Below are 461,373 nucleotides of genomic sequence, written 5' to 3'. Positions count from 1 at the left end.
GTCTGATGTTCGTTCCAGACAAGCCCGCCGCAGCGCGCGAGGCCCGGCGCGTACTCAGGCCCGGAGGCCAGCTGCTATTGGCCACCTGGCGGTCGCTCGAGCACAACGCAGCCATACGCCTTGCTCACGAGACGGTCAGCGCCCTCTTCCCAAGCGAGCCGCCGCGCTTCTACCTGACCCAGACGGGCTACGGCGAGCCACGCGAGATGACCCAACTGCTCGCCGACGCCGGCTTCACCCACATTCATACCGAGCCCGTGCAGAAGAGGTCCGTCATCGAGAACACGCACGAGCTCGCGGTCGGGCTCATTGAGGGCTTCCCCATCGTCGACTTCATCAGGGCGCATGATCCCCTGCTGGTGTCCGTCGCGATCGGCGCACTGACGAAGGCCCTGGACAGGCACTTCGGCGAGGCCCCTGTGAAGGTCACGATCGAAGCGTTGGTGACCTCCGCGACAGCACCAGGCGCCTAAGCGAAGCCCCTCGTGCGCCACCGCGCGGCTCCACCAGGGAACACACCTGGCGGAGCCGCAGGGCCATGACGGAGCCTCGGCTACAACGGACTACGGTGCAGCGTCGCAGCCACCCGTCCGACCATCGCTGGCGGCGTAGAACGGGAAGGTCAGCGAGTCGTTCGACGGGAACGGCGTCCCGCCCGCGGCCAGGTAGTCCTCGATGCGGATCAGCCCGGAGCCATCCGGCGCATGCAGCAGATCATACGCAGTCACCTTCAGCACGTACTGGCCGGGATCCTGGGCGACCGTGCGGATGCACTGGGTGATCGAGCCATCGGCGTTCGGCGTGGTGCTCAGCACCTCGGGAGCGACGTACAGCGCGGGCCCCCCCTCCTGGGTCCAGGTGAACTCGAGCGGGTCACCATCCGGATCACGGAAGGTGGCGCAGATCACCTGGTCGGTGCACTGATAGACAAACTTGGAGTCCTCGAAGGCCACTTCAACCAGCTCCGGTGGGTGGTTGAGCGCGGAGATGACGTCGATGGCACCCCGATCCGGGCCCCAGCACTGATTGATGAGCAGGACTTCCGTCGTCTGGCCGTCGTTGACCCAGATACCGGAGGAGGAAGCCGGAGAGCAATCCTCGGAAGCCTCACCCGCGGCATCGAGCGGCTGGGTGGTCACGTCGTAGCAACCCGCGTCGAGGGTGACGAAGAGATCGGCGAAGGCGTGGGCAGACCATGAATCGAAGGGCATGTTTTCCAAGCCGGGGATGCCGCCCGGCAGGCGGATCTCCTCAAGCGGCTTGTCGATGGTGAGGCTGAAGGGCGTGAAGGGCTCGTCGGAGCACTGCCGCCGGTCGATTTTGAAGCGAATGGCGGCGACATCGGTCTCCTCATCCACACGGAGCGTGAGCGCCAGGCCGGTCTGGCCTGCGGGGTGACGGCTGAACTGCTCCTCTGGGGTCGCTGTTGGGCCGCAGGCGATGGGGCCCATCAACCCCAGCATGAGAGAGCCTAGGAATGGGAGCAGTCTGAAGCGCGGCTGCGCCCCGGCAGTATTGGCTTTCATGTGTGTTTCTCCATGGGGAGGGGACGTCTCTACGAGCGCCGCAGCACCGTGAAAGAAAGACTCACGAACCGTGGCGCCGCGCCTAGATGTGCCTTGCTTTCGGCGCGGGCAACTGGCCGCCAGCAGTTCCCCACCCGAGTCGTGTATGCATGTCCAATGAGCGATGCCCTGGGTTAAAGACAAACAAGAAAGAATGCAGCCCTCGCTGGAGTCCAGCTTTCATGATAGATTTGCCACGTCGCACCGAGCTCCCGCCCCACGTAAGCCTTTGGAGCGGACGAGCGCTCGCCTGGCAGCCGGCCCATGGCAGCACGCCCGCTCCCTCTATATGTCTCCCAGTGAACGAAGAACGAGCAGCCAAGGTGGCGCAGGCCTGCCCAGTCCCTCTACGCCGCAATGCGGCAAAGCGACTCAACAAAAGAAGTGCACAGAATGTGCGGAGTGCTCGGAGGAGCACGGTAGCATCCAGGCACCTTCTTCACCGGTGAGCGAACGAGGAGACAAGCGGATGGATAAGATCTGGCTCAAGCACTACCCGCCTGGAGTTCCTGCGGAGATCGATGACCGGCAGTACAACTCGCTGACGCACATGCTGGAGGAGTCCTTCAGCACCTTTGCCGCACGTCCTGCCTTCAAGTGCATGGGCAAGACGCTCACCTACCGTGAGATTGATACGCTGTCGCGCCAGGTTGGCGCGTGGCTGCAGTCACGAGGGCTCCCGCGCGGAGCAACCGTGGCCATCATGATGCCCAACGTGCTGCAGTACCCGGTGTGCATCGCCGCGATCCTTCGCGCGGGCTATGTCGTGGTCAACGTCAACCCGCTCTACACCCCCCGCGAGCTGGAGCACCAGCTCAAGGACAGCGGGGCCCAAGCCATCTTCATCCTGGAGAACTTCGCCGCCACCCTCCAGCGCGTGCTGGAGCGGACCTCCGTCAAGCACGTGGTGGTCGCCTCCATGGGTGACCTGCTGGGCGGCTTGAAAGGCACCCTCGTCAACTTTGTGGTGCGCAACGTCAAGAAGATGGTGCCCGCCTACTCGCTTCCTGGCGCCGTCAGCTTCAAACAGGTGGTGGCGGAGGGCAAAGCCACGTCGCTCGCCCCGGTGACCACGAAGCGTGATGACGTCGCCTTCCTCCAGTACACCGGTGGCACCACGGGCGTGGTCAAGGGCGCCACGCTCCTGCACCGCAACGTCATTGCCAATCTTTTGCAGGTCGAGGCCTGGATCCAGCCAGCCATCAAAGGCAAGCAGATTGATCAAATCAATATCGTCTGCGCGCTGCCGCTGTATCACATCTTCGCGCTCACCGTCTGCGGGCTCATGGGCATCCGCATGGGGTCCATGAACATCCTCATCCCCAACCCGCGCGACATTCCGAGCTTCATCAAGGACTTGTCCCAGCAGCCCTTCCACATCCTGCCGGCGGTCAACACGCTCTACAACGCGCTGCTCAACCACCCCGACTTCCAGAAGCTCGATTTCTCCCACCTGATGGTCTGCAACGGGGGCGGCATGGCCGTGCAGAAGGCCGTGGCGGACAAGTGGTTCTCTCTGACGCGGGTCCCGCTCATCGAGGGTTACGGCCTGTCCGAGACCTCGCCGGTGGCCACCAGCAACCCACCGATTGCCACAGAGTACTCTGGCACCATTGGCCTGCCCCTGCCGTCCACCGAGCTCGCCATCCGCGATGAGGAGGGCAAGGATCTGCCTCTGGGCCAGCCCGGCGAGATCTGCATCCGCGGCCCGCAGGTGATGGCGGGCTACTGGAACCGCCCGGACGAGACCGCCAAGGTCATGTTGCCCGACGGCTTCTTCAAGTCCGGAGACATCGGCGTCATGGACGAGCGCGGTCACGTCCGCATCGTGGACCGCAAGAAGGACATGATCCTGGTCTCCGGCTTCAACGTCTACCCCAATGAAATTGAAGGCGTGGTCGCCATGCACCCGGGCGTCCTGGAAGTGGCCGCCGTGGGCGTGCCCGACGATCACTCCGGCGAGGCCGTCAAGCTCTTCGTGGTGAAGAAGGACCCCTCCCTCACCGAGGCCCAGCTCCTGGACTTCTGCCGAGAGCAGCTCACCGGCTACAAGCGGCCCAGGCACATCGAGTTCCTCGCCGAGCTGCCCAAGAGCAACGTCGGGAAGATCCTGCGCCGCGAGCTGCGCGAGCGAAAGGTGGCCTGAGCCCCGAAGGCCCAGGCACCCGCTGGCCCTACCCCTGCCGCGGTAGGGCCGCGAGGATCTCCGCCATGCTCGAATCGAAGACGTCCCGGGGAACGAACCCCAGCACGCGCTGGGCCTTCTCCATCGAATACTGGCCGCGGAAGGACAGGAAGCTGGGGGCCTGCTCTGGCGGAACGGAGGGCAGCGGGCCTGTGGCGAAGGCGTCGATGTACCGGTGAACGGGGATGTCCCCGTCGATGAGGGTGAACGCCTGCCCGACCGCCGCGTCCACGCGGAGCGCCAGGACGACGGCCTCCGTCAGGCTGCCGATGTGGAGGTACCCCAGCCTGCCCTTTCCGCCCTCCACCTGGGGGAACTTACCCGCTCGGATGAGGGCGGGGAGCTGCGTGCCCCAGGTGGACGTGGGATGCACGCCCAGAATGGCCCCAGGGCGGAGGATGACGGTCCGCAAGCCCCGGGCCGCCGCGGCCTCCACGGCCCGCTCGGCCTCGGCCTTGGTGACCGCGTAGGCCGTGCCCGTGCTCACCCGGGGCGAGTCCTCGGCCACAGTGTTCTCACCTCGGAGCTCGTACACGGCGATGGTGGAGATGTACACGAAGCGCTCGCAGCCCGCGGCGAGCGCGGCCGTGGTCAGGCGCTGGGTGAACTCCGTGTTCACCTGCCGCGCCTCGGTGAAGTCATCCGAGCCTGTCGCCGCGCAATGAACCACCCACCGGGCGCCGCGCACGGCGGCGTCCAGCGTGGCCCCGTCGGTCAGCTCACCCAGGACGACCTCCGCCCCCATCCGCTCCAGCTCCTTCCCGGCCTCGGGACGACGGACCCAAGCCCTGACCCGAAGCCCCTCCGCGAGCAGCCGCTGGGTGACATACGTTCCCACGAATCCATTGGCCCCCGTGACGAGGGCGGTCGAGCCTTTCAGTTCCATGCGGGAGAGATTAGCGCGCCCCGCCAGAGCCCACCCACGCGCCCGCGAAGAGCACCCGCGGAGGTGTCGTGTGCAGCGCATCTCCGCCCAGGCCCGTGACCTTTACAAAGCGTTACACGTGCACGACCCAACGAAGACGGAATGCACCCCCCGGGTCGAACTACGAAGAGCCGCGGAAGCACCTCGTGCAGTCCCCTCATCCCGCACCGCAGCCGCGGTCTCCGTGAGCCTCCCATGAAAAACAGACATCCCCTTCGACTCTCCCTGATGTGCGCCTGGACCCTCCTCGCCGCCGGTTGTTCGCCTGACCTCGCCCCGGGGGCTGAGGACGCGGACAGCGCGACCCCTGGCACCACCACCGCCGCACTGCTCGAGCTGGACCTGCGCACGAAAGGTGCCGCCTGCAACGGCACGACGAACGACCTCCCCGCCTTCATCTCGGCTTTCAAGTCCCTGGCGAGCGCGGGCGGAGGAACACTGCTCGTCCCCGCCGGGAACTGCCTCGTGAAGACGACGACCACGAACGAGATGCTGACCATCCCCGCGAACGTCACGGTGCGCGGAGTCGCCGGAGCCTCGCGCATCACCCTGGAGGCCGACAGCGACCGCCCGGAGCGGGTCCGCGCGCTCTTCAACATCGCGAACCGGGACATCACGCTCCAGGACCTGGAACTGGTCCGCAACCAGGCCCCGGAACTGGCCCGCGAGACGAAGCGCACCAGCGCCCTCATCATCCTGCGCCCCTCGTCGAACTTCACGATGCGGCGCGTGGTGCTCGATGGCCAGCAGACCGAGGAGCAGCTCGCGAAAGAGCTCGTGGCGCATGGGGTGATGTTCGCATCGGGCGGCGAGGGCGCGCTGCACCGCAACATCCGCATGGAGCAGTGCACCGTCCGCAACCTGGTGTATGGCCTGTTCCAGGCCAGTAATACCTATACCAACGTCTCCGGTATCGTCGTGAACCAGAGCACGTTCGAGGGGAACTTCAAGGACGACCTCGAGTTCAACGCGCCGAAAGCAGACATGGCCGACGTCGAGGTCTCCGACAGCACCTTCCGCGACAACCGCAGGGTTGGATATGGCGCGGGCTTCGGCATCGGGCTCGCGAACGTGCAGGGCGCGGTGATTCGCGGCAACAGCTTCGACAACTACCGCTACGAGCCCATCCACATCGAGGACCGGAGCAGCAAGGTCCTCGTGGAGGGAAACACCTTCACGCGCAGCTACACGGCCGTGCATGCGGATACGACCTGGCGCAGCCACATCTTCATCATCAACAACTCGCACGATGTCACCGTCCGCGGCAACCACTTCGACATGAGCGCCAATACCCAGCCCATCCAGGCCATCTACGCGTCTCCTGGGGGCTCCATCTACCCTCCGTACGGCCTCCGGATCGAGCAGAACACGTTCGTGCTCGGAACCCACGGACAGAGGTTCCTGTTCTCGGAGGTCAAGGATGTCGTCCTGAACGACAACCCTGTCTACGTCAGTGACATGCCGTGGCTCTCCCAGACGAACGGCGTGGGCCCCGCCGAGCGGGACCGGAGCAACGGAGATCGGGGCGCGACGGACGGACACACCCTCTCGCTGGCGGGGGTGAAATACGCCAAGGGCGTGGGGGTCCACGCGGCCTCGGAGATCGTCATCCACCTGGGCGGCCAGTACTCGCGCTTCAAGTCCCACATCGGCGTGGACGACTCGATGGGCAGCGCGGGCACGGTGGTGTTCTCCGTCATCGACGAGCAAGGCAATGTGCTGTTCCAGAGCGGTACGCTGAAGGGCACGAGCGCGACGCAGGTGGTGGACGTGGACGTCGTGGACAAGCAGCAGCTCCGGCTGCTCGTGGGGAACGCGGGCGATGGCGGCACCTGCGACCACGGAGACTGGGCGGGCGCGCGTCTGGATTGAGCCTGGGAAGGCCCCTCTTGCTACGATGTGACCAGTGTCCGGGTGCAGCCGCACCCGGAGTGCTGGGGGCGTTTCTTGGGATTGTTCGAAGGCGTGTTGGTGCTGGCGGCACACCTGGTCGTGCTGCTCGGGCTACTCGTGGGGGGATGGCAGCTGGTGATGCTGAGCCTGGCCTACCGGCAGGTTCGCAAGGCGCGTCTGGCCGTCCATGACTTCCTGCGCCCCGTGGAGGGAGAGTCCCCGCCACCGGAGGCCCGGCCCTATGTCGCCACAACCCATGAGGTCTTCGCCAGGCTGGGCTGGAGCTTCGACGGCCTCTTCCAGAAGGTGCCGGAGGGAACGCTCCCGCAGGCCGACTTCTCCCTGTGGCTCTCGCCGGACCGCACAACGCTGGGCATCGTGGTGGCCACTCGCGCGGCGAAGGACCCTGTCGAGCGCACGGTGCTGGTGAGCCAGGACGCCAACGGCACAGTCCTGACGACGAACGACTATCCAGGGACGGGTGAACAGCTGGGTAAAGCCTCGGCGATGGCCACGCTGCTCCACGCGGCGCCAGCCGAGCTCCAGACCTTCCACCAGCAGCGGCTGCAGGTCGAGGCCCACCTCCCCTTGCGCACCTGGCAACCCGGGCAGGTCTTCGAGGCCCTGCGAGAGCTGAGCACCCGCTCCGTGGAGCGCTGGGTGAGCACCGGGGATGCCCAATGGAAGCCAGCGGCCCCCGGAGAGTATGGCTACACGCGCAAGGGGGCATGGCGTTACGCGCGACAGGTTGTGCGCTCGGTCAACGAGGTGGGTGCGAGCCAACGGGAGCGCTTGAAGCTGCCGAGGCTGGGCTCGCCTGGCGCGAATACAGAGCAGACCGGCCCCCTGCCTAAACCTCGCGCGCGGCCGTCCTGGGCGAACAAGGTCTTCAACGGGGTGGGAGTCGCCGTGTGTCTGTGGCTCGCGGTGGGCTACTGGCGCGAGAAGCCTCGAGAGCAGCCGAGGGAAGCGCGAGGGGTGGGCACCATCGCCCTGGGGGATGAGGTGGACGCGGCCCTCGTTGCGCCAGCCTTCGCGGACGGACAGCGGGCGGTGCTGGAGGGCATAGGCGAGGTGACGCTGCGCCAGCAGTTGCTGGGGGAGCTGCGGCTGACCTCCGGGCGGCTCGTGGCCTCGGATGCCTTCTCATTGGACTCGTCGCCCTTCGCCGTGGCGCTCCCCGCCAGGACGCATCCCGTCTTCCTCACGATTGCGGAGGGGAACGGGCAGCAGGTGCCTACCTTTGCGCGGCTCCAGGTGTCGGAGCGCCCGGTGATCCACTGGCGTGCGGCGGGAGCTTATGCGGTGGACTCGGGGACGGCGTCGTTCCGCGACGCCGAGGTGGAAGAGACCCTGGACAGGCAGATGGGGCTCGCTGGGAAGCACCCTCTGCTACCGAAGGTCCAGGCACTCCTCGAGGCCAACTCGGGGGGACTGGTGGAGCTGGCTCCCGCGCCGGCGGCCAACGTGGCGGTGTTCAGCTCCGCTTTCAGTGATGGGGTGTACCCCACCTGGTTCGGGCTGGACGCTGACGGGCGTGTCGCCAGCGTTGTCACGCGCTTCGCCGAGCCTCGGCTCGTTCCGTAGCGACTCCCGGGACCGCGCTAATACGAGCAGGCGGGGAACGCCCATTCACGGGCGTAAGAGTCCCCCGCGCGCAGCGCGCTCCGTAGCGACGTGGATGGCTCGTCAGCGGCGAAGGCCTGCGTCGAGCTGGTAAAAGAGCTTGTCCAGCCGACCGCGACCAGCGCCGCGAGCCGGCATCCGCCGCAGAACCTCGCGAACGACCGGCGAGGCGTGCTCAATCGCCCATCGGAGCTCCTCGTCACCGACGCTGGGATCGTCGCCCGCCGCGAGCTCGCGGGCCCGCGCCCCGTACACAGCAGGCCCAAGGACGTGTTTCGCCTGGTGAGGGGTTGCCAATGCGTGGAGGTAAGCGGTTGCCGCTGCGAGGCCCGCGGCGCGAGCGGCGGCTGTGGCTGCCGGATTGCCGGCCTCGCGTGCGGCTGCGTAAGCCGTCCAGGCAACGGAGCGCAGCTGCGCTGTCCGCTTCCCCCCGCGCGCGAAGGCCCGGATACCCTCGATTGCCTCGCGCGGACGGGTGTCAGAGGGAGCCTGCGCCTCGAACAGCGGCAGCACCCGCTCGGCGCAATCAGCAGCCCAAAGTCCGACGAAGCGGCGGTCTTCGTCACTCAGCGTCATCCGACTGGTTTCGCGATCCATCCTTCGCCTCCCTCACGTGGTGGGCACCACCCGGAAGCCTGCCTCAAAACGAACCGCGGGGAACCACCAAAGCGGATGCCCGCGAGTTCGACACGACACCTGCCAGCCCTGGCTCTTCGCCGCCTCGCCTGGTCGCATGCACCAGAAGCTGTGCATGCACCCGGAGTTTGTCTCGGAACTTCTGGCGACCTACCTAGAACCCACCCCACGCAGGAAGGGCCGGGCCGCGACGTGGCCCCCATACCCGAGACAAGCGGCTCCGCGCGGCTTCCCTTCCGGCAAGCGCCGATGTCGCCGTGGGGCCCTCGGGCTGCAACTGCAGCCGGATCCCCCTGGCAATGAGATGGGTTGTGCCGTCCACCTGCTCGAAGCGCACGACCTCACCCAGTCCTCGACCCAGGCCGAGCACCACGGCCAATCCGTCCCCTTCCGGCTTCAACAGACTGACCGCCGAGCCGGATTCATACATGGGGCTGAAGAGCCGAAGGACCAGGAGGTCTCCCTCGGTGCTGAGCTCGGCCTGCTCAATCACTTCCCGAGGTGACCCCTGAGGCAGGACGTAGCGGCCGAGCCGGCCATGCCAGGACTCCGGCAGCGGGGACAGGGAGATCCGCTCCCCCTGCAACTGGCGACCGAAGAGGCCAAAGTGGCCCGCCAGCACGAGATGGCCTTCGATCTCCTCGAAGTAGAGCCACATGTTGGAGTCACCAAGTGCCGCCTTGAAGTACCCCTGCTCGTGTGGCTCCAGCGCCAGACGCATCCCCTGAACGGTGACGTTCAGCATGCCATTCTCGAGGCCTACGACCATCGGGCCCACCTGGGTGGCGTAGACACCTTCCAACGCACGGAGCTCCTCCTCGGAACGTTGGACCGGCTGCACCGCGGGCTCCTCCGGGAACGGCGCCAATTCCTGTCCGCTCTTGAGCTCGAAGGCGCGCGCGAGCGCGTAATGGGCGATCTCCCCCACCAGTCCGTCCGCGTTCTCGGAGTTGGAGAGCACCACCACGCCCAGCCCGTGCTCCGGCAGCAGGGACAGATAGGAACGGAAGTATTGGGTCGCGCCATCGTGCTCGACCATCCGCACTGTCTGGCCATTTTTCAGGGGGAGATCATACAGATACCAGGGAAGACCGATGCGGTTGTCCAGGTCCAGAGGCCTGCCCACATTCTGCTGCCTCCACATCTCCTGGAGGGAGGCGGGCCGCAGCACGCTCCCACCGCCGAACCGGCCATCCGCCAGCAGCATGCGGATGAACTTGCTCAGATCCTCCACCGAGCTGCGGAGCGCGCCGGCGGGTGCGTAGCTCTCCAGCAGATTGACCGGGTAGTCGCTGGCGGGCAACGCGCCGTAGCCCATCGCCATCTTCGAAGCGACCTGGGCGTCCAGCCGGAAGGAGGAGTCGGTCATCTCCAGAGGGCCCAGGATGTATTGGTTCATGTAGGCCGTGAACTCCATCCCCGAGACGGTCTCGATCGCCCGGCCGAGGACCGCGAAGCCTCCATTGGAATAGGCCCAGAGCTTGTCCGGCGGGTTGGCCAGAGAGTCCTCCCGTAGGTACGCCACGCGCTCAGCCAAGGTGAGCGGTGTCTGAGCGTAGGCGCCCACGAGCTGCTGTTCGGGAATCCCCGCGTGGTGGGTCAGGAGGTTGCGAGGGGTGACGGGGCCGGCGTTGGAGAACCGTGACTGGATGGAGAAGCCTGGGATGAGCTGCTCGATAGGCTGGTCCAGCGCAATGCGCTCCTGCTCCACCAGTTGCATGATGGCGGCGCCCGTGAAGACCTTGGCGATCGAGCCGGCCTCGTAGACGGTCTGGGGGGTGGCGGGCGTCTGCTCCGCCACGTTGGCGAAGCCGAAGCCTTGCGACCACACCACGTCCTGGCCGTCCACCAGCGCGATGCTCATTCCGGCGACGTTGGCCTGCGCCATGACGTTGTTGATCAACGGGCCAAGCTCCGCCTTCAGCGCGGTGTAGTCCACCTTAGGTGGCGCAGGTGGGGTGCCACCGCGGTCGTCGCAGGCCGAGCCGAGCACGCCGAGCCCAAGCAGTGCCGTGCAGAAATAGAGCGCCTGCCGGCGTGAAAAGGGGTGTTTGCGATTCATGACAATCTCCCATGTCCCGTGGGTACTTGCTGGAACGGGAGGACTGTCTCTGAATGGCGTGTGGGAAACCGTAGGCCGTGTGTCGTTCAAAGGTCACGGAATGTCACTGGCGGTGAGTAGAGAACCGGAAACCGAGCCCCCTCTGACATTCTGGCCTGGGGGGCTGGTCCGACGAGCACCGAACCTGGGATGATCCACTCACGCACCACCCAACAGCCCCCTGGGGGTTCCCATGCGCACGCTACTGTGGACCGTCGTTCTTCTTGGAGCTTCCCGGCTCGTCCTCGGATGCGAGCAGCGGCCGGAGCTCCAGACCTCCACATCGGAGACGCAACGCCCCCTGAATCAGCGGCTCCTGCTCGCGCAACCGTCCCGGGCCATCCAGGACCGTTACGTCATCGTCCTCGAGGAGGAGAAGGGGCTCGCGAGTCCCCCGGAGGACACCCGGAAGCGCATCTCGGCCCTCGCGGGGGCCCATGGCGCCCAGGTACGTCGCACCTACACCCACGCCCTGAAGGGCTTCACGGCTGCCCTGTCGGAGGAGGCCGCGCGGCGCATGAGCACGGATCCCCGCGTGCGCTACATCGAGCAGGATCGTCTCTTCCGCCAGTCGGGCACGCAGAACGGCGCCATCTGGGGCCTGGATCGCATCGACCAGAGGGACCTGCCGCTCAACGGCACCTACACCTACGAGTACACGGGCGCCGGGGTGCACGCGTACATCGTCGACACCGGAGTGCTCTCCACCCATGTTGAGTTCAGTGGCCGGATGCGGCCCGGGTTCGACTCCATCGGGGACGGGCTCGGCACGGAAGACTGCCGGGGGCACGGAACCCACGTGGCCGGCACCGTGGGCGGCAGCACCGTGGGCGTCGCCAAGAACGTGCTGCTCCATCCGGTGCGCGTCCTCAGCTGCGAGGGCGAGGGGACCCTGGAGCAGGTGCTCGCCGGCATTGACTGGATTGCCGCCCATCACGAGAAGCCAGCGGTCGCCAACCTGAGCCTCGGCGGCGAGGCGACCCAGTCTCTGGATGACGCAGTGGCGGCCACCATCGCCGCGGGCGTCACCTTCGTGGTCGCCGCGGGCAACGAAGGCTGGGATGCATGCTTCACCTCCCCGGCCCGCACGCCGCAAGCCCTCACCGTCGGCGCGACGGACGAGACCGACACGCGAGCCTGGTTCTCTAACTTTGGCTCCTGCGTGGACCTCTTCGCACCGGGCCAGGGCATCCTGTCGGCCTGGTTCACGGGTGATACGGATACGGAGATCGCCGACGGCACCTCCATGGCGACCCCCCACGTTGCCGGTGCAGTCGCCCTCTACCTGGAGGGGCACCCCACGGCAGCACCCCCCGAGGTCGTCGAGGAGATCCTCGCCCGCTCGGTCCCCGAGCGCATCACCGAGCCTGGACTCGGCTCGCCGAACCGACTGCTGCACTCGGCCTGCATGGGGAAGACCGACGCGGTGCGCCCCCGCGTTTCACTCACCGCGCCCGCAGGCGGTGTCACGCTCAGTGGAAATGTGACCCTCACGGCCACGGCATCCGATGACGTGGGCATCACCCGGGTGGACTTCTATGTCGATGGCCGCACCATCGGCTCCGACGCGACAGCCCCCTACTCGCTCATCTGGGACAGCAGGGAGCACAACAACGGCAGCGCCACCTTCACCGTACGCGCTTTCGATAACGGCTGTAACAGCGCGGCCAGCTCGGTCGAGGTGACACTCGACAACCCGGGCATCGCAAGCCACGACCCGGTGCTGGGCGCCCCGCGCTGCAGCACCCTGAGCAGCCAGTGCGACTCAATGGAGCTCCTCGCGGGCAGAGGCCTCACCTTCGGTCCCGAGCAGCACACCCCCAACACCCTGGGCGGCTCCTGCGTGGACGGTGAGGAGGGAGTCTATGGTGTGTATCAATTCGACCCCTCCCTGGAGCGGCTCAAGGTCTCGCGAGCGGATGGAACCCCGTTCGCCCCCGGCAAGGAGGTGAAGCTCGAGGCCAGCTTTTGGGCGAGCCTCGAGCCCTCCAACGAGCAACTGGATCTGTTCTACGCAACGGATGCGAGCGCACCGTCGTGGACGTACCTCACCACCTTGAGCCCGTTCGCCAGCGGCTATCAGACGCTGTCGGTCACGTACCTGCTGCCCTCGGGCTCCCTGCAGGCGGTGCGCGGCGTCTACCGGACCTACGGCATGCCCATGCCCTGCTCACCCGGTGGGCTGGACGACCACGATGATCTGGTGTTCCCCGTGGGAACGGACGTGGACAACACCCCGCCCTCTGCCTCCCTCACCGCTCCGGCTGCTGGCGCTACCCTCAAGGGCACCGTCACCCTCTCCGCCTCAGCCTCCGACAACTTCGGCGTGGCCCGTGTCGACTTCTACGACGGCTCCTCCCTGCTCGGCTCTGACTCCTCCCCACCCTTCACCGTCGCTTGGAACACCCGCACCGTTCCCAACGGCGCCCACTCCCTGTCCGTTATCGCCTTTGACGCAGTGGGGCTCTCCTCGTCCGCGGCCTCCGCAGTGAACGTGACCGTTGATAACGATTGGAGTGCCCCCTCGGTGTCTCTCACCGCTCCGGCTGCCGGCGCCGTCCTCAAGGGGAACGTCACCCTCTCCGCCTCTGCCTCTGACAACGTGGGCGTCTCCAAGGTGGAGTTCTACGACGGCTCTTCCCTGCTCGGCTCCGACTCCTCCTCCCCCTATTCCTTCACCTGGAATAGCCGCAACAGCCCCAATGGCCCTCATTCCCTGACCGCCAGGGCCTTGGACGCTGCCGGCAACAGCGCCACCTCGGCCGCTGTCACCGTCACCACCGACAACGACTTCACCCCTCCCACCGTCTCCCTTTCCGCCCCCTTCGAGGGCGACACCCTCACCGGCTCCGTCTCCTTCTCCGCCACCGCCTCCGATGATAGGGCCCTGGCTCGGGTGGAGTTCCTCGCCGGCACGACTGTCGTCTGCACCGACTCCTCTTCCCCTTACTCTTGCAGCTACAACACCCACGGCCTCCCCAATGGCCCTCGCGCCCTCTCCGCCAGGGCCGTGGACTCCGCTGGCAACACCGCCCTCTCCTCCCCCGTCAACGTCACCCTCGACAACGACCTGACGGCCCCCTCCTCCTCCATCACCTCTCCCTCCGCCGGCTCCATCCTCAACGGCACCGTCCTCATCGAGGCCTCCGCCTCCGATGACCGGGGCACCGTCTCCAAGGTTGAGTTCTACCTGGGCTCCACCCTCCTGGGCTCCGACGCCGAGGCCCCCTTCTCCTTCTCCTGGGACTCCTCCACCCGCGTCAACGGCGCCTACACCCTCAAAGCCCGCGCCATCGACCCCTCCGGCAACTCTGCCTACAGCCCCACCGTCTCCATCACCCTCATCCACCCTGGCACCGCCGAGTACGACACCACGCTCGGCGTGCCCCGGTGCGCGGAGGTGTCGCATCGCTGCGACACCACGACGCTCGTGAAGGGCAGAGCCAACCTCGGCCCCGAGCCCCACCAGCCCAACACGCTGCGAGGCTCCTGCTTGGACGGCACGACGGGCGCATTCCACTCCAGCCCTTCGATTGATCAACTCCTGGTCTCGAGTGTGGATGGAACCCCCTTTGCTCCGGGCAAGGAGGTGAAGGTCGATGTCACGCTCTGGGTGACCTCCACCAGCAATGAGCGGCTGGACCTGTTCTACGCCCGGGACGCGAACGCGCCGTCGTGGACGTACCTCACCACGTTGACCCCCACCGCAACCGGCGCACGAACCCTCTCGACCACGTACCTGCTGCCCTCGGGAGCCCTGCAGGCTCTGCGCGCCGTGTACCGCAGTGGAGGGAGCACCGCCGCGTGCTCCACGGGCACGCTGGACGATCACGATGATCTGGTGTTCCCCGTGGGAACGGACGTGGACAACACCCCGCCCTCCGCCGCCCTCACCGCTCCGGCTGCTGGCGCTACCCTCAAGGGCACCGTCACCCTCTCCGCCTCAGCCTCCGACAACTTCGGCGTGGCCCGCGTCAACTTCTACGACGGCTCCACCCTGCTCGGCTCTGACTCCTCCGCCCCCTACTCCTTCTCCTGGGACACGCGCACCGTCTCCAACGGCGCGCACTCCCTGTCCGTTGTCGCCATCGACGCAGTGGGGCTCTCCTCGTCCGCGGCCTCCGCAGTGAACGTGACCGTTGATAACGATTGGAGTGCCCCCTCGGTGTCTCTCACCGCTCCGGCTGCCGGCGCCGTCCTCAAGGGGAACGTCACCCTCTCCGCCTCTGCCTCTGACAACGTGGGCGTCTCCAAGGTGGAGTTCTACGACGGCTCCTCCCTGCTCGGCTCCGACTCCTCCTCCCCCTATTCCTTCACTTGGAATAGCCGCAACAGTGCCAATGGCCCTCATTCCCTGACCGCCAGGGCCTTGGACGCGGCCGGCAACAGCACCACCTCAGCCGCTGTCACCGTCACCACCGACAACGACTTCACCCCTCCCACTGTCTCTCTCACCGCCCCCTTCGAGGGCGACACCCTCACCGGCTCCGTCTCCTTCTCCGCCACCGCTTCCGATGACAGGGCCCTGGCTCGGGTGGAGTTCCTCGCCGGCACGACTGTCGTCTGCACCGACTCCTCTTCCCCTTACTCCTGCAGCTACAACACCCGCGGCCTCCCCAATGGCCCTCGCGCCCTCTCCGCCAGGGCCGTGGACTCCGCCGGCAACACCGCCCTCTCCTCCCCCGTCAACGTCACCCTCGACAACGACCTGACGGCCCCCTCCTCCTCCATCACCTCTCCCTCCGCCGGCTCCATCCTCAACGGCACCGTCCTCATCGAGGCCTCCGCCTCCGATGACCGGGGCACCGTCTCCAAGGTTGAGTTCTACTTAGGCTCCACCCTCCTGGGCTCCGACACCGAGGCCCCCTTCTCCCTCTCCTGGGACTCCTCCACCCGCTCCAACGGCTCCTACACCCTCAAAGTCCGCGCCATCGACCCCTCCGGCAACTCTGCCTACAGCTCCACCATCTCCATCACGGTGAGCAATTGACACCTGCGCGCGAGTAGCCCGCATTGACAACGGGTGGTGGCGACCTTAGACAGCGCCCATGAAGCTGCTGTCCTGGTGGTTCCGCATTCCGTTTTGGCAGCGCGTCCTGGGAAGCTTCGTGCTCGGCGCCCTCGTGGGCTGGGCCATGGGCGAAGCGGCAGGGCCCTGGTTGCAGCCGCTGGGCACGCTGTACGTCAACCTCATCCGGATGATCGCCACACCGCTGGTGTTCTTCGCGGTCATCCATGCGGTGTCGGCGCTGCACGGGCAGAAGAGCGTGGCGGCACTGGGCGGCAAGACGTTCCTCTGGTTCGCCGTCACCGCGGCGCTGGCGGTGGGCATCGGCCTGGGCACCGCCGTCCTGCTTCGCCCGGGACTCGGCGTGGGCACGCTCATGATGGCCGAGGGCTACAAGCCGCGCGAGGTGCCGGGGCCGGTGCAGGTGATACTGGGCGTGGTACCGACCAACCCCTTCGCCGCACTGGCGGAGGGGAAGATCCTCCAGGTCATCTTCTTCGCCGGCCTGCTGGGCTTCGCGCTGGTCAAGCTCGGAGAGAAGACGGCGCGGCTGCGCACGTTGGTGGGTGAGGCCAGCGAGGCGATGATCCAGGTCACCCGCTTCGTACTGGAGCTGACCCCGCTTGGAACCTTTGGGCTCATCGCCGCCCTGGTGGGCACCTACGGCTTCGAGCGCCTCCTGCCACTGGGCCGATTCGTGCTCGCGTTGTACGTGGCCTGCGCGCTGCACATCGTGTTCGTCTACGGCGGCCTGCTGCTGGCACACGGGCTCAATCCGCTGCGCTTCTTCCGGGGTGCGGCGCCTGGGATGCAGGTGGCCTTCGTCAGCTCGTCCAGCTTCGCGTCCATGCCCGTGGCCCTGCGCAGCATCACGCACAACCTCGGGGTGAACCGCGACTACGCCTCCTTCGCGGTGCCGCTGGGCGCCAGCATCAAGATGGACGGCTGCGGCGCCATCTACCCTGCCCTCGCCTCCCTCTTCGTCGCGCAGTACTTCGGCCTGGACCTGTCCGCCTCGCAGTACTTCATCATCCTGCTGGCCTCGGTGCTCGGCAGCTTCGGCACCGCGGGCGTGCCGGGGACGGCGGTGGTGATGGCCACGGTGGTGCTCAGCTCCGCCGGCCTGCCGCTGGAGGGGCTCGGCTACCTGATCGCCATCGACCGCATCCTGGACATGATGCGCACGATGACCAACGTCACCGGCCAGATGCTGGTGCCAGTCCTGGTAGCTCGAGAGGAAGGCTTGCTCGACGAGGCCGTGTACAACCGGGCCTCCAGCAACGTTGGGCTGGAGGAGTCGCCCTGAAAGCCGTCCTCGCTCCAAGGACCGAAACTCGGCGCAAGTCCGAGAGCGGTGCCACGAATCACCTCGGGCCCTTCCTTCTCACCTCGCTGCTGCTGTAAGCCACAAAGTCGTGCTCATAGCAGAGGAGGACTCCCATGATGCACCTGCAGTTCGATCCCCGTCGCGCGTTTCGCGCTGCCCGCATCCTCGCCAAGAATCCCGACGATCTGCCGCAGGTCTTCACCATCATCGAGTCGCTCTCGTTGGACACGCTGGAGCGGGCCGCGTCGAGGCTCCGTCGCAGCGAGACCGGCCGAGCGCTGCTCGCGAAGAAGCCGGACATCGTGGACGTGCTCGCTGATCGCGCGGCCCTCGCGCGGCTCCCCGACGGGTCGCTCGGGCGCGCGTATCTCGACTTCGTCGAACGCGAGAACATCTCCGCGCAGGGGATCCGCGACGCAGCCGCGAAGGGGGCGACACTCACCAAGGCGCTCCCCGCGCCGCTCGACTGGGTGAACGCGCGCATGCGCGACACGCACGATCTGTGGCACGCCGCGACCGGCTATCACGGCGACGTGCTCGGCGAGACGGCGCTCCTCGCGTTCAGTCTGGCGCAGACGAAGAATCCCGCGATCGGTCTGATCGTCGGCATCGGTCTCCTCCTGACGAGCGGCTCGCCCGACGCGCAGAGGGCGCGCGCGACCATCCTCGACGGCTTCCGCCGCGGCCGGAAGGCGGCGTGGTTCCCAGCCGTCGATTGGGAATCGCTCCTCGCGCTGCCGGTCGAAGAAGTGCGCCGCCGGCTGAACCTCGAGGCCCCGCGCGACTACCGTCCGATCCGAAGTGCGGAGCTCAAGGCGCAGCGGGCCGCGGCCTGATCAGGTCGGTTTGACCTACCGGGTGAAGTGCAGCGCCTCGCCGTAGCTCCAGTTCGCCGTCCATAGCATGTCCTTGTCGGAGAGGAGCTGGCGCAACGTGGCGCTCTCCGTCAAGGAGGTCTCGCCCGAACGGAAGAAGCAGCCCACCTCGATCTGACCCGACACCACGCCTCGGGCGCCACAGAGATCCAAGCGCCCATCCCCGTTGATGTCCGTGAAGTGGAACACCTCGCCATACCGCCAGCGGTTGGACCAACCTCGGGCATAGAACTGCTGGAAGGAGGGCGCATCCGGGAGGCTGCCATCGCCGTTGCGTAGGAAGCAGAACACCTCGAGCTGACCGGCATCATCGCCGCGAGCGCCACACAGGTCCGTGCGCCCGTCCGCGTTGAAGTCGACGAGGTGCAGCGCCTCACCGTATTGCCAGCGCTCGACCCAGCCCGGCTTGCCCGTCAGGGTTTGCTGGAAGGAGAGCGCGTCCGGGAAATGGCCCTTGGCATCGCGGTAGAGGCAGGACACCTCAAGGGCGCCCTCGGGAGTCCCCTTCACGGCACAGAGATCCATCCGCTCATCGCCGTTGAAGTCGGCGAAGTGCAGCGCCTCGCCATACTGCCAGTCCTCGACCCAGCCCGAGAGGGCCGTCACGGTCTGCGTGAAGGAGGCCTTGTCCGAGAAGTCGCCACCGGAGTCTCGCTCGTGGCAGGCCACCTCAACGTGGCCCTCGGCATTACCCCTGGCGCTGCACAGGTCCGCGAGCCCATCGGCGTTGAAGTCGGTGAAGTGGAGCGCCTCACCATACTGCCAGCGATCGATCCAACCCGAGGTACCCTCGAGGGTTTGCGAGAAGGAGACGAACTCATCGATGCGCCCGGTATCGTCCTGGTGGGCGAAGCACGAGACGTGGACGCGACCTGCGGAATCGCCTCGAGCACTACAGAGCTCCAGGGCCTCGTAGGGAGATTCACACGCCGCAACCAGCCCCAGGAACGCCGTGGCCGCCAGAGGAACCTTGATACACTTCATGTCTGCACCCCCTTCAGGGGCCCTCAATCTAGTCGAGGTGCCGACACGAGGCTCGGCAGTCCGAAGAGGTGCAGTCGGTTGACGAACGCCTGGACCATGTCGCGCATGCAAGGCCGCAACGACTCGGGAGTGGCCTCGACGCAGGCCTCTGCGTCCGCGAGCACCTTCCGCAGAGCGACCGGCAGCCCCTGCCGCAGCAGCAGCTCCGCCATCCGTTGGTACTCGCCCCGGGTCCGCTGGTGGCAGTGCGCCAGGCCCACCGAGAACGCCTCCTGAGAGACCAGCGGTAGCGCCCGATAGGGCCTCCACAGCGCCTCCAACGCCTCCTGCGCCGAGCCGTCCGCACGAACCGTGGCGAGCAACATCTGGGTGACGATTCCCATCTTCAGGTCGTCGTTCTCCCCTTCCTCCTCTCGCTGCTCCAGGAAGTTCACGATGTCGTCCACGTCCTGCATGAGGTCCCCAAAGCGGGTGCACACCTCATGAGGGATGGGCTCAAGGCCATGGAGCGTCAGCGCCCCATTGAACGCCTGCGCGATAGCGGGGGCCACCGCGTCATAATGGTACTGGAGCCAACGGGAGAGCACCTCCGGCGAGGTCTCGGGATAGCGGGAGTGGTTCTCCCAGGTCTGCAACGCGCAGAGCTGCTCGAACAGGTCCGCGACGAGTGGCAGCAGCACCGGCTCCGTCTCCGCGGTCTTCCGGAAGAGGGTGCTCATCAGGAAGCCAGAGAAGGAGGCCGCGGAGGACTCGCCGAACCGCCGGGGGTACGTCATTCGGCCGGAGCGGAAGGGCGTGTGATCCACCGTGTCGTCGAGGACGGCCACCAGCTCCATCGCGAGCATGTACCACGGGAGGTAGCGGCGATGCCGGGGCGTGATGCCGCCCGCGTGCTCCGCCATGATGAGGTACATCAATGGCAGCAGCATGAACGACGGCTGGGCATGCTCCAGGACCCCGTACGTGTAGTACTCGCGAACAGCGGAGGGAACAGGCAGGGCGCGCAGGGTCGCTCGGGCCTCCTCGAGCAGCGGGGCATACCGCGCTCGCACCCGAGAGAAGATGCCCTGGAACTTCCCTGGAAAGAGGACGGGCTGTGCGCCGGGATGGGGAACCGCGGCAATCATGACACCACCCCGAGAAGACGCATCTCCAACACCGGGGAGAGCGCGTCCAGGCCGCGAAGCGTGGCCTCCCCTGCCCCCTGAGCAGCCCCCCCACGCTTCAGGAGGAAGGCGTGAATGCCCACCGCCCGCGCCCCCTCGACACAGGCTTCTTCGTCATCGACCAGCAGGCACTCGTCCGGGGAGACGCCCAGGGCCGCCAGCGCATGGAGGTAGGCCGCGGGCTCCGGCTTGGACGCCCCGATGACAGGCGCCGCACACGCCACGTCAATCAGGTCCCCCAGGCCCGCCGCGGCCAGAGAGGCCTCAAGGCTGGCCATCGGGAAGTTGGAGAGAACGCCAACCCGGAGGCCCCGCTCGCGTAGGGCGAGCAGCGTGGGGCGGGCGTCCGCGAAGGGGCGGATCGTCCGGGTGTAGTCAAATTGATGGAACCGCTCGCGCGCCCGGCCGTCCAGGGACCACTCGTCGCAGAGCACATCCCAGAAGCCGGCGAGGAACTGGCGCTCGGCCTCCACTGTGCGCGGGGTTCCAACTGCGCGGCTCCACGAAAACCAACGCTGGCGCACGGCCTCGAATGGAACCTGAGGCAAGTCACGAAACAGTTCCACCGCCGGCGCGAAGTCGAAGTACGTCAGCACACCGTCGCGGTCGAAAATTACGGCATGGATTGACATGGCCCCACCCTTTCTCATCGTCACGTCACGGCAAGAAAAGACATACTTGACGGGGGGGCTCCAGTTCCTAGCTCAAGCCATGCATCACCGTGACGAGTAGACGTCATCGGAGGTATCACTCATCAAACCATGGATTTCTTTTTTTGTGCGAAAATACGGCCAGGGTCGAATTTCCGACGGAACTCCAATACGGTCGGCCATAGGGGGCCGTAGTGCCTGGGGCCGTCGCCTTCGCGCAGGGGGATGGAGTCGACCGGGTAGCGCACGCCACCCAGGGACAGGCAGCGCTCATACAGACGCCGGACCGCCTCCAACCCCTGGCGGGTGGACTCCGGGGTAGGCGACACCAGACTGCCGAGGATCCCGAACAGGAAGAAACAGGAAGTGTCGGGCACGCGCAGGAACGGAGTCTGGAAGGGCTCGCGCGCGTATGGGTAGACGGGGATGAAGCCGTAACGGGTCCATTCAGGAGGGACGTGGGCCAGCGTATCCTCGATGAACGGGAGGACCTGTTCGGAGGGCAGGAACGCGTTCATCCACGGATGAGGAATGTCCCATAAGCCCGCGGCCTTGAGCGCCTGGACCCAGGGTTCCATTCGGTTGAAGAAAGACAGATATCCGCGCTCCTGGGCATATTGACTTCGAGGTGCATGACGGAGTCCTCGCAGGAGCCAGGCGTCGTCCGGTGCGCTCTCTGGGCCGAAGTGCTGCGTGGCCTTGATCATGAACAACCAGGGGCCGCTCGTTCGTGGCAGCTCGATGCGCGTCACGTCCGGGCCAATCATCTCCTTCAACGCGGAGAGCTCGTTGGGCATGACGGCGCCCTGGACCCCATCGAACTCCTTTCGCGCCGTGAGAAGCGAGAGATCTTCCACGAAGGGCCCCAGCTCGGAATAGAAGGTACGATAGACACGCACGGAGGGCGGAGCGGGCTCCAGACGAAGCCGCGCCTTGGTGACGATGCCGAACTGGCCGAGCCCGGCACGGCAGGCATTGAAGAGCTCCCGGCTCCGCTCCGGCGAGCAGGTGACGAGATTCCCATGCCCATCGACGACCTCCAGCTCCAGCACGTGGTCTGTCTGCGCTCCACGCCGATAGCTTTGGGTCCCAATGCCACCCACCGCGAGCGTCCCTCCGACGGTGGTGAGCAGGTAGTCCGTGAGCACAGGGGGGGCTCGGCCGTGAGCCAGGGAGGCGCGCAACAGGTCACGCCAGAGGAGGCCCGCGTCGACCCACGCGCTCGTAGGCTCGAGCGCATGAAGCTGGTGGAGCTGCGCCATGTCGATGACGAGCCCTCCCTCCACCTGCGCCTGGCCATACGTCGACTGGCCCATGCCGCGTGCGACGACCTTCATGCCCTCCTGGCGGGCGAAACGTACAACCCGAGCGATGTCCTCGGCCGAGCGCGGCCGTATGACGGCGAGTGGCACCTCATGGACGAAGTGCCCAAAGTCCTCCGCGGTCCGCTGGCGCTCGTCCGGACTGGAGAGGACCTCTCCCGAGAACCCGGGGAGTTGCTTCAAGGCGTCGATCACCGTGCTCATGTCTGCGCGTGCTCCTGCTCGGGGGTGTAGGGGAAGACGCTCGTGTCACGAGTGGACGCGAAGCTCCGGCAAGCCGCGGAGCACCGCGTGAGGGCGCCACGCGAGGGGCTCGCCCGTGAGCCTCAGGCCTGGCCGCCGGCGCACCAGGGTCTCGAGGGCAATGGCTCCCTCGGTCCGGCCGAGCGAGGCCGCGAGGCAGGTGTGGATGCCCGTCCCAAAGGCGAGGTGGGGTGCGCCGCTGCGCGTGATGTCGAGCCGGTCCGGCTCGGGGAAGACCGCCGGATCCCTGTTTGCCGAGCCCACGAACGCGATGACGGGCTCGCCCGCGCGGATGAGCTTGCCTCCCAGCTCGAGGTCCTCCATGGGCTTGCGCGCCGCGGTCGTCTGGACGGGCGAGTCAAACCGCAACAGCTCGTTCACTGCGTTGTCGATGAGCTCGGGACACCGTCGCAACAGCGCGAGCTGCTCGGGGTGCTGGAGCAGCGCGAGCATGCCGTTGCCAATATGGTTCACGGTGGTCTCATGGCCGGCAAAGATGAGCTGAATGCACTGGGCCAGGAGCTCCTCCTCGCTGAGCTTCTCCCCTGCGTCCCGAGCGTCGATCAGGCTGCTGATGAGATCGGCTCGCGGCTGCCTGCGCCGTTCGGCGACCCTGTCACGGAAATAGGACAGGAGCGCCTGCGTGCCCTGGTTGGCGCGTTCGAGGCCCTCGGAGCCCTGCCGCAGGTTGATTCCATCACCGACGGCCATCGACCAGGCCCGGAAGTCCTGGGTGTCTTCCGGACGCACGCCGAGGATGTCTCCGATGACAGTGAACGACAGGGGAAAGGCGTAGTCGTTAACAAGATCGAAGGAGTCCCCCAGCCGGTCGAGGAGCCCGTTGGCGAGCTCCTGAATGCGCGGCCGAAGCTCGACCACGATGCGAGGAGAGAACGCCTTGTTCACAAGCGAGCGCAATCGCGAATGGTCCGGTGGGTCCAACGAGAAGAGCCACCGATCGCACACCTCCTGGAAGAGGCTCTGGGGCTGAGGCCGCGCCTCCGGTGGGATCTTCGGAGCGGGGGGCCACCTGCGCACGAAGCGGCGATCCCGAAGGAGCGCGGACACGTCCTCGTATTTGAACAGATACCAACACCCGGGCCGCCCGGGAGACTGGGGCAGCCCCCAGTGCACGGGATCTCGAGCCCGATACCGCTCGTAGAAAGAATACGGGTTGTCGATGAACTCGGGCAGGAACGGGTTGAACCGCTCCAGGTCCGTGCCGCCGGTATTGGATGCCTCCATCGTGTTCCCCCCTGCCGTGCGGCCTAAGCGCTAGACCCAGCCGCATTCGCCTCGAGCACACCCGAGGGCGACACGCGCACCAGCCGGGCGTGACGGCGCAGCTCTTCGAGGTTGAGGGCCCCTGCCATGTGCACACCTACACGGACACCGCGCAGGAGCCGCAGCAGCGTCAGGTGACACGGTCCGCTGGCCGGAATGCGCGCGTCGCCGCCCTCCACCCGAGGAGCGGCATGCTCGCGCAGGTAGGCGTCCACGGCGGGATAGCCCGTGGGCCCGTCGATCTCGAGGTCGGAGAGGCGCAGGCCCGCGATCTCCTTCATGCGCTTGCCGTTCACCTCCACCACCGCGCCCGGAGCCTCGTCGCAGCTCGCGAGCAGCGAGCCGAGCATCACCGCCGACGCGCCAACGGCCAGCGCCTTGACGATGTCCCCCGAGCAACTGATGCCCCCGTCAGAGATGACGGGCACGCCGTAGTCGCGCGCCGCCACGCACACGTCCTCGAGCGCGGTCACCTGGGGGGCCCCCACGCCCGCGGTGCGGCGGATGGAGCACAGTGCGCCCGCGCCCAGGCCCACCTTGATGGCGTCGATGCCCAGCTCCAGGTAGCGCCGAGCCGTGTCCGTTTCGACGACGGAGCCGATGACCAGGTCCACCTCGGGGAGAGCCTGCCGCATGCGCGCCACCCCTGCGAACACCTCGTCATTGGGCGGATTGGGCGTGTCGAGGAACAACAACCGCGCGCCCGCGGAGGCCAGGGCCCTGGCACGCTCCAGGTCTACCGGAGCGCACGAGGCCGAGGCCAGCAGCGCTCCGCCCTCTCGCACCGAGGCATCCTTGTAGATGCCACGATCCGGCACGTGCGAGGCCACGGCCGCCACCATCTCGCACTGCTTTTCGATCGAGCAGTAGCGATGAATGACGCCGAGTCCACCAAACTGCCCCATGGCGATGGCCATGGACTGCTCGGTGACGCTGGGCATGCCAGCGGACAACACGGGGAAACCCAGACGGTGGCGCCGGGACACCCGCTCCGCCAATGACACCGCCTCGGGCGAACCCTTGTTGCGCCTCGGCAGGACGGTGAGGTCATCGAAGGTCAGGTACACGGGAGCATCGGAGAGAGAGGACACGGGACACTCCTTCAAGACACGCTAGTGAGAGCCGAGCAGCTCCGAGATGGAGCCGCCGAGGATGGCCACGATGCGTCGGAGGCCGTGTTGTTCGCGCAGGCGGAGCGCCGCAGCCAGGGTGGCGCCCGCCGAGGGACCTGCCAGCAATCCGTCGCGGCGAGCCAGGGTCCGCGCCTGCGCCCAGGCTTCGTCCGAGCTCACGGCAATAACCTCGTCAATCACGCTGGAGTCGAGGAGCGGCTTCGGCATGGGCGGCGCCAACCCGGAGATGCGATGCGGTGCCCAGGGAGCACCGGTGCTGAGCTGGCACTCGGCGGGCTCGACGCCGATCACCCGGCACGACGGCCGGAGCCGCCGCATCTCGCGGCCAATGCCAGTGATGGACACCCCTGTCCCCATCCCCACCACCACGGCCTCGATGTCCGGGAGCTGTGAGACCAGCTCCGAAGAGACGACCCGGTAATGGTCGATCAGCGCGGGCTCACCGAACTGATCCAAGAACCACGCGTCGTGCGTGCGCTGCAGTTCGGCAATGAACGCGGGTGCCTCGCGCGAGGCCACTGCATGCGGCTCGGCACCGAGCCACCGCAGGAGCTCCACCACCCCCGTGGCACTGTTGCGCGGGATGATGGCGTGCACGGGGCACCCCATTCGCGCGCCGGCCCAAGCCGTGGTGACAGCCGCGGCCCCGGCACTGTGGACAATGAGGGGCTGGCTTGGACGAAGCACACCGCTGGCCATGCGCTCCTCCAGGAACGCGGGGATGGAGCGGTGCTTCATGGAGCCCGATGGGTGACGGAACTCCACCTTGCCGAAGAGTCCTGAGTCCAAGCCATCCAGGGGAACAAGCGGGGTTGCGTCCATACGTGGCACCGGTTTCCTAGGCGGCCTGTCCGCGCAGCGAGGACCGCCAACCAGACGCTTCGATCCACGACTCAATGTGCCCCGCCAGCACGGAGGGCGCGTCCTTCGACGCGGTCACCCAGGAGATGTCCAGCGTGTCGAACACGGCCAGCTGCGCGTCCTGCATCTGGAGCATGCTGCCCACCATGGCGCGCTTGCACTCCTCCAGCGTCATCTTTCCCCCCAGGTAGTCGCGGGCCTGCATGTAGACCAAGGGGTCGCGCATGAGCCGGGTATCGCCGTAACCCAGGCGCACGGCCTCCTGAATCTCCCGGACCAGGAGGTCATCGGTGAAGTAGCCTTCCACGCGCTTGCGCAGGCGGGCCTTGCGCCAGTCCAGGTCATTGGGTGGGCGGATGCCGAAAATGGCAAGCGGCATCGCCGCACGCAGCGCGGGCAGGAGCGAGCGCGAGCCGCCCTCAAACATCGGCAGGTGTCCTTGATGTTCAATCTCGTGCGCGACTGCGGTTGCATTGCGCACGTAGGCGGCGACATCGAGGGAGTCGTGCGGGCTCAGATAGCCATACAGGTGCCGGCGCACGCCGTGCCGGGCATCCCCGCGACCCGGGCCGACGCGAAAGAACGCATGGACCTGGATGGAGTCCATGTTGATGACCTCGATGGGGAAACGCTCCATCAGCTCATTCACGTACTCTGTCTTGCCCACCCCGGTCGGCCCGGTGATGACAAGCCTCGCCCGAACAGTCATGTCGCGCCCCTCTTTCACAGATACACCCTCTCCCTCTGGGAGAGGGCGGGGGGTGAGGGTATTCGTCTCCGTGTTCCTCTCCGTGTTCCTCGACCCGCTTCACATCGCAACACAGCAGGGAAATACCCTCACCCTAGCCCTCTCCCAGAGGGAGAGGGGACATCCACGGTCCTGTCCACGAACTTCGAGGACACTCGACCGACGAGCCGCACCACTCGGGCCTCGCCCTGGTGCCTTCCACAATCGAGGTGCTCGACGAGTTCCTCACACTCGAAGAGCTCCAACCCGTCCTCACCCGGCCTGCGCTCGAGCTCGGAGCGCAGCACCGCGGGTTCAAAGAGCAGGCGGACGTCCTTGGGGCCTCCACTGGTAAGGCCCAGCTCGCGCTGCCGAGGAGTAAAGCCCTCCAGGACGAAGAACCCTCCGGGCCGCAGCGCCCGCACTGCCCGCTCGTGCACCGTGCGGCGCAGCTCGGGTGGTAGGTGACAAAAGAACGAAGAGACCAGGTCAAAAGCCCTGGAGGCGGGCTCGTAGTGGGCCAGGTCCGCGTGCATCACCTGGATCGCCAGCCCCTCGGCTCCGGCACGGCGGGACAGCTTCTCCAACCCCTTGAGCGAGCCGTCCACCGCGGTCACCGTGAAGCCACGCCGAGCGAGGAAGAGAGCATCTCGCCCCTCGCCCTCGCCCAGACAGAGCGCGGACAGGGAACGAGACGCCATGGCGGGAAACCAGCGCTCCACGGTCGCCACCAGGTACGGATTGGGCGCGTCGCCGAAGAACAGCGGCTCGGTGGCGTAGCGCTCGTCCCAACGCTGGCACTCCTCAGAGACGATGGAGGAACTCCCGTTCACGCCGCGCCTCCCACGGCCAGCATCGGAGGAGCCACCCTGCGACCGCGCCCCTCGTCATTGCCAATTGCCTTTTCGAGCACGGACCGCCGGCGCATGGCCTTGCTGAACACACTCCGGCTGTCCTCGAACGTCGGAATGTGGAGCGCGAGGCTCGGATAGGTCGCGCGGATCTCCGCGACGTACTGCTCGCGCACACCGAGATACACCTCCCGGAAGTCGGCGTAGACCTGGTCGTAGATCAGGTCGCAGAGCACGAGCTGGCGCCAGAAGTCCTTCCCGGAGGCGATGCCGACCGGGAAGCTCCCCCAGTAGCTGAATGGAATCCGGTTGAGGATCTGGATCTTCAGCATGTCTGGCTTGTGGGGAGGGGGTTCCTCTCCGTACGGGAAGTAGACGGAGTCTCCCTCGGGCCGGTAGGGCGTGTAGAGGTTGACCTGCAGGTCCTCGAGCGGATGGTTGCGGGAGAGGATCTCCGTGACAACGTGGTCGAGCAGCGCGAGATCATGCTCAAGCTCAACGCCGGGCAGACCGACGATGTAGCTGAGCTTGGCACCCTCGAGTTCGAGCTTCTGCACCGTATCGAGCAGCCAGCGCAGCTTGTTCATCTCGACGCGCTTGCCTACCGAATACGAGACCGGGTTCTCAATGCCCACCAGGCACTTGCGCAGACCCGAGGCTTTGAGCTCGACGAACAGCTCGTCCGTGAGGTTCTCGAGGCAGGTCTGCATCGAATACTGCATGCCCTCCTCTTTGAACACATCCATCATGTCCTGCGTGTGCGGCATGTGCATCACGAAGAACATGTCGGCGACGGACAGCCGATCAACACCGTTACGTTTGAAGTCTCGCAGGATGTCGCGCACGACCTCCTTGGACTTGAAGCCGATACGATAGATATAGGGATTGCCGCAGAATGAGCACGTCTTGCTACAGCCAATCGAGGTGATGATGCTATGGCGGAAGGGGACCTGCTTCATCTCGGGGCGGATGTGATCGCCGTGGTAGGTCTCCCGAACCCAGTCCATGGACGGCACGAAGTATGAGAACAGGTAGGGCTCGAGCCGGGTGAGATTGGGCTCCTTGCCCGTCTCCTGCGTGAGGCGCTCGACGATGTACTTCCGAGCCTCGGCGTCCGGCATTCCCAGCACCTCGAACTGCGTGCGCTCCGGGAACACGGTGGGGACCCAGTCGAAGGTGGAGGAGCTTTTGATGAGGGGGATATAGGTCACCCCTTCGAGTGGCGGCAGCAGCCAATCGCGCATCCCCGCGTTGAGGCTGACATGGGGTCCGCCAACAAAGATGGGCTTGTGATAGCCACGGGCGCGCAGTGTCGACATCGCATCCAGCGTGCCCTGAAAGGTCGGCGTGGCCGTGCTGATCAGCAGCTTGTCCGGGCCAAAGTCCATGACCTCTTGAAAGGGATCAATGGACCAATTGACGTCGATTACCTTCACGTCACAACCCAGATTCCTACAGGCCGTATAGAGGTAATAGAGCATCTGCCCCGGCATGTAGTTCTTTGGCGGATTGCGCATGTGCGGCATTTCGCCGGTGGTGTGCCCAAGCTTCGGCATCAGGACGACGACCTTCTCCTTCATCGCGAAGCTTCCCCCTGGAAAAATTATTATCTTCTTATAACGGTTTCCCGCGAATCCCGCTATGTGCGACCTTTCATGAGGGGAGATGGCTTTGATGCTGGCCCATCCGCCTGGCCCAACAATCCATGTCAGTCACGCGTGGTAAAGAGAGCCAGACGCAGCGAGTCACCTCCTCTTCGAGTCAAAGAGGAGCTCGCGCAACAGTTAGCAATTCGACAAAGACGTACGGGAGGCACGACGACTGCCACCACGACCCCGGTGGCCTCGGCGGCTTCGCGCACTACGTCGAGTTCTTCACCGGGTCGGAATGACCGTGCTCAACCCAGGCTCGGCAGCCGGGTCTTGAGTGAGGGCAGCACCACCCGGTCATCCATCATGCGCTGGTCGAACACGAAGTGCTCGGTGGGCTCCACCTGCCACCGGCCACCGTGCCGCTCGTTCAGCGCGCGGACGATCTCGTAGTACGTCCACCGCTCGTTCGCGTCGAGCATGTAGAGCCCCGGCTCCGCCCACGCGAGCGCCAGCAGCGCCCTCACGGTGTCATCCAGGAAGGAGCACGCGGGAAACCACCGCGTGCTCGCCTCTACCCTGCCCCGCTCGCGCATCTGCGCCTCCAGCGAGGCCAGCATGTTGTTGCCCGAGGGCTGATCGTCGATCTGCCACCCCAGCCGGGCCACGCGCGCCTCGGGGTTCTGCTGGAAGATCCGCTCCTCGGCGCGCCGCTTCTCGTACCCGTAGCCCTCGGGCGCCTCCGGCACCGAGTCCAGCGTGAAGGGTCCTCGCGCATGGTCCGAGAACACCATCGCCGTGCTGGAGAACACGAAGCGCACGCCCTGCTGGCGGGTGATCCACGCGAGCTCGCTCGTCCACTCGTAGTTGACGAGCCACGACTCATTGGACCGGCCCGAGGGCCGGGAGGCCGTCGCCAGGTGGAAGAGCACGTCCGGCGCCACCGAGCGGACGAAGCCCTCCATCGCCCAGTAGTCATCCACCGGGACGCGGCTGCGGTCCCAGCTGACCACCTCGAAGCCGTGGCTCCGCAGGTGCTCACTCAACCGGGAGCCGACGGTGCCGTTCGCACCCGTGACGATGGCCTTCATTCCCGTGTCTCCCGCGCGCGAAGCACCCTGCCTCGATTCGAGGTCCGCAGTTTAGCGACCTGGAAGAGCGGGCGGCAGATTCGCTGCCGGGGTAGCACTGACAGTGCGCTCCACCTCAACCGGAAGGCAGCCTTCCACTGGAGGCCCACCTGGCAATTGTTCTCAGGCGAGCCACGCCCGTCGAAGGACCTGACGCCTACCTCACGTCAACTACCAGCACTGATCCCACCACCCCCACTCCTTCAAGCAATGACCGGAGATCGTGCAGAACTCGTCATTGAATCTGGGGCACTCTCCCCCCACGCATTGGTGGGGCGGGATCATACAAACATACTCACCGGACGACTTGTTCCTACAGCAGCGGTACTCATCAGACGGGCACTGGATTGTATCGGAGCCTTCGCAGAAGGCCGTAGACAGCGCCTGGCTCGTCTCCGAGGCTGAATCCGCTTCAGGGTAGTCCACCGCGGGTCCACAGGCCGCGACGAGCGCACCCGTCAGGATCATCACACCTGTCCAGAATGTCTTTCTCATTTTTTTGCCCCTCCCCCCTGCTTGTTTTGCAAGGGATGATTTTTGGTTTTGTTATCCATACCACACATCCAGAAACAACCACGAGCAAAAACAATGGCATCACTGCACTAGCGACACACCCGGCCAGGAACAACGACCCAAGCGAGGGCAGTTTCACCCGCCCCGAAAACGCGAAGCCCGGGCTTCTACTGCGTCTTCCGCGCCTTGTGCGTCCGCGGAAGTGCGTGGTGGAGGAGCTCCAGGTAGTCCACCGCCTGCACTGGCGGTGGGGGCGGCGGAGTCCCCAGCGCGGCGAGCCGCTTGGTGAACGCCGAGATGATGTCCGGCATCGGCCGCAGCGCCTGCATCAGCGCGTTGGGCCCCTCCAGCGCCTGCACCAGCGCCGCCGCCGCCTGCTGCAGCGGCAGCCCCCGGCGCAGCAAGTCCTGGAACGAGTTGGACAGCGTGATGATGTTGTGTCCCGCCGTCTGCACCATCTCCACTGCGATCTTGATGACCTGCGGGGCCGTCAGGTGGCCATCGGCGAGCAGCACCAGCGCGGCCTGGAAGTAGTTGAAGATGGGCACCACGCGCGGGCCGTAGTTGGCGAAGTGCGCTGGCGGCGTCAGTCGGTCCAGGTGGATGAAGATGCGCCGCACCGGATCCGATACGGGAATCTTCTTCCACGCGGCGCGCACCCGCTCGGCCTCGTCCGGGTACACCGCGGCCGCCGAGAGGATCTGCGTGAGCACCCGCTCGTCCACACGCCCGGCGACCATGTCCGCGAAGAGCGAGTAGATGAAGGCGTCCGCCTCGGCATCATCCCCGAAGAGCACCTCCTCGGCCTCCACCGGGGCGTTGGCGCGGCTCTCCAGGATGGCGGGCAGCTTGTAGCCGACCTGCCCGCGCAGGGCCCGGAAGCGCCCGCGCATCAGGTTGCCCACGTTGTCCTTGAGGACGAACTCGTCCCACACCACGCCGTCCAGCTTGAGCTTCTCCTCCAGCACCGAGCGCATCTGCTTGGGGCTTCCGGAGACGATGCACAGCCGAGAGTCCCCGTTCTCCGCCAGCTCGCGGATGAGCGCGGAGGCACCCGGCACGGCCTGCTTCTCGTGGGCCTTCTGGAAGGCCGTGCGCAGCAGATCCCGGAGCGAGTCAAACTCCGTCTGCAGGTACGTCTTGTCCAGGTCCCAGCGGTAGATGCGCCGAGGCGGCCTAGGGTCAATGCGATCCGGAAGGCTCACCGCGCCAGACCCTGCTGGATGGCCGTGCCGAGCTCATGGGCCACCGCCTTGGCGGCCACCTTGCCGGCGTTGGCGATGGCCTGTGCCTTCGAGCGGCCATGGGCCTTGATGAAGATCCGATTAAACCCGAGCACCGGTGCACCCCCGTACTGCTCCCAATCGGTGATGTCCTTGATGCGCTGAATACCACCGGACAGCATGGCCAACCCGGCCCGCCAGCGCAGGCTCTCCTTGTACGCGTACTGGGCCAGCTCCACCACCGTCTCGTGCACGCCCTCCAGCATCTTCAGGCAAACGTTGCCGACGAAGCCGTCCGTCACCACCACGTCCGCCGTGCCCTTGGGGATGTCCACGCCCTCCACGTTCCCGATGAACTGCAGCCCGGAGAGTGCCGCGAGCTGCGAGTGCGCCTCCACGACGTGACGCGGGCCCTTGGTGGACTCGGTGCCGTTGGAGAGCAGCGCCACCTTGGGGTTCTCATTGCGCGAGATGATGCGCGCGTAGGCCGCCCCCATCACCGCGAACGTCACCAGGTCCTCCGCGGTGGCCTCCACCGTGGCGCCCACGTCGAGGATGAGTGAGAACGGGTCCGCCTTGTCACCGTGACGGGCCCGCGTGGGGTACACCGCCGCGAGCGCCGCGCGCCGCACGCCGGGCAGCAGCTGGAAGTGACGGGCGCAGGACAGCACGCCCGCGCCCGTGTTGCCCGCGGACACGAGCGCATCCGCCTCGCCCTCGGCCACGAGCCGCGCCGCTACCGACACGGACGCATCCGTCTTGCGCGCCAGGGCCTCGGCCGGCTTCTCGTCCATGGCGATGAACTCGGAGGCATGCTGCACCGAGATGCGCTCGCCGTTGTGCCGCGTCTCGGCGAGCGCGTCATCGATGAGGGCTCTATCCCCCACCAGCAACACGTGGATGTGTGGAGACTCCAACGAGAGCTGCGCGGCCCCCCTGACGACTTCCGCGGGGCCGTGGTCGCTCCCCATCACGTCGAACGCAATGGTGACGAGCTTGGTGGCCATGACGTCAGCATCCTACACGGTTAGGAAAAACAAGAGGGGGCCGGATCCACTGGGATCCAGCCCCCGACAAGGGCGAGCCGGGAGGCTCCCCCCCGAGGAGGGAGCCGCCTGGGGCCCGGGCTCAGTTGGACTCGCTGGCCTGGATGGTCCGGTTGGCCGAGTCGCGCTGAATGCAGCCCTTGGTGAGCGTGTACTGGTAGGTGCCCAGCTCATCGCGCCAGTACTCGCCCTCGTACGGCCAGTAGAGCTGGTCGTCCGCCACTGCCACCGAGTACCGGTACTTCTTCACGATGGAGACCTGGCCACCGGCCTTGAGCTGCTCCTCGAGGAACTCCTTCTCCTTGGAGACAGTCTCGAACTTGATGCGCAGGCCGTTCGCCAGGAGCTGCTTGAGGGCCACCAACTCCGTCTCCAGCTTGCCCTTGGCCATGATTCCGGCCTTCTCGATGAGGCTGGTGCGCTGCACCTTGAGGCCCTCGAGCAGCTGCTTGGACAGCTCGGAGTAGCGGAAGGTGTCACCCTTCTCGCCGAAGGCGTCCATCTCGCCCTCCAGCTCGAGGATGGACTCGTTCGTCTTCTTCAGGTCCTGGTCCGTGAGGGCCAGCCGGAGGATGCGCTCGAGGATGACGTCCGTCTCGCTCTTCTCCAGGCCGTCCTTGTTCTTCTTCTGCACGTCGGAGAGGACGCCGTAGTACTCGCTGGCCTCCATCTGCTTCTTCGTAATCAGCTCGAGCTGATCATGAACGGGCAGGTAGGTGCGCTCGAAGTCCTGGAGGATGAGGCTGGACTCGCGGTAGCGGCAGTTCTCGTAATAGATGACGGCCTTGAGGATCATCGCCTCCGGGAAGTACTCCTCCCGGAAGAAGGGCGAGGACAGGGTGATGAGGTTGCCGAGCGCCTGCTCGTACTGGCCCACGCGGTAGTTGGCCCAGCTGGCCTCGAACATGGACTCCAGCCACTGCGACGTGCCGCGCTCCACCTTGTTGAAGTAGAAGAGCGCGTAGCGGTTCTGCTGCATGCCGTAGTGGGTGCGCGCCAGCTGCATGAAGGCCAGCTCGCGCAGCTTCTGGTTGGCGGAGATCTGCTCGGCGTCCAGGCCCGCGTTGGAGCGGGTGACGCGGATGACCTCCTTCATGGCCTCGATGGCGCCCACGGTGTTGATGTCCGTGCGCTTCTCGGCGGCGCTCTTCGCCCGGTTGCCGAAGCGGAAGAAGGACAGACCCTCGAGGAACTTGGCTCGCGGGTAGAACACGTCCGTCTTCGGGATGAGCAGCGCCAGCCGCTTCACCTCGTTGAAGCTCTTGTCCGCGTCCTCCGCGCGGCCCACCTGATCCAAGGCCTTGCCACGCACGAAGTGGTAGCGGGCCAGCAGGTAGTGGAACTCGCTGCGGAAGCGCTCGGGGAACTCCTGGTTCGCGTAGCGGGCGATCTCATCCAGGATGACGGTCTCGTTCTTCGTCTTGCGGCTGATGAAGAAGAGCCACTCCAGGCTGGTGCGGAAGAACTTCGTCTCCGGACCGACGGCGAGGATTTTCGAGAACTCACCCAGCGACGAGTGGTAGAGCCCCATGCGGTAGAGGGCCTTGGCCATCACGTAGCGCGCCTCCAGGTGGAGGCCGGCGAGCTTGGCGTCCTGGAGCATCTCGAAGGAGCTCATCGCCGCCTTCTCGTACTCCTCGTTCTTGAAGAGCGAGATGGCGACGTCCAGGCGCTGGCGATCACCGCTCTTGCCAGAGACGTCCACCGCGTCGAAGGACATGGTGGGCGCGGCCGGGGGCGGAACGTCCGACGTCAGATCCAAGCCCATGGACGGGGCAGCAGCCGGAGTCTCCGCGGCAGCAGGCGGAGGCGTGGACGCGGCCGTTCCCTCAGCAGTGCCCGTGGCAGCGGGGGCAGCGGCAGGGGTGGACGTGTCACCCGCGGCGCTGGCCTCCGAGGCGTCCGAGTCGGACGCGTCCTCGGCGGCCGCGGCAGCCGCGGGCTTCTTGCCGCGCGACGGCTTGCGCGTGGGCTTCTTCTTCTTCTTCTTGTTGGGCTGGGAGATATCCAGACCCTCGAAGCTCTGAGCGGGCGAGGGCGTCGCCCACGCCAACGAGAGCCCGAGGGTGGCGAGACAGAGGGGCCGGAGCAGACGTTTCATGACTCGGGGTTGGCGGAGGGGAAGAAGAAGGACACACCCAGCTCGAACAGCAACTGGTTGCGCAACGTGGTGGTGGGATTGATGGCCTTCTCGACGTAGATGAGGTCGCGGAACTCGGTGCGCAGCGTCATCCAGCGGTTGAGGAAGAAGCGCATGCCGACGCCGACGTTGCCACCGACGGTGAGCTCCGTCGCGCCGGGCCCGCGGTACTGCACCGCGGTGGCGCCACCAATGCCGTACAGGTCGAAGTGCACGAACTGCTCGGACAGCAACGACACCTTGCCGTAGATGGGAGCCCACTGGAGGTCCACCCCGCCGAGCAGGGTGATCTGCCCGGGGGCAGCCCCATCCAGATCGTTGTAGGTGGGCGCACGGCAACCGCGGGTGCCATCACCTCCGCTGAAGGTGCAGATCTGCGCGGCACCGGCCACGGTGGGGATGGAGTAGCCCGCGCGCAGGCTCACGCCGAACGTCTCCGTGGGGTGGTAGGTGAGCGCGCCGCCCAGGATGTACTTGGTGAAGAAGGCATCCTTGACGGAGAGCGTGGCCGAGGGGCTGAGCTCGAAACGGCCCTTCTTGAGGAAGAGGTGGCCGGAGACGGGACGGACGCGCTCGCGCAGCGGCCCGAGCCGGTCCTTGTCCACCTCCGACACGTCACCGGCCTCCTGCTCGGAGGAGGAGGACGAGGCGGAAGGCTTCGCGGGAGCGGGAGCGGCCGGCGCAGGCGTGGCGGGTGCCGCGTCCTGAGCCAGGGCGGGCACGGGCGCCAGACAGAGCGCGAGCAGCAAACGGGCGGCGGTCTTCATTCGGCCTCCCGACCGGTCGACTTCATCGGGAAGAAGAAGGAGATTCCGGCATTGAGGGTCATGAGGTTCTGGGTAGCGCCCTTACTGGTATTGAGGGGCTGGTCCACGTAGGAGGTGTTGATGAGCGCCACGTTGACCGCGAGGTAGTCGCGGGCCACGAAGCGCATGCCAATGCCCAGGTCGGCGGCGAGGCTGGGGCCGCGCCCCTCCTCCCCGGACATCTGCGTGTTGACCACGCCCATGCCGCCCAGCAGGTAGGCATCGAAATGGAGGATGTCGTTGAGGAAGGCCACCTTGCCGTAGAGCGGGCTCCACTCCACGTTCCCCATGGCCGACCACTGCGGCACCGAGAAGAAGATGCGGCTCTGGAAGGTGCGCTTGGCGATGCGCACGTCGTCCTCGGGCAGCACCTGCATCGCGGAGACACGCGCGGACACGGCCAGCGTGTCCGCCAGGTAGTACGCCCCACGCACCGCGGCGCCCACCTTCGTGTAGTAGGGATCGTTCACCGAGAGGCTGATGAGCGGCGTCAGCTCGAAGCGTCCCTTCTTCAGGTACACCTTGCGCTGCACGCTCTTGACGCGGTCGTCGAGCGTCACGTCACGCTCGGCCGGTGCAAGCGGCTCGGCTGGGGGAGCCTCCGCCGTGGACGTCAGCGGTGGCGGCTCCTCCGCGGGCGGCTCCGCGAGGTTCTCGGTCTCTTCCTGGGGCTTTTTTTCATTACCGCTCAGATCGAGTCCGAGCCCCGCGTCTTCCTGGTTCTGGGCAAGTGCCGATGCTGGCGCGATGCACAACGCGAGCACGATGGCCTGGAGGCGATTCACTTCCGGGAGCTCCGTGTCATGGGGGCGTCCGCCAACCGATCCGAACGAACCGGAGGCTGATGCACTTCGCGCATCCTATCCGCCACGCTCGCAAACCATCAACCGATCAAAGCTCGCCTGCTCCCTGTGTATCCGCTGAGGTGTGTCTGGAACCCCCCTTCGTGTATCCACTCGGTATTCTTGCAGAGAGAGCGGTCACGATTCTCGCAGAGTGAGCATCCATGCGACCACGGTACCGGTTGGCTTGAGAAGGCACTGTGTTACCGTGGCCGCTCACATGCGACTCATGAGGTGCACGTCGATGTCTGCGCGTCTGGCTCTACTGGTGGGTGCCGCCCTGCTGTGCGGCGGGTGCGAGGTTCCTTCCGATATTGGCAAGCCCTGCGTGCTGGTGAAGAAGTCCACGACCGGCCAGAAGTTCGATCCCGTCACCCTGGCGGATATCGGGGCGGGGGATAAGGACTTCATCTCCTTCGGCTCGTTGGATTGCGAGGATCTCGTCTGCGTGCGCGATGCGAACTCGCCCATCCAGACCAGCGGTGAGGGCGACGCCCTGCGCGTCCTGGGCTACTGCAGCAAGTCGTGCGTGCCGACGGACGACGGTGCGCCCCAGCTCCAGGACTTCTGCGCCGTCAACCACCCGGAGGCGTCCGCGGACGTCAAGGAGCGCATGAGCTGCCGCGCCCTGCTGCTGGATGCGGAGGCCCTGGAGTACATGCGCAAGAACCAGCCGGAGGAATACCGCGCGACGTTCGGGGAGAACGCCTCGCCCTACTTCTGCGCCGCGACTCCGAAGTCGAACTGACGCGCACCGGGCGTCGGTGCGCGTAGAACTTTTCCGCGCGCCGAACGTGGACAGCAGGGCCCTCACCACAAGGAGCCCTCTGTCATGAACAAGACGGTTGCCTTCGTCTCGCTGGCCGCTGGACTCGCCCTCACCGCCTTGGTGCTGGGCCTGCCCCGACTGGCACCACCCCACCCCGCCAGCCCGGTGCCAACGCCGCGGCCGGCCACCGCGTCCAACGGCTCGTTGACGATGACGAGCCGGTTGTCGCACCCCTACATCACCCCGGGCAGCGCGGATCTCTTCGTCACGGTGGATCTCACCGGCGTGGAGCTCCCAGGCACCAGGCGCACGCCGGTGAACCTGGCGGTGGTCATCGACCGCTCGGGCTCCATGAGTGGCTACAAGCTACAACAGGCCAAGCAGGCCGCGCGGCACCTCGTGGGACTGCTGGGCCCGGAGGACCGACTCGCCATCGTGCACTACGGCTCGGATGTGAAGAGCCTGCCGGCCCTGCCCGCCACGCCCTCCAACCGGGAGCGGATGCTCCAGTACATCGAAGGCATCTGGGATGACGGCGGCACCAACATCGGCGCGGGGCTGCACGCGGGCCGCTCGCACGTGACGGCCTCGCGGGGCGACTACGCCGTCAACCGCATCATCCTGATGAGCGATGGCCAGGCCACCGAGGGCATCACCGACGACGCGGGCCTCACGGAGGTGGTGAAGAACATCCGCGCCGAGGGCATCACCGTGAGCGCCATCGGCGTGGGGACGGACTTCAACGAGGACCTGATGCAGGGCTTCGCCGAGTACGGCGCGGGCGCATACGGCTTCCTCGAGGACGCGGGGCAGCTGGCCACGCTCTTCCAGAAGGATCTGCAGCAGGCCACCACCAGCGTGGCGCGCGGCGTGGAGCTGTCCTTCGAGCTGCCCGAGGGCGTGAGCCTGGGCGAGGTGCTGGGCTACCGCGCGCACCAGGAAGGGCGCACGGTGCGGGTCCCGCTGCCGGACTTCTCCGCGGGCCAGGTGGAGCGCGTGGTGGCGCGGCTCACGGTGGTGGGGACGAAGCCCGGGAGCGCGGTGGACGTCACGGGGCTGAAGCTGACGTACACGGACCTGCTGAAGGACGCAGGGGTGGAGAGCGCGGCGAGCCTGTCGGCGATGGTGACGGAGCGGCGGGAGGAAGTGGTGGCGCGGCAGGACAAGGACGCCACGGTGTACGCGACGCGGGCGCTGAGCGCGAAGAACCTGAAGCTGGCGGCCCAGGCCCTGCGAGAGGGACGCAGGGAGGATGCGAAGGGCTACGTGATGCAGAACCAGGCGCTCTTCCACGAGGCGAGCGCAGTGGTAAGCCCCGCCGCGGTGCAGGCAGACCTGGCCGAGCAGCAGGCCGTCCTCCAGGACTACGAACAGGCGGACGACGACGAGTCGATGGGTGCGGCGATCAAGCGCACGAAGAGCCGGGCGGCGAAGAGCTTCGGGAAGATCACCTCCACCTACTAAGCCCCGTGAGAACCCCCTCTCCCTCTGGGAGAGGGCTGGGGTGAGGGTCGTCCCCCTGACCCCTCCCCTGGGATTTCAGGACCCACCGTACGCTTCCGGTTGACCTACGGAATCCCCCCACCCTATCTCCGCGTTCCTCGCACCTCCTGGAACCACCAGGAGGGCGCATAGGAGGCGAGAGCTTTGAGCGCGACACCGTGGGTGGGCGTCATCATGGGGGGCAAGAGCGATCTGGAGCATCTGCGCCCCGGCATCGACGTGCTGAAGGAGCTGGGCATTCCGCATGAGGTGCGGGTGGTGTCCGCCCATCGCACGCCGGACTGGATGATGCAGTACGCAGAGACGGCGGAGGCGCGAGGGTTGTCGGTCATCATCGCGGCGGCGGGGGGCGCGGCCCACCTGCCAGGCATGGTGGCCAGCAAGACGCTGCTGCCGGTGCTCGGCATCCCCATCCCGGCCACGGTGCTCAACGGCTTCGACGCGTTGATGTCCATCGTCCAGATGCCCAAGGGCGTGCCGGTGGGGACCATGGCCATTGGCAAGCCGGGCGCCATCAACGCCGCGCTGTACGCCGCCTCTATCCTGTCGCTCAAGTACCCGGAGCTCCGCCCGCGGCTCGCCGCCTGGCGTCAGGCCCGCACCGACGAGGTGCTCAGGGATCGGGAGATCGAATGAACAAGCGGACTGTCCTGCCGGGTGGAACACTCGGCATCCTCGGCGGTGGGCAGCTGGGCCGGATGATGGCACTGGCTGCGCGCACGCTCGGCTACCAGGTGCAGGCGATGGATCCGGACCCCGCGTGCTCGGCCCGCTTCGTGGTGGACCAGTGCTACACGGCCGACTTCGGCAGCGCGGAAGAGGCCGCCCGGCTGGCGCGTGCGTGTGACGTGGTGACGCTGGAGATCGAGAAGATCCCCCTGACCACCCTGCGCGCCGTTGCCCGGCATGCGCCGCTGCGGCCGGGTCCCTCCGTGCTGGAGGTGGTGCAGAACCGCGGACGACAGCGGGCGTGGCTGGCGAAGCACGGCTTTCCGCAGGGGCCGTGGAAGCAGTCGGACACCGAGGCGGATTTGGCCACGGCGGCAACGGAGCTGGGTGGACGCTGCTTCGTGAAGGTCTGCGAGGGTGGCTACGACGGCCGAGGCCAGTACCAGGTGAAGTCCGCCACCGAGTCCCCGGACGCGTGGCGCGAGCTAGGCCAGCGCCCGGTGGTGGTGGAGGCCGCGCTGGACTTGCAGTCCGAGCTGTCCGTGCTGGTGGCGCGCTCGCCCAACGGCGAGGTGGCGGTGTACCCGCCGGCCTACAACCACCACGAGGAGCGGATTCTCGACTGGTCACTGCTGCCCGGCCAGGTGCCTCCGAAGGTGAGCCAGGAGGCGACGGAGATCGCCCGCGCCATGGCCACGGCGCTCGAGGTCGAGGGCCTGTTGGTGGTCGAGATGTTCCTGCTGAAGGACGGCCAGCTGCTGGTGAACGAGCTGGCGCCTCGCCCGCACAACAGCTTCCACGCCACGGAGGTGGCCTGCCTCACCAGCCAGTTCGAGCAGGCGGTGCGCGCGGTGTGCAACCTGCCGCTGGGCTCGGTGGAGGTGGTCCGGCCCGCGGCCATCGTCAACCTGCTGGGCGACCTGTGGCTGCGCGAAGGTGGGCCAAAGTTCGAGTCCGTGCTGGCCATGCCGGGCGTGCGGCTGCACCTGTACGGCAAGCGTGAGGCGCGCAAGGGCCGCAAGATGGGGCACCTGTCTGCCGTGGGCTCCACGCCCGAGGAAGCCCTGGCCCGCATCACGGCCGCCCGTCAAGCTCTAGGAGCGTGACACCATGAAGACGAACGCGGCACGACTGTTGGACTCGCTCGGCATCCGCTACGAGCTGCGCGAGTACGACGTGGACCCGGAGGACCTCTCCGCCGAGACGGTGGCCGCCAAGGTGGGGCTGCCCGCGGAGCAGGTCTTCAAGACGCTCGTGGCGCGCGGGGACCGGACCGGCGTGCTCATGGCCGTGGTGCCCGGCAACGGAGAGCTGGATCTCAAGGCCCTGGCTCGCCTGAGCGGCGACCGGAAGGTGGACACCGTGCCGCTCAAGGAGCTCCAGCCGCTCACGGGCTACATCCGCGGCGGCGTCACGGCCATCGGGGGCAAGAAGGAGTACCCCGTGTACGTGGACGAGACGCTCGAGCTCTTCGACATCGTCTCTGTGTCCGCCGGTGTCCGTGGCACGCAGCTCCTCCTCGCGCCCGCGGACTACTTGAAGGTCACCAAGGGCAAGGTGGGGCCCATCTCGCGCGACAAGACGTAGGCGGCTCCTTCGCCCCATCCGCCGCCTTCCCGCACGCGCTCAGGGGACGACTTGGATGGGCTCCAGGCCTTCGAACCGCACGGCGCCACCGCGCTTGAGTCCCACCGTCTGGGACCAACCGCCAGGCACCTCCAGCACGTAACGCCCGGGCACTCCCACCGAGCGCGAGACACGCGAACGCGGCTCGGCGCGCTCGACGATGCCCACGATCTGCCCCGCCGAGTTGATGAAGATCATATCCAGCGAGATGAGCGTGTTGCGCATCCAGAAGCTCTGCACCTCTTCCGCTGGGAAGACGAAGAGCATGCCCTGGCCAGCGGGCAGCTCCCTGCGCCACATCAGTCCACGCTGACGCGACTCCGGCGTGGCGGCAACCTCCACGTCCACCCGGTGCAGCCCGCCATCGGCGTCCTCGAGCAACACCCGCGCCCTCGGCAGCATGGGCCCTACGTAATCCTCCGCACTCACGTCCTTCACCTTCCTACCCGCCGGCGGGAACGACCTGTCCCGGGCCTCGGCGGCCTGACAGGACACCAACATCAGCACGGCACCCAGTCCGTGCATCCAGCGACAGCTCACCCCAAGTGGAGCTGCTTGTTGAGCAGCTTCTCCGTGAGCTGCGCACCCAGACTGTCCGCCATCAGCCGCTCGACCACGCCCTCGAAGTCGGCGCGCTGGCGCTCGTCGTTGTAGATGAAGCGAATGCCCATGCCGGGCTCCTCGGCGTCGGCCTTGGACCAGACCACCTCGCCGAGCAGCTCGAAGGGCACCTCCCGCTGGGGCACCGTCAACTTGAAGAGAAAGCGCGTCCCGATGGGCAGCGGCTTCTTCGTCTTGATGAAGGTGCCACCCTTCGAAATGTTCTTCGTGTAGTCCGCGAAGAACGAGTTGAGCTTCTTGTAGTCCACCTTCAGCTCGATGGGCGCGCGAGCATGCTGGCGGAATTCAGCGCCTGTCTTCTGTTCGGCCATGCTGGGGGGAGTATAGGAGAAGGCCATGCGCCAAGTCCTCTTCCGTGCCGTCGACCTCCTCCGGCGCCCCCCGGTCCTGGTGCTCGCCGGGGCCCTGGCGGTCGGCGGCTCGGCCCTCGTCTTCCTCCCCCTCTTTGGGGTGCCCGGGTTCGAGCTGGGTCTCACCCTCTCCATCGCCGTGGGTCTGCTCGGAGGCGGGGTGGGCATCGCCGCAGTGCACCAAGAGCGCCGCATGCTCGCCGGACAGGCAGCCAGGGAGGGGCAGTCCCCGCAAGCCCCCCGTCCAGACAGCCCAGCGCGCATGGCCTGGCACGCCCTCGCCCCCGCCCTCCTCATCAACCTGGCCGTCCTGGTGCCCCCCTTCCTCGCCGCCACCCTGTACGCCCTGGTCGGCACCCGGTGCGATCCCTTCGCCCTGGTGGGCTTCTACCCCCTGCTCACCCTCCCCTCCGCGGTGCTGTCCGCCGCCGGAGGCGTCTTCTGTGGGTTCGCCACGCGCCGCTGGGGCCGGGCCGTCCTCCTCTATGTGGGGCTCATCCTCCTGTCGGGCGTGTTCACCGCCTGGCCCATCGTCTTCGGGCCCCAGGTCTACGCCTTCAACCACTTCCTGGGTCACCTGCCAGGGCCCCTCTATGACGAGTCACTCGCCGTCTCCGGTGCCCTCCTCTGGTTCCGCCTGGAGACGCTGCTCCTCGCCCTCGCCTTCCTCGCGCTCACCGCCCTCTCGCTGGACGTCTCCGAGGCCCGCCTGCGCCGCCCCCGGCTGCGCGTGGGCGCCCTCCTCGTGCTCGGCCTGGTGCTCGCTCCCGTCGTCCTCATCGAGGCGCATGGCACGGACCTGGGCCTGAGAATGACGGACGACGCCCTCCTGGCGCGGCTCGGCGGAGTGCGCGACACCCAACACTTCCAGTTCATCTACCCGCGCGGCCTGCCCCGCGAGGACGTGGATCGGATGGAGAGGGACCTCGAGTTCCGTTACGCCCAGCTCTCGCGCTTCCTGGGCGGTGCCCCCCAGGGTCGCATCCGCGTGTGGCTGTACCGCTCGGATGAGGAGAAGCAGGCGCTGGTGGGCGCCGGCCGCACCCAGTTCGCCAAGCCCTGGCGCCTGGAGTTGCACATCAACGGGCGCGACTTCCCCCACTCCGTCCTCAAGCACGAGCTGGCGCACGTGATGGCGGCCCCCGCGGGCAGCTGGCCCTTCCGCGTCACCACCCGGCTGGGCGTCTACCCGTTGATGGGCGTCATCGAGGGCCTCGCCGTCGCCGCGGACAACCCCGTCCAAGGGGAGCTCACCCTCGATGAGTGGGCCGCGGGCATGCGCCGGCAGAAGCTGGCCCCCGACATCCGCAAGCTGGTGGGCCCCGAGGGCTTCTACCAGTCCGCCCCCGCCCGCGCGTACACCCTGGTGGGCTCCTTCTTGCGCCACCTGGCCGACACCTACGGCCCGGAGAAGCTGCGCGTCCTCTACGCCCACGGCGACTTCGAGGCCGCCTATGGCCGCCCGCTGGATGCGCTCGCCACCGAGTGGGAGACGTACCTGGACTCGCTGCCGCTGGACGAGGCCACCGTGAGCCGCGCCTTCCAGCGCTTCCGCACCGGCAGCCTCTTCTCCCGCGCCTGTGCCCGCGAGGTGGCCCGCCTCCAGGACGAGGCCCGCGACTTCCTCGCGAGCGACCCGCAGCAGGCGCTCGAGCTGTACCAGCGCGCCGCGAACCTCCAGCCCCAGGAGCCCTCCTTCCAGCTCGGCCAGGCCAGCGCCCTGGACCGGATGGAGCGACAGGACGAGGCCTCCCAGGTCCTCGGCAAGCTCGCTGAGCAGGTGAAGGGACAGCCGGCCTTGGAGGCCGAGGTGACTCTCGCTCAGTCGGACGTGGTGTCACGGCGGGGCAACAAGGAGCAGGCCAGAGCCCTCCTCGACCGGGTCCTCGCGCTCTCGCCCAGCCCAGAGGTGACACGCACCGCCCAGGTGAAGCTCGCCGCCCTGGAGTCCGAGGCCCGCGCCGCCCCCATCCACGCCTATTTCCGGGAGCATCACGAGGAGCTGCGCCTGCTCCGGCTCGCCAGCGCCTTGGAGACGGCGCCCAAGGATCCCTATCTCCACTACCTCCTCGGCCGACGGCTGCTGCTGGTGGACGCCCCCGCCGAGGCCCTGCTGCACCTCTCCCGCGCCCTGGAAGGCGAGCTGCCCGACGCCATCCGCCGCGAGGCCCTCCGCCTCCGGGTGCAGGCGGCCTACCTGGCCGGAGACTGCGGTGCCGTGCGACATGAGGTGGGAGCACTCCCGAACCAGGGCCCCGCCTTCCGCGCCATCACCTCCGAGTGGGCCGAGCGATGCGACTTCGAGGACCAACACTTCGGAGGCCCCCTGGTGCCCCGCGACGCTTTCCGCTAGACGCGCCACACGCGAGGCCGAAGTCCTCCTCTACCGGCACGGGGAATGCAAGCTCCCGTGCGCGGTTGCCCCATCACGGAGACCCCACGACCATGAACGTCCGTCCGTTGCTTGTCTGCGCCTTCCTCGTGCTCGCGGCCTGCGGCCCCCGCTTCATCCCGGGCACGCAGATCGTCGACACCGAAGACACCCGCGCCATCCTCCAGATGATGGAGAACTACCGCACCGCCATCGAGGCGCGCGATGCGAAGGCCATCCAGCAGCTCGTCTCGAAGTCGTTCCGCGACAATGCCGGCACCGAGGATCCGGCGGACGACCTCACCTATGACACCCTGCCCCAGGCGCTCCCGCCCCTCTTCGCCCGGCTGCAATCGCCCCGAGTGGACCTGGAGATCCGCCAGGTGGACGTGAAGCGCAACGGGACCGCCACCGTCATCTACTACTGGAACGCGAGCTTCCAGGCGCCGGGGCTGCTCGACAGGGCCCAGCGCGAGTCCGAGCTGGAGCAGATGGTCCTCCAGAAGGAGGACGGGCAGTGGCGAATTGTCACGGGCATCTGAGCCCCTGAGCCCCCCAGCGCGCGCTCACACGCCCACGAGCGCGCGCAGGCCCTCCGGCCCCATCTGGGAGAGCGCCCTCGCCCGAGCCAGGTAGGTACGGAAGTCCTTCGGTGCCAATTTGTCAGGCGGCAACCCGGACAGGTGGAAGTCGCGGATGCGGCTGGCGGTGTAACGCACTGCCCCGAAGAGTGCGTGCCCGAAGAGGCTCTCGCGCTCCACCGACACCAATGAGCGCTCCACCTGGTAGCCGCGCAGCAGCGCCCGGCACAGCTCCGGCCGGTAGGCGCCTGCGTCGAAGCACCACGCGTTCAGGGTGATGGCCACGTCCAACGCGTAGAAGTCCCGGCACGCCATCTCGAAGTCGAAAAAGGCGCTCACCCGGTCCCCCAGCCACTTCACGTTGTCGAGGAAGAGGTCCGCGTGGATGACGCCCCGCGGCTCGAGGCCTCCTCGCGCTGCCTCGGCCCGCGCCAGGTAGCCCTCGAGCTCCCTGGCGATGGCGGACAGCTCCGCGTCCGGGTTGCGCTTCAGCCCCTCCAGCCAGCCACTCACCACCTCCGGGCCATACGGATTGGAGCGCGCGCCATCGAAGGACAGGGTGATGCGGTGCAGCTTGCCCAGCTCCAGCCCCAGGGCCTCCAGGTGCTCGGGGGTGAGCCGCTCGCGGGAGAGCTCCTCGCCCACCAGCCACGCGAAGACGCACACCCTGCCGTCCTCCCACTCCAGGAAGGGCGCCCCCTCTCGCGTGGAGACGAGCCGCGGCGAGGGGAAGTGCGACTCGTTGAGCAGCGCCAGCAGCTCCGCCTCGAAGCGCAGATCCTCCGCCGAGCGCACCGTGGTGTGCCGGACGAAGTAGCGCCCCGAGGCTGTCACCAGCCGGTAGTTGGTGTTGATGGACCCCTGGGGGATGCCCGTGAACTCGCGCACGGTCCCCAACCCGTAGGCCTCGGCAAGCCGCGTGAAGGCCGCGGCATCGAACGTGGTGTAGAGCGCCATGATGATGTCCTCTCCGCGGCACACCCGCCGCTCCGTGCGTTGACGCTTGGGAGGGCCGTGCCTATCTACGACCGACCCCATCGTCTCATTCATAAACGTCTGAAACCATTCTAATTTTCGTTGGAGGCAGCCCCCATGGCCGCGACGAATGGAAGCCCGGGCGGAGCGCGGGATTGGCGGAGGCGGGAGAGCCTACCGAGTGCGCTCGTGCAAGTGGGCGTGGTGGCGGTGCTGCTGGCCGGCGCGGTGACGTACGTGGTGCACCGGAGCTCGGTGCGCCAGCAGGTCCAGGCGCATATGAAGACCGCGCGGACCCTGGCCCAGCGCGACAACCCGGCGGATCTGCGCAAGGCGCTGGCGGAGCTGGAGGCCCTCTTCCAGGTGGACTCGGACGCGCGCGACGCCCAGGCGCTGGCGGCGGACGTGAACCTGCGGCTGTGGCTGGAGCACCGCCAGTCGGACGCGGAGGCCGGGACTCGGGAGCACCTGGCTCGCGCGGAGGCGTTGGACTCGCGCTCAGGCGAGCGCTACGGCACCCGGGCGATGATCCTCCTGGCGGAGGGAAAGCCCGCCGAGGCGGAGAAGTACCTGGAGGAGTTGAAGACGCAGGGCGCCAAGAGTCCCAAGCTGGCCCTGGCCGAGGCCCAGGCACTGCTGGCACGAGGCAGGTTGCTGGACGCGCGTCAGGCCTTCGCTCGAGCCAGTGAGGCGGCATGGCGGGAGCCGCGCTATCCCGTGGCCCACGGGGAGGCCCTGCTCGACGAGGGCCTGTACCCCCAGGCCGCCGAGGCGTTGAAGAAAGGCACGGCCGCCAACCCGGACCATCTGCGCGCGCGGCTCTCGCTGGCGCTCGCACGGCTGTACCAAGGCTTGGGGCGAGACGAGGCCACTCGGCTCCTGTCGGACGTGCAGGGGCGCGAGGCCGAGCTCACTCCGGCGTTGAAGGCCCGCGCTCGGGTGGTCCAGGCCGCGCTGGCTCTGACGGAAGGGAAGACGGACGAGGCCCTGAAGGACGCCGAGGAGGCGCTCGCCGCGTCGCCAGAGGAGCACCATGCCCTCTTCATCCGTGCGCGCGCGCTGGCTCTGAAGAAGGATCCGGGGGCTCGCGCGGCCTTTCAGGAGGCAGTGACGAAGCGGCGGACGGCCACCCTGCTCTACCTGGATGGTGCTCGCGCGCTCCAGCAGGCGGGAGATGGCGAGGGTGCGCTGGCGCTGCTGGATGCCTATGAGACTGTCTTCCGCGATGTGCAGGTTCCCGCCCCCGAGGGAAAGACGGTGGGCGCGATGGAGCGCGATGACCGCTACTGGCTGACGCGAGGTCAGGTGCTGCAGGCGCTGGCTCGCGCGGATGACGCCATGGCGGCGTACGACCGGGCCCTCGCGGTGAAAGGTGTGGAAAGGGCCCGCGCGCAATATGCCAAGGCCGCGCTGCTCATGGCCCGCCAGGACTACGACGCCGCCCAGCCACTGCTGGTGGAGGTGGCACCGGAGAACGGCATGGGCGCCCTCCCCGAGGCCTATGAGGCCCTGGGTGATCTGCTCTTCGCCAAGGGTGAGTTCTCCACGGGGTGCCAGCACTACTTCTTTGGGCTGACCCGCGCACGCCAGCTAGGCGAGTCCCTTGAGACGCTGAAGGGCAAGGCTTCGAGCGTGGAGAAGCGCCTGGCGGCCGCGGGACAACCTGCCATGGCGAAGGCTTGGAAGAATGAGGCCGACGCACTGCTCCAGTAGGGAGTACGGGAGCGACATACCCTCACCCCGACCCTCTCCCAGGGGGAGAGGGAGGGATGGGTGGGAGAGATGGTGGAGAGTTAGAACAGCTCGGTTGGGCTTAAGGAGCGGTGGTTCGCCTGTACCACTCGCCACTCGCCATCGCTCTGCTTCTCGAACGTCCCTTCGATGAGATAGGCGCTGAGCACGCTCTCCTGTGCCAGCGTCTCGAGTTCCTCCGCCTGCGAACGGCCGAAGATGATCTTCACCTGCACGTCGCCTCGGCTGGGGTTCACCTCGGTCACCTGGAGGTCCCTCACGAAGACCCGGACCCAGTTGCCCCTTAGCACCTGACCCAGCAGCACGCTCTTCACCTGCTGCTTGTCCCACCCGTTGCCCGATTGGAAGTTGTCGGAGACCCCGTCCATCAGCTCGGCCATGTCCTTGCGCTCGGCGGCGTCCGTCATCTTCACCACCTTGCGCGTGATGGCCTCCTTCACCCCAGGCTCCTCCTGGGGCCAGAAGGTCAGCACCGCGCCCGCAGCCAGCAGGCCCAGCACCACCCCCAGCACGTGCCCTCTCGACAACGTCATCGCGCGCTCCCCGGCCTTAAGCCGTCCCCGTGCCTTCGCTCTCCATGAGCAGCTCGTCCGCGTCGAGAATCTCCGCGGGCCGCAGCGCCTCGCCGATCTGCTTCAACCGGCGATCCGAGAGCTGCTCCAGGTACTTCTTGATGTGCGGATACGTCTTCACCAGCTCGTGGAAGGCCGCTCGCTCCAGGAAGGCCGTCGCCGTCTTGCGCACGGACAGCACCGTGGCCGTGGCACGCAGGCCGGTGAGCAGGGAGATCTCCCCCGCCACCTCCCCCTCGCGCAGCACGCCCAGGCGCACGGCGCCACCGGCTGGGTCGTCCTTCTGCACCACCAGCTCGCCCGCGAGCACCAGGAACAAGCCCGGCGAGTGCTCGCCCTCCACCAGCACCTTCTCCCCCGGCTGCAGCGCACGGAAGGAGAAGCGCTGCAGCAGCGCAGCGCGCTCGGACTCGGGCATGGGCTGGAACAACGGCGAGGTGGCCGTCAGGTTCCGCTCCATGCGCTTGTGCGCGAAGTTGGCCAGCACCTGCGGCACCGAGGGGTGGTTCTTGGCCACCGCGTTGAGGTGCTCGCGGCGGATCTCGAACACCTCCATGTCCGAGACGGCCATGATGGTCACCGAGGGCGGCGCGCCGGTGAGCAGCGTCAGCTCGCCGAAGATGGACCCGCCGCCGAGGAAGCCCAGCGTGCGATCCTCGCCCTCCACCCGCCGCGTCACCTCGGCCTTGCCGGCGACGATGACGTGCAGACGATCCGAGGCCTCACCCTCAACGCTCACCACCTCCTCGGGCTTGATGGAGCGCAGTCCCATGCGGCCCACCAGATCGATGAAGGCATCAAGCTCCAGGTCCGCGAAGAGCGGCAGGGGCGGCCGGTCGTTCGGGTTGGCGGTACCGCCCGGATCCGGCGCGGCGAGCACCTCAATGGCGCGGTCGCTCAGCTCCTCACCGGACAGCGACATGATGTCCGTCTCCACCTTGCCGTCGAAGAGCGTCTCCGGCGGCAGCGGCGGAGGCACCGAGGCGCGACCCGCCACGTTGCGTGCCGCGCGTGCGTGCAACCGAACCAGCGTCTCCCTGAGCCGCCGCTCCTGAGGCGCCAGCTCCAGCCCCAGCTTGCAGGCCGCCATCGCGGACAGCAGGTAGTCGCGCCGCAACAGCCCCTCGGCACAAGCGTGGTACACGGTGACCGCTCGCTCGCGCTCTCCCAGCTCCGACAGACAGCGCGCCGCCAACATCCGCGCGCGATGATCCGCGGGTATCCGGCGCACTGCCTCAGCGAACACCGCGAGCGCCCGCTCGAACTGGCGATCCTCTAGTAGATCCAGCCCGAGTTCCCGCAACGATGACTCGTTCATCCCTCTCCTCCACGAACCATGGGGGGGTGACCCTACTCCACCTCTACTCCGCCAGTGCCTGGAGTTGTATCTCCGCGCGGGACTTCAACTCAGAATCCTCGGCCGCTAGCTGGATAATCAGCCGGAACTTCTCCGCCGAGCCTTCGGGATCCCTATCCCGCTGCACATAGGCCTGCTTGAACAGATCTCCCAGCTTGCTCTGGACGGCTGCCAGGCCATCGTGAACCTTGGGATCTTCCGGGTTCAGGCGCTGGGCCTCCTTGAAGAAGGTGGCCGCGGTGGCCACGTCGTTGCGCGCCAGGGCACTCTTGCCAGCAACCACGGCGGAGGAGGCGAGGTGGGCATTGAGGGTCTCCCCGACCGGCCCCTTGAACCCCATCTGCCGGTACAGCTCCGCCGCCGAGCGCAACGGGCGCGCCGCGGACTCCAGCGCGTTGGCCTGCACCTTTCGCTGCGCATCCAGGTAGATGCGCGCGAACTGGGGAATGAGCTTCTTGAGCAGCTTCGCCCGGTCGCGGATCTCCTTGTCGTCCGAGTGGGCCTCGATGACCCGGTCGCACTCGAGCGCCGCGCGCGAGTAGTCCCCTGCGTTGAAGCGCGTCTCGACCATGCTGAAGGCCTGGGTGATGAACGCCTCGCGCTGCTCCTTGGCCCTGCGGGCCGCGGCGGCCCGGCGAGCCCGCTCCTGGGATGCGGCATCCTTGGCCAGCTCGTCGAGCAGCGCCTGCAACTCCGCCACCTTGGCCTGGTACGGAGGCTGGAGCTCCAGGGGCAACCGTTGGACGAACGCCCGAGCCGACTCCACGTCCTCGGCCTCCAGCGCCGCATCCACCTGCTTCACGAGGTACGCGATCTCGCTCGAGGACAGCTCCGCGTCGAGCTTCTCCCGCAGCTCCTCCGTGCGCTCCACGGTGCTGTGAGGCGTCTGCGCCAACAGCTCGCGCGCTTCGTCGAACTTGTTCTCGCTCGCCAGCTGACGCACCTGCGCGAACGCCTCCACGAGGGCCAGCTCCTTGCGCGCCGCCGGCAGGATGCCTTGCGAGTCCAAGCCCGGGAAGGTGGTGTCCGCCTCCTCCGCCAGCGCCACGGCCTGCGCGTACTCGGCCATCCGGAAGGCGGTGCGCGCCTGCTGGAGCAGCTCCAGGGCCTTCTCCTGCTTCGGGTTGGGCGGCGGTGGGGGCGGAGGCTCTCTGTTGAGGAAGAGCACGCCACCGCCAATGAGGGCGAGCAGCACCACCACCCCACCCGCCATCAACATCCCCATCGGGTTGCGCTTGGGCTTGTCGCGACGCGGGATGTCGTGGATGGAGCGAATCTGCGTCTGCTTGTCCTTCTCGGCGTCGGGCGCGGGTGCGCCACCCTCGGAGCTGGCGCCCGCGTCGCTCCCTGCGGCCGGGGCCTCGGCGGCCTTCTTCGCGGCCTCCTCCGCCTCACGGGCCTTGCGCTCGGCCTCCTCCTTCTCCTTGCGCTCCGCCTCCTCGGCCGCGAGGCGCATCTGCTTGATGCGCTCCTGCTCGTCGATGAACCGGATCTTCGTGCGGCCAATAGAGATGACGTCGTCGTGCTTGAGCTTGCAGTCGTCCACGCGCGTGTCGTTCACCCGCGTGCCGTTGCCGCTGACCAGGTCGCGCAGCAGCACACCGTTCTCGCCGCCGAACACCAGCTCCACGTGGCGGCGCGACACGGACTGATCCAGGAGCACCAGCTCGCAGTCCTGCCCCCGTCCGATGACCATGCGGACGCCCTTGAAGCGCTTGCGTCGGCCCTTGTCCGGGCCCTCGATGATCTCCAGCTTCAGGGGCGGACCGGCGCGCGTGGCGTCCGGATTGTCGTCATCGTCCTCCTGCGCGGGCGCGTCCTCGCCGTAGTAGCCCTCCTCGCCGCCGTAGTCCTCCTCGGCCGGAGACGACTCCTCCTCAGGGGCCTCGGGCTCCTCTTGCTCCTGGCGAGCAGGACGACGAACCGCGCTGACGGACTTGATACGGGTACTGTCGTCCTGCGGAACCGGCATCGAGTCTTCGGCGGGATCGACGGGCTTGCGGGAGGGGCGGCGGTTCGGGGGAGGCATGCGGCCCCGCATCTTAGAGACCCCTGGAAACGTGGCCAACCCCGCCGAACGAAAGGGCTTCTGAGACGAAGCGCCGTTGTAGGATAAGACATCCTTACACGAAGGCGATTCCGAATGAGCGTTGGGCAGGGTCGCCCCGACGCGACGCAATCGTGACGACGTCCTCAAGGGAACGCCACATTCACGCTCCACCATGCGCGCCGCCCAGCGTTGCGGGGCAATTCAACCTCCAAGAGGACTTTTCGAAATGGCACGTCGAATTCTGGGCATCGCCACCAGCGCGCTGCTTGTCGGCAGCAGCGCCCTGGTCGGCTGCGAGGGGAAGCAGGGTCCGCAGGGTCCCGCCGGAGCCACCGGCCAGCCGGGTCCCCAGGGTCCGGAAGGTCCCAAGGGAGATACGGGCGCTCCGGGCACCCCGGGTGAGCAGGGCGAGAGCTTCCGCTGGCTGTCCTTCGCGGACGTGGGCTTCCCGGCCACCAACGCGGACAAGCACCAGGTCCGCACCTCGGGAAAGATGAACCTCAACGGCCAGGAGCAGAACCTCGGCTTCATCACGCTCCTGCGCAGCGGCCAGGACCGCACGGGTCATGCCTGTGACTTGAGCAGCGAGGCGAACGCGGCCTCCTGCTTCGGGACCATCCCGACGGCCAACGGGACGCCGATGAAGGACGACAGCGGCGCCATCGAGGTCGCCAGCTCGCAGGACTTCGCGTCCCTGCTCAAGGTCGGCGACAACACCTTCATGGTGAGCCAGTTCGAGTCGCCGGTCTCCTCCATCTTCGTCACCCGCATCACCCAGGAGGCGGGCAATGGCGTGCTGTCCGCCACGTCCACCCGCGCCGTCGATCTCTCCTCCGTGGACGGCCTCTGGACCACGTGCGCCGGCTCCACCACGCCGTGGAACACCTACCTGTCCTCCGAGGAGTACCCGCTCGATGCCCGGGCCTACTTCGAGATGAAGGACTGGCCGGCCTCCAGCGCCTCCAGCCACCGCAACCTCAAGGCCTTCGCGAAGTACTGGGGCATCAACGCCGCGGACGGTCTGGCGTCCGACGAGTGGGCCACGTTCAACGAGAAGTTCTCTCCGTACTTCCACGGCTTCGCCACGGAGATCACCCTCGACGCGAGCGGCAACCCCACCCTGGCCAAGCACTACGCCATGGGCCGGCACTCCATGGAGCTGTCGTACGTGCTGCCTGACCGCAAGACCGTGCTGCTCACCAGCGACGGCAGCGGCGAGCCGCTCTCCATGTTCGTCGCGGACACCGCGGGCGACCTGAGCGCGGGCACCCTGTACGCGATGCGCATCTACCAGACGAGCCCCCGCGGCACGCAGCTCGTCTCGGGCGACATCGAGTGGATCAACCTCGGCCACGCCACCGACGCGGAGATCCGCGCCCTGCTGCACCCGGCGGCCGGTACGGCCCGCATCACCTTCTCCGACATCTTCGACGTCGCCGCGAAGACCAGCACCGGCGCCTGCCCGGCCGGCTTCGTCCCCACCCTGGGTGAGTGCCTCCTGCTCAAGACCGGCATGGAGAAGGCCGCCTCCCGCCTCGAGACCCGCCGCTATGCCGCCTACCTGGGCGCGTCGGTGGAGATGAACAAGGAGGAGGGCGTCACCTTCGATCCGGACACCAATCGCGTCTACCTGGCCATCAGTGACGTGACGGGCCCGATGGCGAACGCGACGGGCTCCGACGATGGCACGCACGTGCAGAGCGCGGTGAACCGCTGTGGCGCGGTGTTCGCCATGGACGTGGGTCCGTGGACCACGTCGAGCGGCACCATCGCCACCCAGTACGCGCCGCTGAACATCTACCCGCTGGTGCACGGCGTGACGACCAACTACCCGGCCGGCAGCCCGTTCGTGGGCAACACGTGCAGCGTCAACGGGCTCGCGAGCCCGGACAACGTCACCTACCTGCCGAAGTTCAACACGCTGATCATCGGCGAGGACACCTCCTCGCATCAGAACGACGCCATCTGGGCGTTCAACACCCTCACCGGCAAGCTCACCCGCATCCTGACCACTCCGTACGGCGCGGAGACCACCTCTCCGTACTGGGTGCCGGACATCAACGGCTTCGGCTACCTGATGGCCGCCGTGCAGCACCCCTACGGTGAGTCCGACGAGGACAAGGCCAACGAGACCGGCGCGACCGGCACCGCGAGCTGGATTGGCGTCTTCGGGCCGTTCCCGGCGCTGAAGTAGCCAGGCAGCCTGCGTCTCAAAGAAGTCACCTGGGCGTAACGCCGCTGACGCCGTGAGGGGGGTATGGAGTCCACCCCTTCACGGCGTCGCTACTTTTTGGAGCCCGCGGACATGTCGTTACGCACCTGTGCCCTCCTGCTCTCGAGCGTCTTCCTCGCCGCGTGCTCATGCCAGAGCAAGGAGAAGCCTCAGCTCCCCACCCCGCCCCAAGCGGTGGCCACCGCGCCGCGGGATGTCCTGTCCCACCCGACGCCCTACATCCCGCCGCAGTGCTACACGAAGACCACGGCAGAGGATGGCCGGGTGCACAACCCCTGCTTCGCCTGCCACCACACGTCCGTCGCGCCCAACTACCTCGAGGACGCGGACGTGCAGCTCACGTATGCGTTCCCCGGTCCCGCGCTGCGCAACCCCTGGACGAACCTCTTCGTGGATCGCCGGCAGGCGGTGGCGGCGATGCCGGACGAGGAGCTCCTCGCCTACGTGCGCCAGAGCAACTACTTCGCCGAGGACGGCTCGCTGCTGCTGGCCAAGGCGCTCGAGAAGGTGCCGGCGGAGTGGGACGCCAATGGCAACGGCCGATGGGACGGGTGGACGCCGGATGTCCAGTTCCGGTTCGACGAGCGCGGCTTTGATCGCCTCGCGGACGGGGGCTACACGGGCTGGCGCGCCTTCGGGTACTACCCCTTCCCCGGGACCTTCTGGCCCACCAACGGCTCCTTCGGGGACGTGCTCATCCGCCTGCCCGAGGCCTTCCGCCAGGATGCCAAGGGCCAGTTCGATCTGGCCACCTATGAGGTGAACCTCGCCATCACCGAGGCGCTCCTCGCGCGGCGCGACGTGGAGATCGCCCCCACGGACGAGAAGAAGGCGGGAGCCGACCTGGACGGAGACGGGAAGCTGGGGACGGCCCGCCAGGTGAAGTACGCGTGGATCCCCGGCCAGGGCACGACGCTGCGCTGGGTGGGCGCGGCGCAGGCGCTCCAGACGGCCGGCCAGGTGCACCTCGCCGCCGGGCTCTTCCCCGAGGGGACGGAGTTCGCCCACGGCGTGTACTACCTGGATGTGGTGGACGGAAAGCCCACGCTGGCCCGGCGCATGAAGGAGCTGCGCTACATGATCAAGCGCGGCTGGATGACCTACGGCGACCACGAGCGCGCCGCGGCGATCGAAGCGCTGGATGCGGTGAAGAAGCCCGATGAGACGCGCGCCGCGAAGGGCAACACCGAGCTGGGCGTGGGCAACCGCGCCGGGTGGAGCCTGCAGGGCTTCATCGAGAACGCGCGCGGCGAGCTGCGCCCGCAGACGCACGAGGAGAACACCTTCTGCATGGGGTGCCACTCGGGCGTGGGCGCCACCGACGACAGCGTCTTCTCCTTCAGCCGCAAGCTGCCCGGCTCCGAGTTCCAGGCCGGCTGGTTCCACTGGTCGCAGCGCGACCTGAAGGGCCTGCGCGAGCCACGCCGGGCGGACGGGCACTACGAGTACACGTACTACCTGGAGCAGAACGGCGCGGGTGACGAGCTGCGCGCCAACACGGAGGTGCTGTCGCGCTTCTTCACCGCGGACGGGAAGCCGCGGCCCGAGGCGCTCGAGGCCCTCCACGCGGACATCTCCACGCTGCTGCTGCCGAGCCCCGAGCGCGCACTCCAGCTGGACAAGGCCTACCGGCTCATCGTCCGCGAGCAGAGCTTCATCCGCGGGAGGGATGCCACCGTGGAGCCCGCGGTGAACGTGCACCGCGATCTGTCCGACGCGAGCGTGGAGCTGGTCACCGGCATCACCGAGCCCCTGACTGGACCGCGCACGGGGAACGTCACCGTCTATCCCGGGCTGCCCGTGAAGAACGCAGAGCCCGCGCCCAAGGTGAGGCTCACGGGCGGACATGCCACGACCGGACCGCACTGACCGGTCCCCTCCCCCCCTCGCGAAGGAGGAACACCTCAGGAGACGTCAAGCGGGAGCGATATGCCCGCGGGCATGAGACGTTCGCATGATGGCCAACAGGCGGCCGTCCCGATGCGACACCATGCCGCACGAGGCAAAATATCCGCTCCTGCTATGGCTGGTGGCACTTGCTCCGCTGGCCACGTCCAGTGCTTCCCGAGGTGATGATGAAGGTCCTGAAGAAGTCGCGCCCGGCCCTGCTGCTGCTCTCCGTGCTCCCCCTCCTCCAGGCGTGTGAGAAGCCCGCCACCGTGGTGAGGTTCAGCGCACAGGTGGGCGAGCAGCCGCTGCGCTGCGACACCCGCTACGCCAACATCGGCAAGTCGGGCACCCCCATCGAGCTGATCGACTTCAGGCTCTACGTCCGGGACATCACGCTCGTGCGGGCCAACGGGGAGAAGCACCCGCTCATCCTGGAGCAGGACGGAACGTGGCAGGTGGACTCCATCGCACTGCTCGACTTCGCGGACGGAACCGGCACTTGCGAAGCTGGCAGCCCCGCGACGCGCCTGGAAGTGGTGGGCGAGGCACCGGACTTCGATGACTACACCGGCCTGGAGTTCAAGCTGGGGGTACCCGAGGATCAGAACCACCTGAACGGCTCCACCCGGCCGCCTCCACTCAACTCGACCGACATGTATTGGAGCTGGCAGGGGGGCTACAAGTTCGTGAGCCTGGACGTGCGCACGCCCCAGCATGACGCCTGGGTCTTCCACCTGGGCGCATCCGACTGCAAGGGAAGCCCGGGCGAGGGCTACTCCTGCGCCGCCAACAACCAGGCCACGGTGACCCTGAACGGCTTCAATCCCAAGAGCAACCAGGTGGTCCTCGACCTGGCGGGCCTCCTCTCCGACTCGGATCTGAACCACGTCATCGACAACAAGACGGACTACATCGCGGGCTGCATGTCGGGCCGCACGGATCCCGAGTGCCCAGCGCTCTACGAGAAGGTGGGGCTGGCGGCGGATGGAACGCCCCAGGCCGTGCCCGCGTCGTTCATCCGCGTCCGCTGAGCGCGAAAGGAGTCTCCCCGTGTGGACAAGAACCCTGTTGTCGTGGAGCACCGCGGTGCTGTCGGTGCTGATCCTCTCCGGGTGCGGCGAGGGGAAGAAGCCCTATGCGTGGCAGCTGCCACCGGGCTTCCCAGAGCCCTTCGTCCCCGAGGACAACCCCATGTCCGAGGAGAAGGTGAAGTTGGGCCGCTTCCTCTTCTACGACACGCGCCTGTCCATCAACGACACCATGTCCTGCGCGAGCTGCCACGAGCAGAAGCGGGCCTTCAGCGATGGCAAGGCGACCCCCACCGGCGCCACGGGGCACCACGTCGCGCGCAACTCGCCCGGCCTGGCCAACGTGGCCTACCTCGCCACGTACACCTGGGCCAATCCCGTGCTCGACACGCTGGAGAAGCAGGCGCTGGTGCCGCTCCTCGGGGAGAGACCGCTGGAGCTCGGCATGGGCATGCACCTGGAGGAGGTGCTGCAACGGCTGCGGGACGACGCGCGCTACCCCACCCTGTTCCGCGAGGCCTTCCCGGACGAGGAGCAGCCCATCACCCAGGACAATGTCGTGAAGGCGCTCGCGTCCTTCCAGCGCACGATGCTGTCGAGCAACTCGCCCTATGACCGCTACCTGCGGGGTGAGAGCACCGCCCTGTCCGCCTCCGCCAAACGGGGCATGGAGCTGTTCTTCGGCGAGCGCGCCGAGTGCTACCACTGCCACAGCGGGCCGCACATGACGAATTCCTTCCGCTCCAAGGACACGAAGATTCCCGAGTGGGAGTTCCAGAACACGGGCCTCTACAACGTGGACGGGCTGGGCGGCTACCCGGGGGACAACACCGGCCTCTACGAGTTCACCGGCCTCCAGCGGGACATGGGGCGCTTCCGAGTACCGCCCCTGAACAACGTGGCCCTGACGGCGCCCTACATGCACGATGGCAGCATCGCCACCCTGGAGGAGGTGCTGGACTTCTACATGGCCGGCGGGCGCGATGTGACGAGCGGACCCCACATGGGGGATGGCCGGGCGAGCCCCTTGAAGAACGCGTTCGTGCGCCCCTTCGAGCTGAACGCCGAGGAGCGCGCCGACCTCATTGCCTTCCTGGAGAGCTTCACCGACATGGACTTCGTGAACGATCCGAAGTTCAGCAACCCCTTCGAAGAGTAGTCCTGCAACGAGCCAGGCGGATCGCATAGGGTCCCCCATCCGCGACAAGGGGGACCCCATGGCAGCGAAGTCACCGCGCAAGAAGGCAGCCACCACTACGACGCGCCGGCCCCGCCGCAAGAAGGCCGAGCCCGCCTCCAAGGGACTCAGCGCCGCCGAGGTGGCGAGCGAGGCCGCTGCTCCTCCCACCGAGCTGGTGCAGGGCATCCAGGAGGACGGCGGACAGGTGCTGAGCGTGTACAGGGATCCGCTCGGCGCGCACACGGTGGTGTTCGCCGTGCTGCCCATCGACAAGGTCGAGCCCACCCCCTACCAGCGCGACGTCTCCGAGCCCCACGTGAAGCGGCTGGCCTCGGCCATGGAGCGGCTGGACCGCTTCTTGGATCCCATCATCGCCATCCGCAAGGAGGGCCGGTACTGGACGCCCAACGGCAACCACCGGCTCCAGGCCTCGAAGCTCCTGGGCGGCAAGTCCATCATGGCCCTGGTGCTGCCCGAGGAGGACGTGGCCTATCAAATCCTCGCGCTCAACACGGAGAAGGCGCACAACCTGAAGGAGCGCTCGCTCGAGGTCATCCGCATGCACCGAGGTCTCACGGGCGCACGCGCCGGGCGCGAGTCCGACTTCGCCCACCTCTTCGAGGAGCCCGCCTTCCTCACGCTCGGGGCCGCCTACGAGAAACGGCCGCGCTTCTCGGGGGGCGCCTACCACCCCTTCATCAAGCGCGCGGAGTCCTTCCTCCAGCTTCCCCTGGCCGAGGCCCTCCAGGTCCGCGAGGCGCGCGCCGACAAGCTGATGGAGCTGGACGACGCCGTGGCCACCGTGGTGGACGCCCTCAAGGGCCGTGGGCTGCAGAGCCCCTACCTCAAGAACTTCGTCGTGGCCCGCATCAACTTCCTGCGCTTCAAGAAGGAAGGCCCCGTCGAGTTCGAGCCCACCGTGGCCCGGATGATCTCCAGCGCTCGGCGGTTCAACCTGGACAAGGTCAACCGCGAGGACCTGGGCCGGATGAGTGGTCCCCTCCTGGCCGAAGACTCGGAATAGGGATTGCAAGGTAGCCAGCCCCCATGACGACACCACCCACCACCGTCCTGGTCGTTGATGACGATCGGGCCAACCTCGACTCGGTCTCGCGCATCTTCCAGCGCGAGGGCCTGGAGACCCTCACCGCCAGCAACGGCACTGAGGCGCTGGAGCTGCTGCGCCGGCCCGAGGTGAGCGTGATGGTGACGGATCTGATGATGCCCGGCATGGACGGGCAGGAGCTGCTCAAGGCCTCGCGCACCATCCGCCCGGACGTGGAGGTGGTGCTGATGACGGCCTACGGCACGGTGGAGACGGCCGTGGCCGCCATGAAGGACGGCGCCTACGACTTCATCACCAAGCCCCTCAAGCGGCACTCGCTGGTGAAGTCGGTGCAGAAGGCGCTGGAGCGGCACGAGCTGGCCGCGGAGAACCGCGTCCTCAAGGCGAAGCTGGCGGAGATGGGCAGCACCGGCGGGCGTGCCATGGTGGGCCAGTCCCCCGCCTTCCGGGCGATGATGGACACCATCCGCCAGGCCGCGCCCTCCACGGCCACGGTGCTGCTGCTGGGCGAGTCCGGTACCGGCAAGGAGCTGGCCGCCCGCGCGCTGCACGAGCAATCCAACCGGCTCAAGGGACCCTTCGTCGCCATCAACTGCGGCGCCCTCCCCGAGAGCATCCTCGAGGCGGAGCTCTTCGGTGTGGAGCGCGGTGCCTTCACCGGCGCGGTGGCTCGCCGCGAGGGCCGCTTCGAGCGCGCCACCGGCGGCACCCTCTTCCTGGACGAGGTGGGCGAGATGCCCCTGTCCGCCCAGGTGAAGCTCCTGCGTGTGCTCCAGGAGGGAGAGCTCGAGCGCCTGGGTGGCACGCAGACGGTCAAGGTGGACGTCCGCATCGTCGCTGCCACTAATAAGGATCTCCAGCGCGAGGTGGCCGAGGGCCGCTTCCGCGAGGACCTCTACTACCGCCTCAATGTGGTGGAGGTACGCGTCCCCGCGCTCGCCTCGCGCCGCGAGGACATCCCCCTGCTGGCGGACGCCTTCCTGCGCCGCTTCGCCTCCAAGAATGGCAAGGTGCTGCGCGGCTTCTCCCCCGAGGCCCTCTCCGTCCTGGAGAACTACGCCTGGCCGGGCAACGTGCGCGAGCTCGAGCACGCCGTGGAGCGCGCCGTGGTGCTCGCCAAGAGCGATGTGCTGGAGGTCGTCGATCTGCCTGAGTCGGTGCGCAAGGGCCCCCAAGGCTCGGCCGGACAACTCGTCATCCCCATCGGCACTCCCATGGAAGAGGTGGAGCGCCGGGTGATCCACGAGACCCTGCGGCACACCAAGGGAGACAAGACCCTCGCCGCCCGCCTGCTGGGCATCGCGGCACGCACCATCTACCGCAAGCTCGAGCGCGAGGCCTCCGAATCCTCGGGCGGCGGAGAGGGCCCCCCCCTCTCCGAATGACAGCGCGTCAGTCCGTCCGCCCGGCCGCTGACATTTTGTCCCACGCCGTCACGCCGACCGCTGCTGCCCGCTGGGGTCTGGCTTATTCCGGAATGATTCCGGGCACTTGGCTGTAAGGCTCGGGTTGCCCGCCCCCCCCAACGGGTGGCACCCCGCTTGCTCAATCCCGAGCAGGCCCTCTCTGGACGCGTGATGGAACTCTTCTTCCGCAAGTACTTCTGGACCGTGAACCTGGTGTTCATCCTGCTCGTGGCCCTGCTGGCGGCGCGCACGGTGAACCTGTTCGTCGAGTCCGCCCTCACTCCCATGCCCTCGGGGGAGGTGTCGGCACGGCAGAAGGCCAAGCCCGTGGAGGCGCTGGCCTCGTTGGATCTCAAGCGCCTGTCGGAGCTGACGGGCATCGCCATCCCCGAGCCCGAGCCCGTCGTGGCCGAGCCCACCACCCCCACCGTGGACCCCAATGCCGCACCCGTGAAGAGCAGCCTGCGGGTGAAGCTGCTCGGCACCCTGGTGGCCAGCGACAAGCTGTGGTCCGTGGCCTCGGTGCAGGACATGAACACCCAGCGCTCCACCACGTACATGGTGGGAGATCGCATCATGGACGCCGAGGTCATCGACATCGAGCGCGAGCGCGTCATCATCATCAACAACAACCGCAAGGAGTTCATCGACGGGCAGCCGGGTGACGGCGCCGCCGTGGCCTCCTACACCCCGCCGCCGGTGCCCAGCGGCCCGCCCGTGCAGGCGCCCAACAGCCTGGGCAATGGCATCCGCGCCGTCAGCGAGAACGACTACGAGGTGCCGCGCACGGAGATTGACCGCACGCTGGCCAACCTCAACGACGTGGCCATGCAGGCGCGCATCGTGCCGGCCTTCAAGGACGGTCAGGCCCAGGGCTTCAAGCTCTTCTCCATCCGCCCGGACTCCATCTACTCGAAGATTGGCGTCCAGAACGGCGACGTCATCAAGCGCATCAACGGCTTCGAACTCAACAGCCCGGAGAAGGCCCTCGAGGTCTACGCCAAGCTGAAGGAAGCCTCGCGGATTGAGATTGAGCTGGAGCGCAACGGCTCGAGCATCCGCAAGAACTACACCATCCGCTAACCCACCGCTGTACTCCGCCCCTCCATGAAGACGCTTCAGTCCTGGTTGCTCCTGCTCTGCATGGCGATCGCCGCGCCCGCCTTGGCGCAGCGCCGCCCCAGTCCACCCGCACCTGCGGGCACTCCCGCCGAGCGGCAGATCTCCCCGTCCACCAATGGCCCCGAGGCGGGTGGCGCCAGCGTGCGGCCCACGCCCACGTGTGAGGAAGTCCGCCGCCGCGCCCGTTACGGCATCTACTTCGACAAGGTGGACATCGAGAAGCTGGTGCAGACCGTATCGGATGCAACCTGCAAGACGTTCATCCTCCCGGAGAACGTGCGCGGGAAGATCTCCATCATCGGCCCGGAGAACGGGCGGGTGGAGGTGGACGCGGATCAGTTCTACGCCGCCTTCCTCGCGGCGCTCGACGCCAACGGCCTGTCCGTCTACCAGCACGGGCGCTTCCTGAAGATCGTCGACAAGCGCGCCGCCAAGCAGAACACCATCCCCACGTACGTGGATGGCGAGGACACGCCCTACACGGCCAATGAGCAGATGATCACCAAGCTGTTCCGCATCAAGAACGTGGAGGTGGAGCCCCTCCGCGGCGTGCTGCAGCAGCTGGTGTCCAAGGACGGCGACACCATCCCGTACCCGCCGGACATCATCATCATCAACGACGTGGGCTCCAACGTGCACCGCCTGGAGCGCCTGATTGATCAGCTCGACTCGCGCTCGGCCAGTGACGAGGTGCGCATCATCCAGGTGCAGTACGCCACCGCCGCGGACGTGGCCGCCACGGTGCAGAAGCTCTTCGAGCAGAAGGGTGGTCCCACCTCCCCGGGTGGTGGCCGGACCCCTCGCGGCGCCCCCGCGGTGGTGACGCCGCCCGGCGGCTCCATGGGCGAGACCATGCCCATGCCCGCGGGTGGCCCCGACAACGGCCCCGGCGGACCGGTGACGTTTTCCCAGATGATCCCCGATGAGCGCACCAACAAGCTCATCGTGGTGGCCAGCCCCGCCGCCTTCGAGCGCATCCAGAGCCTGGTGCGCGAGCTCGACATCCCCACGGCCGGCACCGAGCGCATCAACGTCTACCCGCTGGAGAACGCCAACGCGGAGGAGATCGCCAGCACGCTGCAGACCCTGTCGCAGGGGACCTCATCGGGCGGCCGGCCGCGCACGCCCGTTCCGCCTCCCGGGGCGCCGCGCCCCGGCGGGACCACCGGCTCCGCCGAGCTCTTCGCGGGTGAGGTGAAGATCTCCGCGGACAAGGGCACCAACTCGCTCGTCATCATCGCCAGCCAGAGCGACTACCGCAGCCTCGTCCGGGTCATCCGCGAGCTGGACAAGCCGCGGCGCCAAGTGTTCGTCGAGGCCGTCATCATGGAGGTCAACCTGGAGCGCAACAAGGAGTTCGGGCTGAACCTCCACAGCGGCTACGCGCTGAGCACGCCGGCGGGTCGGGCCTCGGGCCTCATCGGCACCAACCACGGTGGCAGCGGTGTGCCGCCCTCCCTCTCGCTGACCAGCCTGGCCGGCATGGGTGGCTTCCTCGCCGGCCTCCAGGGCCCCGTCATCCCCGAGCTGAAGAGCCTGGGCATCGACGTTCCCGCCTTCGGTGTGGTGCTCCAGGCGCTCCAGCAGAGCTCGGACGCCAACGTGCTCTCCACCCCGCACATCCTCACCAGCGACAACGAGGAGGCGGAGATCACCGTGGGCCAGAACGTTCCCTTCCAGTCGGGTTTCACGCCCTCCGCGCTGGGCTCCAGCCTGGGCGGCGTCACGGGTGGCACCGGCACCGGCACCGGCTCGCTGCTCGGCGCCCTGGGCGGCCTGGGCAGCCTCTACGCGCCCATCACCCGCCAGAACGTGGAGCTCAAGCTCACCGTCAAGCCGCAGATCAACGAGAGCGACTTCATCCGCCTCACCATCACCGAGCAGACCGAGGAGATCGCCTCGTCGGATCCCGTGCTCGGCCCCACCACCGCCAAGCGCAGCGCCAAGACGACGGTGGTGGCGAAGGATCAGGAGACGGTTGTCATCGGCGGCATCATGCAGGATCGCACCATCGAGTCCGTCTCCAAGGTGCCCATCCTGGGTGACGTGCCCCTGCTCGGCCACCTGTTCCGGGACACCACGACCAAGAAGACGAAGACGAACCTGCTGCTCTTCCTGACGCCCTACATCATCCGCGAGCAGTCGGACTTCCGGCGCATCTTCGAGCGCAAGATGGCCGAGCGGCAGCAGTTCGTGGAGCAGTTCTACGGCCAGGTGCCCGGCTACGACGTGCCGGTGGACTTCACCCGCAAGAGCGGTCCGCTGGCCCGCATGCGCCGGGTGGTGCAGACCGAGGAGCTGAAGTTGGAGAACGGCGGCCCCGGCATTCCGGGCGAGCGCGTCCTGCGGCCGGCCAGCCCCTCCCCCGCTCCCTCGCAGTCCGCTCCACGGGGCGGGGAAGTCCCGCCGGCTCAGGGGGGTTCATTGGCTCCAGTGCCATCGGAGGAGCCGGTCCCCGTGCAGCCTCCGCCTGAGCCTCCTCCCGAGGACCAGGAGCGGTTGCGTATCCAGCCAGACACCGGGGACGAGAGATAGACCATGAGCCTGCTCGCTGATGCACCACTCGCCAAGCCCGCGGTCGACACCGCTACCCAGGTTGTCTCCCACGGCCCCGCCTTCCTGTGCGGCCGGCCGCTGGGGGAGATCCTCCGCCACACGAGCGGTCTCACCGAGGAGAAGCTCCAGGAGGCGCTGCAGCTCCAGACGGAGAAGGGCGGCCGACTGGGCGAAATCCTGGTGGGCCTGAAGGTCATCGGCGAGGAGGACGTGGCCAAGGCGCTCGGCCTCCAGCTCGACCTGCCCTACCTGGCGCGCATCTTCCTCGAGGAGATCGACGCCGAGCTCATCAAGCGGGTGCCCATCAACTTCGCCAAGCAGGCCCGCATCCTTCCCCTCTCGTTGGAGGGGGAGGCCGTGGCCCTGGCCGTGGCGGATCCGCTGGACACCACCGTGATGGATCACGCCCGGATGCTGCTGGGCCGGGACGTCAACCCGCGCATCGCGCTCGCCTCCACCATCGTGGACGCCATCAACAGCGTCTATGACCGCGCCACCAACGAGGCCGAGCAGCTCGTGGACGAGCTGGAGGCGCAGGACCTGGACTCGATCGCCCAGGAGATCGACGAGGTCAAGGACCTCATCGACGCCGAGGGAGACGAGGCGCCGATCATCCGGCTCGTCAACTCCGTGCTCTTCCGCGCCGCCAAGGAGCGCGCCAGCGATATCCACATCGAGCCCATGGAGCGCGAGCTCATGGTGCGCTTCCGCGTGGACGGCGTGCTGCAGGAGATCATCAAGCCGCCCAAGCGCTACCAGAGCGCCATCGTCAGCCGCATCAAGGTCATGGGGCAGCTGAACATCGCGGAGAAGCGCCTGCCGCAGGACGGCCGCATCCGCATCAAGCTGGCCGGTCGCGACATCGACATCCGTCTGTCCACCATCCCCACCACGTACGGTGAGCGCATCGTCATGCGCTTGCTCGACAAGAACACCACGCTGTTGGATCTGACCGAGCTGGGCATGGCCGCCCACACGCTGGAGGGCATGGAGCACGTCATCCGCCGCCCGCACGGCATCGTGCTGGTGACGGGCCCCACCGGTAGCGGTAAGACGACCACGCTCTACGGCGCGCTCTCGAAGATCAACACCCCGGACCTCAACATCCTCACCGTCGAGGACCCGGTCGAGTACCAGCTCAAGGGCATTGGCCAGATGGCCATCAACCCGAAGATCGGGCTCACCTTCGCCCAGGGCCTGCGCTCCTTCCTCCGTCAGGACCCGGACGTCATCATGGTCGGCGAAATCCGCGACAAGGAGACGGCGGAAATCGCCATCCAGGCGTCGCTGACGGGCCACCTGGTGTTCTCCACCGTCCACACCAACGACGCGGCCAGCGCCGTCACCCGTCTGGTGGACATGGGCGTGGAGCCCTTCCTCGTCGCCTCCTCGCTCACGGCCATCCTCGCCCAGCGTCTGGTGCGCCGCGTATGCCCGGACTGCCGGGTGCACTACACGCCCACCGACGAGGAGCTCAAGGAGATCGGCCTCACCCGCGCGCTGCTCAAGGAGCGCTACGGGCTGGAGAAGATCTACAAGGCCGCCGGCTGCCCCTCGTGCAACCAGAACGGCTACCGCGGCCGTACCGGCATCTACGAGCTGCTGCTGGTGGATGACACCGTGCGCCAGCTCGCCCTGAAGAACGTCGACTCGTCCACCATCAAGAAGGCCGCCATGAACAATGGCATGCGCACGCTGCTGGACGACGGCGCGCGCAAGATCGCCCTGGGCGAGACCACCATCGCCGAAGTCCTCAGCATCACCCAGGAAGACCTCTAAAAAAGCCGCGCCCCACCACGCCCGGAAGGGAGTGGCACGGGGCGCGGTTTTACTGCGCGACCCACCATGCCAGTCTTCGAGTACAAGGCCCTTGATCAGGCCGGAAAACCCATCCGCGGGATGCTGGAAGCCGACTCGCCGAAGACCCTGCGCTCGCAGCTGCGCAAGGACGGCAAGTTCCTGACGGAAGTCATCGGCCAGGCCGAGGGCGGCCGGGCCGCCGTGCGCAAGGGCGCCAACGCGGCCCAGGCCGACCGCGAGGTGAACTTCTCCAAGATGACCCGTGGTCGCATCACCACGGATGACATCGCCATCACCACGCGCCAGCTCGCCACGCTGCTGGGCGCGGGCGTGACGCTGGTGGAGTCGCTCACCGCGCTGGTGGATCAGGTCGAGAAGGAGCGGCTGAAGATCATCCTCTCGGACGTGAAGGGCCGGGTGAACGAGGGCTCGTCCCTGGGCGACGCGCTCGCGGTGCACCAGAAGGTGTTCGGCTCGCTCTACGTGAACATGATTCGCGCCGGCGAGCACTCGGGCGCGCTCGACACCGTGCTGATGCGGCTGGCGGACTTCACCGAGAGCCAGTCCAAGCTGCAGCAGAAGGTCATCGGCACCATGACCTACCCCGCCATCATGGTGGTGGTGGGCGTGGGCATCCTCACGATGCTGATGGTGGTCGTCATCCCGAAGGTCACGAAGATCTTCACCACGATGAAGGCCACCCTACCCATCACCACCCGCATCCTCATCTGGGTGAGCACCTTCCTGCAGGACTGGTGGTTCATCATCTTCCCGGTGGTGGTGGGGTCGGTCTTCGCCCTGACGTCCTACTTCCGCAGCCCCAAGGGCAAGCCGGTGTGGGATCGCTTCGCCCTCAAGGCCCCCATCTTCGGCAGCCTCCTGCGCCTGCTGGCCATCTCGCGCTTCGCCCGCACGCTCGCCACGCTCCTCAAGAGCGGCGTGCCGCTGCTCACCGCCATGGACATCACCAAGGCGGTGGTGACCAACTCGGTGCTCTCCGACGTGGTGGAGAAGGCCCGCGACGCCGTCCGGGAGGGCGAGAGCATCGCCGCGCCCCTCAAGCGCTCGGGGGAGTTCCCCCCGCTCGTCTACCACATGGTCTCCATTGGTGAGCGCTCCGGCCAGCTCGAGGACATGCTCCTCTCCGTGGCGGACAGCTACGAGAACCAGGTGAACGTGCGCATCGGCGCCCTCACCTCCATGCTCGAGCCCATCCTCACCGTGTTCATGGGCGTGATCATTGCATTCGTGGCGTTCTCGGTCCTGATGCCGATTCTGCAGGTGAACTCGGCCATCCGGTGACGGAGGCTTCCCGATGAACGACACGCTCGACCGGTGGATCCAGCGCGTCACTCTCGCGGCGCTGCTCGCCCTCGTGGCGACGCTGCTCACCGTGGGGGTGACCCTGTACGCCTCCGACTCCAAGGCCGGCACGGCGGCCAGCAGTACGTCCCAGAGCCAGGACCTCCAGGGCCAGGACATTTTGACAGGAACGACCCGTTAACCACCCGGTGGCTTGCCGAAAAGTCACGAGAGGAACGACATGAGCGACAAGAAGACGAAGCAGCAGCGCCGCCGCCGCGGCATGACCCTCATCGAGATCATGGTCGTCATCACGATCCTCGGTCTCATCATGGCCGCCGTGGGCGTGGCGGTGATTCCGAAGCTCGACGAGGCCAAGCAGGACACGGCCCGGCTGGACATCGCCAACATCCACAACGCGCTGAAGCTCTACTACACGAAGAAGGGCAAGTACCCCGATACGGGCACCGGCCTGAAGGCGCTCGTGGACACGCAGAACCTGGAGAAGATCCCCGTGGACCCGTGGGGCCACGAGTACGTGTACATGAACGAGGGTGGCAAGCCCGTCCTCATGTCCTACGGCGCCGACGGCACGCAGGGCGGCGAGGGTCCGGACGCGGACATCTCCTCGCGCGACTCCGCGGCCCAGAAGTAGCAAGGAAGCGAGCCGGACCCCGCCTCAGTCAGGAACGACCATGACCCTCGAGCACGCACCCACGCAGCAGCAGACAGAAGAGACGGCGAGCCCGTCCCGCGTGGGGCGGCTGCTCGTCGGCATCGTCATCATCCTGGCCACCGCGGGGGCCTTCGGCATCGCCAGCCTCACGTTTGACAGGACGCTCAGCCCCCTGCAGCGCCAGGCCCGCGCGGAGATCCGCGGCCTGGAGGGCTACTTCAAGTCCTACCACCGCATCACGGGGCGCTTCCCCTCCCAGGCGGAGAACTTCTATCCGCTGCTCCAGGTGGGGCTGATCAAAGAGGTCCCGAACGATCCCTGGGGGCGAACCTACCAGTACCGGATGTCCGACACCGGGAAGGGCTACATCATGTCCTACGGTGCGGATGGCCTGCCTGGTGGGAGCGGCGACGACGCGGACCTCATCAGCGGCGGCGTGCTGAACAACGCCATCGTGGGGACGCCCGAGCAGCAGGAGGCGGCCCAGGGAGAGCAGCCATGAGCACCCTCGCCCAGCGCAGGGCTCGAGAGCGAGGTTTGACCCTCATTGAGGTGTCCATCGCGCTCGGCATCGCCGCGGTGCTGTTCGCCGCCGTCACCGTCTCCATCGGCGCCATCACCGGCGCCAAGGCCAAGGCGTCCGCCAGCGAGCTGGCCGGTGTCATCCGCTCGCTGTACGACACCGCCGCGCTCAGTGGGAAGACGTGCCGGCTCGTCTTCGAGCTGGCCGATCCCAAGAACGAGGAAGGCATCACGCGCTACCGCGCCGAGTGCGCCGCGGCGAACATCACCACCGCGCGCAACCGCGACGACATGCTGCGCGAGGAGAGCCGCGCGCGCGAGGACGAGAAGCGCAACGCGGGGCGGGGCGACTCGCGCCAGAACTTCACCCGCGGCGACGACGACATGCCCAGCCTGGACGAGATCCTCGCCCAGGAGGAGAGCCGTGTGGAGGAGGCCGCCCGCTTCTCCGAGTTCACCGCCGAGGAGCTCCGGCCGCGCGAGCTGTCCCAGGATGTCTCCGTCTCCGTGTGGACGCGCCACCAGCGAGAGCCCGCTGAGCAGGGCGTGGCCTATCTCTACTTCTTCCCCCAGGGCTTCACGGAGAAGGCTCAGGTCTACGTGCGCCAGGGTGAGAACGTCTGGACGCTCGTGGTGTCACCGCTGACCGGTAAGGTCACCATCGTGGGCGAGGCGCTGGAGGTGCCCAAGTCATGAGACGCACCCGTGGCTTCACCCTGTTGGAGACGGTGGTGGCGCTCGCCATCCTCGCGTTGGCCCTCATGGCCATCTTCGACATCAACTCTGGCGCGGTGTCCAACCACGCCTACGCCAAGAAGCTCACCGTGGCCACGCTCCTGGCCCGCTCGAAGATGACGGACCTGGAGCAGAAGCTCTACGACGAGGGCTTCTCCAACGATGACGACGAGGAGTCCGGCGACTTCTCCCAAGAGGGTTGGGACAACTTCAAGTGGCGGGCGAAGATCATTGCCCCGCAGACGGATGGGGTGTCGCCCGAGCAGCTCGTCGGCGCCATCTTCAACCTGCCCATCGGCGAGGGCGGAGACCTCAGTGGCATCGCGTCCATGTTCGGCGCGGGCGGCGGCAAGGACGACAAGAGCGGCTCGTCCCAGACCACCGCCAGCCCCATGGCGGGCGCCATGATGGGCATGGCCCAGCCCATGTTCACGCAGATGGTGCAGCAGATCACCCAGACGGTCCGCGAGGTGCACCTGACCGTCTACTGGCGGGAGGGCACGCAGGTGGAGAGCCTGGACCTGGTCACCCACGTGGTGTCGCTGGGCCCCGGCTCGGACCGCAACGGCGGCGGCGGCTTCACGCCTCAGGGCGGCACGCAGCCAGGGGATCCGTCCAGCCAGTGGGTGGACCCGGCCACCGGCTTCATCGTGCAGGGCGCCGTGCCCGGCCCCAACGGCCAGATGATGCACCCGCAGACCGGCCAGCCGCTGATGCGGCGCTCGGATTGGCTCCAGCAGCGTGGAGGTGGCGCGGGCGGAATGGTGCCGGGCGGAGGATTGCCCGGAGGATTGCCTGGCCGCCCGGGGAGGATGATGCGATGAAGCGTCAAGTGCGTCGTGGCTTCACGCTGATGGAGATCATGATCGCCGTGGCCATCACCGCCCTCATGGGCGCGATGGTGGGCATGGCCTTCCAGACGGGCTTCCATGCCAAGGAAGTGGTGGAGGAAGAGGCCGACCACTACCGCATGCTGCGCGCGGCCATGAACCGCATGGCGCGAGAGATTGGCTCGGCGTACGTGAGCGACCGCTACGACGGCCAGCGCTACCGCGACCAGAACGATCGGCCCACCAACTTCATCGGCGAGCAGGACCAGCTCACCTTCACCACCTTCGCCCATCAGCGGCTGTACACGGATGCCAAGGAGTCCGACCAGGCGGTCGTGGAGTATTCCGTCCAGTCGTCCTCGGAACGAGGGGCCAACGGTCGCATGGACCTGATGCGCCGCGTGAATCCGAATGTTGAAGGCCGGATGGACCGCGGCGGAACCACAGATGTCCTCTTCGAGGGAGTGAAGCGACTGGAGTTCGCCTACTGGGACTCCGAGCGCAAGGAGTGGGAGGACGAGTGGGACACCCGCCGGACTGAGCTGAAGTCCAAGCTCCCCACGCGTGTTCGGATCACCCTGGTGGCGCTCGACGAGAACGGCAAGGAAGTGAGCTACACCACCCAGACCCGTGTGATGCTGAACACGGAGCTTCCCAGGTACTGACGATGACGAGCCCCAAGCACAGAGAGGCCCGGCGAGCAGGAGCCCGCCGCGATGCCCGGGGAGACCGCCGCCAGCGTGGTGTGGCGCTCATCATCGCGGTGGTGGCGATCACGATCCTCACCGTGGTGGCCACGGAGTTCGCCTACAACACCCGCGTGGACCTGCAGCTAGCAGCCAACCAGCGTGACGAGGTGCAGGCCATGTACATGGCCCGCTCCGGCGTGGCGCTCTCGCGGCTGCTGCTGCGCTTCCAGAAGCAGGTGGACCAGACGCCCATCCCCAATGTCGGGGATCTCCTCAAGCAGTTCACCGGAGGCGGTACGGCGGCTGGCGGCCAGCAGCCGGCGTCCTCGCTCAACATCCAGCTGTGGAAGCTGGCGCGCGTGGACTGCCACATGCTCAAGGGCCTGGTGCCGGCCGGCGGAGCGGAGGGCGAGGACGACGAGGCCTCGGCCGCTCCCGCGCTCCACGAGGATGAGGATGACGAGGCGTCGACGGAGCTGTCCCTGGCTCCCGCGAAGCGCTCCTTCGGAAGCTTCTCCGGCTGCTTCCTCGCCACCATCTCCGACGAGGAGGAGAAGCTCAACCTGCACCGCCTCAATGCCGGCAGCGGTGATGCGCTGCCCACGGCGATGCGACTGACTGACCTGCTCGAGGACAAGCGCTTCGAGTTCCTGTTCTCGCGCGAGGACGCCAACCGCGTGCGCGTCGACCCGCGGGAAGTCATCATCCACATCAAGGATTGGGTGGACGAGGACAAGATGAAGTCCGGGCTCGACTTCACCAGCGCGGTGGGCCCGTTCGTGGGAGGCTTCGCCGACGAGGGCTCGCCCTACAGCCGCTACGAGCCGCGCTACGAGCCGAAGAACGCCCGCTTCGACAGCCTGGACGAGCTGTACCGGGTGCATGGGGTGAACGACCGCTTCATGGCCGCCTTCCGGGACCGGATCACCGTGTACCCGGACGTCAACTCCAAGCCCAACGTCAACACGGATGACCCGATGATGATGTACATGGCCATCCGGTCGGCGGCGGACCCGGCGCGGCCGGACCCGCGGTTGAATGACCCTGTCTTCGTGCAGGAGCTCATCAGTCGCATCCGCGCGGCGCGCGCCTTCAGCTTCTTCGGCACGAGCGTGGCGGACTTCGTGAGCGCCATCGAGAGCGCGGGCATCGCCGTCAACCCCCAGCTCAAGGCGAACGTGGCCGGCAACCGGCTGCTGGGCGACAAGAGCACCACCTTCACCATCAAGTCTGTGGGAGAGGCGGGATCGGTCCAGAAGACCATCACCGCCGTAGTCCGGCTCGACGACGCGCTGGGCAAGCTCCTGTATTGGAGAGAGGAATAACGAATGGCCCGGATTCTTGGTCTGGACCTGGGCAGCCACTCCGTGAAGGGGCTGCTGCTCGATGCAACTGCGCGGAGCTCGACCGTGAAGGGTTGGGCCGAGGTGCGCCGCGCCCCCGAGGGTGACCGTCAGGAGACGCTGCGCGCGGCGTTGCGCGAGCTGCTGGCGCATCCAGAGTTGCAGCACGCCGATCAGGTCGTGGTGGCGCTGCCCGGCCCGTCGCTGGCCACGCACCAGCTCGCCCTGCCCTTCACCGATCCCAAGCGCATCGAGGCCACCATCCCCTTCGAGGTGGAGAGCCAGATTCCCTTCGACCTGGGCGACGCCGTCTTCGACTACCAGGTGGCCACGCAGGTCAAGGACAAGGGCAGCGAGCTGCTGGTGGGCGTGGTGCGCCGCGAGGAGCTGACCTCGCTGCTGGGGATACTGAACGAGGCGGGAGTGGATCCGCGCGTCGTGACGCACCCGGGCATCACCTACCAGAACCTGCTGATGCAGCAGCCGGGCCTCTTCGCGGGCCTGGACGCGGAGGCGGTGGCCATCGTGGACATGGGCCACGAGCGCACGACGGTGGCCATTGGCCGCCCCGGGGTAGGCGTGGAGTTCGCGCGTACCTTCTCCGGCGGTGGGTTGAGCCTCAGCCGCGCGCTGGCCTCCGAGTTCCAGACGCCATTGCCGGAGGCGCACCACTGGAAGGAGCAGCACGGAGCGCTGGCGAGTGAGGCCCAGGCCCAGGGGCCGGACGGCGAGCGCGCCGCGGCGGCCTTCGTGCGAGGCCTGCAGCCGGTGCTGCGCGAGCTGCGTCCGTCCTTCAAGGCCTTCACCGCGCGGACCCGCCGGCAGGTGGGGGCGGTGCTCCTGTGCGGTGGTACCGCGCGCATGCCGGGCATCGCCGAGCAGCTGAGCAAGGACCTCGGGGTTCCCGTGCGCGTGCTCGCGCTGCCTCCGGAGTCCTCCGGCACGGTGTCCGCTTCGGAGCAGCCGCTGACGCTGCAGGCGTATTCGCTCGCGCTGCGCGGCCAGGCCTCGGGCGCCAAGGCGCCGCGCTTCAACCTGCGCCGGGGCGAGTTCGCCTTCAAGGGTGACTACGACTACGTGAAGGACAAGGTGGGGCTGCTGGCCTCGTTCGCCGCCACCCTCCTCCTGCTGCTGATCGCCAGCGGTGTGGTGCGCAACTCCGTGCTGGCGCGCCGCGAGGCCCAGGTGGACGCCGTGCTGTGCGACGTCACCCAGCGCATCCTCGGCTCGTGCGAGAAGAACTACGACATCGCGCTCAACCGCCTGAAGGGCGTGGAGAGCCCCGCGGCGGCGCTGCCGAAGCTGTCGGCCGTCAACCTGCTGGCGGAGATGACGCAGCGGGTGCCGGCGGACGTGCCGGTGACGTTTGACCGTATCGACATCGACCTCGAGCGCATCAGCGTGCGAGGCCTCACGGACAGCTCCAAGCAGATCGACACCATCGCCTCGGCGCTCAAGGGCCACCGCTGCTTCAAGGAAGTGAAGGAGGGCAAGGTGGAGAAGACGCGGGATGGCAACAAGGTCTCGTTCCGCCTGGACATTCAGGTGCAGTGCCCCGAGCAGCCGCAAGGCGGGGAGGGCTAGGACATGGAAAAGCTTCGAGGACTCCTCAACGACGCGCGAGCCTGGTTCGACCGGCTGACCACCCGCGAGCGCCAGATGGTGCTGGGGACCGGAGGCGCGGTGCTGGCCTTCGTGCTCTTCGTCATCCTCTTCTCCTTCTCCAACAGCGCGAGCAACTACCGCAAGCGCACGGACCAGAAGCTGGCGAAGCTGCGCGAGGTGCAGATGCTGGCGGCCAGCTACCGCGAGGCCGCGCAGGAGCGGCAGCTCGTGGAGCAGCAGCTCACCGGCAGCAACGTGCGGCTGATGAGCTACGTCGAGGAGAAGGCCACCCAGGCAGGGCTGACCGTGCCCAACATGACGCCCAAGAACGACGTGGGCATCGGGGACGGGCAGATCGTCGAGAGCTCGGTGGAGCTGACGTTCACCGACGTGGACCTGCGCAAGCTGCATGACTTCCTGTCCATGGTGGAGAGCGGCCCGGGCGTGGTGAAGGTGAAGAGCCTGCGCCTCGAGCCGCGCGACGCCACGGAAACCCTGACGGCGTGGACGACCGTCTCCACCTACAAGATGAAGCAATGACCATGGCTGCGGAAACCAAGATCGCCCGATGGAAGCTTATCGTTGGCTACGGTGCGTTCTCGCTCGTGGCCTTCGTGCTGTGCCTGCTCCTCACGTTCCCGTACGACACGCTGCGACGGCGCGCCGTGGACGCGGCGGCGGACGCGGGGTACGCGCTGCGCATCGGCTCGCTGCGGCCGGGGCTGCGCGGACTGACGGCCACCAACGTGCGCCTCAGCAAGGTGCCCAACGGGATGACGCCCGAGCTGCACAGCATGCTGGCCAGCAATGCGGGCATGCTGCCCGGCCCCGAGGAGCTGGGTGAGCCGTTGAACATCGACTCCGTGGCGGTGCGGCCCGCGCTGCTGCCTCCGGGCGTGGCCTTCCACGCGAGCCTGATGAACGGCTCGCTGAGCGGCAACGTGGGCGGGCTAAGCGACGTGTCGGTGTCGGTGAAGCTGTCGAACCTGGATCCCTCGGCGGGCAACCTCAAGGGCTTCAGCGGGATGGACCTGGCGGGCAAGCTGAACGGCTCGCTCAACCTCACCCTGCCGAAGACCCGCGGACAGCCCGACCTGAGCCAGGCCAACGGCCAGCTCGCGCTGGACACGAAGGGGCTGCTCATCCAGGGCGGCAACATCACCGTGCCCATGTACGGCCAGCCCACGCCGATGGATCTGCCCAGGATCGCGCTGGGTGACATCGACGCGCGCATCAAGATTGAGAAGGGACTGGGCACCGTGGAGGCGCTGCAGGCCAAGAGCGAGGACCTGGAGGTCCAGGGCTCGGGCACGGTGAAGCTGGGGCAGCGGCTGGACGTGAGCCAGCCGGACATGGATTTCAAGCTGCGCGCCGAGCCGGAGTTCGTGAAGCGGCTGGGATTGCTGGGCGCGGGCCTGTCCATCCTGCCTGCGGACAAGGCCGACCCGAAGTTCCGCGTGGCGCACCTGGGTGGCTTCTTCAACCGCCCCAACTTCGGCCCCGCCCGCCAGCAGCAACAGCCGCAGTTGCGTTGAGCCCGCGGCCATATCCCCTCTCCCTTTGGGAGAGGGACGGGGTGAGGGTATCGGGTGAACCCGGGTTGAACCCCCTGTCCACTCCGTGGGCCACGGGTTGAAGAACGGGCTCGGTTACCCTCACCCCCACCCTCTCCCAGGGGGGGAGAGGGAGCATCGATCCCCTCGGCTCACTTTGCTGAAAGAGATTTGCGCCCGAGCCTGAGCGACTCTTTGGGTTGGACACCGTAACACTACCCTGAAAATCAGTTCTGGGAGTTGCGTGGCGGATCCTCCACGGGTTAGGAGTGTCCCGCGACTTCACAGGGAGTGCTCGATGCCGGAGTTGGTTTTCTTTCGTCGGGGCGAGGAGGTTCTGCGGGTAGGTCTGGGACGCGAGCGCATGGTGCTCGGTCGCGGCGAGAAGAGCGACGTCGTCATCCCCGACCCCGAGGTGAGCCGTCAGCAGGTGGCCCTCGTCTTCGACGGTGAGCAGTGCACGCTGGAGGACCTGTCAGGTAAGGGCACGCAGGTTGCCGGCGCCGCGATGAGCAAGGGTGTCCTCGCGGATGGTTCGGACATCGCGCTCGGCCAGTGGCGCGCCGTGTTCCGGCTCCACGGCAGCGGCCAGTCCGAGGGTCCCACCGAGGTCGGCTCTCGCACGGAGGTCCAGCCCCGTGACTCCGCTTCGCGTTGGCAGCCCGCGCAGGTGCGCATCAAGCAGGGCTCCAACGAGAGCATCCGCAAGCTCAGCAGCGACGGCGACAGCTTCACCGTGGGCAAGGACCCGTCCTGCGACCTCGTCATCCAGGATCCCTTCATCTCCGGCCGTCACCTCAAGGTGACGCGGCGCGACGGCCACTTCCACGTGGTGGACACCAACTCCACCAACGGCACCTGGATGGGCTCCGTGCGCGTCTACGAGGTGCTGGTAGGCCTGCCCACCACGCTGCGCCTAGGCGAAACGGACCTCATCCTCGAGCCCATCACCCCGACCCGGAAGGAGCTGTCCTTCCACGGCATCATCGGCAGCGACCCGTCCGTGCGGCAGCTCACCGAGCTCATCGAGCGCGTGGCTCCGTCCTCCGCGGCTGTGGCCATCCTCGGCGAGTCCGGCACCGGCAAGGAGCTGGTGGCCCGCGCCCTCCACGAGTGCTCCCATCGCTCCGACAAGGCTTTCATCCCCGTCAACTGCGCCGCCATCTCCAAGGAGCTCATCGAGAGTGAGCTGTTCGGCCATGAGAAGGGCTCGTTCACCGGCGCCACCAACGCGCGCAAGGGAGCCTTCGAGGAGGCCGACGGCGGCACCCTCTTCCTCGATGAGATTGGCGAGCTTCCCCTGGACTTGCAGGCCAAGCTGCTGCGCGCGCTGGAAAGCGGGGAAATCAAGCGCGTAGGGGCCAGTCGTCCCGCCCATGTGGATGTGCGCGTCGTGGCCGCCACCAACCGGGACCTGCTCGCCGCCTCGCGCGAGGGCCGCTTCCGCGAGGACCTGTACTACCGCCTCTGCGTGGTGCCCCTCCACCTGCCCCCCCTGCGCAACCGCCGGGGAGACATCCTCTCCCTGGCCGATCACTTCCTGCGCACCTATTCGCCCCGGGGCCAGACGGTGCGACTCACCCCCTCTGCCGTGGAGCGGCTCCAGCAGCACACCTGGCCGGGCAACATCCGCGAGCTGCGCAATGTGGTGCACCGCGCCCTGCTGCTGCGCAAGGGCTCCAACATCGACGCCGCCGACATCACCTTCGATCAGGAGGTGAACCGCGAGACGGGCGTGTCCGTGCCTGAATTGCCCCCGGGCATGACGCTGGAGCAGATGCTCCTCAAGCTGGAGCGGCAGATCGTCGAGGCCGCCCTGCGCCGCTACAACAACAACCGCGAGCGCGTGGCCCGAGAGCTGGGCGTGGCCCGCTCCACCCTCTTCAAACGGCTCAAGGAGTGGGGCCTCACCAAACAGGAAGAAGAGTCGGAGTAGGTGTGACGCGGAGTGAAGCGCGTCCGGATTAGATCCTTTTAGTGGCCCATTCGTTCCAGCTTTCAGACACCCGATGAGGGTGTCGAGGAGGCTCAACCATGGATGCCACGGCCCTTGCCCTTCCCCCATTCGCCGAGCTGTACCGCCAGTACCGCACACGGGCGCTGGCCATCGCACGTCGCATCGTGGGCGACGCGGATGACGCGGAGGACGTGGTGCAGGACGTCTTCACCCGACTGGCTCAACGCCCCAGCGGCTTCGACGGCCGCTCCGCATGTTCCACGTGGTTGCATCGTGTGATGGTGAACAGCAGCATCAACTGGCTGCGGGCCCGCAAGCGCCGCGAGCGGCTGCAGCACGAGCCCGAGGCGCCAGCCTCTCCCGAGGCCCAGGCGGTGGGCACCGAGATGCAGCGTCACTTCGAGGAGGCGCTGGAGAAGGTGAGTGAGCAGCAGCGCCAGGTGCTGTGGCTGCGGGAGATGCGCGGTTACAGCTACCCGGAAATCGCCGCCATGCTGCGCATCCCCGAGGGCACCGTGAAGAGCGCCCTGCACCGGGGTCGCCAGCGGGCCCTGGCCGAGCTGGAGGAGCGCGACCAGGAGCCGTGAGCTCAGTCCTCTGACTTGGAGCCCACGAAGAAGTCCTCCTTGTCGCGGAACAGGAGGTTGAAGCTCGTCAGCGAGCCGTAGATGCGCGTGATGTAGCTCTGCATCTCCACCTTCTCGGCGTCCGACAGCTTCGGGTGAGCGTTGAGCTTCTGCTCCATCACCCGAAGCTTGTCCCGGACCATGACGATCTTGTGGAAGAAGGTGTCGATGGGGATGTCCTTCCCCTGCACGTCCGGTTTGCCGGGCACCAGCTTGAGGGTGCCGCCTTCCCACTTGTTGGCCAGCGGGGCCTCACCACCCTCGCCCACCGCCTCCCGGATCAGCTCCATCAACTCCGCGCGCGTCATGTTCAGCTCCAGCCCTTCCAGGTCCACCACTTCGTTCGGATCCCGCTCCCGCCGCCGCACCACCGGCCCCACGCCGCGCACGGACCGCTCGCGCCGCGCTGTCTCCTCAGCCACCTTCGCGGCCACCCCGCGCCGCAGGAACTTGTTGCAGAAAGGTGCCGAGGGCGGAAACAGCCCTCGCTCCGGCTGCAACCGGCACACGCCCACCCAGCCGCGGTGATCCAGCGAGTGCGCCGCCCACAGCTTGCAGTTGCCGCACACCTTCTCCTCCGGTCCGAAGACCGGAAGAGGAGGCTGCCCGCTCTCGGCACCTTCCGACATCAGCGGCTCTCCTGGGCCTTGGGCCCCTTGCGGACGCCCAGCTCACGCAACAGCCCGTCAGCGTCCTCGACCTGATCCAACAACCACAGCACGTAGCGCACATCCACGTTCACGTTGCGCGCCACGTCCGGGTTGTAGCCGAAGTCATTGGCCACGTTCTCCCACACGCGGTCGAAGTTGACGCCCACCAGCTGCCCCTTGCCGTTCACCGTGGGGCTGCCCGAGTTGCCGCCCGTGGTGTCCGCGTCCGCCAGGAAGTTCACCGGCACGTCCTTCAGCCGCTTGTCCGCCCAGGGTCCGTACCGCTTCGCGTTGGCCGCGGCGGCCACCTTCTCCGGAACGTTGAAGGGCTCCTGGCCCGTGTGCTTCTCCATCACGCCCGCCAGCGTCGTCTGCGGCGTGTAGAAGGCACCGTCCCGAGGCGTGTAGCCCTTCACCTTCGCGAACGTCACCCGCAGCGTGCCGTTGGCATCAGGGGCCACCGGCTTGCCCGCGTGCGCCAGCACCGCCTTGCGCCACTCGGGCATCAGCCGCACGCTCGCGCCCAGGCGCCGGTCCCTCAGCTCGTCCAGCGCCACCAGCTCGGTCGCTAGATCGAAGCCCAGCTCCAGCAGCGCATCCTTCCGCGCCCGGAGCTGCGCTTCCGTCTCGACGGACATCTTCTGCCGCTCCGTCAGGTCCAGCACCTTCGAGCCGGCGTACAGGGCGTCGATCTTCGCGGACACGTCCTTCTCCGAGTACGTGCGCCCGAAGTGCTTGTCGATCGCCGCGATGCGCTCACCCGCGCCGAGCGCCTGCGCCCGCCGCACCAGCGCGAGGAAGGCCCGCTTGTCCGCCGGAGCGAAGAAGTTCTTCTGCTCGCGCTCGAGCCGATCCTTCAACCGGGGCAGCTCGCGGTCCATGTACTCAGGCTCGCGCTCGAGGTCCGGCTTCGCCCGCTCCTGCGCCAGTCGTGCCAGCGTCACCGCCAAGGCGGGCCCCTTCGCGCCCACCCTCATCGCATCGAGCAGGAACTCGCGCTCGAAGGCCTTCCCCTTCTCCGCCTGCAGGGAGAGCAGCTCCGCGCGGGCCTTCAGCGCGCCCGCGTACTCCTTGCGCTTCTCCGCCCAGGCCACCACCGCCGCCTCGGCCTCGCGCTGCTTCTCCACGATGTGCCCGCGCTTGAGCCCCGCAAGCTGCCCGCCCGCGTTCTTGTAGCGGTTGTGCAGGCCCTTGAGGGTCGAGGCCACGGCGATCTTCCCCGCCGGATCCTTCTCCCCCTCTTCCTCGAGGATGCGAATGAGCTCGCCGTAGACGTCGACGACGCGCGGGTAGTAGCGCGCCTGGCGCTCGGCCATGTCGTCCGCCAGCAGCGCGCGGAAGGTGATGCCGGGGTAGCCCAGCACCATCACGAAGTCGTCCGGCTTCACGCCCTCGGTGGCCAGCGGGAAGAAGAACTCGGCCTTGTAAGGCACGTTCTGCGCGTTGAACTGCGCCGCCGAGCCGTCCGGCGCCGTGTAGGCCCGGAGGATGGCGAAGTCACCGGTGTGGCGCGGCCACATCCAGTTGTCCTCCTCGCCGCCGTACTCGCCCACCGCGCGCGGCGGCGCGTACACCAGCCGCACGTCCGCCAGCTCCACCGAGTCGATCAGCACGAACTGCACCCCACCGTCGAAGCTCGCCACCTTGCAACGCGTGGCCGGGCGCTTCTCGCACTCGGCGAGCAGCTCCTTCTCCTTGCGCTCCATCGCCTTCTGCCGCGCGAGATCATCCGCGCCCGCCGGCACCGCCGCGAACATCTCCTTCGTCACGTCCGTGAAGCTGCGCGGCACCTGGACGCGTGCGCCCTTGCCCGGCAGCTCCTCCGCACGACCCTTGGCGAGGAAGCCCTGGGTGATGAGATCGCGCTGCGGCGAGCTGTGCTCCTGGATGATGGAGAAGGCACAGTGATGGTTGGTGATGACCAGGCCCGACTCGGAGATGAACGCCCCCGAGCAGCCGCCCACGTTCACCGCGCCCGCCAGCAGGCCCGTGCCCCGCTTGGGATCCCACAGCTTCTTGGGAGACACCTGGAGACCCTGGGCCTTCAGCCACGCCGGATCGAGTTCGAGGACCTGCTGGGGGGTCCACTTCCCCTCCCCGGCCAGCGCCGGGGCAGCCATGAGCGACAGGAACAGGAGCGTCTTCTTCATGTTGCCCCCTCCCTATCGCTTCTTCCGCCCGCTGGCGATGGTCTCGGACGGCAACGGGAGCACATACCCTCACCCCAGCCCTCTCCCAGAGGGAGAGGGGGCGTACACGGAGGCTGCCTGCTTCCTCCACGGCCCACCCTGGGGGGGCGGGGAATCGCGTGGAACAACCCAGACCAGGGCGTGTTTCGGCCCCGCATGCAGACCTCGAGCGGCGCAAAGCTGGACTTCGGCCGGGTGGCCCTTCTCCTCCTGTTCCTCGGCGCGGGTTGGTACTTCTGGGACTCGCCCGTCCTGTGGCCCCTGAAAGTGCTGGTGGTGATGGTGCACGAGAGTGGTCACGCGCTCGCCACCCTGCTCGCCGGGGGCTCCGTGGACCGCATCACCCTCGCCGCCAACGACTCTGGGGCCTGTCTGTCCCGGTTGCCCTCCAGCATGATGGCGCAGGTCGCCGTCTACTCCGCGGGGTACGTGGGCAGCGCACTCGCAGGCGCCTTCCTGCTGCTCGCCACGTTCCGCTTCCGGTTGCGCCGCCTCGTGCTCTTCGTGGCGTGCGTGGGCCTTGGGGTGATGGGCGTGCTGTATGCCGGTGACAGCGTCACCCTGGCCCTCTGCCTGGGCACCGCGCTCGTGATGGGGCTCGCGGCGAAGTACCTTCCGGATGGCGGCGTGGACATGCTCAACCTCTTCCTGGCCGCCTTCACCGCCCTCTACGTGGCCTTTGATCTGCGCTCGGTCCTGGGGCACGGCGCCACGAGCTCCGCCAGCGACGCCTCCCTGCTCGCCAACCTCACCCCGGTGCCCTCCTGGGCTTGGGCCGGAATCTGGTCATTCGTTTCGCTCGCGCTGCTCGGCCTCTTCGCCCGTTGGTCGCTGCGCGCCGCGCGCCCCGAGGGTCTGGGCCACTCGCTGATCTCGAGTCGCCGGTAGGGCTCAGCGCCTCGGGCGCATCCGGTAGGCCACGAAGGAGGCCACGTCCGGAAAGGCGAAGTACGGGTTGTGCTGGCGCACGTCCGCCATGGCCGCCACCGGCACGTCCGCGTAGTCGTGCCCAGGGAAGAGCCGGGTGCTGTCTGGGACCTTCAGCAGCACCTGAGACAGCGAGCGGTACATCGCCTCCGGGTCTCCCCCTCGCAGGTCGCACCGCCCACAGCCGTTGATGAAGACGGTGTCGCCCGACACCAGCGCATCCTGCGCCAGCAGGCAGTGCGAGCCCGGCGTATGCCCCGGGGTGTGCAGCGCCTGGAAGCCTCGGCCGCCCACCGTGAGGGAGTCGCCCGGTCCCAGCGGACGCAGCGCGCCTCCCGCGAGGTTGCGCAGGTCCGCGGAGAAGTCTACCTCGGCGCGCTGGGCGTACACCGGCACGTCATGACGCGAGAGCAGCTCCGGCAGCCCGTTGGTGTGATCGCCATGGCAGTGCGAGACGAAGGCGCCCACCAGGCGCTTGCCGTCCTGCACGAGGGCCTGCTCGATGGCGGGCACATCCCACGCCGCATCCACCACCAGCACCTCGTCCGAGTCCTTCGGGCCCACCAGGTACACGAAGTTGTCCATGGGCCCGAGCTTCAACTGGCGCACGTACAGCGATTCCATCGGCATCCTCCGGGCGAGCCTCCGCCTCACGACGTCCGGCCCCACTCTACGCGCTGCGCGCCGGCTGGGGACCGCTCTTGAGGTGGAACACCGCTTCGCATTTGAATGTGGACCCTTTTCCCCCCTACCCAAAGAGCCCCCACCTTGAGGACCCCCCTGCTCCCCCTGGCCTTGACCCTGCTCGCCACGAGTGCCGTGGCCAAGGACCGGGCCACCTTCCGCTACACCCCGCCCGCGGACGAGGAACGCCCCGTGGTGGTGGAAGGGACGGTGGGTCCCCAGGGCAGCGACTTCGCACTGCGGCTGCGCTTCGACAAGCTCCCCTTCGGACAGGAGTGCGGCACCCGCTGTGCCAACGCCACCCTGTTGCTCGACACGGATTCGAGCACCCAGTCAGGCATGAAGCTCTCCGACAAGGCCCCCGAGAACGGTGCGGACCTGGCCATCATCGTCCAGGGGACGAGAGATCTCTCCGGCACGAAGTCGGACGGCTTCCTGCGCGTGAAGGTCCGGCGACTCATGAACGAGGCCCGCACCGTGGATGATGGCGAGCTGCTCACCGAGCTCGACAACCGGCGCGATCCCGAGCGCATCCACATCGAGGGCAACACTGTCTACCTGCTCATCGACGCGAGCAGCGACCTGCCTTCGGGCCGCAAGGTGCGCGTCGTCTACCACCCGCCTGGTAGCAAAGCGATCCAGGCCACTATTCCCGGCATGCTCAGCGGCAGTGCGAGCAGCGGCAAGGTGAAGATCTTCCGCGGCGGCTCCAGGGGAACGGCGAAGCAGGGCGGCCAGCGCGTCGGCACCGAGAACAAATAGGCGCGGGGCACGGCCCTTCAGCGAAGCGGGGGGCCCAGAATCCCCGCGCGGTCCAGCAGCTCGCCCACGCGCTTGGCCAAGGCGACGTGCTCGGGGTTGCTCGCGGTGAAGCGCTCGGGAGTGAGGATGACAAGTGTGCCCTTGTCCTCGACCCGCTCCATGCGCACGGGAGCGGGCAGCGGAGGCACCCTGCCCACCTGGTCCGAGTAGTAGGTCACCCAGCCCCATAACCTCGTGGGCTGAGGCATTGGGATGAGATCCCGGTGCGCGGTAGATGTGGCGATTGCCCATTCTGGATCCCAGGCCACCGCCATGGCACGCACCATCCCGGAGAGAACGGTCGCAGTCAGTACCCGCTGCGCGTTCGGGCCCTCCTCTTTGTCTGGACTGGAACTGGGAATGTTGAACACGCATGAGTTGGAGACGAGCTCCGAATACATCCCCGCGCAGATGAGGAAAGCGCTGGCCTCGTAGTCACTGGCGCCGTTCCAACCACTGATACGAAAGCCAAGCTCGTCGAACACCCGGTCCTTTCCGCGCCGGAACATCTTTGTCAAAGAGGCTCGGTCCGTCTCGATGGGGTGCTTGAGAGCCTCTCTGCGAGAACGCCCTTGCTTGAGCCAATGTGCGAAGTCAGGGGCGACCGAACGCAAAGCGGTGAACAAGACCTCCGCGCGACGCCCACATTCCTCGGGAGACTCCTTTCGAGCGCCCCAGTAGGCCCCTGCGTAGTAGGTCTCGATCAAATCATCCTCCTTCATGGAAGTGCCGGGGTATGAACCACCTCGATCCCCCGCACACGATTATTCCTGAAGAGTCCTCGGATGGCATCGGCCACCTTTGCCTCCGCTACATGCCACCGGATGGGCGTGCCATTCGCGGCTTGAAATTGCCGTTGAGCCTGCTCCACCATGTTACGTGCCCCTTTGGTGAACCACAGCTTGGGCTCCAGCTTGTCGGTGAACTTGTTGGCGTAACCAAGTCCCTTGGATTCCAACAGCACACCGTCTTTGAATCCATCGAACCGTACGTTCCGAACGACGTATGACTCGTCCACGGACCGGCCAGAGATCTGCTGCTGGTAGCGCGCCGCGCGCCGGCTCATGGACTCCTTGACCGGTGTCCACTGTCCCGGGCCCTTGTTCCCCTGCGCGGATGAACCTGCCTTCCCAGAGCCCCGCTGGATCGACTGGTTGGCCATGTGGAGGATCACCGCGGCACCCGGTCCACCGCCGAGCACGCGGACGGTTCGCCCCACAGGGAGAACGACTCGCTCGAGAACCAGCGCGCCCTCCGCCGACAGCGATAGCGCGGGCAGCGAAAGGGACTCCAAGCCACCACCCACCGTAGCCACCGTCCGGGTGCTCCCGGCTGCGGAGCCATAGGTCGCCAGCACGGTCACAGACAGCCGAGAGAGCACACGAATCTGCTCGCCCTGTGTCATCAACCGGAAGCGTGCGAGGAACTCCGGCGAGTGGAGAACGAGCTCCGCCACACCCCGAGGCATCCGAGAGAGCGCGGCGAGCGCATCTCCCGGGTGGAGCACCAAACCGCCCAGCGCCAACACCGTGTCGCGGAAGACGTCCTCCGCTCCATCCAGGGAGCGGTTGATGACATCACCGTCGTCGTACACCTCGGCCAGCGGAGGACGGCTCCTCACTCGCTCGAGGCGCTCATTCACCGGGAAGAAGGCCCCACTGCGACCATCGTAGAAGGCGCCCACCTCGAAAGGTCCCGCCCTCAGCGCACCCTCCTTCAACGCCACCGGACCCACTCGCTGCTGGGTCCTCCCGCTCAGCGCCCACGCCACGTAACCGTCGGGACGCAGCACCGCCAGCCCGTTGAAGCGCTCCACTCGCGAGAGGAGGGCTTGGCGCGACAGCTCCGCCTCTCCCTCCATCAGCTCACGGAGCAGCGACGAAGCCACCAGACGCGGACCGAAACCGGCCAGGGTCACAGGTCTGGCGAGCAACACCTCGTACAACTCCGCCGCGTCCTCGGGTGTGAAGTCCGCCGCTCGCGAGGGAAGCTGTCCAGAGTCCTCCAGCCCGGCTCGGAGCAGCAGCGTCTCGAAGCCGTCCGTCTCCACCAGCCGGCCCTGCACTGAGTGAAGTGGCATCGGAGCCGGGCCTCCACTTCCCTCCAGCGGCCTCGCTGAAGACAGCCCCGTCGTACAGCCAGCGAGCAGCAGGAGGCTCGCCACCAGCCCCCACGCCCTCGCGCGAAGCCACCCTCCCCAGCAGCGGGAATCCAGGTCAGCAGAGTACGGGGACATGGCATGTCTCCTCGGCAGGTGACCCGAAGGCCTCTACCTACGCTACTCCGCCAGTCCGAGGTCCTACCGAGTAGGCGAACTACCCAGGTTGTGTCAGACCCCTGATGCAGGATGCGCCAATGGCCCTCCCCCCGGGTCCATGCCGTACCGTCATGCCCCCTACGCCCTACTTGAGTGGGCAGGCAGGTCCTTCTCCTCCCCTCGCCCGCCTACCCGCTGAGTAGGTTCCATCTTCTCTACCTCCAATACGTCCCTGGGCCCACCGGTCGTCCCGATTCCAACCCAGGCAGGCAACCGTGGGACCCCCACCCTCGAGGCCTCAACCGAACGGATTTCCTAGCCCGAACCACTGAACATGCGTATAGCTACCCTACCCCCGAGGCGTTGCAACCCCTCGATTTTGTTCCCTTTGACGGATGGCCGTGGTAGTCCCGCCGGTTCATCACTTGCTGGCCCGGGCACGGAGTGCGTGAGCCGCGCCCCGCGTTCCATTGGGATACGGACAGTCCTGACCTGAACACATGAGCATGCTCGCACAAGCGGAAAACAAGACGCGCAAGAAGCAGGGAGCCTCGGGTGGTGGCGGTGATGGTGTCGCCGCGGCCGCCGCTGGTGGCGGTGGGGGTGGTGGTGCCACGCCCGCCGCGCTCGCCGACGAGGCCCGCCGGCGCTACCTCAACTACGCTCTGTCCGTCATCACCTCACGCGCCCTGCCTGACGTGCGTGACGGCCTCAAGCCCGTGCAGCGCCGCATCCTGTACGGCATGTGGAACGACCTGAACCTCACCCACGAGGCGAAGTTCAAGAAGTGCGCCCAGGTCGTCGGCGCCATCATGGGCCCCTACCACCCCCACGGCGACACCGCCATCTACGACGCCCTCGTGCGCATGGCGCAGGACTTCTCCCTGCGCTACCCCCTCGTGGACGGCCACGGCAACTTCGGCTCGCTCGATGGCGACGCCGCCGCCGCCTACCGTTACACCGAGTGCCGCCTGGAGAAGCTCGCCGACGAGCTCCTCAACGAGCTGGGTCAGAAGACGGTCGACTTCCGTCCCAATTACGACGGCACCCGCCAGGAACCCATCGTCCTGCCGGCTCGCGTTCCCCACCTGCTGATGAACGGCACCACGGGCATCGCCGTGGGCATGGCCACCAACATCCCGCCCCATCACCTGGGCGAGCTGTGCGACGCGCTCACCGCGCTCGTGGATGACGCCAACCTCACCGTCAAGCAGCTGCTCAAGTGGGTCAAGGGTCCGGACTTCCCCACCGGTGGAGAGATCCTCAACTCCCAGAAGGAGCTGCAGGAGATCTACGAGACCGGCCAGGGCAGCGTGCGTCTGCGCGGCGAGTACGAGCTCGAGGACCTCAAGCGCGGCGGCCAGCAGATCGTCATCACCTCCATCCCCTACACGGTCAACAAGTCCACGCTGGTGGCCAAGATTGGGGAGATCGTCCGTGAGCGGAAGCTGCCGCTCGTGGTCGACGTGCGCGACGAATCCACCAAGGACGTGCGCATCGTGATGGAGCTCAAGAAGGAGGCCAGCCCCGAGCTGGTGATGGCGTACATCTACAAGAACACGCCCCTCCAGACGAACTTCAACGTCAACCTCACCTGCCTCGTGCCCAACCCGGAGAACCGGGAGGTGGGGACGCCCAAGCGCCTGGGCCTCAAGGAGATCCTCCAGTACTTCCTGGACTTCCGCCTCGAGGTCATCAAGCGGCGCATCCAGTACCAGCTCGACGAGCTCAAGAAGCGCGTCCACATCCTCGAGGGCTTCGAGAAGGTCTACGACGCCCTGGACGAGATGATCCGCATCATCCGCGCCTCCGAGGGCAAGCAGGACGCGGCCAAGAAGCTCATCGCGCGCTTCAAGCTGGATGAGATCCAGGTGGACGCCATCCTGGAGATGAAGCTCTACAAGCTGGCCCGCCTGGAAATCCTCGTGGTCCAGAACGAGCTCAAGGAGAAGCGCAAGCAGATCAAGGATCTCGAGGCGCTGCTCAAGAGCAACACCCGGCTGTGGGGCACGGTGAAGGACGAGCTGGCCGAGGTGAAGGCCGCCTACGGCATGCAGAAGCGCCGCACCAAGGTGAGCCGCGGTGGCGCCGAGGAGATGACCTTCGACGCCGAGGCCCTCATCGCCGACGAGGACGCTCACGTCGTCATCACCCGCGACGGGTGGATCAAGCGCGTGCGCGAGGTGAAGGATCCGTCCTCCACCCGTCTGCGCGAGGGCGACGCGGTGATGACGGTGCTCGCCGGCAGCCTCAAGGCGAACCTGGTGCTCTTCAGCAACTTCGGCACCGCCTACGTCACCCGCTTCAACGACGTGCCCGCCTCCACGGGCTACGGCGACCCGGTGCAGAAGCTCTTCAAGTTCGACGACGGCGAGCGGATTGTCGCCGCGCTGTCGCTCGACAGCCGCCTGTGGCGCCCGGAGAAGCTGCTGGGTGTCACCAAGCAGGGTCTGGGCATGCGCTTCCCGCTCGCCCCGCACCTGGAGATCTCCACCCGCGCCGGTCGTCGCTACGCCAAGACGGGCGAGGGCGATGAGATCGTCGGCGTGCAGCCGGTGGAGGACAAGGACCTGGTGGCCGTGCTCACCGAGCGCACCTCCGCGCTGGTGTGCAAGGTGGCGGAGATCAACGAGCTGGCCGGCCCGGGCAAGGGCGTCAGCGTCATCAAGGTGGAGGACGGAGACCGGGTGATGGACTTCCTGGTCGCGCCTCACGGCAACAAGGAGGCGGGCATCGCCTTCGAGACGCAGAAGGGCCGCAAGCTCACCCTGCAACCGGGCCGTTACGAGGTGACGGGCCGCGGCGGCAAGGGCCACGAGATGTCGCGCAAGGACGCGGTGAAGGAGGTGCTGCGCGCACCTCAGTACATCCCGCTGCCGGAGCAGAAGAAGGAATAGCCGGAGACTGTCATGGCGACGACCAAGAAGACGACCTATACGGGTGCGGACATCCAGGTCCTCGAGGGCCTGGAGCCGGTCCGCAAGCGCCCGGCGATGTACATCGGTGGCACCGACAGCACGGGCTATCACCACCTGCTGTGGGAGATCCTCGACAACTCGGTGGACGAGGTCATCAACGGCTACGCGTCCACCGTGGAAGTCACGCTCCACAAGGACGGCCGCACGGTGACGGTGGTGGACGATGGGCGAGGCATCCCCATCGACATCATGCCCAAGTACAAGAAGCCGGCGGTGGAGATCATCCTCACCACGCTGCACGCGGGCGGTAAGTTCGAGCAGGGCAACTACATCCACTCGGGCGGTCTGCACGGCGTGGGTAGCTCCGTGGTGAACGCGCTCGCGCGCAAGCTCGTCGTGGAGATCAAGCGCGACGGCAAGCGCCACGTGCAGACGTACAGCAAGGGCAAGCCCACCAGCACGCTCAAGGTGGAGGGCCCGGCACGCGGCACCGGTACCTCCACGACCTTCGAGCCGGACCCGGAGATCTTCGGCGAGAAGCTGAAGTTCGACGCGAAGCTCGTGCGTGAGCGGCTCGAGGCGAAGAGCTACCTCCACAAGGGCATGACGGTCGTCTGGAAGGACGAGACGGCCAGCCCGCCCGTGAAGGAGGAGTTCAAGCACGATGGTGGCATCGCCGAGTACCTGACCAAGGTGGTGGCCGAGCGGGGCAAGCCGGTGGTGCCGTCGGGCAGCACGGCCATCTTCTACCACTCGCGTGACAACGGGGTGCGCCTGGAGGCCGCGTTGGTGTGGACGGAGGCCACGGACGAGCACATCCGCTCGTACGTCAACGGCATCCCCACGCCCCTGGGCGGTACGCACGAGGCGGGCTTGCGCGGCGCCGTGGTGAAGGCGGTGCGTAACTACATCGATACGCACGAACTCACGCCCAAGGGCGTCACGCTCACCGCGGAGGACATCCGCGAGGGCGTCACGGCCATCCTCTCCACGTACGTGGTGGAGCCGCAGTTCCAGGGCCAGACAAAGGGACGCCTCAACAACCCGGAGACCACGGCCCAGGTGGACGGTGTCATCCGTCCCGCGCTGGAGAAGTGGCTCAACGACAACAAGTCCATCGCTGAGTCGGTGGTGGCTCGTATCGTCCTGGCCGCTCGCGCCCGCGAGGCCAGCCGGGCCGCCTCCCAGGCGGTCAGCCGCAAGACGGCCGTCAGCCACCGGCTCAACCTGCCGGGCAAGCTGGCGGACTGCTCGTCCACGGATCCGGCCCAGAGCGAGCTCTTCCTCGTGGAAGGTGACTCCGCAGGTGGTAGCGCCAAGCAGGGCCGGGATCGGCGCACCCAGGCCGTCCTCCCGCTGCGCGGCAAGGTGCTCAACGCCGAGCAGGCCTCCACCGACAAGGTGGTGGGCAACAAGGAGCTCACGGACATCGTCAGCGCCCTGGGCTGCGGCATCGGCAAGGACTTCGACATCACCAAGCTGCGCTACGGCCGCATCTTCCTGATGATGGACGCCGACAGCGACGGCAACCACATCGCCACGCTGCTGCTCACCTTCTTCTACCGGCACCTGCGCCCGCTCATCGAGCAGGGTCACATCTACCTCGCCCAGCCGCCCCTCTTCCGGGTGGACATCGGCAAGGAGACGTACTGGGCGCTCGATGAGGTCCACCGCGACCGCATCATCCGCGAGAAGGTCAAGGGCAACGCCAAGCCCAACGTCATGCGCTTCAAGGGTCTGGGTGAGATGACGCCGGACGAGCTGAAGGAGACCACGCTCGATCCGAAGGTCCGCCAGAGCCTCAAGGTGACCATCGACAACCCGCTCCTCACGGATCAGATCATCAACGATCTGATGGGTCGCGACGTCAGCGCGCGCTTCAAGTTCATCATGGAGAGCGCCACCGAGGTCGAGGACCTCGACGTGTAGGACCTCGCTGGGGGCGGGGCTCCGGGTCCTCCCGGAACCGCGCCCCTGGCGTCCCTGGCACGGGGCATGGTGCCCAGCCCCCCGGCTCGGCTAGCATCTCGCCCCGTGAGCTTGAAGACCCCCCTCGCCCTCTCGCTCGCGCTCCTGCTGGGTACAGCCCCTGCTGTCACCGAGGCTGCCTCCGGCCGTGGCGCACCCACTTCTTCGGCCCGAAAGTCGAAGAAGAAGGCCCCTCCTGCGCAGCGTGAGCCCCACCCGGAGTCCCCGTCCTCCTCGGACGAGGAGGCGTCGAAAGCCACCTCGGACGCCCCCGTTCAGGCTCAGACGCAGGAGCCCACCCCGGCCCCAAAGCCTCCGCCCCCTCTGCCCTCCGCCTGGGCAGGTCGCACCGTGGTGCTGACTGCCCCCGTGGACCCAAGCGCCTTCGAGTCCGCCGCCCAGCTCGAAACCGACCTGCGCGGTGAGCTCGGTGCCCAGATGGACATCCTGTTGGTGGAGCCGGCGGCCCTCTTCCCTGCGCCACCGCCCGCGTCCCTCGCCCAGGGGGATGCCCTCTTCAACGAGGGCAAGGACCTCTACGACAACCTGGATCCGGAGGCCGCGGCGAAGAAGTTCACCGAGGCCGCGGCCTTCTACCAGCGCCACGCGGTGGACACGTCGCCGGAGCGGCTGGCGCGGGTCTACATCTTCCTGGGCGCCTCGCGGCTGCTCAACGGGAACTCCACCGGGGCCCAGGAGGCCTTCACTCGCGCGCTGCTCGCGGCTCCCACCGTCTACCCCGAGTCCGCGCTCTTCGGGCAGGACGTGCATGACGCCTTCGCCGCCGCGAAGCAGGACCTGTACCGCAAGCCGCGGGGCACGCTCACCCTTGACTCCGTCCCCTCTGGCGCGCAGGTGACTCTGCACGGGGAGCGCCTGGGCACCACGCCACTGAAGGACCTCGAGCTCGTGCCCGGCCCGCATCAGGTGGTGCTCACCCTTCCCGGCTATCTGCCCTTCGGTGCCTTCCAGGAGGTGGCTCCCTCCCAGCGCGGCGAGCTGCGCCCCAGGCTGGAGCCCACGCCTGACCTGGCCGCGGTCCAGGCCCTGGCCGCCGAGGTGTCCACGTCCAAGTCGCTCGGTTCCGACAAGCTCCCCCCCGGGGTGGCCCGGATCGCCGAGAAGCTCGGTGCGCGCTACGTGGTGCTCGCGCGGGTGGAGCAGAAAGGCCAGGGCCGCGTCCAGGCCTCACTCCACGCCTGGGACGTGCAGCAGAAGAACCGCTTGCGCGGGGTGGTGCTCAACCCCGCGGATGCCCGCGAGCGACAGAGGGCCGTGAGCCAGGTGCACGACTTCCTCACCGGGAAGCTCGCGCCCGATACGTCCTTCCCCCTCGCGCTGCCCCCGGTGGTGAAGAAACCCTGGTTCTGGGCGGCGGTGGGCGGCGTGGCCGTGGCCACCACCGCAGGTATCCTGCTGGCCACTCAGCCCAACAAGCCACTGGGTATCCGTATCGGGAACCCTGGCGCCGGTTGGTAGCGTCCTCTCGAGGTCTCAAGGTCCATTGCTATGAAAGCCCTTGCGCTCATCCTGATCCCCACCCTCGCGCTGGCGGCTCCGCCCTCCGGTCCCCGGCGTATTGGCTCGCTCCTCGTGCCCATGGATCCCACCGCCGAGGCGAGCGGTCCCAAGATGGAGAGCTACATGAACGAGGCCCTGGCCCAATACCAGGGCTACACCGTGCGCAAAGCCGAGGACATCTTCGGCCTGCCGGCGGATGACGAGGCCCTGGTCGCGCTCAAGCGGGGCAAGCAGGGCTATGAGGAGAGCCTCGCGGCCTTCGAGAAGAAGGACTACGAGGACGCCGAGCGCAAGGTCCGCGCCACCCTCAAGGAGCTGCAGAAGGCCTCCGCCGCGATGAAGGACTCCTGCAACCCGCTGTGCGACGCCACCGCCCTCTATGCCGCGCTGATGCACCTGCGCGGTGACGTGGAGGAGGCGAAGCTGGCGCTGTTGGACCTGATGGCGCTCAACCCCACCTACGAGATGAACACCAAGCGCTTCTCCCGCGAGCTCATCACGCTCCGGGTGCAGGTGGCCACGAGCGTCAACGCGGCGCTGCGCGGAGGGGCGACGGTGAAGTCCCGCCCGGCCGGAGCGCGCGTCTACATCGACAACGAGTTCAAGGGCTACACCCCGGTGACGGTGTCGACGCTGCCGGTGGGCAAGCACCTGCTGCGGCTGGAGCGCCCCGGCTTCCGGGTGTACGGGCAGGTGCTCGAGGTGAGCCCGGACGACGTGGAAGCGAGCACCGCGCTGCAGCCCACGGACGACTACAAGGCCTATGACGCACGGCTGGACACGGTGGCCTCCGAGGTGATGCGCGCGAGCACCTCCACCAGTCCGGCGGTGGCCTCCCTGGGCAAGGCGCTCGGGCTGGAGCGGGGCCTGGTGGGCACGGTGCGCGACATGCCGGACAACAACACCACCGAGCTGGTGCTGGGCCTGTATGACATGGGCACCGGCAAGCGGCTCGGCGCCAGGCGCGTGGTGCTGCAGGGCGACGAGTTCGGTCAGCTCAAGTCGGAGATGAACCGGCTGGTCAATCACCTGATGAACAATGCCGACGGGGGCTCGGAGAAGAAGGTGAAGTCCTCGGATCCGCTGGAGAACTCCCACGGCATGGACGAGTGGAACGCCGAGGACCGCGGCGGCAAGCGGCGCTCCCAGGAGAAGAAGTCCAAGGGGGGAGATCCGCTGGAGGCAGTGAACGGTACCGAAGATTGGTGAGACGCGGCGCTTGTGCGCCGGAAAGCGCTGCCTAGAGTCGGAGGGCCCATATGCGTGCCCTCCCGCTCCTGCTGCTGTTTCCCAGCCTCGCGCTCGCACAGACGGGGCTCATCGTCCAACCCGCCACGCCACCTCGCGGGGTGACGCTGCCGCCCACCTCCGCCGCGCTGGTGGACGAGGCCACAGCCCTCTCGGTGAACCCCGCCGGCCTGCGCTTCATCGGGCCCGGCCAGCTCTTCTACCTGCACGAGCGCAACCTCGCGCGGGACCAGGTGGGAGACGGGCTCTTCCTGGGAACCTCGCTGCTGGGAGGGCTGGGCGCCGGCTTCAGCCTGGAGTGGATGCGCGGGCGCGGGCTGCCGGACTACCGCAAGACGTCCCTCGGACTGGCGCTCGGCTCCAAGACGTTGTCGCTGGGTGTCGGGTACCACAACCTCTCCTCGGACAACGGCGCACTGGACAGGCTCTCGGGCTTCGACCTGGGCCTCACCCTACGGCCCTCGCGTTTCCTCTCCGTGGGCGCGGTGGTGCGGGACGTGAACGCGGACGAGGAGGGGCCCTTCACCCTCCCCCGCAGCTACAACCTGGCCGTGGGGGTGCGCCCCTTTGGCGAGCGGCTCACGCTGGGCGCGGACTACCTCGCGCCGGAAGGCGACTGGGGTGACGGGCGCCTCACCTACACGCTGAAGGCCACCGTCGTCCCCGGCTTTGGACTGGGCGCGGGCCTCTCGCACGGCCTCGGCGCGGACCGCTCGCTGGCGTTGCAGTTCGCCGCCACGCTGGACAGCTCGCGCTTTGGCCTCACCTACGCGGGAGGCGGCGTCGAGGGCGGCGGGTTGGATCACGTGGTGGCCGTGCGCCTCTCCACCCAGCGGTACCCGGCGCTGCGCCTCGGGGGGGGCTCCGTGGCGCTGGTGGACCTGGATGACCGACTGGTGGAGCGCGGGGGCCTCGGGCTGTCGCTGCTCGGCATCACCGAGTCGGACCCGTTCCTGCGGTTGATGCGGTGGATGGACGAGGCCACGAAGGACCCACGGCTCAAGGGCGTGCTGCTGAAGGTGTCAGACCTGCCGGGCGTGGACTGGGCCAAGGCGGACGAGCTGCGCCAGGCGATCCTGAAGATGCGCTCGGCCGGCAAGCGGGTGATGGCGGTGCTCTACAACGTGGATGACCGGGCCTACTTCGTGGGCTCGGCCGCGGACGAGGTGTACGCGCTGCCCTCCTCCTCGCTGCTCGTCAACGGCCTGGCCGGCAGCGTCCTCTACCTGGGCGGGACGATGGAGAAGCTGGGCGTCACCTGGGATGTGGCGCGCGTGGGCGAGTACAAGACGGCGCCCGAGCAGTTCACCCGCCGCGACCTGAGCCCCGCGGAGCGAGAGACGGTTGAGGCCTACCTGGATGCGCAGACGGCGCATGATGTGGCGGCGGTGACGCAGGCGCGCCGCATCACCCCCGAGCGCCTCCAGGAGGCGTGGGGCGTGGGCATCCTCACCTCGACCCGGGCCAAGGAGCTGGGCCTGGTGGACGGGGTGCTGCTCCCCGAGGAGCTGGACGCCAAGCTGCGGGCCCTGGTGCCTGGGGCGAGCTACGATCCCTACTACTCGCCGCGCGACGAGCGAGAGGGACGATGGAGTGGGCGCCGCCGCATCGCCGTGGTGCCGGTGCTGGGCACCATCGCTGGAGGCAAGAGCCGCAAGTCTCCGCTGGGCGGAGAGGTCGTCGCGGGCGCCGAGACGGTGGCGCTCGCGCTGGAGCGGGCCCAGAGAGATCCGTCCGTGGTGGCCATCGTGCTCCGGGTGGACTCGGGTGGTGGCGACGTGCTGGCCTCGGAGCTGATGTACCGCGCCGTGCTGGAGGCGAAGAAGTACAAGCCCGTCGTCGCCTCCATGGGGGACGTGGCGGCCTCGGGCGGCTACTACACCGCCATGGGCGCGGATGAGATCTGGGCCTCGCCCACCACCCTGACGGGCAGCATCGGCGTCTTCTACATCAAGCCCGCGCTGCGCGGCCTGCTGGGCGACAAGCTGGGGGTGAACGAGGAGATCATCACCCGCGCCCCCATGGCGACCCTGCTCAACCCGTGGAAGCCGTGGACGGAGGCGGAGCAGAAGACGGTGCAGGCCTGGGTGAACTCGGCCTACGACGACTTCATCACCCAGGTGTCCGTGTCACGGAAGCTGGACAAGGCGAAGGTGGACGCCGTCGCGCGCGGTCGCGTGTGGGCGGGCGTGGCGGCCAAGGAGCACGGCCTGGTGGACTCCCTGGGCGGGCTGATGGAGGCGGTGGCGTCGGCGCGCAAGCGGGCGGGAGTGCCCGACCAGGAGGAGCTGGATTTGACGGTGATAGGCGAGGCGCGTGGGCTGTTCTCCTCCCTGGGCGGAGAGCCGGGCGTGGACACGAAGCTCCTGCTGTCACCGGAGCCCGCCCTCCCGCCTGGATTGCAGGCGCTCGTGCGCGAGTCGGGCCTGGAGTCGGTCTTGTTGCTGGAGCCGGGCCTGAAAGCCGTCCAGCCTTTCACTCTGAGCGTTCGTTGACGTCACAGGGAGGACAAACGGGAGCGAAATTCTCCGGGCTTCCGGCGTGTCCTCTGTTAGTGTTGCTAGGCGCTTTCCGGTCGGCCACGAGGCCGCCGGGACGCTCCAGGAGCCGGCGGTTCGGTCGGCGGGTGGTTCGTGCCAGACGCGAGCCTTCCCGAGGACCCCGCGTCGGGCTTCTGTCCCACAGACCGAAGAACCTCGTGCGCCTCTCGCCGGGGAATCCCTCCAGGGGACGCGCCGAATCCCGTAGACCATGAGCGAAACCGATAACCGAGATCCCCGAGACGTCCCGTCCCCCATGGCCGCCCGCGCCGAGGCGCCACCGGACGTGGACGATGGCGATGACGAGGGCGACGAGGGCCCAGACGACGGCGAGGGCGAGGGCGCTGCCCCCGCGCCGGGACAGCCCTCGGGTGGTCCGCCCGGCCAGGGTGGAGGCCGCCGCCGCCGCCGCCGTCGTCGTCGCAGGGGTGCCCAGGTGCAGTTCACTCCGGACGGACAGGCCTACCGCATGGTGGCCGGCCCGGACGGCCAGCAGCAGCAGGTGTTCCTCACGCCGCAGGAGCTGCAGCAGTACCAGCAGCGGATAGCCCAGCAGCAGCAGCAACAGCAGCCGCAACAACACCCGCACCCGCACCAGGGCGGCGGTCAGCCGAGGCCCCCGCAGCCGTCGCATCAGCCGTCGCTGGCTCCAGTGGAGGGAGTGCTCGACACGGAGGCGAAGGGCCCCAACGCCTTCCTGAGGCAGCTCAAGCGCAACCTGCTGCCCGCGCCGGACGACGCGGAGATTCCGAAGAACCTGGTGCAGAAGCTGCGGCTGCGCCCGGGCCAGTACGTCAACGCCCTCGCGCAGATGAAGGGCCAGAAGGGCATCATCCAGCGCGTGGAGCAGGTGGATGGCCGCCCGCTGGAGCAGATGAGCCGCCTGCCCCACTTCGCGGACCTGACGTCCGTGGACCCGGTGGAGCGCATCAAGCTGGAGAACGGCCACCGCGAGATGGTGACGCGGGTGTTGGATCTGATCGCCCCCATCGGCAAGGGTCAGCGCGCGCTCATCGTGGCGCCGCCGAAGACGGGCAAGACGATCATGCTGCAGCGGATTGCCCAGGCGGTGGTGGCCAACCACCCCGAAATCCACCTCATGGTGCTGCTCATCGACGAGCGCCCCGAGGAAGTGACGGACATGCGTCGCAGCATCAAGGCCGAGGTGCTGGCCTCGAGCTCGGACCGGCCCACGGGCGACCACCTGAAGGTGGCCGAGCTGGCGCTGGAGCGGGCGCGGCGGCTGGTGGAGAGCGGCAAGGACGTGATGATCCTCCTGGACTCCATCACGCGATTGGCGCGCGCCTACAACAAGGAAGTGGACAACTCGGGACGCACGCTGTCGGGCGGCGTGGACAGCCGCGCGCTGGAGCGGCCCAAGCGCATCTTCGGCGCGGCGCGAGCCACCGAGGAGGCCGGCAGCCTCACCATCGTGGGCACGGCGCTCATCGACACCGGCAGCCGCATGGACGAGGTCATCTTCGAGGAGTTCAAGGGCACCGGTAACTCCGAGGTGACGCTGGACCGGTTCCTCGCGGAGAAGCGCATCTTCCCGGCCATCAACATCGGCCAGTCGGGCACGCGCAAGGAAGAGAAGCTCTTCACCCACAAGGAGTACGAGAAGGTGAAGAAGATGCGCCAGATGCTCTTCGCGGTGAAGCCCGTGGAGGCCATGGAGGCGCTCGTCAAGCGGCTCAGCCGCTACACCTACAACGACGAGTTCCTCGAGGAACTGTAAGCAGGGGATCGGCCGTGCGGCGGACTACGCCACGCGGCCGATCAGCTCCGACGACACCAACGTCTGCGTCCCGGTGAGGGCCAAAGGGTCCTTCCGGGGCCGGGCCTGCTCCATGACGGAGCCGTTGGCCTCCCACCAGCGCTCGGCATCCTCCTCCGTCCACTTGCCAGCGTCGGCGCAGGCCTCCAGCGCCTGGCGCAGCTCTCGAGCGCTGGCGTAGCGGCAGTCGGGATGCTTCGACAGGCAGCGCATGAGCACGTCACAGAGATCGCGAGGCAGCTCACGACCCAGTCGCACGTCCGGTGGCGTGGGAGGTGTGTGCAGGTGGTGCGAGCAGATCTCCACCGAGGTGCGGCCCTCGAAGAGGTGGCACCCGGTGAGCAGCGCGTAGCCCACCGCCCCCAGCGAATACAGGTCCGCACGAACATCCACTCGCCCCGGGGAGATGATGGCCTCCGGGGCCATGTAGAGCGGCGTGCCGACAACCATGTGCACCCGTTGGGGGGATGATTCCTCGGAGGTCCCCACCACCTTCACCAACCCAAAGTCGAGCACCTTCAGCAGATCCGGCACGCCGCGCCGCCGACACAGGAACAGGTTGGCCGGCTTGATGTCGCGGTGGAGCAACCCCAACCCATGCGCCTCCTCCAGCGCCCCACACGCCTGGCGCAGGATGTGGATGACGCGCGAGGGAGGCTGGGGCCCGGAGGACTGCAGGAGCCCGTCCAGGTCCAGGCCCTCCAGGTGTTCCATCACGTAATAGAAGAGCCCATCCGCGGTGCGACCATAGTCGTAGATGGCGATGGTGTTGGGATGGGTGAGCTGGCTGGTGATCTGAACCTCGCGCTCGAAACGCTCCAGGCCATGGCCATCCACGTTGGCGTTCAGCAGCTTGATGGCGGTGCGGCGGCGCAGCAGGGCGTGGCTGGCCAGATACACCTCGCCCATGGCGCCGGCGCCCAGCAGCTTGAGCAGCGTGTACTGGCCCAGCTTCCGAGCCGCCTGGACCTGCTTGCGCAGGCCGTAGATGACCTGGGAGACCAGGGTGGCCATGACGACGGAGACCCCGCTCCACAGCACCGCATCGAGCGTGGGCATGGGCGAGCCGCTATGCGACCGGGTCTGCGTCATGACGGCGACGACGGCCCCATCAGGCAGGGCGCCGAGCAGGGAGATCCAGAGCGTCCTGCGCGTGGAGCCCGGGATGATGACCGCGTGGGAGATGAGCGCGCCGTTGGTGACGAGCAGGAGCGAGATGGGATCCGCGTCGTAGTAGGCATCCAGCTTGAGGAGGACAAGCACCCCCAACAACCCCGCGGAGTCCAGCCAGGACAGGGTCCGCAGGGAGAGGGGCGTCTTGCGGCACACCTGCCAGAGGACGAGCGAGATCAGAGCGCCGACCAGGTGGAAGGCGAAAGCCGGCTCCACCAAGGCATCGGTCCATGGCACACCGACCACGAGGATCGCGGCCAGGGAGGTGAAGACGTAGAAGGCGGAGGTGAGGAAGAAGAGCACCCGGTAGAGCAACTCGAGCCGCTCCTGGAGGAAGGAGCGCGCCTCATCGGACACGAGCGAGGTCGCGTCGAAGGAATGAGGCGAGGAGAGGTGGGGCCTGACCGGGGAGAACTCCATCGACCCCTTGTTCTACACCACTCGGACAGGAGGTGTGGATCCCCCGCCCTCTCTGGAAATGGGGTGGCAAAGAGAGACGCGACGGCCGCAAAGCCTGACACGGCAATTTGAATTGCGAGCGTGAGGAGGGGCTCGTTAGGGTGTGCGCCCCATGACAACCCCCCGTCCCCTTCACTCGCAGGACAAGCGTTCCCCCGCCGTGGCCGAGGCCATGGCCGGCTTCCACCGTGACATCGTCGACCAGGTGCGCACCGCCGTCGAGCGAGATGCCGTGGTGGTGGTGGGCATGGCGCAGAACCCCTTCGTCAAGAAGGTGCGCGACGCTCTGACCCAGGCAGGCATCCAGTTCACCTACCTGGAGTACGGCAGCTACTTCGGCCAGTGGAAGCAGCGGCTCGCCATCAAGATGTGGAGCGGCTGGCCCACCTTCCCCCAGGTCTTCGTGCGCGGCGTGCTCATCGGCGGCTTCGATGACACGCGCAAGGCCCTGGAGGATGGCTCCCTGAAGAAGCTGCTCGGCTGAGCACGCTCGCCCGTCGGTAGGGCGAGCCCCCGAGCACGAAGCTCCCGCATGGGTTGCGCGGGCAACCAGGCCCGGACGCAGAGCCTGCGCACCCACACCCCGCGAGCCCTTCGCGAAGGGCCTGGCGTCCCCTTTGCAATGAGAGCTCCTGACCCGACGGCCTCCAGACGCGTGGGCTCAGTGGCCAGACGCGCGGTGGGGCCCCGATAAGGAGCACGACCATGCGCGCCATCCCGACGACCGACCTCTCGCTCATCTCCTCCTACTACTTGGAAGAGAACGAGGCGCTCCCCGCGCCCGCCCTGAGCACGGTGGACGAGGTGATGGCCCGGGAGGTGATGTCCGTCCGCCCGGATACCAGCCTGCAAACAGCGGCCGAGCTCATGCTGGAGCTCGCCATCAGCGGAATGCCCGTGGTGGATGAGCAGGGACAGTTGCTGGGGATGCTGTCCAAGACGGACCTGGTGCGCCACCGGCTGGATGAGGAGGGCGAGCCCAGCGTGACGCTGCCCTCCGGCCAGCACGTCCTCGAGGGCACCACCGTGGAGGACGTGATGACCCGGCAGGTGCTCACCGTGCCCGAGGGCGCTTCGCTCGCCGAGGCCGCGAAGATCATGGTCAACGCAGGGGTCCACCGGGTGCCCGTGGTGAACGCGGCGGGCGCCCTGGTGGGGCTGGTGACCATGTCGGACATCGTGCGGTGGGTGGCGGGACTGCCGTAACCACCACCCACGCCCGGGCCGGGGTTACTGCACGTCCTGCAGACTCCGGCCCTGGATCCACCCGTCGTGGTACACCACGCCCTCCTGGGCGATGGAGCTGTTCCGGTACAGGCCCACCTTCAGGTAGTTGGTCTGTCCCGAGTACAGGGTGGCGACGTTGCGCTTGGGCAGGACGAGCTGTCCGTTGTGGTACAGCTCGACGAAGCCCACGCTCGAGTTCGCCGACCACTTCACGTGGAAGATGAAGTCCTGCCACTGCCCGCGCACCAGCGGCGTGCTCCACACCACGGTGCTGCCCTGGACGCGCAGGTAGATGGTCTCGCCGTTGACGTAGAACTCCACCGGCGGCGAGCCGCTGTCACCGCTGTGGTGCCATTGGGTGAAGAGCTGCCAGGTCTTCGCGCTGGGGAAGTTCGAGGCGAACATCGTGTTCCAGCGGTAGAAGAACTCGTCACCCTCCTTCTCGTTCGTCATCCGCACCAGCTCGTTGCGGTTGCCGCTGGAGTTGATGGGATTGTCGCCCTGACGCACCGTGGCCTTGATGGCGTAGCTCCCCTGTCGCGTCGGAGAGGCAATCACCTGCAGCCGGTCCGCGCTGACCATCTGCGTCTTGCTCCACTGCGAGCGGTCACCCGTCTCGAAGTCGCCGCGCCACACCACGCCGGAGCCGGAGCCCGTCGAGGACGCGCCGCACACGCGGGCCTCGGCGATGCTCGCCCAATCATTCACAGTGTTGCCGTTGACGGTGATGCGCAGGCGGCGCGCGCTGCGCGCGGTGAAGGCGTACGTCTCCGCCGCCGTGGTCGTGCCACTGCTCTTGCCGGAGTAGACCTGCGTGTAGCTCATCCCGTCCGAGGAGACGGACAGCGTGAAGTTGCTGGCGCGCGTGTTGCCCTGGTGCCACGCGATGGCCGCACCCGAGATGGATTTGACCGAGCCCAGGTCGTAGTCGATCCACGCGCCCTTGCCGGGACCGCTCCAGCGCGTGTCGAGCTTGTCGTCGAACGTGTTGGTCGCCACGCTGCCCGCACCATCATCTCCCGAGGCCAACACCGAGGTCGCGGAGAGGGGGACGCAGTTCTGCACCGTCAGCGCGTCGGAGGCGACTCCCAGTGTCTCGGACGGCTCATTGGAAACCATGTCATCAGGGTTTCCACAGCCAGCACCAGCGAGGACAAACAGGGCTTCGGCCAACAGCAGGGTCTTCTTCACGTTACGGCTCTCCGGGGGATGAAATACAGACAGGAAGTGGAACGGTTCTTTTTCGAGACGCGGCTCTCCCGTTGCGCCAACCCGGGCCAGGCCCCGATCGGCGCGAGAGTCTTCACCGCGCGTAAGACATTGACTCCTTACCCAGACACCCGCGAGCCGCGGACGCACTGGATGGGCCAGGAGCATCCTCCAACTTTGTTTTGCAATCAACACAACGCGTCGACGCTCGCGCGGAGAGCAAGGAGACGAGCGTCGACGGTCGGGAGGCCCACCGGAGCGCCTCAAGCACTCCGGTGGGCGAAGCGGCTCAGGGCTGGAACGTGCCCGTGAACGCCGAGGCGTAGTGATAGCTCGGCCCGTACATGAACGGCAGCTCCGGGTTCGTGCCCGGCATGGAGTACGCGTACAGCATGATCATGTAGGTCTTCCCAGAGACCAGGAAGCCGGGCGGGGGGCGGAACTGCGTCTGCGTCGTGTAGAAGAAGCCCACCTGCCTCCGAGACGTGCCACCGGAGGACGAGGCAGCCAGCTCGTAGAGCCGCACCAGGTAACGGGTCGGGGTCCCCAGCGCCGGCACCGTCCAGCTCACCAGCGGGGTCGGACCCACGCCCGAGAGGCTCCCCGTCGCCACCGCGCCGTTGATGCGCAGCTCGCGGGGCGGGCCCACCTGAGGCACGAGCGTCTGCGTCACCCCATCCATCATCTGCACCTGCGAGTAAGCCGCCGCCTGGTAGTAGGCCGTGCGGGTCGTGCTTCCATCGGCCCGGGTGAGCGAGAAGGGAACGAGCGCGCTCGCCTGCGCGGTGACGATCCGCGGCCAGTGGCTCGGGTACGGATTGCCGTAGCGCAGGTCCACGCGGAAGTCGCCCTGCCCGGGCGCCGGGTTGGTGGCAAGGGCGAGATCCGGGTAGCCCTCGAACTGACCGTAGTCCGCGAAGCGCGGCAGGGTCCCAACGTTCACCAGCTCGTCGTAGAGCGTCGCGCTGGGATGGGCAGCGAGCGCCAGGGCATCAAACTGCGATGCGCGGAAGTCGAAAGACTGCTCCGTGGTGGGCAGAGGGGCCAGCGTGCCCGTCAGGAAGATCGTCCCCGCAGCAGAGGACCCCGCGTCGACACTCCCGGCATCGAACGAACCCCCGTCGTAGGACCCGCCGTCCGTTCCACCGTCGGTCGAGCCCACGCCGTAAATCTGGGTGCCCAGGCGAGCCTCATTGATCGCCAGCCCCGAGGAGAGTCCCGCGTCCAGATCGAAGCGGAGCACGTGCTGCGTGACGTAGACGAAATCTCCTTTGGCCGACTCGATCCGGGAGGGCGTGCCCCCGCAGTTCGTGATGGACAGGACGTAGTCGATGTCGTCCGAGTAGATCGTGGTGCCCTCTAGGGGCTCCAGGTTCGGCGAGGAGCAGGCCCTCGTGAAGTAGCCAATGCCCGCGCCCGTCGAGTGGATCTGCAGGTCATCCGAGAGCTGCCAGGGGGAGAGCCCATAGAGCTGGAAGGCGAGCCGGGTCCCCGCGGGCTCCTCCACCGCGTCGGGGCGACCCAGCTTGGCGGCGCTGAGATCGACGTTCCGGCTCTGGGTCCACAAATAGGTGCCGCCGAACTGGAGGAAGTACGGAGTCCGCTCCACGCCGGGAATGAAGAAGGTGCCGTTGGCCTGGCCAGAGCCCGCGCGGTAGACGTAGCTCGAACCATCCAAGGTGGGCACCCACGCGCCGATGACCGTGGTGGACAGGTCGGCCGGAATCACGATGACCGAGCCATCGGCCTGGATGTGATGGGTGTTGCGCACGCCGTTCACCACGAACGGCCCGCACTTCGCGCTCTCGGTCGGGGCAATGTTGAAGGTGTACCCCACCGAGGCCCCATCCGCGTCCGTGACGCTGCCGGAGATCGCCACGGGCAGGTCGAAGCACACCGGCGCCACCCACTCCACCTCGCTCGAGCCGGCGGTCCACCGAGGAGGCCGGAGCGTCCCGGAGGTCGCGCTCCAGGAGAAGCTCACGGGCTTGCCCTCGGGATCGTGCGCGGCGAGGCCCAGCGTCACGACCTCACCCCCGTTGGCCTCGTTGGTGCTGCGCCAGATGCTGTCAATCTTCGGAGCCACGTTGACACGCGGCGTGGTCCCCACCTGGAGGATGAGGGTGCCCAGGCCCTGACCCCCGCGTCCGTCCGAGACCGCCACCCGAAAGGCGCAACGGCCGGAAGCCGGCGCCGCGTTCAAGGTAAAGGACGGGGTGCTCGCCGCCGGGTTGGAGAAGGAGCCCACGCACTCGGTGCTCCAGGCGTAGGACAGGGCATCGCCCTCGGCGTCCACGGCCATGACGGAGAGCGCCGTCGTCCCTCCGGGCGCCAGGACGGACGGCGTCCCCTGCATGGTGCTGATCCGCGGCCAGGAGTTGAACCCGATCGACACATCGGCGCTCCCGGTGGACCCATCGAGCTGCACGCTGATGTCGAAGTTGATGGAGACGCTCGTGCCCTTCGCGTCCGTCACGTCCAGTTGGAGTCGCTGCACGCCCTCGGTAGGGGGCGCCGTCCAGGAGGTCGTCGCGGACGAGGCGGAGCTGAAGAACCCCGCCGCCGCCGTCCAGGCGTAGCTCAGCGCGTCTCCGTTCGGGTCATGCGCGGAGACCACCAGGCTGATGGACCCGCCCGGATGCACCGTGGAGTCGGACACCACGATGGAGTCGATCCGCGGGGGCTCGTTCTCGTAGACAGGCGGGCGCGACACCTGCTGCAGCGTCAGGATGACGCTCACCGTGGCACCCGCGCCGACGGAGGTGGGGCTCGAGCTTCCCCGGTAGAGGGCCTTCCCAGCCGCGTCGTAGGCAAAGGCCTCGAAGACACGCTCCGTGCCCGCGGGGATGTTGCCGAGGGTTCCCTGCCACGCACTCCCGGACTGCACCAGCTCGGCCGAGAGGGGCGACGAGATTCCAGGACCCCGGACCTCGACACGGACGCCCTTCACGTCCGCGCTCGAGAGCTCCTGTGACAGCGAGACCTGGACCTGCGCGCGCCCGTCCTGGTCAACCGCCTCCTGCTTTCCACAACCCGTGGCAACGGATACGACGAGCAGTACGGCCGCCCACATGGTGGCGGCACGTCCGCTCCCATTCCATAACGACATGAAGCTCTCCCTCTTTTGGACAGACAAACCCTCTGGGGGTTTGCCTGTATCAGAGGTTTCGCGGGGAGAGCCAGCAAGGGGACGGCTTCAGGATAGCCGCCAACTGCTTGCATGTACGCGCCAATGGGGGATTCGACGCATCACGCCACGGCGCGCAGCGGAGCCAGCTGCTCCTCCGCCATGTGAAGGCAATCACCCAGGAAGCGGATGTAGGTGGTCAGAGCCCGAGAACCGGCCTCCGCGTAGATGCGCGCGTGGTCGGGCGAGCGGGTGATGGCATCCTCCAGCATCTTTTCGTTGAGCAGGGTATGGCCCACGTCCACGGCCGCGTGCTCGTTCAGGAAGGTGAGCTTGTCGGCCACCTCCTTGCCGAGGATCGTCTCCACCTGCTGCATCACGCGGGGCACGTAGTACACCGCCAGGTAGCCGATCTCCCGCTCGATGGCGACCTGCCCCACCGGGTTCGCCCCTTCGATGGTCTCGTCATGAATCTGGCGGTACTCCTTCATGGACTCGGTGGGCTTCTGCGTGAGCAGCTCCTCGGCGTTCAGCGTGGGCGTGCGCCGCGCATTCCAGTGCGCCACCAGGGACCGGGCGTCTTCGATCGTCATCAGGTGATGGCCCGTCTCACTCTTCGCGTGGGTGACGAGCGACTGACCAAGCTTCTGCATGCCCAGGTCGATGCAGCGTTGACCCGTGCGGCGAATCCACCCATCCACCGGCTCGGTCATGTACGCCCCGCGCGCCATCCATTCGATCAGGAAGCGCTCCAGCACCTCGGGCTTGATGGAGGGCTCCAGGAGCCGGCGCAGGGAGGAGTCGGAATCCAGAAGGCTGCGCGCCAACAGGGTGTGAGGCTCATACAGCTTCTTCAGCAGCTCCATGGTGTTACTCCTTTGCGGCTCGTGATGAAGGTGAACGTCCAAGGGATTGCTCCTGGATGTGCTCCAGGAAGTCAGGAATCTGCGAGGCGGAGATGACCCACAGACAGGGTTGCGTCGAGGGGTCGTCGTGCAGACGGGCCTCCTGCGCGTAGGCGCCATCGTCCTCGCACAGGTAGACGAAGGCGCTGCGCCCCTTGAGCGCGAACCAGCGGCGTGCCTCGTCCAGCAGCGCCACGTAGGCCTGGCGCCCCTGCGGCGAGAGCGGGAACAGGCGAGCGGAGTCGAGCAGGCGGAAGAGGTTCGTCCCGGGGTGTCCCAGCTCAAGCACCAGCGCGGCCAGGGGGAGGCCCTGCCGGCGTGCTACGAGGATCCGCCGCTCACGCTCCAGTCCCGAGCCCTGCCAGGCCCGGGACACGCCGTCCATCTCCAGGCGGTCAGGGGTGAAGTCCAGTGCCTCGACGTAGCCAGCCGGGCGGGTGCGAGCAAGCTCCCTGGCCAGCAGGCACTTCTCACCCATCGACGCGGGTCCGATGTCCAGGTTCCCCGCGCTCACGCCACTCGGCTCGCTGCACTCCACGTCCATCATCCGCAGGTCCATCAACAACGACTGCCCGCTGGCCTGCATCCGTTGGGCGAAGCGCACGTGCGTCCGGTAGACCCACGGCACGGTCGACTCGATGTAGGAGACCATCCACCGGAACTCCGGATCCCCCTGCGGGTGCTCCAGCGCGCGCACGTAGATGTCACGAAGGATCTGCCCCGGAACCTGGGGGGCGTTGGCCGACTTCCCGGGCCTGCGACCCAGCTGGTGGAGCAGCCAGGAGTGACGATAGGCCTTGAGTGAGGAGACCGATGCCTCCACGCCCCGCTCCGAAGGCCACACCGTCTGGCAGAAGAGCTGGGGCAGCTCCCCCGCGCGCGTGCCGAGGTCGATGAACTTCCGGCGGAGCTCCTCGAAGTGCCCGGCCGTCTTGCCCGCCAGGTTGAAGTAGCCCGAGGCGGCGTACAAATCCCACAGCGGCTCGAGCATCGTTTCGCTGGTGCGCGTGGAGGGACAGAGCGACTGGGAGACGAAGCGCATCCACGGGACCTCGTCCCGCTCCGTGCTCGGCCGCACCTCCAAACCACACACCCTGCGCCCCGCCCGAGAAGCGAACGACACGTACCGCACCTCTCCGCGCAGGGAGATGCGCTCGCCGGCAGCGGACTCCAGCTCGAGCGGCAGGAAGAGCCCCGGGAAAACCAGGTCCTCGGCATCGACCAGAAGACCCAATCCGGAGAAGGAGAAGTCGACGACCTCGCGCTCGCGCTGCCCCAACTCCTTCCACAGGGGATGCTCGAAGCGAGCCCGCAGCCCCGCGGGCGCCGGCAACCGGCGATGCCAACGGTGGCGCACCCGCCACAAGCGCTCGGGCAGCGGCGTCACCAGATACTCGCCTTGAGCGACGGGGGCCTCCAGGCGCATCCGGTAGGCCGAGTTGTAACCCACCAGCTCGAGCTCGTAGGGCGACTCGCCCCACCCGGTGTCCGGCTCGGCGCTGCGCCAGTGCAGCAGGCCCTGCTCCGCGTCCACGCGCTCCAGCGAGATCCGCACCAGCTGTCCCGGCCGGCGCAGCACCCCTTTGTTTGCCATGGCGGAGATCGCCGTGAGGATGGACTGGATGCGCTCGGCGCTGGAGATCTCCTCCTGCACCGGCAGGGGCGAGGCCACAGGCGCAGCGCTGCCTTGGCGCAGCGCGTCCTCCAGCAAGGAGAGGATCTGCCCACCCTGCTCCCGGGAGATGTCGACGAGCTGAATTCCCAGCGCGCTGCCCGTCACCCCTCCAGCGCCGCTCCACCGCGCCTCGCCCAAGAAGGGCCCGAGAGTCGTCCCGCCCACCTCCAGACCGATGCGCAGCGTCCGCTCGCGCGACACCAGGACTGGCTCGAGCTCGGTCTGAGCCCATACCTCGGTGGGGCTCAGCAACGTCGCGCGGCCCAGCACTCGCCCCTGCTCTGGCAGCACCACCTGGATGCCACTCTGGCCCTGGAGCGAGTACCCCGAGTAGGGGCCCGTGACCGATGAAGCCGGGGCTCCCAGCGGACGCGCCATCAGCCTCTTCGTGATTGCATGCATGGATTTCCCCTTCGAGGTCCCCAATCCCTTGCATTCGGTAGGAAACATATTCGGCGGATCCACGTCAAGTACCCTACTGAAAGTGATTGACATCCGCCGCGTGAATTCCCAGCCCTCCGCTCGCGCACGGCAAACTCCGCAGGACCGCACGTCGAGAGGAATCCCGAAAAACCTTTCACGAAACCGGGCGCCCGAGACGCGCCTCCGCCAATGTTTTCAAGTCATTGCGGCCGGCTCACGTGAGCACGTGCAAGGATTTAACGTCTCACGGGGCTTCCCGCGCTCTTTGAAGCTGGCGGGAAATGCGGGGCTACCAGCAGATGCGGAGAAGGAAACTGCTGGCATCCTCGTCCGTCGGGATGGACTCGAATTTCAGCTCATCCAGGCTCCGCCCCAGGGCCGCGGCAGTGCTGACCACCACCATGCCGGTGTTCCAGGACACGCCAATCAGGTCCTGCTTGAAGACGAGCTCACCGGAGCAGGGGCTCAGCCGGCGGTACGAGACCTCACCGAAGTTCACCGCCAGCGACACCGCGCTCGGGATGCCCTCCAAGGCGCGGTGCAGTCCGGACGCGGAGGCCACCATGGCCCGCATCCGGCCCACGGAGCTTCGGATATAGGCGAGCCCCGCATCCCGTCCGCATTTGTAGAGGGCCTCACCGTAGGAGCCCCCACGAACCACCGCCGCCTGCCCGATGATGTCGAGCATCCTCAGCATCCAGGACAACGGATAGCGGTAGTTCTCCACCAGCCGCTCGCCATCGGCGATCTCCCGCCGTGCGAGCTCAGCAACCTCGGGGCCGAGCGCATCAGCCGAAGCAAGCACCGACCCCAGGAACATGCCGGGAACCCGGTGCTCCTGCTTGCACCGAGCCAACCGTGCGAGCAGCTGTGGGCGGTCCTCCATCACAGAGTACATTCTGCCACAAATATTCAAATCTTCTCATACTGATTTACCCGGCAGTGTGCTCCCGCTGACCCCCCGTCCGAGGGGGCCTCACACTCCGTCCGAGGGGGCCTCACACCCCGGCCAGCAGGGGCGAGCGGACACCAGCCGAGACAATCCAGAGCTGATGGGAAGTCCGGGTGATGGCGATGTGCAAACGACGACGCGCTTCGTCATGGGACGGGTACGCCCGGGCCGTCGCGTCCGGGATGACGACGTAGTCGAACTCCAGGCCCTTGACGTTGTCCACGTCCGTCACGTCGACGCCCGGCTCAAAGGAGAAGTCGCCCTCCAGCACCAGGCGGGCCCAGGACATGTCCGCCACGACGCGATGGAAGGCCCGCGCCTGGTCGGGACTGCTGGCGATGACCGCAACGGAGGCGTGGGGTTCGCGCTCCAGCAAATCCCTCAGCGCCTCTCCGATGAACAGGTGCGCCTGGGCCTCGTCCGGGAAGTGGTGAAACCCTACCGGCGCGCCCTCCCGTCCTGCCTGAGGGGCCGCGGTGGTGGCCTGAGAACCCAACACCTTGCGCGCCAGCTCTGTCACCGGCCTCGGGCAGCGGTAGGACACCTGGAGCCGGCACGTCGCGGCGTCGCGGACACCCAGCTCCGTGAGCACCGCCGGCCACCCCGCGAAGCTCGTCGACGTCTGCTGCATCTCGTCTCCCGCGAGCGTGCAACTCCTCGCCTCGCCGAGCAGCTTGCCCACCACAAACAGCTCGAAGAGCGAGAAGTCCTCCACCTCGTCCAGCACCACATGCACCAGCCGCCCCACCGCTCCCAGACTCCCGCTCTGGGCGCGCAGGAACAACAGCAGCGGGAGGTCCTCCAGGTCCAACGTGCCAGCCAGCTCGTCGGGCGTGTCGCTCTCCAGGGACTTGCCGTCGAGCGTCTGGAGGCGATCCGGATCCACCCCCTCCAGCTCGCGCGAGAGGGGCGTGGCGATCTGCAGCATCGAGTGCCGTACCGTCTCGTCGACAGCCGTGAGCGGCAGATCTCCATTTGAATAGGAGACGACGCCCTCCAGGAAGCGACGATCCGTGAAGACCTCGGCGAGTCGCTTGCGCAGACCTGGCAGGGTGGTGGCGGATGACTTGAGCACGCCCAGCCGGGCCGCGAGCGCGCGGCGCAGCGCCGGGTGACGCTTGAGCTTCGCGACCAGCGGCGGCGTGTCCTCCCACAGCTTGATGGCCTTGGCGCCAAACGAGACGCGCGCGGCCGTGGCCGCCCAGTCATCCAATGTCTCGACGGACACCTTCCCCAGGCCCAGCGGCGCGAGCAGCCGCCGGGAGAGCCGCGCCAGGCCCTCCTCTGGAACGATGACCTTCATGCGCGACTCGGGGTAGTTCGCGTGCTCGTCAAAGGCGATCTTCGCGAGCCGGTGCAGGGCCACCGTTGTCTTCCCGCTGCCCGCGCTCCCCAGCACCAGCAGCGGTTGGTCCGCGGCCACGCTCACGGCCTCGAACTGCTCGGCGTCGAGCAGCGCCGTCACATCGAGCGCTCCCTCGTGCCGAGAGGCCCCCTCCCCTACTCCGAGCTGGCCCGGACGCACCGCCGTCCCCGAGCCACCGCCCTCGAGCTGAGAGGCCGGGCCAGCGCCCATCATCCGCCAGGAGTCCTCGGCGGTGCGCACGAGCACGAGCGTGCCGGACTGGATGCGGGTGAGCCGCCCGCGCTCAATGACCACCAACCGCCGCACCTCGACAGTGCCCTCGGACAGCCGCTCGCCGAACCACTCCTCGTAGGCGTCTCCCTCTCCGTACCGATAGAAGACCCGGGCCACCGGGGCGAAGCGCCAGTCAATGATGCGCACGTCCGCGGACGCGTCCGCGAAGCTGGTGCGGCCCAGCAGGTAGTCTCGGACGCCCGAGGGTCCGTCCACGCGCAGGTGCGCGAAGTACGGAGCGTTGGTCTCCGGCAGCTGGGTCGTCTGCTGACGCTCCAAGAGGGCGCGCGCCTGGTTCATCTGATGGAGCAGGTGCGGGAGGTCCGCCACGGGAGCGGTCGCCGCGTCGTCACGCAGTACTTGCAGCTGGGCTACCAGGCCCTGCGTCTCCTGCTTGCGATTGCCGCTCCGCTGCCTCGCGGCCTCCACGGAGGCAAGCACGCGGCCCAGGAGCTCTTCCTCCTCCGCGATGATGGACCGCGCGTGCGCGGGGAGTTCTCCGACAGTGTTTCTCATGACGTGCTCGGCCCAATTTCTCGGAAAACGATCCAATCCAACCTTGCTGGCGCAAACGGGGAGAGCAACCCCCTCCTCAACGGAACTCATACTCCATGCGGATTGGAACAACTCGGAATGCATCGTTGATGTCGGCGTGGACCCTCGCCCTGCTCGTGGCCCTCGGCATGGCCGCTCCGGCGGCCGCCGCGGACCCCCTGGCGGTTCGCGTCTTCACCGACAAGAGCACCTATGACCGGAACGAGCAGGCCCAGCTCACGCTTGAGGTGAAGAACACCTCCTCCTTCTATGTGAGCGTCTCGTTCGGCAGCGGCCAGCAGTACGACTTCGTGGCGCGCGACGCCAGCGGCGCCACACTGTGGACCTGGTCGAATGGCAAGACCTTCAGCCCCTTCGGCTCCAGCAAGACTCTGGCCCCGGGCGAGACCTGGAGCGTCCAGGAGACCTGGGCCTTCGTCGACAACGCGGGCAGCTCGCTGCTCGATGGCACCTTCAGCATCACGGGCACCTACCTGGGCAACTACCTGGGACGCAGCGGCACCAAGTCGGGCACGCAGGACGTCGTCCTGCAGACCTCGGATCCCCTCGTGGCGACGTTCTCGACCGACAAGGCCTCGTACTCGCGATTCACGTCGGCGCCCCTGCACCTGACGGTCACCAACGTGGCCGCCTACCCGGTGACGATCAGCTTCCAGAACGGGCAGCAGTACGAGTTCAGCGCCAGGAACTCCAGCGGGCAGGTGGTGTGGACCTGGTCCACCGGAAAGAGCTTTGACCCGGCGGCCTCGGAGCTCGTGCTCGCCCCCGGCGAGTCCCTGACGTTCAACGAGTCGTGGTCGTTCAACAACAACAACGGGGGCGGCATCTCGGACGGTTACTACACCGTGAGCGGGACCTTCCTGGGCCAGGCCTACGGCGCGGTTGAGCCCAAGGGCGGAGAGAGCCAGATCCGCGTGTACACGCTGTTCTGAGCCATCCGTCGAGGACGGAGCGCCCTTCCAGGTGAGGTTCATCGGGAGGGCGCCTCCTCGACTTCAGCGGATGAGGCCACCCAGGAGCCCGCCCAGGCCTCCGCCGCCCCCCTGAGCGCCGCCTCCACCCGGCGTATTGCCTCCCCCACCCGCCAGGTTGGCGAGCACCGGCATGACCGCCAGGATGCCGCTCACCAGCTGCGGATCAAGCCGGGACTTGAGGAAGTTGAGCAGCAGCGGCGCCACCAGAGAAGCCTTGCCCGCATCGAGGTTGAAGCGCTGGAGCAACGCCACCACGCCCGCCACCTCGCTCGCCTGCCCCATGGCGCCACCGAGCGCGCCCATCAGGCCGCCGCCCCCGGACTGGCCCTGCCCCTGCCCTCCGAGGAGCCCACCCAGCCCGCCGAGTGCGCCCATCAACCCGCCACCGGACTCGGGCTGCTGGGCCTGTGAGGTCTGCGCCTCCGCCTGCTGCTGCCACCCCTGCATCTCGGGGATGGCCTGCCCCATCTGGTCCGCGGCCTGCGGGCCCATCTTCTCCTTCACGGTGCCCTGCACCAGCTTCAGCAACGAGCCGGCGAGGCCCTGCGCCTGGTTGGAGTCCACACCAAGCTGCTGCGAGAGCTGTCCAATGAAGTCCATTGCGTATCTCCTCCCCATCTTCGGGAGCGGCGGTTGTACCGGACCTCCTGCCGCCTCCCACCGGAAAAAGCTCGCACTGGCCGGTGAGGGCGTCCGTTGCAGGACGGAAATCGAGTGCCCGGGCGGAGTAGTATTCAGCTCCGGGAGCTCATCATTCATGAAGACGTCGCTTCACCTCGGGTTGCTGCTCGCCCTCCTTCCTCTTGGGGCGTGGGCCCAGACAGGGAAGTACACCCCCAACGGGAGCTGTGACGGCCTACCCCGCCTCGAGGTCTCGACGCCTCGCGGCGTCTGTGTCGGCGTGGTCGCGGATGGATTCCGGTTTCCCCGAACGGTGACCCCGCTCGCGGACGGCAGCCTCGTCGTGGTCGACATGGGCGGCTGGGTTCCCCGGAAGGGCTCGCTCTGGCGCCTGACACCCAACGCCTCCAACAAGACGTATGCGAAGCGCAAGCTGCTCGAGGGACTCGACCGCCCGCATGGCGCGGCAGTCGGCCCCGATGGGTTGCTCTACATCGGTGAGCTCTCCCGGGTGATTCGCTTCAACCCCGATGCAGCCAACCCCTCCTCCACCGTGGAGACCGTCATCCCGGAGCTCCCCACAGACGGACGCCATCCGCTCACGGCCCTCCTCTTCGACAAGCAGGGCTACCTGTATGTCAATCGCGGCTCCGCCTCGGACAACTGCGAGCCCCTCAAGGGCTATCGCAGCCCCGACGGCCGCACCTGCCCCGAGGCGGAAGGCCACTTCGCTCGCGGTGTCATCCGGCGCTATGACCTGACGGGACCGGGGCGCACCGCCACCACGTGGATGAACCATGCCGTGGGCCTGCGCAACTCCATGGCCATGGCCATCCACCCCGAGTCGGGCCTGTTCGTGCAGGGCGAGAACTCCCGCGACTCCATCAACAAGCGGGACAGCCGCCTCGATGATCGCACCCTGCCCCACGAGGAGCTCAACATCATCGTCCCGTACCAGGATTACGGCTGGCCCTATTGCTACGACGACAACAAGGCCAGTCCCGAGTTCAAGGGCTTTGACTGCTCGCGCCTGCGCAAGCCCGCCCTGCTGCTGCCCGCCCACGTCGCCCCCCTGGGCATGACGTACTACTCCGGCGGCATGTTCCCCGACTGGTACAAGGGCAAGCTGCTCGTCACGTACCACGGGTACCGTGACTTCGGTCAGAAGCTCGTCGCCATTCCCACGGATGCCGTTGGCAAGCCCACCGGCGAGCCCTTTGAAATCATCAACGGCTGGTACAAGAAGGGCACCCAGCCCATGGGCACTCCCGTGGGCGTGAGCGTGGGCCATGATGGCTCCATCTTCCTCGCCGAGGACAAGAACGGCACCGTGCTGCGTCTGTTCTTCGACCCCAAGAAGGGGGACGGCATCCCCACCCCCGGCCTGTCCGTCAACCCCAGCGCCGATGCCGACCAGGATGCGCGCTGCCGCGAGCTCGCCACGCGCAATGACTCGTTCTCGCGCATCCAGCGCGACATCATCGACCCGCTCTGCACCAGCTGCCACGGCGCCGCCGGAGGCAACGCCGGCAACCTCCGCCTCGCGCGCTGTGATGACATCGGCAATGCGCAACGGCTGCTGGCTCCCCGCCCCGGCCGCGCCCCCTTCGTCGTTCCCCGCAGCCTCGAGAGCGAGCTCTACCTGCGCCTCGAGGGCTCAACCCCCGGACTCCCGCCGATGCCCGCCGGAGGTCTGAACCCCGAGCAGTTGGGAGAGGTCGCGGATTGGATCAACGAGGGTGCGCCCATCCCCCGCCAATCCCTGACGACGGCCTCTCCAGAGTGAAGCGCCAAACACACCCACTTTTCCTGACTGGTTAGGACTTCCGGAATACAACAGCAGCGGCCCCCCTGAGCTGAATCCTCGCGAGCCCTCATGAAATATACAGCATTGACCAATGGGCTCGGTCTGGGGGGAGGACCATGCAGCGAGCGTCGGGCGTGTGCGGCGCGAAGCAGGCAGGAAAGGGCCGCCGCCAGAAGACTCCTGGGACGTGGCTGAAGGCCCTGGGCCTGATGCTCGTGCTGCTCGCGAGCGAGGCCTCGTGGGCCGAGGGACTCCCACCCACCCTGCGCGCCTCGTTACTGGTGCGCATCCTCGCCTACGACCGGCGGATGGGCACCCAGCCTCCGCCCCTGACTGTCGCCGTCCTCCATCGCGAGGGGAACTCGGGCTCGGAGCAGTTCGGCCAGGAGTTCACCCGCGCGCTGGAGCTGGCCTCCCGCGGGCGGAGCGTCTTGGGCCGGCCGGTGCGGATCATCCGAATCGGCTTTCGTGAGCCCTCGCAGTTGAAAGAGGAGCTCGCCCAGGCCCACGTGGTGGCGCTCTATGTCTGCGAGGGACTCGAGGCCCACACGGACGGCATCGCCCGGGTGACGCGCCAGCTCTCCATCCTCTCCTTCGCGGGCAGCAGGGCCGAGCTCGATCAAGGCCTGGCCATCGGGCTCAGCCGACAGGGGGATTCGCCCATCATCCTGGTCCGTCTCTCGGCGGCCCGCGCGGAGGGCGCGGACCTCGATGCTGGCTTGCTCAGCCTCTCCCAAATCGTCGAGCCCCCGCGGAGCACCCCATGAAGCTCGAGCCTCGTCATCTCACGCTGAGGGCCCGACTGGTCATCCTGGTGGTCCTGCTCTTCGCGGCCTTCTCCGTCTTCTTCCTCCTCTTCTTCCCCGCGCGCATGAATGACCTGGCGCGGCGCGGGATGCTCGAGCGGACGCTGGGGATCGCCCGGCTGCTGGCCAGCGCCACCGAGCCCGCGCTCGACTTCGGCGACGAGGCCAACGGGCAGCGTCACCTGGAGACACTCGCCTCCAGCCCCGAGGCCATCTTCGGCCTGTTGCTGCGCGAGGACGGCACGACGCTGGCCTCCTGGCACCCGGAGCGTGCGCCCAAACAACTCCTGGACGATCCCCAGGAGGCCTTCATCCGCGGGCAGGAGGTGTTCGCGCGGGTCCACATCCAGACGCGCGGGGGCCAGCGGGGCACGCTGCTCCTGGGCTTCAGTCTGGCCCGGCTCCAGAAGGAGAGCCGGCAGACGCAGCAGCTCGCCGCGGGCATCTCCGCGCTCATCCTCGCCAGCGGCGTGCTGGCCGCCTTCGCGGTGGGGACCGTGCTGGTGAGGCCGCTCAAGCGCGTCACCCGCGTGGCCCTGCGCATCTCCGAGGGCGAGCACGACGCCCGGGGCGAGCTCGACCTCACCCGACGCGACGAGATGGGCACGCTGGCCTCGGCGTTCTCACGCATGTTGGATCGCCTGTACGAGCAGCGCGCGCTCATTGAATCCCAGATGAGCGAGCTGCGCAGCGCCCAGGACCAGCTCATCGTCGCGGACCGGCGCACCTCCGTGGGCACGCTCGCCGCGGGCGTGGCACATGAAATCAACAATCCGCTTGCCTACGTCACCGCCAACATCCACTTCGCGCTCCAGGAGCTACCACAGCTGCGGCACCTCCCCGAGGAGGACTGGGACGAGGTGTACAGCGCCCTCACCGAGGCCCGTGAGGGCTGCGCGCGCGTGCAGCACATCGTCCAGAGCCTCAAGTCCTTCTCGGCCGGAGATGACGGCAAGCGCGAGCCCACGGACCTCTCGCATACCCTCGAGAGCGCCATCAACATGGCCAGCAATGAGATCCGCCACCGGGCTCGGCTGGTTCGCGACTACCAGCCCATTCCACCCGTCGAGGCCAACGAGGTGCGGCTCGCCCAGGTCTTCCTCAACCTGCTCATCAACGCCGCGCATGCCATTGAGCCAGGAGCCTCGGAGCGGAATGAGATCCGAATCTCCACACGCACGGACGAGCAGGGAAGAGCGCGGGTGTCCATCACGGACACCGGCAGCGGGATGACGCCCGAGGTCCGCGCTCGCCTCTTCACTCCCTTCTTCACCACCAAGCCGGTGGGGGTGGGGACCGGGCTCGGGCTGTCCGTCTGCCAGGGCATCGTCACCCGCCTCGGTGGGCACATTGAGCTTCAGAGCGAACCCGGGCACGGGAGCACCTTCACCGTGGTGCTCCCCGCCAGCACCGCGCCGGTGGGAAGCAGGCCCGGGGAGGAGGCGCCGCTCCGAAAGACGCGGCGGGCGCGCATCCTGGTGGTGGATGACGAGCCCCTCGTAGGCTCCGCGCTCCGCAGGGCGCTGGGCAGCGAGCACGAGGTGCTGGTGATGACGCGCGCGCGCGAGGCGCTGTCCCAGGTCCGCCAGGGTCCACCCTTCGACGTCATCCTGTGCGATTTGATGATGCCGGAGATGACGGGCGTGGAGTTCTACTCGGAGCTCCAACGGACGAACCCCGAGCAAGCAGCGGGGGTGCTCTTCATCACCGGCGGAGCCTTCACCGAGGTGACTCGCACCTTCCTCGAGCAGCACCAGGGTCGAGCGCTGGAAAAGCCCATCGACATGCGCGCCCTGCGCGAGCGGCTCCGCGTCCTGCTCGAGCCCCCTGCGTCCTCTTCCACCGCCCCCACCTTCCTGGGTTGAACCCCACCATGCCCCGCATGCTCCCCTCCCCCTGGTGCCGCGCGATGCTCCTGGCCGTGGGCCTGTTCCGCGGCCCCGCACTCGCCCATGACGATCCCTGCCACGAGGAGGAAGAGTCTGAACCGGAATGGACCCAATCCCTCTCCCTGGAGGAGCTGCTGCAGGTGGAGCTCTCCGCCCCCTCCAAGCGCCGCCAGCTGGCTCGGGAGGCGCCAGGTGTCGCCACGGTGGTGACCCGCGAGCAGATGCGCCGGTTTGGCTGGACGACGATCGACGACATCCTCTTCAGCCAGCCCGGCTTCTTCCCCGCCCAGGACTTCGAGCGCACCACCGTGGGCGCCCGCGGCCTCTGGGAGGGGTGGAACAACAACCACCTGCTGGTCCTCATGGATGGCGTCCCCATCAACGACAACGACCTGGCCACCGCGTTCACTTGGGACATCACCCCACTCTTCCTGGTGAAGAGCGTAGAGCTCATCCGCGGCCCCGCGTCCGCCCTGTATGGCTCCAGCGCCATCAACGGCGTCATCGCCCTCAACACGCTCTCCTCGACTCACACCCTGGACGAGGGCGAGCGGCTGGAGATCAACAGCGAGGCCCGGCTGCGCGCCGGCAACCATGGCACGGCAGCCGTGGACGCGGTGGCCGTCACCCGCTCTCGACACATCTCCGCGGTGGTCGGCTTCCAACACCTGCGCACGGACGGGTTCTCCTACCTGTCCTATGACGGCTCGGGACGCACCGACGCCACGGGCGCGCTCCAGCGCTTCCGCGTGAGCAACCGCCGCGACAGTGACTACCTCTTCGTCAAGCTGGAGCCCCTCAACGCACTGAAGGGGCTGTCCGCGCAGTACCACCTCCAGGATTGGAGTTATGGCACCGGCCACGGCTGGGCCAACTGGGTGCCCGACGTCGATGGCGCCATGCGGGACCGGCGGCACATCGCCGTGCTGAGCTACCGCTCGGAGCCGGGCAGCCCCCTGGAGCAGGAGTACGTGCTCAAGTACCAACGGCACCAGTATGACAACGAGGTGCGCTTCTACCCGAGCGGCGCCGATAACGGGCAGCGCTACTACCCCGCCGGAATGACCGAGGTGCTCAGGACCGCCCTGGACGAGCTCTTCGGGCGCGTCCAGCTCTCGGGCTCCCTGGGCGAGCGCCTCACCCTGCTCGGAGGCGTGGAGTACGCAGCCACCCTGTACGGTGGGGACGACGTGCACTACGCCACCGCGGACCTCAATGGCGAGGGGGACGTCCCCGCCACACAGACGCCCGTGCGGCTCGGCCCCATCTACGAGTCCTTCTTGAATGAGCCCATGAGCAACGTGGGCGCCTACACCCAGCTCGCCTGGAGCCGACTGCTGGAGCTCCCCCTCTCGCTGACGGTGGGCCTGCGCTACGACTTGAAGTTCTTCCACTACCGCGAACTCGGGCACCCCGAAGCGCCCCGCCACTACAAGTCTTATGATCAGTTCAGCCCCCGGCTCGCGCTGGTGTACGCGCCGAGCCCCGCGCTCAGTCTCAAGTTCCAAGCCGGCCGAGCCTTCCGCGCCCCCGCGCCCGGCGAGCTCTTCGGCTCCAACACCTGGATGTTGAACTCCAACATCGAGACGCTCCGTCCGGAGCAGGTCACCACCTTCGAGCTCAACGCGGACTGGAGCATCAACTCCCACCTGAGCTGGCGCAGCACCCTCTTCCACTCGCGCTACAAGAACCTCATCGGCTACGTCCAGGGGAGCCGGCTGGACAACTTCCTCTCCCAGACGCACCTGGGCCTGGAATCCGAGCTCCTGGCGGAAGTGGACCTGGGAGCACAGGGCCGCCTGTCGGCCTTCGGTAACTACTCCTACGTGCATCTGCTCGAAGGGGCGGATTCAAGTGGCGTGATGATGGAAAAGGAAGGGCACCTCACCTGGGCACCCGCCCATCAGGTCAAGGCCGGGGTGAGCCACCAGTGGAAGGGCTTCAGCCTCGCGCTCCTGGGGCGCTACCAGGGCGACGTGCACCGCCGCGAGGAGGACATGGGCAATCCTCTGTTCCACACCCTGCGACCGGAGGTCGTGCCCGCCTGGTTCCGGCTCGATGCCAACGCCCGCTACCAGCTCACCCCGTGGGCCGGCGTCGCGCTCGAGGTATCCAACCTGCTGGACGCGGAGAGCTACCTCGTGAAGATCCGCGACTACCCCTTCGACTACCGCATGGAGGACCGGCGCGTCTTCGTGAGCCTGGAAGTCAACCTCTGAGGGGCCAGCGTGTATCCTCGCGAGAATCCTCGAACCGGGGTTCCGCCCCAGGTGGTGACATGAGAACGCTGCTCGCCTCGCTCTTCACCCTCGCGATCCTTGCCCCACTCGCTGGGTGCAGGCGCCCTTCTGGCTCTCAGGGCGAGGACGCAGGCACCCCGAGCGCCACCGTGGCGGGTCCCCAGGGCACCGTGACGGTGAAGGGCTCGGACACCATGGTCATCCTTGGCCAGCGCTGGGCCGAGCAGTACATGAAGCAAAACCCGGGGGCGAAAATCCAGGTGACGGGTGGTGGCTCGGGCACGGGCATCGCGTCGCTCATCAACGGCACCACGGACATCGCCATGTCCAGCCGTCCCATCAAGGACACCGAGAAGAAGCAGGCGCAGCAGCGTCATCCCAACGGCCCCGTGGAGTTCACCATGGCCCGGGACGGCATCACCTTCTACGTCCACGAGACCAACCCGGTGGAAGCCCTCTCCATCGCCCAGCTCAAGAGCATCTACCTGGGCGACACCACCAACTGGAAGGACGTGGGCGGCAAGGACGCGCCCATCATCGTCTACTCGCGGGAGAACTCCTCGGGCACCTACGCCTTCGTGAAGGACGAGGTGCTCGGCGGCGAGGACTTCACCGTGCGCGCCCTGACGCTGCCCGGCACGGCGGCGGTGGTGCACTCCATCTCCCAGGAGAAGAACGGTATCGGCTATGGCGGCGCCGCCTTCGCCAAGGGCATCAAGGAATTGAGGGTGAGCCGGGACGCGCAGAGCGAGGCCATCGCACCCACCGAGCAGAACATCCAGAACGGCACCTATCCCCTGTCCCGCGGGCTCTACTTCTACCTGCCCCGGGAGCCCTCCGGCGTCGCGAAAGCCTTCATCGACTACGCCCTGTCGCCCGAGGGGCAGCGGATCGTCATCGAAACGGGCTACTTCCCGGTGAAGTAGGGCACGCGTCCCGCTGGCACCCGCGGCCTGGGATTTCGTAGGCTGGGCCCATGATTCAGGGCTCGGGCCGCTGCCACTACCACCCGGAGCGCACCGGGCTGGGTATCTGCGTGGAGTGCCGCCGCGTCATCTGCCGCGAGTGCACCACGCAGTTCGAGGGCATCAACCGGTGCGCCAGCTGCCTCGAGAAGCGGCGGAAGGCGCTGGAAGGTCCGGCCGAGCGCCGGGAATGGAGCGTGAGCAACGTGTTGCTGGCCCTGATCGGCGCGGCCGTGGTGTACGGCGGCGTCCTGTTGCTCGCCCACATGGCGTCGGGGCTCTGAGATGGCCGTCTCCGCGCTCGAACTGCGCCCCCGGGGGGCGGTGGCAATCCTGGATGCAGGCCTGCGCGTGTGCGTGCGCAGCTCTGGCGTGTGGGCCCTCACCCTGCCCGGCGGGGCGCTCGTCACCGCGGCCCTGCTCCACCTGACGGACGCGGTGAGCCAGCGCCGCCCGCTCGCCCTGCCCGCGCTGTGGTTCACCCTCGCCTGGCTGGCTCGAGGCCTCTTCCAGGGCGCCGCCTGCCACCATGTGCAGGAGCTGGTGCTCGGAAAAGGTTCTGGAGAGCCCACGGCATGGGCCTCGCTGCGCGCCGCGCTCGCCCGCGCTCCGAGCCTCCTGTGCGCCGTGGCGTACCTCTTCACCTTCAACCTGCTGACGCTGAGCGTCTCGCTGGGCGTTGCCTTCTTCATCCTGTCCGCGCACCTGGTGGGCTACGCCGTCGCGATGCAGGGCCGGGGCAGCCCCCTGGGGCTGTACGGGGTGTGCTCACGGATGCTCGGTCCGGCACGCGGGAGTGCCACCGCCGTGCGTCTCCTGTTGTGGATACAGGTCCTGGTCTTCTTCAACCTGCACATCGGGGCCAACACGCTGCTCTACATTGGCCGCAAGCTGCTCGGCATCGACCTGACCTTCGCCGAGCGCTTCGCCTCGCTGGACAACGCCTCCTGGGTCGTCTTCCTGATGGCCGTCACCTTCACGCTCCTCGAGCCCCTGCGCGCCGCCACGTCCACGCTGCTGCTTGTGGATGGGAGAGTGCGCCAGGAGGGCTTGGATCTGCTCGCGGCGGTGCAGCAGCTCCCCACCCGGAGCGCGGCGCTCGTCCTGTTCGCCTTCCTGGGAACCTGCCTCCTGGGCACACCCGCCCACGCCCAACTGCCCGAGGCGCCTGCGCTCCGCGCCAACCTGGAGCAGCGGCTGGAGGAGCTGGCCGGGAGCTGCGAGCTGGAAGACGCCACGGTGGCCGAGTGGCGGCGGACAGTCACCTCGCTGAGCCAGACCGAGGCCGTGAAGTTCCAGCGGCTCGTGCACGACGTGGAGGTGGAGGTGTACGGGGACGAGGACTGCGGGGCCCTGGAGCGGCTCGAGCAGGGCGTCGCCCTGGCGGCCCAGACCTCAGAGCTGGAGAAGCAACAAGCGGACGCCCGGGCGGCCCAGGCGCGTGCCCGCGACATCCTCGCGCGGCCCGAGTTCCAGGTGCCCGCGCCCGAGGCGCCCAAGGAGGAGAAGCCGACGCAGGACGAGGAGCCTCCTGGAGCCTGGCGGCGGTTCATCGACTGGTTGGGGAAATGGCTGGAGAAGCTCTTCCGGCGTGAAGAGAACGCGCCCGCGAGGTCCGAGACCTTCACGGGCGCCAGCGGCCAGGGGGTGGTCAACGTCCTGGTGGTGGTCCTCATCGCCGGGGTGCTGGTGGTGCTCGCCCTGCTGCTGCTGCGTGCGTTCCGCGGGGAGAAGAAGGCGGAGGGCACGCAGCTCGAGGTGAGCACGCAGGACGCGACGACGCTCGCGGACGCGTCGATGAACGCCCTCTCGCGCCCGCCCGAGGGTTGGGCCCACCTCGCCGACGAGCTGGCCGCCCGGGGCGAGTACCGTGAGGCAGTGCGCAGCCTGTACCTCGCCCTGCTCTCGCGCCTGCACCGCGAGGGCGTCATCCACTACGACACCACGCTGAGCAACTGGGACTACCTGCGCCAGTTCCGCAGCCGCCGCGAGTGGCTGCCCTCCTTCCGCGAGTTGACGCTGCGCTTCGACTTCGCCTGGTACGGCAACGTGCCGGTGGGCGCGGACGGCTACCGCGACTTCCGTTCGCTGTGTGCGCCGATGCTCTCCACGCCCGCCACGCAGGAGGCCGCCGGTGCGTGATCGTTTCCCGCTGCTCGTGGTGGGGGGACTGCTCGTCACCGCAGTGATGGGCTCGTGGCTCGTGCGCGGCGCGGCGCGGGGAGGCTTTGCCGATACGCTCTCCACCTGGCGCGCCCAGCCGGATGGGGCTCGCGGCCTCTACCTGCTGGCCGAGGAGAGTGGCCTCCCCGTCACCCGCCGGACGGCGGACCTCCAGATTCTCCAGGGCACGGGGCCACTGGTGCTGCTCGCGGTGGAGGTAGAGGGCGCCATGGAGGAGGATCCGGATCAGACGGCGCTCGCCTCCGAGAAGGACTCGCAGCAGGAGGACGAGGACGTGCCCCGCCACGGCTTCAACCGGCTGCACGTCCCACCGCTGAGCGACACCGAGACGGAGAAGCTGCTCGACCACGTCCGGGCTGGGGGCAACCTCCTCTATGTGCCCTGGGGCTCGAGGGAGAACCCGCTGCTGGACAAGCTCGGGGTGAAGCTCATCAAGGCGGACACCTCACTGCCCATGCGCACGCTCGTGGCGCCGCTCTCCAGCCCGTACACGCTGGGCGTGGAGCGCGTGGAGGCGAAGGTGCAGGCCTACCTGGAGCTGCCCATGGACGCGGTGCCGGTCCTGAAGGACGAGCCGCTGGGCATGATGGTGGCCGCGGTGGTGCCGTACGGGGTGGGCAAGGTGTTGGTGGTGGGCGCGCCGGAGCTGGCGATGAACGAGGCGCTCGGACGCGCGGACAACGCGCGGTTCTGGCTGAGCGCCCTGAGCGCGCTGGGGCCAGGCCCCTTTGAGTTCGACGAGCACCACCACGGCTTCACCAACGAGCGCTCGGTGGTGGACTTCGCGCGCCGCTACGGCCTGCACTTCGCGGTGGCGCAGCTGCTGCTGGGGCTGTGCCTGTGGGCGGTGGCCCTCAAGCGCTTCGGCCAACCGCGCCCGCCGCCCGAGTCCACACGCGTGGGAGCCACGGACGCCCTCTTCGCCATGAGCCGCCTGTACCGCGAGGGCCGCCACTATGGCTTCGCCGCCGGCCTCATCACCCGCGGGCTCACCCAGGAGCTCGCCCTGCACGCGGGCCTGCCCGCCCATGCCCCCGCGCAGCAGGTGGCCGAGGGCCTGGCCGCACGCGGACGAGAGGACCTGGCCAACGGCTTGCGAGCCGTCGTCCGTAACGCCGAGGCCATCTCCGCGGAGAAAGAACTGCAACAGCTGGCCACACGCGCCGCGACGCTGCGCCAGCGCATCCATCCTTCCGGGCCGCCCGCGCGCGCGCTCGCTGCTTCGACACCCGAGGAGCCATGACTTCGTCCACCTTCGCCTCCGCCCCGACCTCCGCTAGCAACGCCGTGGCCGCCGCCCATGCCATCCGGGAGGGCGTGCTCGCCGAGGTGCGCAAGGCCGTTGTCGGCCAGGACGAGCCGCTCGAGTTGATGCTCGTCGGCCTCATCGCCGGAGGCCACGTGCTGCTGGAAGGCGTGCCCGGCGTGGCCAAGACGCTGATGGCCAAGGCGCTCGCGCGCGGCATCAGCGCGGACTTCAAGCGCATCCAGTTCACCCCGGACCTGATGCCCGCGGACATCCTGGGCACCAGCATCTTCGACTTGAAGAGCCAGTCCTTCGTGCTGGTGCGCGGCCCCATCTTCACGGACCTGCTGCTGGCGGATGAGATCAACCGAGCCCCCGCCAAGACGCAGTCCGCGCTGCTGGAGGCCATGCAGGAGCGCGGCGTGTCGCTGGAGGGTCGGCACATGCCCCTGTCACCGCTCTTCACGGTGTTCGCCACGCAGAACCCGGTGGAGTCCGAGGGCACCTATCCGCTGCCCGAGGCGCAGCTGGACCGCTTCCTCTTGAAGATTGACGTGGGGTACCCGGCGCCCGAGGAGGAGGACGCCATTCTCGAGTCGGTGCACCGGGGCTTCGACGCGGGCGACCTGGCGCGGGCGGGCGTCGGTGCGGCGGTGACCAAGGAGGGGCTGCTGGCCGCTCGGGCGGCGCTCAACGAGGTGACGGTGGAGTCGCCGGTGCTCTCGTACGTGCGCAAGCTGGTGGCGGCCACGCGCACCTCCAGCCGCATTCGCCTGGGCGCGGGACCTCGCGCGGGCGTGCACCTGTTGCTGGCCTCGAAGGCGCTGGCGGCACTGCGCGGCCGAGGCTTCGTCACGCCGGATGATGTGCGCTTCCTCGCGGGGCCGGTGCTGAAACACCGCCTGCTGCTGTCGCCCGACGCGGAGCTGGATGGGGCCACGCCCTCGGACGTGCTGCGCGAGGTGGTGCAGTCCGTCGAGGTCCCCCGGTGATTCCCACCGGGCGCCTATGGGTGCTGCTGTGCCTGCTGGCCGTGCCGATGATGGCCGCGGGATTCTTCCCGGGCCTCGGCGGCGTGGTGCTGGTGTTGGACGTGCTCGCCCTGGGGCTGGCGGCGGTGGACTTCCTGCTGGCCCGCCGGGTGCGTCTGGAGGTGACTCGAAAGCTTCCGACTCGGCTGTCCGTGGGAGCGCCGAACAAGGTGGAGCTGCTGCTGGTGCACCGAGGTGGCCAGGCAGTGGACGTGCGCGTTCGTGACGACGTGCCCGAGTCCTTCACCGCCACGCCCGAGGAGGCCCCGCTGCACCTGTCCGCGGACAGCCAGACGCGATGGGTGTACCGGGTGTCGCCCGCGAAGCGAGGCAAGTTCGGCTTCGGGGACGTGAACGTGCGAGTGCGCGGACCGCTGGGGCTCGTCTTCCACGAGCGGCGCTTCCCCGCGGCGCAGAACGTGTCGGTGTTCCCGGATCTGCGGGGTGCGAGCCGCCTGCTGCTATCCGGCGCGGCGTTGGACCTGGTGAACCTGGGCCTGCGGCAGCTGCGCCGGGACGGACGAGGCAGCGAGTTCGCCCGGTTGAGGGATTACGCACAGGGAGACTCGGTGCGCGAGGTGGACTGGAAGGCCACCGCACGGCGCACCCGGCCCGTGACGCGGGTGATGGAGTCCGAGCGCTCGCAATCCATCCTCATCTGCGTGGATGCAGGGCGCTCCATGGCGGCGCAGGTAGACGGGCTCACCAAGCTGGACCACGCCGTCAACGCAGCGCTCTTCCTGGCCTTCGTGGCGGTGCGAAACGGAGACCGAGTGGGGCTCGCGGTGTTCGCGGACGGGGTGAAGGCGTATCTGCCCCCGGCGGCGGGACGCATGCAGTACCGGAAGATCCTGGACACGCTCTACTCCACCACGCCGAGCCTCACGTACGTGGACTACCTGGCGCTCTTCAAGGAGCTGAACGTGCGCCTCACGCGGCGCAGCCTGCTGTGCGTGTTCACGGACTTCCTCGACGAGGAGCAGGCCTCCACGATGGTGGCGCCGCTGCACCGGCTGGCGCGACGGCACGTCCCCCTGTGCCTGTCTGTTCGAGACACGGCGCTGGCGAACCTGCTGCGCACACCGCCCGAAGGCGCCGAGCAGGCCTTCCAGCAGGCCGTGGCCAGTGAGCTGCTGACGGACCGAGAGGCCCTCAAGGCCAAGGTGAGCGCCGGCGGTGTGCAGATGCTCGACGTACAGCCGGATGAGCTGAGCCTCGCCGCAGTGAACCGCTACCTCGACATCAAGGCGCGCGGCGTCCTGTAAACACCGCAGGAGCCCCTCCGGGCGCGGTCTTCCGCAACTTGTCCGACTGTCGGACAGGTCCGCGCAAAGTGCGGCCGGAGGTCAGGGGCTGGGCCGTGGCTGTTGGCGTCCATCGGCGTAGACAAACCATCCTTCATTCAGGACGCAACGCGGGGCAGAGCACCCCGCCTCTCGCCTGGATTCGCGTGGCATCAACACTGCATTGGCTCGACGTTGCCACGCACGCACCCACCGGGAATCTCGCTCACGTTCTCCTCTCGGAGGAGCCAACGAGCGGTGCGCGCGTGTGTCATTCCGCGCAAGGAGGATGGGCCTTGAATCACAACAAGCGATGGTTCGGAGCAGTGCTGTGCGCGTTCGCCCTGTTCATCGGTCTGCAGGGAACCGGCTGTGGAGGCTTCGACGACGAGGAAAGGGACGATCCGGAGGAGTACACGGACGACCCTGACTACTACGACGATGAGGACGAAGACTCTTCCGGCTCAGGGGGAACGTGTTCCGGCTCGGCGAGAATCTGCGCCAGCTTCGGCAGCTACAACTGCTCCGAGCAGCCCGGATGCAGTTGGTCGTATTCACAGGACATGTGCACGGGCTTTCCGCGCGCATGCTATTCCGTGAGCTACAAGGGAATCTGTAACAACATCAAAGGCTGCAATTGGTTCGAGTGAGGCGAATCGGCGTGCTGTAGGCCCTACGCCTCGGCATCGCCCCAACGCTCGCGAGCCAGTGCCAGGGTCCTAGCGTTCTCGGGGACCTGACGCAGGAAACGCTCGCGAGCGGCGGGCTCGGGAATGTCATCGGCCCGGGCTCGCACACACCGCGAGGCCTCGCGGAGGGCCATCTCTCCGGCGCTGTCATCCCCCTGCGCGAAGCAGGCTTCCGCCAGCGCCAGGTGCATGCCCACGGCGTAAACCCCCTCGTTGCCCAGTTGCCCCAACTCCCTCACCCCGAGCTCCGCCACCTCACGGGCCTCCGAGGCGTTCCCCCGAGCGCACAAGACGGCGCAGAGGACCGAGCGCGCGAAGCCCAGGTAGGGTTTGAACGGAGTCAGCAGCTCACAGGCCCTTCGGGCGTGTGGCTCGGCCTCGCTCAACTCCCCGCCAGCGGCCATCAACTTCGCCAGCGTGGCGTACGCCACCCCCCGCTTGAAGACATGGGAGTCCTCGAGCGCTACCCACTCGAGCGCCAGGTCCAGCGCCTCTCTCTGGTGCTCGGGTTCAGGACTGTCGGCCAGCGCCTGCATCAGGTAGTGCTGGGAGCTGTTGATCAACATGCCCTGCTCCGTGCGCCGCGCTTCGGCCAGGATCTCTCGCAGCATCGCCACGGCGCCGGGTAGGTCCCCCAACGCCGCCAGGGTCGCCCCGACGATGCTCCGCATCAGGCTCGCGTTCCGCTCCGAGCCGATCGCTTGGAAGTCCCTCATGCCCTCGTCGGCCGACTCGAAGGCCCGCCAGGGTCTGGCCTGCAGGAAGTGGCGGACGTAGCTCTTCGCGAAGCCCATCCAGCCGCGCGCCATGGCGTTGTCCGTCGTGGACTCAGCGCCTACCGCCAGCAGCCGACCGAACAACAGGTCCACCTTCTGGCGATCGCCAGACCAGATGGCCGCGACCACGAGGAAGCTCAAGGCCTCGACATAGTCCGCGATCGCCTCGGGCTCCGGCGTGGCGCGCAGCAGCAGCAGCTCCAACCGGGCGGCTTCCTCCTGGTACTCGGCATGAACGCACCCGATGATCAGTCCGCCCAGCAGTCTGCACCACAGCCGACTGCCTTCCTTCAGATCGTCCAGCACCGGAAGGCCTACCGCCACGGCCTGCGAGAGCTGATCCGCCCAGAAGGCCACCACGGCATGGAGCGCGCGCAGCCTCGCCAGCTCATGGCCCTCCACCCCACACCACATCGCCGCCTCCACGTACTTCATCGTCCCCTGCAGCTCATGCTGCTCGAAGAGCCGCTCGGCGGCCTGGATGTAGAAGCGGATGGCTCGCGCCGGTTGGTGCCCGAGCTGGTAGTGCGTGGCGAGCACCAGCGCATCCGGCTCGCCCATCCGCTCCAGCCACTCGCCCGCGAGCAGGTGGCCCTCGGGCCGGGGCCCGTCGGGAACCAGTCCGTAGGCCGCGTCCCGCACCAGGGCATGGCGGAAGCGGTACTCGCTCACAGAGGGGAAACGGCTGGCGGATTGCCGCTCGATGACCTCCTGCTCCACGAGCTGCTGCAGGTAGCTCTCCAGGTTTTCGTCCTCGTGCTGCCAGCCCAACAACGCGCCCACCCCGCCGGACCAGAAGGTGCGTCCGAAGATGCTGCCCGCCAGCAACACCTGGCGCGCACCGGACTCCATCCGCATCAGGCGCGCCTGCAGCACGGCCAGCACCGTCTCCGGAGCCGCTTCCCCTCGCCCTTCCGCCGCCATGCGGATGAGCTCCTCCAGGAAGAGCGCATTGCCGTCTGATTGCTCCACCACCTTCTGCACCACGGCCTCGGGCACCTGCGGCCCCAGCACCTCCCGCACCAGCCGCGCTCCCGCCTTGCGGCTCAAGCCGTTGAGCGACAGGTCCTGCAGGCGTCTCGCCCACAGTCCCGGGAAGAGCGTCTTCACCTCGGGCCGCGCCAGCGCCAGGACCATGAAGGGCTGCTCGGACAGCTCCCTCAGCGCCACGTCCACCAGCTTCACCGTGAGCGCATCGCTCCAGTGGAGATCCTCCAGCACCAGCAGCACTGGCTGGTGGGCACACTCGGCACCGAGGAAGGACACCAGCGCCCGGCCCATCTGCGTGCTCATCAGCCGTGGGTCGCTCCGCGCCGCCATCAGCCGGGGGCTGTCCTCCTCGGGGAAGGGAATGGCGCACAGCTCGCCCAGGAACTCCGCCGCCTCCTGGGCCTCCTCTTCAGGCAGGTGCCGAGCCACGCGCTGGAACAGGCGCACCCGACGCGCCTCCAGGTTCTCCCCTTCCACGATGCCGCACAGCCGCCGCAGCGCCTGCCCCAGCAGGCCATACGAGACGCCCGCGCTCATCGCGTCCCCTCGCCCCAGCAGCAGCAACAGGGGCAGCGCCCGCCGCTCGATGCGCCGCAGGAACTCATGACGCAGCCGCGACTTGCCCACGCCAGCGGGAGCCGTCACCAGCAGCGCCCGGGCCGAGGGTTCTTCCAGGCACGCGTTGAGGGTGAGCTCGAGGAGGGCCAGCTCCTGCTCGCGGCCCACACACGGCGTAGGCTTGCCCAGCAGCGGACGGGAGGCATCAACGCTGAGCTGCTCGCCTTGGAGCAGGAAGGTACCCGAATGCGGGCGGGCCAGCAGGAAGCCCGACCCGAGCAGCCCGGCCGTGACCTCGTCCATCACCACGGCGGCGGAGGAAGGTGTCCGCTCGAGCTGGTGCAGCAGCCGCCCTGCGCGATCCATGGCCTCACCCACTGGCAGGTGCTCATCGATGATGCCGAGCCCTGTGGCGAGCACCACGGCGGCTTCGGGCCAGCGCTCCTTGAATGTCAGGGCCCAGCGCGCCGCCAGAGCTGCCTGGTCCGTGGCGGTGCCGCGCTCCGGCAGCAGCGTGGCCACCAGCGAGCCATCCGCCAGCAACTCCACCTGTCCCCCATAGGGCGCGAGCGCCGACCTCAGCGACTCACACAGCGCGCGCCCCCGGCTCGAAGCCACTGACGCCTCCTCAGGCGCAAAGGACCGGAGCGACACCAACAGGACGCTGACGAGACGCTGCTCGGCCCCCGTGAGGCCGAGGGGGCGCGGGTCGGTCCCAGAGGAGGGCAGCAGCAGCTCGGGGGCGGACTCCAAGGCCGAGAGGGCCTCCAGCAGCCGGTCCGCATCCGCCAGCCGCCGCTTCGCGTCCTTGGTCAGCATCCGGTTCACCAGCACCTGCAAGCCCACGGGCAGGCCAGGATGCAGCGTGTGAAGGAGCGCCGGCTCGGCGTACAGAATCTTGGCCAGCGCGGCGGTGAAATGCGGGGCCTCGAAGGGGGGCTTGCCCGTGAGGCACTCGTAGAACACGCACCCCAGCGAGAAGATGTCCGCGGCGGGAGGAATCTCCAACTGGCTGGAAGCCTGCTCCGGCGCCATGTAGCCCGGGGTCCCCAGCACGGTGAAGCGCCCCGTCACCCCCAGGGTCGTGGGCACCACATGGCGGGCAAGGCCAAAGTCCAGTAGGACGACGTCCTCGGGACGGCCCCCGCGCAGGAACAAGTTGGAGGGTTTGAGGTCACGGTGGACGATGCCCTGACGATGGGCGATGGCCAGCGCCTCGGCGGCCCGGCGCAGCAGCGACAAGGCCTCGGACACGTGCAGGGGCCCGCGGGCCAGATGCTGAGCCAGGTCCTTCCCCTCGAGCCACTCCATGGCCAGGTAGGGCTGCTCCTCCTCGGTGGTGCCATGCGCGACATAGGCCACGATGCCGGGATGGTGCAGTCCGGACAGCAGCAGGGCCTCGCGATTGAAGCGGTGGACCTGCTCCGGGGAGGAGGCTCCGTCGACCAGCTTGAGGGCCACGGGCAGCCCCGTGGAGACATCGAGCGCTCGGTAGATGGCGCCCATGCCGCCACGACCCGCCAGGGTCTCGAGAGAGAAACGGCCGCCGATGACCGTCCCCGAAGAGAGGATCACAGGCATGCTGCTGGACGGAGCCGTCTTGTCGCTTTCAGCCGTCTTGTCGCTGTCGTCCATGAAGTGTCATGGCTTCCCCCCAACGCTGGCGGGCCAATGCCAACGTTCGGGCGTTCTCGGGTACCTGGTGCAGGAAACGCTCGCGAGCCAGAGGCTCCGGGATGTCATGGGCACGGGCGTGCATGCACCCCAAGGCCTCGCGCAGAGCGGCCTCGCCCGCCGCTTCATCCCCCAGCGCGAAACAGGCCTCCGCCAGTGCCAGGCGCAGGGAGACCGCATACGCGCCCATGTTGCCCGTCCGCTCCAACTCCCGCACGCCGAGCTCCGCCACCTCGCGGGCCTCCGCGGCGTTCCCCCGGGCGAGCAGAATGGAGCTGAGGATCGCTCGCGCCAGGAGCAGGTAGATCAGGAAGGGAGCCAGCAACGCACACGCCTTGCGAGCACGGGCCTCGGCCTCGGGGAGCGCACCGCCGGCCGCATCCAGCTTCGCCAGCATCGCGAGCCCGGAGCTCCACCTGAAGGACTGGGGATCCTCCCCCATGTACTCCTGGAGCAGGGGCCGGGCCTCATCCCATTTCGTGGGCTCCTGGCTGCTGGCCAGCACCAGGGCCAGGTAATGCAGGATGAAAGCCTCGGCGGTGTGCTGCTCCGTATGCCGGGCGGTGCGCAGGGCCGCGCGCATCCCCTCCACGGCGGTGGGCACATCCCCCAGCGAGGCCAGCGCCAGCCCCGAGTAGCACTGAAGAAGGAGCGCGTTCCGCTCCGAGCCAATCTCGCGGAAGTCCTTCATCCCCTGCTCGGACACCTGGAACGCCTGCCAGGGATGGGGCTCCGTCAGGTGGAGGAAATAGCTCTTCGCGAAGGCCACCCAGCCCCGCGTCAGGGCATCGTGCTCCATGACGCCCGCCCCTACCTCCAGGAGCCGCCCGAGCAGCCGCTCCATCTTCTCGCGCTCGCCGAACCAGCTCATCGGGAGTGCCAGCAAGGCGACGGCCTCGACATAGGCCGAGAGCGCGGCGGGCTCCGGGGTGGTGCTCAACAGGAGCTCGATCAACCCGCCCCCCGTCTCGTGCTGTCCCTCATGGAGGCTCGCGAGCAGGAGTCCGGCCATCAACCTGCACCAGAGCGGGCTGCCCGCCTTCAAGTCGGGCAGCACCGGGATGCCGAGCTCCAGGGCCTTCAAGAACTCATCCATCCAAAAGGCCGCCGTGGCCTGGAGCGCGCGAAGCCGGGTCAGGGACGCTCCGCTCACTCCGCATGCCAGGGCCGCCTCCACACACCGCAGCGTCCCCTGGAGATCATGCCGCTCGAAGAGCTGCTCGGCGGCCCGGGTATAGAAGTGGACGGCGCGCTCCGACTGCTCGCCGAGCTGGTGGTGCGTGGCGAGCACGAGCGGATCCAGCTCGCCCTTCTGTTCCAACCAGGAGCCAGCCAGGCGATGGCCCACCGGTCGATGGCTGTCGGCGACCAGACCGTAGGCCGCGTCCCGCACCAGCGCATGGCGGAAGCGGTACTCGGCCTCGGTGGAGAACCGGCTGTCGGGCTGCTGCTCGATGACCTCCTGAGCCACGAGCCACCGCAAGTGCTCCTCCAACTCCGCGACCGAGCCCTGCCGACCCAACAACTCGCCCACGCCCCCCGTCCAGAAGGTGCGTCCGAAGATGCTGGCCGCCAGGAGCACCTGGCGCACGCCCGGCTCCATCCGCAGCAGACGCGTCTGGAGCACCGCCAGGACCGTCTCCGGTGCGCCCTCCCCACGCCCCTCGGCCACTCCGCGGATGAGCTCCTCCAGGAAGAGCGCGTTGCCGTCGGACATCTCCACGGCCCGCTGCACGACGGTGTCTGGCACCTGCGGCCCCAGCACCTCGCGCACCAGCCGCGCCCCTGCCTTGCGACTCAGCCCGGACAGGGGAACCTCTTGCAGGCGTCGCGCCCACAGGCCCGGGAAGAGCGTCTTCACCTCGGGCCGGGCCAGCGCCAGCAGCATGAAGGGTTGCTCGGCCAGCTCCCGAAGCACCTCGTCCACCAGCGACACGGTGAGCGCATCACTCCAGTGGAGATCCTCCAGCACCAGCAGGACCGGATGGTGGGAACACTCGGCTGTCAGGAAGGTCACCAACGCCCGGCCCACCTGCGCGCTCATCAGCCGCGGATCGCTCCGCGCCGCGCGAAGACGGGGACTGCCCTCCTCGGGGAAGGGGATGGCGCACAGCTCGCCCAGGAACTCCACGACATCTCGGGCCTGCGCCTCCGGCAGGTGTCGGGCGACGCGCTGGTACAGCCGCTGCCGGTGCGCCTCCAGGCCCTCCCGCTCCACGATGCCACACAGCCCCCGCACCGCCTGGCCCAGCAGGCCATACGAGGCCCCCGAGCCCATTGGATCTCCCCGCCCCACGAGCACCAGCGGTGGCTGCTCCCGTCGCTCGACGCGACGCAGGAATTCGTGGCGCAGCCGGGACTTGCCCGTGCCTGCGGGCGCCGTCACCAACAGCGCGCGCGCAGCGGGCTCGTCGATGCAGCCATTCAAGGTGAAGTCGAGCAGGGCCAGCTCCTGCTCCCGGCCCACGCAGGGGGTGGGTTTGCCCAGCAGCGGCCGGGACTCATCGGCCCCCAGCAGCTCGCCTTCCAGCACGAAGGTGCCCGAATCGACGCGCGAGAGCCGGAAGCCCGGGCCGAGCAACCCCGCGGTCACCCCGTCCATCACCACCTGTGAGGAGGCCGGCTGCAGGCGCACCTGGCGCAACAGCCGCCCTGCCCTGTCCATGGCGTCGCCCACTGGCAGCCGCTCATTGAAGACACCCAGGCCGGTGACCAGCACCACCGAGGACTCAGGCAAGCGCTCCTTCAAGAAGAGGGCACAACGTGCCGCCAGGGCCGCCTGATCCGTGGCGGAGCCATGCGACGGGAGCAACGTGGCCACCAGCGAACCGTCCGCCAACAGCTCCACCCGGGCGCCGTAGGTCGAGAGCTCCGTGCGCAGCGAGTCGCGTAGCGCGAGCCCCTGCTTCCAATCCGCCGTCTCCTCCTCGGGGAACATGAAGCGGGAGGACACCAACAGGACGCTGACGAGCTTCTGCTCGCCTCCCGCCAGACTCTGGGGGCGCAGGCCCATCCTGGCCTGTGGCAGCAGCAGCTCGGGGACGGACTCCAGTGCCGAGAGCGCCTCCAGCAGCATGTCGGCGTTCACCAGCCGCCGCTTCGGATCCTTGGCCAGCATGCGGTCCACCAGCACCTGCAGCCCCAGGGGCAATCCGGGGCGCAGCGCCTCCAGGCGAGCCGGCTCCGCATAGAGGATCTTCGCCAGCACGGCGGCGAAGTGCGGAGCCGCGAACGGAGGCTGTCCCGTGAGGCACTCGTACAGCACACAGCCCAGCGAGAAGATGTCGGCGGCGGGAGGAATCTCCTGCTGGCTGGAGGCCTGCTCCGGCGCCATGTAGCCCGGCGATCCCACCACCGTGCCTGAGCCCGTCACGTCCATCAAAGAGGGCACCGCATGGCGGGCCAGCCCGAAATCCAGCACCACCACGTCCTCGGGGCGGCCCCCGCGAAGGAAGAGGTTGGAGGGCTTGATGTCACGATGGACGATGCCCTGATGGTGGGCCGTGGCCAACGCCTCGGTCGCCCGGCGCAGCAGCGATGTGACCTCGGGGAGCGTCAGGGGCTTGCGCAGCAGGCGGCGTGCGAGGTCCTCCCCGTCGAGCCACTCCATGGCCAGGAAGCGCTGGCCCTCCTCGGTGGAGCCATGCGCGACATAGGACACGATGGCGGGGTGATGCAGCCCCTCGAGCAGCAGGGCCTCGCGATTGAAGCGATAGACCGCCTCCTGCGAGGTGACGGCATGCAGCAGCTTGAGAGCAACGGGCCGGCCGGTGGTCTTGTCGAGGGCCCGAAAGACACTGCCCATGCCTCCGCGACCGGCCAGCTCCTCAATGAGGAACCGGCTGGCGATGACCGTGCCTCGCGAATGCCCTCCAGCAGCGGACCCCGGCGGAGAGGGCTCCGTCTTATCGTTGTCCATGAGGAGTCAGGTCCTTGTTTCCCGCCCCGCGCAACCAGTCCGAGCCCAGGTACGCGTAGACGCCCACGCCCACCGTCAGGGCGAAGGATACCTTGAAGGCCACCGACAACTTCGGTGGGTGGATTTGCGAGATGGTGCCCTCGATGAACCCCGCGAGGACGAAGAGTGCAAGGGTGCCGAAGAGGAGCTTCACCGCACGCACGGCCTCCTGACGCAGCGCCATGCCACGGGGAAGTCCACGCGGCGCCACCTGCCCTCGGGCGATGACAAAGCCCGCCGCACCCGCGATGCAGATGGCCGTGATCTCCGGAATGCCGTGCGGGAGAATCCACGCCCAGAACCAGCCGGCCATCCCCTTCACCGTGTACACCTGCGCGAGCGCGCCCAGCATCAACCCGTTGATGAAGAGCATCAACGCCGTGCCCACGCCCACGGTGATGCCCAAGGCGAAGGCGAGGAACGCGACCTCGATGTTGTGGGTGAAGAGGAAGGAGGAGAACGCGGCCTGCTGCTCCACGGACATCCCCTCCCCCGAGGCCTCGTCGGCGGCGCGCTGGACAGGATCCAGGCTCAGGTGCTCCGCGGGGACGAGGTAGGGCGCCGCGTCCGGGTCCACCAGCATGCCCAGGTACCCGAAGCCCACACCTGCCAGGAAGAGGAGCGCCGAGGCCGCGAACACCCGCCACTCCTGGCGGAGCAGCGCGGGGAAGCCACGAGCGACGAACCCCCACACATCCGAGAACCGAGGCCGCTGGCCCGGGTAGGTGACAGCATAGGCCCGGCCCACCAGATCATTGAGGTACTCGCTCACGTCAGCCGAGCCGCTGCGCGCGCGCACCCACAGCAAGTCGCTGGAGACAGCGCGGTACAGCTTGCCCAGCGTGCGAGCCTCCTCCAATTGGAGGGAGCGCAAACCCGAGCCCTCGGCCTTGTCGAGCAGGGACTCCAACTGTTGCCAGCGCGGCCGCCGGGCCTCGATGAACTCGGGCATCTCCATACGCGGCGACTCTAACCCAGTCCGCGGAGGGCCGAGCCTACTGCCGCTGCGCGGGGAGCAGGCCGGACCAGCCGAGGGTCACCTGCCCACTCCAGCCCCCCCAGACGCGAGCGCCATCCGGACCAAAGCCCCGACGCACCGAGGTGCCCAGCTCGAACCCAGCGAGCATGAAGCGCGCGCCCACTCCCGCGGCACAGGCAAACGGGCCCGGCTCACGAGGCGTGGCATCAACCAGGGCGTCGATTTCCGCTCCGAGTGCGAGCGTTGGAAGAGGCAGGAACCAGGCTTGATAGGCGCTGTCCCAGGAGGCCCGCGCCTCGCCCGGCCTGAGGCCGTAGCCCTGACTGGTGGAGAACGCCCACTGTCCCCGACGCATCCCGACGAGCAGCGCCGGACGCAGCCTCAGCCCCCGAGCCTCCTCATCGAATTCGGAGCCCGCCAGAGTCCCATCAAAGGACAGCAGCACGCGGAAGGCCGGATGGTCCGTCAACCGCACCCGTGCCGACAACGAGGCGGACAGGGCTGTCGCGGGCAACTCACCCGACGCGCCATCGCCGCGCAGGAGCACTCCGGGACGCATCGCCAGCGCCGTGCCCAGGGCCACGCGTTCGGACACCCGCCCCTCCACGGCGAGGGTGGTGCGCCCGCGAGCCAGGTCCACTCCCGCCGAGCCCAGCTCGGGCTGGGCGCGCAGCTCGAAAAGCCAGGCCCGCGGCAGGAAGGCCGTGGGCATCGGAGCCGCCTCCACCAGACCTCCCGAGGGAGCACCCAGCATCGACATCAGTGCTGCCTCCTCCTCAGCGGAGGCCACGGGCGGCTCGGGCTCCTCAGCCACGGAGACAACCGGGTCCTGCGCCAGAGGGGCCTGAGCGTTGACCTGCTGGACACGTGTGTCACCCCAGAGCGCTTCCACCGAGGCCACGCGCTCCCCGTTGCGCATCCCCGGCACTGCCCGTGTCACCAGCGAGCCGTCCGACTGGCGCCGCAGCGGCTCCTCCACCTGGGTGCCATGAAGCCCGCGCAGCTTCAACGCGGCGAAGGGGCCCTCCAACGGCCGGCCCTGCTCATCGCGCACCTGAACCTTCACCCGGAACGAGCTGGCCACGGGCTCGAGGTCCACGTCCACGCGAGGCGGCACCACCGTCAGCGTCAGCGTCTCCGGGCGAGCATCAGGCACTCCGCGCGGCAGTACCTCCAGTGTGTGCGAACCCACGGCCTCTACCCGCACCGGGTGCGTCGTGGGAGCGCCGTCGAGACGGAAGTCCAGCGACTCAGCCCCCTCCACCGAGAGGTCCAGCCGGAACGCGCCCCGAAGGCCCTGGGGCCCCGCCACGCCGCGCTCCGTCTTCACGCGCAGCACCTCCACCTGCCGCACGGGGGACGCCCGGCCCACCAGCCCCGAGGCGTCCACGGCCCGCACCCGCGCGAAGTACCGGCCGGGCGCCAACGCGCGAGCCACGGACTTCAGCGACTCCTGCCCCGCCGGCACCGTCTCGCCGTGCACCCGATCGTTGAAGCGCTCGTCGCGCGCGAGCTCCACCCGGTAGGAGGCCGCCTCCTTCACGGGCGCCCACGTCAGCTCCTCGTCCACGCCCTTGTCGTCCAGCAGCATCCGCACCGGGCGCACCAGCCCCGCCCATGCCGGCGCCTCGGGCAGTGGGCGCGGCTTCTCGGGCACCTTGCCCTTCTCCACCCGCGTGCCGTGGTCCCTGGGCACCTGGACGCTCTGGCCCTTCGCGTGCACCTCCGCCTGGCCGTCATAGACGGAGACGCGACTCGTCTGCTGCGCGTCCACGCCCACGAGCAGTTCCTTCGAGCGCGCGGCCACCGAGGCCGCCGGCATCTGTACGCCCACGGGCTCACCGCGCAGCTCGGCCAGCGACACGTTCAGCTCGCCCTGCAACAGCTCCACCGCACCGGACTTCTTCACCGCGTCCGATGCCTTGGGCGCCTGTCCGTAGATGACGACGAGCGCGTTCTCGTTCATCTGCAGGCGCGTCAAATCCTTGAAGGTCACCTCGGCGCCGGCCTCGCGCAGCGTGTTGACGGAGTCCAACCGCCACAGCCCCTGGCCGGTGTTCGCCTGGCGCCACTCCACCTTGCCCGCCCGCTTGGCGTTGACCTCGGGCCGGATGAAGGTGAGGCGCGCGTCCGGGTCGCCCTTGATGCGCAGCACCGTGCCCGGCTTCAGCTCGTGCGGCGGTGGCCCCATCTTGTTGAGCGCGTGCAGCTTCGCGGAGCCGACCGTCACGTCGCCGAACACCTTGCGCGCCACGCTGCCGCAGGTGTCTCCGGGCTGCACCACGTAGACGTCGTCATCGACGACCTGCTGAGCCCACGACTGGGCCGGCAAGCAGCACACCAGGGCGAGCACCGTGGCGAGCCCTCTAACGCTTGAGCTTCTGAGCACGCGATACCTTCCGGGTTAAATCGTTTGGATCCAGCGGCAGGGGGACGAAGTCGAACAACCCGCCCTCCAGCGCGCCCGTCACCAGCTCCCAATCATCTGCGGGACCACACAGAAGAACCGGCGGGGAATCCGGGCGAGCAGCCAGGGCCCTCGCCCGCGCGAGGGACTCGCGCCCCTCCGCGACGACGAGCAATGCGCCGAGTTCCTGCAGCGGATCCTCTGCCGAGACCACCTTCACCTGGAATCCACACGCAGCAAGCGACATCACCAGCGTGTTTCCCGCGGCCGACGGATGCAGCTCGGACAGCACGGCCACGGGAGCCCCACCCACCGCGGGACTCGGCACCGGCACCGCATGCGGCACAAGCCCGCGCTCCATCTTCTTTCCCTCTCCCCGCTTCCTCGGCGCGGACTCCCACGGCTCGGCGAGCACGGCCAACAGATCCTGGCGCATGGCCGCCGCATCCGCCGGGCGCGCTTCGGGCAGCTTCTCCAGCGCCTTCATCACCACGGCCTCGAGGCGCTCGGACAAAGAGAGCTCCGGCCGCGCCTCGCGGAACGAGGGAATCGGCTTGTAGAGATGCGCAACGGCCACCTCGGCCGAGGCCATGACCGGGAAGGGAGACACGCCGGTGAGCAGCTCGTAGAGCACGCACCCCAGCGAGTACAGATCACTGCGCCCGTCCAGCGGCAGCCCGCGCAGCTGCTCCGGGGACATGAAGCCCGGCGTGCCCACGGCCATGCCCTCCTGGGTGAGGCGCACGTTCAGCTCGCCCCCGAGCACAGCCAGGCCGAAGTCGAGCAACTTCACGCGCTCGCCACCTGGGTGGGACTCGAGGAAGAGGTTCGCGGGTTTGAGGTCGCGGTGGATGATGCCGAGCGTGTGCGCGGCCTCCAGCACCTCCAGCACCTGCACGGCCAGACCCACCGCGCGCGGGACCGGCAGCGCCCCCTCGCGCAGCAGCAGGGACTCCACCGTCTCGCCGGACACCAACTCCATGGCGAGGAAGAGGAAGCCGGCATCGAGCCCGTAGTCATACACCTCCACCGAGCCTGGGTGGCGCAGCCGGGCCAGCACCTGGGCCTCGCGTTGGAAGCGCTCGGCGAAACCGGGGGCGCTGGCGATGTGCGGGTGCATCACCTTGAGGGCCACGTGGCGACCCAGGCCGAGCTGCTCCGCCTCGTACACGGAGCCCATGCCCCCCTGGCCGAGCACACGCAGCACGCGGAAGCGCTCGCCGACCACCTGGCCGACCCGAGGCATCAGGCCGGCACCTCGTAGACGCTGGTGACAGCGGTGCGACCGTGCAGCTTGCGCTCCCCGGCGGGTACCAACTCCAGACCGCTCTCACCGAGACGCTCGCGAGTGGTCTCACTGACGAGGATCTGCCCCGGCTGGGCCATGGCCTCGAGCCGCGCGGCCACGTTCACCGTGTCACCGATGACGGTGTACTCCATGCGCTTCTCGCTGCCGACGTTGCCCGCCACCGCGGGGCCGGTGTGGATGCCGATGGCCAGCTGAATTTCGATGCCCCAGCGCGCGCGCCAGCGGCGGTTGCCCACGTCGAGCCAGCGGCGCAAGTCCTCTGCCGCCTGCACCGCGCGCAGCGCATCGTCGGAATGAGACTGGGGCGAGCCCCACACCGCCATGATGCAGTCCCCGATGAACTTGTCGATGATGCCCCCGCGCCGCTGGATGATCTCCGTGGCGAAGGTGAACAGCTCGTTGAGCAGCGCGACGATGACCTCCGGGGGCTGGGACTCAGACAGCCGGGTGAAGCCCACCACGTCCGCGAAGAAGATGGTCACCTCGCGGCGCTCGCCCCCGAGCCGCAGCTGGTCGGGATTGGAGACCACCAGCTCCACCACATCCGGAGACAGGTAGCGGCTGAGGGCCGCACGCACCTGCGTCTGGGTGACGACCTCGCGCTCCTTGGCCTCCAGCGTCAGGGCCATGCTGTCGAAGGCGCGGGCCAAGGTGCCCAGCTCGTCCGCGCGCCGGGTGACGCGCTCGCCCACGCCGCGGAAGGTGCGTTCGGCGAGTGCTCGTGTCGCCGCCACCAGGTCCCGAATGGGCCGAGTGAGCTGCCGAGCCCCGAGCAACCCCACGGCGAGCGCCACCAGGGCGGCCACTGCGAGCGCGGCGAGAATGGAGGCACGCATCTCCGACAGGGACGCGTACGCCACCGACTGGGGCTGCTGCACCGCCACCGCCCAGCCTCGCTCGGAGAGCACCTCCAGCGAGCCGACCATCGCCTGCCCCTCGTGGTGGAAGTCCGAGATGGCGGCCATGTCCGTCCCGAAGGAGGAGTTCCCACTCAGAGCAGCGAAGAGGCCATGCGTGGAGAAGTCCTCGCGGGACGCCACGCGGGACGGGTCCGCATGGAGGACCAGCCGCCGCTCCTTGTCCACGACAAACACGTTCTCGCGCGATCCGAGGAACTTCTCACCGAGCTCGCCCATCAGCGCACACAGCTCGCCGAGCTTCACCTGAGTGCCGAGAATGGCGCGCACGGAGCCCTCCCGGACGATGGGGAAGAACACCTCGAGCACGGGCCCGCCCTGCGCGCTGGTACGCACGCCCTGGACCACCAGGTGCCCGCTGGAGGTGAGGGCCTGGAGGAGCCCGGCGTCCAACCGAGGGGCGAGCTCCGGGGCCGGAACCTCATCCGCCTTCACGGTCGTGACGCTCTGGCCACTCGGAGCGTAGAGCGTGACAAAGTCGATGTTGCCCAGGGCCGCCAACCGGGAGCCCACGAGCGCGAAGCGCGTGGCGTCGTCACCCAACCCGGGCGCGAAGAGGAGCTGCCCGAGGCCCGCGAGCTCCTGCTCGACGCGAGCCAGCTCACCCCGGACGGCCCGCTGCACATCTCCGACGATGGAGCGGTGCAGGTGGCGGACGAGCTCCTGGAGAGCGTCTGCGTTGGTGTCCATCATCTTCCAGCCCAGTCCCACCAACGGAGGCAGCGCACAGGCCAGGATGAGGAGGAACAAACGCGTGAAGAGCGAGAGGCCTTGCGACCCCGCCGCATCCTGTTGAACGGGAGGAGGAGCTGGCACGTCCGTGCCACGCTCCGTGTTGCGAGTCTCCACTCCAGGGGCAGGGGTCGCGGCCATTGTCTGAATGCCCCATCTAACACTCCCGGTGGGTGCGGAGCGAGCCCTTGACCCACTCCGCAACCCGCCCGGTTCCCAGACGAGGAAGCGCTAGCCCCTCACGGAAGCTTCAACGCGCTACACTGCTGGGCCCCTTTCCCGCAGTGAGGAGCTCCTGTCATGCGCATCCACAAGCCCGCTTCATCCCGATGGCTCGCGGCGGCCCTGCTCCCGTTGCTGGCCGCTTGTGGCCCCACGGATCCAGGTGAGGCCCTGCGCGCGCTCGGCGAGTTCCAGGACGGCATCATCACCTTCTACGACGCGACGGGCGCGGGCAACTGCAGCTTCGATCCCAGCCCGCAGAACCTGGACGTGGCGGCGATCAACAAGGGCCAGTACGAGGGCAGCGCGGTGTGCGGCTCGTGCGTGGAGATTGAAGGCCCCAAGGGCAACCTGCGCGTGCGCATCGTGGACTCCTGCCCGGACTGCCCTGACAAGGGCCACCTGGACCTCAGCCGCGAGGCCTTCGCGAAGATCGCCAACCCCATCGATGGCCGCGTGAAGGTGCGCTGGCGCATGGTGACCTGCGACGTGCAGGGCCCCATCCGCTACCACTACAAGGACGGCAGCTCTCAGTGGTGGACCGCCATCCAGGTGCGCAACCACCGCCTGCCCGTGACGAAGCTCGAGTACTGGAAGAACAACGCCTGGGTCCAGGTCAAGCGCGAGGACTACAACTACTTCGTCGAGCCCAGCGGCATGGGCACGGGCTCCATCAAGGTGCGGGTGACGGCCTCGGACGGACAGACGCTCGAGGACACCCTCCCCGCGCCGACGTCCAACACAACCCACGATGGAGCAGCCCAGTTCAAAGGGGGCTGAACACGTGACGTGACTCTGGCCTAGACTGGAGCGGTGACGGACACGCCCGACACCCTCCTCGACGGAACCCACACCGTGCTCACGCCCGAGTACGTGGAGTTCCGCTTCACGCTGGCGGGCATCTACTCGCGCTTCCTGGCGTGGCTGTTGGACACGCTCATCGTCATGGTGGGCACGGGAGCGATCCTCTCGGGACTCAGCATGGCGATGATGGTCTTCCCCGGCTTCGCCAGCGCGCTGGGGTTCGTCATCTACTTCCTGGTGGACTGGGGCTACGGCATTGCCCTGGAGACGGCCTGGAGCGGACGAACGGTGGGCAAGCGCGTCATGGGCCTGCGCGTCATCCAGCGCAGCGGGGTGCGCATCGGCTTCTACCACGCGGCGCTGCGCAACCTGGCGCGGCCGGTGGATCGGCTCCCCTTCCTCTACCTGGTGGGCGGGGTGGCGGCGCTGTTGTCCGGCTCGTACCAGCGGCTGGGAGACATGCTCGCCGGCACCATCGTCGTGCGCGAGCGCCGCCTCAAGGCGCCCTCGGCCATCGGGGCGGCGGCCGGTGAGGGGCTGTTGGCGGATCCCCTCTTCGTCTCGCGGGTGAAGCGGCTGAGCGCCGAGGCGCGGGAGCTGGTGCTCTCCGCGGCCCTCCGGCGCGAGGAGCTGCGGATGGAGGCCCGTCTACGCCTCTTCTCCGCGCTCGGCACGAAGCTTCAGGAGCTGCTGGCCATGGAGAAGCCGGCCCATCTCTCGGACGAGAAGTGGACGCTGCTGGTGGCCGCGGCCCTCATTCCCGCCCCCGGCGCACGCACGAGCACCGGGGCTCGCGCGGTGGCCTAGAAGTAGACGGACGTGCCCGCGGACACGATGAGCGACGTCTGCACCCGCTCCGTCAGGGACAGGTAGGCGTTGAACTGCGCCCGCGCGCCCAGGCTGACGGAGTCCGACACGAAGAACTCGATGCCCGCGTTGGGTCCCACGCCGAAGAAGTTCGAGTCCCCCTGCGGCTTGAAGACGTGCAGGTAGCTCAGGTCCGCCCCGATATAGGGCCGGATGGTCTCCTCCATGAAGAGGTAGCGGACGCCCAGCGACGGCGCCAGGCCCACCACGCGCTGCTCGCTGATCGGATCGTACGGGAAGGCGATCTTCGTCAGCGAAACGAGCTCGAAGCCCCCCTCGATGTAGAGGCTGGCGTCGAAGCCGACGAACACGGTGTTGTTGAGGCTGGCCGTGTTGTTGAAGTTCATGTAGCCCAGCGACAGACCGAGGCTGCGGTTGGCGAACTGGGCATGGGCGGGAGCGGCCATGAAGAGGGCCACCAAGAGGCCAAGAGCGTAGAAGAACGAGCGCATGGCCCGGACTCTAGCGTCCCCTGGCGGCGGCTAAACCACTGAAACCGCAAGGATTCCCCCCTTCCAGAGACGTTGATCCGGATGGGGGGCATCTCCTACACTCCGGCCGATCATGCCTTCCCTCCGTTCCGCGCTCGCCCTTCCCCTGCTCCTGGCCTCCGGCTGCATCAACACCCAGCCGCCCTCCGACCGGGGCCTCGTCAACAACGAGCTGTGTGCCCAGGAGTTGGCCAAGGGGGACTGCAAGCAGGCCGAGATCTATTGCGACCTGGGGATCGAGTTCGCGCCCCAGTACGCGGACCTGTGGTCCAACAAGGGACTCATCGCCCTCTGCATGGGCAACAAGAAGCAGGCCAAGGAGTTCTTCATCAAGGCCGTCCGCTTCAACCAGGAACAGGCGTCCGCCTACGCGAGCCTCGGCACGATCTACCTGGACGAAGGCGCCCTCGGGAAGGCGCACGACAGCTTCCAGCGCGCGCTGAAGGTGAACCCGGACTACGTCGAGGCCCGGTACAACCTGGGGCTCACCTACATGAACATGAAGAAGCTGGACAAGGCGGAGAAGGAGTTCCTCACCCTGCTGGTGATTGACCCCAACAACGCCCAGGTCCACCACGATCTGGGCATCGTCAAATACCAGCAGGGCCTCAAGGAAGAGGCCGCGCAGGAGATGACGAAGTCCGTCCAGCTCGCCCCCAACCTCAATCCGGATTGGTGGAACAACCTGGGCGCGGTGCTGATGGAGCTCAGCCGCTTCGAGGACGCCCGGCAGGCCTTTGGCAGCTGCGTGTCCCTCAAGAGTGATCACCCGCAGTGCCTCAACAACCTGAGCATCGCCCAGCGCAAGGCGGCCCTCACGGACTCGGCCCTCAAGGAGTTCCGCGACACGCAGAAGGCGGAGAACACCCCTCCCGCCCTCTTCGAGCTGGCGCGCAAGTACAAGGAGCAAGGGCTGCTGTCCGAGGAGGAGCGGACCTACAAGGCCTGCCTCAAGCTGGACGACAAGTACGCCCCCTGCCACTACGGCCTGTTCCAGCTCTACTCGGAAGGCCACAAGCGCCAGTCCGCGGAGATCGCCTGCAAGAACTTCCTCAAGTACGGCTCGGTGGAGGAGTTTCCCTCCGAGATGGAGACGTGCGAGAAGTTCCTCAGCGCGCAGTCGTACTAGCGCCCGCCCACGGCTACGAGCACCCCCGCCATCGCGATGAGCGTCAGGCTTACGGTTAAAGAGAGCAGTACCTCCGGTGGTAAAGCCACCGAGTTCGTCCTCGACGAATCCATCATCACCCTGGGCCGCGACAAGGGCTGCCAGGTGGTGTTGGCGCAGCAGGCGGTGTCGCGCAGCCACGCCCGCATCACCCAGGAGGGCAACCTCTTCTTCCTGGAGGATCTAGGCAGCGCCTACGGCACCCAGGTGAACGGCAAGCCCCTGCCCAAGGGAGAGAAGCGGCTGCTGCGCAATGGCGACATGATCGTCATCGCCCAGTTCGACATCCGCTTCGACAAGGTAGCGGATCTGCCCCACGACGTGGAATCGCAGAAGACGTCCTTCGTCGCCCGCAACATGGTGAAGGACGTGATGCGGGGCCTGTCCGGCAGCGAGGAACGCTACCTCCGAGTGATGAACGGCCCGCGCGAGGGCGAGCGCCTGGAGATCAACGACGCCCAGGAGTTCGTCATCGGCCGCGACGAGTCAGCGGACGTGGTCTTCCAGGACGACCTCATCTCCCGCCGGCACGTGAAGGTGCGGCGCGACTGGTCCGGCACGCACGTGGAGGATCTGGGCAGCCGCAACGGCATCAAGATCAACCGCAAGCGCGTGTCGCGCAAGATGCTCCGGGACGGTGACGAGCTGGAGGTAGGCGGCGTCCGCTTCGTCTACGTGTGCCCGTCCGAGGCGCCCGAGGAGCAGGCGGAGGTCCTGGCCGCGGAAGTGGCCTCGGCCACGAGCGGAGAGAGTAACGCCACGAACTCGCCGCCGGCCGCGCGTGAGCGCACGTCCTCGACGAAGCGCACCGCCGCCCCCACCGAGAAGCCCCCGGAGCCCGTCCAGGCCGAGGCCCAGGAGGAACCGGAAGCTCCCGCCGCCGCGGAGGAGCCCGCTGCGGAGCCACCGGAGGAGCCGGAGGAGCCGGTCGCCGAGGAGCCTCCCCCGGAGATTCCCGTGAGGGCGCCTCCGCCCCCGAGGTCTGGCCGCCGCGACGAGCTGGCGGACGAGGCACCGGGAAAGGACGTGAAGCGCCTCATTCCCCTGGTGGTGCTAGGCCTCATCGGCCTGACGGCGTTGGGCGTGCTGATCGCCCTGTTCGTCGGAGTCTAAAACCGACTCCCTCTCCCACTGGGAGAGGGCGGGGGGTGAGGGTATCCGAGCCCGTTCTCCAACCTATAGCCCTCGGTGTGAACAGGGGGTTCAACCCGAGTTCACCCGATACCCTCACCCCGACCCTCTCCCGAAGGGAGAGGGGAAGGTGCAGTCCTTCGAGGACTTTCCTGAAGGGCTTAGCGGATGGAGATGCGGGCCACCGGCTGGATGTTCAAGTCCGGGGACAGCTCCTGGAAGCTGACGATGGAGAACGGCGGGTTGAACTCGAACTCGAGCAACTTGCGCACGTAGCGCCGGATATCCATCGCGGTGAGGATGACAGGGCGCTGCGCGCTGGGCGGCAGATGGCCGCACTCGGACTTGACCGCCTGGACGATCTCCTGGGCGATGTCCGGCTCCAGCGCCAGGTGGGTGCCCGCCGAGGTCCGCTTGATGGAGCCGCGGATGGCCTCTTCGATCTGCGGATCCAGCAGATACACCACCAGGGTGCCCGTGCCGCGCGCGAACTTGTGGGACACGTAGCGCCGCAGGCTGGAGCGCACATGCTCGGTGAGCATCACGTTGTCGGCCTCGACCTGGCCGTACTCGGCCAGAGCCTGGAGGATGCCGCGCAGGTCGCGGATGGAGATCTCCTCCTCCACCAGGCGCCCGAGGATGTCCGTGAGCTTGAGCACGGTGACGACCTTGGGGACCACTTCCTTGACGATGGCGGGGAAGGCCTTCTCCAGCTGGTCGAGCATCGACTGCGTCTCCTGGACGCCGATGAACTCGCGCGCCTGGCGGCGCAGCACGGCGGCCAGGTGGAGGATGATGTAGCCAGGCACGTCCCAGGTGGTGAGACCGGCCGCCTCGAGCGTTTCCTTGTGCTGCTCGGGCACCCACGCCGCGGGCTGGCGGGTCGCGGGGTTGATCGCCTCGAAGCCCTGGATGTTCATCAACCGCAGGCGCTCCACCGTGTCGTTGACGAGCACGTGGCCGATGGTGGCCTGACCCGTCACCACGGGGACCTCGTTGATCTGAATCTGATACGAGCCGGGGGGCAGGTTCGGGTTGCCGCGAGCGCGAACGCCGGGGAAGCGCACGCCCAGCTCCACGAAGAGACCATCGCGCATGAAGGGGATGAGCTCGAAGAGGAACTTGCCGTTGTCCTGACGCGAGTCCACGAAGGGAACCAGGGCGTCGGAGACCTCCAGCACGATGGGCGTAACGACAGGGATGAAGAGCTCGGAGTCCGGGTTGATGGGCTCCTTCGGCTGGGGCTCGGTGGCCGCCGGCGTCTCGCCCGGGGGCGTATCTCCCGCGGTGAGGCCACCCTCCTCGCCCGCCGCACCCGCCTTCTCCTTCTTCATCATCGTCCAGGCGCCGTAGCCGGCTCCAGCGCCGAGGAGGAAGAACGGAATCTTAGGCAGACCGGGGATGAGACCGAGCACGAAGAGCATGCCCGCGGCGATGGCGATGGCCTTCGGGTAGGCGGTGAGCTGCGAGCCCACGTCCGCGCCGAGGTGGTTCCCCTCCTCTTCGCCGCCCACGCGCGTCACGATGATACCGGCGCAGGTGGAGATGAGGATGGCGGGAATCATGCCGACCAGACCGTCACCGATGGTGAGCAGCGTGTACTTCTCCGCCGCGCTCGCGACGTCCATCCCCTTCTGCATCACACCGATGACGAGACCACCGACGATGTTGATGACGGTGATGATGATGCTGGCGATGGCGTCGCCCTTGACGAACTTCATCGCACCGTCCATGGCGCCGAAGAGCTGGCTCTCTCGCTCCAGGTCGCGGCGCTTGCGCTTGCCCTCCTCCTGATCGATGGAACCCGCGCGCATGTCCGCGTCGATGGACATCTGCTTGCCGGGCATGGCGTCCAGGGTGAAGCGCGCGGCCACTTCGGCGACGCGCTCGCTGCCCTTGGAGATAACGATGAAGTTGACGATGACGAGGATGACGAAGATGACCAGACCGACGACGAAGTTGCCCTGAACCACGAAGTGGCCGAAGGCCTCGACCACCTCTCCGGGATCACCCGTCAGCAGGATGAGGCGCGTCGTGGAGATGGTGAGCGCCAGGCGGTACATCGTGGTGATGAGCAACAGTGTCGGGAATACCGACAGTTGCAGCGCCTGAGGGACGTACAGGGAGATCAGCAACAGCACGACGGAGATGCTGATGTTCAGGGTGAGCAGCACGTCCAGCAGCAGCGTGGGCAGCGGGACGATCATCATCCCGATGATCGCCACCACCACGCAGGCCAGGACGATGTCGGAGTATTTGGAGAGGAAGCTGTTGCTCTGGGCAGACATTGTCGGTTGCCGATCCTAGCGGTACCGGGCGCCATTCCCAAGCCTCCCCGCCCGAGTCCCCCTGGATGCCTGGCCTTTCTCGCGAAGGTACAGCTAGCCGTTCGTCCCGCTCTCAGCGGAATCCTGCAGGGCCTCCTCCGCGGCGCTCTGACGCGCCGCTTCGGCCAGCAGCCGCGCCCGCTCGCTGAGCGGATCCTTGTTCTCCGGATCCAACGCCACCACCCGGGAGAAGTCCTCGGCCGCCTCCAGGAGGCTGCCCAGGCGCAGGTGGACCTCTCCGCGGTTGACGAGGGCGGGACAGTCCGTCGGGTTGAGCCGCAGGGCCTCGTTGAAGTGGATCAGGGCATCATCCAGCTCGTCCACGGCCAGGCAGATGGCTCCGAGCGCCGTGCGGTAATAGCCCTCAGAGGGATCACACGCCGCCAGCTCCACGAAGACGGCACGGGCCTCCTCGTAGCGACCCTGTTCGTAGGCCTGGAAGCCCTTCATGGCCCGCTCGATCATCTCGGGCCCGGACAGTGGACGTGCGTCCTGGGTCGATGCCGTCGCCTTGGACTCGGTCGTCATCCGCGCAACTCCCTCATGCCCCTGCTCGAGCCCCCTCTGGGAGGAAGGGCGGCAGGACTCTACTCCGAGAGCACGGGCAGCACCAGATACCCCGTGAAAGCTTGAATCCAGTGAAAATAACCAGGAAACTTCTGGAGGGCCGGGGCGATAATCCTTTTGTCAGCAGGTTGCTGTGCCCACCCACATCACCCTCTAGGAGCTTCCCGCCATGTCCACCGTCAACAACGCCGCCACCTCCGCGCTCAACAAGGCCCTCTCCAACAGCAACACCTACAGCACCGAGGAGAACAACCTCCTGAGCAAGCTGAGCGGCCCGGACCGTGACCGCATGGAGGCCCAGCTCGCCCTCCAGAAGCAGCAGGAGACCGTGGCCTTCATCTCCAACATGATGAAGAAGCTCAACGAGATCGCGATGTCCGTCATCAACAACCTCAAGTAGTCCTGACGGTTCCCGCTTCTCCCCAGCCGGCCTCGCCTGGCCCTCCCCTCTTCTCCGGGGCGGCTCCCAGTGCCTGGCCGGCTTCTTTCGTTTTGGGGCTGCGATCCGGTCCCCTGGGCGTCGACCCCTGAAAAATCAGTAGAATATCCCGCCCAAGCAACACCGCGAGCGAACCTCGGATAATTCCTCTGTCAGCAACACAGTCCCTGGATCCCTCTCTCCGCGAGAAACACATGACCACTGGAATCTCGAACCAGAACAGGCAGACCGCCACCTCGACGAACCTCAACTTCAGCGGTGTGAACGAGCAGACCCTGGCGGCGAACGCCAAGCTCATCGACTCGACCCTGAAGCTGATGAACGAGGCGGTGAACCTGGCTGGCAAGGCGCTGGACACGGCCGACCAGATGGGCAAGGCGGTCCAGGCACAGCAGCAGTTCGGCACCGGCGGATGCTTCCCCACCGAGCAGCCGAACCCGGCCGACTCCTTCCACCGTGAGGCCAGCCTCCGGGTCGACGACAGCGGGAAAATCACCACGCCGGGCGGCTATACCATCGAGCAGCTGGGCCAGTTCGAGTGGAAGATCACCGGTCCGGACAACAAGGAGACCCGCGTCTGGGGCGACCCGCACGTCGAGGAGAGCGACGGCGGCAAGTGGGACTTCAAGAAGAACACCGAGTTCGTGCTGGGTGACGGCACCCGCATCGACGTCACCTGCAAGCCCTATGGCAACGGCGCGACCGTCACCGGCCAGCTCGACATCGTGAACGGCGACAGCCACGTGCGCGTCACCGACATCGACAAGGGCAAGGGCAAGGTGGGTCCCGTGACCGACGATGGCCATGCGCAGCTGTCCACCTTCAACATCGCCGGAGCCGACCACGTCACCATGGGCAAGACGACGGCCGACTGGACCTTCGAGGGCCGGGAGATCGTCGGCTCGGAGAACCAGGGCGAGAAGCTGAAGACGAAGAACGAGGTGGCCACGATCACCAGCAACTGGATGACCCAGTTCGCCACGAAGAAGAAGGGCAACGACACGCTGCAGGCCATGCAGGAGCGCTTCGACTCCGTGCAGAAGCTCTTCGAGTCCCTGACCAACACCCGCGCGATGGGCTTCAACCCGTTCCGCCGCCAGAACGACTTCGCCAAGTACGACCGCAACCAGCACCTCGAGGGCATGAAGGCGTCCTTCAATGCGATGACCGAGATGATGAAGGCGCTGCAGCGGCAGTTCGAGATCAGTGGTATGCTCCGCGGCCGCGGTTCGAACATCGCCTAGCCGCCATCACCACCGGACGGGGCCGGAGGCCCCGTCCTCGAGGTCTCTGTGAGCAGCGACTCTTCCCCGCCTCCTGACGAAAAAGCCCGGCGTGAGCAGGAAGCCGCCGAGAAGTTGATTCGCGGTGAGATCACCCTGGGTCAGTTCCTGGGGATGCCCACGCAGGTGCTCTATCAATGGGCGAACACCGCGCACCAGCTCCTGCAGGCGGGTAGCACGCAGCAGGCGTTGCAGATCTTCAAGGGCCTGGTGGCCGCGGCCCCCTACGACAGCGTCTTCCACTGCCAGCTCGCCGCGACGTACATGACGCTGGAGAAGTACGACGAAGCGTTCGAGGAGTTCGAGCAGTCGCTCCGCTTCAACTCGGGCAATGTGGACGCGCTCGTGGGCCGCGGAGAGATCCACCTGCGCCGGGGCAACGTGCCCGCGGGCCTGGCGGACTTCACCCAGGCTACTCAGCGGGATCCAGAGCTCAAGCGCCGCTCGACCCAGCGCGCCCGCGCGACGCTGCTCGTGCTCAAGCAGCAGGCGCAACAGTCCGGGGCGAAGAAGTAGCGCCTCCTCCATCCGCGACCCCGACGCCCGGCACCGCGCATCGCGTGGCCGGGCGTCTTTCATTTCCGCTCCCGTCAGGCCCTCGGAGGCAGGCAGCAGGTGGGGTCGGAAAATGTGCGGAAAAATGGGGAGGAAACTTCTGGAGGGCCGGGGCGATAATCCTTTTGTCAGCAGGTCGCCGTGCCCAACCGCACCACCTTCTAGGAGCTTCCCACATGTCCACCATCAACAACGCCGCCACCTCCGCGCTCAACAAGGCCCTCTCCAACAGCAACACCTACAGCACCGAGGAGAACAACCTCCTGAGCAAGCTGAGCGGCCCGGACCGTGACCGCATGGAGGCCCAGCTCGCCCTCCAGAAGCAGCAGGAGACCGTGGCCTTCATCTCCAACATGATGAAGAAGCTCAACGAGATCGCGATGTCCGTCATCAACAACCTCAAGTAGTCCTGACGGTTCCCGCTTCTCCCCAGCCGGCCTCGCCTGGCCCTCCCCTCTTCTCCGGGGCGGCTCCCAGTGCCTGGCCGGCTTCTTCTTTTTCCGGCGACAACCCCCCGGCCGATCAGCCCCTCAGCTTCCCGAGCCCCGGATTCATCATCCAGGTCTTGAGGGACTCGAGCTGCGCCTGCTTCTCCCGCTGCGCATTCGCCGGGCCCGACGGCTGAGGAACCTCGCCCGAGAGGGAGCGCGCTTTCTGGGCGGCACCCGACTCGAAGCTGTCATTCCCGCCTTGACCCCCGCCCGAGGCCGTGGGCCGCGCCGCGGAGGCTCCGCTGGCCGCGGAAGGGGAGCCCCGGGCGATGAAGCACGTATGGACCCACTCCAAGGACTCCATGAGGACGGGCGGTGTTCGCATCGCCGTCGAGTCCTGGGAGAACTGGGCGAAGGCCTCCTGGAACTCTTGAAACAGCTGCTTGTCGAGCACGCCTCCTGGCCTGGAGCCACTCAGCAGGGCGGCCATCTTGTTCAGCACCTGCTGAAGAGAGCCCTTGGCCGTCTTCGCGGCCTTCGCGAGGTCGGCGATCAACTGATCCCGCCTGGCGAGCGCATCGGTCGTGTTGGAGGGCGTCTTGGCGAGCTCGGGCGGCTTGAACGTCGGCATGAAGGGAGCCTCCGGTGGCGGGAAGAGTCTAGCAGACTCCACCGCATCCTCCGAGAAAGCCCGTTTCACCGCTCCGCGTGGAAGCGGGACCGGAAATGCGCCGGAAAATGGGGGAGGAAACTTCTGGAGGGCGGGGGCGATAATCCTTTTGTCAGCAGGTTGCTGTGCTCCCACACACCACCCTCTAGGAGCTTCCCACCATGTCCACCGTCAACAACGCCGCCACCTCCGCGCTCAACAAGGCCCTCTCCAACAGCAACACCTACAGCACCGAGGAGAACAACCTCCTGAGCAAGCTGAGCGGCCCGGACCGTGACCGCATGGAGGCCCAGCTCGCCCTCCAGAAGCAGCAGGAGACCGTGGCCTTCATCTCCAACATGATGAAGAAGCTCAACGAGATCGCGATGTCCGTCATCAACAACCTCAAGTAGTCCTGACGGTTCCCGCTTCTCTCCGAGCCGGCCTCGCCTGGCCCTCCCCTCTTCTCCGGGGAGGCTCCCAGTGCCTGGCCGGCTTCTTCTTTTTTCCGCGCGGCAGGGAAACCGTCCTCGAGAAGCCGGCTGACGCAGCGGGCTTCGGCTCGGAAAATGTGCGGAAAAATGGGGAGGAAACTTCTGGAGGCCCGGGGCGATAATCCTTTTGTCAGCAGGTCGCCGTGCCCAACCGCACCACCTTCTAGGAGCTTCCCACATGTCCACCATCAACAACGCCGCCACCTCCGCGCTCAACAAGGCCCTCTCCAACAGCAACACCTACAGCACCGAGGAGAACAACCTCCTGAGCAAGCTGAGCGGCCCGGACCGTGACCGCATGGAGGCCCAGCTCGCCCTCCAGAAGCAGCAGGAGACCGTGGCCTTCATCTCCAACATGATGAAGAAGCTCAACGAGATCGCGATGTCCGTCATCAACAACCTCAAGTAGTCCTGACGGTTCCCGCTTCTTCCCAGCCGGCCTCGCCTGGCCCTCCCCTCTTCTCCGGGGCGGCTCCCAGTGCCTGGCCGGCTTCTTCTTTTTCCGGCGCCCGCCTCCGTTCGAACCCCGTCCCCGCGACGCGGGACTTCGCCATCCCCGCAAGCACGACAGCCGCTCGAGGCCTCGACCTCCTGGGGGAGATCGAAGACCGTCCGAGCGGCTGCCGGAACCACCTGGGTCTGACTCAGACCGTCACTTCCACATGTCTTCGCGCAGCTCCTTGGTCTTCTGCATGATCTTGTTCAGGAAGTAGTCGTCCGACATCTTGCCGATGATCTCATGCATCGAGTGCTTGTGGATGAGCTGCTTGGCCTGCTCCCGGATCTCATCCTCCGTGGCATCCGGATTCTCCTGGAGGAACTTCTCCATGTCCGTCTCGACGTTCTTCTTGTAGTTGTCGACCCGCACGGAGTTGAGCCAGCCCACCTCGGTGTTCTTCATCGCGTTGCGCTCCGCGACGTCCTTGTCCAGCTCTCCCTGCCAGATGGCCTTCGCCTTGCTCGGGGAGACCGTCGGCTGAGTGGACTGCACGGACATGGACCGCGCATTGCTGGGACCTGAGACCGAAGTCATGGAAGTCTTCCTCCAGAGAATGAACCTTTGGGGGGAATTCTCGCAGCAAGTCCGCGAAATGTTGCGTCCCCTTTTTACGAATTCGCGGGGACCGCGAAAATGCGCCGGAAAATGGGGGAGGAAACTTCTGGAGGGCGGGGGCGATAATCCTTTTGTCAGCAGGTTGCTGTGCCCCCACACACCACCCTCTAGGAGCTTCCCACATGTCCACCATCAACAACGCCGCCACCTCCGCGCTCAACAAGGCCCTCTCCAACAGCAACACCTACAGCACCGAGGAGAACAACCTCCTGAGCAAGCTGAGCGGCCCGGACCGTGACCGCATGGAGGCCCAGCTCGCCCTCCAGAAGCAGCAGGAGACCGTGGCCTTCATCTCCAACATGATGAAGAAGCTCAACGAGATCGCGATGTCCGTCATCAACAACCTCAAGTAGTCCTGACGGTTCCCGCTTCTCTCCGAGCCGGCCTTGGCCTGGCCCTCCCCTCTTCTCCGGGGAGGCTCCCAGTGCCTGGCCGGCTTCTTCTTTTCCCGCGGGCCGTGAGCTCGGAGCCCATGCGGGAGGGGCGGCGGTGCGGTCCACTCGCGGACGGCACCGCCACCAGACTTCTCAGCCCTTCACCTTGCCCAGCCCGGGATTCAGCATCCAGCTCTTCATGGACTCGAGCTGCTCCTGCTCCTTGTTGGGCTGACCCGGCGGCACGGGAACGTCACCACCGAGCGAGCGCGCGTGCTGAGAGCCACCCGACTCGAAGCTGTCCTTGGCCCCCTTGGCCGCGCTCGCGGGCTTGGAAGCGGCCGGCGCGGAAGCAGCGGGCGCGGCACCCGCCACGGGGAAGCCACGCGACGCCAGGTACGCCTGCATCCACTCCACGGACTCCATGAGGATGGCGGGCCGGGGCTTGGCGACAGCCTCGGGATCCTGCGAATAGCGCGTGAAGGCGTCCTTGACGTCCTGCAGCGACTGGGGGTTGTAGGGCGCTCCCGGCTTGGTGCTGGCCAGGAGGGTCACCATCTTGCGCAGCACCTGCTGGAGCGTGCCGGAGGCATCCTTCGCGGCCTTCTCCAGCTCGGCAATGATGTGATCGCGCTTGGCGACAAGGTCGGCCGGAGCCGCGGGCGGCATCTCGGCGGGCACAGTCAGGTTGTTGGGCGTCGACATTGAGCACTTCCTCCACAGGTGGATACTTCGGACGTTATAAGACCTCTGCGCTTCCAGGAAGAGCCGTAAACTCCCGAAACACGCCGCGCCGCGCCGCGTCCGGACCGGCTCAGCGGCCCGTGAGCGCCTCGACCAGGGCGTTCGCCTTGCGGGCCACCGGGTCGCCTTCCGGAGCGAGGGAGATGGCCCGACGTAGATCCTCCACGGCCTGGGCCTTCTGGCCCATGGTCAGTCGCACCTCGGCGCGGCCCACGTAGGCCTGCGCATCACGGGCGTCCAGCTTGAGGGCCACATCGTAGGCGGCCAGTGCACCCTGCGCGTTGCCGGCGGCCATCTCCACCACCCCGAGCGCCTTCGCGAAGTAGGCATCCGCGGGGTTGATGGCGTAGAGGCCCTGGAAGAGCGTGCGCGCCTCGGCGATCCGGCCCTGGTAGTAGAAGAAGTAGGCCGTCTTGGCGATGGCGTACAGCTCCTCGTCCGAGTAGCCGCGCACGTCGCGCAGCGTGGCCTTGCCCTCTGCCCAGCGTTGGACCAGCGCGGTGAGCTTGGTCTCGTCCTGCGGCGGGTTGTTGCTGTCCGATGCGGCCATGGTGCTAGTACCCCTCGTCCTGCTGCTCCTCGCGAATGCGGCGCTGGATCTCCTGGATCTCAGAGTGGACCTGGCCCACCAGTGCCAGCATCTGCGCCTCGCGCTGCAGCAGCCCCTTGAGGCGCTCCATCCGCTCCGGCGGCGCGTTGATGCGCCCCAGGCTGCGCTCGAGCATCTGCCGCTGCTCCCCGTCCGCGCGTCCAGCCACGCTGCCCAGGAACGGCCGGTCCGACATGCCCTCCAGGTCCGCCTCATGCCCCTTGGGGAACGGAGGCTCGGGCAGGCGGATCTCCTCCGAGGAGTGCGCCGGGCCGATGAAGTCCAGCAGCGCCGCCGAGGCGAGCGCCGGGCTCTTCGGGTTGCCGGCCTTGCGCTTCTTGCGGTCGAACTGGGACGGGTCGACCAACTTCTCACGGACGGCGCGGGGTCCTCCCCAGGGCCAGAGGGGGGCTCTCGGGGGCTGATTGTTGATTTTGGCCATGGTCGGGTCCGAACCTCACTCCAGGTGGGGGGGCACAGTCTACCCCACCCTCAACGTTTGCCGCCTGCCTGCTGCTCGCGCTGCAGTTCGTAGACGAAATTGAGGATCTCCGCGACGGCGTCGTAGAGCTCCTCGGGGACTTCCTGGCCCACGTCGACACGGTAGAGCGCGTTGGCCAGGGGAACGTTCTTCATGAGCGGGATGTTGTACTGCTTCGCGATCTCCCGGATCTTCTCCGCCTTGAGGCGCAGGCCCTTGGCCACCACGCGCGGCGCGGTGTCCTTGTCCTTGTCGTACTTGAGCGCGATCGCCATCTCGACATCGTCATTCATGGGAACCTCGCGTCAGCAACGGGAAGCGCGGCCTCAAGCACGCGCCGCCGGTTTGTCGTTCTTCAGGCCGTAGACGAAGTTGAGCACCTCGGCGACCGCGTCGTACAGCTCCTCAGGGACTTCCTCGCCCACCTCCACGCGCAGCAGTGCGTGCGCCAGGGGCACGTTGCGCAGCGTGGGCACATCCCGCTCGCGGGCAATCGCCTTGATGCGCTCGGCCTTGAAGTCCAGGCCCTTCACCAGCACGCGCGGCGCAGTGTCCTTGTCCTTGTCGTACTTGAGCGCTACGGCCACGTGATCCGGGTTGGTGACGATGACGTCGGCGTCCTTCACGGCCTCCATCTGCGCCCCCTCGAGGATCTCATGCGCCATCTCCTTGCGCTTGGCCTTCTGGTGCGGATCGCCCTCGCTCTCCTTGTATTCCTTCTTCACGTCCTCCTTCGACATCATCTGGTCCTTCATGTACGACTTGCGCTGCCACCAGACGTCGAAGATCGCGAAGAGGAAGAACACCAGGCCCACGCGCACGGCGACGCGGAACACCAGCTCGCCCATCACCGCCAGGACCATCGGGACGTCGCGGCGCACCGTCTCCACCACCAGGGGCATGGCATCGCGCACCACGCCGTAGGTCACGTAGGAGGCCACGGAGATCTTCGCCACGTTCTTGATCAGCTCGACGATCTGCTTCTTGGAGATGAGGTTCTTCATCCCCTCGATGGGGTTGAGCTTCTCCAGCTTGGGCATCAACGGATCCATCGTGAACAGCGAGCCCACCAGGAGGAAGTCCACCAGGCCGCCCATGATGGCCACCGCCACCACCACCGGCAACGAGAGCAGGATGATGGTGGACAGGGCCATCGTCATGAGCTGCGAGGTGGCCTCCTGCAGGTTCTCCGGGTGGGCGATGTGATCGAAGCTGAAGTTGAAGAGCTCGGTGACCTTCGACTCCACGGTGGACCACGTCGCCTTGACCACGCCCAGGCCCACCACGAGGCCGAACACGCCCGTCAGGTCCTTGCTCTTCCAGACCTGGCCCTTCTTGCGTGCGTCGTCGAGCTTCTTTTGTGTGGGTTCTTCTGTCTTTTCGCCGGACATGGAGAGGACCTCGGCTCAGCCGAGCAGGCGCACCGCGTGGCGAAGCAAGGCCAGCATGGAGGCGAACTCCGCCTGCATGCGCCCCATGATGAGGCCCAGGGACATGGAGACGACGATGACCGTCACCAGCGGCTTGATGGACATGGAGATGAAGAACACCTGGACCTGGGGCGCCACGCGGTTGATGGCACCCAGCGCCATGTCCGTCAGGAAGGAGGCCAGCAGGGTCGGTGCGGAGAGCGCGAGGGAGATCTTCAACAGGTCCGCGAAGGAGCGGATGATGAGCTCGAAGAAGGACCACTGACCCGAGCTGAAGCGCGGAAAGCTGTCCAGGGGCACGATGGCGAGGCTCTCGGCGAGCGCCTCGATGACCAGATGGTGGCCATTGAGCGTGAGGAAGAGCACCACCGCCAGCTGGATCTTCAGGTTGGAGAAGAGCGACACCTGCTGGCCGATCTGCGGCACGAAGAGCTGCGCGTTGTTGCTGCCCGACATGGTGTCGGCGATGTTGCCTGCCACTCGCGCTGCTTCGAAGACCATGCTGACGATCGTCGCCAGCGCCACACCGAGGAAGATCTCCTTGAGCAGCAACCCGATGTAGGGCAGCGCGCTGGTGGGGATGGCGCCCATGCGCGAGCTCACCGCCGGGAAGAGCACCGCGGAGAGCGTGATGCCCACGCCCATCTTGATCTCCGTGGGCACCACCTCGCCGCCCAGGAAGGGCGAGAGCACCAGCACCGGCATGATCCGGCACATGAGCAGGCCCATCGTGAAGATGACGAGCGAGAGGTTGGCCTGCTCCGTCAGCCTGGCGATGACCTCGGAGACGTTCATCGGATGAGGGCCGGGAACTGATCGAAGACGTGGAAGGTGAAGCGCACCAGCTGCATGCCAATCCACGGGCCGGTGAGCGCCAGGATGCCGAACACGGCGACGAGCTTGGGCGCGAACGAGAGCGTCTGCTCCTGGATCTGCGTGGTGGCCTGGAAGACGGCGACGATCAGACCCACCAGCAGGGCCATCAACACCGGTGGGGCCGAGACGAGGATGACCAGGTAGAGCGACTGCTGGAGGATGGTGTTGAGCTGGTGCATGTGCGTCTCACAGGTAGCCGACGACCAGGCCCTTGGCGATGAGGTACCAGCCGTCCACGACGACGAAGAGGAGCAGCTTGAAGGGCATGGAGATGGTGGTGGGCGAGAGCATCTGCATGCCCAGCGCGAGCAGGATGTTGGCCACCACCATGTCGATGACGATGAAGGGCACGAAGAGCAGGAAGCCAATCTGGAAGGCCTCCTTCAGCTCGGACACCACGAAGGCGGGGACGATGATCATGAAGTCCCGCTCGGTGAGATCCTTGCGGTCCTCCTCGGTGGCCCGCATCTTCTTGGCCAGGTTGAAGAAGAGCGCGCGGTCCTTCGCGGTGATCTTCTTGTTGAGGAAGTCGCGCAGCGGCTCCTTGGACTTGCTGGCCGCCTCCATCAGCCGGCCCACCGACTCCGAGGACAGCAGGCTCGGTCCCCTCGACAGGATGTCCACCTCCGAGGCCCGGTACATGGCCTGACCCACCGGGGCCATGATGTACACGGTGAGGATGATGGCCAGGCCGGTGATGACCTGCGTGGGAGGAATCTGCTGGGTGCCCAGTGCTGAGCGCACGATGGAGAGCACCACGGAGATCTTCACGAAGCTCGTCACCATCATCAACACGAAGGGGACGAGCGACAGCGCGGCCAGCGCCAACATCAGCACCAGCGGCCGAGAGGCGAAGGAGTCGGGGCTCACCGACTCGACGTTCACAGCCGCGTCAACGGCGGTGCCACCTCCCCGCTTGGCGCGTTGGGCGAAGGCGATGAACGGCTCCAGCGCGAAAAACACGGTGAAGAGCCACGGCGAGATGCGGAGGGCGGGGAGGCGAACGTTGGGCGTGAATCTCACGGGTCGTCTCTTCAGGCGCCCGGCGGCTGGGTGCCGCTCGGTTGGGTAGTACCCTGCTGCGTGGCTTCGCGGCGGGCGAGGAGCTTCTTGAGAAAAGGAGAGAGGGAAACGACGTTGGCCGGGGGGCGCTCCGAACGGATGCGCTCCACGGCCTCGGTGTCGAGCTTGGACAGCAACTGCAACCCCGCTTCGCCACCGCCCACCAGGAGGTACTCGTCCGCGGCCTTTAGCACGAAGAGCGTGCGGCGCTGATCCAACGCCACCCGCTCCACCACCGACACCACCGAGGGACGCCCCACGGGCACGCCCTGCAGGCCCATCAGCTTGCGCAGGCCCACGTTGAGCGTGAGGTAGATGGAGGCCAGCACCGCGCCGAACAGCAGCAGCGTGCGCGTCAGCATCCACCAGAGACTCTCGGGCTCCTCCTTCACGCCGTCCGTCAGTGAGGGCTCCTCAAGGGAGGAGGGCGGCGTCGCGGAGGTAGGAGACAGCTGCGAGGGCGCCGCTTCGGCGGCAGGAGATGGCTGCGCGCCCGGAGCGGGAGCCTGGGCCCAGGCCAGTGGCGCCAGGAGAATGCAGGCGCACACCAGCAGGGCTGGACGCGAGGGGAGGACGGGGGACACTGCCATGATGGGGCGCGAGGCTAGTGCATTGGACAGGAGACCGCCACGGGTCCGCCCTCCTCTGCTCCGCCCCATCGCTTGCCTGCCTGGGTGAGCCCACCGCGACATGCGCTGATTTCCTCGTTGCAATGCCACGGCGGCTCCCCACGACCCAGCGGCGGGCCTCAGCCCGCGAGCGAGAGGATCCGTACGCCCAACTGCCCCTCCATCTCCACCAGCTCGCCCCGGGCAATCACCTTGCCATTCACCGACAGGTCCACCGGCTCGCCGGGTGCCCGGCGCAACTCGATGACCTGACCGGTCCGCAGGGAGACCACCTGCTCCGCCGTCACCGGCACCCGGGCCAGCTCCACGGAGATCTGCAGGGGGATGTCACCCAACAGGTCTCCTGAATCCATTCTGTCGTCCACGGCTCCACTCTCCGCCAGGGGGTTGCGCCTCTCGGGGTCGGTGAATTCCTCACCGTCCTCTGATTCTCCGGACTCGCTCAGGGCCTCCGCCGCGGCCTCATCCGCATCGGAGGGCACGCGCTGCTGGAGGGGGGCCTGCTCCCCGAGCACCACCTCGGTGATGCGCGCCTGGTACTGGTCGTCCTCAACAAAGACCTGCGCGTCCAGGTAGCCCTGGCGGCCCAGCCCCAGCCGCAGCCGCGCAGTGCCCTCCTCGCCCCGATCCGGCCGGGCCGAGAGCTCGTCCACCAACACCACGTCCTTCACCCGGAGGCTCGCCAGGTCGCTGCTGGAGATCTCCGCGTGGCCAATCTCCGCGCGCAGCCAGGTGCGCACCGCCGACAGCCGGCCCAGGTTGGCGCGCATGTCCGCTTGCAACATCGCCCGCCGCTGCTCGGTCACCTGCGCCGGCTCCATCACCTCCAGCACACCCGAGGGCACGAAGAGGCGGACCATCCCATCCTGGGCGCCGAGCCGGGCCCGGAGGTTCACCACCAGCACCGGTCCCTCCTCGCTCAGCCGCGCCACCGCCTCGTCCACCCCGCGCGCCACGCCCTCCAACCGCAGCTTGGGCTGGCCTGGATCCATCCCCGGAGCCAGGGCTTTAATCGCCTCGAGGATGACGAAGCTCGCCACGCCCTCCTCGATGTCCGTCAGGGGCCTCAGGCCGACCGTCTCACCCGCACCACCCAGCAGCGTATCCACCGCCGCGTGGGCCAGGGGCAGCTCAAGCTCCAGCACCGCGCGCCCGCGATGCGCACCGGGCACCAGGAAGGACAGGAAGGTGGGCTCAGCCAGGTGGCGGCGCAGCTCGGCCGGAGCCAGCACCCGCACCGACTCCTGCGAGAAACCGACCTGCGCGTCGAAGATGTCCTTGAGCCGAGAGCACAGCGCCTCGACCGCCTCCGCCTTGGGCGTCAGCCACTTCATCCGCTCGACGAGCCGCAACTCGTTGAGCGAAACCTTTTCGAGCTTGAAGGTATAGGGCCGCCACGACTTCGCCGACCGCTTCAGCAGCCGGGTGTCGACCACCATGGTCCGTTCTTCGTGCTCGCCGGACCCGTCATCCGCCTCGAGACTCATGACTTCGCCTCGACCCTCAGCTCCTCGAGAGTGAGACCCCGTCCGGCCAGCGCGCTCTTGAGACCGTCACGCTGCTCCTCGAGCATCTTCAGCACGTCACGATCGCTGCCACTGAAGACGGCCTGAATCTTTCCGTTCTTCGCGGTGAGCTTGATGGACAAGCCGCTGAGCACATCGTTGCGCAGGTCGATCTGGAACTCCGCGTTGCCCGCGGCGTTGGTGCCCACGCGCACCCGCTCGACGATCTTCTGGGCAATCTCGTTGGCGATGGCGCGCAGCCGCTCCGAGCCCGCCGTGGGCTTGGGTTTGGCCACCGGCACCGGAGCCATCAGCGCGGGGTTGAACCGGAAGCTCGCGCCCATCTCCGAGCCGTCCTTCTTGTCCTTGCCATCCCCATCGCCCTGCTTGCCGCCGCCGTCCGCGTTCGTCTTGAGCGAGCCCCTCCCCTGCAACCGGGCTTGCACGCCGTCCGCCGCGTGCTCGCTGTCCTTGCTGAGCGCCTCGCCACGCTCCTCCAAGGCCTCGCGGGTCACCTTGGCGTCCGAGGCGCGCGACTCGCGGCGCGTCTGCGTCACGCCCTGGTCCTGCTGCCGACCCTGGGTCACCTGGCCTTGGCTCCCGGGCTGCGTGGTCTCGGACTTGCCCAGCTGGCGCTGCTGACCGCGCAGCTCTCCCGACTTGCCCTCCTGTTGCAGCCGCGCCAGGACGGACTTGCCCAGGCCCTGCTGTTGCTGGGGCGTCTTGGGCTGCTGAGGCAGCGCGGCCTTCTGCTGCTGCACCAGTCTGGAGAAGGCGGACTCCCCCTCCTGGCGCTGCTTCGCCTTGGACTCCTGGAGTTGCTTCTCCTGGACCAGCCGCTCCGCGGCTCTCTGCGCCTGACGATCGTCTTCGACTCGGCTCATCGCGACACCACCTGGGGGACCCCAAGGTTACTTGCGCTGGCGCATCAGGAACAAGGTGTTCCCGATTTCCTCCTGGTTCAGCTCCTCCTTGGCCTGGCGCTCGGCTCGAATCTGCTTCTGCCAGTTCTCCTTGTGCTTCTCGATGGCCTTGAGCTCCTTGGCCGCCTCCGCCATCTCCCGCCGTCGCTGCTCCACCAGCTTCTCGGCGGTCTTGACGACCTCCTTCTGCTGCTCGATTTCCAGCGCGAGCTGCGCCTCCTCGTCCTTGAGGCGCTCCTCGTAGCGGTTCATCATGGTGAAGCTGTTGGGCCCCGTATTGCCCTTGGCCATGATCTGCTGGAGGTAGGCAGTCACCTTCTGCTTGCGCTCGGCCTTGCGGGTCTCGAGCTCCTGCTCCATCCGCTTCAGCTCAGCCTTCTGCTTCTCCAGCGCCTTGACGGCGTCGGAGAAGGCCTGCTCGGCCTCCTCCTTCGCGCGCTCGCGCATCTCGAGCAGGGTCTGCAACCGGTAAGGGGGCATGGCGCCATCCTACCCCGGAATGCCCCCGCCCCGTCATTCCTCGAAGAGGGAGATGAGCTTCTCGACGGTTTCCTCGAAGGGGCTGTTGGAGTGGGTGTCCTGCTTGAGGAAGTCGATGATGGCGTCGTACTTGTCGATGGCGTAGTCCGTCCGGGGGTCCGTCCCGTACTGGTAGGCCCCCAGGAGGATGAGGTCGCGCTGCTTCTCGTACGTGGCGAGCGTCTCGCGTAGCTTGCCCGCGGCCTTCTTGTGCTCCTTGGAGACGATGCCGCTCATCACACGGGAGAGGCTGGCCAGCACGTCCATGGCGGGCCACTGGTTGCGCTCGCCCAGGGCACGGTTGAGGATGAAGTGACCGTCGAGAATACCGCGGACTTCGTCGGCGATGGGCTCCTCCATGTCACCGCCGGCCACCAGGCACGTGTAGATGGCGGTGCACTTGCCCTTCTCCGAGTTGCCCGTGCGCTCGAGGATGCGGGGCAACATGGAGAACACGCTCGGCGGGTAGCCCTGGCGCGCCGGGGGCTCGCCAATGGCCAGGCCAATCTCACGTTGGGCGCGGGCCAGACGCGTCACCGTGTCGAGCATGAAGAGCACGTTGCCCCCGCGCTCGCGGAAGTACTCGGCGATGGCCGTGGCCACGTAGGCGGCACGCAGACGCACCAGGCTGGGCTGGTCCGAGGTGGCGCACACCAGCACGGAGCGCTTCATGCCCTCCTCGCCCATGGCGTCCTCGATGAACTCGCGCACTTCGCGGCCACGCTCGCCGATCAGCGCCACGACGCACAGGTCCGCCTGGGTGTTGCGGGCGATCTGCCCCATCAGCGTGGACTTACCGACGCCCGAGCCGGCGAAGAGGCCCACGCGCTGGCCCTCTCCCACGGTGAGCAACCCGTCGATGCAGCGCACGCCCAGCGGCAGGGGCCGCTCGATACGCTGACGCGTGAAGGGGTCCGGGCAGTCGCGATCCACCGACCAGTCGAGCAGGCCGTCGGGGAGCGGCTTGCCGTCCATGGGCTCGCCAATCCCGTTGAGCACGCGGCCCAGTAGCTCATCCCCACACTTGATGGACAGCGGCCTGCCCGTGGGGAGGACTTCGCTGTCCGGACCGATGCCCTGGAGCTCGCCCAGGGGCATGAGCATGACCTCGTCGCCCTGGAAGCCCACGACCTCCGCCTTCACCGCGGAGCGGGTAGCGCCCTTGATGAGGACCAGCTCGCCCACGCGGACGCCGGGCACGCTCGCCTTGATGACCAGACCCGTCAGCTCCGTGACGCGGCCGCGCACCCGGTACAGCGGTGCGTCTTTGATGAGTGCGTAGTAACGCGAGAGATCGAGAGCCATGGCTTACGGAGGGCCCTCCTTCTTGCCCTGATCCGGGAGCAACACGTTCTGGAGCATCTCGAACTGGGTGGGCAGCTGCGCGTCCACCTTGCCGAACTCCGTCTGCACGATGCAGCCCACCGGAGCCACCTCCGGATCTTCCTTGATGGCCACGTCCACCGCCCGGCCAATGAGCTCCATCAGCTCCGCCTTGCGAGAGCGCAGCACCGCCGCCGACTTGGGATTCACCCGGAGCACCACCGCCCGAGCGTTGCGCAGCTCCTCGATGGCCTTGGCGCAGATGTCCGTCAGCAGAGAGGGATCCCGCTCCACGTCGTGGCCGATGATCCGCTCCGCGATCTTGCACGCCAGCGAGATCACGTCCCGCTCCTGCTGAGCCAGGATCTCCCCGGCCTGCATCTTCGCACGCAGGAGGGTCTCCGTGGCCTGCGCCAGCCCTTCCTGCCGGCCCTGCTCGCGAGTCTTCGCCAGGAGCTCCTCGCGCTCCCGCTGGGCCTCCGCGAGGATGCGCTCCTTCTCCCGCTGCGCCTCCTCGATGATGCCCTGGGCGGTCTGCCGGGCATCGAAAACCTCGGCGTTCATCACGCCCGGACGGGGAGGACGCAACACCGGCCGATCCCCGCCGGGTAGCGGCTCGGCCCCTGAATCGCCCTTAATCACCTTGCCGATCGCCATGGAAAGCTCCTTGTCAGCGGGGGGATGCTAACGCGTTCCGCCCCGCGGTCCACGCCCACTCGTGCCCGGTGCTCGAGGCTGTTCGCGCCCCGGGGCCCTCGCTCCCTCCGGCCGCACCGCCGGCAGGTTGGTGCCGGTCCCCAGCACCCTGGGCGGGCGTTCGACCTCGGCCTCGGGCTCGACACGGGGCCCGGTGCTCCGGCTGTGCGTCCGCGCCAACGGAGAGCGGAAAACGCGCGAGCCCTCCGCCTCCGCCCCAGCCGGCTCCTTGGCCCGAGGCCGGGGGCTCGCACCCGCACCGGTCCCCGTCCGCGACGGAATCGGTCCGATACGGGCCCCAGTGGGGTCCGGCTTCACCTCCGCCCCGTCCCGGGCGCTCCGAGGGGTCACCCGGCTCACCCGAGAGGGTGAAGACTCTGGCGGGGCCTCCTGCTTGCGTCCCGCGTAGTTCGAGCTGGCGCCCGCCCGGCGTGCTTCGCGCTCGGCGATGGGGTCTCTCCGCACGCCCACCATCGACTGGGAGGACACGGACCTGCGAACAGACGCCTCCGAGCTGGCCCCCGCACGCACCTCGCGCGACATCACCGGAGCCCGGCTCGCGGCGGATGGAGGAGGTACCGCCTTGCCCGCGCTGGAGGGAGGCGGGCCGAGCGCGGGAGGACGTGGAGGAGTGAGCCGCACCGGACGCTCGATGAGGCCCCGGGCCGCGAGCCGCTCCAAGTCCGTGACGATGTCCGTGCGTCCACCGTCGCCGCGAGACGTCGGCTTGGCGCGCTCCTCGCGCACCCACTTCGTCACGATCTGCCCGAACTCACCGCGGTGCTTCTCCACCAGGCGAGACGCGAACTCAGCAGACTGAGTCACACTCGCACGCGCCAACCGGTGCACCCCGGCGCTACGAATAGCGGCGGCCAAATTCTGCAGGCCCCCATACTGCTCGAGCTGCGCCCGGGCCTCCTCCTCGGCGAGCTTGCGCGGAGCATTGGCCGTCACGGCCCGCGTGGCGAGCTGGCGCAGGTGGGGCGGGAGCACCGCAAAGGCCGGCTCCCGGTCGGCGTCCGGCACACCCGCCAGTGCCGGCCCCAGCACGCGCGCCCCCAACCGGTCACACACGGTGAGCAGCTCACGCGTCTGCAACAGCAGCACGTCGGTGAACTTGAAGGGCACGTGTGACGTGGCGTCGCGGGAGAGCCGCTCCTCCAGCTTCCAGCGCACGATGTCCAGCACCTGCGGCCGCACCTCGCGCGTGAGCTTCACCTTGCCCGTGGACGGCAGGTGGGAGCGAACCGCGTCCGCCAAGGGCGCGGGCAGCGCGCGCAACACGACCTCCACCAGGGCGGCACGCTCACGCTTGAGCAACCCCGCCAGGCGCTCCGGGTCCGCGCTCCACAGCTGCCCACGCCGATCCTTCACCAGCCGCTTGATCTCCTGGACCAGCAGCGGGATGCGCTTCTCGCGCGGAATCTGGAGGATCTCCTGGGCACGGTGCTGGAGCAGCTCCGCCTCGTCCTCGGGCAGATGCTCCAGCGCAGCGACGCCCTCCTGGCCACCAAAGGTGATGGCGGTCAGGAGCATCATCAGCTGTCGCTTGCTCAGCGAGGTGAAGAACTGTTCCAACGGTCACCCCGCGGGTGGACAGCGTTCCAGGGAAACGACGAACGAAGCGCGCATTACTCCCGCTTCGGGCGGGCCCGGGCCCCGGCGGCTGCCCCACCACCGCCCCGAAGCATCGGCCACACCGCCAGGCCGATGGAGGCGAGGATGAGCAGCACGGCCACGGCCGCCATCATGCGGAACTGACCCACGCTGGAGGCCGTCATGCGCATGCCGAACACGTCCTTCAGCATGCTCTCCGGGCTCTCCTCGGAATCAGGCGCCAGCGCCGGCGTCAGCAGCACCGTCACCGCCTCCGGCTTCAGCTCCGGCACCGCGGTGGAGACGAACTGCTGCACATCCTCGCGCTTGATGGGCGGCTCACTCTTCGGGCCCGGCCGGTACTTGATGAACACCGACGCCGAAGGCAGCGGCTTGTTCTCCGGCTGGGTGAGATCGTTGTTCTCCGGGATCATCACGATGGCCTGGGCCTCCAGCACGCCGTCAATCTTGTTCAGCGCATTGGAGACCTCACCGCCGAGCGCCTTGAGCAACATGGCGCGCTCCTCGGTGGCGGTGGGGACCATGCCTCCCTTGGCGAAGTGGCTCAGGCCCTTCTCCATCGGACGAGGCAGCGAGTACGCGCGCAGCAGCTCCGCCGCCTGGGCGGCATCAGCCTTGGGCACCTGGATGCGGAACTTCAGCTCGTTACCGCCTTCCTCTTTCAACTTCGTGGCGGCGATGCCTTTCTTGCTGAGCAGGACGTAAATCTCATTGGCGTCCTGCTCGGACAGGTCGTGCTGCAGGTCGATGGTGCAGCCAGTCCCCATCGCCAGAGCGAGAAGGGCGGCGAGCGCGTACGGTCGGAGCGTCATGGGCGCGCCTAGCTTAGATGCGCGGCATCCGTCCCAACAAGAGCCAACCCGGCCACAGCCTGGAAAACGAGGAAGGGCGTCCCCTCTCAATGGAGGAGACGCCCTTCAGGGAGCCGGCTGAGCCTGGCTGCTCGCTACACCTGGGTCTTCAGGGTGTCCTTGAGGCCGCTGGTGGCCTTCTCGACGACCTTGCTCGTCAGGTCCAGCTCCTGCGTGTACTTGTACATGCCGGCCTGGAGCGACAGGAGCTCGGCGTTGGAGAAGGTCTTCCCGGAAGCGCCAGCCTGGATGAGCTTCTCCATATTGACCTGGCCCTTCTCCAGCTCGCTGACCACGTGGCCCAGCATGCTGCCGGTCTTGCTGGCCTCCTGCTTGCCGGTGACGGCCTCGGCGCCGCGCGCGGTGGCGGGCTCCTGACCGGCGGTGTTCACCTTGTTGAGCGCCGCCTTGTCCGTCTTGTTGACGGCCTCCGCCTGACGGACCTGCTCCGCACGCTGCGTGGCCTGAGTGGCCTGCACCTGCTGCACCTGCTCCGGACCACCAACGCCCTGAGCCTTGTTAGCGAGGGCCGCGTCGAACTTCGAGGCCCCCTGCTTGTTGACCTGCTGCGCGCCCTGATCCTGCAACTTCTGCTGGGCGATCTGCGCCGCCGAGACGCCGGCCATCGGACCCGCCATGTGACTGCCTCCTTGAATTCTCAGGGGAGGACGATTCCTCCTCGTTCAACAGTTCCTTGAGCCGTTCGATCGCCCGCGCGTGCAGACGCGACGCCCAGCTCTTCGACTGCCCGATCTCCGCCCCCGCCTCTTCCAGCGTCTTGCCCTGGAAGTAGTAGCCCTGCAGAAGCCGGCGCTCCTTCTCCGGCAACTTCTCGATCGCCGCCCTCACCCGCCCCCGCTGCTGCTCAAGCTCCAGCCGTTGATCCACCGGCAGGGACTCGTCCGAGAAGCCCAGCGACTCCGAACCTTCGAGGCTGGTCGCGAACACCATCGCCAGCCCCGCCACCGCGTTGGAAATCTCCATGACATCATCGTCAATGGACCCTCCGCGGTTGCCTCCTCCCTGCTCGCGATCCGAAAGATTTCCCAAATACGCCGTCGCGCGCTCGCCCATGTAGGCAGAACGCGCATCTCCACCCTTGAGCACCCCCATTTTGCGCAGGCCATCATAGATGGCGCCCTTGATGCGGTAGTGGGCAAAGGTGAGGAAATTGGCCCCGACCTTGGGATCGAAGCGCTCCGCCGCCTCCAACAGGCCAATCTGGCCGTAGGCGATGAGCTCATCGAGCTCGAGCTGGGCGGAGAACTGCCTGCGCACGGTTGCCGCGAGCGACCGGACGTAGGGGCCGTACTTCTCCAGGAGGACCTTCTTGTCTTCGCCGAGAGCCAAGAGCGCCGCTCACTCGGCCTTCGACCACAACCGCTCGAGGGCCTGATTCAAACGAGGATCATCCTGCAGGGCGTCCGCGATCTTGGTCGTCAAGGCCGCCGACTTCATCCGCAGCTTCTCTTTGAGCACCTCGGCGACGAGCTTGCGCGTCGCCTCGTCCTTGCTCTTGAAGTCGCCGTTCTTCAGTTGTTTGGCGATGGCGAGCGCCTGGGCGGTGACGGGCTCCGTCGCCTGGGGTCCCTGCACATTGCTGGAACCCACCTGGCCCGAGGGTCCTACCAGGCCGGCGGTACGATCCACCCCTCCACCAAACGTCGCCGCCCCTGCCTTGCCGGCTGGCGCCTTACCGGCGGCGCCCTTCGCGCCTCCGGCTCGTCCCTTTCCGCCCCCTCGTCCGACTCCACCGACCGACATCGGCATCTCCTCCTGTTAATGCATCCTACTTCTTTGACGCGGGCGGCGGCAGGGCCCCCGCCTCTTTCGCGTCGATAAGCGCCCGGGCCAGCCGCGCACCATCCCCATCCGGGTCCAAATCGATGGCGGCCTTCAGCTCCTTCATGGCCTCCGGAATCTTCCCCATGAACAACAGGGCCTCGCCCACATGGGCCCGAGGCAGCCCGGAGTTGGGGGAGAGTCGCTGGGCGGCCCGGTAGGCCTGCAACGCCTTGTCATGCCGGCCCTGAGCGAACTCGAGCGAACCGAGCGCCAACTGGGGCACCTCGCTCTTGGGCATCAGCACCGCCGCCCCCGCGAAGACTTCACGCGCCTTGTCGAACTGGCCCATGTCGAGCCAGAGGTAGCCCGCTTCCAGGAGGATCATCGCCTCACGTCTGGCGAGCGGTACGAGGCTGCCCGAGATCTCCGAAGTCTCCGCCATGTGACGTCTGCTTCCTTTCCTGGCCCAGACCCTGACCCGGGGAGGACGAAACCTCGTCCTCTCCCGGGGAGCCGGACCCATGAAACCACCAGCGCTCGAGCGCTAGCGGATGTTGCCGATCGAGTTCTTCGCCGAGTCGTGGCGGGTCTTCAGCACGTTGGAGATGGTGGTGAACACCTGGTTCTCCTTCTGCATGGAGACCTGCAGACCCAGCAGCTTCTTCTGCTCGGCGAACATGCTCTGCATCTCGCCGTTGAACTCAGTGCCAACGCCGCTGCTGGTGGCCGCGGTGTTGATCGAACCGTTGTTGGAGACGGACGTGCCTCCCAGGGAGGAGACGCCACCCGCGCTGTTGAGCGTGGTGCTCATGGGCGAGCCGCCCGTGGACAGGGCCGCGCTGTAGTAGGGCGCCGCGCCGGAGCCAGAGGTGTTGCCGAAGGTGGTGAGCGAGGACACCGCAGCGGACACCACGGAGCCGCCGGGCACCATGTTGGCCACCACACCCACGCCGCCAGCCACCGCGTTGGCCGCGGAGCCCACACCAGACTGCACGCGAGCCGAGAAGCTCGTGTCCGGGGTCACGCGCGCTGTCGTGAGGTTGGTGGACATCCGCGGCATGTTCAGGTTGCTGTCGATCTTCATGGTTCCTCTCCAGGCGATGGAACGGCCAAGGTGTCGGAGCACGGGTCCTGCGCTCCATTTGCTGAATTATCGGTGATCGCCCGGCACAGTTGCGTGTGATCCGTCGGAAAGCGCACCAGAATCAAAAAAGCCTGTTATTTCCGGCCCTTAGACTTGGCCTCGGAGAGCAGGCGCTCGCGCGTCTCCAGGAGGACACCGAGCAATTCCTCGGTGCGGGAGATGGCCGCCTGAACCTTCTTGGCGTGCTCCGCCTTGGGGCCCTTGAGGTTGGCGAGCTCGTTCTTCACCGGGGTGAAGAGGGACCGGACCTCCTCGGCGGAGGCGGTCTCGATGAAGGACTCGATGGCGGGGAAGGACGGCGTGGGCAGGGGCTCAGCGACGGGCGCGGGCTGCTGCTTGGACGGCGGGCGCATGGTGGAAGACGACTCCTGTCAGTGCCGGCGCCAAGGCCGGCGCGGTCGGGCAACTCGACGGTAGGGGAAAAGCCCCACCGGGTTCAAGCCGCTTGCCCACCAAGCATAGCGGCGCTCCACAACGAGACGCCCGGGGAGGGAACGGGCGCGCGCGTTTCTCATTCACTCCCTGTTCACTTCTGCAGGCGCACCTAGGTTTTTCCCTGCGGGGGGCACGGCCATGGGGGGCACGGCCACCGCCTACAGGAGATACATCCATGACCAAGAAGCTTGTGGGGCTGTTCGCGTCCGTGGCGCTGGTGAGCTCTGGCCTGGCCTTGGCTAACGACGACAAGAGCAAGAACCAGCAGACCCAGAGCAGCCAGCAGATGGGCAGCGACGCGCTTGGTGGCTCCGGAACCCAGCAGGGGCAGATGGGCGCGGGTACCACCCAGCAGATGGGCGAGAAGCAGATCACCGGCACCGTGGTGAAGAGCAGCGCCAACAAACTCAGCCTGCGGACCGATAACGGAATTATCGACTTCAAGGTCGACAAGCAGACCAAGTTCCAGGATCCCAACGTCAAGCAGATGCGCGACATCAAGGAAGGCCAGCAGGTCCGCACCAGCTTCACCGTGGAGAAGGACAGCAACGTCGCCAAGAGCATCTCGCTGGACACCAGCATGGGCGGCAGCGGCCTGGACTCGGACACGGGCATCAACCAGGACATGGGCGGCTCCGGCCTGGACCAGGGCGTTGACAAGGACATGGGCGGCTCCGGCGACGTGGGGGGTGACGTGGGCGGCTCCGGCAGCACGGGTGGCACCGGCGACCAGGGCGGCATCCACTGAGCCGACCTCAATCCCCGCTGGGGACGCATCCAACGCTCGCGGCATCACTCCGATGCCGCGAGCGTCTCATGACGGGCACGGCGAACCGTGTCCCCCTACCCTGGCCCACCGGGTAGGACGTCAGTCCCTTCAGTATTGACTGAACATCCTGATGAACGTAGACGATTGCGCGACTTCCAGTCCGGGGGGGAAGCAGCGCATGCGTCAGGACGGTGTGAGCGCCGAAGAGGAGCGGTTCATCGAGTCGATGGGCCTGTTCTTCGAGCGCCAGGGCGTGCCGCGTATTGGCGGACGCATCCTCGGATTGCTGCTGTTGGCCGACAAGCCGCTGGCGCTGGGCGAGCTCGCCGAGCTGCTGCGGGTGAGCCCGGCCTCCGTGTCCACCAACATCCGCCAGCTGCAAGCCGGTGGCCTCGTGGATCCCACCAGCATCCCCGGGGACCGCCGGCACTACTACGTCTTCAACAGCGCGGGTTGGGACCACCGGCTCAAGGTGGCGATCTCCACCATGGATGTCCTGGGGCAGCTCTGCCAGGACGCGCTCGGTCAGCCTGGCCTGAAGGGACGCAACAAGCTGCGCGAGGCGGTGGAGTTCTGTGACTTCTACCGCCAGGAGCTCACCGGTGCCGCCGAGCGATGGCGGGCCCGCTTCGCCCGCAAGCCCGGCACCCAGGCGCCTTCACCGTCTCCCTCTCCGTCCGCGCGCCAACGCCGAAACGCGACCCGCTAGCATCCTTCCTTCTTCCGGTTCGTAGAAAGGACCGTCCCCGCCATGACCCAGCTCTCCGCAGTTCCCGGTGGCGCCATGCCCATCGTCTCCCTGTCCGACGTCACCAAGACTTACACCCTGGGCAAGGTGGAGGTGCCCGCGCTCCGGGGCGTGACGCTGGACGTGTACCCGGGGGAGTTCATCTCCATCGCGGGCCCGTCCGGCAGCGGCAAGACAACAGCACTCAACCTCATTGGCTGCGTAGACACCGCCACTGGGGGCGTCGTGAAGGTGGATGGGCAGGACACCAAGCAGCTCTCCGAGCGTCAGCTCACCCACCTGCGGCTGCACACCATCGGGTTCATCTTCCAGAGCTTCAACCTGGTCTCGGTGCTCAGCGTCTTCCAGAACGTGGAGTTTCCCCTGCTGCTGCAGCGCAAGCTGAGCACGAACGAGCGCCGCCAGCGCGTGATGACGCTGCTCGAGCAGGTGGGCCTGGAGAAGCACGCGAAGCACCGCCCCAACGAGCTGTCCGGCGGCCAGCGCCAGCGTGTGGCGGTGGCGCGCGCGCTCGTCACCCGGCCCAAGCTGGTGCTCGCCGACGAGCCCACCGCCAACCTCGACTCCGTCACCGGCCAGAACATCATCGACCTGATGAAGGAGCTCAACCGCAAGGAGGGCACCACCTTCATCTTCTCCACCCATGACGCCAAGGTGATGAACCACGCCAACGCGGTGGTGCGGCTGGCGGACGGGAAGATCCTCGATCGCATCACTCCGGCCGAGGCCCAGAAGGCCATGGCCTCGGGCGCGGAGGGGCACTAGATGGGACAGCTCTCGCTGCTGGTGCAGGTGGCCTTGCGCAACCTGTTCACCAGTTGGATCAACGTCATCATCGGCGCCATCATCCTCTTCGGCACCCTGCTGGTGGTGGTGGGCGGCGCGGTGGTGGACAGCCTGGACGAGTCGATGAGCCGCAGCATCATCGGCAGCGTTGCGGGCCACCTCCAGGTGTACTCGGAGAAGTCCAAGGACTCCCTGGCGCTCTTCGGAAAGATGGGCGGCGAGGCGGACCTGAGCGTTCTGGAGAAGTTCTCGGACATCAAGAAGGTGCTCGAGCAACATCCCAACGTGAAGACGGTGGTCCCCATGGGGACCAACAACACCCTGATGACCTCCGGCAACACGGTGGACCTGACGCTGGCGCGCCTGCGCGACCTCTACAAGCAGGCCGCCCAGGGTGAGACGCCCGACCTGCGCGCGCAGATCGACAGCCTCCAGGCACATGTGCGGCAGATGCTCGCCCTCCTCGAAGAAGACATGAAGCGGCGCAACGCCATCGCCGCCGAGGACGCGGTGGATCCCGCGGACCTGCGCGCCCTGGAGCGCGCCCGCTCCCCGGAGTTCTGGAACGACTTCGAGAAGGACCCGTTCGCCTCGCTCGAGTTCCTGGAGAACCGCATCGCCCCGCAGGTAACGGACGGGGACATGATCGGCCTGCGCTACCTGGGCACCGACCTGGTCAACTTCCAGAAGACCTTTGACCGGATGCGCATCGTGGACGGAACCGCCGTCCCCGAGGGCCAGCGCGGCATGCTCCTGTCCAAGTTCTTCTACGAGGAGTTCTTCAAGCTCAAGACGGCTCGCCGGTTGGACCTCATCAAGGAGGCGCGTGACGTCAACCACAGGAAGATCGCCGAGGACCCCGAGCTCCAACGCCGGCTGAAGGAGAACCAGACCCAGACGCGGGAGATCCTCTTCCAGTTGGATCCGCTCAAGACCCAGCAGGCTGTCGCGCGCCTGCAGAAGGTGCTCGGCTCCAACGAGACGGAGTTGGAGAAGCTGCTGGTGGCGTTCTTCACCATGGACGACGCCAACTTCGACACGCGCTACCAGCAGTTCTATGCGGAGCTGGTGCCGCTGCTGGACCTCTACCGCATCCGGCTCGGTGACGAGATCTCCATCACCGCCTTCACGCGCACGGGCTACGCGAAGAGCGCGAACGTGAAGGTGTATGGCACCTACGAGTTCTCCGGAATGGAGAAGTCCCAGCTCGCCGGTGCGCTCAACCTGATGGACCTCATCACCTTCCGCGAGCTGTACGGCTACTTCTCCGCAGACCAGAAGGATGAGCTGGAAAAGCTGCAGGCGGCCAGCGGCGTGGCGGAGGTGAAGCGCGAGGACGCCGAGGCGGCGCTCTTCGGCGAGGACAGCTCCGCTTCGCTGGTGTCCGAGACCACCTCGGGCATCATCGACGAAGACGCCCAGCTCGAAGGCTCGGCCCAGGCACGGCACCAGCAGGAGGAGCAGGCCCTGCGCAAGTACACGCAGCAGGACATCGATGACGGCGTGGTGCTCCACGCCGCGGTGATGCTGAAGAACCCGGACCTGCTGGAGCAGACCCTCGTGGAGCTTCAGGACTCGGCGAAGAAGGCCGGGTTGCCGCTCAAGGTCGTCTCCTGGAACCAGGCCTCCGACCTCATCGGGCAGATCGTCCTCATCGCCAAGCTGGTGCTCTACGCCGCAGTGTTCATCATCTTCGTGGTGGCGGTGGTCATCATCAACAACTCGGTGATGATGGCCACGATGCAGCGGGTTCGGGAGATCGGCACCCTGCGCGCCATCGGGGCGCAGCGAGGCTTCGTCCTGGGCATGATCCTCGTGGAGACCACCGTGCTGGGCCTGGTGTTCGGCGCGGTGGGCGCGCTCCTGGGCAGCCTGGCCGTGAAGGGGCTCGGCGCAACGGGCATCCCCGCGTTCCACGAGTCGCTGTACTTCTTCTTCTCCGGCCCCCGCCTCTTCCCCAACCTGCACGCCTCCAACATCGTGACCGCCCTGGTCATCGTGCTCGGCGTGTCCGCCTTCTCCACCTTCTACCCGGCGTTCCTCGCGACCCGGGTCTCGCCCCTCCAGGCGATGCAGACGGACGAGTGACGCCATGCAACAGCTCCTGCTCATCGCCCTGCGCAACCTCGGCTCGCACAAGCGCCGCACGCTCCTCCTGGGCGGCGCCATCGCCGGTGTCACCGCGCTGCTCGTCATCCTCATGGGCCTGTCCAACGGCATCCAGACGACGACAGTTGAAACGGCCACCACCCTCATGACCGGGCACGTCAACGTGTCCGGCTTCTACAAGGTGACGGCGGGCCAGTCCGCCCCCGTGGTCACCCACTACCCCGCCATCAAGGAGCAGCTCCTCAAGGAGGTCCCCGAGCTGAACTACATGGTCCAGCGGGGACGCGGCTTCGCCAAGGCGATCAGCGACACCGGATCCACGCACCTCGTCCTGGGTGGCATCGACGTGCAAGACGAGACGGGCTTCCGCAATGCGCTCCGGATCACCTCGGGCCGGCTGGAGGAGCTGACGCAGCCCAACACCCTGCTGCTCTTCGAGGAGCAGGCCAAACGGCTGGACGTGAAGGTGGGCGACACCATTACCCTGTCCGCCCCCACCATGCGCGGTACCAGCAACACCGTGGACGTGCGCGTGGCGGCCATCGCCGCCAACATCGGCATGCTCAGCTCGATCTTCTGCTACCTGCCCAACTCCACCCTGCGCGGCCTCTACCAGATGCGCGACGACGCCACCGGCGCCCTCCACCTCTACCTGAAGGACACCCGCGACGTGTCCAAGGTCCTGGAGCGCCTGCGCAAGCGCCTCCCCGAGCTCCAGTACACGCTGCTCGAGCACAACCCCCAGCCCTTCTTCATGAAGTTCGAGACCGTCAACCGCGAGGCCTGGACGGGACAGCGGTTGGACCTCACCAACTGGGAGGATGAGATCTCCTTCATCACCTCGACGGTGCAGGCGCTCGACTGGCTCACCTTCGGCCTGCTCGCCCTGCTGCTCTTCATCATCAGCGTGGGCGTCATGAACACGCTGTGGATCGCCATCCGCGAACGCACCCGGGAGATCGGTACCCTGCGCGCCATCGGCATGCAGCGCGGGTGGGTGATGACGATGTTCCTCCTGGAGGCGTTCATGCTGGCGCTCCTCGGGACGCTGAGCGGAGCGGCGATGGGGCTGGCCGTGTGCCTCGGCCTGAACGCCGCCCACATCACCCTGCCGGTGGCCGTCCAGGTCATCGTCATGTCCGAGCAGCTCCGCTTCGTGGTGGACCCGACCGCCGTGGCCCGCTCCATCACGATCATCACGCTGTGCACCACGTTCGTCTCGCTCATTCCCTCCTACCTCGCCGCGCGGCTCAAGCCCGTCACGGCGATGCACCACATCGGGTGAGAACCATGACCCTGCGCAACCTCTTCGGCGCCGTACTCGCCGCCGCGCTCCTCGCCGCTCCCTCCGCTCTCGCCGCCGACCTGAAGGACCCGGCCGAGCTCAAGAAGCTCCTGGAGACGCTCGATGACCGCCAGCGCAACGGCGGCGACTACAAGTCGCTCATGTACATCGAGCAGAAGGAGAAGGACAAAACGGACGTCGTGCGCGAGGCCGTCATCTACCGGCGCGACGCGAAGGATCAGCTGATGATCCTCATGACCAAGCCCAAGGGCGAGGCCGGCAAGGGCTACCTGCGGCTGGAGAAGAACCTCTGGAGCTACGATCCCACCACCGGCAAGTGGGAGCGGCGCACCGAGCGCGAGCGCATCGCCGGCACCGACAGCCGCCGCGCGGACTTCGACGAGTCGCGCCTCGCCGAGGAGTACGACGCGAAGTACGAGAGCGAGGAGAAGCTCGGCAAGTTCACCGCCTGGAAGCTCGTCCTCACCGCGAAGCAGGGCGTGGACGTGGCCTACCCCGTGGTGCACCTGTGGGTGGACAAGGACACGTCCAACATCCTCAAGCGTCAGGAGTACGCCCTCTCCGGCCGGCTGATGCGCACCGCCTACTTCCCCAAGTGGATGAAGCTCTTCAGCGAGTCCAAGAAGGCCGACGTCTGGTACCCGCAGGAGATGCGCTTCTATGACGAGGTGGAGAAGGCCAACTCCACTGTCATCGTCGTGAAGAACGTGGACCTGCGCGCGCTCGAGGAGAACATCTTCACCAAGGCCTGGCTCGAGAGCAAAAGCCGATGAGCACCCGCACCACCCTGGCCCTCGCCGCGGCCCTCGCCGCGCTGCCCGCGCTCGCCCAGGAGCGCCCCAACGAGGCGGACCTCTTCGGCGGCGACACCCCAGAGGCGAAGCCCGCCCCCGCCCAGGAGGACGCGCCTCGTCCCGACGAGAGCGCCCTCTTCGGTGACCCGACCGAGCCCGCTCCAGCCTCCGAGCCCGCTCCGGCCACCGGGACGCCCGCACCTCCCGAGGACCGCGATGCGCAGGCACTCGGCGGCCCGGCGGCCACCAACGCCTTCGACACAGAGGAGGCCGTCGAGGATCCGCTGAAGATCGGCGGTCGCTTCTACCTGCGCGCCCTCTCCCAGGGAAGCGATGGGGTGTCCTTCGGAGATACCTCCTTCTCCGCCCCCATGCTGGTGGACGGCTACTTCGACGCCCGCCCCACCGACCGGCTGCGCGGCTTCGTCCTTGGGCGGCTCACCTTTGACCCCACTCGCCGGCAGGGCTCCAGCAGCCTCATCCCCTCCACGGGGACGCTCAACATCAACGCCTCGGCCGACCCGCGCGTGGTGCTGGACCAGGCGTGGCTGCGCTTCGACCTGGCGCGTACCGTCTTCTTCACCGCAGGCAAGCAGCACGTGAAGTGGGGCACCTCTCGCTTCTGGAACCCCACCGACTTCCTCTCCCCCCAACGCAGGGATCCGCTCGCCCTCCTCGACGTGCGCACCGGCGCCACCATGCTCAAGGTGCACGTGCCTTGGGAGGCGAAGGGCTGGAACTTCTACGCCATCGGCCTGCTCGACAACGCCGGCCCCGCTGACACGCTCGGCCGCATTGGTGGCGCCGCTCGCGCCGAGGTGGTGCTCGGCCCCGCGGAGCTGGGCGTCGATGCCGTGCTCCAGCGCGGCCGCAAGCCCCGCTTCGGCTTCGACTTCTCTTCCGGCCTCGGCCCCATCGACATCTACGGAGAGCTCGCCCTCAAGAAGGGCTCGGACACGCCCCTCTTCCGCCTGCCCGAGGGTGTTTCCCTCTCGGACCTGTTCGGCGGCAGCCAGGGCTCCGGCGGCGTACCTCCCGACCTGGGGGCGCTCCCCATCGAGGCGTACTACCCAGAGGGTTACACCCCGCAGGTGAGCGGCGGCGCCACCTGGACGTTCGCCTACTCGGAGAACGACACCGCCACCGTGGGCGTCGAGTACTTCTACAACTCGACGGGCTACCCCAGCTCGGTGCCCTACCCGTACCTCATCCTGCAGGGCCAATATCAGCCCTTCTACCTCGGCCGGCACTACGGCGCCGTCTATGCCCTCCTCTCCGGGCCGGGCTCCTGGGATGACACGAACTTCATCCTGTCCAACCTGGGCAACTTCTCCGACCGCTCCTACACCACCCGGCTGGATGTGACGCACCGGGCCCTGCGCTACCTCAGCGTCGAGGCCTTCGTCGCCGTCAACTACGGCCGCAGGGGCGGCGAGTTCCGTTTCGCGCTCGACCTGCCCACCCTGCGCATGGGCGAGCAGGTGATACCGCCCATCGTCGTCGCTCCTCCCACCGTCCAGGCCGGCGTGGGGCTGCGCATCGACCTCTGAAGCGCGTTGCCGCAGCGCTTCGTTGTGTCTCCTCGAGGAAAGAACCGACACGGTCCACGGCTCGGGAGGGCGGAAGAGGTACCAGCCTCTGCCCTCCCGACGTAGAAGACTTGAGACGTTCGTGAACCCCCCGGGAGGACCCATGCATCGCAGCCGATTCTGTGCCCTCGTCATTGACTGCAAGACAGACGACCTCGACGCGGCAACGACCTTCTGGAGCAAGGCCTTCGGCAAGCCCGTCGCGCCGCCTTCTCCGGACAGTGGCAACTACCGCGAGCTCAAGGTCGGAGACGACGAGCCGATGATCCTCCTCCAGAAGGTGGACCATCCGAGCCGCGTCCACCTCGACATCGAGACCGATGACATCGAGGCCGAGGTGAAGCGGCTCGAGGCGCTCGGCGCGAAGCGGGTGGAGTTCGTCAAACGCTGGTGGGTCATGGAGGCGCCAACGGGGCATCGTTTCTGTGTCGTCCGCCCCCAGCGCGGGCCACTGGAGTCCCGCGTCAACGAGTGGCGGGACGAGGGCTGAACGTACTTCTGGCATTGCTCCGGAGAGGAACCGTGGCGACACTGCGCTCGTCACGTGTCCCTCTGGAGAGAAGCTCATGGCCATTGATGATGTGCAGCGCCCGTCCGCGCAGGAGTTGCTGTCCCTCCCCCGCCTCGCGCCGCTCGTCCCCATGCTCTACGTGGCCTGGACGGACGGAGAGCTGACTTCCGAGGAGATTCGCGCCCTGGGCGCCGCGGCCCGCTCGCAGCGCTGGTTGGACCTGCGCTCCAACGCGGTGCTGGCTCACTGGTTGGATCCCCAAAACCCGCCCAGCCCCAGCGCCCTGGCCCAGGTGGGCGAGCACATCCGCCGCACCGCTGAGCGCCTCTCCCACAGCGACCAGAAGAGCCTGGTGGAGCTGGGTGCGCAGCTCGCCGAGGTGATTGGCGGCAAGGACGCCCTGCCCGCCCCCATGCCCGAGCTGGCTCGGGACCTGGCCCCCTTGGAGTCGGCGATCGGCATCCCGGGTGCCGAGGCTGTACGCACGCTCGTCCCCAACCCCAAGCTCCGCCTCGTGGCACCGGCCGAACCCCGCTCCTTCAGCGTGGACTCGATGCGCGCCGTGCTGGAGCGCACGTACTCCGCCGAGCGCGCCAGCGTCCGCGAGTGGCTGGCTGACCCCCTCTTCCGCTACGCGGACGAGCGGAACACGGACGCCTATCGCGCCCGGGTCCTGGAATGGCTGAAGCATCTGGCCGGACGCGGGCTGGGCAAGCTCGCGTACCCGGACGATCTCACGAAGGTGGACCTGGGCCGCTTCATCGCCGCCTTCGAGACGCTGGCCTTCTTCGACCTGAGCCTCGTGGTGAAGGCGGGTGTGCACTTCGGGCTCTTCGGCGGGAGCATCTACTTCCTGGGCACCGAGCGACACCACCGGGAGTACCTGCCCCGCGTGGCCTCGGTGGAGCTGCCTGGCTGCTTCGCCATGAGCGAGCTGGGCCATGGCTCCAACGTGCGAGACGTGGAGACGCTGGCCCGCTACGACGCGGAGCACGGTGAGTTCGTGGTGCACACCCCCTCGGATGCGGCGCGAAAGGAGTGGATTGGCAACGCGGCCCTGCACGCGCGCATGGCCACGGTGTTCGCGCAGCTCGAGGTGAAGGGCGAGCGCCACGGCGTCCACGCGCTGCTCGTTCCCCTCCGGGACGAGGAGGGCCGGCTGATGCCCGGGGTGCGCGTGGAGGACTGCGGCCTGAAGATGGGGCTGAACGGTGTGGACAACGGGCGGCTGTGGTTCGACGGCGTGCGCGTCCCGCGGGAGAACCTGCTGGACCGCTTCTCGCGGGTGAGCCCCGAGGGCGAGTACACCAGTGCCATCACCGGTGTCTCCAAGCGCTTCTTCACCATGCTGGGCACGCTGGTCGCGGGCCGGGTGAGCGTGGCGTGCGCGGCGTTGAGCGCGGCCAAGAGCGGGTTGAGCATCGCCGTGAAGTACGGAGACGAGCGCCGGCAGTTCGGCCCGGCCGGTGCGGAGGAGGTGCGACTGCTGGACTACCAGGCGCACCAACTCCGGCTGCTGCGCCCGCTGGCCACCACCTACGCGCTGGACTTCGCGCTGAAGTATCTGGTGAGGCGCTACGTGGAGCGGACGGAGGAAGACGCGATGCAGGTGGAGGCACTGGCGGCGGGCCTCAAGGCCTATGCCTCCTGGCACACCACGCGGACGCTCCAGGTGACTCGCGAGGCGTGCGGGGGCCAGGGCTACCTCGTGGCCAACCGGCTGCCCTCGCTCAAGGCGGACACGGACGTCTTCGCCACCTTCGAGGGCGACAACACGGTGCTGATGCAGCTGGTGGCCAAGAGCCTGCTCACCGGCTACCGGCAGCAGTTCGAGGATGACCGCATCTTCACCGTGATGCGGCTCATCGTGGACCGGGCGGCGGGCGCGCTCACGGACCGCAACCCCTTCGCGGTGCGGCGCACGGGCAGCGAGCACCTGCGTGACGGGGACTTCCAGCTACGCGCGCTGCGCTTCCGGGAGTCGGACTTGCTGGCGTCTGTGGCGCGGAGGCTGCGCAAGCGGCTGAGCACGGGGGTGGATTCGTTCGAGGCGTTCAACCAGTGCCAGGACCACCTGCTGGCGCTCGCGAACGCGCACGTGGAGCGCGTGGTGTTGGAGCAGTTCATCCTGGGCGTCGCCGAGGTGGAGGATCCGGCGCTCAAGGCGGTGCTCGGGCGACTCTGCGACCTGTACGGCCTGGGGTGCCTACAGGACGCGAGCGGCTGGTTCGTGGAGAACGACCACATTGAGGGAGCGAAGGCCAAGGCCATCCGCAAGGAGGTGACGCGGCTGTGCTCCGAGCTCCGGCCCGACGCGGTGGCGCTCACGGAGGCCTTTGGTATCCCGGACACGTGCCTGGCGGCCCCCATCGCGCTGGGCAGGCCGTCGCCGTAAGGCACACGGTGGGTTGCTCGCCCTGGAGACGAGCACCCGGGGGCCCTTCAGCGCTCGGGTGCCGGTTCGTCCTCCGGTGAACACGTTTCCAGGGATGAATGGATGGATCGCACTCTCCCTGTCCCTGTTGCTCGGCCAGACGACGCCCACGCCCGCTGCCTCCACGGAGGCGGAAGCAGAACGCGCCGTCCAGGAAGCGGAGCTGAATGAGCTCCGCGCCGAGCTCGAGCTCCTGCAAGCCCAGATGGAGGCCCAACAGCAGGAGGCCCAGGGCCGCATCCAGTCACTGGAGCAGCGGCAGGCCCTCGAAAGTGCCCGGGCGCAGGAACTGGAGCAGCTCCGGCAAGAGCACCTGGAGAGCCTCGCGCGTGGCTATGACTGGCTCATCACCACGGACCAGTTGCTGGAGACCGGTGACTTCGACATCGGCCCCGCCGTCGCCTATGCGCAGCGGGAGATCTCCAACGCCCTCGCCACCGCCTCCGAGAGCGGCCGCGGAGAGAGCGTGCTCCTCATGGAGAGCGCCCTCGCCCGGCTCGCCACCATCGATGACCTGGTGGGGCAACGCAACATCTACCCGGCCCGCCGGCAGCTCCAGGACGCCGGCTTCGAGCTGAACCGCGCCTGGCAGCTCAGCCTCAACCTCGCCGGAACCACGCTCGTCAATCAGTAGTAGTGCGGCGTGGAGGAAACCGGCGGGCTCGCCGGCTTCGCGATCAGGTAGCCCTGCACGAAGTCCACTCCGTGCTCGCGCACCCACCGCAGCTCCTCCGGGGTCTCGATTCCTTCAGCCACCGTGAGGATGCCCAGCTTCTGCGCCAGCTCCAGCAGCTTCTCCGTGATGGATGCCTTGTAGGGGTCCTGGTGGATGCCGCGGACGAGCTCCATGTCCAGCTTCATGATGTCCGGACGCAGCTGGTGGATGAGGTTCAGCGACGAGTACCCCGCCCCCAGGTCGTCCAGCGCCACCCGGAAGCCCGCCTGCCGGTAGTAGGCGATGAGCGACTTCAGGTGGTTGGCGTTCGGAGCGTGGTCCGACTCGATGATCTCGAACACCACGTTCCCCGGTGGGATGCCATGTTCGGCGATGGCGGCCACCGTGGAGCGCAGGCAGAACGCCGGATCATAGATGGCCGTGGGCGTGAAGTTGATGAAGAGCGGCACCTGCAGCCCCAGCCGCGAGGCCTCGCGCACCGCCGACAGCCGCGCCGCCAGGTCCAACTGGAAGAGCAGGTCCGCATCACGCGCCAGCGTCAGCATCTTCCCCGGGAACACCAGCGACCCATCCGGCTCCAAACCGCGCAGCAGCGCCTCGTAGGCGTACACCTGGCGCGTGTCCCTCGCGTAGACGATGGGCTGGTAGTGGCTGGTGACACGCTTCTCGGCCAGCATGTCCACCAACCACCCCGCCCGGGTCATGGTGAAGAGCTGCGGCAACGAACCCACCCGTGGGAAGTCGCCCAGCCCCGGCTCCCCGTCGCCCTGGAGGAAGAGCGCGCGCGTGGACCGGGACTCCTCTCCCGTCAGCGCCCCCATGACATCGGCGACGAGGGCGCTCAGCTGCGAAGCCTGCAGCCGCACCGCCACGCACTGGGACTCCGGAATGGCCTGGTGCTCGCGTCCCGCGTCTCCCAACAGCCGGACCAGCTTTCCGTAACTGTGGCCCAGGGGCATCCAGAGAAAGAGGCGGCCATGCCCCTCCAGCTCCAGCTTCTCCGGAAGGGTCTGGCACCGCTCACACGACTTCGACACGCTCTGGCTCATTCAGCCTCACTCACGGCTCACGGAAGACGAGCAGTCCACGCGACGTCTCAGTGGCGTAGATGAACCCGTCTCCGGGCACCCTCACTCCATTGAGACCCTCGAGGAACGTCTGTCCCCGCCCTGAATCCGTCTCCCGCCAGGTATTGTAGTAGGCCAGCTGCCGAGGTGTACTGGGGTTGGACATCTCGAGGATGCGCAGGCCGTCCTGGTTATGAGCCACGTACAACTTGGAGCCCACCAAGGTCAAACCACCCACCGTGGACTCCGGACCCATCTCAAACTGGCCCACTTGTGAGATATGCTGGGGGTCCGTCACATCCAGCGCCCGGATCATCGACTTCCATCCCTCACTGGACTCGAAGGCGATCAGCCGATCGCCAATCTGGCCCACCGCCACCGGGCGGCTGGTGGCATTGTCGTATTTGAAGTTCCCCAATGGCGCCGGCTTCTTCGGGTCCGTCACGTCCGCCACCGCCAGCCCGTACCTCCAGTGACCAATGTAGAGGCGGTTGTTCAGGACCACGCCCTCGACGGGGATCTGCCCCTTGCCGACGATGCTGTCCTCCACGTAGTAGCGCGACTGCAGCGCGGGCTTCGTGGGCGTCGAGATGTCATAGATGAGCACCTCGGCGTTGGGATCCGGCGACATCAGGAACAGCCGGTCCTGCTCCACGGCCAGCCCCCACCCCTGCACGCTGGGACTCGGGAGCGCCGCGAGCCGCTTGGGCGCCGCCGGGTTGCTCACGTCGTAGACGAGGAGCCCCTCGTTGTAGCTGGAGATGTAGAGCACCGTGCCCTTCACCCAGGACCGGTACCAGATGTCACTCTTCGGGGAGATCTCCGCCACCTTCTCGGGGTGGGCCGGATCCTTCACGTTGTAGACGAAGAGGCCGCTCGCCAGCGCCGTCACGTAGGCGTACCCGTCCGCCACGAAGACGTCCACCGGCTGACCGCGCGGGAGGGTGGTCTCCGACACCAGCTCCACTCCGGATGCCTGCTGCTCTCCCTCCGCCCACTTGACGTGCGCCGCCTCGAAGGTGCCGCGTAGGTCGGCCTCGCCATTCACGCACCGCCGGAACTCCCCCTGCACCCGGTCCGGCGAGGGCGCCTGGCAGCCCGCGAGCACGAAGCGCACCGGCGCGGGCGTCGACGCGGTCTGGAAGTCGCTGGCCACGAAGAAGGTGTCACCCTCCACCTTGCGCACCGTCAGCGCAGTCCCCAGGAGCAGCGGTTTATCTGGCAGGAAGCGGATGGACCCTTGCGAGTCGACCCCATCCAGGGTGATGTTCAGGTTCCAGATGCCCTCCGCCTTCACGGAGGCGAACCCCGACCGATCACAGGTGGACAGGTCGAAGGCCTCGGGCTCGCAGTCGTGCTTCTCTTCCTCCGTGCGCGTGCATCCGGAGGCCGTGAGGAGCAGGGCTCCCGTTGTGGCTACCAGTAAACGGTTCATACGCCATCCATACCGGGCATGGGGACGGGACGAAAGCCCCGGCTCACCCAACACCTCGGGCGGCGGCGACGTGCACCGCTGAGCAATCGTACAGAAGCGCCCGCCTGCCCACTCGTTAATATGGGGGGACCTGCCTAGGTTCGCTCAGTCCCTCGTCTCCCCACCCGGGAGGTCGCCCCTGTGAATCGACGTCTATTGATCGCCACGCTGCTCGCCTTGGTGCTTCCCGAGGCGGCCGTGGCCCAGGTCTACGTGATACCGCGCCGGGCCTACCGAGCGCCGGTGCACACCTACGAATTTGATTGGCGGCACCTGGACATCCTGGTCGGCCCCCAGGCCGAGGGTGTCGCCGCCCCTCCCGCCCACCGGGCCCACCAGCAGCCGCCTGGCGCCCCGGGTGGACCCACACCCACCGCGCCGCAGATGCGCTCGTCGGGTGTCCCTACCGCCGAGGCGCCGAAAGCTTCCCAGCAGGAGCAGGGCACGGGCGGCAGTCCCGTGGAGTCCGTGGAGCCGGGCAACCCCACGCGCGTGGTGGACAGGCAGGATGGCGGCACGCCCGAGGACCCGATCGCCACGGGAAGCTCGCTCTACGTGCCCATTGCCCTGTCAGCGGATGGAGGCACACCGGACGCGGGCCCCAAGTACGCCCAATCCCTGGGCGACAAGAGCGGCGGCGTGCGCTTCTACTTCTACGAGAGCGAGCGGAACGTGGCCCAGTACGCCGCGCCCCAGCTTGAAGACACCTACCGGTACCTCGTGGACCGCTTCAAGTTCGTCCCCACGCAGACGTTCCCGTACATCCTCTACAGCAGCTACCAGGAGTTCCTGCAGACCAACGTCACCGCGGTGTCCGAGGGCACGCTCGGTGTCACCAGCACCCAGGGCAACCTGGAGCTGACCCTGCCCTACCTGGGGGACCACCGGCAGTTCGGGGAGATCAGCTCCCACGAAATGGCCCACCAGTTCACCATCCAGAAGGTCCGCTTCCTGGCTGAACAGGCCAAGGTGGCGGGGGATCCGCTCAACGGCATTCCGCTCTGGTTCATCGAGGGCCTGGCCGAGTTCTACGCCAAGGGCGGGCTGGATCCCGAGGGCGAGATGATGGTGAGGGATCTACTCATCAACCCGGACCTGATGCGCGGCTACGCCTTCCTCGACTTCTGGTCGCCCGGGCCTTACGGCTTCGTGTGGATCTACAAGATGGGTCAGGCGCGCTGTCAGTTCCTCGAGGAGACGTACGGGGCGGGCTTCATCCAGAAGGTGTTGGACAACTCTCCCAAGCTCGTCTCCGGCACGGGCATGACGCCCAACCTCCAGTTCGAGGGGCTGCTGGAGATGCTCACCGGGGATGATCCGCAGAAGATCGCCGCGAAGTTCGAGAACTGGCTGAAGCAGCGCTCCTACCGCACCTATCTCAGGGCCGAGCAGTCCACGCCCAACATGGAGCTGCTGACCGAGCGCCGGGGCATCGTCACCGCGCTCAACAGCTCGAGCGACGGCCGGGTGATCATGTACCGGAGCATCATCCCGGAGACGGGCCAGAGCCAGCTCATCCTGGTGGACCCCCGCGCCCCCAACGACAGCGTGAAGGTGCAGGGTGACGGCGTGCCGGGCTACGAGTCGTTGCACCCCATCTTCGGGCGCAACTTCGCCCTGACGGACACCCGGCTGGCCTTCGTGGCCGAGTCCATGGCGCGCGACATCATCTACGTCCAGGAGTACAAGCACGACGCCCAGTCCCTCTCCCTGGGTGGGGCGCTGCCGGCAATGGGCCGCAGCCCCTACGTGAACAACCCCTCTGGGCTGCGCAAGGATCCGCCCTACCGGGTGGACTTCAACCTGGGCAAGCGCGAGGCCTACAGGCTCGCCGACCACGGACTGATCGCCGCGTACTCGCCGGCCTTCTCTCCGGATGGCAAGCAGCTGGCCTTCATCGGCCTGAGCGAGTCGGGCACGCGCGACGTGTACGTGCTGCCGCTCGACCAGGGGCTCGACGTGGAGCCGAAGCAGCTCACCCATGACGTGTACGCCGAGCGCAGCCTCGCCTGGGGCCCGGCGGGCATCGTCTTCACCTCGGACGCCACCTCGCACGGCTACTACAACCTCTTCCGCGTGAAGCCGGAGGATCCCAGCAAGGTGGAGCGCCTCACCACCGAGGCGCGCGATCACGCGGATCCCACGGTGCTGCCGGACGGTCGGCTCTTCTTCGTGGCCTACGAGAACAGCCGCTCGGACCTGCACGAGTACACCGGGGGCGGTGGCATCGTGCGGCGCACGGACGTGTCCACGGGTCTCTTCGAGCCGAGCCCCGGCCCGGATGGCAACCTGTGGCTGCTCTTCCACCTGTCGGGAGAGCGCAAGCCGGCCCTGCTGCGCTCGCAGCAACTGCTGAGCTTCGAGGTGGCACAGGCGACGAAGGCGGATGCGGGACCGCCCAGTCCCCTGCCTCAGCGCTCGCTGCAGGGTGCCGAGGCCTACAGGCCCTTCGCCCGAGAGAACATCGACCTGGGGCCCATCATGGGCTTCGCCGGCGGCGGTGGCGGTGGCTTCTACGGCCAGGTCTTCGCCTCGGCCATGGACCGGCTGCGCAACCACGCCATGCTGTTGCAGGTGGCGGTGTACGGCTCCTTTGATCTGACTGACGGTTACCTGCTCTACCTCAACCAGTCACAGCGCACGACGTGGGGCATGGGCCTCTTCCAGTCCCTGCGCTTCCGCGTGGACCAGTCCCTACGCGAGGCCGCTGCAGGCAGCACCCTGCCCTACTACCTGCTCATCTCCGGCGAGCGCTTCTTCGGCGCCACCGGCATCGCACGCTACCCGCTGAGCACCTTCACGTTCCTGGAGGCCAACCTCAGCATCGGCGGCTCCTCGTACTTCCTGGACCCGACGACCTCCTTCTTCCTCAACCTGCCGGAGATCAACGGCGTGGGTGACCTCTACACCCAGTGGCGCCAGAACCAGCCCGGCCTGCGCTTCCAGACGGAAGGCTCCCTGGCCTTCGGCTACAACACCCTGCGCTACCACTACACGGGCGTGCCCATCTCCGGCACCTCGTTCATGAGCGAGCTCACCACCGGCGTCCAGCCCTTCCACGGCGAGGTCTTCGGCAACGTGCGCCTGGACGCGGAGCGCTACTTCCCCATCCCGCTGGGCAGCACCCACATCATGCTGCGCGGCGGCGCGGGCACCTCCTTCGGCGGACGCTTCACCCGCTCCTTCTATCTCTCCAGCTTCGACACCATCCGAGGTGTGCCGTTCGGCGACGAGGAGTGGCTGCTGGGTCAGCACTACCTGTACTCCACGCTTGAGCTGCGCGTGCCGCTGGATGCGCTCATCCGCGTTGCCTTCCTCAACACTCTCATGGGCGTGGCGGGCTTCGACCTCGGTGGCGTGGGAAGCTCGGCCCGGGATATCTGGAACCGCCGCGTGCTCAATGCAGCCGTGGGCATCAACCTCGGCCTTGGCCCTCTCCTGCTGCGCCTGCACTTCGCCTACCCGTTCGACATCAACGCGCCCGTGGGCAGGCCGGCCGACGAGTGGGTGACTCAGTTCTCCATCGGCATGGCCGGACTCGAGGGCTACCTGTTCAAGCAGCACGGCTCGGCCAAGAAGAAGAAGGAAGCGCCCCAGCCGCCCGTGACGCTCGGTGGAATGGGCATGCGCGTGGGCGGCACAAACTGACGGGTTCTGCCTGAAGGACCCGAGACCCCCACCCCGTCCCTCTCTGCCGAGGGCACGCGGTGGGGGTTTCTCATGTCAGGACTGGGCAGCCACCAGGGCAGCGTTGGCTCGCGCCAGGGGGCCTCCTTCATGCGGAATCCGCTCGAAGTCGCCTCGCAGCGCCTTGAGGGCGAACTTCTCCAGGTCTATCTCCTTGCGCGTCCTCACGCCCAGCGCCCGCACCAGCTCCGACAGCGGGCCGAAGCCGAAGAGGCCATGCTGGAGCAGCAGACCCGCCGCCACCCCGCTCACGATCTTCCAACTCCGACCGTCCTTCGCCGCCAGCACCAGCCCGAGCACCGACACCGCGGACGCCGCCACCGTCACCACCCGGTTCAAGTCCCACTCGCGCTCCAACTTCTGCAGGTACTCGCTGATGGCTGGGCGATCCATCTGCTCCGCCATCTCCTGAACACACTTCTCCACCCGCGCATCAATCTTTCGGTTCACCCCGTCCGGCGTGTGCGTGCGCACCGAATCGGTCGACATCCGGTTCCAGGACTCCATCGCGCCTCACCTCCACTCTGGCTGGCCCGCTTCGTTCACAGGCCATCTGTCCGAAGCTAGGGATGGGTGCGCACACGGGTGAGGACATGCAGCCGGGCCCGGCCGTTCGCCCGCCAGTCCCCACTCCACCCCTGCTCGGCACACGGTCGGATGCCTAGCTTGCCCGGCGTGAATCGTCTTCCGCGCTTCCTGCTCGCTTGCCTCCTCTTCGGCACGGCATGCGTTCATCGCGAACACCCGCAGCAGCTGCGTATCCGCGAGGACCTGCCAGGCTCGGGGCCGGGGCTCTCGCTCGCCCTCTTTCAGTCCGTGGGCGTGGGGCTGCGGCCAGGTCATGTGGTGCGGCTGCTCCAGGACGAGCGCATCCTCACCACGCTCGAAGAGGAGATTCGCCAGGCCCGCGAGTCGCTTCACCTGCTCGTCTCCAGCTGGCAGCCAGGCGAGGCCTCGGAGCGCCTCATCCTCGCGCTCTCCGAGCGCCAGCCAGGCGTGGTGTGTCGCGTTCTGGTGGATCCCCTCCACAGCCCGGGATTCCAGGACGAGGTCCAGCCTCGGCTCGTCAAGGCGGGCTGTGAGGTGCGCAACTTCCGTCCCTTCGTCGGAGAGGAAGTGGTGTTCGCCGACGAGAGGCTGGAGGCACGCAATCACCGCCAGCTCGTCATCCGAGACGGCCGCAGCGGCCTCACCGGAGGCTCCGGCGTGGGGCCAGCCTGGCGTGGCGAGCAGGGGCCTAAGCACGCGTGGCGAGACACCTACGTCCACGTGGAGGGCCCGGCCGTGCGCCAGCTGCAACAGGCCTTCGCCAGGGACTGGCTGGAGGCGGGCGGAGGGCTGCTCCCGGAGTCGACCTTCCCCGCGCTCGAGCCTCAGGGCGAGGCGCGCGCGGGCTTCGTCGCGAGCACCGGCTCCCCCTCGCTCAGCCACTCCGAGCGGATGGTCCAGGTGCTCCTCGCCACCGCCCGCCGCCGCCTGTGGCTCACCAACGCCTGCTTCGTCCCCACTGCCGCCACGGTGGACACGCTCATCCGCAAGGCCCAGGAGGGCGTGGATGTCCGCATCCTGGTGCCCGGCCTCCAGCCCGAGGACAGCCGTGGAGTCCTCGCCGCGCAGCGCGCCTCTTATGAGCGCCTGCTGGAGAATGGCGTACGGCTCTGGGAGTACCAGAACGCGCCGCTGCACGCGCGCACGCTCGTGGTGGACGACCAGCTGGTCGCCGTGGGCTCCAACAACCTGGAACCCAACTCGAATGCGCTGCTCGAGGAGGGGGCCCTCGTCGTCGAGGATGCGCCGCTCGCCCACGAGCTCGCCGCCAGCTTCGAGCGGGATTTGACGTACGCGGTGGAGATCCGCCGGGACGAGTGGCGCGAGCGTGGGCTGTTCCAGCGCTTCAGCTTCCGGCTTCCGCCCTCGAACACCGGGTGCCGTTGAGCAGGTACGCGAGAGCCCAGACCGGACACCGGCAACCCCTCTCAGGAGAGACCTCTTCCCACTGGACGGTTTCGACCATCCGCCAGTGGACGGATAGGCCCCGGCTGCTCAGGCATCTCCCTTGCTCAGACGAAGCGCGATGAGAATCGCGCGCCTGCTCTGCACGTTCTTCGTTGCTTTGTCACTCGCCTGCGAACCCGATGGCAGTGCTCCGCCCACGATCAATGACGGGCAGACTCCCATCACGGACGACCCCGGCACCCCGTCCGAGCCATCTCCCTCGACGGAGAAACCGCCGAGGCCCGAGCCCCCCACACCACCGCCGCCACCGACACCACCGCAGCCCGAGCCGCCGCCTCCATCGGAACCCGAGGAACAGCGGCCCTTTGCCCTGCCCCAGGTCCAGGAGGCTCTGCAGGAGTACGAGCTGATCCTGCCTCCGGGTGTGTTGGAGATGTTCCTCGCCGACAAGTACACGCCGGAGCAGGACGCCATCTTCCGCCACAACGGCGTGAGCTATCCGGTGAAGGTGCGCCTGCGTGGGGCCTCGGCTCGTGATTTCCCCAAGAAGAGCTGGAACGTGAGCTTCGAGGACGGCGTGCGCTTCGAGGACCGCACCTCGCTCAACCTCGTCGCCGAGTACCAGGACGCATCAATGCTGGCGGAGAAGCTCGCCTATGATCTCCTGGCGGCCATGCGCGTACCGGCGCCTCGAGCGAAGTACGTACGGCTGAGCATCAACGGCCGCTACGAGGGCGTCTTCCTGGACATCGAGCAGGTCAACAAGTCCTTCCTGCGAGCCCACGACTTCGCGGACCGGGACGCCACCATCTACCGCGCCGGGTGGAAGGATACCGAGCTCAAGCTGCGCTCCTGGAAGGTGCCCTATCAAGGCGACTGGCAGCAAAAGACAAACGAGAAGACGCCCCACGACGAGGCGCTCGACGCGGTGCTGTACGTCATCAACCGCACCCCCGAGCCCGAGCTGCCCGACGCGCTCGCCCGGCACCTGGACCTGGAGGGCTACCTGCGCTCCATGGTGATGGATGCGCTCATGTCCAACAACTACATCGAGGACTCGGAGAGCTACTTCATCCACGACGAGGTGGCAGACCGCTGGGTGTACGTGGCGTGGGATCTCAACAACGTGGACGCGCGCTGGTGGCACGAAATAGCACTCGTCGAGAAGCCGGAGCCCCTCTACAAGCACCCGCTCTTCCCCTTCACCCTGACGGACGGGATGGTGGCCACGCGCTACGAGAACCGGAAGACGGTCCACCCGGGCTACCTGCCCGTCTTCTCCAACCTGGGGACCCGCGTGGTGGTGAACCCGGAGCTGCGCGCCCGGCTGGTGGACCGCCTCGACAAGGCGATGAGCGAGCTCTTCACCCTGGAGGTGTTGGGAGCCCACATCGACAAGCTGCACGCGCTCCTGACCCCGCACATGGCCGATGACCCGTACATGGACTTCGCGAAGTTCCAGGCGGGCCGCGCCTGGATGAGGGACTACGTCCACCTGCGGCGCGCGTTCGTCCTGAAGGAGCTGGAGCGCTACCGCGCGAGCAAGCCCGGGCTGGTGCTGGAGGCGCTGGATGCCCATGAAGGCTGGGTGGAGCTGGGCAACCGAGGAGAGAAGCCCGTGTCACTCGGAGGGATGGTGCTGACCACGAACCTGCGTCGGAGCATCCCCGCGCTGCTGAGGCCCGAGATACCGGCAGAGCCGCCCGCGGAGACGCCAACGTATGGCCCACCTCAGGGAGTCGTACTCGCGGAGCGCATGCTGAATCCGGGCGAGCGCGTGCGCTTCACCGCCGCCGAGCTGGGTCTCACCTTCACGCCCGATGGGGAGATCGGCGTCTTCGATGGCCGGTCGGTGGTGGGGATGAAGGACGTCCTCTTCTACGGGAAGCTTCCCGCCGGGAAGCACTACGAGCGCGCCAAAGACGGAGCGTGGGCGGTGCACTAATCCCATACATCCCCTCTCCCTTCGGGAGAGGGACGGGGTGAGGGTATTGGGTGAACCCGGGTTGAACCCCCTGTCCACACTGTGGGCCACAGGTTGAAGAACGGGCTCGGCTACCCTCACCCCCACCCTCTCCCGAGGGGAGAGGGAGCGTCATCCTGGACACTTTCCCGAAGGGATGAAGCGACTCGCGCCAGCGGAGATGAAGCCGGGGGGTGCTCCACCGCTGACGCGAGACCTCTCGGGATGAGGACAGGAGAGGCGGGGCTACTTCGGGCAGCCGCCCTCCTCGCCCAACGCCAGGGTCGTAACGGTGCCGCCCTCCTCGCCGATCGCATAGGTGGTGATAACACCACCACCCTCCTCGCCCACCGCCTCGGTCGTGCCGACCCCGTTGCCACCGCGAACCTCCTCCAGATCCTTCGCGGGTAGCTCGTAATCGATGAAGGTCTTCTTCTTGCCGGTCTTGCGCATCACGTTCTCCTTCGAGTGAAGAGAAAGCTGAAGCTCCCTCCTCTCTGGACGGAGAGCACAGGCGTGATTTGTGATTGTCTCGATCCAGGACCAGAACGCCTGAGTGCCTGCTCGACCTCAGGCCCCTGGACCCGACGCAGCGGCTCGGGAACCAGCGGAACCCATTCCCAGACAGGGGGAGGTGGAAGCACGCCCGCCGAGATAGGGCAGGCCCTCGAGGTGCGTTACCGAGAAGCCCTCGTCCACGAGGTATTTGGCGCACGTCAACCCCGCCAGTCCTCCGCCCGCAGTCACGACCCGCTTCGCCATACCGTTCCCATCCCTAGGCCCGCCGAGGAACCAGTGGCTTGGGAGGGGCGGAGGGGACCGCCAGGCCCCGAGGCCGGGTGTCCTCTCGACCCGCCCGCACCAGCGCCCAGCCCACAACCACCAACAGGGCTCCAAAGAGGAGGAAACCCACGTCCCAGGCGAGCTGCCCCGCGCCGGGGTGGACGTGGTGGATTCCGAGCAGGTGATGGTCGATGAGCCCTTCCACCAGGTTGAAGGCGCCCCATCCAATAGAGAGGGAACCCACGAAGGTGCGAGTCGACCAGGGCACCTCGGGACGCTGCCCCGCGCGCCACAGGAGGCCGATGCCAATCGCCGTCACCAGCCAGGTGAAAGCATGGAAGAGGCCGTCCCAGAACATGTTGACCTTCATCGCGACCAGGTCCGTAGGTGGCAGCCGGGACGAGAGCATGTTGTGCCACTGGAGCAACTGGTGCAGCAGGATGCCGTCGATGAAGCCTCCCAGGCCCGTACCGAGCAGCACCCCCGACGAGATGATCGCCCCCTGATGCCGTGGAGTCTCCGCCATGGTCTTCCTCTCCGCCGCGGTCACGTTTCGGCTCCTGACTCGTTCCTGTCGCGTGCGGGGACCACGTCGCGCGGCGACAGTCCTACCCGATACAGCAGCGCGCTCAGGGACCCGATGAGCAGGAACGGCACGGTCATCGTCACCAGCAGGTTCCAGAAGTCCTCGCCCACAACGGAGGCCCTCACCACCTGAGCGGTAGGGCAGCTCGGGCAGGCAAACACGGCCGTTGTCGCCAGCGAGCCCGCCACCGCGACGAAGGGATGAAACCGGCTGTGCCTCATTTGGATGTCCCCCGGCTCGATGCTCCGCAGCGAGGGTAAGCACGGAAAAGAAGCGGAACAGGAGACGGTGAAACCAGGCAGCCAGAGGAGGGGTGGAGCGCCAGGTCCATCCAAACGGACTCCCGATACAAGGTGCGGGATGGGGCGGACGTGCAAGTGCGCCAAAGGACTAGACCCTGCGTACGGCAGGGAGACTGCAAACAGGCGGCGCGACTCCCATTCGCCAGAAGGAACCACCCATGCGTCGCTTGATGTCCGCCCTCCTCCTCGTCGTCATCTCCACCGGCTGCGTGAGCACGACGGTGATTCGCTCCGATCCCAGTGGTGCCACGATCAAGTCCCGCTTCGGCGAGGTCCTCGGTAGGACACCGTACGAGTACAGCGACTCGGCCACCGTCAATCACACCGAAAGCTTCGTCCTCGAGCTGGAGGGCTACAGGTCCGAGTACGTCACCATCCGGCGAGACCAGTGGAACGGAGCACGCACCGCGGGCGGCATCATCGGTGGGCTGCTCGTGTTCCCCGTCTTCGCCACCCTGCTCTGGGCCACCGACTACAAGGAGGGCTACTACGTGGAGTTGAGGGAGGATCCGCGGCAGTCGCGGGATGAGGCGGAACGGTCGTCCGGCCGTGCTGCTCCCGAGCGCCAGCACACCTCGCATCGCTGAACCCTTTCATCAACGTGGGTGAGGCTCACCGGCGCTCGCGAACCTCCAGCGTCCTGCGAGCGCTGAGCCCCCGGTCGTCCGAGACGAGAATCTCGTGGGTGCCCACCGAGGGTGCCCACCACACCCGTTCGTCCGCTCGCGCCGAGGCCAGGAAGGCTCCATCCACGAACCACGTCAACTCCCGGTCCCCGTCCGCCTCGGCCTCCAGCGGGACATCCTGTTGATCCGCCGGGACACCCGGGATGAGGAGCGCCACCTGGCCCAGTCCCGGCGAGAGGATCTCCGGAGCCCGCTGGACGCCTCCGGGCTCACAGCCGGGCGCGGGAGCAGGAGGCTGGGGCAACAGGCGGTGTTGTTCGGCGAGCCAGCGCCGGATGCTCGCCGGCCAAGAGAGGTACACACGCGACTCCGTCTGTCGCCCAGCCCGGCACGAGGGAGTCACTGCCAGCCCCGTCTTCACGTCCACCTCCACCCGCTGGTGGTAGGGGCAGGTCTCCGTCGGCACATGGCTGCGCTTCGCGAACACGAAGCTCCGCTGGGTACAGGCGTCCGTCGGCAGGTAGCCTGAATAGGCGCAGACCTCTACCTGGGTGAGCTCCGAGGGCACCACCGCGTCCGCGTCCTCGAGTCTACCCCGAGGCCCCAGGCCCTCCAGGATGTCGAAGAGGAGCGGCCCGGCTGCATCCGCGCCCACGAGGTGCACGCTGGGGGAGTTGTCGAAGTTGCCCACCCATACCACCCCGGTGTGCCGGGGCCCCGAGCCCGCCGCCCACGCGTCCCGGTGGCCGAAGCTCGTGCCCGTCTTCCAGTGCACCCGTGGAGGCAGGCCCGTCAGCTTGCGACGCACCGGGAAGTCCGGCCGGTCCCTCAGCGCCAATGCGCGACGGGTGAGCCACGCCGCCCCAGGCGAGAAGAGCGTCTGAGCGCCCCCTGAGGGCTGCCCTTCGTCCAGCAGCTTCAGCGGACGCGCGTGGCCGTCCTCGGCGATGGCCAGGTAGACCCCCGCCAACTCGAGCGGCGTGAGCTCAATGCCGCCCACCGACGCAGAGAGCCCGTAATGGCCCGGGTCCGGGTGCAGGCTCGTCACTCCCGCCAGCCGCAATGCCCCGAGGAAGCGCTCGACCCCGAGCCGCTGCAACAGCTTCACGAAAGGCAGGTTGAGTGACTGGGAGAGCGCATCCTCCAGCCGAACCAGCCCCTGGAAGCGTCCATCGAAGTTGCGCGGCGTGTAGGTGCCGTACGAGGTGGGGATGTCCGGCACCAGTTGCTCCGGCCCGGCGAGTCCCTGGTCGATGGCCAGCGCATAGATGAGCGGCTTGAGCGCCGAGCCCGGCGAGCGCATCGTCGCGAAACCCGGCAGTTGCCCGCCATGCGCGGTGTCAAAGAAGTCGAAGTTGCCCACCAGCGCGACCACCTCCGCGCGCTCCCGGTCCACCACCACCGCCGTCCCGTTGTGGATGCCCTTCTCGCGCAGCTCCGGCGCGGACTCCCGCATCAACCGCTCCACCAGTCGCTGAGAGCCCGCCTCCAGCGTCGTGCGCAGTCGCCCCCGTCCGGGCCGCTGGGCACGCAGCCACACCGCCGCGTGCGGCGCTTCGCGTGGGAAGGGCGTGAGCAGGGAGGGCACCGCCGTGGCACGCACCTCCGCCAGCGCCGCCTCCGGTGTCACCCGCGCCCCCTCGGGCCCGAGCGGCAGCGCCTCCTCGTCGAAGAGCCGCTGCGCCACCTCGTCCCGCGCCTGCTTCAGCCGCGCCGCGTTCGCCGGCGAGGGGTAGCGCCGGTTGGGGTTCTGCGGCACCGCCAGCAGCGTGGCCATCTCCGCCGGACTCAGGTGCGTCGCGCGGTGTCCGAAGTACGCCAGTGCCGCAGCCTCCACCCCCTCCACATTCCGCCCATAAGGGACGAACTGCAGGTAGGCCGCGAGGAGCTCCTTCTTGGACAGCCGCACCTCCAACTGCACGGCCCGCAGGGACTCGATGAGCTTGGACATGAGCGTGCGCGGCCGGGGCTCCAGCACTCGCACCAACTGCATGGTCAGCGTGGACGCCCCGGACACCCGCCGGCCTCGCAGCACGTTGGTTACCGCCGCTCGGACCACCGCGATGGGGTCTACGCCCGGGTGCCAGAAGAAGCGTTTGTCCTCCAGCACCAGCAGCGCCTGGACGTAGGCCGGGTCCACCTCCTCCACCACCGTGGGCACCCGCCACCGCTCGTCCGGCGCCAGGAAGACGTGCGCTGGCGAGCCGTCCCGATACTCCACGACAACCGAGTGTGACTGGGAGAGTCGCTCGGGCAGGGGCACCCACCAGACCGCGGCCAGGGCTGCGAGCGTGAGGCCCAGAAGGACGAGGGCTCCCTGGAGAAGCCTCTTCCTGGAGAGACGAAGTGACGGCATGGGAATCCGGTTTCCAGCCAGACCTTACCAGCTCCGCCCACGAGCTCGCCCGGTATGATGAGAACGTGCCCTCCGCCTCCATGGAACCGACACCGCGCATACTGCTCGTCGAGGATGATGAACGCCTGGCCAAGCTGGTCCAAACGTTCCTGCAGAGTCAGGGCTTTCAGGTCCGCTGGGTAGGAGACGGCCAGGAGGCCATGAAGGCCATCCGGAGCGAGCCGCCGGATTGCGTCATCCTGGACATCTTGCTGCCAGGAGTGGATGGCATCGAGGTCTGCCGGCAGGTGCGGCCGACGTATCACGGCTGGATCCTCATGCTCACCGCCCAGGATGAGGACATCAACGAGGTCGTTGCCCTGGACACCGGCGCAGACGACTACCTGACCAAGCCCGTGCGCCCGCACGTCTTGCTCTCCCGCCTGCGTGCACTGCTGCGACGGGCGAGCCGCGGAATCCCGAAGGTGTCCGAACCCGCCTCCCTCGACGAGGGCAAGGTGATCACCGCCCAGGAGCTGCGCATTGATGGTGACCGCCGCACGGTGAGCCGCGCCGGGGAACCGATCGTGCTGACCGATGCGGAGTTCGATCTGCTGTGGCTGCTGGCCAGCCGCGCCCCCGCCATCCTCACCCGCGACGACATCCTCTCGGAGCTGCGCGGAATCGAGCACGACGGTCTGGACCGCTCCATTGACATGCGCATCTCCAAGCTGCGCAGGAAGCTGGGAGATGATCAGCCACCGCATCAGCTCATCAAGACCGTACGAGGCCGGGGCTATCTCTTCGCTCGAAGCTGAGAGGCCGCTGTCACCATGAGCCCTCCTGCCCGCACGTTCCGCCGCCTGTTCCATCCCATGAGCAGCCTGTTCGCGCGCATGTACGTCGGGATCATCGTGGCGCTCGTGCTGGCCGTCGCAGTGATGGCCTTCATGGCCACCCAGCGGTTGACCTCGAAGGGGACGGACGAAGCACAGGCCGAGCAACAGGCCGAAGAGTCCGCCAGGGAGTTCGAGCAACTCAACCAGGGCCTGCATTGGCTCCTCGAGAATCAGCTCCGCTCCCAGCCTCGCGAGCGCTGGGCGGCCATCGTCAATGAATGGCAGTCACACTTCAGCCACCCCATCGCGCTGCGGTCGAAAGCCGAGGTGCTCACCCAGGAGCTCCCAAAGCGTACCCGGGAGCGCCTGCTCACAGGCCAGCCCACAGCCTGGATGAGATCACCCGGGCTCACCGGCGAGCGGGTGGACCTGCTCCTGCCGCTGGCAGACTCGGAGCTCGTGTTGGTCCAGGAGGTGCTGTTCGGTCCTCCCCGAGAGCTGGTGCTGGAGTTCCTCGCACAAGAGCTGGCTATCTTGTTGCTGGTCTTAGGCGTGGCGGTGCTCGTGCTTACTTTTCCCCTGTACCGCCATGTCACGCGGCTGGCCGCCACCACGAACGCCTTCGGTCGCGGAGAGCTCGGGGCCCGGGCCGAGACCCGAGTACCAGAGCCTATCGGTCATCTGGCCCGCACCTTCAATGACATGGCGGAGCGGATCCACCGCATGACCCAGGAGCAGCAGGCCACGCTGCAGGCCATCTCCCACGAGCTGCGCACCCCTATTTCCCGGCTGCACTTCGCTCTCGATATGGCGCGGCATGCGCAAGGACAGAGCGAGTGGGAGTCGCAGCTGGCGGACATGGGCAAGGACGTGGAGGAGCTCGATGCACTGGTGGAAGAGCTCCTCACCTACACCCGCCTGCACCGGGATGCGCCGCCCTTGGAGTGGGAGTCCATCGAGCTGGTGGCGCTCGTGACGGAGTTGATCCAGCAGCTCGCGCTGTTCTCGCCCCACCTCCGAATCCTGCTCGTCGCCGATGGCTCGCTGGAGTGCCAGGGCTCCCCCCGCTACCTGCGTCGGGCCATCAGCAACCTCATCCGCAACGCCCAACGTCATGCCCGCACGGAGATACGGGTCCAGTTGGAGAAGGGCGACTCGGGCTACTCCGTGCTCGTCGACGATGACGGCCCGGGTATCCCGCCTCAGGACAGGGAGCGCATCTTCCTGCCCTTCACCCGCCTGGACGACAGCCGCAACCGCAAGACGGGTGGTCACGGGCTGGGGCTGGCCATCGTCCACCGCATCATGCAAGCGCACCAGGGAAGCGCCCGTGTAGCAGACACGCCCCTGGGCGGCGCTCGCATCATCCTGTCCTGGCCCCAGCGCTGAGGGCTCACCTCGAAGGCCAAGAGCGTCGGCTTATCTGTTCACGTTGCTGTTATACAGATTGCCGCCGCCAATCCTGACATCACCGGAGGCCGTCGTGCCCGTGGTCGCGCTCGTCGCATACACCACGTATCCCGCGGCGGCATCCAGGTCGACGGTGTTGTTCTGGAACCTGTTGTTGACGCCCGTCGCATAACCGCTGCCGTGCGTGCGGACCTGGAAGGCATCCACGACGAAGGCATTCCCGTTCCGGTAGCCTTCGTTGTAACGAATGAGGGAGTTGACGCCCTTGACGTCCACGAAGCTGTCGGCGCTGTTGGTCCCGGAAATGCCCGTCCCGTCGAAGGTGCAGTACTCCACGACGGTTCCGTCCGCGCCTTCCTTGATATCGATATGCTCCGCGGTGATGCCACCGGCGAAGTTCGTGTATCGAATCACATTTCCCACGACGACGTGCTCATAGGGCGAGCTGGCATCAGAGCCGACATAGGCGCCTTCGCCATATCCCGGCTGGTAGTTGCCCGTGTCGTGGATCTTCGAGTGCTCCAGCGTGTTGTAGGAGCTGCCATCACGGAAGTGGACGCCTTCATCCCCGATGAGGTGAACCTCAACGTGGCTCAGCACATTGTGGTTCCCGTTGTCGACGATGATTCCCTTCTGCGCATTCGTGATGATGAGGTCACGGATCTGCCAGTAGTCCCCCGTTAGATGGATGCCATAGGAGCCATCATTGACCGCAACGCCCTTCAGGATGGCCGGATTACTCGGGTCGCAGCTCTTCAGGATGATGGGGCTGGAAGCCGTGCCGCTCCTGCCCGAGTAGAACAGTCCCTGGCCCCCTGGATCTCCGCTCGTGGACCGGTTTCCCGTATAGGTGCCCGAAGCAATGACCAGGGTGCTGCCCGGGGCGGCGTTCTTCATGGCGTTCTGGATATCGGCGGTCGTCGCCAGCGCATTCGCACAGGAAGTCGTACCGCCGCTCGTCGTCCCGATGGCCGTGTTGCTGCCACTGGAGACATTGCCCGCCGCGTCCCTGGCTTTCAGTTGATAGTTGTAGGTCGTCGAGGCCGTCAGGCCCGTATCGCTTGTCGATGTGCCGCTGACGTTCTTCAGAAAGGCGCCGTTCCGGTAGACGTCATACCCAGTCACACCGACGTTGTCCGAGGAGGCGCTCCAGCTCAGGTTGATCTGACTGCTGGACACCCCGGTGGCCGTCAGGTTCGCGGGCGCCGAGGGTGGTTGAGTGTCTCCGCCCGAGCCACCACTCGCCGTGATCTCCAACTGCGGAGGGTTCGAGGCGTTCTCGCTGCTGTTCAGCGTGGTGTATTTGCCCACGCTCTCCTGAAGCACGAATGAGACCGTGCCGTCTCCGCTCGCCTGGGCACTCACATAGGACGTCACATCGATTTCGTTGTACTTCGCGGTCGTGTTGATCGGCACGCTGCCAACCTGGCTTCCCACGGCCGGCTTGTTGGCCCAGGTGATGGCCGACTCCGTCCAGGTGTCCGTCGTCTCGTAGGCCACCAGGGTCGTGGTCGACGACGCGCTGCCGTACACCTTCAACCTGGCGCTCGTCACGCCAGAGAGCCCACTTACGTTGAACTTCAAATAGCCATGACGGCTCGTGCCCGAATCGGTCTTCAGATACACCGACGTGCTCGAACCGTAATTGGATGACGGATTGCTCTCGTGGACGTAGGAGTCATCCGACGGAGCCACGAGGGAGAGGGCCTGCCGCGCCATGCCCGAGCGCTCCTCCGGCCCATTCGAGTCCCCTCCGCAGGCCACGAGCGCGACGGTCACTCCCACGAGTGTCAGCCGCCGGCCCCACATCCGCAGGACTTCCTCTCGACGATTGTCCATGGCTCCGGTCCCTTCCGTGAGGGCTCTCCCTCCCTGCCTGACGGACGGGTACCGCGGGCGAGAGAGGAACGAGCGTTCCGGTCTCGCTTTATAAACACGATTTCCAGCTTTGACGAGGACCCTGTCTCCAGGGTCCCCGGCACAGTCACCTCTGCGGTGACTCCATGACTACAGCAGGAAGTCCTGCCACGGGCCGGAGACCTCGACCGAGCCTCCCGCCTCGCGCGCCCAGATGCGCGGGTCGTACATCGCCTCCGCCTCGACCGGCGGCAGCGTGAACTTCCCGGACGTCACCGCGCGCACCGCGTAGACCACCGTCTTCGTCTCGCCCGCCTCCAGGCTTCCGAAGACCTCCATCCGGTCGTCCCGGATGTTCACGTAGTCCGCGCTCCACGGATCCTCGCTGGAGACCCACTCCACCGCGCCCCCGCGCCCGAGCCGCGCGTTCTCGATCTCCCAGCCCGCCGGCAGCCGATCCACCAGCGCGATGTTCTGGATGCGCTCGCGCGAGGTGTTCTTGATCTTCACCTCCACGTAGACGAGGTCCGCCAGGCCCACCGAGCCGCCCTGCACATCGAGCACGTCGCCCGCGAGGTTGCGGTAGCGACGCTCCAGGGAGAGGCCCTCGCCGCCCGTGCGGTACTGGCCGTCCGAGCGCACGCCCTCGCTCGCGAGCACCAGGTAGAGCTTGCCCTCGCCCTTCTCCGGGACCTTCAGGGTCAAGCCCTTGCGCTCACTCGCGCGAGCCAGGGCCCACGTCCGGTCGGAGGCGCGCTGCTTGACGCCCTCCCGCGTCGCCACCTCCTTGCCATCCGCCGTCAGCACCGCCGGAGCGAACTTCGAGGCCGCTCCCGCCACGCGCTTGCCCAGGCCGGTGATGCCCCAGACCAGCTCCTGCGTGGTGTAGTAGCTGCTGCGCTCCTGCTTGAGGGCCTCGGCCACCCGCTGCGCGAGCGGCTCGCCCGCAGCGTCATCCCCGAACAGATCCTGGAACGTGCTCAGCATGAAGCCGCGCCGGCGCCGGTCCGAGTAGAAGGACCAGCTGTTCCACCGCTCCTCCACCACCGTCGAGACGTCCGGGTTACGCAGGTCCTTCTCGTAGCGGCGATCGCCGGCCTGGTACAGCGCGGCCTTGAGCATGAACTCCTGCTCCGCCCGCTGGCCGTTGCTGTAGAACTTCTGGTTGCCGAGCTGGTCAATGAGCTTCTGCACTCGCGCCTTGTGGCCCTTGCCGGCCATGGCCAGCACGTAGTGCATGTAGGCCTCGGAGCCATCGTTGTAATCGCCCGAACCCGAGCGACCCTCGCGGCGAGTCACCTGCTGGTTCATCCACTCGATCGCGCTGTCGATGCGATCCTGCGGCACCGCGTACTTGCGCTTCTGCGCGTCCAGCAGCATGTGCGTGGCGTAAGCCGTGCCCCACTCCACCGGCTCGGTGGCGCCCGGCCAGTAGCTGAAGCCACCCGAGGGCGTCTGCATGGAGAGCACCCGGTTCACGCCCGACATCACCATGTCCTCAATCTTGGCGTTGGCCGTGAGCGTCGGGTCCACGCTGTCCACGAGCTCGGAGACGTAGAGCAGCGGCCGGGTGGAGGACGTCGTCTGCTCGACGCAGCCGTACGGGTACTGCACCAGGTACGAGAGGTGCTGGAAGGACTCGGCGTAGGGATTCGTGGTCACCCAGAACGTCGAGCGCTCGCTGGTGGGCAGCCAGCCCTGTAGGTACGGCGACAGGTCCAACGTGCCGGCGGCCAGCTCGAGCCGCTGCACCTTGCGCTCGCGCGGGCCCGCGGGGAGGAAGGGCACGTCGAGCTGCTCGAAGGAGGTGTGTCCACCGCCCTCCGCCGTCACCTTGAGGCGAGCCGCGCCCACGGCCTGCACCGCCTTCGCCTGGAAGACGAGCGTGGCCGCCTTGCCCTCCTCCAGCCGCACCTTACCCTCGCTCTTGCCGAGCAGCTGCAGCGGCGAGGCCATGGACGCGGGCATCGCCATGCCCGGCACCGGGAGGTTCTCCGCGGTGAGGGACACCTTCACGTCCTGCGCCTTGCCGGAGAGGTTGGTCACGAAGACGGGGATTTGAATCTCATCCCCCTGGCTGAGGAAGCGGGGCAGCGTGGTCTGCAACACGAGCGGATCTCGCACCAGCACCTGCGCGCTGGCGTGGCCGATGCGCTTGGGGCCGCTCGTCACCGCCATCACCCGCACCGCGCCGCGGTACTGAGGCAGCTTGAAGGGGACGCGCAGCTTGCCGTTGGCGGGCACCGGCAGCACGCCACTCCAGAGCGCCACCGGCTTCACCGGCTGCACGCGGCCCGAGGCATCGCCCCCGCCATCACCACCCGTGGAGCGGCTGGCGCCCGCGGGAGGAATCAGCAGCGTCCACCCGAGCGTCTCGTATGTCTGCACGCCCAGGGCCCGCCGGGTGAAGAGCTCCGCGAGCGGGTCCGGACTCTTGAAGCGCGTGAGAGAGAGGATGCCCTCGTCCACCACCGCCACCGTGGCGAAGGTACCCGCCTCCACCGAGCCCAGCTCCAGATCCACCGTGAGGGTGTCATTGGAGCGAACCTCCTTGGGCGCGTTCAGGGTGACGGCCTGCGTGTAGTCCACCGGGTCCAGCGTCATGCTGGCCACGCCGAAGGCCCGGTCCGGCATGAAGGCCTGAGCGGACTCGAGGTGCGGGTCCTTCACGAGGAAGGTGCTGACGTAGACGTTGGGCGCGAAGGCCGAGGGCTTGAAGGTCCACATCACCTCACCCGGCTCCACCGCCTTCCACTCGAAGGCCTGAACGCCATCCGTCTCGGCGGTGAAGAGCATGCGACCACGGTAGGGCGCCTTCACCTTCACCGTGATGGACTCCCCCACCTTCGCCGAGCGCGGCAGCTCCACCGCGAGCGAGGTGGGCCGCGCCGGTCGAGGCGTCTGGTCCACCCGAGAGGAGGACTCGTCCGACCAGTAATAGCGACCGTGCCCCTCGAGCTGCAGGTCCGTCTGCGCCGCACCGGACTTCACCCGCACCAGGTAGCCCGCGGCGTCCGAGGACGGCGTCACCTGGAAGGAGAACTTCCCGCCCTCGGGCTTGACGGTGGTACGGCCCTCGCGCACGGGACGCAGGTGGCGCTGATAGCGCTCCTCGCCCGAGTCCTCGTCGTAGAAGTAGCCGTACTCCTCGTCCAGGCGCAGGTACTCCACCTCGAGCGGCTTGACGGCCTTGCCATAAGGAGCGCCCTGCCAGTCCACCACCACACCGGAGACGGTGAAGGGCTGGTTCGCCTTCATCTTGTCCACATTGGCCTGAAGGCCCACGTAATACGCCTCCGGGTGCACCGGCACGGTGGCCTCACCCAACGTGGAGCGGCCACTGCCGGCCTCGAAGACGCTGGCCTGCGCCACCAGCTTCGCCGGGCCCTTGAAGCCCCCCGCGTCCTGCTGCGCCGGGCAGCGCACCAACGTCTGCCCCTTTGCGTCCAGCTCGGCCTTCACCTGCCCCAACACCGTGGCCTTCACGTCCGAGCCCTCCGGACGCCACACCCCATAGGCGTACTGCGCATTGTCCTTCGGGCGGAAGACGGACGGCTCCAGCCGGCACGTCACCTCCACCGGGCTGTTCTCCGCCGAGCCACCGAAGAGGTACGCGGCCTCCACCGTCAGCGGCACCTCCTCGCCCTGCACGTAGCCGGGCTTCTCGGTGCGGGCCGTCACCTTCATGCGCTCGGGGACGAACTCCTCCACGTTGAGGCCGTACGCGACCACCTGCTTGCCGGCCACGCTCAGCACCACGCGGTAGGCGCCCGTGTCCTGGTAGGCCTCGAAGGGCACGTCCAGCGACACCAGGCCCGCCTCGTTCGTCTTCAGCGTCACCTTCTTCAGGTCGCGCTCGCGCGGGTCCACCACCTTCAGCTCCACGGGCATCCCCACCGGAGGCGCCACGTCATCCTGGCCGCGCAGCACCGCCACCACGTGGGCGGTGTCTCCCGGGCGATACACGCCCCGATCCGAGTAGACGGAGGCACGGTAGGGTTTGTCGGAGCGGTACGGCTCGCCCTGCACGTCCGAGTTGGCGATCTCCGTCTTCAGCTCGTTGTACTTGAGGTAGGTGAACTCCTCGCCCTTGCGCGCGAGCAGGGCGAAGGGCTCGGCGGTGTCCACGCCCGGCGCGGGGACCGTCAGCTTGCACCCATCCGCGCCCCCGGTGGTGCAGCGGGCCACCACCTGGCCGCTCTTCTTCACCAGGGAGATCTCCACGCCGGACAGCGGCTCGGTGCTCTCCATGCCGAGCGCCCACACGAACACCTCCTCCTTCGCCTCCGAGCCCCGAGGCGCCAGGCCGCGCTTGGCCACCAGGCTCAGGTCCGTGAGGAGGATGCGCGAGGCGGACGACTTGTAGGCGCCCGAGGCGGTGATCTCCACGAGGCCCCGGGTGCTCGCGGGCACAAGGCTGCCCACGTCCAGCCAGGTGGTGGCCAGCGTGTCCTGCGCGCCCTTCAGGGCCAGCGTCTTGCGCAGCAGCACGTTGGAGGTGCGCTCGTCGGCGGCCTCCTGGCCGTCATTGCTCATCCAGTAGAGGAGGTTCTCCTGGGGCACGTGCCGCACCACGAGCTCCACCGAGTCCAGGTTGAGGTGGTTGAGGGGCAGGTTGCGCCAGGCGCTGCGCGGCAGGTAACGGCCAGTGGAGCTGAAGCTGACCTGTGGGCTGCGGGCGGAGATGGAGAAGGACTTCTCGTAGGTGGACAGCAGCGTGCCGCCCTTGGACGAGACAGCGCCCGCGTCGATGCGCATGGCATAGGAGCCCCGCTTGAAGTCCCCGAAGACGCGGAAGCCCCAACGCGAGGGCGACACGGAGAACTTCACCGACGGGTTGAAGTGAATGGAGTCCGCGGCGGAGTCCTCGTCGAGGCTGCAGCGCTCGCCACCTTCTCCATAGTAGTAGTCGTAATCCCCCTCGCCCTCCGGGTGGCTGGGCGCCGCGTCACCCGACACCTCGCGGCAGCGGACCTCGATGAAATGACCGGAGGCGCCCTCCTGCGCGTAGGCGTTGGTGATGTCGAGGCGCTTGCCCACGTGCAGCGCGAAGGAGCCCTCCCCTGCCGCCGCAGTGCCCCCATTGCGGCCGGTCGAGGCCAGGCCCTGCTTGAGGGTGAACTTCACCTCGGCGCCTGGACGGAGGCTCGCGCCCCCCAGGGCGGCGGTGACGATGTGACGGTCCGTGGGGTGGGAGCGCAGCTTCACATCAGACAGCGCCTTGCCGTCCACGGAGAAGGAAGCGAAGCGGCGCACGTTGGCCACGTCCACCGGACCGGAGAAGACCAGGTCTGCCTCCACCTTGCCCTTGCGCACGTCCACCTGCCGAGGCGAGAGGCGCAGGAAGGCGAAGGCGGGCGTGGTGAAGGTGCGGCTCCACCCTCCCGCGACCTGGGGCTTCACCACGGTGCCGTCGGCCAGCTCGAGTGCTTCGAGCGTGACGGTGTACTCGGTCTTGAAGGCGAAGCTCTCGCGCGGGGTGAAGACGAGCGTGGAGCCGCTGCGGAAGCTCAGCATGCCCGGCACGTTCGGAGACACTGTGAAGGCGGTGCCCTTCTTCACCTCCTGGTTCTCGGGCGCGACCGAGCGGGGGAACTCCAGCACCACCTCGCGCGGCACCATGCCCTCGGGGCCAATCTCGCTGATGACGGGGGCGAGGGAGTCCGCCGAGGGAGGGGCACTCGGGGTGCTTGTCCCGGAGGGACCGCTGCCGCTGGCCGGGGCTCCCGAGGTGGGGGCTGGACCTGACGGCTGCGGGGTGCTCGTGGATTCGTCCTTGTTGCAGCCGGCGAGCGCGCCTACCAGCAGCGCCGCCAGCAACCAGCGCGCCCTGGCCGGGCGGGACGGCTTCAGCATTGGAACAGACTGCGGACCCATGTTTCCTCCGAGGAGATGACTCGGGTTTTCACGCGGCGTGCCAGAGGACCGGACGCCGTTCTGGAGGGGAGTTGTGGTTGGAAGCCCACAGCCCGCTCGCGTCCCCCCACGCGGTCGAGCGCCCACTCGGTGGCCAGCGAGCCGCAGCCCGTCTCTGGCCCAGGTGGGACCTTGGAAGTTGCTGGAGACGCTAGGGCGGCTCGCGGTCGCGGGTCAACGATGCTCGGCGTCCATGTCCCATTGCTCCGGCGAGGACAGGCACACGCCGTTGCCCGAGTCGTCGGTGCTCACGCAGAACCGGAACGGGCCGCACGAATCGGGCTGACCCACGAGGCAGCGCCGGCGACATCGTCCCTGGAGGCAGAGGGACCTCTCTTCACATTCGGCGAGCCCGCGCCTTGACCACAGGGCTGCACGCACCGCCTTCGTGCCTCCCCCACGGCGTGGATGGACATCTCTGTCTCACACACCTGGATCCCAGGACAGGGCTCGCTGGGACAAGGACGTCCCCTCACCCTCGCACATACCGACACGCCCCCCTCGCGTTGAATGCACTGCTGGCCCTCGGGACACGCGCGCCCCTCGCACGTGGGCTGGCACACGGGTCCATCGGGGTCGCCACGAGCACAGAAGAAGCCCTTCGGGCACGTCTCCTCTTGCCCAGGCACGCACCGCCGGCCGCACCAGCCAGCACCCGCACAGACGAGCCCCTGACCACAGCCCCATTCCCTCTGGTTCGGCCTCGGGGAACGGAGGCACGGCGCGCCCTCCTCACGTGTCCCCTCGAGGACACAGACGCGAGTGGCCACCCGTTGTCCACTTCGGATGGGAAGGGAGCGGCAGACCCCATACGGCGCGCACCACGCATCCGAGTCACAGCTACTGGCCGTGCACAGCCGTCGCTGTTCATACGGGTCATAGGCACAGATGAGCGGAGCCTCACACTGCGCATCCCCCTGGCACGGCTGACGGAGGGTGGGCCGCGCGCGGAACTCCGCAGCCGTCAAGCGGGGGACGAAGCGCCACCCCTCGACTTCCCGCTCCACGGGCGCCCGGCTCCACAGGATGACGAGCCACACCAGGGGGATGACCAGCAACGACACGGCGGCGAACGCCAGCACGGCCCGCGCCTTCTCCCGCCCAGCCCAACGCAGCATGAACACCATGCTACCCGCGCGGTAAACTCCGTGAGCACGATTTCACCCGCCAACGCAGGGGGCGCCGAGCGGTAACATGCACGCCCATGTCCTCACTCAAGGACGCGAAGCCCCAGGCCGGAGCAAACCTGTGACTCAGTGGACCCGCCCCACCGAGCGGCACAGGCTGTGGGTGCCATCCCCTCTGCTCATCCTGCTACTCGCCAGCATCTGTACCGGTGGTTGTCGGCTCAATACGCCGAAAGGATGCACCACCACCTACACTTGTTGCCTGGAAAATCACCCCCATGAGACCCAGGTCTGTAATGGGCTCGAAGGAGCGGAAGTCTCAACCTTCCAGCTCACCTCTCCCACGAGCCAGGGCATATCCGTCAATCAAACGGCCGTGGCGGCAACAGCGGGATTCACAGCGGGCTGGGCCATTGGAGTACTGATTCAGGGTGATGATGACGACCTCGATGAACTCCAGGACGAATTCGACGAGCTCATGCAAGAGTGCGCTGACCGCGCGGAGCAAACCGTAAACCGGCGGCGGTTGATGGAAGGAATCCTCACCTCCGCGGAGTGCAATGAGGTGGTGGGCAGGGACAAGAACGACAAGCCCGTCACGCGAGCCATGGAACTGGGCAAGGAAAAGCACAAGGAAGCGTTCAAGTGCATCAAGGAGACACTGGAAGGACTCATCCCAGGGCACCTTCTCATCGAGCAACGCTATCGCATCGACAAGAAAAGGTGGCGGATCAAGCCCCTGAGCAAGGAGGAAGTCGATCAACTCGTGCGGGCGGGCCGGAAAAAAGAACTAGAGGGAACCGTGGAGCCCGATGTGGTCGTCCACTCTGGAGAACCCACACAGGCACGCTTCGTCTACGAATTCAAATTCCCCTGTGTCCAAGGCTCCTCCACGACATGGACGACCTACCTGCGGGGACCCTACGCAGGCAGCACCCAGGAACTGGTCTACTGGAACGCTTTCGGCGTGCGACCCAGCCTCGTCATCCCAAGAAAAGGAATCAAGCGATGAGCGAGCGGTACCCGCGAGTGAGGAGGTACTCCAAAGATGGGTTGTTGGCCCTGCGTGAGGGGCTTCATCTGTGCTTCTTCATGCAACGCTCGCACGCGGACGTGTCCCCCCTAGTGGCTCGCGCGCTGGATGTCTATCTGGATACCGTGGGCCGCGATACGCTTGGCTGGTACGCCGCTCCGGATGGGGAGCTCCGGCCTTTGGATGACACGGGTTGGAAGGACATCCGCTCCCGACTCCTGGACACGACCCACGCCGAGGCATGCTCTCTCGAATTGCTGGAACACGCTCACCAGGTGGCTGGGTATCGCTTCGAGTACAATGGAAACAAGCTTGAGCCCCTCCCCACAGCCCAGAGCGCTGGCCTGGTGAGCGGAGTTTCTTTCTGGCTGCCGACGGAGAACCTGGAGGAGCAAGGTCCAGGACAAGTGAGAGAATTGGCCGTAACGCTGGCGCGTGTTCTGCCGCTCACCTCCGGATACGCCAGCCTCTCCTTCAACTCGATGCAAGTGCTCGGGGCCGATCGAATCATCCGAGAGCTTTGCGTCCAATACCCGGGATTGGACGTGCACTCCCTGAGCGCTACCACCCACGCCATTGGTGCCGGTGTAAGGGGAGCCTATTGGCTGAACTTCTTCGGACAGCCCTTGCTGGGACAACTCGGGGGCGCCAGGGGGCTCCGGGAGCAACTCCCTCGCCCAGAGATAGACCTCCATGAATTGGAACAGGACAAGGTCATGGTGGCACTGGGAGAATGGCCCGTCATGGGCCATGAGGCCCAATCGGAAGCACTGCATCCATACCGGGAGTTGGCTCGCGTCCTGGAGCCCTATCTGTACGAGGAGAAACTCCGCTGGCGCTCACTCAATCCGACGCGCATGCGGCAGTGGCAGCGCCGATTCCTCGACTGACCGCACCACCTCGAAAGTCACCCCACCGGCCTATCCCATGAGGTAGAGTATCCGGGTCCGGAGCGCCCTACCGCCCATGACCCTCGCCATCGCGGGCTTCGCCCGTTTCCCCCCTGAGCTGCTCGTCGTCCTCGCGGCCGCACTGCTGCTCTGGCCTCCGGTGCATCGGCTCCTCCTGCGCCTCACGGCCTGGTGCTTCGAATGGGGCGCCTTCCGCACGGCCCTCGCCCTCACCCGTGTCCTGGAGTGCCTTCCCCTCGCGGCAGGGATGAGATCTTTCTTGTGGCGGGAGGAGCTCTACGCGCACTCGGCGCTCGGCCACACCACCACGGCCGTCGCGGGTGCCCGCCGGCTCGCGGACCATGCCAAGGCGGACAGCTGTCTGCCTTGCGCCAACTGCGCCATCAACATCTTCATCAATGCGGGCCTCTATTTGGAGGCACTCGACATCGAACGGGGCTGGCAGGGTCCGTCCAATCCCCCGGACCCATCCGCGGCGCGCGCGTGGGCCCTGGTGCGGTTCAACCTCGTCGAGGCCGTCTACAACCTCGGGAGCTGGGAAGCAGCCAGCGCGCGTCTGTCCAACCTGGAGGAGGTGGCTCGTGGGGATGCTTTCCTGTGGAACTTCTTCCCCATCCAACGCGCGTGGATCCTCGCCCACACCGGACGCGGTGAGAACGCGCTCGGTGCCCTCGCCCAGGTGGACTGGAAGCGCTTGCCCCGGCTGTACCGGAGCGAGGCGCACTTCGCCCTCGCAGCCTCGCTGCTGGCGGTGCACCGGTACGAGGAGGCTCGGCGGGAGGCACGCACGGGGTTGAAGCACGCTCGTCGGGTGTCGAGCACGCGCAACGGGCTGTTCCTGCTCGGGCGCATCACCGTGGCGGCGGGGCACCCGGAAGAGGCCCTGCGCTTCTTCGAGGCTGGCGCCGCGCACCGCTACCAAGGGCAGGGAGGAGATGGCTTGCTCGCCTGGGGGGATTGCCTCGCGGAGCTCGGCCGTCATGACGAGGCCCGGGAGGCCTGGCGGCTCGTCCTCACGCGAGACAAACAGAGCGGTGCGGCCTCGCGGGCGGCCTCGCGGCTCAGGCGCCACGGGCAGGGTTCTTCCAACGAGGGCCTTCGCGCCGCTCGGTGATAGGTAAGTCGAGTCCTCGCCAACCGCGCTAAGGTGTGCGGCTGATGCCTCTGCCCATCCGGCTGGTGCTGTTACGCCCGCGCAACGCGGAGAACCTGGGTGCCGCCGCCCGGGCCATGAAGAACTGCGGGCTGTCCGAATGGACCTGGGTTCACCCCGAAGCCGAAGATCTCGCCCCCGCGCGCCGGCTCGCCGTTCACGCCGAGGACGTGCTGGAGGCCTCGGGCCGCGCGGACTCGCTCGATGCCGCCGTGGCGGACTGTGTCTGGGTGGTGGGCACCAGCTCGCGCAAGGTGGAGGGCAAGCGGCGGCTGTCTCCCCGCGCCGTGGCGGAGGAGATGGTGCAGCGCGCCGCCCAGGGGCCCGTGGCGCTCGTCTTCGGTGACGAGCGCAGCGGGCTGACCAATGCCGAGGTCGAGCGCTGTCACGACCTATCCGCCGTGCCCACCGCGCCCGAGCAACCCTCCATCAACCTCGCCCAGGCCGTGCTGCTGTACGCCTATGAAATCCGCATGGCCACGCTGGCCGCCTCGCCTCCTCCGGCGGCTCCTCTCCCCGTGGCCGCCACGGACACGGAGCTGACTCTGGTGGAGTCCGCTCTGGAGGAGGCTCTCGTCGCCGGTGGGTTCCTCGTGGATGAGGATTCGCGCGGGCGCACCGGGCTCCGGGACTTGTTCGCTCCGCTGCGTCGTTCCCGGCTCACTCGCAAGGAGGCGAAGCTGTGGCTCGCCGCCCTGCACACGTTGGCCAAGCGGCTGCGCTCGGGGAACAGGGGAGGATGACCCTCACCCCGGCCCTCTCCCAGAGGGAGAGGGTGGCTCAGCGCCCCAGCAGCCGATTCATCAGCTTCGGGTCCTCCGGCAACAGCCCCGACTTCGGCAGCCTCTTGAGCAGCTCCTTCCAGCGCGCGTCCGCCTTGTACGTCTTCTGGAGGAGCGGCAGTGCCTCGTCCACCTTGCCCACGTTGACGAGCGACACCGCGTGCCAGAACACCATCTCCGCGTTGCCCGGCACCAGCGCCTCCGCTGCCGAGTAGGCCTTCAGCGCCCCCTCCGTGTCGTTGCGCTCGATGGCCAGGTCTCCCTCGTTCATCAGGTTGTAGGCGCGCTGCAGTGTCACCAGCCGGCGCAGCTCTTTCAGCGGTGCAGGGTGATCATCCACTCGCAGGTCGAACTTGCGGTCCATCCAGGGACGTCCCGAGGCCTTGCCCGACACCACGATGAGCCCCGCCGACTGCTTGCCCCGGATGTCACCTCCCTGCGCCTCCGCCGCTTCGAGCGCTACCAGCATCCGCTCGGCCAGGTCGCCCTTCGTCTCCCGGAAGGCCTTGGCCATCGCCGGCCACACGGTGTCCTTCTCCATCATGTTCGCCTGCACGGAGAAGTTCTCACCCACGATGTGGCCCGCTGCCGCGACGCACTTGGCTCCCGTGTGCGCCGCCACCCGGCCTTTCGCGTCGATCATCGCCACCTGCCGCACCTGGCTCGCGGAGTCCGCGGCCAGCAGCCCGGCGAGCGCCTCGGGGCCGCTACGGCCCACCCGCATCAACTCCAGGCCGAGCTTCCCGTAGGACGGATCCACAAAGGACTGGGTGGCCACGGCACCCACGCCCGCTTCCGCCCAGGGCACCGTCGCTCCCACCGAGAACCAGTGCGACTGCACGGCCACACCCAGCTCTCCCGTGTCGGGATCTCTCGCGACGATGGAATAGGTGTGGACGGGCCGCTTGGGAGGCGGGGCCGGAGTGGGAATGGGTTCAGCAGCGAGCGTCGGTAGGGCAAGCAGGACAAGCAACAGGATGGAACGCACCAGGGAGCCTCCTAAGGAACGGGCCGGGGGAGCCTGGGCGAGCGGGCATCCAGCCGCAAGCGCTCTCCGTCCCCCGACCGTCCAGCGGGCGACCTGGAAGCCCCCCCAGTGATGTGCGCTCCAGGTCCCTACCTTCTTCGGAGATTCCACGCTGGAAGGAGCGAAACCATGAAGCACATGCCCTACGAGCGGATGTCCATCAGCGACACGGCGGATGACACCCCGGAGAACCGCCCCAACCGAGAAGCTCCCGCGGAGAAGGAGAACGGTCCCAGGCGCACGCCCAACGCCGCCGAGGGCACCGAGCGTGAGGAGCGGCGGATGCCCCAGGACGAGCCCGGCCCAACGCCCGGCTCGGCCGAGGGTGGTGCGTTCGACGAACCCTCGCGGCACTGACTCGCGGCCGTTACAGTGGCTCGGAGCATGCCCCGTAAGCCACCACCCCCCCGTCGGCCCTCGCCCTCCCCTTCCAAGCACGCCCACCCCGGGCGATGGGAGGGCAAGGCCAAGCCAGATTGGCTGTCACGCGCGCTCGCGCGGGCCGGGGTGCTGCCGCAGGATGAAGCGGAGGACGCCATCCAGGCCGGCCGTGTCACCGTGAACGGCAAGGTGGTGAAGCACCCCCTGGCCCCGGTGCCCCCAGGCGCCAGCCTGCGCCTGGACGGAGTGCCCATCTCGCTCGAGGCCCCCACCCGGGTGTTGGCCTTCCACAAGCCGGCGGAGCTCCTCACCTCCACGGTAGGCCAGCACGGGGTGGGCACCGTCTATGAGGTGCTCCTGCCCCAGCTGCCGCCGGAGCTGGCCGGCTTCACCTGGCACGCCGTGGGCCGGCTGGACCGGGGCACCACCGGGCTGCTCCTCTTCACCAATGATGACAAGCTCGTCACGCACGTGACGTCGCCCGAGACGCACCTCACCAAGCGCTACGTGGCCACGGTATTCAGCGAGGCGGACGAGGCGAAGGTGGAGCCGTTGCGCCACGGCGTGCAGTTGGAGGACGGCCCGGCCCGGCCCGCGAAGGTCCGGCTGAGGGATTCGCACACGGTAGAGGTGACCGTCACCGAGGGCCGCAACCACCAGGTGAAGCGGATGCTGGGGGCGGTAGGCCTGCCGGTGCGCGCCCTCCACCGCGAGGCGGTAGGTGGGGTGGAGCTGGACGTGCCCGAGGGCACCTTCCGGCTCCTCACCGACACTGAAATCTCCGAGGGGCTGCGTTTCGCGCTGCCCTCCGCGCGTGTCACGACTTCATGACTTCCGCTTCAAGCTGCCCACGGTAAGCCCCGCAGCGCGCGGCGCCACCCGGTTGATTCCATCGGCCCGAGCGCGAGCCGGCTCCGGCACTTGGGCGGGGTTGCGCGGAACCACCGTCGTCGCAGGGGGCGAAACCCCGCCAGCGGTGCTCCGTCCCGGGGCTCCCTCGAGCAGCTGCTGGATGCGCGCCCAGCGCACCTTCTCCTCGGCCATGAGGCGCGTCAGCTCCTCGCGGGCGCTGGCATCCGGCAACGCTCCGGCCGCGGCGGCGACCCGGTCCATGAAGGGCATCAGGTAGCCGATGTCCTTGTCGAAACCCGCTGGCTTCGCCATGTGCATCCTCCTCGGGAGGGGGAGAGGGCCCCTTCCACCCCTTGAGCCTGCCGGACGGCCGTCCGGGCGTCGCCCCCCACCTCTACCTCCGTAATTCCCCGGAGTGACAGAAGTATTCGGGGACCTTCATGGTTATGAACGGCAAGTGTAGGCAGGGCACCTCCAGCAGCCCAGCAACCAGGGGGGCTTCCCCTCGGGGCTAAGAGGGAGTACACGGCTCCCCGGCTCCATGCCGATTTGGCTGGAAACTTCAAGCAGCGGGAAGTAAGGGCGCCCCCTGCCCTGTTCTCGCAGGACTTCAATCAGCAGAAGGACCGACTCTCGTGGCCACCCAAGTTCCCATCGAAAAGGTTCGTAACATCGGTATCTCCGCCCATATCGACTCGGGCAAGACGACGCTCTCCGAGCGCATCCTCTTCTATACGGGCCGCATCCACGAGATCCACGAGGTGCGTGGCAAGGATGGCGTTGGCGCGAAGATGGACTCGATGGACCTGGAGCGTGAGAAGGGCATCACGATCCAGTCTGCCGCCACGTACGCGATGTGGGGCGAGTACAACATCAACCTGATCGACACCCCGGGACACGTTGACTTCACCATCGAGGTGGAGCGCTCCCTGCGCGTGCTCGACGGCGCCATCCTGGTTCTCTGCTCTGTGTCCGGCGTTCAGTCCCAGTCCATCACGGTGGACCGGCAGATGAAGCGCTACAAGGTTCCCCGCATCGCGTTCGTCAACAAGATGGACCGCGCGGGCGCCAACTACGAGCGCGTGGCTGCCCAGCTCAAGGAGAAGCTGAGCCACCACCCCGTGCGCCTCCAGGTTCCGATCGGCGCCGAGGACCGCTTCCAGGGTCTGGTCGACCTCATCCAGATGAAGGCCTTCTACTTCGACGGTGAGAGCGGCGAGAAGATCCGCGAGGAGGCCATCCCCGCCGACCTCCAGGAGAAGGCCAAGGCCGACCGCCAGGAGATGATCGAGAAGATCGCCGAGGTGGACGACGAGCTGGGCGAGTTGTTCCTGGCTGACGCCGCCATCACCAACGAGCAGATCGTGGCCGCCATCCGCCGCGCCACGATCGGGCTGAAGATGACGCCCGTCATGTGCGGCTCCGCCTACAAGAACAAGGGCGTGCAGCTGCTCCTCAACGCCATCTGCGCCTACCTCCCCAACCCGGCGGAGATCACCAACGAGGCGCTGGATCAGAAGAACGCCGAGGCGAAGGTCATCCTCGAGTCCAACCCGGACAAGCCCTTCGTGGGCCTGGCGTTCAAGCTGGAGGACGGTCGCTACGGTCAGCTCACCTACATGCGCATCTACCAGGGCAAGGTGAGCAAGGGTGACTTCATCGTCAACCAGGCCAACCAGAAGAAGGTCAAGGTCCCGCGTCTCGTTCGCATGCACTCGAACGAGATGAACGACATCAACGAGGCGCGTGCCGGTGACATCGTCGCCCTGTTCGGCGTCGAGTGCGCCTCCGGCGACACGTTCACCGACGGCACCGTGAACTACACGATGACGTCCATGTTCGTGCCGGACGCGGTGATCTCGCTCGCCGTGGCGCCGAAGAACCGCGACGCCCAGGCCAACTTCTCCAAGGCCCTCAACCGCTTCACCAAGGAAGACCCCACCTTCCGCGTGAACCGTGACGAGGAGTCCGGCCAGACGATCATCAAGGGCATGGGTGAGCTGCACCTGGAGATCTACATCGAGCGCATGAAGCGCGAGTACAACTGCGAGGTGGTGGCCGGTAAGCCGCAGGTGGCCTACCGCGAGACCATCTCCCAGAAGGGCGAGTTCGCCTACACGCACAAGAAGCAGACCGGTGGTTCCGGTCAGTTCGCGCGCGTGTGCGGCTACGTCGAGCCCCTGCCGGCCGACGCCGTGCAGCAGTACGAGTTCGTGGACGACATCGTGGGCGGCTCCATCCCCCGCGAGTTCATCCCCGCGTGCGACAAGGGCTTCCAGGAGGCCATCAAGAAGGGCTCGCTCATCGGCTTCCCCGTGGTGGGTGTGCGCGTGGTCATCAACGACGGCGCGTTCCACGCGGTTGACTCGTCCGAGCAGGCGTTCAAGACGGCCGCCATCATGGGCTTCCGCGAGGGCTACGCGGCCGCCAAGCCGATCATCCTCGAGCCGATGATGAAGGTGGAGGTCCAGGCTCCCGAGGACTTCCAGGGCTCCGTGGTCGGTCAGATCAACCAGCGCCGTGGCACCATCCTCGAGTCCAGCACGGCCGAGGGTTACGTGACGGTGGTGGCCGAGGTGCCGCTGAACACCATGTTCGGCTACTCCACGGACCTCCGCTCGGCCACCCAGGGTAAGGGCGAGTTCACGATGGAGTTCGCCAAGTACTCGCCGGTGCCGCGCAACGAGGCCGAGGCCCTGATGGCGCAGTACAAGGAGAAGCTGGCTGCCGAGCAGGCCGCGCGCAAGTAATGCCGCACTGCACGGCCTGACAGTTCCAGGCTGTTGAAGCAAGGCGCCTCCCCCGGGGGCGCCTTCGCTTTTTTCGGGCCCGGCGGTTCATTCCCGCGCGGGCCCTCCGGGGACTTCCCCCACAACGAGAATCCATGACTTTTGAAGACCTGAAGCTTGCCGAGCCCCTGCTGCGCGCCGTGAAGGCCGAGGGCTACTCCGCTCCCACGCCCATTCAGGCCCAGGCCATCCCGCACGTGCTCGCGGGCAAGGACGTGCTCGGCTGCGCTCAGACGGGTACCGGCAAGACGGCGGCGTTCACGCTGCCCATCCTCCAGCGGCTCTCCGTGGGCCGCCCGCCGCCGCCCGCTCGCGGCCGCCCCATCCGCTCGCTCATCCTCAGCCCCACGCGTGAGCTGGCCGCCCAGATTGGCGACAGCATCCGCGCCTATGGGCGCTTCACCGGCCTCACCAGCGCCGTCATCTTCGGCGGCGTGGGCCAGAACGCCCAGGAGCAGGCCCTCAAGCACGGCGTGGACATCCTCGTGGCCACGCCGGGCCGCCTGTTGGATCTGATGGACCAGGGCTTCGTGTCCTACAAGGCGCTCGAGGTGTTCGTCCTCGACGAGGCGGACCGGATGCTGGACATGGGCTTCATCCATGACGTGAAGCGCGTCATCGCGAAGCTGCCCACGCAGCGGCAGACGCTGTTCTTCTCGGCCACCATGCCGCCGGAGATCCAGGGCCTGGCCAACAGCATCCTGAAGAACCCGGTGCGGGTCGAGGTGGCGCCCGTGGCCACCACGGCGGAGACCATCGATCAGCGGCTGTACTTCGTGGAGAAGGAGCAGAAGCGCGGCCTGCTCGTCCACCTGCTGCAGACGGACAAGGCCATCGAGCGGGTGCTCGTCTTCACGCGCACCAAGCACGGGGCGAACCGCGTGGCGAAGCAGCTGGAGACGGCGGGCATCGGCGCGGCCCCCATCCACGGCAACAAGAGTCAGAACGCGCGCGAGCGGGCGCTGGCGGACTTCAAGTCCGGCGCCTGCCGGGTGCTGGTGGCCACGGACATCGCGGCGCGGGGCATCGACATCGACGGCATCACCCACGTCATCAACTTCGATCTGCCCAACGTGCCCGAGACGTACGTGCACCGCATCGGCCGCACGGGTCGGGCGGGCGCCGCGGGTATCGCCCTCTCCTTCTGCGACACCGAGGAGCGCGCGTACCTGAAGGACATCGAGCGCACCATCCGCCGGCGCGTGCCGGTGGTGGAGGCCCATCCGCACCGCTCCAACTTGCCTGCCCCCGTGGCTGGAGCGCTTGAGTCGGCTCCGGCGGCTCGGCCCCAGCAGGGCCCCCGTGCGCCGCAAGGGCAGCAGGGACAGCAGGCTCGGGGCGAGCGCCGCGAGGGCTTCGGAGGACGCCGCCGGCGCGGCGGTGGTGGGCGCGGTGGCAACGGACGCGGTAGCAGTGCCGGAGGCCCCAGGGGCCAGGAGTCGGCGCGGCCGCCCCGGAGCGACCGTCCCGCCAACCAGCAGGCCTCGGCCTCCCCGGCGGCACCGCCCGCCGTTTCCCAGAGGCCTCGCGCCCCCAAGTGGCTGTAAAGAAGCAGCCGTGACGAGAACCTCCGTACCGCATTCGAGGCAACCGTGACCCTGCTCCGCGCCGCCGACGTTCAACTCTCTTTCGGCAGCCGTACCGTCTTCCAGGGCCTGACGCTCACCATTGAAGAGGGTGAGCGGGTGGGCCTCGTGGGAGTGAACGGCTCCGGCAAGTCCTCGCTGATGAAGATCCTGGCGGGGGTGGCGCGCGCGGACGCGGGGGAGCTGCAGCTCCGCCGAGGGGCACGCGTCACCTACCTGCCGCAGGAGCCCGAGTTCGCTCCGGGTGCCACGGTGGCCTCGGAGTTGAGCGTGGCCCAGGGGCCGCTGAGGGAAGCACTGGCCGCGCAGGCCGAGCTCACCCGGCGCATGGAGTCCACCCCCACCCAGGGCCAGGAAAAGTTGATGGAGCAGCTCGCGGCGCTGTCCGACCGCATCGAGCAGCTCGGCGGCTGGGACACGGAGCACCACGCGAAGACGCTGCTGGACCGGCTGGGCGTGAAGGACTGGGACCGGCCGGTGGCCGAGCTCTCCGGCGGTCTGCGCAAGCGGGTGGCCATCGCCCGCGCGCTGCTGACGCGTCCGGACATGCTGATGCTGGACGAGCCCACCAACCACCTGGACGCGGACACGGTGGACTGGCTCGAGGAGGAGCTGGACAAGCTGCCCGGCTCCCTGCTGCTGGTGACGCACGATCGCTACTTCCTGGACGAGCTGGTGGACCGCATCGTGGAGATCCAGCCCGGCGCGGGCGTCATCTCGTACCCGGGCAACTACGAGGCGTACGTAGAGCAGAAGCTGGTGGCCCAGGAGAACGCGGCCATCGCCCAGCACAAGCGCGAGCGCTGGATTGCCCAGGAAGTGGCATGGCTGCGCAAGGGCCCAGAGGCGCGGCGCACCAAGAGCAAGGCGCGCATCGAGCGGGCACGCAAGCTGATGGAGGAGAAGGGCTTCCAGCGGCCGAAGGTGGCGGGGCTGCAGGTGATGCAGGCGCCCCGGCTGGGCCACACCGTCATCGAGGCCGAGGGCGTCCAAAAGTCCTACGGCGAGCGGAACGTGCTCAAGGGCGTGAACCTGCTGCTCCAGCGCGGCGAGCGCGTGGGCCTGGTGGGACCCAACGGCGTGGGGAAGACGACCTTCCTGCGGGTGCTGCTCGGGGAGCTGCCGCCAGACTCCGGCAAGGTGGTCATCGGGAAGAACACGAAGGTGGCGTACTACGACCAGACGCGCGCCTCGCTGGACCCGGAGCAGACGGTGTACGAGGCGGCCTCGCCGCGCGGGGACGACTGGGTGGAGCTGGGAGATCAACGGGTGGCGCTGCGCGACTACCTGGACGACCTGCTCTTCCCCGTGCCCATGCAGCGGATGAAGGTGAAGGCGCTGTCGGGCGGCGAGCGCAACCGACTGCTGCTCGCGCGGCTCTTCCTCGAGGGCGCCAACGTCCTCGTGCTGGACGAGCCGACGAACGACCTGGACATCGTCACGCTGAACATCCTCGAGGGGCTGCTGCTGAACTTCACCGGCAGTGTGCTGTTGGTGACGCACGACCGGTACTTCCTGGACAAGGTGGCCACCTCCATCCTGGCCTTCGAAGGCGACGGGAAAGTCACACGGTACGAAGGCAACTTCGCGATGTACCGGCGGCTGAAGGAGCAGGCCGAGGCACGCGCCGCGGCGGCTCCCTCCCCCACGGCGAAGAAGGCTGAGCCCGCGTCCGTGGCCGAGCCGAAGCAGGCGCGCAAGCCGGGGAAGCTCTCGTACAAGGATCAGCGCGAGCTGGACGGAATGGAGGCGGCGATCGAGGCCGCGGAGACGCGCAAGGCGGAGCTGGAAGCACAGCTCGTGGACCCCAGCGTCTACTCCAACGGAACGAAGGCGGCCGAGGTGCAGAAGGACCTGGACGCGGCGGCGGCGGAGGTGGATCGCCTCTACACGCGATGGCAGGAGCTGCAGAACCAGGCAGCAGGAACCTGAGCCCCCAAGAACCCAATTGAGCAATGCCCCCTCTCCCTCTGGGAGAGGGCTGGGGTGAGGGTCATCCCGCCCCCATCTGAGGTCCCATGATTCGTCTCGACAACATCAGCAAGCAGCACGGGCAGCAGATCCTCTTCGTGGAGGCGTCTGCGCAGCTCAACAAGGGAGAGAAGGTCGGTCTGGTCGGTCCGAACGGAGCGGGCAAGTCCACCCTCTTCAAGATGATCGTCCAGCGGGAGCACCCGGACGAGGGGCAGGTGTCCATCGATCGCGGCGTAACGGTCGGCTACTTCGACCAGGACGTGGGCGAGATGGCGGGCAAGACGGCGGTGGCGGAGGCGATGGACGGTGCGGGGCCGGTGTCCGAGGTGGCGGCGGAGCTGAAGCAGCTCGAGGCGGCCATGGCGGATCCAGAGCGCATGGACGAGATGGAGAAGCTCGTGGAGCGCTTTGGCGTGGTGCAGGGGCGCTACGAGGAGCTGGGCGGGTACGCGCTGGAGGGACGGGCGCGGGAGATTCTGGCGGGCCTCGGCTTCACCGAAGAGATGATGGACGGGGACGTGGGGGCGCTGTCGGGCGGGTGGAAGATGCGCGTGGCGCTCGCGCGCATCCTGCTGATGCGCCCGGACGTGATGCTGCTGGACGAGCCCAGCAACCACCTGGACCTCGAGTCGCTCATCTGGCTGGAGACGTTCCTCAAGGGCTTCGAGGGCGCGCTGCTGATGACGAGCCACGATCGCGAGTTCATGAACCGCATCGTGACGAAGATCATCGAGATCGACGGTGGCGAGCTGACGACGTACACGGGCGACTACAACTTCTACGAGCAGCAGCGGGCGCTGAACGACAAGCACCAGCAGGCGCAGTACGAGCGCCAACAGGCGATGCTCGCCAAGGAGCTGAAGTTCATCGAGCGCTTCAAGGCACGCGCCTCGCACGCGGCGCAGGTGCAGAGCCGGGTGAAGAAGCTGGAGAAGATCGAGAAGGTGGAGCCGCCGAAGCGTCGGCAGACGCTGGTGTTCGAGTTCCAGCAGGCGCCGCGCTCGGGCGACGACGTGGCGAAGCTGGAGCGGGTGGTGAAGGGGTACGGCAAGCGCCGCATCTACAACGGCCTGGACTTCCTGGTGCGGCGAGGCGAGCGCTGGTGCGTGATGGGCGTGAACGGCGCGGGCAAGTCCACGCTGCTCAAGCTGATCGCGGGCGAGTCGCGGCCGGACGATGGCGCGGTGTCGCTCGGCGGCAGCGTGAAGATGGGCTACTTCGCGCAGCACGCCATGGAGCTGCTGAAGCCGGAGCAGACGGTCTACGACTCGCTGGTGGACAAGTTCCCTCGCGCGTCACAGGGCTCGCTGCGGGCACTGGCGGGGTGCTTCGGCTTCTCGGGCGATGAGATCGAGAAGAAGTGCAAGGTGCTCTCGGGAGGAGAGAAGGCGCGACTGGTGCTGGCGCAGATGCTCTACGATCCGCCCAACTTCCTGGTGCTGGACGAGCCCACCAACCACCTGGACATGGCGACGAAGCAGATGCTGATCACGGCGCTGGCCAACTACGAGGGCACGATGCTCTTCGTGAGCCACGACCGGCACTTCCTGGCGGCGCTGTCCAACCGGGTGCTGGAGCTGACGCCGGAGGGCGTCCACCAGTACGGCGGTGGCTACACGGAGTACGTGGCACGCACGGGCCACGAGGCCCCTGGCCTGCGCAGCTGAGTCTCGTCCCCCATCCCCATCCCCATCCCTCCCTCTCCCCCTGGGAGAGGGTCGGGGTGAGGGTATGCGTCAAGATGCCCGATACGAGAAGCTACGCGTTCGCGAGCGTGCTGTTGTCGACGCTGTTCAACAGCATCCACTGCTGGATGCTCGGTTCCTGCGCGATCACTGGGAGAAGATCGCCGTCGTGCGCCGCGGCCTGGAGATCCGCGAGGATCGAGCTCCTGGCCGCTGCATCAGATGACTTCCCGGCATTGAATCCCGGATCGAGTCTGATTCGACAGAGAGCCCTGTTGAACTCGTAGAGCAGCCAACCGCGCTCGCGCCAATCGCCTCGGATCTCGATGGCTCGGGTGAGCTCGGCTTCGGCTTCTGCCCAATCGGGCTTTCTCTGATCCTTCAACGCGAAGCCAAACTGAGCATGGGTGGTGTGCTCGACGTTTTCGGCATCCACCGCGATGAGCGCCCTGAAGATGGGGATGGTTCTCTCCATCTTGGGCTTGTCCTCCGGCTCCCTCCAATTCTCGCGCCGGACGGATTGTGCCAGGTAGAAGCTCTGCGCCCTCACACCGCACGATGCGGCCTTGAGCGCGGCATTCAGCTCTTCTTGAGACACCGGCGAGGAATCAAGAGCTGGATTGAGTTGCCGTTGGACGAGGCTCAGTGCCTTGGCGTCGAGGAGGGATTGATTCTCCAGCTCGTTCACCTTGTTCTCGACCTGCTTGAGCTTGCCTCCCAGGGACGCGGCGAGATCGGCCTGCTGGAGCTCCCCGGCGAAGTACAACCGAGTCCAGAGGTAGCTGAGCAGGAAACCAGAGACCAGGAAGTAGACGAGCAGCGCGGAGAAGAAGAGCCCGTTGCTCTTGAATCCCCCCAGGGCGGAGATGGTGTGCTCCGAGAATCTCCACAGGGCGTCTTTGATGGTGGAGGTTTGCGTCAGGCCAACGCCCACGAGGATCTTCGTGAGCCAGTCGGAGATCTGCTCGAGATTGGTGTTCGCCTGGTAGGAGAGCTCTCGTGACGGCTCCGCGGATGCATCTCCATGGGCACCGTTCCGCGAAGCATCCCTGCGGAGGTCTCGCTGGAGCGTCCTGGGGATACCAAAAAGAAACCCCAGCAACCCGCCCACCAACAAAGCCGCCCCTGTGAAGGCGGCCGTCGCCCCCACCATGGAGGCGAACTGCTCCAGGGTCGGAGCTTGAAGGGCATAGACCACAGCCATGCATCCGCCCAGGACGACCCCACCGGCAATCAGCGCCATGGCTCTTTCGGCTTGTGGGGTGTCTCTCGTTATCCTCGGGAACACGAGCCCCTCCGTAGGCCGCGATCAGTGATACCGGGCCTCCAGAAAGACTGGTGCTCTGGATGAAAGATGTGACGCGAGCCCCTACTCTGGAGATGGGGCGCGCAGCGCAGAGGGCGCTCGCATGGCGCCCGGGATATCAGAGCAGCTTGCCGGGGTTGAGGATGCCAAGCGGATCCACCGCGGCCTTGATGGCGAGGTGGAGCCGGTGGGCCTCGGGGCCGAGCTGGCTGGCGATGAATGGGCGCTTGAGCGAACCGACCCCGTGCTCACCCGTGATGGTCCCGCCCATGTCGAGCACCACGCGCAGGATGTCATCGAACGCCGCTCGGGCTCGCGCCACCGCGTCCGGGTCGTTCTGATCGAACACGAGCGTGGGGTGCATGTTCCCGTCACCCGCGTGTCCGAACGTGCCGATGAGCACCCCCCGCTGCTCGGCAATCCGCTCGACTGCCGCGAGCAGCTCCGCGATGCGCGAGAGCGGCACCCCAACATCATCGAGCAGCGTCGAGCCTTGCCGCTCGAGCGCAGGAAAGGCGAACCGGCGCGCGCCCATCAACAGCTCGCCCTCGGCCTCGTCAGCGGAGTGCGCGACAAATGTCGCCCCGGCGGCCTCGCAGGCGGCCACCATCCGAGCGCACTCCGCCACGCCCTGCTCGCCCCCAGCATCCGAGCGTGCCAGCAGGAGCGCGGCGGCCTCGACGTCCAATCCCATGGGCCTGGCGGCCTCCACGGCCCGGACGGTTGTGCGGTCCATCAACTCCAGGAGCGAGGGCCGGGTGTCGGCCATGATCTCCGTGACCGCCGCACCGGCCCCGACGAGCGTTGGGAAGGAAGCCACCAGCGTCGTGGCCCGGGGCGGACGCGGCCGGAGCTTCAACGTGGCCTCTGTGATGACGCCGAGCGTCCCCTCGGAGCCCACGAACAAGCGGGTGAGGTCATAGCCCGCGACGTTCTTGACCGTCCGACCACCGGTGCGGACAACGGAACCATCCGCGAGGACGGCCTCGAGCCCGAGCACCGCATCCCCGGTCACGCCGTACTTCACACAACACAGACCGCCAGCATTGGTCGCAAGGTTGCCGCCAATCGTCGAGAACTCCCAGCTCGCGGGATCCGGCGCGTACCAGAGCCCCAGCTCCGCCGCGGCCGCCTTGAGCGCGCCGTTGATCACCCCCGGTTGGACGACAGCGAACAGGCCTCGTCGGTCGATCTCCAAGATGCGGTTCATCCGCACCAGAGAGAGCACGATGCACCCGTCCATGGCGTTGGCGCCGCCCGACAATCCCGATCCCGCGCCGCGGGCGACCACGGGGACACGGAGGGCCGAGGCGACGCGAAGCACGGCCTGCACCTCGGCCGTCGAGGCCGGACGGACGAGGACACGAGGCGAGCCTGCCGGAGCCCACCCCGCCTGGTCTCGGCGGTGGGACTCGAGCACATCGGAGTCGGTAACGAGTGCATCCGGCGGCAGCACAGCCGCGAGCTCACGCAAAAGATCCACGCTCATCGATCCCGACGCTACCACGCCCCCCACTTCGAGGTCCCTGGTGCGCTACAAGCATCCCTCATGATCCCTCGCTCCATGCCCGTCCTCCTCGGCTTCACGCTGGCGGCCTGCGCCACGCAGCAGAACAACACCCGAGAGGTGCTCCAGCGCGTCGACAACAGGTTCTTCATTCAGGAGCCGTGCAAGCCCACGAGCACGGGCTCGCTCACCCGAGAGCAAGTCACCGGACTCGACGAGCTGTCTTCGTCCCTCCGAGAGCGAGTGCTCGCGAACCTTCCCCTGCAAGCCGCGGGGAGTACAGAGCGCGTGCGGTGCGAGGACGTCGCGGCTCGGCTCCTCGAGAAACGGCTTCAATCCCTCTGCTGGGTCGAAGCGCGCGTGACCGCGCAGCCCCAACTGAGCGTTCAGCTCGGGGCGCGTTACCAGGTCGGCACCATCATCTGGGTGACCCAGGAGAAGGACGCGAAGGTGCCGCCCGCGCGCATCATCGAAGCGGCGAAGAGTGCCCTGCCCAAGGACAAGGCGTGCACGCCGAAGACGCTCGAGAACATCCGAGAGCAGGTCTCCAAGCTCGGGAACTTCCACCAGGTGCTGGTCGAGCCGGGCCCAGCCGACAGCGAGCAGAAGCAGGTGACGCTGCTCATCGACGTCAAGGAGACGGCTCCCACCCCCCCGAAACAGCAGGCACCCGCTGACCAGAACACGAAGTAAGGAGACCCGGCCCCTCACGAGCGCTCACCGCGAGACGGCTCCACATGCATTGTTGGCCGGAAGCACTCTGCAGCCCTTTCGACGCCATACCCGCCTCCAGGGTAACCGCGGGAGGCCCCCTGGCGGACGTGGCCGCGTGCTGTGACGGCGAGGCAACAGACGAAGGCTGCGGTCCGTGCCGGTGCGCCGAGAGCGGAGACGAGCCCGAAGAGAGAAACATCGGCCGCCCAGTGGATGTCTTGAGTGGCTTCGCGTGGCTGGAGCGGATGGATATCGGCATGGTCTCTCCATACGGGCCGGACGTCCTCTTCACCCGCACCTACTTCCACGCACTGGGCGCAGTCCCGGGAGGGAATGACGACCGTCGGGCAGCACGAGTTGAAGCACGTGGCGGATATACAGTCGGACCTGTCGGAGGCCACCGTCAACGGCAAGTTCCAGACCATGAGGCTCAATGGTTGGATGAAAGACTCCAAGCTCTCGCTCGTACTCTGTCTCGTTCTCGTGGGCTGCTCATCCAGCGCCAGAATGATCATGTCCCGGGATGAAGGAGCACAAGGCATTCCTACCCTCGTGCTCTGGTCCATCGAGGTCTCGCCGAACGTCGATCACTCCCCGAGATTCGCGGTATACCCATCGGGCATCGTCATCTACAGGCAGGAAGCACGGGCTGATGAGGTGCCCCGGTACAAACAGGCCAGGGTGTCTTCCGAGCAGTACGCACGATTGGCCGGGCCCGAGCGTCTCGAGATTCTGACCTATCTCGAGGAAAGCTATATGGTTTCCGACGCCACCGAAGCGCCTAGCAACATCATTCAGTGGCGGACCCGCGAGAATCGCGTGCGTCAGCGTGAAGTCCTGGGCCCGCTGGGTGCGGGCGCGGTCGTCGAGCGGGCCAGAACGCCCTCCGCATTCCTCTCGCTTTTCGACGCCATGGCTTCCTTCGACGCGCCCGATGCCAGGACCTATGTGCCAGAGGCTGTCGAAGTGATTCTGCGCCGCGCGCGTTCGGGCGATACGGTTTCATGGCCACCCGAGTGGCCTGAACCCCGACCCTCGGGGGCTGTCACGGACAACGAATCGCCCGAGGAGCGTCTCGTCGCGGTCTTTCCGGGCTCCCGTTTCGGGGAGGTTTTCAAGTGGGTCTCGGAACATCACAAGGCTGGCCGAATCGTCGCCTACAAAGGCCAGCTCTATGTGGCCTATGTCCGCGCGGTCCTGCCAGGCAACCCCACCGTACGCGCCACGGCTGAGGCTGACGCATAATCGCTAGAGGGACTCTTCCTCATGGGCAGGGGCCTCCAGGCCCCTGCCCCAGCGAGCAGAAGCAGGTAACACTGCTCGTCGACGTCAAGGAGACCGCTCCGGCTCCCGCCGCTCCGTAGAAGGCAGGAGGCGCAGCTCAGCGATTCGCTGCTCGGCGAGCTCGCGGAGGAACCCCGCCGTCCGAGCGAAGTCCTCTGGCAACCTCGTGCGGAGCAACGCGATCGCCTCCTCGAAGCGCTCCAGCTCACGGAAGGCCTCGGCCTTCATCAAGAGATCGAACGGGTCCTCCACGGGGAGACGGTCCGCGAGCGCCCGCAGGTTCTCGCGCGCTTCAGGTGCGCGCTCCGCCCAGGGAACCCAGGGCACGTCCTGCTGCCGGAAGGGCTCATTGCTGGCCCACCAGGCCTGGATCCGCAGATAGGAGGCCTCTTCCCAGGACTCCGCCACCCCCGCCGCGAGCGCGGCCAACAACTCCTGCTCGGTCAGGTGCGTCACGTAGGGTGCGGCCATCCACTCGGGCGGAGTTTCCACGAACGTGCCTTCGGCATCGGAGACCTGCCTCCGCAGGGAAGCAGAAGCCCCCACCTCTTGCAGCGAGAGCACCAGCCTCTGTGCCTCGTGCTCGGACAGATTCCGGGCCGCCACAACAGGAGTACGCGCGAGCAGCGCCTTGACCTCCGCGAGCCCCTGCTTCGAGTGCTCACGCAGCCGGGCCATGACCTCCACTCGCCGAGCGCCCACCTGCTCCAGGAGCACTTCGTACACGGACTTGTCGAGGGGAGCGTTCTCGATCGACCCCACCTCTTCCGCCCGATACACCCAGAAAAAGCCGCCGCACTGGTGGCAGCGCGTGATGCTCGGCCGGTCTGGGAGCATCGGCGACACCACCCGGCCATCCGTCCAGCGCCAGGCCCCAAAAGTATTGCCAGACCTCAACGAGTCGTACCGGTGCAGCGCCCTGCAGGCCGGACATGCGATGACGAGCTCGGGACCCGGAATCATCTCCTCGAGCACTACCCCGAACACTCCGAACGTCGCAACACCCCCCTCCACCAGGAGGTATTGGCCCCCTCGCGAGCGCCGCGTAAAAACCCGCGCATGTTCCGACACACGCCCCTTGCCGTCCTCGGTCTCTCACTGGCCGCCAGTGCCACCGGTACACAGTTGGGAAACACCCGGCTGGTGCTCGAGCGCGTCAACACCACGTTCTTCATTCAGAGGCAGTGCCAGCCCACGAGCACGGCCTCACTCGCCTCGAACCAGGTCACCGGGCTCGACGAGCTGCCCGCGGCCCTTCTTCATCTGGTGCTCGCGGACCTCCCCGTGCAGGCGGTGGGCAGCTCGGAGCTCGCGGAGTGCCAGGGTCTCGCGGCGCAGCTCGTCGAGAGCCGGCTCCGGGCTCTCTGCTGGCCGGAAGCACGTGTGACGAACCAGGGAGATACGGCGACCGGAGCCGCCACCGCCCTGCCCCGCCTGAGCGTCCAGCTCGGGGCCCCCTCTCGAATCGGCAATATCTTCGTGAGCTTCGGCGGAAACCCGAAGGTGTCACCCGTACGCATCACCCAGGCGGCGAAAAGCGCGCTCCCCCAGGACAGGGTCTGCACGGTGAGCACGCTCGAGGAGATGCGGTCGCGGGTCTCCAAGCTCGGGACCTTCCAGCAGGTGAAGGTGGTGACAGGCGCCCCCGATGAACGAGAGAAGAACAAGGTTCCCCTGATCATCGATGTCGCCGAGTAGTCCTCGGGCTCCGGGTCACGCGGCAGGTCACCCGGAGCAGGGTGCCTACTTGGGCATCATCCCGAAGGCCTTGAGCATCGCCACGGCGATGCCCATGAGGCTCTCACCAGCGATGAAGCCCGAGCTCACGGGGAGCACGGTGGCCTCCGCCAGCCTCGCCTGCTTGCGGCGCAGGAACTCGGCGATGGCCGCGCCGAGGAAGAAGCTGATGGAGCTGGAGCCCGGAATCACGATGGCCAGGCCCAGGCCCGACGCGGAAGGAATGAAAGGCTTCGCATTCTTCGGAGCCCAGCGCTCCAGCAGCACCAGCGCCACGCCCAGCACCAGGCCGCACAGCGCGCCGATACGCGCGGACACGTGCAGCATGCCCAGCCCGTTCATGAGCATCTTCGACACGCCGGCCCACACCAACGACGAGGGGGCGGGGAACGCCTCGGTGCCCAATACGTCCGCGCTCGGCACGAGCAGGTTGAACGCGGGCACCACCACCGCCGCCCCAGCCACCACGCCGAAGAGCTGGGCGAAGAACTGCTGGCGCGGGTTGGCGCCCAGCAACCACCCGGACTTGAGGTCCGTGAGCAGGTCCGCCGAGTGCAGGCCCACGCCCCCCGTGGCGTTGGCGCTCATCACATTGGCGGTGAGGTTGCCGGGCAGCAGGCCGCCGTAGATGAGCTGGGTCACCGGTCCAAGCGCCTTGGTCGGCGTGGTATCCGTCTCACCCGTGACGCGCGAGGCGATGACCCCCATCACCACGGACAGCGGCAGGGCGATGACGCCCGCCCACCACGGAACCTGGAAGAGGTAGGCCAGTAGCGCCACCACCACGGGGCCGAGCACCAGGAAGCCCAGCGGAAACCAGGTGGGCGGACATTCGATATCAGCGAGGGGATCCTTCTCCTCTTCGGCCTTCTTCCCGAAAAGGCCCGAGAGCGCCTTGAAGGACTTCGCCACGCTGCGCCACTGGAAGGCGAAGGACAGCAGGCCCGAGGAGACGAGCACCGAGGCGCCCGTCCACAGCGCCCAGGTGTTGATGGCCTTGTACGACACCTCGGGGATGACGCCGCGGCGAACCATCTCCGGGGCCAGGAAGCCATAGTTGAGCACCGCGCCCAGCAGCATGGACCAGCCCGTCTTGATGCTCACCAGCGCCCCAGCGCCCACCAGCAACAGACTCAGGTCCAACGAGAGCGTCCACGCCCCCGCGGGCTTGCCGCCGATGGTGAAGGGCAGGCTCAGCTTCGCGGGCAGGTTCCACACCAGCCACGAGGCCTTGGCATCCCGCCAGAAGGCGATGAGGGCGCCGATCAAGCCCGCGATGCCCAGGTAGCGCGCCTTGCCGCGCGAGCGCTCGTCATGCCCGTGGAGCGCCTGGAGCGTCTCGGCGGTGGCGGTCCCCGTGGGGAACGGAAGCTGCTCGATGTTGATGAGCTGCCGCTTGATGGGGATGGCGGCGAAGACGCCCAGCGCGGACACCACCGCGAACCACGCCACCAGCCATCCCGAGGGAGGAAGTGTCCCGGTGAGCATCAGCAGCGCGGGCACAGCCGACATGTTGCCGCCGCCCGTCATGTACCCCGCCGCCGAGGCCACCGAGCCCATGGCGTTATTCTCGAGCGTGGTGAAGTCCCTCCTCAGCAACCCCACGCCGCGCAGCAGGCCGAAGGAGGCGAAGGCGAGGATGCACGCGGTGATGGTGACGCCCAGGCTCCAGCCCGTCTTGAGGATGACGTAGAGGTTGGACAGGCACATCACCGCGCCGATCACCATGCCGGCGATGACGGCACGCACGGTGAGCTGGCGCTCGCCACCCTTGTAGACGTTCTCGAGCCAGTAGCGCTCGGGGTCCTGGGTCGCGGTGGCGCGCCCCTGCTGGGGCGCGGACTCGGGCGAAATCTGCAGCTGCTGAGGCGAGGGCGAGGCAGGCTGACTCATGGGGGCCCCGAGGATATCGGAACACCCCCTACCCGACGAGTGGGGATTACCGCCTCGGGTGCCCGCTCAGTGAGCGCCGCCAGGCCCGTGGGCGTGGCCGTGCTCGTTTTCCTCGGCGGTGGCCGCACGCACTTCACGCACCGTCACATCAAAGTGGAGCGTCTTGCCCGCCAGTGGGTGGTTGAGGTCCACCACCACCGTCTCGCCCTTCACCTCACGAATGGTGATGGGGATGACGTCCCCCTCCGCCGTCTGCGCGGTGATGCTCATGCCGGGCTGGAGCTGGGCATTGGGCGGGAACATGCCGCGGGGCACCTCCTGGAGGCCGCGTGCGTCATGCTCGCCGTAGCCCTGAGAAGGCGGCACCACCACCTTCTTCGACTCGCCAGCGGACATCCCCTCGAGCTGCCCCTCGAGTCCCGGGACGATCTGTCCACGACCATGCATGTAGGCGAGCGGCTGGCCGGGCTCACTCTGGTCGATGACCTCCCCATCCCCTAGGTGCAACCGGTACTCCAACGAGACGACACTTCCCTTGGACACCTTCATGTGGCTGCTCCTTCTGTTCCTACGGGTATGGGACACCTGCTGGGCCGGGGCAACCCCGAACCTGTCTGGAAGCTCAGGAAGCGGACGATTCGGGCTCGAGCCGGGAGCCCTCAGAGTCGGACACCGTCGCGGGCTCACCCCGGGAGACGTAGACGGCGGCAGCCAGGTCCCCCGTCACGTTGAGTGTGGTGCGACACATGTCGAGGAAGCGATCCACGCCCAGCACCAGCGCGAGCCCCTCGGGGGGAATCTTGAACATGCCGAGGATCATCGCGATGACGGGGATGGAGCCAGCCGGCACACCCGCGGTGCCAATACCCGCCAGGACGCAGATGAACATCACGATGGCCTGGTCCGGCAGGCTCAGCTGTACACCGAACACCTGGGCCAGGAAGAGCACGGTGACACCCTCGAAGAGCGCGGTGCCGTTCTGGTTCATCGCCGAGCCGGCGGTGAGCACGAAGCGCGACACGTTGCGCGGCAGCTTGAGGTTCTCCTCGGCCACCTTCAGCGCGGTGGGCAGCGTGGCGCTGGAGGACGCGGTGGAGAAGGCGGTGACGATGGCCAGGCGGCAGTCTCGGAAGAAGGCCAGCGGGTTGCGTCCCCCGAGGAAGCGCACGGAGAGCGAGTACACCCCGAACATGTGCAGCCCGAGCGCCAGCAGCACCACGCCCACGTAGGATGCCACCTGCATCAGCACGCCCATGCCCAGGCGCGCCATCATGCTAAAGAGCAGCGCGCCCACGCCAATGGGCGCCAGCCTCAGCACTCCGTCGATGAGCCGCATCATCACGTCGTGAAGGCCTTGGATCGTCTCGCGCAGCCGCCTCACCGCCGGGTTGTCCGTCAGGGCGAGCCCCAGGCCGAAGATGAGCGAGAAGACGATGAGGGCGATCATGTCCCCATCCGCCGCCGCCTTCAGCGGGTTGGTGGGAATCATCGAGGCGATCAGAGAAGGCACCGAGGTGTCGCTCGGCGAGGGGGCCGCCTTCACCGAGGAGGTGCCCTTCATCGCCAGCGCGCGCGCCTCCTCGCTCAGCCCCACGCCCGGCTGGAGCGTGTTGACCAGCAGCAGCCCGATGAGCACCGCGATGCTGGAGACCACCACGGTGTAGCCCATGGTCCGCAGGCCCAGCCGGCCGAGCTGCTTCAGGTCCAGCTCGCACACGCCCGTCACCAGCGCGGAGAAGAGCAGTGGCACCACCAACATCAGCAGCAACCGGAGGAAGATCTGCCCCACCAGCGAGGTGATGTTCGTCACCACCCAGTCGAGCCATGGCGAGCCGCCCGCCAGCCTGTTGGCGGCGATTCCCGCCACCGTACCGATGACGATGCCCAGGAGCATCTTCTGGTGCTGCTTCATCCGGGTGCCTCTTCGCGTGTTGCTGGGGGAAACGCCCCCTGGAGCCCAGGGGGGCAGCGCACACTACCGGTGATTCGGGGTGGCGGATACCTTCTCGTCGGGAGCTGTCTCCGGCCGAACCCCCGGTCCCCGAGCCAGCTCCTCCGCCGTCTCACGGAGCCGCCCGGCCACCCGCTCGGCCCACTCCGGCTCCACCTCCATGCACGCCGCCTTGCGCCCCAGCCGCAGCGCCGCCGAGGGCATGGAGCCACTCCCCGCAAATGGGTCCAGCACCCACTCCCCCGGCCGGCTCCACGTGCGCACCAGGGGCTCCAGCACGGAGAAGGGCTTGTGGTGGGGGTGGTTACCCCAGCGCGCCGCCTCGGCGTCATCGTCGTAGCCCCCCACCACCGCCCAGACGGTGGGCAGGTCCCCTGGAGCCAGAGGGGGCGCAGGAGTGCGCGAGAACACCAGGGCCACCTCGTAGACGCGCAGCAGCTGCTCGTTGGCGTTCTTGTCCGTGGTGCGCTTGCCCCAGACGTACTCGCCCCGCAGGTGCCCGAACCCCAGCGAGCGCGCCACCGCGATGATGGGCTCCTTGCCCAGCAGGTTCGTCCAGATGGCCAGCGTGGCGTCTGGCGTAAGGTGTGCCACCGCGCGCGTCATCCATGCCTCGGTGAAGGTCCGGTAGTCACGCACCGTCTCGAAGCGCACGATGGGGTTACGGTCGATTTTCTTGTTCGCGCGGGGGTCTCTCAGATCGCCCCCCTTGCGGCGCCGCGTCAGCAGGCAATACGGCGGATCCGTGTGCAGGAAGGTGGCCTTCGCCTCTCCCAGCACTGTCCGGTACCCCCCAGGCTCCCGGGCATCGGCCCGCACACAGCGGAAGGTCTCGCTCTCGTCGTGAGGATTCATCCGGCGTGCACCCTACCCCAGCCGCCCCGCTTCACCACCGCGCCGCGAGCGGCCCCGCTCGCGTGACGGCGAGAATCTGCCCCACGGCTACCCGCTCGTGCGACTTGAAGACGGCGAAGTCGTCTCCCTGCTCGGTGACCACGTCCACCACCAGGTCGATGAAGGCCTCACCCTCACGCAGTTGGACCGCCACCGGCCGGTGCTTCAGAACCGCCTCCTCGAGCACGTCGAGGAAGTCACAGCGACCCACCTCGTCCTGGCATATCCGAGTCATCGTCTCGCTGCCTCCAGCGCGAATTCCCCCGCGCTGCATTCCTCTACGTAACCACACCCGGACTCCCCGCCCACCGGAACGAGCACGGGACCCCCACCTCTCCGTCCCATCCGCCGTTGGCTGATGCACACCTGCTCACCGTTTGCGCCGACTCCGCATCGGAGCTCCAAACCGCTGGGCCTCGTCTACCCACCGGCCCCGGAGACGCGCCTCGGTCGCGAGCGCCTCGTCCCACGAAGGTCCATCCGGCAGCAACCGAGATGCGTGCTCAAGCGTGAGCCGCTCCAGTGCACGCTCCTCGCACAACCGCCGCAGCTCGTGCGCATCCAAGCCACAGGCGGCCAGGTAGGCCCCGCGTTCCTCCCGCGGGACGTTGAGGCGCGTCCACCAATCCGCTTCGGCCCGCGCTACCTCCTCGGCAGAGGGGACGAGCCCCAGCGTGCGGGCCCACCCCGCAAGCAGCGCCCGGCGCAAGCCCTCCTCGGCCAGCTCCCCCGCGTCAGGCGCGGCGCGCAGCTGCTCGAGCACCTCCTCCGCGGACACGAGGCCCGACTCCGTCGCGCACAGTCCCTCCACGAGGCGACGGCGACGCACGTACGAGGACGGCGGAGGCCGGCGGGTGCTCGCGCTCTTGGGGGCTTGCGCTCCGGAGGCCACAAAGGCTGCGGCGGCCTGAATGCAGGCCCGGGCATCCTCGCGCTTAAGGTCCTCGAGTCCTCCAGCGGCCCAGGCCTCCCACTTCGCTCGGGTGGCCGGACGCCACACCCCGCTCACGGCCGCTAGCACCCGGGGCCAGGTGCGGTCCTGGTAGAAGATCGCCGCCGCCGCGTCCACCAGCGTCTGGGCCTCCCGAGGAGAGAGCACCCGCGCGCGCCGAGCCAGCCGAGCCGCGTGGCGCACGTTGACGAGCGGCACCGTGAGGGCCCGAAAGCCGTGCTCCGCGTCCGCGTGGAGCAGCGCCACCTCGGAGTCATCCACCAGCTCTCCCCGGCGGTACGCCTCGAAGATGTGGCCCACGCCCACCACGCCATGAACCGAGAGCTCCGCCGCGCGCAGGGCCCCCATGCTGGCCCCGCCGAACACCGCCACTCCGGCATCGAGCGCGGCCAGCAGTTCGTGATGCCAGACAGAGGGCTGCGCCTCGAAGACACCATCCACCAGCGCGATGGCCTTCGGACGCAACGTGAGTGACCGCCAGATGTCTCCCTGGCGCGCGGGTGGCAGCACCCGGCAGGGGGCCAGCGCTAGAGCCTCTTCCTCCGGCATCGACGGGCCGAGGAAGACGATGAGCTCATCGGGATTGGGACGTTTCACAGCAACTCCGAGACGAGCAGGCCCGGCACCACCACGCGCACCACGTGGAGTCCGGGGAGAGGGGCCTCCAGCTCAATGGCGGCGGCCCGGGAGAAGCCCGCCTTGCTGAGCCGGGCCAGCACTTCGCGCACCGCTTCTTCTGGCGAGGACACCTCGTCGGAGCGGTCGGGCATGGCCTCCACGGCCCGTCGCGGGCGGACCTCGGCACACGCGGAGGCCAGAGCCAAGGCGGACTCGTGGTCCACCGCCGCCACATCCTCGCGCGCGCCGTGGATGTCGGTGAGCCGCGACTGCGCCGCCTCCAGCAAGGCCCCGAGCAGCGCCTGGTCCCGCCCCAGCGCGCACGCGTAACCCGCCGCGAGGGGTACCGGTCCCTGGTCCTGATCCACGAGCAGCGCCGCCCCCACGGGGAGGCCCACCGCACCAGGTGCCCGCGCGCCGGGCGAGAGATCAAAGAGGTAGACAGAGAAGCCTCGCGCTCCCAGGGCCCGCGCGAGCGCTGCCGTGCGAGGGGCGCCCTGCTCCAGCCCACCCGGGCGCAGCATGCGTGAGCGGATGACCTCCTCCGTCCACCCCTCTGGCAGCAGGCGCGCGAGTTGATCTCGCTCCGTCGCCTCCAACAGCGCATGCAGGAGAGCCCTCGCCCGCTCGGGATGCGCACCCGAGCCGTTGCTCGTCCACTGCACACACACCGGGCCAAGGGCCGGCGCACCGGTAGGCGGGCAATACACCCCCTGGGCGGGGACGAGCACGGGCTCGCCGGAGTGCAGCTCGGTTGCCTCGCTCCAAGCGCAACGCACCTCGCGACCCCACAGGCGGGGAACAACCACACCGCCCCGGCTCCCCAGGGCCTCGGCGCCCCAGACGGAGAGCCCCTGGGCCACCAACCCGTCCAGCGTCCCCCAGACGAGCCGTCCCCGCGGCACCGTCTCCGCGGCCCACAGCTCCGCCGTCTCCAGGAGGGCGCCAGCCGAAGCGGCCTGGAAATCCAAGCCCTTGCCATTGCACACCTGCAGCACATAGCCGCCTGGACGCACTGCGGCAGCCACCTCCACTCCGGCCCGGTCCAGCCCGGTCACCCGCGCCACACGGGTGACGCCGAGCGCACGGGCAAGCGGTTCGAGGAAGGAGGGAGTCAATGGAACGGGGAGTGGGAGGGCCACGGAGGAGCTCGGTGTTGGGTGTGCGTGGTCGAATCAGCGGGAAGCATGCTAGGGGAGACCGGGCTCAGGAGGCCGAAGAAGATGCTCGAAGTGGGACAAGCCGCTCCGGACTTCATAGGCACCGATTGTCAGGGACGCCCCTTCTCGCTCTCTGCCCTGAGGGGGCGGCGGGTAGTCCTCTTCTTCTTCCCCAAGGCCTTCACCATCGCCTGCACCGAGGAGACCCGGCACTTCCGGGATAACCACGAGCACATTCAGTCACTCGGGGCGGAGTTGGTGGGTGTATCGGTGGACTCGGTAAAGACGCAGTGCGAGTTCGCCGAGCAGGAGGACATCCACTTCTCTCTGTTAGGTGACGAGGCACGAACCATCAGCAAGGCCTATGACGTGCTCTGGCCCGTGCTGAGAGTGGACCGGCGCGTCACCTACATCATCAGCCCGGATGGCGTCATCGAGTCCGTCATCCGTCACGAGGTGCGCGTCTACAAGCACCTGGACGACGTGCTGAGTTACCTGCGAGAGCATCCGCTCCCCACGGTGAGAGTCTAGAGCTCCCAGGAGCAGAGGTACTCGCAGTGGCCGTTGCCACGAGCGCGGCACTTGGGGTGCCCAACCTGCACGTTGCGGCCTCCGCTCAGCTCAATGGCCCGCTGGTGCCAACCAATGATGGTGAGGCAATCCGCCTCGGTGACGCCCTCGGCGCCCACGGTGCGCAACACCGCGATCCGCTCCCCACGCTTCTCATAAGAGCGCTCACCCACCGCGTAGTAGAGCCGGTAGATCTCCGGCGCGTGGCTGAGGAGGAAATGCGGATCCCCCTTGCGGATGAACACGTGGTGGGGGCCCTTCAGGTTGTCCTCTGCAGAGGCCCGGCCCATATCGATAAAGGCCTTGCTGCGATCTCTGGGAGAAAGCGCAGCGGCGATAGCCGCGTCGAGCCGGAGGTTCAGCTCCAGGGGATACCAGCCGATGGGCATGATGACGCCCTCGAGGACTTTGCGATCCGCTGGAGGCAGCCGCTGGAGCACATCCTGGAGACACTCTTCTCCCCCCTGCGTCTTCAGCAGCTTGAGTCGGGCGATGAGGACACTTCCTTTGATGCGTGCGGCCGCGCTGTCCGTTGCCATGTTGCCGATCCCCCGGTGGGCCCCTTTTTTATTGTGTCAGCCGGATGAAGGGGCCAGCAACCTGCATTGGGCGGAGTCCTGAGTCGAGCAGGTACAGGTAGGTGAGCCCGATGGATGTACGCCCTCAGCGCGCTGCGATTTCCCGCAGATGGCTCTCCAGCTCCTCGCCGAGCTCCGTCGGCCGGCGCAGCACGGAGGCCATCAGGACCACCGTACCATCCGTCAGGTCGAGACGCGCCTTCACCCGACGAAACCCCTCATGTGTCTCCGTGCGCAGTTGCTGGACATCCCCGCGGAGTTGCTGGACCTCGCCGCGCCAGGTGACGAACTCGGCCCCCAGGATTTCCATCAACGTTTCCTGTCTCGTCATTCGAGAAGTCAGATCGAACACCTGGGATTCCAGGCTGCCCATCCGCGCGCGCAGGTTCTCCATCTGCACTTCCAGGCCGTCCATCCGCGCGCGCAGGTTCTCCATCTGCACTTCCAGGCCGTCCATCCGCGCGCGCAGGTTCTCCATCCGCGCTTCCAGGCCGTCCATCCGCGCTTCCAGCCGCTCCATCCGCGCTTCCAGGCCGTCCATCCGCGCGCGCAGGTTCTCCATCCGCGCTTCCAGGCCGTCCATCCGCGCTTCCAGGCCGTCCATCCGCGCTTCCAGCCGCTCCATCCGCGCGTCCAGGCCGTCCATCCGCGCGTCCAAGCTGCCCATCCGCGCGTCCAGCCGGTCCATCCGGACCCCCAGACCCTGAATGGCCTGCAGAATCTGGACGCCAATGTCGCTCCCTATCGTCTCCGCCATCTCCTCACCCTCCTCGCCCTCCGGGGCATCGCGCGAGCCATCCCAGGCCCAACACGTGCAGGATAGCGGTACACACTGACGACGCGAAACTTTTTCTAACCTTTCAAGTAGGGTCAATCCCACCCCGACTCAGAACCTCTCCCGTCACCAGGATCCCCTCGAAAAAACCCCCTTTAACTTTTCGCCAGCTCCGGGGTTTGTAGGGAGCGTGAAGGCCCTGGAGACATCCCTGGCGCTGACAGAGGCCGCCACCGAGCCGAGCGACGAGGCACTCTGCCACGCCTTCCTGGCCGGTGACGAGGCGGCCTTTGGCACGCTGGTGGAGCGGCACCGGACCCTGGTCTTCTCGCTGATGCGGCGCTACACGACCCGGCCCGAGGACGCGGCGGACCTCGCCCAGCAGGCCTTCCTGCGAGCCCTAGAAGCCTCGCGCCGCGTCTTCTCCCGCTGGAGCCCCTCGGGACCTGCGCCCTTCCGGGCCTGGCTCATCCGCATCGCGCTCAACCTGGCGAAGAACCATGCCCGTCAAGGACGGCGCTGGTTGCAGGTGGTGGACGTGCCGGAGACCGAAGCCCCGGGCGAATCCGCTCACGACACCCTGGAGCGGGCTGAACAGGAGCAGCGGGTCCGCGCGGCAGTGCTCGCCCTGCCCCGCCGTCAGCGCGAAGTCTTGACGCTCCGAGTGGACGGTGGGCTGGGCTTCCGAGACATCGCCGAGACGCTCGGCATCACCGAGACGAACGCCAAGGTGAACTTCCATCACGCCGTGAAGCGCCTCCGGGCGCAGGTGGCCGAAACGCCCGAGGAGGAACGCTGATGACCGCGTGCCGGGACCAAGACGAGTCGCTGACCCTCTTCGCCGCGGGAGCGCTGGAGCCCGAGGCGGAGGCGCGGGTGCGCGCGCACCTGGAATCCTGCGCGGCGTGCCGCTCCGAGGCCGAGGCTCACCGCGAGGTGCTCGGGCTCGCCGCGCTGCCGCCACCGTCTGTGCGGGAGCAGGCCGTGATGGCGGCCTTGCCTCGAACAACAGTGAGCACCTGGCGCCGAGAGCAGGTCCAGAAGGCGGCACGAATGCGGACCGCTGGAGCGCTGATGGCTGCGGCGGCCGTGGTGTTGCTCGCGCTGGGACCCGTGCTTCAACGCCAAGTGACGCCTCAGGCTCCACTCGCCACGCCGGTGGAGACCCCCGCCAGCGTGGCCGAGGAAACGGAGCTGGAGCAGTGGGCGCTCACGGATCCACTGTCCGATGAGCTCGAGCTGTCCGACATGGACCTGGAGGACGCCGAGGACGTCGCCGGGCTCTCGGATCTCGAGCTGGAAGAGCTCCTCTCATCCCCCATTCCTGGAGAGACCCTGTGATGAAGCCCTTTCGACTGGCAGTGCTGACCCTGACCCTGCTCCCCTTGGTGGCGCTGGCCGCGCCGCCCGAGGGTGACGCCGCGGCGAGTGAGGAGCGGCGGACGCGGATGATGCGGGTGGTGGGGTTGGCGGAGGAGTTGGGGCTCGACGAGTCCCAGGCACTGAAGATGGCGGACACGATGCGCCAGTTCGACGAGCGCCGCCGGCCGCTGATGGTGCAGGTGCGCGAGTCCGCGCGGGTGCTCAGACAGGCGGCGCGGGGAGACACGTCAGCGCAGTCACAGGTGGACCAGGCTGTTCAGCGGGTGTTCGAAGCGCGGACCCAGCTCACAGCGTTGGATCGCGACATGTACCAGGCGCTCGCGAAGGACCTGCCTCCGCAGAAGCGGGCACAGCTCGCCATCTTCATGGCCCGTCACGAGGCGAAGATGGCGAAGCTGATGAGGAAGGCTGACCGGGAGGGCCGCCGCGAGGAACGGCAGAAGCGGATGCAGGAGCGCATCCTGCGGATGCAGGAGCGACTGAAGCAGCGCGGCGCGGAAGGACAGTAGCGACCCGGGCCCACTGCCCTACACGCGCACCAGCAGCGCCATCTGGTGCGCGCCAATGCCGATGCCGAAGAGGACGAGATACTTCGTGCGCAGCTCGCGGTGGTGACGGGCCAGGGTGACGGGAATCGACGCGAGCGCCATGTTCCCGCAGTCCTCGAGCGTGTGCAGGTACTCGCGCGGGCGGATCTTCTCGTTCCAGTGGTCGAGCAGCTTACGCGTGGCCTGGTGCGAGATGAGGGTGATGTCCGCCCCAGACAGGCCGTGCTTGCGCAGCAGCCGCTCGACGAGCCTCGGTGGCCCGTCCATGCCACTGTTCAGGAAGGAGCTCAGGCCGAGCGCGGGCTCGAGCCCGTACACAGGCTTGTCGAAGCCGCTCTCGGGACGGGGGCGCATGGTCATGGACCCGTACTCAGCACTGAAGGTGTCCACGGCGTAGTCCACCAGAACGAGCCGCTCCCCGGGCCCGAGCACCGCCGCGCCCGCCCCATCGCCAATACCGAAGGCGTGGCCCTGCGCATGGTCCACGTTGCGCGTCCACCCCGCCCCTACTGCCACGAGGGCCCGCTCCGAGTGCCCCGCGAGCATCGCCTCCCAGGCCAGCACGGCGCCCATGACGAAGTTGGCGAACTCGGCCTGCACCGGGACCACCATCGCATGCGAGCCCAGGCCCACCTGCCGGTGGACCGCGTACAACTCGTTGGGGGTGATGAACTCGGACACGGAGACGTAGCCGTAGAGCCGATCCACCTGCTCCGGCCGGACTCCCGCATCCTCCAGCGCCGCGGTCCCCGCCTTCGCGGTGAGGGCCGCCAGGGACTCACCCGGAGCCAGGCACCGATGCTCCCGGTTGCCGTAGAAGAGTGAGGCCTCGGACAGCCCCTGCGCCCGAGCCTCCTCGCGGATCCGGTCGAAGACAGGGTCGAAACTGGTGCGCACCCGCTCTGGCAGCGCGGCACCAAAGCCCAGGAAGGAAATTGAAGGACGCGTCATCGCCGAGGCGGGCCATAGCACAGCCGGACCTCCACGCGAGGCCTGAATGACCGCGAGGCAAGGAGCCAGGCGGGCGCCGCTGCGAACCCGGCTCCAGGTCGCTATGGAAGGACACTCATGAGCGCACTCTCCCTGAGATACGTGGCCCTGGGCGACTCCTCCGCTGTCGGAGTGGGCGCGCGCAACGGCGGCTACGTGGAGCACCTCATCCAGCGGCTGCGCCGCACCCGGCCGGGCGTGGGCCTGCTCAACCTGGGCGTGAGCGGAGCCACCAGCGGTACGGTCCTCTCCGGCCAGCTTCCCAAGGCCATTCGTTCCCGTCCCCACGTGGTGACGCTCGCGGTGGGCATCAACGACCTGTGGCGCGGCGTGGAGCCCCATCAGCTCGAGTCCAACCTCGAGCAGATCGCGCGCGGCCTGGTGTCCACGGGCGCCCCGGTGGTGCTGGCCAACCTGCCCGACATGTCACTCGCGCCCGTAGCGCGGCTGGCGACGCACTTCCTCCCGCTCGAGCTGATCGCTGCCCGCATCGCTGCTTTCAACGAGGCGGTCGCCCGCGTGGTGTCCCGCCATGGCCTGTTCGGCGTGGACCTCTACTCCCCCAGCCGCGTGGAGCTGTCGGGGAGCGCCGACTACTTCTCGGCCGACGGCTTCCACCCCTCGGACACGGGCTACCAGCGGATGGCGGAGCACTTCTGGCCCGTCCTGCTCCAGGCCGCCGAGCGCGGCGTCAGCTCAGAGCAGGCCACTGGGTGACACCCCGCCGGGGGTCACGGCGGTACGGCTCCTCCGTCCCTCGAGCAGGTAGGTCGTCATCTCGCCCTTGCCCTTGATGGGGATGCGGCCCCGCTCGGTGAAGACGTATTTGTTCGCCGTGCAGAGGGTTTGTTCGTCCTGCACCCGACCCCCCCAGGAAGCGCTACTCGTGCTTGCGCGCGTCCTGCTGCGGTACCGGAGGCTGCTTGCGCAACGCCTTCTGGCCAAGGCGCGAGTAGTTGATGGACTCGCCGAGGATGCGGGCCGCCTCTTGCGGCGCGTGGAAGCCGTTGGAGTTCTCCGCCTCCACGAAGTCCAGGTAGAACTGGGCCTTGCGCTGGAAGCCGCGAGCTTCCGCCAGCTCGACGTCGGAGGCACCCGCCAGCTTGCGCTCCTTGAGGTCGTGGATGAGGTCCACCAGCGCATCCATGGCCGTGTTGCGCAGCGCGTGGTGCCGGTCCTGGAGGGTCTCCACCCGGTTCTTCATCTCCTCCTCGGACCACTTGTGGCACGTCTGGCAGGCCCGGTTGATGTTGAGCAACGGGCTGCGCACGTGGTGGTCGCTGATCTTCATCGCGCCCTCGCGCTTGTAGGCCATGTGGCAGTCGGCGCAGGCCACTCCCGAGCGGGCATGGATGCCCTGGTTGTACATCTCGAACTCGGGGTGCTGGGCCTTGAGCGCCGGGGCTCCCGTCTCGGCGTGGACCCAGTCCTTGTGCCCGTTCTCCTCGTAGTAGGCCATGATGTTGTCGATCTTCAGACCCTTGGCCCACGGGTACGTCAGCCGCTTCTCTGGGCCCTTGAAGTAGTATTCGACGTGGCACTGGCCGCAGACGTACGAGCGCATCTCCTGGCGCGTGGCCTGCGCGTTCACGTCGTAGTTCTGCACGCCCTGGCCCGCCTTGAGCGCGCGCATGCCCTCGATGAAGCCGGGTCGCGTCACCCGAAGCGCCATCGTCTTCGGGTCGTGGCAGTCGATGCACGCCACCGGGTGCTCCACCAGCTTGCGCGCCTCCATGTAGGGCATCTGGTTCATCTTCTCGAAGCCCTTGATGAGGTCTCCGTCTCCCAGCTTCTTGTAGGGCAGGTAGACCGAGCCGTGGCAGTGCATACACGTGCCGGGCTGCTTCGTGACGTGCTGGCGCTCGGTGAGCGTCTGGTCGTCCAGCATGTATGCGTGGCCGCGCTCCTCACGGAAGTCCACCGCGAAGGCATAGCCGGCCCACATCGTCTTGAGGCGCGGATCCTCCTCGAGGCGCGACTGGGCCACCACCGAGCGTGGGTCCGCCTCGGTGGGCGTGTGCGGCACCGCCTCGCTGCCACCGTACTTCGTGCGCACCTGGTCCACCGTGCGCTTGTAGTCGTCGTACTGCAGGGGGAAGTTCTTCCCCCAGACGGCCGGGTCCTCGATGGTGTCGTCCAGCTCCACCACCCGGTAGAAGGGGTTGCGCGCCTCCTGTTTGCGCTCGGAGATGTTCACCAGCAAGGCGGTGGCCGCCACCGCGCCCGCGGCCGCAATGACCGCTGTGAGGATGACGAGCCGGATCCTCCGGAGCCTCGGCTCCGGTTGTGTCGTGGGGTTGCTCATGGTCTGGACTCCTGCGCCGTCAGCCCGGGCTGGCCGAGCCCTTCCGGGTGGCCCACCGAGTTGTGGCAGCGAAGGCACGAGGTCTCCGCGGCGCCGTGCGGAGCCTCGAGCGGCTCCACCAGGTCGACGTGGCACTTACGGCACGCCTGCTCCGTCACCTCCCGGTTACCGGGGCGGATCTGGATGGGCTCATGGAAGTTGCCGGTGGTGAAATAGAACGAGTGCCAGAAGCCATTGGACGCCTTGGTCGCGTACTTGCCGACCAGACCCGACGGCGTGTGGCAGTCGTTGCAGGTGGCCACCGCGTGGTGGCTCGACTTCATCCAGCCCTCGTACTGCTCGCGCATGACGTGGCAGTTGGCGCAGGAGGCTGGGTCGTTCGTGAGGTACGCGTAGCCCTTCGCGTAGGTAAAGGTGAACCCCCCGATGCCGAGGGCGAGGCCCACGCACGCGCCCAGTGCGATGAACAGCCAGGTCCGGGCGCCCAGGGCACCTCTCACCGTTCTGTCCGCCTCTCGTTCCATGGCCCGTCGCGACTTCAATTCCCGGGCCACGGGTGTCCGCCCGGAAACCCTGCTTAAGAGATGCAGGATTTGCGCGGGCGGGGCGGAGGCGTGGTGAAACTTGCGCGAGGCGTCAGGGCTCGCCCACTGCGTGCACCTGGAAGTCGTCGAACCAGACGCCGGCGATGGGCGTGAGCAGTCCCGCGAGTCCCTCACCCTTGAGGGCCGCCGAGTCCGCGTCCGTCACCGACAGGCGGACCTCTCCATCCACCGAGGCCGACAGCCGCACCGGACCCGAGCCCCACACAGACAAGGTGAGTGTCGCGGCATCCCATGGAGACGCCTGACCGCTGAGGGCCTCGCCGAGCACGGTGAAGCTCCCGCCCCGGTAGCGGCGGAGCTGAATGCGCCCCTCCGGCAGCAGCACGAGCGCATAATGAGAATCTCCCGAAGCGCGCATCACGACGCCGGCCTCGTCCACGGCGAAGGCCTGTAGCCGCGCCTCCACCCGGCAGTCCTCACACCGCGAGGACTGCGCGAGGGCGAGGTTGTTCCCATTCGAGTAGTCGAGGTCGCTGATGGCCCACTTGCCGTCCGTCCGCCACAACCCGCTCAGCGACCACTCGGGCCCGAGGCTGTTCGACGAGCTGCGAGAGAAGGCATCGTTGAAGAGGAGCTGTCCGAGCTCTGGCTCCGAGTCCGGAGGTGGCTCTTCCTCGGGCTCGTCCCCGCCGCCCGGCGCGGGGAGGGCCACGCGGACCACGTTTCCGCGGGAGTTGGCGTCGGGGGCCTCGCCGAAGAAGCAGGGCACCTCGGATGAGCCCTCTGGCAATGTCTCCGGGGCGTTGGGATAGCCCTTGTAGGTCGAGCGCGAGTCGAGCACCACCGGCTCGCTGAAGCGCCCATCCTTCAAGACCCGGGCGTGCACCTCATAGGAGACGTTGGGCCGACGCATGACGTTGTAGAACACGTACAGCGTGTTGCCGATGCGCGTGGCGGCGGCCTGCATCGCCCAGTCAGGCGAGCTCTCCAGCAACGTGCGCGGGCCGAACGTGGAGCCATCGAAGTAGCGATAGTAGAGGCGCTCCGTCTCATCCTTGTAGACGAGGTGCATTCCGCCACGGCCGTCCGCGACCGCGCTCAACGCGGCCCCGTGGTAGATGCCCTCGGAGAAGGCGTTGCGAACGGAGCTCCAGGAGTCCAGCGGATCGCCATCGTTGCGGACGCGGATGCGCGTGGGCTCGAAGCCATCATGCATGGCGTAAATGAAAACGAGCTTCGAGCCGAGGCTCAGCAGCCGTCCGCCTCCACGGCGCTTCACCCGACCCAGACTCGACTGGCGCTGGAAGCTCGCCCCGCCATCCGTGGAAACGGACACCACCGCGGTGGAACCGCCATCCGACTCCAGCCGGAAGGCCTGCACCCACAACCGACCCCGCGAGTCGCGCGCGAGTTGCGCCCGCGAATAGGCCGTGGCGTCGTTGGCATCGAAGACGCGCACCGCCGGCTGGGGTGCCCAGTCATGCGTGTCCGGCCGGTAGCGCCACCACTGGAAGTACACGTCGTGCCGGCTCGAGGCATTCAGGCTCGGCGCCTCGAACGAATAAACAAGCGCCACGTCCCGGCCCACCGCGAGCACGTCCGCGCGGTCCGCGTGGCTCGCGTCCGGCTGAATGGCGGCGGCGAAGCGGTAGGTGCGCCCGCCATCATCCGAGCGGAAGAAGGACAACCCCCGCCCTTCGGCCCCCCCCTGCTGCACGGTCAGCAGCCAGGTAGGCGGGCGCCCTCCTCCTGTATCAATACGCACCGCGTGACGATGAGCCGGCAAGGTGAGCGCGTTGCCTGCGCTCACTGGAACCACAGGCGCCGTGCTCGCAAGCAGCGTCGTGAGCAGCGCCATTGAAAACCCTACCATCCAGACCCCTCCCCATGTCGCGCGAGACAAGCTAAGGCGCTCGGGAGCAGGAGAAAAGCACTTGGTCCCCCGGGGCAGGCCCTCGGTAAAAGGCGCAACGCACCGCGCCACCGTGACCTCGCGAGGCTCAACTCGTCCGGTGATATTCGGACACCAGCCCCAGGTCGCGTCGGATGCGCGCGGCGGACGCGTGCATCCCTGCATCCTCCAGCCGATGGACGGCCCACGTGAGCGCCTCGTCCTCTCGGGAGACGAGGATGTACGGATAGGCCGGCCGCCTCATATACAAAACAACATTCATCGCCAGTTGGATGAGAGGCGATTGGGTGACATAGGCGATACCGAGCAACGTCCGCTCCACGCGCTCTTCATGGTGCTGCAGCCACTCTGCCAAGCGTTGGCGCTGATGGGTCGACAGACCGCCGGCTCTGCTCAAGTCCATGAGGAGGACATGCGGCTGATTCCGACTCAGGGACCTGGCTGCCTGAGCGAGGAACTCCTCGAACTCCTGACTCAACGCATCTCCCACGAGCCGGTTGATGAGCAGCGGCCAATGCGAGTCATCGAAGGAAAAGTAGGGAGCAGCACGTGTGCCCACGGACCAGCCCTCCTCTCGAGCATGAAACCGAAGTGGAGCTGGATGCCCCCCCTTACATCGACGGCACCACGCATTCTGCCAGGGCGCATGCCCGGACGAGCACACCCTGGCCCCTTCTTCTTCTCGGATGTGTCTGAAAAGAATCGGTCCCCGGCGCCTACCGGATTTCGATGAAGGGGCTGTCGTCCTGAGGCGTGGAGGAGCGGGTGCCGGACGAGCCACCAGGCCGCTGCACCGGAGCGCCCCCCACCGCTCTCTTCGGCGGGACGCGGTTCGGCGGCTCCGCGAGCCGACCCATGACCATCCCAATGAGCGCCGAGCCGAACATGGCCAACAGCCCCGCGAACGCAAAGAGCAGGACCCAGCGCCACGCCTTGCGGCGAGGTGGAGCGCTCTCCTCCTGGGATGGAGGCACGGACTTCTTCGCGGGAAGGGCGCGCTCACGGACAGCGGGCACGCGCTTCTCAATGGGAGCAGCGGGCGCCGGCTCGGCGAGCCGGACAGGGATGACCGGAGGCTCCTGACGGACCGCCACGGGACGGGGAGCAGGCACCTGGGCCGGCTCGGGCTCTTCGGCCAGCGCGACCGCGACTCGTGGGCCCATCGCGGCAGGAGCGACGGTCACCTTCGCGGGTGCAGGAACGCTCGCTACGGGGACACGAAGAGGCGTCGCCGCCCGCGGCGCGGGAGGAGGCTCTGGGACCGACTCCTCGACCCGCTCCGCCGGAGCCTCCGCAACCAGCGCAGCGGCGAACTCCCGGCAGGAGGCGAAGCGCCGCTCCGGCTCCAGTGCCATGGCCCGGAGGATGGCCGCGACCAGCCCTCGCTCGAGCCCTGGGTGTGCCACGTCCGGAGGCACGAAGTCCGCCCGGACGATCTTCTCCATGATGTTGAAGTCGCTCTCGCCCTGGAAGCAGGGCTTCCCGGTGGCCAGCTCGTAGAGCGTCACCCCGAGCGAGAAGATGTCTGAGCGCAGGGTGACGTCCCGAGCCTCGCGGATCTGCTCCGGGCTCATGTACTGCGGGGTGCCCATGCGCGCCCCGGTGCGCGTCGTCGGCCGGCCTTCCGTCCCGGACACCTTCGCGATGCCGAAGTCGAGGATGCGCACCACCCTCCGGCCATATGACTGCTCCAGAAAGATGTTGGAGGGCTTGAGATCCCTGTGGATGACGCCCTGCTCGTGGGCGAACCCCATGCCCTCCAGCACCTGCCGAAAGATGTCGCGCACCTCGTCCGCAGGAGGAGGCTGCGTTGCCCGAGCGAGGTATTTGTCGAGCGACTCGCCTTCCAGGTAGTCCATCACCAGGCCCGCGACGCCAGGGGCCGCGACCACATCCGTGATGCCCAGGATGTTGGGGTGCTTCAGACGAGCCTGGATGCGGCCCTCGTCGAGGAAGCGCGTCCGCAGCTCCGCGTTCCCCACCAGCTCGGGGTCCAGCACCTTGAGGGCATGGACACTGCCCAGGGCCACATGACGCACCTTATAGACGCGCGCCATACCGCCGCCGCCCAGCTCGCGCTCGACCTCGTAGCGCTCGACCACGTTCCCCGGGCTCAACATGCGGCGACTCTACTCCAGTTAGAAGAACTCCCAGGGGCCCACACGCTGTCCTCGCTTGCGCTTGGCGGCGATGCAGTACGCGTCGATGGTGAAACCGATGTACCCCAGGAACCACAAACACACTCCCAAGGGCGCATTCGCCAGCGCCACAGCGGACAGTCCCAGGCAAAGCAGGCCCTTGAGCGTCTGCCCGTTATAGAGCTGCCCGAACCCGGAGACGCACAGCAGGCTCAGGAACACGGCCAGCCCGGGGGAGGCACTGGAAGCGAGGGCACTCGCCTGGGGCGCCGGCTGTGAGCGCAGGGTGTTGACCGGAGGGCGCTGGAGCGCCGACGGAGGCACGGGCGCGAGGGCTGATGGCGCCTGCTCCGACCGTTCAGGCGAGGGAGCGGACGTGGCCTCGGTTGCACGCTGGGCTGGAGCAACCGGCGGGGTGTACGTCTGCGCGAAGGCGGACTCAGGCACTGGCTCGGGTACGTCGGGTCTGGATGGGGAGTTCCCCACCTGAGTCACGGCATACGAGCGGGACGGTTTCGGGGGAACCGAGGGGTCCGCGTCGAGGAGCTTCTCCAGGGCCGCGCGGAAGGCAGCGCAATCCTGGAAGCGCTCGGCGGGGTCCACCGCCAGGGCCTTGCGGATGCATCCCGCGATGACGGGATTCAGGCCACCCACGACACGCTCGGGGGGCTCGTAGGTGCCCTCCACGATGCTCTTCATCGTGTCGTAGTCGCTCGACGAATGGAACGCGACCCGTCCCGTGGCGGCCTCGTAGAGGATGGCGCCCAGCGCGAAGATGTCGGTGCGCGCATCCACCTCACCGGCCCCGCGGATCTGCTCCGGGCTCATGTACAGCAGCGTGCCCATGCGAGCGCCGGCCTGCGTGCGCGCCCTGCCTCCCGTCCCCTCCCCCTCCAGCATCTTGGCGATACCGAAGTCCGTCACCATGGGCTGGAGCCGGCCCCGGCTGTCCCTGCCCATGATGATGTTGTCCGGCTTGAGGTCTCGGTGGACGACGTTGTGATGGTGCGCCTCTTCAATGGCGTCCAGCACCGGCAGGAACACCTCGAGGAGTACCCGGGGCTCCAGCCCCTGGCCCCGGCAGAACTCACTGAGCGTAGGGCCCTCGATGTAGTCCATCACCAGACCCGCCACGGGGTTGGTGACGATCTCCGTCACCTGGACAATGTGGGGGTGGCGCAGGCGCGCCTGGATGCGGCCCTCGGCGAGAAAACGTGCGCGGACGTCGTCGTTCCTCGCCAGGTCCGCGTTGAGCACCTTCAGGGCATGCGTGCTGTGCAGCCCGAGGTGACGCACCTCGTACACAGCGGCCATGCCGCCCTGCCCGAGCAGCCTCACCACCTCGTAACGGCCATCCAGCTGCGTCCCTGGCTGGAGGAGATTCATGTCCCCCTGCATACGTCCATCCGTCATGGCGATTGCCTCCGCCTATCCCAGCAGCCCAAGCACGCCCGACTTGTCGGGGCCGGAGGTGAGCACGTCCTGGGGCGTGCACTCGGGGCACCCGTTGGCGCACTTGCAGTTGGCCAGGATGGCCCGGACCCACTTGAATGTGTCGTCGACGAGCGCCAGGTCCAGCGCCTCGGCCACGCCCATCCCCTGGAGGTGCCGGTCCACCACCACGATGCCGGCCGGAGCCTCCGGGAACATGCCCGCCCCTACCGGTACCACGTCCATGTCCTCGTCATTGGAGAGCAGGTGTGCCACCAGCACTCCGTCCGCCGAGCGCGCCAGATGGACGAGCACCTGGGGCGTGGTGGCCGCGGGGAAGAAGATGCCGCGCACGCGGGTGCGATAGCGACAGCTCACCGCGCCCACGTCCACCCGGCCCGGCCGCCCCACCTGCGAGTAGCCGGTGACGCTCTCCACCACCGTCGCCTCCAGGGTGCACACCTGGTACACGCACCGCCCGGTGCGCACCGTCTGCGGAGACTCCACCACGGTGGCGGACTCGAACTGGATGCGCAGCTGCGGCTTCGTGAGCGGCCTGTCGTTGGGCACCGGCTTCACGCGCAGCTCGTTGCGCTTGGTGTCCAGCGAGTGCAGCGGCACCTCGTAGCGCGCGTCGCCCACAGCGAACACGCGGCCCGGGTAGTAGCGCGTCTCCACCAGCAGCCGATCCACCTCCGTGAGGAGCTGGCCGCTGTGCACATCGAGGATGCGCACCACCTGCTCGCTCACGGTGCGCCGCAGCGGGTTGACGGACTCGGACAGGCCAGCAGGGACGACAGGGCTGCGCACGGGCTCGCGGCCCTGGGGCAGGCGCACCACGTGCCGCTCGGGCCGGAACTTCGGCCCCAGCACCTGCTCCACGCGCGAGCGGCCGAAGACAGCGGCCAGGGACTCCACATCCTGCGAGCCCTCTTGCATGGCAGCCTTGAGGTGGGCCGTGGCCAGCGCGCCGTTGTGATAGCCCACCAACGGGCGTGGCGGCAGCAGCATGCCGTGGCGGGACAGCCCGTCCAGGTTGCCATCGCGCGTGAGGAAGCGCGTCACCGGGTTGTCGGCGAGACCCCACAACGCGTCATGAGCCTGACCGTCCGCCAGCGGCACTCGGTGAGGGAGCGCCCGGTATGCGGCCACCAGCCAGGCCTCGTCCAAGGTGCCTACGGAGGCCACGCCGAAGAGTGACACGTCCCGGACGAAGCGCAGCTCGCCGCCCCAGAAGTCCACGGCCTTGAGATCGAAAGCGCCTCCCGGGTCCCCCACCGAGGCAGGCAGCTTCGCCCCCACCACCGGCTCCAGCGCCCGGCGCACCCAGGGTGTACCGGGCTGGGCGCGAAAGCCCTCGGCCACGCGCCAGACACGCACGGGGGCCGCTGCGCGTGGGGTGAAGGGCACCTCGCGCACGGAGATGCCTGGGAACATCTGCTCCACCAGCCCTCGCGTGCCCGCGCCACCTACGCCCGTGGCCAGCACGTTCCACCGAGCCCCAGCCGCCGACAGCGCCAGCTCCAGCCGCCGCAAGGTGAACATGCGGTGCGTGGACGCGAGCGGCGTTCCTCGGTCCACACGCGACAACAGCACCAGCCCCACGGAGCGGGCCCACAACCGGCCACAGCCGCCCCGCGTCTCGGAGAGCGCGCGGATGCCCCCGGCGGACAGTTGCTCCACGTCCAGGAAGACAGCGGCTGGCATCCGGTTACCCGCGAAGGCCTCGCGCATCGCCGCCTCGCCGGCCAGCAGCGGCCCCGAGGGCCATGAGCCACTGCGCGTGATGGCCTCGAGCACCGCGTCACGCAGCGCCTCGGGCTCGTCGCTGATGACGAGGCACGGCAGGCCCTCACGCTGCAACGCGAGCAGCACGCACGAGGTGAGGAAGTGGCGCTCCGTCGGATCCGGCAGGTCGCCCACGAGCCAGCCCTGGGTGGGCGTGCTCCACGCACTGGCGATCTCCTCCAACGCCCGAGGCGGAGCCCCGGTGGCACCCGAGTCCCGCCAGGCAGCGGCGCTCCAAGCCGGAGCCGAATCCGCATTGGCCGTGCCCTGCGTCGCGAGCAGCGGGCGCCCATTGGCCTCAATGGCACCCAACTTCCGCCACATCCCCGGCACGTCCGCGCGCGGAAGCACAGGCGTCTGGGGCTGCGGAGCCTCCTCCTTCACGGGCGGAGGCGCGAGGCGCTCGGCACGCGTCCATACCGCGAGCGCCATGCTCAACATGGGCAGCACGGCGGCCAGGTCGAGCAACGCGCGAGGTTTCTCCAGGCCCCACGCCCTATTCACCGCGATGAGAGACAGGACGGGCACCGCCACCAGGACGACCGCCAGCGGATCCGCGAGCGGCACGCGGAAGGACGTGAGGCTCTTGTGGTTGGACTCCTGGAACGCGAACACCGCCGTCGCGAGGAGGAACGCAGCGGCATGGGGCAGGGCCAGAAGCAGGACTGCATCCGCGGGGAACCAGGTCCCCTGCACCGTCAACGAAGCGCCGAACGGGAGCGGGAGCTGGGGCAACTTCGTGAGCGCGTCGAGCCAGCCGAGCGGCCCGCCCTGCATGGAGGCACTCGCGGCCTCCACCAGGCGGGTGACGAGCACGAGCCCCAAGGAGACAAGAACAGCCTTACCCACGGGAAGCGCGGCACGGCGCCAGCGGGAGTTGGGACCGGGGCCCACCACCAGCGCCGCCAACACCCAGGCCAACAACGGCGTGGCGAGTACCAGCAACCAGACCCATAGGTAGACGGTCCCTTCAGAGAACAGATGCGGGAGTTTCACGGTCATCGCGCACCTCGAGGGGCGGCCGCGGCCGGCTGCGACAGGGAGCGAGCCCCTCGCGACAGCTCTTCCACGGAGAAGCCCTCCCAGGTGCGCAGGAAGATGACCCGCGCGGCCTTCGAGGGAGACCAGAGGACGGGAAGCCGCGTAGGCACGTCCCGGAGGCCCGCATCCAGCGTGTCGCGTCCGGCCGACGGAGCGATGACGAAGCCCTCGCCCGGACGCAGCCCGAGCACCGGATCCCCATGCGCGTTCAGCGGCTGGCATGGCGGAGCGAGCACCGCCCCCATCCTCGCCCCGAAGTCGCGCAGCACATCCGCCGCCTGCTGGCCACCCTCGGGGTCATCCAACACACTGCGCTCGCCCATCGGCTGTACCTGACGCCGGCTCAGCTCGGCGATGCGCTCAGGGTCTCCGCACGGGACGTCCTCGAGCAGTCCGCCCGCGGGCCAGGCACCTTCGAGAAGACGATCGGCCCAAACGCGGTCCTCGGAAATCTCGCGGCGGGCAGCGATCCACCGGCTGATGACCTCCGGGGGCACCAGTGAGCCGTGCAACAGCCCTCCCGCGCCGAGCAACTGCCCGAGGTCATCCAACCGGGCCTCGGCGGCCGGAGTCACCCCGAGCGCCAGCAACTCCTGACGCTTGCGATCCCTCGCCTCCAACAGCGCGTGACGCACGGCCTGCAGCCGGGCCACGGCGTTCTCCAGCGCGAGGATGGCACCGCGGCGGGCACGCTTGCGACGCACCACGAGTTGCAGCTCCGCCTGCTTCGCGCGCCGCCCTCCCCCGCCCCGGCTGACCAGCGACTCCAGTGCATCACGCCGGAGCTTCAGCACGCGGCGCACTTCCTTCCGGGTGTGATTGCCGACGAAGTAGAGCCACCCGCCTCCGGCACCCAGCGCGGCGAGCACTCCGACAATCCACGGCATGGGCTCGTGCCAGTCGAAGCGCGGGGAAGGCGAGGACAACACCTGGGCATGCCCGGGGCTATTGCCCGTGGAAGCCGCTGCCGGAGTCATGAAGGACAGTGTGCCGAACGAGACACCCAGCAACACGGCCAGCGCGAACGCCGCCGCCGCTGCCAGCGCCATCCTTCGCGAGGGCAGCGCCATCAGGGCGTGCTCCAGCTCCTCCCGGTGCGGATCCACTGGAGGACCCGGCGGCTGGGATGGATCCAACTTCCGCAGCGTCGAGTCCTCCTGGGCCTGCTCGTCGTGCAATTGCGCAATGACGCGCTTGAGCCCCTGCTCCACAGCGGGGAGCTGCGACAGGCCCGACGTGGGCCCGAGCGAGGCGTCGAACACCGCCTGAATACCCTGCTCCACCGCGGTGGCCACCTCAGCCTCGGCGCGGTCGAGCGCGCGAAAGGTCTCGTCGGTACGGGCCTGGTCCACAGTGGTAGGCGCGGCCTCCACCGAGGCGGGCTTGAAGAGCCCGGAGTGACGGGCGCGGATCTCCTCGGGCGTATCAAGTGGCCCCACATGGATGTCCGCGGGCAGGTCCACCGGAGAGCGGGACAGCTCGGCGGCGAGACGCCGGGAGAGCTGTGCGGCCTGGCCCTCGACGAAGGGCGACAACCACCGGTCCCACTGGAGCGCGGAGACGGCGCCCATGGCCAGGGTGGCATCCGTCCCGGGCTCCTGCACACGCTCCACCAGCACGCCGAGTCCGTCATAAGCAGCACGGGCGGCGGCATAAGCGCGCAGACGCGACTCGGGCAGCTCCACCGACGCCAGCGAGACGAAGCCCACGAGGCCTTCATCCCGTGCCGGGTGGGCCAGACGGCGAGACACCTCGTCCTCGGTGCGCAGGCCCGAGGCCACCATGCCGAGCGCGAAGGACGCGCAGGTGGACACCATCTCCTCGGAGGTGAGCGTGCCCGCGGCGGTCTGCTGGGACACGACCCAGATGCGGGCCAGCAGGGGGAACACGGGACGGGCGCGAGCCCAGCTCTCCAGGGCAGCCAGTCGCGCGAGCGCCACGGACGCCCTCGGGTTGGACAGCGCCGGCACCTGCACCACAAGGTGAAGCGTGGCGGTGCGCTGCTCCGGCGGCCGGTCCGGAGGGAACATGGCCCCATAGCCCTCGGCCAGCAGACGCGCGGCCTGATCACACGCGACGAGCAAGTCCTGGTCACCGCCCTGCAGCGCGGCGGCAAAGGCGATGAGGTCCAGCCGCTGGTCGCGCCGCTCGCCCGAGCCACGGCCCGCGCGCAACAGGTCCTCCAGCAGGGGCTGAAGCCCGGCCGCTACGCCCGAGGGCTCACAACGCAGCACGCCCAGCAGCGGTGAAGAGGCCTCCAGGGACTGGAGGGCGCGGCCGATGACCTCCTGGCCGAAGCGCCCCAGTCCGAGGAGGACGGTGGGGTACGAGACGGCGGCGTCCAAGCTAGCTCCTCAGCTCGGCGGCGAGCGCCTCGACCACGGTGCGCTCGTCCTGGAGGAAGCGACGCTCGGCATCCTTCTGCTCGGAGACGGCGCGCGCATAGGCCTCGGTGAGGCGACGCTGGTGGGCCTGCACCTCCTCCAGCAGCTTGTTGCGCGCGGGCCGCTCCGCCGTCGCCGTCAGCCACGAGTCACGGGCGTTCTTCTCCAGGTCTCCGCGCAGCACAGGGTCCAAGGCCTCGAAGGCCTCGAAGGCCCGCGCTCGGTCCGGCGCCAGCTTGTTCTTCGTGCCGGCGAAGCTCCAGTGGTAGCCCTCGTCGTCGCGCGAGATGCCGCCGAACAGGGCACACAGGGTGAAGGCACGCAGGCGACTCTCGCGGGCCTCGCGGGAGGCCTGGGCGGAACGCTCAGCGGAGCGGCGCTCCTCGGCACGCTTGAGCTCCACCGGATCCAGATCCGGCAGGCCCGGCGAGGACTCCCAGGTCGCCTCGATGTGCAGCGGGTAGGTGCGGTTCTTGTCGTCGCGCACGCGCTTGTAGCCGGAGTACAGGTCGGACTGGACGTTCTTGAACCAGTACACGGGCACGCCGAGCAGCGCGCGGTAGAGCACCAGCGAGTCGCGCTCCTCCCAACCCGCCACGCGGTTCGTACCGGACACCACGCCCTTGAGGACGCTCCAGAGCGAGCCCTCCTCATCGCTGGCGTACTTGTCGTGCAGGCCGGCGTAGAAAACATCCGCGGGCGTCACGGTGGGATCATCGCGGCGCGTGGCATCGATGTGCGCGAGCAGCACGCACTCGTCAGACAGCCGCTTGAGCCGGTCCTCGATGCCACGGCGAACCTCGGTGGCGGACACGGCGCGCAGCTCGTCCTCCAACTTGCCCTTGCGGCGCAGCTCCTCCAGGTCCTTTCCGGTCTTGTGCAGGGCGATGTAGCGCTGCTCGAGGTCCAGACCCGAGGCCAGGTCGAGCCCCATCTCCTCCATCACCCGGCCGTAAACCTGAAGAGCCTGGGCCTCCAGCCTGCCGCGCACGTGCGTGACGATCTCATTGGCGTCGCGGGCACGGAGCTGACCGCTGGGGTCTCGCACCGGGGTGAAGGCCTCGGTGACGGAGTCGAAGATATCGGCCACGCGGAAGTTCGCGTCGCTGTCGAGCTTGTGGGCGTAGAACTCCTTCCACAGCCGCTCGCGGCGACGGTCGTCACGGAGCACCTCGGCGTCCAGGTAGAACTGCGCCACATCGGAAGCGGGGTCCACCGCGGCCGGGTCCTTGCGGAAGCGCTCGGCCTGAGACTCGGCGTCACGAGCGCGCTCGTCGGCCACCTGGGCCACCTTGCGGAACGACTCCAGCCGAGCCTCTGCGTCCTTGCGCAGCTCGCTCTCAAAGGACTTCCAGAAGAAGCGCTTGATCTCGTCGCGGAACTCGTTGGCCCAGCTCTCCACCTTGGCCACGGCGCGCAGCTTGGCGGTGGCGAAGGCCTTGTTGTCCCGGTCTGTGAGGCTCTGGAAGAAGCCGGGCTGCGCCTGCTTCGCCATCTCCGAGTCGAGCCGAGCAATCTCCTGACGCAGCTCGGGGCTGTCCAGGTCGGGCGGAGTGCCGTCAGCCTTGAGGTAGGCGCCCTCCTCCGGGTCCTTGAACGGGACGATGAAGGACTGCTCCAGCAGGCGCACGAGGAAGAGCCGCTGGGCAATGGGGTTGACCTCGTACTCCTTGAAGAAGGACTCGAAGAAGCGGCCGGTGCGCACGTCGCCGCGCTGGGCCTCGAGGTACTCGCCGCACACACGGGCGCGCGACTCGTCCTTGGCCCGCCGCAGCACCGCGATGGCTCGGCTCAGCGAGGGATTGCCCGGGTTGATGGACTGCTTCTCCACATCCGGGATGTCGATCTGCTCGTCCAGCCGCCCGAAGATGGCCTCCAGCTTCTCGCGGAAGGCCTCGGCCAGGTTCTTCCCGCCCTTACCAATCTGCTGCTGGATTCCGTAGAACTGACCCTTCTCGTCGCGGCGCTCCTCCTCGGAGGCACGGAAGGCGACGTAGCCCTTGAACTTCTCGTCGATGCGGCGGTTCTTCTCGTTGACCTCAAGCCGCTGGAAGGCCGGATCCCCGTAGGGCACCTGGAAGTCCGGATGGTCCGCGCCGAAGCAGAGGAACTGCCGGAAGGCGCTCGCCACGTAGCGCAGGCCCGCGTACTTGAGGATGTCGCGGCGAGGCAGCTGCAGCAGCGCGGTGCCAAACGAGCCGTAGTGCACGGAGAAGTGGCCCAGGGCCAGCTTCTTCTGGTGCTTCTCGTAGTTGTCGTACTCACCGGCCTGCGCGCCGAGCAGCGGCGAGAAGATCTGCAGGTAGCAGGCGTCGGCCACCGCGTTCTCATACTTCTCGATGGAGAGCTGGTCGGGCCGATCGATGAGGTAGGTGAGCGTGAAGGGGCGCTCGGCGACGACCTGGCGGTCACGGTCTTGGCTGCCCGGGTCGTAGTGGAATTCGATCTCGCCCGAGCCGCCCGCGTAGTCGAGCTGGCGGTTGAGGAACTCCAGCTCCTTCAGAGCGGAGTAACCGTTGGCGAGGATGTCCGGGTGGAGTTGGGGCTTCACCTTGTCGAGGAAGGCAGTGGGCAGGGTGAGCACGCCCGTCACGTTCGGCCGGCCCCAGCCCGCGTCGCTCACCATGCGCCGCAGCAAGTAGGCCATGGGCAGGAAGCCGCCCGAGCCGGTACCACCCGCCACCGAGCCATAGAGCATGACGCGGACGACGCGGTTCTCATTGTCGCGCCAGGGGTTCTCGCGGCGGGTGGACTCGTCGAGCAGCTTCTGGAGGGCCTTGCGGATGCCGCGCCGGTCCTCCTCGAGGTTGTAGTAGAGGCGCAGGCGGCTCTCCATGCGGATCTGCCCGGCGCCGGCACCCTGGGTGGAGCGGAACTGGTACGTGGAGGGAACCCACTGGGTGACGAGCGGATCCTCCTGGAGCTCACGCTGACCGCGCTTGCGCTCGATATAGGCGCGCGCGTCGAAGGCGGAGATGAGGAAGCGGTTCTCGACGGGGACGTCCTTGAGCTTGTCGAGGTCGTCCTTGTTGGTGTCGATGGCCACGAAATGGGTCATCGACTTGATGCGCTCCCAGTTGGGATGGCGGCGCAGCCGGCCGGCGAGCAACTGGACGATCTTCCCGCCGTTACCACCGAGTCCCACGAACAAGGTCGGGTTGAACTTCTCCGTCGCGAGCAGCCCCAAGAAATCCCCCTTCGATCAGCTCCACTGCAGGTAGAGAGCAGGCGCATGCTATAGCATGCGCTGCCCGAACCCGAGGGACCTTGCTTGCTGGCCGAGGTGGCTGCACTGAGAGTCCCACTCAGGGACGGTACGAAGAAGGGCACGCACCGATTTCATCACCGGGCCAGCCCACCAGCTTACTCGGCGGCGCCTACTTCGAATCTGGAAGTTCCGGTTCATCCGGCAGGCGAGTTCGCAAGAACCTCCAGCCCTTCGGGCCGTTGTTGACCACGGTGAACCCCTGCCCCGCGATGGTGACAAGGGCGCCATCCGCGACCCTTCCACTGGCGAGGACCGCATCCGCTTCTTCCCGCGTCGCGAACGCATGCTCAACAACCAGCGGCTTGCCGGCAATGAAGTCCCGGAAGTAGGCGCGGTAATCCTCCAGCTTGTCGATGTCTCGGACATAGAGCAGCGCCACCGCAGCGATTCGGAGGGCCTCATCCTCCGGCGAGCCGTTCGGGAACTTGTCACTCACGGTGCCGAGCACCTTCATGACGGCGTCGACATCGAAGTTCGAATTGTAGGGCATCGGAGCACCAGGTTAGAGGGCCAAGGGAGCAAGGATCAGCGCGCCAGAACCACCTGTCGTGATGACGAAGGCAACGCCGGCGATGATGACGACCGTTCCAAGAGCCACCTCGGCCTTGTGATTCCTAATCCAATCAATCGCCTCGTCCACACGCGAGAACTTCAAATCCTTCGCCTTATTCTCGTTTGCCTTTTCGCACTCGTTGTAATGCTTGCGACATTCCCTGGTGCAGTACTCACGAAACCATCCATCCCTCTTCGTATGAGGATACGGAAGAGGCTCAGCGTTCCAGCACTCGTTGAAACACTCGCGTTCCTCTGCTTCGCAGTTACGAAAACCAGAGCCACCCGTGCCAAGAGAGATACCCACCCCGGATGCATCCTCGGAAATGACGTAGACTCTCCGCTCTGGCCGTTGCGTATGCGCGCACCCGGAGATGGCCAGCATGCTGGCTATCAAGAGAGCAATCCACCTCACGGTTCCTCCCTGGACTCGAGTATCCCATCATGCTGCCGCCCTCATCCTATGTTCCCAACGCCTAGCAAGAGCAAGCAATCCACCCGGGACACGTCAGTCAGGTAACAGACAGCTGATCAGCTCCACTTCAGATAGAGACTGCCCACCCGGTACACCACGTTGGGCGTGTACCCGAGGGCCAATTCCTCGGCGGGCACGGGCTCCCATTTCCCGGTGCGCTGCACCTTGCGCTCCAGTCCTGGCGCGGTGGCGAAACGCGTGGAGCCTCCTGGCCCCGCCTCGAGAACGAGCACGGCCGCACGTGGAGCGCGCACGAAGTCACCGCCCGCGTTTAAACACATACGTGCATTGCGATAGAATCCCCGCGTCCCTCCCGGAGTCTCCCGCAGCGTGAGCGCTGAGGCTCGCTTGAGCCCCATCTCCGAGCCCGCAACATAGACACTGGCCGCCGGGTCAAAGTCATGCGGCCGGACAAAACCCGCGACGATCCATCCAAAGCCAATCATTCCTCCGGCCAGAGCGAGCCAGGGCCACCAGCAGCGCAGCCATCCCGTCTCCGATACCCTCACGAGCGTAGGTACCGTCACAGCTGCTGCGGCGTAGTGGGGATGCGACGCGGCGAAGAGGACGCCAATCCCAGACGGAGCGATATCGCCACAGCAGCTCTCAGCGGCAAAACAGACCTCATATTTGAGTGGCTGTCCCTTGCGGCCACCTCCCAGGTCCGCCTCCGAGCCCGCGACAGGAGCACAGCTCAGCACGCCGCCCTCCACGGCCCCCTGCGCGGTGCACTGGATGGGAATGCGATCCGCGTTGGTGGAGCGGGACAGGTCCACCAACGAGCACCGACGCGTCTCATTGCGCTCGCCCCTCCACGTCCCAAAGTCGAGCGAGGCCGGATTTGGCACCAGGGCAAAATCGAGGAACCCCTCCACCTGCACGGCCCGGCGCGCGCTCTGCTCCATCCACGCATTGCGGAAGGTCACCCGCACGGGCGTGGATGCCCCCTCCTGCGAAGGTTCCGAAGGCGTCCAGTCCGCCACGAAGCGCCCTCCCCCCTCGTGACGCAGCGGCACCTCCTTGCCCTCGATGGTGGCCACGGCCGTAAAGCCGTCCGCCTGGAAGAAGGTCTCATCGTCGAAGGTCTTCCCGCGGAAGAGCAGCCGTGCATCGAGCTTCACCGTCTCGCCCACCCGCGCGGTGGTGGGCACGGCCAGCGAGGCCTCGAGGTCGTAACGGAGGATGAGTCCGTAATCGATAGCGCCCGACCCCTTCGGCAGCGACAGCGTCCAAGTGCTGCGCTGGTCCGGCGAGTTGGGCGCTCGGAAGACCTGGTAGTGGCGGTGAGGCGGCTGGCACAGCTTCGGCGCGCCCGCATAGCGGACGCCGGGCGGACACCCGTTGTCACCCGAGGCCTGGGCCGGAACATCACCCCCAGGGCCCTCCAGCTTCGCGGTGTACGCGGGACCGGGCGAGGCTGACGCGGTGGCCACCAACACCTCCACCACGTACTTGCCCACCTCGAAGGTCTTCGACTGGCCCGGCGACAGCGAGCCCGTCTCCGGTCGTGAGCCGAGCACGTGCGCATAGCCCCGCGTGAAGGCACCAATCACCTCGCGCGGCGTCTCGACGAAGATGAGATCCTTCTGGGGATCGCGCGCCAGCGGCCGGAGAAACTGTTCGCCCGTCTGGCGGACCTCGTCACTGCCAAAGAGGCCGATGACCAGCGTCTCGAACTCCGCCGATTCGGAGAGCCCGAGGGACCGGGGTCCTTCCGACGGGTCTCTCAGGTCCTCGGGGATGCCGTCGGTGAAGAAGAGGAACAGCCGCTTCTGGAGCGCCGAGCCTCGCAGCCGATTTCCTGCCTCCTCCAGCGGGCGTCGGAAGTAGGTGCCATTGGAGTACGGCAGCGCGCGGATGTCGTCCGCGCTCCGGGCCGGACGAGGCGGAGCATCCTTGCCATCACCGAAGGCCAGGACGTCAACCCGGTCGGCCGAGCCGCGTGCCAGTCCCTCGACGACGAGCGTTCCGAGCACCGCGGCGCGCTCGGGATCATTCGGAGGAATCCGGCGGCCCTGATCGTCCCGGGACTCCACGCCCATGGAGCACGAGTTGTCGAGGATGAGGACGATCTCATGACCTCCGCCGGCCGCGCCGGAGAGGAGCAGGGGCAGAACGAGCTGCGCGAGCGTCATCTAGAGCTCCACCTTGAAGTACGTGCCCCCAGCCCGGTACAGCACCGAGGGAGAAGGGACATGACCCGCGGCCAGGTCCGCCACGGGCTCCCACTTGAGGGTGCGGCGATCCTGCTGCTCCAGAGGGCCCGTGCCCGTCAGCACCACACCGGCGCCTCGCGTGGCGCGCAGGATGATGACTGCGTTCCGGGTGCGGCCGTTCAGCTCGCCATCTCCGTGCAGACCCAGCCGTGCGTCACGGTAGAAGCCAGCACCGCTGCCGGGGCACCCCTGCAAGAGAATGGCGGAGGCCTGACGGATGCCTCGCTCGCTCCCGGCCACGCGGATGGATGCACCGGGAGGGAAGCGCGCGGGCTGGGTGAAGCCGGCGAGCATCACCCCGAAGCCAAGCAACGCCAGCGAGGGCCACACCCAGGCACCGTGACAGCCGAGGAAGCCCCGCCCCTCGACCTTCCAGCGCAGGCGCACCGTCTTCTCCTGGGCCTTGAACTCGGAAGTGAGCGGCACCACGCGCAGCACGGCCGACTCGGGTGACACCTCACCCGCGCAACGGGGCACCTCGAGACAGATGTCGAGCCGGAGGTCTCGGGGATCCAACAACGCTCTCGTGTCCGACGCGGGCTCCAGGTCGCGCATGTCCGCCTGGTTCAGCGCGTTGAGGAAGTGCAGCACCGGGCGCGACTGGCAATTCCCGAGCCCCTCGACACGCAGCGCCAGGAAGTGCTCCTCGGCTCCCCGCGAGTGGCTGAAGTCGAGCCTCTGGCACGCCTCCGTCACCGAGGTGCCCGCCCTGACGGTGCCGAAGTCCAGCTCCGCTGGCACCTCCAGCATCAACTGGGGACGCACCTGGACTTCGTGCTCGGGCATCTCGATGGGCCCTCTCGGCGTCTGGAGCACGAGCGACCAGCTCGCGGACTTGGGCTTGTCGTAGGTGGCGAGGAACTCGTACCTGTCGTCCGTCCGAGGCGGCCCGCTGTAGCGCTCCTCTCCCGTATCCACCATGCGGACGCGGACTCCCGGGTCCATGAGCAGTGCATCCACCCGCTGGCGCTCGGCCCCCGCCTCTCGCGGACGACGGAGCACCACGGTCCCCTTGCAGGGCAAGCCCACGTAACAGGTGCGCGGCAGCTCGGACGTGTCGAAGCCGAGCCCCAGGTCGCTCACGGTGGTGGTGACCTCGCCAGCGGGGCACACCACGCGCTCTCCCACGCGTCCGCCCACGCTGATCCTCGCCTGGCGCGGCTGCGGAGAGGCCGGCGGCGTCCACGAGGCCGATTGCTCCTGGTCCGCCACGAGCGTCTGCGCGGGCTCGCCCTCCACCTGCACGGTGAACGTCAGGGACAATCCCGCGGGAGCGCCCTGCACGGGGACCTTCCCCGCTGCGTCGAAGAGTGTCGCGCGCAGCAAGGCGGACTGCCCCGAGACGAGGGTCTCGCCCACCGCGGGCTGCACGAGGCGCGCCCGGAAACCGCAGAGCTCCACCTTCAAGGACTGAGCCTCGGAGGCAGCCGCGCGGAGTGTCTCGCCTGGGGCGAGCGGCGGCTTGTCGGGGATGAACTCGATGCGGGCCTGGTCCGTGGAAGGAAGGACGAACTCGGCTGCGACCGTGCCATCCGGCTGCACAGTGCCTCGGACGTCTGTGCTCTGGCCCTTGGAATCCGTGATGCGGAACGTGCCTCCGGCGATGCCACGCAGCGCGCCCTTGTCGTCGCGGACAGCGCCCACCACGGAGAGCTTGTCACCCGTGGTGTATGGCCCCGGGGTGATGCGCTCCACTCGCGCCTCGAGCTGTACCGCAGGAGGAGGCGGAGGCGGCGCAACGGACTTGCCGTCAATGACGTGGGCCACCAGGTCTCCGGCCCGATGGCTCTCACCCAGACGGGCGCAGTCATACTTGTCGATCGCCCGATAGTTCGGGTGGGTGGCGAGGAACACCGTCTCGCAGGTGTCATCCTTCTCGTCGTAGCAAAGGGAGCACCCGTTGCCGTCGGTGACGTAGGTGTGCGCGTGCCACTGCCGATGCATCTGCCGGATCGCAGGCTGGTTGCACGCAGCCAGCACGTTCGGCGGAGTCCCATCGTATCCGCCGACACAGTACGTCCGCCCGCTCTGAGCCAGAACGGGAGCAGCCAGCAGCAGCGCGGCCAGGGCGAGCAGCGCCGCAAGCACGCGGACCATCACTGCCCTCCGACTTCCGTGTGAGGCGTCTCCATGCCGGTGGGTGCTCCGGAGCGCGCGACGCCCGCGTCCTGCTCGGAGCTGGAAGGGGCCGAACCTGATGCGGGCGACGGCGCGGAGGCCCTGAGCCCCAGGGCGAGGCCCACGCCCAGCGCCAGGAGGCCTATCGCAAGCAACCACCCCATGGGGACACGGCGCCCCGCTCGACCCGGAGGGACGGGCGCCTCCACCGTCCGAGGAGCAGGAACAGATGGGGCCTGGACCTCTGGTGCGCTGGGTGGCACCGGCGTGGCCTGAACCTCCGGCGCCGGAGCAGGCGTGAACATCGGCAGGCCGTCTGGGACCGTCTCCCGTCGAGCCGGAGGAGTCGCCTTCGCCGTACGCGGCACCTCGGGCTGCCCCACGACGAGCAGAATGACCGTGATGTTGTCGGCCCCTCCGCGCTCGTTGGCCGTCTGGATGAGCCGCGCCACCGCGTCCTGGTAGTCGAGCCCCTCGATAAGCGGATACAGCTCGGGGTCCTCGATGAAGTCGTACAGCCCATCGCTGCACAGCAGCAGCACATCACCGAACCGCAGCTCCAGAGGCTCCGCCCACACCTCGGGCTTGAAGCGCTTCTGGACTCCCGCGCTTCCGCCCAGCGCCTGCACGAGCACGTGCGCGTCGGGATGATTCCGGGCCTCCTCTTCCGTGAGGATGCCGTGGGTGACCATCTGGGCCACGCGCGTGTGGTCTCGCGTGCGATCGACCGGAGCCCCCTCGCGGAACTGGTAGAGGCGGCTGTCGCCCACCCAGCCGACATAGCAGCGCGAGTCCATCACCCAGGCGATGACCCCCGTGGTCCCCATGCCCTCTGCTCCTCGGGTCAGCACGGCATCGAGCACGGCCTGGTTGGCCTCGATGAACGCCTGATAGAGGGCGCGCGGCGGATGATCCGGAGCACTCGCGGAGAGCACCTCGACGATGCGATCGCTGGCCACCTGGCTGGCCACCTCTCCGGCCTCGTGGCCGCCCATGCCGTCACAGACGACGAGCAGTTGGGAACCGTCCGGCTGGGCGGCGATGCGGTAGCTATCCTCGTTCTGCTTGCGCTGGCGGCCGACGTCGGTACTCCCGTGGATGTAGAGCGGGAGGCTCATTCGTCATCTCCCCTTACGGGTGCGTAGAAGGTCCTGGACTTCACCCGAGGCGCGTCCGCGGACGGTTGGGCGGCCACGGGTTCAGCAGGAGGCGCCGCGACGAGGGGCTCCCCCGAGGCGGAGGGCTCACCGGAGGGCTGGAGCCCGGGCTGTACCAAGGTGAACTCCAGGTGCTGCGACAAACGGATGCTCTGCCCAGGCTTCACCTGGACGCGCTCACCCGGGTTCAGGCGGCGCCCATCCACAAAGGTGCCATTGGTGGAGTGCTCGTCCTTCACGAAGACGTTGCCTGCCTTGAAGAGCTGCACGGTCGCGTGGTGGCCACTGAGCTGCGGCAGCTCGACGGCGAGGTCCATCTCGCCCGACCGGGCACCAATGGTGAACGAGGCCTTGTGGACCCGGTAGAAAGGCTCGAGCCCAGGAGGACCCTTGACCACCACCAGCCGCGTCTCCGGCAGGGTCGCGAAGGGATCCTTCCACACCGCGGGAGCGGCCGGAGGGGGCTCGGGCTGAGCGGGAGGAGGCTCGGCGGCGGGCGGCAGCGCGACAACCTGAGGAGCCGGCGCAGGCTCCGAGCGGCGCCGGGACAGCAGCACGATGAGCACCAGCAGCAAGAGCAACCCGAGGCCCACGAGCAGGGCGAGCAGCCACCAGGGAAACCCACGTGAAGCCGACTCAGAGACCGGAGCACTCATCGAGCCACCGGGTTGCATCCCCGCGCCAGGAGTCCCCGCTGCCGTTCCCGTCGTGCTTCCAGTCGAGCCCGTCCCGGGAGTCCCCGTCGAGGACCCCGGTGGCGTCATGGAGCCGGAGTTGCCCGTCGCCGTCCCAGGCGAAGCGGCCGAGCTGGAGGCCCCTGTCTGCGAGCCAGGACCGGTCCGTGCTGGAGCGGGTCCCATGGTGACGGAGCCGGGGCAGGCGGTGATCGCACGACCCTCAGCCCTCTGACGAAAGGAGACGGGGCCACTCCAGGCGGTGGTGGCACGACCCGAAAGGGCCTCGACAGAGAGCCGGTCCGAGGTTTGCCCGGGCTTCACGCCGCAGAAGTCCACGTCCAGCCAGTAGAGGTTCTCCAACGCGCCCACGAGCCCCGTGAGTGCCTGCCGCGCGTTGCCGTCCTCCACCTGGATGTAACGACCGCCAGAGCCCTCGGCGAGCTGGGACATCTCATCGAGCCGCTGGGCAAAGCCCTTGCCCTTCCCCTGGCCACTGAAGACGACCAGGTGGAGACGCACGCCCTTGTCGCGCGCCTCTCGGGCAAGCTCCTTCACCTTGAGCGCAGCCGACTCCTCGCCAGCATCGGTGAAGACGATGACCTCACGCGAGCCGCCACGGGAAAGTGGCTGCTCGCTTGCGGCCTCACGCACGGCCTGCTGGATGTAGAACTTGAGCCGGGTGACGCGCTGCACGGTCCCGAGCCGCTGGACCTTCGCCAGACACGCTTCGAGTCCCGCCGCGGTGCGCTCCTCGCAGTGGGTGCTCTTGCTCTGCCCGAAGGTCATGACCGCAACGGTGTGGTGCCGGGGTCGAGCGCCCAGCGCGTCCGCGTAGTCCTTCGCGAGACCGAAGGCCTGGGACCAGTACTCTGAGAACGACCCGGACTGATCAAAGGCGAGGACGGTGTAACGGCCCTCGGAGGAGTCAGCCATCCGGCGCACACCCGTCACCTGCGCGCCGGCCTGCTCCACGGCGACACGGAAGCGCTCCGGGGAGACACCCGCCGAGCGGAGCTCCTTCTGGAGTGAAGGCTCGGTCACCTCAATCTGAAGCCGCGTCTGTCCGTTGGACGCGGGCGGAACCGCGAGCACGGTGAGCCCATTGTCCGCCGCGACCGCAGGTGCGCCCACAAGAAGGACGGCGAGCAGACCCGCGATCATGAAGACAGTGCGATGCATGTGCATCCCCCCTCGGGAGCTGCTCACTGGGAGCGCCGGGACAGCAGCTTCTCGGGGACGATGACGAGCACCAACGTCGTCCCGCCCAGCATGAGCACGGCCTGGTTCTGCAGGACGACCTGCTCACCGTGGACGACGGAGCCGTTGACGACGGAGCCGTTGCTGGAGACGTCGATGAACGAGGCGTCCTCCGCGCGGATGAACAGGTAGGCATGCTGACCGCTCACGCGCCCATCCTCGAGCACCACATCGCAATCGGGGTTGCGGCCAATCACGTTGCGCCCAACGCGCAATGGGTGGACGCGGCCAGGGTCGGTGGAATTGCGGTACTCGAAGAGCGCACCCCGGACGAGCGCTGCGGCCGAGCCCTCGCTGGAGGTCTCCACAAAGGTCCGATCCTTGGGGCGCGGAGCTGCGGGAGCCAGCGGCATGGCGGCGGGAGCCGGAGCCGGAGCGGCCGGACGAGCGGGCGGGATGGACGCGGCGGCGAAGGGATCGCGAGGGTCGAAGGTGGGCCGCGGCGGAGGCGGATTGGCGAAGAAGTCCGCGCCCCGTTGAGGGGCGGGAGGAGGGGCCGCCGGATCCGGCTCGAAGACGGTGTGACGTTTCTGATGCGGGTTGGCTGGCTGCTGGGGAGGCGGGGGCACGGGAGCAGCACCCCCGGCGGCCGAAGCCGGCTTGGGGGGCGTCAGGTCCATGCCGCACATATCGCACCAGGCGGCACCAGCATCATTCTCGTTCTGGCAGGAAGGACAGCGCATGAGGGGCGTATCCGACTCTAGGGCACGCCCTGGAGGAAACTCCAGCCGAACGAGCCCCTAGGCTCCTACGAACGAGGAAGTCGACGATTGCTTCCCCCTCCGAACTCACACATCACCGCCCCCGCGCCACCTTCCGGGCTGGCTCCTCCGCGGCGAACAGCGACTTGAGCACCCGGCCCGTGGCCGTCTTTAGCCGCGCGACTTCTTGGGGTGTCCCCTCCGCCACGATGCTCCCGCCCGCCTCGCCGCCTTCCGGCCCCAGCTCCACCACGTGGTCCGCCGAGGCGATGACACTCGGGTGGTGCTCGATGACCACCAGCGTGTCCCCACGGTCCACCAGCCTGCGCAGGAAGGCGATCAGCTTCGACACATCCCCCAGGTGCAGGCCCGTGGTGGGCTCGTCGAGCACGTACAGCGTGGGCTCGTGACGCGTGGACGCGGTGAGCTCCGCGGCCAGCTTCAACCGCTGCGCCTCGCCGCCGGACAGCGTGTTCGACCCTTGCCCGAGCTGCAGGTAGCCCACGCCCAGGTCCGACAGGCAGGACAGCGGCGCGGCCACCTTGGGCAGTGCATGAAACACATCCTTGGCCTCGTCCGCCGACAGGCGCAGCACGTCACCGATGGTCAACCCGTGGTAGCGCACCTCAAGCGTGGCCGCGTCGAAGCGCGCCCCACCGCAGGCCTCACAGGGGGTGACCACGTCCGGGAGGAAGGACATCTCGTGAGAGATGGCCCCTTGCCCCTCGCACGCCGTGCATCGGCCCCCCGACGCGGTGTTGAACGAGAACCGCGCGGGGCTGAAGCCGCGCAGCTTCGCCTCGGGAGTCGCGGCGAAGGCTCGGCGCAGCTCGTCCCAGAGCCCCAGGAAGGTGGCCGGCACTGAGCGCGGCGTGCGTCCGATGGGCGACTGGTCCACGGCCAGCACACGGCGGATGGCCTCCGTTCCCATCAGGGACTTGAAGGGCCCCGGGCGCGTCGTCACCAGCCCGAGCTTCTCACGCAGGGCCGGGTACAGCACCTGACGAACCAGGGTGCTCTTCCCCGAGCCCGACACACCCGACACCACGGTGAGCCGCCCCACGGGGATGCGCAGGTCCACACCCTTCAGGTTGTTGGCGCGGGCGTCCTTCAGCTCGATCCACTTCTCCGGGGCGCCCCGGGGCGTGGCGGCCAGCACGGCGGGCTCACGGAGCGCACGGGCAGTGGGCGCATCCTCCATCTGCAGCACCTTCTCGGGCGGGCCTTCGGCGAGGATGCGTCCGCCACCTCGGCCTCCGGTGGGCCCCAACTCGAGCAGGTGATCCGCCGCACGGATGGTGTCCGTGTCGTGCTCCACCACCAACACCGTGGAGCCGGTGTCCACCAGCGCGCGCAGGTTGGACAACAGCCGGTGGGTGTCGCGCGGGTGCAGGCCAATGGTGGGCTCGTCCAGCACGTACATCGCGCCGGTGAGGCCCGCGCCCAACTGCGCGGACAGCCGCAGCCGTTGCATCTCGCCACCCGAGAGCGTGGACGCGTTCCGGTCCAGCGACAGGTAGCCCAGTCCCACGCGATCCAGGAACTCCATGCGCCGCAGCAGCTCCTGGCGGGACGGCTCGCCGAGCAGCGCCCGGTCTCCGCGGAACTTCCACTCGCGCACTCGCGCCAGCGCGGCGGTGACGGACTGCTGCACCACTTCGTGGTAGCGCAGGCCCTCCAGCTTCACGGCGCGAGGCACCGGCTCCAGGCGCGAGCCCTCGCAGGTGCGGCATGCGTCGGAACGGCCCTCGGCCAGCGCCTCGGCGCCGCCCTCCACGCCCGTGCCCTCGCAGTCCACGCACCGGCCCTGCTTCGTGTTGAAGGAGAACCACCGCGGATCCATCTCCGGAACGGAGAAGCCGCAGACGGGGCAGGTGCGCTCGCTGGACAGGAGCGTCTCCTTGTTGCCGCCGGCACGCACCTTCAGCGCGCCCTTGCCCCAGGTGAGGGCCTTGTCGAAGACCTCGCGCGGCAGCTTCGCCAGCTTGCCCTGGTACATGACGAGGTCGATGTCGTGCTCGCGCGACTTCACGAGCTGCGGCGGCTGGTCGGTGGAGACCACCTTCCCGTCGGCGATGGCCGTCTCGATGCCCGCGCGCGCGGCGGCGGTGAAGACATCCAAGTACGTGCCCTTGCGCGCTCGCACGGCCGGCGCGAGCACCGTGCCATCCCCCTTCATGGCGGTGAGCTGCGCATAGAGGACCTCGGGCGTGGTGGAGGCGATGGGCTCGCCGTCACGCGGGCAGTGGGGCTGCCCCAGCTTGGCAAAGAGGAGACGCAGGTAGTGGGCCACCTCGGTGACGGTGGCCACCGTGCTGGTGGCGCCAGCGCGAGAGGTCCGCTGCTCCAGCGCCACGGAGGGCGGAATGCTGCTGATGCGCTCCACGTCCGGGCGCGGCATGGTGGGGAGGAACTGGCGCGCGTACGGCGTCAGCGTCTCCAGGAAGCGCCGCTGGCCCTCGGCGAACACCACGTCGAACACGAGCGAGCTCTTCCCCGAGCCGCTTGGTCCCGTCACCACCGTCATCTTCCCGAGTGGAATCCGGCAGGACACCTCCTGCAGGTTGTGCTCGCGCGCGTGCTCCACCTCGATGGCGGGAGGCACCTCCGCCGGGCCCTTGCCACGCCTACCCGGCACCACCGGCTCGCCCAACGTCCCGCGCAGCGCCGCCGCGGTGAGGCCCTCGCCCCGGGCGATGAGCTGCTCCGGCGTGCCCTCGGCCACCAGGCGCCCGCCGTTGCGACCGCCGCCCGGTCCCAGGTCGATGATCCAATCCGCGCCCCGCATCACGACGAGGTCATGGTCCACCACGACGACACTCGCGCCGCGCTCCACCAACTCATGCAGGGCGGCGAGCACCTGGCGCACGTCCGCGTCGTGCAGACCGGCGCTCGGCTCGTCGATGAGGAAGAGCGAGCCCTTCGCCTCACTGGCCAGGGCTCGCGCCAGCTTGAGGCGCTGGGCCTCGCCACCGGAGAGGGTGGACAGGGGCTGGCCGAGGGGCAGGTACCCCAGGCCCAGCCGGGACACGGGCCCGAGCGCACGCGCCAGCGGCTTGTCGTCGGCGAAGCGCTCCAGAACCTCGTCCACGGTCAGCTCCAGCACCTCCGCCACGGAGAGCCCGTGGTGCCGGATGGCCAGCACCTCCTCCTTGAAGCGGCGGCCTCGGCACACAGGGCACAGCAGGGAGACATCCGCGAGGAACTGCATCTCCACCGTCTCGTAGCCCTCGCCCGAGCAGGCCTCGCAGCGCCCCTTGTCCACGTTGAAGGAGAAGTGCGCGGAGGTCAGGCCCCGCACCTCGGCCTCGGGCTCGGAGGCGAAGCGCTCGCGAAGCCTGTCCCACGCCTTGGTGTACGTGGCCGCGTTGCCGCGCGAGGTCCGCCCCAGCGGCGACTGGTCCACGAAGGTGACGCGCTCCACGGCCTCCAGCCCGTCCACGCCGTCCGCCTCGCCGGGCGCCTCCACATCCTTCTCGCCCAGCGCGCGCCCGAGGTGGCGATACAGCACCTCGTCCATCAGGGTGCTCTTGCCCGAGCCGCTGGGGCCCGTGATGGCGCACAGCACGCCCAGCGGCACGCGCACGGAGACCCCCTGGAGGTTATGGGCCCGAGCATTGCGCACCACCAGCTCACCGGTCCGCTCGCGCGGCGTGCGCTTCTCCTCCCCGGTCCCCGTGAGCAACCGGCCGGTAGGCAGATCCGCGCGCTTCGCCAACGCCTGCGGTGTGCCATCGAAGCACAGCCTTCCTCCATGCTTGCCAGCCCCTGGCCCCAGCTCCAGCACGCGGTGCGCGGAGCGGATGACGAGCGGATCATGCTCGATGACGAGCGCGATGTTGCCCCGGGTGGCCAGCTCGGCCATGGCGCCGGTCAGGGGACCCACATCGGCGGGGTGCAGGCCCACGGTGGGCTCGTCCAGGACGAACAGCGCCCCCGTCAGCGAGGTCCCCAGCGCCGCGGTGAGGGACACGCGCTGCGCCTCACCGCCGGACAGCGTGCGCGCGGGCCTGTCCAACGTGAGGTAGCCCAGGCCCACCCGCTCCAGGTAACCGAGGCGGTTGGCCAGCTCGCGCCGTGCCAGCTCGCCCTGACCCGTATGGGTGCGCAGGGCGTCCAGGCGTGCGCGCGCATCCGACAACTCCAGCCCGTGCCACGCTGCCAGATCCAACCCGCCCACCCGCCACGCCCGCGCGGACTCGTTGAGGCGAGCGCCCTTGCAGCTCTCGCACAGCGAATAGGCCCGGTAACGCGAGAGCAGCACACGCACGTGCATCTTGTACGTGCGGCTCTCCATCCAGCGGAACCACGCACGCACGCCCGGGTAGACACGGCCGCCGTCGTAGTCGCCCTCGCCCTCCAGCACCTGCTCCCGCTGCGCCGGGGTGAGCTGCCCCCAGGGCTTGTCCAGCGGAATGCCTTGCTCCCGCGCGTAGCGGAACAACATCTTCCGCTCCCACTCGGACGTCTTGCCCGACCACGGACGGATGGCGCCCTTCTCCAGGCTCAGCCCCGGGTTGGGCACCACCTTGTCCCAGTCGATACCAATGGTGCGGCCGAAGCCCCGGCACGTGGGGCAAGCACCGGTGGGCGACTGGTAGCTGAAGAGCCCGGGGCGGGCCTGCTCGAACTCACGCGAGCACTGGGGGCACACCAGCCCACGCCGGATGCGCCGAGTGCCCGAAGGGGTGAAGGCCACCGCCTCGCCGTTGCCCATCGCCCAGGCCGACTCCAGCGCCGCCGTCACCCGGCCGAGCTGCCCCTGGGCCAGCTTCACCCGGTCCACCACCACGTGCGCCACACCGGCGGAGTCAGTGGCCTCGCTCGGCCGCAGCGACTCCAACTCGCGCACCTCTCCCTGCACCACCAACCGGTGGAAGCCCTCTTTGAGAAGCCGGGCACGCACGTCGAGGAACTCGGCGGTGTCCGCGATACGCAGGGGAAAGGCCAGCACGGCCAGCGCGTCAGGCTCGGCGGCGAGCGTCGCCGTGGCAGCCACACGCGCGTCGGTGCGCACCGCCTCCACCCCGCACGTCGAGCACACCGGCATGGCCTCGCGGGTGAAGAGGGCAGACAGGTACGCCTCAACGTCGGCCAGCGTGGCCACGGTGGAGCGCGAGCTCTTCACCGGCGCGCGGCGATCCACCGCAACGCCCGCGGCCACGGGCTCCAGGTTGTCCATCGGGGGCCGCTCTAGCCGCTCGAGGAATTGGCGGGCATACGGGCTAAAGCTCTCAACGAAACGACGCTGTCCCTCGGCATAAAGAGTATCGAGCGCGAGACTCGACTTACCAGAACCTGAGACTCCGGTGAGGCAAACCAGCTCACCTTCGGCGAGGTCCACGGAGAGAGACTGGAGATTGTGGGTCCGAGCGCCAACGAGGTGCGTCTTATGCATGGGGAGCGCTGATTTAACGGCAGAAGTCAGGCTCGCCAACGGAATCCTTCACGTGGGATGGAACCACAAAACAGGCAAGCTGCCTTGCCCCATAATGATCGGCCGCAGAGCGCGCCAAACCAGCCGGCCCTCGGAGCACTAACTGCATTAGCATGGGGTTGCTCCTCACCAACTCCACATCGCGAGATACACCCGATGAGCAACCGCTTGAACCTGCTTGACCCCGAAGTACGGGCCAACCCCTACCCTGTCTACGCCGAGCTACGCCGCAACGCGCCCGTGACTCAGGTGGATCCGGGTGGCATTTGGGTCGTGGCTCGCCAAGCAGACGTGCTCACGGCGATGAAGAACCCGCAGCTCTTCTCCTCGGAGGGCATCCGACGGACCTACCGCCCGTCCTGGAAATCCGACTACCCGCTGGCGGACTCCATGCTCGTCATGGACCCGCCGCGCCACACCCGGCTGCGCGCGCTCGTCAACCGAGCCTTCGGCGCCTCCATGGTCTCCCGCCTGGAGCCACGTATCCGCGAAGTGGCCCACCAGGTCGTCGCCTCACTGCCCGTGGGCCGCTCCGTGAACTTCGTGGACGCCTTCTCCATCTGGGTGCCGATCGCCGTCTTCGGAGAGCTGGTGGGCCTCCCCCGTTCTCTCCATCCGATCATCAAGTCCTGGTCGGATGTCTACGGCGAGTTCACCAGCATCCGCCCAGAGGACACGCAGCGGCAGCAGGAGATCCACAGGGCGGTGGCCGAGACCCGGTCGCACTTCAATGAGGTGCTGGAGGCACGCAGGCGTGAGCCGCGTGACGACCTGGTGAGTGACCTGCTGCGGGCCCAGGTGGACGGCGAGTCCCTGTCGGATACGGATTTGATGGGCTTCCTGTTCCTGCTCCTCATCGGCGCCCTGGAGACGGCCGCTCACCTGCTGAGCTCCTGTGCCCTGATGTTCCAGGAGCAGCCGGAGCTGATGGCGCGGCTGCGCGCGCAGCCCACACTCATTCCCCGCTTCATCGACGAGATGCTGCGGCACAGTGGCCCGGCACACGGGCTGTTCCGGATGAACACCGACGAGGTGGAGCTCGGCGGCGTACGGATTCCCCAGGGCTCGCGGATTCTGTTGTTGATCGCCTCGGCCAACCGGGACGAGGCCGCCATCCCCGATCCAGATCGCTTCGACATGGAGCGCCCCGGACCGCAGAACCTGCCCTTCGGCCATGGCATCCACTTCTGCCTGGGGGCCCAGCTCGCACGGATGGAGGTCCGGGTGGCCCTGGAGGAGCTGCTCGCCCGCTTCGCGAGGCTGACGCCCGGGGAAGGCTCCATTGAGTGGAATGCCTCGCTCGTGATGCGGGGCCTCGCGCAGCTGCCGCTCGTGGCGCACCTCCCCTGAGGCTTTGGGGGTCGCCTGCCTGCCCTGCCTCCGTTGGTTCATTCCAGTGCCGCTGCTGCCCGGTTCGGTGGGCGTGTCCATGGTGAAGGGAAGCAGGAGACCCCCATGTTGACCGTCGACACCGATCTCACCACCGCTCGCGCGGTCGCCGCCCGGGCAGCCCCCTCCCTCGCCATCCTGGAGATGCCGAGCCGACAGGGAGTCGGCTTCGTCGCCGCGCCCCACGGTCTGCTCGTCACCAATCTGCACGTGGTGGCGGGCGCCGAGGAGATCCACGTCCTGCTCGCCGACGAGCAGCTCCTGCGGGTGGAGCAAGTGGTCGCCCTCGACGAGAAGCGGGACCTGGCCGTGTTGAAGCTGCCCACACACGACGTGGAGGCCCTGCGATTCGATGGCGGTGCGAGCCCGTCCGAGGGCGATGCGCTCTTCATCCTCCTGCCCGCCGGCGGCGGCATGCTGGGACTCATGGAGACGCGGGTCCATGCCGTGCAGGTGCTCGACGAGTCCCTCACCTTCTTCGAGCTGGAGGCCTCGCTGCCGGAGGATGCCTCGGGCAGTCCGGTGATGGATGCCATGGGCGCACTGGTGGGCGTGGCCACATGCGCCTTCGCGGATGGGCGTCCGGTCACCATCGTCATCCCCTCGCGCTACGTGGTGCCCCTGCTGGAGCAGCCCGGGACGCAGCCGCTCTCCGCGCTCGCCGTGGCCAGGCCCGCGGCCTCTCGCGAGCGGCAGGTGCCCACGCACCCGCTCTCGCTGCTGGAGGGGTGCGCCACGGATGGTGTCGAGGAGATCGCCCTCGCCATCATGGAGGCCATCCAGCTCGGAGCCCCCGCCTACAACCGCGGAGACCCAGAGGCGTGTTACCGCATCTACAAGCGGACAACCGAGCGGCTCCTCCTAGAACGCTCGGACTGCCCTGGCGCCCAGTTCGCCCTGCGCGAGGGGCTCCAGCGCTGCGCACGGCTCGACAGCGCCGACGCGTGCGCCTGGGCGTTGCGCGATACGTTCGACGGCCTGCTCCAGGTCATCGACCGCTGGCTCCAGGCCCAGGCTGCCTTCGCGCGCATCTCGGCCCCCAAAACCTACCTCCAGTGAGGTGCCACCTCGGGAGTTCTCCTTGGAATTCCTTGATTCCATGACTCCCTGGGCAACAGTCCCACCCGGAAGAGCCCAGAGAGGGCCCCCACCGTCGGGGCTCGTGCCTGCCCGTAGTAAGACAGGGGTGTCACACGGCACCACCTCGAGGCGCACATGCGGGCCCTGCTGGTTCCATCCGGGAGCATTGATCTCTCGCCCGTGGAGTTCCTGCTCCGGCAGCTCGGAATGACCCCGACGCGGGCAGGAGACGACGAAGCGGCCGTCACGGCCTTCCACCTGTCCCCCTACCCGCTCGTGCTGGTGGGAATGGACGATGCGGGAGAGCGCGTCGTGCTCGTGCGTGCGCTCCGGGCCAGTCCACGCGGAACACGAGCCACCATTCTCCTGGTCGCCCGCCCCGAGCAGATGGAGCGAATGTGGCCCGTGCTCGAGTCCGGAGCGGATGACTTCCTGCTGCTGCCGCTGGACGAGGCCTCGGCCACGCTGCGGCTGCGCCTGGCCGAGCGCAAGTCGACGCGACGGCCAGAGACTCCGCCGGCGAACCTCTCGCTGGACGGACTGGGGACGATTCTGCTGCGGGAGAGCCCGGTGCCCACCTGCATCACCACGCGAGAGGGTGACGCCTTCGTCGAGGTGAACGATGCCTGTACCCGGCTGATCGGCTACTCCCGCGAGGAGCTCCTCTGGCGCACCCCGGTCGACCTGAATTTGTGGGAGAGCCCTGTGGAGCCCGACCGGTTGGCGGCGCTCTTCCGGCAGCAGGGCGTACTGCGCGGGGTGGAGACGCGGGTGCGAACGAAGAGTGGGGAGCTGCGCCACGTGCTCATGTTCGCGGGCCTCGCCGAGTTCGCGGGCATGCCCCACATCGTGACCATGTTCGCGGACCTGACCGAGCGCAAGCAGCTGCAGGACAGGCTGCTGCTGGCGGACCGGATGGCCTCGGTGGGCACGCTGGCCGCAGGCGTGGCGCATGAAATCAACAACCCGCTGGCCTACGTCACGGCGAACCTCGGTTACGCGCACGAGGAGCTGGTCCGTCAGCTGGAGCGCTGGCCCAAGGAGCCGGTGGAAGGCCTCCCTCCGTCGGCTCCGCTGAAGTCGGTGTGCGTCGCGCTCAGCGAGGCGTTGCATGGCGCGGACCGGGTGCAGACGATCGTCAGAGATCTCAAAACCTTCTCACGAGAGACCCAGGAGTCCGTCCGGGCAGTGGACGTGAAGAAGGTGTTGGACTCGACGATCAACCTGGCAGCCGGGGAGATCCGCCAGCGCGCGCGGCTGGTGAAGGAGTACGGGGAGGACGTGCCCCTGGTGCGAGGCAACGACTCACGCCTGGGCCAGGTGTTCCTCAACCTGCTGGTCAATGCGGCACAGGCGCTCCCCTCTGATGGCGACTCGGAGCACCATGAGATCCGTGTGCTCACGCGCATGGCGGGGCCCGGGCAGGTGGCAGTGGAGGTCTCGGATACGGGGATGGGCATCGCGCCCGAGTTGATAGGCCGCATCTTCGATCCCTTCTTCACCACCAAGCCGCCAGGAGTGGGCACCGGGCTGGGCCTGTCCATCTGCCACAACCTCATCACCGCCATGGGCGGGGAGCTGCACGTCCGCAGCGACCTGGGGCGGGGCTCAACCTTCCAGGTGCTGCTGCCGGCGGCCACCACAGCGGAGGAGCCGTACGTACCGGAGCCGATCCCCACGACCGTCACCGAGGGACCACGGGGCCGTGTGCTGGTCATCGACGACGAGCCGATGCTGTGCTCAGCGCTGGAGCGGATTCTGAGACCCCACCACGATGTCGTGCTCACCACGCTGGCGGCCGAGGCGCTGCCGCAGCTGGAAGCAGGAGCGCACTTCGACCTCATCCTGTGTGATTTGATGATGCCGCGGATGAGCGGGATGGACTTCCACGCCGCGCTGCAACGGCTGAGGCCGGATCTGATTGGCCGGATCATCTTCCTCACGGGAGGGGCCTTCACACCTCAAGCCAAAACTTTCCTGGAGCGGGTGCCCAACCGCCGGGTAGAAAAACCCTTCAATGCGCGTGCCTTGCTGGCGGTGACGCGCGAGGTGCTCGCCGCCCGCGGTTGAACGCAGCACGAGGGCACTGTTAGCCCACGAGAGGACAGAGACGAAGGTGTGCGAGGGGGCTGCGTCCTGACCCGGATGGGAAGGGAGAAGTGATGAGGTTCTACGAGCTGCGAGCGCCAAAAGAATCGAAGTACACGGGCAATCTCAGCGCCAGGCACAAATGGGGTGGCCTTCCCGGACTTCGCTGTCCTGAATGCAAAGCCACGTGGGCTGGAAGTATGACTGCGTACCCAAGCGTGGACCTGTCCTCCCTTCCCGAACGTAGCGAATACGAAAAGCCGAGGGCGGAGTCATTCGACGAGTTTGTGCGGCTACGTGAATTGGTGCGGCCACTCGTGCCACCAGGAGCGCAACTGCTTCCGGGAGCGATGTTTGGTCCGTTGGTGGGCACAGCCACTGGCACCTTCAGCCCGCTGTTTTTCTATTACCTCGAAATGCCACTGGTGCATCACCAGGCACTGGAGCAGCTGCAGGCCGAGGGAGTGAGGAGCCCGCGTGGGTTCCCAGAGCGCCCCCCACCCTGCCCCAAGTGTGGCCGGGACGCATTCCGCTTCCCTGAGAATCCCATCTTGGACGCGACGTCGCTCCCGGAGAATACGGATCTGTTCCGGTTGAGTGACTTCGAGTCCATTTTCATCGCCACAGAGCGCTTCGTGGAGGCTGTGCGGCGCCTGGGATTGGATGAGCTCGACATTCGCGAGGTGCCCGTGCGCTGATCTCATGTAGAACGGCGCGTCGTCATCGGCAGAAGTACAAACAGCGGAAGGAGGCAGTGGCATGGCGGAACGAATGGTGAAGTCCAATGGCATGGAGCTGTGGACCGAGAGCTTTGGCGAGCCCGGAAACCCGCCGATCCTGCTGGTGATGGGTGCATCGGCCCAGGGCATTCTCTGGCCCGAGGAGCTCATCAACCTGCTGGTCGCCGGGGGGCACTACGTCATCCGCTACGACCATCGAGACACCGGCCAGTCGACCGTCATCGACTTCCAGAAGAATCCCTACACGTTGGAGGACCTGGCCAAGGACGCGATGGGGGTGCTCGATGCGTACGGCATCGCCGCGGCCCATCTGGTGGGCGCATCGATGGGCGGGATGATCTGCCAGCTCATGAGCATCCGCCACCCCGAGCGCGTTCTCTCCCTCACGGTGATGATGTCCACGCCGCTGCGCACCGGGGTCGTGGAGACCTTCGCGCTGGCCTTCCAAGGCCAGGCAACGACAGAGGGATTGCCACCGCCCGCCCCACGTGCAATCGAGGTGTTCCTGGCGGCGGCTGCGAACCCGCCTACCAACCTTCAGGAGGCCATCGACCACCAGGTGAAGGTGGCTCGGGCCATGGCCGGCAGCGTGGCCCCCTTTGACGAGCAGGAGTGTCGACGCACGGTGGAACGGATATTCCAGCGCGCTCGAAACCCGGCCTCCTCGGCGAACCATGGATTGGTGCCCTCACCCACTCACGAGCAGGCCGAGGCGCTGAAGAACCTGCACGTGCCAACGCTTGTCATCCATGGGACCGATGACCCGATGTTCCCGCCCGCGCATGGTGTCGCCGCGGCAGAGCGCATCCCCGGAGCCAGGCTGCTCATGCTCGAAGGGTTGGGCCATGACATTCCCCGCCCTCTGTACGGAGAGATCGCGCGGGCGCTCCTCTCACACACGGGTGCAAGAGCCTGACGGCCCGCTCCCCAGGGGACAGGTGTCTGACGTTCACGACGCTCAACGACTGTCGGAGCTCCCCTGGAACCGCGTGGACAGGCGGCGCATGAACATGGGGGCGACGAGGAAGACAAGCAGGAGCCGCCCCACCTGCACGGCCACCACCAAGGAAAGGCTGGCTCGCGTCTCGAGGGCGATGGCGAGCACCGAGTCGGCCCCGCCGGGTGAGGTGGCGAAATAGGTGGTGAGCAAATCCACTCCACCCACGGAAGACCAGAGCCAGGCGAGCAGCAGGCATCCCCCCACCATGGCCATCACCGCCCCCAGGGCGCTGAGCGCTACACGCTTCAACTCGCGCACGGCGGCTTCATCGAAGTGACTGCCCACGCGAACCCCAAGCACCCACAGCGACAAGGCCAGCACGCCCGGAGGCCACGCACCCACGGGAATGTCCAGGGCCGTGAAGGGAATCCCCAACAGAAGCGGCCCCAGGAAGACGCCCGCAGGCAGCTTCAACCACGTGCCCGCCACTCCGCCAACAACAGCGACGAGGGCCGTCGAGCCCCACGCCAGGAGGGAAGACGGGGCGCCAGGCAGCGCCGCGGCGGTAGCCACCTGCGTGTCCGATCCACCGCCCATCCACCGGCCCACCGCCGCCGCCACGAGGATGACCACCCCCAGGCGCAGGTACTGGAAGAGCGCGACCAGGCGCGAGTCCGCGCCAAGCTCCTCGCTCAGGACCATCATGGCCGAGGCGCCTCCTGGCATCAGGCCGATGGTGGCAGTGCGGATATCCACACCGCCCAACCAGCTGAAGAGCAATGCCACCCCTTGGCCAATGGCCACCACGCCCACCACGTTGACGAGCGCGACGGGCCAGTGCTCGGCGAGCGCGCTCCATGCGGAGGGTTGGAAGGAGGAGCAGAGGGCGGCGCCCAGCACGGCCTGCCCTCCCAGCAGCAGCGAACGGGGCACGGGGACATGGACCGACAGGGTCAGGGCGGCCACGAGCGACACCAGCATGCCGCCGAGGAGCGCACCGGCGGGCATATGGGTCCATTCACCGAGAGCCGCCCCCAGCAGGGTCGCCCCCGTGACCGCCCACACGCGGGAGCGCGACCGCCCATCGAGTCTGGAGTCCTTTGCCATCCGGCGGCGGAAGGTAGCGCATCCGCTCGCGGTTGAATGCAGCTCAGACGCGCTGGTCGCCGTCGAGCAGCTCATGTCCGGAGAGGAGCCGGGCCGTGCGCTGGAGGCGCTCGGAGCTCAACCGGGAGAGCGCCTGGCGGACCCCGGGCTGGACGAGGATGTGCCGCTCGACGGCCTGTCGCTCCAGCCGGAGCAGTGTGCAGGGCGTGTCCGCATACACGGAGGCGGTGGCCGGCAAGCCGAGCAGCACGGAGAGCTCGCCGAACAGGTCTCCCTCGCGCAGCACGGGATAGGCGCTCTCACGCCCATCCGGATGCTGGTGAACCACCCGGCACCGGCCCCGGAGCAGCAGGAACAAGGCCTCTCCCGGCTGGCCCTGGACGAGCAGGCGCTGACCGGCCGGCACCGTATGGAGCTGGAAGGCGTGGGTCGCGGCCTCGCGCTGGACGGGAGTGAGCGCGGAGAGGAGCGGGTTGCTGCGCAGCACGTTGGCCAGCAGCCGCTCCTCATAGAAGGACTGCAGCACCTGCCGCACTGAGGGGTGGCGCTGCACGAGCCGCTCCACCTGCGCCCGCGTCAGCTCCAGCGCCACGGTGCGCTCGGTGGCCACCACGCTCGCCAGCCGCGGCCCCTCGGACAGGAGGGCCATCTCCCCGAAGAACTCACCCTCGCCCATCGAGGCCACCTTGCGCCGGTTGCCCCCCTGCAGCTGGCGCACCACATCCACGCGCCCTTCCACCAGGGCGAACATGGAGCTGCCCTGCTCTCCCTCCGTGACGATGGAGGCTCCTGGCTCGAAGCTCCTCATCGCCAGCTCCTCGAGCACCGCCACGAAGGCCGCCTCGTCCAGCTGAGAGAAGAGCGGGATGCGCGGCAAGGTGTCGCGCGGCGCGGGCGCCACAGGCGCCGGCGCGGGGACCAGCCGGGGCGCGGGCGCCAGGCGGCGCGAATAGAGCTCCGCCAACATCCGCTGCGTCCGAGCGTGGCCCGGGTCGAGCTGGAGGATGACCTTGCACAGCGCAATGGCGCGCAGCAACCAGCCCTGCCGGGCCCAGGCCATGGCCACCGACTCGTACATCTCAACGGCTTCCTTCTTGCGCCCCAGCCGCTGGAGCAGCTCTGCCACCTTCTGGCGGCTGCCCAGATCCTCCGGAGCGGCATGCACCACGAGCCCGTACTCGATGAGCGCCTCCTCCAGCTTTCCACTGGCGAAGAGTTGAGCGGCCTTGTCCTTGTGCTCGCGAAGCGTCTCGTTCATGGCATGACTCCCGGTGCAGGCGCCGCGGGTCGTCCCCGGGGCTCTCTCGTCCCGCCTACAACTCGGTTCTCTCACGGCTGTCGTGCCAGGGATGTGATGCGGTTGACGCCCTTGGAGTGAGCTCCGTCACAGGGGCCTGCTCACTTCATCGCGGACTCGCGCCACTCCAACCGGTAGAGCGTCAGGGCCTCCTGCTTGCCCTTCACCTGGGTGGGAGGCAGCGAGCTCGTGGGCCAGGCCCTATCCCGCCAGCGCGAGAAGGTGGCGTCGGTCATGCAGATCTCCCCGTCCCCAGCAGCGGAGCACACCCGGCTGGCGACGTTGGTTGCATCCCCGATGGTGGCGTACTGCAGGTACTGCTCGGAGCCAATGTTCCCGGCCGCCACCCGCCCCGTGTTCAGGCCTACGTGGATCTTCAGCTCGGGCCGACCCTGGGTCCTCCAGCGCGCGTTCAGCTCAGCGAGCGCCCGCTGCATCTCCACCGCGGCTCGCACAGCCCGGTCCGCATCATCGGGGTGCGCGAACGGCGCGCCCCACACCGCCATCAGCGCGTCGCCGATGTACTTCTCCAACGTCCCCTCGTACTTGAAGACAATCTCCGCCATCACCGGGAAGTAGTCATTGAGCAGATCCACCACCTGACGGGGCTCGAGGGTGGAGGAAAGCGCGGTGAAGCCGCTGATGTCGGAGAAGAGGACGGTGACCTCCGTCTCGATGGTCTCCAGGGGGCCGCCCTTCGCCATCTGCAGCTTCTTGAGCGTGGCCGGAGGGAAGAAGCGCAGGTAGGCATTGCGCAGCACGGCCTCTTCCTTGAGCCGCTGCGAGAGAATCGAGTTGTCGAGCGCGATGGCCGCCTGATTGGCGAAGGCCGTGAGGAACTCCAGGTCCTCCTGACTGAAGCCGTTGGGCCGGATGAGGTTGTCCACGTAGAGCACGCCCAGCACCTCGTCCCGAGGCTTGAGCGGCGCACACATCGACGCCTGGATGGACTGCAACACCACCGAGGCCGCGTCATCCAGACGGGGATCCACCCGGGCATCGGAGAAGAGCGCCGCCACGCTCCGGGTGCGCACATAGTCGACGATGCGCTGGCTGTAGAACGGACCGGAGGGGGACTCGCCCGTGGAGAACCTCGCCACCCGAGGGAGCAGCTTCCCGGTGGAAGGATCCACCAACAAGATGGCTGCGCGATCCACCTCCATGATTTGGAAGACGAGGTCCAGGATGCGCTCCAGCAGGGCCTCGATGGAGCCGGGCGAGGAGAGCAACTGGCTCACCTTGAGCAACACCTGGAGCTTCTCGTCCGCCTGGCTCTCCCGGCCCGCCTGCCGCACCTTGAGGGCGGAGTTGTCCCTGGACTCGGAGTGCCGCGACAACAGCTCATCCATCGAGCCAGGAGAGAACCGTGTCTGGAGCGATTGCACCTGGGTCGGCGAGAGCTCCAGCGGGAGCTCGCGAACGGTGGGCACCAGCTTGAACCGCACCTCGCCGCACCGGAAGGACTCACCCTCCTTCAACTCATGGCGCTCGATCCGGAGCTCGTTGACGAACGTCCCGTTCTTGCTGGTCAGGTCGAACAGCACGACGCGCTCGCCGACACGTTCGAGCCGCGCGTGCCGCCGCGACAGGCTCTTGTGGAGCACGCAGATGGTGCTCTCCTCCGTGCGGCCGATGGTCACGGCCCCCTCGGGGAGATCGAAGACCTGCTCGTCCAGCAGGCCCGGATTCATGATGAGCTGCATGGGCTACTCCATGTTCGAGGCCGCGAGCACGGCCGGACTGGATGAACCCTGGGGCGCGCTGGTGTCCATCGAAGCGGTCTGGTCCGAGCTGGACACCCGCACCTCCCGGCGGGACAGGACCTCGAGGACAGACAGGCCCTGGGCGGACCCGGGCAGACACCGCGTCCCGAGCTCTCTAAATTCGAAGCACCCCTCCAACCGCAGGCGGAGATGATCTCCAATCAGGAGCTGATCCCTCTCCGCCATCACCGTCAACCGGGCCGCGGTGTTCACCGTCACCCCGAGCACCGTGTAGTCCAACCGGCCCAGGCCCTTCGCGCCGATGCTTCCGCAGATGAGCTCTCCCGAATCCAGCCCAATGCTCACCCCATGGACATACGGAGACGAATCTCCACACCGGAAGGCCATGGCCCGAAGCTGCTGCCGGGCCACCAGGCAGGCTTCCAGCGCCCGGTTCAGGTGTCCCGGCCCCCGGAACACGGCCATCACTGCATCCCCCACAAACTTGTCCACCACGCCGCCCCGGGAGAGCAGCTCGGGGACGATGATCTCAAAGTTGGCGTTCAACCGGCGGATGACCGCCTCGGGCTGATGCTGCGTCGTGACCGGGGTGAAGTCCTTCACGTCGAGGAAGGCCACCGTGGCCTCCAACCGCTCCCCATCCACCACGTCCGGGCCCCGCATCAGGGGCAGCGCCCGCTCGAGGATGCCGCCGTTCACAAACATCCGCAGCAGGTGGTTCTCCTCGGTGGAGCGCACCATCTGGCGCAACTCCGTCACCTGCTTGAGCGCCTTGGCGAGGGTGGCCTCGAGGTCCTGGAAATCGATGGGCTTGACGAGGAAGTCGAAGGCCCCACGGTTCATGGCCACCCGGATGTTGCTCATGTCGCTGTAGGCGGAGACCATGATGACCTTGACGAGCGGGTTTACCTCACCGACCCGAGCAAGGAACGTGAGCCCATCCATCCGCGGCATGTTGATGTCGGACAACACGACATCGGTATCGGGGTGCTGGCGCAGCTTCTCCAGCGCGTCCTCGCCATCACAGGCGAAGATGAACTCGTAAACGCTTTCGCGGATCTGCTTGCGGAAGCGCTGCTTCATCAGCAGCTGCACGTCTGGCTCGTCGTCGATGACGAGGATCTTCGCAGCCTGTTTGGGACGACTGGCTTCCACCAACGCGGCGAAGGCCGCGGCCATCTCCCGCGCGGACTGGAAGCGGTGCGAGGGCTCCACGGCCAGGGCGCGTGAGAAGAAGACATCCACGCCCTGGCCCAGCTCAGGGAGCAGGCGGGAGGGGGGCTCGCTCAACACCCCACTGCTCCGGCTCAGCTCGCTCAGGGTATCCGCGGAGAAGGGAAAGCGCCCGGTGAGCGCCCGGTAGGCCACCACTGCGAGCGACCAGAGATCGGTGCGGTAATCAATTCGGACCTCGCCCCGCATCTGCTCGGGGCTCATGTAGCGCGGGGTCCCCATCACCCGGCCGGGCTGCTCGGTGGAAGCCGCGCTCCCGCTCTCCAGCCGGGCCAGCCCGAAGTCGAGCACCTTCACCACTTCCTGCCCATCCACCCGGGCGAGGAAGAGATTCGCCGGCTTGAGATCCCTGTGGATGATGCCAGACGCATGCGCGGCGGCCAGGGCCCGGGTCACCTGATTGAGCAGCGCGGAGACCACAGAGGGAGCGAGCCGACCCTGCCGCTCGAGCCGCGTCTCGAGATCCTCTCCCTCGAGCAACTCCATCACGATGTACGGCGTGCCCTCGTCGACACCGTAGTCGTGGATCTGCACCACATGAGGGTTGTGCAGTTGGGCGACTGCCTTCGCCTCCTGCTCGAACTGATAGCGCGCCGCGGAAGATGCGATGCGCTCGGGTGCCATCATCTTGAGGGCCACCCGCCGCTGCAGCTGAGAGTCGAGCGCCACCCAGATGGCGCCCATGCCGCCACCCGCAACTTTGCGCTCCAACACGTACCTGCTGCCAATCCGGCGTACGGACATGAGCGATCCACCCACCCCAAGCAATGACCAAGTCTTTGCAGCGAGGAAGGAGTGGAGGAGTCCATCCACCCTCGTGCATTCCTGAGTCGAGCATGATGGCACAATTGCCAGCAGGGTGTAGAGCAGCCTCGTCTATCCCCAGCGCACGAGAGCGGGGCTGGGCGACAGGCAGACAGCGCGAGCAGGGAAACCCCCTACCTGGGCGCAGGGGGTTGTCATGAACACGTTACGACGCTCGGAGCGTTGAATGGACGATTTGTTTGTAGCCACAACCTTCGCTGACGTCCCTTGACCAACAAGCGATCGAGCAGTCGTCCGCGCCGCGCTGGTCCGGTTCCCTGGCTCCAGGCAAAATGAATCTCCTCTGGCAGAGCCCAAGGGGGAAAGCAGCAAGCCATGTCCCATTCGGATCTCCTCGCGCAGGTGCCGCTCTTCTCGACGCTCGGGTCCGACGACCTGGAGAGGCTTTCCCCGCGCCTGCAGTCCCGGCGCTACAACCGGGGAGGGCTCATCTTCCACCAGGGAGACGTGGGGACGGACCTCTACATCATCCGCGAGGGCGAGGTGACCATCCGCCTCAGCACGCCGGAGGGCAAAGAGGTGACCCTGGCGCTGCTGCGGCAGGGGGATGCCTTCGGCGAGCTGGCGCTATTGGATGATGCGCCCCGCTCAACGGACGCAGTGGCCCGCGAGGAGACGCACCTGCTGTGCCTGCCCCGCAGGGAGCTGCATCTCTTCCTGCAGGAGAGGCCCCAGGTGGTGCCGGTCCTCCTGGCCGAGCTGAGCCGCCTGGTACGGCGGGTCACCCGGACGGTCCACGACGCCAGCTTCCTGGATGCACGGGCCCGGCTCGCGCGCGTGCTGCTCGATCTGGCGCAGCACCAGGGCCAGCCCGGAACGGAGGGGGTGGCCATCGCCTCCCGCCTCACCCAGACCGAGCTCGCCAACCTGGCCGGCCTCACCCGCGAGAGCACCAACCGCTGGCTGCGCTTCTACGCTCGCGAGGGTCTGCTCTCCTACGAAGAGGGGCGCATCACCCTGCTGGAGCCCGACAACCTGCGTATGAACGCGGAGTGACGGGCTCCGGCACTCACCGCACGAAGAAGTTGCGCAGCACGGAGATCATCGCCGCCACGTCCGCCGCGGCGGCCATCTCGCGGATGGAGTGCATGGAGAGCATGGGGCTGCCCACGTCCACGGTGCGGATGCCCAGCTCGCCCGCGCTGATGGGGCCAATGGTGCTGCCACAGCCCAGGTCCGTCCGAGTGACGAAGTTCTGCGGCGTCACCCCCACCTCCCGGCAGCAGAGGGCGAACCAGGCCCAGCTCTCACCATCGGTGGCGTAGGACTGGTTGACGTTGGACTTGATGACCGGGCCCGCCCCCAGGAAGGGCTGGTGCTTGGGCTCGTGCATGGACGCGTAGTTGGGATGCACTGCGTGCGCCATGTCCGCCGACACCAGGAAGGAGTGGCGGATGGCCCGATGGAGCGCGTCCCGCCGCCCGTCCGAGTGCGCCAGGGTGATGCGCTCCAACAGGTCGCGAAGGAAGGGCGAGGCGGCGCCTTGGGCACTGACGCTGCCGCACTCCTCGTGGTCGTACAGGACGACGCCGCAGGTAGCCTCGCGCGGCCCGCTCATGGCCAGCAGCGAGGACAGGCCCGCGTGGCTGCTGGCCAGGTTGTCCAGGCGCGGCGCATGGAGGAACTCACCGAAAGCGCCCGAGCGGATGGAGGGCTGGAGGTCATAGAGACACAGATCGAACCCGAGGATGTCGCCCGGCTCCACGCGGGTACCGCCGCGGGCCAGCTCCTCGACGAGCATCGCCTTGAGGTCCACCGCCCCCGAGCGCTCCAGGGCGAGCACCGGCACCAGGTGCTCCTGGGCATTGAGCTTGAGGCCGTCGGTGTTGACGGAGCGGTTGAGGTGGATGGCGAGGTTGGGAATGCGAAGCAGCGGGCGGCGGAAGTCCAGCAGGTGGTGCGAGAGACGGCCCTCCTTCGCCGTCACCACGCGGCCAGCGAGCGACAGGTCTCGGTCCATCCAGGTGCTGAACAGAACGCCGCCGTACACCTCCACCCCGAGCTGGTGATAGCCCGAGCGCTGCACCGCGGGGTTGGGCTTGAGGCGCAGGTTGGGCGAGTCCGTGTGGGCCCCCACCAGCCGGAAGCCGGCGCGGTCCACCGGCGTGGTGCCGATATGGAAGGCGGCGATGCTGGTGTCCCCTCGGGTGACGTACACCTTGTCCCCGGGCTTCAGGTCCCACGGCTCGCGCTCGTCGAGGGCGCGGTAGCCCTGGGCAGTCAGTCGGCGGATGCTCTCGCGCACCGCGTGGTAGGGCGTGGGCGAGGCGTCGATGTAGGCCAACAGATCGTTGGCGGCGGCGTCGATATCGGGAGTCATCCCCCCCAGGCTAGCGCCGCCGCCGGGCCCCGCCACAGGAAAGGCGGGGCAGGTGCTGAGGAAGGGCTACGGCGAGGGCTCGGCCGAAGGGATGGTGGCCTGCGCACCGCCCGCGGGCTCCACCCCCTGGTGCACGGCCGGCAGCGAGGCGGACACCGTGCCCACGTAGAAGATGCCGTGGTAGCCCTGGGCATTCTTGCCATCGAAGAGCTGCACGAAGTAGCGGTCCCCATTGTCCTGGCCCTTGGTCGGCTTCACGCCGCAGTCCAGCTTCTGCTCCTTGTTCAGGGCGCAGATCCACGCCGAGCCGCTGTTGTAGGCCACATCCAGCGAGAACACGTTCGGCAGCAGGCTCGCGAGCCGATGGCCCATGGGGCGGTAGTCCGGGTTCCAGGGAAGCCCCTTCACCTGACGCGGGTGGAGGTTGCCGCTCACCACCAGCATCGCCCGCTTCTGGGACTGGCCGGCCACTTCCATCACCTTCCGGGCCATGGCCTCCTCGCGCGCGTCACCCTCGAGCGGCGGACGGTCATAGGCGAAGATCTTCACGTCCAGCCCCTGGCTGCGCAGCTTGCGCAGGGCCTCGATGAGGTAGACCACGCCCTCGCTGTTGCGACCATCCGGGTAGGGGCTGCGCCAGAAGGGGCTCTCCATCAGCTTCGCCCAGTCTTCCTCCTTGCCCTCGCTGGCCAAGAAGGTCTCGAGCCGCGCCTGGTTCGCGTCCGGCACCTCCAGGCCCACCGTCACAGGGATGCCCTGGGTGGCCACCTGACACGCGCTCTGGGCCAAGAAGTGCGGCACCTCCTGCGTGCCGTGCAGCTCTCCCAGCAGCACCACGTTGCCCGGACGCGCCAGCTTGCCCAGCCCCAGAATGGGCAGGCCACACTCGATGCCGGAGTCCTTCATCACCAAGACGTCGGGCGTTGCATTGGACTTCTTCGCGCTCTGCGCGAGCACTGGGGAGACCTTCCGAAACACCTTCCACTCCAACACCATGTCGCGCGCACCCTGCTGGGACTCGCCCACGATGTTGTTGTCGCCCCACGACTGTTGCGCCTCCGCATCCATGGCAACGGCACTCCCCAGCCCCGACGGGTCGTCCAGGGTGCGCCCATCCACGCCCCAGATCAGATCGCTGCCCGCGACCTCCAGCGCCTTGTTGGCGCTCCGGGCGGTGCGGGTGATGACCAGCTTGCAGCGGTGGGGACCCTCAGGTTTGGCGATCACCAGATAGCGGTGCCAGTGGGCCGCAACCTTTGAGCCAGCAAACTCCTGACGCCACTCTGTCTCGAGCGAGGCCGTGCCCGGTGCCTCACGGAAGGTGAAGCCGTTCTCGGAGAAGTAGGTCCGCACCAGCGGCCAGACCTCCTCGATCGGCTGATCGTAGATGGCCTCCTCGTCCGGGGCGAAGTCGATGAAGCGCGAGGTACATCCCGACAGCGCCACGAGCAGCAATACGCAACCGAAGGCCATCCGTCTCATTCAGGGCTTCCTCTTGGGTTCTCGGCGAGGTGCTCGCGCAGGCCATGCCGCGAGCACCTGTTCTCACATCGGATTGGCATCGGAGGAGCGCTCGCCATAACGCACCGCCGGAGGCGAGGCCGACACCGCCCCCACGTAGAAGAGACCGTGGAAGCCAGATTCACTCGGCCGCTCGAAGAGGGAGACGAAGTACCGGTCCCCGTTGTCCTTGCCCTTCGTGGGCCGCTCACCACACTCGAGGGAATCCCCCTTCCCCACGAAGCAGATCCACGCCGTACCGCTGTTGAAGGCCACGTCCAACGACAGCAGGGAGGGCAGCTTGCGCGCGAGCATGTAGCCCATGGGGCGGTAGCCCAAATCCCAGGGCACGCCGGGCTGGGTGCGAGGATGGATGTTGCCGGTAACGACAAGGAAGAAGCGCCCCGCGCCGGCCTCCACCTGGGAGAGGATGCTCTGGGCCATGGCCGCCTCGCGGGCCTCGCCCTGCAACTCCGGGTGGTCAAAGACGAAGGCCTGCACGTCCAACCCCTGGGCGCGCATCCAGCGCAACTGCTCCAGCAACTGAACCACCGCCTCGCTGCCGCGGCCGTCCGGGTACGGGCTGCGCCAGAAGGGGCTCTCCATCAACAGCGCATGGTCGTGCTCGGTGCCCGCACTCTCGATGAAGCGCTGCACCCGAGCCTGCTCCGCCACCGGCATCTCCAGGCCCACCGTCACGGGAATGCCCCGAGTGGCCACCTGGCAGGTCCCCAGCGCCACGAAGCGGGGCACCTCGCGCGTGCCGTGCAGCTCGCCCAGCAGCATCACCCTGCCCTGCTGCGCCTGCCCGGCCAACCCGATGATGGGCAGGCCGCACTCGATAGAGGCGCCGCCCGGCTCCTGCTTCATCGCCGCCAGCGTCGGCGCTTCCTGCCCTCTGGCCCGCGCGTCCAACACCGGGGCGATACGGTCCCTCAGCCCCCACTCCATCCCGAAGTCCCGCGCACCCTGGAGAGACTCGCCCGCCACGGCGGAGGACTGCAGGGGCAGGGTGATGCTCGCCACGGACTCCTCGGGGACGAACGGCAGGGGCTCCTCGAAGGTGGGCACGCGCACGTCCATCTCCTCCACGCGCAGCTCCCCCCCTGGCAGCCCCGCGGGGCCTGGATCCGGGGTACGGCCCATGCCCCAGTCCGGCTGCTTCGCCGCACTGGCGGGTGCCCCATGAGGGCCGCGGCTGGAGCGGATGACCCACACCTGGCAACGCGACGGCGACTCCCGCTTGCCGACGACGGTATAGCGGTGCCAGTGGCCCGCCACCTTCGAGCCAGGGAACTCCTCACGCCACTGCGTCTGCAGGACAAACTGGCCCGCGTCCTCCTGGTACCGGAACCCTCTGTCCCGGAACCAGTCCCGCACGACGGGCCAGACCTCCTCCAGGGGGTGCTCGTAGACGGCCTCCTCCTGCTTCTCGAATCGGAGGGAACCCTGTCGCGAGGCACACCCCACCAGCCCTCCCATCAGGAGAACCGAGAAGATGATGGCCGCTCGCATCCATACCTCCCTAAGACATGACGCCCGCACACATCTGAACGATTCAGCTGCGCGGACATACTGCCTGGAAACGAGCGGATTTTCCTGTGCCGTATCCTACCCTCCCCCACCCTGCCCCAGTTCCTCCAGGAGCCGGCGAGCGTTGTAGACCTTCCGCAGGCCCTCGAGGATGCCCTGGCTGTGGACGGACACGGAGCGGTTGACGGACTCGTCGAAGCCGTACTCACCCCCCAGGGACCCGATGTTGCCGTCGAAGACGATGCCGACGATCTCCGCGTCCTTGTTGAAGATGGGTGAGCCCGAGTTGCCCCCGATGATGTCGTTGGTGCTCACGAAGTTGAACGGCGTCTGGAGGTCCAACCGGGGTTTGGCCTGGAGCCAGCTCGGGGGAAGACGGAAGGGATCCTCACCCGTGGCGCGCTCGTAGAGGCCAGCGATGCGGGTGAAGGGCTCCACCTGCCGCCCCTCCTCCGTGTAGCCCTTCACCTGCCCGAAGGACAGACGGAGCGTGAAGGTGGCATCCGGGTAGGTGCTGGTGCCATAGGCCTCGAAGCGGGCCCGGGCGATGAGCTCGCCATTCTTGTCACTGACGGACTCCACCTCCTCCTCGTAGCGCTTGCGGATGGCGCGCGCCTCCTCATCGAAGGAGCGGACGAACTCCAGCATCGGGTCCTTCGAAGCACCGAGGGCCGCCGCGCCTCCCTGATAGAGCTGACGGCGCACCTGCGGCGAGGCCAGGCGGGTGCCAGACACCAGCTTGCGAGCGAGCGCCTGGGGAGACTGCTTGCCCAGCACCTTCTTCACCACCGGATCATCCGGCCCGAGTACCTCGCGCAGCTTCGTCAGGTAGAAGCCGAGCACTGCCTCCTCGAGCTTCGGGTAGACAGGGGCTGGGCTGAAGAGCTGCTGCTCCAGCTCGGGCTTGCGAGCCTCGGTGAACTCCTCCAGCCGCTGCTCATTGGGCTTGGACAGCTCCTGCGCCGAGCGGACGAGCACCCGCGCGTAGTTGAAGAGGTCCGAGCCCGTGCCAGCGGACTGCTCCAACCACCGCCCCCGCAACCTCATGTCGCGCAGCGTGTCCGTGGCTTGGGCGATGTTGTCCCAGGCCTGACCGTAGCGCTTCTGCCGCTCGGGGTTCGCGTTCACCCAGTCGCGCAGCTTCTGCTCCTCGGCCACCTTCTTGGCGAAGAAGTCCCGGTCCACGAGCGCCTCGCGCCGGCCCACCAGCGCCTTGTAGCTGTTCTCCACGCCGAACTTGAGGTTGTTGGAGATGCGCGTGTACTCGGGGCCACGCTGCTGGAACTCGTCGAGCATCCCGCGCAGCTGTGCCAGCTGGAAGAGCCGCTCGGGGAGGGCGTAGTCGCGCTGGTAGATGAGCTGAGCCACCGTCAGCAGGCGCGAGGTGCCACCCGGGTGTCCGGCCACGAAGGTCAGCTCGCCCGCCTGCGCGCCCTTGGCCGACCAACGGAAGTAGTTCTCGACCTTCGCGGGCTTGCCGTCCTGGTACACGCGCACGAAGGCCACGTCGTAGTCGTAGCGGGGGAACTCGAAGTTATCCGGGTCCCCGCCGAAGAAGGCAATGGCCTCCTCGGGGGCGAACACCAGCCGCACGTCCTGGAAGCGCTGGTACTTGTACAGGTTGTACATACCGCCCCGGTACAGCGTCACCACGTCACAGCGGAGGTCCGGAGCCGTGGCGCACGCCTTCTCCAGCCGGGCGAGCTCCGCCCGCTGCGCGTCACGGAAGGCCGCGCCCTCCTTGCCCTGGGTGGCCTTCGTCACCTGCTCGGTGACGTCGGAGATCTCCACCAGTCTGTTGATCTCGAAGGCCGGGCACTGCCGCTCCTGCTGCGCGGTGGCGGCGGAGAATCCCTTCACGATGAAGTCGTTCTGCGGCGTGGAGAGCTGCTGCACGCAATCGCGGACGCAGTGGTGGTTGGTCATCACCAGCCCGTTGGGGGACACGAAGCTGGCTGAGCAGCCCCCGGCGATGCGGGCCGCGGAGAGCTGGACCCGCTTCAGCCACTCCGCATTGGGCGCGAAGCCGTAACGCGACTTCACCAGGTCCGAGGGGAAGTTATTGAAGGTCCACATTCCCTCGTCGGCACGGGCGGACCCGGCGGCGAGCAGGATGAGAAGGGGAAGCAATCGTGTCATGCGCGGTCTCCTTTGAGCGCACCTCGTACGGCATTGGTCCCCACCCGAGGAGTCGGGTCAAAGACTTTATGCACACGGCCCGTACAGGTGCCTCCCAGCGGACGGACCCCTGGCCCACGGTTTGAGCTTCCCGCGCGAGCTCACTCCGGCATCTGCCCCACGTACCGGGAGGCAGGACGGATGAGCCGACCCGTGGCCCGTTGCTCGGCAACATGGCCCAGCCACCCGGCCACCCGGCCGCAGGCGAACACGGCCGAGAACAGCGTGCGATCCAGGCCCACCGCGTCGAGCAACACGGCCGTGTAGAACTCCACGTTCGCGCGCAGCGGCCGGTCCGGGTAGCGCTGGCGGAGCAGCTCCTCGGCCGCGCGCTCCACCGCACGCGCCAGGGCGAGCCGCTCGGTCCGCAGGCCCCCGTGCTCGAGCCGCTCGATGGCACGCTCCAGCACCGCCGCGCGAGGATCCCTCACGCGGTAGATGCGATGGCCCATGCCCATGATGCGACGCCCGGCCCGCAGCTCCGCCTCAAGCCATGCGGCGGCCTGCTCCGGACGACCAATCGCATCAAGCATGTCCAGCACGGGCCCAGGTGCACCCCCGTGCAGAGGTCCCTTCAACGCCCCGATGGCGCCCACCACCGCGGACACGGCGTCGGAGCCCGTCGAGGCAATCACCCGCGCGGTGAACGTAGAGGCATTCAGCCCGTGGTCGGAGACGGTGACCAGGTAGGCGTCGAGTCCAGCGGCACGCTCGGGCTGGGATTCGCCCCCCACCATGCGCAGCAGATCCGCTGCGTGAGACAGAGTCGGATCCGGCCGCACGGGAGTCAGGCCGCGCGCACGCCTCGCCCATGCACCCGTGAACACAGCCAGGGCCCCCGTCAGCAGGACAAACGTGTCCAGCTCACCACCCGGGCGCAACGGGACATGGGCCGCCGCGGCCCGGAGCGCGTCCATGGCGTCCGGCGCCTCGAGCGCATCCCCCACGCCCTCAAGCAACCCAAAGGCACGCACCCTCGCCTCACCCAGGGCCGCCTGGAGCGATGCGGGCAGGGCCTCCTTCGCATACGGAGCCCAGAGCCTCGCGCAGACCTCCTCGAAGGAGCTCTTCCCGGCGAGTGACTCCACATCGCCGCCGGCAATCACCAACCGTCCCCGCTCACCGTCCACCTCACTCAACCGGGTCTCCGCTACCACCACACCTTCGAGACCCGCCTGCACCACAGCTTGTGTCGCGTCCATGTTCGTGGCCCTCCGAAACAAGCTGTAATTTCCGCCCGCCAGGCTCGAAACTCGATTCGACAATCGACATGCCGCACCTCGACGGAGGCCGCGTGGATTTCCCGCATGGGCTCGCTCATGATGGGCACCTGTCCTCCACTCGGAGAACCCGCTGTCCGCCCTCCCCTCTCTCCCCGAGACGCCCTCCACACAAGGGTCCGCATCCACCCCGACCGATGACGCCCCGGCCCTCACCTCCGAGCCGCATGAGCGGCTGAGCGGAGTCCGTCGCGCCGTGGTGCTCTTCGTCGTTCAGGGCCTCCCACTGCTCGGCTTCTGCGCTGGGGTGTGGCTCTTCCTGCGTGAGGGCATCCGCGCATGGGAGCTGGGCCTGCTGGTGGGCATGTACCTGCTCACCATGACGGGCATTGAGGTCGGCTTCCACCGCTACTTCGCGCACCGCACCTTCGAGACAACGCGCCCCCTGCGCGCCCTCTTCCTCATCCTCGGCTCGATGGCGGGACAGGGCTCGGCCCTGCTGTGGAGCGCGGTGCATCGCACGCACCACGCCCACACTGACCAACCGGGGGATCCGCACTCGCCGGTGCTCGGACGGCGGGGCGCGTGGGACAAGCTGCGTGGGTTCCTCTGGTCTCAGTTCCTCTGGTACCTGGATGTGCCCGCCATCTCCCGCTTCGGCCGCCTCCTGGACCAACACCGCGCCTCGCCAGCCGCGCTCCTGGCCATGAAGGAGAAGGAGCAGACCCACCGCTTCGCGCGCACCCTCCCCGACCTGCTGCGGGACGAGCCGCTCGTCCGCCTCAACCAACACTATGGCACCTGGGTGCTGCTCGGCTTCGCGCTGCCGACCCTGGTCGGAGGCCTCGTCACCGGCTCGTGGGCCGGGGCGCTGCGCGGATTCATCTGGGGCGGGCTCGTCCGCTACTACCTCGTCCAGCAGATCACCTTCGCCATCAACTCGGTGGGCCACACAGTGGGGGTCCGCTCGACGAGCACCCGGGACCACAGTCGCAACAACGGGGTGATGGCGGTGCTGACGCTCGGCGCCGGCTGGCACAACAACCACCACGCCTTCCCCGGCTCGGCCCGCGTCGACTTCCGTTGGTGGCAGGTGGACCTGGGAGGCCTCCTCATCCGTCTGCTGGCGCGGCTCGGGCTCGCCTGGAATTTGCACGTGCCGTCTCGACCCACGCCCCTGGCTCGCACTCCACGAGCGCCAGACAGTGTCTGAGATTGCCCGAAACCTGACACCGAGGTGAGCGCGGCCTCGCGCAAGATTTGCATTTCACGCCCCGCGTGTCGGCATTGAAAGCACGTGTGAATAATTACAGCGCAATGGCTTGAAACACTTTGCTGCGCTTGCCTGCTCAGCGAGCGAGCATCACATTCTGCGTTGAGTACAAAACAATAATATTGGATGCTCCTGAGCGCTCGAATCACAGCGACCTCGCGCTGTCTTTGAGCAGGAGCACACGCGTTACGCCCCACCCCACTCCTCTCCAAGCGCCAGGGCGATGAGCCTCAACTGGCGCGAACGGGAGGGCCTCGTCCCGAAGTCAGTCGTCCCCCCTCTGCTGTCTGTCTTCAACTCCTCCAGGATTGCCCCCGTGAAGAAGACCCTTCTGCTGGCTGAAATGCTGCTCATCATCGTTGGCACCGCTTGCGGCGCACCCGATACCACCGCCGCCGAAGGAACACCGGAGACATTGGAAACATTCACGACGACCGCCGACGCGTTAACGGTTCAGAATTGCTCGCCTCTTCCCACGAGCTCGGTGCTGGCCTCCGGTGACGATGGCGCGGGCAGCGTGGCGAACAACACGCGCGACGACCGGCTCGATACGCGCTGGAGCGCCCTCGGCAAGGGCGTGTGGATCGACTACGACCTGGGCTCGGTCCAATCCCTTTCGGGCGCGGCCATCGCGTGGCACCAGGGCAACACGCGCGTCAACACCTTCACCCTGTACGTGTCCACGGACGGGGTGAACTACACGCAGGTCTACACCGGAAAGAGCAGCGGCACGACGACGGCCGCGGAGACGTACACCTTCGCCACGCGCACCGCGCGCCGCCTGCGCATCACCGTCTACGGCAACACCCTGAACGACTGGGCGAGCATCGCCGAGGCCCGCGTGTGCGGGGCTCCCGCGACTGGCTCCAGCGTGGTGTGGCGCGGCGACTTCGAGACGGGCAACATCTCCCAGTGGACCAGTACGCAGATGGTCAGCGCGGACCGGCTGCAGGTGATCTCCTCCCCCGTGCGCTCGGGCAAGTACGCCCTCAAGGCCACGGTGCGTCAGGGCGATGATCCCATCAACTCCAGCGGCAACCGCAACGAATTGGTGAAGATGACCCGGGAGGCGGTGGGCTCGGAGTACTACTACCGCTGGAGCACGATGTTCGCCTCGGACTTCCCGAGCGTGAAGACGTGGCAGCTCTTCACCCAGTGGCACCACGAGGGCAGCAGCGGCTCGCCCCCTCTGGAGTTCTACGTGTACGGCGAGGAGATCCGGCTGAACATCGGCGGAGACCCTGGCACCCTCGTGTGGAAGGCCCCGCTGGTGCGCGGCCAGTGGCAGGACTTCATCCTCCACGTGAAGTGGTCGCCTGAAGCGAGCGTCGGCTTCGTCGAGCTGTACCACAACGGCCAGCTCGTCCTGCCCAAGCGGAACATCGCCACCATGTTCCCCGGCATGCTCAACTACCTGAAGGTCGGCCTGTACCGCAGCGACACCGTCACGCAGGTCGGCGTCGTCTACCACGATGGGTGGATCATGGCCCGCACCCTCGCCGACGTGCTCTGAGGCTTCCGAAACACGGCTGTTGTAGAAGTCAGGGAGCCCCTCCGGGCTCGCTCTTCCGCTACTTGTCCGACTGTTGGACAAGTCCGCGAAGAATGCGCCCGGGAGGCCCTCTCCCCCTGAGCGCCAGCCCTGTCCGATACGGTGGCGTCCGGGCCGCGGCCGTTGAACAATGCCCCGCATGCGAACCCCGGGACGGGTGATGGAGCCGCTGAGACAAGTCTGGAATCGGGCACGCGAGCGTTGGTGGGTACGCCAGGCCATGGACATCGCCCTGGTGGTGCTCATCTTCGCGGCGGTGGCGGCCTGGCAGACCCGTCACCTCCCGACGGGAGCGCCCGCGCCGGACTTCACCCTGCGCACCCTCTCCGGTGAGCAGGTGCGCCTGTCCGAGCTCCGGGGCAAGCCGGTGGTGCTCTCCTTCTGGGCGCCCTGGTGCGGGGTGTGCAAGGCCGAGTCCTCCACGCTGTCCTCGCTCCGGAGCACGGTGGGCGGCTCGGCGCACGTGCTGTCCGTGGCGGTGGCCTACGAGCATGAGGAGGAGGTGCGCCGCTTCGCACGGGAGCAGGAGGTGGACTACCCCGTGCTGCTGGGCGGCCCCGAGCTCATGCAGGCCTACGCCGTCGAGCAGTTCCCCACCACCTTCTTCGTCTCCTCGGAGGGCCACATCGAGCGGGCCGCGGTGGGGTACACCACTCGCCTCGGGCTGCTCTGGCGGATGTGGCTGTAGGGGCACCGGGAGCGCCGGCGCCGCTCACAGCAGGCGGTCCGCGACGTACCACAGCAAGGCCGCCCCGAGGCTGAACGGGACGACGAGGTTGCCTGCATCGGTCGAGGAGAGCACAACACTCTCTCCTCCCGTGGGCAGCAGCAGCGCGGCGGCCCCCACCAACCACGTGGCACCGAGGATGAACGCACGCCGCCACGGGCGCGCTCTCGGAGGCAGACGCTGGAGGACCCGCTCCTGGAAGCCATCGTCGGAGAGCCCGGACGGCAGTTGCCGCTGGAGCAGCGTATCGAGCCAGGCCTCGTCTTCGCGGCCGTTCATGGGACCTCCTCGAGTTGCCGGCGCAGCTTCTCCTTCGCGCGCGCGACATGGGTCTTGAGCGTCCCCACGGGGCAGTCGAGGACGACCGCCGCCTCCTCGTGGGTCAGCTCGTTGGCATAGGTGAGGACGAGCGCGGCCCGCTCGCGGGGCTTGAGCAAGGCGAGCGCCCGCTCCAGGTCGTAGCGAGCCAGCAGCTCATCCGGGAGGGCCACCGCCTCGGAGCTCCCAGCCTCCAGGACGGGAGGCTCCACGGGGGCCTCACGGCTGCCGCGATCCCTACTGAAGAACACGTTGCAGGCGATGCGGTAGAGCCAGGAGGAAAACTTCGCTCCACCGCGATAGCCCCGCAGCCCCCGGTAGGCACGCAGGAAGGTCTCCTGCGCCAGATCATCCGCCTGCGCCAGATCTCCCCCGGTCAGCCGACGCAGCAGGGCGCGCACCGAGGACTGGTGCCGTGCCACCAGCTCGCCAAAGGCGCGCCGGTCGTCACGCACGAGCACCCGGGAGATGAGCTCGGCGTCCGAGGGAGATTCAGGAGGAGGAGCCATGGGGCGGGGAGGCTACGACTGGGGCTCCGGCGAGAGCGCCGACGACAGCCGACCCTTCCCCGTCTGCAGGCGCCAGACGATCAGGTGCCCCACGCCGATGAGGAAGAGCGTCACCCCGGCGCCCCAGGCCCCCTGCACATCGGGGAGGACGGCCAGGAAGAGTGCCAGCCCCAGCCCTGACGTGGACAGGATGATGCCCCGTCGCAGGTCCGACGGCTTCCGCGCGGGGGGCGCGAGCAGCCCCTCGGGGACTTCCGCCCCCTTCTCCACCATGAGACGCACCGTCTCGTGGATCTGACGTGCCTTGCGGTAACTGGCGTACAGCCAGGCCAGGAAGCCCATCAGCAGGCAGCTGAAAAAGGAGAGGCTCACCAGGATGGGCGCGGGATCGACGTTCTCCTCGGAAAGTCGCCGCTCGCGAGCCAGGAGCAGATCGTAGAGCTGGTCGGAGGTGAGTCGCCCCTCGGGATCGATCTTCCGTGCCTGGGCCTCCGTGTCGGCGGCCAACTTCTGGAACTCCCCCTCCAACGCCTTCCGGCGGGTCTCCAGTTCCTGGCGCCGCGCATCGAGCTCTGGCGTCAGAGGAGCGGAAGGCGGAGTCGGGGGGGCGGGGGCTTCGGCCACGGGGGCGGACTCGGCCCGGCCCGTCCCCAGAAGGGAGGCCAGGAGGCACACCGTGAGAATCTGACGCTTCATGCGAGGGCTCCTTACCGGCGATTTTCTCGGTGCTAGGACTCCCCCACCCGGTTTTTTGGATTCACCCCCCGTTTTTTTTTTGCCGCGCCCTCTCCCCTTTTCACGGACTGCCCGCGGGGGGCGGGCATCCAGGGCCTCAACAAGGCCGTGTGGGGAGTGGAGAACCGGGTCCTGTCGGCGCACGTCAGTGAGCTGGGCGGAGGCCGCCCCTAGCGGTTAACTTGGCCGACCATGGACGAACCCAACGGTCGGCTCATCCAGACCCTCATTGATGCACGCAAGCACCACTGCTTCCCCCCGGACGTCCGCGTCGGGGCCCCGGAGCTCATCGAGAAGGTGCTGGCCCTGCTCTTCCCCCACTTCGCCGAGCGGTTGGACTGTAGCGCGGTCGGCGTCCGCTCCGAGGTGGCGGTGGTGGAGGCCATCCTCACGCGCTCCCTGAACACGCTCGCCCACCGCTACCCGGGCGTGTCTCCGGACCTGCCCCAGCGCTTCATGGAGCAGCTCCCGGAGCTCTACACCTGGCTGCGGCAGGACGCTGACGCCATCTTCGAGGCCGACCCCGCCGCCCGCAGCGTGGACGAGGTCATCCTCACCTACCCGGGCTTCTACGCCATCGCCATCTACCGGATGGCCCACGCCCTCCACCAACTGGGCTTCCCACTGTTGCCCCGCCTACTCACCGAGCTGGCGCACCAGCGCACCGGCGTCGACATCCACCCAGGGGCCACCATCGGGCGGCGCTTCGTCATCGACCACGGCACGGGCGTGGTGATTGGCGAGACCACCGTCATTGGCAACGGGGTGAAGATCTACCAGGGCGTGACGCTGGGCGCGCTCCAGGTCCAGAAGGCCCTGGCGGACAAGAAGCGCCACCCGACCATCGAGGACGACGTGGTGGTGTACGCCAACGCCACCATCCTCGGCGGGAGCACGGTGGTGGGCCGCGGCAGCGTCATCGCGGGCAACGCCTTCATCACCCACAGCATCCCCCCTGAGTCCGTGGTTACCCGCCGCAGCGAGGTGCGCCACCGCCAGGGGGATGCGGAATTCGATGAGCTGGAGTACCACATCTGATATAGCAGATATCCTTCTGTCCCAGCAGACAGCTTCCCGAAGAGGCTCGAAACCCATGAAGGTCAACAACATCCTGGAGACGATCGGCAACACGCCGCACGTCCGCGTCAACCGGCTCTTCCCCTCGCGCGTCGAGGTGTACATCAAGCTCGAGCGGGCCAATCCGGGCGGGAGCATCAAGGACCGTATCGGCCTGGCGATGATCGAGGACGCCGAGAAGCGGGGCCTGCTGAAGAAAGACAGCGTCATCATCGAGCCCACGTCGGGCAACACGGGCATCGGCCTGGCGATGGTGGCGGCGGTGAAGGGCTACAAGCTCATCCTGGTGATGCCCGAGTCGATGAGCATCGAGCGGCGCCGACTGATGGCGGCGTACGGAGCGACGTTCGAGCTGACGCCGCGGGCGCAGGGAATGAAGGGTGCGATTGCCCGGGCGCAGGAGATGGTGGCGCAGACGCCGAACGCGTGGATGCCGCAGCAGTTCGAGAACGAGTCGAACATCGAGATTCACAAGCGCACCACGGCGCAGGAGATCCTCAAGGACTTCCCCGAGGGCCTGGACTACATCATCACGGGCGTGGGAACGGGCGGCCACATCACGGCATGCGCCGAGGTGTTGAAGCCGAAGTGGCCGAAGCTGAAGGTGCTCGCGGTGGAGCCGACAAAGTCTCCGGTGATCAGCGGCGGAGCGCCGGGGCCGCACCCCATCCAGGGAATCGGGGCGGGCTTCATCCCGAAGAACCTGCACAAGGACGCGCTGGACGGGGTCATCCAGGTGACGGAGGAGGAGGCGTTCGACTTCGCGAAGAGGTCGGCGCGAGAGGAGGGCATCTTCGTAGGCATCTCCTCGGGAGCGGCGCTGGCGGCGGTGAACAAGAAGCTGGCGGAGATCCCCGACGGGAGCCGGGTGCTGTGCTTCTGCTACGACACGGGCGAGCGCTACCTGTCGATCGAGAACCTCTTCCCCGCGCAGTAGCCCAAGCCCCCATCCCCCATCCCTCCCTCTCCCTCTGGGAGAGGGTCGGGGTGAGGGTATACGCCCCCCGAGCTTCACCGCCCCGAGAACGCGCGAACCATCTCCACGAGCCGGTCAATCTCCCCAGGCTGGTTGTAGAAGTGGGGCGAAATCCGGATGCGACCGCGGCGGAGCGAGAAGCTGACGTTGCGCTCGGAGAGATACGAAGCGAGCGCCTTCACATCCCCGCGAGGAGGCAAGAAGGCGAGGATGCCGGCGCGGTGCTCGGCAGAGGGCCCCGTCTCACAGCCGATGGCGCGCAGCTCGGCGTCCGCGTGGGCGAGCAGTGCTCGAATGCGAGCCTCGACGTTCTCCATCCCCACTTCCAGGAGCAGGCCGAGGGCCGCGCCGAGCGCATAGATACCGGCGTAGTTGTGACTCCCCTCCTCGAACTTCGTGGCATCCGGGCGCAGCTCGAAGTGGGAGCGGTTGAAGTTCCAGGAATCCGTGGTGGAGCGCCAGCCGACGAGCACGGGCCGCACGCGCGGGAGCACGTTCCGATCCACGTAGAGAAAACCGATACCGCAGATGCCGATCATCCACTTGTGACTATCGGCGCTGAGGAAGTGGATGCGGCTCTTCTTCACGTCCACGGGGATGCAGCCGACGCTCTGGATGCCATCCACACAGAAGAGGACGCCCGAGCGCTCACAGAGGGCGCCAATGGCCTCCAGGTCGGTGCGGTAGCCCGAGGCGAACTGAACGGAGCTGAGCGCGACGAGCCGGGTGCGAGGGGTCAGCGCGGCGGCCACAGCCTCGGGGGTGACGCCCTCGTCACGGGGCTCGATCTCCCGGACGACGACACCGCGATCGCGCAGGTGCAGCCAGGGGTAGACGTTGGAGGGGTACTCAATGGAGGTGGCGACGGCAACCTCATCTCCGGGACGCCAGTCGAGCCCTTCGGCGACCAGGCCGAGCCCGTGACTGGTGTTGCGGACGAGAGCGATCTCCTCGGGCGCGGCGCCAATCATCCGGGCGGCGAGCCCCCGAGCGTTCTCGGTGCGGGCCTCCCAGCCCCGCTCGAAGCGGACACCGTGGAGGAGGAGATCATCCACCCACTCGCGCATGGCGGTGGCGACCCGCTGACTCGTGGGGGAGACCCCCGCGTGGTTGAAGTAGAGCTGCTCCTGGACGACAGGAAACTCGGAGCGGTACGCGTCGAGGTCGGGGGAGGAGATCATAAGCGGGCGCATTATGCCCTGCCCCTGCCCCGCTGGCGGAGAGAACAGCGAGCGGCGCGCCCTCGTGAGGGAGCGCGCCGCCCACATCAGGGGCTCACTGAGCCGAGCAGGCCAGCGCGAGTCCCTGCTGCGAGGCCAGCGGCGTCACGTGACGCGCAAGCCCGGCCGCGCCGCCCTGCGAGAAGGCGTCGAGCGCCTGGGCCACGGCCTCACGCGAGTGCACCGTCACCGTCGAACCGGAGGCATCCACCACCTCCACCGCACCGTCCACGCGCTCCTGCGCACGCACCAGCAGGGCGCCCGCCTCGTCACGCACGGCCATGCCGTCCTCGAGCGGCTCGAAGTAGCGCACCCGCGGCGCCTCACCGGCGCGGTCCAGCTCGACGCGCATCACGCCGCTCTGCTCGTCTCGCGACAGCCGCAGCGTGTCGGTGGGGCTCAGCCGGACGATCCGCGTCCCATCCTCCAGGGTCTCGGCGTTGGCGAGTGGGTTGCTGCCCGACCAGAACTCGATGCTGTTGAAGACGAGGGCGTCGACGAGGGTACCCACCCCGTACACGGGGATGATGGTGAAGCCGAGGAACACCAACCACCGCAGGAACTTGTTGTCCGAGACCTCCTGGTTGAGGCCGTAGATCTTCCGCGTCAGGGCGAACGAGCCGAAGCAGCCGGACACGTGGAGCGACAGGAAGGTGGCGAACAGCGCCGCAACCAGGCGAGACGAACGCGACTTCATGAATCCTCCTCAAGGGCGGCGCCGGGGGTTCCGGCGCGCGGAGGAACAAACTACCTCTGCCAGGGGGGCGTGTCCGCAAACGCGTGCGGAGAAAAAACAGAGGGCCGCGGGTGGAGTCCCGTGAAGACCCCCACCCCGGCCCTCTGGGTGCAAGAAGACGGGTGCGCGACTACGGCACGGCCTTCGCCTGGCGCGCCGCCGGAGCCGCCGGCTTCTTCGCCCCCTTCGTCCACTGATCCAACCAGTCCAGCACCGCCTCGTGCCACTGGATGCTGTTGGCCGGCTTCACCACCCAGTGGTTCTCATCCGGGAAGTAGAGCAGCTTGGACGGAATGCCCCGGCGCTGCAGCACCGTGAAGGTGGACAGGCCCTGCGTGTCCACCACGCGGAAGTCCTGCCCGCCGTGGATGACGAACATGGGCGTCTTCCACTTCGCCACATGGTCAATGGGGTTGTGCTTCGTGTACCCCTCGGGCTTCTCCCAGGGGGTGCCACCGTGCTCCCACTCGGGGAACCACAGCTCCTCGGTGTTGAAGTACGCGAGCTTCTCGTCGAGGTTGCCGTCGTGGTTCACCAGGCAGCGGAAACGGTCCGGCATCTGCCCGGCGATCCAGTTGATCATGAAGCCGCCGTAGCTCGCGCCCAGCGCGCACACCTTGTCGCCGTCCAGGAAGCTGTAGCGCTTGATGGCGGCCTCCAGGCCCTTCTGGAGATCCTCAAACGGCTTGCCGCCCCAGTCCCCGCGGATGGAGTCCGTGAAGGCCTGGCCGTAGCCCGTGGAGCCGTGGAAGTCGACCATCACCGCCGCGTAGCCCCGGCCCGCGTAGGTCTGCGGGTTCCACCGGTAATGGAAGTGGTTGCCAAAGCTGCCCTGCGGACCGCCGTGGATGAGGTAGGCCACCGGGTACTTCTTCTTCGGGTCGAAGTCGACGGGCTTCACCACGAAGGCGCGCACCGTCTCACCATTCCAACCCGGGAACTCAAACTGCTCGTAGTCCCCGAAGCGGATGCGAGCCAGGGCGTCCTCGTTGACGCGCGTGAGCTGACGCAGCTCGCTGCCGTCCGCGCGCACCGAGTACAGGTCCGCGGGCGACTTCAGGTCATCCCGGAGGAAGACGACACGGCCGTCCGGCAGGGGCTGCGGCTCGGCGGCACTGCCCGGCCCGCTGAGGGCGCGCACCTGGCTGCTCGCCACGTCGATCGCGAAGACGGGGTGCTGGCCGATGTCATCGGCGGTCACGAGCACCGACTTGCCATCCGCGCTCCAGGTGAGGCCGCCGGCGGAACGGTCCCACTGCTCGGCGAGCACGCGCTCCTTGCCCTCCGGCCACGAGCGCAGCACCACGCGCAGCCGGTCCGACTCATAGCCAGGACGCGACATGGCGAGGTACGCGAGCGTCTTGCCATCCGGGCTGAACACGGGCGAGGTGTCCGTGGCGCGGTTCTTCTCGGTGAGCTTCTTGGGCGCGCCGGGCTTGTCGAGCGGGGCGAGGAAGAGATCCAGGTCGGTGGACCAGGACTCGGTGTGGCCCACGTCGCGCGCGGTGAAGACGAGCCCCTTGCCGTCCGGGGTGAAGGTGAACTCCTCGGGGCCGCCGAAGGGCTTGCTGGGGGCATCCGCGTCCATGCCCACCATCACATCGCGCGGAGCAGCGCTGCCATCCACCGGCAGGACGAAGAGGTGGCTGCGCCGACCATCCGCCCACGTGTCCCAGTGACGGACGAAGAGCTTGTCGTAGACGCGGCCGGTGGTCTTCTTCTGCGCCTGCTCCTTCTGACGCTGGGTGGTGCACTCCAGCGTGGCGCAGTCGGGGTAGACCTCGAGGGCGACGGCGAGCGTCTTGCCATCGCGGGACAGGGCGAAGGCGCCCACGTCGAGGGGCAGCTTCGTAACGGCCAGCGACTCCCCGCCATCGAGCGGGAGGCGGAACACCTGGCTGGAGCCACCGCGCGTGGAGAGGAAGAAGAGGCTCTGGCCGTCCGGGCTCCAGACGGGCTGACCTTCACTCTCCGGGGAGTGGGTGAGCTGACGCAGGCCGCTGCCATCAGCGTTGACGAGCCACAGGTCGGTGCGGCCCTTGTTGGCCTCCAGGTCGGTGGAGCGCAACACGAAGGCGATGCGCTTGCCATCCGGGGACACGCTCGGACTGCTGATCCGGCGCATCGAGACCTGGTCGTGGATGGTGTAGGGCTGGGATTTGGCGGGAGCGGCGGAGAGGGCGAGCGCCGCGACGAGGGAGAGGGTCAAAGGGTCCTCCGTGCGAGTCAACCGTTCACGACCCGCGGCACAGCCGGGACGCGAGGCGGTGGGACGGTGCCCGTTTCAACCCCAAGTGTCCACCGTTCATCCCAACGGGGAGAAAAACAAGCGCTCCCCAGGACCCCGACCCACACCTGGAGTCCCCCTCCCCTCTCCCTCTGGGAGAGGGACGGGGTGAGGGTAGAGGGCCATCAACCGCGGGCCGAGCGGGTCCGAGCCCGGTTCTTGGAGCCCGAACCCGAACCCGAGCGCCCGGACTTCGCCGAGGACGTCCGCTTGCTGGACACCGGAGGCTTCCGAGAGGACGACTTGGAGGACTTCTTCTTCGAGGCCTTCACGGGGGCCTTCTTCCGAGGCTCCTCCTTCTTCTCCTCCTCCAGGGGAGCGAGGATGGTGCCACGGCACTTGGGCGAGCCGCAGCGGCACATATAGAGCTGCTCCTCCTCCTCGCCCATGTCCTCGGTGCGGTCGTAGGCGTAGTCGTAGCAGAGCTCCTCGCCCACGGAGATGTCGCGCCGAGCGTAGATGTAGATCCGATCTCCCTCGAGGAAGGCCTGGCAGTTGGGGTCGCACGAGTGATTGATGAACCGCGCGTCATTGCCCTCATAGGCCGCGTCAATGACCGTGTCCTCGTCCACGTTGAAGAGGAAGGTGTGGTGGCGCGACATGGCGGTGTCGTCGTAGCGCTCGTCCGCCAGGGCCTGGGAGATGCGCTGACCGACGTACTCGATGATGCGCGCGCCCTTGCGGATGGGCCGCGTGGCGAAGGCCCCCTGGCCCTGGATGGACGAGGTCCGCAGCTCGAAGGGCTGGGGCGTGAGGGTGGGCATCTTGCGGGAGGTGGGCTTCTTGGTGGTGGGAGCTGGCATCGTGAAGGAAGTAGAGACGCGCCGATTCAGGCGCGGTAGGGTGCCTCAGTCGGACCTCTGAGGAAAGAAAGGCGCTCGACGATGCGGCAGTGGCTCATTCTCGGCGCGGCAAGCGCATTCCTGTCTGTAGCGGCCGGAGCATTTGGTGCGCACGCGCTTCGGGCGAGACTCGCCCCGGACCTCCTGACCATCTTCGAAACCGGCGCGCGTTACCACATGTATCACTCGCTGGGTCTCCTCGCGATTGGACTGCTGTCGCAGCTGCGCCCCAGCCCACTGTTGAACGGTGCGGGCTGGGCGATGCTCGCTGGCATCCTCCTCTTCTCGGGCAGCTTGTACGCGCTGGCACTCTCCGGCGTGCGGGCCCTGGGCGCCATCACCCCGCTGGGCGGAGTGGGCTTCCTCGTGGGCTGGCTGCTGTTCGCCCTGGCCGCCTGGCGACAGCCGGTCTGAGCCGGCAGGCATGGGCCCCGACCACACGGCGAGGCCCCGCTCCCCCGCTCCCCTGACAACCCGTACCCGGGTGCATCTCCTCCGCGGCATCCCCACCCTCTCCTGGAACAATCCGGCGAGGAGCGAGCCGTCATGAAGACGATCCGGGACGTGATGACGCGCGGTGTGGAGGTCATCGACCCCAACGCCACCTTGAAGCAGGCCGCGGAGATGATGCAGCGGTTCAACGTCGGACCTCTCCCGGTCTGCGCGGGCGACAAGCTGGTGGGCCTGGTGACGGACCGCGACCTGGTGGTGCGTGGCATCGCCATGGGGCACGACCCCGACACCTCGAAGGTGTCCTCGGTGATGAGCGAGGATGTCGAGTGCATCCACCCCGACGCCAGCCTCGAGGAGGCGGCGGAGCTGATGAAGGACAGGCAGATCCGCCGGCTGCTGGTGGTGGACGACGACAAGAACCTGATGGGCATCCTGTCGCTGGGAGATCTGTCGCACGAGGCGAGCGATACCACCGCGGCGCAGACGCTCGAGCAGATCTCCGAGCCCTCACGCTCCCTGCATTGAACAGAGAGCCCAATGCGCGCGCAGCACGAATCAGGTTTTCTTTCCGCCTCTCGCCCCATCAGGTAGGGTCGCGCTCCACCTTCGAGAGAGCGCTCCTGATGGACAAGTCGCCCCAACCCAGGCTCGGCACACAACTCCGGATGGCCCGGATGCGCCTGGAGCTCACCCAGGAGCAGGTGGCCAAGAGGGTGGGCTTCGTGCCCACTGTGTACGGGCGCATCGAACGCGGGGATATGGTGCCCAGCGTCCCCAAGCTGCGGGAGCTGTGCCTCGCCCTGGGTGTATCGGCCGATGTGCTCCTCTCCCTGTCCAACAGCCAGAGCGATTCCCCAGGAGAATCACCCGCGAACGCGCCCGTGGAGTCCGCGGACCTCCGGCGCCTCGTCATGCTCATCCGAGACCTGTCTCCCGACAGGTTCCGGCTGTTCCGCGTGGCGCTCCAGACGATCGCCGCCTCCGACGAGGAGTGAGCCCGCGTTGAGTCCTGGCGCGCTCCCGCCCTCGCGGGAACCCCACCTCCGACACTCGACGGAGAAATGTGTCGACTCCCCGGCAATCCACCCCCTATTTCTCATGCCGTGGTGTCATTCAGACAACACTCGCTAGCCTGGTTGGCTGCCTGGACGTCAGTCAGCCGACAGCCCTACAGGGGATAGCTCTGGGTTGAAGTATCGAGAGGCTGTAAAGAAGCGCGGTGCCTGATCCAGCGGCTCGCTCGCCCTCCGCATCGACCCTCATGCCCTCGTCCTCTGCGATCCCACGCGTCGATGTGTTGGCGGTTGACGACACGCCCGCCAACCTCCGTTCCCTGGAGGCACTGATGGAGGATCTGGGCGCCAACGTGGTCGCGGCGTCCTCGGGTGACGAGGCCCTGCGCCTGCTGCTGGAAAGGGACTTCGCCCTCATCCTCCTGGACGTGCAGATGCCCGGGATGGATGGCTACGAGACCGCGACCCTCATCCGCATGCGCGAGCGCACGCGGCACATTCCCATCATCTTCATCACCGCCTTCAACCGCAGCGAGGTGAACGTCTCACGCGGCTACGAGCTGGGCGCGGTGGACTACCTCTTCAAGCCCATTGTCCCGGAAGTCCTCCGGACGAAGGTGGGCGTCTTCCTGGAGCTGCATCGCAAGAAGGAAGAGGTCCGTCGACAGGCGGAGCTGCTGCGGCAGGCGGAGACCCGCGAGCACGAGCGGCAGCTGGCCGAGGCCCGCGCGCACTACGAGCGCTCCCTGCTGCAGCAGGAGATGGAGCGCGAGCGCAAGGTGTCCGAGGCGCTCGAGCAGCGCGCCCAGGAGCTCGCGCGGCTGGTGCAGGAGAAGGAGCAGGCCCAGTCGGCGCTGCACGAGAGCAACGCGCGGCTGCGGCTGCTGGCGGATACGGCCAGCCGGCTGTTGAAGGGCACCGATGGGCGCCCCCTCCTGGACAGCGTCCATCAGCACATCTCCGAGCACCTGGGACTCGAGGTCTGCCTGGGTTACCTCTCGCGGGAGGGCAATGGCCCACTGGAGCTCACGGCCCACTCGGGCATCTCGCCCACCATGCGCGAGCGGCTGGAGCGCCTGGAGCCGGGTCAGGGCGTCGCGGGAAAGGTGGCCACCGAGCAGCGGCGGTGGGTGCTCGACGCTGGCGCCGCCGCCAACGGACCCGCGCCGGATGCCGCGCCGGAGCTGGGACTGGCCGCGCTCGCGTGCTACCCGCTGATCAGCCAGGGACGCGTGCTCGGCACGCTCGCCTTCGGCACTCGCACCATGCGCACCTTCACCGAGGACGAGCTCTCCCTCATGCAGGGCGTGTGCGACCAGGTGGCCGTGGCAATGGAGCGCGAGCGGCTCATCGGCGCGCTGCGCGAGGCGGATCGCCGCAAGGACGAGTTCCTCGCCATGCTGGCCCACGAGCTGCGCAACCCCCTGGCCCCCGTGCGCTCCGCTCTGGAGGTCTTCCGGATGCGCATGAAGCAGGACGACGTCCTGCAGCGCACCATCGCCAGTGCGGACCGCCAGGTGGCGCACATGACGCGGCTGGTGGATGACCTGCTGGACGTCAGCCGCATCACCCGCGGGAAGGTGGAGCTCAAGCCCGTCTCCGTGACGCTGACAGACCTGGTGGAGGGCGCCGTCCAGGCCTGCGAGCCCATCATCAGCCAGCGTCACCACGAGCTGAGTGTCTCGCTGCCCTCCGAGACGGTGATGCTCAACGTGGACCCCACCCGCATGACGCAGGTGGTGGCCAACCTGCTGCACAACGCAGCCAAGTACACGCCCTCGGGCGGTCGCATCCATCTGAACGCTGAGCGCCAGGGTAACGAGCTGGTCCTCAGCGTGCGCGACAACGGCATCGGCCTTCGGCCGGACATGCTCCACCGCGTCTTCGATCTCTTCGTGCAGGTGGACCCGGGCAGCGACCGGGCCCAGGGCGGGCTCGGCCTGGGCCTCACCCTGGTGCGCAGGCTGGTGGAAATGCACGGCGGCCACGTGTCCGCCCGCAGCGAGGGCCTCTCCAAGGGCAGTGAGTTCACCGTCCGGCTGCCCCTGCCCGCCGGGCCCGCCCCAGCGCTGGCCATCCCTCACATGGTGAAGGCCGCCGCCGCCACCGCGCACAAGCTGCAACCGCTCCACATCCTCCTCGTGGAGGACAACCCGGACATCCGCGAGACGCTGCGCGACCTGCTCGAGCTCCACGGCCACCGCGTGGAGGAGGCCAGCGATGGACGCTCGGCGGTGGCGCTTGTGCTCTCCCAGCGTCCCCAGGTGGCGCTGGTGGACATCGGACTTCCAGAGCTGGACGGCTACAAGGTGGCGGAACTGGTCCGCGCCTCCGCCGGCGGCTCCGACACCCGGCTCGTGGCCCTCACCGGCTACGGCCACCCCGAGGACCGCAAACGCGCGCTCGAGGCCGGCTTCGATGCCCACCTCGTCAAGCCGGTGTCCTCGGATGACCTGTCACAAGTCTTGAAGAAACTCTGTACAGCGGCCTAGCCGCTCGCCCCCTCCCCCCCTTTAGACGGGACGCTCCCCCCTCGGCAGCCCGTCTCACCTGAGCCAGCAGCACAGGAGTCGCTCCACACCATGGCAACGCAGCCCGACAAAGCGCAATCCGACAACGCGCTCGACCCCAAGCTTCTCCTCAAGACGCTCCAGTCCATCCGCAAGGGTGACTTCAGCGTACGCATGCCCGAGGACCGGACTGGAACCTCGGGGAAGATCTACGACACGCTCAACGAGATCATCACCCTCAACGAGGCGATGACGCACGAGTTCGAGCGCATCAGCCAGGTGGTGGGCCGCGAGGGCCGCATCTCCCAGCGCATCTCGGTCAACGGCGCCTCGGGTGGCTGGCAGATGTCCGTGGAGGCGGTGAACTCGCTCATCACCGACCTGGTTCAGCCCACCACCGAGGTGGCGCGCGTCATCGGCGCGATGGCCAAGGGTGACCTCACCCAGACCATGGCGCTCGAGTTCGAGGGCCGCGCCCTCAAGGGCGAGTTCCTCCGCACCGCCCAGGTGGTCAACAGCACCGTGGCCCAGCTCGCCTCGTTCGCCAGCGAGGTGACTCGCGTGGCCCGCGAAGTGGGTACCGAAGGTAAGCTGGGCGGCCAGGCCGTGCTGCGCGGCGTGTCCGGCACCTGGAAGGAGCTCACCGACAGCGTGAACCTGATGGCGAGCAAGCTCACCGATCAGGTGCGCGACATCGCCAAGGTGACCACCGCAGTGGCCAACGGTGATCTCTCCAAGAAGATCACCGTGGACGCGAAGGGCGAAATTCTCGAGCTGAAGAACACCATCAACACGATGGTGGATCAGCTCTCGTCCTTCGCCTCCGAAGTGACCCGCGTGGCCCGCGAAGTGGGCACCGAAGGAAAGCTCGGTGGTCAGGCCGTGGTGCAGGGCGTGTCCGGCACCTGGAAGGACCTCACCGACAACGTGAACAGCATGGCCAGCGGCCTCACCGCCCAGGTGCGTAACATCGCCGAGGTGACGACCGCCGTGGCCCGCGGCGACCTGTCCAAGAAGATCACCGTGGACGTGAGGGGTGAGATCCTCGCCCTGAAGAACACCATCAACACGATGGTGGACCAGCTCTCCTCGTTCGCCTCGGAGGTGACCCGCGTCGCCAAGGAAGTGGGCACCGAGGGCAAGCTGGGTGGCCAGGCGCAGGTGGAGGGCGTCGCCGGTACCTGGAAGGACCTCACCGACAACGTGAACTCCATGGCCGGCTCGCTCACCACCCAGGTGCGCGACATCGCCAAGGTGACCACCGCTGTCGCCAACGGTGACCTGAGCAAGAAGGTCACCGTGGATGTGAAGGGTGAGATCCTCGAGCTGAAGAACACCATCAACACGATGGTGGATCAGCTCTCCTCGTTCGCTTCCGAAGTGACCCGCGTGGCGCGTGAAGTGGGTACGGAAGGAAAGCTGGGTGGCCAGGCCATCGTGCGCGGCGTCGCCGGCACCTGGAAGGACCTGACCGACAACGTGAACTCGATGGCCAGCGGCCTCACCGCCCAGGTGCGTGACATCGCCAAGGTGGCGACCGCCGTTGCCAACGGAGACCTCGGCCAGAAGGTCACCGTGGACGTGAAGGGTGAAATCCTCGAGCTGAAGAACACCATCAACAAGATGGTGGATAACCTGAACACCTTCTCCGGCGAGGTGACCCGCGTTGCCCGCGAGGTGGGTACCGAGGGCAAGCTGGGTGGTCAGGCCAAGGTCGAGGGCGTATCCGGCACGTGGAAGGACCTCACCGACAGCGTGAACTCGATGGCCGGTTCGCTCACCACGCAGGTGCGTGACATCGCGGACGTCACCACGGCGGTGGCCCGCGGCGACCTGAGCAAGAAGGTCACGGTGGATGTGAAGGGTGAGATCCTCGCCCTGAAGAACACCATCAACACGATGGTGGACAACCTCAACACCTTCTCGGGCGAAGTGACTCGCGTGGCCCGCGAGGTGGGTACCGAGGGCAAGCTGGGTGGTCAGGCCAAGGTCGAGGGCGTCAGCGGCACGTGGAAGGACCTCACGGACAACGTGAATTCCATGGCCAGCGGCCTCACCGATCAGGTGCGTAACATCGCCGAGGTGACGACTGCTGTTGCTCGCGGTGACCTGTCCAAGAAGATCACGGTCGATGCCAAGGGAGAGATCCTCGAGCTGAAGAACACCATCAACACGATGGTGGATCAGCTCTCCTCCTTCGCCTCGGAAGTGACCCGCGTGGCCCGCGAAGTGGGCACCGAAGGAAAGCTGGGCGGCCAGGCCGTGGTGCAGGGCGTGTCCGGCACCTGGAAGGACCTGACCGACAACGTGAACAGCATGGCCAGCGGCCTCACCGCTCAGGTGCGCAACATCGCCGAGGTGACGACCGCAGTGGCCCGCGGCGATCTGTCCAAGAAGATCACCGTGGACGTGAAGGGCGAGATCCTCGCTCTGAAGAACACCATCAACACGATGGTGGATCAGCTCTCGTCCTTCGCTTCCGAAGTGACCCGCGTCGCCAAGGAAGTGGGCACCGAGGGCAAGCTGGGTGGCCAGGCGCAGGTGGAGGGCGTCGCCGGTACCTGGAAGGACCTCACCGACAACGTGAACTCCATGGCCGGCTCGCTCACCACCCAGGTGCGCGACATCGCCAAGGTCACGACCGCCGTCGCCAACGGTGACCTCTCCAAGAAGGTCACGGTCGACGTGAAGGGCGAAATTCTCGAGCTGAAGAACACCATCAACACGATGGTCGATCAGCTGTCGTCCTTCGCCTCCGAAGTGACCCGCGTGGCTCGCGAGGTGGGTACCGAAGGAAAGCTGGGTGGCCAGGCCGTGGTGCGCGGGGTTGCCGGCACCTGGAAGGACCTCACCGACAGCGTGAACAGCATGGCCGGCGGCCTCACCGCTCAGGTGCGTGACATCGCCAAGGTGACCACCGCCGTCGCGAACGGTGACCTGAGCAAGAAGGTCACCGTCGACGTGAAGGGAGAGATCCTCGAGCTCAAGAACACCATCAACAAGATGGTGGACAACCTGAACACCTTCTCCGGTGAGGTGACCCGCGTCGCTCGCGAGGTGGGTACGGAAGGAAAGCTGGGTGGTCAGGCCAAGGTCGAGGGCGTGTCCGGTACGTGGAAGGACCTCACCGACAACGTGAACTCGATGGCCAGCGGCCTCACCGACCAGGTGCGCAACATCGCCGAGGTGACCACGGCCGTTGCTCGCGGTGACCTGTCCAAGAAGATCACCGTGGACGTGAAGGGCGAGATCCTCGAGCTGAAGAACACCATCAACACGATGGTGGACCAGCTCTCCTCGTTCGCCTCCGAAGTGACCCGCGTCGCGAAGGAAGTGGGTACGGAAGGAAAGCTCGGTGGTCAGGCCCAGGTGAAGGGCGTCAGCGGCACCTGGAAGGACCTCACCGACAACGTGAACAGCATGGCCGGCAACCTCACCGCCCAGGTGCGAGACATCGCCAAGGTGACGGCGGCCGTGGCCAACGGCGACCTGAGCAAGAAGGTCACCGTCGACGTGAAGGGCGAGCTGGCCGAGCTCAAGGGCACCATCAACACGATGGTGGATCAGCTCTCCTCGTTCGCCTCCGAAGTGACCCGCGTCGCTCGCGAGGTGGGTACGGAAGGAAAGCTGGGTGGTCAGGCCCAGGTGCAGGGTGTCGCCGGCATCTGGAAGGACCTCACCGACAACGTGAACAGCATGGCCAGCAACCTGACCGCTCAGGTGCGCGGCATCGCCACGGTCGTGACCGCGGTCGCCGCCGGTGACCTGAAGCGCAAGCTGGCCCTCGCCGCCAAGGGTGAGATCGCCGCCCTGGCCGACACCATCAACGGGATGATCGACACGCTGGCCACCTTCGCTGACCAGGTGACCACGGTGGCCCGCGAGGTGGGTATCGAAGGAAAGCTGGGCGGCCAGGCCAAGGTGCCCGGTGCGGCCGGTACGTGGCGCGACCTCACGGACAACGTGAACTCGATGGCCGGCTCGCTCACCACCCAGGTGCGCTCCATCGCGGAAGTCGCCACCGCGGTGGCCAAGGGCGACCTGACCCGCAGCATCTCGGTTGAGGCCCAGGGCGAGATGGCCGCCCTGAAGGACAACATCAACCAGATGATCGCCAACCTGCGTGACACCACGCAGAAGAACACCGAGCAGGACTGGCTGAAGACCAACCTCGCGCGCTTCACCCGCCTGCTGCAGGGCCAGCGCGAGCTGGAGACGGTCTCCAAGCTCATCCTCAAGGAGCTGGCGCCCCTGGTTCAGGCGCAGCACGGCGTCTTCTACCTCATGGACGGCGTCGACAAGCAGCAGACGCTGCGGCTGCTGTCCACCTACGCCTACCGGGAGCGCAAGAGCCTCGCCAACTCCTTCAAGCTGGGCGAGGGCCTGGTGGGCCAGTGCGCCGTGGAGAAGGAGCGCATCCTCCTCACGGACGTGCCGGACGACTACATCCGCATCAGCAGCGGGCTGGGTGAGGCCAAGCCGCTCAACATCGTGGTGCTGCCCGTCATCTTCGAGGGTCAGGTGAAGGCCGTCGTCGAGCTGGCCAGCTTCTACCGGTTCAGCGAGACGCACCTCTCCTTCCTTGATCAGCTCACCGAGTCCATCGGCATCGTGCTCAACACGATCGCCGCCGGCATGCGGACGGAGGAGCTGCTCAAGCAGTCGCAGAGCCTCGCCGACGAGCTGCGCAGCCAGCAGCAGGAGCTCACCGAGACCAACCGCCGCCTGGAGCAGCAGGCCAAGAGCCTCCAGGCCTCCGAGGAGCGCCTCAAGCAGCAGCAGGAGGAGCTGCAGCAGACCAACGAGGAGCTCGAGGAGCGCAGCCGCCTCCTGCAGGTGCAGAACATGGAGGTCGAGCGCAAGAACCGCGAGATCGAACAGGCCAAGCTGGCCCTCGAGGAGCGCGCTCAGCAGCTCGCCCTGTCCTCCAAGTACAAGAGCGAGTTCCTGGCCAACATGAGCCACGAGCTGCGCACGCCGCTCAACAGCCTGCTCATCCTCTCCAAGCTGCTGGCGGAGAACTCCGAGGGCAACCTCAGCGGCCGTCAGGTGGAGTTCGCTCAGACCATCCACGGCGCGGGCAGCGATCTGCTCTCCCTCATCAACGACATCCTGGACCTGTCGAAGATCGAGTCCGGAATGATGAGCGTGGATGTGGACGAGGTGGCGCTCAACAGCCTGAAGGACTTCGTGGAGCGCACCTTCCGCCAGATGGCGGTGGACAAGAAGCTGGGCTTCAAGCTGGAGTTCGCTCAGGCACTGCCCTCGCACATCCTCACCGACGGGCGCCGGCTGCAGCAGGTGCTCAAGAACCTGCTGGCCAACGCCTTCAAGTTCACCGAGGAAGGCCACGTCATCCTCGACGTGCGCCCGGCCCGCGGCGGCTGGAGCACCGATCACCCCATCCTCAACCAGGGTGGCTCCGTGCTCGCGTTCTCCGTCATCGACACGGGCATTGGCATCGCGGAGAACAAGCAGAAGATCATCTTCGAGGCCTTCCAGCAGGCGGATGGCACCACCAGCCGCAAGTACGGCGGCACCGGCCTGGGCCTGTCCATCAGCCGGGAGATCGCCAAGCTCCTGGGTGGCGAAATCAAGGTGATCAGCGCCCCGGGCAAGGGCAGCACCTTCACCCTCTACGTGCCGCAGACGTACGTGCCGCCGCCCACCCAGCTGCGTCCGCAGCCGTCCAACGGCAATGGCAACGGCAGTGTCTCCAACGCCAACCGGGTGGCGTCCGAGGAGCGGATCAACGCCCTGCGCGCGGAGGTGGAATCCGTGGTGCAGGACGCGGAGCTGGCCCGCGAGGAGGAGGTCGAGGACGACCGGCGCACCATCCAGCCGGGAGACCGGACGCTGCTCATCATCGAGGATGACATCGTCTTCGCCCGCATCATCCTCGGCCTGGCGCGCGAGAAGGGCTTCAAGGGACTGGTGGCGCTGCGCGGCGACACGGGTCTGGCCATGGCGCGCCAGTACCGGCCGGATGCCATCACCCTGGACATCGGGCTGCCCGTCATCGACGGGTGGAACCTGTTGGACCGCCTCAAGCACGACAGCCGCACCCGCCACATCCCGGTGCACATCATCTCCGCCAGCGAGGAGGAGCGCAGCCGCGGCCTGAGGTTGGGCGCCCTGGCGGTGCTGCAGAAGCCGGCCAGCCGCGAGGTCCTGGGCGAGGCCCTGACGCGGGTGAAGGGCTTCATCGAGCGGCCCGTGAAGAACCTGCTGGTGGTGGAGGACGATCAGCGCCAGCGCGAGAGCATCGTCAGCCTCATCGGCAACGGCGACGTGAAGACGACTCCGGTGGGCAGTGGACAGGAAGCCCTGGCCGCCATGAGGGAGCGGTACTTCGACTGCGTGGTGCTGGACCTGGGCCTGCCGGACATGACGGGCCTGCAGCTCATCGAGCAGATGAAGATGCTGGGTCACACCCCGCCCATCATCGTCTACACGGGCAAGGAGCTGACCGAGGAGGAGGAGACCGTCCTCAAGCGCGTCACCGACGCCATCATCATCAAGAGCGTCAAGTCGCCTGAGCAGCTCCTGGACGAGACGGCGCTCTTCCTGCACCGAGTGGAGGCCAACCTCCCCGAGAACAAGCGGGCGATGATCAAGCAGGTGCACCAGAACGATCCGGTGCTCGCCGGCAAGAAGGTCCTGGTGGTGGACGACGACGTGCGCAACATCTTCGCCCTCACCAGCGTGCTGGAGAAGCACAAGATGCAGGTGCTCTACGCGGAGAACGGCCGCAAGGGCATCGACATCATCCGCGGCACGCCAGACCTCAACGTGGTCCTCATGGACGTGATGATGCCGGAGATGGACGGCTACGAGACCATGCGCGCCATCCGCCAGGTCAACGAGCTGAAGACGCTCCCCATCATCGCGCTCACGGCCAAGGCCATGAAGGGCGACCGCGAGAAGTGCATCGACGCGGGCGCCAGCGACTACATCACCAAGCCGGTGGAGACGGATCAGCTACTCAGCCTCCTGCGCGTGTGGCTGTTCCGCACCTCGGATCGCAACAACGGGTAACCAACCATGGGTGACGCGCTGGCACGGGCGGTGGCGGAGGGCGAGGATGCCCTCGAGGACATTGAGCTGGACCTGCTCCTCGAGGGTGTCATGCGGCGCTACGGAATGGACTTCCGTGGCTATGCCCGTGCGTCGCTCAGGCGGCGCGTGTGGAACATGGTGCACGCGCAGAAGCTGGGGAACATCTCCGAGCTTCAGGCGAAGGTGCTGCACGATCCGGCCCGGATGGAGGAGCTGCTGCAGCACCTGTCCGTGAACACCACCACCATGTTCCGCGACCCGAGCTTCTTCGAGGCGTTTCGCGAGAAGGTGGTGCCGCACCTCTTCTCGGCCCCCTTCGTGCGCATCTGGCACGCGGGGTGCTCCACGGGCGAAGAGGTGTACTCCCTGGCCATCCTCCTCATGGAGGCAGGGCTGTACGAGCGCAGCCGCATCTACGCCACGGACATGAACGCGAGCGTGGTCGAGCGGGCCAAGTCAGGCATCTTCCCGCTGGAGCACATGCGCGAGTACACCGCCAACTACCTGCGGGCCGGAGGCTCGGCGGCCTTCAGCGACTACTACACGGCCAACTACGACCACGCCATCTTCAAGGCCCCGCTGCGCAAGAACATCGTCTTCGCGCAGCACAACCTGGTGAGCGACGGCACGTTCAACGAGTTCAACGTGATTCTGTGCCGCAACGTGCTCATCTACTTCGGCACGCAGTTGCAGGAGCGCGTACACCGGCTGCTGCATCAGTCCCTGCGCCGCTTCGGCGTGCTCGCGCTGGGCCGCGGCGAGACCCTGCGCCACACAGTGCTCGAGGGCGACTACGACGAGGTGGACGCCCAGGAGCGCCTCTACCGGCGCCGCGCGTAATCCCCTGCGACCATTTCCCCTCTCCCTTCGGGAGAGGGACGGGGTGAGGGTATTGGGTGAACCCGGGTTGAACCCCCTGTTCACACTGTGGGCCACGGGTTGAAGAACAGGCTCGGATACCCTCACCCTGACCCTCTCCCGAAGGGAGAGGGGAGGACATCACTCCACCACGGCCGGTAGGCGGTACAGCTCGTAGATGTCGCCGTGGTGTCTCAGGCCCATCGCCTCGCGCTGGACGATGAGGTACCAGCGCTGCTTCTCCGCATCCGCTCGCAGCTCTTTGTGCCGCTCCACCAATCGCGCCCGTACCGGGCCGCTCGTGCCTCGCAGGGCCTGCTCCGTCTCTGTCAGCTCGACGAGCAGCGACTCCAGCCGGGAGGCCACACGCCGCAGCGCCGAGGCCTTCTCCGATTGGATTTCCACTTCGATGGCCAGCGTGCTTTCCGGGTTCTTGGCGCGCAAGGACATGGTGATGACCTAACGACCTCCTCCCAGGGCGGCAATCGCCACCCGCCCCTCAGTGGGTCTCCGGAGGGAGGGGCTCGACGCGCTGCTCGGCAGGAAGCTCCTGGGCCACCTTCTTGCGCACCAGACGTTTGGTGGCGATCTCCTCCTCCTCCGTCCGCTGGCGTCGGCGTACCAGGCCCTGCGACTCGTCCACGAACCAGAAGATGACCCGGTAGAAGGCGGCGATCACCGTGAGGAGGATGGAGGAGAAGAACCAGCTCAGCACGCTCCCCACCAGGCCTCCCACCACCACTCGGATGGGATAGGTGCCTGTGAGCGGCACCAGGATGAAGGCCATGTAGTGCGAGACGCAGTAGGGACAGGAGACGAGGTAGCCGAAGAACGTCTCCTTGCCTCCCAGCTTCTCGCGCAGGGGCGCGAAGATGCGCTCCTTCGCAACGGTCTGCGAAAGGCCCATCACCACGGCCGCCACGGCGAAGAGCTGGAACAGGTCCGTCATGACCCCAAGGTGGTGACGCACCCGGACAAGCGCGTTGTCCCGGAGTCCACCTGGCTGGAAGCCAGGCATCCGAGAGGACAGCCCCTCCCTCAGCGTGCTCGCCGCTCTGGGCGCTCCTGCCGCTCGCGAGCCTCGGCCTGCTTGCGGCGCGAGGCCTCCGCGGCCGTCTCTGGAGGCACCAGCGCGTTCGGCCCGCGACCGATGAGGTCCTCCCGGCCCGCCTGCGTCAGCGCCTCGCGCGCCAGCGGCCAGTGCTCGGGGTTCCAATAGAGCAACAGCGCCTTCTGCAGCCGCTTCTCCCGGAGTCCCTTCGCTGTGTAGACGGGCTCCATCTTCAGCGGATCAATCCCCGTGTAGTACATGGTCGTGGCCACGGCCATCGGCGTGGGGATGAAGTCCTGCACCTGGCGCGGACGCTTGCCGTTCTTCTTCAGCCACAGCGCGAGCTCCACCATGTCCTCGAGCGTCGAGCCCGGGTGCCCGCTGATGAAGTAGGGGATGTCGTACTGCTCCTTGCCCGCCTCCTCGCTGGCACAGGCGAACATGTGCTGGAAGCGCTCGAAGCTCTCGATGCCGGGCTTCTTCATCTTCTCCAGCACCCGGGGCGACACGTGCTCGGGCGCCACCGAGAGCTGGCCTCCCACGTGGTGCGCGGCGAGCTCCTTCACGTACTCGGGTGAGCGCTCGGCCAGGTCGTAGCGCACGCCGCTGGCGATGAAGACGTGCTTGACGCCCTCCTCCTCGCGCACCTGCCGCATCACGTCGATGAGCGGCCCATGGTCCGTCTGCAGGTTCTCGCAGACGCCCGGGTGCACACAGGACAGCTTGCGGCAGCGCTTCTCGATGTCCTCGCTCTTGCACTTGAGCTTGTACATGTTGGCCGTGGGGCCACCCAGGTCCGTGATGGTGCCGCGGAAGTCCCCCATGCGCCGCAGGGCCCGCACCTCGCGCAGCACGCTCTCCGCGCTGCGGCTCTGGATGACGCGGCCCTCGTGCTCGGTGATGGAGCAGAAGGTGCACCCGCCGAAGCAGCCCCGCATCAGCACGATGGAGTGCTTCACCGTCTCGTAGGCGGGGATGCGCTCCTTGTACATGGGGTGCGGGACGCGGTTGAAGGTCAGGTCGTACAGCTCGTCCATCGCCACCGACGCGCCCTCGCCCTTCCCCGCCCCGTCCTCCAACGGCCTCGCCGGAGAGTTGAAATAGACGGCGCGGTTGCCGTGCCGCTGCGCCAGGGGCCGCCCGTTACCGGGGTTGGTCTCCATCTGGAAGTCGCGCGACATGCGGGCGAAGGCCGTCTTGTCCTCCACCACCTCTTCATACGAAGGCAGCACCACCACCTTCTGGTCCGCGGCCCTCTTCGCCGGGTCCGCCTCGAGGGCCTTCATCTCCGCGTCGTTGATGATGTACGCGGTGCCGCGCACGTCGCGGAGGTCCTCGATGCGCTCACCCCGGCGCAGGCGATCGGCCACCTCCCAGATGGGGCGCTCGCCCATGCCGAAGACGAGCAGGTCCGCCTTCGCGTCCATGAGGATGGAGCGGCGCACCTTGTCGCTCCAGTAGTCGTAGTGGGCGATACGCCGCAGCGAGGCCTCAATGCCGCCGAGGACGATGGGCACGTCCGGGTACGCCTCGCGGCAGCGCTGGGCGTAGACGATGGTGGCGCGATCCGGCCGGCAGTTGGTGCGCCCACCCGGGCTGTACTGGTCCTCCGAGCGGTTCTTCTTCTGCGCGGTGAGCCGGTTGAGCATCGAGTCGAGGTTGCCGGCGGCCACCCCGAAGAAGAGCCTCGGCTTGCCCAGGGCCTTGAAGGGCTCGGCCGAGTGCCAGTCAGGCTGGGGGATGATGCCCACCTTGAAGCCACGGCCCTCGAGGAAGCGGGCGATGAGCACCGGGCCGAACGCGGGATGATCCACGTACGCGTCCCCGGAGACGATGATGATGTCGAGCTGCTCCCAACCCCGGGCCTGCATGTCGGCGCGGGTGACGGGAAGGAAGGGATGCGAATAACGGGTCTGCGTGGCCATGTGGGACGTCCTATCCCTCCCCTAACCGCTCAGGATGGCGGGACGCAAATGCCCGCTGTCCGAAAAAGCTTACGACCCCCGGCCGGCCCCCTCCCTGAGGCCATGGCGGGCGAGCTCCCACCTTCAGCCCTGGAGCGACTGCGGGCCGCCCACCGCGCGCCGGCGCACCGCGGAGGCCACGAGCCTGTACAACGTACTCACGCCCATGCCTGCGCAGACGGAGAGTGCGGGCAGGATGAGCAGGAGGTACTGAGGCCACTTGGTGGACCAGAGCAACAGGAACACCAGCCCCACCAGCGCCCAGGCCGCCCAGACGGGGCGCTGGCGCAGCGTGGCCGGGAAACCCATCGCGGCCAGGGGCAGGAGCACCCAGACCGTGGCTCCGGTGGCAAAGACCCCCGCGTGCCACCGCACAGGGGTTGCGTGCGTCAGGTAGTAGAGCGGCTGGTACCAGGGCAGTGCGGAGCGCACCACGTGCTCGCTGTGCGAGTAGTTCCAGTGGAACGTGAGCGACGCCCACAGGTTCCCCACGGGGTTCGACCACAGGGCTGGGTTCGCGATGAGGAACGTGGCCATGGCAGGGAGGACGAAAGCGGCCCACACGCGGCCCCTCGCGCGCCCGTACCCGATCAGGAACGGAAGGAACGCCAACCCGACAACCATGGCGTACGGATACTTGCCGGCGGCTGCGACGCCCAGCAGCGCACCGGAGAGCGCGAGTGACGCGAGCTGGAAGGGCCTCCCCTGCCCCGCTTCGAGGGCTCGGCGACGAGCGCGCTCAAAGGCCAGGACTGAGAGGATCGCGAACAGGCCCGGGACTCCCTCCAGATAGGCCTGGGCGGTGTACTTCGCGTGGTAGGCGTCGAACGCGAGCAGCAGTGCCCCCACCGGATGAACCAGACCGGTGAGCCCCACCTGGAGGATGCCCATCCCCGCGGACAGCCAGCGCGTCCACCGGAAGACCGGCACGGCGGGCTCCGGAATGGGACGACCTACCCGCACCGTCTTCCAATCGGGTTCGGGAGTGCCGGACGCCAGCAGCTCCAAGGCGTACAGGAGCTTCACCAGCGGGGGATGCTCGAAGTTCTCCCGGTAGGCCGCCAGCTCGCCCCACCTGCCTCCAGACAGCAGCTCCGCATAACGGTAAGCCACGGGAAGGTAGATGAGCTCGTCGTAATCCGGAGGCAAACGCTCCACGGCCCGGGCTCGCTGCCATGTGGCCGCCAGGAGGGCGAGTAGCAGGAGCGTGACGCCCAGGATGCGTTTCAACGGCATGGCCGCCGCTGATAACACAGTTGCGCCGGCCCCCGCGCGGAGTGATAGAGGCTCTCCATGACGACCCCGCCCAACACGATCGTCTTCGACCTCGACGGCACGCTGGTGGACTCGCTGCCGGACATCATCGCCAGTTTCCAACACGGCCTCGCGAGCATGGGACTGCCGGTGCCAACGGACGCGGAGGTGCGTCCCCTCATCGGGCACCCTCTCGAGGAGATGTATGCCCACTTCGCGCCCGAGCACGTGACGGCCCTGTGCGCCGTCTACCGCGAGCACTACGCGCGCAACTTCGTCAACCGCTCGCGCCCGTACCCCGGCGTCGTCGAGCTGCTGCGCACGCTGCGGGAGCGCGGCTACAAGCTCGCCATCGCCACCACCAAGCGCACCGACATGGCGCGGCGCTTCATCGAGGCGCTCGGGTTGACGCCAGCCGTGGACTACGTGCAGGGCACCGACGGCTTCCCGCATAAGCCCGCGCCGGACGTCATCCACCGGGCCCTGGCCGCCCTGAGTGCCAAGGGCCTGTGGATGGTGGGTGACACCACCGCGGACATCCTCGCCGGGCGGGCCGCGGGGCTGCGTACCTACGGTGTCACCTGGGGCAACCATGACGCCCGGATGCTCGCCACCGCTACCCCGGACGAGCTCCAACCGGACCTGGCCCGTCTGCTGGCGCACCTGCCACCGCGGCCCCGGGCCTGAACCCACGCTCACAATTCTCCCTATCCACAGGAGTCACGCATGAAGATCGGAATCATCGGTGCGGGAATGATCGGCGGAACACTGGCGAGGAGGTGGACGAAGCTGGGTCACGAGGTGCTGATCGCGAACTCGCGCGGACCGGACACGCTTCGCGAGCTCGCGGCCGAGACTGGAGCCACCCCCGTCACGGTCGCGGAGGCCGCGCATCGCGGAGAGATCGTGGTCGTCACGATCCCCGAGCGCGCAGTAGCGGACCTGCCGAAGGATCTCTTCTCGGGTGTGCCCGCTGACGTGGTCGTGATCGACACCGGCAACTACTACCCGATCCGTGACGGAAACATCCCGGCGATCGTCGGGGGACAGATCGAAAGCAAGTGGGTCAGCGAGCAGCTCGGGCGGCCGGTGATCAAGGCGTTCAACAACATCTACTTCCAGAGCCTGCTCAAGAAGGGCACGCCACGAGGTACGCCGGGGCGCATCGCGCTCCCGGTCGCGGGCGATCCGCCCGAAGCGCGAGCGAAGGTCTTGCGCCTCATCGACGAGCTCGGGTTCGACCCGGTCGATGCGGGCAGCCTCGAGGAGTCGTGGCGGCAGCAACCCGGCACCCCCTGCTACACCCAAGATCTCGACGCGCCGCGGCTGAAGGAAGCGCTCGCCGCGGCAGACCGGAGCCGCATCCCCGAGTACCGCAGCGCCGCGAACGAGGGGTTGAAGGAGCTCCTCGAAGCGATGAACCAGCGCTGACTGTATCGCTGTATCATCCGTGAATCTTCAACCCGGAGGATGTCCTATGGCTGGCAAGAAGCTGCTGATGCTCGTGGGTGACTACGTCGAGGATTACGAGGTCATGGTGCCGTTCCAGGCCCTTCAGGCCGTGGGCCACACGGTCCACGCCGTCTGCCCGGACAAGAAGGCCGGAGACACGGTGCGCACCGCCGTGCACGACTTCGACGGAGCGCAGACGTACAGCGAGAAGCCGGGTCACAACTTCGCCGTCAACGCCACCTTCGCGGAGATCGAGGCCTCCCAGTATGACGGGCTGGTGATCCCGGGCGGTCGGGCGCCGGAGTACCTGCGCCTCAACCCGAAGGTCCTCCAGGTGGTCCGCCACTTCGCCGAGGCGCGCAAGCCCATCGCCGCCGTCTGCCACGGCCTGCAGGTGCTCGCGGCCGCGGGTGTGCTCGAGGGCAAGCGCTGCACGGCCTACCCCGCCTGCGGCCCCGAGGTGACGCTCGCCAAGGGCACCTACGTGCAGGTGCCGGTGGATGACGCGGTGATCGACGGCAACCTCGTCACCGCCCCCGCCTGGCCCGCTCACCCGAAGTGGATCGCCGGCTTCCTCCAGGTGCTGGGCACCCGCATCCAGCACTGAGCCTCCGCATTCACCCGGCGGTCCCTGATTCCCCGCCGGGTGATGCGGTGTTTGAAGTCACGGCTCGCTCGGCCTCACGCCTGCCCGGCCGCCGAGGCGTCCCCTTCGTGGGCATGCGCCTTCTGCTCCCGGTACTCGGAGATGTGCTCGTAGACGCTCTCCGGGAACTGGAGATCCTTGTAGACGTTGCAGGCGTCCGGATCCTCCGGGTTGGGGCAGATGGGGAACTCCTGCTGCGCCTGGAACTGGAGCACCTTCTCGCGCCGCGGCGGGCTGTAGTCCCGTCCCTTCACCTGCTCGATGAGCGCGAGCGCCTGCCGCTCGTCACAGGCCGGATCCTGCTGGAGCGTCTCTCGCAGCTCCTCGTCGTCCATGAAGTGCCGCGCCACCATCGCGAAGACGAGCCGGCCGAAGTGGCCGATGTCCTGGCCCGCGTCGAGCGAGTCCAGCAGGTGCGCCATCATCCCGTTCTTCCGGAGCGCCTCCCGTCCGCTGCTGCTCCGGCTCTGCTTGCGTGTACGTGCCATTGATGAAGTCCTCTCGTGGAATCGTCCGGAACGCGCCCGCCTGAAAGCACGTTCAGTCCTTCACACGAAGGTAGGCACCTCGTGGAGCGGGGCCAGGGGTCTTCACCGTCCGTCCGTTGAGCAACCACCCGGGCATGGGGATGACAAGAGGCTTGGGGGTGCACCGCCGTCCACCTAGTCTCGCGCTCCCTCGTCTACCCAGGAGTTAATCAATCATGGACTTCGAACTTCGCAACCGCCGTGCCCTCGTCACCGGCTCCACGTTCGGCATCGGCTTCGCCATCGCGCGCGGCCTGGCCGCCGAGGGAGCCCACGTCATCGTCAATGGCCGCAAGACGGAGTCGGTCGACAATGCCGTCGCCCGCATCCGGAAGGAGTTTCCCAACGCCCAGGTCGAGGGCGTGGTGGCCGATGCCGGCACCGCCGAGGGCGCCCAGGCGGTGTTCGCCCGCATCAACTCGGTGGACATCCTCGTGAACAACCTCGGCATCTTCGAGCCCAAGCCGTTCTTCGAGATTCCGGACTCCGACTGGATGCGCTTCTTCGAGACCAACGTCCTGAGCGGCGTGCGCTTCTCCCGTCACTACGCGCCCGGCATGCGTGAGCGCGCCTGGGGCCGCATCCTCTTCATCTCCAGCGAGTCCGCCCTCAACATCCCGAAGGAGATGATCCACTACGGGATGACGAAGACGGCCCAGCTCAGCGTGTCGCGCGGGCTGGCCATCGAGCTGGCCGGCACGGGAGTGACCGTGAACTCCGTGTTGCCCGGGCCCACCAAAACCGAGGGCGTGCAGGACTTCCTCCAGAACCTGGCCCAGGGCAGCGGCCGGTCGCTCCAGCAGACGGAGGCCGATTTCTTCAAGTACGAGCGCCCCACCTCGCTCATGCGCCGCTTCGCCTCGCCCGAGGAGGTGGCCAACCTGGCCGTCTACCTCTGCAGCCCGCGCGCCGCGGCCACCACCGGTGCGGCGCTCCGCGTCGACGGCGGCACCGCCAACTACATCCTGTGAGCGGACCCGCCATGTCCCTGATTCCCAACCTGACCGAAGCCCTGAGCCAACTCGCCTCCTCCGAGACCCTGCGCCGCGCCTGGAGCCTGCTGCGCCATGCTCCCGGAGGTGGAGTCCTGATGGGGCAGATCCTCGGCAACCTGGCCCCCTATACCGGCACCATCCGTCCGGAGGTCCTCGAGCTCGAGGAGGGCTACACCCGAGTGCGGATGCGTGACCGGCGCGCCGTGCGCAACCACCTGCGCTCCGTGCACGCCATCGCGCTGATGAACCTGGGCGAGGTGGCCACCGGTGTGGCGATGATGTCCTCCCTGCCCGAGGGCCTGCGGGGCATCATCACCCACCTGGAAATGGACTACCTGAAGAAGGCCCGCGGCCCCATCACCGCCGAGTGCCGTGCCCCCATCGCCTCGGCCAATGAGCGGCGCGAGTACGACGTCCAGGCGGACCTCACCGACGAGGCCGGCCAGCTGGTGGCCCGAGCCCGTGCACGGTGGCTGATCGGCCCCGCCACGCACTGACCCGAGCCCTTGCGACGCGGGGGTCAGCTCCCCGCGTTCACGCCGGCATCCGTGGGCTCCGTGCCTCCGTCGGGCAGCACGCCACCGTCGCCCGCATCCACGGGCTCTTCGTTGTCGTAGCAGTGGTACGCGTCGGTGCCACCATCCGGGGCGGGCTCTTCGCAGGGCGGCATGCCGTAGCAGGCCATCAACGTGATGGCCGCCACGCTCGCGCTGGCCACGCAGAACAAGCCCTTCAGCATCGCGTTCCCGCGCGGCGCCGACTCGTTCATCGGCGCGCCGCAGTGCACGCAGTCGGTGCTCGCAGGAGGGACGAAACCACGACACTTCTGACAGGAGGAGAGAGCGGACATCGGGACACCTCGTTCCAAAGGCCACCCTGATAGTGGCCGGGTGGGCGGGCCCTCAGCGAAGTGCATGCCACGTCCAACCTCTTGGAGTGACTGGCTTTTTTCATCTCACCGCCATGACATGGCTGTCAGGGGGAGGGGGTTGCGCCCGCTTCTTGCTCTGTCCGAACGTATGTCCATGTTGCGCCGACTCGACGTCAGCCGTCCCGACTACCACCCCGCCTACGTGGTCTGGGAGCTGACCCTCCGTTGTGATCAACCCTGCACCCACTGTGGCTCTCGCGCGGGCACGCACCGTCCCGACGAGCTCACGACGGAAGAGGCGCTGAACGTGGTCCGGCAGCTCCGCGAGATGCGCGCCCGCGAGGTGGTGCTCATCGGCGGCGAGGCCTACTTGCACCCGGGCTTCCTCGACATCCTCCGCGCCCTGAAGGAGGCGGGCATCCGCCCGGGGATGACCACCGGCGGCAGAGGTATCACCGAGCCCCTCGCCCGGCAGATGGCGGAGGCGGGGCTGTACGCGGCCTCCGTCAGCATCGACGGACTGGAGCCGACGCACGACCTCATGCGCGCCGCTCCGGGCAGCTTCGCCTCCGCCTCGGCGACGCTCCGCTTCCTGGGCGCGGCCGGCATCCGAGTGGCCGCCAACACCAACCTCAACCGGCTCAACCAGGTGGACCTGGAGCCGCTCTATGAGCACCTGAAGGGCTCGGGCATCCGCGCCTGGCAGCTCCAGATTACGGCCCCGCTCGGGCGCGCAGCCGACCGTCCGGCCATGCTGCTCCAGCCGTGGGATCTGATCGACTTGCTCCCTCGCATCGCGGCCTTGAAGACACGCGCCTTCGAGGACGGCATCACCCTCATGCCTGGCAACAACCTGGGGTACTTCGGGCCCGAGGAGGGCCTGCTGCGCTCACCTCGCTCCGATGCTGGGGACCACTGGCGCGGCTGCATGGCCGGCCGGTATGTGATGGGCATTGAGTCCAACGGCGCCGTGAAGGGCTGCCCTTCGCTGCAGACGGCGCACTACGTGGGCGGCAACCTGCGCCAGCAGCCGCTGCGTGACATCTGGGAGGGCTCGAAGGAGCTCGCCTTCACGCGCGCACGCACCCAGGACGAGCTCTGGGGCTTCTGCCGCACCTGCCCCTTCGCGGCGACGTGCCTGGCTGGTTGCAGCTTCACCGCGCACTCGCTCTTCGGTCGGCCGGGCAACAATCCCTATTGCCACTACCGCGCGCGGACGCTGGCGAAGCAGGGCCTGCGTGAGCGGTTGACCCCCAAGGTGCCCGCGCCCGGTCAGCCTTTCGACAATGGCCTCTTTGAGCTTATCGTCGAGCCACTCGACGCTCCGGACCCTCGCCCGCCCACGCCTCGGGAGTTGGTGAAGAAACGAAAGTGGGCCGAGGCGCGTACTTCTTGATGCGCCCTCATCCAAGGCATGCTGACGGCTCCTGCAGTCGGCCCCGGAGGTTTCCATGACGTCACCCGTGTTCGGATTCGCCGATCTGCACTGCCACATGATGGCGCACCTGGGCTTCGGCGGGCACGTGCTCGCCGGGTTTCCGGATGGCGATATCGAGAAGGCGCTTTCCCGCTGTGACGTCTTCCCTCATGGGAAGTGGGGCCTCGGCAATTTCGGGCGGGGCTGGTCCGTGATGCAGCCCTTCCTCGAGGGCGGACTGGGCCACGGCCCCTGTGGCCATGGCACCTATGCCGACTGGCCCACCTTCGCGACGCTCGCCCACCAGCAGGTCTTCGTGGACTGGCTGAAGCGGGCGCACGACGGAGGGCTGCGGCTGTCATGCAGCGTGGCCGTCAACAACGAGCTGCTGGCGGAGCAGTTCGGCTACCCCGACAAGGACGAGAGCTCCATCGAGAAGCAGATGCGCGAGCTGCGCCGCTTCACCGAGCGGCACTCGGACTGGATGGGCCTGGCGCTAAGTGCCTCGCAGGCCCGCCAGCTCATCGCCTCCGGCAAGCTCGCCGTGGTGGCCGGTGTGGAGGTGGACTCCCTGGACAGCATCCTGGGAGACCGCTCGGAGCTCAACCGCCAGCCGCTCTCTCTGGAGCGGCTTCCCCGCATCCTGCGCTGGCTCCGCGACCTGGGCTTCCGGATGATGACGCCGCTGCACCTGGCCAATAACAGCTTCGGTGGCGCCGCCGTCTACGACGACAAGTTCAACCTGCTGAACCACTTCCTGCGTGGGCGCTACTTCGACGTGAAGGGAAACCCCAGCGTGGGATTCCGGCTCGGGCAGGACCTGGACACCCAGAGCAAGGCGGCCATCGCCTTCTACGAGTTGATGAAGCGGGCCCACTACCCGCATGGCTACGCCCTCAACGCCCCAGGCCAGGGCCACGTCAACCAGCTCGGGCTCACGCCCGCGGGCGAGGCCTTCCTGCGTGAGGCCATGCACCAGGGCTTCATCCTCGACGTGGAGCACATGTCCGAGCGCTGCACCGACGAAGTCCTCACCCTGGCCGAGCAGACGGGCTATCCCGTCCTCGCCTCGCACTGCGCCTTCCGCGAGCAGGGCCTGTCCGCCCAGGAGACGAGCCGCAAGGCCAAGCGCGCGAGCGAGTACATGAAGACGCGCGACCAGGCGCGGCGCATCCTCGAGCTGGGCGGGATGCTGGCTCCCATCACCCACCAGCACGAGCTGAAGGACTTCCCTGGCAGCACGGTGGAGAATGACTGCGCGGGCTCGTCCAAGACGTGGGCACAGTCCTACCAGTACGCCCTCTCCGTGCTGAGCGAGGTGGGCCGCGGCGGCGTGGCCATGGGCACCGACTTCAATGGCCTCAACCAACAGCCAGGGCCTCGTTATGGGCCCCACGCCGCCCACGGGTTGCAGGACGACGCGCTGCGAATCAAGCGACGTCCCGTCCAGCAGATGCTGCAGCGGAACAAGCCTCCCCTGCCCTACTCGGGCACCATGTACCGCACGGACGCGCCCTTCGTGAAATCACGCGCCAACACGCGCGAGTTCGACTTCAACACCGATGGGCTGGCCCACATCGGCCTGCTTCCGGACTTCATCCGCGACCTCGTCCACGTGGGTCTGACTGACGCGCAGCTCAACCCGCTCTTCTCCTCGGCCGAGGCCTTCCTCCAAATGTGGGAGGCCTGCGAGTCCCGAGGCGCGGCCCTCACCGCGGGCGAGCTGGTGGACGCGGCGATCCCCCGGCTCGCGACGAAGAGCTCCTAGAGCACGGCACTGAGCCTCATCACCGGCGGCGGTTGAGCCTGGCGCGAGTGTTCGCCTCTCCCTGGGAGCCGGGAGCCGCGCTCGTCCAGGACGTCTGGGGCGCTATCTCCTCGCCATGCTCACGCGCGCCGGTGTTCGCCTGTCCCTGCGTACCGGGAGCCGCGCTCCGCCTGCCCGTCTGGAGTCCAGTGTCCTTCTCGGTGTTCTTCGACATGCTCATGAGGTCCCTCCTCCCATGTCTGACTGTCCCAGGTCTTCTTTGTGAGAACCCCTGGAAGCACGCCTCTGTTTCCATCCATGCTCCCCACTGGAAACGATGAGCGCTCGGCGTCTCGCAAGCTCCTCGGGAATAGGGAAGACCGCCAGGTGTCTTGCCTGTGCTCCAAGCCCATCGATTCCCGACCCATGACGACATCCCGAAGGCAGTTCCTCCAGTTCTCCCTGGCCGCGACCGCTTTGGCGGCATGCAGCCCTGGTCTGCGCGCCGCGTCCGGAGAGGGCCGCGCCACCTCCAAGAAGAAGATCCTCGTCCTCGGTGGGACGGGCTTCCTCGGCCCGGCGTTCGTCACCGCGGCCCAGGCGCGCGGACACACGCTGACACTCTTCAACCGCGGCAAGACGCGGCCGGAGCTCTTTCCGGACGTGGAGAAGCTGCACGGAGATCGGGACCCGAACAAGGACGAGGGCCTGAAGGCGCTCGAGGGTCGCTCGTTTGACGCCGTCCTCGACACCTCGGGCTACTTCCCGCGCATGGTCCGCGCCTCCGCGGAGCTGCTGGCCCCCCACATCGGGCAGTACCTCTTCATCTCCAGCGTCTCGGCCTACGCGAAGAACGACACGCCCCACGCGGATGAGAGCGCCGCGACCGCGACACTCGCCGACCCCAACGTCGAGACGATGGGCAAGAACTTCGAGAACTACGGCGGACTGAAGCGCGCGTGTGAGGAGGCCGCGGAGAAGGCCATGCCGGGCCGCGTCACCGTCGTTCGCCCCGGCTACATCGTCGGCCCCGAGGATCGCTCGGACCGCTTCACGTACTTCCCGCTGCGCTACGAGCAGGGCGGCGAGATGCTCGCCCCGGGCAGCCCGTCCGATCCGCTGCAGATCATCGACGTGCGAGACCTGGCCGAGTGGCTCGTGCTGCTGGTCGAGCGCAATACCACCGGCATCTTCAACGCCGTGGGGCCGGAGAAGCCCTGGTCCATGGGCGAGATGTTCGCGGCCTGCAAAGAGGTGACGGGCAAGGACACGAAGCTCATCTGGGTCCCCGGAGAGTTCCTCCTGAAGAACGGAGAGGACGGCGAGGGCGCCCTCCCCATCTGGGCACCGGCCTTCGGCGCCTATGCCGGCATGCACCTGCGCAGCAACACCCAGGCGGTGAAGGCCGGGCTGCGGTTCCGCTCGCCGGTCGACACCGTCCGGGACACGCTCGCGTGGTTCAAGAGCCAGCCCGAGGAGCGCCGCGGCAAGCCACGCGCTGGGCTCCCTCCCGAGCGCGAGGCGGAGCTGCTCTCACTCTGGGCCCAGGCGCAGGGCAAGTAGCCACCTGCTGAGCCGCGGCTCCGGCATTTCACCCCAGCAAGCGGGCGGCCCCCGTGCCGCCCTCCCGGAGCACGGCGATCCCAAGGAGCCCTCGTTGCCGCTCCGCGAGGGAGCCTCACCTTTGCGCGAGTCACTCTTTTTGGAGGCAAGCGCATGGCGAACACCGATGTCGAGACGCTCAACTCCTTCCTTCGCGGGGAGATCTCCGCGGTAGAGACCTACCGTCAGGCCATCGGTCACGTGTCGGATGACCGGATTCGCAGTCAGCTGGAGGACTGCCTCCACGACCACGAGCACCGGGTGGAGTCCATTCGCGAGCGCATTGAGAAGCTGGGCGGGACGCCCTCCGAGGGCTCCGGCCTGTGGGGCACCTTCGCGAAGCTGGTGCAGGGTGGCGCCGATATCCTGGGAGAGAGGGCAGCCGTCCAGGCGCTCGAGGAGGGAGAGGATCACGGCCTCGCGGACTACCAGCGCGATCTGGGCAAGACCCACGGAGAGGCCCGCCGCCTGGTCCGGATGGAGCTGCTGCCCGCGCAGAAGCGCACCCATGAGCGGCTGAGCCGCCTCAAGAAGACCCTGCACTGACGGAGACGCCGTGTGGAGAGGAGCGCCCCCCTGAGGCGCTCCTCGTCCCGGGCCCTGTACACTCCACCCGATGGAGAGCCCTCGGCCCAAAGTCTGCCCACGCTGTGGTGAGCCTCGCATCCTCGCGCCGGAATGCCCGAGGTGTGGCGTCCTCTATGCCAAGGCGGAGGCCCGGGCCGCGCAGCTCGCCGCCCAGAGCGCGCCACCGGCTCCCGCCCTGGAGGAGCCCCAGACGCTCGCCGCCCTGCCCCTTACCGAGCCCGAGCGCCCTCCCCACCTCCTTCCAGAGAGCCCCTCCTGGGGCGGGGAGTTCGAGGAGGCCCGGCACGAGCTGCGGCTGCGCCTGTTCGCCCTTCCCGTGGCGTTGGTTGTGGCCTGGCTGCTCGTGAAGAGCCCGATGTGGGGGAGCCTGCTTCGCATGTTCCTCTCCATGTGGATTCACGAGCTGGGCCACGCCGTCACCGCCTGGTTCTGCGGCTTCCCCTCCATCCCCGGGCCGTGGGTCACCCGGACTGGGGAAGAGCGCTCCACCTTCGTCTTCTTGCTGCTGGCCGTCCTGCTCGGGGGGCTCGCCTTCCGCGGCTACCTCCTCCGAAACCGGCTCCTGATGATCGCGGGCGCCACGGGGCTCGTCCTCCAGTTCGTGGGCACGGTGGTGCTCTCTCCCTGGAAGGCCCGGATGCTCATCATCTTCGGAGGAGATGGCGGCTGTCTGGTGCTCGGAAGCTTCCTGATGACGACCCTCTACGCACCCAGGGACTCCTCCCTGCGCCAGGGATGGCTCCACTGGGGATACCTGGCCATCGGCGCCGCGGCCTTCATGGATGCCTTCGAGGAGTGGTGGGCCGCGCGAACGGACTTCGAACGGATTCCCTTCGGGGAGATGGAGGGCGTTGGGCTGAGCGACCCCTCCAAGCTCGTCGACGTGTACCACTGGGACGAGCTGGCGCTGATCCACCGCTACAATGGGCTGGGGCTGGCCTGCCTGGCCGCGCTCGCCGTCGTCTATGGGGTGGGGCTGTACCGAGCCCGCGCCGAGCTGCGCGCGCAGGAGCACCCGCCCGGCGCCTGAAAGACGCCGGGATGCGACTCAGGAGCCGCGGGTCTTCCCCAGCGAATGCGCGCCGGGAACTTCCGCCAACGCCTGGATGGACTGGATGCGCCGCTCCGCCTCCTGGGCATCGAGGAAGATGTGCAGCATGTCGCGGATGCTCGGCAGCGCCCGGGCCAGCGACGCGGGGGTGAGCAGCTGAGGCTCCACCCCGGCCTTCCGGCAAGCGCGCGTCATGGTGGAAGGAGCGATGACGGGCGACAACCCGCAGCGCGCCACCAGCGCGTCGAAGAGGGAACCGTGGGCGCCTCCGACGGAGGGCGCGGGAGCGGTCGACACCGCGGGAGCCACGTGCGTCACCTGGGCGATCGGGGCCACGGCATGGGTATGGGGGAGGTGGGGCGTCGCCAGCGAGCCGGACCCCGAAGCGGATTGCTCGGACTCCGCCCGACGCCGCAGCTCGGTGCGCACCTGCGCGCGGAGCACCTCGATGTCCTCCGTCTTGGAGCAGAAGGCATCCACCTTCACCGCCAGCGCCTCGGAGATGAGCTTCGCGTCGAAGCCGGCCGTCAGTCCCACCACGGCCACCTGTGCCGTCGCCGGCAAGGATCTCACGGCGCGCACCCAGTCCGGGCCCTCCAGCCCCGGCATCTCCAGGTCCAACAGGATGCAATCCACCGGCTGGGCCTCCAGCAGCCGCATGGCATCCTCTCCGGACTCGGCGATGATGACGTCGTGGCCATCCTTGCGCAGCGCGTCCGCGGCGCGGTGGCGGAAGTCGATGCGTCCGTCCACCACCATCACCCGGCGACGCCGGCCGGCCGACACCAGCTTCGGCGTCCCATCCGCCTCCGGCACCTGGGTCAGCTCGTGGGCGCGCCGCACCACATACGCCGAGTCGTAGGGCTTGCCCACATAGTCATTGGCGCCATGTGACAGGCCCTTGAGCCGCTGCATCACCGCCGCCTCGGTGGACAGCATCAACACGGGCAGGTGCGCGGTGCGAGGCGCTCGGCGCAGCTCCTCCAGGAGCTCCACGCCCTCACCATCCGGCAGCAGCATGTCCAGGATGACCAGGTCGAACTCACTCTCGCTCAGCGCCTTGCGAGCAGCCCCAAGGCTCTCACACAGCGTGGTGCCGAACCCCGCGGCGCTCAGCACCCCGCGCATGTCCGCCCGGACCGTCGCGCTGTCGTCCACGATGAGCACACGTGCCTTCATGCCGTTCCTTCCCTGGCGCCCGCTCGCGCGAGAGCCGTCAGCAGGGGTGGGATGTCCGTCAGCCCCACCACATGCTGTGCCGCCCCCAGCCGGATGGCCTCCCGGGGCATGCCGAATACCACGCAGGTCGATTCATCCTCCACCACTGTCGCCGCACCCGCGCGTCTCAATGCCGCCAACCCCTCCGCCCCGTCCCGTCCCATGCCCGTCAACAAACAGCCGATGGCGGCCGCCCCCAGCTCCCGAGCCACGGACTCGAAGAGCTCGTCCACCGAGGGCCGGCACGAGTGCCGCTCCGGCCCATCCACCACCCGCAACCGCCCACCCTTGACCACGAGGTGCCGGTTGCCCGGCGCCATCCGAACATTCAACCGACCCGGTAACGGTAGCAACTCTCCGTCCACCGCGTTGCGCACCGATAGTCCACTCTGCGCCTCCAGCCACTCCGCCATGGCGGTGTCGAAGTGCTCAGTGATGTGCAGCACCAGCAGCACCGGCAGCGGAAAGCCCGCTGGCAGAGAGCGGAGGATGTGGCGCACGGCGGCCGGACCACCCGTAGACGCCCCCATGACAAGCAACCGAGGGGGCACCGAAGGCGCCGACACCCTCGGCGGAGGGTGAACCTCCTCTGGGCGCAGCCGGGCTCGGACATGGGTGATGACCCGTACCCGCGACGCCACCCGCACCCGCGACAACAACATCCCCATCCACTTCGCGTCCAAAAGGCCCGAGGGCTTGTCCACCGCGTCCACCGCCCCCGCGGCCAGCGCATCCATCGTCCGCAGGCCCTCGGTGCGATTCTCAGCCGCTGAGAGAACGACAATCGGGGTGGGACAATGGGCCATGATGAGCTCGGTGGCCCGCAGCCCATCCACCTTCGGCATCACCAGGTCCATGGTCACCACATCCGGACGCAGGCGCTGGCACTGCTCGAAGGCCTGTTGACCATCGGAGGCCTCGCCCACCACCTCACACGAGGTGTCGAACGCGAAGGCATCCGCCAGCCGGCGGCGGACTGTCAGCGAGTCGTCAACGATGAGGACCCGCAGACGGTTCACGTGGACCTCCGAGAGGAGGCCGTCAGGCGGGCGACGGTGTCCAGGAAGCCGTGCTGCTGGAACTCGCCCTTCACGATGTAGGCCGACACCCCCGCTTCCCGGCCGCGCCGCTTGTCCTCCTCTGTCGCCAGCGAGGACACCATGAGGATGGGCAGGGACTGCAGCGCGGGCGTGGAGCGGATGCGACGGGTGACATCCAACCCCGTCATTCCCGGCATCTCCACGTCGACGATGAGCAGGGAGTGGCCGCCGCGCTGGGCCTTCTCCAAGCCCTCCTCGCCGGAGGCGGCCAGCTCCACCTGATAGCCGGCGGCCTCGAGGATGCTCTTCTCCAGCATGCGGGTGGTGACGGAGTCATCCACCACGAGGATGAGGTGCCGCTGCACGGGGCGCACCTTGGGAGGTCCGCCCGAGGAGCCCGCCTGCACCAGGCGAACCAGACCGGCCGCATCCAGCAGCAGCAGGGGCACGCCCTGCTCGTCGAAGCTGGCACCCGCCACCACCGGCAGCGGGGGCACCGTCGCGGGCAGGGGCCGACTCACCCGGCGGGAGATGCCCAGCAGCTTCTCCACTCCTAGAGCAGCCCGGCCCGCCGCACCCGCGTCGAGCACCAGGACAGACCAGGCCCGAGGCCGCTGTCCACCCGCGCGCCCCAGCGCATCCACCAGGGGGAGGAAGGGCAGCACCTCGCCCGCGAAGGAGATGCAGGCGCGAGCCCCCGTCCAGGTGACAGCCTCGGCCGGCAGGTGGATGGCGCCGTTCAGGGCCTCCAGGGGAACCAGCAGCCGCTGCCCGCCCGCTTCCACCCCCAACACCTCCAACGAGGCCAGCGTGAGGGGTACCTCCAGCGTGATGCACGTCCCCTGCCCAGGTCGGGAGGAGATGTTCACCTCGCCCTTGAGCCGGCGGACCGTGTCCCGCACCACGTCCAACCCCACGCCCCGGCCGGACACCTCGGTGACGGCTCGCGCCGTGCTGAAACCGGGCTGGAAGAGCAGCTCCAGCAGCCCCTGCTCGTCCAGGGCATCCACCTCGGAGGCGGTGACCACGCCACGCTCCACCGCCACCTGGCGAATCCGCCCCAGGTCCACGCCGCGCCCGTCGTCCTCGCACAGGAAGAAGACGCGTCCGCCACGCCGCTGGACCTTCACCGAGAACCGGCCCGTGGGCGACTTGCCCGCCGCCCGCCGCTCATCGGGCATCTCCAGCCCATGGTCCACCGCGTTACGCACCACGTGCACCAGGGCCTGACGGACCGCCGCCAGCACGTGCCCGTCAATCTGGATGTCGCCCCCTTCCGCGGTTACCTCCACCTGGCGACCCAGCGAGGCAGCCGCGTCGCGAGCGGCCAGCTCCATCGGTCCAAAGAGCGTCTGCGCCGGAACGAGCCGCAGGGTGTTGGCCCCGTCCCGAAGCCGCGCCAGCTCCGACTCCACCTGCCCCAGCCCGCCGCCGAGCTGCCGCCCCGCCTTCACCAGCGAAGAGCGCAGGCTCTCGGTCACGGCCAGGACGCGAGACAGCCACCGAGCCCGCTCCGCGGGCGAGCCACTGGAGGCCACCGGCGCGGTGAGCTGCGCGATGAGGCTGCTGGCACCATGCTGGGCTTGCGTCAGCGACTCCACCGCCCCGCGCAGACCGCCCAGCTGCACCACCGCCTCGGACAGACCCTCCAGCAGCGTGTCCAGCCGCTCCAACTCCACGCGCACGACCTCGGAGGAAGGACCCTCCGGGATTGCGATCGCGGGAGCCCCCTCCTGAGACTGGTCCTGTTCCTCTTGGGCGGGAGCGGGCGCCGGAGCCTCCAGCTCGTCCAGCGCTTCCGCCATCTGCCCCACGAGGCGTAGAAACTCGTGCACGCTGTCAACGGGCAGGGAGGCGCCGGTGTTGCGGTAGGGAGACAGCGCATCCTCTACCGCGTGTGCCATCTCCGCCATGCGCACCTGGCCCACCACTCGCGCGGCGCCCTTGAGGGTGTGCGCATAGCGGAAGAGCTCCGGCACGGCCTGCGCCCCCCCTTCACCATCGGCCAGGGAGAACAGGCCCTGCGTGAGCTGCTCGATCAGCTCCCGGGCCTCGATGCGAAAGTAGCGGTAGGGATCGCTGTCCAGGCTCATGAGGCGCGCGAATCGATAATGGCGTTGAGCTGCTTGGAGAGTTCAATGAGCCGGGTGGCCGTCTGCAGCGTCTGCGCGGAGGTGGACTCGGCCTGACGCGCCGTCTGAGCCACCTCGAGGATGGCGGTGCTCACCTGCTCCACCGCCGTCGTCTGCTGCTGGGTGCTCAGCTCGATTTCCCGCGCCACATCCAGGTTGGCGCGCACCAGCTCCGCGATGTGCCGGAAGCTGCCCGCCACATCGGTGAACTGCCGGGCGCTGCCCTGCACCGCCTTGGAGCCGTCCTCGGTGGCCATGATGGTGGTGTTGGAGGCAGCCCGAATCTCATCGATGAGCACGCGGATGTCCTTGGTGGCGCTGCCCACGCGGTCCGCCAGCTTGCGGATTTCCTCGGCCACCACGGCGAAGCGCTTGCCGTGCTCTCCCGCCCCGGCGCTCTCGATGGTGGCGTTGATGGCGAGGATGTTCGTCTGCTCGGCCAGCTCGTTGATGATGTCCAGGATGCCGCCGATCTCCTGCGAGCGCTTGCCCAGCTCCAGCATGTGGTTGACGATGGCGTCCACCTGGCGGCGCACCGTGTCGATGGCCTCCTGGGCCTGATGCACCGTCTCGTTGCCGGTGCGGGCGGCGCCGGCCGTCTCGTCCGCCACACGGGCCACCTGCTGTGCGCTGGAGGCGATCTGCCGCGAGGTGGACAGCAGCTCCTTGACGGTGGTGGAGATCTCCGTGGTGGCCGAGGCCTGCTCCCGCGCGCCCGTGGCCTGCTGCGAGGCCGCCGTCTGCAGCGCGGACGAGGAGTCCTGCACCTGCGCGATGGCCGAGCCGATCTTCTTCTGCAGGCCAACGCCCACCAGGGTGGCGGCAAACACAACGAGGAGGACCGCCACCACACCGCCCCCCTTGTAGAGCCCCTCGAACGCATCCGCGTCGCGCTCGAGCTGGGCCTCGCGTGCCGCGAGCAGCGTCAACTCCGCCTGACGCAGCTCCTCCACCTCTTTCCGGATGGAGTCCATCAGCGTCCTGCCCTCACCGGTGTTGATGTCGGCCAGGGCGGCGTCGAAGCCCTGGGTGCGACGCAACTCGATGTTGGCCTGCAGGCTGGCCAGCTTCTGCATGAGGAGGGGACGCAGCGCCTCCAGGCGCCCGGCCTGCTGGGGGTTGTCGGCGACGAGCGCGCGCACGCGCTCGAACTCCACCTCCAGCTCACGCCGCGCCTCGATATAGGGCGCAAGGTAGGACTCGTTCCCCGTGAGGATGTAGCCCCGGTGCCCCGTCTCCGCGTCCTTGGCGCTGGAGAGGACTCGCTCCAGTCCATTGATGACCTGGTGGGAGTGAGCCACGGCGGTGGCGGCGCCCGTGAACTCCCGGGTGCTCCTGAGAGCCATGAAGACGAAGAGGCCGATCAGCACCACCACCATGGAGACCGCGGCGGCGAACTGCCGAACCAGCGTCCATTTCGAGAACATCTTCATCCTCTCCCCTGCTGGAGCGCGGAGGCGTCCTCCAGCAACTTTCTCACGAGAGAATCGACATCGAGCACCGGCAGCGGGGGCACGTCCGGAAGGAGAACACTGGTGCTCAGCAAGGGGTGAGTGGCGGAGCTACCCCCGGGCCGCATCTGCTCCGAGGTGGCACGCATCTGCCCCTCGAACCCCGCCGCCGCCAGCCCCACGCGCCGGGCCCCACCGGCCAGCAGCAGCCAACGCGGAGGCTCACTGGACTGCAGGCCCAGCAGCGCCGCCAAATCGTGCACGGCGATGAGCTGTCCCCGGAGCCCCGCCAGCCCCAGCAACGAGGCCGGAGCACCCGGCAGGCTCACCAGGCGAGGCATGAGGTGGAGTCCGGAAAGCTGTCCCAGCCGCACGGCCAGAGGAGCGCCGCCCACGCGCAGCCGCAGCAGCGCCTCACCGGGCTCCTGCCGCGGAGGGGGCGGACGAGAGAAGGAGGAGTCGAAGCTGTCACGCAGCTCGTCCAGCCGCAGTGCCACCCGGGAGCGAGGCAGACTCATGGAACCTCCGTACAGGCCTGCAGCTCCTGCAGGACCACTTGCATCAGGCCATGACGGCCGAAGCCACCACCAAAGAGCGACAGGTACAGGGGCTTCTCCTGGGGCAACAAGGAGAGCGCCATGCGCAGGGAAACCCGGGCCTCGACCACGTCACCGGCTCGGCGTGCCAGCGTCCCCGCGCGCAGCTGGCCCAGCGCGAAGGTGGGATCTGCGCGCACGGAGGCGACGTACCGGCTGCGGGCACCCACCTCGTCTCCGAACTGCTCCAGACACAGCCCCAGGAGGTAGTGGGCCGGGGCCTCCGTGCCGCTCGCCGCGGCGAGCTGCCGGCCCAGCTGCTCGGCCTGTCCCAGGCGCCCGGCGTGCAGGTGCAGCACGGCGCGCAGCAGCAGGGCCTTGGGTTGCGAGGACTGGGGCAGCGACTCCAGGAGCGTCCAGGCCTCGGTGTAGCGCTCCGCCGAGAGCAGATGCAGCACCCCGTCCACCCCGTCTGGCGCAGGCGCCGGTGCGGGAGGCGTCACCACCGGCAGCGTCACCTGTGACTGCGTCCGCTGGAGGGCCACAGGCTGAGCCATGGCCAGGGCCGAGGAGGTGGGCTGAGCCGGTTGCCGCAGCCGGTAGTAGAAGGCATCTCCCCCGCGCAGCAGCTCGAAGTCATCGGAGATGCCGCGCAGCGTCTCACTGGGCCCAAGGAAGAGGTAGCCGCCAGGGACCAGCGCCTGGGCCATGCGGGCGATGATCCTCCGCATCGCCTCGGGCGGGAAATACAGCATCACATTGCGGCAGAGGATGGCGTGGAAGGAGCCCGGGGCCCAGAAGGCGGGGGCCTCCTCCATGAGGTTGCGCTCCTCGAAGATGACCTGGTCGCGCACCTGCGGCCGGAGGGAGAAGCCCTCGGGAGTGCGCTGAAACCACTGCTCGCGCATGGCGAGCGGCACGGCACGCAGCGACCAGGGCGAGTAGCAGGCCCGGCGCGCATGGGAGATGGCGCGAGGGTTGACGTCGATGCCGAGGATGCGGAGTCGGGAGGAATCCACACGGCCGCGCTCGCGAGCGAGGAGAGCCACGGAGTACGGCTCCTCCCCGGAGGAGCAGCCGGCACACAGCACGCGGATGTTGGGCGCCTGGCGCAGGAAGGTGGGCAACACCTGATCCACCAGCGTCTCAAGCTGAGTCGGGTGGCGCAGGAAGTACGTCTCTCCCACGGTGAGCCGCTCTGCGAGTGCCTTCCACTCCTCCTGCTGTGAAGAAGCGGAGGCCAGCTGCTCGAGGTAGCGCTCCACACCCGTCCCGGCGGCTCGCTCGGCGAGCAGGGGCTCCAACTCACCCCACTGAGCCTTGTCGTAGAACAGGCCCAGTCGCTGTTCCACGAGCGCAACGAAACGCGCCAGCGCGGAGCGAGAAGACTCGGCGATCACGCGCCCCCCTGTCCGGAGGACTTCTCCAGGCGACCCCAGAGCTCCTCGGGCAACAGGCGGGAAGCTCCCAGCACGGCCAGCAGGCGGCCATCCAATGAGCCCAAGTGCTGGAGGTGACCAGTGGCGGTAGCCTGCAACAGAGGGGGCACGGCCTCCAGAGAGCCCTCCTCCAGCCAGCGCAAGCCGCGCACCTCATCCACCTCGAGCGCCACGCGCCCCTCGGGCACACGCAGCGAGACGAAGCGCCGGCCGTCGCTGGCCTGCGCCAGGCCTCCGCCCAGCAGCGTCGTCAGGCTCACCACCGGAGCGGGCGTGCCGCGCATCACGCACACTCCCCGCACAAACGACGGTGCCGCGGACACCGGGGCAACCGGCAGCGGCCTCATCGTCTCCTCCACTTCCTCGAGCGGCAGCGCGCACATCCACTCCTGCGCCCTCACCACGAGGAAGCAGCGCGACCCCTGCCTGGGCATGACTCCCCCTTCGGGTTCGAAATCCACGCAAATCATGCACCCTCAGCATATGTCAAGGCGAGGGCCGACCGCGCCCAATGCCCGCCTGGACGGTGCGACCCCCCCCCGGCAGCGCTGGCGCGAGGAGCCACCCTACCGTGGCCAACGTACCCAGACACACCCCCGAGCACACCCGCGCGGAAGCCGCTCAAGCCACGCCCACTTCCTGATTCCACGGCACATCCACCGACGGCTGCACGTTGAATCCAGACGGAAATTTGGCATCAACGCGAAACCCACTTCACTGCACGGAGTGACATGCAAGCCTTTCCGTGAATAAACGAGACCACCAAGCGACTAAGCCTCGACATTTCCCGAGCTTTCCCCATACTTGGGAATCACCGGGTAGGCGCGGTCGGACAAGGGCTCACACCCACCTGCCCTCGAATCAAACAGCGTTTGAGTTGTGGTCAAAGCCGCCAGGCGTGGGTCTTCTTCGTGGTCGCGAGAAGGCATTACACGCAGAGTCTCGCTATTCAGTAACAGATAGTCATTGCCACAAAGCCTGCCACGAGCAGAGCGCCGAGTCGGAACCAGAGAACGGAGTCGATGCGTATGATTCGGATCGGGCGAAGGCAGTTCACAGCAGGGTTGGGTTCCTCGCTGCTGGCTGCGCCCCTGCTGCGGTTCCTGAGCGGAGAGGCCCAGGCGGCAACGCCGGTGGCAAAGCGGCTGATCGTCTTCTTCACGCCCAACGGCACGGTGCACCGCCACTGGCGGCCGAGCGGAACGGAGACGGCCTTCTCGTTCCCCGCCGGCAGCATGCTGGAGTCTCTCAACCGCCACAGCTCCAAGCTGCTCGTCTGCGAGGGCATCGACTTCGCAGAGGTGGACAACCACGAAGCGGGCATGGCCAACATGCTCACCGGCGGAGGCTCGGCGCAGAGTGCGTCGGGGGGCCTGTCCGTCGATCAATACATCGCGAGCAAGGTGGGCCAGAGCTCGCGCTTCAAATCGCTGGAATTCGGAGTCCAGACGAGCCTCTGGGGCGCCGCGCGCTCAACGCGTATGTCGTATTCCGCCCCGGGCGTCTTCGTCTCGCCCGAGGACAACCCGCGCAATGCCTTCCAGCGACTCTTCGGAGCGCTCGGAGGTGACACCACCACCGCTGATAAGCAGTTGCGGCGGCGCAAGAGCATGCTGGACCTGGTGCGTGGCGAGATGAACGACCTGTCCCAGCGGGTGGGCGCGGAGGAGAAGCGCAAGCTCGAGCAGCACCTCGAGGCGCTCCGCCAGACAGAGAAGGGGCTGACCGAGCCCGTGGCGCTCCCCGGGTGCCCCTCCGCCACGGCCCCCATCGCCATGGACGCCATGGCGAACGCCAACTTCCCCGCCGTGGGCCGCGCCCAGATGGACCTGCTGGTGAGCGCGCTCACCTGTGGCATGACGCGCGTGGCCTCGCTCCAGTGGTCCCACACCGTCGCGCCCCAGGTCTTCACCTGGACGGGCGTCAACGAGGCCCACCACGAGCTCTCTCATAAGGACGACTCCAACACCTACGGGCTCGGAGAGTTCATCAAGTGCGAGCGCTGGTTCGCCGAGCAGTTCTCCTACCTGCTCGACGCCCTCGCGGCCCGCCCCGACCTGGAAGGGAGTGGCACGATGCTCGACTCCACCCTGGTGCTCTGGGCCAAGGAGCTCGGCGACAGCCGGCTCCACACCTGCCGCTCCGTGCCCTTCGTTCTCGCCGGGGGCTCGAGCAGCTACCTGCGCTTCGGACGCTACCTCCGCTTCAACGGCGTCCCGCACCAGAAGCTGCTCACCTCGGTCTGCCACGCCATGGGCGTCAACATCAGCACCTTCGGCGATGCCACCAAGGCCAGCGGTCCTCTCACCGAGCTCGTCTGACCTCGACCCCTCTCCTCTGACAGTCCCCCCTCGCGATTAGGAGGCAGACCCGTGCTCACCACCCGGCACCTCGCTGCCCTTGGCGCCCTCTTTTTCTCCGCGACCTTTCTCTCCGCCTGCAAGTCCGACCCGGGCGGCTGCCCTGATGACCTGGAGTTCTTCCGCGCCCGGCTGTGGGAGCCGGTGATGTCCACGCAGTGCATCACCTGCCACAAGGCCGATGGGCTCGCGGCCGGAACACGCCTGGTGCTGCTGCCCCCGGGAGAGCCGGGCGCGGTGGAGTCCAACTTCATGACGGTGCGGGGACTCGCGCGCGAGAAGCTCGACGACGCGTCCCTGCTCGTGCTCAAGCCCGCGGGCCTGCACCCACAGGGACACGGGGGCGGCACGCTCGTGGCCCAGGGCAGCTCGCGCTACGAGGACTTCCAGCGCTTCGCGGACCGCATCAACGGCGTTGAAGGAGCCTGTGAGGGATTCACCGCGGTGGCCTGCGAGCCGGACAAGCTCGACCCCAGCGCTCGGCGGCGGATCCGCATGCTCACCCGCTTCGAGTACGACAACACCCTGCGCGACCTCCTCTTCCTGAACTCCACCTGGGGACAGTCCCTGCCCTCGGAGGAGGTGGTGAACGGCTTCGACAACAACGCGGACGCTCGCGCCGTGGGCCAGTTGCTCACCGACAAGCTGCTCACCGCCGCCGAGCAGGCCGCCGAGGCCGGCGTGGCGAAGCTGTCCCAGCACGTCTCCTGCGCGGCGGGCGAGGCGTGCGCCAAGCAGTTCATCCAGAGCTTCGGCCTGCGCGCCTTCCGCCGCCCGCTGACGGACGCGGAGCGGCTCCGCTATGAGTCGCTCTACACGAGCGTGGCCGCGACGGACGGGTACACCGAGGGCATTGAGGCGATCATCGCCGCCATGCTCCAGTCTCCGAACTTCCTCTACCGCACGGAGCTGGGACAGCACCTGGGCGACGGGCGCTACGCGCTGACGGACTACGAGGTGGCCTCGGAGCTGTCGTACCTCTTCTGGGGCTCGATGCCGGATGAGGCGCTCTTCGCCAAGGCGCGCGCGGGAACCCTGCACACCCCCGAGCAGATCGCCGTCGAGGCGCGCCGCATGCTGGCGTCCGTCCGGAGCCGCCCCATGCTGGATCACTTCGTGAGCCAGTGGCTGGACATGGAGAAGCTCGCCCAGGCGCAGAAGGACAGCACCTCCTTCGAGGACTTCAGCCCCACCATCCGCTCCGCGATGAAGGCGGAGACGACGGAGTTCTTCGACTACATCGTCCGCAACAGCAGCGGCCGGCTGCCGGAGCTCTTCTCCGCCAACTACACGTTCGCCACGGACGGGCTGGCGACGTTCTACCGCCTGGAAGCGGGCCCCGTGAGCTCCACGACGACGCTCAGCGGCGGCCTGCGGATGTGGGAGCTGAGGGGCACGGGACGCGGCGGAATCCTCACGCAGGGAAGCGTCCTGGCCGCCCAGGCCACGCCGCAGACCTCCTCGCCCGTGCGCCGCGGCAAGCTCGTCCGCGAGCGGCTGCTGTGCCAGCCCCTCCCGCCGCCGCCTCCGGGCCTCAACGTGGAGCTGCCCCCCGTGGATGAGCAGCTGCCCAACCGGGGGCGCTTCCAGGAGCACTCGAGCAACCCGGCCTGCTCGTCGTGCCACCAGATGATGGACCCCATTGGCTTCGGCTTCGAACAGTTCGACAGCGTGGGCCGCTACGTGCCCGAGGTGAACGGGCAGCCCGTGGACGCGAGCGGAGAGGTGCTGTCCTCCACCTCCACCAACGGAACCTTCATGGGAGTGGATGGGCTCCAGCAGAAGCTGGCGCAGAGCCCGGACGTGCACGCCTGCTTCTCGCTGCAGTGGCTGCGCTTCGGCTACGGCGTCTCTGGGGATGACGAGTCGTGCGTGAGCGGTCAGTTGACGGAGCGCTTCCGTCAAGAGGAGCTGAGCATCCCGGAGCTGATCATCTCGCTGACCCAGCTCCCCCGCTTCACCATGCGACTGGGAGACGAGAACGGCACGGTTGATCCGACTCCGGGAACGGGCGGTGGCACCGGCGGCGGGACGGGCGGTGGCACCGGTGGCGGGACGGGCGGTGGTACCGGCGGTGGAACGGGAACCCCCACGACGCCCCCGGCCTCCGGCAACGCGCAGATCTCCGTGTCCGTCCAGGATGACTGGGGAAGCGGCTACTGCCACAACGTCAAGGTGACCAACACCGGTACCGCCCCGCTCGTGTGGCGTGTCACCCTGACCATCCAGGGCACCTTCACTCACGCCTGGAGCGCCATCGCCACCCATTCTGGAGGTCAGAGCACCTTCACGGGCATGGACTGGAACGACGAGCTGTCACCCGGCAGCAGCACCAGCTTCGGGTACTGCGCGAAACGGTAACCCGAGCCCACGGCTGCGCTTGAACCTCGCCTCCCCTGTCGATAGGGAGGCGAGAGCCCCATGCACCCCCCGCGCCGTCCCTCCAAGAGAGGGCTCTTCATCCTCCTGTTGTCCGCCCTCCTCCTCGCCGCCGGTGCGATTGCCGGACGCACCTGGCTGCAAGGAGAGGCGATGCACGCCCGGGTTCTCGCCCGCGTGAAGCCCGCCCTGGAGTCGCGGCTGGGTCCGGTGCACATCGGCGAGGACTTCCACGTGGGGTGGACCGGGACGGTGTCGCTGGGGCCCGTGGAGCTTCCGGGTACGCGGCCCGAAGGCCCTCCCGTGGTGCGCATCTCGCGCGTCACCGTCCACATCCGAAGGCTGGCGCTGCTCTCGGGGCGCGTTGAGCCCAGCCGGGTGGTGCTCTCGGGAGTCCAAGTCGAGGCCGGGCCACAAGGGCAGGAAGTGCGGGCCCTCGTCGAGCGGGTGCGCGAGGCGCGCGAGAACCGGAAGCCAACTCGGGCCCCCTCCTCGAACGAGGACTCCGCCCGCGAGCTGCCTGAGTTGGTTCTGAAGGACGTGCACCTGGCCTTCGAGCGACAAGGCCGTGTGGAGTGGGGTCCGCTCTCGGCCCGGGTGCGATTGGAGGGCACGGCGGAGGAGCCTCGGCTTGAGGCGACGGCCGAGCTCCCGGGTGGAGGAAGCGCGGACCTGTCCGTCCAGCGCGCGGAGTCGGGCTTCTCGGGGACACTCAAGGGGCGAGGGATTCAGGCGGCCTCCCTGCTGTCACTCGCAGAGCCGCCGTTGCGCCTGGAAGGGGGCACGCTGGAGGGAGAGTTACAGGTGGACACCTCGGGTGCCACCTTCTCCGTGGCGATGACGGGCCTCTCCGTGAACAGCGCCCAACTCGCCCCCGAGCCGGTGGGGCCACTCGCCTTCTCGGCCGAAGGCCGCGCGCGCTGGGACATGAAGCGTCGGCAGGTGAAGCTCGAGTCCCTGAGTCTGACCGTGGGAGAGCGCCGCGAGGCACGCGTCCAGGTGCATGGCGAGGCCACCTGGAGCAAAGAGCCCCACTTCTCACTCCAGGCGGAGCTGCAACCGCTCTCCTTCGAGCAGGCCATGGCAGCGCTGCCCGCGGCCCTGGTGCCCGGCACCGAGCTGGCGCGGCTGGAAGGTCAATTTCAAGGCACCTTCTCGCTCTCGGGTCCGATACGCCGGCGCCGGGAATGGGAGGTGAAGGCGAAGCTGGACCTGTCGGAGCTGAAGCAGTCGGCCAAGACGGGGCCGCTGGCCTGGCTCCGGACGTCCTTCGACTACCGGCCCCTGACACCCGAGGGCCGAGGCCGGGAGCTGCACATCGGCCCGAGCAACGACGCCTACGTGCCCATGTCCGAGCTTCCGCGCCCCCTGGTGCGCGCGGTGCTCCGCAGTGAGGATGCGGCCTTCTGGATTCACCGGGGCTTCGACTTCGACTCGCTCCGAAACATCCTGTTCGCGCCCGAGGACGACAAGGTGCGCGGCGGCTCCACCATCACCCAGCAGCTCGCCAAGAACCTCTTCCTGTCTCGGGAGAAGACCTACGCGCGCAAGGTGAAGGAGGCCTTCCTCACGCTGGGCTTGGAGGCCTCGGTGCCCAAGGAGCGGCTGCTCGAGGTGTACTTCAACATCATCGAATGGGGACCCAACCTCTATGGCATCGGCGAGGCGGCGCGGCACTACTTCGGCAAGGACGCGCGCGAGCTGAGCATCCTCGAGTCCGCCTTCCTCGCCACCATCATCCCCAACCCGGTGCGCTACCACGTGTACTGCAGCCGAGGCGCGCTCTCGGACATCTGGAAGCGGAACGTGGATGAGCTGCTGACGGTGCTGTACTCGGGAGGAGACATCACCCAGACGGAATACCAGCACGCACTCGCCACCCCGCTCACCTTCGCAGGCCACCATGGCGCGCAGACCTCCTCCGAAGAGGAGACGCGGCTACGCGCCATTCCCTGAGCTCAGGTGTCCGCGCGAAGCGTGAAGATGGACACCTCGGCCGGCACGCCGATCCGGAAGGGCAACCAGTGGCCCGTACCACCTGACACGTACAGCTGGCCGTCCCCACGTCGGTAGCGGCCCAGCATGTAGTCGAAGGCGAACCGGAACAGCGGCATGCCGAGGATCGCCACCTGCCCTCCGTGCGTGTGGCCGGAGAGCGTGAGGCGCGCCCCCCGCTCCAGCGCGAACGGGAAGAAGTCCGGGTGGTGCGTCAGGCAGAGCACCACCTCCTCCGCGGACGTGCCCCGGAAGGCCACTTCCGCCGATTGACGCATGCGCTCCGCCTTCACGCGCATGCTCCGCGTGCGCCCCATGGGGTAATCCACGCCCACCACACGCACCCGCTGCCCTGCATGTTCAATCACATGCGACTCGTCCACGAGCAGGCGGACCGGGCTCCCGCGGCGCGCGCTCGCCGCGTACGCCTCGCGAATGGCACGCAGGCCTCGCCAGTGCTCGTGGTTGCCCAGAACGGCGAGCATCCCGTGCGGCGCGCGGCAGGCCTCGAGCGCGGCCATGGTCGCGTCGAGCTGCGTCAAGTCGTCGATCAGATCGCCCGTCATCACCTGCAGGTCCACCTGGGCCTTGTTCATCACCTCCACGGTGGCGCGCACGTACTCGGTGTCGATGAACGTCCCGACGTGGACGTCGGTGATCTGCCCGATTCGGAAGCCATCGAGCGCTCGGGGCAGGCCCCGCAGCCGCACCTCGATTTCTCGAACTTCGAAACCCGAGGAGCCGGCCACCATGCCCGCCGAGCTCGTCCCCGCCGCCAGCAACGGCAACGCACGTCCCATCCCCGTGAGCAGGTTGCGACGCTCCATGTCGACCTCGACCGGGGGAGCCGCCGCGACCAGGGTTGGGCCCTCGGTCCCCACCTGCAACGTGGGAACCAGACCCTCACGGGCGCGGGCGGCGCGTCCACGAACGAGCGCGAGGGGCCACCCCAGGAGCATCACCAGCCCCACTGCGACAATCCACCCCGAGCTGAAGAGCTTCAGGGGCAGACCCACCACCGGCAACACGCCGTGCTCTCCGAAACCGAGCGCTATCGGGAGGGCGAAGGCCAGCACCGAGAGCACCGCCAGCCCGAGAAACACCTGCCGACGCCATCCCTCACGGAGGCTGGGCCAGAGCCGGCGCAGGACGAGGTACGAGCCAACGTTGACGAGGGCGATGAAGAAGAGTCTCCCCATGGGCGGCAGTGCATAACAGAGCGGGCCTTCAGATTCCGCGCGAACGCAAGCCTGCCCTCCAGGTGGGGCTTCACACGAAGGGATGCCCGCTGCCGTGAGGTGCCGTGCAAGGGGTGCCCTCGTGTGCGACAAGACACGTTGCGAGGAGAAACCCTCTCGTGAAGGAGGCGCTCGAGTATCCTGGGCACATGCCCAACAGCCTGCTGGTCGTTCATGTGCACGTCCACGTCAAGCCCGAGTGGGTCGATGCCTTCCGCGAAGCCACCCTGGCCAATGCGAGGGAGAGCGTGAAGGAGCCGGGCATCGCCCGCTTCGACGTCGTCCAGGACACCGAGGACCCCACGCGGTTCGTCCTCGTCGAGGCCTACAAAAATCCCCAAGCACCCGCCGCCCACAAGGAGACGGCCCACTACCTGAAGTGGCGGGACACCGTGACGGAGATGATGGTCGAGCCACGCACGAGCCGGAAGTACGTCAACTGCTTCCCCGAGGACGCGGGATGGTGAGATGGGAATAACGGGCTTCGAGTTCGCCACCGCCACACGCATCGTCTTCGGAGCCGGCCGACTGGCCGAGGCGCCCGAGGCCGTGAGGGCCCTGGGTGGCAGCAAGGTACTGCTCGTCACGGGCCGTGACCCCACTCGCGCCACGGCGCTGCGCGAGGGGCTCGGCCGACTCGGTCTCTCCTCCGTGAACTTCGCGGTGGACGGAGAGCCCACCGTGGAATTGGTGCGCGAGGGGACCGCCCTCGCGCGCACCGAGGGATGCGATGCGGTGGTGGCCTTCGGAGGAGGCAGCGCGCTGGACGCGGGCAAGGCCATTGCCGCGCTGGCTACCAATGGAGGAGAGCCGCTCGACTACCTGGAAGTGGTGGGCCGGGGACAGGCCCTGACGAAACCCTCGCTGCCCCTGGTGGCCATTCCCACCACCGCGGGGACTGGCTCCGAGGTGACGCGCAACGCGGTGCTGGGTGTGAAGGACGCCCAGGTGAAGGCGAGCCTGCGCAGTCCCCTCATGCTTCCTCGACTCGCCATCGTGGACCCGGACCTGCTGGCAGGCGCGCCTCGCGGTGTTCTCGCCTCCAGCGGGCTGGACGCGCTCTCTCAGCTCATCGAGCCCCTGCTGTCGGCCCGAGCCAACCCGCTCACCGATGCGCTGGCCCGTGAGGGCATTGGCCGCTCGGCCCGCTCGCTGCGCCGCGCGGTGTTGGAAGGCCCCGACGCGGCGGCGAGGGAGGACCTGGCGCTCGCGAGCCTCTTCGGTGGCCTGTGTCTGGCCAACGCGGGGCTGGGCGCGGTGCACGGCTTCGCGGCCCCAGTGGGAGGCATGTTCGACGCGCCGCACGGCGCGGTCTGCGCGGCACTGCTCCCCGCCACGCTGGAGGTCAACCTGCGCGCGCTGAGGGCTCGTGCTCCGTCGCACCCGGCGCTTCCTCGCTTCCAGGAAGTGGCGGTGCTGCTCACCGGGCGCGCGGACGCTCGGGCCGAGGACGGCATCACCTGGGTCCGGGAGCTGTGCCAGGCCCTGGGCGTACCCGGCCTCGGGTGCTACGGACTGACGGAGGCTGAGGTGCCGCAGCTCGTGGCTCGGGCCAAGGCGGCCAGCAGCATGAAAGCCAACCCCCTCCCCCTCACGGACGAGGAGCTTACGGAAATCGCTAGTCGCTCACGGTGAAGACGAGAGGCTCTCATGGCCAACAGGATCAGTCGCATCACCTCTTTCGTCGAAAAGCGCAAGCTGGGCTTCGGTGTCGCGCGCCTCATCATGATGAGCGGAGTGAACGTCCGAAGCTTCGGTCCGAATGATCCGGACCCACCGGACGCCCTGAGGCGCCTGGAGCAGGCCCTGCCCCAACTGCTGACGCCCCAAGAGTTGAAGGAACTCCTGGGGCTTCTCTCGGAGTCATGAAGATGACGGTCTCAATCGGAGTCGGAGTCGGAGATGCGACGGACGTGGAGAAGGCCGTCCACACCGCGGTGAAGCAGGCCCGCGCACAGCTCGGAGACATGCCCGCCCAGGCGGCCTACATCACCTCGACGGTGGACTACGACGCCGCGCGCGTCCACGCCGCCTTCCGGGAAGAGCTGCCCGGTGTTCCCCTGCACGGAGTGACCACGTCCCTGGGCGTGCTCACCCCAGCCGGCGTGCGCAACGAGGGCCACGGCGCCGTGGCGGTGCTGCTGGTGGGCGGTGCACCGGGGACGGCCTTCGTGGCCTCCTCCACGGAAAAGGACGGGCGCCGGGCCGGAGAGAGCGCGGCGCGAGAGCTGGTACGCAAGGCGGGCGGGAAGATGCCGCGGATGATTCTCTTCAACGCCTCGCCCGGCGAAGAGGAGGAGATGCTGGCGGGCATCGCGAGCGTGTGCCCGGACGTGCCCTGCCAGGGAGGCAGCGCCGCGGACCATGCCATCGCCGGGCAGTGGAGCGTCTTCACCCACGAGGGCCCGGTGTCGGTGGGCGTGTCGCTGCTGGGCCTCTTTGGTGAGATGCGGCTGGGGACGGCGCTCTCCACCCCCTACAGCCCCACGGGCGTGCGGGCCCGCGCAACCGGAGCCGAGGGCCGCAGCCTGCTCTCCTTGGATGGTCAGCCGGCCGCGCAGGTGCTGGGGCGCTGGATGGACGGAGCCATCGATGACCAGCTGCGCACGGGGGGCAACATCCTGGCGCAGACGGCGCTGCGTCCCATCGCCGTGCGCCGCGACATGGGCAGCCGGGACCACTACGTGACGGTGCACCCGGCCCACATCCACGCGGAGCGCGGGGTGGTGGATGTCTTCGCCCGCATCGAGCCCCACGACGAGGTGTGCCTGATGACCGGCACCGCCGAGGGGCTGGTGAACGAAGTGGCCCATCTCATCGACACGGCGCTGGCGCACGGAGGCCTGACGACGCGGGACGTGAAGGGAGCGTCGCTCATCTTCTGCGCTGGGTGCGCGGGGGCGCTGGGGCCTCGCATCGACGAGGGCCTGCGAACGTTCGCGCGACTGCTGCCGGGTGTGCCCCTGCTGGGCCTGTGCACCTTCGGAGAGCAGGGCCACATCCCCGGTCTGGGCAACGTGCACCAGGACCTGTCACTCAGCCTGACGCTCTTCGCCAGCCCCTGACTCGGGCGACCCCCTCCCCTTCCACCGCACGTCAAGCCCCTCTCCTCGTGTGGTGGAAGCAGCCAAATTCGAGGACTGCGTAAACCTTCGCCACGGCTGCCACACGGCCCGTCACATGGGAGTTGTCCGTCCCGCCTCCTATCCTCCAGGGTCGTTTCTTCTGGGGGAAAGGGCAGCATTATGGCGAAGGAGTGCCGAAGTCCTGGAGCGGGTGAGGGCGACGGTACGCAGCTCGATGCTCGGAGAGGGAGGACGGGGGGCCCGCCGCGGTGGGCTCCTGCAGGGGCCTTCTCTCTCATCGTGCTCTTCCTCTTCGCGGCGTGCGCAACGCAGGCGCCGATGGCGGACACGAGCGCAGGTCGAAGCCGCACCTGGGTGGAGGCGCCCGAGGAGGGTGAGACCCGGGCTGGGCCGGTGACGGAGCCTGGGCTCGAGGGCGCCGTAGTGCTGGACGTCGTGGTACTCGAGCCCGGGAGAGTGAGGACGCGGCCCGTCCCCATCACCAAGACTGAGTTTCGCGAGAATGTGGAGCGGCTCGCCCGAGGGCGCCAGCTCCAGGGTGGGCCCCAGGTGGCGGCCGCGGAGGTCCTCAAGGTGCAGGAGGCGCTGCGCCTGGCCCGGGAGACACGACCGGTCTCGGACGTTGAGGCTGGGGGCAGGTTCACCGCGGAGTGGGCTCCACGCAACGACGGTGGCCGGGGGCGGTGTTCGCCATTCTCCCGGAAGAGCAGTGGGGAGCAGTCAAACTCGAGCCCCAGGCCGAGGCCGAGCTGCGCGCGAGGTATGAGCGGTTCTGCATCGTACGAGGAGGTGGGGACTGCCTCGGGCTGTTTGAGGATGGCCCCTACCTGCGCTCGGACGACCGGAGCACCCTGGCCTTGGCCCTGGCGTTCGGCTCAGTCCTGGACGAGACGTACGCAGCGCTGGGGCGCGAGGTAAGCCCCAAGGCGCTCCTCACATCGATTTTGTGGATGGCGAGTTTCTATTTCGGATTGTGGCTACTGCCTGAGCCGGTGACCAAGGGAGTTGCAGCTGTGCTCACCGTGGCGCTGGTGGCCTGGCTGGGCATCGACACGGTGTGGGGCCTTATGGACGGCTGGGCGGAGCTCGTCATGAAGGCGCGAGTGGCCACCACCTTCGACGAGCTGCGCGAAGCAGGGGCAGGTTTCGCTAAGGTGCTGGGAACGGACGCGGCCAGGGCGATGATCATTGCAGTGACGGCGCTGTCGGGGCGGACACTGGCGGAGGTGGGTCCGGCGTTGCGCTCCCTACCGAGTTTTCGGCTCGCGCAGGTGCAGCTCGCAGGGCAAGGAGCGCCGACGTGGGTGGTCGTGCGGTTGGAACAGGTCCAGGCGGTGGCGGCCTCGGCTGAAGGCGCTCTGGCGGTCACGGTAGGACCCGAGGGCGCCCTCGCTGGCGCCATGATGAGCCGCAACAGCGCGGTGAGCGCCAGCTCAAGCGGGTCTCCAGCCAACGAGGTGTACCGGCACCGCGGCGGTAACAGGCAGGTAGAAAGGAACGGCGAGCGGTGGCACCTCCCACGAGGCGTGTCCGCCAACGACCTTCCTGCCTCGGACCCCCTGGGTGACCAACTCCAGGCGGCGGCGCGGCAGGTGGCGTCGAGGTGGGGGCCGCAGTTCCTTAAAGCGAAGGAGGAGAGAGCCATAGAGCGAATGCTCCAGAGGGGGCTCGTTCACCGAGCGAATCTGCTGGAGCGTCAGGCGAGGGGGCGTTGGGTGGAGGCGGAACTCCAGAAGCTTTTCCCATCGCTAGACTGGAAACGCCGGGGCGTTGACGTGGTGGGACCCGCAGGACAGAAGTACCACTATGAGCTCCTGTCCGGGACTGAATCGAACTTCGAGCTTCACGGGCGGCGGATGGCAACCACCTTCTTCCGTATGATCTTCTTCTGAGATGCGCGCGACTCCTAACGTCCACTACGAGAACCGCGAGATGGAGGGCGAGCGGCTGGAGCTGACCGACAAGGAAGCCATCTACTGGCTCGGGCCCAACCTCTCGCTCCGGCGCTGCACCGTGGTCCTCGGCATCGGAGGACGGCAATTAGTTCCGACGTGGGGACGGTTGATCGACTGCACCATCGAGGCAAAGCGTCAGTTCGCCGACGCGTGGTTTACGTCCCTATCGTTCGAGGGCTGCCGGTTTAAGGGCCGCTATTCAAACGTCGGATTCGGGCAGCGAGTCGGAGTTGATACCTGGTGGGAACACGGCGGGATAGCGAATTGCGATTTCTCCGAGGCCCGGCTGGACCTGTGCAGCTTCCACGGCTGCGACATGCGGACAGTCCAGCTTCCAAAGTGGCCGTGCTTCACCATCCTGGAGCCGCTCAAGCACGGACCGGAGCTAATGAGCGTCCCCTGGCCGGGCGATTTTTTCCCGGTCATCCTCGAGGGTCCGCGTAAAGAGAGGCCTGATAGGGCCGCGCTGTCCTTCTACGCGCCGGCAGAGGCGAAGCGCTCTGGGACGACGCTGGAGGAACTCAAGGCGGCAGTGGAGCGATTCGACTTCATCGTGCGGTGAGGGAACGGTGCGAAACGAAGCGTAGGTCTGGGCAACGTGCACCAGGACCTGTCACTCAGCCTGACGCTCTTCGCCAGCCCCTGACTCGGGCGCCCCCCTCCCCTTCCACCGCACGTCAAGCCCCTCTCCTCGTGTGGTGGAAGCAGCCAAATTCGAGGACTGCGTAAACCTTCGCCACGGCTGCCACACGGCCCGTCACATGGGTGCACTGTTCGTTGCATACCCAACAGGCGGGGAGCCATTCGCGCTATACCTGGGTCGTTCCCCCCGCTTCCAGGCGGACGACAGGAGCGCGTCGCACAACCATGGCTCGTCGGTCTCCCGTGCATCCCTTCCTGGCGCTGGTGGCGTTCGCCACGAGCGCCTGCGCGTGGGTTCCTTCCACGGAACCCGAGCCTCCCCTCCAGCAGGAGAAGCAGGCGTCCGTCGTGGAAGAGCCCACGGCCAGCGTGACGGCGCCCATCGTGACGAACGGCAGCCGGAACCGGATGCGGATCGCCCTCACCTTCGACGCGTGCTCCACGCACAAGAACGAGTACGACGAGCGCGTCATCCGCACCCTGGTGGAGACGGGGACACCCGCCACCCTCTTCATTGGCGGCGGTTGGGCCTTGGCCAACCCGGGTCGCGTCCAGGAGCTCGCGCAGTACCCGGACTTCGAGTTCGGCAACCACACCTTCTCCCATCCGCACATGCCCAAGGTGAAGGATGACCGGAAGGTCCTGGAGGAGCTGCAGCGCACGCAGCGGGTCGTCTACGACTTGAGCGGACGCATCCCCAAGTACTTCCGCCCGCCGTTCGGGGAGGTAGACCTGCGGGTTGCCTGGATCGCGTCCCAGGCGGCACTCACCACCATCAACTACGATCTGCCCTCGGGAGATCCAGACACGAGCATCAGCCCGAAGCGGCTGGTGGACTGGGTGGTGCGTCAGGCGAGCCCCGGCGGCATCGTGGTGATGCACATGAACCACAAGCGCTTCGCCACCGCCCAGGCGTTGCCGGATGTCATCAAGGGCCTGCGCAAGCGCGGCTTCGAGCTGGTCACCGTGGGCACGCTGCTCGAGGACAATACCTGGCCCACGTGCATGCCGTCCGAGGAGCCCGAGCGTCCCGTGGTGGCGAACTTCATCCCTTGACGCGGGGCTTCCAGAAGATGCGCTCGGAGACACCGGGGACGGCGAAGCCCGGGAGCTCGCCGACCTGGCGGTACCCGTGGCGCTGGTAGAAGCGCTGTGCCCCCTCGTTGAAGTCAGAGGTGAGCAGGAAGTAGCCCCCGGACGGCTCTCCACAGCCGGCCTCGTAAGCCGCGAGCAGCTGCGCGCCCAGCCCCGAGCCATGGCGATCCTCGCGAATCGCGAGCGTCCGCAGGTAAGCGCCGGTACCGAAGGTGCCCCGGGTGAGGAACCAACACACGCCCACCGGACCACTCTCGTCGGAGGCCATGAGCAACCCCTCACCCCGCTCGAGCGCGCCACGGAAGCGGGTCGCCAAGGCGGTGGCATCCAGGCCATAGGCCTTGAAGAGCGGCAGTGGCGCCAGCGCGGCGGCCAGCGCCGGAAGGTCCTCCGGGGTTGCGGGGCGGATGACGGCGGGCATCAGGTCCTCTCGGGTGCGTGAGACGCCAGGAGATTGGACCGGAGCGCCGTGCCAGACAACAAGACTCGCGCTCAGGCGGAGGTGAGCGCCTCCGCGAGCCGGGGCAACACCTCGCCAGCACGCGCCTCCACGCGCACATCCACCAACTCACCGCCCCGACACTCACCGATGTTGAGGAGCCCGATGGGCATGTGGCGATCAGCGGCGCGCTGGAGGAAGCGGAAGCCCGAGTAGACAGCCAGAGACGAGCCGACCACCAGCAGCGCATCCCCTTCCTCGAGCAACGCGAACGCAGCCTCCACCGTGGGCGGGGGAACGTTGTCGCCGAAGAACACCACATCCGGCTTCAGCGTCCCACCGCAGCGGGTACAGCTCGCCACCCGGAAAGCCAATACGGTCTCCACCGGCAGCTCGGCATCTCCATCCGGCCGCAGCTCGGCGGTGTGCTCCGTGAAACCAGGGTTGAGCGCCAACAGCCGCTTCTGCAGCTCCGTCCGAGGCTCAATGGCCTCACAGTCCAGACACCGCACCCGAGCGAGCGCCCCATGGAGCTCGATGACCCGCTGGCTGCCGGCGGCGTGGTGCAGACGGTCCACGTTCTGGGTGATGAGGCCGAGCACGTGGCCGTCGCGCTCCAGGGCCGCCAGCGATTGATGCGCCGCGTTGGGACGGGCCGACGAGAACCGTGGCCAACCGAGCAGGCTTCGGGCCCAGTAACGCGCACGGACCTCGGGACGGGTGAGGAACTCGCGATGCTGGATGGGGTTGCGGGCACGAGCGCGTGTGCCAGGCCCGCGGTAGTCCGGGATGCCCGACTCGGTGCTGCACCCGGCGCCCGTAAGCACCACGATGCGGCGACCCCGAAGCAGTGCGGCCAGGGCTTCCACGCCCTCGGTCGCGTCGAAAACGGACGGTTGTTCCAGGGGAGCGGTCATTCGGGGAGAATCTATAACGTGCGCCCCGCGCGCTCGCCGGTCCCCGGTCAGGAGACCAGGCGTCCGGGCCACCTATGGGTGCTCCGGCCCCTCTTCCACCACCACATGCTTCGGCCGCCGGAGGACATACAGCACGCTGATTCCCGCGATGATGCCACCCGCGATGAGGGGCGCGCGTGCATCCGCCTCGGCTCCGAGGACGCGGCCGACAATCATCACCAGACAGACCAGCGCCCCCAGCACAGGGACGACCACGGGGACTTCGAAAGAACCCCGGGGTTCGCCCGGGCGAAGTTTCAGGACGATCAGCGCTCCGTTCACCACCACGAAGGCCACCAGCAGCAGCAGCGACGTGGCGTCGGCGAGCTGGCGGATGTCACCGAGCAGCGACAGGATCAGCACGATCCCCAGCAGAACAAAGATGGCCACGTGCGGCGTACGACGGCCGGAGTGGACTCGGCCCAGGAGCGCCGGGAGCAGTCCCTGGCGGGACATGCCGTACAGCAACCGCGAGCCCATGACGAAGTTGAGCAGGGCCGTGTTGGCGACCGCGAAGATGCTGATGGCGGTGAAGAGGATGGGCGGGAAGGAAGGAGCGGCCTTGCGCACCACATCCACCAGCGCGGCCTTCGACTGGCCCAGCTCGCGGTAGGGCAGCACCGACACAGCGGAGATCGCCACCAGCACATAGAGCGTCGTGGCGATCAGCAGGGCCAGCAGCAGCCCCAGCGGCAGGGTGGTGCGCGGCCGCTTCACCTCCTCGGCGACATTGAGGATGTCCTCGAAGCCGATGAACGAGAAGAACGTCAGCACCGCACCCTGGAGCAACAGACCCAGGGTAATGCCCGCCTCCAGGCCCCCCGTCTCCGACGGTGGAACCTCGAAGTAGTCGACCGAGCCCCATGAGCCCACACCCACCCCAATGACGATCAGCAGCCCGGAGAGCTCGACGCCCGTGCACAGCATGTTCATCCACGTGCTCTCACGCATGCCCCGGAAGACGACGAGCGACAACAGCACCAGAAACCCAACGGCCAACACCCCGGTCGGTAACCCCACGCCGAGGGACTGCACGTAGCCGGCGATGACGCGCGAGCCCGTGGCCATCGACGTCAGCCCGGAGGCCGCCACACCCAGTCCAATGAGGAACGAGATAAAGGGGGCCCGGAAGGCGCGGTGGACCACATAGGGCGCGCCCGCCGCGCGCGGGTAACGCGAGCCGATGTTCGCGTAGCTCAGCCCCGTCAGCAGGGCGACGATCATGGCCATGACGAAAGCCAGCCAAACGGCATTGCCCATGAGACCCGCGGCCCGGCCCATCAGCCCATAGATTCCCGCCCCGAGCATGTCCCCCACGCCATAGACCGTTAATGCACCCAGACCCAAGGTCCGGGCCAGGGTCGGTTGAGAGGAGGAGGGAGTGTCTTCGTCGGCGGCCATGGCGCGCCGTCTTCTCACGGTCCGCATCCCATCGGACACGTCTTCAGCGCCAGCTGTCCGGAAGCCGCCAGCAGCCCCGTGTGGGCGGAGGCGCACCGATGGATTCTGGCCGCGAGCTGGCATCATGAGAGCCATGAGGAAGGTGCTCTGGCTCTCTGGTTATGTCTGGGCGCTCCCGGTGACGGTGCTGGGTTTGATGCTCGCCATGCTCTTCGCTCGCCTGGAGTCCGTGGACGAGGAAGGCATCCTCCACTTCGTCGTCCTGCCTGAAGGACCCCTCGCCTGGTATGTGCGCCGCTTCAACATCGCCGCCTTCGCCATTGGCGCCGTGGTGACCTACTCCCGAGAGGACGGCCCACGGCAGATCCGCCTGGTGCGCCACGAGCGCGCCCACGTCATGCAGACGCTCGTGTTCGGGCCGCTGTTCCTGCCCCTCTACGGCCTGGCCTCGCTCTGGCAGCTCTCGCGCGGGCGCCATCCCTACCACGACAACTGGTTCGAGGTACGGGCACGCGCGGCTGAGGTGCCGGGCTACCGCACGCTGCGTCTCGTGCGCTAGCCCCACCTGTGTGTGACACAATGGGCGGGCCATGCCCCCTCAGCCAGCCATCCGTGGCTTCATGTCCAGGACGATCCTCGACGCGGCCAGGAATCTGCCAGCCGACAAACAGCGGCGGGTATTCGAGCTCACCCCAGAGGAGCTGATCTCCCTCATCGAGTCCACGCCCCGGCTGGGCTGGGTCCCGCTCGAGCAGAACATCAAGCTGTCGGACGCTCTCCACCAGGTGCTGGGAACCTCGGGCTTCCGTCAGTTCTTCGCGACGCTCGCCGATCGCATGATGTCCTATCCGCTGCTCCAGTCGTTCTTCGACGGGGCGGTGCGGCTCTTCGGCCTGACACCCCAGGCGATGCTGAAGTGGTCCACCTACGCCTGGGAGCAGTCGTTCCGGGACTGCGGCAGGCTCCTGTACGTGCCGCTCCGGGAGTCAGTGAACCATGGCAGGGTCGAGATGGTGCTGGAGGGCTTCCCCCCTTCGCTGTTGAGCACGGGCACCTTCAGGGAGTCACTCGCGGGCACCTTCGACATGTACCTGCAGCGCGTCTCCAAGAAGGGCCAGGTGAAAATCCGAGAGGTCGACATCGCGAAGGGTCGCGTTGTCTATGACGTCTCCTGGGAGTAGGGCCCTCAAGGTGGAGCGGGCGTGGCAGGTTCAGGCCCACGGGACGGGCCGGAGGCAACAGGCACGGTGAAGAAGAAGGTGCTCCCGCGGCCCGGCTCGCTCTCCACCCGGAGCACTCCGCCGTGCGCCTCGACAAGCCCCTTGGTGATGGACAGCCCAAGCCCCGCTCCGCGGCGGTCTCGCCGGTCCGCCTGCCAGAAGCGATCGAAGATGTGCTCAAGCACCTCCGGGGTCATTCCCGGCCCGGTGTCATGCACGTAGAAGCAGACGGACGCCCCCTCCAACCGGGCGCCCGCCCTGACCGCTCCCCCAGGTGGAGTGAACTTCAGCGCATTACCTAGCAGGTTGGAGAACACCTGGAGGAGCCGATCCCGATCAGCGAGGACGGGCGGCAGCGGTCCGGACTCCTCGAGCTGCAAGTGGACCTCTCCGGCCTGGGGACGAGCGGCCTCGACCGCCTCCCGCAGGAGCCCCTCGGTGGGCTGCGGGCTCGGGCTGATGGAGAGCTGACCGGCCTCCAGCCGCACCACGTCCAACAGGTCTTCAACCAGCCGGCCCATGCGCTGAGCGGAGGAGAGGAGCGAGTCCAGGGCCTCCACGCTGGGTGCGTCGCCCAGCGTGCCCCGTGCTCGCCGCCGCAGCGCCTGAATGCCGAGGACGATTGAATTCAAGGGGCTGCGAAGGTCGTGGGCGACGATGCCCAGCACATCATCGCGAGCCTGGGTGGCGCTGCGGGCAGCCTGATACAACCGCGCATTCTCAACCGCGAGGCTGGCGAGCCGCCCCAAGCGTCGCGCGAACTCCAGGTCGCCCTCGGTGTAGATGCGCCCGGAGTCGGAGGCGATGAACACCAGCGCCCCGAAGAATCGCTCATTCACCACGAGGGGAACGCCCAGGAGCGAGCGCGGCGCCAACTGTTGGAGCAGCACGAGGTGCTCGGCGTTCTGCGTCGTGGATGAGAGGAGCTCCGCCGAGACGTGAGAAAGGAGCACGGGCTCCCGGCTCCTCCACAGCTCGCGCAGGAAGGGGGTTTGGCTCATATTGAGGGGAAGCCCCCGGAGCGCAGCCGCCAGTTCCTGCTTCCCAGGCATTCGGTGGGCCACCTCTGAACGGCGCACCTGCCCCTCCTCGCACAAATAAACGATGCACCAGTCCGCGAGCGACTGCACCGCGAGCTGGGCAACGCGGGAGAGCGTCCGCTCAAAGTCGAGCGAAGAGGAGAGGATTTCTCCGGCCTGTACCAGGAACCGCTGCTCCTCTTCCACGCGCTTCTGGGCGGAGACGTCCCGCAGGATGACCGTCAGAATGTGCGTCCCGTCTACCTCGCGCTTGGAGATGGCTGCCTCAGCGGGGAACTCCTCACCCGTCTTCCTCCTGCCGAAGAGGAGCCGGCGCTCCCCCATCCTCCGGGCGCTGACCAAGCCCTCGGCAAAGGACTGCATGAACCCGCGGTGGTTGGCTCGAAAGCGCTCCGGGAGGAGCAGATCGATCGGCTGCCCAAGCACCTCCGACGCGCTGTAACCGAAGATGGCCTCCGCCCCGGTGTTGAAGATGGTGATAGCCCCTGACTCGTCGAGGGAGATGATGGCGTCCGCCGCGATGGAGACGATGCCCGCGAACCGTGCCTCCGAGGCCGCACGCTGGTCCGCGTTCCACTCCGCCTCCCGCTTCGCCTCTTGTCCACGGCGAAACGCACGCATCACGAGCACCGACTGCGCCACCAGCACGGCCATGGCCACCGGAATCCCGAGCAGGTACACGCGCACCGAGCTCCCCACCCCATGGCTTGCCTGGTTTCGGGAGGAATCCATCTCGTCGCGCTGGTAGCGCAACACCAGCGCGATCTCCTGATTCAACTCCTCTCGTGCCGGCTGGAGCTCCCGAGTGACACGCAGCAGGATACGTTCAAGAGACACCCCCTGCTGGCGCAGCGCTATCAACTCCCGTGAGATGGAGCTCAGGCGGGCCTGGGCGCGTTGGCTCTTCGACAACAACTCCCGCTCTCGCGGAGCCTGGCTCCCAGCGAACATCCCCCCGAGGGCGCGCTCGAATCGCTCACGAGAGCGCTCAAGCTCCTCCAGCATTTGAGCGTCCGGAGAGAGGAGGTAGCTGCGGACAAGCCGTCCCAGGCGCTCGCTCTCCGCGCTCAGGCGCTCGGTGGCCATGGAGCGCTCGGCGGCGACGGCGTAGCGCCTCAAGGACTCCTGCTCCGCCCGTATGACCTGGAGGACCACCAGCAGTGCCCCCACCGCGATCAACGCGGGAAGGAAGACCATCGCGGTAGCGGTGGATAGGAATCGGTGCATGTTCCGGCCGAGCGAGGCCCCCCAACCCCCCACCCGGACGACATCGCGTGGACGGTGCCCGGCTTGATGTAACGCAAAGCGTCGCAACTCACCATGCGACGCCAGGCTCAATCCATTGCTGACTGGATGACACTCCGCGGCATTTGTTGAACAGGAGAACGAAAGTCTTCATGACGGGCTGCGTCAGGAAAGCCTTCAAGCCGGTTGTATCGCTTTAAAGATTTCTTATTGAACGGGTTTTCTGTTATATCGGCGAAGTCGGCGAATCGGCCGACCCCCCCCTCTCACATTTAATCCCGACATTCCGGAGACAGCCATGTTCTCTCGTCCCAACGGGCAAGGTGTATCCTTTGCCGTGACGCTGGCGGCTACCCTCGTGGTGGGCAGCGATGCGCTCGCGAGCACCATCAACCAGAACACCTCGTGGACCATCAACCGCTCGGGCGCAACCAGCACGTATCGCGTCGTGGCCTATGGCGATTCGATCTACGCGGGCTACAACGGCTCGCTCTTCAGCGTGGCGAAGCGCGCGGCGCCGCTCGTTGAGGGTGAGTACCTGGCCAAGGACTTCAATGCCAACATTGAGGTTGTCCGCCGCACCAAGTCAGGCGCGAAGGCCGACGACATCTACAACAACAAGATCGTCGCCGAGCGCTCGTACATGCAGACGAGCAACACCCGCGTGGTGACGTTCGAGATGTGCGGCAACGACTATCTGCAGGCGCGCTCTGCCTTCTCGAGCCAGACGGGCACCTGCAGCTACTCGGGCCTGGACACGGCGCTGGCCAACTGCACCACGTACACGGAGAGGGCCATGCAGGCCATCAACCAGTACGCGACGTCGGCCAAGGCCAAGATCGTCATGAACATCTACTACCCGGGCTATGACGCGGACAACGTGCAGACCAGCTGCACGGATCCCAGCACGGGCACGAGGATCAACAAGCGCGCCAAGTTCCTGCCCTACCTGGCCAAGAGCAACTGGCGCACCTGCAACCTGGCGGAGAAGTACGGCTTCAAGTGCGCGGACGCGTTCGCGGAGATGATGGCGGCTGACTACGACTCCAACGGTGACGGGCAGATCGACCGCGAGGCCATCCGCTACCGCTCGGGCGAGACCGAGGCGGCCTACGTGGCCCGCATCACCAGCACGTTCGCCAGCACCCTGCGGGATGCCAACACGCACTTCGTCAGCTCGAGCGCCAGCTACGACTACATCCAGTCCGACAACACGCACCCGACCTACTACGGCTCGACGATGGGCACGGGCTCGGGCTCGGGGGCGCCGGACTTCAGTGACTCGGTCATCGTGAACGGCCAGAACGCGCAGTGGAACAAGTGGGGCCACGAGCGCGTGGGCTGGATCCTCTCCACGCTGGACCCGGCCACGCCGTAATCGAAGGCCCAGGAAACACCCGGGCGGGGACCCGTCTCCCCGCCTCCTCTCCCGCTCCCTCTGGGAGAGGGTCGGGGTGAGGGTCGTCTGATAGGGTGCGCGCCCGTGAGGTAGAAGCCGCCCCCCAGATGACCCCGCCCCCGCCCCTGTCCTCGCCCCCTCCTCCACCCTCCGAGCCCCTCCACCCGGAAGGCTGGCTCGCCCCGCTGGCGCTCGCCGGGCATGCGCTGCTGGGCTTCGTGCTGGCGCGGACCCGGGGGCACAACAACGGCGGCTTCATCTTCGTAGTCGCCGGCATCCTGCTGCTCTGGTTCGTCGCACTGGTAAGGGTGTCCCGACCCGTCCAGGCCGAGGTGGTGCGCAACAGGACGCGCGCCTGGGCCTGGGGAGTGGCCGCCTTCTTCACCGTCTACAACCTCGTCCTCGCTCCGGGCACCAACATGGACCCGAAGGCCGACCCGCGGCCCTTCGCGCTCCTGGGAGGACTCGCGGTGCTGCTGGTGGGCACCTGCGCCATGCCGCTGCGCGCGCCCTCTCGGTTCGGCCGTCTCCTGGGCTCAGCGCGGACGGTGGGGTTCTTCGTCCTCCCGCTGGCGCTCGGGCTGCAGCTCATCGCCGCATCTCCCTCCCCCCACATCGACGTCTGGGAACTCCATCAACAAGGAGCCCGAGCCCTGCTGAGCGGGCAGCCCGTGTACGGAGGGAGCCTCCAGGCCATCGACTCGTACTCCTTCGCGCGGACCATCGACTCCTACGCGTACCCGCCGCTCAACCTGCTCCTCACCACCGCCGCGTATGCCCTCACGGGAGAGACGCGACACGCCCAGCTCGCGTGCATCCTGGTGGGAGCCTTCTTCTTGTGGCGCGCGGCGCGGCGCCGGGTGGAGCCAGGGGACCCACTCCCCGAGCTGCTCGTGGCCTGTCTCGTCTTTCACCCACGAGGCCTCTTCACGCTGGAGCAGGCCTGGGGCGAGCCGCTCGCGCTGCCCTTCCTCGGCGCCTTCGTGTACTTCCTGGGCGAGGGCCGGAGGACGGCCGCCGCGGTGGCGCTCGGCCTGCTGTGCGCGACGAAGCAGCATTTCGTGCTGTACCTGCCGCTCGCCCTGCTGCTGCCAGGGCCGCGCTGGCGCGGTGCGGCCCTCACCGTGGGGACGGCCGCGGCCACCTTCCTCCCGTTCCTCGCATGGTCGCCCGAGGCGTTGTGGAAGGACCTGGTGGTGCACCACCTCACCAACCCCTTCCGTTCGGACTCGCTCTCGCTGACGGCGTGGTTCGCCCAGCAGGGCATGCCCCCGCTGCCGGGCTGGCTCGGGTTCGCCGGTGCGCTGGCCACGTGGGCGCTGACGCTCGCGCGGCGCCGCGGTCCGGAGACGGTGTTGCTGGGCAGCGCGCTCGTCTTCGGGGTTTTCTTCTTCCTGGGCCGCCAGGCGTTCTGCAACTACTACTACCAGGTGGGCGCCACGGTGCTCGCGGCGGCCGTCCTGGGGTTGGGGCGCGGCCCGGTGGAGGGCGCCACGGCCGGCTCGCCCGGCAGCCAGCAGGAGAGAGGTGCCATGGCTCCGCCTCCACTGGCGGCGTGAGCCCGCGAACCGGTAGGGTGCGCGCCATGAATCGAATGCTGGAGCTTCGAGCGCGGTGGACCCTCGTCACTGGCGCCTCTTCCGGACTGGGCCAGGAGATTGCCCGGTCCATCGCGAGGGATCATGGCGGCAACGTGCTGGTGGTGGCGCGGCGGCGCGAGCGGCTGGAGACCCTGTGTGAGGAGCTGCGCTCGAAGTACGGAGTGCAGGCGGCCTTCATCACGGCGGACCTGTCGAACCCCGACGACGTGGAGCGCGTCTTCACCGAGGCCACGCGCGAGCGGGACATCCACGGCGTCGTGCTCAACGCGGGCGTGACGTACTGGGGCGAGGCGCTGAAGCTGGACTGGGGTGAGTTCCAGGCCATGCTGGACACCAACGTCACCAGCATGGTGCGGCTGTCCACCCTCTTCGCGAAGCACTTCATCGAGCGGAAGACGGAGGGCGGGATGATGTTCGTCTCCAGCGTGTCCGCCTTCATCCCGGTGCCGTACCAGGCGGCCTACAGCGGCACCAAGGCCTTCATCCTCAGCTATGGCCAGGCGATGGGACAGGAAGTGCGGCACCACGGGGTGTCCGTCACCGTCTTCGCGCCGGGTGGCATCACCACCGAGCTGCTGGACAAGGCAGGGCTCTCCAACCGCTTCAAGGCGGGAGACATGGGAATGATGAGCGCCACGGAGTGTGCCACGCACGCGCTGCGCGCCTTCATCTACCGCAAGGAGCTCTACGTCCCCGGGCTGCTGAACCAGACGCTGGCGCTGGCCGCGAGGCTGCTCCCGCGTGGCTTCCTGGCGCAGCGCACGGCCGTGATGTACCGGCCCGAGCGCTGAGCTTATGACTCCTGCGCCAGCTGCTCGTGGATGGCGCGGAGAAGGGCCTCGTCGGAGAGGCCCTTCTCCCAATTCCCAGGCAACTCCACCCGTACCGACTTCGCCCCACCGTTGGGGGTGCAGACGACGTGGAAGCGATTGCTGGAGTCGTCGACGCGAGCCGCCTCCGTCTTCTCCGCATCCTTCCCCAATCCTGAGAAGGCCTGGATGCACGACCAGGTGATTCCCGCCGAGTCCGTGACTTCCCGAGGCATGCCGTCGTCCTCCGTCGGTGAATGAAGGTCCGGTCCTCACGCGTGCCGGGGCCTGCGCCAGAAGGGGGGGCGCCGCGGGCCTCGCTTCTCGAGCTGCTCCGCCACGTCTCCCTTCAGCGGCAGGTTGAGGCGCTCACGCCGCAGCAGGAGCAGCTCGCGGATGACGATCTGACAGGCCCCTACGACGGGCACCGCGAGGAAGGCCCCGAGCACCCCCGCCAGCTCGGCGAAGAGGAGGATGCCGAGCAGCGTCACCAGCGGGTTGAGCTCCACGGTGCGCTTGTAGATGACGGGCGCCAGCACGTGGTTCTCGAACTGCTGGTAGCAACAGACGTAGACGAACACCATCACGGCATCGAGCGGCCCGCCCGAGGCCAGCGCCACCAGACAGAGCACGAAGCCAGACAGGGTGGCGCCCAGCAGGGGGATGAGGCTTCCCAGACCCGAGAGGATTCCGAGCGGCAGGAAGAAGGGGACGCCAATGATGGACAGGAAGAGGGTGGCGAAGATGGCATTCACCACGCCGATGATGCCCAGCCCGCTCACGTAGCCGCCCACCGAGTGGTACACCTTTCCCAGCACCCGCTCGTAGCGCTGGCGATGGGCCGGGAGGGATTCGGCGAGCACCCCCCGCACCACCCGGCCGCCGTAGACCAGCATGAAGACGACGAGGAAGAGCACGGTGAGGAAGGCGCCCGCGCCCGCCACCAATCCACCCAGCAAGCGCATGGCTGGATTCACGGCCCACTGAAGGAGCCCGGCACTGCCCGTTCCGAGAGAGCCCAGCCGCTGGTCAATGCGGAATCGCGCGTCGAGCCACTGGAAGAGCTGGGTCTGGTGCATGCGCTCGTTGAGCTCGGGCAGGCGGTCGACCAGGTCCCTCACCTGCGCCACCGTGGGCGGAATGATGAGGAAGCTCGCGCCGACGATGGCCCCCAACACCACGGACATCACCACGCCAATGGCCAGGGGCCGCTTCAACCCCCACCGCTCCAGCCGCTCCACTCCGTGGTTGAACGCCACCGCCAGGAGGACAGCCGTCACGCTGAGGGTGATGGTGACGATGCCGTGAATCAGCAGATAGATGGCGGCCACCACTCCCATCACAGTGCCGCAGATGGTGAGCACGGTCTTCACCGTCACCTGTGAACGAGGCACCGGCACCGGCTCGCGATCATTCACGGGCTCGATGGGCGGACGAACGGGCCTCTCGGGATCCACAATGAACCTCCCCCCTCGGGATGAAAGCCTCCAGCAAAGCTGGGGCTCCTCTGGACGGAGTGGCAGTGCCTGCCTCACGGAAGGACACCCATCGCTCGGCTGCTCGGCTGGTGGAGGCGGAACCTTGCGATTCGGACAGCCCGGCTAGAATGCCGCGTCCATGAGTGTCAATCGATGGACAGATGAGCGCCTCGACGGCCTCCGCCAGCGGGGAGACCCGCTCGCGGACGAGCTCGTGAAGAACCTGTTCCAGCAGGGGCAGGTGGGGACGGCCAATGCGTTGATGAAGCAACTGCTTCGCAACGACCAGCTCGTCCCCGACACGCTGCCCGAGCTGCTGCGCGAGTACCTCGTCGCCACCGCCAGCCTACCGTCGTGGGCGGACCCCGAGCTCCTGCACCAGGGTGAGGCGCTGTTCTGCCGGTACGGGCCGCAGTCCGTCGTCTCCCTCTTCTGTGGTGCCCTGCCGGCGAGCTACGCGGCGGCCCATGGCGTCCAGGTCATCCACCTCACCGCCCGCCTGGCGACAGACCCCTTCCGCCGCATCGTGGAGACGGCGCAGATGTTGGTGGACGTGATGTCCCCGGGGGGGCTGGCACCCGGTGGCAACGGCATCCGCAGCGCCCAGAAGGTGCGCCTGATGCACGCGGCCGTGCGCCACCTCATCCTGGAGAGCGGCAAGTGGAACCCCGAGTGGGGCCACCCCATCAACCAGGAGGACCTGGCGGGGACGCTGGTCGACTTCTCATATGCCGTCGTCACGGGCCTGGAGAAGCTGGGCTGCACGATGTCCGCGCAGGAGCAAGAGGCCTACCTCCACTCCTGGAAGGTGGTGGGGCACGTGCTGGGATTGGACCCGGCGGTGCTCCCGGAGGACATGGCGGACTGCGCGGCGCTCGCCGAACGCATCCAGCGGCGGCACTTCCGCGCGAGCACCGAGGGCCAGGAGCTCACGCGCGCGCTCATTCAGCTGGCCGAGCACGTCACGCCGGGCGACCTCTTTGATGGCATGGCGGCCTCGCTCATGCGCCACATCCTGGGTGATGACATCTCCGAGATGTTGAAGGTGCCACCGGCGGACTGGACCCGGCACTTGATTGGCCCTCTGGCGCTGATGGGGTGGGCCTCGGACGAGCTGGGAGACCGCTCCTCGGCGGTGGCGAAGCTCTCAGCGGTGTTTGGTCGCAAACTGCTGGAGGGGCTGCTGTGGATGAACCGCGGTGCCGAGCGGCCTCCCTTCCGCATCCCACCCACGCTGCGGGAGTCGTGGCACGTCGAGGGCCAGTAGCACCCCACAAAAAGAAATCGCCACACTCATTCAAATGCAACTTGATTGCGTTTGAACCTCAGTGGCACAGTGCCTCCGCGTTGGACGGAAAGCCGGAGGCCTGCGGTGGCGCGTATTGTGTGGAGCATGGGTGTGGGAGGTCTGGTGCTGGCGCTCCTGTTGGCGCTGTGGCTGGACCGCCCCCTGGAGCCGCCCCAGGCCAGACCCCCGTCAGCCGAGCTGGCCGAGTCGTCGCCGAGGGCTGCCCCGTCCCACCCCGCGCCCACCGCGTCTGAGGCCCCTCCACCCACTGCGCCGCCCCGTGAGCCGCCTGTAGCGGTGTCCACGCCCCCCTCTGGCGAGCCCCTCCCCATGCCAGGCCTGGCCGCAGCACCCTGGCCCCTGTCCCCTCGGGCACGCCGGAAGCTGCCGGAGCAACGCCTCAACATTGTCCGCGCACTGCGCGGCGATTACGCCACCCCGCTCGAGCGCCGTGATGCGGTGCTCGCCCAGTTCCACGCCTCCGGAGAGAGCCAGGAGGCCTGGACGCAACAGGCGCGCAAGGCGCTGGAGACATGGCGGAGCACCCTCGAAGCAGAGGTCCTGCCCGTACGCGCCGAGCCGCCGCGTTGCTACGCCGCCGGCTGTGTGACGCACGTCACGTTTCCCGACGCGGCCTCCTACGAGGAGGCCCGGCGACGGGTCCCCGGCCTGAAGCTCGGCGACGTCGGTCCCCACATGCAGCTGCCCGCCGAGCACCTGCCCTCAGGCGAAGTCGTCGTGCCTTGGGCCGTGCTGTCTCCGGAGCGGACCTGAGGCCCCCCTTCACCCAAGTAGTCCCCCCCAACCGACAGAGGAGTCACATCATGATGAAGGACCTGTTCAAGAAGAGCCTGCTCGCCGCTGGCGTGGCGATGATGCTCACCGGCTGCGGCACCACGGAGGCCGAGTTCCAGGAGGCCGCGCTGGAGAGCCAGCAGCAGGGGCTCGCCGCCTGCACGGACACCACGGAGCTGGAAGAGGTGGCCGAGCACGCCTGCAGCCACGCGGTGTACGGCCCCTTCCAGAACGTGACGGCCAGCCCGCTGGGCACCCCGTCCTTCGTGGACGTCAACCTCCCGCACACCGCCTACGTCGTCACCCTGCCGGCCAAGACCAACGGCTGCGGCTATGGCGGCGCGGTGACGTTCACCGCCGAGGAGTCCGGCGAGTACGCCTTCCTGCTGTCCCGCGTGCGTGGCCTGCGCATCTTCCAGGGCAACGTGGAGATCACGCGTGAGTGCCGCTACAGCATCCCCTCGGAGGTCTGCAGCGACCTGCGCACCGCCATCATCGCGGACCTCGAGGCCGGCCAGGACTACCGCCTCGAGTTCGAGTCCATCACGGCGGCGAACGCCCAGTTCACCCTCCTCGTCGAGGAGGCGGGCCACCACCACGAGGAGTAGTCCCACCTCGGGCCTTCCGGCCTGACGCGGGGTCCATGGGTCATACCGCCCGTGGGCCCCGCCCGTTCATTTGTATCCCTGTTGCATCAACCACGAAATAACGAGTAGGAAGCTGCGCATGCGTCCATCTCTCCGTGTCCTCGTCCTGGCCGTCTGTTCGGCGGCGCTCGCCGCCTGCGGAACCGATCCGGAGCCAAAGCCCGAGCCTCCCGGCGGGCCCTCGCAGGAGCAGACAGATCCCTGCGCGCCCAATGGCCACATCCACCGCGAGCCCACCGGAGACTGGTGCCACTGTGATCGCGGCTACATGGCGTCCGAGGAAGGCCTGTCGTGCATTCCGGACCCCAACTACGACCCGGACGCAGGCTTCAGCTTTGGCGACAACGGCGCGCACGCCTGCTGGCACGTCACCAACGGCCCCTTCGCCACGGTGACCGCGTCCGTGGAGCGCAAACCGCGCGTGGATGCCTTCCACACCTACTACACGGTGAAGCTCCGTCCGGAGAACGGGCAGTACGTGGGCACCTTCAACTTCAAGGGCTACGCCACCGGGAACTTCGTCGCCTACCTGAGCGACGCCAGCGTGCCCATGACGATCCATGAGGGAACGCTCGTCGTGGAGCCGGTCGCCACCGCCCCCGTGCCCGCCGACATCTGCACCGGCCTGGTGCACATGGTGGGCTACCAGCTCACGGATCAGGTGCAATACACCGTCACCCTGGGCCCCACCCCACTCCCCGAGCTGGGCCTCGTCATCGAGCACCTGTGATGCGCCCAGCACGTCACTCGAAGTGACGAAGACGCTATTGCAACTGAGTTGCACATCAGTCATCACTGATCGCACCGCGGAGTGCGCGGTGCTGACGCCAGGCGCCGCGCCGCTCCCGGTTCATTGAAAGGGATTGACACCATGAAGATGACGATGAGGACTCTCGGAAGCGCGCTCCTCGGCCTGACGCTGGCGGCCTGCGGCCCCGCCATGGAGGGCGAGGAAGGAATGCAGGACCAGGAGCAGACGCTGGAGGCCGGCTGCACGCAGCTCGGCTCCAACATCACCAGCCACGCCTGCACGCACCAGAACATCAGCACGGACCATGTCGCCGTGACGGCGACGAGCGGGCTCACCAGCGCCACGCCCTCCATCAGCACCACCCACAAGTTCTACGACGTGACGATGCCCGCGGGCCTCGCTGGGACGGTGAAGTTCAGGCCGTCCGCCGCGGGCTCCTGGGCCTTCTATGTGTCGCAGAACGTCAGCGTCACGGTGAAGGACTCCGCCGGGACCACGATCAACTCCGTGCTCGGCCACTCCGTGTCCAGCGGCTGCTCGCTGGTGAAGGCGGCCGTGTACGATCTCACCAGCACCACCACCGACTACCAGGTGACCTTCGGAGCCGCGTCGGGCAACCTGCTGGGCGTGGTCCCCGAGCGTCTGGAGGACAACCGCGTTCGCTTCTACCAGGACGCGGACAATGACGGCTATGGCAACAACAGCGTCTCCGTCTACACCGCGTGCGTGCCGCCGGCCGGTTACATCCTCCAGCGCAACGACTGCAATGACGCCAACGCCAGCATCAAGCCGAGCGCCACGGAGATCGTTGGCAACAGCGTGGATGAGAACTGCAACGGCTCGCTGACCAACTAGCCCTCCCCTCTGTAACAGCGGGCCCCGCCCGCGAGCCGGGGCGGCCTCTGTCCGAGGTCGCCCCGGTGTCATTTCCACCACCCACGAGGAAACCTGAACGATGCGCCTCACCCCTGTCATTGCCTTATTCGCCGCCTGCGCCCTGGCTCCGCTGGCTTGTGACAACGAGACTCCTCCCTCCGGAACGGATGCCGGCACGAATCCCGGCACGGACGCTGGGACGGATGGCGGCACGGACGCCGGTGAGCCCCGCACGTCCGTCTCCAGCTCGCAGCCCGCGGAGGGGGCGTCGGACCTGTACCCCGTGGAGATGTATTACGACAGCGCGGCGAGCCGCCCGGGCGTGTACCAGCGCAAGGTGCTCTCCGTGACGTTCAGTGGCCCCATGGATCCCTCGCGCTCACAGGTGACACTGACCCACCGGTCGGACTCCAGCATCGAGCCGCGCACCCTGTCGGGCCAGTGGTCCTCCGACCACCGCACGCTGACCGTCACCCTCCTGGCGCCGGAGGAGGGAGGGCCTCCCCTGGAGGAGAAGTCCCCCTATACCTTGGACCTCACCCAGCTCCGGGACGAGGCGGGACAGCCGATTGATGGAGCGCCCGTCGTGGGCGATGGCAAGCTGGACTTCACCACCGGAGCCAGGGACGGCGACCTGGAGCACGCCTGCTCCCATACGCTTGTCAACACGCCGGTGGAGCACAACGCCGCTCCTTCGAAGTTCGCCTCCCCGCCCGCGACGGACATCGGCCACGCGCGCTACCGGCTGACGCTCCCGGGCACCGATGGCGCCTATGCGGGGTACTCGGAGTTCATCTCGACACCGGACGTCGACGAGACCATCAGCCTGTACCTCGATCGGGAGGTCGCGCTGTCCGTCCGCGACGAGACCGAGAGCGTGGATGCCCCGGTGGAGGTCCGCGCCATGCCGCCAGCCTGTGCCGGCGTCACCCACCGGGCCCGCTTCAGCGCCATGGCGGGAGACAGGCTCTACTCGCTCCACTTCGGGCCGGCCAGCTTCACGACGTTCGAGTTCATCCTCGAGCGCCAGGACAAGAAGTAGCGAGCCCGCCATCAGGGAGCGGAGCCTGGCTCCCACGCGGCGGAGAACGCGGTGTGCCGCCGCACGTTGAGCAGCAGCGCGCGGTGCACCTGGTTCTCCGGGGGCACCGTCACCGCGGCTCCACTGGTCGGCACCTCGAGCCGCTCGAAGAGGGTTCCCGCGAACCAGCGGTGGGGCTGGAGCTCCACGACGAAGAGGCCATCGTCCTCCAGCTCCACTTCGATGGGGACGAACTCCACCCGCTGCGTCTCCACGGGTGGAGGGAAGTCCAGGGCGACCCGGAAGGCAAGGCTCTGCCCCTCGCGAGAGGCCGTGCCCTCCAGCAGCACCGAGCGGCCCTCGAGCGGCGCCGCCTCCGCGCCCAGCGCCTGAGACGGCGGCTGGAGCAGCAGCGAGAAGGAGCGGGCCATGCCAGCGATTCCCGGTGAGCGCCCGAGCACTCGCGTCGCTCCGCCCTCCGCCAGCAGATCAAACACCACCTCGCGATCCCACTCCCCCAGTACCTGCCCACCGGAGAAGAAAGACTCGTGTGCGTACGCAGAGGGGACCAGCACCTCGCTCATGCGGCGCCACAAGCGTCCCGTGGGGCGCGTCTGGAGCGGCGAGGGGTTCTCGAAGAGGTAGATGGGGCCGAGCACCATGCGCGCGGAGGTAAGCGCCACGCGCCAGCCGGTGTCGGTGGTGAAGTGGCCCGGCTGCGTCTCACCGGGGGCAATCCCGGTGCGCAGGCCCATGCGGAAGACGATGCCGCGACCTCCGGTGCCGGACAGTCCACAGGCAGCGCCACCGCCGAGCAGCGCGGCGCCGAGCAGCGTGGTGAAGGCACGACGCGTGGTGCGCAAGGGGGTCGTCATGGCTGCTGCTCCTCCTCCTGGAAGTCCAGGTAGACGGTGAAGGTTCCGCGGAAGGTACGAGGGGCGCCCGCGGAGAAGTGACGCGTGGCCATCAGGGAGGCCGGAGCGTCCGGGCCGCGGAAGTTGGACACGTAGTTGAACTCCGCCTCGCGCCAGCGTGCGTCGAGCAGGTTCTCCACCGTCACGCCGAACTCCATCCACTTCCACCGGGCGCGGGCGGCCACGTCGAAGAGGAAGATGGGTTCGCTGTAGCGGTCGAGCGGCAGCGGCTTGGGTCCGATGGCGCTGTGCCCCAGCGCGAGGTTCCACCCGAGCGGGAGCCCGGCCAGGGTGACATCGCCGCGCAAGGAGGCGTCGAGCCGACCGAGGAGCTGGGGGATGTAGGGCATGACGGTGCCCTCCCACATCTTCCAGGGCGAGGCTCCCGGAGTAGGCAGCGTGGCGCGCGCCCAGGCGACGCTGGCCTGCACGTCCAACCGCTCCTGGAGGGTGTAGCGCGCGGTGGCGAAGGCCCCCAGCCGCTGCGAGGGCCCCACGGGCTGATTGCGGCCCGCAGTCTCGTCGAACACGAGGTCCTGCGAGACGCGGGTGCCGAAGAAGGCGCCCCGGACTTCCAGCTCATAGGGCCGCCCTTCCCCGCTGAGCCGCCAGCCCAGGCCCGTCTCCGCTGCCGTCACCCGGGCATAGGGAGCGAGCTCCGCATCAGACAGCGCCGCCGCGTCACTGGAGCGCGCCCCCAGGCCCGCGCTGGTGAGCCAGGTGAGCTGAGGGGTCAGCCGCACTTCCGCGGTGATACGAGGGCTGGTGAAGAAGCCATACGCCTCGATGGACTCCTCGGGGATGCGCTCGCCCTGCCTGTCGGAGCTGGGCCGATTCTGGTCCTCCACGCCGAAGAGGAAGGTGTCCAGGCGCAGGCCGCCCCGCAGGGTGAGCCAGGAGAGAGGAGCGAGCCGCAGCGAGGCGTAGGCGCCCAGGTTGGTGGTGCGCACCTGGTTGTCGAAGAGGGTGCTGTACGGTGCGCCCCCGTTGGCCCGCAGACGGCGAGCGCGGGTGAGCACGTCGTCGAAGCGGGCCACATAGCCCAGCTCCAGCGGCTGAGGCTGACCCAGGAGGGTGTAGCCCGGGGTGTAGCGCCCGCGCAGGCCCACGGTGGTGCCGCGGTAGTACTGCTCGGTGTTGTCACCGCGAGGGTCCTCGCCGACGGGCGGTACGTCATTGAGGAACCCCGTGAAGTTGTCGCGGATGCGCATCTGCCGCATCACGACGAAGCCCTGCTGCACGAAGCGCCCGCCCCGGCGCAACCGTGACTGCAGCTCGGCGGAGAGGATGTGCCGCTGTCCGGCCCCGCCCTGGTTGGGGTCGTAGAGACAGAAGAACTGGGAGTCCGCATCGGAGGCGCAGGGCATACGGCCATCCACCACGTCCGTCTCGCGGACAACACCCGCCGAGGAGAACCGGGACGCATAGCTGGTACCGAAGAGGCGAAGCCGCGTCTCATCGCCCACGCGGAATTCCACCTGGGCCATGGCACCTGCGTTGGCGTAGGCGCGGTTGGGACCAAAGCCGTGCCCCTGACGCAGCAGCAGACCCACGAAGGTGGCCTCGTTCGACTCAGGAGGTCCCCACACGAGCGACAACCGACGCGAGGCGAAGCTGCCATAGCTGGCGGACGCGGTGAGGCCCCGGCGCTCGAGGCCGAGCTGGTACTCCACGGTGCCCGCCACGCCAAAGTCTCCTTGGGACGGGTCATAGGGCCCCTCGGTGATGCGCAGCGAGTGCACCAGCTCCGGGATGATGAAGTAGGTGTCGGCGTAGCCGTGGCCGTGGGCATGCGACACCTCATTAAGGGGGACACCATTCAGGCGGAACTCGACGTCCTTGCCCTCACCGGCGTCGAAGCCGCGGATGAAGATGGTATCGGCATGACCCTCGCCGCCGTGGTTGGCGAGCATGACACCGGGGGCGAGCAGCATCAGATCGGAGGCGGAGTTGCGAGGCACATCCGCGAGCTGCCCCACGGAGATCTGAAAATCCCCCACGGCGGAGGGAGGAGGGGCATAAGCCTGACCGCGAACCGTCGTAGAAAACGAAGGCCCCTCCCCCCCCTCCTCCCTCTCCCCCTGGGAGAGGGTCGGGGTGAGGGTATCCGCCCCCGTGTTCATGCCCGTGGAAGCCCCCTCTCCCTCTGGGAGAGGGCCGGGGTGAGGGTCTACCTCCGAGGAGGCAGCAGCCTCCGAGGAAACCAAGCCCGCCCCGTCAGGAAGAGCCGGGGGAACAAAGGACACAGGAACATCCACCTGGACCTCCAGGGGCACCTCACCGCGGCGAGCGGGCTGAAAACGCCAGCGGAGGGCGGCGGCCATGGCTGCGCGGTCGAACGGAGCACCAGCGGACTCACGCACATCGACGCGAGACACCTCGCCGGCCTCATCAATGGTGAGGCGCAGCAGCACCGTGGCGGGGGCGGAGAGCGCGGGTGCGTCCGCCGGCATCACGGGGGGAGCGGCCTCCAAGGGCACGGGGGGGGACACAGGCACATCGGCCGAGGCGCCCAGGAGGCAGAGCACCAAACAAGAAATCCACATGGGTGACCGCGGAGATACACCACCCCGTACTTGACTCGCAACTTGGTTGCATCTACTTCCCAGAGACATGAACAACGCATGGCGGATGACGTGGTACGTGGGGCTGGTGGCGATGGCTCTCGCGGGGACGGCGTGCGAGCCCGTGGCCGAGGGTGAGGTGCGGGTGACGATGAGCGGCGGGGACGGAACCCAGCGAGGCTACGCGAGCCACCTCTTCCAGGATGGCTGGTCCGTGCAGTTCACGAAGTACCTGGTATCACTGGGGGACTTCACCCTCACCTCGGCCTCCGGGGAGAAGCGCACGGCGCCGGAGCACGTGCTGGTGGACGTGCAGAAGGGGGACGTGCCGTTGACGGGGCTGAAGGGGCTGCCGGCCGGGCGTTGGGGGGTGGGCTTCCGGGTGAGCCCGCCGAGGGAGGACACGAAGCTGCCGGACGGGAACGTCTCCGCCGAGGACCTCGCGATGATGCGCGAGCGCGGCTACAGCTACTGGGTGGAGGGGGTGGCGGTGAAGAAGGATGTGGGCGTCTACACCTTCCGCATGGGCTTCCCCGTGAACGCGCACATGGTGGACTGCATCAACGGCGTGGACGGGACGATGGGCATTGTCGTGCCGGAGAACTCCGTGGCGGAGGCGGAGGTCACCATCCACGCGGAGCACATGTTCTACGACCGGCTCGGCACACACCGAGGGGTGCAGCTGCGCTTCGACGCCATTGCCGCCACGGCGGACGAGAACGGGGTCATCACCCCCGAGGGGCTCTCCACACAGAACCTCTTGGATCTGCGCGACCGGAACGGGGGCGAGCTGAAGGACGACCAGGGCCAGCCCGTCGTCTACGAGCCGGGCGCCTACACGGTGCGGACGCTCCAGGAGTTCGTGACCCAGAGCGTCGTGGACCAGGCGCACCTCAATGGAGGAGGAGTCTGCACGGTCGCCCACTGAGGTGACGCCGTGCCACCTTTCCGCCCCGTCCCCGGGTGGGCTATGCCGTCCACCCGCGAAGAGCCGGGAGCGGAAGGAAACACGTTGAAGCGTCTATTCGTCACGGGAGGCACGGGGTTCATCGGCGCGAGGTTCATTCCCCTGGCGCTGGAGGCGGGTTACGAGGTGCGGGGGCTCACCCGGAACGCCCGGGCCGCCGAGCGGTGGAAGCACGCGGGAGTCACCCCGGTGCACGGAGATCTGCTCACCCCAGGGCCCTGGCAGGAGGAGGCGGCAGCGAGCGAGCAGGTGGTGCACCTCGCCCAGCCCCTCACCTTCGGAGGCCGCGTGACGCACAAGCGGGCCGTGGCCTACCGAGAGCAGCGGCTGCGCATGGACTCGCTGCTGCTGGAGTCACTGAAGCCGGGCACCGTGAAGCGCGTGCTCTATGTGGGCGGAACCAGCTACTACGGCAACCAAGGTCACAACCTGGTCACGGAGGACAGCACGCCCAGGCCCTCGGGGTGGGGTCCGTATATCGCGCCCGCCATCGAGGCCCTGCCCGGGTACCGGGCGCGCGGGCTGCCCCTGGTGGAGGCCTATCCCGGCTCGGTGTACGGGCTGGGCTCCTGGTTCGAGGAGTACACGCTGGTGCCACTGAAGGGGGGCCGGCGCCTCTTCGGCCTGAAGGAGACGCTCGTGAACAAGATGTCCCCCATCCACGTGGAGGACTGCGCCCGAGCCCTGCTGCACCTGCTGGAGCACGGCGAGGTGGGAAAGCGCTACTTCGTGGTGGATGACGAGCCGGTGACCTTCGCGGACCTCAGCCGCGTGGCCGCGGAGACCCTGGGCGTCACCCACCGCAGGGTCCTCCTTCCCCGCTGGCTGTGCACGCTCGCCCTGGGCCCGGTGCTCACGGACTCCCTGACGGCGGAGGCGCTGCTCTCCAACGCGCGCCTGCACGCCACGGGCTTCCAGTTCCGCTATCCCACCATCCGCGAGGGCGTGCCCGCCCTGGTGCGGCAATGGCTGGAGACTCGGGCTCAGACGCGCTGATCGCCGTCGTGCACGGCCCTGCCGGACGCCAACACCTTGGAGAGTTGCAGGAGCCGCTCGGTGCCCACCCGCATGAGCGCCGCGCGGACTCCGGGCTGACTGGCGAGATACTGCTCGAAGGCCTCGCGTCCCAGCCGGAGCATGTGACACGACGTCTCCGCGCGCACCGTGGCGCTCGCAGGCTGGCCAAGCAGCAGGGAGATCTCCCCGAAGACATCCCCTTCCCGCAGGTTGGGGAAGGCCGTCTCCCGCCCGTCGGGACGGCGGAACAGCGGCGTGCACTGGCCTTGGAGCAGCAGGTACAGGCCATCGCCCTTCTGCCCCTGCTCGATGATGACGCGCCCGGCATCCACGGTCCGCAGCTCGAAGATGTGGGACAGCGCCTCCCGCTGCGCGGGCGCCAGCGCGGAGAAGATGGGGTGGCTGCGCAGCACGTTGGCCAGCAGCCGATCCCGGTAGAAATGCTGCACGGTGTCGCCCACCGAGTGGTGCTTGAAGGCAATTCGCTCCACCCGCGTCCGGTGGAGCTCGAGCGCCAGGACCGGCTCGGTGGCCACCACAGTGGCCAGCCGGGGGCTCTCGGACACGAGGGCGATCTCCCCGAAGAACTCCCCCTCCCCCAGCGAGGACAGCGTGCGTCGCTCGCCGCCCTCTATCTGACGCACCACGTCCACGCGCCCCTCGACGAGGATGAAGGAGGAGCGGCCCGGCTCACCCTCGACGATGAGGTTCTGCCCGGGTTGGAAGACGCGCGGCTCCAGGACGCCCACCAGGGCCATGAAGGGCTCGCGCGGAAGCAGCGAGAAGAGCGGCACCCGAGGCAGCGCTCCGGCCCCCGTGGTGGCACCCGAGGCAGCGGACCGGGCGTAGAGCTCCGCCAGCAGCTGGGGGGTGCGCGTGTGGGCCGGCTCGAGCTGCAAGAGCACCCTGCACACCGCGATGGCGCGCAGCGGCTGACCCTGCCGGGCCAGGTCCGTGGCCAGTGCCTCAGCGGAGGCGAGCGCCTCGGGAGTGCGGCCGAGCGCCTGGAGCCGTTCTAGCCGCGGGAGGAGTGGGTCGGACATATTGAACCCTGTATGCCACAGGCCCTGGATCCGCGCAGCCCCGCGGGACACTGCAATCACCGGGCCCCTCGGGCGTAGAATGGACGCCCACCTCGGAACTCCTATGGGTACCCACAAAGACATGAAACAGAACCGCCCCAGGTGGAAGACGTACCTCATGGAGCTCGCCGCGTTGGGCGTACTCTTCGTGGGCCGTGCCAGCTTCGCGGACCACTACCACGTGCCGTCCGGCTCCATGGAGCCCACGCTGCAGGTCAGGGACCACTTGATGGTGGACAAACGAGCGTACGGGCTGCGCGTCCCCCTCACCCACGTCTGGCTCACCGAGTCGGAGCCGCGGCGCGGGGACGTCATCGTCTTTGACTCGCCCATCGACGGGAAGGTGATGGTGAAGCGGCTGGTGGGCCTGCCGGGGGATCGCATTGCCTTCGAGGGCGAGTCCCTGCACATCAATGGACAGCCCGTGGCGCAGGAGCTCACCCCGGACGGCGCTCGGCTCGAGCTGCTGCCGGGAGCACTCCACCCCATTCACCCCGAGCCCTACCAGGGGCCCGACATGGACGAGCTGGAGATTCCTCCGCGGCACTACCTGGTGCTCGGAGACCACCGGGGCAACTCGGCCGACAGCCGCGTCTGGGGGCTGCTCCCCCGAGAGAACCTGCTGGGCCGCGTGGTGGCGGTGCTCTACAGCCCACGCGACGGAATCTCCGGGAGCGAGCGCTGGTGGATTCCGATGAGCACGGACGAAGGTCGCGGCGTAGACGCGCGCCTCTCGCGCTGACGCGGCTCTAGGCTCCCCGCTCGCTCGGTCCTCCCTTGAGGACGAGGGCTGCGTCGCTCGGCGAACGTCACGGGCGAGCATGGAGAGAGGCCCTCGCCCCAGCAGGAACCGGTGCTTCCCGGACATGGACCGAAGCCCCACCTTCCCAGGAAGAAGGCCTGCCTGCAGGAGGGCGAGGTGATGAAACATCCCGCGTCGCCGAGAGTCGTCACCCTCGTAGGACCCCAGGGCGTGGGAAAGACGACCCTGTTTGAGTCGCTGTTGCGGTCCATGGGGGCAGAAGAAATCCGCATGGGGGGAGCGAGCGGTGCGGCCGCCGGACGGAGCATGACGCTCGAGCTCTCCGTGGCCCACGCAACGTTCTTGGGAGAGGACTGGACCTTCATCGACAGCCCGGGAGCCCTGGAGTTCACCCAGGAGGCGCGCCACGCCCTCATGGTGAGCGACGCGGCGCTGGTGGTGTGTGATGCCTCGCCCGAGCGCGCCGCGGCCCTAGCGCCGCTCTTCACCTTCCTGGATGCGCGCCGCATCCCTCACCTGCTCTTCCTCAACGTGCTCGAGGAGGGAGGCGCCTCGGTGCGCGAGGTGCTCGAGTCGCTTCAGGCCGTGTCCTCTCGGCCGCTGGCGCTGCGAGAGATTCCCCTGCGCCAGGGCGGGCACCTGGTGGGCGTGGTGGACCTGGTGAGCGAGCGCGCCTGGGTCCAGGAGAAGGAAGGCCGACCCGCACTCATCTCCCTGCCGGACGCGGACCGGCCCCGGGAGGAGACAGCACGGCGCGAGCTGATTGAGCGGCTGGCGGATCTCGACGACACGCTGCTTGAGCAGCTCCTCGAGGATGTGGTGCCTCCGCCAGAGGCCCTCTACGGACAGCTGGAGCGCGCGTTGCGCGAGGATCGGCTGGTGCCCGTCTTCCTCGGCTCGGCGGAGCAGGGCCTGGGCCTGGAGCGGCTGCTCAAGGGCCTCCGGCACGAAGTACCCACGGTGGACGAGACGCGCGAGCGCCTGGGCATTCCTGGAGGCGTCACGCCGCTCGTGCAGTCCTTCAAGACGCAGCACCTGCCGCACGTGGGCAAGCTGTCGATGGTCCGGGTCTGGCGCGGAGAGGTGCATGACGCAGGCACGCTGGCCGACAGCCGAGTCAGTGGCGTGCTGCGGCTGCACGGGACGAAACAGACGCCTGTCGGCGTGGCCCGCCCGGGTGAGGTGGTGTCCATCGGGCGCGTGGAGGGGCTGCGCACAGGCAACCTGGCCGACACTGGCGGCGTGCACGCGCCCAAGGAGTGGCCCCTGGCGCCGCCCCCGGTGCACCAGCTCGCCATCGTCGCGGAGAAGCGCACGGATGACGTGAAGCTGACGACGGCCCTGTCCCGACTGGTGGAGGAGGATCCCTCCCTGTCGGTGGACCAGGAGGCGGACTCGCAGATGCTCCTGCTCGGCGGACAGGGAGAGCTGCACCTGCGCGAGGCCGTTGAGCACCTGCGCACACGCATGCGCGTCCCGGTGATGACGCGTCCGCTGCCCATTCCCTACCGGGAGACGATCCGCCGGAGTGGCTCGCACCATGCTCGCTTCAAGCGGCAGTCCGGTGGACACGGGCAGTTCGGCGACGTGGTGGTGGACGTGAAGCCGCTGCCCCGGGGTCAGGGCTTCCGCTTCACCTCGGCCGTCGTGGGCGGAGCCGTCCCCAAGCAGTACATCCCCGCGGTGGAGGAAGGCGTGAAGGACGGCCTGAGGCGTGGGCCGCTCGGCTTCCCCGTGGTGGATGTGGACGTCACCCTCACCGGCGGCACCTACCACTCCGTGGACAGCTCGGATCAGGCCTTCCGTACGACGGGGCGTCTGGCCATGGTGGAGATCCTCCCCAAGCTGGAGCCGGTGCTGCTCGAACCCATCCTCCAAGTGGACATCCACGTGCCACATGAGGCCACCCCGCGAGCCCAGCGGCTCGTCACCGGGCACCGGGGACAGATTCTCGGCTTCGACACGCACCCGGAGATACCTGGCTGGGAAGTGCTTACCGCCTACATGCCGCAGGCGGAGATGCAGGGCTTCATCGTGGAGCTGAGATCAGCCTCTTCGGGCCTGGGCAGCTTCGTGATGCGGCATGATCACTACGCGGAGTTGGTGGGCAAACAGGCCGAGCGAGTGGTGAGTCATCAGCAGCAACCCACGGCGGAGCACTAGCCGTCGTCCCCTCTCCCTCTGGGAGAGGGTCAGGGTGAGGGTATCCAAGCCCGTTCTTCAACCCGTGGCCCGCACTGTGGACAGAGGGTTCAACCCGGGTTCAGCCCATACCCTCACCCCCCGCCCTCTCCCAGAGGGAGAGGGAGCATGCGCATCACGGCGGCGGAGGGGAGAGCGCTCGCAACCCTTCGGCGATGGCCAGGGAGATGTTGCCCATCAGGTCCTGCCGCGCGTTGACGACATAGAGGTACGGAGTCAGCGCCCACACCTCGCGCACCACGCGCCGAGGAGGCGGGGGCGGCTGCGTACTCAGCTCGGCCTGGAGCAACGGCAGCACCTTGTCGGACAGGCGCAGCGCCGTATCCATGACGAACAGAGCCAGGTGGGGGCGCAGCGCGCGCACACGTCGGAAGAAGGCCCCCACCTCGTCCGAGGCCAAATGCTTGGGCGGCGAGGACTTCATCTCCAGGTAGAGCAGCCGGCCTTCCGCCGCGGCCACCACATCCAGGTCTCCACCCACCTCGGGCGCGTGGAACTTCACGCCCACGGCCACGTCGAAGCCGAGCCGTCCGCGCAGCTCGCGAGCCACGTACCACTCCAGCGTGGGACCGAAGTTGTGGGTCGGGTAGCGCAGGCGGTACCGCCCATCGTCCTCGCGCTCCGCGAGCCCGAGCGCCACCAGGTCCTCGGCCACCTTCGCGGCCTGCGAGGCTCCGAGGTAACGCGTGGCCTCGGTAGGTGTGAAGCTCCCGCGCCGCAGGATGGCGCCTCGGAGGAAGAGCCGGAAGGCATAGTGGCCGAGATGCTCCGCCAGCCGCTCGGCCGCTTCGCCCTCCATGTCTGCAGGAAACGGCAAATCCAACGGAGCCACGGTGGGCTGGAAGCCCCGGCGCACCAGCATGGCCAGAGCCTCACCGCCGGGTGGCAGGAGCTCCCTCCGCACAGGCGGCGCTCCCGCGGCATGCAGCTCCAGCTCACGTGCCGTGGGACGCTCGCCGGAGCTCACTGGTCGCAGTCGACGTCGTTGAAGGTGTTGAACGGCACGCCCGCGACATGCAGGACATCCTCATTGCCACAGGGGGGCGTGCTCAGCTGGGCGTCCTTGGTGGCGATGTGCCAGGTGTCGATCCCACCCTTCTCGTTGTCGATGTCACCCACGGCGAACGCATCAATGTTGCAGCCGGGGCAGGGTCCCGAGACGCCGGGGGACTTCGGATTCTCGCCCTCGCCCGTGGTCCAGGTGAAGCTGACCGGCATGGGCTCCGGCGTGGCGGTGGGGAGCTTGTGCCTCCCTTCATCCGCGGTGATGCAGTTGGCGGACTCGGGATGGGTGACGGTGCCGTCGCCCTTGCGCTCCTCGCAATTGCGGTCGGGAGAGAAGTAGTAGGCGTAGCGGTTGCCACGCTCCGGCGAGAAGCCGGCCTCTCCGTGAGCCTCCAGGTACACGCCCTTCTCCTGCAGGTAGGAGCGCTGGGTGGTGAACCAGGTCCGCAGATTGGACTTGGCCTCCGCCTGCTTGGAGCGCGCCTGGAACTTGATGAAGTTCGGGACAGCCACCGCGGCGAGGATGCCGATGATGGCCACGACAATCATCAACTCAATGAGGGAAAAGCCACGACGCTGCTGGGTGAACGGACGGCGCATGAAGAACCCTGAGGAGAACGGGCCGCGGCGGGGGCCGCGAGTTGGCACCGGGGGTCCAGTGTCCGCGCCAAAAATATCATCAGGCGAGAAAAATGCGCTGGAGCGGGCGGCGAGCCGCATCGCGTCAACCTCCCGTGCCCGCTCGTCCCCTGGACAGGGGACGAACCCGGCCATGGCGGTGGAAAAACCTCAAGCAGGACGCGCCTTTACCCGCCACCGCCGGGGGGCACATAGCGGCGACAAGCTCCAGCCCTGAGATACCCCGTGGCAAAACACCTGCCAGGAGCGATACACCCGGTGAAAAATCCCCCGCTGGAGCCCAATCCACCGGACTGGCTCCAGCAACATCCCGGCGGGCGGACCGGCTCCATCCTGATGTGAGTCCGTCCGTCCGCCTCAAACCTGGCGCCAACGGACGGCGGTGACCTTCAGGTGAGCCTGCGATCGCAGCCTACGGCTCCGCCCCCGTTGTGGGTCCCGTGCCCCCCCCTTGGACCGAAGGGCCTCCCACAGTGCATCGGGGGTCCATCGAGCTGCCCCAGCTGACCTGTGCGGTTGGGTTACGGACCCTACGAGAAGAGGTGCCTTTTGCCCGCACTGTCCAGACTGTCCGGACTGTCCGGACTGTCCGGATTTTTCGAAGCGCCCACTAGGATGGGAGTCATCCATCGGAGGTGCTGATGACGTCCACGCTGCTGGTGCTTCTGCTCCTCGTGCAGGCGGAAGAGCCCGACAACCTGCCTGATGAGGCACTGGAGCCACCGCTGTCGGCATCTTCGGCTGGGGCGGACGGCCGGGAGGACTGGGACAGCCTCTCGGACTGGGGGGCAACTTGTACGTGACCTCAAGCCGCGATTCCAGGCCGCGGGTCCTGACGGCGTGCCGCTGGCCGAGGCTCCCTTTCCGGACGGCTTCTCCGTCTACGGCGAGGCGGTGGTGGGCTGGGATGCCGTGCGCTACGGCGGGCTGCAACGGCACTTGCAGCTTTCGCTGGGCGCCGAGGCATTCACCTGGGGCCGCTTCGACGTGGACGGGCGCGTGGCGGTGCAGCTCTTCAACCGCAACCTCGAGGTGGCGGTGGAGGGCTTGGCGGTGGGCATGGGGGTAGACAATGCGTGCTGACTCGTCACGGGCCCGGTGGGTGGGCCTCCTGCTCGCCCTGGCCCTGCTGTCCACCGGCTGCGCGTCACTGACGCCACCGCCCGGCAGGGGGACGAGCCTGCGCTACACGCCGCGCGAAGCCCCTGGGCCAGCATCGGTCCAGGGGCCGGGTGTCGAGTCTCCGCGCATCCTCGTCTCAACGCCTGAGTCCGAGACACCGGAGCGGTTGCACCGGCGCCGGGCCGCCCGTGAGGAGGTGACGGCGGCAGGCCCGGACAGCGCGGAAAGGGAGGCGCGGCAGAGGGCCCTCGCGGCCCAGTTGGCATTTCGTGGTGCCCTTCGCGAAGTGTCAGGCTCCACCCGCCGCATCTCCGGCGAGCTCGCCCGGCTCATCGCCAGTGGCCGGGGCCTCGCCAGCGGAAACGGTGTCTTCCTCTGCTACGTCGACTATGGCGCTACGCAACTGCGATGGATGGAGGCCCAGCTCGCCGCTGCCACTCGGCTGGCCAACGCCGCTTCGGAGGTGGAGGACCCGGACATGCAGCTCGCCCTGCTGCGCGTGGCCGGCCCACGGCTGGAGGCCGCCCTGGTGGGCTCGCTCCTGCTCGCCGTCTGGCTCGACTTCCTCAACCTCGCCGATGTCGCGCTCAAACAGCACCTCTACCCCGTGGAGACGCTCTTCGCGGACATGGGGCGCAGGCAAGAGATGCTCGAGCCCGCGATGACGGCGCTCTCCTCCCGGGAGCACGGGCAGATGGAGGCCGCGGCGCGAGACGTGCCGCCGTTAGTGGGCCACCTCACCAGCGAATTCGCCGCCACCGTGGAGAGAATGCGCGTGGCGGCGGAGCACCTCCAGAAGATGCTGGTGCTCAAGGACGCCATCGAGGCTGTCACGATGCTCTCAACCATGAGGTTCTCGCTGCCTTCGGTGCGTCCGTCCGCTCCCGCCCTGGTGGGCATTGGACTCTCGGTGGGTGGCGACGGGGTGATGATGGGCACGCGGATTGTGAAGATCGTCGCGGGGCGTATGGAGGCGTACTACATCCCAATGAGTTTCATCCCGTGGAGAGGGCCATGACAGATGGACACCCTTGGCAGGGCAACTGGGTAGTGCGCCTGTACGAGCGCGTCCGCGAGCGGGGTTACGATTCACTCACGGCCTTTGCCGAGGCGCGCCCCACTGCCTCGCTGGTGGCTCTGGCCAAGGAGCTTGGTCCGGACGACATCGCAGGGGTGCAGGTGTTCAAAGGACTGGTAGCCGAAGCGGAGCGGAGCAATCAGGTCACACGTCTTGTGCGCGGACAACTCGTGCGCGAACTGTGGGCGTGTCTCCCAAACGGCTGGCCGGCCGTGCTCGACGACGCCAACCGTTTCGACGTCGCCCATGCACTCGGCGCGTGGGTTACCTTCACCCCAGAAACCCATAAGGACCGAGCCGACAAGGTCGGCGATGCACTCCTCGCCATGCCGCCGCCGCCCGGATGGCTCCCGCTCGGGCCCGACGACGAGTTGCTGCGTACGCTTCTGCCAGACGAGGAAGTTTGAACCTCCCCTACTCCTCCAGGAGAGAGCAGCCTCCGATGAGACATAGGCTCTGACGAGCCCAGCGGACACGGCAGGCGACCTCTACCCCGCCAGCCGGTGCTCGATGCGAATCAACCGGATGCCGTTCGGCGTACGCATCAGCGTGTCCCACCAGTTCGAGCCGTCGAACCAGTAGCGAATCTGCACCCCGAGCACCCGCTCCTGCCGAAGTGCCTCCATGGCCTCGGCGAGCGAAACAGGCGTCCCAGAGACCCTCTCCACAGCCCCGCCCTTGAGCAGGACCTCCTGAACCACGGCACAGCGTTGGATGTCCCGAAGCAACTGCTCCAAGGTCTCCGAGTCCAGGAGCGCATCCTGGAGTTGAGGAAGGGGGGAGTCCTCGAGGGTGGCACTCCCGAGACGGCGACCTGCTGTCATGGAACGGAGACCTGCTGGCTGGAGGGAAGGAGCTCGAAGGCGTTGAGCGGAGCCGGGCACACCTGGATACAGAGCCCACACCCGGTGCAGCGCGGCTCCACCACGCGCGGACGGCCCAGCTCGAGGGCAATGGCCCCCTCGACGGGGCAGCGCTCGGAGCAGGTACTGCAGAACGAGCCCTGCCATGCGAGGCAGAGCTGAGGACGCACCCGCACGGTCATCCGGCTGGCCGTCTCCGTCGCCGCAGCTGGCCGCGCCCGAGCCGCATAGAACGCCTCAAGCGAGAAGCCATCACCGGATGCAGCCCCTGCCCCAGCGGACACCGGTGCGGGAACAGGCTCCTGCGGACGCAAGGGCTCCTCCTTCTTCCGGGGGAAGCCGAGCAAAGCCCGGCGGCTGAGCGTGACCTGTGTGCTCACGGTTGCGTCTCCCGGGCCACCCGCGCGAAGCCACCCGGCGCACTGCTCGCATCGACACGCTGGTCGAGCTGCGCCGAGGAGCCATGGCACTGCTGGCAGTTCTGGCGCTCCGGGTGCGAGGTCCGCAGCCCGGCGAGTCCCTGTGGCCCGTGGCAGCTCGTGCACTCGTTCCGCATGTGTGTTGAATGCGGCAGCGTGGGCGGAGCCCCCGGCCAGGCGCGAGCCCCCATCCCCGCCGAGGCCAAACCGACGAAGCCATTCGCCGGAATGTCCTTGTACGGAGCCAACGGGCGAGGCGACTCCCCCACCACGTGGCACTGCGTGCAGCTCTGGTACGGCGGGTGGCTGATCTTCGGCGCCACCCGGTTGCCCAGCTTCATCCCGTCCCCATGGCAGGCCAGGCAGCCGGGGACCTCGCGCTGATCAATCTCATGCGGAATGGTAGGCGGAGCCCCATCGTAGGCACGGTGAGGCTTGCGCTGCGCCACCGCCTCCGCGCGCTGCTCGAGGGTCGCCACCGGCAGCGGCTTCACCGGGAACGTCTCCTCTGACAGCGAGGCAATGGCGCCCTCGTACATGTGCGCGTTGGCCCCGCGTCGTGCCTCGCGCAGCTCGCTGTAGCTCAGGACGCGCTCCGCCCGTTGCGCGTGCGAGTCCGACGCGGCTGGACGCTCGGGCATCTCGGGCGCTCGGATGCCGGCGAAGTACCCGGTGGCCGCGAACGCCACTGCCACAGCGGCGCCCACGTGGAGCCAGCGCGCCGGGAGGCCACTCCCCTGTTCGCCGCCGGTGCTCATCCCTGTTTCTCCGCAACACGTTCACGCCGCCGCACCCGCGCCGCACACTTCTTGTAATCCGGCTGCTTGGAGAACGGATCATGCTCGTCGAGCGTGAGGCCGTTGATGAGCAGCCGCTCATCGAAGAAGGGGACGAAGAGGGAGCCCTCGACGGGCTCGCCACGGCCGCCGATCCACACCGGCAGGTCGAGCTTCCCGCGCCGGGTCTCCACCGTCACCCAGTCCCCATTGCTCACGCCGAGCCGCCGGGCGTCGGCGCTGTTCATCTCCACGTAGGCCTGGGGCATGGCGCGATGGAGCTGCGGAATCCGCGACGTCATCGTGCCCGAGTGCCAGTGCTCGATGACGCGGCCGGTGCACAACCAGAAGGGGAACTCCGTATCGGGCGACTCGGGAGGAGGCTCGTAGGGACTGAACCAGATCTGCGCCCGGTCGTCGTGCGTAGTCGAGTGGTAGAACTGGATGTCGCGGCCCTTCTTCACATACGGGTCATCGAAGCCAGCGAAGCGGAAGCGAGTCTCACGCCAGCTGCCGTCCGGCTGTTCCACCACGGGCCAGCGCAGGCCGCGAGCCTTCACGTACTCCTGATAGGGCGCCAGGTCCTTGTGCTTGATGCGAGTCGTCTTCCGGTACTCCTCGAAGAGGTGCTCGTCGACGTTGACGTCGTAGTAATGGGCGAAGTCCCAGAGGGGTACGGGCTTGCCGTCCTTGCCCTTCACCTCGAAAAGGAAGCGGCCGTCCTTGTCCTTCATGCCCTCGAAGCCGAGCGCGAAGAGCCGGTGAGCGACAGCGATGAGCTGCCAGGCATCATCACGGGCCTGGCCGGGCGGGTTCACCATCTTGAACCACTGCTGGGTGCGGCGCTCGGAGTTGCCCACCATGCCGTTCTTCTCCACCCACATGGCCGAGGGGAGGACCAGATCGGCAATGCGCGTGGTGGCAGACGGGTAGACATCCGAGACGATGAGGAACTTGTCCGCGAGCTTGCGGCTGGGGTCCACCAGCTTGTGTGTGTTGGGCAGCGTCTGCGCGGGGTTGGTGACCTGGACCCAGATGGTGTGGATGTCCCCGCCCTGCTCGGTGGGCGTGGAGAAGCGCTTCCACATCTCCAGCGTGTGGTAGCCGATCTTGTCGGAGACGCGGCCCTTGGGGAGGTTCCAGATCTCCTCCATCTGGGCGCGGTGCTCGGCCTTGGCCACCACGCGGCCTCCGGGGAGCGCGTGGGCGAGCGTGCCCACCTCGCGCACAGTGCCGCACGCGGAGGGCTGACCGGTGAGACTGGTGGGCGCATCGCCCGGCTTGCCAAAGTGCCCGCTGAGCAGGTGGAGCCCGTGGACCAGGTTGTTGATGGCCGTGCCGCGCGTGTGCTGGTTCATGCCCATGCACCACAGGCTGGTGATGCGCACGTCACGGCGGCCGAACAGCCCAGCCAGCATCCGCAGGTCCTTCGCGGAGACACCGGAGAGCTCCTCCACCTTCTCCGGGGTGTAGGGCTTCAGCAGCTCGCGGTATTCCTCGAAGGTGATGGCCTTGCCCTCGAGCGTGGGCGGCGAGCTGGGCGCGCGGAAGGCGCAGTTCGCCTCGACGAACGCCTTGTCATAGGTGCCGTTCTCCACCAGCAGGTGGGCGATGCCGCACGCGATGGCCAGGTCCGAGTTCGGCTTGAAGCGCAGGGAGTAATCACAGAACCCACTGGTGCGCGTCTTGCGCGTGCCGATGTCGATGAGGGTGACCTTCTCCCCACGCGAGCGCCGATCGATGACACGCGAGAAGAGGACGGGGTGCATCTCCGCGGGGTTGTTGCCCCACATGATGAGCACGTCGCAGGCGTCGAGGTCGTCGTAGCAGCCGGCAGGCTCATCCACGCCATAGGTGGCCAGGAAGCCCGTCACCGCCGAGGCCATACACAGACGCGCGTTGGCATCCAGCTGGTGCGTGCCCAGGCCGCCCTTGACGAACTTCGAGGCGGTATAGCCCTCGGGGATGGTCCACTGACCACTGCCGTAGAGACCGAAGCCCTTGGGGTCCTTCAGCACGCGGCGGGCGATGATGTCGAGCGCCTCGTCCCAGCTGATAGGGACCTGCTTGTCGCCCTTGCGCAGCAGCGGCGTGGTGAGCCGGTCGCTCCCATAGAGCGCGAGCCCCACGTGATAGCCCTTCACACACAGCAGGCCCTTGTTCACCGGGGCCTTCTGGTCGCCCGCGATGGCCACCACCTTGCCGTTCTGCACGCCCACCTGGACGTGGCAGCCAGTGCCACAGAAGCGGCAGGGGGCCTTGTTCCACTGCACGCCGTTACGAGCGGCGCCCGTCGGCTCCGCGGCGGCCCGGTCCTGGCCATACGCGAGGCGGCTCGCGGCCAGCGTCGCCGCCGTCATGGCCGTACCCTTCAGGAAGTCCCGGCGATCCATGGCTCAGCGCTCCTCCTCTGAGAAGTCCACCATCACCACATCCACGAAGCTCACTCCTGGAAGCTCCCTCAGGGACTCGGCGAGCGACTCGCCCTCGGAGAGACTGGCGGTCTCGGTCACCACCGGCAGCCAGCGCTCCTCTAGAGGAGGGCCCACGGTGATGCGCGGGTCTCGGGCGACTTCACAAAGCGCGAGCGCCCTCCGTTCGGGAGACGCGTCGAGGGTGAGCACCAGGCTACTGATAGGCATACAGGCTCCGTCCATTCGGGCACGGCCCCCTGGAGCAAGAGGCGGACCACCCCGGCACTCCCCTTCCCTCCCTGCATGGCGCGGAGACCCACGCGAGGGCCTCGCGCAAAGCCTGCGCGCAAATCAGCATGAGGGATGCAGCTTTTTCATGAGCGGGCGAGCGGCCCGGCCCGCGGCCTCGAAGGAAGCCCCAGGAAGAGACGCGCTGGCACGGGCGCTGCTTTGGGCTGGCCGCCGTGGAGAACGACCTCTACAGATTGATGCGCCCGGCGCTCGCCGCCCTGCTCCTGGCCGTCGTTGGCTGCGGGAAGGACCAACCCGCACGCTTCCAACCGCCCCCGGGAGCCCCCACCGGTAAGGAGACGCTCCTCCAACCGGCGAAGCTCACCTCGGTGGAGAGCGACCGGAAGGATGCTCTGGGCCGGCCACTCCGCGTCTCGTGCGAGAGCTGCCACTCGCTGCGTGAAACGAAGCCCATGCCCTCGCGGCCCGAGGAGCTGAAGGAGTTCCACCAGGGCCTCCAGTTCCGCCACGGGGAGCTTGCATGCACCTCGTGCCACCAGGCGGAAGCGCCGCGCACGCTGCACCTGGCCACGGGCGAGCCGCTGCCCATGACAGAGGTGGTGACGCTGTGCGCGCAGTGCCACGGGCCGCAGTACCGCGACTTCAAGGCGGGGGCGCACGGCGGCATGACGGGGTACTGGGATCTCTCACGGGGAGATCGCACACGGAACAACTGCGTGAGCTGCCACGACCCGCACACGCCGAAGTACGCGGGCGCGCATCCGGTGATGCCTCCGCGCGACACGTCCGCCCACGGTGAGCCGGGCCCGAAGGAGAGCCGAGACCATGAGTGACACCGTCTCCCGCCGTACCGTGATGAAGGGCGCCGGGGCCACGCTCGGGGCCGCGGCCTTCGCGCACGCCATGGCACCGCTCACCGAGTGGTCCAAGGACTTGAGCGTCGGCGAGTTCCTGCAGAAGCACTACAAGGAGCTGACGCGCGACGAGATGGGGCGGATCCTCGTCCACCTGAAGGAGGAGACGAAGCGGAAGTACGGCCGCGACGTGGACATCCGAGACCTGCCGCCGCAGGAGGGCGTGTCCTTCGGGTACGCGCTCAACCTGAGCGTGTGCATCGGCTGCCGCAAGTGCGCCGAGGCGTGCCACCAGGAGAACAACCACGACCGGCGCACGGGGAACTCGTACATCCGGGTGCTGGAGATGCAGCAGGGCAGCCTGGATCTGGAGCACGGCAACGCGAACTACGACCATCCCGTGCCGGCCGAGGGGAAGTACTACATGCCGGTGCAGTGCCACCAGTGCGACAACGCGCCGTGCGTGAAGGTGTGCCCCGTCCAGGCCACGTGGAAGGAGGCGGACGGGGTGGTGGTGGTGGACTACAACTGGTGCATCGGCTGCCGGTACTGCGAGGCGGCGTGCCCGTACCACGCGCGGCGCTTCAACTGGGCGAAGCCGGAGATACCCGCCGAGGAGATCAACCCGGACCAGGGCTACCTCTCCAACCGCATCCGTCCGCAGGGCGTGGTGGAGAAGTGCACCTTCTGCCTGCACCGCACGCGAGCGGGACGACTGCCGGCGTGCCTGGAGGCGTGCCCCACGGGGGCGCGGGTGTTTGGCAATTTGTTGGATCCGAAGAGCCCCATCCGCTGGGTGCTCGAGAACAAGCGCGTCTTCGTGCTCAAGGAAGAGCTCGGGACGCGTCCCCGCTTCTTCTACTTCTTCGACAAGTGAGCCATGGCTGCTTCCCGTCACCTGCTCGATTACCCGCGGTTCCTGGGACGGCTCCTGTGGATGAGTACCGACGGGAGCTGGCGCTTCTACACGTGGATGACCGTGCTCACGGCGATCGCCCTGGTGGGGGCCAACGCCTATGCACACCAGCTCGCCGAGGGCATGGCGCTCACGGGGATGAGCGACCACGTCTCGTGGGGCCTGTACATCGCCAACTTCACCTTCGGCGTGGGGCTGGCCGCGGGCGCGGTGATGATGGTCATCCCCGCGTACCTGTACCACGACCATGAGATGCACGACGTCACGCTGATTGGCGAGCTGCTCGCCATCGCGGCGATCTTCGTCTGTCTCCTGTTCATCGTGGTGGACATGGGGCACCCGGAGCGAGCGTGGCACCTGATGCCAGGGATTGGCCGGTTCAACTGGCCGGTGTCGATGCTCACGTGGGACGTGGTGGTGCTCAATGGCTATCTGGTCATCAACCTGCACATCTGCGGCTACCTCATCTACATGCGCTTCCTGGGGCGCACGCCGCGCAAGCAGTGGTACCTGCCGTTCGTCTTCCTTTCCATCTTCTGGGCCATCAGCATCCATAGCGTGACGGCGTTCCTCTACAGCGGGCTCGGGGGGAGACCGTTCTGGAACTCGGCACTGCTGGCGCCGCGGTTCATCGCGTCAGCGTTCATTACGGGCCCAGCGTTCGTCATCGTGCTGCTGCAGGCCATCCGGCGCTTCACCGGGCTGCCCATCGGCGAGGGCCCGCTGCGCACGCTGACCTCGGTGATGCGGGTGACGGTGCTGCTCAACCTGTTCATGCTGGGCTCGGAGCTGTTCACCGCGTTCTATACGGGCGGCTCCCATGCCACGGCGGTGCGCTATCTGTTCTTCGGGTCGCACGGGCACCACGCGCTGGTCCCGTGGATCTGGACGGCGGTGGCGCTGAACATCGCCTCGGCGGTGGTGGTGCACCTGCCGGCCACGCGACGTCACGTGGGGCTGCTCAACCTGGCATGCGCGCTGGCCTTCGTGGGTGTGTGGATCGAGAAGGGAATGGGTCTCATCATCCCCGGCTTCGTCCCGAGCACCCTGCACGAAGTGGTGGAGTACGTGCCGACACTCACCGAGTGGAAGATCACGGCGGGCATCTGGGCCTTCGGGCTGATAGTGCTGACGGTGGCGGTGAAGGTGGCGCTCCCGGTGCTTAGCGGGCAGATCGCCGCATCACATGCCGAGCACGGGCACGCCGGGCAAGGCGGAGAAACCCAGGAGGCGAAGCAGGCCGCCTAACCCCACTGAGTGCAGTCTTCCGCAGGTGGACCTGTGCAGCAACAAAGACCACTTCGACGTGGAACTCCTATCCAAACCGTAGCACCCGCTCTCCCTTCCCAGAGAAGGGAGAACGGGATGCGGTGTTGTACTCAATACAGCAAAGAGCGGCTGGCGGTGGTTGCGTACATTGGAGGTCCCTCGCCTAGCTGGTTGAAAGAATTGTTGCCCCAGGCCCATACGGTGCCATCGGAACGCACCGCCAGCGAGTGGTACCCGCCAGAGGCCACGGCCAATACTCCGCTCAATCCTTGCACCTGTACCGGCATAGACCGATCATCCGTCGTGCCATCCCCCAGTTGGCCTGAAGAATTGGAACCCCAAGCCCACACGGTGCCGTCGGAGCGCAGCGCCATCGAGCAACCATGGCCAGCAGTCATGGCCACCACTCCGCTCAAATCATACACTCGACCGGGGTTGGAACTGCTGTCGTATACGGTATCATCGGAGCGCGCCGCAACTGTGTGATGATACCCAGCGGCCACGGCCACTATTCCGTCCATCCACGGCGTCGCCGCAGTGGTGCCGCGATTCCAAAGCCAAGAGGTGTTATCTGAGCGCATTGCCAGCGAATGATTAAAACCAGCTGACACAGACACTGCCCCGCTCATTCCTTTCACCTGCACCGGGACGTAACGATCGCTCGTGGTACCATCCCCCAGTTGTCCCAGGGAGTTGGAGCCCCAGGCCCACACGGTGCCGTCGGAGCGTACCGCCAGCGAGTGGGCATAGCCAACAGCCACGGCCACTACCCCGCTCACCCCTTGCACCTGCACCGGCACCAGCCAATTGGCCGTCGTACCATTCCCCAATTGGCCAGAGAAATTGGAGCCCCAGGCCCACAAGGTACCGTCGGAGCGCACCGCTAGCGAGTGGGTAATGCCAGCGGCCACGGCCACTACCCCGCTCAACCCTTGCACCTGCACTGGCACGGAACTGCTGCTCTTGGAGCCATCTCCCAGCTGGCCATGGAAGTTGCCGCCCCAGGCCCACACAGTGCCATCAGAGCGCACTGCCAGCGAGTGCTCCTGGCCAGCGGCCACGGCCACTACCTCTCTCAACCCTTCCTGCACCGGCACTGGAATGGTGCGGTGAATACCAGCTCCATTCCCTAGCTGGCCAGAGGAGTTGTTGCCCCAGCTCCACACGGTATCGTCAGAGCACATCGCTAGCGAGTGGGACTTGCCAGCAGCCACGGCAACTACCCCTCCAAGCCCTTGCACCTGAACCGGCACGAAGTTGCTACTCGTGGAACCATCTCCCAGTTGGCCATGGGAGTTGTTGCCCCAACTCCACACGGTGCCGTCGGAGCACGCCGCCAGCGAGTGGGACTCGCCAGCAGCCACGGCAATTACCCCGCCAAGCCCTTGCACCTGAACCGGCACGGAGTTGCTACTCGTGGAGCCATCTCCCAGTTGACCATGAGAGTTGCCACCCCAAGCCCACACGGTACCGTCAGAGCGCACCGCCAGCGAATGGGACTCGCCAGCGGCCACCGCCACTACTCCGCTCAGACCCCGCACTTGAACCGTCCCGGAGCTGCTGCTCGTGGAGCCATCTCCCAATTGGCCATGGGAGTTGCCGCCCCAGGCCCACACGGTGCCGTCGGAGCGCACCGCCAGCGAGTGGGACTCGCCGGCAGCCATGGCAACTACCCCGCTCAACCCCTGCACCTGAACCGACCCAGAGCGACTGCTCGTGGAGCCATCTCCCAGTTGGCCATGGGAGTTGCCGCCCCAGGCCCATACGGTGCCGTCGGAGCGCAGTGCTAGCGAGTGCGACTCGCCAGCAGCCACCGCCACTGCTCCGCTCAGACCCCGCACCTGAACCGTCCCGGAGCGACTGCTCGTGGAGCCATCTCCCAGTTGGCCATGGGAGTTGCTGCCCCAAGCCCACACGGTGCCGTCGGAGCGCAGTGCTAGCGAGTGCGACTCGCCAGCGGCCACCGCCACTGCCCCACTCGGACCCTCCGTCTGCGACGGCCAGGGTAAATTAATCACGAGGGCATTCTGCACCTGACCGTAAGTGTTGGAACCTACTGCCCTGATTCTACCATCTGGGTCTACAGCCAAAGAATGAGAACTTCCCGCCGCAATACTGGCTCGCACCTGTCTTTCCAACAGAGGAGTGTCCGGCGATGCTGGCACTCCTGGGTCATCGGAGGGCTTCCTGCAGCAGGAAACCAAACAGACCCCCAACCATACACTCAACACCCTGTTTATCCACCACCAGCCACTACTTTGCATTTCACCACCTCTGTTCATTTTAAAACTCAAACACCTCCACAAACAATACAAAAACATAAAACAAAAATACAAAACCCTGCAAGACAAGACTCTCCATAGAGATAGTGGAGTGTCTTACAAATTTTTCGACATAGTCAGGAGCGGTGTCGATCGACCCATTCGTGCATCTTGGCGCGAGTCCAGGACCAGGTGAACGGGTGGGCGTAGAGGAGATTGTACTCGGGCCAGCTGCTCTCAAGGTGGTCGATGAGCTCGAGGCGGCTGGCCCAGTCCCCGCGTACCAGGTAGCGCGCACCGAAGGCGCGCAGCAGCAGTTCGGCCTGGTTGAGCCAGGAGGCATGGGCTGGAGTGAAGAGCACCCGGACATGAGGGTAGTGGGAGCGCAGGAAGTCGCGCGTTTGCCGAGCAACGTGGCTGGGTCCGTTGTCCCAGATGAGGTGGATGCGGCGCGCCTCGCGGTGGTCCCCCAGCAGTTGAGGGAGCAGAGCGCACAGATTGGCGGAGTCATTGCGTTCCGGGCACCAGCCGCGCATCTGGCCAGAGTGCACCACCAGCTTGGCCAGGAAGTTCACCGTGCCGTGGCGCGTGTACTCGAACTCCTTCTTTTCGAGGAGGCCCGGCTTCATCGGGCGTGTGAGGCAGTTGGGCTCGAGCACCTGGATTTTGGGTTTTTCATCCAGGCACAACACCACCTCGCCCCGCTCGGCCAGAGCCTGTGCGTTCTCGTAGCACCAGAGCACCTGCGCTGCTTTGTGGCGGAAGGTGTCATCGGGAACCGGCGTCTTCCAGTACCGCACACGATGTGGCTGCAAGTCGGCGTCCCGGAGGATGAGCGCGACGGTGGCGTGGGAGATGGAGGCGATGCCCCTGTGGCTGGCAACGCGCGCCAGGCTCCGCGTGGACCAGTGGGTCATGTGTAGGCCGAGGCCCGCCGGCTCACTGCATGCCAGGCGCTCCACCTCGACTCGTTGCAGGAGGGGAAAACTCCCTCGGACGACCAGAGCGGGGAGCATCCAGCACCACGTCTACCCCTACCGACTCATAGCGACGACACAATGCCCAGATGCTCGTTCTATCCAGGCCGAGCCGTTCGGCCAGTTCCGAGACGATGGTGGCCGGCTCCGCCATCGCCAGCAGGATGCGCGCCCGACGAGCGACGCGCTGCTCGATACGTCCGTCTCCCACCAGTGTTTCGAGGTAGGCTCTCTCTCCTGGTGAGAGGTGGATGAGTCGCGGGGGTCGTCTCCTCATCCACCAGAGCTATTCATCCCCCGCGACTATGTCGAACTACTTGTAAGACACTCCAATAGAAGGTACGTTCAATCGGACACAGAATACGTTGCAAAAGAAGGTACGCGAGTAAGCCGGCTCTGCGGAAGAGCCAGCCGATAGGACAGACTGTGAGTGAAGGCAACAGAGGAGGTGGAGACGAAGAGCTACGATGAGGACAGAACAGTGAAGAATCTCAAGCGCCACCTGGTAGTGAACACGCTGGACAATTCTCGGACAAAGACAACGAACGCCAGGAGGAGTCCTCCAATACCTTCATCCTTTCGGAGGGCATGTGCGACTCATACTCCGATGCCTCGCCTGCTTGCTCTTGTTCAACTCCCTCTGAGCGGCTGGATGCGTTCGGCCAGCTTCCCTCTGGCGAGCAGCTCCCTGAACTCATCTCCCATCCGCTCGCTCTCGGCCATCACCTGACGCCAGGCGCGTAGCCGCTCGGTGTCCGGCATGCGGACGAAGTCATCCCGGTCCGGGATCTTCCCGTTCGGCAGGCGCGCGACGAGCTCAGGTGACGGAGAGATGAGCAGCGCTCGGCGGAAGTTGGTGGGCCCCGCGCGACGCCAGGGCAACGACTTGTCGAACCAGCCGGGCACCACGTACGGGTAGAAGTGCGGATAGAGCACCAATCCCTCACCCGGGCCGAACTCCAGATCGAGGTGGTAATCAAGCACTCCACCATCCCGGTAGATGCCAGCCCCAGCGCCAGGGATGCGCACCCCACTCAGCACGAGCGGAATGGACCCAGATGCCAAGAGCGCGGGGCGCAGGTTCTCCCGGGACAGGGGCAGGTGGACGGAGGGCAGGTCCGCGAGTCCCGTGAACGGACTGGTGTCCCCCGCGCTGTGGAAGATGACGCGCTCCATGTGGAGCCCCAGGGTGCGGCGGCTCACCAGGTTCCCCAGGGCTCCGAGCGTGAGCCCCAGCAACTGGGCCTGACGCTGCTCGCTGGCGGTGAGGCCTCGGCAACGGGTGGTGATCACATGCAGCCGCGCCCACGGGTGGTTGAGGATCTGCTCCTCGCCCCCAGCGCCCAGAAGCGCGTCCAAGATGCCCTGGCTGGTGGTGCTCACCAATGCCGTGGAGGGCTTGGGCGGGTAGCGCTGCTCGACATACGCCTCCGCGAACCGCTCCAGCGCGGCCACGGGATCCTTCAGGGCGAGGCACGCCAACCGCCAGCTCCCGATGGAGGAGCCAATGAGGTGGAGCGGGCGGCTCCGGCTCTTCAGAAACTCACCGAACAGCACCCGATCCAACCCGGCCAGCACCAGCCACTTCGGACCACCCGAGGCACCGGGCAGGATGTCGATGTCGTCCGCGCGCAGGCCGCGCTCGCGGATCAGCCGCAGCGCGTCGGGGCCGGCCAAAAGGGTGAGGCTCGAATTCATGGCCGGGGGGATATAGAGGTGCCGCTCTTTTTTCCAAGGTTCAATTCTTCCACCTGGCAGCGCGGCTTCACCCTGGAATGACGGGTGGTTGCAATGACGCGTAGCGTCGAGCACGAGTGCTGTGAGAAGCTGCGCGCGCCCCCCACCTCGTATGTCGAAAGGAAGCGTCTTGAGTCAGTCGCGCCCCCTGGAGTTTGCCCGTAGCACGGAGAAGGAGCCGCACCTCGAGCGAGCCCGCGCCATCCTGCGCGCGCACCCCGAGATCAAGGATCTGTGCGGTCCCACTCCCATCACCGCCGTGTTCGTCCTGCTGCTGGTCGCGGGGCAGGTGGCAATTGCCTGGGCCCTACGAGATTCGCCCTGGTGGGCGCTGTTGGCCACCGCCTGGTTGGTCGGCGCCTTCATCGATCACGGCCTGTGGGTGCTCATCCACGAGTGCACCCACAACCTCGTCTTCCGCAGCCCGCGCCTCAATGCCGCGCTGCAGCTCTTCACCAACCTGCCCATCCTCTTCCCGGCAGCCGCCTCGTTCCGCAAGTACCACCTCATCCACCACCGCTTCCAAGGTGACGTGGAGCTGGACGCGGACCTGGCCACCCCGTGGGAGGCGAAGCTGATTGGCAACTCGTTCTTCGGCAAGGCCTTCTGGCAGCTCAACTTCTGGGCCTTCCAGGCGATGCGCGTGCCCCGGCTCCGCCGCGTGCCGTTCTTCGACCGCTGGTACATCGCCAACATGACGATCCAGCTCGCCTTCATCGGCGCGAGCTATGCGCTGCTCGGGCCCCGGGCGCTCATCTACATGTTCCTGTCGTCCATCTTCGCCATCGGCCTGCACCCGCTGGGCGCTCGGTGGATCCAGGAGCACTTCCTCGTCAAGGCGCCCCAGGAGACGTACTCGTACTACGGGCCCCTCAACTGGGTGGCCTTCAACGTCGGCTACCACAACGAGCACCACGACGTGATGCGCGTACCCTGGACGCGCCTGCCCAAGGTGCGCCAGCTCGCCCCCGAGTTCTATGACTCGCTGCACTACCACCGCTCGTGGACGGCGCTGTGGCTGAAGTTCCTCTTCGATCCCTCCCTGTCGCTCTACAGCCGCATGACGCGCAGCGGTGGCTCGGGAGACGGCACGGTGCAGGCCGAGGAAGCCTCCAAGGCAGCGTAATGGGGTGGAGCGTGGACGGGGCCCTCATCCTGGAGGGCCCCGCTCACCCACTCAGTTCTCCAAGGCGAGGGGCGATTCGGAATACCGGGTGAGCAGATCCATCGGTGTGCCGAACACGGCGAGCGCGCCCGCGGACCGCAGGTCTTCGTCCGTAAAGCCGCCGCACACCAGCCCGATGCTCCGCATCCCCAGGCGCACGGAGCCCTCAACGTCGTAGGGCAGACCCGAAATCGTCAGCGTCTCGTCCGTCCCGTCGAGGCCCAGCAGGCGGATGGCCTCCGCGGGAATCTCCTCGCTGAGCCGGGTGTGGTCCACCTCCGCGTCCGTGGTGCTCGCGTCGATGAGCTCCTCCGCCCCGAGCAGCTCGATGTAGTGCTCCAGCTCGTCAGGGTCCGCGGTGGAGGCCAGGGCGATCTTCCACCCCTCGTCACGCAGGTGCTTGAGCAGCTCGGTGGCCCCGGCGAAGGGCCGCACCCGGGAGAGGTACTGCTCGTGGAAGAGGGCGCGGTGGAAGCTCGCCAGCTCCTCGGCGTAGCGCTCGTACTCGTCCTCGGGGAGGAATACGGACAGGAACTGGTCACCGTTCCGAGCCATCTGCGCGAGCACCCGAGGCAGTCGCACCTGACGCCCGTAACGCGCCAGCGCTTCCTGCCACGCGCGCGCGCGCAACACGTTGGTGTCCACCAGCGTCCCATCCACCTCGAAGACAATCGCCTTAGGCAACGCAACATCCTCCGCAAGCAAGCTGCGCACTCCAAACGCCTGCTGACGGACCCAAAAGTCCGCGCCCTGGCCAGGAAACGCTGGTGGAGGTCCCCGCCCCCCATCTGAAGGAGCTCGCGCCCGTCCTCCCCGTCCCCCGGCGAGCAGGCAAGAGTGATTGGGACACCGAGGAGCTGGCGGAACAACGCGGGCAACAGGCCACGACAGCGCGTCCTCACGACCGCACTCCGCGTCCTATCCGTCTCGACTGGGGCTGCTTTGGGGTGGCCTGGGGATTGCTGCTATTGAGAAGCATCCGGCCGCGCCCATCCCCGCGCGGCGCCTCGGCCCGAGGCCCTCATGTTCCTCACACCGCTGTCGGTTTCCCTCCTGGTGCTGCACGCCGTCAGCATCTCGCCCGCGTCCGTCCCGGCGCGAGGCAACCAGGAGACGCTCGTCACACTCGATCGCGCCTCCCGCGTGGTCATCACCGCGCGCACTCCCGCTGGGACGTCCTGCGAGATCGTCGATCAGGTGCGCGGCCCCTTCGCCAGCAGCGGTGCCGCCGGCAGCGCCAACTGCGAGCTGGACCTGCTGCTGGACGCGGGCACCTACAAGCTGCGCCTGGCCTCGAACACGAAGGGCAAGGGCACCCAGGGGAAGGTGGACCTCAAGGCCGTGGCCTACACGGAGGACAACGCCCAACCGGTGCGGCTGGAGCCGGGCCGCGAGGTGCGCCAGGTGCTCGCCCCGCGCCACCAGGCCTCCTTCTGGCTCGTGCTGGAACAACGTCAGCCCGTCACCCTGCGTCTCTCCGGCCGCACCGCTGGGGACGTGCGGCTGTGGCGCAACGGCGCATGGCTGGAGCCCGTCGAGTGGAGGGATGCCTCGACGCAACCGCGCGCGGGGCAACCTCAATACGAGTGGTGGCTCGAGGCCACGCTCGACCCGGGCATCTACCTGCTCACCACCTACGGCACGACCCCGAAGGAGTGGACCGAGGGCCAGGAGGACAACACCCTCTCCGTGGCCTACGGCTTCCCGACGGTGCCCGCGGGCCGCTCGCTGAGCGTCACCCTCCCGCCCTGGGGCCTGTCCGCCGTGGAGCTGCCCCCGGGGCCCACCGCCCTCTTCCTGTCGCGCGAGGGCAACGCCCAGTCCTCCAGCCGCGTGAGCGTGCATGCGCTCTCCCCCGAGGGCTCGAGCAACGTCTCCTCCGCGGAGGCGGGCTGCCAGATTCAGGGCAAGACGCTCGTTCCGCAGTGCAACGCGACCGTCGGCGGAGCGGGTCGTCACGTGGCCCTCCTGCGCGGCGAGCCTGGGACGAGGCTGATGCTGCAGTGGGCGTCCCTCGAAACGGATGACACCTTCATGGACGGCGGCTACGGCTCGGGCTCGGTGCTGCCACGCTTCCACGTGCCCTCCACCGGCGAGTACCTGGTGGGCCTCCATGAGGTGCCGCTGGATCCAGACAGCACGCCCCTGGGGTGCATGCTGGAGACGTGGGTCCCCAGGAATGGGAACTGGAATAACGGGGACTGGGTCCCCACGTCGTACGTCGACATGCCCGAGGTGGGCCCTGAGCGCCCGTTCCGCCGCGCCTTCAACTACGACGGCTCCAACGCCACCGTCTGGTTCCGGGTGACGCGCTCCGGGCGCTATGTCTTTTCCACCAGCGGGGATCGGAAGAACCGCTGCGAGCTGTACCTGGTGGATGGCGCCCGGCGTACCCGCCTCGTCGAGACGGATCCGAAGGCGCAGACGTGCCGAATCCCCTACACGGCCTCGCCCGGGGTGTACGAGCTGAAGCTGTACGGCGGCACCGAGGGCATCGAGCGGCTCACGCTGGCCCCCGAGGGCAAGGAGCCCCAGGCGGACACCCCCACCCGCACGTCGTGCCTCATGCGAGGCGCAAAGCTACAGACGGGCAGCCTCTACCGCATCGTCGCCAACCGGAGCACGAGTAGCGCCATGCGGGGCCTCGTCCTGCGCCCACTGCCCCTCGCTCTGTCCGAGCTCCTCCCCGTGGTGCTCGACGGTCCGGCGCCGCTCGAGCTGCCCCTGGCGCAGGGTGGCGCCGCAGAGGTGCGCTCGTCCGGCGGCGAGCCCTTCACCTGCACCGTGGGAGGCAACCGGGTGGAGGCGCGCGATGGGCGCTGCCAGCTCCCGTCCACGGGCGGCACGCTCACGCTCACCCAGGCCAGCAACGCATCCATCAACCTGCTGGTGCATCGGCCTCCGCCGCCTGCGCCGCCGTTGCCCCCGCTGAGCGCGTACTCGCCGACCATCCCGCCCCTCCCGGCGCTGCAACCCTCCGAGCCCGCCTGGTTCGACTTCGAGCGCGGGCAGTCGCACTCGCTCACCTTCGACGTCAAGAAGGAGGGCCTCTACCACGTGACGACGCTGGGCCTGCTGTCCACCCAGTGCAGCATCCGCACACCGGTGGTGCCGCAGGTGGGCAGCGCCAACGGCGGGGGGCGCGGGCGCAACTGCCTCGTGTCCACCTACCTGCGGCCGGGCCGCTACCTGCTCACCGCGAACACCACGGGACAGAGCAGGGGCCGCGGCGGCGTGCTGCTGGAGCGGCGTGACGTGAAGACGGCCGAGGGCGTCACCGCCGATGGCGAAGCATTCTTCCGCGTCGCCGCGGGAGATCTCATCCAACAGCGGCTCACGGTGCCCCGAGCGAATGACTACACGCTGTCCTCCGCCGCGCTGGGCGCGAGCCTCCAGTGCCGCTTGGACGACGCCAAGGGCTGGCCGGTCGTCACGGTGCCTACGCCTTGCGAGCAGACGCTGAGGCTCGGCAAGGGCACGTACCTGTGGACGCAGCTCCCGCTGACGGTGGAGTCCATGCGCCGCACCGCGCTGGAGCGCGTGGAGCCCCCGGTGGTGCTCTCGGGGAACAAGACGCACGCGGTGCTCTTCAACAAGTGGTACCGGGCGGATCTCAGCAAGGACGGCAAGGACGAGTTCTCCTTCGAGGTGCCGGCGCGGATGGACGTGCGCTTCACGCTCACCCACGGCATGCAAGGGCGGCTCTACTCCGTCGCCGCGGATGGAGCGCTCAAGCCCGTCGAGGTCATCGCCCCGCAGACGACGTACTCCCCTCCTCCCCCGCCGCCTCCACCCGAGCCGGAGCCGGAGTCCACACCAGAGGAGTCCTATGAGTCCTCCGAGTCCTCTGAGTACTCGGAAGGTGGGGAGGGCAACGAAGAGTCATCGGAGGAGCCCTCGGAGGAGTCCTCCGAATCCTACGAGTCTCGCGAGGAAGAGACGCCCGCACCGAGCGAGGAGGAGAGCGCGCCCACCGCGACCGTGGAGCCGCTGCCAGCAGCGAACGCGCCAGCCCCCGAGGGACAGGCCCTCACGCTCGAGCCCGGACGTTACAGGCTGGTGGCCGAGCACAGCCGGGGGGACGTGGCCATCTCCTACGCGCTGTACCTGCGCACCGAGGTGCTCGCGCCTCCCATGGTCAAGGACGTGCGCGTCCCCGGCCGCATCCCGCTGGTGCTGCCCGTGGACGGCACGCTGCGCCTCTTCACGCGCGGCAGCACGGACGTGCGTTGCCGCCTCTTCGATGGCACAGGGCGGCTCGTGGTGGAGAGCTCGGACCATGGCGCGGACTGGAACTGCGCCATCGCCGAGCCGCTCCCTGGGGGCAGCTACACGCTGGTGCTGGAGAGCCAGACGCAGCAGCCAGGCCCCACCCGAGTCTCCGTGGAGCTGGCCCAGGTGTCCGACGCCGGAGTGCTCGCCGAGGGTGGCACGCTGAACGTGGGCACCGGTGTGGTGCGCGCCACGCTGCCACCCGTGCCGGCGGAGGCGCTGCAGCAGGTGACCCTGCGTGCCAAGGCGCCCTTCTCGTGCGCGCTGGAGGACGAGCGTGGCGCGGTGGTGTCGCGGCGGATGGATATCCGCGAGTGCCTGGTGCTGTTGAAGCCGGGCACCTCGCCCTGGCGCGTGCGCGTGTGGACGCTGGGCCAGCCCACCAAGGTGAGCACGGGCGTGGCGGCACGGCCCCTGCGCTCCGGCGGGGGGAAGATTCCGGCGGGTGAGGCCACCCGCGCCCAGGTGCCGACGCCCGGCCGCTACGCGACGGGCCGCGGTGTCTACTGCCTGCCCGCGTCCGAGCAGGGCCCCCTGAATCCGTGTGGCCCCGAGGCCTCACTGAGTGCCGGTGACTGGGTGTTCGGCGTTCCCGGCGCCACCGCCGAGACGAAGCTCTCCCTCTCCGAGCGCGTGGACACGCTGGAGAACGCCGAGGAAGAGCGTGCAGCGCTGACGCGGGAAGTCACACTCCAGCGCCAGCGCACGAAGCGAGAAGCCCTGCACCTGCTGCGCGTGAGCGTGCCCTTCGGCGACCCGGCATACCCGGCGTGCCGGCTGGATGGGGGCGTGGCACAGCAGCGCAGCTCTGTGTGCTTCGCGGCCACCGGCCCCACGAAGGAGTCACTCGCGCGCTGGTGGACGCCCGGAGACGAGAAGAGCGAGGCCACCGTCACGCGGCTGTCCGTCCCAGTCCCCACCTCGTCCATGCCGCTGACGCCTGGCCTGCAGGAGCTGTCATGGAGCAACGGACCCGGCCTGCGTCTGGTGATGCCTGACGAGCCGGTGCGCGTGCAGCTCTCACTGCCTCAGGACGCCTGGGCCGTGCTGGTGAATGGCAACGGCGCCGCGATGGACCTGTGCTCGCCGGGCAATGCGCTCTCACGCTGCATCCTGAGTGGCACGGGCGGCGCAGTGTTCGTCTGGTCCCCGGCCGAGTCCCGCGTCCAGACGGAAGTCATCGCGATGGAGGCGGCGAAGCCGTCCGTACCCCTTGCGACTCTCTTCGAGACCACGGTCCGTGTACCCGGCCAGCACCTGCTGCGCTTCGGCACGTCGGACGCCCCGCGCCAGCTGAAGGTGACAGGAGCGGAGCGGTGCGTGGCCGCGCTCGATGATGGGACGCGGCTGGAGGGCTGTGAGCTCCAGGTGCCCCCAAACCACAGTGGCAACCTGCTGCTGGAGACGAACCCGGGTGGCGTGCGCGCGGTGCTCGCGCCTGAGTCCGAGCTAACCACGGCCCTGCTGCCGCTCGCCTCCAAGGGGAAGGCGCCCGAGCTGCCCGCCGCGAAAGCCCTGCGGCTCTCCGGCGCGACCGTGGAGCGCACCCTCACCGTGCCTGCCGACGCCGTCGTCCACCTGCGCGGCGACTCGGGCGTGTGCGGCCTGACCCGAGACACCACGGTGCTCGCGGTGGCGGGCCTGGAGCGCGGCTGCGCCCTGGATCGGCTGCTCGAGGCCGGCTCCTACCGCCTCGTGGTGCGCGGCTTCGCCAGCCAACCCCTCTCCGGCTCCATCACCTGGACGCACGAACCAGTGAAGGAGCTGACCGAGGGAGTTGCCAAGGAAGAGAGCTGGGTGGCGCCGGGCCAGACGCGCTACTTCCGCTTCAACACCGACGCGGCCGGTCAGGTCGGCCTGGGGCTGCAGGTGCCCGCCGAGCTGCTCCAGTGCACCGTGCTCGACACCGCCCAGCGCGTGCTGGGCGAGGGCTGCCAGCAACTGCTCGCCCTGGAGAAGGGCACGTACCTGCTCGCCATCCACGCGCCCCAGACCCTGGGGCGTCCCCTCCCCTTCAAGCCCGTCCTCGTGGGACTCGCCGGTACCCGGACCGACGTCCCCGAGGACTACCTGCGTGACTTCTTCAATCGCATCGGAGCCAACCCGTGATGCGCCTCGTGAACTCCGTTCTCTGCCTGCTCCTGCTGCTCGCGGCCGACCCCGCGCGGGCCCAGGAGTACCGTCCGGCCGACGAGAGCCAGCGCCCCGAGGGCGGGGGCGTGAAGCTCCTCCCCGACCAGTTCCTGCGCGGGTTCGACCCGGTCACCGTCTACTTCTCCGATAACGTAGGGCCCGGCAAGCAGAGCGCCGATGATGGCGCGAAGCTGCTCAAGGTGGTGCCCTCGTGGCCCGGCCAGTGGTTCTGGGCGGACCGCAAGACGCTCCAGTTCCGCCCCGCCGAGCCCTGGCCCGCGCTGGCGCGCTTCTCCTTCGAGGCGAACGGCGCGCGCAAGGTGCTCACCACGATGATGTCGGCGCCCTCGAGCATGTCGCCGTCGCCCGACAGCACGGACCTGAGGCCCTTCCGCACCTTCACCCTCACCTTCCCGCAGGCGCTGCCGCTCGACTCGCTGCGCAAGATGCTCCGGCTGGAGGTGAGAGACCTGCCGGGACTGGCGGACTCGCCCACGCGGGTGCTGAAGGACTGGACGCTGTCGCAACTGCCGCGCGGCAGCCAGCGCGAGCAGGCCGTCTACGCCATCACCCTCGAGGAGGACGTACCCGAGGGCAAGCAGCTGCGCGTCAACGTCAGCCTCGCGCTGGGCGACGAGGACAAGGTGCTGTGGGTGGGCCGGCTGTCCACGCGGCCCGCCTTCCACCTCCAGCAGGTGCAGTGCGGCGGGAGCATGTTCTCGCTCACGGGAGGCGCCTCCACGCCTCGGGACATGGCGCTCGCGTGCGGCAACCAGGGAGACCTGCCGCAGCTCGTCTTCTCCGCGCCGGTGGAGGGCCTCACGCTCACCGCGCTCAAGAAGCTGGTGCGGCTGGAGCCCGCGGTGCCGGACCTGCACTTCCAGGCCTACGGCTCGCGCGTGGCGCTGCGAGGCAAGTTCGTACCGGACACCCTGTACCGCATGCGCATTGGCGGCGCGCCCATCCGCGACGACAGCGACCGGCCCCTGAGGGATCCGGGAGATCTCCAGGTCTTCTTCCACCTGGACTTCAAGCGCCCCTTCCTGCGCTGGATGCAGGCCACCGCGGTGATGGAGGCCAAGGGCCCGCGCATGCTGCCGCTACAGGGCTACGGCGACGCGCGCGCGGACGTGCGCATCTACCGGGTGGATCCGCTCCACCCCGGCCTGTGGCCCTTCCCCAACCGGCCCATCGTCATCAACGAGGAGAGCGCGCCACCCTTCCCCGGCGAGGAGCCCGAGGTGAAGTCCATGCCCGGCTACATCGGCGAGGACGAGCTGAGGTCGCACATCCGGCTGCTGGGCTCGCCGCTCGTCTCCACGCTGGTGGATCTGCCCCTGCCCAAGCGCGGTGGCACCACGACGTTCGGCCTGGACCTGGCGCCCCTGCTCAACCCGGTGGTGGGCAAGGTGCGGCCGGGCACGTACCTCGTCGGCCTGAGGCGGCTCACCGGCGCGCCCGAGCGCTCCTACGTCCGCGTGCAGATCACCAACCTCTCGCTCAGCACGGTGGAGGAGCGGGACAAGGCCGTCTTCTTCGTGCGTACGCTGGACGAGGCGAAGGAGGTCAAGGGCGCGCGCATCGTGCTCGAGGGTCATCGCCGCGTGCCGGACCCGAACAACAGGAGCATCACGCGCGAGGAGCCCTTCAAGACCGAGCTCACCACGGACTCGGGAGGCCGGGCGAGCCTCGGTCCCCAGCCGGACTGGGTGCGCATCGAGCGCGTCACCGTGCAGAACGGTGAGGACCTGCTCGTGTTGGATCCCCGCGAGCCTCCGGCGTCCTTCGCCAACAACCACTGGTCGCCGTCCTCGGGCTGGCTGGAGTGGCTGACTCAGCAGATACCTCCGCCGCAGAATGACGGGCTGCGCGGGTTCCTCTTCACGGAGCGGCCCATCTACCGGCCGGGCGAGAAGGTCTACATCAAGGGCTTCCTGCGCAACGAGGTGGGCGGAGACTTCGTGGCCCCCGAGGAAGCGAAGAAGTACGCGCTGCGGGTGCAGGGGCCTGGGGAGCAGGTCTGGAACCTGCCGCTGGCCTTCACGGCACTGTATGGCTTCTCCGCCGAGTTCCAGGAAAACGACGTGCCCACCGGCGATTACCAGGTGGTGCTCGAAGAGGTGCGCACGGGGCAGACGCTCGCGACGCGCGGTTTCAAGGTGGAGGCCTACCGCATACCCACCTTCGAGGTGCAGCTCTCCAGCCCCGCGACGGCGCGCCTGGACGGGCCCTTCAAGGTGAAGGCGGTGGCGCGCTACTACGCGGGCGGCAACGTGGCCGGGCAGCCCATCTCGTGGACGGTGACGCGCCGCCCCTACTACTACGTGCCCAAGGGGCGCGAGGGCTTCCTCTTCGCCTCCAGCACCCAGTTCGCCCGCGAGGGACAGAGCCGCGCTCCGGAGACCATGACGCGCAACGCGGTGCTGGATGACAACGGCGCCGACGAGATGAGCGTCAACCCGGCGCTGGACTTGGATGGCTCGGCGCGCATCTACCGCTTCGAGGCCACCGTCATCGGTGCGGACAACCAGCCCGTCTCCTCCGCGCAGGAGGTGAAGGCCCTGCCGCCCTTCGTGCTGGGCATGAAGCTGCCGCGCTACTCGGACAAGCCCTTCACGCTCGCGCCGGAGCTCCTGGCCGTGGGCGTGGATGACAAGCCGGTGAAGGGCCAGGAGGTGCTGGTGCGTCTCTACAAGCGCATCTGGCACAGCCAGCTGCGTGAAACGCACTTCGCCACCGGCGAGGCCAGGTACGTCACCGAGCAGGAGGACGTGAAGCTCGCGGAGAAGACGATCACCACGGAGGAGAAGCCCGTCACGCCCGCGCTGGAGCTGAAGGAGTCCGGCGTGTACGTGGTGGAGCTGGTGGCGCGCGACAAGCTGGGGCGCGTGCAGACGCTGACGGCGGACCTGTACGTGGGAGGCCAGACGCCCATCGCCTGGCAGAAGTCGCGCCAGGGCGTCTTCGGACTCGTCCCGGACAAGGCCTCGTACAAGCCGGGCGAGACGGCACGACTCATCATCCAGAGCCCCTTCCAGGAGGGCCGCGCGCTGGTGGTGGTCGAGGAGCCGGGTGGCAATACGTACACCTGGCACGACGTGTCTGGTGGCAAGGCCGTGCACGAGCTGGCCATCCGTTCCCAGCACGTTCCCAACGTGCCGGTGCACGTGCTGCTGATGCGCGGCCGGCTTGGCGAGGGAGACAAGGACGACTCGCGCTACCGCCCGCAGACGCTCGGGGCCTCCGTGGACGTCAAGGTGGAGCCGGTGCGCAACCAGGTGGCCGTGGAGATCAAACACCCGGAGACGGCGCGTCCCGGAGCCACGGTGCCAGTGGAGCTGACGCTCAAGGACGACCAGGGCAAGCCGCTGGCTGGCGAGGTGACGCTGTGGCTGGTGGACGAAGCCGTGCTGTCGCTCGCGCCGGAAGCGACGCTCCACCCGCTCGACGCGCTCATCAAGGAGAACTCGCGCGGCACCACGCTGCGCGACACGCGCAACAGCCTGGTGGGCAAGCTCTTCGAGCAGGAAGAGGCTCCGGGCGGTGACGGCAGCGAGGAAGAGGAGATGGAGGGCGGAAGCAAGCGCGTGGTGCGCAAGAACTTCCAGACGGTGCCTTACTACCAGGCCACGCTGCAGGTACCGGCCTCCGGCAAGCTGACGGTGCAGGTGCCACTGTCGGACGACCTCACCAACTTCCGCGTGCGCGCGGTGGCCATCTCCGGGCTACAGCGCTTCGGTTACAAGCAGACGGTGTTGCGCGTGAGGCTGCCGGTGCTGGTGCAGCCGCAGCTCCCGCGCTTCGTGCGCCAGGGAGACCGCTTCTGGGGCGGCGCAGTCGGCCGCGTGGTGGAGGGCAGCGGCGGACCCGGCTCGGTGAAGGTGCTCGTGTCGGGCCCGGCGGAGCTCCAGCCCCTGAGCCAGAACGTGGAACTACAGGCCAACCGGGCCATGAGCTTCGTCACGCCCATCACCGTGAAGAACGCGGACGTGTCCGAGCCGCAGTCCCTCAAGGTGCGCGTGGACATCGAGCGCAAGTCAGACAAGGCCGGAGACGCCTTCGAGGTGCAGTTGCCCGTGCTGCCGGACCGCACGGTGGAGCACTTCGCGTACTTCGACACGCTGAAAGCGGGCAACGTCACGCTCAAGGCACTGCCCGAACCGGCACGCCCGGGCACGGCCTCGCAGGACATCTTCATCACCGCCATCCCTGGCGTGCTGGAGCTGGTCTCTGGTCTGCAGTACCTGGCCGAGTACCCGCACGGCTGCCTTGAACAAAAGCTGTCGCAGCTCTACCCGGACGTGGCGCAAGCCGCGGTGCTGCGAGAGCTGGGAATCCGCACGCCCTTCGGCAAGCAGATCACTGGCAACGTGCAGCGACTCCAGGAGGAGATGGACCTCTACCAGGATGAGCAGGGCCTGATGGCCTTCTGGCCGGGAGGACCGGGCGACGTGCAGGTGACGGCGCAGGCGGTGGAGTTCCTGGACGCGACGAGGCGCGCGGGGCTGAAGGTGGACGAGAAGCTGCAAACGCGTGCGGTGGAGGGCCTCAAGCGCGTGCTGCGCAGCGACTACCCGGGGCTGGTGCAGGAGTGGCGCTACAGCCAGCAGACGGCGGCGCTGCGAGCCCTCACCCGCGTGGGCGCGCTGGACGAGCACTACCTCATCGATCTCTTCCAGCTGCGCGAGCGCCTGGACATCCAGAGCCTGGCGGACCTGGCCACGACCATGTCCACCCAGTCCACGGTGTACCGCGCCAACCTGGAGGTGCTGCGCAAGGAGCTGTGGGACAGCGTCATCATCAAGCTCAAGAACGGCAAGCCCGTCTTCGAGGGACTCAAGTGGCGGCGCGAGGCGTGGGGCGGCTACGGCTACCTCAGCTCGCGGCCCTCGAGCGTGGCGGCCGTCTTCGAGGCGCTGGTGCTGCTCGACCCGGCCGAGCCGCGACTGGAGCAGCTGCGCGACGCACTGCTCTCGTACGCGAACGCGGAGTCGGGCTTCGGCAGCACCTTCGAGAACAGGCGGGCCATCGGTGCGCTGGCGCTGTACCTGTCCAAAGCGAAGCCGGCAGTGCCGGACACCACCGCGACGCTCTCCTCGGGAACCACCCTCAAGGTGGGCAAGGACGCGAAGACAGCCCGAGCAGAGGTGGCCAGCGACGCGACCCTGACGGCCACGGTGAAGGGCGGGCCCGTGGGCATGCGCGTGGAGGCCCGGTACGTGCCGTCCACGCCGGGGGACAAGGTGGCCCCTCTCAAGCAGGGATTCATCGTGTCGCGCGGCGCCACCTGGCTGCACGCGGACGGCTCCGAGGAGACGCGCTTCGAGGACAAGGCCGGAGACGTGCAGCAGCTGAAGGTGGGCGACATCCTGGAGCTGCACACGCGCGTCGTCACCGAGGAGGAGCGCAACCACGTGGCGCTGGTGGTGCCCTTCGCCGCGGGCCTTGAGCCCCTCAACCCGGAGCTGGCGAATGCCTCGTCGGACGCGAAGCCCTCACAGACGGACACCCTCACCCCGGCCTACGTGCAGCGACTGGACAACGAGGTGCGCTACTACTTCCTGCGCATGCCGCGAGGCACGCACACCTTCCACTTCCGGGTGCGCGCCGCCACCGAGGGCTCCTTCGTTCACCCGGCGCCCTACGCCGAGCTGATGTACCGGGAGTCGGTCCGTGGCCGTGGCGAGGGCCTGCGCATCCAGGTGAAGGGAGAGCATGAGAAGTAGGCGGACACGCTGGGGCGTGGCGGCAGCGCTCGCCGTGGTGCTGGCGGCGGGCGCGTGGTTCGCCTCGAGCCTCCAGGACGGGCTGCTCGGCTACGAGCCCTCGCGCCTCGTGCTGGACCGGCGGGGCGCGTACCTGGGCGAGGTGCCCGGAGCGGGCGGGGAGCTCGGCTACTGGCCGGTGCCCTACGTGCTGCCCGAGCGCATCGTCCAGGCCACGCTCGTCACCGAGGATCGGCACTTCTACGAGCACCCGGGCGTGTACCTGCCGTCGGTGGCACGGGCCCTGAAACAGAACGTGAGCAACCTGCGCGTCATCTCCGGCGCGTCCACGCTGGCCATGCAGGTGGCGCGGTTGCAGACGCCCGGAGAGCGCACCGCGGGGCGCAAGGTGCGCGAGGCGGTGGAGGCACTGCTGCTCGTGCACGGGCATGGGCACGAGAAGGTGCTGCGCCAGTACCTGGTCATCGCGCCCTACGGCAACCGGGTGCACGGGGTGGTGCGTGCGGCGCGCCTCTACTTCAACAAGCCGGTGGAAGACCTGTCGTGGGCGCAGGCGGCCTTCCTCGCGGGCCTGCCGCAGCTGCCCGGGCGGATGAACCCCTACACCCAGGAGGGACTGCGGCGAGCCCTCAAGCGCAGCCATCGCATCCTCCGCGCCTTGCACGCCCAGGGGACCCTCTCGCGTGAGGAATTGGAACAATCCCTCCAGGCAGACCTGGGCCTGGTGCCCCGACCCCAACGCATGCCCGAGGCGCTGCACGCGGTGCTGGAGTGGAGCGAGCTGGCCCGCGCCCGTCCCCAGCCCATCTCCACGGCGACGCTGGACCTGGAGATTCAGTCGAAGGTGGCGCACACCCTCCAGCGCAACCTCCACCAGTTGGATGGCTCGGGAGCGGGCAATACGGCCGCGCTGGTGGTGGACACGGAGACGGGCGACATCCTCGCGTACGTGGGCTCGCGGGACTTCTTCAACGAGGAGCACCGGGGCGCCATCGACTTCGTGAAGCAGCGGCGCTCGCCGGGCTCCACGCTCAAGCCCTTCCTCTACGGCCTGGCGCTGGAGAAAGGCATCGTCACCGCCGCCACGGAGCTGGCGGATACGCCCATGGACGTGCGGGTGGAGAACGGCCGGAGCTACGTGCCGGAGAACATCAACCACGCATTCCTGGGGCCCATGCTGCTGCGCGAGGCGCTGGGCAACTCGCGCAACATCCCCGCCCTGCGCGTGCTGGAGCAGGTGGGGGTAGAGCCGGCGCTGCGCTTCCTGGAGAAGGCGGGCGTGGGAAGCATCTCATACGAGCCCGACCGCTACGGCCTGGGGCTGGCGGTGGGCAACCTGCACGTCTCGCTGGAGGAGCTGACGGGGCTGTACATGGTGCTCGCCCACGAGGGAGAGACACGCCCGCTGCGGCGCTTCGCCGACGAGCCGCTAGCGCCCTCGCGCCGGCTGATGACACGCGAGGCGGCACAGCTGGTGCGCCACATCCTCGCGGACCCGCTGGCGCGGCGACCAACATTCCCCGTGGGCAGTACGCTGGACTTCCCGTACGCCGTGGCGGTGAAGACGGGCACCAGCCAGGGCTACCGCGATGCGTGGGCGGCGGCCTTCAGCGATCGGCTGCTCGTGGTCGTATGGGTGGGCAACCATGACTGGCGCCGGATGAATGGCGTGGGCGGACTGCTCGGCGCAGCGGGCGCGGTACATGAAATCCTCGATGCGGTGATGCCCGAGTGGCGCCCGTACCGGCCGGTGCTCGACAGCTTCCCGCCACCCTCAGGAGCACTGGCCATCGACGTGTGCCCGCTCTCCGGCCGACTGGCCGGGCCGGAGTGCCCGCACCGCAAGAGCGAGTGGTTCGTCCCAGGCACGGCCCCGACACAGACGTGCCCCTTCCACGCACGCGTTCGGCTGGACCGACGTAACGGGCTGCTGGCAGGCCCCACCTGCTCGGAGCGCGAGGTGGTGACGCGGGTGATGCTGGCCCTGCCGGAGGAGTACGAGCAGTGGGCACGGAAGCAGCACCTGGACATCGCGCCGCTGAGGGAGAGCCCGCTCTGCCCGAGCCGGCCCGAGGAAGTCGAGCCGAAGGTGGCCATCCGCGAGCCGAAGGGACTGGTGCGGCTGCTCTACGATCCGGACACGCCGGCCTCGGCCTCGACGCTGCGACTGGCGGCGGACGTGACTCCCAGCACAGAGCCCATCGTGTGGCTGGTGGATGGAGTTCCGGTGGCCACGGTGACCTATCCGCACGAGTTCCGCTGGAGCCTGCGGCCCGGACAACACGTCATCACAGCGGCGATGGTGCACCGCCCGCAGGTGAGCCAACCGGTGACGGTGGTCGTGGAAGATTGACCCTCCGTTCCCTCAAACACGAACTGCACGAAAGCTTGACAATTCCTTACAAGTCTCACAAACAACAGACAATGCATCTTCTTTTCTAAGACAAGAGAAGACAAACAAGCGCCAGCGTGGGCACGTCAGAACCCTTGCGTCAGAGAGGGCTCGTGAGAACCCTTGCGCCGGACCGGGCTGGTCCTGGTCCATCAACGTGCAAAGGAGTTCATCCGTGTCACAGCTTCGTCTCTCGTTCGGCGCGCTCGTCCTTGTCGGCAGCCTCTTCACCGCGGCCTGTGGTCCGCAGCCCGAAGATGCTGCCGTGGAGGCCAACGCCTCCACCGTGCAGCAGCAGGAGGGCGCCGAGGCCACGCCAATTACCGGCGTGGAGGAAACCGAGGAGCGGAAGAAGTGCGACTACAAGGATCCGAACCTGCGCTACGTCTCGCGCGATCCGGCCACGTGTGCCGCCATCCTCTTCGTCTGCGAGGAGGGAGAGACGACGTTCTTCAATGAGTGCGGCTGTGGCTGCGCGACAACCCCGTAGCGCGTAGACCCCTCGACGCGGAGGCCCTCCCGGACTTCCCAAGGTCTGAGAGGGACTCCGCGTGCAAAGGGGGGGGGTATTGACGAGGCCCACCTTCACTCCGCAGCATGGAAGGCACCCTCATGCGCGTACCCCCCGTCTATCGCCGTTGGGTTACCTGCCCCGTGCCACGCCCACAGGCGAGCCTGCGTCTGTTCTGCTTCCACTTCGCGGGAGGGGATGCCTCCATCTTCCGACTGTGGACCACCCAGCTCCCCGCCTCGGTCGAGGTCTGCCCCATCGAGCTGCCGGGCCGAGCCACCCGCCGCGCCGAGCCACCCATCACCCAGTTCCCCGAGCTGCTCGAGAAACTGGCGGGCATGATGCTCCCCTTCGTCAAGCAGCTCCCCTTCGCCCTCTTCGGGCACAGCTTCGGCGGCATCACCGCCTTCGAGCTGGCGCGCTGGCTGCGCCGCAACGGCGGGCCCATGCCGACCCGGCTCTTCCTCTCGGCCTGTCCCGCCCTGCACCTCCGACAAGCGCCCCCGTCTCCCATCACCCACCTGCCGGATACGGAGTTCCTGGAGGAGGTCGCCACCCGGTTCGGCACTCCCCGAGAGGTGCTCACCAGCGACGACGTCCGGGACACGGTGCTCCCCGCGCTGCGCGCGGACCTGAGCGTCGGAGAGAGCTACCGGTACCAGCCCGAGCCGCCCCTGGACGTGCCCATCTCCTCCTTTGGCGCCCTGCAGGACCCGGAGGTCAGCCAGCAGGAGGCGGAGGCGTGGCAACATCAGACCACCAGGGACTTCCGCCTGCGCATGTTCCCCGGCAACCACTTCTTCCTCTCGGCCGAGCGGATCCGGCTGCACAAGGCCATTGTCGAGGATCTCCAGCTCCCAGCGAAAAAGGGCGGCTGAGCTCCGCCCATCCGGCGAGCAAGCCCTCACAAACGAAATACGGGCTAAACCCGCTCGCCATGCACCCGCCGGTCCTGCTCGAGCTCTCGCTTGAGCTGGCGATCCAGGACGAACGTTCCCCACGGGACGAGCGATGCGCCGAACGCCGCGAGTGAACGGCGCAGTGGCCAGTCTCGCTCAAGGGCCACACGAAACAGCGCGGCGACGAACAGGAGGAAGAGGAGCCCGTGGACGCTCCCGGCCACACGGACCGCGATCGGCAGGCCCAGCAGGTATTTGAGCGGCATCGCGATGAGCAGAAGGGCCAGAAAGGACAGCCCTTCCAGCAGCCCGATGAGCCGGAGATGGCGCAGCGCGTTCATGGATGGACTCCAGGCCAGGTGGGTCGGAAGACCATGAGCACCAGCACCAGGAAGAAGGGAACGAAGGTCGCGAGGAACGCGCTGACCGTCCGGCGATCGCGCGAGACTGAGTAGACAAGCGCGAGCTGTGAGACCAGCGACAGCAGGAGTCCTCCCAGAATCCACAGCTCCGTCAGGGGCAGGTGCAGCTGTGTGGTCAGGAGATAGCCGGTGAGCCACGTGACCACGAGCCCGGGAGAAGCAATGGCATGGACGGCGCGCTTCCTCTCCACGAGCGCCGTGGCGACGAAACCACCGATGAGGCCTCCCGCGTACAGGGTGACGCCCACGAACTTCACCAACAGCAGCATGCGGTAGGTCAGCATGAGGCAAGGGCGTATCGCATCCGGGCGCCACGCTCGCGAGTGGCCTAACGGACAAGAATCGACGACTTCTGGCCAGACCTCCGGTGGCAGCCCCTCCCCTCTTGGCGGGAAATGGATGCTCGTGCATCTTCGCGCCATGCATGTCGTGGCCATCGTCGCGCTGGACGGAGTTGTCCCGTTTGATTTGTCGATCCCCAGTGAAGTGTTCCAGCGTGTCAGGCTGCCCGGGGGCCGGGCGGGATACCAGGTACGTGTCTGCGGGGTGACGCCCGAGGTGAACGCCGGAGCCTTCACCATCCGAACCCACTCGGGCCTGGAGGAGCTGGCGCGAGCAGACACCATCATTCTTCCCGGCACCACGGATTTGAGCGCCCCCGTGCCGGAGAAGCTCCTGCGAGCGGTTCGCGCGGCGGCAGCCTCGGGGGCACGCGTGGCCTCCATCTGCTCCGGGGCCTTCCTGCTCGCCGCGACCGGGCTGCTCGATGGACGGCGCGCCACGACGCATTGGCTGGCGACCGACGAGCTGGCGCGCCGCCATCCGGAGATCCAGGTCGACCCGGACGTCTTGTATGTCGATGAGGGGCAATTCTTGACGTCGGCGGGCGCCGCGGCGGGACTCGATCTCTGTCTGCACATGGTGCGGCTCGACTACGGCGCCGCGGTCGCGGCGGATGCGGCCCGACTCTCGGTGATGCCGCTCGAGCGCGACGGGGGGCAGTCGCAGTTCATCCTGCACCCGCCGCCCGCCCCGGACGGCTCGTCGCTCGAGCCGCTGCTGCGCTGGCTCGAGGAAAACCTGCATCAGCCGCTCACGCTCGAGGACATCGCGCGCCACGCGGCGCTGAGCGTGCGCACACTCAACCGCCGCTTTCGCGAGCAACTGGACACCACTCCCCTCCAATGGCTCCTCCGTGCCCGCGTGCGCCGCGCCCAGCAGCTGCTCGAGACGACGGGACACTCCGTGGAAGCCATCGCGGAGCGGGTAGGCTTTGGCTCGGCAACCGCCTTTCGTGACCACTTCCGCCGCTTCGTGACCACGAGCCCACAAGCCTACCGTCGCGCGTTCCGCTCCGCTCCGGCCAGCCACTGAGACGCCTGGGAGAGCGGAGTCGAGCTCACCAGGGACGAGGCTCGGGGCCCTGCGCGCGCCACACCGTACCGCGACGCTCGAACTGGAACATGGCCTCGACCGCATGAGCGATGCGAGGTCCCAGGTGACGCTCAATGAGGTACACGCCGAGATCAAGACCCGACGTCACCCCAGCCGCCGTCACGAGATTCCCGTCATCCACGATGCGCGCGGCGACCGGGTGGGCGCCCGTCGCCGCCAGTGCGTCCAAACCCAGGTGGTTGGTGGTCGCATGACGCCCCTTCAAGAGGCCCGCCATGCCGAGCAGAACGGACCCACCACAGACAGTCCCCATCGTCAGGCCCGGCTTCGCCATCGCTTGATGAAGCACGTCCGGAAGACCCGAGGAGACCGCGCGAGATAGCAGGGAGGGAATGCTGTCCGGAGCGTCACCGCTCACCGGGCCGGCGGCTCCCGGCACGATCATGAAGTCAGCCCGGCGCGGCTCGATTGCGGCGGTGGCCGGTATCTTCAGCCCGTTGATTCCGCTCCTCACCTCCCTCGCCCCCTCGAACGAGGCGAACTCCACCTGAAGTGCGCCTCCCGCCACATAACCGCCCGCCCCCAGCACTTCATAGGGGGCCAACGCGTCCAACAAATCAAAGCCATCGAAGAGGATGATCTGAGCCAGCATGAAAGTCCTTTCAATCCGGCGGGACCGCACGGAATGACTGGCATCATGCCTTCAGCGCATCAACGTGCGAGTGGCTCGAATGACATCTTTCAACGGGTTCTGGCCAAACGTGTTTTCAGAGTCGTGGGGTGGCTTAACGCATCCCGGCGATCGAGAACCCGCCGTCGACGAGGAGCGACTGACCCGTGACGAAGCGCGCCTCTTGGGTGCAGAGCCAGACGGCCACGTCGCCGACGTCGGCCGGTTCTCCGAGGCGCCTGGCCGGAGTGAATGCCACAAACGGCCTGGCCATCTCGTCGTCGATGGACCGGCGAAGCATCGGAGTATCGATGACTCCCGGGTTGACGTTGTTGACGCGGATGCCCTGGCCAGAGACCTCCAGCGCCACCGCCCGGATCATCGAGTCGAGCGCGCCCTTGCTGGCCGAATAGATGGACGAACCGACCGCTGCACCCTTGGCCAGAAACGACGACGTGTTCACGATGGCGCCGCCCGAGCCTTGCCGGAGCATGGCCGCGATTTCGTATTTCATGGAGAGCCAGACTCCCTTCAGGTTGATGGCGATCACCTGGTCGAAGTCAGACTCGGACGAGTCGGCGATCGGAGCGAACATCCCCTGGATGCCCGCGTTGTTGAAGGCACAGTCGAGCCGACCAAACCGCTCGAGTGTGCCTTCCACGAGCGCCTCGACATCCGCCGCACGCGATACGTCGGCCGAGATGACAAGAGCCTTGCCGCCCTCTGCTTCAACACGGTGCGCCACCTCGTCGAGCTCTGTCTGGCGGCGACCCGCCAGGACGACGCTCGCGCCCTCCCGCGCGAAGGCGAGCGCGGCGGCGCGACCGATTCCGGTGCCTCCGCCAGTCACGAGCGCGACCTGGCCTTCGAGCCGACGGGAGGGGGGGTGACGTGCGCTGCTCGTGATTCGGTGATGCCGGACATGGATGCCTCCGTTCGATGGATGAGGCGAAGGTATTCGGCGGGATTGCTGGCGATAACGCGCTGATTCTCGTATGTACTGATGGCCAGGAGCCATCAATGCGCGGGTCCGAATTCGCCGAACTAGCCGCCTTCGTCGCCGTCGCGGAGGAGCGCAGCTTCCGGCGCGCGGCTGCGAGGCTAGGCATGATGCCCTCGACCCTGAGCCACTCCTTGCGCGCTCTCGAAACCAGGCTCGGCGTACGGCTCCTCCATCGGACGACACGAAGCGTATCGCCGACAGAGGCGGGCGAGCGGCTGCTTTCCCAGCTCACGCCAGCCTTCGGCGACATCGCGCGAGCCATCGAGACGGTGAACGACTTCCGCGGCAGGCCGGCGGGCACGGTGCGGCTCAACGTGCCGCGGATGGCAGCAATGATGGTGCTGGCGCCGATGCTCGGCCGGTTCGCCCAAGCGTATCCAGAGGTCACGCTGGAGGTGGCAGTCGAGGATGGCTTCGTCGACATCGTCGACCGACGGTTCGATGCGGGGATCCGTCTCGGCGAACACGTCGGGCGGGAGATGATCTCCGTGCGGGTCAGCCCCGACATGCGCACCGCGATTGTCGGCTCACCCGCGTATTTCAGAGAACATGCACCGCCGCGAACTCCGTCCGACCTGAAGAAGCACCGGTGTATCGGCTATCGCCATATCTCCAGCGGTGTGGTCTACCGCTGGGAGCTTGAGCGTGCGGGTGAAACACACACCCTCGCCGTCAGCGGCCCGCTCGTGCTCGACGATCCCGACCTGATGACAGCGGCCGCCCTGGAGGGTGTGGGACTCGCCTATGCGGTCGAAGCCCACGTCACTGACCATCTGCAACAGGGACGGCTGATCCGGGTCCTCGAAGATTGGAGCCCATCGTTCCCCGGCTTTTTTCTCTATTATCCGAGCCGCCGACACATTCCGGCAGCACTGCGTGCGTTGATCGAGATGTTGAAGGTCTGAGCCTGCCCGAGTGATGGAGCTGCGAGGCATGAAGCCTCGCGCATCGCTCTTTCTTGGGTCCACTCGCCTCCCTGACAGGTTCTACCCAGGGGCAACCACCGACTCTAGATTTACTGGAAGGGGTTGTTTGCCTGATGCCGGACCGTGCAACCATCCAGTGAGTTCATGAAGACACCGAGTACAGAGCTCCGAAAGTTCGTCGCTCCCGAGATCGTCTACGGCTCGGGGTCAAGGTGTCTGGTCGGCCGCTATGCGCGCAACCTTGGGGCGACCCGGGTTCTCGTCGTGTCCGATCCCGGCGTGATCCTGGCGGGCTGGCTTCGGGATGCCGTCGCGTCACTGGAGCAAGAGGGGGTGCGCTACCACCTCTTCACGGACGTGAGCCCCAACCCCCGGGCTCAGGAGGTACATCAAGGAGTCCAGGTCTACCAGCAGGAGCACTGCGACGGCATCATCGCGGTGGGCGGGGGGAGCCCCATGGACTGCGCGAAGGGAATTGGCATCGTCCTGGCCAACAAGGAGGACATCCTCTCCTTCGAAGGCGTGGATCGGATCGCCAGACCCATCCCTCCGCTCGTCTGCGTTCCAACAACCGCGGGGAGCTCGGCGGATGTCTCCCAGTTCGCGATCATCACGGACACCGAGCGCCGTCTGAAGGTCTCCATCATCAGCAAGGCGATCGTCCCCGATATCTCGCTCGTCGACTACGATACCACGAGGACACTCACCCCCTTTCTCATCGCTTGTTGCGGCATGGATGCCTTCGTGCACGGAATCGAGGCCTTTGTCTCGAATGCCCACTCGAAGCTCACGGATGTGTATGCACTTGCTGCCATCTCGCTCGTCTGGAACAACCTGGCAGCGGCCATGGAAAGCCCTCTCAACGAAACCGCTCGCTGTCAGTTGATGGAAGGCAGCCTCGAGGCCGGGCTCGCGTTTTCGAACACCTCGCTCGGTGCCGTGCATGCCATGGCCCACGCCATGGGAGGGCTCATTGACAACCCTCACGGCGAAGCAAACGCCCTCCTCGTCGACCACGTGGTGGCCTTCAACTACGAGGCGGTACCCGAGCGCTTCGACCTCATCGCGGAGAAGCTGGGGCTGGAGCCCACCCGACTCGCACCGAGCAAACGCAAGGAGGCCCTTCTCTCCGCAATTCGGCAACTCAAGCACAGCACGGGCCTCGCGCTGAGGCTGCGGGACAAGGGAGTCTCACGCTCCGATATTCCCTTCCTCGCCCGGCATGCCCTCGCAGACCCCTGCATGGCAACGAACCCACGCCGCATGACACTCCGCGACGTGGAGGTGCTGTATGAGCAAGCCTTCTGATGAAACGCCCGAAGAACCCGTGACCTGGGAGTCCCTGCGAGACGCCATCATCGGGCTCGGCGAGCGCTCCATTCGTAAGAGCTACTACGGCGCGCTGCAGGAGCACCTCACGGAGCTTGCCCGCTTCCGGACGCTGCTCGACGAAACCCAAGAGGCCATCATCGTCACGGAGCTGCCCACCCTCCGTGTCCTGGATGCCAACCGGAAGGGGCTGTGGGTGCTTGGTGTCTCCAGCACCGCCCAGCTCTGCCGGCCGCTCGAATCCTTCTTCGCCGCGAGCGAGTGGCGCGTGCTCCAGGCGTGCGTTCACCCGAGCGAAAGTGACCCTGGTCCAGGCCCAGGGCTGCTGTCGCTCCAGCGGGAGGGGGAAGAACGGCTGCTCGAGCTCTCCATCCGCCAGGATGCATTCGGCCAGCGCCAATACCTGGTCATCATCGCCCGCGATGTCACGGAGCGGATGAGAATCGAGCAGGCGCTCCGTACGGCGAAGGAGGAGGCGGAGGCAGCGGCTCGAGCGAAGGCACAGTTCCTCGGCATTGCGTCCCATGAGCTTCGCACTCCCCTCACCTCTCTGCTGCTCCTGCTTCAACAGGGGGCCCGTCGGACAAAGCAGGAGGCATGCGGAGGCGAGCTGCTCAACCGGATGCTCCGCCTGGCCCGTCGGCTTGCCGTCCTGGTCGATGATCTGCTCGAGGTCTCCCGCCTCGAGCACGATCAGATCGTCATGAGGCCCACGCACATGGACCTGCGGGCGCTCGTGGCCGATGTAGTGGCGGACTTCCGCACCCGTGAGCCCGACCGGCACATCAGTCTTCGACTGCCTTCGGAGCCGGCGTACGTCGAGGCAGACACGACCCGCGTCGTGCAGGTGCTCTCGAATCTCCTGGAGAACGCCGTCAAGTACTCACCCGAAGGAGCACCCGTCGATGTCCGTTTCGAGTTGAAGGATGAGAGTGCTCGCGTGTCGGTGAGCGACCAGGGGCCAGGCATCCCCGAGGAGCAACGCGCCCTGCTCTTCACGCCTTTCGGACGTTTGAGGGAAGTGGGGCAGGACTCACCAGGGCTCGGACTAGGCCTCTACATTTCCCGCCAGCTCACCGAGCTCCAAGGAGGGCAGCTGCGTCTGGAACCGGCGGACGGTATGGGCACGACCTTCACCTTCTCGCTGCCTCTCGTCTCCAGGCCGGACTGGAGGGACGCTGGACAGATGGCCATCAGCACTCCCCCCAGCGAGTGACCGCGAGGATGTTGCCGTTCCAGCGGTGCTGCGCGCATTTGTTGAGGCACTGAGAATCCAAGATACCGCAGCACGGGCAAGCCTGGTGCCCAGTTCCATTCACCGCGCCCGTGAGGGATTCTGCTTTATTCCCGCTAGGGCTGGACAGTCCTGCCCCTCACAGCGAGCGTCTTGTGCAGAGAAGAACCTCCTCTACCTTCCTACCGTTCCTCCTTGCGTTGTCGGGATCCCTCCTCACCTCTGGATGTGGTGACAGCGAAGAAACCCAGGCGCCCGTCGCCCAGAAGCCTTTCGGCACGACGGATGAGAGCGAGCTCTACGTCGACACCACTTCGATCTGGGGCTCTCCACGCATCAGCGTCTGCTGGGAGAACCCGACGACCGCGGACGCCACCGCCCGGGCCTGGGTGCAGGATGCAGCCAACAGCACGTGGGGAAGTGTTTCGACGGTCGAGTTCGTCGACTGGGGCCCGTGCACCTCAACCTCACGAGGCATCCGCATCCGCATCGCGGACACGGGGCCTCACGTGAAGCAACTCGGCAGCCGGCTGGACGGCTACGTCAATGGCATGGAGCTCAACTTCACCTTCGCGAACTGGAGCCCGAGCTGCCAGTCCACACGAGAGTTCTGCATCCGAGCCATCGCGGTGCACGAGTTCGGACATGCACTCGGCTTCGCGCACGAGCAGAACCGCCCGGACCGGCCGTCCACCTGCTCCGAGCCCGCGCAGGGCCCCAACGGCAACCTGATGATTGGAGCCTGGGACCTCCAGTCGGTGATGAACTACTGCAACCCGAACTGGAATGGGAACGGGCAGCTGAGTGCGACCGACATCGCGGGCGTCATCCAGCTCTATGGTGACGCCCTATGGAGCCGGGACTTCGGCTACGACGCCGGAGGCTGGCGCGTGGAGCAGCACCCGCGCACCGTCGCGGATGTCAACGGGGACGGCCGTGCCGACATCGTCGGCTTTGGCCATGGGGGCGTGGTTGTCGCGCTGTCCACCGGCACCGGCTTTGCCCCGTCTCAGTACTGGCTGGCCGACTTCGGCTATGACGCTGGAGGCTGGCGCGTGGAGCAGCACCCGCGCACCCTGGCGGACGTGAACGGGGATGGCCGTGCCGACATCGTCGGCTTTGGCCATGGGGGCGTGGTTGTCGCGCTGTCCACCGGCACCAGCTTTGCCCCGTCTCAGTACTGGCTGGCCGACTTCGGCTATGACGCTGGAGGCTGGCGCGTGGAGCAGCACCCGCGCACCGCCGCGGATGTCAACGGGGACGGCCGTGCCGACATCGTCGGCTTTGGCCATGGGGGCGTGGTTGTCGCACTGTCCACCGGCACCGGCTTTGCCCCGTCTCAGTACTGGCTGGCCGACTTCGGCTACGACGCCGGAGGCTGGCGCGTGGAGCAGCACCCGCGCACCGTCGCGGATGTCAACGGGGACGGCCGTGCCGACATCGTCGGCTTTGGCCATGGGGGCGTGGTTGTCGCGCTGTCCACCGGCACCAGCTTTGCCCCGTCTCAGTACTGGCTGGCCGACTTCGGCTATGACGCTGGAGGCTGGCGCGTGGAGCAGCACCCGCGCACCGCCGCGGATGTCAACGGGGACGGCCGTGCCGACATCGTCGGCTTTGGCCATGAGGGCGTGGTTGTCGCGCTGTCCACCGGCACCAGCTTTGCCCCGTCTCAGTACTGGCTGGCTGACTTCGGCTACGACGCTGGAGGCTGGCGCGTGGAGCAGCACCCGCGCACCGCCGCGGATGTCAACGGGGACGGCCGTGCCGACATCGTCGGCTTCGGCAACGCGGGTGTGCATGCGCACCTGAACTGATGCTTGGCGCCCTGGCGGGTCGAAGGACCCGCCAGGAGAACCCACGACGAGCTGGCCACCGTCACGATGCGCGGTGCGCCAGCCGTCGTGAGAAGATGCCCACGCACTCCGTTCGAGCACCTACGTAGGGGACGGCCATGAAACGACATGTCGTGGGCGAGAACCTTCTGCCAGCGGTTGCGTTCGGAGATGCCGCCGGATTGCCACATGAAAAGAAGCCGCCCCTGCCACCCGGAAGCCTGGACCGCCCCGAGGACACACGGACCAACCCCTTCCTGGGAGAGCATCCGGCGGGCACGTGGAGCGGCCCCCGAGGCCGTTGTCAGCAGCCTCGTGCACAGGAATGTCTTGTCACGGCTTCTCGCTACACGGAAAGGTGAACCCCGTTCGTCGGCTCCAAAGGACATCATCCTGAAGGCTCATACCGATGCGCTCGAATATGAACGGCGCCTGGATGCCGAACCTGTCACCAGCCGGATTCTTGGCCCGATTGCCGCGGCCATCGAGAGCAACACCCTTGCCCGAGAAGGAATCCTCGCGGCGTCCCCGAGGGGCGGATTCTACGCACCTGAAACACTGGTCATGGCCTATGGCAGCTTCCTGCTCGAAGACCGGTTCCCCGAGAGCGTGTTCCGCGCCGTCGAGCTTGGAGGTGATAGCGACAGCATCGGCTCCATCGTCGCGACGATGTCCGCCTTCCTGCATGGCGAACTGAAGTTCCCCGCGGATTACGAAAAGGTATTCGCGCGAGAACGACTCGAGAGAATCTCCAAGCGGTTCGCGTCCGCCGCGCGTTGAGCCCGGAAGCTGGCGAGCGCCCCCTCGTGCCCACACCCACAGGTGAATCAATCAACCACAGAAGCCACGGCTCGGACATGTCACAACTTCGCACGAGCGACTCTGCCTAAGCAGACGAGCGGAGCTCCTCGTGGGGCGCCGTCCAGACAAGCGAGGCAGAGCCATGGAACAGGCACAACCCACTCAGCAGGGCGCGATCCTTTCTCCCAACCACTTCGAGCTGAAGGGGAAGGATATTCATGTGAACTTCTCGGAAACCAGCTTCACGGGTGAGCCACGCATGCAGTATCGCGATCGCCAGCGGCAGGTGAACGCGAGTGGCGACGAGATTCGTCAGGTGGATGTGGGCATCGGCAAGCTGGTGACGATCGTCCTCCAATCGAACGCGGCGGATGCCGAATTGATCGAATTCAGCGTGCTGATTCCCCACGCCATCCTGACGGGCTCGGACCGGAGCGTGCGCATCAACACCCTGGGCATAACGACCCGCAGCCCGGGATTCATCGCCCCCACCACTCGGCAACTCACGACGTACGCGGAGGTACGGCTAACGGGAGAAGGCATGTCCTTGGACTTCTGACGCGGGCCTCTGTTCGGAGCTCTTGGAACATCCTCCGCCGAAGCCGCCACTCCTCTGGACGAATGGCCAGTCTGGTGAGTTCGAGGACTATCGAAAAGACGTCCAATCCGACGCCCCAGCCCGAGTAGTCGCTGCATTCAAAACGCGCGACGAAGCAGAGGCATGGTTGAGCGCAACCCCCAAGCCGCCCGATCTGGCCTATGTGCTAATCTCAGACGAATACCACATCGTCATGCATTCCCGTGAGAGCAACATCCGCACGCTGGCCCCGCACCCGACTCTCGAATTCTACATCGAGGAGATAACGAAAGACGGCCTCCCCTTGGCTGAGGCAACGTTCAACACGCGAGAAGAGGCAACCGCTTGGTTCGACAGTAAGGCGGAGCCCCCGGCTCAGACTGTCATCCAGATCAGGGGGGAGCACTATCTGGCGGCGTACTACCGGAACATCAATCACCGAGCCCTCTTCCCCTTCACCATCGTGGAGCGTCGAAGGAAGAGAAGCAAAGACAGCCCGGGAGAATAGAGGAGACCCCCACTTGTAGGGCCAGGTTCGACCCGCTACCCTGGCCCGAGGAAATGCAACCTGGATATAGACCCAAAAAAGATGCTGGCATCCAAGTGGCTGTTCTCCGTTCTGAAGTTCGTTCACGAGTACTACGGCATCCTGTTCGGGGTGGCGGTTCTCACCTTCCTGGCGGCGGGGGTACTCCTCCGAAAAGCGGCCCCCCGCGCCAAGGCAGGTGGCGTGCTCCTCGTGGCCCTGTTGGCGGCGTATGTCTACCTGGGGGTGGCGGGCTTCGACACGCTGGCTGTCTGGGTCCAGCGCAACGGGGTGGAGGGCGAGGTGCTCCTCTCCCGCCAGGAACCCTCGAACACGTTCGTCAATAAAAGGCGGCTCCACAACTTCGTCGGTTTCCTCAAGCGACGGGGCAGCGAGGAGCTCCATCCCATCGAGTTCCTCGAGACGAACATCCTGCAATCGCCCGAGGTCGAGGGGTTCCATCCACGGGTTGGCAAGACGTACCCGGTGCGCTTCGTCGAGGCCTATCCGGACTTCTTCGTCTTCGACCACGGAGGCGCGCAAGGGGCGGCCCTCACGCAGGAGTGCTATGCGCGCTCTCGAAGGCAACCAGACCTCGTGGCGCGCAGTCAGCTGAAGCCAGGAGACGCCGCGCTCCAGAAGGAGCTCCTGGAGAACGGTACGTTCATCATCGAGAAATGCAGCCAGGTGTTCTGAGCGCCGTGAGGACGGGGCCGTTTCAAATCCGCTGACATCGACCCGGCTCTATCGCCTATCCGGTTCGGGGGAAGCCTCCACATTCCCAGTACAGGCCCGGACAATGTCCGCCCACGGAGGTGTGGAGCTCCAAGTGGAGGTAACCCCGGTCGCTGAAGAGGAACCAGTCGCCCGAAGGCACGAGCGAGTTGCACCACAGCGCGAACTCCGCGCAGTCGTGGATTTCCCCTGTAAATACGGGCGCGGGCACCTGTCGCTTGAGGGAGCCCTCAACCTGGGAGTGGGAAGGAGACGTAGCGACCCTGGACATCCACGGCACCCGTTACCTGCGAGTAGCTCATGGACAGCTCGAACTCCAGACACTCACCAAGCTCCGGGTTTTGAATCTCCCGGAGGGTGATACCGGGCCAGCGGAGGCGGGGGCGGCGGAGCTCCGCAATTTCCGTGACGGCGCCGGTGTTTCCGGTCATCTACCGTCTCCGCCGCCAGGCCTCGTTGGTCACCAGGCAGGCGACCTGCGAGGATCCCGCACGTGCTCATCCGGTACTCCGATTGGAAGAAGCCCACCGACGCGGCCTACGCGTTCCAGCTCCACGCGGCCTTCTCCCCGGAAATTCCCGCCACGGGCCTCCCGAGTGACATCCGAGCGGTCGCCCGCGAGGTCCTCGGTGCCGACGAGGCGGACCGCTTCGAGAAGCGGATTCACCGGTGGTCCGGTCCGGAGAATGTGGTCGGAGACGCGGGCGAGAAGCCCTACGAGGGTCAGCAGCTCACCTTCGAGGAGCACCCCTGGCGCGGCGCGATCTCGATGCGGGACATGGACTCGGTACTCCGAGGCAACGTCCTGGTGATGCGCGGCCACTCCGGCCAGGCCGACTACCTGCTGCGCGACCACCACATGCTCGACGTGGCCCTGTACCACTACCGGACGACCGGCGAGCTGCCCCGTTCCCTCTTCCACGCGGATCGCCACTCGGATTGGTGCAAGGACGGCTACCTGGAGGCGCGCGTGCCCCCTCAGGCGGCCACCTGGTGGAAGCTCTTCGAGGGACTGAAGCGGCCGGAAGACTCGGCTCCCGTGCTCACCGAGCAGGACATCTTCTTCACCACCGCCAAGGCCGAGCCGTCCTCCCGAATGACTGGCCGCGACGTGGGCTTCTCCACGCTCGTCCCCTGGTTCGTGGACACCTCGGAGTTGCACTGGAGCCAGGTGCTCGCCCGGCCCGGCGTGGTCGAGGCGGATTGGGTGTCGCTGGACCTCGACTACTTCCAGCCCGCGCCTCAGTTGCGGCTGAGCGGCGGCCTCCTGCGCGACCCGCGCTTCCACGGGATGATGGAGGGCGCCCGGGTGCGTGTCTTCGTGCTCTCGCCCCAGTTCACCAACGGCGGAGACAAGATCGACCCCTGGGAAATCCAGGGCAGCGTTCACTCGTCACTCCGGCTGTTGAACCTGCTGCGCCAGCTCCCCGGCAAGGTGCGGCTCCAGCACCCCTGAAGCACGACGGGCGGCCCCCTCGAGGAGAGCCGCCCGCCGTTCAACCCATCCTGCCCGCCGAAGCTACGGCTGGGTGTAGGAGATGGTCAGGTTGTACGTGCCCGCGGAGGCACCGCGCACCATGACGTAAGCGGCACTCTGGCCGGACGGCACGGTGAGCGAGCACGTCTCGGAAGCACCGGACGCGTTCGAGCGGCAGTCGAACTTGCTGGTGGTGGGCGCCGAGCCGAAGCGCGCGTACAGGTCGGGGTTGCCCGTGCCCGTCATGGTCACCGTGAAGGTGGTGCCGGCCAGCACGCTGAAGGGCCCGAAGTTCACGTTCTGGCGCCGGGCCACGCTGCCGCTGGCCGTCTGGGTCACAGGAGAGCCCGTGCCACCACCGCCGCTCCCGCCACCATAGGTGCCCTTGAGGGTCACGCCCGAGTAGGCCGAGTAGGCGTTGAGCATCACGTACCAGGTGCCGGCCTGCGGGTTGGTGAAGGAGCAGCTCTCCAGGTTGCCACCCTTGTACGGACGGCAGTCGTAGGTGCTGGAGCTGGGGACGGAGCCGTAGCGCACGTACAGGTCCGCGTCACCCGTGCCACCGCTGATGTCGAACACCAGGCTGGACTGACCGGCAGGGACCTCGAGCGAGTAGTACTTCTTGTTGCCGGAGCTGCCGGAGAGGCCGCTCACCGCCACGTCGTTGGTCAGCGCGGTCACCACCGGCGGAGGAGGAGGCACCCCCACGGCCTTCCAGGCCTCGTTCACGGCCACGGCCTCGGCCGAGCCCGCGCCGTAGAGCGCCTCGGCCGCCTGCACCGTGTACGTCTTGGCCTGCTCGAAGGTGGTGCTGGCCGTGAACAGGTCCGTGTTGGCCTTGTAGAAGATGTGGCCGGCCTTCTCCGGTCCAATGGCTGGCACCGTGTTGCTGGACTTGCCGCGCGGGTGCGTGCCGCCCTTGGACAGCAGCGAGAACACCAGGTTGCTGATGCCCGAGCTGTAGTGCACGTCCTGCCCGGCGTAGTCCGCGTAGAAGTCGAGCGAGACGCCATCCTTGGCTGGATCGTCCATGTAGCGCAGCGCATCGTTCGCGGTGCCCGGCGTCCAGATGTCCTCGCCCACCATGAAGACATCCGCGTCCACGGCCCAGTTGCGCGTCCAGCTCTCGCACACGCCGGCGAAGATGTCGGACATGGACTCGTTGAGGCCACCGGACTCACCCGAGTAGATGAGGTTCGACTCCGAGTCCGTCACGGCGTGGGTGAGCTCGTGCACGGTCACGTCCAGGTCCTTGCCCAGCTCGATGGAGTCCACGCCGTCTCCATCGCCGTACACCATCTGGGTGCCGTCCCAATAGGCATTCACGTAGTTGCTGCCGTAATGGACGGTGCTGATAAGCGTAGCGCCCGCATTGTCATACGAGTCGCGGCCGAACAGTGTCTGGTAGCAGTTATAGGTGGCGCCCAGCATGTCGTAGTTCATGTCGACGTGCGCGTCGCCAATGGGGGCCTGGCCCTCGCTGCGCTTGAGGGTACCCGGCGTGCTCGAGCCGTTGTTGGCCGAGTACACCTTGCGGTTGAGCGCGGAGTGGATGAGCGGGTTGACCAACAGAATGCCGCCGCGCTGCGCGTCCACATAGACGAGGTCATCGGCGGCCATGCCCTCACGCGTCCCCTTCACGCGCACCTCGTAGGCCAGCCGCGGCTCCGAGCCGCTCTCGGAGCGCAGGTAGACGAGCTTCGCGTCGCTGGCAGAAGCGCCTCTCGCGGTGGAGCCCTCCACGGCCACCGTCTGCGCCGCCTCCGGGGCGACCTTTGCCTCAGCGGACACCTTCGAGCCGTCCCGAGCCGAGCCGTTGGCCGCGTAGACATTGTTCGCCGCGTCCACGTGCAGCACGAGCTCGCCGCCCACCACCTGGAGGCCGTTCTTCAGCTGCTGGAAGCGCAGGTGTCGGTGGCCCTGGGCATCCACCGTGGCGCGCCTGAGCACCAGGTCATTCTCATTCAGCCGAAACACCGGGGCGACCAGGGCGAGCGCCTCGCGCACGTCCACCTCCGCAGCGGAGCGCAGCTGCCCCTGCTTCCGCAAGGCTCGGCCGAGCTGGCCGCGAATGAAGTAGGGAACCTCCCCGTCAGTGCCCAGCACCCGGGCGCCCTGGATGCGAGCCAGCGCGGACTGGATGTCGGCGTCATCGCCCGCCTGCACGGGCGGCTCGCCCTCCTGCATCGCACCGCACGCGGCCAGGCTGGCACCCAGCCACACCGCAAAGAACGTCCTCGAGAACCGGTTGATCACGAAGCACTCCCCCCGATGAAAGAAGGAGCTTTCTTGACATACCTGTTACATAGGCTTCAAGGCACCATGATGTTTTGCAGGGTTTTTTTCTGATTGCTGTGTGTGATCGCGAACGCGAAGTCGCTTGGCTGCCTTAGGACGAGCTGGCACGTTGCTCAGTTTTTCATTCTCCTGGCGAGAGCCCTCCATGAAGCTCACAAAGCTCAACATCCACGGGTACCGGGACGTCGCACCTGGAACGCAGCTCGTGTTCAGCCCGTCACTCAACCTGGTGATCGGAGAGAACGGCACCGGCAGGACGACGCTGCTGGACCTGCTCTCGCGCGTCCTCGCCTCAGACTTCTCCGGGCTCATCCGAGAGGAGTTTTCACTGGAGTACACCCTCTCCTTCCCTGGGATGGAGCTGCACGTCCGCGTCCGGAACGCACGACCCTCCGCCGCCGCTCCAACCGGGGGCGCTTCACGCGAGGACCTGGCGCTCTTGCCTCCGCGCTCCCAGGAGAAAGGACCGGAGCTCGAGCCCTTCATGGAGCTGAGCATCCAGCTTGAGTCCCCCTCCACCCTGCTGGTGATGCGCTCGGATGCTGTGGGCGTGTCCTGGGAAGTGGATGGACAACCCGCCTACTCACAGACCATGCACTGGTCCCTGTTGGACCGCACCGTGTGGGTGGTGCTCTTCATGACGGCCCAGCGGCTGGAGCCCGAGCTCCGGGAGCGGCTCAAGGAGCTCCTCCGCCGCACCTTCCTGATGGCTCCCGCGCGCTTCGACGAGTCCCTGGGGATGTTCCAGCAGATGGGTACCACGCAGTATGGAATGGAGCTGCGGGGCGAAGAGGTGTTTCCCCTCGGGCTGATGTCGCTGCCCAGGTGGCTGCCGGGGCTGTTGAGAGATCGAACGGAGCAGGCCCTCTCCGCCGGCTTCATCGACATCCGCCACGACGAGCTCGAACAGGGCTTCCTCGCGCGCTTCGTCTCCCTGGCAGGGTTCACCGCGGGGAAGTTCCGCGTGGAGCTGCTCAAGCAGCGGAGCTACGAGGGCGGCGAGCGCCTGGAGTTCGGCCACTTCGGCTGCGGCTTCACCCGGCGCGACGGCTCCGTGCTGTCCCAGGAGCAGCTCGGCCACGGACAGAAGCGGCTGCTGTCCTTCCTCTACTACCTGGATCTCAACGAGGACTTCGTCATCGCGGACGAGCTGGCCAACGGGCTGCACCCTCGCTTTGTCGAGGCCTGCCTTCGCCACCTGAGCCCCCGGCAGTCCTTCGTCACCAGCCAGAACCCGGCCACGTTCGAGCATGTGCCGCTCGGCTCCGCCGAGGAGGTGCGCGCCTCGCTCATCCACTGTGGGACCGCGCTCCAAGACGGACGCGAGTGGAAGGTCTGGTCCAACCCCACGCCCGAGACGGCCACGCGGCTCTTCGGGGCATACCAGCGGGGAGACACCCCGCTCGGCACGCTGCTGCGCCAGCACGGGCTGTGGTGAGTCAGGCCCCCGCCTTCCGCGCCCGCTCGAGCTCCGCTCGGAAGAAGGCGCTGTGCTGGGCGAGCGTCTCCATATAGGGCAAGACGTCCTCGCGAGCCTCGGGAGACAGCAGCGCGAAGGGCGTCACGTGCGCGTCCGGCACGTAGCGGAAGGTGAGGTTGATGCGCCGGGTCTTGAAGTCCGGCATCTCGGGCGGGAGCGTGTGGCCCGCGCGCGTGTCCACCCGCTGCACCCGGTGGAAGGTCTGCTCCTTCCAGCGCGCGCCTCCAAAGAGCTGCAGCGCACCGTCATCCAGCCACTGCTCCAACACCACCTCATCGCGCTCGCCCGGGCGGGTGGAGGTGACGAACTGGATGAGCGCACGCTCGCCGAAGGACAGCGAGGCCACCGGTCCTGGCTCAAAGTCCTTGTGCTCGCCCACCCGCGCCGTGTCCACCCAGCGCCCGTCCTCGAGCCGGCTGCCGTAGAAGTTCACCAGGCAGGTGTTGAGGTGCCAGCCGGAGGGCATGTCCGGGCCGCGGAACATGCGGCGCGCGAGCTGCTCCACCTTCTCCACCTGACGCTGGAGCACCGCCGGGAAGGGCTCGGCCTTCACGCAGCGGTCCTTCACGCCCTTCGGCGGGCGGTAGTAGTCGAGACACGCGAACTGCCAGTTACCCAGCCAGTACACCGGCCGGAGCAGCCGCCGCTGCGTCTGCCCCGGCGGAGGGGGAAAGTGCTTGGAGTAACGCTCCTCCCACAGCGGGTGCAGGGTCCCGAGCCAGGAGAGGATCTCCGCCCGGTCCGCCGCCGAGAGGAAGCTCGCGTTGTAATGGTGGCCCGGGGTGCGCTGGCGGGCCTTGTGGGCCAGGGAGCGGCCGTAGCGGGGAGGAGGAGCCATGGCCCCTCCACTACCACAGCGCTCAGAGGGCGGGGCATCGTCGGGCCTAAGACAGTCTCACGAAATTCACGGAGAGCGTGATCCACCCGGATGCCGCCAACGCAAGGAGCGGAAGGGAGGGCTACCCGTGGCAGACAAAGCAAGCCTTGCGTTGGACTTTCGCAATATCGACCGGACCCAAGCTTCCACCGAGGCCGTCCGCTTCCTGGACAACCTGAACGCCACCCAGCAGGTGCAGGAGATACAGCGCCTGACGCATCGCCTGCTGGGCGCATGTGAGGGCGCTCACGTCCTGGATGCGGGCTGCGGGGTGGGTGATGTCACCCGAGAGCTAGGCGCCTTGGTCGGGAGGACCGGCCGGGTGACGGGGGTCGACCTGAGCGAGGCCATGGTGGCCGAGGCGCGCCGCAGAACAGAAGGCCTGGGACTGCCCGTGGAGTTCCGACACGGGAACATCCACCAGCTGGACTTCCCCTCGGAGAGCTTTGATGGATGCCGCGCCTCCCGCGTCTTCATCTACCTGGAAGATCCCCGCCAGGCGCTCAGCGAGCTGTTGCGGCTCACACGACCTGGGGGCACGGTGGTGCTCTTCGAACCGGAGATGGACAGCCTGGTGCTGGACGGGCCGGACCGGGCCGTGGTCCGGAAGCTGGTGCACTTCTGGGCGGATCAGCTCCGCAATCCGTGGGTGGGCCGGCGGATTCCAGGCCTGTTCCGCTCCCTCGGGGTCACCGAGCTGTCCGTCACTCCGGTAGCCGGCACCTGGACGCTGAGCACCATGGAGGCGTTCGGCCTTCATCCCATCCTGGGGAAGGCCGTCCAGTCGGGAGTGGCGACCGCCAACGAGGTGGCGGAGTGGCTCCAGTTCATGAAGGAGCGAGACCAAGAAGGGAGCTTCTACGGCGCGGTGACGGGCATGGTGGTCCGCGGCATCAAGCCGATTGACTGAGGCGCCCTCCCCCACCAGGAGCCCTCGCCTAAAATGGATTCCATGTCGATGGAGCACACGGAAGACACTGTCGAGAGCGCGGGCGGATTGAAGCTGTACTACCAGGCGTGGCGGCCCCCGGGTCAGCCGCGCACGGCGGTGGCCATCATCCACGGCATCGGCGAGCACAGCGGTCGATTCAAGAACATCGTCGACTACCTCGTGGCGCGAGGCCATGCGGTGTACGCGCTCGATCTCCGGGGGCATGGGCGATCCCCGGGACAGCGGGGCCACCTGATGTCGTGGTCGGAGTACCGGGAGGACGTGAAGGCCTTCCTCGGGAGGATCTCCACCCGAGAGCCCGGCCGGCCTCTCTTCCTCTACGGCCACAGTATGGGCGGGCTCGTCGTCCTGGACTACGTGCTGCGCCACCCAGAGGGCCTGAGCGGGACGATCATCAGCGGCCCCCCCTTCGAGTCCGTGGGCGTGGCCACTCCGCTGCTGGTGGCCTCGGCGCGAATCCTCTCGCGCCTCTGGCCGACCTTCGCGCTCGACGTGCCCCTCGAGGCCGAGGCCTTGTGCAGGGATCGCGAGAGAATCACCCAGTACCTGGGGGATCCGCTCGTCCACCGCAGGTGCTCGGTGCGCTGGGCCGCGGAGGCGCTCGACGCGGGCGCGTGGGTGAAGGCCCACGCCGCGGAGTTGCGCCTCCCGCTGCTCCTGCTCCATGGGGAGGAGGACCGCATCAACACCGCCGCCGGTACCCGCCGCTTCTTCGAGTCCGTGAGCTACCCCGACAAGACGCTGCACCTGGTCCCCGGCGGCTACCACGAGCCCCACAGCGATCCAGGCTACGAGCAGGTGCTCCAACGGGTGGAGGAACATCTGCTCTCGCACATGCCCGAGGCTGCACGGCCCTGAAGCGCTCAGTGGTCCGCGACCACGACGAAGTGCTCATGCACCTGGCGGACGTCCGAGGCATGCGAGACACGGAACTCGTACCGCCCGGGCTTGTCGATGCGCACCCGCAGCGGCAGGGCGGAGGCCCCGGTGTCGGCGGTGAACTCGTGGACGCAGCGCGCCTCATCACAGCCCACGAGCTGCAGCGCGGGCAGGTGCTGGGCGTGCTGATGGAAGTTCACATCGGCCGGCGCCTCCAGCCGGACCGTGGCTGGCTCTCCGGAGTGCACGCCATGGTTCCAGGGAAGCTCCAACCAGCCAGCACCCTCCCCGGGTATCTGGAAGGACACATGCCGGGAGGGAAGCATCTCGCCCTGGAGCTCCGAGCCGCCCATCACGCTGTCCACTCCGTCCATCCGCACCGCCACCACGAGCAACGCACAGGCCAAGGCGGCCCCCAGGAGCATCCGGAACTCGGGGTGATAGGCATGGGTGCGCTCGAACAACCCCTTGCGGCGACCCGGCTTGGAAGCCGTGCTCGAGGCCTTGGCCGCTTCGGCCTCCTGAAGTGCCGCCTGAAGGCGCACCTGGAAACGGCCAGAGGGCCGCTCCTTCCGAAGCGCCGACATGGCGGATCGAACTTCCTCGGGCAGAGGAGGAAGGTTCTTTCCATCATTCGAGCTCACGAACGTTCTCCCGCGCTGACGACCTGCGCTTGTTGGGCCACCATGGATTTGAAGCGCTCCCCCAACTGGGCGCGGCCCCGGAAGTGGCGGCTCTTCACCGTCCCCACCGGAAGGCCAAGGGATTCCGCCACCTCTTCATACCCCAGCTCCTCCACGTCACACAGGAGGACCACCAATCGGAACTTCTCGGGCAGAGAATGCAAACACCTCATGAGCAGCTCCGCCTCTTCCGACTGACACACCTGGGTCTCCGGGTTGGGCTGCTCGGTCCCTCCCGTAAAAAGCGAGCCGAGCACCGACGTGGCCCCCTCCAGGACGGAGTCCAGCAACGAGCGACGCCGTGACACCGCGCGCCGACTCTCCACGAACTGGTTGCGCACGATGCCGCAGAGCCACCCGAAGAAGGAGCCCCGCTGCTGATAGCTGTCCCGGTGGAGGAAGGCTCGTACCAGGGCATCCTGAAGCAAATCCTCCGCCTCCTGTTTGTCACGGCACAAGGTCATGCAGAGACGGTGGAGCCGTGGGAGCAGGGGCTCCACCTCCGCCTCGAAGCGCGCCCGCGCGCCTCTCTCCTCGCCCCCTTCAGTACTCGCGCCCTCGCTCATCTCCGCTCCACCCCAGGTGCGACACACTCGTCACACCTCCGGGTGTCCACTTTTCTCATCAGACGGAATGACTCACGCGCTGGTTCCCGACTTTCGTCCGGTTTCATTTCGAATCCCGATCTGCCCAGGGCTTGCACGCTTTTCTAGATAAAGACCAACCCGCCTCAAAAAACACAAAAGAAGCAAGCCTGGGAACCATCACAGGACTCGTTCCGTCCCCCTGCTTTCGTAAGGCCATGGCGACCCTCAACAGCCGCCAGCCTGCGTGAATCAGGAGGTTCGCCCCCATGCAGCCGCAACACTCCCCTTCTTCTCCTCGCACCGAGTCCGAGGGCCGCTCCGCCTGGAAGAGCGACATCGTCTCCGGCTTCCTCGTCTTCCTCATCGCGCTGCCGCTGTGCCTGGGCATCTCCTTGGCGAGCGGCTTTCCGCCCGTGGCCGGCATCCTCACCGCGGTGATCGGCGGCGTCGTCTCTTCCTTTTTGGGGAGCGCCCGCTTGACCATCAAGGGCCCCGCCGCGGGACTTATCGTCATCGCGCTCGGGGCGGTAACGGACCTCGGCGGCGGCGATGCGCAGCTCGGCTACCGCCGGGCGCTGGCGACCATCGTCGTGGCGGCCGTCCTGCAGATTCTCTTCGCGGCGTTGCGAACTGGGACGCTGGGGGACTTCTTCCCCTCGTCAGTGGTGCACGGAATGCTCGCGGCCATCGGCGTCACCATCTGCTCGAAGCAGATTCACGTGCTGCTCGGTGTGACGCCCACCGCCAAGGAGCCGATCCACCTCCTGGCGGAGATTCCCCACAGCCTGGGGAAGCTGAACCCGGAGATCGCCCTCATCGGCGTCATCAGCCTGCTCCTCCTCTTCGGCCACGCGATGCTGTCCAAGCGGATCGCCGTCCTCAAGCGCGTGCCGGCGCCGCTGCTGGTGCTGCTCGTCGCGGTGCCCCTGGGCGTCGTCTTCGACCTGGACCACGAGCACACCTTCACCTTCTCCAGTGAGGTCTTCTCGGTGGGCCCCAAGTTCCTGGTGAACCTGCCGAGCAACCTGCTCACGGCCATCACCTTCCCGGACTTCTCCGCCGTCTTCACGTCCGCGTCCATCAAGTACATCGTCATGTTCGCGCTGGTGGGCAGCATCGAGTCCCTGCTGACGGCCAAGGCGATGGACATGCTGGATCCAGAGAAGCGCCGCTCCAACCTGGACAAGGATCTGTTCGCCACCGGCGCGGGCAACCTGCTCGCGGGCCTGATCGGCGGCCTGCCGATGATCTCCGAGGTCGTCCGCAGCTCGGCCAACATCGGCTACGGGGCCAAGAGCCGGCTGTCCAACTTCTTCCACGGCCTGTTCCTGCTGCTGTTCGTGGCGTTCGCGCCCATGCTCATCCACCGCATTCCGCTGGCCGCGCTGGCCGCCATGCTCGTCTTCACGGGCGTGCGGCTGGCCTCGCCCAGCGAGTTCGTGAAGACGTTCCGCATCGGCGCCGAGCAGCTCATCATCTTCACCTTCACGCTGGGCGTGACGCTGGCCACGGACCTGCTGGTGGGTGTGGCCTCGGGCATTGTCCTGAAGGTGGTGGTGCACCTGCTCAATGGCGCGCCGCTGGCAGGCCTCTTCCGCCCGGAGATCGAGGAGCACAAGGCGGAGGGACAGGTGGTGCTGCGCGTGCGGCACGCGGCCGTCTTCACCAACTTCCTGAAGCTCAAGAAGCAACTGGCGAGGCACGCCCAGGCGCAGCACGTCGAGGTGGACCTGACGGACGCGAAGCTGGTGGACCACACGGTGATGGAGCGGCTGCACGAGCTGGAAGGCGAGTTCTCGCGTGAGGGCCGCCACCTGCACATCCGCGGGCTTGATCAGCACCGCAGCCTCTCCGCTCACCCGCTGTCCGCGCGCAAGAAGGGACCCAAGAGCACTCTGGGACTTTCCTCTTGAGCTGAACCCGTTCCCCCCAAACACCCATGAGCCACTCCCACTCCCCCACCCCGCCCGCGGCAGACCGCGGCCAGCGGCTGAGTGATGTCCTGGCCCACGCGGGCCACCTGCTGCCGGCCCAGGGCCCCATTGGCGTGTTCGTGCACCACAACACGCTGCACGCCTTCCAGCACCTGCCCTTCCACGAGGCGCTGGCCACCGCAAGCGCCACCTTCGAGACCGAGGCCTACCTTCCCGAGTCGCGCTACCGCGAGCTGTACCGGCGCGGTCGCATCACCGACGAGGATCTAAAGGCAGCCCTGGCTGAGCGTGAGGCGCAAGAGACCCAGGCGAACATGGCGCCTGCTTCGCTCTCCAATATAGAGCTGGAGTTGCTGGCCCTGCTCCACCCACTGCCCGAGGAGACGGCCGCATCCCTGCGCTGGCGCCTGGCTGAGCTCTCCGCCTCGTACCGGCTCCGTCCCGACGTGCCGGAGGCAGCGCGCCAGCGGCTGCTCAAGCACTCCACCGCGGGGCTGCGTCAGTGGATGAGGCGCGTGGGGCGGGATTGGACGATGACCGACCTGGCAGTGGCCCTGCTGGAGCCCTCGATGGAGGAGGCCATCCGCGCCGCCGCCGCCGAGCCGCGCCGTGCCATGGCCCCACAGGCCGCCCTGCGCCGGCTGGGCATCCCCGACACGCTGGCCGCCGCCTACGTTGAGCAGGTGAAGGCCCGGCTCAGCGGGGGGACGACAGTGCTCACCGTGGAAGGCTGGCTGGGCGCCGAGGCGACACTCGCCGTGGATGCCCTGGCCGCGGTCTTCGGTGGAGACGGGAGCCACTCCTCGCTGCGCGAGCGCCTGGAGCGGCAGCCGGAGACCTTCGCGGTGAGCGCCCTCTGGTCAGCCTGCCGCATGCCGCTGCTGCCGGCGAAGGCCCGGAAAGAAGAGAAGCTGGAGAAGGAAGAGGTGCGCAGCCACCGAGAGGTGCTGCGGACGGCGACCGGGGAGGACGTGAACGAGCTCGTCAACCCCCACCTCATCCGGGCCTGCTCGGCCTTCCTGGACGAGGGCGTGTCGCACTGGAACATGCCGAACCGCGAGCACGGCCTGTACGCCGCATGGAGCGCCCTCAAGCGCACCGGACTCGGCGTACTGCCGGACTGGCTCGAGGGCCTGGAAGAGGAGCTGGAGCAGCTCGCGCAGGCGGGGAGCTCCCCGCGCGACGTGGTGCTCGCCGCGCTCGACGAGCTCGGTGTGCCCGAGACGCAGTGGGAGCCCTACCTGACCCGGGTGTTGCTCGCGCTGCCCGGCTGGGCCGGCATGTTCAACCGGCTGGAGACCAACCCCGCGGACCGGCCCGCTGGCTCGCCTCCCGCGCGGCTTATGGACTTCCTCGCCGTCCGCCTGACGCTGGAGCGCTACGCGCTGCGCTCGGTGGCCCGGCGGCGTCTCGACTACCGCGGCCCTCTGTCGGGGCTGATGGAGCACGCGCGGCGCGTGGCAGCCCACCAGCCCGCGGCGCTGGAGCGCCCGGCCGAGGAGGGCAGCTGGCGTCTCTTCCAGCTCCTGCAGCTCGCGGGGCTCTCGGCGATGGAGGTCACCGACTTCCCGCTGCCCCGACGCCAGGCCCTGCTCGCGTGGCTGGAGACCTTCGACGCGCAGGCGCGCCGCCGCGTGTGGCAGGAGGCCTACGAGCACCACTACCGGATGGAGATCCTCCAGGGCCTCGCACAGAACCGGCTCCGCCCGGAGTCTGCGCGCACGGTGAGCGCGCCGCGCTTCCAGGCCATCTTCTGCATCGATGACCGCGAGGAGGCCATCCGCCGGCACTTCGAGGAGCTCGATCCGCGGCACGACACCTTCGGCCTCGCGGGCTTCTTCGGCGTGGCCATCGACTACCGGGGCCTGGACGACGAGAGCCATGCCGCGCTCTGCCCGGTGGTCGTCACCCCCGCGCACGTGGTGGAGGAGCACCCCCATCCGGAGCACGGACACCAGGCCGAGGCCCGCGCGCGGCTGCGCGCCCTGTGGGCCCGCTTCGATCACTGGCTGCACAATGGCACGCACGCGCTGGAGCTCGGCTGGCTGCTGACACCGTTGCTGGGCCTGCTCTCCGCGCTGCTGCTGCCCCTGCACATCTTCTTCCCGCGCTCCGTGCCACAGGCGCGTCGGGCGCTCGCCGCGAAGATGCTGCCCACCCCGCGCACGCGGCTGACGAGCCTGCGCGAGCAGGCGGAGAGCGCCGCCGCGGCCGCCGTCACCGAGAAGGCGCGGGGCTTCACCATCGCCGAGAAGGCGGCGCGGGTGGCCACCTCGCTGGAGAACCTGGGCCTGGTGGACGGCTTCGGCAGGCTGGTGGTGGTGCTGGGACATGGCGCGGTGAGCGTCAACAACCCGCACCAGTCCGCCTATGACTGCGGCGCCTGCGGTGGCCGCCACGGTGGTCCCAACGCGCGCCTCTTCGCGGAGATGGCCAACCGGCCCGAGGTGCGGGCGAAGCTGCGCGAGCGCGGCATCCACATCCCCGACACCACCTGGTTCATTGGCGGACAGCACAACACCACCACCGACGAGGTGGTGCTCTACGAGACGGACGCCGTGCCCGAGTCCCTGCGCGGCGAGCTGGCCGAGCTGCGCAAGGCCCTGGACACCGCGCGCACCCTCTCCGCGCACGAGCGCTGCCGGCGCTTCGAGTCCGCTCCGCTCAGCCTCTCCCCGGCCGCGGCGCTGCGGCACGTGGAGGAGCGCGCGGCGGATCTCAGCCAGGCCCGTCCCGAGCTCGGCCATGTCACCAACGCCTCCTGCATCGTGGGCCGCCGCTCCCTCACCCGTGGCCTCTTCCTGGACCGGCGCGCCTTCCTCGTCTCGTACGATCCGACGCGCGACGCCACCGGCTCCATCCTCGAGCGCATCCTGCTGGCCGCGGGTCCCGTGGGCGCCGGCATCAACCTGGAGTACTACTTCTCCTGCATCGACAACGACCGCTACGGCAGCGGCACCAAGCTGCCCCACAACCTCACCGGCCTGCTCGGGGTGATGGATGGGGTGGAGAGCGACCTGCGCACGGGGCTGCCGCGGCAGATGATCGAAATCCACGAGCCGGTGCGCCTGCTCATCGTCGTGGAAGCGAGCGTGGCGGTGCTCTCGGGCATCTACGAGCGCCAGCCCGGCCTCCGCGAGCTCATCGGCAACGAGTGGGTGCAGCTGGTGAGCGTGGATCCGGTGACGGGCGAGCAGCAACGCTTCACGCCCCGGGGCTTCCAGCCGGTCACCCCACCCCGGAAGCCACTGCCGGTGGTGGCCGCCTCGCCCGAGTGGTACCGCGGGCAGCGAGACTTCCTGCCCCCGGCGCTGATCGACCTTTTCCAGGGACGCCCGGCCGCCACGCGCCGCGTCCCCACCTCTTCTGGAGAGTCCGTCCATGTCGCGCATTGAAGTCCTCGAGGTGGGGTGGCTCGCGGCCACCGTACCGCTCTGGCCCCTGCTGGCCTTCCTGCTCCTGGGAGGCGTGATGCTCGTGCACCGCGCGCCCCGAGAGCGCACGGTGGTGCGGTGGGTGTTGGGAGCGCTGTGGTTGTCGCTGGGCTGCTCGGTGGTGACGGCGGCCAGCCTGCTGCTGCACCACCAGGACGTCCTGGAGGTGGAGGTGGGCCGGTGGTTCTCCGCCGGCGACTACAGCTTCATGGTGTCGTTCTTCGTCGACCGGCTGTCGGTGACGATGATGGTGCTGACCAGCGCCATCACCCTGTTCATCGGTCGGTTCTCGGTGAACTACCTGCACCGCGAGCCCGGCTTCGCGCGCTTCTTCCTGCTGCTGGCGTTGTTCGCCACGGGGATGTTGTTGCTGGTGGAGAGCGGCAGCATTGACCTGCTCTTCGTGGGCTGGGAGCTGGTGGGCCTCACGTCGGCGCTGCTCATCGGCTTCTTCCACGAGCGGGCGACGCCGGTGCGCTCGGGGCTGAGGGCCTTCACCATCTACCGCCTGTGTGACATGGGCCTGCTGGTGGCCGTGGTGCTGCTGCACCACTTCGCGGGATCGGCCGAGTGGGCGGACGCGCTCGGGGATCGGCCCTGGCCGGGCCCGGCGGTGACGCTGGGCGTGGTGCCTGCCACGGTGCTGGGGCTGTGCCTGATGGTGGCGGCCATGGGGAAGTCGGCGCAGCTGCCCTTCAGCAGTTGGCTGCCTCGCGCCATGGAGGGTCCCACGCCCTCGAGCGCCCTCTTCTATGGAGCGCTCTCGGTGCACGCGGGCCTGTACCTGCTGCTGCGCGCGGAGCCGTTGCTGGAGCACGCACCGGTGGTTCGTATGGCGCTGGTGGGGGTGGGTCTGCTGACGGCCATGCACGCCACGCTGGTGTGGCGCGTGCAGACGGACGTGAAGAGCTCGCTGGCATATGGCGTCCTCACGCAGGTGGGCCTGATGTTCGCGGAGGTGGGCCTGGGGCTGTACCGGCTGGCGCTGGTGCACCTGGTGGCGCACGCCTGCCTGCGGTGCCTGCAGCTGCTGCGGGCTCCGTCGGCGCTGCGCGAGGTACAGGCTCGGCGCGCGGCCCTGCGCGCGGCGAAGCCTCCCACCGTTGCGGTGGCGCACCAGGTCCTGCCCGAGGGAGTGCTGCGGCGCTTCTATCGCCTGGCCCTCGATCGCTTCGGGCTGGAGGTGCTGTACGCGCGGTGGGTGACCGGTCCGCTGCTCCGGGTGGGCCAGGGGATGGACAGGGCGGAGCGGCGTTGGGTGGGCGCGCTGAGCGGGTGGATGCCGAGCAACGAGCCGGCCCTTCCCCCGCAGCAGCCCGAGATGAGGCCCGCGGAGCAATCGTCGGGCGGTCAGTCGACAGGAGCCTTGTGATGCGGACCCTTCCTCTTCTTTCGATGTTGGTGGTGCTGCCAGTGCTGGGCGCGGTGGCGCTGCGGTGGGTGCGGCAGCCCGCGCGAGCCCGTCAGGCGGCTACGGGCGTGGCGACACTCACCCTGGCCCTGACAGCCGCCGCGGTGCTCCTCTTCCGGAGCGAGCAGCAAGGACCCCAGTTGCTGGAGTCGTGGTTCCGGGTGCCATGGCTCGGCATGGTGTTCACGCTGGGCGTGGACGGGGCAAGCGTGCTGGCGCTGCCGCTCAGCGCGCTGATCACCCTCGGGTTGATGGCCGGCCCGCGGCAGGCGCTGGACCGAAGCACGCTCGTCGTGCTGCTGCTCACCGAGAGCGCAACGCTGGGCTTCTTCTGCGCGCAGGACCTGGCGCTGATGCTTGCCTTCTTCATGGCCATGTTGGTGCCGCTGGGCGTGCTCGTCTCCCGCAGTGCGAAAGCCCAGCCGGAAGCGCGAGCGCTGCGCACCTTCCGGACCTACATGCTCGCGAGCACGCTGCCGCTGCTCGTCGCCACGGCGATGGTGGGTGTGGTGGGCTGGCGCGCGGGGGTAGAGACGCCGTTCGTCCTGACGGAGCTGCTCGCGCGCGGAGTGCCGGCCCCGTGGCAGCAGCTCCTCTTCGGGCTGCTGCTGTTGGCCGTGGGCGTGCGCATGGCCGTCGTGCCCTTCCATTCGTGGCTGCCCGTCCTGATGGCGCGGGGTCCCTTCGGGCTGAGCCTGCTGGTGAACGTGCACGCGGGGCTGTACCTGCTGGTGCGCGTGGTGATGCCGCTGCTGCCAACGCAGTGGACCCATGCCGAGCCGCTGCTGGGAGCGCTGGGCCTGGGCGGCGCGCTGTATGGCGCGGTGCTGGCGCTGGCACAGGTGGACCTGCGGCGCATGGTGGGCTTCCTGCTGGTGAGCCAGTCGGGCCTGATGCTGGCTGGGCTCGCGATGGACAACACCCAGAGCATCGCCGGGACACTGCTTCAGAGTGTGGCCGCGGGCATCGCGTTCACGGGGCTGATGCTGGTGGTGCGAGCCATCGAGGTGCGCACCGGCACCACGGACATGACGCGGCTGGGCGGGCTCGTGCGCCGCAGCCCGCGCATGGCGGCCTTCTTCTTCCTGCTGGGCTTCGCCAGCCTGGGCTTTCCAGGCACGCTGAGCTTCGTGGGCGAGGACCTCCTGCTCCATGGCATCCTCGAGGCCCACCCGCTGGTGGCGCTGCCCCTGCTGCTGACCACCGCCATCAACGGCATCACCCTCTTCCGCTCCTTCCAGCGCACCTTCCTCGGAGCGCCAGCCCACGGACACGCGACGACGCTGGAGACCGTGGAGGACCTGCTGCCGCGTGAGCGGTGGGCAGCGCTTGGGATGGTGGCGCTGGTGTTCGTGGGCGGGCTGATGCCCGGGCCGCTGCTGCGCCTGCGCGAGTCCCAGGTGCAGTCGCTGGTGGAGCGCGTGGCCCCGATCCAGCCGGGAGGAGCCCACGCCGAGCGGTAAACCGACGAAGGCCGCCGCCCCTCCTCTTCGGGGTGCGGCGGCAGCGGCGCTCAACGACGCTCAGCGACTCAGGGCTGAGCCGGGCCCTGATGGAACGTGTAGCCAAGGCCACCCGCCCCCGCAGCGAACCGTGCCGCGCGCACCGTGTTCTCCATCAGCGCCGCCACGGTGATGGGGCCCACGCCACCCGGGACGGGAGTAATGGCCGACGCGATCTCACTCACCGGCTCGAAGTCCGCGTCACCCACCAGCTTGCCCGACTCCGTCACCCGCGTGGCCACGTCGATGAAGACCACTCCCGGCTTGAGCATCTCGCGCGTGATGCGGTAGTCCGCGCGGCCCACCGCCGTCACGACGATGTCCGCCTTCGCGAGCGCCTCCTCCTGGATGTCCTTGGAGACGTGGCGGTGGAGCCAGGTCACCGAGGCATCACAGATGCGTCCGCCGAGCATCAGCATGATGGGCTTGGAGGTGATGTCGTTGCGCCCGATGACAACCGCGCGCTTGCCGCGCGTCTCGATGCGGTAGTAGTCCATCAGCCGCTTCACGGCCAGCGCGGTGGACGGCAGGAACGTGAGGCGGCGCGTCCGCGCCCGGTACAGCTCGGCCACCGTGCCGGCGGCGATGCCGTCCACATCCTTCTCGGGCGGAATGGCGTCCAGGACGTCGAACTTGTCGATGGGATCCGCCCCGCCGCTCGCGTCCGGGTCTTCGATCTGCCGCGGGAGCGGGAGCTGCACGAGCACGCCGTGTACGTCCTTCGAGGCTCCAATCCGCGCCACCTCGTTGCGGAGCGCGGCGGGCCCGATGTCCGACCTGAGCAGGACGTGCTGTGCTCGCATCCCCAGCCGCTCGCAGGACTGGATCTTCCGGCCCACGTACCGGGTCGAGGCGGGATCGTCTCCCACCTGGACCACGACCAGGCTTGGAGTCGTACCGTGGCGAGCCTTCAGCTCGTCGATCTCAGGCATCAGCCGCCGCTCGATTTCCTCCACCACCGGTTTTCCGTACAGGAGCACAGCCATCGTCTGTTCACCTCGCGTGATGGCGCTGCCTATACCGGGCTACTGGGTGTCGACGCCAGCGCTGATCGTCCGGCCTTCCCGAAGTCAACTCGGATGACGCGGCTGCTGTCCACGGCGGGTCATTTTGGTATGGCACCCGGCCAGGAGGAAGGGAACATGCGATTTGGAAGCAGACTCATCGGCATGCTCGTGCTGCTCCTGGCGAGTGGCTGTGCCCACAAGCTCGCGACCGAGAACAAGGGTCGCGAACTGAAGAATGAAGGCCCGGTTATCGCGGATACGAAGAGCGGCCAGGTGCGCGGGGCCCTCTCCGAAGGCATCCGCGTCTTCAAGGGAATTCCGTACGGCGGGCCTACGTCGGGGAAGAACCGCTTCATGCCGCCGGTGCCGGCCGAGCCGTGGAGCGGCGTCCGGGATGCGCTCGAGTACGGCCCTCGCTGTGCCCAGCGCAGTGCCATCGGCACGGCGGTCGCGCGCGAGGTCGTGGCGGCGCTCGTCACGCCCGACAACCCGGCCATCAGCGAGGACTGCCTGTTCGTCAACGTCTGGACCCCCGGCGTGGCGGATGGCAGCAAGCGCCCGGTCATGGTCTGGATTCACGGCGGCGGCTTCGTGGAGGGCTCCGGCTCGGCCGCCCTCTATGACGGAACAGCGCTCGCCCGGCGCGGTGACGTGGTGGTGGTCACGCTCAACCACCGGCTCGGGGCGCTGGGGTACCTGTACACGGGCGGAGCCAACACGACGTCGGGCAATGCCGGCATGCTGGACATCGTCGCGGCGCTCCAGTGGGTGCGCGACAACATCGCCGCGTTCGGCGGGGACCCCGGCAACGTCACGATCTTCGGCGAGTCGGGCGGAGGCATGAAGGTAACGCTCGTGATGGCCATGCCGGAGGCGAAGGGGCTGTTCCACAAGGCCATCAGCCAGAGCGGTGCGCTCGTGCGCGCGTTGCAGCCGGAGCAGGCGGCCGCGCAAGCAGGACAGCTGATGAGCGAGCTCGGGCTCAAGTCCGGAGACCTCGAGGCGCTGCAGAACCTCCCCGTGGAGAAGGTGCTCGATGCCCAGAGCGTGGTCCTGAAGAAGAACCAGGGGACGTTCACCTTCAACTCGCCCTTCACCCCCGTGGCGGATGGACGCGTCCTGCCCGGCAATCCGTTCGACCCGGCGGCCCCCACCCTCTCGGCCGATGTGCCGCTGTTGATCGGCAGCAACAGGGACGAGATGACGCTGTTCCTCTACGGGCTCCCGGGGTTCATGACCGACGGCATGGCGCGCTCGGGCATGGGACGGTTGGCGGGTGACGCGAAGGATCAGGTCTTCGAGCACTACCGCGGCCGCATGCCGGAGGTCTCGGCCAAGGACGTACTCATCTCCGCGGGTAGCGACATGTTCCGGGCGTCGTCGCTCCTGGTCGCGGATCGCAAGGTGGCCCAGGGGGCCGCACCCGTCTACGTCTACCTGTTCACCTGGGAGACGCCGGTCCTCGAGGGGCGGCTCAAGGCCACGCACGCGCTCGATATTCCCTTCGTCTTCGACAACGCCGACCTGGTCCCCAGCTTCACCGGAAAGGACCCCGAGCGCTTCAAGCTGGCCGAGCAGATGAGCTCAACGTGGGTTGCCTTCGCACGCACGGGCAACCCGAATCACCCCGGACTGCCCGAGTGGCCGGCCTACACCACCGAGCAGCGCGCCACCCTGATCTTCGACCTCCCGCCCCGGATCGAGAATGATCCAAGGCGCGAGGAGCGCGTGCTCTGGCACAGCCTCTTCACGAAGTAGGCGGAGCGAAGCCGCCTGAGAAACGGAGCGCCTCCGCCGCAGCGGGAAGGAGGCGCTCCGTTGCTCTCAGGGCACCAAGGAAATACGGCCCAGAGAGGGCGCGGTCAGCGGCCTGTGGGCGCGCAGGTAGACCTCGAGGGCGTCCACGTCGATGAGACCGGTGCGCAGGTCCTTCCCCTCGGTGAGCGCCGTGAGACCATCACCGCCGGCGGCCATGAAGTTGTTCGTCGTGACCCGGTACTCCGCCGCCATGTCGAGGGGCACGCCATTGAGGGTGATGGAGGCGGGATCCACCTTGTTCCCCGGGGGAGCCGACGCACTCCAGGCGAAGGAGAAGCCCTCGGAGGGCTGCAGGATCGAAGGACTGCCATTCGCCGGGAACTGCTGCTCCAGGACCCTTTCGATCTGCGCGCCGGTGAGCGTCAGCGTCACCAGGCTGTTGGCGAAGGGCTGCACCGTGAAGACCTCACCATAGGTGATGTCCCCCGCGTCGATGTCCGCGCGAACACCGCCCGGGTTCATGAGGGCGATGACGGCGCCCCCCGTCCCCGGGTCGCGAGTCGCCGCCAGCATCGCGTCCGCGACGACGTTGCCAAGCACGGACTCACCCGAGCTGTTCGCCGGGAGAGGACGCACGGGGGCAGACAGCACCACCGGAGTATTGCCAATGACCTTGTTCCGCAGCGGCGCGGCCTTGGTGACGTAGTCGTTCACCAGCGTCTCCACGGTGGTGTCCGCGGTTTCACGCGTGACGATGACGTTGTTCGCGCTCGTCTCCACCACGTCGCCCGAGGCCGCATCCAGGACGAGATCGATGTCCGTGACGAGGCGCCCGTTGCTGGCCGCGCTGGTCACACGCTTGCCATTGATGACGCAGTTGTACGCCTGATGGGTGTGGCCGGAGACGACCAGATCCACCTCCGGGCTGAACCGGTTGACGATGTCCACGATGGGACCGGAGATCCCCGGGCACTCATTGTACCGACCCGCGGGCGACCCACCCTCGTGCAGCACCACCACGACAGCCTTGACGCCCTGCTGATTCAACTCCGGGATGAGCGCGTTGACGGTGTCCGCCTCGTCCTGGAACGACAGCCCCGCCACACCGGTGGGGCTCACAATCAGGGGAGTGCCCTCCAGCGTCATCCCGATGAAGGCCACCTTCACTCCGTCGAACTCGCGGATGTCATAGGCCGGCAGGAGCGTCCGCCTCGAAGTGGTATCCGTGAAGACGTTGGCGGAGAGGAACTTGAACTTCGCGCCGCCGAACGGCGTGCCGTCCTGGCACCCATCCACCGGATGGCAGCCGCCGGACTGCATGCGCAGCAGCTCGCCGAAGCCCTCGTCGAACTCGTGATTGCCCACGGAGTTGATGTCCAGGCCGATCTGGTTCATTGCCTCGATCGTGGGCTCGTCATGGAAGAGCGCGGACACCAGCGGAGAGGCTCCGATCAGATCGCCCGCGGACACAACCACCGTATTGGGATTCTCCGCCCGAAGCTGCGAGATGTGGTGCGCGAGGAACGCCGCACCGCCCGCATTCACAGTTTTGGACGGCTCCGTCTCGATACGGCCGTTGCTGCCCGTGGGAGCCTCCAGGTTCCCGTGAAAATCGTTGATGGCCAGGACCTGGACACGAACCTGGCGGTTCTGAGGCTCCGGCTCATCCCCCTTGCAGCCGGAGTCGAGGACGAGCAGAGAGCCAGAGAACAGGGCTCCGAGCAGCAGGAGGGATTTGGTGCGCTTCGGGTGACGAGTGAACGAAGGGGTCAGGAGGTGCATGGCAGGAGGGACGTAGCCGAAAATCCCTCCCCACGGAACGACGCCCGAGGTGACGATGGGGCCACCCCCCACCCTGGTGGAGTTGTGGAACGAAAATCATCAGGCGCCTTGACGCAGGAACGTTGCTTGCCCTCGAGGCGTGAGGAGCCCTAGGGACGCGTCCGCCATGTCCTCCCATCAGATGCCCCTGATGTTCGTCCGCCATGCGGCGGCCGAGGATCACCACCGCCTGGGTGATGAGTACCGCCCCCTCTCCATGGAGGGCCGTGCCAGCTTCCGCCCCCATGCGCGCAAGCTGGCGCGCCTCACGCCCATGGCGGGAATCGTCACCAGCCCCCTGGTGCGCGCAGTCCAAACCGCGGAGATCCTCGCCGAGGCCTTCGGCCTGAACCATGTGGAGGTCAGCGGAGAGCTGAGGCCCCGCTCTAACGCCCACAAGCGCATCCTCCACCTGGCGCGAGAGCTGGGAGCGGGCTGGATGCTGGTGGGCCACAACCCCGCGCTCGCCCGCGCAAGCGCGCTTGCCCTGGAGCTGGACGAGCTGCCGAGCAAGCTTCGCAAGGGGACCGTGCTCGCGCTCTACCCCGAAGGCAAGCGCTTCTCCCTGGCGTGGATGGCGGCACCCGGCCGCTATCTCCTGCGCCCCGGCGAGCTCGAGGCCGGGTAGGTCGAGGCGAGGCGCTTGCTAGGCAAGGAGGCGCCTGCGTTCACGCAACTGGCACATCCCTCCACGTCCCCAACCGGGAGGGCGAGCTTACCTCTGGCCCAAGCCCGCTGGAGGAAAGCCTGTGCGACCCATCTCCCCGTCGTCCATCCGGAACCGCCCCCGCCGCATCCCTCTCCTCTGGGTGATGTTGCCGGCGTTGGGGCACGCCGCGACAACGGAGGGAGGCGGCCAGGGAGCTGCCGGGCCAGAGCCCTTTCAGATCGCCATGGGGTTGATCGCAGGGCTCGTGCTCTTCCTGTTCGGCGTCTCGCGTCTGGCGCTGGCGTTGAAGGCGCTCGCGGCGGAGCCGGCCAAACGCCTGTTGGGGAAGTTCACCCGCAACCGCTTCGCCGGGGTCCTCACCGGGACCGCGGCCACGACCCTGTTGGACTCGTCATCGGTGACCATCATCATGGTCATCGCCCTGGTCGACGCGGGCCTCATCAGCTTCGTCCAGTCACTGGGGGTGGTGCTGGGCTCGAACATCGGAACCACGTTCGGCGCGGAGCTCGTCGCCTTCCAAATCAGCAAGTACGCCCCCGTGGGCCTCGCGGCGGGAGCGCTGCTCCTCGCCTTAGGCCGAAGCGAGCGGTGGAAGAATGCGGGGTGGGTGGTGTTCGGGATGGGGCTCTTGTTCTTCGGGCTGGACCTCATCGAGGAGACCATGACCCCGTTCAAGAACCATCCCCCCTTCCTGAGGTGGATGCAGGAGCTGGGAAAGAACCCGATCCAGGGGGCGGCCGTGGGGGCGCTGTTCACCATGCTCATCCAGTCCTCATCGGGGACCATGGCCATTGTCGTGACGCTGGCCAGCCAGGGCCTCATCTCTCTGCCCGCGGGCGTCGCGATCATGCTCGGAGCGGAGCTCGGGACGGTGTCGGACACGCTCATCGCCACGATTGGGCGCAGCCGTCAGGCCATCCGCACGGGGGTGTTTCACTTCCTCTTCAACCTCATTACCGCCACCCTGGGCGTCCTCTGTGCGTCGCAGCTCGTGAGCCTGTCCCGGTGGATTTCGGGCGACGCCAACGTGGGCCGGCAGATCGCCAACGCCCAGGTGCTCTTCAATGTCCTGGGCGTCCTCCTGTTCATCGGCTTTGTGCCCCTCATCGCTCGCGCGCTGAAGGTGCTAATTCCTGACCGGCGGACGGACGTCGCCGAGGGCCTGAATCAAGGAGCGGCCGGCGTGTCGCCATAGGCCTCCACCTCATAGATGGAATAGCCATACCCCGAGCTTCGCTTCGTCCCGTAAATCCTCAAGAACCGGCCGGTGGCGGAGAGGCCCGTGAGGTCATCCACTCCGCCATCTCCAGACACCACCGAGGCCACGGGGGTCCACGTGGAGGCATCATTGGAGACCTGGAGCTGGTAATCCTTGCCGTAGGCCGTCTCCCAATTGATTTTCACCCTCGAGATCTTCTTCGAGGAGCCAAAATCAAGCACGAGGTACTGCGGATCAGCAAAGGCACTGCTCCACCGGGTGCTCAAGCTCCCGTCGATGGCCTTCTCCGGACCCGTGCCACTGTTCTCACTGGACGAAGACATGGCCAGGACAGGGCTCAACCGGCCATTCTGTGAGCCAGACGGCAGGCTGACATACAACTGCCCCAGCTCCGTCAACTGGCCCGAAGCACCGAGCAGGTTGATGTTCGGGATCTCGTTGTTCCGCCCGGAGAACCAGGCGTAACGGAAGACAGCGGGCTCGTTCTCCAGGTAGTTGACCGCGTCGGTCATGTACTTCTTCTGCACGGCCAGGGTGATTTGATCGTGCGGCATGTCCCCGCAGGCGAACTCAGTCAGCCAGATGGGCTTGTTGTATTTCTTGAAACGGCCGATGTACCACTGGAGTGCACTGAGATCGCACGCGTACCAATGGACAGCGATGTAATCCACCTTGCAGTTCACGCAGGCGGCGAAGAACGCATCCAGGTAGGCCACCGGGTCGGAGTAGGTCACCCCGCCCTCCGACACACACTCTCCGCAGTAATTGACGGCGGGTGACACCAGCTTCAGGTTCCTGCGGCGGGCCACTTCTTCCAGGATGGGCCAGAGCGCCGCGGCCTGGCTGGGCGTCTTGTTGGCCTGCCACCGGAAGTTGGGCTCATTGAAGCCCAGCAGGTACTGGGCCCCCGCGGGAATGGCGGCCGCCAGCTGATCCGCGTTCGGCGTTCCGCCCCAGACCATGGGCACGAAGGAGACGCCCAGGGAGGCATAGACGTTGGCGGCTCCCGCATCCGGCGTGGAAGCCCAGTTGTACCACCAGCTCATACCCGCGGAGAGGGCCTTCATGTCTTCCGCGGAGTGATACCCATAGGCAACGCCCCTTTTGGGGCTCCGCGTCTGGGCTTGCGCGGGCTGGCTGGCCAGGAACATCCACAACAGGACGGCGAATCCACCTCGGAGAACGGCGGGCATGGCTTGACTCACTTTCACAGGAACAGGGATTCCATGTAAACCATGCTTCTATACTCACACCGGGTCCACGTTCCAGCACGGTGAGTCAGTGTCATCTACCAGACCGTCTCCCCCATGATTGGAGCAGCATTGGCGCTGCCTAGAATGGAGCCGTCGCTGACCAGAGTCCTTCGCGCCATCCGAGGGGAGAACGCATGCCCGTCACCTTCGATGATTCACTCTGGCCGCTGCTCACCATCCGTTACGTGGGGACCATGTCGGATATGGAGTACGAGGAGAGCCTCAGCCGGCTCTCCAGCTTCCTCCATCGACGGGAGCCGTTCTTCTTCATCATCGACACGAGCCGCTCCGGCACGCCGAACAACTCGCAGCGCCAGCGGCAGGTGGAGTGGAGCCGGGCCCACGAGGGGCTGGAACGAACGTGGGGGCGAGGAACGGCCTTCATCGTCACCTCGCCCTTTGTGCGGGCGGCCATGAGCCTCTTCTTCCATGTACGCCCCCCGGGTACACCCTATGTCATCACCTCGGACATGGGCTCAGCGCTGGCATGGATTCTGGCCCGGATGGAGGCAACCGGCTTCACGGAGGAGGCCGCGCGCGTGCGCCACCAGTTCGGCTCGCACTCCCAGCACATCGGTTGAGCGCTGGGCGTGTGAGCGGACTCAGGCGGGGACCACCTCCACGGGGAGCGTCGTGAGCCCACGGACCTGGATGGAAGGAATCCACCGCAGCGGCTCCTGCTTGCGCGACAGGCCTCGGATGCGCGGCAGCAGCGCTTCCAGCGCCACGCGTGCCTCCAGCCGGGCCAGCGCCGCGCCCAAGCAGAAGTGGGCCCCATGACCGAAGGGCAGATTGCCCTGCCCCTCGCGCCCGAGGAGGAACTTCTCCGCGTTGGGGACGTACGCCTCGTCCCGGCAGGCCGCGCCCATGAGAATGACGAGCAGGGAGTGCCGGGGTAGCCGCACCCCACCCAGCTCTGTCTCCTCCAGGGTCAACCGGAAGGTGGCCTTCCCGGGTGTCTCGTAACGCATCACCTCCTCGATGAACGAGGGCACCAGGGCCGGCTCCGCGCGCAGGCGCTCCAGCAGCTCGGGCATGTCCGCCAGCAGCATCACGGCGTTGCCCAGCAGGTTCACCGTCGTCTCCAACCCGGCCGCCAGGAGCAGGAAGAGGAAGGACACCAACTCCTTGTCCGTGAGCGCCTCGCCATCCACCCGGGCCTGGACGAGCCCCCCCACCATGTCATCGCTCGGCTCGCGGCGGCGCGCTTCCACCACGTCGCGCAGGTAGTGCTCCATCTCCTGGAGGGTGTGGCGGATGCGCTGCTGGCCCTCGAGGTCGGAGTCGGCGGTGGCACTGATGAATGCGAGCTGATCGGACCAGTGCTTGAAGCGCGAGTGGAGCGAGGCATCCAACCCCAGCAGGTGGCCGATGGCCGCGGCGGGCAGCGGCAGGGCCATCGCGGGAATGAAGTCCACCGAGCGCTCCGCGATCAGGGCGCTGACGAGCTTCTCGGAGGTCGCGCGGAGCATCGGCTCGAGTCGGGCCACGGTGGAAGTGCCGAAGGCGCGGCTGACGAGCGCTCGGGCCCGCCCATGATGGGGCGCGTCCATCACCATGAGGGAGTGGGCCATGGGGTTGTAGCCCAGCCAGGAAGGCTCCATCAGGCGCTGGAGCCCCGACGAGGAGAAGACCTGGGGGTTCTTGAAGACGTGTATGACATCGGCGTAGCGCGTGACGGCCCACAAGCCCCCCGGCTCCACCTGGCTGACAGGCGCATCGCGCCGCAGCTTCGCGTAGTACGGGTAGGGATTGGCCAAGACTTCGGGATGCACCAGGTTCAATCGCTCACTCATTGCGTCGTTGCTCTTCCTCTCGGGGAATGGCGCCGCATGCTAGGGGACAAAGGGAGGGGGCTCCAGCGTTGCACGGAGCGCCAGTTCGTGGCGGAGTACCGGACATGCCTATCGAATTCACCGTGCGCAAGGAGATCGCCGCACCACCGGACCGGGTCTTCGCCGTGATGAAGGACCTGGATGCCATGGGAAAGTGGATGCCGAGTTTCGTAAGCATCGAGAAACTCACCCCAGGCCGATTCGGCATCGGGACGAAGTGGCGCGAGACCCGGCGCATGTTCGGAAGAACCGCCAGTGAGCTGTTCGAGGTCACCGGCTACGAGCCCGGCAAGTTGCTGGAGCTGTACGTGGATGGGACCCAGGGCAGCTCGAGGCGCGGGCACTATCGCTACCGGCACCTGCTTGAGCCCTCGGGCGAGAAGACCACCGTGACCCTGGCCGCGGAGATCGGCGGAATGGGGGCCCTCATGGAGCTGCTCGGCCGCTTCATGGTGGGCACCTTCAAGAAGGCCATCGCATCGGACCTGGATGCGATGGCGCGCTACATCGAGGGCTCAAAGCAGGGCTGAGCACGCGGTGTCGCGTGGATCAGCCGCGACGGAGCAGGGTCGCGCCGGCCGCGGCCAGTACGAACAACAGCACCGGTGCGCCTCCGGTGGAGGAGCAGCCCCCGCCGGGCTCATCCTCGTCGCCCGGCTCATCACCCGTGCCCGCATCGGGAGAGCCCGTGCCCGCGTCAGGCCCCGCCGCGCTGCCGGTGACCGTCACGGTCAATCCCGCGGTCGCGGAACGGTCCTTCGTGATGTCACCATCCCCGTTCGTCGAGTTGCCGGCGCCGAAGAGATTGACGGTCCCCGCGGTCGGGGGAGCCACCAGCGAGAAGTCGAAGCGGACCTCATTCTCGCTGAAGGCTTTGGGCGCGGAATGGGTGAGCTCACCGCCCACCCGCTTCAAGCCCGTTCCCTGCACCAACATCGCCTGTGCGTTGTCCACGGCGATATTCACTCCCCCCATCTTCGCGGCCCCACCCCGGATGATGAGCGAGTACTGACCCGTCGCGCCCGCAGCGAGCGACTCGGGACCAGAGAACTCAACCGAGGGGGCGATCCCCCCCGTATGACAATTGTTACAGGTCTGGCCGTTCTTGCCTGAGTGCCCGGTGAGACCGGCGCTGTTCGCGAAAACCGGAGTGGAGAGCAGACACACCGAGAACACGCCTGCGATACCGAACAGAGAGAACCTCATGCGACCTCCATGGAAAGGTCGTGTTTCTAACCCGGCAAACGCTCAGCAGTCAGCGATGCACTCGCGCGGCGCATGCCCGGACAGCAGCGGCGCCTGTACCGTGCGCCCAGAGTCATGAACGAAAGGGGGGCGCCGCATGAGCACATGGCAAAAAACCCTGGACACCGTCCAACAGCTGGCGCGGAGCAAAGAGATTGAACAATTCCGCATCGACGCCGCCGACTTTCTCTCCGCACGAGAACGAGGTGAGGCGGCCGGCACGCGCATCGAACAGATGAGCGCCACGCTCGAGGACTCCGCGGAGATCGTCAATCGCAGCTTCCCCCAGCACGACGCGACCTCGGGCCAATACACCAACGTCATCTCCCCCATCGTCATCCCCAAGGACCACCGCTCGTATCTCTGGGTCGCCGTGGTCGTCGGATTGCTGCTCCTCGGGCTCATCGGCGCACGCTCGACCGCGGCGCTCGATGACGCGCTCGGCACCAGCCAGCTCTCGACGGCGTTGTTCGGGCCGCACTACTGGCTGGTGTTGCTCGGCTACGCGGCCTTCAACCTGTGGCGCAACAGCTTCGTCAAGGTTCCCGATGGCTGCCAGGCGCTGATCACCCGATTCGGCAAGCTCGAGGAGATCGCAGGGCCGGGACGCAAGACCCTGCTCAACCCCTGGAAGCGGGTCAGCTACATCGTCAACACCACGCGCGAGTACCCTTACAACGCGCCCATCCGCGAGGCGCCTACCGCGGAGCGCGTCAACGCCTCGGTGGACCTGTTCCTCCAGTTCAAGATCGAGGATCCCGCCCAGTTCATCTTCGCGCTGGGCGGCTCCAAGGGCTTCTCCGAGAAGCTGCAGAACGCCATCAGCGAGGTCACCCGCGCCCTCATCTACGAGCAGAAGGCCGAGGACATCTATGACCTGATTGGCGAGAGCACCCAGTCGCTGCTCGAAAACCTGAACCAGCAGTTCCTGCCCGCCGTCCGCTTCGTGAACGCCAACATCACCCATGCGGAGCCGTCGAGCCAGGAGTACCGGATGGACCTGGCCGCGCCGGAGATGGTGCGTGTCGCCAAGGAGGCCTACACCTGGCAGTACGAGCTGAAGCTGCGCAAGGAGCAGGACGAGGGTGAGCTCAACAAGGAGCTCGCCTCGCTCCAGGAGACGCTCTCGGCCATCCGCGCGGAGATCGCCACCCATCAGGCGCAGATCGACACCGCGCGCGACAAGGAGATCCACCGCGCCAACGCCTACGCGCGCCAGTTGCTGAGTGAGGCCGAGAGCGCGGCCAAGGCCAACGCGGCCCTGCTCGAGGCGCAAGCGCTCGACATCCGCGCCGTCAGCGGGGCCTCCTATCCGGAGATCCTCCAGTACCGCTTCCAGCAGGACGTCCTCGACAAGCTCGAGTCGGTCTCCGGGCATCTGCCGCAGATCGTCGACATCGGCGTGGACGTGGACCAGCGGATCGACTTCCTCGAGACGGCGCGGCACATGCTCGGCATCAACGATCAAGCGCTCTATAGCGACGCGGACCTCCAGGCGATCCGCGCCCGGACACGGGAGATCCAGGCGCGCATCCAGGAGCGCGACAAGCAACTCCAAGAACTCATGGCCGGAGCCCGTGTCGACGAGGCGGCTCCAGGAGGTCAGGTATGACGGCGACCCTCGTGAGGACGCAGCAGTTCTCGAGAATCAAAGAGGCCGTTGCCACCTGGGGCCGAATCCGGCAGCTCCTGCGCTCAGGCGAGGAGGGCCAGGTTGTCCCGGTGGTCATCCCACGCGACCGACGCCGCTACGGCTGGCTGGCCTTGGTGGCGCTGGCCCTCTACCTGGCGGGCGTGGCGATCTTCACGGAGCTCGGGGCACTCCGCGCCCTGGCGGGCTTTGGCTCCTTCTGCATGCTCGTGCTCGGGCTGCTCTGGCTCTGGCGTGGCGCCATTGTGGAGATTGAACAGGGCACGACGGGCATCCTCTCGCGCTACGGGGAGATCGTTGGCACGCTGACGCCCGGGCGGCACTACCTCTGGTGGCCCTGGGAGAAGGTCGAGGCTGTGGTCGATACCTCGACAGAGGTCCCCTACACCGCGCCCGTGCTGGCCTGTCCCACCAAGGAAAACGTGCCGCTCAAGGCCATCGAGTTCTTCCTCAAGTTCAGGATCGAGGAGCCCATCGCCTTCGTGCGCAACATTGGCGCCAGCAACTTCGACATGGTGCTCAGCAGCGCCGTGCAGGACGCCATCCGCCAACGCAGCCGCCTGGTTCAGACCGAGCGGGCCTATGATCTGCGGGGCAGCGACGTGGGGGACATGCAGGCCCATCTGAACCGACAGATGGCTCGCTATGGCGTGCGGATCATCGGCGCCAACATCCCTGACGTGCAGCTCCCCGACCAATACCAGCAGCACCTGGCAACCCGCGAGAAGGTCGCCAAGGAGCTGGAGGCCTACGCACGCGAGTGGGAGCTGATCCGCAAGCAGCGCACCGACAGCCTGCTGATGGAGATCGAGCGAGCCAAGAAGGTGCGGGATGCCCGAGTGGTTGAAGTCAAAGCAGCAACCAACAAGGCGCGCGAGGACGTCGCCCGCATGCTGCAGGAGAAGGAGACCGAGGCCCAGCGCGTGCGTTGGGAGATTGAGGCGCGCGGCCGAGCAACGCTCAAGGAGGCGGAGAACGAAGCCCGCGGGCTGCAACACCTGGGCAGGTCCTACCAGGACAACCGGGCCGTGCTGCAGTACCAGCTTGCGCTGCGACGACTGAAGGTCGCGGAGACCCTGATGCGCCACGCACCAAGGCCCGTCGTCGTGCGCAGCGGGGGCGGCGAGCAGTCAGCGCTCTCCACGCTGGTGCTCGCCCAGATGCTGCCGAAGCTCATCACCCCAAGCCCGTCCCCGCCTGGGAATGGACATGCCGACGGTCATGACCTGACCCCAGGTGAGCCGGCACCTGCTGGGCACTGAGCTCCGCGGCGCCTCCTTTCCAGACCGCGGCGTGCGCCCTCGCGAACGCCTCGAAGGAGCGGGGCTCACGGCCGGTCACCCGCAGGACGGTCTGGGTCACGCGGCCATCAGCGCCTTGCCGGATGGCCTCTTCGAGCTGGGCGAGGAGCGCGGCGTAACGCTCCGGAATCCCCGCCTCCATCATGTGCTTCTGGACTCCCTCCGAATCCACATGCACGTGCCGCATCGGGCGACCCGCCACCTGGGAGAGCACGGCGGCGATGTCGTCGTAGCTCAACGCCTGGGGGCCGGTGATGACATGCGCGGTGTTATGGGGCTGTTCATCGGCGAGCGCCCGGACACCCACCTCCGCGATGTCCCGAGCATCGACGAACCCGACGCGGCCCTCGCCCGTCGCCGTCACGAGCAGCCCCTCGCGCTTGAGACTGGCCCCCTGGTGGTGCCGCTCATTCACGAAGTTCTGCATGAACCAGGACGGCTGGAGCACGGCCCACTCCGGCACGCGCTCGCGGAGGAAGCGGTGCACGGTCCCCAGCCCCGGGCTCCCTTCCGGGATGGCGGAGGAGCTCAACAGGACGACACGCCGGACACCGCGTTCCAAAGCGCGCTCGATGAACGGCACCATGAGGACGGAGGGGTCTTCGACCGCCAACGGGGAGATCAGGTACATCCGGTCCACACCGGCCAGCACGGCATCATGGGTGGACGTATCAGCCCAATCGAAGTGCACGTGCTCGGCGGTGCTGTCCGCGAGTCGGCTCTCTCTCGCCGCGGTACGGACGGTGAAGCCGAGCTCCACCAGACGCGAGGCAATGTGCCGGCCTGTGTTTCCCGTCGCCCCCGTGACGAGGACGCGGATGGACGCTTCATTTCGCGAAGTCTTCATGACGCATTCACCGCCTTGCGCAGGTTCTGCTCGTTCTCGAAGGCCTTGAGCCCCGGGACAGGGTTCCAGTACTCCCGGTACAGCACGATCCGTCCGTTCCGCGTCCTCACCTGCATGACGTAGTCCTGCTCGTACCCGCTGCCCGTGGCGGCGATGGTCGCCGTGCCGTGGGCCTCCGCGAGCGCGACGTCCGGGTCCGTCGTGACGTGGCGCTGGACATTCGAGAAGGTGAGCCCCACGAAGTGCTTCGGCGTGTCTTTGAAATACTGGCGGATCGCCTCCTTGCCCTCCAGGCGCTCCGGCAGGCCGAGCCCCTTCGCATAGGGGAACTCGACGACCGCGTCCTCGGCGAAGAGCTCGAACCAGCGCTCGATGTCCGTACCGATCAACGACAGATGTGCGTCCAAGATGTGGGCTGCATGACGAGGGGATGTCTGGGTTGCCATGAGTGGCTCCTGATTGAGATGGACGTAGAGTGCTCCTGGCGCTATGGACTCTCAATGCCAGTTCGTCCAAATGAATTAGTCGAGCGTCCAAGCCCCAGGGAGGGTCAGGTCGATGTCGTCTCGGACGTGCTCGAGACGATGCGGTTCTCCACGCTCCTCTTCGGCCGCGTCGAGCTCGCGGCGCCCTGGGCGATGCGCGTCCCGAAGAAGGAGACCTCGTCCTTCTACGTGGTGCCGCGAGGCAACATGAGGCTCAGGGTCGACGGCCTGGAGGCCCCCCTGCTCCTGTCGGCGGGAGACGTGGTGCTGGTGCCCCATGGCGCGGCGCACGTGGTCGACGATGGCTCCCGGCGTACCCTCGCGGCTCGGGACTTCATCCCCACGGAGCAGCTGCGCGGCCCCCTGATGACGCCTCCCCGGCTTGGCGGTGACGGCCCGGTCAGCACGCTCATCGTCGGTTGCTTCAAGTTCAACGCGGGCGCGCACAGCCCCCTGCTCAGCGCGTTTCCCCCCGCCATCCACATCCCCGCGCACGAGTCACAAGCCGCACCCTCTCTGGCCGCCACCGTGCAACTCATGGCCATGGAGAGCTCCACGCCGGGCCAGGGCAGCGCCATCGTCCTCGGACGGCTCGCCGATATCCTGCTCGTCCAGGCGCTCCGCCTGCGAGCGGCCACCCTCAGTGCCGAGGGAGCCGGGCTGCGGGCCCTGGCGGATCCCGCCATCGGTGCCGCGCTCGGATTGATCCATGGGAGGCTGGGTGAGGCCTGGACGGTGGAGAGCCTCGCGGCCTCGGTGGGGCTGTCACGCTCGGGGTTCGCGGCCCGCTTCCACGCGCTCGTGGGAGAGCCCCCGCTGCAGTACCTCGCCGGATGGAGGATGACGAAGGCCGCACAGTGGTTGCGCGAGTCGAACGACAGCATTCCCCAAGTCGCGGAGCGCGTGGGCTACGCCAGCGAGGTGGCCTTCCACAAGGCCTTCAAGCGATGGCATGGCGTTGGACCCGGGGCGTACAGGAGAGAACACGGGGCGAACCGTGGCCCCACTGTCCCTTCTGGCGACAACGAGCAGAGCGCCAGCTTGTGAAACAATGGCGACCATCGTGAAGACACTCCGCGCTCCCCTGCTCGCCTCGCTCCTGCTCGTGCCCATGGCCTCGGCGCACGCGGAGGAGGAACGCCCCACCCAGCCGGCGGCTCCAGCTCCCGTCGCTCGTGTGACCGAGACCACCCTGTCGGTGCTCGAGCCCATCGGGGAAGGTTGTGAGTGGGCCCAGCTCGAGGCCCTCACCTCCGCGCGCCGGGTCATCGCGAAGTTCGCGGTGGACTGTCAGGGCGCGGCGACCGCGTTGCGCCGAGATGGCAAACGCGGCGCGGTGCGGTTCTGGCGTGGCGGTGTCAGTCAGCCCGTGGTGGGCAGGCCCACGTTCCCCGAGAAATTCCCCTCCCCCGCGTTCCGAGACCGCCTGTTCCTCGTGGACGTGACCACGGGCGGCTCCGAAGAGCTCCCGCTGCCCCCCTCGGGCGAGCTCATCGAGTTCGGCTTTGATGGCGGGGGCCGACTGCTCGGGCTCAGCATCCAGAAGCCCACGCCTGACCAGGAGCGGGCGGGAGCAGTGGAGGTTGATGGGAACACGATCCGGCTCGACCTGGGCGGCAAGGGACGTCCACTGCTCGCCCACGCCTTCGCCTGGCAGGCCGGAACGTGGACCCGGCT

377 protein-coding genes and 1 pseudogene (2 of these 378 cut by a window edge) are annotated in these 461,373 nt (G+C 67.6%); 195 read left to right on the top strand and 183 right to left on the bottom strand.

Annotation, left to right across the window (positions count from 1 at the left end):
• Positions 1-473, top strand: partial view of a class I SAM-dependent methyltransferase gene (locus tag F0U60_RS17775; protein WP_395821283.1) — the 3' portion only. 349 nt of this gene lie to the left of the window's left edge; 473 of the gene's 822 nt are visible here — the last part of the coding sequence; its start codon lies off the left edge, out of view; the stop codon is at positions 471-473.
• A gap of 90 nt (positions 474-563) precedes the next feature.
• Here F0U60_RS17775 and F0U60_RS17770 read toward each other — a convergent pair whose 3' ends face one another.
• Positions 564-1,526 carry a hypothetical protein gene (locus tag F0U60_RS17770; RefSeq protein ID WP_395821281.1) on the bottom strand — a complete coding sequence of 321 codons (963 nt, stop codon included), beginning with the start codon at positions 1,524-1,526 and terminating at the stop codon, positions 564-566.
• Between the two features lie 508 nt (positions 1,527-2,034).
• Here F0U60_RS17770 and F0U60_RS17765 point away from each other — a divergent pair.
• Positions 2,035-3,711: a long-chain fatty acid--CoA ligase gene (locus F0U60_RS17765; RefSeq protein ID WP_395821278.1), complete on the top strand. Its 1,677-nt coding sequence runs from the start codon at positions 2,035-2,037 to the stop codon at positions 3,709-3,711.
• Positions 3,712-3,739: 28 nt separating this feature from the next.
• On the opposite strand, the gene F0U60_RS17760 is transcribed toward F0U60_RS17765, so the two are convergent.
• Positions 3,740-4,636: an NAD-dependent epimerase/dehydratase family protein gene (locus tag F0U60_RS17760; RefSeq protein ID WP_395821275.1), complete on the bottom strand. Its 897-nt coding sequence runs from the start codon at positions 4,634-4,636 to the stop codon at positions 3,740-3,742.
• Between the two features lie 234 nt (positions 4,637-4,870).
• Between F0U60_RS17760 and F0U60_RS17755 the strand changes: the two genes are divergently transcribed.
• Positions 4,871-6,547 carry an NPCBM/NEW2 domain-containing protein gene (locus tag F0U60_RS17755; RefSeq protein ID WP_395821272.1) on the top strand — a complete coding sequence of 559 codons (1,677 nt, stop codon included), beginning with the start codon at positions 4,871-4,873 and terminating at the stop codon, positions 6,545-6,547.
• 75 nt (positions 6,548-6,622) lie between these two features.
• Positions 6,623-8,155: a DUF4241 domain-containing protein gene (locus F0U60_RS17750; RefSeq protein ID WP_395821269.1), complete on the top strand. Its 1,533-nt coding sequence runs from the start codon at positions 6,623-6,625 to the stop codon at positions 8,153-8,155.
• A gap of 102 nt (positions 8,156-8,257) precedes the next feature.
• Here the strand turns inward: F0U60_RS17750 and F0U60_RS17745 are convergent, their stop codons facing one another.
• Positions 8,258-8,791 (bottom strand): putative immunity protein, encoded by a 534-nt coding sequence (locus F0U60_RS17745; RefSeq protein ID WP_395821266.1) that lies wholly within the window; start codon positions 8,789-8,791, stop codon positions 8,258-8,260.
• Positions 8,792-8,984: 193 nt separating this feature from the next.
• Positions 8,985-10,892: a serine hydrolase domain-containing protein gene (locus F0U60_RS17740; protein WP_395821263.1), complete on the bottom strand. Its 1,908-nt coding sequence runs from the start codon at positions 10,890-10,892 to the stop codon at positions 8,985-8,987.
• 232 nt (positions 10,893-11,124) lie between these two features.
• Between F0U60_RS17740 and F0U60_RS17735 the strand changes: the two genes are divergently transcribed.
• The 3 genes from F0U60_RS17735 to F0U60_RS17725 all read left to right on the top strand — a co-directional run bounded on the left by F0U60_RS17735 (position 11,125) and on the right by F0U60_RS17725 (position 18,102).
• Entirely contained in the window at positions 11,125-15,921 is a 4,797-nt protein-coding gene (locus F0U60_RS17735; protein ID WP_395821260.1) for an Ig-like domain-containing protein, read from the top strand.
• 58 nt (positions 15,922-15,979) lie between these two features.
• Positions 15,980-17,245, top strand: a complete 1,266-nt coding sequence (locus tag F0U60_RS17730; protein ID WP_395821256.1) for a dicarboxylate/amino acid:cation symporter — start codon at positions 15,980-15,982, stop codon at positions 17,243-17,245.
• 134 nt (positions 17,246-17,379) lie between these two features.
• Positions 17,380-18,102 carry a Coq4 family protein gene (locus tag F0U60_RS17725; RefSeq protein ID WP_395821253.1) on the top strand — a complete coding sequence of 241 codons (723 nt, stop codon included), beginning with the start codon at positions 17,380-17,382 and terminating at the stop codon, positions 18,100-18,102.
• Positions 18,103-18,117: 15 nt separating this feature from the next.
• Here the strand turns inward: F0U60_RS17725 and F0U60_RS17720 are convergent, their stop codons facing one another.
• The 16 genes from F0U60_RS17720 to F0U60_RS17645 form a co-directional block, all read right to left on the bottom strand.
• Positions 18,118-19,125: an FG-GAP repeat domain-containing protein gene (locus F0U60_RS17720; RefSeq protein ID WP_395821249.1), complete on the bottom strand. Its 1,008-nt coding sequence runs from the start codon at positions 19,123-19,125 to the stop codon at positions 18,118-18,120.
• Positions 19,126-19,148: 23 nt separating this feature from the next.
• Positions 19,149-20,252, bottom strand: coding sequence for a polyprenyl synthetase family protein (locus tag F0U60_RS17715; protein WP_395821246.1), 1,104 nt, complete (start codon positions 20,250-20,252; stop codon positions 19,149-19,151).
• Positions 20,249-20,923 (bottom strand): HAD family hydrolase, encoded by a 675-nt coding sequence (locus tag F0U60_RS17710; protein ID WP_395821243.1) that lies wholly within the window; start codon positions 20,921-20,923, stop codon positions 20,249-20,251. The genes F0U60_RS17715 and F0U60_RS17710 overlap by 4 nt, the downstream gene beginning before the upstream one ends.
• Before the next feature lie 122 nt (positions 20,924-21,045).
• A complete protein-coding gene (locus F0U60_RS17705) occupies positions 21,046-22,467 on the bottom strand; it encodes an FAD-binding protein (protein ID WP_395821240.1) in 1,422 nt (473 codons plus the stop codon).
• Between the two features lie 45 nt (positions 22,468-22,512).
• On the bottom strand, positions 22,513-23,751 hold the full coding sequence (locus F0U60_RS17700) for a cytochrome P450 (RefSeq protein ID WP_395821238.1): 1,239 nt from the start codon (positions 23,749-23,751) through the stop codon (positions 22,513-22,515).
• Positions 23,752-23,774: 23 nt separating this feature from the next.
• Positions 23,775-24,881 (bottom strand): guanosine monophosphate reductase, encoded by a 1,107-nt coding sequence (locus F0U60_RS17695; RefSeq protein WP_395821234.1) that lies wholly within the window; start codon positions 24,879-24,881, stop codon positions 23,775-23,777.
• 21 nt (positions 24,882-24,902) lie between these two features.
• Positions 24,903-25,745, bottom strand: a complete 843-nt coding sequence (locus F0U60_RS17690; protein ID WP_395821231.1) for a PLP-dependent cysteine synthase family protein — start codon at positions 25,743-25,745, stop codon at positions 24,903-24,905.
• A gap of 16 nt (positions 25,746-25,761) precedes the next feature.
• Positions 25,762-26,493 (bottom strand): hypothetical protein, encoded by a 732-nt coding sequence (locus F0U60_RS17685; protein ID WP_395821228.1) that lies wholly within the window; start codon positions 26,491-26,493, stop codon positions 25,762-25,764.
• Between the two features lie 128 nt (positions 26,494-26,621).
• The gene (locus tag F0U60_RS17680) at positions 26,622-27,344 is read right to left on the bottom strand and encodes a class I SAM-dependent methyltransferase (RefSeq protein WP_395821226.1); all 723 of its coding nucleotides are present in this window, start codon (positions 27,342-27,344) and stop codon (positions 26,622-26,624) included.
• The gene (locus F0U60_RS17675) at positions 27,341-28,942 is read right to left on the bottom strand and encodes a B12-binding domain-containing radical SAM protein (protein WP_395821223.1); all 1,602 of its coding nucleotides are present in this window, start codon (positions 28,940-28,942) and stop codon (positions 27,341-27,343) included. The genes F0U60_RS17680 and F0U60_RS17675 overlap by 4 nt, the downstream gene beginning before the upstream one ends.
• 317 nt (positions 28,943-29,259) lie before the next feature.
• Entirely contained in the window at positions 29,260-30,042 is a 783-nt protein-coding gene (locus F0U60_RS17670; protein ID WP_395821220.1) for a sugar nucleotide-binding protein, read from the bottom strand.
• A gap of 719 nt (positions 30,043-30,761) precedes the next feature.
• Entirely contained in the window at positions 30,762-31,799 is a 1,038-nt protein-coding gene (locus tag F0U60_RS17665; RefSeq protein WP_395821217.1) for a phosphatase domain-containing protein, read from the bottom strand.
• Positions 31,796-32,824 carry a phosphate acyltransferase PlsX gene (gene plsX, locus F0U60_RS17660; RefSeq protein WP_395821214.1) on the bottom strand — a complete coding sequence of 343 codons (1,029 nt, stop codon included), beginning with the start codon at positions 32,822-32,824 and terminating at the stop codon, positions 31,796-31,798. Before plsX ends, F0U60_RS17665 begins: the two co-directional genes overlap by 4 nt.
• Positions 32,825-32,945: 121 nt before the next feature.
• Positions 32,946-34,964, bottom strand: a complete 2,019-nt coding sequence (gene gltC, locus F0U60_RS17655; protein ID WP_395821211.1) for an adventurous gliding motility protein GltC — start codon at positions 34,962-34,964, stop codon at positions 32,946-32,948.
• Positions 34,961-35,770 carry an outer membrane beta-barrel domain-containing protein gene (locus F0U60_RS17650; RefSeq protein ID WP_395821209.1) on the bottom strand — a complete coding sequence of 270 codons (810 nt, stop codon included), beginning with the start codon at positions 35,768-35,770 and terminating at the stop codon, positions 34,961-34,963. The genes gltC and F0U60_RS17650 overlap by 4 nt, the downstream gene beginning before the upstream one ends.
• Positions 35,767-36,594, bottom strand: a complete 828-nt coding sequence (locus F0U60_RS17645; protein WP_395821207.1) for an outer membrane beta-barrel domain-containing protein — start codon at positions 36,592-36,594, stop codon at positions 35,767-35,769. Before F0U60_RS17645 ends, F0U60_RS17650 begins: the two co-directional genes overlap by 4 nt.
• A gap of 301 nt (positions 36,595-36,895) precedes the next feature.
• Here F0U60_RS17645 and cglC point away from each other — a divergent pair, with 301 nt between their 5' ends.
• The 5 genes from cglC (at position 36,896) to ybaK (ending at position 41,179) form a co-directional block, all read left to right on the top strand.
• Positions 36,896-37,399: an adventurous gliding motility lipoprotein CglC gene (cglC, locus tag F0U60_RS17640; protein ID WP_395821203.1), complete on the top strand. Its 504-nt coding sequence runs from the start codon at positions 36,896-36,898 to the stop codon at positions 37,397-37,399.
• Positions 37,400-37,483: 84 nt separating this feature from the next.
• Entirely contained in the window at positions 37,484-38,884 is a 1,401-nt protein-coding gene (locus F0U60_RS17635) for a VWA domain-containing protein (protein WP_395821200.1), read from the top strand.
• Positions 38,885-39,097: 213 nt separating this feature from the next.
• Positions 39,098-39,559 carry a 5-(carboxyamino)imidazole ribonucleotide mutase gene (purE, locus tag F0U60_RS17630; protein WP_395825288.1) on the top strand — a complete coding sequence of 154 codons (462 nt, stop codon included), beginning with the start codon at positions 39,098-39,100 and terminating at the stop codon, positions 39,557-39,559.
• Positions 39,556-40,698 carry a 5-(carboxyamino)imidazole ribonucleotide synthase gene (purK, locus tag F0U60_RS17625; RefSeq protein WP_395821197.1) on the top strand — a complete coding sequence of 381 codons (1,143 nt, stop codon included), beginning with the start codon at positions 39,556-39,558 and terminating at the stop codon, positions 40,696-40,698. Before purE ends, purK begins: the two co-directional genes overlap by 4 nt.
• A gap of 4 nt (positions 40,699-40,702) precedes the next feature.
• Positions 40,703-41,179 (top strand): Cys-tRNA(Pro) deacylase, encoded by a 477-nt coding sequence (gene ybaK, locus F0U60_RS17620; RefSeq protein ID WP_395821195.1) that lies wholly within the window; start codon positions 40,703-40,705, stop codon positions 41,177-41,179.
• Between the two features lie 39 nt (positions 41,180-41,218).
• Here ybaK and F0U60_RS17615 read toward each other — a convergent pair whose 3' ends face one another.
• Both F0U60_RS17615 and F0U60_RS17610 read right to left on the bottom strand, forming a co-directional pair.
• Positions 41,219-41,743: a DUF192 domain-containing protein gene (locus tag F0U60_RS17615; protein ID WP_395821192.1), complete on the bottom strand. Its 525-nt coding sequence runs from the start codon at positions 41,741-41,743 to the stop codon at positions 41,219-41,221.
• 11 nt (positions 41,744-41,754) lie between these two features.
• Complete coding sequence (locus F0U60_RS17610) at positions 41,755-42,150, bottom strand: TIGR02266 family protein (protein WP_203412283.1); 396 nt, start codon at positions 42,148-42,150, stop codon at positions 41,755-41,757.
• 25 nt (positions 42,151-42,175) lie between these two features.
• On the opposite strand from F0U60_RS17610, the gene F0U60_RS17605 reads away from it, so the two are divergent.
• Positions 42,176-44,542, top strand: coding sequence for a hypothetical protein (locus F0U60_RS17605; RefSeq protein WP_395821190.1), 2,367 nt, complete (start codon positions 42,176-42,178; stop codon positions 44,540-44,542).
• 92 nt (positions 44,543-44,634) lie between these two features.
• On the top strand, positions 44,635-45,102 hold the full coding sequence (locus F0U60_RS17600; RefSeq protein ID WP_395821187.1) for a YybH family protein: 468 nt from the start codon (positions 44,635-44,637) through the stop codon (positions 45,100-45,102).
• A gap of 24 nt (positions 45,103-45,126) precedes the next feature.
• Here F0U60_RS17600 and F0U60_RS17595 read toward each other — a convergent pair whose 3' ends face one another.
• The gene (locus tag F0U60_RS17595) at positions 45,127-46,098 is read right to left on the bottom strand and encodes a homoserine kinase (protein ID WP_395821185.1); all 972 of its coding nucleotides are present in this window, start codon (positions 46,096-46,098) and stop codon (positions 45,127-45,129) included.
• Positions 46,099-46,233: 135 nt separating this feature from the next.
• On the opposite strand from F0U60_RS17595, the gene F0U60_RS17590 reads away from it, so the two are divergent.
• Entirely contained in the window at positions 46,234-47,829 is a 1,596-nt protein-coding gene (locus tag F0U60_RS17590) for a tetratricopeptide repeat protein (protein ID WP_395821182.1), read from the top strand.
• A gap of 80 nt (positions 47,830-47,909) precedes the next feature.
• Here F0U60_RS17590 and F0U60_RS17585 read toward each other — a convergent pair whose 3' ends face one another.
• From F0U60_RS17585 to F0U60_RS17575, 3 genes are read right to left on the bottom strand one after another with little or no spacing between them, the layout of a single operon-like run.
• Positions 47,910-48,401, bottom strand: a complete 492-nt coding sequence (locus tag F0U60_RS17585) for a hypothetical protein (RefSeq protein ID WP_395821179.1) — start codon at positions 48,399-48,401, stop codon at positions 47,910-47,912.
• Positions 48,402-48,417: 16 nt separating this feature from the next.
• Entirely contained in the window at positions 48,418-49,758 is a 1,341-nt protein-coding gene (locus F0U60_RS17580; protein WP_395821176.1) for a cyclic nucleotide-binding domain-containing protein, read from the bottom strand.
• Positions 49,759-49,801: 43 nt separating this feature from the next.
• The gene (locus F0U60_RS17575) at positions 49,802-51,826 is read right to left on the bottom strand and encodes an FHA domain-containing protein (protein WP_395821172.1); all 2,025 of its coding nucleotides are present in this window, start codon (positions 51,824-51,826) and stop codon (positions 49,802-49,804) included.
• 247 nt (positions 51,827-52,073) lie between these two features.
• Here F0U60_RS17575 and F0U60_RS17570 point away from each other — a divergent pair, with 247 nt between their 5' ends.
• The 22 genes from F0U60_RS17570 (at position 52,074) to F0U60_RS17465 (ending at position 77,927) form a co-directional block, all read left to right on the top strand.
• Entirely contained in the window at positions 52,074-54,041 is a 1,968-nt protein-coding gene (locus tag F0U60_RS17570) for an alkaline phosphatase PhoX (protein ID WP_395821169.1), read from the top strand.
• A gap of 111 nt (positions 54,042-54,152) precedes the next feature.
• Complete coding sequence (locus F0U60_RS17565; protein WP_395821166.1) at positions 54,153-55,949, top strand: hypothetical protein; 1,797 nt, start codon at positions 54,153-54,155, stop codon at positions 55,947-55,949.
• A 203-nt stretch (positions 55,950-56,152) separates the two neighbouring features.
• Positions 56,153-57,001 (top strand): MbnP family copper-binding protein, encoded by an 849-nt coding sequence (locus tag F0U60_RS17560; protein ID WP_395821163.1) that lies wholly within the window; start codon positions 56,153-56,155, stop codon positions 56,999-57,001.
• A gap of 19 nt (positions 57,002-57,020) precedes the next feature.
• Positions 57,021-58,157 carry an MbnH family di-heme enzyme gene (locus F0U60_RS17555; RefSeq protein ID WP_395821160.1) on the top strand — a complete coding sequence of 379 codons (1,137 nt, stop codon included), beginning with the start codon at positions 57,021-57,023 and terminating at the stop codon, positions 58,155-58,157.
• A 58-nt stretch (positions 58,158-58,215) separates the two neighbouring features.
• Positions 58,216-59,202 (top strand): ParB/RepB/Spo0J family partition protein, encoded by a 987-nt coding sequence (locus F0U60_RS17550; protein ID WP_395821156.1) that lies wholly within the window; start codon positions 58,216-58,218, stop codon positions 59,200-59,202.
• Between the two features lie 23 nt (positions 59,203-59,225).
• On the top strand, positions 59,226-60,629 hold the full coding sequence (locus tag F0U60_RS17545) for a sigma-54-dependent transcriptional regulator (protein WP_395821153.1): 1,404 nt from the start codon (positions 59,226-59,228) through the stop codon (positions 60,627-60,629).
• A gap of 192 nt (positions 60,630-60,821) precedes the next feature.
• A complete protein-coding gene (gene gspC / locus F0U60_RS17540) occupies positions 60,822-61,733 on the top strand; it encodes a type II secretion system protein GspC (RefSeq protein ID WP_395821150.1) in 912 nt (303 codons plus the stop codon).
• A 24-nt stretch (positions 61,734-61,757) separates the two neighbouring features.
• Complete coding sequence (gspD, locus tag F0U60_RS17535; protein WP_395821147.1) at positions 61,758-64,307, top strand: type II secretion system secretin GspD; 2,550 nt, start codon at positions 61,758-61,760, stop codon at positions 64,305-64,307.
• A 3-nt stretch (positions 64,308-64,310) separates the two neighbouring features.
• Complete coding sequence (gene gspE / locus F0U60_RS17530) at positions 64,311-66,107, top strand: type II secretion system ATPase GspE (RefSeq protein WP_395821144.1); 1,797 nt, start codon at positions 64,311-64,313, stop codon at positions 66,105-66,107.
• A gap of 66 nt (positions 66,108-66,173) precedes the next feature.
• A complete protein-coding gene (gspF, locus tag F0U60_RS17525; RefSeq protein WP_395821141.1) occupies positions 66,174-67,430 on the top strand; it encodes a type II secretion system inner membrane protein GspF in 1,257 nt (418 codons plus the stop codon).
• A gap of 13 nt (positions 67,431-67,443) precedes the next feature.
• A complete protein-coding gene (locus tag F0U60_RS17520) occupies positions 67,444-67,632 on the top strand; it encodes a hypothetical protein (RefSeq protein WP_395821138.1) in 189 nt (62 codons plus the stop codon).
• Between the two features lie 39 nt (positions 67,633-67,671).
• On the top strand, positions 67,672-68,085 hold the full coding sequence (gene gspG / locus F0U60_RS17515) for a type II secretion system major pseudopilin GspG (protein ID WP_395821135.1): 414 nt from the start codon (positions 67,672-67,674) through the stop codon (positions 68,083-68,085).
• A 40-nt stretch (positions 68,086-68,125) separates the two neighbouring features.
• Positions 68,126-68,608 carry a type II secretion system protein GspG gene (locus F0U60_RS17510; RefSeq protein WP_395821132.1) on the top strand — a complete coding sequence of 161 codons (483 nt, stop codon included), beginning with the start codon at positions 68,126-68,128 and terminating at the stop codon, positions 68,606-68,608.
• Positions 68,605-69,324, top strand: a complete 720-nt coding sequence (locus F0U60_RS17505) for a Tfp pilus assembly protein FimT/FimU (protein ID WP_395821129.1) — start codon at positions 68,605-68,607, stop codon at positions 69,322-69,324. Before F0U60_RS17510 ends, F0U60_RS17505 begins: the two co-directional genes overlap by 4 nt.
• Positions 69,321-70,187, top strand: a complete 867-nt coding sequence (locus F0U60_RS17500; RefSeq protein ID WP_395821126.1) for a prepilin-type N-terminal cleavage/methylation domain-containing protein — start codon at positions 69,321-69,323, stop codon at positions 70,185-70,187. Before F0U60_RS17505 ends, F0U60_RS17500 begins: the two co-directional genes overlap by 4 nt.
• The gene (locus F0U60_RS17495; RefSeq protein ID WP_395821123.1) at positions 70,184-70,858 is read left to right on the top strand and encodes a type II secretion system protein GspJ; all 675 of its coding nucleotides are present in this window, start codon (positions 70,184-70,186) and stop codon (positions 70,856-70,858) included. Before F0U60_RS17500 ends, F0U60_RS17495 begins: the two co-directional genes overlap by 4 nt.
• Before the next feature lie 2 nt (positions 70,859-70,860).
• On the top strand, positions 70,861-72,207 hold the full coding sequence (locus tag F0U60_RS17490; RefSeq protein WP_395821121.1) for a general secretion pathway protein GspK: 1,347 nt from the start codon (positions 70,861-70,863) through the stop codon (positions 72,205-72,207).
• Positions 72,208-72,210: 3 nt separating this feature from the next.
• Complete coding sequence (gene pilM / locus F0U60_RS17485; RefSeq protein WP_395821119.1) at positions 72,211-73,809, top strand: pilus assembly protein PilM; 1,599 nt, start codon at positions 72,211-72,213, stop codon at positions 73,807-73,809.
• Positions 73,810-73,812: 3 nt separating this feature from the next.
• Positions 73,813-74,370: a type II secretion system protein GspM gene (gene gspM, locus F0U60_RS17480; RefSeq protein ID WP_395821116.1), complete on the top strand. Its 558-nt coding sequence runs from the start codon at positions 73,813-73,815 to the stop codon at positions 74,368-74,370.
• A gap of 2 nt (positions 74,371-74,372) precedes the next feature.
• The gene (gene gspN / locus F0U60_RS17475; RefSeq protein WP_395821114.1) at positions 74,373-75,365 is read left to right on the top strand and encodes a type II secretion system protein GspN; all 993 of its coding nucleotides are present in this window, start codon (positions 74,373-74,375) and stop codon (positions 75,363-75,365) included.
• Positions 75,366-75,681: 316 nt separating this feature from the next.
• Positions 75,682-77,319: a sigma 54-interacting transcriptional regulator gene (locus tag F0U60_RS17470; protein ID WP_395821111.1), complete on the top strand. Its 1,638-nt coding sequence runs from the start codon at positions 75,682-75,684 to the stop codon at positions 77,317-77,319.
• Between the two features lie 98 nt (positions 77,320-77,417).
• Complete coding sequence (locus F0U60_RS17465) at positions 77,418-77,927, top strand: RNA polymerase sigma factor (protein WP_395821108.1); 510 nt, start codon at positions 77,418-77,420, stop codon at positions 77,925-77,927.
• A gap of 2 nt (positions 77,928-77,929) precedes the next feature.
• On the opposite strand, the gene F0U60_RS17460 is transcribed toward F0U60_RS17465, so the two are convergent.
• Positions 77,930-78,595 carry a hypothetical protein gene (locus F0U60_RS17460; protein WP_395821105.1) on the bottom strand — a complete coding sequence of 222 codons (666 nt, stop codon included), beginning with the start codon at positions 78,593-78,595 and terminating at the stop codon, positions 77,930-77,932.
• Positions 78,595-80,766, bottom strand: a complete 2,172-nt coding sequence (locus tag F0U60_RS17455; protein WP_395821102.1) for a S46 family peptidase — start codon at positions 80,764-80,766, stop codon at positions 78,595-78,597. The genes F0U60_RS17460 and F0U60_RS17455 overlap by 1 nt, the downstream gene beginning before the upstream one ends.
• A 195-nt stretch (positions 80,767-80,961) precedes the next feature.
• Between F0U60_RS17455 and F0U60_RS17450 the strand changes: the two genes are divergently transcribed.
• Complete coding sequence (locus tag F0U60_RS17450) at positions 80,962-81,693, top strand: M50 family metallopeptidase (RefSeq protein ID WP_395821099.1); 732 nt, start codon at positions 80,962-80,964, stop codon at positions 81,691-81,693.
• 3 nt (positions 81,694-81,696) lie between these two features.
• Here F0U60_RS17450 and F0U60_RS17445 read toward each other — a convergent pair whose 3' ends face one another.
• The gene (locus F0U60_RS17445) at positions 81,697-82,356 is read right to left on the bottom strand and encodes an MBL fold metallo-hydrolase (protein ID WP_395821096.1); all 660 of its coding nucleotides are present in this window, start codon (positions 82,354-82,356) and stop codon (positions 81,697-81,699) included.
• Positions 82,357-82,500: 144 nt separating this feature from the next.
• Between F0U60_RS17445 and F0U60_RS17440 the strand changes: the two genes are divergently transcribed.
• Positions 82,501-83,178, top strand: coding sequence for a hypothetical protein (locus tag F0U60_RS17440; RefSeq protein ID WP_395821093.1), 678 nt, complete (start codon positions 82,501-82,503; stop codon positions 83,176-83,178).
• A gap of 17 nt (positions 83,179-83,195) precedes the next feature.
• Here F0U60_RS17440 and F0U60_RS17435 read toward each other — a convergent pair whose 3' ends face one another.
• Both F0U60_RS17435 and F0U60_RS17430 read right to left on the bottom strand, forming a co-directional pair.
• Positions 83,196-83,939, bottom strand: a complete 744-nt coding sequence (locus tag F0U60_RS17435; protein ID WP_395821090.1) for an immunity 52 family protein — start codon at positions 83,937-83,939, stop codon at positions 83,196-83,198.
• The gene (locus tag F0U60_RS17430) at positions 83,936-85,297 is read right to left on the bottom strand and encodes a Tox-REase-5 domain-containing protein (RefSeq protein WP_395821087.1); all 1,362 of its coding nucleotides are present in this window, start codon (positions 85,295-85,297) and stop codon (positions 83,936-83,938) included. The genes F0U60_RS17435 and F0U60_RS17430 overlap by 4 nt, the downstream gene beginning before the upstream one ends.
• A gap of 683 nt (positions 85,298-85,980) precedes the next feature.
• Between F0U60_RS17430 and parC the strand changes: the two genes are divergently transcribed.
• The 6 genes from parC to rho all read left to right on the top strand — a co-directional run bounded on the left by parC (position 85,981) and on the right by rho (position 97,407).
• The gene (gene parC / locus F0U60_RS17425) at positions 85,981-88,371 is read left to right on the top strand and encodes a DNA topoisomerase IV subunit A (RefSeq protein ID WP_395821084.1); all 2,391 of its coding nucleotides are present in this window, start codon (positions 85,981-85,983) and stop codon (positions 88,369-88,371) included.
• 12 nt (positions 88,372-88,383) lie between these two features.
• Positions 88,384-90,321, top strand: coding sequence for a type IIA DNA topoisomerase subunit B (locus F0U60_RS17420; protein ID WP_395821081.1), 1,938 nt, complete (start codon positions 88,384-88,386; stop codon positions 90,319-90,321).
• A gap of 105 nt (positions 90,322-90,426) precedes the next feature.
• Positions 90,427-91,839, top strand: coding sequence for a PEGA domain-containing protein (locus F0U60_RS17415; RefSeq protein ID WP_395821078.1), 1,413 nt, complete (start codon positions 90,427-90,429; stop codon positions 91,837-91,839).
• Between the two features lie 30 nt (positions 91,840-91,869).
• On the top strand, positions 91,870-93,090 hold the full coding sequence (locus F0U60_RS17410; protein ID WP_395821076.1) for a PEGA domain-containing protein: 1,221 nt from the start codon (positions 91,870-91,872) through the stop codon (positions 93,088-93,090).
• 50 nt (positions 93,091-93,140) lie between these two features.
• On the top strand, positions 93,141-95,624 hold the full coding sequence (gene sppA, locus F0U60_RS17405; RefSeq protein WP_395821073.1) for a signal peptide peptidase SppA: 2,484 nt from the start codon (positions 93,141-93,143) through the stop codon (positions 95,622-95,624).
• Positions 95,625-95,880: 256 nt separating this feature from the next.
• Complete coding sequence (gene rho, locus F0U60_RS17400; RefSeq protein WP_395821070.1) at positions 95,881-97,407, top strand: transcription termination factor Rho; 1,527 nt, start codon at positions 95,881-95,883, stop codon at positions 97,405-97,407.
• A gap of 24 nt (positions 97,408-97,431) precedes the next feature.
• On the opposite strand, the gene F0U60_RS17395 is transcribed toward rho, so the two are convergent.
• Positions 97,432-99,039, bottom strand: coding sequence for a serine/threonine-protein kinase (locus tag F0U60_RS17395; RefSeq protein ID WP_395821067.1), 1,608 nt, complete (start codon positions 99,037-99,039; stop codon positions 97,432-97,434).
• Positions 99,040-99,190: 151 nt separating this feature from the next.
• Here F0U60_RS17395 and F0U60_RS17390 point away from each other — a divergent pair, with 151 nt between their 5' ends.
• Together F0U60_RS17390 and F0U60_RS17385 are read left to right on the top strand one after the other, a co-directional pair.
• Complete coding sequence (locus F0U60_RS17390) at positions 99,191-99,562, top strand: glutaredoxin domain-containing protein (RefSeq protein ID WP_395821064.1); 372 nt, start codon at positions 99,191-99,193, stop codon at positions 99,560-99,562.
• 221 nt (positions 99,563-99,783) lie between these two features.
• Entirely contained in the window at positions 99,784-100,284 is a 501-nt protein-coding gene (locus F0U60_RS17385; protein ID WP_395821062.1) for an HPP family protein, read from the top strand.
• 24 nt (positions 100,285-100,308) lie between these two features.
• On the opposite strand, the gene F0U60_RS17380 is transcribed toward F0U60_RS17385, so the two are convergent.
• From F0U60_RS17380 to F0U60_RS17355, 6 genes are all read right to left on the bottom strand, one after another.
• On the bottom strand, positions 100,309-101,496 hold the full coding sequence (locus tag F0U60_RS17380; protein ID WP_395821059.1) for a heparin lyase I family protein: 1,188 nt from the start codon (positions 101,494-101,496) through the stop codon (positions 100,309-100,311).
• A 307-nt stretch (positions 101,497-101,803) separates the two neighbouring features.
• The gene (locus tag F0U60_RS17375; protein WP_395821057.1) at positions 101,804-104,623 is read right to left on the bottom strand and encodes a hypothetical protein; all 2,820 of its coding nucleotides are present in this window, start codon (positions 104,621-104,623) and stop codon (positions 101,804-101,806) included.
• A 140-nt stretch (positions 104,624-104,763) separates the two neighbouring features.
• Positions 104,764-105,507: a hypothetical protein gene (locus tag F0U60_RS17370; RefSeq protein ID WP_395821054.1), complete on the bottom strand. Its 744-nt coding sequence runs from the start codon at positions 105,505-105,507 to the stop codon at positions 104,764-104,766.
• Between the two features lie 4 nt (positions 105,508-105,511).
• Positions 105,512-107,623 (bottom strand): hypothetical protein, encoded by a 2,112-nt coding sequence (locus F0U60_RS17365; RefSeq protein ID WP_395821051.1) that lies wholly within the window; start codon positions 107,621-107,623, stop codon positions 105,512-105,514.
• Between the two features lie 310 nt (positions 107,624-107,933).
• Positions 107,934-108,530: a TIGR02265 family protein gene (locus F0U60_RS17360; RefSeq protein WP_395821049.1), complete on the bottom strand. Its 597-nt coding sequence runs from the start codon at positions 108,528-108,530 to the stop codon at positions 107,934-107,936.
• A 112-nt stretch (positions 108,531-108,642) separates the two neighbouring features.
• Positions 108,643-110,751 (bottom strand): ATP-binding domain-containing protein, encoded by a 2,109-nt coding sequence (locus tag F0U60_RS17355; RefSeq protein WP_395821046.1) that lies wholly within the window; start codon positions 110,749-110,751, stop codon positions 108,643-108,645.
• 128 nt (positions 110,752-110,879) lie between these two features.
• Between F0U60_RS17355 and F0U60_RS17350 the strand changes: the two genes are divergently transcribed.
• Positions 110,880-111,722, top strand: coding sequence for a BsuPI-related putative proteinase inhibitor (locus tag F0U60_RS17350; RefSeq protein WP_395821043.1), 843 nt, complete (start codon positions 110,880-110,882; stop codon positions 111,720-111,722).
• A 63-nt stretch (positions 111,723-111,785) separates the two neighbouring features.
• Here the strand turns inward: F0U60_RS17350 and F0U60_RS17345 are convergent, their stop codons facing one another.
• The gene (locus tag F0U60_RS17345) at positions 111,786-112,364 is read right to left on the bottom strand and encodes a hypothetical protein (RefSeq protein ID WP_395821040.1); all 579 of its coding nucleotides are present in this window, start codon (positions 112,362-112,364) and stop codon (positions 111,786-111,788) included.
• A gap of 157 nt (positions 112,365-112,521) precedes the next feature.
• Here F0U60_RS17345 and F0U60_RS17340 point away from each other — a divergent pair, with 157 nt between their 5' ends.
• The 11 genes from F0U60_RS17340 (at position 112,522) to F0U60_RS17290 (ending at position 126,486) form a co-directional block, all read left to right on the top strand.
• Positions 112,522-114,171 (top strand): PQQ-dependent sugar dehydrogenase, encoded by a 1,650-nt coding sequence (locus tag F0U60_RS17340; protein ID WP_395821037.1) that lies wholly within the window; start codon positions 112,522-112,524, stop codon positions 114,169-114,171.
• A gap of 137 nt (positions 114,172-114,308) precedes the next feature.
• Positions 114,309-114,959 carry a YfiR family protein gene (locus F0U60_RS17335; RefSeq protein WP_395821034.1) on the top strand — a complete coding sequence of 217 codons (651 nt, stop codon included), beginning with the start codon at positions 114,309-114,311 and terminating at the stop codon, positions 114,957-114,959.
• Positions 114,956-116,863: an ATP-binding protein gene (locus F0U60_RS17330; protein WP_395821032.1), complete on the top strand. Its 1,908-nt coding sequence runs from the start codon at positions 114,956-114,958 to the stop codon at positions 116,861-116,863. Before F0U60_RS17335 ends, F0U60_RS17330 begins: the two co-directional genes overlap by 4 nt.
• An 8-nt stretch (positions 116,864-116,871) precedes the next feature.
• Positions 116,872-119,106, top strand: a complete 2,235-nt coding sequence (locus F0U60_RS17325) for a TonB-dependent receptor (protein WP_395821029.1) — start codon at positions 116,872-116,874, stop codon at positions 119,104-119,106.
• A 59-nt stretch (positions 119,107-119,165) separates the two neighbouring features.
• On the top strand, positions 119,166-120,053 hold the full coding sequence (locus F0U60_RS17320; RefSeq protein WP_395821027.1) for a phosphate ABC transporter substrate-binding protein: 888 nt from the start codon (positions 119,166-119,168) through the stop codon (positions 120,051-120,053).
• A gap of 50 nt (positions 120,054-120,103) precedes the next feature.
• Positions 120,104-120,376, top strand: coding sequence for a hypothetical protein (locus F0U60_RS17315; protein WP_395821024.1), 273 nt, complete (start codon positions 120,104-120,106; stop codon positions 120,374-120,376).
• A gap of 1 nt (position 120,377) precedes the next feature.
• The gene (locus F0U60_RS17310; RefSeq protein WP_395821021.1) at positions 120,378-122,234 is read left to right on the top strand and encodes a DUF4129 domain-containing protein; all 1,857 of its coding nucleotides are present in this window, start codon (positions 120,378-120,380) and stop codon (positions 122,232-122,234) included.
• Entirely contained in the window at positions 122,227-123,519 is a 1,293-nt protein-coding gene (locus F0U60_RS17305; protein WP_395821019.1) for a DUF4350 domain-containing protein, read from the top strand. Before F0U60_RS17310 ends, F0U60_RS17305 begins: the two co-directional genes overlap by 8 nt.
• A complete protein-coding gene (locus tag F0U60_RS17300) occupies positions 123,516-124,514 on the top strand; it encodes an AAA family ATPase (protein ID WP_395821016.1) in 999 nt (332 codons plus the stop codon). Before F0U60_RS17305 ends, F0U60_RS17300 begins: the two co-directional genes overlap by 4 nt.
• Complete coding sequence (locus F0U60_RS17295) at positions 124,511-125,818, top strand: DUF58 domain-containing protein (protein WP_395821014.1); 1,308 nt, start codon at positions 124,511-124,513, stop codon at positions 125,816-125,818. The genes F0U60_RS17300 and F0U60_RS17295 overlap by 4 nt, the downstream gene beginning before the upstream one ends.
• 314 nt (positions 125,819-126,132) lie before the next feature.
• A complete protein-coding gene (locus F0U60_RS17290; protein WP_395821011.1) occupies positions 126,133-126,486 on the top strand; it encodes a hypothetical protein in 354 nt (117 codons plus the stop codon).
• Between the two features lie 23 nt (positions 126,487-126,509).
• Here F0U60_RS17290 and F0U60_RS17285 read toward each other — a convergent pair whose 3' ends face one another.
• From F0U60_RS17285 to F0U60_RS17260, 6 genes are read right to left on the bottom strand one after another with little or no spacing between them, the layout of a single operon-like run.
• Positions 126,510-130,484 (bottom strand): protein kinase, encoded by a 3,975-nt coding sequence (locus F0U60_RS17285; protein WP_395821008.1) that lies wholly within the window; start codon positions 130,482-130,484, stop codon positions 126,510-126,512.
• The gene (locus F0U60_RS17280) at positions 130,459-134,442 is read right to left on the bottom strand and encodes a serine/threonine-protein kinase PknK (RefSeq protein ID WP_395821005.1); all 3,984 of its coding nucleotides are present in this window, start codon (positions 134,440-134,442) and stop codon (positions 130,459-130,461) included. The genes F0U60_RS17285 and F0U60_RS17280 overlap by 26 nt, the downstream gene beginning before the upstream one ends.
• Entirely contained in the window at positions 134,429-135,439 is a 1,011-nt protein-coding gene (locus tag F0U60_RS17275; protein WP_395821002.1) for a stage II sporulation protein M, read from the bottom strand. The genes F0U60_RS17280 and F0U60_RS17275 overlap by 14 nt, the downstream gene beginning before the upstream one ends.
• Before the next feature lie 37 nt (positions 135,440-135,476).
• Positions 135,477-137,792: a FecR domain-containing protein gene (locus F0U60_RS17270; protein ID WP_395821000.1), complete on the bottom strand. Its 2,316-nt coding sequence runs from the start codon at positions 137,790-137,792 to the stop codon at positions 135,477-135,479.
• Between the two features lie 34 nt (positions 137,793-137,826).
• Positions 137,827-139,113 carry a serine/threonine-protein kinase gene (locus F0U60_RS17265; protein WP_395820997.1) on the bottom strand — a complete coding sequence of 429 codons (1,287 nt, stop codon included), beginning with the start codon at positions 139,111-139,113 and terminating at the stop codon, positions 137,827-137,829.
• On the bottom strand, positions 139,113-140,966 hold the full coding sequence (locus F0U60_RS17260; protein WP_395820994.1) for an adenylate/guanylate cyclase domain-containing protein: 1,854 nt from the start codon (positions 140,964-140,966) through the stop codon (positions 139,113-139,115). The genes F0U60_RS17265 and F0U60_RS17260 overlap by 1 nt, the downstream gene beginning before the upstream one ends.
• Before the next feature lie 159 nt (positions 140,967-141,125).
• On the opposite strand from F0U60_RS17260, the gene F0U60_RS17255 reads away from it, so the two are divergent.
• Entirely contained in the window at positions 141,126-141,827 is a 702-nt protein-coding gene (locus tag F0U60_RS17255; protein ID WP_395820991.1) for an expansin EXLX1 family cellulose-binding protein, read from the top strand.
• Positions 141,828-141,860: 33 nt separating this feature from the next.
• On the top strand, positions 141,861-142,658 hold the full coding sequence (locus F0U60_RS17250; protein ID WP_395820989.1) for an RDD family protein: 798 nt from the start codon (positions 141,861-141,863) through the stop codon (positions 142,656-142,658).
• Here F0U60_RS17250 and F0U60_RS17245 read toward each other — a convergent pair.
• Positions 142,655-143,170 (bottom strand): outer membrane beta-barrel protein, encoded by a 516-nt coding sequence (locus tag F0U60_RS17245; RefSeq protein ID WP_395820986.1) that lies wholly within the window; start codon positions 143,168-143,170, stop codon positions 142,655-142,657. The two genes, F0U60_RS17250 and F0U60_RS17245, sit on opposite strands and share 4 nt — an antisense overlap.
• Positions 143,171-143,282: 112 nt before the next feature.
• On the opposite strand from F0U60_RS17245, the gene F0U60_RS17240 reads away from it, so the two are divergent.
• Both F0U60_RS17240 and F0U60_RS17235 read left to right on the top strand, forming a co-directional pair.
• Entirely contained in the window at positions 143,283-144,338 is a 1,056-nt protein-coding gene (locus F0U60_RS17240) for a tetratricopeptide repeat protein (protein ID WP_395820983.1), read from the top strand.
• 36 nt (positions 144,339-144,374) lie between these two features.
• On the top strand, positions 144,375-145,490 hold the full coding sequence (locus F0U60_RS17235; protein WP_395820980.1) for an FHA domain-containing protein: 1,116 nt from the start codon (positions 144,375-144,377) through the stop codon (positions 145,488-145,490).
• Between the two features lie 179 nt (positions 145,491-145,669).
• On the opposite strand, the gene sctV is transcribed toward F0U60_RS17235, so the two are convergent.
• Positions 145,670-147,796: a type III secretion system export apparatus subunit SctV gene (sctV, locus tag F0U60_RS17230; RefSeq protein ID WP_395820978.1), complete on the bottom strand. Its 2,127-nt coding sequence runs from the start codon at positions 147,794-147,796 to the stop codon at positions 145,670-145,672.
• Positions 147,797-147,889: 93 nt separating this feature from the next.
• Complete coding sequence (locus F0U60_RS17225; RefSeq protein ID WP_395820975.1) at positions 147,890-148,363, bottom strand: tetratricopeptide repeat protein; 474 nt, start codon at positions 148,361-148,363, stop codon at positions 147,890-147,892.
• A 208-nt stretch (positions 148,364-148,571) separates the two neighbouring features.
• Here F0U60_RS17225 and F0U60_RS17220 point away from each other — a divergent pair, with 208 nt between their 5' ends.
• The 4 genes from F0U60_RS17220 to F0U60_RS17205 all read left to right on the top strand — a co-directional run bounded on the left by F0U60_RS17220 (position 148,572) and on the right by F0U60_RS17205 (position 151,086).
• Positions 148,572-148,802, top strand: coding sequence for a hypothetical protein (locus tag F0U60_RS17220; RefSeq protein ID WP_395820964.1), 231 nt, complete (start codon positions 148,572-148,574; stop codon positions 148,800-148,802).
• Positions 148,803-149,035: 233 nt separating this feature from the next.
• On the top strand, positions 149,036-150,085 hold the full coding sequence (locus tag F0U60_RS17215; protein ID WP_395820972.1) for a DUF1521 domain-containing protein: 1,050 nt from the start codon (positions 149,036-149,038) through the stop codon (positions 150,083-150,085).
• Positions 150,086-150,133: 48 nt separating this feature from the next.
• A complete protein-coding gene (locus F0U60_RS17210; RefSeq protein ID WP_395820970.1) occupies positions 150,134-150,640 on the top strand; it encodes a tetratricopeptide repeat protein in 507 nt (168 codons plus the stop codon).
• A gap of 215 nt (positions 150,641-150,855) precedes the next feature.
• Positions 150,856-151,086, top strand: a complete 231-nt coding sequence (locus tag F0U60_RS17205; RefSeq protein ID WP_395820958.1) for a hypothetical protein — start codon at positions 150,856-150,858, stop codon at positions 151,084-151,086.
• Positions 151,087-151,201: 115 nt separating this feature from the next.
• Here the strand turns inward: F0U60_RS17205 and F0U60_RS17200 are convergent, their stop codons facing one another.
• Complete coding sequence (locus F0U60_RS17200; protein WP_395820967.1) at positions 151,202-151,741, bottom strand: hypothetical protein; 540 nt, start codon at positions 151,739-151,741, stop codon at positions 151,202-151,204.
• A gap of 200 nt (positions 151,742-151,941) precedes the next feature.
• On the opposite strand from F0U60_RS17200, the gene F0U60_RS17195 reads away from it, so the two are divergent.
• Both F0U60_RS17195 and F0U60_RS17190 read left to right on the top strand, forming a co-directional pair.
• Complete coding sequence (locus tag F0U60_RS17195; RefSeq protein WP_395820964.1) at positions 151,942-152,172, top strand: hypothetical protein; 231 nt, start codon at positions 151,942-151,944, stop codon at positions 152,170-152,172.
• Between the two features lie 259 nt (positions 152,173-152,431).
• Positions 152,432-152,662 (top strand): hypothetical protein, encoded by a 231-nt coding sequence (locus F0U60_RS17190; RefSeq protein WP_395820958.1) that lies wholly within the window; start codon positions 152,432-152,434, stop codon positions 152,660-152,662.
• A gap of 243 nt (positions 152,663-152,905) precedes the next feature.
• Here F0U60_RS17190 and F0U60_RS17185 read toward each other — a convergent pair whose 3' ends face one another.
• Positions 152,906-153,286 carry a hypothetical protein gene (locus tag F0U60_RS17185; protein WP_395820961.1) on the bottom strand — a complete coding sequence of 127 codons (381 nt, stop codon included), beginning with the start codon at positions 153,284-153,286 and terminating at the stop codon, positions 152,906-152,908.
• A 203-nt stretch (positions 153,287-153,489) separates the two neighbouring features.
• On the opposite strand from F0U60_RS17185, the gene F0U60_RS17180 reads away from it, so the two are divergent.
• Positions 153,490-153,720: a hypothetical protein gene (locus F0U60_RS17180; protein WP_395820958.1), complete on the top strand. Its 231-nt coding sequence runs from the start codon at positions 153,490-153,492 to the stop codon at positions 153,718-153,720.
• A gap of 174 nt (positions 153,721-153,894) precedes the next feature.
• Here the strand turns inward: F0U60_RS17180 and F0U60_RS17175 are convergent, their stop codons facing one another.
• The 22 genes from F0U60_RS17175 to F0U60_RS17070 form a co-directional block, all read right to left on the bottom strand.
• Positions 153,895-154,446 carry a hypothetical protein gene (locus F0U60_RS17175; RefSeq protein ID WP_395820955.1) on the bottom strand — a complete coding sequence of 184 codons (552 nt, stop codon included), beginning with the start codon at positions 154,444-154,446 and terminating at the stop codon, positions 153,895-153,897.
• A gap of 109 nt (positions 154,447-154,555) precedes the next feature.
• Positions 154,556-155,035, bottom strand: coding sequence for a SycD/LcrH family type III secretion system chaperone (locus F0U60_RS17170; RefSeq protein WP_395820952.1), 480 nt, complete (start codon positions 155,033-155,035; stop codon positions 154,556-154,558).
• A 4-nt stretch (positions 155,036-155,039) separates the two neighbouring features.
• Positions 155,040-155,516 carry a hypothetical protein gene (locus F0U60_RS17165; RefSeq protein ID WP_395820949.1) on the bottom strand — a complete coding sequence of 159 codons (477 nt, stop codon included), beginning with the start codon at positions 155,514-155,516 and terminating at the stop codon, positions 155,040-155,042.
• A 50-nt stretch (positions 155,517-155,566) separates the two neighbouring features.
• Positions 155,567-155,848, bottom strand: a complete 282-nt coding sequence (locus F0U60_RS17160; RefSeq protein WP_395820947.1) for an EscU/YscU/HrcU family type III secretion system export apparatus switch protein — start codon at positions 155,846-155,848, stop codon at positions 155,567-155,569.
• Positions 155,849-155,881: 33 nt separating this feature from the next.
• Positions 155,882-156,946, bottom strand: a complete 1,065-nt coding sequence (gene sctU, locus F0U60_RS17155; protein WP_395820943.1) for a type III secretion system export apparatus subunit SctU — start codon at positions 156,944-156,946, stop codon at positions 155,882-155,884.
• 15 nt (positions 156,947-156,961) lie between these two features.
• Positions 156,962-157,780, bottom strand: a complete 819-nt coding sequence (locus F0U60_RS17150) for a flagellar biosynthetic protein FliR (RefSeq protein WP_395820941.1) — start codon at positions 157,778-157,780, stop codon at positions 156,962-156,964.
• Entirely contained in the window at positions 157,777-158,040 is a 264-nt protein-coding gene (fliQ, locus tag F0U60_RS17145) for a flagellar biosynthesis protein FliQ (RefSeq protein ID WP_395820938.1), read from the bottom strand. Before fliQ ends, F0U60_RS17150 begins: the two co-directional genes overlap by 4 nt.
• 7 nt (positions 158,041-158,047) lie before the next feature.
• A complete protein-coding gene (sctR, locus tag F0U60_RS17140) occupies positions 158,048-158,884 on the bottom strand; it encodes a type III secretion system export apparatus subunit SctR (RefSeq protein ID WP_395820935.1) in 837 nt (278 codons plus the stop codon).
• Positions 158,885-158,895: 11 nt separating this feature from the next.
• Positions 158,896-159,513, bottom strand: coding sequence for a FliO/MopB family protein (locus tag F0U60_RS17135; protein WP_395820932.1), 618 nt, complete (start codon positions 159,511-159,513; stop codon positions 158,896-158,898).
• A gap of 158 nt (positions 159,514-159,671) precedes the next feature.
• Entirely contained in the window at positions 159,672-161,039 is a 1,368-nt protein-coding gene (sctQ, locus tag F0U60_RS17130; RefSeq protein ID WP_395820929.1) for a type III secretion system cytoplasmic ring protein SctQ, read from the bottom strand.
• Positions 161,036-161,941: a flagellar hook-length control protein FliK gene (locus tag F0U60_RS17125; protein ID WP_395820926.1), complete on the bottom strand. Its 906-nt coding sequence runs from the start codon at positions 161,939-161,941 to the stop codon at positions 161,036-161,038. The genes sctQ and F0U60_RS17125 overlap by 4 nt, the downstream gene beginning before the upstream one ends.
• A 27-nt stretch (positions 161,942-161,968) precedes the next feature.
• A complete protein-coding gene (locus tag F0U60_RS17120; RefSeq protein WP_395820923.1) occupies positions 161,969-162,460 on the bottom strand; it encodes a flagellar assembly protein FliH in 492 nt (163 codons plus the stop codon).
• 33 nt (positions 162,461-162,493) lie between these two features.
• Positions 162,494-163,804 (bottom strand): type III secretion system ATPase SctN, encoded by a 1,311-nt coding sequence (sctN, locus tag F0U60_RS17115; RefSeq protein WP_395820920.1) that lies wholly within the window; start codon positions 163,802-163,804, stop codon positions 162,494-162,496.
• Positions 163,805-163,807: 3 nt separating this feature from the next.
• On the bottom strand, positions 163,808-164,479 hold the full coding sequence (locus F0U60_RS17110; protein WP_395820917.1) for a FliH/SctL family protein: 672 nt from the start codon (positions 164,477-164,479) through the stop codon (positions 163,808-163,810).
• 27 nt (positions 164,480-164,506) lie between these two features.
• The gene (locus F0U60_RS17105) at positions 164,507-166,096 is read right to left on the bottom strand and encodes a hypothetical protein (protein ID WP_395820914.1); all 1,590 of its coding nucleotides are present in this window, start codon (positions 166,094-166,096) and stop codon (positions 164,507-164,509) included.
• Positions 166,097-166,149: 53 nt separating this feature from the next.
• Positions 166,150-166,947 (bottom strand): type III secretion protein, encoded by a 798-nt coding sequence (locus tag F0U60_RS17100; RefSeq protein WP_395820911.1) that lies wholly within the window; start codon positions 166,945-166,947, stop codon positions 166,150-166,152.
• Positions 166,948-167,081: 134 nt separating this feature from the next.
• Positions 167,082-167,624, bottom strand: a complete 543-nt coding sequence (locus F0U60_RS17095; RefSeq protein WP_395820908.1) for an ATP-dependent helicase HrpB — start codon at positions 167,622-167,624, stop codon at positions 167,082-167,084.
• The gene (locus tag F0U60_RS17090) at positions 167,506-168,336 is read right to left on the bottom strand and encodes a sigma-70 family RNA polymerase sigma factor (protein ID WP_395820905.1); all 831 of its coding nucleotides are present in this window, start codon (positions 168,334-168,336) and stop codon (positions 167,506-167,508) included. Before F0U60_RS17090 ends, F0U60_RS17095 begins: the two co-directional genes overlap by 119 nt.
• A 9-nt stretch (positions 168,337-168,345) precedes the next feature.
• Positions 168,346-168,750 (bottom strand): hypothetical protein, encoded by a 405-nt coding sequence (locus F0U60_RS17085; RefSeq protein ID WP_395820902.1) that lies wholly within the window; start codon positions 168,748-168,750, stop codon positions 168,346-168,348.
• Positions 168,751-168,775: 25 nt separating this feature from the next.
• A complete protein-coding gene (locus tag F0U60_RS17080; protein ID WP_395820899.1) occupies positions 168,776-169,213 on the bottom strand; it encodes a tetratricopeptide repeat protein in 438 nt (145 codons plus the stop codon).
• 102 nt (positions 169,214-169,315) lie between these two features.
• Positions 169,316-169,855: a hypothetical protein gene (locus F0U60_RS17075; RefSeq protein ID WP_395820896.1), complete on the bottom strand. Its 540-nt coding sequence runs from the start codon at positions 169,853-169,855 to the stop codon at positions 169,316-169,318.
• A gap of 134 nt (positions 169,856-169,989) precedes the next feature.
• Positions 169,990-170,268, bottom strand: coding sequence for a hypothetical protein (locus tag F0U60_RS17070; protein WP_395820893.1), 279 nt, complete (start codon positions 170,266-170,268; stop codon positions 169,990-169,992).
• Between the two features lie 257 nt (positions 170,269-170,525).
• On the opposite strand from F0U60_RS17070, the gene F0U60_RS17065 reads away from it, so the two are divergent.
• The 10 genes from F0U60_RS17065 to F0U60_RS17020 all read left to right on the top strand — a co-directional run bounded on the left by F0U60_RS17065 (position 170,526) and on the right by F0U60_RS17020 (position 182,030).
• Positions 170,526-171,098, top strand: a complete 573-nt coding sequence (locus tag F0U60_RS17065) for a hypothetical protein (RefSeq protein WP_395820890.1) — start codon at positions 170,526-170,528, stop codon at positions 171,096-171,098.
• A gap of 199 nt (positions 171,099-171,297) precedes the next feature.
• A complete protein-coding gene (locus F0U60_RS17060) occupies positions 171,298-171,828 on the top strand; it encodes a MarR family transcriptional regulator (protein WP_395820888.1) in 531 nt (176 codons plus the stop codon).
• A 75-nt stretch (positions 171,829-171,903) separates the two neighbouring features.
• Positions 171,904-172,632, top strand: a complete 729-nt coding sequence (locus F0U60_RS17055) for an ABC transporter ATP-binding protein (RefSeq protein WP_395825284.1) — start codon at positions 171,904-171,906, stop codon at positions 172,630-172,632.
• Positions 172,633-174,741, top strand: coding sequence for an FtsX-like permease family protein (locus F0U60_RS17050; RefSeq protein WP_395820885.1), 2,109 nt, complete (start codon positions 172,633-172,635; stop codon positions 174,739-174,741).
• Positions 174,742-174,745: 4 nt separating this feature from the next.
• Positions 174,746-176,047, top strand: a complete 1,302-nt coding sequence (locus tag F0U60_RS17045; protein WP_395820882.1) for an ABC transporter permease — start codon at positions 174,746-174,748, stop codon at positions 176,045-176,047.
• 5 nt (positions 176,048-176,052) lie between these two features.
• Positions 176,053-176,841: an outer membrane lipoprotein-sorting protein gene (locus F0U60_RS17040; RefSeq protein WP_395820879.1), complete on the top strand. Its 789-nt coding sequence runs from the start codon at positions 176,053-176,055 to the stop codon at positions 176,839-176,841.
• Positions 176,838-178,412: a hypothetical protein gene (locus tag F0U60_RS17035; protein WP_395820875.1), complete on the top strand. Its 1,575-nt coding sequence runs from the start codon at positions 176,838-176,840 to the stop codon at positions 178,410-178,412. Before F0U60_RS17040 ends, F0U60_RS17035 begins: the two co-directional genes overlap by 4 nt.
• Positions 178,413-178,554: 142 nt before the next feature.
• On the top strand, positions 178,555-178,941 hold the full coding sequence (locus F0U60_RS17030; RefSeq protein ID WP_395820871.1) for a VOC family protein: 387 nt from the start codon (positions 178,555-178,557) through the stop codon (positions 178,939-178,941).
• Between the two features lie 76 nt (positions 178,942-179,017).
• Entirely contained in the window at positions 179,018-181,357 is a 2,340-nt protein-coding gene (locus F0U60_RS17025) for an acyl-CoA dehydrogenase (RefSeq protein WP_395820868.1), read from the top strand.
• Positions 181,358-181,451: 94 nt separating this feature from the next.
• Positions 181,452-182,030 (top strand): hypothetical protein, encoded by a 579-nt coding sequence (locus F0U60_RS17020; protein WP_395820865.1) that lies wholly within the window; start codon positions 181,452-181,454, stop codon positions 182,028-182,030.
• Here F0U60_RS17020 and F0U60_RS17015 read toward each other — a convergent pair.
• A complete protein-coding gene (locus F0U60_RS17015) occupies positions 182,024-183,109 on the bottom strand; it encodes an EAL domain-containing protein (RefSeq protein WP_395820862.1) in 1,086 nt (361 codons plus the stop codon). The genes F0U60_RS17020 and F0U60_RS17015 overlap by 7 nt on opposite strands.
• A 22-nt stretch (positions 183,110-183,131) precedes the next feature.
• Complete coding sequence (locus F0U60_RS17010; RefSeq protein ID WP_395820860.1) at positions 183,132-184,574, bottom strand: LVIVD repeat-containing protein; 1,443 nt, start codon at positions 184,572-184,574, stop codon at positions 183,132-183,134.
• 180 nt (positions 184,575-184,754) lie between these two features.
• On the opposite strand from F0U60_RS17010, the gene F0U60_RS17005 reads away from it, so the two are divergent.
• Entirely contained in the window at positions 184,755-188,261 is a 3,507-nt protein-coding gene (locus tag F0U60_RS17005; RefSeq protein WP_395820858.1) for a tolB protein precursor protein, read from the top strand.
• 75 nt (positions 188,262-188,336) lie between these two features.
• Here the strand turns inward: F0U60_RS17005 and F0U60_RS17000 are convergent, their stop codons facing one another.
• A complete protein-coding gene (locus F0U60_RS17000; protein ID WP_395820855.1) occupies positions 188,337-188,789 on the bottom strand; it encodes a hypothetical protein in 453 nt (150 codons plus the stop codon).
• 186 nt (positions 188,790-188,975) lie between these two features.
• On the opposite strand from F0U60_RS17000, the gene F0U60_RS16995 reads away from it, so the two are divergent.
• Together F0U60_RS16995 and F0U60_RS16990 are read left to right on the top strand one after the other, a co-directional pair.
• Positions 188,976-190,235, top strand: a complete 1,260-nt coding sequence (locus F0U60_RS16995; protein ID WP_395820852.1) for a phosphatidylserine/phosphatidylglycerophosphate/cardiolipin synthase family protein — start codon at positions 188,976-188,978, stop codon at positions 190,233-190,235.
• 139 nt (positions 190,236-190,374) lie between these two features.
• Complete coding sequence (locus F0U60_RS16990; RefSeq protein ID WP_395820849.1) at positions 190,375-192,201, top strand: CotH kinase family protein; 1,827 nt, start codon at positions 190,375-190,377, stop codon at positions 192,199-192,201.
• Positions 192,202-192,465: 264 nt separating this feature from the next.
• Here F0U60_RS16990 and F0U60_RS16985 read toward each other — a convergent pair whose 3' ends face one another.
• From F0U60_RS16985 to F0U60_RS16970, 4 genes are all read right to left on the bottom strand, one after another.
• The gene (locus F0U60_RS16985) at positions 192,466-192,675 is read right to left on the bottom strand and encodes a hypothetical protein (protein ID WP_395820846.1); all 210 of its coding nucleotides are present in this window, start codon (positions 192,673-192,675) and stop codon (positions 192,466-192,468) included.
• Positions 192,676-192,789: 114 nt separating this feature from the next.
• Positions 192,790-192,981 (bottom strand): NAD(P)-binding protein, encoded by a 192-nt coding sequence (locus F0U60_RS16980; protein ID WP_395820843.1) that lies wholly within the window; start codon positions 192,979-192,981, stop codon positions 192,790-192,792.
• 13 nt (positions 192,982-192,994) lie between these two features.
• The gene (locus F0U60_RS16975) at positions 192,995-193,528 is read right to left on the bottom strand and encodes a DUF2243 domain-containing protein (protein ID WP_395820840.1); all 534 of its coding nucleotides are present in this window, start codon (positions 193,526-193,528) and stop codon (positions 192,995-192,997) included.
• 20 nt (positions 193,529-193,548) lie between these two features.
• Positions 193,549-193,809, bottom strand: coding sequence for a hypothetical protein (locus tag F0U60_RS16970; protein ID WP_395820837.1), 261 nt, complete (start codon positions 193,807-193,809; stop codon positions 193,549-193,551).
• A 239-nt stretch (positions 193,810-194,048) separates the two neighbouring features.
• On the opposite strand from F0U60_RS16970, the gene F0U60_RS16965 reads away from it, so the two are divergent.
• Positions 194,049-194,477 (top strand): hypothetical protein, encoded by a 429-nt coding sequence (locus tag F0U60_RS16965; RefSeq protein ID WP_395820834.1) that lies wholly within the window; start codon positions 194,049-194,051, stop codon positions 194,475-194,477.
• Positions 194,478-194,502: 25 nt separating this feature from the next.
• Here F0U60_RS16965 and pbpC (F0U60_RS16960) read toward each other — a convergent pair whose 3' ends face one another.
• Entirely contained in the window at positions 194,503-196,872 is a 2,370-nt protein-coding gene (pbpC, locus tag F0U60_RS16960; RefSeq protein ID WP_395820832.1) for a penicillin-binding protein 1C, read from the bottom strand.
• On the opposite strand from pbpC (F0U60_RS16960), the gene F0U60_RS16955 reads away from it, so the two are divergent.
• Positions 196,863-197,669, top strand: coding sequence for a response regulator (locus tag F0U60_RS16955; protein WP_395820829.1), 807 nt, complete (start codon positions 196,863-196,865; stop codon positions 197,667-197,669). The two genes, pbpC (F0U60_RS16960) and F0U60_RS16955, sit on opposite strands and share 10 nt — an antisense overlap.
• A 15-nt stretch (positions 197,670-197,684) precedes the next feature.
• Positions 197,685-199,079, top strand: coding sequence for an ATP-binding protein (locus F0U60_RS16950; RefSeq protein ID WP_395820826.1), 1,395 nt, complete (start codon positions 197,685-197,687; stop codon positions 199,077-199,079).
• A gap of 30 nt (positions 199,080-199,109) precedes the next feature.
• On the opposite strand, the gene F0U60_RS16945 is transcribed toward F0U60_RS16950, so the two are convergent.
• The gene (locus tag F0U60_RS16945; RefSeq protein WP_395820823.1) at positions 199,110-200,939 is read right to left on the bottom strand and encodes a DNRLRE domain-containing protein; all 1,830 of its coding nucleotides are present in this window, start codon (positions 200,937-200,939) and stop codon (positions 199,110-199,112) included.
• A gap of 168 nt (positions 200,940-201,107) precedes the next feature.
• Positions 201,108-206,834: an MG2 domain-containing protein gene (locus F0U60_RS16940; RefSeq protein ID WP_395820821.1), complete on the bottom strand. Its 5,727-nt coding sequence runs from the start codon at positions 206,832-206,834 to the stop codon at positions 201,108-201,110.
• Positions 206,835-208,121: 1,287 nt separating this feature from the next.
• Here F0U60_RS16940 and F0U60_RS16935 point away from each other — a divergent pair.
• The 4 genes from F0U60_RS16935 (at position 208,122) to F0U60_RS16920 (ending at position 211,840) form a co-directional block, all read left to right on the top strand.
• Positions 208,122-209,012: a hypothetical protein gene (locus F0U60_RS16935; RefSeq protein ID WP_395820817.1), complete on the top strand. Its 891-nt coding sequence runs from the start codon at positions 208,122-208,124 to the stop codon at positions 209,010-209,012.
• Positions 209,009-209,923 (top strand): type VI immunity family protein, encoded by a 915-nt coding sequence (locus tag F0U60_RS16930; protein WP_395820814.1) that lies wholly within the window; start codon positions 209,009-209,011, stop codon positions 209,921-209,923. Before F0U60_RS16935 ends, F0U60_RS16930 begins: the two co-directional genes overlap by 4 nt.
• A gap of 76 nt (positions 209,924-209,999) precedes the next feature.
• Positions 210,000-211,058 (top strand): tol-pal system YbgF family protein, encoded by a 1,059-nt coding sequence (locus tag F0U60_RS16925; RefSeq protein WP_395820811.1) that lies wholly within the window; start codon positions 210,000-210,002, stop codon positions 211,056-211,058.
• A gap of 44 nt (positions 211,059-211,102) precedes the next feature.
• Complete coding sequence (locus tag F0U60_RS16920; RefSeq protein ID WP_395820808.1) at positions 211,103-211,840, top strand: RNA methyltransferase; 738 nt, start codon at positions 211,103-211,105, stop codon at positions 211,838-211,840.
• Between the two features lie 37 nt (positions 211,841-211,877).
• Here the strand turns inward: F0U60_RS16920 and F0U60_RS16915 are convergent, their stop codons facing one another.
• Positions 211,878-212,867, bottom strand: a complete 990-nt coding sequence (locus tag F0U60_RS16915; RefSeq protein ID WP_395820805.1) for a DUF1028 domain-containing protein — start codon at positions 212,865-212,867, stop codon at positions 211,878-211,880.
• 168 nt (positions 212,868-213,035) lie between these two features.
• Here F0U60_RS16915 and F0U60_RS16910 point away from each other — a divergent pair, with 168 nt between their 5' ends.
• A complete protein-coding gene (locus tag F0U60_RS16910; protein WP_395820802.1) occupies positions 213,036-213,263 on the top strand; it encodes a hypothetical protein in 228 nt (75 codons plus the stop codon).
• A gap of 27 nt (positions 213,264-213,290) precedes the next feature.
• On the top strand, positions 213,291-214,118 hold the full coding sequence (locus F0U60_RS16905) for a pseudouridine synthase (RefSeq protein WP_395820799.1): 828 nt from the start codon (positions 213,291-213,293) through the stop codon (positions 214,116-214,118).
• Here F0U60_RS16905 and F0U60_RS16900 read toward each other — a convergent pair.
• Positions 214,113-214,451, bottom strand: coding sequence for a hypothetical protein (locus F0U60_RS16900; RefSeq protein WP_395820796.1), 339 nt, complete (start codon positions 214,449-214,451; stop codon positions 214,113-214,115). The genes F0U60_RS16905 and F0U60_RS16900 overlap by 6 nt on opposite strands.
• A 323-nt stretch (positions 214,452-214,774) precedes the next feature.
• Here F0U60_RS16900 and fusA point away from each other — a divergent pair, with 323 nt between their 5' ends.
• From fusA to F0U60_RS16880, 4 genes are all read left to right on the top strand, one after another.
• On the top strand, positions 214,775-216,889 hold the full coding sequence (fusA, locus tag F0U60_RS16895) for an elongation factor G (RefSeq protein ID WP_395820793.1): 2,115 nt from the start codon (positions 214,775-214,777) through the stop codon (positions 216,887-216,889).
• Positions 216,890-217,023: 134 nt separating this feature from the next.
• Positions 217,024-218,475 (top strand): DEAD/DEAH box helicase, encoded by a 1,452-nt coding sequence (locus F0U60_RS16890; protein WP_395820791.1) that lies wholly within the window; start codon positions 217,024-217,026, stop codon positions 218,473-218,475.
• A gap of 45 nt (positions 218,476-218,520) precedes the next feature.
• Entirely contained in the window at positions 218,521-220,446 is a 1,926-nt protein-coding gene (locus tag F0U60_RS16885; protein WP_395820788.1) for an ABC-F family ATP-binding cassette domain-containing protein, read from the top strand.
• A gap of 86 nt (positions 220,447-220,532) precedes the next feature.
• Positions 220,533-222,155 (top strand): ABC-F family ATP-binding cassette domain-containing protein, encoded by a 1,623-nt coding sequence (locus tag F0U60_RS16880; protein ID WP_395820786.1) that lies wholly within the window; start codon positions 220,533-220,535, stop codon positions 222,153-222,155.
• A 91-nt stretch (positions 222,156-222,246) separates the two neighbouring features.
• Here F0U60_RS16880 and F0U60_RS16875 read toward each other — a convergent pair whose 3' ends face one another.
• Both F0U60_RS16875 and F0U60_RS16870 read right to left on the bottom strand, forming a co-directional pair.
• Positions 222,247-223,416: a hypothetical protein gene (locus F0U60_RS16875; protein ID WP_395820783.1), complete on the bottom strand. Its 1,170-nt coding sequence runs from the start codon at positions 223,414-223,416 to the stop codon at positions 222,247-222,249.
• A 181-nt stretch (positions 223,417-223,597) separates the two neighbouring features.
• Positions 223,598-224,968 (bottom strand): FAD-binding oxidoreductase, encoded by a 1,371-nt coding sequence (locus F0U60_RS16870; RefSeq protein WP_395820780.1) that lies wholly within the window; start codon positions 224,966-224,968, stop codon positions 223,598-223,600.
• A gap of 75 nt (positions 224,969-225,043) precedes the next feature.
• On the opposite strand from F0U60_RS16870, the gene F0U60_RS16865 reads away from it, so the two are divergent.
• Entirely contained in the window at positions 225,044-225,679 is a 636-nt protein-coding gene (locus F0U60_RS16865; RefSeq protein ID WP_395820777.1) for a hypothetical protein, read from the top strand.
• 354 nt (positions 225,680-226,033) lie between these two features.
• Entirely contained in the window at positions 226,034-226,945 is a 912-nt protein-coding gene (locus tag F0U60_RS16860) for a hypothetical protein (protein WP_395820775.1), read from the top strand.
• An 84-nt stretch (positions 226,946-227,029) separates the two neighbouring features.
• On the opposite strand, the gene F0U60_RS16855 is transcribed toward F0U60_RS16860, so the two are convergent.
• Positions 227,030-227,998, bottom strand: coding sequence for a ribosomal protein L7/L12 (locus F0U60_RS16855; RefSeq protein ID WP_395820772.1), 969 nt, complete (start codon positions 227,996-227,998; stop codon positions 227,030-227,032).
• Positions 227,999-228,043: 45 nt separating this feature from the next.
• Between F0U60_RS16855 and F0U60_RS16850 the strand changes: the two genes are divergently transcribed.
• Positions 228,044-228,682, top strand: a complete 639-nt coding sequence (locus tag F0U60_RS16850) for a hypothetical protein (RefSeq protein WP_395820768.1) — start codon at positions 228,044-228,046, stop codon at positions 228,680-228,682.
• A gap of 45 nt (positions 228,683-228,727) precedes the next feature.
• Here F0U60_RS16850 and F0U60_RS16845 read toward each other — a convergent pair whose 3' ends face one another.
• The 7 genes from F0U60_RS16845 to F0U60_RS16815 all read right to left on the bottom strand — a co-directional run bounded on the left by F0U60_RS16845 (position 228,728) and on the right by F0U60_RS16815 (position 236,171).
• On the bottom strand, positions 228,728-230,614 hold the full coding sequence (locus F0U60_RS16845; protein WP_395820765.1) for an OPT family oligopeptide transporter: 1,887 nt from the start codon (positions 230,612-230,614) through the stop codon (positions 228,728-228,730).
• 66 nt (positions 230,615-230,680) lie between these two features.
• Positions 230,681-231,163 carry a peptidylprolyl isomerase gene (locus F0U60_RS16840; RefSeq protein ID WP_395820763.1) on the bottom strand — a complete coding sequence of 161 codons (483 nt, stop codon included), beginning with the start codon at positions 231,161-231,163 and terminating at the stop codon, positions 230,681-230,683.
• 73 nt (positions 231,164-231,236) lie between these two features.
• Positions 231,237-232,526 (bottom strand): dicarboxylate/amino acid:cation symporter, encoded by a 1,290-nt coding sequence (locus F0U60_RS16835; RefSeq protein WP_395820760.1) that lies wholly within the window; start codon positions 232,524-232,526, stop codon positions 231,237-231,239.
• A gap of 63 nt (positions 232,527-232,589) precedes the next feature.
• Positions 232,590-233,420: a DNA-methyltransferase gene (locus F0U60_RS16830; protein ID WP_395820757.1), complete on the bottom strand. Its 831-nt coding sequence runs from the start codon at positions 233,418-233,420 to the stop codon at positions 232,590-232,592.
• A 31-nt stretch (positions 233,421-233,451) separates the two neighbouring features.
• A complete protein-coding gene (locus tag F0U60_RS16825) occupies positions 233,452-233,694 on the bottom strand; it encodes a hypothetical protein (RefSeq protein ID WP_395820755.1) in 243 nt (80 codons plus the stop codon).
• A 135-nt stretch (positions 233,695-233,829) separates the two neighbouring features.
• A complete protein-coding gene (locus F0U60_RS16820; RefSeq protein ID WP_395825281.1) occupies positions 233,830-234,960 on the bottom strand; it encodes a TfuA-like protein in 1,131 nt (376 codons plus the stop codon).
• 44 nt (positions 234,961-235,004) lie between these two features.
• A complete protein-coding gene (locus tag F0U60_RS16815) occupies positions 235,005-236,171 on the bottom strand; it encodes a YcaO-like family protein (RefSeq protein ID WP_395820753.1) in 1,167 nt (388 codons plus the stop codon).
• 81 nt (positions 236,172-236,252) lie between these two features.
• On the opposite strand from F0U60_RS16815, the gene F0U60_RS16810 reads away from it, so the two are divergent.
• On the top strand, positions 236,253-236,720 hold the full coding sequence (locus tag F0U60_RS16810; protein WP_395820750.1) for a peroxiredoxin: 468 nt from the start codon (positions 236,253-236,255) through the stop codon (positions 236,718-236,720).
• Here F0U60_RS16810 and F0U60_RS16805 read toward each other — a convergent pair.
• Together F0U60_RS16805 and F0U60_RS16800 are read right to left on the bottom strand one after the other, a co-directional pair.
• The gene (locus F0U60_RS16805; RefSeq protein ID WP_395820747.1) at positions 236,717-237,298 is read right to left on the bottom strand and encodes a TIGR02265 family protein; all 582 of its coding nucleotides are present in this window, start codon (positions 237,296-237,298) and stop codon (positions 236,717-236,719) included. The two genes, F0U60_RS16810 and F0U60_RS16805, sit on opposite strands and share 4 nt — an antisense overlap.
• Before the next feature lie 124 nt (positions 237,299-237,422).
• Positions 237,423-238,094 carry a hypothetical protein gene (locus tag F0U60_RS16800; RefSeq protein ID WP_395820745.1) on the bottom strand — a complete coding sequence of 224 codons (672 nt, stop codon included), beginning with the start codon at positions 238,092-238,094 and terminating at the stop codon, positions 237,423-237,425.
• 208 nt (positions 238,095-238,302) lie between these two features.
• Here F0U60_RS16800 and F0U60_RS16795 point away from each other — a divergent pair, with 208 nt between their 5' ends.
• From F0U60_RS16795 to F0U60_RS16785, 3 genes are read left to right on the top strand one after another with little or no spacing between them, the layout of a single operon-like run.
• A complete protein-coding gene (locus F0U60_RS16795) occupies positions 238,303-238,911 on the top strand; it encodes an RNA polymerase sigma factor (RefSeq protein WP_395820742.1) in 609 nt (202 codons plus the stop codon).
• A complete protein-coding gene (locus tag F0U60_RS16790) occupies positions 238,911-239,453 on the top strand; it encodes an anti-sigma factor family protein (protein WP_395820739.1) in 543 nt (180 codons plus the stop codon). Before F0U60_RS16795 ends, F0U60_RS16790 begins: the two co-directional genes overlap by 1 nt.
• Complete coding sequence (locus F0U60_RS16785) at positions 239,453-240,004, top strand: hypothetical protein (protein WP_395820737.1); 552 nt, start codon at positions 239,453-239,455, stop codon at positions 240,002-240,004. Before F0U60_RS16790 ends, F0U60_RS16785 begins: the two co-directional genes overlap by 1 nt.
• A gap of 18 nt (positions 240,005-240,022) precedes the next feature.
• Here the strand turns inward: F0U60_RS16785 and F0U60_RS16780 are convergent, their stop codons facing one another.
• Positions 240,023-240,994, bottom strand: coding sequence for a 3-oxoacyl-[acyl-carrier-protein] synthase III C-terminal domain-containing protein (locus tag F0U60_RS16780; RefSeq protein ID WP_395820734.1), 972 nt, complete (start codon positions 240,992-240,994; stop codon positions 240,023-240,025).
• A 117-nt stretch (positions 240,995-241,111) separates the two neighbouring features.
• Between F0U60_RS16780 and F0U60_RS16775 the strand changes: the two genes are divergently transcribed.
• A complete protein-coding gene (locus F0U60_RS16775) occupies positions 241,112-241,750 on the top strand; it encodes an SGNH/GDSL hydrolase family protein (protein WP_395820731.1) in 639 nt (212 codons plus the stop codon).
• Here F0U60_RS16775 and F0U60_RS16770 read toward each other — a convergent pair.
• The 18 genes from F0U60_RS16770 to uvrA form a co-directional block, all read right to left on the bottom strand.
• On the bottom strand, positions 241,730-241,894 hold the full coding sequence (locus tag F0U60_RS16770) for a hypothetical protein (protein WP_395820729.1): 165 nt from the start codon (positions 241,892-241,894) through the stop codon (positions 241,730-241,732). The genes F0U60_RS16775 and F0U60_RS16770 overlap by 21 nt on opposite strands.
• A gap of 19 nt (positions 241,895-241,913) precedes the next feature.
• Positions 241,914-243,338 (bottom strand): ammonia-forming cytochrome c nitrite reductase subunit c552, encoded by a 1,425-nt coding sequence (locus F0U60_RS16765; protein ID WP_395820726.1) that lies wholly within the window; start codon positions 243,336-243,338, stop codon positions 241,914-241,916.
• Entirely contained in the window at positions 243,335-243,862 is a 528-nt protein-coding gene (nrfH, locus tag F0U60_RS16760) for a cytochrome c nitrite reductase small subunit (protein WP_395820723.1), read from the bottom strand. Before nrfH ends, F0U60_RS16765 begins: the two co-directional genes overlap by 4 nt.
• Positions 243,863-243,974: 112 nt before the next feature.
• Positions 243,975-245,756, bottom strand: coding sequence for a hypothetical protein (locus F0U60_RS16755; RefSeq protein WP_395820720.1), 1,782 nt, complete (start codon positions 245,754-245,756; stop codon positions 243,975-243,977).
• 127 nt (positions 245,757-245,883) lie between these two features.
• Entirely contained in the window at positions 245,884-246,354 is a 471-nt protein-coding gene (locus F0U60_RS16750) for an STAS/SEC14 domain-containing protein (protein ID WP_395820718.1), read from the bottom strand.
• Between the two features lie 157 nt (positions 246,355-246,511).
• Positions 246,512-247,915, bottom strand: a complete 1,404-nt coding sequence (locus F0U60_RS16745; RefSeq protein ID WP_395820715.1) for a protein kinase — start codon at positions 247,913-247,915, stop codon at positions 246,512-246,514.
• A gap of 18 nt (positions 247,916-247,933) precedes the next feature.
• A complete protein-coding gene (locus F0U60_RS16740; RefSeq protein ID WP_395820712.1) occupies positions 247,934-249,346 on the bottom strand; it encodes a serine/threonine protein kinase in 1,413 nt (470 codons plus the stop codon).
• A 15-nt stretch (positions 249,347-249,361) separates the two neighbouring features.
• Complete coding sequence (locus F0U60_RS16735; protein ID WP_395820710.1) at positions 249,362-252,154, bottom strand: Zn-binding domain-containing protein; 2,793 nt, start codon at positions 252,152-252,154, stop codon at positions 249,362-249,364.
• Positions 252,151-254,538: a hypothetical protein gene (locus F0U60_RS16730; protein WP_395820708.1), complete on the bottom strand. Its 2,388-nt coding sequence runs from the start codon at positions 254,536-254,538 to the stop codon at positions 252,151-252,153. Before F0U60_RS16730 ends, F0U60_RS16735 begins: the two co-directional genes overlap by 4 nt.
• A gap of 1 nt (position 254,539) precedes the next feature.
• The gene (locus tag F0U60_RS16725; protein ID WP_395820705.1) at positions 254,540-257,764 is read right to left on the bottom strand and encodes a tubulin-like doman-containing protein; all 3,225 of its coding nucleotides are present in this window, start codon (positions 257,762-257,764) and stop codon (positions 254,540-254,542) included.
• Between the two features lie 190 nt (positions 257,765-257,954).
• Entirely contained in the window at positions 257,955-258,335 is a 381-nt protein-coding gene (locus F0U60_RS16720; protein ID WP_395820702.1) for a hypothetical protein, read from the bottom strand.
• A gap of 12 nt (positions 258,336-258,347) precedes the next feature.
• A complete protein-coding gene (locus F0U60_RS16715) occupies positions 258,348-258,812 on the bottom strand; it encodes a hypothetical protein (protein WP_395820699.1) in 465 nt (154 codons plus the stop codon).
• Between the two features lie 116 nt (positions 258,813-258,928).
• Positions 258,929-261,007: a vWA domain-containing protein gene (locus F0U60_RS16710; RefSeq protein ID WP_395820696.1), complete on the bottom strand. Its 2,079-nt coding sequence runs from the start codon at positions 261,005-261,007 to the stop codon at positions 258,929-258,931.
• Positions 261,008-263,185: a hypothetical protein gene (locus F0U60_RS16705; protein ID WP_395820693.1), complete on the bottom strand. Its 2,178-nt coding sequence runs from the start codon at positions 263,183-263,185 to the stop codon at positions 261,008-261,010.
• Positions 263,185-264,324, bottom strand: coding sequence for a protein phosphatase 2C domain-containing protein (locus F0U60_RS16700; protein WP_395820691.1), 1,140 nt, complete (start codon positions 264,322-264,324; stop codon positions 263,185-263,187). The genes F0U60_RS16705 and F0U60_RS16700 overlap by 1 nt, the downstream gene beginning before the upstream one ends.
• Entirely contained in the window at positions 264,321-266,219 is a 1,899-nt protein-coding gene (locus F0U60_RS16695) for an FHA domain-containing protein (RefSeq protein ID WP_395820688.1), read from the bottom strand. The genes F0U60_RS16700 and F0U60_RS16695 overlap by 4 nt, the downstream gene beginning before the upstream one ends.
• A gap of 23 nt (positions 266,220-266,242) precedes the next feature.
• Complete coding sequence (locus F0U60_RS16690) at positions 266,243-266,980, bottom strand: FHA domain-containing protein (RefSeq protein ID WP_395820685.1); 738 nt, start codon at positions 266,978-266,980, stop codon at positions 266,243-266,245.
• 112 nt (positions 266,981-267,092) lie between these two features.
• On the bottom strand, positions 267,093-272,396 hold the full coding sequence (uvrA, locus tag F0U60_RS16685; RefSeq protein WP_395820682.1) for an excinuclease ABC subunit UvrA: 5,304 nt from the start codon (positions 272,394-272,396) through the stop codon (positions 267,093-267,095).
• Positions 272,397-272,591: 195 nt separating this feature from the next.
• Between uvrA and F0U60_RS16680 the strand changes: the two genes are divergently transcribed.
• From F0U60_RS16680 to F0U60_RS16660, 5 genes are all read left to right on the top strand, one after another.
• Positions 272,592-273,785, top strand: a complete 1,194-nt coding sequence (locus tag F0U60_RS16680) for a cytochrome P450 (RefSeq protein ID WP_395820679.1) — start codon at positions 272,592-272,594, stop codon at positions 273,783-273,785.
• Between the two features lie 105 nt (positions 273,786-273,890).
• The gene (locus F0U60_RS16675) at positions 273,891-274,883 is read left to right on the top strand and encodes a serine protease (protein ID WP_395820676.1); all 993 of its coding nucleotides are present in this window, start codon (positions 273,891-273,893) and stop codon (positions 274,881-274,883) included.
• Between the two features lie 156 nt (positions 274,884-275,039).
• Complete coding sequence (locus F0U60_RS16670; RefSeq protein WP_395820674.1) at positions 275,040-276,974, top strand: ATP-binding protein; 1,935 nt, start codon at positions 275,040-275,042, stop codon at positions 276,972-276,974.
• Positions 276,975-277,066: 92 nt separating this feature from the next.
• A complete protein-coding gene (locus F0U60_RS16665) occupies positions 277,067-277,690 on the top strand; it encodes a double-CXXCG motif protein (RefSeq protein WP_395820671.1) in 624 nt (207 codons plus the stop codon).
• Between the two features lie 61 nt (positions 277,691-277,751).
• Positions 277,752-278,648, top strand: a complete 897-nt coding sequence (locus F0U60_RS16660; protein ID WP_395820669.1) for an alpha/beta fold hydrolase — start codon at positions 277,752-277,754, stop codon at positions 278,646-278,648.
• Positions 278,649-278,690: 42 nt separating this feature from the next.
• On the opposite strand, the gene F0U60_RS16655 is transcribed toward F0U60_RS16660, so the two are convergent.
• The 4 genes from F0U60_RS16655 to F0U60_RS16640 all read right to left on the bottom strand — a co-directional run bounded on the left by F0U60_RS16655 (position 278,691) and on the right by F0U60_RS16640 (position 284,777).
• On the bottom strand, positions 278,691-279,680 hold the full coding sequence (locus tag F0U60_RS16655; protein ID WP_395820667.1) for an AbrB family transcriptional regulator: 990 nt from the start codon (positions 279,678-279,680) through the stop codon (positions 278,691-278,693).
• 142 nt (positions 279,681-279,822) lie between these two features.
• A complete protein-coding gene (locus F0U60_RS16650; RefSeq protein ID WP_395820664.1) occupies positions 279,823-281,037 on the bottom strand; it encodes a cyclic nucleotide-binding domain-containing protein in 1,215 nt (404 codons plus the stop codon).
• A 140-nt stretch (positions 281,038-281,177) separates the two neighbouring features.
• Positions 281,178-282,779 carry an adenylate/guanylate cyclase domain-containing protein gene (locus F0U60_RS16645; RefSeq protein ID WP_395820661.1) on the bottom strand — a complete coding sequence of 534 codons (1,602 nt, stop codon included), beginning with the start codon at positions 282,777-282,779 and terminating at the stop codon, positions 281,178-281,180.
• A gap of 3 nt (positions 282,780-282,782) precedes the next feature.
• The gene (locus F0U60_RS16640; RefSeq protein WP_395820658.1) at positions 282,783-284,777 is read right to left on the bottom strand and encodes a protein kinase; all 1,995 of its coding nucleotides are present in this window, start codon (positions 284,775-284,777) and stop codon (positions 282,783-282,785) included.
• 396 nt (positions 284,778-285,173) lie between these two features.
• Between F0U60_RS16640 and F0U60_RS16635 the strand changes: the two genes are divergently transcribed.
• A complete protein-coding gene (locus tag F0U60_RS16635; RefSeq protein WP_395820655.1) occupies positions 285,174-285,854 on the top strand; it encodes a Crp/Fnr family transcriptional regulator in 681 nt (226 codons plus the stop codon).
• Between the two features lie 13 nt (positions 285,855-285,867).
• Here the strand turns inward: F0U60_RS16635 and F0U60_RS16630 are convergent, their stop codons facing one another.
• The 5 genes from F0U60_RS16630 to F0U60_RS16610 all read right to left on the bottom strand — a co-directional run bounded on the left by F0U60_RS16630 (position 285,868) and on the right by F0U60_RS16610 (position 293,591).
• Positions 285,868-287,178, bottom strand: coding sequence for a M18 family aminopeptidase (locus F0U60_RS16630; RefSeq protein WP_395820653.1), 1,311 nt, complete (start codon positions 287,176-287,178; stop codon positions 285,868-285,870).
• Positions 287,179-287,244: 66 nt separating this feature from the next.
• On the bottom strand, positions 287,245-288,660 hold the full coding sequence (locus F0U60_RS16625; RefSeq protein ID WP_395820650.1) for a hypothetical protein: 1,416 nt from the start codon (positions 288,658-288,660) through the stop codon (positions 287,245-287,247).
• Between the two features lie 63 nt (positions 288,661-288,723).
• Complete coding sequence (locus F0U60_RS16620; protein WP_395820647.1) at positions 288,724-290,193, bottom strand: hypothetical protein; 1,470 nt, start codon at positions 290,191-290,193, stop codon at positions 288,724-288,726.
• A gap of 96 nt (positions 290,194-290,289) precedes the next feature.
• Positions 290,290-292,350 (bottom strand): S46 family peptidase, encoded by a 2,061-nt coding sequence (locus tag F0U60_RS16615; protein ID WP_395820645.1) that lies wholly within the window; start codon positions 292,348-292,350, stop codon positions 290,290-290,292.
• 140 nt (positions 292,351-292,490) lie between these two features.
• Positions 292,491-293,591 (bottom strand): citrate synthase, encoded by a 1,101-nt coding sequence (locus tag F0U60_RS16610; protein ID WP_395820642.1) that lies wholly within the window; start codon positions 293,589-293,591, stop codon positions 292,491-292,493.
• 274 nt (positions 293,592-293,865) lie between these two features.
• Here F0U60_RS16610 and F0U60_RS16605 point away from each other — a divergent pair, with 274 nt between their 5' ends.
• From F0U60_RS16605 to F0U60_RS16595, 3 genes are all read left to right on the top strand, one after another.
• Complete coding sequence (locus F0U60_RS16605) at positions 293,866-294,822, top strand: acyl-CoA desaturase (RefSeq protein WP_395820639.1); 957 nt, start codon at positions 293,866-293,868, stop codon at positions 294,820-294,822.
• Positions 294,823-295,198: 376 nt separating this feature from the next.
• A complete protein-coding gene (locus F0U60_RS16600; RefSeq protein WP_395820636.1) occupies positions 295,199-296,395 on the top strand; it encodes a heparin lyase I family protein in 1,197 nt (398 codons plus the stop codon).
• A 178-nt stretch (positions 296,396-296,573) separates the two neighbouring features.
• A complete protein-coding gene (locus F0U60_RS16595; protein ID WP_395820633.1) occupies positions 296,574-297,122 on the top strand; it encodes a redoxin domain-containing protein in 549 nt (182 codons plus the stop codon).
• 24 nt (positions 297,123-297,146) lie between these two features.
• Here F0U60_RS16595 and F0U60_RS16590 read toward each other — a convergent pair whose 3' ends face one another.
• The 3 genes from F0U60_RS16590 to F0U60_RS16580 are packed head-to-tail and all read right to left on the bottom strand — an operon-like array spanning position 297,147 to position 298,684.
• Positions 297,147-297,440, bottom strand: a complete 294-nt coding sequence (locus F0U60_RS16590; protein ID WP_395820630.1) for a hypothetical protein — start codon at positions 297,438-297,440, stop codon at positions 297,147-297,149.
• On the bottom strand, positions 297,437-297,988 hold the full coding sequence (locus tag F0U60_RS16585; protein WP_395820627.1) for an RNA polymerase sigma factor: 552 nt from the start codon (positions 297,986-297,988) through the stop codon (positions 297,437-297,439). Before F0U60_RS16585 ends, F0U60_RS16590 begins: the two co-directional genes overlap by 4 nt.
• A 12-nt stretch (positions 297,989-298,000) precedes the next feature.
• On the bottom strand, positions 298,001-298,684 hold the full coding sequence (locus tag F0U60_RS16580) for a DUF6249 domain-containing protein (protein ID WP_395820624.1): 684 nt from the start codon (positions 298,682-298,684) through the stop codon (positions 298,001-298,003).
• Between the two features lie 231 nt (positions 298,685-298,915).
• On the opposite strand from F0U60_RS16580, the gene epsC reads away from it, so the two are divergent.
• On the top strand, positions 298,916-299,761 hold the full coding sequence (gene epsC / locus F0U60_RS16575) for a serine O-acetyltransferase EpsC (RefSeq protein ID WP_395820620.1): 846 nt from the start codon (positions 298,916-298,918) through the stop codon (positions 299,759-299,761).
• A 55-nt stretch (positions 299,762-299,816) separates the two neighbouring features.
• A complete protein-coding gene (cysK, locus tag F0U60_RS16570) occupies positions 299,817-300,737 on the top strand; it encodes a cysteine synthase A (protein WP_395820617.1) in 921 nt (306 codons plus the stop codon).
• A gap of 74 nt (positions 300,738-300,811) precedes the next feature.
• On the opposite strand, the gene F0U60_RS16565 is transcribed toward cysK, so the two are convergent.
• The 4 genes from F0U60_RS16565 to F0U60_RS16550 form a co-directional block, all read right to left on the bottom strand.
• A complete protein-coding gene (locus F0U60_RS16565) occupies positions 300,812-301,969 on the bottom strand; it encodes an aminotransferase class V-fold PLP-dependent enzyme (RefSeq protein ID WP_395820615.1) in 1,158 nt (385 codons plus the stop codon).
• An 82-nt stretch (positions 301,970-302,051) separates the two neighbouring features.
• On the bottom strand, positions 302,052-302,693 hold the full coding sequence (locus F0U60_RS16560) for a DUF3332 domain-containing protein (protein WP_395820612.1): 642 nt from the start codon (positions 302,691-302,693) through the stop codon (positions 302,052-302,054).
• A gap of 169 nt (positions 302,694-302,862) precedes the next feature.
• Entirely contained in the window at positions 302,863-304,941 is a 2,079-nt protein-coding gene (locus F0U60_RS16555; protein ID WP_395820609.1) for a prolyl oligopeptidase family serine peptidase, read from the bottom strand.
• A gap of 203 nt (positions 304,942-305,144) precedes the next feature.
• Positions 305,145-305,783 carry an SET domain-containing protein gene (locus F0U60_RS16550; protein ID WP_395820606.1) on the bottom strand — a complete coding sequence of 213 codons (639 nt, stop codon included), beginning with the start codon at positions 305,781-305,783 and terminating at the stop codon, positions 305,145-305,147.
• A 120-nt stretch (positions 305,784-305,903) separates the two neighbouring features.
• Between F0U60_RS16550 and F0U60_RS16545 the strand changes: the two genes are divergently transcribed.
• The 6 genes from F0U60_RS16545 to F0U60_RS16520 all read left to right on the top strand — a co-directional run bounded on the left by F0U60_RS16545 (position 305,904) and on the right by F0U60_RS16520 (position 317,736).
• On the top strand, positions 305,904-306,275 hold the full coding sequence (locus F0U60_RS16545) for a DUF423 domain-containing protein (protein WP_395820603.1): 372 nt from the start codon (positions 305,904-305,906) through the stop codon (positions 306,273-306,275).
• Positions 306,276-306,407: 132 nt separating this feature from the next.
• The gene (locus F0U60_RS16540; RefSeq protein WP_395820601.1) at positions 306,408-306,839 is read left to right on the top strand and encodes a CBS domain-containing protein; all 432 of its coding nucleotides are present in this window, start codon (positions 306,408-306,410) and stop codon (positions 306,837-306,839) included.
• 98 nt (positions 306,840-306,937) lie between these two features.
• Positions 306,938-307,309, top strand: a complete 372-nt coding sequence (locus F0U60_RS16535; RefSeq protein WP_395820597.1) for a helix-turn-helix domain-containing protein — start codon at positions 306,938-306,940, stop codon at positions 307,307-307,309.
• A gap of 350 nt (positions 307,310-307,659) precedes the next feature.
• Positions 307,660-309,819, top strand: a complete 2,160-nt coding sequence (locus tag F0U60_RS16530) for a response regulator (protein WP_395820594.1) — start codon at positions 307,660-307,662, stop codon at positions 309,817-309,819.
• 90 nt (positions 309,820-309,909) lie between these two features.
• Entirely contained in the window at positions 309,910-316,875 is a 6,966-nt protein-coding gene (locus F0U60_RS16525) for a HAMP domain-containing protein (RefSeq protein ID WP_395820592.1), read from the top strand.
• A gap of 6 nt (positions 316,876-316,881) precedes the next feature.
• Complete coding sequence (locus tag F0U60_RS16520; protein WP_395820589.1) at positions 316,882-317,736, top strand: CheR family methyltransferase; 855 nt, start codon at positions 316,882-316,884, stop codon at positions 317,734-317,736.
• Between the two features lie 159 nt (positions 317,737-317,895).
• Here F0U60_RS16520 and F0U60_RS16515 read toward each other — a convergent pair whose 3' ends face one another.
• The 4 genes from F0U60_RS16515 to F0U60_RS16500 form a co-directional block, all read right to left on the bottom strand.
• Positions 317,896-318,204, bottom strand: coding sequence for a hypothetical protein (locus F0U60_RS16515; protein ID WP_395820586.1), 309 nt, complete (start codon positions 318,202-318,204; stop codon positions 317,896-317,898).
• A 49-nt stretch (positions 318,205-318,253) separates the two neighbouring features.
• Positions 318,254-318,772: a hypothetical protein gene (locus tag F0U60_RS16510; protein ID WP_395820582.1), complete on the bottom strand. Its 519-nt coding sequence runs from the start codon at positions 318,770-318,772 to the stop codon at positions 318,254-318,256.
• 20 nt (positions 318,773-318,792) lie between these two features.
• Positions 318,793-320,730 (bottom strand): YgiQ family radical SAM protein, encoded by a 1,938-nt coding sequence (locus tag F0U60_RS16505; RefSeq protein WP_395820580.1) that lies wholly within the window; start codon positions 320,728-320,730, stop codon positions 318,793-318,795.
• 123 nt (positions 320,731-320,853) lie between these two features.
• Complete coding sequence (locus F0U60_RS16500) at positions 320,854-322,005, bottom strand: hypothetical protein (RefSeq protein ID WP_395820577.1); 1,152 nt, start codon at positions 322,003-322,005, stop codon at positions 320,854-320,856.
• Positions 322,006-322,062: 57 nt separating this feature from the next.
• Between F0U60_RS16500 and F0U60_RS16495 the strand changes: the two genes are divergently transcribed.
• From F0U60_RS16495 to F0U60_RS16485, 3 genes are read left to right on the top strand one after another with little or no spacing between them, the layout of a single operon-like run.
• Positions 322,063-322,710: an HAD family hydrolase gene (locus tag F0U60_RS16495; RefSeq protein WP_395820574.1), complete on the top strand. Its 648-nt coding sequence runs from the start codon at positions 322,063-322,065 to the stop codon at positions 322,708-322,710.
• Between the two features lie 39 nt (positions 322,711-322,749).
• Positions 322,750-323,454 carry an NADPH-dependent F420 reductase gene (locus F0U60_RS16490; protein ID WP_395820571.1) on the top strand — a complete coding sequence of 235 codons (705 nt, stop codon included), beginning with the start codon at positions 322,750-322,752 and terminating at the stop codon, positions 323,452-323,454.
• Positions 323,455-323,500: 46 nt separating this feature from the next.
• Positions 323,501-324,082, top strand: coding sequence for a DJ-1/PfpI family protein (locus F0U60_RS16485; protein ID WP_257453930.1), 582 nt, complete (start codon positions 323,501-323,503; stop codon positions 324,080-324,082).
• Positions 324,083-324,156: 74 nt separating this feature from the next.
• Here F0U60_RS16485 and F0U60_RS16480 read toward each other — a convergent pair whose 3' ends face one another.
• Positions 324,157-324,609 carry a hypothetical protein gene (locus F0U60_RS16480; protein WP_395820568.1) on the bottom strand — a complete coding sequence of 151 codons (453 nt, stop codon included), beginning with the start codon at positions 324,607-324,609 and terminating at the stop codon, positions 324,157-324,159.
• Positions 324,610-324,824: 215 nt separating this feature from the next.
• Between F0U60_RS16480 and F0U60_RS16475 the strand changes: the two genes are divergently transcribed.
• Positions 324,825-325,619: an SDR family NAD(P)-dependent oxidoreductase gene (locus tag F0U60_RS16475; protein WP_395820565.1), complete on the top strand. Its 795-nt coding sequence runs from the start codon at positions 324,825-324,827 to the stop codon at positions 325,617-325,619.
• 11 nt (positions 325,620-325,630) lie between these two features.
• The gene (locus tag F0U60_RS16470) at positions 325,631-326,140 is read left to right on the top strand and encodes a hotdog fold domain-containing protein (RefSeq protein WP_395820562.1); all 510 of its coding nucleotides are present in this window, start codon (positions 325,631-325,633) and stop codon (positions 326,138-326,140) included.
• A 23-nt stretch (positions 326,141-326,163) separates the two neighbouring features.
• Here F0U60_RS16470 and F0U60_RS16465 read toward each other — a convergent pair whose 3' ends face one another.
• On the bottom strand, positions 326,164-326,493 hold the full coding sequence (locus tag F0U60_RS16465) for a hypothetical protein (RefSeq protein WP_395820559.1): 330 nt from the start codon (positions 326,491-326,493) through the stop codon (positions 326,164-326,166).
• A 175-nt stretch (positions 326,494-326,668) separates the two neighbouring features.
• On the opposite strand from F0U60_RS16465, the gene F0U60_RS16460 reads away from it, so the two are divergent.
• Together F0U60_RS16460 and F0U60_RS16455 are read left to right on the top strand one after the other, a co-directional pair.
• Positions 326,669-327,910, top strand: a complete 1,242-nt coding sequence (locus tag F0U60_RS16460) for a radical SAM protein (protein ID WP_395820555.1) — start codon at positions 326,669-326,671, stop codon at positions 327,908-327,910.
• Positions 327,911-327,965: 55 nt separating this feature from the next.
• Positions 327,966-329,699 (top strand): membrane dipeptidase, encoded by a 1,734-nt coding sequence (locus tag F0U60_RS16455; RefSeq protein ID WP_395820552.1) that lies wholly within the window; start codon positions 327,966-327,968, stop codon positions 329,697-329,699.
• A 19-nt stretch (positions 329,700-329,718) separates the two neighbouring features.
• On the opposite strand, the gene F0U60_RS16450 is transcribed toward F0U60_RS16455, so the two are convergent.
• Positions 329,719-329,919, bottom strand: coding sequence for a hypothetical protein (locus F0U60_RS16450; protein ID WP_395820549.1), 201 nt, complete (start codon positions 329,917-329,919; stop codon positions 329,719-329,721).
• A gap of 185 nt (positions 329,920-330,104) precedes the next feature.
• On the opposite strand from F0U60_RS16450, the gene F0U60_RS16445 reads away from it, so the two are divergent.
• The 3 genes from F0U60_RS16445 (at position 330,105) to F0U60_RS16435 (ending at position 332,898) form a co-directional block, all read left to right on the top strand.
• On the top strand, positions 330,105-331,241 hold the full coding sequence (locus tag F0U60_RS16445) for an NAD-dependent epimerase/dehydratase family protein (RefSeq protein ID WP_395820546.1): 1,137 nt from the start codon (positions 330,105-330,107) through the stop codon (positions 331,239-331,241).
• A gap of 153 nt (positions 331,242-331,394) precedes the next feature.
• Positions 331,395-331,826: a DUF2383 domain-containing protein gene (locus tag F0U60_RS16440; protein ID WP_395820544.1), complete on the top strand. Its 432-nt coding sequence runs from the start codon at positions 331,395-331,397 to the stop codon at positions 331,824-331,826.
• A gap of 70 nt (positions 331,827-331,896) precedes the next feature.
• A complete protein-coding gene (locus F0U60_RS16435; protein WP_395820541.1) occupies positions 331,897-332,898 on the top strand; it encodes a hypothetical protein in 1,002 nt (333 codons plus the stop codon).
• A gap of 18 nt (positions 332,899-332,916) precedes the next feature.
• Here F0U60_RS16435 and F0U60_RS16430 read toward each other — a convergent pair whose 3' ends face one another.
• Genes F0U60_RS16430 through F0U60_RS16400 form a run of 7 tightly spaced genes read right to left on the bottom strand, consistent with a single transcriptional unit; the run spans position 332,917 to position 341,169 of the window.
• Positions 332,917-334,098, bottom strand: a complete 1,182-nt coding sequence (locus F0U60_RS16430; RefSeq protein WP_395820539.1) for a PleD family two-component system response regulator — start codon at positions 334,096-334,098, stop codon at positions 332,917-332,919.
• Positions 334,095-335,156, bottom strand: coding sequence for a chemotaxis-specific protein-glutamate methyltransferase CheB (gene cheB / locus F0U60_RS16425; protein ID WP_395820536.1), 1,062 nt, complete (start codon positions 335,154-335,156; stop codon positions 334,095-334,097). Before cheB ends, F0U60_RS16430 begins: the two co-directional genes overlap by 4 nt.
• Positions 335,153-337,270: a response regulator gene (locus tag F0U60_RS16420; RefSeq protein ID WP_395820533.1), complete on the bottom strand. Its 2,118-nt coding sequence runs from the start codon at positions 337,268-337,270 to the stop codon at positions 335,153-335,155. The genes cheB and F0U60_RS16420 overlap by 4 nt, the downstream gene beginning before the upstream one ends.
• The gene (locus F0U60_RS16415) at positions 337,267-338,742 is read right to left on the bottom strand and encodes a CHASE3 domain-containing protein (protein WP_395820531.1); all 1,476 of its coding nucleotides are present in this window, start codon (positions 338,740-338,742) and stop codon (positions 337,267-337,269) included. The genes F0U60_RS16420 and F0U60_RS16415 overlap by 4 nt, the downstream gene beginning before the upstream one ends.
• Positions 338,739-339,278: a chemotaxis protein CheW gene (locus F0U60_RS16410; RefSeq protein ID WP_395820528.1), complete on the bottom strand. Its 540-nt coding sequence runs from the start codon at positions 339,276-339,278 to the stop codon at positions 338,739-338,741. The genes F0U60_RS16415 and F0U60_RS16410 overlap by 4 nt, the downstream gene beginning before the upstream one ends.
• Positions 339,275-340,696: a CheR family methyltransferase gene (locus tag F0U60_RS16405; protein ID WP_395820525.1), complete on the bottom strand. Its 1,422-nt coding sequence runs from the start codon at positions 340,694-340,696 to the stop codon at positions 339,275-339,277. Before F0U60_RS16405 ends, F0U60_RS16410 begins: the two co-directional genes overlap by 4 nt.
• Positions 340,693-341,169, bottom strand: a complete 477-nt coding sequence (locus F0U60_RS16400; RefSeq protein WP_395820522.1) for a chemotaxis protein CheW — start codon at positions 341,167-341,169, stop codon at positions 340,693-340,695. Before F0U60_RS16400 ends, F0U60_RS16405 begins: the two co-directional genes overlap by 4 nt.
• 594 nt (positions 341,170-341,763) lie before the next feature.
• Between F0U60_RS16400 and F0U60_RS16395 the strand changes: the two genes are divergently transcribed.
• Genes F0U60_RS16395 through F0U60_RS16385 form a run of 3 tightly spaced genes read left to right on the top strand, consistent with a single transcriptional unit; the run spans position 341,764 to position 347,430 of the window.
• Positions 341,764-343,056: a DUF1552 domain-containing protein gene (locus tag F0U60_RS16395; RefSeq protein WP_395820519.1), complete on the top strand. Its 1,293-nt coding sequence runs from the start codon at positions 341,764-341,766 to the stop codon at positions 343,054-343,056.
• A 51-nt stretch (positions 343,057-343,107) separates the two neighbouring features.
• On the top strand, positions 343,108-345,456 hold the full coding sequence (locus F0U60_RS16390) for a DUF1592 domain-containing protein (RefSeq protein WP_395820516.1): 2,349 nt from the start codon (positions 343,108-343,110) through the stop codon (positions 345,454-345,456).
• 60 nt (positions 345,457-345,516) lie between these two features.
• Entirely contained in the window at positions 345,517-347,430 is a 1,914-nt protein-coding gene (locus F0U60_RS16385) for a transglycosylase domain-containing protein (RefSeq protein ID WP_395820513.1), read from the top strand.
• Positions 347,431-347,432: 2 nt separating this feature from the next.
• Here the strand turns inward: F0U60_RS16385 and F0U60_RS16380 are convergent, their stop codons facing one another.
• On the bottom strand, positions 347,433-348,668 hold the full coding sequence (locus F0U60_RS16380) for a metallophosphoesterase (protein ID WP_395820510.1): 1,236 nt from the start codon (positions 348,666-348,668) through the stop codon (positions 347,433-347,435).
• Between the two features lie 188 nt (positions 348,669-348,856).
• Here F0U60_RS16380 and F0U60_RS16375 point away from each other — a divergent pair, with 188 nt between their 5' ends.
• The 7 genes from F0U60_RS16375 to F0U60_RS16345 all read left to right on the top strand — a co-directional run bounded on the left by F0U60_RS16375 (position 348,857) and on the right by F0U60_RS16345 (position 355,446).
• Complete coding sequence (locus tag F0U60_RS16375) at positions 348,857-349,174, top strand: antibiotic biosynthesis monooxygenase (protein WP_395825278.1); 318 nt, start codon at positions 348,857-348,859, stop codon at positions 349,172-349,174.
• 1 nt (position 349,175) lies between these two features.
• On the top strand, positions 349,176-350,342 hold the full coding sequence (locus F0U60_RS16370) for an iron-containing alcohol dehydrogenase (RefSeq protein WP_395820507.1): 1,167 nt from the start codon (positions 349,176-349,178) through the stop codon (positions 350,340-350,342).
• Positions 350,343-350,357: 15 nt separating this feature from the next.
• Positions 350,358-350,576: a hypothetical protein gene (locus tag F0U60_RS16365; RefSeq protein WP_395820504.1), complete on the top strand. Its 219-nt coding sequence runs from the start codon at positions 350,358-350,360 to the stop codon at positions 350,574-350,576.
• Between the two features lie 2 nt (positions 350,577-350,578).
• Positions 350,579-351,772: an FIST signal transduction protein gene (locus F0U60_RS16360; RefSeq protein ID WP_395820502.1), complete on the top strand. Its 1,194-nt coding sequence runs from the start codon at positions 350,579-350,581 to the stop codon at positions 351,770-351,772.
• Between the two features lie 704 nt (positions 351,773-352,476).
• Positions 352,477-353,685, top strand: coding sequence for a hypothetical protein (locus tag F0U60_RS16355; protein ID WP_395820499.1), 1,209 nt, complete (start codon positions 352,477-352,479; stop codon positions 353,683-353,685).
• Position 353,686: 1 nt separating this feature from the next.
• The gene (locus F0U60_RS16350; RefSeq protein WP_395820496.1) at positions 353,687-354,310 is read left to right on the top strand and encodes a hypothetical protein; all 624 of its coding nucleotides are present in this window, start codon (positions 353,687-353,689) and stop codon (positions 354,308-354,310) included.
• Between the two features lie 305 nt (positions 354,311-354,615).
• Positions 354,616-355,446: a polysaccharide deacetylase family protein gene (locus F0U60_RS16345; protein WP_395820493.1), complete on the top strand. Its 831-nt coding sequence runs from the start codon at positions 354,616-354,618 to the stop codon at positions 355,444-355,446.
• Here the strand turns inward: F0U60_RS16345 and F0U60_RS16340 are convergent.
• From F0U60_RS16340 to F0U60_RS16330, 3 genes are all read right to left on the bottom strand, one after another.
• A complete protein-coding gene (locus tag F0U60_RS16340) occupies positions 355,436-355,906 on the bottom strand; it encodes a GNAT family N-acetyltransferase (protein ID WP_395820490.1) in 471 nt (156 codons plus the stop codon). The two genes, F0U60_RS16345 and F0U60_RS16340, sit on opposite strands and share 11 nt — an antisense overlap.
• A gap of 71 nt (positions 355,907-355,977) precedes the next feature.
• On the bottom strand, positions 355,978-356,841 hold the full coding sequence (locus F0U60_RS16335) for an NAD-dependent protein deacetylase (RefSeq protein ID WP_395820487.1): 864 nt from the start codon (positions 356,839-356,841) through the stop codon (positions 355,978-355,980).
• A 72-nt stretch (positions 356,842-356,913) separates the two neighbouring features.
• Positions 356,914-358,281 (bottom strand): APC family permease, encoded by a 1,368-nt coding sequence (locus F0U60_RS16330; RefSeq protein WP_395820485.1) that lies wholly within the window; start codon positions 358,279-358,281, stop codon positions 356,914-356,916.
• A gap of 124 nt (positions 358,282-358,405) precedes the next feature.
• On the opposite strand from F0U60_RS16330, the gene F0U60_RS16325 reads away from it, so the two are divergent.
• Both F0U60_RS16325 and F0U60_RS16320 read left to right on the top strand, forming a co-directional pair.
• On the top strand, positions 358,406-358,840 hold the full coding sequence (locus tag F0U60_RS16325) for a hypothetical protein (RefSeq protein WP_395820482.1): 435 nt from the start codon (positions 358,406-358,408) through the stop codon (positions 358,838-358,840).
• 31 nt (positions 358,841-358,871) lie between these two features.
• A complete protein-coding gene (locus F0U60_RS16320; protein WP_395820480.1) occupies positions 358,872-359,462 on the top strand; it encodes a hypothetical protein in 591 nt (196 codons plus the stop codon).
• A 5-nt stretch (positions 359,463-359,467) separates the two neighbouring features.
• Here the strand turns inward: F0U60_RS16320 and F0U60_RS16315 are convergent, their stop codons facing one another.
• Positions 359,468-361,768 carry an ATP-binding protein gene (locus tag F0U60_RS16315; protein ID WP_395820478.1) on the bottom strand — a complete coding sequence of 767 codons (2,301 nt, stop codon included), beginning with the start codon at positions 361,766-361,768 and terminating at the stop codon, positions 359,468-359,470.
• 316 nt (positions 361,769-362,084) lie between these two features.
• Here F0U60_RS16315 and F0U60_RS16310 point away from each other — a divergent pair, with 316 nt between their 5' ends.
• The 3 genes from F0U60_RS16310 to F0U60_RS16300 all read left to right on the top strand — a co-directional run bounded on the left by F0U60_RS16310 (position 362,085) and on the right by F0U60_RS16300 (position 365,577).
• The gene (locus F0U60_RS16310; protein ID WP_395820475.1) at positions 362,085-363,164 is read left to right on the top strand and encodes an SGNH/GDSL hydrolase family protein; all 1,080 of its coding nucleotides are present in this window, start codon (positions 362,085-362,087) and stop codon (positions 363,162-363,164) included.
• A 128-nt stretch (positions 363,165-363,292) separates the two neighbouring features.
• A complete protein-coding gene (locus F0U60_RS16305) occupies positions 363,293-364,744 on the top strand; it encodes a hypothetical protein (RefSeq protein ID WP_395820472.1) in 1,452 nt (483 codons plus the stop codon).
• A gap of 26 nt (positions 364,745-364,770) precedes the next feature.
• Positions 364,771-365,577 (top strand): SDR family NAD(P)-dependent oxidoreductase, encoded by an 807-nt coding sequence (locus tag F0U60_RS16300; protein WP_395820469.1) that lies wholly within the window; start codon positions 364,771-364,773, stop codon positions 365,575-365,577.
• A gap of 2 nt (positions 365,578-365,579) precedes the next feature.
• Here F0U60_RS16300 and F0U60_RS16295 read toward each other — a convergent pair whose 3' ends face one another.
• Positions 365,580-365,831 carry a hypothetical protein gene (locus F0U60_RS16295; protein ID WP_395820466.1) on the bottom strand — a complete coding sequence of 84 codons (252 nt, stop codon included), beginning with the start codon at positions 365,829-365,831 and terminating at the stop codon, positions 365,580-365,582.
• Between the two features lie 36 nt (positions 365,832-365,867).
• Positions 365,868-367,052 (bottom strand): AI-2E family transporter, encoded by a 1,185-nt coding sequence (locus F0U60_RS16290; RefSeq protein ID WP_395820463.1) that lies wholly within the window; start codon positions 367,050-367,052, stop codon positions 365,868-365,870.
• Positions 367,053-367,212: 160 nt separating this feature from the next.
• Between F0U60_RS16290 and F0U60_RS16285 the strand changes: the two genes are divergently transcribed.
• The 6 genes from F0U60_RS16285 to F0U60_RS16260 all read left to right on the top strand — a co-directional run bounded on the left by F0U60_RS16285 (position 367,213) and on the right by F0U60_RS16260 (position 372,472).
• Entirely contained in the window at positions 367,213-368,340 is a 1,128-nt protein-coding gene (locus tag F0U60_RS16285) for an oxygenase MpaB family protein (protein ID WP_395820459.1), read from the top strand.
• 105 nt (positions 368,341-368,445) lie between these two features.
• On the top strand, positions 368,446-369,135 hold the full coding sequence (locus tag F0U60_RS16280; protein ID WP_395820456.1) for a hypothetical protein: 690 nt from the start codon (positions 368,446-368,448) through the stop codon (positions 369,133-369,135).
• 50 nt (positions 369,136-369,185) lie between these two features.
• Positions 369,186-369,764, top strand: a complete 579-nt coding sequence (locus F0U60_RS16275) for a hypothetical protein (RefSeq protein ID WP_395820454.1) — start codon at positions 369,186-369,188, stop codon at positions 369,762-369,764.
• Between the two features lie 118 nt (positions 369,765-369,882).
• On the top strand, positions 369,883-370,533 hold the full coding sequence (locus F0U60_RS16270) for a hypothetical protein (RefSeq protein ID WP_395820451.1): 651 nt from the start codon (positions 369,883-369,885) through the stop codon (positions 370,531-370,533).
• A gap of 153 nt (positions 370,534-370,686) precedes the next feature.
• Positions 370,687-371,409, top strand: coding sequence for a MopE-related protein (locus F0U60_RS16265; protein ID WP_395820449.1), 723 nt, complete (start codon positions 370,687-370,689; stop codon positions 371,407-371,409).
• 100 nt (positions 371,410-371,509) lie between these two features.
• Positions 371,510-372,472, top strand: coding sequence for an Ig-like domain-containing protein (locus tag F0U60_RS16260; protein ID WP_395820445.1), 963 nt, complete (start codon positions 371,510-371,512; stop codon positions 372,470-372,472).
• A gap of 11 nt (positions 372,473-372,483) precedes the next feature.
• Here F0U60_RS16260 and F0U60_RS16255 read toward each other — a convergent pair whose 3' ends face one another.
• A complete protein-coding gene (locus tag F0U60_RS16255; RefSeq protein WP_395820442.1) occupies positions 372,484-373,326 on the bottom strand; it encodes a hypothetical protein in 843 nt (280 codons plus the stop codon).
• Positions 373,323-375,911 (bottom strand): TonB family protein, encoded by a 2,589-nt coding sequence (locus tag F0U60_RS16250; protein WP_395820440.1) that lies wholly within the window; start codon positions 375,909-375,911, stop codon positions 373,323-373,325. Before F0U60_RS16250 ends, F0U60_RS16255 begins: the two co-directional genes overlap by 4 nt.
• Positions 375,912-375,978: 67 nt before the next feature.
• Between F0U60_RS16250 and F0U60_RS16245 the strand changes: the two genes are divergently transcribed.
• Positions 375,979-376,857, top strand: coding sequence for a hypothetical protein (locus tag F0U60_RS16245; RefSeq protein ID WP_395820437.1), 879 nt, complete (start codon positions 375,979-375,981; stop codon positions 376,855-376,857).
• Between the two features lie 84 nt (positions 376,858-376,941).
• Complete coding sequence (locus F0U60_RS16240) at positions 376,942-377,892, top strand: NAD-dependent epimerase/dehydratase family protein (protein WP_395820435.1); 951 nt, start codon at positions 376,942-376,944, stop codon at positions 377,890-377,892.
• Here F0U60_RS16240 and F0U60_RS16235 read toward each other — a convergent pair.
• Positions 377,880-378,956, bottom strand: a complete 1,077-nt coding sequence (locus F0U60_RS16235; RefSeq protein ID WP_395820432.1) for a cyclic nucleotide-binding domain-containing protein — start codon at positions 378,954-378,956, stop codon at positions 377,880-377,882. The genes F0U60_RS16240 and F0U60_RS16235 overlap by 13 nt on opposite strands.
• Before the next feature lie 121 nt (positions 378,957-379,077).
• Here F0U60_RS16235 and lepB point away from each other — a divergent pair, with 121 nt between their 5' ends.
• Positions 379,078-379,737, top strand: coding sequence for a signal peptidase I (lepB, locus tag F0U60_RS16230; RefSeq protein ID WP_395820429.1), 660 nt, complete (start codon positions 379,078-379,080; stop codon positions 379,735-379,737).
• Between the two features lie 180 nt (positions 379,738-379,917).
• Complete coding sequence (locus tag F0U60_RS16225) at positions 379,918-381,921, top strand: elongation factor G (protein ID WP_395820426.1); 2,004 nt, start codon at positions 379,918-379,920, stop codon at positions 381,919-381,921.
• Between the two features lie 154 nt (positions 381,922-382,075).
• On the opposite strand, the gene F0U60_RS16220 is transcribed toward F0U60_RS16225, so the two are convergent.
• Positions 382,076-382,864: a hypothetical protein gene (locus F0U60_RS16220; RefSeq protein WP_395820423.1), complete on the bottom strand. Its 789-nt coding sequence runs from the start codon at positions 382,862-382,864 to the stop codon at positions 382,076-382,078.
• Positions 382,865-382,923: 59 nt separating this feature from the next.
• Entirely contained in the window at positions 382,924-383,565 is a 642-nt protein-coding gene (locus tag F0U60_RS16215) for a type IV pilin protein (protein WP_395820420.1), read from the bottom strand.
• A gap of 680 nt (positions 383,566-384,245) precedes the next feature.
• Here F0U60_RS16215 and F0U60_RS16210 point away from each other — a divergent pair.
• The 4 genes and pseudogenes from F0U60_RS16210 to F0U60_RS16195 all read left to right on the top strand — a co-directional run bounded on the left by F0U60_RS16210 (position 384,246) and on the right by F0U60_RS16195 (position 386,211).
• The gene (locus F0U60_RS16210) at positions 384,246-384,407 is read left to right on the top strand and encodes a hypothetical protein (RefSeq protein ID WP_395826051.1); all 162 of its coding nucleotides are present in this window, start codon (positions 384,246-384,248) and stop codon (positions 384,405-384,407) included.
• A 10-nt stretch (positions 384,408-384,417) separates the two neighbouring features.
• Positions 384,418-384,669: pseudogene (locus F0U60_RS16205) on the top strand (hypothetical protein); the annotation flags it as partial.
• A gap of 7 nt (positions 384,670-384,676) precedes the next feature.
• Positions 384,677-385,744, top strand: a complete 1,068-nt coding sequence (locus F0U60_RS16200) for a DUF2380 domain-containing protein (RefSeq protein ID WP_395820418.1) — start codon at positions 384,677-384,679, stop codon at positions 385,742-385,744.
• Positions 385,741-386,211: an NUDIX hydrolase gene (locus F0U60_RS16195; RefSeq protein WP_395820416.1), complete on the top strand. Its 471-nt coding sequence runs from the start codon at positions 385,741-385,743 to the stop codon at positions 386,209-386,211. The genes F0U60_RS16200 and F0U60_RS16195 overlap by 4 nt, the downstream gene beginning before the upstream one ends.
• An 81-nt stretch (positions 386,212-386,292) precedes the next feature.
• Here the strand turns inward: F0U60_RS16195 and F0U60_RS16190 are convergent, their stop codons facing one another.
• The 5 genes from F0U60_RS16190 to F0U60_RS16170 are packed head-to-tail and all read right to left on the bottom strand — an operon-like array spanning position 386,293 to position 390,504.
• Positions 386,293-386,628, bottom strand: coding sequence for a hypothetical protein (locus tag F0U60_RS16190; protein WP_395820413.1), 336 nt, complete (start codon positions 386,626-386,628; stop codon positions 386,293-386,295).
• Positions 386,625-387,047: a 4Fe-4S dicluster domain-containing protein gene (locus F0U60_RS16185; protein ID WP_395820410.1), complete on the bottom strand. Its 423-nt coding sequence runs from the start codon at positions 387,045-387,047 to the stop codon at positions 386,625-386,627. The genes F0U60_RS16190 and F0U60_RS16185 overlap by 4 nt, the downstream gene beginning before the upstream one ends.
• Positions 387,044-387,844 carry a nitrate reductase cytochrome c-type subunit gene (locus F0U60_RS16180; protein ID WP_395820407.1) on the bottom strand — a complete coding sequence of 267 codons (801 nt, stop codon included), beginning with the start codon at positions 387,842-387,844 and terminating at the stop codon, positions 387,044-387,046. The genes F0U60_RS16185 and F0U60_RS16180 overlap by 4 nt, the downstream gene beginning before the upstream one ends.
• Positions 387,841-390,255, bottom strand: coding sequence for a molybdopterin-dependent oxidoreductase (locus F0U60_RS16175; RefSeq protein WP_395820404.1), 2,415 nt, complete (start codon positions 390,253-390,255; stop codon positions 387,841-387,843). Before F0U60_RS16175 ends, F0U60_RS16180 begins: the two co-directional genes overlap by 4 nt.
• Positions 390,256-390,258: 3 nt before the next feature.
• Positions 390,259-390,504 (bottom strand): hypothetical protein, encoded by a 246-nt coding sequence (locus tag F0U60_RS16170; protein ID WP_395820402.1) that lies wholly within the window; start codon positions 390,502-390,504, stop codon positions 390,259-390,261.
• 236 nt (positions 390,505-390,740) lie between these two features.
• Here F0U60_RS16170 and F0U60_RS16165 point away from each other — a divergent pair, with 236 nt between their 5' ends.
• Genes F0U60_RS16165 through dsrP form a run of 3 tightly spaced genes read left to right on the top strand, consistent with a single transcriptional unit; the run spans position 390,741 to position 393,546 of the window.
• Complete coding sequence (locus F0U60_RS16165) at positions 390,741-391,361, top strand: hypothetical protein (RefSeq protein ID WP_395820399.1); 621 nt, start codon at positions 390,741-390,743, stop codon at positions 391,359-391,361.
• Entirely contained in the window at positions 391,354-392,259 is a 906-nt protein-coding gene (locus tag F0U60_RS16160; protein WP_395820396.1) for a 4Fe-4S dicluster domain-containing protein, read from the top strand. Before F0U60_RS16165 ends, F0U60_RS16160 begins: the two co-directional genes overlap by 8 nt.
• 3 nt (positions 392,260-392,262) lie before the next feature.
• Positions 392,263-393,546 (top strand): sulfate reduction electron transfer complex DsrMKJOP subunit DsrP, encoded by a 1,284-nt coding sequence (gene dsrP / locus F0U60_RS16155; protein ID WP_395820393.1) that lies wholly within the window; start codon positions 392,263-392,265, stop codon positions 393,544-393,546.
• A gap of 131 nt (positions 393,547-393,677) precedes the next feature.
• Here dsrP and F0U60_RS16150 read toward each other — a convergent pair whose 3' ends face one another.
• From F0U60_RS16150 to F0U60_RS16135, 4 genes are all read right to left on the bottom strand, one after another.
• Complete coding sequence (locus F0U60_RS16150) at positions 393,678-395,831, bottom strand: RCC1 repeat-containing protein (protein ID WP_395825276.1); 2,154 nt, start codon at positions 395,829-395,831, stop codon at positions 393,678-393,680.
• 134 nt (positions 395,832-395,965) lie between these two features.
• On the bottom strand, positions 395,966-396,745 hold the full coding sequence (locus tag F0U60_RS16145) for an IS630 family transposase (RefSeq protein WP_395820390.1): 780 nt from the start codon (positions 396,743-396,745) through the stop codon (positions 395,966-395,968).
• Positions 396,746-396,767: 22 nt separating this feature from the next.
• Positions 396,768-396,959, bottom strand: coding sequence for a helix-turn-helix domain-containing protein (locus tag F0U60_RS16140; protein ID WP_395825273.1), 192 nt, complete (start codon positions 396,957-396,959; stop codon positions 396,768-396,770).
• A 476-nt stretch (positions 396,960-397,435) separates the two neighbouring features.
• The gene (locus F0U60_RS16135) at positions 397,436-398,503 is read right to left on the bottom strand and encodes a patatin-like phospholipase family protein (RefSeq protein ID WP_395820387.1); all 1,068 of its coding nucleotides are present in this window, start codon (positions 398,501-398,503) and stop codon (positions 397,436-397,438) included.
• Positions 398,504-398,672: 169 nt separating this feature from the next.
• Here F0U60_RS16135 and F0U60_RS16130 point away from each other — a divergent pair, with 169 nt between their 5' ends.
• Positions 398,673-399,668: a fatty acid desaturase gene (locus F0U60_RS16130; protein ID WP_395820385.1), complete on the top strand. Its 996-nt coding sequence runs from the start codon at positions 398,673-398,675 to the stop codon at positions 399,666-399,668.
• Positions 399,669-399,719: 51 nt separating this feature from the next.
• On the opposite strand, the gene F0U60_RS16125 is transcribed toward F0U60_RS16130, so the two are convergent.
• Positions 399,720-400,391: an HAD family hydrolase gene (locus F0U60_RS16125; RefSeq protein WP_395820382.1), complete on the bottom strand. Its 672-nt coding sequence runs from the start codon at positions 400,389-400,391 to the stop codon at positions 399,720-399,722.
• Positions 400,392-400,730: 339 nt separating this feature from the next.
• Between F0U60_RS16125 and F0U60_RS16120 the strand changes: the two genes are divergently transcribed.
• The 5 genes from F0U60_RS16120 to F0U60_RS16100 all read left to right on the top strand — a co-directional run bounded on the left by F0U60_RS16120 (position 400,731) and on the right by F0U60_RS16100 (position 415,619).
• Positions 400,731-406,088 carry a hypothetical protein gene (locus F0U60_RS16120; RefSeq protein WP_395820380.1) on the top strand — a complete coding sequence of 1,786 codons (5,358 nt, stop codon included), beginning with the start codon at positions 400,731-400,733 and terminating at the stop codon, positions 406,086-406,088.
• The gene (locus F0U60_RS16115; protein WP_395825270.1) at positions 406,088-411,838 is read left to right on the top strand and encodes an alpha-2-macroglobulin; all 5,751 of its coding nucleotides are present in this window, start codon (positions 406,088-406,090) and stop codon (positions 411,836-411,838) included. Before F0U60_RS16120 ends, F0U60_RS16115 begins: the two co-directional genes overlap by 1 nt.
• The gene (gene pbpC, locus F0U60_RS16110) at positions 411,828-414,191 is read left to right on the top strand and encodes a penicillin-binding protein 1C (protein WP_395820377.1); all 2,364 of its coding nucleotides are present in this window, start codon (positions 411,828-411,830) and stop codon (positions 414,189-414,191) included. Before F0U60_RS16115 ends, pbpC (F0U60_RS16110) begins: the two co-directional genes overlap by 11 nt.
• A 214-nt stretch (positions 414,192-414,405) precedes the next feature.
• A complete protein-coding gene (locus tag F0U60_RS16105) occupies positions 414,406-414,720 on the top strand; it encodes a hypothetical protein (protein ID WP_395820374.1) in 315 nt (104 codons plus the stop codon).
• Positions 414,721-414,842: 122 nt separating this feature from the next.
• Positions 414,843-415,619 (top strand): thioesterase II family protein, encoded by a 777-nt coding sequence (locus tag F0U60_RS16100; RefSeq protein ID WP_395820371.1) that lies wholly within the window; start codon positions 414,843-414,845, stop codon positions 415,617-415,619.
• Positions 415,620-415,663: 44 nt separating this feature from the next.
• On the opposite strand, the gene F0U60_RS16095 is transcribed toward F0U60_RS16100, so the two are convergent.
• A complete protein-coding gene (locus F0U60_RS16095; RefSeq protein WP_395820368.1) occupies positions 415,664-415,981 on the bottom strand; it encodes a DUF3817 domain-containing protein in 318 nt (105 codons plus the stop codon).
• Positions 415,978-416,346 carry a hypothetical protein gene (locus F0U60_RS16090; protein WP_395820365.1) on the bottom strand — a complete coding sequence of 123 codons (369 nt, stop codon included), beginning with the start codon at positions 416,344-416,346 and terminating at the stop codon, positions 415,978-415,980. The genes F0U60_RS16095 and F0U60_RS16090 overlap by 4 nt, the downstream gene beginning before the upstream one ends.
• A 115-nt stretch (positions 416,347-416,461) precedes the next feature.
• Between F0U60_RS16090 and F0U60_RS16085 the strand changes: the two genes are divergently transcribed.
• On the top strand, positions 416,462-417,436 hold the full coding sequence (locus tag F0U60_RS16085) for a GlxA family transcriptional regulator (RefSeq protein ID WP_395820362.1): 975 nt from the start codon (positions 416,462-416,464) through the stop codon (positions 417,434-417,436).
• A 25-nt stretch (positions 417,437-417,461) separates the two neighbouring features.
• On the opposite strand, the gene F0U60_RS16080 is transcribed toward F0U60_RS16085, so the two are convergent.
• Together F0U60_RS16080 and F0U60_RS16075 are read right to left on the bottom strand one after the other, a co-directional pair.
• Positions 417,462-418,109: a DJ-1/PfpI family protein gene (locus tag F0U60_RS16080; RefSeq protein WP_395820359.1), complete on the bottom strand. Its 648-nt coding sequence runs from the start codon at positions 418,107-418,109 to the stop codon at positions 417,462-417,464.
• A gap of 133 nt (positions 418,110-418,242) precedes the next feature.
• On the bottom strand, positions 418,243-419,145 hold the full coding sequence (locus F0U60_RS16075; RefSeq protein ID WP_395820356.1) for a glucose 1-dehydrogenase: 903 nt from the start codon (positions 419,143-419,145) through the stop codon (positions 418,243-418,245).
• Here F0U60_RS16075 and F0U60_RS16070 point away from each other — a divergent pair.
• The 8 genes from F0U60_RS16070 (at position 419,067) to F0U60_RS16035 (ending at position 427,051) form a co-directional block, all read left to right on the top strand.
• Complete coding sequence (locus F0U60_RS16070) at positions 419,067-420,035, top strand: LysR family transcriptional regulator (RefSeq protein ID WP_395820353.1); 969 nt, start codon at positions 419,067-419,069, stop codon at positions 420,033-420,035. The genes F0U60_RS16075 and F0U60_RS16070 overlap by 79 nt on opposite strands.
• 165 nt (positions 420,036-420,200) lie before the next feature.
• The gene (ercA, locus tag F0U60_RS16065; RefSeq protein ID WP_395820351.1) at positions 420,201-421,364 is read left to right on the top strand and encodes an alcohol dehydrogenase-like regulatory protein ErcA; all 1,164 of its coding nucleotides are present in this window, start codon (positions 420,201-420,203) and stop codon (positions 421,362-421,364) included.
• Entirely contained in the window at positions 421,348-422,601 is a 1,254-nt protein-coding gene (locus F0U60_RS16060) for an ATP-binding protein (protein WP_395820348.1), read from the top strand. Before ercA ends, F0U60_RS16060 begins: the two co-directional genes overlap by 17 nt.
• Before the next feature lie 218 nt (positions 422,602-422,819).
• A complete protein-coding gene (locus tag F0U60_RS16055) occupies positions 422,820-424,433 on the top strand; it encodes an FG-GAP-like repeat-containing protein (protein WP_395820345.1) in 1,614 nt (537 codons plus the stop codon).
• A gap of 348 nt (positions 424,434-424,781) precedes the next feature.
• Complete coding sequence (locus F0U60_RS16050) at positions 424,782-425,231, top strand: ADP-ribosylglycohydrolase family protein (RefSeq protein ID WP_395820342.1); 450 nt, start codon at positions 424,782-424,784, stop codon at positions 425,229-425,231.
• 163 nt (positions 425,232-425,394) lie between these two features.
• A complete protein-coding gene (locus tag F0U60_RS16045; protein ID WP_395820339.1) occupies positions 425,395-425,811 on the top strand; it encodes a hypothetical protein in 417 nt (138 codons plus the stop codon).
• 166 nt (positions 425,812-425,977) lie between these two features.
• Positions 425,978-426,337, top strand: a complete 360-nt coding sequence (locus F0U60_RS16040; protein ID WP_395820337.1) for a hypothetical protein — start codon at positions 425,978-425,980, stop codon at positions 426,335-426,337.
• Positions 426,338-426,418: 81 nt separating this feature from the next.
• Positions 426,419-427,051 (top strand): hypothetical protein, encoded by a 633-nt coding sequence (locus F0U60_RS16035; RefSeq protein ID WP_395820334.1) that lies wholly within the window; start codon positions 426,419-426,421, stop codon positions 427,049-427,051.
• Between the two features lie 269 nt (positions 427,052-427,320).
• On the opposite strand, the gene F0U60_RS16030 is transcribed toward F0U60_RS16035, so the two are convergent.
• Positions 427,321-427,521 carry a hypothetical protein gene (locus F0U60_RS16030; RefSeq protein ID WP_395820331.1) on the bottom strand — a complete coding sequence of 67 codons (201 nt, stop codon included), beginning with the start codon at positions 427,519-427,521 and terminating at the stop codon, positions 427,321-427,323.
• Positions 427,522-427,583: 62 nt separating this feature from the next.
• On the opposite strand from F0U60_RS16030, the gene F0U60_RS16025 reads away from it, so the two are divergent.
• Positions 427,584-428,546, top strand: coding sequence for a hypothetical protein (locus tag F0U60_RS16025; RefSeq protein ID WP_395820328.1), 963 nt, complete (start codon positions 427,584-427,586; stop codon positions 428,544-428,546).
• 63 nt (positions 428,547-428,609) lie between these two features.
• Here the strand turns inward: F0U60_RS16025 and F0U60_RS16020 are convergent, their stop codons facing one another.
• Positions 428,610-430,823, bottom strand: a complete 2,214-nt coding sequence (locus F0U60_RS16020) for a M4 family metallopeptidase (protein WP_395820326.1) — start codon at positions 430,821-430,823, stop codon at positions 428,610-428,612.
• A gap of 187 nt (positions 430,824-431,010) precedes the next feature.
• On the opposite strand from F0U60_RS16020, the gene F0U60_RS16015 reads away from it, so the two are divergent.
• Positions 431,011-432,303, top strand: a complete 1,293-nt coding sequence (locus tag F0U60_RS16015) for an AAA family ATPase (protein ID WP_395820323.1) — start codon at positions 431,011-431,013, stop codon at positions 432,301-432,303.
• Between the two features lies 1 nt (position 432,304).
• On the opposite strand, the gene F0U60_RS16010 is transcribed toward F0U60_RS16015, so the two are convergent.
• Complete coding sequence (locus F0U60_RS16010) at positions 432,305-433,183, bottom strand: alpha-ketoglutarate-dependent dioxygenase AlkB (protein ID WP_395820320.1); 879 nt, start codon at positions 433,181-433,183, stop codon at positions 432,305-432,307.
• 127 nt (positions 433,184-433,310) lie between these two features.
• On the opposite strand from F0U60_RS16010, the gene F0U60_RS16005 reads away from it, so the two are divergent.
• Positions 433,311-434,132, top strand: a complete 822-nt coding sequence (locus F0U60_RS16005) for a methyltransferase domain-containing protein (RefSeq protein ID WP_395820318.1) — start codon at positions 433,311-433,313, stop codon at positions 434,130-434,132.
• A 33-nt stretch (positions 434,133-434,165) separates the two neighbouring features.
• Positions 434,166-435,032 (top strand): lysophospholipase, encoded by an 867-nt coding sequence (locus F0U60_RS16000; RefSeq protein WP_395820315.1) that lies wholly within the window; start codon positions 434,166-434,168, stop codon positions 435,030-435,032.
• Between the two features lie 5 nt (positions 435,033-435,037).
• On the opposite strand, the gene F0U60_RS15995 is transcribed toward F0U60_RS16000, so the two are convergent.
• Both F0U60_RS15995 and F0U60_RS15990 read right to left on the bottom strand, forming a co-directional pair.
• Positions 435,038-435,640: a hypothetical protein gene (locus F0U60_RS15995; protein WP_395820313.1), complete on the bottom strand. Its 603-nt coding sequence runs from the start codon at positions 435,638-435,640 to the stop codon at positions 435,038-435,040.
• Between the two features lie 53 nt (positions 435,641-435,693).
• Complete coding sequence (locus F0U60_RS15990; RefSeq protein WP_395820310.1) at positions 435,694-436,302, bottom strand: RNA polymerase sigma factor; 609 nt, start codon at positions 436,300-436,302, stop codon at positions 435,694-435,696.
• Between the two features lie 287 nt (positions 436,303-436,589).
• Here F0U60_RS15990 and F0U60_RS15985 point away from each other — a divergent pair, with 287 nt between their 5' ends.
• Genes F0U60_RS15985 through F0U60_RS15970 form a run of 4 tightly spaced genes read left to right on the top strand, consistent with a single transcriptional unit; the run spans position 436,590 to position 444,565 of the window.
• Positions 436,590-438,236 (top strand): SulP family inorganic anion transporter, encoded by a 1,647-nt coding sequence (locus tag F0U60_RS15985; protein ID WP_395820307.1) that lies wholly within the window; start codon positions 436,590-436,592, stop codon positions 438,234-438,236.
• Positions 438,237-438,262: 26 nt separating this feature from the next.
• Positions 438,263-441,652 (top strand): YbcC family protein, encoded by a 3,390-nt coding sequence (locus F0U60_RS15980; protein WP_395820304.1) that lies wholly within the window; start codon positions 438,263-438,265, stop codon positions 441,650-441,652.
• A complete protein-coding gene (locus F0U60_RS15975) occupies positions 441,639-443,063 on the top strand; it encodes an NADH-quinone oxidoreductase subunit L (protein ID WP_395820302.1) in 1,425 nt (474 codons plus the stop codon). Before F0U60_RS15980 ends, F0U60_RS15975 begins: the two co-directional genes overlap by 14 nt.
• Positions 443,063-444,565 (top strand): NuoM family protein, encoded by a 1,503-nt coding sequence (locus tag F0U60_RS15970; protein WP_395820299.1) that lies wholly within the window; start codon positions 443,063-443,065, stop codon positions 444,563-444,565. The genes F0U60_RS15975 and F0U60_RS15970 overlap by 1 nt, the downstream gene beginning before the upstream one ends.
• A 68-nt stretch (positions 444,566-444,633) precedes the next feature.
• Here the strand turns inward: F0U60_RS15970 and F0U60_RS15965 are convergent, their stop codons facing one another.
• Positions 444,634-445,590: a bifunctional 5,10-methylenetetrahydrofolate dehydrogenase/5,10-methenyltetrahydrofolate cyclohydrolase gene (locus F0U60_RS15965; protein WP_395820296.1), complete on the bottom strand. Its 957-nt coding sequence runs from the start codon at positions 445,588-445,590 to the stop codon at positions 444,634-444,636.
• A 156-nt stretch (positions 445,591-445,746) separates the two neighbouring features.
• Here F0U60_RS15965 and F0U60_RS15960 point away from each other — a divergent pair, with 156 nt between their 5' ends.
• Positions 445,747-447,369, top strand: coding sequence for a carboxylesterase/lipase family protein (locus F0U60_RS15960; RefSeq protein ID WP_395820294.1), 1,623 nt, complete (start codon positions 445,747-445,749; stop codon positions 447,367-447,369).
• A 66-nt stretch (positions 447,370-447,435) separates the two neighbouring features.
• On the opposite strand, the gene F0U60_RS15955 is transcribed toward F0U60_RS15960, so the two are convergent.
• Positions 447,436-449,151 carry a bifunctional metallophosphatase/5'-nucleotidase gene (locus F0U60_RS15955; protein ID WP_395820291.1) on the bottom strand — a complete coding sequence of 572 codons (1,716 nt, stop codon included), beginning with the start codon at positions 449,149-449,151 and terminating at the stop codon, positions 447,436-447,438.
• 166 nt (positions 449,152-449,317) lie between these two features.
• Here F0U60_RS15955 and F0U60_RS15950 point away from each other — a divergent pair, with 166 nt between their 5' ends.
• Positions 449,318-449,818: a SixA phosphatase family protein gene (locus F0U60_RS15950; protein WP_395820288.1), complete on the top strand. Its 501-nt coding sequence runs from the start codon at positions 449,318-449,320 to the stop codon at positions 449,816-449,818.
• Between the two features lie 121 nt (positions 449,819-449,939).
• Positions 449,940-451,055, top strand: coding sequence for a Na/Pi cotransporter family protein (locus tag F0U60_RS15945; RefSeq protein ID WP_395820285.1), 1,116 nt, complete (start codon positions 449,940-449,942; stop codon positions 451,053-451,055).
• Here F0U60_RS15945 and F0U60_RS15940 read toward each other — a convergent pair.
• A complete protein-coding gene (locus F0U60_RS15940) occupies positions 451,028-452,272 on the bottom strand; it encodes a glycosyl hydrolase (protein ID WP_395820281.1) in 1,245 nt (414 codons plus the stop codon). The two genes, F0U60_RS15945 and F0U60_RS15940, sit on opposite strands and share 28 nt — an antisense overlap.
• Before the next feature lie 194 nt (positions 452,273-452,466).
• On the opposite strand from F0U60_RS15940, the gene F0U60_RS15935 reads away from it, so the two are divergent.
• Complete coding sequence (locus tag F0U60_RS15935; RefSeq protein ID WP_395820278.1) at positions 452,467-452,913, top strand: hypothetical protein; 447 nt, start codon at positions 452,467-452,469, stop codon at positions 452,911-452,913.
• 21 nt (positions 452,914-452,934) lie between these two features.
• On the opposite strand, the gene F0U60_RS15930 is transcribed toward F0U60_RS15935, so the two are convergent.
• Positions 452,935-454,128, bottom strand: coding sequence for a cytochrome P450 (locus F0U60_RS15930; RefSeq protein WP_395820275.1), 1,194 nt, complete (start codon positions 454,126-454,128; stop codon positions 452,935-452,937).
• Between the two features lie 104 nt (positions 454,129-454,232).
• Here F0U60_RS15930 and F0U60_RS15925 point away from each other — a divergent pair, with 104 nt between their 5' ends.
• Entirely contained in the window at positions 454,233-454,697 is a 465-nt protein-coding gene (locus F0U60_RS15925) for an SRPBCC family protein (RefSeq protein WP_395820272.1), read from the top strand.
• Between the two features lie 19 nt (positions 454,698-454,716).
• Here F0U60_RS15925 and F0U60_RS15920 read toward each other — a convergent pair whose 3' ends face one another.
• The gene (locus F0U60_RS15920; protein WP_395820269.1) at positions 454,717-455,373 is read right to left on the bottom strand and encodes an MXAN_6652 family MXYO-CTERM-anchored protein; all 657 of its coding nucleotides are present in this window, start codon (positions 455,371-455,373) and stop codon (positions 454,717-454,719) included.
• A 136-nt stretch (positions 455,374-455,509) separates the two neighbouring features.
• On the opposite strand from F0U60_RS15920, the gene F0U60_RS15915 reads away from it, so the two are divergent.
• The gene (locus F0U60_RS15915; RefSeq protein WP_395820267.1) at positions 455,510-457,024 is read left to right on the top strand and encodes an SPFH domain-containing protein; all 1,515 of its coding nucleotides are present in this window, start codon (positions 455,510-455,512) and stop codon (positions 457,022-457,024) included.
• Entirely contained in the window at positions 457,021-458,325 is a 1,305-nt protein-coding gene (locus F0U60_RS15910) for an SPFH domain-containing protein (RefSeq protein WP_395820265.1), read from the top strand. Before F0U60_RS15915 ends, F0U60_RS15910 begins: the two co-directional genes overlap by 4 nt.
• On the opposite strand, the gene F0U60_RS15905 is transcribed toward F0U60_RS15910, so the two are convergent.
• Positions 458,240-459,211: an ergot alkaloid biosynthesis protein gene (locus tag F0U60_RS15905; RefSeq protein ID WP_395820262.1), complete on the bottom strand. Its 972-nt coding sequence runs from the start codon at positions 459,209-459,211 to the stop codon at positions 458,240-458,242. The genes F0U60_RS15910 and F0U60_RS15905 overlap by 86 nt on opposite strands.
• Positions 459,208-459,657, bottom strand: a complete 450-nt coding sequence (locus F0U60_RS15900) for a nuclear transport factor 2 family protein (RefSeq protein WP_395820259.1) — start codon at positions 459,655-459,657, stop codon at positions 459,208-459,210. The genes F0U60_RS15905 and F0U60_RS15900 overlap by 4 nt, the downstream gene beginning before the upstream one ends.
• Before the next feature lie 18 nt (positions 459,658-459,675).
• Between F0U60_RS15900 and F0U60_RS15895 the strand changes: the two genes are divergently transcribed.
• Entirely contained in the window at positions 459,676-460,743 is a 1,068-nt protein-coding gene (locus tag F0U60_RS15895) for an AraC family transcriptional regulator (RefSeq protein WP_395820257.1), read from the top strand.
• Between the two features lie 16 nt (positions 460,744-460,759).
• A protein-coding gene (locus F0U60_RS15890; protein ID WP_395820254.1) for a hypothetical protein crosses the window boundary here: on the top strand, positions 460,760-461,373 show its 5' portion. The gene runs 454 nt beyond the window's last position; only the first 614 of its 1,068 coding nucleotides appear in the window; the start codon lies at positions 460,760-460,762; its stop codon lies beyond the right edge, outside the window.

It is taken from the genome of Archangium minus (assembly GCF_044360475.1).
Classification (GTDB): Bacteria; Myxococcota; Myxococcia; order Myxococcales; family Myxococcaceae; genus Archangium; species Archangium minus.
This window is presented reverse-complemented; position numbering and strand designations above follow the sequence as displayed.

Coding starts and splice junctions, on each gene's coding strand:
- F0U60_RS17215 (WP_395820972.1), top strand. CDS start 149,036: ATGACCACTGGAATCTCGAACCAGAACAGGCAGACCGCCACCTCGACG.
- F0U60_RS17020 (WP_395820865.1), top strand. CDS start 181,452: ATGAATGGATGGATCGCACTCTCCCTGTCCCTGTTGCTCGGCCAGACG.
- F0U60_RS17190 (WP_395820958.1), top strand. CDS start 152,432: ATGTCCACCATCAACAACGCCGCCACCTCCGCGCTCAACAAGGCCCTC.
- F0U60_RS17325 (WP_395821029.1), top strand. CDS start 116,872: ATGCCCCGCATGCTCCCCTCCCCCTGGTGCCGCGCGATGCTCCTGGCC.
- F0U60_RS17025 (WP_395820868.1), top strand. CDS start 179,018: ATGGCCATTGATGATGTGCAGCGCCCGTCCGCGCAGGAGTTGCTGTCC.
- F0U60_RS17110 (WP_395820917.1), bottom strand. CDS start 164,479: ATGGCGATCGGCAAGGTGATTAAGGGCGATTCAGGGGCCGAGCCGCTA.
- F0U60_RS17450 (WP_395821099.1), top strand. CDS start 80,962: ATGCAGACCTCGAGCGGCGCAAAGCTGGACTTCGGCCGGGTGGCCCTT.
- F0U60_RS16745 (WP_395820715.1), bottom strand. CDS start 247,915: ATGTTGAGCCCGGGGAACGTGGTCGAGCGCTACGAGGTCGAGCGCGAG.
- pbpC (WP_395820377.1), top strand. CDS start 411,828: ATGAGAAGTAGGCGGACACGCTGGGGCGTGGCGGCAGCGCTCGCCGTG.
- F0U60_RS16905 (WP_395820799.1), top strand. CDS start 213,291: ATGCCCCGTAAGCCACCACCCCCCCGTCGGCCCTCGCCCTCCCCTTCC.
- F0U60_RS17135 (WP_395820932.1), bottom strand. CDS start 159,513: ATGGCAGTGTCCCCCGTCCTCCCCTCGCGTCCAGCCCTGCTGGTGTGC.
- F0U60_RS16950 (WP_395820826.1), top strand. CDS start 197,685: ATGAGCCCTCCTGCCCGCACGTTCCGCCGCCTGTTCCATCCCATGAGC.
- F0U60_RS17465 (WP_395821108.1), top strand. CDS start 77,418: ATGGATGCCACGGCCCTTGCCCTTCCCCCATTCGCCGAGCTGTACCGC.
- F0U60_RS17650 (WP_395821209.1), bottom strand. CDS start 35,770: ATGAAGACCGCCGCCCGTTTGCTGCTCGCGCTCTGTCTGGCGCCCGTG.
- F0U60_RS16480 (WP_395820568.1), bottom strand. CDS start 324,609: ATGGCACGTACACGCAAGCAGAGCCGGAGCAGCAGCGGACGGGAGGCG.
- F0U60_RS17580 (WP_395821176.1), bottom strand. CDS start 49,758: ATGAACGAGTCATCGTTGCGGGAACTCGGGCTGGATCTACTAGAGGAT.
- F0U60_RS17455 (WP_395821102.1), bottom strand. CDS start 80,766: ATGAAGAAGACGCTCCTGTTCCTGTCGCTCATGGCTGCCCCGGCGCTG.
- F0U60_RS17095 (WP_395820908.1), bottom strand. CDS start 167,624: ATGGCGGGTCCGATGGCCGGCGTCTCGGCGGCGCAGATCGCCCAGCAG.
- F0U60_RS17335 (WP_395821034.1), top strand. CDS start 114,309: ATGCAGCGAGCGTCGGGCGTGTGCGGCGCGAAGCAGGCAGGAAAGGGC.
- F0U60_RS17060 (WP_395820888.1), top strand. CDS start 171,298: ATGCGTCAGGACGGTGTGAGCGCCGAAGAGGAGCGGTTCATCGAGTCG.
- F0U60_RS16840 (WP_395820763.1), bottom strand. CDS start 231,163: ATGAAGGTGTCCAAGGGAAGTGTCGTCTCGTTGGAGTACCGGTTGCAC.
- F0U60_RS15940 (WP_395820281.1), bottom strand. CDS start 452,272: ATGCCCGCCGTTCTCCGAGGTGGATTCGCCGTCCTGTTGTGGATGTTC.
- F0U60_RS16420 (WP_395820533.1), bottom strand. CDS start 337,270: ATGAGCCTGGACAGCGATCCCTACCGCTACTTTCGCATCGAGGCCCGG.
- F0U60_RS16260 (WP_395820445.1), top strand. CDS start 371,510: ATGCGCCTCACCCCTGTCATTGCCTTATTCGCCGCCTGCGCCCTGGCT.
- F0U60_RS16910 (WP_395820802.1), top strand. CDS start 213,036: ATGAAGCACATGCCCTACGAGCGGATGTCCATCAGCGACACGGCGGAT.
- F0U60_RS17610 (WP_203412283.1), bottom strand. CDS start 42,150: ATGGCCGAACAGAAGACAGGCGCTGAATTCCGCCAGCATGCTCGCGCG.
- F0U60_RS17765 (WP_395821278.1), top strand. CDS start 2,035: ATGGATAAGATCTGGCTCAAGCACTACCCGCCTGGAGTTCCTGCGGAG.
- F0U60_RS16765 (WP_395820726.1), bottom strand. CDS start 243,338: ATGAGCAACCCCACGACACAACCGGAGCCGAGGCTCCGGAGGATCCGG.
- F0U60_RS16445 (WP_395820546.1), top strand. CDS start 330,105: ATGACGACATCCCGAAGGCAGTTCCTCCAGTTCTCCCTGGCCGCGACC.
- F0U60_RS16845 (WP_395820765.1), bottom strand. CDS start 230,614: ATGAGTCAGCCTGCCTCGCCCTCGCCTCAGCAGCTGCAGATTTCGCCC.
- F0U60_RS16145 (WP_395820390.1), bottom strand. CDS start 396,745: ATGACCCACTGGTCCACGCGGAGCCTGGCGCGCGTTGCCAGCCACAGG.
- F0U60_RS16830 (WP_395820757.1), bottom strand. CDS start 233,420: ATGAATCCTCACGACGAGAGCGAGACCTTCCGCTGTGTGCGGGCCGAT.
- F0U60_RS16930 (WP_395820814.1), top strand. CDS start 209,009: ATGAGCGAGCGGTACCCGCGAGTGAGGAGGTACTCCAAAGATGGGTTG.
- F0U60_RS17150 (WP_395820941.1), bottom strand. CDS start 157,780: ATGAACGTCTCCGAGGTCATCGCCAGGCTGACGGAGCAGGCCAACCTC.
- F0U60_RS17690 (WP_395821231.1), bottom strand. CDS start 25,745: ATGGACGCAACCCCGCTTGTTCCCCTGGATGGCTTGGACTCAGGACTC.
- F0U60_RS16210 (WP_395826051.1), top strand. CDS start 384,246: ATGACGTCCACGCTGCTGGTGCTTCTGCTCCTCGTGCAGGCGGAAGAG.
- F0U60_RS16850 (WP_395820768.1), top strand. CDS start 228,044: ATGTTCCGACACACGCCCCTTGCCGTCCTCGGTCTCTCACTGGCCGCC.
- F0U60_RS16505 (WP_395820580.1), bottom strand. CDS start 320,730: ATGGCCACGCAGACCCGTTATTCGCATCCCTTCCTTCCCGTCACCCGC.
- F0U60_RS16785 (WP_395820737.1), top strand. CDS start 239,453: ATGAAGCCCTTTCGACTGGCAGTGCTGACCCTGACCCTGCTCCCCTTG.
- lepB (WP_395820429.1), top strand. CDS start 379,078: ATGAAACAGAACCGCCCCAGGTGGAAGACGTACCTCATGGAGCTCGCC.
- F0U60_RS17615 (WP_395821192.1), bottom strand. CDS start 41,743: ATGCACGGACTGGGTGCCGTGCTGATGTTGGTGTCCTGTCAGGCCGCC.
- F0U60_RS16615 (WP_395820645.1), bottom strand. CDS start 292,350: ATGACACGATTGCTTCCCCTTCTCATCCTGCTCGCCGCCGGGTCCGCC.
- F0U60_RS17070 (WP_395820893.1), bottom strand. CDS start 170,268: ATGCGCCCGCCGTCCAAGCAGCAGCCCGCGCCCGTCGCTGAGCCCCTG.
- F0U60_RS16120 (WP_395820380.1), top strand. CDS start 400,731: ATGTTCCTCACACCGCTGTCGGTTTCCCTCCTGGTGCTGCACGCCGTC.
- F0U60_RS16340 (WP_395820490.1), bottom strand. CDS start 355,906: ATGCCCGCCGTCATCCGCCCCGCAACCCCGGAGGACCTTCCGGCGCTG.
- F0U60_RS16255 (WP_395820442.1), bottom strand. CDS start 373,326: ATGACGACCCCCTTGCGCACCACGCGTCGTGCCTTCACCACGCTGCTC.
- F0U60_RS17670 (WP_395821220.1), bottom strand. CDS start 30,042: ATGAAGGCCATCGTCACGGGTGCGAACGGCACCGTCGGCTCCCGGTTG.
- F0U60_RS15970 (WP_395820299.1), top strand. CDS start 443,063: ATGCGGACCCTTCCTCTTCTTTCGATGTTGGTGGTGCTGCCAGTGCTG.
- F0U60_RS17170 (WP_395820952.1), bottom strand. CDS start 155,035: ATGGCCGCATCGGACAGCAACAACCCGCCGCAGGACGAGACCAAGCTC.
- F0U60_RS16635 (WP_395820655.1), top strand. CDS start 285,174: ATGTCCCATTCGGATCTCCTCGCGCAGGTGCCGCTCTTCTCGACGCTC.
- F0U60_RS17575 (WP_395821172.1), bottom strand. CDS start 51,826: ATGCCTCCCCCGAACCGCCGCCCCTCCCGCAAGCCCGTCGATCCCGCC.
- F0U60_RS16000 (WP_395820315.1), top strand. CDS start 434,166: ATGGATTCCATGTCGATGGAGCACACGGAAGACACTGTCGAGAGCGCG.
- sppA (WP_395821073.1), top strand. CDS start 93,141: ATGCGTGCCCTCCCGCTCCTGCTGCTGTTTCCCAGCCTCGCGCTCGCA.
- F0U60_RS16740 (WP_395820712.1), bottom strand. CDS start 249,346: ATGACGGATGGACGTATGCAGGGGGACATGAATCTCCTCCAGCCAGGG.
- F0U60_RS16395 (WP_395820519.1), top strand. CDS start 341,764: ATGATTCGGATCGGGCGAAGGCAGTTCACAGCAGGGTTGGGTTCCTCG.
- ybaK (WP_395821195.1), top strand. CDS start 40,703: ATGAAGACGAACGCGGCACGACTGTTGGACTCGCTCGGCATCCGCTAC.
- cysK (WP_395820617.1), top strand. CDS start 299,817: ATGAAGGTCAACAACATCCTGGAGACGATCGGCAACACGCCGCACGTC.
- F0U60_RS15995 (WP_395820313.1), bottom strand. CDS start 435,640: ATGTCGGCGCTTCGGAAGGAGCGGCCCTCTGGCCGTTTCCAGGTGCGC.
- F0U60_RS16780 (WP_395820734.1), bottom strand. CDS start 240,994: ATGACGCGTCCTTCAATTTCCTTCCTGGGCTTTGGTGCCGCGCTGCCA.
- F0U60_RS16865 (WP_395820777.1), top strand. CDS start 225,044: ATGCCCGTCCTCCTCGGCTTCACGCTGGCGGCCTGCGCCACGCAGCAG.
- gspC (WP_395821150.1), top strand. CDS start 60,822: ATGGAACTCTTCTTCCGCAAGTACTTCTGGACCGTGAACCTGGTGTTC.
- F0U60_RS16235 (WP_395820432.1), bottom strand. CDS start 378,956: ATGTCCGACCCACTCCTCCCGCGGCTAGAACGGCTCCAGGCGCTCGGC.
- F0U60_RS15975 (WP_395820302.1), top strand. CDS start 441,639: ATGTCGCGCATTGAAGTCCTCGAGGTGGGGTGGCTCGCGGCCACCGTA.
- F0U60_RS17385 (WP_395821062.1), top strand. CDS start 99,784: ATGCGCGCCATCCCGACGACCGACCTCTCGCTCATCTCCTCCTACTAC.
- F0U60_RS17200 (WP_395820967.1), bottom strand. CDS start 151,741: ATGCCGACGTTCAAGCCGCCCGAGCTCGCCAAGACGCCCTCCAACACG.
- F0U60_RS17490 (WP_395821121.1), top strand. CDS start 70,861: ATGACGAGCCCCAAGCACAGAGAGGCCCGGCGAGCAGGAGCCCGCCGC.
- F0U60_RS16320 (WP_395820480.1), top strand. CDS start 358,872: ATGCCCCCTCAGCCAGCCATCCGTGGCTTCATGTCCAGGACGATCCTC.
- F0U60_RS17320 (WP_395821027.1), top strand. CDS start 119,166: ATGAGAACGCTGCTCGCCTCGCTCTTCACCCTCGCGATCCTTGCCCCA.
- F0U60_RS16080 (WP_395820359.1), bottom strand. CDS start 418,109: ATGCTGGCTCAGATCATCCTCTTCGATGGCTTTGATTTGTTGGACGCG.
- F0U60_RS16045 (WP_395820339.1), top strand. CDS start 425,395: ATGGAACAGGCACAACCCACTCAGCAGGGCGCGATCCTTTCTCCCAAC.
- F0U60_RS16225 (WP_395820426.1), top strand. CDS start 379,918: ATGAAACATCCCGCGTCGCCGAGAGTCGTCACCCTCGTAGGACCCCAG.
- F0U60_RS16990 (WP_395820849.1), top strand. CDS start 190,375: ATGAGAATCGCGCGCCTGCTCTGCACGTTCTTCGTTGCTTTGTCACTC.
- F0U60_RS16800 (WP_395820745.1), bottom strand. CDS start 238,094: ATGGCGGAGACGATAGGGAGCGACATTGGCGTCCAGATTCTGCAGGCC.
- cglC (WP_395821203.1), top strand. CDS start 36,896: ATGTCTGCGCGTCTGGCTCTACTGGTGGGTGCCGCCCTGCTGTGCGGC.
- F0U60_RS16015 (WP_395820323.1), top strand. CDS start 431,011: ATGAAGCTCACAAAGCTCAACATCCACGGGTACCGGGACGTCGCACCT.
- F0U60_RS16510 (WP_395820582.1), bottom strand. CDS start 318,772: ATGCCTGGCTTCCAGCCAGGTGGACTCCGGGACAACGCGCTTGTCCGG.
- gltC (WP_395821211.1), bottom strand. CDS start 34,964: ATGAAACGTCTGCTCCGGCCCCTCTGTCTCGCCACCCTCGGGCTCTCG.
- F0U60_RS17310 (WP_395821021.1), top strand. CDS start 120,378: ATGGCCGTCTCCGCGCTCGAACTGCGCCCCCGGGGGGCGGTGGCAATC.
- epsC (WP_395820620.1), top strand. CDS start 298,916: ATGGACGAACCCAACGGTCGGCTCATCCAGACCCTCATTGATGCACGC.
- F0U60_RS16140 (WP_395825273.1), bottom strand. CDS start 396,959: ATGGCGGAGCCGGCCACCATCGTCTCGGAACTGGCCGAACGGCTCGGC.
- purK (WP_395821197.1), top strand. CDS start 39,556: ATGAACAAGCGGACTGTCCTGCCGGGTGGAACACTCGGCATCCTCGGC.
- F0U60_RS15930 (WP_395820275.1), bottom strand. CDS start 454,128: ATGAGTGAGCGATTGAACCTGGTGCATCCCGAAGTCTTGGCCAATCCC.
- F0U60_RS16920 (WP_395820808.1), top strand. CDS start 211,103: ATGCCTCTGCCCATCCGGCTGGTGCTGTTACGCCCGCGCAACGCGGAG.
- F0U60_RS17770 (WP_395821281.1), bottom strand. CDS start 1,526: ATGAAAGCCAATACTGCCGGGGCGCAGCCGCGCTTCAGACTGCTCCCA.
- F0U60_RS16525 (WP_395820592.1), top strand. CDS start 309,910: ATGGCAACGCAGCCCGACAAAGCGCAATCCGACAACGCGCTCGACCCC.
- F0U60_RS17355 (WP_395821046.1), bottom strand. CDS start 110,751: ATGAGAAACACTGTCGGAGAACTCCCCGCGCACGCGCGGTCCATCATC.
- F0U60_RS17225 (WP_395820975.1), bottom strand. CDS start 148,363: ATGACGACCGAGTCCAAGGCGACGGCATCGACCCAGGACGCACGTCCA.
- F0U60_RS16535 (WP_395820597.1), top strand. CDS start 306,938: ATGGACAAGTCGCCCCAACCCAGGCTCGGCACACAACTCCGGATGGCC.
- F0U60_RS16095 (WP_395820368.1), bottom strand. CDS start 415,981: ATGAACGCGCTGCGCCATCTCCGGCTCATCGGGCTGCTGGAAGGGCTG.
- F0U60_RS16485 (WP_257453930.1), top strand. CDS start 323,501: ATGGCTGGCAAGAAGCTGCTGATGCTCGTGGGTGACTACGTCGAGGAT.
- F0U60_RS16805 (WP_395820747.1), bottom strand. CDS start 237,298: ATGGCAACGGACAGCGCGGCCGCACGCATCAAAGGAAGTGTCCTCATC.
- F0U60_RS16565 (WP_395820615.1), bottom strand. CDS start 301,969: ATGCGCCCGCTTATGATCTCCTCCCCCGACCTCGACGCGTACCGCTCC.
- ercA (WP_395820351.1), top strand. CDS start 420,201: ATGAAGACACCGAGTACAGAGCTCCGAAAGTTCGTCGCTCCCGAGATC.
- F0U60_RS17000 (WP_395820855.1), bottom strand. CDS start 188,789: ATGTCGACCGATTCGGTGCGCACGCACACGCCGGACGGGGTGAACCGA.
- F0U60_RS17315 (WP_395821024.1), top strand. CDS start 120,104: ATGATTCAGGGCTCGGGCCGCTGCCACTACCACCCGGAGCGCACCGGG.
- F0U60_RS17705 (WP_395821240.1), bottom strand. CDS start 22,467: ATGAGCACGGTGATCGACGCCTTGAAGCAACTCCCCGGGTTCTCGGGA.
- F0U60_RS17080 (WP_395820899.1), bottom strand. CDS start 169,213: ATGGCGGAGACTTCGGAGATCTCGGGCAGCCTCGTACCGCTCGCCAGA.
- F0U60_RS16450 (WP_395820549.1), bottom strand. CDS start 329,919: ATGAGCATGTCGAAGAACACCGAGAAGGACACTGGACTCCAGACGGGC.
- F0U60_RS15965 (WP_395820296.1), bottom strand. CDS start 445,590: ATGGCTGTGCTCCTGTACGGAAAACCGGTGGTGGAGGAAATCGAGCGG.
- F0U60_RS16115 (WP_395825270.1), top strand. CDS start 406,088: ATGCGCCTCGTGAACTCCGTTCTCTGCCTGCTCCTGCTGCTCGCGGCC.
- F0U60_RS17585 (WP_395821179.1), bottom strand. CDS start 48,401: ATGACGTTGTCGAGAGGGCACGTGCTGGGGGTGGTGCTGGGCCTGCTG.
- F0U60_RS16940 (WP_395820821.1), bottom strand. CDS start 206,834: ATGGGTCCGCAGTCTGTTCCAATGCTGAAGCCGTCCCGCCCGGCCAGG.
- F0U60_RS17760 (WP_395821275.1), bottom strand. CDS start 4,636: ATGGAACTGAAAGGCTCGACCGCCCTCGTCACGGGGGCCAATGGATTC.
- F0U60_RS17195 (WP_395820964.1), top strand. CDS start 151,942: ATGTCCACCGTCAACAACGCCGCCACCTCCGCGCTCAACAAGGCCCTC.
- F0U60_RS17160 (WP_395820947.1), bottom strand. CDS start 155,848: ATGAATGACGATGTCGAGATGGCGATCGCGCTCAAGTACGACAAGGAC.
- F0U60_RS17755 (WP_395821272.1), top strand. CDS start 4,871: ATGAAAAACAGACATCCCCTTCGACTCTCCCTGATGTGCGCCTGGACC.
- F0U60_RS16775 (WP_395820731.1), top strand. CDS start 241,112: ATGAGCGCACTCTCCCTGAGATACGTGGCCCTGGGCGACTCCTCCGCT.
- F0U60_RS16530 (WP_395820594.1), top strand. CDS start 307,660: ATGGAGGATCTGGGCGCCAACGTGGTCGCGGCGTCCTCGGGTGACGAG.
- F0U60_RS17470 (WP_395821111.1), top strand. CDS start 75,682: ATGCCGGAGTTGGTTTTCTTTCGTCGGGGCGAGGAGGTTCTGCGGGTA.
- F0U60_RS16385 (WP_395820513.1), top strand. CDS start 345,517: ATGCACCCCCCGCGCCGTCCCTCCAAGAGAGGGCTCTTCATCCTCCTG.
- F0U60_RS16875 (WP_395820783.1), bottom strand. CDS start 223,416: ATGGCGCTGATTGCCGGTGGGGTCGTCCTGGGCGGATGCATGGCTGTG.
- F0U60_RS17010 (WP_395820860.1), bottom strand. CDS start 184,574: ATGAACCGTTTACTGGTAGCCACAACGGGAGCCCTGCTCCTCACGGCC.
- F0U60_RS16665 (WP_395820671.1), top strand. CDS start 277,067: ATGAGGTTCTACGAGCTGCGAGCGCCAAAAGAATCGAAGTACACGGGC.
- F0U60_RS16945 (WP_395820823.1), bottom strand. CDS start 200,939: ATGGACAATCGTCGAGAGGAAGTCCTGCGGATGTGGGGCCGGCGGCTG.
- F0U60_RS16440 (WP_395820544.1), top strand. CDS start 331,395: ATGGCGAACACCGATGTCGAGACGCTCAACTCCTTCCTTCGCGGGGAG.
- F0U60_RS17220 (WP_395820964.1), top strand. CDS start 148,572: ATGTCCACCGTCAACAACGCCGCCACCTCCGCGCTCAACAAGGCCCTC.
- F0U60_RS17435 (WP_395821090.1), bottom strand. CDS start 83,939: ATGAAGGAGGATGATTTGATCGAGACCTACTACGCAGGGGCCTACTGG.
- F0U60_RS16180 (WP_395820407.1), bottom strand. CDS start 387,844: ATGAGCACCGGCGGCGAACAGGGGAGTGGCCTCCCGGCGCGCTGGCTC.
- F0U60_RS16755 (WP_395820720.1), bottom strand. CDS start 245,756: ATGGTAGGGTTTTCAATGGCGCTGCTCACGACGCTGCTTGCGAGCACG.
- F0U60_RS16610 (WP_395820642.1), bottom strand. CDS start 293,591: ATGGACGCGACACAAGCTGTGGTGCAGGCGGGTCTCGAAGGTGTGGTG.
- F0U60_RS16455 (WP_395820552.1), top strand. CDS start 327,966: ATGACGTCACCCGTGTTCGGATTCGCCGATCTGCACTGCCACATGATG.
- gspD (WP_395821147.1), top strand. CDS start 61,758: ATGAAGACGCTTCAGTCCTGGTTGCTCCTGCTCTGCATGGCGATCGCC.
- F0U60_RS16735 (WP_395820710.1), bottom strand. CDS start 252,154: ATGACCGTGAAACTCCCGCATCTGTTCTCTGAAGGGACCGTCTACCTA.
- F0U60_RS16820 (WP_395825281.1), bottom strand. CDS start 234,960: ATGCCGGAGGAAGAGGCTCTAGCGCTGGCCCCCTGCCGGGTGCTGCCA.
- F0U60_RS16620 (WP_395820647.1), bottom strand. CDS start 290,193: ATGCGAGCGGCCATCATCTTCTCGGTTCTCCTGATGGGAGGGCTGGTG.
- F0U60_RS17635 (WP_395821200.1), top strand. CDS start 37,484: ATGAACAAGACGGTTGCCTTCGTCTCGCTGGCCGCTGGACTCGCCCTC.
- sctQ (WP_395820929.1), bottom strand. CDS start 161,039: ATGAGTCTCGAGGCGGATGACGGGTCCGGCGAGCACGAAGAACGGACC.
- F0U60_RS17460 (WP_395821105.1), bottom strand. CDS start 78,595: ATGTCGGAAGGTGCCGAGAGCGGGCAGCCTCCTCTTCCGGTCTTCGGA.
- F0U60_RS16060 (WP_395820348.1), top strand. CDS start 421,348: ATGAGCAAGCCTTCTGATGAAACGCCCGAAGAACCCGTGACCTGGGAG.
- F0U60_RS16380 (WP_395820510.1), bottom strand. CDS start 348,668: ATGGGGAGACTCTTCTTCATCGCCCTCGTCAACGTTGGCTCGTACCTC.
- F0U60_RS16900 (WP_395820796.1), bottom strand. CDS start 214,451: ATGGCGAAGCCAGCGGGTTTCGACAAGGACATCGGCTACCTGATGCCC.
- F0U60_RS16250 (WP_395820440.1), bottom strand. CDS start 375,911: ATGTGGATTTCTTGTTTGGTGCTCTGCCTCCTGGGCGCCTCGGCCGAT.
- F0U60_RS16870 (WP_395820780.1), bottom strand. CDS start 224,968: ATGAGCGTGGATCTTTTGCGTGAGCTCGCGGCTGTGCTGCCGCCGGAT.
- F0U60_RS16305 (WP_395820472.1), top strand. CDS start 363,293: ATGACCCCGCCCCCGCCCCTGTCCTCGCCCCCTCCTCCACCCTCCGAG.
- parC (WP_395821084.1), top strand. CDS start 85,981: ATGCTCGCACAAGCGGAAAACAAGACGCGCAAGAAGCAGGGAGCCTCG.
- F0U60_RS15915 (WP_395820267.1), top strand. CDS start 455,510: ATGAGCACATGGCAAAAAACCCTGGACACCGTCCAACAGCTGGCGCGG.
- F0U60_RS16860 (WP_395820775.1), top strand. CDS start 226,034: ATGACGACCGTCGGGCAGCACGAGTTGAAGCACGTGGCGGATATACAG.
- F0U60_RS16360 (WP_395820502.1), top strand. CDS start 350,579: ATGACGGTCTCAATCGGAGTCGGAGTCGGAGATGCGACGGACGTGGAG.
- F0U60_RS16625 (WP_395820650.1), bottom strand. CDS start 288,660: ATGAGACGGATGGCCTTCGGTTGCGTATTGCTGCTCGTGGCGCTGTCG.
- F0U60_RS15920 (WP_395820269.1), bottom strand. CDS start 455,373: ATGAGGTTCTCTCTGTTCGGTATCGCAGGCGTGTTCTCGGTGTGTCTG.
- F0U60_RS16790 (WP_395820739.1), top strand. CDS start 238,911: ATGACCGCGTGCCGGGACCAAGACGAGTCGCTGACCCTCTTCGCCGCG.
- F0U60_RS16560 (WP_395820612.1), bottom strand. CDS start 302,693: ATGAAGTCGCGTTCGTCTCGCCTGGTTGCGGCGCTGTTCGCCACCTTC.
- F0U60_RS17745 (WP_395821266.1), bottom strand. CDS start 8,791: ATGGATCGCGAAACCAGTCGGATGACGCTGAGTGACGAAGACCGCCGC.
- F0U60_RS17085 (WP_395820902.1), bottom strand. CDS start 168,750: ATGTCGGTCGGTGGAGTCGGACGAGGGGGCGGAAAGGGACGAGCCGGA.
- F0U60_RS17120 (WP_395820923.1), bottom strand. CDS start 162,460: ATGCCCCCTTACCGGTTGCAGACCCTGCTCGAGATGCGCGAGCGCGCG.
- F0U60_RS16970 (WP_395820837.1), bottom strand. CDS start 193,809: ATGAGGCACAGCCGGTTTCATCCCTTCGTCGCGGTGGCGGGCTCGCTG.
- F0U60_RS17375 (WP_395821057.1), bottom strand. CDS start 104,623: ATGTCGTTATGGAATGGGAGCGGACGTGCCGCCACCATGTGGGCGGCC.
- F0U60_RS16135 (WP_395820387.1), bottom strand. CDS start 398,503: ATGAATTCGAGCCTCACCCTTTTGGCCGGCCCCGACGCGCTGCGGCTG.
- F0U60_RS17035 (WP_395820875.1), top strand. CDS start 176,838: ATGAGCACCCGCACCACCCTGGCCCTCGCCGCGGCCCTCGCCGCGCTG.
- F0U60_RS15910 (WP_395820265.1), top strand. CDS start 457,021: ATGACGGCGACCCTCGTGAGGACGCAGCAGTTCTCGAGAATCAAAGAG.
- F0U60_RS17255 (WP_395820991.1), top strand. CDS start 141,126: ATGCGCATCCACAAGCCCGCTTCATCCCGATGGCTCGCGGCGGCCCTG.
- gspN (WP_395821114.1), top strand. CDS start 74,373: ATGGCTGCGGAAACCAAGATCGCCCGATGGAAGCTTATCGTTGGCTAC.
- fliQ (WP_395820938.1), bottom strand. CDS start 158,040: ATGCACCAGCTCAACACCATCCTCCAGCAGTCGCTCTACCTGGTCATC.
- F0U60_RS16370 (WP_395820507.1), top strand. CDS start 349,176: ATGGGAATAACGGGCTTCGAGTTCGCCACCGCCACACGCATCGTCTTC.
- F0U60_RS17605 (WP_395821190.1), top strand. CDS start 42,176: ATGCGCCAAGTCCTCTTCCGTGCCGTCGACCTCCTCCGGCGCCCCCCG.
- uvrA (WP_395820682.1), bottom strand. CDS start 272,396: ATGCATAAGACGCACCTCGTTGGCGCTCGGACCCACAATCTCCAGTCT.
- F0U60_RS17545 (WP_395821153.1), top strand. CDS start 59,226: ATGACGACACCACCCACCACCGTCCTGGTCGTTGATGACGATCGGGCC.
- F0U60_RS17510 (WP_395821132.1), top strand. CDS start 68,126: ATGACCCTCGAGCACGCACCCACGCAGCAGCAGACAGAAGAGACGGCG.
- F0U60_RS17445 (WP_395821096.1), bottom strand. CDS start 82,356: ATGGAATCGCTGTACGTGCGCCAGTTGAAGCTCGGGCCCATGGACAAC.
- F0U60_RS15905 (WP_395820262.1), bottom strand. CDS start 459,211: ATGAAGACTTCGCGAAATGAAGCGTCCATCCGCGTCCTCGTCACGGGG.
- F0U60_RS17710 (WP_395821243.1), bottom strand. CDS start 20,923: ATGTCAATCCATGCCGTAATTTTCGACCGCGACGGTGTGCTGACGTAC.
- F0U60_RS16300 (WP_395820469.1), top strand. CDS start 364,771: ATGAATCGAATGCTGGAGCTTCGAGCGCGGTGGACCCTCGTCACTGGC.
- F0U60_RS16660 (WP_395820669.1), top strand. CDS start 277,752: ATGGCGGAACGAATGGTGAAGTCCAATGGCATGGAGCTGTGGACCGAG.
- F0U60_RS16710 (WP_395820696.1), bottom strand. CDS start 261,007: ATGACGCTCGCGCAGCTCGTTCTGCCCCTGCTCCTCTCCGGCGCGGCC.
- F0U60_RS15985 (WP_395820307.1), top strand. CDS start 436,590: ATGCAGCCGCAACACTCCCCTTCTTCTCCTCGCACCGAGTCCGAGGGC.
- F0U60_RS16690 (WP_395820685.1), bottom strand. CDS start 266,980: ATGCGCTGTCCTTCCTGCCAGAACGAGAATGATGCTGGTGCCGCCTGG.
- F0U60_RS15895 (WP_395820257.1), top strand. CDS start 459,676: ATGGACGTAGAGTGCTCCTGGCGCTATGGACTCTCAATGCCAGTTCGT.
- F0U60_RS15925 (WP_395820272.1), top strand. CDS start 454,233: ATGCCTATCGAATTCACCGTGCGCAAGGAGATCGCCGCACCACCGGAC.
- F0U60_RS17205 (WP_395820958.1), top strand. CDS start 150,856: ATGTCCACCATCAACAACGCCGCCACCTCCGCGCTCAACAAGGCCCTC.
- F0U60_RS16285 (WP_395820459.1), top strand. CDS start 367,213: ATGAGTGTCAATCGATGGACAGATGAGCGCCTCGACGGCCTCCGCCAG.
- F0U60_RS17495 (WP_395821123.1), top strand. CDS start 70,184: ATGAAGCGTCAAGTGCGTCGTGGCTTCACGCTGATGGAGATCATGATC.
- F0U60_RS17065 (WP_395820890.1), top strand. CDS start 170,526: ATGACCAAGAAGCTTGTGGGGCTGTTCGCGTCCGTGGCGCTGGTGAGC.
- F0U60_RS16010 (WP_395820320.1), bottom strand. CDS start 433,183: ATGGCTCCTCCTCCCCGCTACGGCCGCTCCCTGGCCCACAAGGCCCGC.
- F0U60_RS17045 (WP_395820882.1), top strand. CDS start 174,746: ATGCAACAGCTCCTGCTCATCGCCCTGCGCAACCTCGGCTCGCACAAG.
- F0U60_RS16515 (WP_395820586.1), bottom strand. CDS start 318,204: ATGTCCTTGCGCGCCAAGAACCCGGAAAGCACGCTGGCCATCGAAGTG.
- F0U60_RS16585 (WP_395820627.1), bottom strand. CDS start 297,988: ATGGCTCCTCCTCCTGAATCTCCCTCGGACGCCGAGCTCATCTCCCGG.
- F0U60_RS16085 (WP_395820362.1), top strand. CDS start 416,462: ATGCTCGTGCATCTTCGCGCCATGCATGTCGTGGCCATCGTCGCGCTG.
- F0U60_RS16350 (WP_395820496.1), top strand. CDS start 353,687: ATGCGCGCGACTCCTAACGTCCACTACGAGAACCGCGAGATGGAGGGC.
- F0U60_RS17180 (WP_395820958.1), top strand. CDS start 153,490: ATGTCCACCATCAACAACGCCGCCACCTCCGCGCTCAACAAGGCCCTC.
- F0U60_RS16200 (WP_395820418.1), top strand. CDS start 384,677: ATGCGTGCTGACTCGTCACGGGCCCGGTGGGTGGGCCTCCTGCTCGCC.
- F0U60_RS15935 (WP_395820278.1), top strand. CDS start 452,467: ATGCCCGTCACCTTCGATGATTCACTCTGGCCGCTGCTCACCATCCGT.
- F0U60_RS16490 (WP_395820571.1), top strand. CDS start 322,750: ATGAAGATCGGAATCATCGGTGCGGGAATGATCGGCGGAACACTGGCG.
- F0U60_RS16195 (WP_395820416.1), top strand. CDS start 385,741: ATGACAGATGGACACCCTTGGCAGGGCAACTGGGTAGTGCGCCTGTAC.
- F0U60_RS16295 (WP_395820466.1), bottom strand. CDS start 365,831: ATGCCTCGGGAAGTCACGGACTCGGCGGGAATCACCTGGTCGTGCATC.
- F0U60_RS17685 (WP_395821228.1), bottom strand. CDS start 26,493: ATGACTGTTCGGGCGAGGCTTGTCATCACCGGGCCGACCGGGGTGGGC.
- F0U60_RS17505 (WP_395821129.1), top strand. CDS start 68,605: ATGAGCACCCTCGCCCAGCGCAGGGCTCGAGAGCGAGGTTTGACCCTC.
- F0U60_RS16335 (WP_395820487.1), bottom strand. CDS start 356,841: ATGACCGCTCCCCTGGAACAACCGTCCGTTTTCGACGCGACCGAGGGC.
- F0U60_RS17185 (WP_395820961.1), bottom strand. CDS start 153,286: ATGACTTCGGTCTCAGGTCCCAGCAATGCGCGGTCCATGTCCGTGCAG.
- F0U60_RS17235 (WP_395820980.1), top strand. CDS start 144,375: ATGAGCGTCAGGCTTACGGTTAAAGAGAGCAGTACCTCCGGTGGTAAA.
- F0U60_RS17740 (WP_395821263.1), bottom strand. CDS start 10,892: ATGAATCGCAAACACCCCTTTTCACGCCGGCAGGCGCTCTATTTCTGC.
- F0U60_RS16520 (WP_395820589.1), top strand. CDS start 316,882: ATGGGTGACGCGCTGGCACGGGCGGTGGCGGAGGGCGAGGATGCCCTC.
- F0U60_RS17500 (WP_395821126.1), top strand. CDS start 69,321: ATGAGACGCACCCGTGGCTTCACCCTGTTGGAGACGGTGGTGGCGCTC.
- F0U60_RS16215 (WP_395820420.1), bottom strand. CDS start 383,565: ATGCGCCGTCCGTTCACCCAGCAGCGTCGTGGCTTTTCCCTCATTGAG.
- F0U60_RS17720 (WP_395821249.1), bottom strand. CDS start 19,125: ATGAAGTGTATCAAGGTTCCTCTGGCGGCCACGGCGTTCCTGGGGCTG.
- F0U60_RS16880 (WP_395820786.1), top strand. CDS start 220,533: ATGATTCGTCTCGACAACATCAGCAAGCAGCACGGGCAGCAGATCCTC.
- F0U60_RS15900 (WP_395820259.1), bottom strand. CDS start 459,657: ATGGCAACCCAGACATCCCCTCGTCATGCAGCCCACATCTTGGACGCA.
- F0U60_RS16315 (WP_395820478.1), bottom strand. CDS start 361,768: ATGCACCGATTCCTATCCACCGCTACCGCGATGGTCTTCCTTCCCGCG.
- gspM (WP_395821116.1), top strand. CDS start 73,813: ATGGAAAAGCTTCGAGGACTCCTCAACGACGCGCGAGCCTGGTTCGAC.
- F0U60_RS15990 (WP_395820310.1), bottom strand. CDS start 436,302: ATGAGCGAGGGCGCGAGTACTGAAGGGGGCGAGGAGAGAGGCGCGCGG.
- F0U60_RS16100 (WP_395820371.1), top strand. CDS start 414,843: ATGCGCGTACCCCCCGTCTATCGCCGTTGGGTTACCTGCCCCGTGCCA.
- F0U60_RS17730 (WP_395821256.1), top strand. CDS start 15,980: ATGAAGCTGCTGTCCTGGTGGTTCCGCATTCCGTTTTGGCAGCGCGTC.
- F0U60_RS17395 (WP_395821067.1), bottom strand. CDS start 99,039: ATGGAGTTCTCCCCGGTCAGGCCCCACCTCTCCTCGCCTCATTCCTTC.
- F0U60_RS17565 (WP_395821166.1), top strand. CDS start 54,153: ATGTCGTTACGCACCTGTGCCCTCCTGCTCTCGAGCGTCTTCCTCGCC.
- F0U60_RS17735 (WP_395821260.1), top strand. CDS start 11,125: ATGCGCACGCTACTGTGGACCGTCGTTCTTCTTGGAGCTTCCCGGCTC.
- F0U60_RS17350 (WP_395821043.1), top strand. CDS start 110,880: ATGTCGGCGTGGACCCTCGCCCTGCTCGTGGCCCTCGGCATGGCCGCT.
- F0U60_RS17365 (WP_395821051.1), bottom strand. CDS start 107,623: ATGCATGCAATCACGAAGAGGCTGATGGCGCGTCCGCTGGGAGCCCCG.
- F0U60_RS16835 (WP_395820760.1), bottom strand. CDS start 232,526: ATGAAGCAGCACCAGAAGATGCTCCTGGGCATCGTCATCGGTACGGTG.
- F0U60_RS16545 (WP_395820603.1), top strand. CDS start 305,904: ATGCGGCAGTGGCTCATTCTCGGCGCGGCAAGCGCATTCCTGTCTGTA.
- pbpC (WP_395820832.1), bottom strand. CDS start 196,872: ATGCCGTCACTTCGTCTCTCCAGGAAGAGGCTTCTCCAGGGAGCCCTC.
- F0U60_RS17175 (WP_395820955.1), bottom strand. CDS start 154,446: ATGTCGACGCCCAACAACCTGACTGTGCCCGCCGAGATGCCGCCCGCG.
- F0U60_RS17390 (WP_395821064.1), top strand. CDS start 99,191: ATGACAACCCCCCGTCCCCTTCACTCGCAGGACAAGCGTTCCCCCGCC.
- F0U60_RS16265 (WP_395820449.1), top strand. CDS start 370,687: ATGAGGACTCTCGGAAGCGCGCTCCTCGGCCTGACGCTGGCGGCCTGC.
- F0U60_RS16275 (WP_395820454.1), top strand. CDS start 369,186: ATGATGAAGGACCTGTTCAAGAAGAGCCTGCTCGCCGCTGGCGTGGCG.
- F0U60_RS17420 (WP_395821081.1), top strand. CDS start 88,384: ATGGCGACGACCAAGAAGACGACCTATACGGGTGCGGACATCCAGGTC.
- F0U60_RS16075 (WP_395820356.1), bottom strand. CDS start 419,145: ATGGCTCCTGGCCATCAGTACATACGAGAATCAGCGCGTTATCGCCAG.
- F0U60_RS17285 (WP_395821008.1), bottom strand. CDS start 130,484: ATGGACGACAGCGACAAGACGGCTGAAAGCGACAAGACGGCTCCGTCC.
- F0U60_RS16375 (WP_395825278.1), top strand. CDS start 348,857: ATGCCCAACAGCCTGCTGGTCGTTCATGTGCACGTCCACGTCAAGCCC.
- F0U60_RS17275 (WP_395821002.1), bottom strand. CDS start 135,439: ATGGAGATGCCCGAGTTCATCGAGGCCCGGCGGCCGCGCTGGCAACAG.
- gspE (WP_395821144.1), top strand. CDS start 64,311: ATGAGCCTGCTCGCTGATGCACCACTCGCCAAGCCCGCGGTCGACACC.
- F0U60_RS16580 (WP_395820624.1), bottom strand. CDS start 298,684: ATGAAGCGTCAGATTCTCACGGTGTGCCTCCTGGCCTCCCTTCTGGGG.
- F0U60_RS17125 (WP_395820926.1), bottom strand. CDS start 161,941: ATGAGCCGAGTCGAAGACGATCGTCAGGCGCAGAGAGCCGCGGAGCGG.
- F0U60_RS16160 (WP_395820396.1), top strand. CDS start 391,354: ATGAGTGACACCGTCTCCCGCCGTACCGTGATGAAGGGCGCCGGGGCC.
- F0U60_RS16345 (WP_395820493.1), top strand. CDS start 354,616: ATGGCTCGTCGGTCTCCCGTGCATCCCTTCCTGGCGCTGGTGGCGTTC.
- F0U60_RS16720 (WP_395820702.1), bottom strand. CDS start 258,335: ATGCCCTACAATTCGAACTTCGATGTCGACGCCGTCATGAAGGTGCTC.
- plsX (WP_395821214.1), bottom strand. CDS start 32,824: ATGGCCACCAAGCTCGTCACCATTGCGTTCGACGTGATGGGGAGCGAC.
- F0U60_RS17520 (WP_395821138.1), top strand. CDS start 67,444: ATGAACGACACGCTCGACCGGTGGATCCAGCGCGTCACTCTCGCGGCG.
- F0U60_RS17040 (WP_395820879.1), top strand. CDS start 176,053: ATGACCCTGCGCAACCTCTTCGGCGCCGTACTCGCCGCCGCGCTCCTC.
- F0U60_RS16650 (WP_395820664.1), bottom strand. CDS start 281,037: ATGAACGAGACGCTTCGCGAGCACAAGGACAAGGCCGCTCAACTCTTC.
- F0U60_RS15955 (WP_395820291.1), bottom strand. CDS start 449,151: ATGCACCTCCTGACCCCTTCGTTCACTCGTCACCCGAAGCGCACCAAA.
- F0U60_RS17410 (WP_395821076.1), top strand. CDS start 91,870: ATGAAAGCCCTTGCGCTCATCCTGATCCCCACCCTCGCGCTGGCGGCT.
- F0U60_RS17345 (WP_395821040.1), bottom strand. CDS start 112,364: ATGGACTTCATTGGACAGCTCTCGCAGCAGCTTGGTGTGGACTCCAAC.
- F0U60_RS16495 (WP_395820574.1), top strand. CDS start 322,063: ATGACGACCCCGCCCAACACGATCGTCTTCGACCTCGACGGCACGCTG.
- F0U60_RS16470 (WP_395820562.1), top strand. CDS start 325,631: ATGTCCCTGATTCCCAACCTGACCGAAGCCCTGAGCCAACTCGCCTCC.
- F0U60_RS17030 (WP_395820871.1), top strand. CDS start 178,555: ATGCATCGCAGCCGATTCTGTGCCCTCGTCATTGACTGCAAGACAGAC.
- F0U60_RS16475 (WP_395820565.1), top strand. CDS start 324,825: ATGGACTTCGAACTTCGCAACCGCCGTGCCCTCGTCACCGGCTCCACG.
- F0U60_RS16030 (WP_395820331.1), bottom strand. CDS start 427,521: ATGACCGGAAACACCGGCGCCGTCACGGAAATTGCGGAGCTCCGCCGC.
- F0U60_RS17055 (WP_395825284.1), top strand. CDS start 171,904: ATGCCCATCGTCTCCCTGTCCGACGTCACCAAGACTTACACCCTGGGC.
- F0U60_RS16965 (WP_395820834.1), top strand. CDS start 194,049: ATGCGTCGCTTGATGTCCGCCCTCCTCCTCGTCGTCATCTCCACCGGC.
- F0U60_RS16680 (WP_395820679.1), top strand. CDS start 272,592: ATGAGCAACCGCTTGAACCTGCTTGACCCCGAAGTACGGGCCAACCCC.
- F0U60_RS16400 (WP_395820522.1), bottom strand. CDS start 341,169: ATGCCCAGGCAGGGGTCGCGCTGCTTCCTCGTGGTGAGGGCGCAGGAG.
- F0U60_RS16980 (WP_395820843.1), bottom strand. CDS start 192,981: ATGGCGAAGCGGGTCGTGACTGCGGGCGGAGGACTGGCGGGGTTGACG.
- F0U60_RS17560 (WP_395821163.1), top strand. CDS start 56,153: ATGATGAAGGTCCTGAAGAAGTCGCGCCCGGCCCTGCTGCTGCTCTCC.
- F0U60_RS16925 (WP_395820811.1), top strand. CDS start 210,000: ATGACCCTCGCCATCGCGGGCTTCGCCCGTTTCCCCCCTGAGCTGCTC.
- F0U60_RS17050 (WP_395820885.1), top strand. CDS start 172,633: ATGGGACAGCTCTCGCTGCTGGTGCAGGTGGCCTTGCGCAACCTGTTC.
- F0U60_RS16430 (WP_395820539.1), bottom strand. CDS start 334,098: ATGAAGGCACGTGTGCTCATCGTGGACGACAGCGCGACGGTCCGGGCG.
- F0U60_RS15980 (WP_395820304.1), top strand. CDS start 438,263: ATGAGCCACTCCCACTCCCCCACCCCGCCCGCGGCAGACCGCGGCCAG.
- F0U60_RS16700 (WP_395820691.1), bottom strand. CDS start 264,324: ATGAGCCTCCCGCTCTACATCCACGGGAGTACCGACGTCGGCCGCCAG.
- F0U60_RS17570 (WP_395821169.1), top strand. CDS start 52,074: ATGGCACGTCGAATTCTGGGCATCGCCACCAGCGCGCTGCTTGTCGGC.
- gspF (WP_395821141.1), top strand. CDS start 66,174: ATGCCAGTCTTCGAGTACAAGGCCCTTGATCAGGCCGGAAAACCCATC.
- F0U60_RS16825 (WP_395820755.1), bottom strand. CDS start 233,694: ATGACTCGGATATGCCAGGACGAGGTGGGTCGCTGTGACTTCCTCGAC.
- pilM (WP_395821119.1), top strand. CDS start 72,211: ATGGCCCGGATTCTTGGTCTGGACCTGGGCAGCCACTCCGTGAAGGGG.
- F0U60_RS16540 (WP_395820601.1), top strand. CDS start 306,408: ATGAAGACGATCCGGGACGTGATGACGCGCGGTGTGGAGGTCATCGAC.
- F0U60_RS16695 (WP_395820688.1), bottom strand. CDS start 266,219: ATGCATCGCACTGTCTTCATGATCGCGGGTCTGCTCGCCGTCCTTCTT.
- F0U60_RS16175 (WP_395820404.1), bottom strand. CDS start 390,255: ATGGATCGCCGGGACTTCCTGAAGGGTACGGCCATGACGGCGGCGACG.
- F0U60_RS17715 (WP_395821246.1), bottom strand. CDS start 20,252: ATGATTGCCGCGGTTCCCCATCCCGGCGCACAGCCCGTCCTCTTTCCA.
- F0U60_RS17100 (WP_395820911.1), bottom strand. CDS start 166,947: ATGACGCTCCGACCGTACGCGCTCGCCGCCCTTCTCGCTCTGGCGATG.
- F0U60_RS17590 (WP_395821182.1), top strand. CDS start 46,234: ATGGCCGCGACGAATGGAAGCCCGGGCGGAGCGCGGGATTGGCGGAGG.
- F0U60_RS17430 (WP_395821087.1), bottom strand. CDS start 85,297: ATGCCACTTCACTCAGTGCAGGGCCGGCTGGTGGAGACGGACGGCTTC.
- F0U60_RS16975 (WP_395820840.1), bottom strand. CDS start 193,528: ATGGCGGAGACTCCACGGCATCAGGGGGCGATCATCTCGTCGGGGGTG.
- F0U60_RS17165 (WP_395820949.1), bottom strand. CDS start 155,516: ATGGCCAAAATCAACAATCAGCCCCCGAGAGCCCCCCTCTGGCCCTGG.
- F0U60_RS16270 (WP_395820451.1), top strand. CDS start 369,883: ATGCGTCCATCTCTCCGTGTCCTCGTCCTGGCCGTCTGTTCGGCGGCG.
- purE (WP_395825288.1), top strand. CDS start 39,098: ATGGGGGGCAAGAGCGATCTGGAGCATCTGCGCCCCGGCATCGACGTG.
- dsrP (WP_395820393.1), top strand. CDS start 392,263: ATGGCTGCTTCCCGTCACCTGCTCGATTACCCGCGGTTCCTGGGACGG.
- F0U60_RS16675 (WP_395820676.1), top strand. CDS start 273,891: ATGTTGACCGTCGACACCGATCTCACCACCGCTCGCGCGGTCGCCGCC.
- F0U60_RS17725 (WP_395821253.1), top strand. CDS start 17,380: ATGATGCACCTGCAGTTCGATCCCCGTCGCGCGTTTCGCGCTGCCCGC.
- F0U60_RS17245 (WP_395820986.1), bottom strand. CDS start 143,170: ATGCGCTCGTTCTTCTACGCTCTTGGCCTCTTGGTGGCCCTCTTCATG.
- F0U60_RS16410 (WP_395820528.1), bottom strand. CDS start 339,278: ATGAGTCTGCCTCGCTCCCGGGTGGCACTGCGGCTGGACGAGCTGCGT.
- F0U60_RS17370 (WP_395821054.1), bottom strand. CDS start 105,507: ATGGAGCTGCTGAAGAAGCTGTATGAGCCTCACACCCTGTTGGCGCGC.
- F0U60_RS17595 (WP_395821185.1), bottom strand. CDS start 46,098: ATGGCGCTCTACACCACGTTCGATGCCGCGGCCTTCACGCGGCTTGCC.
- F0U60_RS17240 (WP_395820983.1), top strand. CDS start 143,283: ATGCCTTCCCTCCGTTCCGCGCTCGCCCTTCCCCTGCTCCTGGCCTCC.
- F0U60_RS16810 (WP_395820750.1), top strand. CDS start 236,253: ATGCTCGAAGTGGGACAAGCCGCTCCGGACTTCATAGGCACCGATTGT.
- F0U60_RS16415 (WP_395820531.1), bottom strand. CDS start 338,742: ATGAAGATGTTCTCGAAATGGACGCTGGTTCGGCAGTTCGCCGCCGCG.
- F0U60_RS17675 (WP_395821223.1), bottom strand. CDS start 28,942: ATGAAGGAGAAGGTCGTCGTCCTGATGCCGAAGCTTGGGCACACCACC.
- F0U60_RS16330 (WP_395820485.1), bottom strand. CDS start 358,281: ATGGCCGCCGACGAAGACACTCCCTCCTCCTCTCAACCGACCCTGGCC.
- F0U60_RS16435 (WP_395820541.1), top strand. CDS start 331,897: ATGGAGAGCCCTCGGCCCAAAGTCTGCCCACGCTGTGGTGAGCCTCGC.
- F0U60_RS16465 (WP_395820559.1), bottom strand. CDS start 326,493: ATGTCCGCTCTCTCCTCCTGTCAGAAGTGTCGTGGTTTCGTCCCTCCT.
- nrfH (WP_395820723.1), bottom strand. CDS start 243,862: ATGGAACGAGAGGCGGACAGAACGGTGAGAGGTGCCCTGGGCGCCCGG.
- F0U60_RS16170 (WP_395820402.1), bottom strand. CDS start 390,504: ATGCCTATCAGTAGCCTGGTGCTCACCCTCGACGCGTCTCCCGAACGG.
- F0U60_RS16645 (WP_395820661.1), bottom strand. CDS start 282,779: ATGCAGCTCATCATGAATCCGGGCCTGCTGGACGAGCAGGTCTTCGAT.
- sctU (WP_395820943.1), bottom strand. CDS start 156,946: ATGTCCGGCGAAAAGACAGAAGAACCCACACAAAAGAAGCTCGACGAC.
- F0U60_RS17340 (WP_395821037.1), top strand. CDS start 112,522: ATGAAGACGTCGCTTCACCTCGGGTTGCTGCTCGCCCTCCTTCCTCTT.
- F0U60_RS15960 (WP_395820294.1), top strand. CDS start 445,747: ATGCGATTTGGAAGCAGACTCATCGGCATGCTCGTGCTGCTCCTGGCG.
- F0U60_RS17075 (WP_395820896.1), bottom strand. CDS start 169,855: ATGAAGATCGACAGCAACCTGAACATGCCGCGGATGTCCACCAACCTC.
- F0U60_RS16310 (WP_395820475.1), top strand. CDS start 362,085: ATGTTCTCTCGTCCCAACGGGCAAGGTGTATCCTTTGCCGTGACGCTG.
- F0U60_RS16630 (WP_395820653.1), bottom strand. CDS start 287,178: ATGACTCCCGATATCGACGCCGCCGCCAACGATCTGTTGGCCTACATC.
- F0U60_RS16890 (WP_395820791.1), top strand. CDS start 217,024: ATGACTTTTGAAGACCTGAAGCTTGCCGAGCCCCTGCTGCGCGCCGTG.
- rho (WP_395821070.1), top strand. CDS start 95,881: ATGAGCGAAACCGATAACCGAGATCCCCGAGACGTCCCGTCCCCCATG.
- F0U60_RS16090 (WP_395820365.1), bottom strand. CDS start 416,346: ATGCTGACCTACCGCATGCTGCTGTTGGTGAAGTTCGTGGGCGTCACC.
- F0U60_RS17600 (WP_395821187.1), top strand. CDS start 44,635: ATGAACGTCCGTCCGTTGCTTGTCTGCGCCTTCCTCGTGCTCGCGGCC.
- F0U60_RS16595 (WP_395820633.1), top strand. CDS start 296,574: ATGCGAACCCCGGGACGGGTGATGGAGCCGCTGAGACAAGTCTGGAAT.
- F0U60_RS17330 (WP_395821032.1), top strand. CDS start 114,956: ATGAAGCTCGAGCCTCGTCATCTCACGCTGAGGGCCCGACTGGTCATC.
- F0U60_RS16150 (WP_395825276.1), bottom strand. CDS start 395,831: ATGCAAAGTAGTGGCTGGTGGTGGATAAACAGGGTGTTGAGTGTATGG.
- F0U60_RS16460 (WP_395820555.1), top strand. CDS start 326,669: ATGTTGCGCCGACTCGACGTCAGCCGTCCCGACTACCACCCCGCCTAC.
- F0U60_RS17265 (WP_395820997.1), bottom strand. CDS start 139,113: ATGCCTCGGGTCGGCCAGGTGGTCGGCGAGCGCTTCCGCGTGCTGCGT.
- F0U60_RS16500 (WP_395820577.1), bottom strand. CDS start 322,005: ATGCCGTTGAAACGCATCCTGGGCGTCACGCTCCTGCTACTCGCCCTC.
- sctN (WP_395820920.1), bottom strand. CDS start 163,804: ATGGCTCTCGATCTCTCGCGTTACTACGCACTCATCAAAGACGCACCG.
- F0U60_RS17550 (WP_395821156.1), top strand. CDS start 58,216: ATGGCAGCGAAGTCACCGCGCAAGAAGGCAGCCACCACTACGACGCGC.
- F0U60_RS17700 (WP_395821238.1), bottom strand. CDS start 23,751: ATGGAGGCATCCAATACCGGCGGCACGGACCTGGAGCGGTTCAACCCG.
- F0U60_RS16245 (WP_395820437.1), top strand. CDS start 375,979: ATGAACAACGCATGGCGGATGACGTGGTACGTGGGGCTGGTGGCGATG.
- F0U60_RS16705 (WP_395820693.1), bottom strand. CDS start 263,185: ATGGTCCGCGTGCTTGCGGCGCTGCTCGCCCTGGCCGCGCTGCTGCTG.
- F0U60_RS16655 (WP_395820667.1), bottom strand. CDS start 279,680: ATGCCCGCCGGTGCGCTCCTCGGCGGCATGCTGGTGTCGCTCGTGGCC.
- F0U60_RS15950 (WP_395820288.1), top strand. CDS start 449,318: ATGTCCTCCCATCAGATGCCCCTGATGTTCGTCCGCCATGCGGCGGCC.
- F0U60_RS16640 (WP_395820658.1), bottom strand. CDS start 284,777: ATGTCCGTACGCCGGATTGGCAGCAGGTACGTGTTGGAGCGCAAAGTT.
- sctV (WP_395820978.1), bottom strand. CDS start 147,796: ATGTCTGCCCAGAGCAACAGCTTCCTCTCCAAATACTCCGACATCGTC.
- F0U60_RS16365 (WP_395820504.1), top strand. CDS start 350,358: ATGGCCAACAGGATCAGTCGCATCACCTCTTTCGTCGAAAAGCGCAAG.
- F0U60_RS17300 (WP_395821016.1), top strand. CDS start 123,516: ATGACTTCGTCCACCTTCGCCTCCGCCCCGACCTCCGCTAGCAACGCC.
- F0U60_RS16190 (WP_395820413.1), bottom strand. CDS start 386,628: ATGACAGCAGGTCGCCGTCTCGGGAGTGCCACCCTCGAGGACTCCCCC.
- gspG (WP_395821135.1), top strand. CDS start 67,672: ATGAGCGACAAGAAGACGAAGCAGCAGCGCCGCCGCCGCGGCATGACC.
- F0U60_RS16325 (WP_395820482.1), top strand. CDS start 358,406: ATGAGAGCCATGAGGAAGGTGCTCTGGCTCTCTGGTTATGTCTGGGCG.
- F0U60_RS17360 (WP_395821049.1), bottom strand. CDS start 108,530: ATGGAGGACCGCCCACAGCTGCTCGCACGGTTGGCTCGGTGCAAGCAG.
- F0U60_RS17260 (WP_395820994.1), bottom strand. CDS start 140,966: ATGGCCGCGACCCCTGCCCCTGGAGTGGAGACTCGCAACACGGAGCGT.
- F0U60_RS16670 (WP_395820674.1), top strand. CDS start 275,040: ATGCGGGCCCTGCTGGTTCCATCCGGGAGCATTGATCTCTCGCCCGTG.
- F0U60_RS17280 (WP_395821005.1), bottom strand. CDS start 134,442: ATGGACAACGATAAGACGGAGCCCTCTCCGCCGGGGTCCGCTGCTGGA.
- F0U60_RS16590 (WP_395820630.1), bottom strand. CDS start 297,440: ATGAACGGCCGCGAAGACGAGGCCTGGCTCGATACGCTGCTCCAGCGG.
- F0U60_RS16550 (WP_395820606.1), bottom strand. CDS start 305,783: ATGCCCACCCTCACGCCCCAGCCCTTCGAGCTGCGGACCTCGTCCATC.
- F0U60_RS16070 (WP_395820353.1), top strand. CDS start 419,067: ATGGATGAGGCGAAGGTATTCGGCGGGATTGCTGGCGATAACGCGCTG.
- F0U60_RS16035 (WP_395820334.1), top strand. CDS start 426,419: ATGCTGGCATCCAAGTGGCTGTTCTCCGTTCTGAAGTTCGTTCACGAG.